Below are 461,373 nucleotides of genomic sequence, written 5' to 3'. Positions count from 1 at the left end.
ATGGTGGAGCTGCTGAAACGCAGCGCGTGGAAGGATTCGAAATATGCAGTGCCTCCCGGGGGGATGTTTCTCTGGGTACAGCTGTCTCTGGGCTTGAATGGGGATGCGCTCCTAAGAGCTGCTCTATTAAAAGGAGCCGCTTTCCTGCCAGGCTCGATGTGCTCGGCAGCTGATCATACCCGTGAGTGTATCCGGCTGAATTTTACGCACCCGGGACGGGATGAACTGCTGCTGGGCATGAATCTCATCAGCGAGGCCGTAATGGAATTTACAGCCCGGAATTAGACATGGAAGGTTTCTTTTTACGAATCGTGTATAACATAGCAAAGCTGCTGATGGAGCCTGATTTCAGGTTCGGAATAGAATCAGCAGCTTTTTTTCATGGGCGAATATGTACTTTTCGAAGATCTGCATCCAGAATTTATAATTTCAATACGGTGGCATAGTCTGCCAGGGCCTGTACGCCGGCCGGTGTCAGCACGTAGCGTCCGCGCTTCACCCGACGGAACCAGCCGTAGTAATTGCGCTGCAGAATGTCAGCCGCTGATCCAACGCCGCTTCGATCCCGTACAGCCGCGGGAGAAATACCGGGCAGCATCGCAGGGGCAGCTCCTTCTTGAAGCTCATGCCCCTCCTGTAATTCACGCGAGCTCCGCTGCTCCACTTCCGCCGCATTCATGGCAGCAGCCACGCGCAGCGTCTTCTCGCGATAAGCGGTAACCAGCTTGGCTCTCGTTACCCCACCTGTGTTGTAATCGCCGCTGCGCTCACGAAATTCATACAACAGGCGTTCCTTGCGTCTGATGGCGGTCCTTCCCGTCTGTACCGCCATCTCCGGCTCACAGAGCACCTCGATGAAGGGCGCTTTGGTTTTATAGAAGGTGACCGTAATGAGTCCCAGTCCCAATCGTCCGCAAAGCCCCGTCAGCTCTGCCCAGCGCTGATTGACCGCTCCTTTCTTCGCCCGGCTCTTCTCAACGGCTAGGTAAACGTAAGGTGTTAGCTTCAAACGCTCGATGCCCTGGAGCAGAAGGGCCAGATTGAATGTTTTTTTCAGCTCCACAATCAGCGGTTCATCGGTTCCCTCTTTCATACCGACAAGATCGCAATTGCGTACCTCGCCCTTCACTTCATATCCGTTCAATTCAAAAAAGGCCTTCAGGGGAGCGTACAGCTCGGCTTCATGCTTTATCGCCATGATGACTCTCCTTTTATTCGAAAGATGCTTTAATGTCAAGTTAATGTAATTTCAGTATAGCATGGGGACGGCTCGCGTGGCGTACCCGAGTGTAGAATGGACCGGTGGTTAGATAAAATTGCACGCGCATGACTTCGAAAATAAGGTCAACTATTCCAAGCAAGTCGCATAGGTATGTAATACACTTTTTCGAAAATGGAATGTTTTCTAATGACGCTGTGGAATGGAAGCCAATCCCCATAAACAGACTCATAGGAGGTAGCGAAATGGATATTTTCGAACGCATAGCATCATATCGGGCAGAAGGCGACCGTTTGGCGTGGAGCGGCACATTCAGGGAATACATTGAAATACTTAAGAAGGATCCCTCTCCAGCCATGACGGCACATGCCCGTGTATATGACATGATCGAATCCTACGGTTTCGAAGAGAGCGGGGGTCAGAAAAAATATAAGTTTTTTGAACAGGAAATCTTCGGTCTCGACCGAGCTGTTGAGAAACTCGTTGAGGAATATTTCCATTCCGCGGCCCGCAGACTGGATGTACGCAAACGCATACTGCTGCTTATGGGGCCGGTCAGCGGCGGGAAATCCACGCTGGTCACGCTGCTGAAGCGCGGCCTGGAGAAGCATTCCCGTACCGATCGGGGGGCCATATATGCGATATCCGGCTGCCCGATGCAGGAGGAGCCGCTGCATCTGATTCCACTGGAGCTAAGACCCGAGATCGAGAAGGAGCTTGGCGTCCGAATCGAGGGGAATTTATGCCCGGCTTGCCAGCTCCGCCTTAAAACCGAATACGGCGGAGATATCGAACAGGTTGAAGTCGAACGGGTATTAATCTCCGAAGATAATCGCGTCGGCATCGGCACATTCAGTCCGTCCGATCCCAAGTCGCAGGATATTGCCGATTTAACCGGCAGCATCGATTTCTCCACCATCACGGAATACGGCTCGGAATCGGATCCGCGTGCCTATCGCTTTGACGGTGAGTTAAACAAAGCGAACCGCGGTTTGATGGAGTTCCAGGAAATGCTGAAATGCGACGAGAAATTTCTGTGGAATTTGCTCTCCCTGACCCAGGAAGGGAACTTTAAAGCGGGCCGGTTTGCGCTAATTAGCGCCGATGAGCTGATTGTGGCCCACACCAACGAATCCGAGTATAAAGCATTTATCGCCAATAAGAAAAATGAGGCGCTGCAATCGCGGATGATTGTCATGCCGATTCCGTATAACCTGAGAGTTAGCGACGAGGAGAAGATCTACTCGAAGCTGATCGGCCAAAGCGACATGAAGCATATCCATATCGCGCCGCACGCGCTTCGTTCTGCCGCGATATTCTCCGTTTTGACGCGCCTGAAGGAAACGAAGAAGCAAGGGATGGATCTGATCAAGAAGATGCGCATGTACGACGGGGTGGAAGTCGAAGGGTATAAAGAAGCAGACCTGAAAGAGATGCAGAATGAATATCTGGAAGAAGGCATGTCCGGGATTGATCCGCGATATGTCATTAACCGGATATCCAGTGCTTTGATTAAGCAGGATCTTCAGTGCATTAACGCGCTGGATATGCTACGGGCGATCAAGGATGGGCTGGATCAGCATGCTTCGATTGCCAAAGAGGAGCGGGAGCGCTATCTGAATTTTATTGCCGCCGCACGCAAGGAGTATGATGATCTGGCGAAGAAGGAAGTCCAGAAGGCCTTTGTGTATTCCTTCGAGGAGTCTGCCAAGACGCTGTTCGAGAATTATTTGGATAACATCGAAGCATTCTGCAACTGGACGAAAATTCGCGATCCGTTAACGGATGAAGAGATGGATCCGGACGAAAGATTGATGCGTTCGATCGAGGAGCAGATCGGCGTCTCGGAAAACGCGAAGAAGGCTTTTCGGGAGGAGATCATGATTCGCATCTCGGCTTATTCCCGGAAGGGTAAAAAGTTCGAGTATCACAACCATGAGCGCCTGCGCGAGGCGATTGAGAAGAAGCTGTTCACCGACCTGAAGGATATCGTCAAGATTACAACCTCGACCAAAACGCCGGATGCCGTACAGTTGAAACGGATCAACGAGGTTAGCTCCAGACTGATCGAGGAGCATGGGTACTGCCCGGTATGTGCGAACGAGCTGCTGCGTTATGTGGGCAGTCTATTGAATCGGTAATACCGGATAGAATAATGGAATGCCATGAGAAGCCACCTAGAAGTTAGGGTGGTTTCTCATGCTTCGAAGATGAAATAGCCCGGTTAGGAGGTGCAAATATACACACAATTAGGACTTTAGCATTATGTCTAGGTGGTAAATATAGTCTATAATGGACCCTAAGTACTTGAACCAGTGATATGGATCACGTTATTTAGGAGTGGATTTTTCGAAATGATGGATGTTTCCCCAAAAAGACGCCAACAGTTGGAGTATATCGGATTGGATGAACAAGGGTTGGAACTGCTGGCTAAACATCGTGATGTGTTTGCGAGGGTGGTTGAAGAGGTCGTTAACCGGTTTTACGCGCAGATCGGGACGCAGCCGCAGCTGATGCAGATTATCGAGCGTACCTCGACCGTGGAACGGCTTAAGGAGACTCAGCGGGTATATTGGATGTCACTTGCGGCAGGGAGAGTGGATGATGCTTATATTGCCGAACGGATTAAGATTGGACAAGTTCACTCCAGAATCGGCCTGAAAACAGACTATTACCTTGGGAGTTACATGGTTTATCTGGACATCGCCACAGATTTATTGAAGCAAATCGTACCGGATCAGTGGATCCATGTGGTGCATGCGCTGAGCAAGATGTTTAATTTAGACTCCCAGCTCGTCCTGGAAGCTTACGAAATGAAAGAGAAAGAGAAAATCAGCAATTTGGTATCGGATCAACAAAGAATGTTGGAAGCGATTACAAATGCAGTCCAAGAATTGACTGCTATGATCGTCGAGCTGGATCAAAGCGCAGCGTTAATGGCAGACAATGCAATCAAAACAGCAGAGGCACAGGATAAAGCGCATACACTGACTTCCGAGCTGGGCGAAGAAATTCTGCATATTGAGCAGATGGGCAGCTTGATCAGGGAAATCTCGGATCAGAGCCACTTGCTCGGTCTGAATGCGGCGATCGAGGCTGCTCATGCCGGGGAATTAGGCAGAGGCTTCGAGGTGGTTGCCGGGGAAGTCCGAAAGCTGGCCACCAACTCCAAGAAGGCGATGGATGAGATTCAGGACAAGGTTAGCGGCATTATTCGCAAGCTGGGTCTTGTGGAGCAGGAATCAGAAAAAACGTCCATGAACGCACGAAATCAGGCGGCTAGCTCACAGGAATTGGCTGCTTTTGTGAAAATGATGGAAAAGCTGGCCGATGATTTGGAATCGCTTCAACATGAATATGATGTTCAGAAGCATGATGTCCAAGAGGGAACTGTATCCGAGAAGGTAAGCGTATAACAGGGATCCAAGAAGTGAACAGATTAAGGATATCTGTTAATAACAGCAGCACCCGCGTTGAGGAGAATTCCCTCATGTGCGGGTGCTGTTTGTTATAGGGCGCCATGTTGTCCTTCAAGCGCTGCGTAGTTAAATAAATCGCCGATGGAGCTTCTTACCGTCGTAGGAGAACAGGATCGGTTTGCCCTCGATCATGCTGTGCAGATGCACGGGTTTGCCCCAGAGCCGGTAAACATAGGGGATGGTGCGCTCCATATATTTTAGGTCAAGCTCAATGCCCTCGTACAGATGCTTGATCATCAGCTCGCCGGAGCGGAGATGATCGCCATCGGTCACTACGAGAAACGGCGAGCCACCGTTTACGCGGGAGACGACCAGCTGATCGCGGATATTTTCCCACGCCTTGTCGGTGATTTTCCATTCAGGTCCTTTTTTCTCAAAGACATACAGGTCCAGATCCTCCACCAATTTCTTTGTCAAATAATTGCGCAGGAAGGAGATATCGGAGTCGTATTCGCGGACATCAAACATCTTCTCCCGATCCCAGCGGCGTTCGATATCCTCGAAGATTTTCAGCCCAAGGTAGTAGGGATTCAGGCTGTGGCGCGACGGCTGCACAACCGAGGCGTTAAGCTTGGCGAATTCCACCGTTTCCTCGCTGGTTAGGTCCATCTCTCGCAGAATACGCTGATGCCAGTACGAAGCCCAGCCTTCATTCATGATTTTGGTTTCCATTTGCGGCCAGAAGTACAGCATCTCCTCCCGCAGCATGCTCATAATGTCCCGCTGCCAATCCTCTAGAATGTCGGAGTGCTCCTGAATGAACCACATGATGTCTTTCTCCGGCTCGGGCGGGAAGCGTTTGGGTGACGCCGGCGATTTGTCGGCTTTGTCTTCGCCATCTTCGTCCATAGCCCATAAATCGTCGTACCGGCCGGGAGGCTTCTGCCGCTTGGCTTCCTTCTTCTGCTCCTGCATCCGCCGTGCGGTGTACCGCTGCTTATCCAGTTTATCCGGCCTTATGATATGCGGATCCACATGCTCTTGTATCGCCAGCACAGCGTCAATAAACTGCTCAACCGCCTCTGTGCCATGTTCGATCTCATAACGGGAGATGCGCTCGGCAGTAGCCGACATGCTCTCGACCATATTGCGGTTGGAGACGGAGAAGCGGGCGTTGTTTTTAAAGAAGTCGCAGTGTGCAAGGACATGGGCGACAATGAGTTTATTCTGAATCAGGGAGTTGCCGTCCAGGAGAAACGCATAACACGGATTGGAGTTGATCACGAGCTCGTAGATTTTGCTAAGGCCGAAGTCGTACTGCATCTTCATTTTATTGAAGGTTTTTCCGAAGCTCCAGTGGCTGAACCGGGTAGGCATGCCGTAGGCACCGAAGGTGTATATGATGTCTGCCGGGCAGATCTCATATCGCATAGGGTAAAAATCAAGGCCAAAGCCTGTAGCGATCTCGGTAATCTCCGCAATGGAACGTTCCAGTTCCGCGATCTCGTCTTGGTGCACGAGAATCCCCCCTTCGTTATTAAAAACATGGTTCTTATCATTTATATGGAATCTTGGTGCAGATATGCGGGCTGAAGAGGGAAACCGTGAACGGATGATGGCAAACGCACAGGCTGGCCTTAGGTCAAAAAGTGCCTCATCTCGATCCCCAGTCGTAGCAATCTGCCAGACTATGTAACGATGCCCTTTAGAAAGCTTTGCGTTATAATGGGATTAATCCAGTGGTTGGCAAACTTCTCCATTTATTAACCGATGGATAATAAAATGAGGTCAGGGAGGCAAATGAATGATCGAATTTCCTAAACCCGATGTCGAGCAATTTTTTCAAACGTATGGCATTCGTACCTTTGGAATCAGCGCAGACGAGTCAAGGCTCGTGTTCAGCAGCAGCCTGAACGGAAAGTTTAATTTATGGGCCATGGAGTTAGAAGGAGGGACGTCCTATCCTTATCCGCTTACATACAATGACCAGATCGCAAGCTTTATCAAGCTGGACCCGGAAGGGCGACATATCTTAACGGCGTTTGACCGTGACGGGAATGAAAACTATCAGTTTCATGCGCTGCCCTGGAATGGTGGCGAACCCATGCCTTTGTTCGAAGGTGCGGATGCGGATGACAAACATTATTTCGTTCATCTGTCAGAGGACGGCAAGCGCTTATATTACGCCACGTCGAAAGACAATCCATCCTTCCTGAACTCGCGTGTATACCATCTGGATACCAAAGCGGATCAATTGCTGCTTGAGGGCCGGGATGCGTCAACGAATATATGTGCCGTCAGTCCCGACGAGAAAACCATCGCGTATACCCAAATGTATGCCAATACCTACTATGTCAGTTACGTGAAGCGCGAAGGCGAAGAGCCGTTGTGCTTGACGCCTTCTCCTGAACAGGTGCATATCTCAGGGGATGTGCTGTTCGCCAGCAATGACCAGGTCATTTTTGTAACGGATTACGAATCGGAATTTTCATATGTAGCCACTTATAACATTCCTCAGCAGAAGTTTGAACCGCTGTGCCGCATCGACCGGGAGAGCATCCAGCTCTTGCGCTACCATAAGGATTCACGGACTCTCTATATCGTCACGGAAAAAGGGGTGGAGGATCGACTGTATGCCTATTCGCTCGACAGCGGTGAGTTAACCTCCATTCCTCTTCCATCGGATATCGTGGAGCAGCTGAACGTGACGAAGTCCGGCAATCTGTACCTGCTGGCCCGCGGCGCCGTGAAGCCGCTTAATATTTACCGTTACGCCGGCGGTGCATGGAGCATGATCACGAAGAACGTCCTGACAGGATTAACCGACGAGAACATGGTGACACCGGAAGTTGTGACGTATCCCTCATTTGACGGAATGGAAATTGAGGCGCTCCTATTCCGCGCCAAAGACCATGTGGCGAATGGTTATACGGTATTTTGGCCGCATGGCGGCCCGCAAGCCTCGGAACGCAAGCAGTTCCGATCCATGTTCCAGTATATCCTGGCCAAAGGGTATCACATCTTCTGTCCGAACTTCCGGGGAAGCACGGGTTACGGCAGTTCCTTCGTGAAATTGGTGGAGCAGGATTGGGGCGAGGGACCGCGCAAGGACTGCTTGGCAGGCATGGATTGGCTGTTTGAGCAAGGCATCTCGAGCCGGGAGAAACTCTTCGTGATGGGCGGAAGCTACGGCGGTTATATGACTCTGCTGCTGGCAGGGCGTAATCCGGAGTACTTCAAAGCGGCCATTGATATTGTCGGGGTCAGCAACCTGTTTACCTTCTACAACTCGGTACCCGAGCACTGGAAGCCGATTATGGAACGCTGGATAGGTGATCCGGAACGGGATAAAGAACGCTTTATCAAGGATTCGCCGATTACGTACCTGGATGATATGGTGAACCCGATGCTGATCATCCAAGGGGCTAACGATCCGCGTGTCGTCAAAGAGGAGTCTGACCAAATCGTCGAAGCTTTGAGGGCGAAGGGCCGTGACGTGGAATATCTCGTGTTCGAAGACGAGGGGCATGGCATTACGAAGAAGGCCAACGAAAAAATCGCTTATGCGCGGATGGTCGAATTCCTGAAGCGCAACCAGTAAGAGTCGTATGAAAAAAGAGGCGTACCTTAGGTCCATTCGGACTCGGAGGTACGCCTTCTTTCCTTTATTTATCCATAGTCTCGCTCGGATTCCAGAGCTTGATTCCATCGTCCTCCAGGATGCCCAAGGTCACATCCGAGATGTTCGGATCGTGGGTCAGCAGGGCGTTGATTCTCGTTTTGGAATGGTCGGCCACGGCCAGGGTCATCCCTTTTTTCAGTTCAATGTAGGCCTCCACTTGTTTTTTGTTTCATTATCATAATTTACTCATATCTTCATTTCTTACCCAATACATTAAGAATATAGTGGAAAATAAAGGGATGTATGTAATAACAAAGTGTAAACTGCCTTGCAGCAGAGTGAAAAAACATAAGGAGGAAATGTTATGAAAGCGTTAACAAGTCCAGAGGCAGCGAAGGGCAAGGCGAATGAGGAATGGGGCCTGATTATATGCTCCAGATGTGATGAAATGGTGGACACGATTCCAACTGACGGAGTGAAGATCATTTATGGATTTTGCGGAAAAGGAGAATGCAAAGGCACAGACCCTCAAGATTAAACAATGATGGTAAGATGAAAAGTAAACACAAAGCATGCTTATGGGGAGGGAACTTCCTGAGGCATGCTTTTTTAGTGGATTTATAACCTTTTTTGATGGGCATTAAAAAAATGATTGATACCTATTTATGTATTTTTGGACGAAAATATGTTGCATATATATTATATATGACGTATTATATCAGCAAGTAGAGGAAATGCACGCAGGAGGGATCACTATCGAACTGACGACAAGGCAGCAGGATATCGTCGATATCGTAAAAAAACATGCACCGATTACAGGAGATCAGATTGCGGAGATGCTGAATGTCAGCCGAGCCACCCTTCGTACCGATTTATCCAAACTGGTGGTTCTGGATTATATTGATGCCAAGCCAAAGGTAGGGTACTTCCTGGGAAAGCGGGGTACGCGCGACCGGGAGGAGAAGTTTCGCCTGCTCAAAATGAAGGTTGGCGATTTGCACGGTGTTCCGGTTATTGTGCGTGAGACCACGACGATTCATGAAGCCGTTGTATCCTTGTTTCTGGAGAACGTGGGGAATCTGATCGTTACCGATGCCGACGGCCATTTGGCCGGGATTGTGTCCCGTAAGGATTTGCTTAAGGTAACGCTTGGTAACCCAACGGCATCCTCCATGCCGGTAAGCCTGATTATGACCCGCCGGGCTAACGTGACAACCGTGCAGCCGGAAGATACGGTGCTGGATGCCGCGCGAAAAATCATCAATCATCAAATCGATAGCCTGCCGGTTGTTGTCCCATCCACCACGGGGAATCCGGGGGAACACTGGAAGGTTGTGGGTCGGATTACAAAAACGAATATTATCAAAATGCTGCTCGATATGGTAGCCGAGGAATAATGGGAGGAATCGGATGAATCAGGCAATCACTCATTTCATAGCAATCTGTTCGGACTCCATTGGGGAGACGGCTGAAGCGGTTGTGCAAGCTACGTTACGCCAATTCGAGCTTCCGAATACAGAGGTTAAACGTTATATGAACGTTCGCGACGAGGATGAATTGACCGAATTGATGGAGGAGGTGGCGCGGCGCGGAGGCTTTGTGGCTTACACGCTCGTTCAGCCGGAGCTTCGCGAAGTGATGCGGGAGGAAGCCGTGCGGCTCAACATTCGTACGGTGGATATTATGGGGCCGATGATGCAGGCATTTGCCGATACGTTCAACGATTATCCCAAACGGCTCCCGGGGCTGCTGCATCGCTTGGACGACAGCTATTTCCGGAGGGTCGACGCGATGGAATTCGCTGTCCAATATGACGATGGCAAGGACGTTAGCGCCATTTTGAAGGCGGACATCATATTGCTGGGCGTATCCCGAATCTCCAAGACGCCGCTATCGATGTTCCTCGCTCATAAAGGCTACAAAACGGTCAATTTCCCGATCGTACCGGAGATGTCGCCCCCTTCTCAGCTTAGAGAAGTAACGGACGGCACGATTATCGGACTTACGATCGAACCGAAGCATCTGCTCAAAATCCGCAGCGAGCGCTTAAAGGTCATGGGATTGCCGCACCAGGTGCAGTATGCATCCCTTGAGCGGATACAAGAGGAACTGGATTATGCGTTGTCGCTGTATGCGGAGCTCGGATGTCCCGTCATTGATGTTACCGACAAGGCGATTGAGGAATCCGCGGGACTGATCATGAATGATTTGAAATAAGTTGCATCGGTAAAGAAAAAAGCTTAAAGGAGGGATTCATTCATGGAGAGTTCATTAGCATTGGAGCTTGTAAGAGTGACGGAGGAAGCGGCGCTGCAATCCGCCCGGTGGACAGGAAGAGGTGACAAGAACAGTGCTGATGAAGCCGCGACGGTTGCCATGCGCAAGCATTTTGATTCCGCAGCGATGGATGGGGTCGTTGTCATTGGAGAAGGCGAGATGGATGAAGCGCCTATGCTGTATATTGGAGAGCGCGTAGGGAACCGCAAAGGTCCGAAGATGGACGTAGCGGTGGATCCGCTCGAAGGAACGGAAACGGTGGCCAGCGGGCTGAATAACGCGTTGTCCGTGATTGCGGCAGCTCCCCGAGGCACCCTTCTGCATGCACCCGATATTTACATGCATAAGCTCGCGGTTGGACCCGAGCTTGCGGGCAAGCTGAGTTTGAATGATCCGATTGAGGTAACCCTTCGAAAAGCATCGGAGATCTTATCAAAGCCGCTGTCGGAGATGACGGTATCCATTCTCGATCGTGAGCGACACAGCGCGATGATCAAGGCTTTGAGAGAGTCCGGGGTAAGAATAAAGCTGCTAAGTCATGGGGATGTCATGGGAGCGATCGAGACCTGCACCGACAGTGAAGTCGATCTCTATGTGGGCTCCGGAGGGGCTCCGGAAGGCGTTCTCGCTGCCGCCGCTTTGAAATGCCTGGGTGGAGAAATTCAGGGACGGCTCATACCGGAGACACCGGAGGATTTTATCAGATGTCAGGACATGGGGTTGAAGCATCCCGAGCAGCTGCTGACGATGGAGGATATGGTAGGCAGCGAAGGCGTATTATTCGTGGCAACCGGCGTGACAGCTGGCGATTTCCTGCGCGGCGTGAAATATATGCCGGGTCAGCGGGCCGAAACGCATTCTGTGATGATGTACTCCGGCACGAGAACCGTCCGTTATATCCGCAGCGTTCATCATCTGTTTCAAAGCAGTGAAACCTTAGCTGCCGCTGCCTCTTCTTGATGCTTAAGCAGGGCATCCATAACATAAAGGCACTCCAAAGGTTAATCAACCTTCGGAGTGCCTTTATGCGTTGTTAACGGTTTAGCGCAGCGGATGCTTAACCGTGTCTCTTCCGTCCGAGCATCAGCCAAGCTCCGCCAAGCACAAGCAGCACGGCGATGACAGGCTGCACAACGGACAGGTAATTCAATACGGGTCCGATTGAGAATACCACGAAGAACAGCAGCGACAGTACGGTCAGAATGTTAATCGGGATGAGCAGCCATTTGTTACGCGATCCGAACCAGTAGAACTCGAACAGCCCTGCCGCAACAGCGAGGATAAAGCCGGGCCACAAGGAACCCCACGAGTCGAACAAGGAAGCGATTTGGCTGACAATACCAGCTGTGAGCAGAATGCCGCCCGGTATCAACAGCCCGATGCCCTGCCGTCCAACCAGCGAGAAGTACATCCAGTGAAAAAATAGGCCTAACGGGATCACGAACATGGTAGGCCAGAATGTGGCGAAGATGGAACCGGCGCCTACCGATCCGCCTTGGTTTAAGAGCAAGTATGCGCCGAGCAGGATGAGCAGCGGTGCCAAGATTGTACGTTTTGTCATACAAACTTCGTTCCTTTCCTTTTGTAGATTGATTAATCCAAGAATACCATGTAGTGGATGGGGATGTCCTCGGTCCCCGGGGAATGTTTCACCTAGACTTTAGTCTAGGATGGCATGTTTAGCCAATAGGCAGCCCGTTTAATAAGGGACTAAGTGTTCGGTAGACAGGCTTGAGTACAGAACAAACAGTCCTGCAGCTGAGCGTTACATAACAGGACTGTCTTTTTCAAATGAAGGATATTATGAAGGCTTCTTGGTATACATGAGTCCGACGGTTTGAGGACCGCAGTGGCTGCAAATCACACAACCCGCCGTAGAAATGCTAACCTGCCGTGCGCCTGTTTTCTCCTGCAGCTGCTTCTGCAGGAAGCGGGCTTCCTCTTCGGCCATGGTATGTACAACAACAATCAGATCATTGTCCATTTTGTCCACTTGAGCCAGCGCATTTTGGATCATCTGCTCCAGTGCCTTCTCTTTTTTGCCGCGTACCTTGTAAGCGGGGATCATGGCGCCGTCCACGACTTTGATGACCGGACGGATTTTCAGCAGGCTGCCAATGATGTTTTGCATGCCGGAACAGCGTCCGCCTTTATATAAGTAATCCAGTGTATCGACAACGAATTCGCACTCCACTTCATTTACGGTATGGCTTAAAAGTTCCACAATTTGCGGTATGGATGAACCTTCGTTGGCCGAGTGAACAGCCTTCATGATAAGGAGTCCAATGCCGGAGGAAAGATTGCGTGAATCAAACACGGTAACCCGGCCCTCGGGCAGCTCACCTGCGGCGATCAACGCATTTTGGTATGTGGAGGAAAGCTCTGATGAAATGCTAAGGAACAGGATATCCTCGCCTTGTTCAATGGAAGGCGTGAAGGCCGCAATGAAGTCGGACGGAGAAGGTGCCGCTGTTTTAGGCAGGCTGCCAATCTGATCGACTTTGGCGTATAGCTGTTCCGGCGTAATGTCGACTCCGTCGCGCAAAGATTGTTCTCCGAATACGACGTAGAGCGGAACGATACCGATATTATATTCTTCTATCCATGAAGGTGGTAAGTCGCAAGTGCTGTCAGCAAAAATTCTAATTTTACCAGACATGAACATCTCCCTTTATCAACTAATTGAATCTGTACTACTAGAATACCTTGTTTGATGGGAAAAGGGAATGCTCTTGTCGTTTTGGGGCGGGTACTATGAGCATACGCCAAAAAGGCGATGATTGTGCAACATATTCCATAAGTTTCCCGTTAATCATAATGGAGGTGGTTTTATGGCTAAGCGAAGGCATTTGAGCAAAATGATCGCATTAACGACCGCTGCAATGCTGCTGATGGCGATAACGGCATGCGGAGGTGAAGACCCAACTTCTCAGCCGCCGGCTAATCCGAATCCAATAGAGGATAATGTCAAGGAACCGGTTGAACCCGGCGAAGAGCCGAAGTACGAGATTAAGCAGGGAACTGGTACCTATGTAGGTCAAATTGATAACAATTCCGTTGAAATTGAAACAGCAGAGGGCCCCACCGCGTTCCGGCTGAGCGAAGGTATGGATCAAGTCATATCCAAACTTCAGGGAGATGAGTCTGTCTCGTATGAGTATTGGGAGCAGCCCATTGAGGGCGAAGAAGAATTGAAACAGCTGATACTCACCAAGCTGACAGTGGAAGAGGGAGGCGGGGGCACGGGTTCAGAGAACGCGCAGCTGCCTGCAACCAAAGATTTTGAACTTGAGCTGGAGGGCATGAAAGAGACCAAAACAGCTAAACTGGCCGAGGGTGACGGCTAAGCGCTGTATATATTTGATATCTTTTCCTTTGATGCAAAGACCAACAAGCTGACCATGAATGTGGACCAAGATTATTATGTCGAGATTACGAAGCTGCCTTCGGATTATAACGGGGATGAACTCAAGCTGGAAGCGGAGAAAGAGCTTGCCGTGGCAGGTAAAGTTCGGGAGGCTGGCGACAATGAGAAACATAAGGGCATGGAGGAGGCCTCCGTGTATATGATAGGCGAAGGCGAGAACCTGACCAAGATGTACATTGTGGATGAGATTGACGGACAGGGCTATATTTTCCGCGTCAATAACCCTCACCGCGAACCTTCCGAAGGATTTGCCACGCATGCTTTTACATCTTTGAGCTCGATCGTTAATCAATAATGCGCATAAAAAACAGCCTCAGCTGTTTGGCCATAAGGCTAAGCAGCGAGGCTGTTTTTTGTTATTCATATCGGATGGGAGCATCTATTGCTGCTTGGACGTCTCCAAATATTGCTTAATGAAGCGCAATGCATTTGCGTCACGTTCCGTGCCTTCACGAATGCCCGCAAACATTTCTTTCTTAAGAACAGGCAGCTTTTCGCCAAGCGGACTGCCCATAATATCCACGGCGTACACATGCTCCGAACCGTCTTCCTCATTTTTTCCCTTTACCAGCATTTCCGGCGTGAGCAGTTCCTTCAGCTCCCCTTCAACCTCCGCTTCGAGCGGGCGTACCATTCCTTGATTGCCCACCCAATCAAAGGCGGTCTGATCCATAATGTACAGGTCCGGGCGCTCGGTGGACAGTACAAGCAGTGCCTTTTGCAGCATGGCTGCATCCTGCGGATTGTTGGAATCCAGAGGCGGTACATAGTTAATGTTAACGGTTACGCGTTTCCAATCGGGGAATTGCGCCAGAATCGCGTCTTCGATCGGTTTGAGGTCTTGTCCTCCATCCTGATTCATATAAGATCCGAGGAACATGACTTCCAGATCAACCGGGGGCAGATTGGCTAACCGTTCTTTCTCGGCCTGATGGTTGAAAATGCTGATCACGATATAAATGAGTACGCCGACTAGAGCAATACCGCCGAGCACATGAAATTTATAATAACGGAAGAAATGATCGGTTTTCTCCGCTGTCCCGGCAAATCTTTTATATTTGCCGTACCGTTTCTGATTCATCTCTTCCAAAGCTTTACGGTTCTCTTCTTCAAGGATGAATTTATAGGCTTTGGTGATTTCGGCAAACTCGGCTTCGAACTCCTCCGCCCGGTCCGGCTCCCGCCTTTGATGTGAGCGGGTTTGGCGCATGAGCAGCGTATACCGGTCGTCGAGCTGTTCCTTGGTTGCATCCTCCGGTAGACCCATTCGCTCATAGGCTTCTTTCAATTGGTCCATTCATGTCACCTCTTCTATACTGTGAGAGTTTCCTATTTACCAGTATATAGTGTAGAGGCTGCAGGTTACAAACGTTTATGTGATGTTTCGACACATGCCGGCTTGATAATGGGTAAACTGTCATGAACAAGCAAGAAATGGCGAATGGAAATGATCCAATATGGTAAATGATTCTCGGATTTACTGAATGATTATGAATGTTTTTGAAAGTTTTAGATTGTTTTTTGGGATGGTTATGGTACTATATGCAATGAGGGGGGATTCATTAATGCTGACGGAAGAAAGATACCGAATCATTTTAGAGCGCTTGCAAGAACGCGGCGTCATGAAGTTGCAGGAATTGGTTGAACTCCTTGAAGCTTCGGAATCAACAGTAAGGCGTGATTTGATCGACCTTGAAGAACGTCAATTATTAAAGCGCATTCATGGCGGGGCGGCTCTGCCGAGCCCTAAGATACAGGAACCTGGAATTGAGGAAAAAACGTTCAAAAACATTCAACAAAAAAATGTCGTTGCTCGTTTAGCGGCCGCACAGGTGGAGGATGGAGAAAGCATTTACCTGGATGCGGGAACGACCACACTGGCGATGATACCGTTCATCGACGCGAAGGACGTCACGGTTGTTACGAACGGTTTATCCCATATCGAAGCGCTGGTAAGCAAACGAATCAAAAGCTATCTACTGGGCGGCATGATGAAAATTCATACTAAAGCCGTCATCGGAAGCATTGCGCTGCAAAATATGGACAACTTCCGCTTTGACCGTTGCTTTTTGGGCACGAACGGTGTGGATGTAGAGATGGGCTACACCACGCCCGATCCGGAAGAAGCCTTGATTAAGCGGCGAGCCCATCAGCTGTCCGCCTCCAGTTATGTCCTTGCGGATTCCAGCAAAATAGGTGAGGTTTCGTTCGCTAAATTGCTGGATCTGAACGAAGCGACGCTAATTACAGAGACCTTGCCGGAATCATGGAAGAAGGCTATCTCACAGAAAACCAAAATAATTGAGGGATCATGATGATATATACGGTAACACTGAATCCTTCCATCGATTATATCGTGGAAGTTGAGCATATCGAGCTTGGCGGATTGAACAGAATGACCCGGGACATGAAGTTTCCGGGCGGTAAAGGGATTAATGTATCGCGGGTGCTGAACCAGCTTGGAGCTGATAATACGGCCATCGGTTTCCTGGGCGGATTCACCGGCCGGTATATAGACGAGATGCTGGGCAAGGAAGGAATCCGCACCGATTTCGTAAATATCGCGGACGATACCCGCATCAACATCAAACTTAAGCATGGCGACGAGACCGAGATCAACGGCCTGGGTCCTATCATCCGCGAGGAGGAAACGAAAGAGCTGCTTCATAAGCTGTCACAGCTTCAAGCTGGGGATGTCGTTGTGTTGTCCGGCAGCGTTCCGCCTTCACTGGGACCTGACTTCTATGGCCGTCTTATCGAAGCGTGCCGGAAGAGCAGCGCCGAATTCGTGATGGACACCACTGGCGAGGCGCTGATGAAGGCTTTGGCCTGGAAGCCGCTCCTCGTTAAGCCGAATCATCACGAATTGGCCGAATTATTCGGCGTCGTTATTGACTCAAGCGAGAAGCTTGTGAAGTACGGCCGAAAGCTGCTCGAGGAAGGAGCGCAGCATGTCCTTATCTCCATGGCCGGCGAAGGGGCCCTGTTCATCACGACGGATCGGGTATATCATGCGAGCGTACCGTCAGGTACAGTCCGTAATTCCGTCGGGGCCGGCGATTCGATGATAGCCGGATTCGTCGGTACGCTTGCGAAGGGCGAGGGGCCAATCGAGGCATTTCGGACAGGGGTTGCCTCGGGAAGCGCGACAGCGTTCTCGGACGATTTGGCTGTGCGGAAAACGATTGATCGACTTCTTCCGCAGGTTAGGATCACGGAGTGGTAAGCTGCTTTACATCGAATCACGCGGTTATGATGCGGCTTTGGCGTGATAGTGGTCACGATGATTTCAAGGGAGTGTGAACCAGCATGAAAATTACGGATTTAATGATACAAGAAACGATGATCATGGACCTGAAGGCGGTCACGAAGGAGGCAGCCATTGATGAATTGATCGCAAGCCTGGCTGCAAGCGGACGAATCAACGATCCGGTCTTGTTCAAAGAGATGATTCTGAAGCGTGAAGCCGAATCCAGTACGGGGATCGGGGGCGGCATCGCGATGCCTCACGCAAAGACGAAAGCGGTTAATGAACCGACCGTAGTGTTTGCCAAGAGCAGTCAGGGCGTGGATTTCGAAGCGCTGGACGGAGAGGCGGCGTATGTGTTTTTTATGATCGCTGCTCCGGAAGGAGCCGGAAATACCCATCTCCGCACGCTTGCCGCGCTATCGCGGCTGCTGATTGATGCGGAATTCATCGGACAATTGATGAATACAAAGACGCCTGAGGAAGTAACAGCGTTATTCGATTCGAAACAGGCGGTAGAAGAAGCTGCCAAGGCGGAGAAGGAAGCGGCCAAGAGAAGGGAAGCGGCAAAAAAGGAATCGGAGAAGCATCAGGAATTCGATACGACTTCTGAATCTGACCCAATGAATGTTCCTGCCGGAACCTCGAATGCTTTTGTTGTTGCCGTAACGGCGTGCCCAACCGGTATTGCCCATACATTTATGGCTGAAGATGCCCTGAAGAAGAAAGCCCAGGAAATGGGCGTCGACATCCGGGTGGAGACCAATGGCTCGGAAGGTGCGCAAAACGTGTTGACGGAAGAAGAAATCCGCAGGGCTGCAGGCGTCATCATTGCGGCCGACAAAAACGTGGAAATGGCCCGCTTTAACGGAAAGCCCGTGCTCCAGCGACCTGTCAGCGACGGTATCCGCAAATCGGAGGAGCTGATTCGCAAGGCGATGAGCGGCGATGCGCCGATCTACCGGAGCGAAGGCGGCGGTGAGTCGCAGGCGAAAGAGAAGGGCAGTATTGGCACTAAAGTGTATAAGGATCTCATGAATGGTATTTCGCATATGCTGCCATTCGTCGTGGGAGGCGGTATTCTTCTGGCTATCTCCTTCCTGATCGAGCAGCTTGCAGGTGAACATCATCCCCTCTTCCAGCTGCTGCAAACGATTGGCGGGGGAGACGGCGCCTTCCACTTCCTGATTCCGGTTCTGGCGGGATTCATTGCACTGAGTATAGGTGATCGTCCCGCATTGATGCCCGGCATGGTCGGAGGCCTGATGGCCCTCAATTCCAATTCAGGATTCCTAGGCGGACTTGCGGCAGGTTTCTTGGCGGGTTATGTGGTGATCCTGCTGCGCAAAGCATTTGCTGGACTGCCAAAAGCGCTTGACGGCTTAAAGCCGATTCTGCTGTACCCGGTTGTCGGCCTCTTTGTCACCGGAACCATCATGTTCTACCTGTTTGATCCGTTCTTCAGCTGGATCAATCTCGGTCTGATTGATATTCTGAACAATCTGGGTACCGGCAACGCGGTGATTCTCGGTCTTATTCTGGGTGGAATGATGTCGATTGATATGGGCGGTCCCTTTAATAAAGCGGCTTACGCATTTGCGATCGGCGTATTTACATCCAGCGGCAACACGAACGGCGCCATGATGGCTGCGGTTATGGCTGGCGGGATGGTTCCTCCGCTCGCCATTGCGCTGGCAACGACGTTTTTCAAGCATAAGTTTACGGAGCAGGAACGAAAGTCCGGCGTGACCAACTACGTGATGGGCCTTTCCTTCATAACGGAGGGCGCAATCCCGTTTGCTGCAGCCGATCCGCTGCGCGTGCTGACCTCCTGTATCCTCGGCTCGGCGGTTGCCGGCGGGTTGACGCAGCTGTGGAGCATCAACGTCCCTGCTCCTCATGGGGGGATCTTTGTTGCCGCACTGGCCAACCATGCGCTTCTGTTTTTGCTGGCCGTTCTCATTGGCGCGGTAATATCAGGCATGCTCTTTGGACTATGGAAAAAGCCGCTTGAGCGTAATTAGATTCATACAGTGAGATGAAACGAGTTTGGGGTGGGCATTTCTGCTTACTTTGGACTCGTTTTTTTCATTGTCGGTTGGGTCAATTCACAGATGATCACATGTTATAATCTAGTCATGATAGTGAAAGGGAAGGAGAAATAATAGAGATGATGGAACAGAACGGCAAGCATCGAGGTCCCGAGCGGCTTATCGAAGAAATCAACCGAACGTCCACAGCCGAAGGGATGGCAGCGGTATGGTTTCTGGGGCAGGAGAGCGTTGTCCTTAAAGGTGGGGAGGTTGTCATTTACATCGACCCTTATATGTCAGATGATCTGGAACGCAAAGCGGGATTTAAGCGCGCATTCCCTGCACCGCTGAAGCCGGAGCATATCACGAATGCGAATATAGTACTGATCACCCATGAGCATGATGATCATATGGATCTGGGAACGATTGCGGCCATAGCCAAACAGAATCCGGAGACAGCCTTTGTTGCACCGGCTTGCTGTCATGAAGCGATGAGAGAGGCTGGCGTCGCGCCGGAGCGTTTGTTCGCGGCGGTGTGCGACCAATGGCAGCAGTTTAAGGGCTTCCGTCTGATGGCGATTCCAGCTGCCCATGAAACCTTGGATGAGCATGAACAGTTTGGACACCGATTTGTCGGATATTTGGTGGATATCCATGGCGTGTTGATCTACCATGCAGGAGATACCGTCGTTTATCCTGGTCTGGTTGAAAGGTTACAGGCGCATTCGATTGATATCGGGATGGTGCCGATCAACGGGGGAGATGCCTTCCGCCGGAAAGACGGGATCGTTGGAAATATGGGCTTCCGGGAGGCCGCAGAGCTTGCCGCAGCATCGAGATTCGATATGACCATTCCGATGCACTACGATATTTTCTCTTGGAATGGAGAGAAGCCAGGGTATTTTGTGGATTATTGTTATGAGAATTATCCATACATGAAGACCAAGGTAATGGCACGGACCGAGCGTTTGATTTATGTAAAAGATTAAAAGCGAAAGGCAGTCGAATCGAACCCGGTGGAATTTTTTTCAAATGCGGGACAGCAAGTTCGCAATTTTTCGAAATGACAAGCATATAAATAAGACATGCCCTTATAAATGGAGATGGGGAAATGGTGTCATTTCGAAAACATGTCATTATCGTGATCGGCAGTTTTCTGATCGCGATGGGGACCAATTTTTTTCTTGTCCCGCATAAAGTTTTGGACGGTGGAGTTATCGGCATTGCCCTGATTGCTAATTATGTGTTTGATCTACATATTGGATTCGTCATCATTTTATGCAGCATTCCCATGTTTATCGCAGCCTGGATATTAAATCGCGAAATCTTTTACAATAGTCTGTCAGGCATGCTGATATCTTCATTTATCATCGACTTGCTTTCACCGCTGCAACCGGTTTTTTTGCGATTTTTTGCCCCGAATGTCATCCTAAGCGCGCCCCTTGGCGGGGCTTTGATCGGAGCAGGCCTTGGATATATGCTTAGAAACAATGCAAGCACGGGCGGAACGGACCTGTTGGCACATTTCCTGGCAAAATATTTGCCGTTAAATGTAGGCGTCATTATTTTGCTGATGGATGTCGTTATCATCGGTTTCGGAGGCATCCTGCTGTCGGGAAGCACCTTCATGTATTCCGTTTTGACAATAGTAGCAGGCGGGTTTACGACGGGAATGCTCACGCAGAAGCGTTGGTTCAGAAAGAGACAGATTAAATAAACAAACAAGCCTATCAAGGCGACTCTTGATAGGCTTGTTTGTTTATGAAAATAACAATACTCGGCAAAAACCAGTACATCATTTTTTATCTTTGGGCATGAGCTTCTTTAAATGCGTTGATATAAGCGCGTGCCTTTTCTGTAATCAGATTGAAGTCTCCATTCTTCAGCGCGTCCTTGGTTAGATCCGATCCGATTCCGACCGCAAACGCGCCGGCCTTGATCCATTCATGCAGATTGTCCAAATTTACGCCCCCGGTTGGCATGATGTTGGCTTGCGGGAGCGGGCCTTTCAGGGATGGAATGACGGATGGGGAGTACAAATTCCCCGGGAAGAGTTTAACGACATCGACGCCAAGCTCAAGAGCGGCGACGATATCATGAACAGTTACGGCACCCGGCATCACCGGGATGCGATAACGATTACTGAGCAGAATGGTATCGCGGTCGAAGCCGGGTGAGACCACAAACTCGGCGCCGGCAAGTATGGTGATTCTGGCTGTTTCAGCATCCAGAACCGTGCCTGCGCCGATAATGGCATAATTATCGGCTTGCGGATCTTTGGAGGAGTACATTTTGGCCAACGTCGTAATGGCTTCGGTAGCAAACGGTACAGTCATGGTTACTTCGATAACCTTGATACCGCCTTCAATCGCACGTTTGGCAATCTCGACAACCTCTTCGGGGGAATCCCCGCGAAGGACAGCGACGACACCTGCATGATGAATTTGTTCGATTAGTCTTAATTTTTTCATGTTAACACACTCCTTCTCGTCTATGAATGGATGTTAGAAAGATGGCTCGTTGAAAGAATAGGAGTTAACGTTCGATATGAGCAGCATTCCCGCGCCGCTGCTCTACTTCTTCCCATGTCGGAAGTGCTTCCCAATCACCGGGCGCTTGGATCACCAGTGAACCGGTTAAGCCGCCCAGCGAAAGAGATTCTTCGGGTGTCCAGCCTTTGGCAATACCAGCAAGGAAACCGGCACAGAAGCCGTCGCCTGCTCCCACGGTATCCACCACTTGATCCACGTGCTCAAAGGGAAGGGAATAGGTGTGGTTCTTGTGGACAATAACATTGCTCCCATTGAAACTTTTGATAACGGACATGGCGGGGAGCTGTCGCAGACGGTCCAGGATCACCTGCTCGTCCTCTGTTTCGAACAGCAGCTTGCATTCATCATAGCCCGGAAGAAAATAATCACAGACTTCCGCAAGCTCCAGCAGTACAGGACGAGCTTCCTCGATATGCCATAGCTTGAGCCTGAGGTTAGGGTCAAAGCTGATCAGGACGTCATGCGCTTTGCATACGGAAATGATATGACGTATCGTGTCCAGGCAGCTGCTGCTTAAAGCTGCGGTGATGCCTGTAAAATGAAGGATGCGAGCATTGGCTATGTATTCGGAGTCTACATGGTCCGGTGTCATTTGGCTGGCGGCAGAACCTTTGCGGTAGTAATAGACGGAGGATTGACCGCGAACGTTCTGCCGCAGCATAAGACCGGTCGGTGCAACATCCGTTTGTCTGGCGGCGGAAGTGTCGACCCCTTCGCCTCGAAGCGTTTTCAAAATACCGGTTCCGATCGGATCGTTGCCGAGTTGACCGAACCATCCGCTGCTGCAGCCAAGCCTGGCTAATCCGATAGCGAGATTGCTTTCGGCACCACCGAAGGATTGTGCCATACTCCCTCCCTGACCTATGCCCCGTGTACCTTCCGGATATAATAATCCCATCGATTCACCGAACGTGATGACATCGATAGAACGCGTACCATTCTTCATAGAATCTACCCCTTTGTATTCAGTCTCCGTTATTAACACTTTACCCTGATGGGGAGGATAACTCAATAATAAATAACACAATATAAAGTACCTCCTATCAGGGGAAGATAGGAGGTATGCATAGGCTTACACGCGATGGAACTAACAAAAAAACAAATGGTTAGAAACCTTTATACTGAGGCTCTTCCTGTTCAAGCTGCTGAACCCGCTGGGTCACTTGGTCCACGACTTGCTGTGTTTGCGAGGCTGCAGCCGTGAACAAATCCTTGGCATTTTGATCTTGCGTGGACAGTGCAAATTGCTCAAGGCTGGCCTGAGCGCTTTTTAAGGATGAGAGACATGTTTTGACATCGGATGCTACGGTCATTGGTTTTTATCACTCCTTTCATGTGTAATAATGTACGCATTTTGCAGAAGAACATGCATGGAGCATGGTTTGGTAAATAATGGTGTGAATTCTAAAGTGATATTTGACAATAATCTATAGAGTGATTATGAAGTCAAGACATCAAATGAGGAGGATTTAGTGTGCCCCAATGGTTTGAGATTGTACTTAGAACCTTATGCGCTGTGGTTGTGTTGTTTCTGATGACAAAAGTGTTGGGAAAGCGGCAGGTTTCGCAGCTTTCTTTTTTTGAATATTTAACGGGGATTACGATCGGCAGCTTGGCCGCCTATATCTCCTTGGATCTTGAGGCGAACTGGTATTTGGGATTAATTGGGCTGGGCGTATGGGTAGGCTGTTCATTACTTATTGAATTTCTGCAAATGAAGAGCAAGAAGGCCAGGGACTTTATCGATTTTAAGGCGACCGTGCTCATTAAAGATGGCAAGATATTAGAAGATAATTTAAAGAAAGAAAGGCTGACTACCGATGAGTTAATGGAGCAGTTGCGGAAAAAAGACGTATTTCAGGTCGCTGACGTGGAATTTGCAATCATGGAGTCAAGCGGGGAGATTAATATCTTACAGACACGTGAGAATCTGCCTTTAACCCCTAAAGATCTTGGTATCCAGGTCGCGCCGGAAAAAGTCGCACAGGTTGTGGTCATGGATGGTAAAGTCATGGATGAACCGCTGCGCGTCGCAGGTTTCAATCAGGGATGGCTGGTGGAAGAACTGGACAAGCAGGGCGCCAAGATCAAGGACGTATTCCTTGCCCAGGTAGATGCTTATGGACAACTAACTATCGATTTGTATGATGATCAGATTCAGGTTCCCCAAAATGAGGAGCGGAAACTGCTCTATGCAAATTTAAAGAAATGTCAGGCGGACTTGGAGTTGTTCAGCCTCAGTACAAAGAGTAAGAAGTCAAAGAAAATGTATGAGGACTGCTCTAAAGAGATCGAGCAAATTATGGCCAAGGTAAAGCCAATCCTAAATACGTAATTCCCCACCGCCGAGTCATAATTCCGTAAAAATCAGAATAGGATACTTTTGTGTATTATAAAAGGAGCCGGTTGCCGCCGACTCCTCACACAGCAGATCATCACCTGCAAGGTGGATATTTGCTTGCAACCAGACGTAAGAAATAGATTCATCTGTACAAGGGACGGGTCTATTTCTTATTATGGAAGGCAAGGATCGAGACGACCAGAGTGGCGAACGATATCATTAAAGCCAACGCTTCATTAACGCCCATGCCTATCACCTCCTGCTGCCACCCTTGCCAGCTGGTCTACTGTACTATATAATATGCCAATTGCTTACAATAAAAGAACCTTTTTGTAGGAAGCGCTTACATAAAATGTTGATTTTTTGAAGAGATCAGAAAGTATAAAATACAGAGGCTTATCATACTTATCTTGGACCTAAACTGGGAGAGCAGCAAATGCAGCTCTCCCAGTTTATTTTTCAGTAGGATATTGATCCAGTTTAAGTTTCAAGCGGGTTTATGATTAGCTTCAGGTTTGTGTTTGCGTTTGCGGAACAGGGAGGCAATCCAATAGAAAACAGGGATGAGCTCTATAAGAATAAAGAACATCACCATCTCGAATGAATTGAAGTCCTGGAGAAAGCGGATCGGATTTAGCGAATATTGGTATGCAATCACGATAGCGGTTCCCCCAACGATGGCGATTAGTGGCCCATTCATTTGCTTCAGGTTAAACAATTTGGCAAGGCAACTTACACTTACGTGGATGAGAAACGCGCTATGGAAAAACATCGAACTGCTCCATAATCCAATGATCAGTGGATCGGCATTGCCGAGGAACCCACTAGCTGCGCGCATTAATTCAACAAGTGGATATTGCATTTCCCGCCCTAGATAAGGGCCGAAATTCAGTAGAGCAGAAGCCCATTGGAGCAATATACCTATAGTCACCAATATCCCTGCGGCAGCGAGGTTTCGAAACGATTTCCGATTAAATTGGATATAGGGAGCGAGAAAGAGGAAGATGATCCATTCGGCGAAGAATGAAAGACAGAACAGGGCGTCCTTAACTACAGACTTATAATTATGATGCTTGACCATCGCAATCATCATATCAAAATGGGCTTCCTTGAAGAAAAACATGTTCATGGAGACGATCGCAATGACAATGACGAGAAAAAGCCCGTCCGAAATATAAATCATCGTCTCCATGCCCCATCTGGTGGTAATCATAACGACCAAACCCACGATCAGGAGCACGAACCATTGAGGCGTTTCACGCATGTAATTGGTGTCGAAGAATAAAGTGAAGCTTTCGATATCCGTCCCTATGTAATTGATCGACCAGAAGAAAACCAAAGCGACGATCGGGACGTGAATCCATTTGCTGACTAGTTTACTGCCGAAATCGATCCAGGGTTTCTGAGGATCCCACAGCGCGAGCTTTACCGTAAACCACAGGAAGATTAAACTCATCAAATAGCCGCCGAGAATCGCGGCCCATCCTAAATAAGCGGAGTTCCACAATAGGGGACTGATCAGAAATCCGGTTGGTATGGCGTTAAGATAAACAAATCCGAAACGGAACAGCTGCCAGGGAGTATTGCGCATGTCGGGTTCGTACATCCTTTCCGTTATAGATTATAGTCCTCTGTGAAAGTACACCGATAGATGTTTTGTTATATGTTATTAAGCCAACCGAACAGCAGCATAATTAGTTGGTTGGGGGTCAGCCACTCGTAGTAAAACAAGGCGAATACATTCCAGACGGTAAACGCAAGGATCAGAAGGAGAACCGTCCATTTTTCACGAGGTGCTTTTGCCTTTTTCTTCGCGATATACCATTCCACCAAGGAATACACGAGGAACAGAAGAGCGAGCATGGGGGCAAACCTCCTTATTTCGGATTCATTTTGAGTATGGATCCGAAGTTTCGAATCTTGATGTCGGTAACAACCTGGATTTCAACTTCGTTTTTGTAATAATCGGGCCAGTTGGCATGAACCTTTTGCCAATGATCCGGATAGTTCCAATCCACCAGCATGCCAAGCTGCAGGATGTCTGCTCCTACTCGTTGCGAGGTATGAAGAGCCTTTGTTAACTGACCGGCGATCTGATCATTGAGCTCACGCTCGATGAGCTCTTTCACCTGAAGGGTATCAGTCGGCTTCTGCTTTTGTTTGTATATGACATCGCCTGTTCCTCTGAGCTTGACCGTGAACACCGGGTGACCGGAGACCATGCGAACGGACTTCTTGGAGCTTGATGTGATGAGAAACACGCTTGCCTTCTCACCTTTACCCCATGAAACGGTATACAGAGGGCCTTTTACCTCGTTTACTGCCCAACTGACAGCAAGTGACTCCTTCATCGGGAGCGTTGCAACCAGTTTATGGTGATGGAAAAGCGCTGTGCCTTGAATCCCTGTCCAAGGCTTCAGCTTCTCCTGATCGGCGATCGTAGGCTTCATGCCTGATGCCAAATAGGTCAAGGCATAGCCTTGGTTGGCCGATTCGGCATAAAGGTAATCCTTCAGATTCGTCGTGATCATGTTGTGTTGGTCCGCAAAACGGGTGAGCACCTCCGAGGGCATCTGCTCAAAGACCGGCGTCAGCTCCGCGACTTTTTTCGCATCACCGGGCGCAACCATTAAATAAGTGCTGAGGATGGTTGTCGGTTCTCGCTGTAACCAGTCCGTAAGCTCCTCTAATCCCGATTCCGCGTAGCTTTTGCCAACGACAACGACCTTGGAGTGACTGAAGTCCAAACGCCTGGAAAGATCGCGCTGAATCAGGTGCAAGGCATCCTGCACAGTGCTGGAGGTCTTGGTTACCATGGCATACGGGGCACCACCACCTTGCTTGCCTCCTTGGCTTCCAGATGTAAGCCGATTTGGAAGAGGGGCACTGATCGTAACTTCCACAGTATCGTCTTGCTGACCTTTATTCACATACATGGCAAATACAAAGGTTTGCTGGTTGATCTCAACCTTGGTCATCGTGAAACCGCAACCCGTCAACAGCGTCAGGGGAAGCACTATTTTGAACATGTTAAACAATTTGAGTAGAGGCATTATGGCTTTCTTCTCCTTAAATTGTTGGATGACGCATAGGTTTTAGGCCGCTTCTTCATCAGCATGGATGGTGCCCTCAGGAAGGTATCCTTCCATTCGGATATCACAAGCGGCGCAACGGGCTGCAGATAAGGCGTATTAAAAGACTTCAGGGAAGCCATGTGGCCATACACAAGGAAGGCAGCTGCAAATACGCCGATAAGACCGAGTGTCCCTCCCAGAATGAGTATGGGGAAGCGCAGCAAGCGGAACGCAAGCCCGAGCTCGAAGTGCGGAATGATATAAGAAGCGATTCCGGTTATGGACACCACGATGACCATCGGGTTGGATACAATACCGGCTGCTACTGCTGCCTGCCCAATGACGATGGCGCCGATGATGGATATGGTTTGCCCGACGGGCTTGGGGATCCGGGTTCCGGCTTCCCGCAATGCTTCGAAGGTAAGCTCCATAATCAGCGCTTCGGTTAAAGCCGTGAATGGGATGGTCTCACGTGATGCCGCAATCGTGATCAGCAGATCGGTGGGTATGATGGATGGCTGAAATGTGGTGATCGCCACATATAGCGAAGGCATCAGCAATGAAATGACGGCGAACATGAACCGGATAATACGGATCCAGCTGGAGGAGAAGAAGCTGTGATAATAATCCTCGGACGACTGCAGCAGGGAAAATAGAGTGACAGGTACAATAAGAGCCGACGGCGTTCCATCCTGCATGATGCCGACCCTGCCTTCAAGCAGAGAAGCGGCTACGGAATCCGGTCGCTCGGTATATTGAAACTGCGGAAACGGGGATTTCACGCCTTCCTTCATTTGCTCGGACAAGGTGCTGATCCCGAAGGTGCCATCAATGGATATGCTATTCAGCTGCCGGTCCACTTGAGCGACAACTTCGGGTTTGCACAAGCCGTCGACATACACCATATATACGGCGGTTTTGGAATAGTCACCAATCTGATAACGTACGGTTTTGAGATCCGTATGCTTGATCTTGTGCCGGAGCAGCGATAAATTCGTACCAATGTCTTCGATAAAAGCTTCTTGTGGCCCGTTCACCACCAGCTCATTCTGAGATTCCGAAACCGCCCGTTTCTGATACAAGGCGATGTCGAATAAATAAGCCTCTGCCAACTGCTCCACAGCCACTACCGCTGTTCCTTCGACAATCATATTGGCAATATACTCCGCAGAGGAAGAACGATGAAATGGAACTGATAGGATATCTCCACGATCCATACGGTCAATAAAGTCGTTAAAGTTATGCTGAATCAACGCGGATTGCTTAATCAGCGGTTTAACGATATGCTCGTGCAGGGTGCTGATATCCACAATGGATTCAATATAGATAACGGTGCAAGTCGATCCATGGATACGTAAGGATTGATAGATGACATCCTCGCAATTTGCTAGCCGCTCTTTAACAGGGGCAAGCAGTACGTGCTGCACCTTCGATTTCATTTTTGTTCTTCCCTCCTTTGCCGGTTCGTAGTAAAGGCTCATCCTCTTTAGAATGCCGTACTTTTAGCAACTTATACCGAATTTTCCAGAGAAACTGGCCAGGGACTGAAGAGAAGTTAAATAAGGCAGGGGCAATGTAACTTGATTCTGAATCATAAAAAAAAGCGCCTGGGAAGGAGGTTCCAGGCGCTTTTCATTATGAACTTTAATCAAGACTTCGATCTTCCTCTACGAATGAATTCTTTGATTTTTTGAAGCAAGGGTCTGCGGTAAAGGGAGAGCAAGATGCGCAGCAAAATATAGAGTATCAATGTAGACAGGATGCTGTTGATGAGGGCACCGACAAGAAAGTTGACGCCCATATCGCCTAATCTGCCAAAATGATTTGTCTCAATTCGATAATCCGTCTCAGGGACAGGTACCGAGAGAGCATCTTCGATCTCAAAGGTTCTGGGAAATGTGGTGAACAGATGCACAAATACCCCTATTCTATAGTTTAAATAGAACAGGATCGGCCACAAGACAGATCCAGTCGAAGCTGCAAGGAAGGCGGAGGGGATGTTCGCCCGAGCCATGCGAGCGAGCAGCGGAGCCAGCAGCAGATCAATGCCAAAGGTTGGATACCAGCAAGGGAAGAAACCTACGGCAAAACCGAGCGCAATTCGATGATCGCTATTTTGCATGCGGAGAGTCCGGAGAATATAGTATTTGAGTCGTCGAATGTATTTATGAAGCAAACCCGTCTCCTCCTGCACGTACTAATACATTAATGAAGCGATTCTAATTTATTATAGGAAGAACTTTCAAGAATTATATAGCAGTGCTTGTAAGCCGTCAATCGAGAAAGAAATATATGTGTGGGATATTACTTTGACACGCATAGTAATATGCGTTATATTATACTCATTCCATTCCGTTAAGGAGGTCCGGGTGTTTGATAGAATCCTTACATAACAGTGATTTGATACGTGGAAATATTGATACCTTTATTTTGCGTGTGTTATCAGACGGGGATAATTACGGCTATCAGATCATTAAAGAAATCTCGATACGAAGCGGGAATCGATTTGAACTGAAGGAGCCTACATTGTATTCCAGTCTGAGAAGATTGGAGAAGCAGGGATTGATCCGTTCCTATTGGGGAGAAGAAACCCAGGGTGGAAGGCGCAAATATTACAACCTCAGCCAGGAGGGACAGGGACGCTTGCTGCAAAATCAGGAGGAATGGAAGGCTGCGCGCGAGATTATCGATGTTCTGATCGGGAATGGAAAGGAGCTGACAGAGCAATGACCAATAGGCATGACCTGGAGATCTTTGTGGACCGTCTATTTGCGAATCAACGCAAAACCAAGGAAGTGATAGAGCTGAAGAATGAGGTTCTCAGCAATTTGGAGGCGCGTGTTACGGATTATATGGAGAACGGCATGGAATATCAATCGGCCATCAGCCTGGCTATCGATAACATCGAAGATATCGAGGCCCTTATTGACGATAATCAAAAAGTTTACAGCTATCGTTTTCGTTATGAACTTGTTCAGAGCGCGCTTATTTATTCCTTGCTGGCCTGGATCGTCACCATCCCGGCCCGATTTTTGCCAAGCGGTATAGGGGTGAACACCCTCCTGCTGTGCGTCGTTGTCTTAACCGGAGCGGTGTATCTTTCCATGTCACGGCATCTGAAACGGTATGAGAAGCAGACAAGCATAATCAACGCAGGTAAATTGGCCAAATGGAGTAAAGGGGCATGGTGGCTGTGGTCGATATTTATCGTAGTCGTATCCATGTACACCTTCGTGATTCAATACGGCAGTGATCTATGGTTTGGGCGAGTATTGCGGATCGATGGGCCCTATTCGTTCTATGAAACCGTCATGCGATATGCCATCCCGATGACGTCGGTCATCATTCCACTGCTTGTCCAAAAAGCTTGTAAACTAACCCTTCAACTTGAGGTGAATGAACCATGAGCAGAAAAAATTGGCTGATTGTTGCACTGCTGCTTATCGGCGTAGTGGGTATGGCTGCACTGGAGGGATTCATTAAGCCCAGGGCAAATGAACAGGCCATTCAATATGAAGCGGAGCAGAATGATCCGTTGACGCATGATATCCGGAATTCGTTAAGCTACGCCAGCCCGTATATGGGGAATGCCGGAAACCTGATTAATTTGAATGCTTCGCTTCCCATGCATGACATCGAACGCACATTTCAGCTCTACCCGGAGGAATTGACGGCCGAGCTCCGATTCCAGGCTAGGGCCGGCGATCTGCAAGAGGAGAAGCTGAAGCAGCTGCTGGTTTATAATTCCACTGCAAATTTTGCCATGATTGATAATTTGGAAAAACTGATCTTCGCTTTTGAAGACCAAACCTTCACCATCCGGCGGGACGAGGTGCAGTCGTGGTATGGCAATCAGGTTACTCTTGCTTCATTACGGGATGCCGGGACATGGGAGAAGGAGGTTCAATCCCGTCTTGATGATATGAAGTATGTCGGTGATTACGTACAGGAACTGGTTGAGCGTAAGTTTCTGTAGAGATGCGCTGCGCTCAAGTAGCCAAGGCGCCTGTCCACGCTGGATCTGCCGAGGGAAGGGAACAGCAGCCGGGCGATCATGATGATGGATATGGCCGCGAAATTGGGCAGAATCATTCCGGAGCTCGGCCATTACGCGGTATCCAGAATGACGATGATCGGAACCCTGCAGCAGATTGCCGATCGAATCGAGGATTGGTTTCGAAGCGGGGCTTGCGACGGATTCAACATTATGGCCCCTTTGCTTCCGGGTGGTCTCGAGCAGTTTGTGGAGCGAGTAGTGCCGCTGCTTCAGCAGCGCGGGGTGTTTCGCGAGGACGATACAGGCAGAACGTTACGGGACCATCTCGGTTTCATCCGACCGGAAACCCAACATTAAAAATAATTGACGACAAAATTAGACGATGCTATAATCCTACTTAACATATCGGAAATAATTGAATTGATGCACATTCTACCGGACAGCCGGAGATGCATCCTTGGATCAGCTTGTGGTCCGAGGTGTGTCTTCGGCTATTTTTTTAATGTGGATTTTACGAGGAGGCAGCAATCATGAAGTATAGAGCACTGGGTAGAACCGGAGTTCAAGTATCGGAGGTGAGTCTGGGGACGATGGCTTTCGGGCGCTGGATCGATGAGAGGGCTTCGGCCGCCGTATTGGATCAGGCACTGGGGTCTGGCATCAATCTCATCGATACGGCTGACGTGTACGGTACCGGTATGGATAACGGGAACGTAAACCAGCTTGGGGAATCGGAAGAAATTCTGGGCAGGCTGCTGAAGGAGCGAAGACAAGATATTCTCCTAGCTACCAAGCTGCATAACCGGATCGGTCCCGGCATTAATGACCAAGGTCAAAGCCGCTATCATATCTACCGTGCGCTGGAGAATAGCCTTGCCCGGCTCCAAACGGATTATATCGATTTGTATCAAGTGCACCGGTTTGATGAGTTTACCCCGCTGGACGAGACGCTTGAGGCGCTTACGGATCTTGTACGTCAGGGCAAAGTCCGCTATATCGGCTGCTCCAACTATGCGGCTTGGCAGTTGGCCAAAGCTCATGGCATCAGTGCGCTCCACGGTCTGCGCAGGTTCGAGAGCGTACAGCCGGAATACAGTCTCATTACAAGAGATATCGAACGTGAATTACTTCCCTTTGCCCAGTCGGAGCAGGTTGGGGTTATCGTGTACAGCCCGCTCGGCCGGGGCATATTGTCCGGGAAGTACCGGGCGAGCGAAGCTCCCCCATCGGACTCGCGCCTGGCTGCAGGCGAACAGAGATTGCAATTGCTGTTGAACCAGCGGCATGCGCTCTCTGTTGTGGAAGCGATCCGGCCGCTGGCCGAGCACCGGGGATGGACGCTTCCGCAGTTCGCCCTGAACTGGGTGCTCAGTCGCCCAGGCATCACATCCGCCATTATCGGGGCATCGAAGCCCGAGCATATCGCGGATACATTGAAGCATTCGGCTGACCGGCTGACAGAGGAAGAACTGCAGGAAATCGACCGCTTGACGGAGGAACTCCGCGGATAAAGCGGAGATAAAGCGACATATCTTATCACCATATTACAGATCAGGAAGGTGACACAACTATGAGTTCAAAACGTCGTCAATTGCATCTTGGATTGTTTTTATTCGGGACGGGCTATCATCCCGCGGGCTGGAGGCTGCCCGAAGGCAAAACGGACGGGGCTTACGATCCCCAGTTCCTGAAGGAGGTCGCCCAGAAGCTTGAGAAAGCCAAGTTTGATTTCTTCTTTCTGGGGGACCGATTGGCCACGAGCGCGGATATGCAGCATTTATTCCCTTCCCAAATGACGCGGCTGGAGCCGTTTACGATGCTGTCCTATCTGGCTGCGGCAACGGACAAAATCGGTTTGATTGGCACGGTGAACACCACCTATGCGGAGCCGTACAACATCGCACGCTTCACGGCATCCTTGGACCATCTAAGCCAAGGCCGGGCCTCATGGAATGTCGTAACAGGCTCCGATCCGCGGGCCGCGCTGAATTTCAGCCGAGAGAAGCATTGGGATAACGCCAAGCGGTACGACTATGCTGAGGAATTTATCGAGATCGTCAGCGGGCTGTGGGACACCTGGGAGGACGACTCCCTTCCGCGGGACAAGGCAAGCGGTGTGTTCGCCGACGGAAGCAAAGTACACGCTCTGGACCATGTCGGCGAGCACTTCTCCGTCGCCGGGCCGCTGAATATTCTGCGCCCGATACAGGGGCAGCTGCCGCTCATCACAGCTGGAACCTCCCTGCGCAGCCAAATGCTGGCGGCTCAATATTCCGACATGGTCTTCACGGGAACGAATGTGAAGGAAGTTGCCGTGAAATTTTACAAGGAAGTGAAAGGCCGGCTGCCGGAGTATGGACGGGAAGCTTCGGATTTGAAGGTCCTGCCCGGACTGGTTCCGATCGTGGGCCGGACGGAAGAAGAGGCGCGTGCCAAATATGCGGAACTGAATGAACTGGTTGTGACCGATTACGATCTGGGTCCGCTGTCGGATAAGATCGGGATTGATCTAAGGGGATATTCCCTGGAGGATCCGCTGCCGGATGTATCCGCTTCGGAAACGGCGTTGCACTGGGCGGACCTGGCCAGAAAGGCCAACGGACGCGAGGATATTACGATCAGGGATCTGTTCTATTTCTTCACCGTCACGGTCCGCGGGCATCTGCTTGTTGTCGGCAGCGTGACGCAAGTGGCGGATATCATCGAGGAATGGTTCCGGGATGAAGCGGCCGATGGATTCAATGTATGCCCGCCTTATATGCCGGGTGGACTGGATCTATTCCTGGAGCTGGTGGTACCCGAGCTTCAGCGTCGGGGCTTATTCCGTACCGAATATGAAGGCAGCACCTTCCGGGAGCACTTGGGACTAAGCCGCCCGGGGAACCGCTATGATCTGATTGCGAAGGGGTGAGCCTGATGGGAACGAGGAAAGCCAAGAAATTTCGCGGCATCTGGGCGGGGCAGGCGATTTTGCTGCTGATCATAATCGGAATTTGCGAGTTCCTGGTTCGCACGGAAACCGTCAGCAGCCTGTATTTGCCTGCGCCCTCCAAGGTATTCCAAGAGCTGTTCAACCTGTTCGGTGACGGGGAGATTTGGAAGCATCTGTACGTCACGCTGGCCGAATTCGTTGCGGGCTATGGCATTGCGGCACTTGGAGGCTTGGCCGTGGGCATGGCTCTGGTGCTGATCCCGTGGGCGGAGCAGTTCTTCAGGCCCTATCTTTCGGCGCTGATGGCGATTCCAAAGGTGACAATTGTACCGCTGCTTGCGCTTTGGCTGGGGATCGGAATCACGCATAAAATATCGATTGTGTTCCTATTCTGTTTCTTTACGATCACGGTCAATACGATGACCGGGATCAAGCAGACGGCGGACAACCATCTGAAGGTCGCTCAAGTATTCGAAGCTACACGGTACCAGACCATCATGAAGGTGATTTTGCCATCGGCTGCACCGACCATTTTTGCCGCTCTCCGAATTTCGGCTGCAACCGGACTGGTCGGGGCTCTGTTTGGGGAGATGCTGGCGTCGAAGGATGGTCTTGGAAATATTCTCGTGAAGGCAACATCGCTCTATAATACCGCGCAGGCATTTGCTATTGTAGCGCTGGTTACCGTCGTATCCGTACTCATCATTTCATTGATTGATTTGTTGGAACGCAATGTGTTTTTGAAATGGAAATCATCATAGACCATCGGAAAAAGCATCACTTACAGGGGAGAGATCCATATGACTAGAAGAGGAATACGTTCATACATGATTGCGTTTGCGGCGATATGGCTGATCGCCATGACGGCCGGCTGCGCAAGCGGCGCGGATAGCGGCAAAGGAGCAGCTCCGTCCACAGTGGGGGGAGAAAGTGCTGCGGGAAACAAGCTGGAGAAGATCCGATACGCGCCGCTTAGCGGTGCCAGCGGATTGGCGGTGTCCTTCGGGGCGGAGAAGGGATTCTTCGAGGAAGAAGGACTCGACGTTGAGTTTATTACCACCAAGGACCCAATCGCCGGTCTGACCAGCAAAGACATCGATGTGGTCGACGTAGCCACGACGACAGCGATTGTAGCTGCGGGCAAGGGCGCCCCCGTCAAAATTGTCTCCTCCATGTTCCGAACCAAAGGCCCGTTCTACCTGATTGCCTCACCGGAGATCAAGACGGTGGAGGACCTGAAGGGCAAGAAGGTGGGCATCGCCGTGTTTGGCAGCGGGCTGGAGGTGTATACGCAGGTCATCCTGAAGGAGCATGGATTGAAGCCGGAGGATGTGACCTTCATTGCCAACAGCACGCATCAGGCGGCATACGCGAGTCTGGAAACCGGACAGGTTGACGCCACCATCATCCATGAGCCGTTCGCTTCTCTCGCGGAGAAGCAGGGAAAAGGTAATATCATTGCTATAGGCTGGGATTACCTGCCGACCTTCCACACCGGGGTGCTGGCGGCGCGTGAGGGGATTCTGAACGAGAAGCCGGAATTGGTCGAGAAGCTGCTGCGGGCCTATTTTAAATCGCAAGAATATGCGAAGAGCCATCCGGACGAGTATAAGGCTTATTATCTGAAGAACATCGAGATCGATCCCGAGGTGCTGGATCTGGCGCTGGAGCGTGAAGAGGTCCTGTGGGAGAACAATCCGGACGTGGACATCAACGCACTGAATGACACCCAGCAGATCCAGAAGGAATTGGGCTTCCAGGATGAGATCTACAAGGTGGAGGACATTCTGGACCTACGGTTTATTCCGAAAAAATAAAGTGTGGCAGGAGGCGTTCATATGTCTGGTTTTACGGTGAAAAATGTCTCGATGGTATATGACGGTGATCTTCCTACGATCACGCTTCAACATATAAACTTGCAGGTCCGGGATGGCGAATTCCTGTGCATCCTTGGGCCGAGCGGCTGCGGGAAAAGCACGCTGCTCGAACTGCTGGCGGGGTTGCAGCTCCCGACGGAAGGCGAGATTTGGCTGGATGACGCGAAGATTAAGGGACCCACCCGGAGCTCGGGGGTTGTATTCCAGGATGCATCCCTGTATCCATGGCGCACGATCTCACAGAACGTCGGCCTTGGGCTGGAGCTTGGCGGCATGAAAAAAGCAGAGCGGCAAGCGCTCGTAGACAAATATTTAAATATGGTCGGTCTGCAGGGATTCGGTTCAAAATACCCCCATCATCTGTCGGGAGGCATGCGGCAGCGCGCCGGGATCGCAAGGGCGCTCGTGAATAGTCCCAACATCCTCCTGATGGACGAGCCTTTCGGCGCGGTGGACCATCTTACCCGGCTCCAGCTTCAGCAGGATCTGCTTCGCATATGGCAGGAGGAGAAGAAAACGGTAGTCTTTGTTACCCATGATGTATCCGAAGCTGTCTTTCTCGCAGACCGAGTCGTCCTGTTATCCCCGCGTCCTGGACGTATTCACCATATTTTCGACGTTCCCTATGAGCGTCCGCGCAAGCGGGAGGATGCCAGTCTCCTGAAGATTCAGAACGACATTTACTCCGCGATCTATGACGTGAAGACGGAAGAGGATTTGGAATTTACGATTTAAACAGATTTAAACAGGGACTAATCATGATTAGAAGGGACGTGGACCCCATAACCAATCTCGTAAGCAAGGAATGGGTACTGGAACGACTTAATTCAGACCCGCGGCAGCTTGTCATCGCGGATGTCAGATTCAGTCCAAGCGAAGCGGATTACGGCTTCAATGCTTATCAGCTAGAGCATGTGCCGGGTGCTGTTTTTATCGATTTGAAAAAAGATTTGATGGATCCGCCAAGCGAGCATGGCGGCCGGAGTCCGCTGCCGCATCCGGAGGAGCTGGCCCGGCGACTCGGCAAGCTCGGGATCGATGGAAATACGTCTGTCGTTGTCTATGATGATGATCTCCGCCCGGAAGGAGCGCGGTTATGGTGGATTTTGAAATACCTGGGCCACGGGTCGGCATATATATTGGATGGAGGATTCGCAAGCTGGAAAGCAGCCGGATATCCGCTTACTTCTGGGGAAAGCGAAGTGAAGCCGCGTTCTTTCCAGACAAATGTCCAACAGGATTGGCTGGCTGATGTGAACGAGGTGAGGGTGAAGCTTGGCGCAGCCGGCGTGACCCTGCTCGATTCAAGGGACTTGAAGCAGTTCAGGGGAGAAACCGCGCCGCTGGATCCGGTGGCCGGACATATTCCGGGAGCGGTGCATGCTTTTTGGAAGGACGGGATGAATGAAGACGGGACACTGAAGGGAGCAGAGTGGCAGCGGGAACGTTTTGCTGGAATATCTCCCGAGGATGAAGTAATCGTGTACTGCGGCTCGGGGGTGTCGGCTTGTCCGAACGTCCTGGCTTTGCAGGAAGCCGGATACCGCAAGGTGAAGCTGTACGCAGGCAGCTGGAGCGACTGGATCAGCTACAAGGACAATCCGGTAGCCACTGGGAACGAGTAAAGCGGAAGCGCCTGCGTCTGATGTGGGTTCCGGTGACAAAGCGGTATAGCGCATATATACCTTTGAACTCTCCATATCTATTCTCCTGTTTTTTCTCCACTAGCGAAACTCTATTCAGCGAAAATAAAACATCTTGTAGGAAACAGGAAAAAGGGTTATTATATTTTTATTGACTGTATGATTTATTTATAGTCAGTAAAAAGGAGAGGGATTATGCCTAAGATTGTCACCGAACATGAAAAAGATATGGTGAGAGAAGCGATGTTTACAAAAGGGATTGAACTGATTCGCAAGAAAGGCGTAAAGCGGATTACCGTGGAGGATATCACCATTGCGACCCATATCGGCAAAGGTTCCTTTTACTCGTACTACAATTCCAAAGAAGAACTTCTCTATTCGATTATCAAAAAGAGCGAGAGCAGAATGTTTGATAGAGTGGAGGCCGTATTATCCGAAAACACAAATTTGAAAGAAAGGCTTGTAAAGGCATTGAAGGAAATTTATCTGGCAGCGGACAGTATCGTGCTCTACGTTTCTCCATCGGATATAGAGCTGCTGCTTCGTAAACTTCCAGCGGAGGTGGCGGACCTTGAAGCGTCAAAATCAAACGACTATTTTAGCAGGACGCTGTCGCTTTGCGGCATTGACGAATCGAGATGCGAAATGGATGTGCTTGCCTATTTAATGAATGCGCTCCATTTTGTGGGGTCGACAGATATGTCTTTTGGTGAGCGGGGAAGAGAGAAGGCCATGGATATACTCGTCCATTCCATTGCCGATTATATGACGGGAGGAGCCGAGCAATGAGAGAGTCCCTGAAGAAATACAAACCGTTGTATGGGATTGCCCCTAATTGCTCTGCTCTGCGTAACCCAGGTCCTATCTACCGGAGGAAACGATGACTGTTATATGGATCGTATTAACCGGATTGCTTTTATTCATCATTAGCTTCGTTATGTTTGTCCAGTACAAGAAAAAGAAGACAGCGCAACAAATTCGGATGAATCCCATGAGTAATGGTATCGATTGCAGAGAATTCGTAACCATCGGCGGCATTTCGCAATATTTGCATCATCGGGGCGAGGATATGGACAATCCTGTCATGCTGTTTTTGCACGGCGGTCCAGGAGAGCCGATATTGCCGTTTGCCCAAGAGTTTCAGATCCCGTGGGAGAAGCGTGTCACGGTCGTACATTGGGATCAAAGAAACAGCGGCAAAACCTATTTTAACAATGATCCGAAACAAGTTGCCCCAACGGTTACCGTTGACCGTATCGTTCAGGATACATATGAAATTGTGAACTATTTGAAAAAGAAGTACCACAAAGAGAAGATTATCATTTTGGGGCATTCCTGGGGCTCGGTGTTAGGCAGCCTGTTCAGCAAACAATATCCGGAGCTTGTGCAGGCTTATATCGGCGTTGGGCAGGTTGTCAATATGATGGACAATGAACGCGTCGGCTATGAAAAAGTACTGGAAGCGGCGAAAATGGCCGGAAACGACAACGATTATCGGGATCTTCTTCGTTTGAAGCCTTACCCTCCGCCTGCATTCGATGACGGTATGATCAGGAACCTTATGAAGGTTCGAAAATTTCAAAGAAAATATAAGTTATCGGCTGGTCCAACAACAGAGCTTATCATCAATGCGTTAGGTTCACCATTTTATACGCTTAAGGATATGAGATATTTTTTCATCTCCGGAGCATTTGGCGAAGGACAGCGTCCTATTTGGAAATATTTATGGGAATCGTTCGATCTGTTGTCTATGGGCGCTGCATTTGAAATTCCAGTCTTTTATATCCATGGAGAGCGAGACTGGCAAACGCCCTATCCGCTGGCGGAGGAATTTTTTTCAACAATCCAAGCGCCGCTCAAACTGTTTTACTCCATTCCGGAAGCGGGCCATATTCCCATGCTGGAGCGGAAGGAGAAATTCAACGAGGCGTTATTTGATATTTTGGAGCGAGCGACTGGATAGCTGCAGGGATAAGAAGGATTCAGGGGATAGATAAATACGGAAGGTTTGTCGACCAGATCACTGGAGGCACAGCTATGGGCTGTGTCTTTTTGTTGTTTTTTTACTTGATGAAGGCAAGCGTGACAACCAGGATTCCACTGTAGCGGGAAACACTTTTTTTGTGACGGGAGGGATTTCATGTGAAGGAGATGGCCTTCGAGTATGCCGAAATGAAGTACTGCATACCCTCGGATATGGAAAGAAAGGGCGGAATCTGGATTCTCCGTACAGGCCGCAGCATGGCGAAACCCCATTATTACGTGGGCCCCAAAATATCCGAAAACTATACGCTGCATTTTGTTCTAAGCGGAAAGATCACACTGGCTTATGGGGATGAGGAGGTCACCTTGTCGGAAGGGGATGTCTTTTGCCTGTTCCCTCATACGAGGTACAGCTACTGGGAAACGAACCACCAGTCGGAGCCGACGCTGCGTACGCAGTGGGTCACACTCAACGGGGAGTTTGCCGTCAGCGCATTGAATCGGATTGGTCTGCATCCGCATAAGCCCTTTATTCGCAACGCGATGAAGGCAGAACTGCCGGGGGTGTTGAATCAAATCTACGAGTGTGTGGATGACGATACGCTTGGCAACGAGTTTGCACGACAGAAATGGTTATATCAGCTGTTTGAACTGCTGGCTGCCGCCACGGTCAGAAAAGGGAGTAAATCGAACTGGCTCGAGCAAAGCGTGTTTTATATGGATTCCCATTACATGGAGGGGATCACGGTTACGGATGTTGTCGAGTATGCCGGCGTACACCGGACGCATCTGTATTGTGAGTTTATCCGGGCGTATGGCATCAGTCCGAGTCATTATTTAATGAAGCTGCGGATGGAGCGGGCAGCGGTGCTGCTGACCGAAACCGATGTGTCCGTGACGGAGGCTGCTTTTTCGCTGGGATATTCCAACCTCCACACGTTCTCGAGAGCATTCGCGAAATATTACCACACGTCGCCTACCTCGTATCGGCAGCGGCACATGCCGGTGCCAACTTAGATAAGATTAGAGCTAAGGTGACTGCAGAAGGCTGTGACAGGGATGAAACCAGAGACCTGCTGCAGCCTTTTTTTCGCATGTCATGACGAAAATAACGTTAAATAGTGCAGTTTTATCCTTGAAATGGCTAGGATTTACTAAATATTTACATGTAGGATGGAGATGACCAACCAATAAGTTATACAAAAACAATCTTCTGACGAAAGGGGGGGCATGTTTTCTTTTAAGATTCCCGGAAGCATAGAGGCATCGTGCTTGTGTTCTATTCATTAGATTCCAAGGAAGAGGTGTTGTTCATGAACAAGCTAATGAATGTCAGAAAGAAAATGACGACCGTGCTTACGGCAGGTACTCTGTTATGCGGATTGCTGTTACCCATTCAGGTGTCGGCTGTTGACGTCGCGTTTAACGAACCATTGAATGGAACGAACCCTAACCTGTTCTATACCTCCGACGGATGGGGAAATGGCCCGGATTTCGGCGTCGGCTGGAAAGCGGCTAACCAGGAATTTTCAAATGGCATTATGGCTCTGCGACTCGACAAGGCAGGATGTCCTGCCAGCTGCTCAGGGAAAAATTATGCTTCCGCCGAGTACGCAACAAACGTCAAGTATGGCTATGGCCGGGTCGAAGCGCGGTTGAAAGCAGCCAAGGGAACGGGACTTGTCACGAGCCTCTTCACGTATTCCGGACCAGGAACCGGCACGTCCAACGACGAAATCGACATTGAAATCCTGGGGAAAGACACCACGAAGATGGAAACCAATTATTTTACGAATGGCGTAGGCCAGCATAGCACCATTATCAACCTGGGATTTGATGCCTCCCTCGATTTTCATAATTATGCGTTCGAATGGTCGCCAACGTCCATTAAGTGGTACGTAGACGGTCAATTGGTACACACGGAGAACGGCTCGCGCGGTGCGCTGCCGACAAGCCCGGGCCATATTATGGTCAACTTATGGTCAGGGGCGGGGCCAGCTGAAATATGGACGGGGACATTCAATTACCCGGGCACTCCGGTACGCGCCTACTATGATTGGATTAAATTCACCCCGGCAAACTAACGTTCCGCAGATGGGGGACTATGAACGCTAACTCGGAAGTTTTTGATGTCAATAAGCTGTTCCATGTCAGTAATGACATTCGGGACAGCTTTTTTTGTTTACAACTATGGAATGTGGATGATAGAGTCTTTGACAAACAATGTATGTGTGCAGCGCTTACATGTATAAACGATTGCGGAGGGGTTTAGGATGCCGTCTATCATGCGGGAAGAAGCGATTCCAAAAGAAAAAGTAAAATTGGCTAAGAATTATCCGATTTTTGTCGTCGATACGATTGGCGTGACGAGCCCCTACCAGAAGCTTCATTGGCATAATGTTCTGGAGATTAATTATATTAAAGCCGGCACAGGCTACTACATCATCAACGGTCAGAAGTTTGAGTTTCAGCAGGGCGACGTGCTGCTTATCAACTCCAATGACCTTCACTGCGCCTATGAGACCCAGGATCTCGTCATGACGGTCATTACGTTCGATTCAACCTGGTTTATCCATAATCTCCGGTTCGACCCGGAGCTGTTCAGTCCGTTCCGCGAGATGGGCAAGCATTACACGAATCTGATCCACCGCGACCATCCGGCCATGGACAAGCTGCGTGCACTTCTGTTTCAGCTCCAGGAGGAGCATGAGAGGGAGCGGCGTTCCTATGCTACGGTTGTTTACGCGCTTCTGCTGCAGTTTCTGGCTACCGTAAACCGGGAGTGCCGGCAGGAGGGGGACAACGGAGGCGAGCCCAGCATCAGCGAGCGCCAGCTTGAGAAGATGCGCCAGGTCATCATGGTCATGGAACAAAATTTCGCGCATCCCTGGACACTGGAGGAGCTGGCATCACTCGTCTATTTAAGCCCTTCCAGGTTCAGCGAAATATTCAAACGCGCGGTTGGCATGCCGCCGCTGCTGTACCTCATCCATATTCGGCTGGAGCAAGCCGTCATGATGCTGGAGGTAGGTCATATGAAAGTAATGGATGTCGCCCTGGAATGCGGCTTCCGCACGCTGACCAATTTTAATCGGCTGTTCAAAAAGCATATCGGCATGACGCCGAAGGCTTCACAAAAACAAAATTCCTAAAAACCAGTGATATAGTGCTGGTTTTTACTTGTTTTAGCAGAGAAATGAGCCTGGTGCAGGCGATACAATGAAGTGGCAAGCATCTCAGAGTTATGTTAATAAATCTAACGCAAAGTCAAAAAGGGGGAGATGCCAATGCCGCAAGCCGAGATCCATAGCAAGGCAGAGCCGCACAGGAAAAAGGGCCGGCTGCACCGTTTCCTGAAGCAATGGGATATTCAGCTCATGGTGCTTCCGGCTATGATGTTCATTCTTGTCTTCAGCTATATTCCGATGTATGGCGTGCTCATGGCATTCCAGGACTACAGTTTGTTCAAGGGATTTTTGAATAGTCCCTGGGTGGGCTTCAAGCATTTTGACATGTTTTTCGGAGCTCCGGAGTTTTGGACCATTATGCGGAATACCCTCGTCATTAGTGTGCTCAAGCTGTGCATCGGGTTTCCGGCGCCGATTCTGCTTGCGCTGATGCTGAACGAAGTGGGGAGACGGTCCTTCAAAAGAATCGTCCAGACCATCAGCTATCTGCCTCACTTCTTGTCGTGGGTCATCGTATCGGGCTTTGCGATTTCCATCCTGTCTACGGATAACGGCAGTCTGAACATCCTGCTGCAGAGTCTGAATCTGATCGACGACCCGATTAACTTTCTGTCGGAGCCGAAATATTTCTGGAGCATCTTGACCGTGACCAACGTGTGGAAGGAGATCGGTTTCTCATCCATCGTGTATTTAGCGGCTATCGCGGGCATCAATCCCCAACTGTATGAGGCAGCCTCGATTGACGGTGCAAGCCGATTGAAGCAGATCTTCTCCATTACGATTCCATCCATTATGCCGATCATCGTTGTATTCTCAATTCTGGCCATTGGCAATTTCCTGAATGCAGGCTTTGAGGACATCTTGCTGCTGGCGGGCAATCCGGTATTGCGGGATGTCAGCGATGTGCTGGACACGTATGTGTACCGGATTGGCATTCAGAACAGCCGTTTCTCCTACGCGACCGCGGCAGGCCTGTTCAAGGCCATCATCAGCGTAGTGTTACTGGCCGGGGCCAATTACTGGGCCCGCCGATCGGGGAACAGCCTATGGTAGGGAAGAAGGGGGAGAGATTCATATGAGGCTGTCGAACGGAGATCGGTTGTTCGTAGGCATCGTCTACGGCTCGCTGGCTTTGCTTGCATTTATTGCGCTGTATCCATTCTGGAACGCTGCTGTCATCTCGTTTAACTCGGGGACCGATACGATGCAGGGCGGCATTACATTCTGGCCGCGCGAATTCACGCTTGAGAATTATCGTGTGGTGTTTAAGGATAAGCGGCTGATTGACGGGTTCATTATCTCGGTGTTTCGCACGGTAACGGGCACCCTGCTCTCCATTGTGGCAACCGCCATATTTGCCTACGGTATTTCGAAGCGTGAATTAATGGGACGCAGCTTCTATATGGTAACGTGCATCGTGACTATGTATTTCAGCGGCGGTCTCATTCCAAACTACCTGCTCATTCGGGAGCTGGGTCTGATGAACTCGTTCTGGGTTATGGTCATACCCGGCATCATCAGCGTATGGAATATGATCATCTTCCGGACGTTCTTTAAGGGCATCCCGCCCGGACTCGAGGAGTCGGCTCATATCGACGGTTCATCGAACTGGGGGGTATTCTTCCGAATTGTGCTGCCACTCTCAGGTCCGGTCATTGCGACGCTGTCGCTGTTCACGGCCGTATACCACTGGAATGACTGGTTCGCTCCCAGCATTTATATATCCAATGCGGATCTGCTGCCGATCCAGACGAAGCTCCAGCAGATACTCAATGCCAATATCATGATGGAGCAGATGCAGAATATGGACGCTGCTGCGCAAGGCCGAATGAGTGCAATGAAGGCCGTGACCACCAAGTCGTTGTCCATGGCAACCATGATGGTGGCAACCGTTCCGATCCTGTGCGTATACCCGTTCGTTCAGAAGTATTTTGTTAAGGGTGTATTGATCGGGTCTTTGAAGGAGTAGTTCAAGTCAGGCCCGCAGGAGGGTTTAAAGCGACAGCTTTGACCATAGATGAATCGTGAAGGGAGCACTGGGAATGAAAAAAGGGGAAAAGAAGCTTCTGTCTGCCTTGTCAGTCACACTTGTCATCGTTATGGCTCTAATGGGGTGTTCGGGTTCAGGTGGCAATACCGCAAGCCCGAAGAGTGATAGTTCAAGCTCGCAAAACAATGAAACACCAGGCACGGGGGATGCCTTTGGGCTGGGGGAGAAGCCGCTAGAGTTCTCGTTCTACGGCCATTATGACTGGTATACGATGCCGGATTGGGGTGCAGATCTTGCAACGAAGTGGATCCAGGAGAATAAAAAGGTCAACGTCGTGCCTGTCAGCTCCGGCGGCGTTGCCAAGAACAAACTCAGCACCATGATTGTGTCCGGGGAATTGCCGGATGTCATCTGGATGGAACCGGGAGCGGAGGTCGAGAAGCTGCGTTCCGAGGGAATGCTGGTGTCGTTCGACGATTATTTGGATAAATACCCAAACTTAAAAAAATGGGCCGGAGAGTCCACCCTCGAATTGCTTCGTTCTCCGGACGGGAAGCTGTATCAGTTCCCGAACTGGTATACAACGCAGCCCAACGGCAACGCCGGTTATCTCGTCAATAAGAAGATTTACGAGGAGCTGGGCTCGCCAAGCCTGGAAACGCCGGATGATCTGTATGCTTATCTGAAGCAAGTAAAGGCAAAGTATCCGGATGTTGTACCGCTGGAGGTAGGCCAAGCGGCCGCGGGTGTGGACATCATGGTTTCCGCATTCGCTGAGAATCGTCCTTATACGTTCAACAGCATGATTGCCGTACCGCAAGGGGATCAACTCGTATCCTTGTTCACGGACCCGGTCTATCGGGAGCTGCTGCAGTATATGGGCCGTCTGTACCGTGAGAAGCTGGTCACTCAGGATGCCTTTACACAGAAGCTGGAGCAGGTTGAGCAGAAGATTCTGAACGGAAAAGCAGCGGTTTATGTGGCATCCAGCCCGACGGAGTTCGGCTCCAAAGGCAATAATCTGCTGAAAGCGCAGGACCCGGATGCAGGTTACATTATGGTATGGCCTGTACACAAAGCGGAACTGGATCGCAATAAAATTTACCCGGGCGATTACAAGCAGCTTGGCTGGAATGTCAGCGTAATTACGAAAGCGGCCAAAGATCCTGAGGCGATCTTCGCGTTCCTGGATTGGTTCACAGGTCCGGAAGGCCAGCGTACGATCATGTGGGGGCCTGAAGGGCTGTACTGGGATGGAACGGATGAAGAGGATATGCCGTTCTTCACCGATAAATTTACCAGCGATGCGAAAGGCCGCGATGAGCTGATGAACGCCACCGTCAACTTCCAATGGAGCGGCAACACGGTGTACGTGGACAACTCCAAGATGAAATTCGAGTCCACGCTGCCGCCGGAGAAACGGAACTTTGAGACGTATTGGCAATCCGAGATTACCTGGAAGACGCAGATGAATACAACGGAATACGTCAACCTTGATCCTGCAGGCGATTCGGAGGAAGGCATCATTGCGCAGCGTGTGTTCGAAATCTATGAGCAGGCCAGAGCAAAAGCGATTAGCTCAACCTCCTCCGACCAGGAAGTGCTCTCACTTCTGGACAAGGCAGAGGCGGATGCACAGAAGGCGGGTTACGATAAGCTGTTAAAGTACAAAACAGCGAAATGGCAAGAGAACAAAGAGAAGATGGCAGCATCGAAATAAACGTCATGGCAGGAAGCCGCCTGATTTGAAGGATCCCAGCCTTACAGCCGGGAGGTTTGGCGGGGCGGCTTCCTCAGCCTGGCAGCATAGGAGAGATCATACTTGAACTATTACTTGGGAGTCGACGGCGGAGGGAGCAAGACCCTGGCCGTTGTGGCGGACGAAACGGGACGAATTGTAGGGAGGGGCATCAGCGGCTGCGGCAATCATCAGCTTGGCGCAGCCCTCGCGGAGCGAAGTATAAGACAAGCCGTGGATGAAGCACTCGCACAGGCGGAGCTGGAAAGAGAGAGCATCGCCTGTGCCTCATTCGGGCTGGCAGGAGCCGACCGCGAGGTGGATTTCCGCACCCTGCGGCCCATGATCGGCGGCATGGGTTTCAAGAAACATCAGATCGTATGCGATACCGTCATTGCCATGAGAGCTGGCACAAGACAGACGGACGGGGTCGTTCTTATATGCGGAAGCGGGACGAACGGTTATGGTGTGAATGCGGTGGGAGAGGAGATACAGATCGGAGGATTCGGTTATGCATTCGGCGATTTCGGCGGAGGCGGTGATCTGGCCGTCGAGGTATTTCGAACGGTCGTCCGTTCATGGGAAGGCCGGGAGAAGCCGACTTTATTGACTTCGCTCACGCTGGATGAACTTAGCTTCGGAAGCGTGGAGGAGATGTTCCATCGATTTTTGGACGAGGGCAGAAGGGCGCCGCACACGCTGGCAAAGCTGTTGTTTCAAGCAGCGCCGGCAGATGAAGCCGCCAGAAAGATACTGGCGAGGCAAGGGCTGGAGCTGGGTAAGGTCGCAAGTGCAGTTATTCATAAGCTGGGTATGGGCCATGATGCCTTCGACGTTGTGCTGGCAGGCAGTGTGCTGACCCGCGGCGAAGGAGATTATGTCGTTCCGTATATCGAGGCTCAGGTGAGTGCAGCCGCACCGAAGAGCCGATTGCGCATATTGACCCTTGAGCCCGCAGCGGGTGCCGTTCTGCTCGCAATGGATGAGAACGGCGTCGTACCGGGCGCCGCCATGTATGAGCGATTGCATCACGAACTTGCAGTAAAGGGGAGGAATATGGAATGGGCACTGGATTGAAAGTGGCTGTTATTGGGGGAGGCTCGTCCTATACGCCCGAGCTGATCGAAGGTTTCATTCAGCATTACGAGTCGTTTCCGGTGACGGATATCGTGTTGGTGGATATACCGGAGGGTCATCATAAACTCGCCATTGTTGGCGGGCTGGCCCAGCGGATGGTTGAGCGAAGCGGACTGCCGATTAACGTTTCCTTAACCCTGGATCGTAAGGAAGCGCTCAAGGATGCGCATTACGTATCGACCCAGGTGCGTGTAGGGCTGCTGGAGGCCAGAGGCTGGGATGAGAAAATCCCGTTAAAATACGGAATGCTCGGGCAGGAAACAACCGGAGCCGGCGGCATGATGAAGGCTCTTCGTACAATCCCGGTGCTCCTGGATATATGCAGGGACATGGAGGTATTGTGTCCTGATGCTTGGCTGCTTAATTTCACGAATCCGGCCGGCATGGTTACGGAAGCGATCATAAAGCATTCCAGCATCCGCTCCATCGGATTATGCAATTCCCCGATCGCCGCTTACAAATGGCTGACTGGACTGTATCAGGTGCCTGCCAAACGCATCTACTGCGAGTTTGCCGGGTTAAATCATCTTCACTGGATCAGCCGGATCGAGATTGATGGAGAGTCGAAGCTGGAGGAGCTCTTGGAGGCAGGAGGAAGCTATTCAGCGAGCAATGTACCGCAGCTTGCCTGGAATGATACACTCATTCGGGCAATCGGCGCGATTCCGTCCTATTATCTGAAATATTATTATCTCCACCGTGAGATGCTCGGGGAGCAGCAGGCTGCCGCGGCCAGAGGTGAGACAAGAGCCGAGACGGTCAAGCGTCTTGAGGATGAGCTGTTCGAGATTTACAAGCGTCCGGAGCTAGCGGAGAAGCCGAAGCAGCTGGAGCAGCGCGGCGGTGCTTACTACTCTGAGGCCGCTGTCAATCTGATGAAGGCTATTCATACGGACAGCGGCGAAATTCAGACGCTGAACGTTATGAACGGCGATACGCTGGAATTTTTGCCTGCGGATGCCAACATTGAAGTAAACTGCGTTGTCACGAAGAATGGTGCGGTTCCGGTCCCGATCAAGCGAGTGCCTGATGCTGCCGTCGGCTTGATTCAAGCGGTGAAGACCTACGAAAGCCTGGCCATTGAAGCGGCGGTGACGGGAAGCAGGGAGAAGGCGCTGCTCGCGCTTAGCGCTCATCCACTCACCGATTCCGTCGGTGTCGCAGAAGCCATGCTGAATGAAATGCTGGAGCGGAACTGCAAATATTTGCCGCAATTTTTCAAGAGTTGATAAAAGTTGTAACCGGTTATGTTCTTATGTGACGTAACCTGTTACAGCTTTTTTGCATGTGAATGATTCCAATGCCATTAGACAGGCAGATTAGATAATTCGCAACAATATTGCGTTATTCATTGAGTTTAGGCCGGAATTTTCCGTATATCCTCAGCGCTGTTATTGTCGGTTTGTTTGTTCCGATTGTGTTAATGAAATCGAGGGGGGGAACAGGGTCGAGGTGTGTAGGCCATAGTGTAGGCATGTCAGGCATCATATATGTTACTATAGGATCAGGTTATTATCAGGAGGCGTTCGAGATGAAAACAACAATCGTTCACGGGCAAACTTATATGGGGATTAGCGCATAATTGCCCTTAAACTGCGTGCTTCCCCGTCTATGAAAAGGGGAACGATGATTTGAAAACATGGATATTGCGGCAGTATGATTACCACGTATGGGCAAACCGGAAGGTTTGCGAATATTTGCAGGGGCTTTCGGAAGAGGTATACCGCAAGGAGATAGTCAGTGTGTTTCCATCCATTTATGAAGCGATGGTTCATATCTATGTCATTGATTCCGGCTGGCTGTCGTTTTTTAATGCGGGCGGAGTCTCGGAGGTGTCACCTTTGTACCTGGAAAACCTCAAGGATTCGATCGATCGGCTGATTGCGGAGACGGAAGGCAAGCGAATCGAAGAACTGGGGCATCTAATGGACGATCTGACGGTGCGCTTCAGGCTGTTCATCGAAGAGCATGAGAATCTGGAAACCGCTTATCCGTCTGGAGACTTTAAAGCCAGCTGTCTGGATTATATCCAGCATATGGTCAATCACGGGTCGTACCACCGAGGGAACGTAACCGCCATGCTCCGACAAATCGGACATCCGGGTACGCCTACCGACTACGGCTATTACTTGTATACCTTAAGTCATTAAGCGTACATGTCGCATAATGGGAAAGAGCCTGGAACTTTTTGTTCCAGGCTTTCTTTATTTGTCGGCTCATCCTAGTCGGTTGTTGCGTTTCGTATAACGGACACGCTGGATTCCCTGACGATGAGCCTCGGTTCAAATTGTATGCGTTCGTATTGGCCGGACGTTTGCTCGCGAAGCCGCTTGAGCAGCAATTCCGTAGCCAGCCGGGCTACTTCATCGCCCATGATGGACACCGAGCTGATCTGAGGGGTCGTGACGGTGGTCCATACATTGTTATCGATGCCGACGACGGCCACATCATCGGGAACCCGGACCTTCAGCTCTTTAAAACGGTTGACGATGCCGATAGCAACCATATCGTTTACCGCATAGATAGCGTCCGGCATATGCTTCAGGCCATAGAAATAGTCCGCTGCACGAACTCCTGTTTCAAACGAGAAATCCTCCCCGAAATAGACAAGCGACGGATCGACTTGCGTCAGCGACTGCTCATATGCCCAATACCGCTCTTCGATTTTATCCTTGGGCGCACCGGCATAGGCGATTCGGGTCCGCCCGATTTTCAGCAGATGCTCCATAACAAGCCTGCCCTCCTGTCGTGCCAGGCCTACGATATCGGCTCTATACTCATCTCCCAGCTGTTTCCCGTAATTAATAATTGAGACGGGGAGGCTCGATTTGTTGATCAGGTCGCCCAGTGTTTTGGGATAAGCCAGCGGCATGATAATCAAGCCATCTACGTGCAGCTTCTTGATATCTCTGACGATTTCAAGCTCGTTTCGGGCATTCCCGGCTGTGTTGATCTGAACGACTCGATATCCGTGCTGCTTGGCGGTCTGTTCCACCGACCAGGCGATTTCCGGGATGATCGCATTTCGGATGTCAGGCACAGCCAAGGCGATTTGATTCGTCTGACGGACCTTCAGGCTTTGAGCTGATGTATCCGGACTAAATCCGATTTCATCGATTACCTGCAAGACCCGTGCTTTCGTTTTCGGACTGATTCCCTTGCTGTTGTTGATGGCTCGCGACACGGTTGCTATGCCAACACCCGCTTTTTTGGCGACATCTTCAATCGTCACTTTTTTGGGATTCACCATATTCAAAAGTCCTCTCTATATCGGAAACGTTTCCTGTTCTTGTTCTGATTTGAGATCTTAATGGAGCAATATCTATATTATACCATTAAGAATACCTTGAAATCATGGAACACCTCGGCAAAGAAAAGAGGGGCGGGAAGCAGTGTCATATACATTGCTGAAAATGACTGGAAAAGTGGAGGAGCTTTGATCTCGGGCTGTCCATGACTTTTCATACATTGTAGTCAATGTTGTTTGACATATTGTCGATAATGTGACATATTTGATTTCGGAAACGTTTCCTGTTTTGTTTTTATTTTTTCGAACCCATAAGGAGATGAAGACAATGCAAGCATTGCGCTGGCATGGAGTAAAGGATCTGCGTTTGGAGACCATTGCGGAGCCGCAAGCAACGAGTGGAAAAGTGAAAATCAAGGTTGAATGGTGCGGGATTTGTGGTAGTGATCTCCACGAATACGTAGCCGGACCTATATTTATACCTGAGAATACGCCTCACCCCCTTACTGGAGAACAGGCTCCGGTGGTAATGGGCCATGAATTTTCCGGCCAGGTGGTAGAGGTTGGCGAAGGCGTTACGAAATTCAAGGCTGGTGACCGCGTGGTTGTTGAGCCAGTATTTGCATGCGGAAAATGCGCAGCTTGCAGACAAGGAAAATACAATCTGTGCGACAAAATGGGCTTTCTCGGCCTTGCCGGCGGTGGCGGCGGATTCTCCGAATATGTAGCCGCGGATGAGCATATGGTTCATAAAATTCCGGACAACGTCTCCTATGAACAAGGGGCTTTGGTAGAGCCTTCGGCAGTCGCCTTGTATGCCGTACGCCAAAGCCAGCTGAAAGCTGGGGATCGGGCGGTCGTATTCGGTGCGGGGCCGATCGGTCTGCTCGTCATCGAAGCATTGAAGGCAGCAGGGGCGTCCGAGATTTACGCAGTGGAGCTGTCTGCTGAGCGTAAACAAAAGGCTGAAGAGTTGGGGGCTATCGTCATTGATCCCAAGGCTTACGATGTCGTAGAAGAACTTCATCGTCGTACCGGCACCGGGGTAGATGTAGCATTCGAAGTAACGGGTGTTCCGCCTGTACTGAATCAAGCAATCAACTCTACGAAGATCGGTGGACAGATTATGATTGTCAGCATCTTCGAAACCTCTGCTCCGATCGTGCCGAATGACATCGTGATGAAGGAGCGCAATATTACCGGAATCATCGGTTATCGCGACGTATTCCCGGCTGTCATCAGCCTGATGGAAAAAGGATTCTTCCCTGCGGATAAGCTGGTTACCCAGCGGATCAAACTGGATGAGGTTATTGACCGGGGCTTTGAGGCTTTGCTCAAAGAGAAGAACCAGGTGAAGATTCTGGTGAGGGCTCACTAAACATAGCACCGCAGTTACACAACCGTTAGCGCATGACACAAAAGAACGGCGATTTCCTCCTGTATGTACCGGGAGGCAATCGCCGTCTTTTTGTTATACTCGTTCAATTAATCCTTGATCAGCAAATATATAAAGTAGGGCGCTCCGAGACATGAAACGACTAATCCTACAGGGATCTCGGAAGGGGCCATCAGGTTCTTGCCGATCATATCAGCCACAAGCAGTACAAGAGAGCCGAGAAGTGCAGAGACAGGCAGCATTCCCTGATGACGGGGCCCCACCAGTTTTCTGGCCAGATGAGGGGCAACAAGTCCCAGGAACGCGATGCCGCCGCCAACGGCCACGCAGGCGCCTGCCAGGGCGACGGAGATGAACAGGAGCGTTCTTCGCTCGCGCTCCACCGTAACCCCAAGCCCAGCTGCCGTATGGTCTCCCAGGTTGAGCACATTCAAATTTTGCGATTTATATACCGCCCAGGGAACCAGCAGAAGGATCCACGGAAGGATCGCATAGACATACTCCCAGCTTGCTCCCCAGATGCTTCCGGACAGCCAGATGGTGGCCTGCATGAAATTGTTAGGGTCCATCATCAGCTGGAATACGATAATAAGCGCTCCGAAGGCCGCGTTGATGCCAATCCCCACAAGTACCAGCCGGATCGGTGTTACGCCTTGCTTCCAGGCTATTGAATAAATCAGAAAGGCGGCAAGAAATGCACCGACTAACGCGGCAAAAGGCATGATATAGACCGACCATATGCCGGAACTGAACGAGCTGCCTTGAAAATAAAAGATGTACAGCACGACAGCCAGTCCTGCTCCAGAATTAATGCCGAGAATGCCCGGGTCTGCCAGCGCGTTTCGCGAAACACTCTGCAGAATAGCGCCGGAGACGGCGATTCCCGCACCGATCAGGATGGCAATGACCATGCGGGGTAAACGAAAGTGCACGAGCACGGTATAGTTCTGCTCAGATCCTGTCCCGTTGAAAGCTTTTATTACCTCAGCGAGCGGGATTTTCATGGTTCCCATATTCAAGCTAACCGAGAACACGGCTGCAATAGCCAGCAATAGGATCATCGAGACGGACATGACTTTTCTTCTCGTATTCATCATTACAGCCCTCTCCCTTCGCGTCGTGCAAGGTAGAGGAAGAAGGGAACGCCGATGATCGCCGTAATGGCACCAACAGGCGTCTCAAACGGAGGGTTGATCATCCGCGCCCCTACATCGGCAAACACCAGCAAAAGTGCTCCCATGACAGCGGAGCAAGGGACGATCAGTCGATAGTCGGGACCTACGATGAAGCGAACGATATGCGGGATGACAAGCCCCACGAATCCGATCGTTCCGCCCACAGCTACCGCTGCGCCCGTGAGGAGCAGCACAACGAGCGTGCCTAGGAACTTCACGGTTCCCGTTTTTTGGCCAAGCCCGGTAGCGACCTCTTCGCCCAGGCTCATCACGGTAATGGATCTGCTGAGCGCCAGCGCGAGCAACAATCCGATAATGGCGACAGGGATGAGGAGCTGCACGTTCACCCATTGCACGCCCGACACGCCTCCGGCATACCAGAAGCTGATATCTTTGGCAACGTTAAAGCGGATGGCAATGGCTGAGGAAATCGAGCTCAGGAGCGCGGTTACGGCTGATCCGGCCAGCGCCAGCTTGACAGGCGTCAGTCCCCGCTTGGATAACGAACCGATGAGAAGCACGAGTCCGGCCCCAAGGCCTGCACCGGCAAAAGATAGCAGCATGAGCACGGTAATGGACGGCGACTCCATAAAGGCAAACCCAATCGACATCATGAAAGTGGCACCTGCGGTGACTCCCATAATGGAAGGGGAAGCGAGCGCGTTCCTTGTCATGCCCTGCATGATGGCTCCGGAAACGGCCAAGGAACCGCCGATCAGCGCAGCTGCCAAGGCCCTCGGCATGCGCAGTCTCTGGATAATCTGGTGCGAGGTGGAATGGGGATCGAAATGGACAAACGCCTCCCATATGGTGGACAATTGGATGTTCGACGCACCATAGATAATCGAGGATGCCATAGCGGCAGCGAGGAGGCTAAGCCCTAACAGAATGAAGGCCGCAGCTGTTTTGGGGCGGTAGATTGATTTTGCAGTTGTTTTGTTCATGGGCTGATTTGCTTGCATAGTCACCTAAACCTTTATGTTGATAAAAAAATTAAAATAACGTATTGTAATTGATAATGAATTTCATTATCATGGTTATTATTATAGCACTTCATCACAAGATTGCTAGTGATCTATGCAGAAAAAATATACATAAAGGGGACCTATAACAATGAGTCGGTTCAAGAAAAAAATATGGATAATCGCAGGACTATTGGCAGCTTTCACGCTGCTTGCAGCTTGTGGAAATAGCAAGGACGCAGCTGGGAACGAGCCAACGGAGGCGCAAGCACCAAGCGAGCAGAACGGCGGCAACCAAGCCAAGCCAGCTGAAGGAAGCGCAGAAGCCAAGACAGAACGGACACTGACAGACGCCATGGGCCATGAGGTGAAAATTCCGGCTGAGCCGAAACGGGTGATTGCTTCTTATTTGGAGGATAACCTGGTGGCGTTGGGCATTCCCCCGATCGCGCAGTGGTCGGTCAAAGGCGGAAACGTCCAGGATTATCTACAGGACTCATTGAAGGATGTGCCTACGATTGAGCATGATCTTCCCTTTGAAGCTGTAGCGAGCTTCCAGCCGGATCTATTGATCATGGACTCGGCTTCTATGGTAGAAGGCAACAAGTACAGCCAATACGAGAAGATTGCTCCAACCTACGTCATCGGCAATGAGGTCAATAACGATTGGCGCGAAGAGCTGAAGAAAGTGGGAGAAATCTTTGGCATGGAGGAGGAAGCGCAAGCGGCTCTCGATAAATACGAGCAGAAGGCAAAGGATGCCAAGGAGAAAATCCAGCAATCGATCGGCGGTGAATCTGCTGCAGCGATTTGGCTTGTCGGCGGTAAATTGTTCGTCGTTAGCGAGACGTTGTCCAGCGGTGCCGTCATGTACGGTGACTTGGGTCTCACAGTTCCTAATGTGGTGAAGGAAATCTCGGCATCGGCTACGGGCAACTGGTCATCCATTTCCCTGGAGAAATTGGCGGAACTCGACGCGGATCATCTGTTCTTTATTAATAGTGACGGCGAAGGGGCCGAAGTGCTTCAGGATCCGCTCTGGGCGAATATTCCGGCTGTTAAGAACGGCAACATCTATGAATATGGAAAAGATACGAGCTGGTTGTATACCGGCACGATTGCCAACAGCCAGATCATTGATAACGTGCTGAAGAGTTTGGTGAAATAAACGCTATCAGATTGAACGCGCAGCCGTCTTCCCGGTGTTGATCGGGGAGGCGGCTGTTTTGTTTGGATACTTTAACCTGCGATTTTGCGGATTTGGGATATTGCACATGAAATTTGAGCAGGAAAACATCAGCGCCCCGAGAACTAATTAGGGAGGTGGTTGACTGCTATGCCAGAATATACGCTGGATTTGCCCGGTCTGCAGACCAGGCTGCACAGATATTGCCTGCATGTGACCAGGGACCCTTGGGAAGCGGAGGATCTCTTGCAGGAAACGATGATTAAAGTGATGCGGACGATTGAAACAGAGCCGGAAAGGGCGTTATCCAATGCCTATTTATATCGCATAGCGAGTAACGCTTGGAAAGATCGAGTGAAGAGGGATAAGTCCAATCTGAATGTTTCCGAGGATGTGCTGCAGGACAAACCCGGCGAGGATGGCGGCTTATCGACCAGGGAGCTTCTGGAGACATTAGCGGATCGGTTATCCTCACGGGCGATGGTTATTTTGCTGCTGATGGACGTTTTTGATTTTACGGCCAGGGAAACGGCTGATTTTCTCTCCATGTCTGAAGGGACTGTACAGGTGTCGCTCGGACGTGCGCGGACAAGGCTGAAGAAACTGCATCAGTTACAGCACGCAGGCATTGAACCTAAGCCGCAAGAGAGAACCCGGGAGGGGACAGCCGCTGGGCTGGATATGGACGCGCTTGTGGATGCTTTCCGGAGAAGAGATCCCAAAGCGATCTGTGCTTCATACCTTCAATTGACGAAGCTGCGGTTCAGAATCAGCGAATTGAGGCGGGTTCGCGGCATCCTTGCATTTTATATGGAGGATCCGGACGGCAATGTGTGGCTGATTACAGAGTGAGGACATTTTTTCAGAGCTTTGTTTGGTTTTTGCAAGAAATATCGTTTCTTATATGTTGGAACACAACCAATCTCAATATAGGGAGGAGGATGGAGATTGACCAGACCCCCATTGTACGGCGTGGGTATTTTTGTACCAGTGAGTGATTTAAAGCGTTCAACGGCATGGTATACCGAGATGCTGGGCCTCGAAATCATTCACAAGGATGAACCCGATGCTATCGTCATGAGAATGAACGATGAGAAAGTGAGCTTTTGTCTAGTGCGGTCCTATGAGGTGAAGCAGCCGATTTTTCCTAAAAATGATTATGGTGTAGGACAGTACTTTAATATCCACACCACGGATGTTGGCGGGATGCATCGGCAGTTGAAAGCCAAGGGAGCAGATGTGGGAGATATTGAGGATTTTGATGGATTCCAAGGCTTCTCGTTGACGGACCCGGACGGCAACCGGTACGGCGTGACGGCGTAGCGAAACCAACGACAGCGGTACAGGAATAGAACAGATAAGGTGTCACTCTTAGTAAAAAGAGCAGGATATCGCAATAGCAAAAAACACCCGTCGCTAAGCAAGGAGGGTGTTTTTGCTGTTTGATTGTTTATGGAATGCGCATCGGCGATAATCCGCTATTCCTGATCCCGACAGTGCTCCTCGGCCGCCGAAGTGAACTCTTCCTCATTCTCGGAAGCAAGCTTGTCCCCGTATTGGTCCAAACGTTCAGGACTGCTGGAAGGACCGTCGTTCTTAGGTTTGCTGTTTCTGCCTGTCATGCAGTATTCCTCCTTATGTGGGGTTTTCATCGATTGCGGGCGTACGAATGATCGCAGTTCGCGAACGTTTATGTTGTTCCTGATTTGGCGCGGGATTATGCACGTAACCACAACTTCGCTCCATGACTTGTGCCTTCAGTCATGAGTTGTTGATGAAGTTATGGTGAAAGCGCCCGAAGCTGCTTGTTCGTTCCGGCCGTGACGTGATACCATAATAGAATTTAGAAGATTCATAGATTCAACACGCTAAAACGATATGGATACCACGGAGGTTGCATAAATGAAGCTAGTGTCATGGAACGTCAACGGATTGCGGGCCTGTGTAACGAAGGGCTTTATGGATTATTTTCAACAGGCGGATGCCGATATATTTTGCGTGCAGGAGACGAAGCTGCAAGCCGGGCAAATTGAGCTTGAATTGGGGCCGGAGTATCAACAATATTGGAACTATGCAGAGAAGAAGGGATATTCGGGAACGGCGGTATTTACGAGAATCGCACCACTGTCCGTACGCTATGGTCTGGAGGAGGACAGCGAGCCGGAGGGCAGAGTAATCACGCTGGAGTTTGAGGACTTCTATCTTGTGAATGTATATACGCCGAATGCGAAGCGTGACCTGAGCAGGCTGGATTACCGGCTGGAGTGGGAGGAACGGTTCCGTACTTACTTGCTTCAGCTTGACGAACACAAACCCGTGATTGTATGCGGGGACATGAATGTGGCGCATCAGGAAATCGATCTGAAAAATGCCAAGTCCAATCATGGCAATTCCGGCTTTACGCTGGAAGAGCGGGGCAAAATGACCGATCTGCTGGGAGCTGGCTTTATCGATTCCTTCCGTTATTTCTACCCGGATCGCACGGATGTATACAGCTGGTGGTCGTATATGGCCAAGGTAAGGGAGCGGAATATCGGCTGGCGCATCGACTATTTTCTGACGTCTGCCCGTTTAACCGAGAAGCTGAAGGATGCCGAGATCGACTGCCGTGTGATGGGAAGCGATCATTGCCCGGTGAGTTTGACGCTTAGCGAGTCATTACGTTAATACAGATTTTTCTGAAAAAGCCAACCGGAGAGCAGGGGACTGGATAACGGTCACGATCCTACTTGTCGGTTGGCTTTTATATTTGGGAGCGCAAAGGCTGCATTCATCCTATCTGATGCTTCAGCTTGTCCAGAAAGATCGAGGCTGGCTTTGACAGATGGTGGGTTCCGGGCTGTACCCATCCGAATGAGGAAGCAGCGTGGCCGGGGGGCATCTCCAGCTCCAACGTTACGATGTTTCCCGAAGGTATGGGAGTGAAGCTGGAGAAGGACAAGTCAACCCCCACCGTAACCGCTACATTCTCTTCGACGACCTTCTGTATGACCCTCGTCTGGTTGGTTGAGAAGAGCAAATCCATTTGCCCGTATTGCTCCTCGAATGCATCCATCAGCTTGAACAGATTGTCATCCTTGTAGAGAACCAAGGGGTATTTGCGCAGTTCTTCCGGCGTGATCGATTGCCGCATGGCGAGTGGAGATTGACGGCTGACCCCCACCACGAACTTGCTCTCCAGCAGCTTGCCGAAGTGGAGGCCGCGGTGTTGATGAATGATGGAATCATCCACAAATATCAAACCGATATCCGCATGATTTTGCTTGATATCCTCAATAATATCAAGAGTCGCTTTTTCCGTAATTTCCAGTTTGATCTGGGGAAAGTCCTTTTTGAACTGGATAATGGCATCAATGGACAGCGTTAAGGGTACCGGCACGGTAGCAATCCGCAATGATCCGCTCAGCAGGTTGGAATATCCCTCCGCCTCTGATTTCAGCTCCTGAAATTGTTCCAAAATGGCATAGGCTTTCTGGAGGATTCGCTGGCCCTCGGCTGTGGGTACGGCACCAAGCCGCGATCGGGTAAACAAGGAGAAACCGAACTCGGCTTCCAGGCTGGACACCGCTTGGCTGACAGCAGAAAGGGTAACGTTGCAATTCTGGGCTGCTTTGGTTAACGATCCTGCCTTGGCCGTCTCCACGATGTATTCCAGTTGTTCAAGATTCATATGACCTCATCCTTAATTTGAAGTTAAGTAATATTAATTAGGTTTAAATTTACTTAAATATAACCTAGCGTTACAATGAACACAAGGACATGGACACAAAATGTTCAAATAATAACGCTATTTTACCCTAGGAGGTCATTGATAATGTCAGAACAACGTGTAGCGGTAATTACTGGTGGAGCGAGCGGAATCGGTCGTCAGGTCTCCCTTAAATTTGCAAGAAAAGGCGATCGCGTCGTCGTAGCCGATTATAATGAGGCTGCCGGTCAAGAGACGGTGGACATGATCAAAAAAGAAGGCGGCGAAGCCACTTTCGTTCAAGTCGATGTTTCCAAACAAGAAAGCGTCGAGGCGCTTGTTGATAAAGCGGTTGAGTTATATGGCCGTATTGATGTCATGCACAACAATGCAGGCATTGGCGGAGCTGGACCGGTCCTTGAGCAAAATATGGATCTCTATCACCGTACCATTAACGTGAATCAACACGGGGTAGCTTACGGTATTATCGCAGCAGGCCGAAAGATGAAAGAGCTCGGCATTAAAGGCGTAATCATCAATACAGCATCTGTATTCGGATTCCTGGCTTCACCCGGAACGTTTGCTTATCACGCTACAAAAGGCGCCGTCATTATGATGAGCAAATCCGCTGCGCTTGAACTGGCACCATACGGCATTCGCGTCGTTGCCGTTGCTCCTGGAGCAGTTGATACACCGATTATCCAAGGTTATAAAGATTCTGGGATGCTGGATTCCATGAGAGCCAAAGTCATGGGCGGGGAATTGACGCAGCCTGAAGTTGTCGCGGATACTGTGTATCTCGTGTCATTGGATGAAGCTGCTGCGATTACAGGCAGCGTGGTCATGGCTGACCAAGGCTATGCTTCATTCAAATAATTTAACGGCCATATCATGGATTGCTAATTAAACGGCCATATCAGGTTGCTAATTATCGGATAAAACTCTAAAATAACCTCTCTTTTGAATCGGTGCTGGCTGCAGCTACCATGATTCGAAAAGAGAGGTTTTCTTGGTTTTCCTGTCAAAAGATTTCCTCTCTCCACAAAAAACAGTTAAAATAGAAAGGAAATTTAAAAGACCATACATATGGTGTCAGACGACGAGTACTGGAAGAGAGGTATATAAATATGATCATTAAACCTAGAACACGCGGATTTATTTGCACAACGTCCCATCCTGTTGGCTGCGAAGCCCAGGTTCAGGAGCAGATTGATTATGTGTTAAAACAGCCTGGCATCGAGGGGCCCCGCAATGTGCTGGTCATCGGCGCTTCAACAGGCTACGGCTTGTCGGCCAGAATTGCTGCCGCATTCGGCTCCCGGGCCAATACTGTAGGTGTGTATCGTCCTAGCCAGGCAACCGAGAAGCGGACCGCTTCGGCGGGCTGGTATAATTCGGTCGCTTTCGAGAAGGCAGCGGAGGCCGCAGGCTTAAAATCGTTCAGCGTGACGGGAGATGCTTTCACGCAGGAGACCAAAGCCAAGACGGTTGAGCTTATCCGCCAAGAGTTGGGCCAGGTTGATCTTGTGGTGTACAGTGTTGCCTCGGCGCGCCGTACGCTGCCTGAAACCGGCGAAACGGTCAATTCCGTATTGAAGCCGATCGGACCAGCCTATACCAACAAGACGGTAAACTTCCATACCGGTGAAGTAACGGAGGTTACGATCGAGCCCGCTACGGAAGAGGAAGTGAAGAACACCGTTGAGGTGATGGGCGGCGATGATTGGGAGCTGTGGATGAATGAGCTGGCAGAAGGCGGCGTACTGGCTGAAAAAGTCACAACGATTGCGTTCTCCTATATCGGCTCCGAGATCACCAAGGCAATTTATCGGGATGGATCCATTGGACAAGCCAAGGATCACCTGGAGGCAACCGCGTTGAAACTGAACGAGAGGCTTGCAGATGGAGGCGGACGTGCTTACGTGACAGTAAGCAAAGCGTTAGTTACCCAGTCCAGCTCGGCGATCCCGGTTGTTCCGTTGTACGTATCGGCGCTGTACAAAGTTATGAAGGAAAAAGGACTTCACGAAGGCTGTATTGAGCAGATCTACCGTCTCTTCGCGGATCGTCTCTATAACGGACAAGAAACGCCCGTGGATGAGAAGGGCCGTATCCGTATTGACGATTGGGAGCTTCGTGATGATGTGCAGTCTGAAGTTGCGGAATTGTGGAGCAAGGTTACGAGCGAGAACATCGAAGAACTGACTGACCTTGCAGGCTATCGCCGCGAGTTCTTCCAACTGTTCGGCTTTGAAACCGACGGCGTGGATTATGATGCGGATGTAAACCCTGTGGTAGACAATCCGAAAGCCATTTAATAATTAAGCCCCGGCCAACGTGAGCCGGGGCTTGTTTTTTAACTTCGGAAGGAGCTCTGACGTCCGCTTCTCCTCTGTAACGATCGGGAGTCAGCGGACCGTATAGCCGCTATTTGCGCATGAAATCGTGTTTTGGAGCAAGAAGCGGACTCAGGAGACGTTATCTGCTTCAAAACACCCGTTTTTTGCAAGGTTTCCTGTACTTAGCGTCTCCTGAGTCCGTTTACTTCCTAAATAGCCGGATATATCAAAAATAAGGCCTGTGGAGTCCGCTTCTCCACAGTAACGATCGGGAGTCAGCGGACCGTATAACCGCTATTTGCGCATGAAACCGTGTTTTGGAGCAAGAAGCGGACTCAGGAGACGTTATCTGCTTCAAAACACCCGTTTTTTGCAAGGATTCCTGTACTTAGCGTCTCCTGAGTCCGCTAACTTCCTAAATAGTCGGATGTATCAAAAATAAGGCCTGTGGAGTCCGCTGCTCGTATATACTGTCGATTAGTTCAGTTGAACGCAGTGTATGAGGGCAAGTACTGAAGTACGGATTCTGGCTGTAAGCCTATTTTATACGGTTAGAGGAACGTAAATTTGAGCCAAAGAAGCATGAACGGAGGCTCTCAGCTCCAGGCAGTAGCGTGTCGGGTTCGGCGTAAGACCGCGTTGTTTCAGCTGCTGGAGAACGTAGGCATAGGATTGATCAGTATCCTCCCTGTTGGAGTGCCCTTCATGCGTATACATTGCATACTCCTGCGTTGGCAGGGTTAGACTCACCATGCGTTCTGGCATATCACGGATCGTTGTTACCTCCATCCCGGCCACATAATGATAGATCTGCTGCCGGTTTAATACAGCGGCGACATATTGGGGTTTCGATGTTCTCCGCAAATATGGAATTTCAGCCTTACGGTGCTCAAGCTCTTGCCACAGCTTTGGTTTGAGGGCATGCGACATGTAATAAGCCGTAAAAGGGATTTTCATTTCCAGGCCAACAATCAGGGTCTGCGGCTTGATAATCCGCTGAATGGACTCCCTTGTTGGCTCCGTGCGCGCTCGCTGCTGGCGTGTGTTCAGGATTGAATAACCACCGTTCTTTCCCTCATGGGCATACAGGGGAACACCCAGATGGGACAGCTCATGAAGGTAGCGGAGCATTGTCCGATACGAAACCGAGAATTCCTCAGCTAACTCGCCCACCGTGAAGTTTTGCCGTTCATATACCCGCTGCATGACCTTAAGGATTCGTTCAGTTTTGGGCATGATTTCGCTCCTACGATTTTTTTATACTGTGACAGTTTCTGGCATAGTTCAAGTATATAATGAATTTAAAAATATGAAAAAGGAGCATATCCCCATGACGATCAATCAACGAAACGAAGCAAAAATCATGAGCAAGGATGCCTTCCAAGCAGTTGGACTGAAGTGGGAAGGCACGTTTGCCGAGGCCGGTGCCGGAGGGATACGCGCGGTGCATCGAACGCTGCAGGAGCGGCTCGCGGAGATCCCCCATGTCTTACATACCGATACGCTGTTGGGGCTGTCGTATCATGCGTTTCCTGATGGAGAAGGATTTATCCATTATGCGGTCGTGGAAGTGGAACGGGTCGACGAAGTTCCGGACGGGATGGTTACGATATCCGTCCCTGCTTTAACCTATGCCACTTGTGCTCACCGGAAAGAGCAGAGCATCGATCAATCCTATAACAACATCTATGCCTGGATCAAAGAACAAGGTTACTCGGAATATAATCCGGATCATTTAACCCACTTCGAAAAATATCCGATGAGTCAGGATCCGTATGCGGATAACCCTGAATTTATCATTATGATTCCCGTTCAAACCGACCAGGCGGGGAAATAATAAGTATTTGACAGCCGCTCCGAAAGTGAGCGGTTTTTTTCTTGGACAGATGAACTTTGTCTACTTGACTGACCGGTTGACGAAATTGAAGCTTTCTAGCTCAGATTGTGGAATGGTAGAATAGTACAGAAATGATGGATTAACGTGTCTGGGCCATGCCATCAGGTTAAGTCCTAACGTCAAATTTAAGGTGATATGGAGGTTTATGATGATAAATGGGACTGAGCTCGGTGCACAAGAGCCGCTGCTGCACTCGAAATTAACCGTTCCAAGAACGGTATCCACCTTAATTCCCCGGCCGCGTCTGAGTGAACGGCTGATGGATGCCTTGTCGGGCAATGTGACATTGATCTGCGCTCCGGCGGGATTCGGAAAAACGACGCTTGTCAGCGAGTGGCTGCTGCAGCATGGTAAACAGGCCGCCTGGGTGTCGCTGGATACCGGGGATAATCAAGGCTCCCGCTTTTGGAGGTACATATCGGCTGCGATAGCAGAAGTGCTTCCCGCTTACTGGGAAGAGGTCAAACCAGTGCTGCCGCTGCTGCATACGGAAGGGTATGAGCAGGGGCTCATCGTGTGCTTGAATATGCTTGGCAAGCTAGACGAGGAGTTGATCCTCGTGCTGGACGATTTCCATGTGATTCAGAACGAAATACTATCAGCGTCATTTTCGTATTTTGTCGACCATTTGCCAAGGGGAATCCATGTTTGCCTGATCAGTCGTACAGAACCTGGTTTCTCTGTAGCCCGTATGGAAGCAAGACAGCTCGCCAGCAGACTCCATACCGAGGACATGCGGTTTACAGAGAAGGAGGGTGCGCAGTTCTTCCAGAGCACCGAGTTATTGCTGAACGAAGAGATGTCCTCCGCACTCGTTAGAAAAACAGAGGGCTGGATTACCGGCCTCAAGCTTGCATCTATTGCCATGCGGCGGCAGGAGAATAAAGAACCGTTTATCCGTCATTTTGCAGGGGACAGCCGTGAGGTGAAGCAATATTTGTTCGAAGAGGTGTTCTCGGCTCAGAACGATCGAATGAAGCAGTTTCTGCTAACCAACTCGATCCTGAAGCGGTGGAATGTATCCCTGTGTATGGCTGTGTCCGGGTTTGAGGATAGCCGGGAGCTAATCGAATCGATAGAGCGTTCCCACCTATTCATAGTGGCACTGGATGATAAGGGAGAATGGTTCCGATTTCATCATTTGTTCTCGGAATTTTTGCAGAGGCGACTTGAACAGGAGAAACATGTTCATAAGGAATTGTTATACAAGGCAGCCGGTGATTGGTGCAGTGAACAACGCCTTGCGGAGGAAGCCGTTGAGTATTACTTGCAAGGTCAATATTATGAGCAGGCCGTATTGCTGCTGCGCGAGATGACTTCCCGCGTCGTGGATTGGGAATGGTCGAATCTGCAAAAATGGTTATCCGTGATTCCCAGCGATATTTTGCTTCAGCACCCGGTTCTCTTTTTCTCCTATGCCAACTCGCTCATTGCCGAGGAGTCGGGGGATATTACGGAGGGAGAGGAGCTGCTGCATCAAGCGGATGCCTGGTATGCCGAATCCTCTGGAACATTGAGCGAGGTGCTGCGCCATGAATATTTGGCAATGCTTCATTATGTGCGCGGAACGTTAATGGTGTTTGGGCGGAATGATCTGAAGCTCGCCAAGCAGGAATACGAGCAGGTTGTGCGATATGCCCCGAATGGGATCAAAATGTTGTTTGGTCAACCGGAGAAACCGCTGCAGCCGATCACGGTAAAAACTTATAAAATCGGCCGCGGTCATGCCTCAAAGGCCATTGCAGCACCGTACACCATGCAGATGGCAGAGGTGTACCAGGCCGTGAATCCGATTTTTCTGGGGAAATTATTCCTTAATCACGCCGAAGTGCTCTACTACTGGAATGATCTATCGGCGGCAGCCGATTATGTTTCCAAGGCGATGACGTGGATCGGACAAAATCCAAACCGGCCCGAGCATGATCTTGTGGCGAGCTGGATTCTGCAAGCGAAACTCAAGGCCGCCGAGGGTCATATGCTCGAAGCTCTGGAACTGCTTGAAGGCGGGCAGCGGCGGATGAAGTGGATGGACATCCCCCGGGGGATGGAAATTTTACACCTGGAGGGCATACGTCTCCAAGTACAATACGGCGATCCGGCGCCTGCACTGGTTTGGGGCGAACAGTGCCAATTATCGAGCCGGGACAGGGTGTCTGTCTTTGAATTATTTGATTATCAGCTGTTTGCCCGCGTTCTCGTTCTACAGGGCAGATGGGATGAAGCCGAAGAGCTGTTGGATCGGCTGCTGTACCTTGCGGAGAGTGAGATGAGACCGATCGATGCTGCTGAAATATTATGCATTACGGCCGTCATGTTACAGTCCAGGGAGGAGCAGCGCAAGGCGCTGATCCAGCTTGAAGAGGCACTGAAGGTATCGGAGGCCAATGATTTTACCCGGATCTTTCTCGATGAAGGTGCTCCGGTTTTGGAGATGCTTCACGAATTGATCCGCGCGAAGCAGCAGGGGCGATACCGGGGGAAGGATTCCGCATCTCTTTCTTTTGTTAGATCGATTCTTGCCGCAGCGGATGGAATGGCCGAATCGGTGAATTCCCCGCTGGAGGCTCTGCTCACGTCAAGGGAGATGGATGTTTTTCAGGGATTGCTGGACCATCTGAGCGGAAGGGAAATTGCGGAGAAACTGAATGTTGCCTACGAAACGGTGAAGACCCACAGGAAACGGATCTATAGCAAATTGAATGCGGCCAATCTGAGTGAGGCGATTGCGCAGGCCGAGAGGCTGAGCGATCCCAAGAGAACGAATAAACCCTGAACTAGATCCGATTCATCATTTCTCCACCTCATCTATCCCCCTTCAGGGGGATTTTTTGTGTTACGCGTTGCCTTACAATGAATTCGGAGCGCACAAATAAAAAGGCAGGTCTATTTAGTGAATGGGAGGTTAGAAGTTGAAGTCGATGTTCAGGAGAAGTTTTATGAGTATTCCAAACGGCTATAAATTCATGATGATACTGCTATGCAGTCTTTTGCTGTTGCCGCAGAGTGCCTTTGCGGCTGTACCGGACTATGAGAATAAATCCGAGATCGCCCAGCTTAGCGGTAAAGTGGTAGATTTAAAGTCGGGTGATTTCAATCATGACGGTCATTTGGATATTGCAGTGGTGACGGAGGATATGAAGGTCCATCTAGTCTATGGCCAGGGGGATGGTACATTCGGACCTCCACAAAGTCTGCAGGTTCTGGGGACACCGCATTCACTTGAGGTCGATGATTACGATCAGGACGGGAATCTTGACTTTCTGATCGGATCGCAAATGGGGACTTTTTTATGGTATGGGGAAGATGACGGCCACTTTCGTGATACGAGAATACTCTCATTGATGACTTCACAGGATATCACGGTCGTTGACGTGGATGGAAAGCCAGTCATTATGATGATTGGTTCCAATCAGATCACCAGAGTTCAGATTGCAGCAGATAGAACGTTTACCAATGTCCAAATCCCTCTCTCCCTAGTCGGGAGTAAATTGACAACCATCACGAATGAAGCCATAGGCACAGTGGATTTGGTTGTTGCGAGTCCCATGCTGGGCCTTAATCGATATAAAGGGAACGATTATACTCGGAGCGAGATCTTCCATATGGTACCAGGCAATACCGTGGATCTCATATCCAGGGATATTGATGGTGACGGACATGTCGATATTATGGCACTGAATGATATATTAGGCGTTTTCTTCTATATGAATGTTGGGGATAATACGTATAATCTTCAGCAGCAGCCTCTGGTCACGGGTCCTCAAAAAGTATATGCAGAGGATGTGAACGGGGATGGCCAATCGGAAATCATGGTTGCGACGGGAAAAGGAGTTGACTTGTATTCCAGGGAGTATGCATCAGGCCAACTGAATTTACTGTGGCAAACGGAATTGGTCGCACAGGGAAATGGAACACACCGGGCCCTTGTCGGGGATTATGCAGAGAATGGAACGCCGGACCTCATTGTATCCTCCAATCAGACCCTGTATATCTATAAGTCCATTGCCATGCAGCCAGAGCCGGGAATGCTGAGGCTGGAAGCGGCTGATTATACGGTTTCGGAAGACGGGTTCGAGGTGCAGGTGAAAGTGATACGTGAAGGAGGCAGCCATGGTGCTGCAGCTGTTACTTACCATACTGCAGACGGAAGCGCCAAGGCGGCCAAGCATTATACGGCAGCTTCGGGAACGCTCTCCTTCGCCGATGGAGAGCTTGAGAAATGGATTGAGATTGAAATTCTAAATGATCATATCCATGAAGGGGACCGTGAATTTTATTTGAATATTGCTGCAGCGCCAGGTACAGTCGTTGGCAGCCCCAACCAAGCAGTTATCACGATTACAGAGGATGACCCGCTGCCAGACACGGAAGCTCCGTTATGGCCTGCCGATGCGGAGCTGATCGCCTCTGACGTTTCGAGCGACTCCGTCAAGCTGTCCTGGCCTGAAGCCACGGACAATGACGCTGTTGACGAATATCGCATTTTTAACGGGAATGATGCTGCACCGGCAGCAACCGTAACGGCTGATACTTATTCCTATGAAATGAACGGTTTGATGGCCGATACATCGTATGCGCTTAGCGTCCGTGCCTATGATCGGGCCGGGAATACGAGTGTGCCGCTTCAGACGACGGTTCGGACGCTTCCGGATCTGGATCCAGGACCTGATCCGGATCAGGAGGCCCCGGTATGGCCAGAGCTCGGTCAACTGACCATATCTGACGTTAGCACAACCTCGATGAGATTATCCTGGCCGCAAGCGTCGGATCATGAAGAGGTTTCAGCATATCGGATATACCGCGGGGATACCGCAGATACGCCGGCAGCAACGGTAACCGGCAGCACGTATTCCTACACGGTGGACGGTTTATCCCCGAATACGTCCTATACGTTTCGGGTAAAAGCATATGACCCTGCCGGAAACGGTAGCACACCGCTCGAGGCAACAGCGAAGACACTTCAGCTCTCTACGCCTCCAGCCCCAAATCCGGGAGGTAATCCAGATCCGGGACCGGCGAACCCGATCCCGTCTACACCTACGATTCCTTCCGATAATGCCTTGCTTCATACATTCACTATTGGAGCTGGGGAAGCCGGGAATGCGTTGAAGCTGAGTCCCGACTTCTCGCCGAACGTGTTCGCGTATCGTGCCGAGACGGAGGCATCAGAGATTCAATTCGATCTCACTGCCGCCCATAACAAAGCAAGCATTACCGGACCTTGGGACAAAGACGGAAGGATCACATTAAAACCTGGGGTGAATGTCATAGAGATTAAGGTAAGCGCTGAAAGCGGCAAGGTGAATACGTATACCCTAACCATTGTCCGCAGTGTGCCAAATCCTGAGCCGCCGATTAGGCCCGAGCCACCTCAGGCTGCAGAAGTTTTTCGTGATACGGAAGGACACTGGGCGCAGGCTGCGATTGACGAAATGGCAAGCCGCAGGCTCGTCAAGGGCTACGCTAATGGCATGTTTAAACCGGATTCCTTAATTAGACGGGATGAATTCACGGTTTTGCTGGTTAGAGCGCTGGGGCTGCAAGGTGAAGGCCAATATCCATTTAAAGACGAATCCGACATCCCGGAATGGTCAAGGGAAGCGGTAGGGCTTGCAGTACAGGCAGGGATGATTCAGGGATATCAGGACGGGCGATTCCAGCCTGCAGGTGTTATCACAAGAGCGGAGTTAACTGTCATGCTGGCTAAAGCGTTAGGTTTGGAACCGCTTCAAGGTAACCCTGCCAAGTTTGCAGACTTGGCGAGTTTTCCAGCCTGGGCAAAAGGTTATATCGCCGCCGCATATGCAGAAGGTCTGGTAAGCGGTCGGAGCGGCGGGAAGTTCGAGCCGGATGCCCCGGCCACCCGGGCAGAGGCTGTGGTTATGCTGCTGCGTTTGCTGAACAAGTAACATCCACGACCTGGTCGGTTAGGGTTAAAGACATAAATTTCGATATAAAAGCCGCAAGCTTGTGATATCACAGAGCTTGCGGCTTTTATCGGCTGGATCATTATGTTGACGGAATGGCTGGAATGTCCGCTGAACCCATAGGCAGGGTATACTGCTCATTGGTTTTGCATTATGGGTCGGTAGAGGGGGGGAGCCCTGGTTAAGCCTTTCTAATGACAGGAATCCATAACTCATTCTTATTCTCATCCGGCGGAAGATAGCATTCGATAGCAGGTATCGGTGCGAGATCATAAGCATGGGATGGTATCCACTCCGTATAAAGACGCTTCCACATCTCCGCAATGCCGCTCGGATCTCCTTCCAACTCGAATACGGCCCAAGTGGCGGCAGGGAAATGTCGCTGTATCATCGGTTCTTGAGCCGTATCCTTGGATACGACGGACATGATGTAGTCAAAATGCTCATTCTTCCCGTAGTCACCGTCTGCACAAACACCCAGTATGCCCCGGATCGGGTGGTCTTGCTCACGATAGTTCCATAGCCTCTCGAAAATGCCCTTCTCCAGGGCTTCCTGCCAGAGGCGGGGAACATCTTCATAGGCCTGCTGCGTGTTTACTTGCTCCTTGAAACCGACAACGGAAAACGCCTTTATTTCTTCAATTCTGTAATTCATTTCGGCAGCCCCTCGCATTGAGAATTGAAAGGAGATGCGGGGATAGGCCTTCAGTTTGGTACCGGCTTGGCGAGCAGCCGTTGGCGTTGTGCCATGCATATTCTGGAACGCGCGTGCGAACGCCTCCGGGGAATCATAACCATATTTTAGGGCAAGGTCGATAACTTTGATTTCGCTGTTTTGCAGCTCGTAGGCGGCCAGCGTCAGCCGGCGTCTCCGAATGTATTCGGACAACGAAACATCCGTAATGAACGGAAACATGCGTTGAAAATGATACACGGAGCAGCATGCGATCTGTGCAGCTTCAGCGTAATCAATCTCCTCTGTTATGTGCGCTTCTATATAGCCTATGGCCTGATTCATCCGCTGGACCCAATCCATCCGGTCATCATCCTTTCTAAGATCAATATATAAGAAGTAGCGCCCGAAAGGCCTAGCCGTTGCTGCACGGATATCGCTAGCCCGGTTATTTTAAGTCGGATCATCGTTCCAATGCACGTACTTAGGTGAAAATACAGCTTAGCGGTTTGGCGTTTCCGGATACGAATGTCCATACTTTACGAGTACATGCCACAGCTGTTTGAGATGCTGGAAGGTTTCATCAAATGTTCCCCAATCGCTCCATTCGCTTGGATCATGGTGCAGTTGAGCAGCGGCTTTGCCTATAATGGCTGCATCCAGCATGCCCAGCGAGCCTCCAAAGCGTTGATCGATCCGTTTGGCGAGCGGCGGCATGGCGGGTCCCCGGAAATCATCCGGAACATCCTGTACAGCAAGGCGGAAGCCTGGATGCCAGGACAAAGTGAGGTTATACCGTTCGCATAATGCATGGAACAAATGCCCGATCGGGGTGTCCTTATAGGATGGATCGGCCACCAGGGCCTCCACATCGCTGGACAAGTCGATGACACCATGGATTTGCGCTTCAATATAATCATCCAAGGAACGCCCGACAGGTCGAAAGGACCCGGTATGCGATAAAGGCAGATGAAGAATCCGCTCCAGCATGGATGGAATGTCCATATCCCGGGAACCCAGGGCAGAGCCTGTAGACTCAACTTGATGCAAGAGTGCAGCGAGAATTGAATACCATTGCCGGATGGTGCCTACAAACTCAGGACCTGCATGACTGTCTCCAAATGTAAAGGTACAACGGTTTAATATGTTAGGGGATAGCACCAACAAACAGGAACCGAAGCGGGGAGACGCACCATCGGCATAATTCATGAGATTGAGAGCTCCGTATTTCGGCCGCTCGTCGTTACGCACACCGTGCTGCTGGTAGGCACCGCCAAACAGGAGCCGTTCCCATTGGTCGCGGTCACCGCCCGGGTAGGCCGTTCGGCTTCCATTCGTCACACTCGTGATGAACTGGTTATGATATATGCCTTCTGCCAAGAGGGATTCGATGACAGCTTGTCCGGTGGGCAGTATCCGATCCGGGTGGAAATTTAACGTAACACGTGCAGACTTTTCGATATGGGTTAACAGCGAGCCGATCGTTACGGAATCTTTTCCGTGTTTCCGCAAGATTCGTTCCGTCATTTCCAAAGCGACCTTTTGTTGGCCCGCCGCTGTTGATTCGACATGAAGAATGGCTTGTTGCTGTGCTTCAGATAATCGTTCGCTCATACTTGGATTTCCTCCATGCTCTCCAAACTCTCCATACTAGACAATGATCGCTATAATCCTCATCATTTCTAGCCCACGGGCAGAGATTCCTCTATTGCTGCTGCAAATTAACGTACTGTAGGCCTTAATTGGATGGATTTACTGGGGAGGGGGATCTGGAAACGATTGCCACTGACCAGCCATCATGCTTTAATGAAACTACATAGAATCTAAGGTGATGGAGGTATTACATATGCAGCCTAATTTCAGCATTCAGGATAAAATCACAATCGTGACGGGGGCCAGCAAAGGCATCGGTTATGGACTAGCCCAAGCGCTGGCAGCAGCTGGAGCCAAGGTTGCCGTCATGGCACGAAGCAAAGAATCGCTGGATCGATTGGTCGAGGAAATCTCTCAGGCAGGAGGTCAGGCCAAGGCCTATGAGCTGGACGTCCGGAATGTGGAGCAGATCCGAACCGTATTTGGTCAGGTAGCCAAGGATTTCGGCCGGCTCGATATCGTGGTCAATAATGCGGGTCTGGGAGAGGGGATGCTTGCGGAAGATATCACCGAGGATTATTGGGATGAGATGATGGACGTGAATTTGAAGGGCGTATTTTTCTGCTGTCAGGCCGCTGGCCGCATCATGCTGGAGCAGGGGTACGGAAAAATCATTAACGTCAGCTCTCAGGTGAGTGTCGTTGGGATTACCGAAGGTGCAGCTTATTGCGCCTCCAAGGGCGGCGTGAATCAGCTGACAAAGGTGCTGGCGCTGGAGTGGTCCAGTCGCGGTGTAAATATCAATGCGGTGGGCCCGACATTCATTCATACGCCGGGAACGGCCGAGCGTCTGGACTCGCCGGATTTTCGAGATGGCGTATTGGCTCGTATTCCGGCAGGAAGGATCGGTACCATTGGAGACGTGGCGGGAGCCGTCATTTATCTGGCCTCACCGGCGTCCGATCTTGTTACAGGTACTTTGCTGCTTGTGGATGGCGGCTGGACAGCACAGTAGTGCTGCATTCATTAGAAGATTCTATCGCTTATATATAGGAGGCTTTCGAAGGTCCTCTTGTAACTCCTTTAAATCTAGCAATGCATAAGAAAGATAGCATGAGACCTTTTGCTAAACTGGATTGTGATTGATGAGGTGAAGTCAATCAGGACTGCACCCTTAATGAAGGAGGAGAAAACGATGATTACGTCTGCTATTCAAGTTACTATTTTCGTGAGAGACCTTGACGAAGCCAAAGCCTACTATACGGAGAAGCTGGGGTTTCATGTTGTAGCGATACCGACCAAGATTATCAGGATTTGAAAGCAAGAGGTGTCGTATTCCATGGAGAACCGAAGCCTGTTCCAGGTGGCAGAGGCGTAGGTTTTGAGGATTTATATGGTAATCAGTTCGACTTATATCAAGTTCTCCGATAATGCTTGGGGCACCTGCCGACTCCTAAATTTGTTGGGTTAAATACTTCAGTTTATATGGAAATGGTTCGATATAAATCATATAAAGCAGGCACAAGAAAATTATATCTCAAATGTAAAATATATGATATTATTTAGAAATCGTCGTCTAAAAACGACATAAACCGAAGCGAAATGTGAAGTCAGGAAGTCGGAGGTGCCTGTTCAGGCATGTTGTTTAATTCTTATCCTTTTATTTTTGTGTTTCTGCCGATTACGGTGCTTGTTTATTTTATGTTGAACCGGCTTCGTTATGGATTGGCTGCTAAATGCTGGCTGGCATTATCCTCGCTATTCTTCTACAGCTGGTGGAATATCAGTTATTTACCTCTTCTTCTCGGCTCCATTGCCTTCAATTATGCCATGGGGCGTCTGCTCCAAGCACGTCAAGCTCATTCCCAAGATCCAACCGCTTCCCGGCGCGGTGCAAAAGGCATATTAATCGGCGGTATATCAGGCAATGTATTGCTGTTAATCTATTACAAATACGCTGATTTCTTCATCGTTAATATAGGAGCTGCAACAGGGTGGGAAGTATCTCTCCTCAATCTGGTGCTGCCGCTTGGGATCAGCTTCTTTACCTTTACCCAAATCGCATATTTGGTAGATGCTTACAAAGGGAAGGCCAGTGAGTACAATATCGTCAGCTATGTGCTGTTTGTGACCTTCTATCCGCATCTTATCGCGGGACCGATTCTGCATCATGGTGAGATGATGCCGCAGTTCGATCGGGTTCGGGGCAAGCTGTGGGATTGGGGGAACGCCGCAAACGGCATTTTTATATTCTGTGTCGGCTTGTTTAAGAAGGTGGTCATTGCCGATACGCTGGCGGTTTATGCCAATACAGGCTTTGATTCTGCTTCGAGCTTCATTGATTCCTGGGTAGCTGCGCTATCTTATACGTTCCAGCTTTATTTTGACTTCAGCGGTTATACCGACATGGCTATCGGTGCTGCGCTTCTGTTCAATATCCGGCTGCCGCAGAATTTCAACTCACCTTATAAGGCGGTGAATATTCAAGACTTCTGGCGGCGCTGGCATATGACACTGAGCCGATTTTTACGGGACTACATTTATATTCCGCTGGGAGGCAACCGCCGTGGTGAAGCGATCATGCTGCGGAATCTGGTGCTGACCTTCCTGATTGGCGGTCTGTGGCACGGTGCCGGCTGGACTTTTCTGTTCTGGGGCCTGCTGCACGGTGTGGGACAAGTCATTCACCGATTTTGGGGGAAGCTCGGCATTGCGATGCCGCGTCTTCTCGCTTGGACGATCACCTTTGTGTTCATTACGGTTACCTGGGTCTTTTTCCGAGCGGAAAGCTGGGCAGATGCCATGCGGCTGATGAAGGGAATGAGCGGTTTATCGGGTATTCATCTGAATTTGGACGCTGCCCTGTTAGAGCCGCTTGCGATCATGATCCTCATCGCCCCGATCGTGTTCTTCTGTCGGAATTCCTCGGAGCTGTCCGTGTCCTTCCGGCCGAACTTCAGACAGGCTGTAGTATGTGCGGTACTGTTTGTGATCTCTTTGATGTACATTACTCGCATTAGCGAATTTTTGTATTTTAATTTCTAGGAAGGGCGGCTAATGAACATGCCATCCACATCAACAGCCGCGAAGTCGGCACCATCCAAGAGGCAGGCTGTGGCAGGTCCCCAACCTGCCCGAGCTTCTCGGAGAGCCGGAAAAAGGATGCTGATTCAGTTTGCTCTAGTTTCCATCGCAGCTGCTCTGCTGATCAGTTGTATGACATTTGTGCTGGACCCTTTTCAGTTCTACCGCAAGGCAACCTGGTATTCTCCTGTATTCACCGGCGAGCAGCGATACCAGAACCCTGGTCTGGCCCGCAATTATCCCTATGATACGATTATTCTGGGCACATCCATGACGGAGAATTTCCTGCCGTCTGAGGTGGGAGAGGCTCTGGGAGGTCAAGCGCTCAAACTGTCCATGCGAGGATCAACAGCGGATGAGCAGTTCAAGATTGCATCGCTGGCGCTCGAGACTGGGAAGGTGAAGAGAGTCCTGTGGGGACTGGACTATTTTGCACTCAAGAATCCGGATGAGGGCACAGATGCTAATTTTCCTGATTACCTTTATGATGACATCTGGTGGAACGATTATAAGTATTGGTTCAATTACTCCGCTTATGAAAGCTTTGCAAGAGGGATTGCCAAGTCGCTCCTGGGCGGAACACCCCAAAATATCGAGTATCTGTATAACTGGAACGATGAAGCAACGTATGGAAGTGATCAGGTGATGAATGCCTACGATCGGGCAAGAAACACGGAACACTATTTTGGCGTAAATGAAGAGCCGATCGAGCAGGTTCAGCATCATTTCAATACATATGTGTTGTCGTTGGTAGAGGCATATCCCGACGTTGAATTTATTGTCTATTACCCACCATACAGCATTTTGCGGCAGAAGCTGTGGCAGGACACGAACCCGGCCCGTTACAGCAACCAGTTGGAGATGAAGACGTGGATGTTCCAGCAGCTGAACCGTTACGGCAACACGCAAGTATATGATTTTCAGGCCGAAGTGGACTGGACCTACGATTTCTCGGTATTCAAGGATCTGTCGCATCATTCACAGGACATAAACTCCCGTATAACTTGGGCAATCAGTGAAGGGGATGTCCGCTATAAGGTGACACCGGATAATGTTGAGGCATTCACGGAACGGCTATCCAAACAGGTTGATACAGTGCTGATAGTCGGGAAGGAAGCCCGCAGCGTGGAGGTACGGATTGCCGAAAACGGAGAACCCGTCCATTTTACAAGTCGGAAGATGCCGGATGAGACAGAATTGATGGTACCCGTGAAGGAAGCGGTTAAAGCGCTTGGGATATCAGCGGTTTATGATGCAGGAAAAATAACTTTATCGGATCAAGCTTCTGTCGCCGAACTGACGGTAGATTCAACGAATGCTTGGGGGTGGAGCAGCAAAGAGGATTCCAAGAAAGAAGCGGCCGCAGCCGAAATTACGCTTCAGCATGCTCCTTATATCTCGGAGGGCAGGACGATGATCCCCCTCTTGCAAACGGCCGAATTATTGGGATATCAAGTAGAGGTGAAGAAGCTGGATCACTATACGTTACAGTTTGTCCTCAAGGGTCCTGCTTCATAGAGATATTAGAGTGCATTGCGACCATTGAAACAATTTCGCTGCAATCGACGCAAAGCGCGGATCAGCCTATTATTGCGGGACAAGTCGCCAACATCGGAGCGGGTATTACGTTACATATGCAAAGCTTGGCTGCACAGCAACTGCGTAATGCCACAGAACATGTGTTAAGCCATTCAACATTCAAGAAAGACGCTGCAAACATACAGCAATCCTTTCGCATATCAAGTGGATATGTAGTAACCCCCAGATTTACAGCCGTATAGGCACGCGATCTTGGGGTTATGTCAGGAATCAAATCGTCAAATTACAAAAAACCTGTACTTTTTTATCCATGCAGATAAAAAAGTACAGGTTTTTGTATATGATCTAACCGGTCAATCGTTTTGAAAGGGATTGGCCAAACCTCCGAAAGTTTCTCATTCCAAAGCAAGCAACGACTTGTGCTAACGCATCACCATGTCGGCAATAGGGTAATCCGGCTGAACGCTTAATACTTGAATATTTCGACGCAGACGGTTATAGCGCAGCGAGCAGTAATCCAGGTAATCATCCCCCGTATAATGGCGCAGCAGGGCCCATACTGTCCATAACAAATCTTGGGCCATCATATAACATTTTACCTTCATCAGATCATCCTGCGTAAACGTATTGCCGTAATAGACTTCAAACAGTTGGTCAATCGCCTCTGCTGTCAAACGCGATTCGATGATGTACGCGGCAATATCAAAGGCCGGATCGTTCATTCCAGAATATTCCCAATCTATCAAATAGACACTGCCATTGCCATCGACGAGAAAATTCTCGGGAACCGTATCATTATGGCAAGGTACGGAAATGACATGTTTAACATTCTCATTCATAAAACGAAGCAATTGCTCTTTTAAGGAGGCGTAGTCAAAAAACAATTCTCCGTTGATCTCCGTGACAATGGCTTCATATTTGGCAAGTTCACTGAGCCAATCAAACTGGTTAGGGAAGTGTTTGGGACTGCCATGAATCTTCTTCAGTAAAGAAGAAACGGCCTTCAGGCTTTGCAAAGCCAAGGGGTCTGCCGCGGCTAGCGTTTTGCTGTCTTGAATATACTTGCTGATCTTAATGCCGCTTTCCTCATCGAAATAGATACATTCCGAATTCACGCCAAACTCCGAAGCGATGCCGTTGTTCACACGTTCTATCCTGCGGTCGATCATTTGATCCGTCAAGTTACCCGGCTTGCGAATCACATATTCCGTTCCGTGGATATTCATAATGTAGTTATAATTGGTCAACCCGCCCGCAAAACGAGATTTGTCAAAAATAATAGAATCATCTTCAAAAAATAGACGTAGTTTTTGCTGCACCAGATCTTCCATATTCATATGTTTGGATAAAAAGTCGTTTAGAGGTTTCATGATGACCTTTTCTCGGCATTTCATATGTCATGCGTTAAACATGGCACACATTCGCCGCACAGATTTTGCCACAATTATAGCAAGACAGGCGGAGAAGTTCAATGAACTGAACGAGTCTGAGGGCATTCTGGTACTTGTGATGCAAGAAAGACGTTTTTGTACCAGATTGTTGGTAAAAGGGGCATTAGAATCCTAAAATCAGCTACCGAATCTTCCATAATAACGGGGCGAACCTATGTTAACCTGCAAGTGAGAGTTAAATGTCTAAGAAATTAAGCGGATTCACTAATAAAAATTATCCTGGTGAGGTGAGGTTCGAATGGAATACCGGGGAGAAGAAGCTCTCGGTCTTGTGGAAACACTGGGCATGGTTCCTGCCATCCAAGCAGCGGACGCTATGCTGAAAGCAGCAGATGTTGTTCTGGTATCCTACGAGAATGTTGGTTCCACGCTCGTAACCATAATGGTAAAAGGTGATGTCGCGGCGGTTCGTTCGGCAGTAGAGGCTGGTGCTGAAGCGGCAGCGAAGATTGGCAAAGTCACTGCCCATCATGTGATGCCGCGTCCGCTCCGTTCTATTGCAGGAATCGTGAAAGCGCATGCTATTAACGCATAATTGCCAGGAGGGGAGAAAGGTTCATGAGCAAGCATGATGCACTGGGTTTCATTGAAACCTTTGGAATTGTATTCGTCATGGAAGCAGCCGATGCCATGTGCAAAGCAGCTGATGTAGATTTAATCGGTTACGAAAACGTGGCATCCGGTTATATATCTGTCCTTGTTCGTGGAGATGTAGGGGCTGTAAGGGCTGCAGTAGATGCTGGTGTCGCCGCTGTACAGGCGATGGGGACTGAGGTTTACTCTTCAAACGTTATTCCCAACCCACACCCAGACATTGAAAAGATCATTGCCCGCTATGCCCTTCCATCTTAGGGGCAGGTTACCGGCAGAAATTCAAGGGAGGTGCCCGTGATGAACGACATCTTTGTTATGAAATCGAAGGTATATTCAGGTGAACAGTCACTGAATAAACTGGCGGAAATTCAAGGCACGAAAGCCTGCATCGTATCTGATCCGATGATGGAGAAACTGGGATATCTGGGTCAGGTGGTTGATCTGCTGCAAAGCGGTGGAATATCCGCAACAGTGTATACCGGTGTTAAGCCCGATCCGAGCGTGAGTGTTGTAGCCGAAGCGCTTCAAGTGTATTGGGAAAGCGGCGCTGATGTGTTACTGGCGCTGGGCGGCGGCTCCGTCATTGATACAGCGAAAGGCGTTCTGTACTTCGCTCGGCAATATGCGCAGGAGAAAGACGAGCCTTTTGTCAAACCATCGTTTGTCGCCATTCCATCCACCAGCGGCACCGGATCGGAAGTGACCGACTTTTCGGTAATTACGGTGGATGGAGACAAAATGGTTATCGTGGACGATTTTATCGCACCGGACATCGCGATTCTCGATTCCACTCTTACCAAGCAATTGCCAAACAAAATCGTGGTGGACACCGGAATGGACGTTCTTACTCATGCGCTGGAGGCTTATGTCTCTACCCAAGCGACCGACTTTACCGATGCGTTAGCTGAAAAGGCCGTCCAATTGGTATTTGCTCATCTGGAAACGCTTTACCATGATCCGGCAGACGCTGAGGCGCGGGATCGGGTACAGAATGCGTCCTGTATGGCGGGAATGGCTTTTACTAACGCTGGTCTAGGTATCATTCATAGCATGTCCCACGCCTTTGGCGGAACGTTTCACATTGCTCACGGACGGGTGAATTCCCTTCTTCTTGAGGCGGTAATGGAGTATAACGCCAACCTGGGCGGAAAAGTCATAGACAGGGTATGCGAACGCTATGCTAGGCTCGCTTCGCTGCTGCACTTGCCGGCACGGACCGCCCGTGAAGGAACCGTAAGTTTGATCCAGGCAATTGGAAAGCTGAAGCGTTCCATCGGTATCGAACACGGAATTCGTGAGCTTGGTGTTGATCAGGATGCTTTTGACGAGGCGTTGGCCCGCATGGCACAGACCGCGATAGCTGACCGCTGTACGCCAACCAATCCACGTCAACCAACAGCAGAAGAGTTGGAGCGAATCTACTGTAAAAGCTTTTAAATGCAAGTTCAAAAAGGACGGTTTTCAGCACCGAGAAGGTTGGATGAAGCTAGGGACAGAGGAGCGGAGCGTACGTTTTGGGTACGTGAGCACCGGAAGGCCCGGCTGAATTCAAGATTCGATGCCGAGTCTACTTCCTGATCCACTTCGTGATCAAAAGCGGACTTTTTGAACTACCTATATGAAATCTTACTAGATTGCGAGGGAAAAATATTGGATATTCATGAGTTTTCAAGCAAATTTGCTAATGCAACGAAGGCCATGGCTCCTCAAGAACGAGAAGCCATTATGAAGCTGTTCCAGGGAATTTCAAAACAGCTTTCGGATAAGGGAGCTCAGCCGCAGGTTGAACTAAGCCTCGGCCAGCTTCATAAGGAAGAATGTGCATACCCGGAAGGAATGACCGAGCGTTTGCGAGCTTTGAAAGAACATTATTTGACTGCTACGCCAAGCATTACAACCTATCGTGCCAGAGCCTTTACTCAGGTATATAAGGAAAATCCAGGTCTGCCAGCGATTATGCTGCGTGCCAAGGCTTTCCGCAAAGCGTGTGAAGAAGCTCCGCTTCTCATTCAGGACAACGAGTTGATCGTTGGTCATCCTTGCGGCGCACCGCGCGCGGGCGCTTTCTCGCCCGACATCGCTTGGCGCTGGACCCGGGATGAGCTCGATACCATTCATAACCGTCCTCAGGATCCGTTCTACATCTCGGAGGAAGACAAGCGGATCATGCGCGAGGAGCTGTTCCCGTTCTGGGAAGGCAAATCGGTGGATGAAATATGTGAACAGCAATATCGGGATGCTGGTCTTTGGGAGTTTTCCGGCGAAGCGTTCGTCAGCGATCTTTCCTATCATCAGATCAACGGCGGCGGAGACTCCAACCCAGGCTACGATGTCATTCTAATGAAGAAAGGGATGCTGGATATCCAGCGGGAAGCCAAGGAGCATCTTGCGAAGCTGTCCATGCAAAACCCGGAAGACATCGACAAAATTTATTACTATAAATCCGTGCTGGACACGACCGAAGGCGTGATGGCGTATGCCAGACGGATGTCTGAATACGCATACCAGCTGGCTGCAAAAGAAACAAATCCGAAGCGCAAGGCGGAGCTGCAAAAAATCGGTGAGATCAACGCTCGCGTGCCGGCTCATGCGCCGACTACATTCCATGAGGCAGTGCAATCGGTCTGGACCGTAGAATCTCTGCTCGTGGTGGAAGAGAATCAGACAGGCATGTCTGTCGGCCGTGTGGATCAATATATGTATCCTTTCTATGAGGCGGACAGAAAAGCCGGCCGAATGACAGAGTTTGAAGCATTCGAGATTGCAGGCTGCTTCCTGATCAAATGCTCGGAAATGATGTGGGTTTCCAGCGCGGGCGGCTCCAAGTTCTTTGCCGGCTACCAGCCGTTCGTCAATATGTGTGTCGGCGGGCAAAAACGAGAGGGCGGCGACGCCACCAACGACTTGACTTATCTGCTCATGGATGCAGTACGTCATGTCGGCGTTTATCAGCCTTCGCTCGCTTGCCGTATCCACAATAGTTCTCCTCAGAAATACTTGAAGAAGATTGTGGATGTCGTCCGTGCGGGGTTGGGCTTCCCGGCCTGCCATTTCGACGATTCCCACATCAAGATGATGCTGATGAAGGGCTGCAGTATCGAAGATGCCCGCGATTACTGTCTGATGGGCTGTGTGGAGCCGCAAAAATCCGGACGCTTGTATCAGTGGACCTCCACCGGATACACCCAGTGGCCGATTGCCATTGAATTCGTCCTTAACCGCGGCAAAATGCTCTGGCACGGAAGCAACCCGGGATTGGACATGGGCGATTTGAGCAACTTCAAGACCTATGAAGAATTTGAAGCAGCGGTGAAGAAGCAGGTAGAATACATCACCGAGCTCTCCGCAGTGGGTACGGTAATCAGCCAGCGCGTTCACCGCGATTATGCGCCGAAACCGCTTATGTCGATCATGTATGAAGGCACGATGGAGAGTGGTCGTGACGTTTCCGCTGGTGGCGCCATGTATAACTGGGGACCTGGCTTGATCTGGTCCGGCCTGGCAACTTATGCCGATTCGATGGCTGCCATCAAGAAGCTGGTTTACGATGACAAAAAATATTCGCTCGAGCAAATCCGTGACGCGTTGCTGGCCGATTTCGATGGTTATGAGCAGATCCACAGGGATTGTCTGGACGCGCCAAAATTCGGTAACGACGACGATAATGCCGATCGCATCGCCGCCGATATCACGGGATGGACTGAGAACTATCATCGCAAATTTAAAACGCTATACTCTACCTTCAGCCATGGTACGCTTTCGATTTCGAACAATACGCCTTTCGGCGAGATGACCGGTGCTACCGCTAATGGGCGCAAAGCATGGCTGCCGCTGTCCGACGGTATCAGCCCTACCCAGGGTCATGACAAGAAGGGACCGACGGCTATCATCAAATCGATAAGCAAGATCGATGTCGAGGCCATGAATATTGGTATGGTGCATAACTTCAAGCTTTTGCGCGGTTTGCTGGAAACACCTGAAGGAGAGAACGGACTGATTAATCTGTTACGGACAGCCTCCATTCTCGGAAACGGCCAAATGCAGTTCAGTTATGTGGATAATGAAACGCTGATTAAAGCGCAGCAAAATCCTGATCAATACCGTGATTTGATTATTCGGGTCGCCGGCTACAGTGCATACTTCGTGGAATTGTGCAAAGAAGTGCAGGATGAGATCATCAGCAGAACGATGATTGAGCATTTCTAAAATAGCCCCTTGCCTCTTCTCCGGCACTGTACGCCGGGGAAGAGACATACTGGCATTTAGATACGCTTTAAGGAAGGAGCCACAGCTATGGAGTCAGGTATGCCGGAAAAGCAGGCACGTATTTTCAACATTCAAAAATATTCCATATACGACGGCCCCGGTATCCGGACGCTTGTTTTCTTCAAGGGATGCCCCCTGCGCTGTCAGTGGTGTGCGAACCCGGAGGGTCTGGAAAAGAAATATCAGGTGATGTACCAACGGGATTTGTGTAACGATTGCGGGGCATGTGTTGCGGCGTGTCCTAAGGGAATCCACCGTATGGACACTTCCGGCTCGCAGGAGCCGTCCAAGCCGCAGCATGTAGTTGACCGGAAGATCGAGTGCATGGGCTGCCGGGCATGTGAGAAGGTTTGTCCCGCGCGGGCGCTTTCTATCGTCGGGATGAATATGACGGTATCGGAAATTGTGGAAATTGTAGAGCAGGATATGCTGTTCTACACGACGTCCGGCGGCGGCGTCACCTTGGGCGGCGGCGAAGTATGCGCGCAATCCGAATTTGCGGTCCATTTGCTCAAGGAATGCAAGCGCGCCGGAATTCATACGGCCATTGAAACCTCCGGGCATACCAAACCGGAAGCGATTTTGGCCATGGCCGAATTCACCGATCTGATATTGTACGATGTGAAACACATGGATTCGGATCGCCATTATCAACTGACGGGTGTACGCAACGAGCGCATTCTCGACAATTTGCGGGAACTGATTACCCGCAAACATAACGTGATGGTGCGGATGCCGCTGATGAAGGGGCTCAATGATGATGCGGACACCATCCGCAAAACGGTGGAGTTTCTGCTTCCCTATAAGGAATACCGGAATCTTCAAGGCATCGATTTGCTCCCGTATCACAAGCTGGGCATTAACAAATACAGGCAATTGGATATGGTTTACAGCGTTGAACGCGATTTAAGTCTGAATGAAGCTGATTTGGAGCGTATTGAACGTCAAATCAGCCAATACGATTTCCCGGTTCGGGTGGTCAAACATTAAGACATGCTTTCGAACCCAGTTTTGTTCGGTAAAGCTGCCGCTTTACAAACTCGCAAAACTTTTAGGAGGAGGATGTTTATATGCAGCAGCCTGATGGGCCGGATCTTGGGCGGATTATTCAAGAGTCGGTGCCGGGCAAACAAGTGACGCTGGCCCATATCATTGCTTCACCCGTGCCTGATATGTATGCAAGACTGGGCATTGATGAAGCGGGGGCTATTGGCATATTAACACTCTCGCCCAGCGAAACCTCCATTATTGCCGCCGATATCGCCACCAAGGTGGCAGATGTGGAAATCGGCTTTCTGGATCGCTTTACGGGTTCGTTGCTTCTCACCGGAGATATAGCCAGTGTGGAAACTGCGCTGCGAGCCATCATTGAGACGTTCTGCAATCGTCTGGGTTTCGCAACGGCGGAAATTACACGGACATGAAAAAACGTATGATGCTGATCGGCCCGACAGGCTGCGGAAAAACGACGCTGGCCCATGCGCTTGACGGTACGGATCGCCCGTTGCGGCGGACGCAGGATTTGATCTACGGGCCGAAGACGATCGATACACCCGGCGCGTATGTCGAGCATACCTGGATGTACAGGCATTTGATTGCAACGGCGCAGAACGCAAGCCATATTTTGATATTGGTGGATCAGTCCCGGCATCTGGAAGTCTACCCGCCCGGCTTTGCGTCTTCTTTCACAAAGCCGGTTGTTGGGGTAATCACGAAAACCGATCTTGCGCTGGAAAATGAGAATTACGGTGTACAAGTTTTAAAACGTACCGGGATAACCGAACCCTTTTTCCGCATTAGTCTTCCCGTGGGAAGGGGAATCGGGGAATTGAAACGTTATTTGTTCTGGTAATAAGAGTGGAGTTGATACCATGAAATTTATTACCGAAATGGAATTGCGCAATGTGTACAGGATAGAACCTTTTACATCATACATGGTGGAGTATGGAAGCCGATTGACGCCGGAGGCGCGTCAGTTTTTGACGGATCGCCAGATCGCCGTCTCCTACGGTACGCAAGTGCAAAATCAGGAACAAAAGCAAGAGCCGCTCCCGAATCCGGAGCAACAGGCGGAAAATCCGGATTGGCGGCGTGGGAAGCTGCGCTGTCAAATGCAATCCGTCTCAGCCCTGTTCTTGTTAACCGGGCAGGAGCTGCTGGAGCGGGATGTGCTGCTGGCCCAGAAGGTGCTAGAGCTGTCAAGGCAGTTTTCGGCTCTCCAGAAAGGAGAAGGAGGCGGCGGATCCACAGCCGATTTATTTTTCCAGGGTTGTACCGGCATTCCTGCCGATGTTCTTTGTGAGGATGCGGGAGATTGCTTTGAGGTAACCGAGTTTCACATTCAATTGGAAAAGGGCAGAGAAATTGCTTTGCTTCACCGTCTGCGCTGCGCTTTGCGGGAGCTTGGGTTTGCCGTATTGGAAGCCGAAGATGCTAGTCCCCAAGAAAAGCCTCAGGTACCTATTATTCCTGGAATCAACTACATGATTAACGCATTGAGCTCGCTTATTTGCAGAACGACAGGAGGTAGAACATGCCAGAGACAAAACCCTTCGCATACTGCGATCAACTCGTAAAGCAATTTGAAGCGGTTATCCAGAAACCGATTCCGGGTCGGTCTTCGTTCTACTATACCGGTGTGGATCTGGGAACGGCCTGTGTGGTGCTTACGGTTTTGGATGACACCCGGAAGCCGGTGGCGGGAGCTTACCGCTACGCCGATGTGGTCCGCGACGGAATGGTGGTGGACTACTTAGGAGCGATTCAGATCGTAAGGGAGCTTAAGGCGCAGTTGGAGCAGCAATTGGGTGCAGAACTTGAATATGCGGCTTCGGCGATTCCTCCGGGAACCGATTTGCTGGATGCTGGCGCAATCAAGCATGTGATTCAGGGCGCGGGTTTTGAAGTTACGGCTTTATTGGATGAACCTACGGCGGCTAATGCCGTGCTGCAAATATCCAACGGTGCCATTGTAGATATTGGCGGCGGAACGACGGGCATTTCGATTCTGAAGGATGGCAAGGTTGTCTATGTCGCCGACGAAGCTACGGGAGGCACCCACTTTTCTTTGGTGATTGCCGGGGCTTACCAGATGAGTTTTTCTGAAGCCGATTTGTTTAAGCGCGACCCTGCTCATCACCAAGAATTGCTGCCGCTGCTCCGGCCGGTTATTGATAAGGTTGCCTCCATCGTCAACCGCCATGTTGTTGGCCATGAGGTCAAGGAATTGTACTTGGTAGGGGGCACCTGCTGCCTGTCCGGTATGGAGGCAATCATTGAGCAGAAGACCGGCATTGCTACCTATAAGCCTAGCAACCCCCTGTTTGTCACGCCGCTGGGCATTGCTCTGAATTGTACACGGGAGGCGATGTGAATGGAATTTCGGATTATCAAATCTCCTTCCAAGGGGACGCTGGACATTTTGCTTCGTCGCAGAGGAGTACCCAGTAGTCGGGAAGTTCCCCCATGCGACGCGGTCGGACTGGTGCAGGGCAGGCTGATTGATATGATATGGGCCGCTGATGTAGCTGAAAAAGTGGTGGGCGTAACCGTGGAGGATATTCGCGGCAGCTGTCCGCAGAACATGATCCTTCTCGCCATTTTTGGTGACACGGCTTCCGTGGAGGACGCCATCGCCGAGATTAAGCAGAGGAGCGGAACAGCGGGGAGGAAGGACTGCTATGATTGCCGCTGAATTGATTCACAATATCTGGTCTACCCGTAAAGCCGATTCCCTTGTGGGAATGAAACTGATGCTGGCCGAGGTGATTGGTGGAAGCGACGACGGGCGCCGCTTGATTGTAGTCGATACGATCGGCGCTGGCATAGGCGATCGAGTGATTGTTTGCACCGGCTCTTCGGCCCGCAAAATGCTGCATACAGACGATGTTCCTGTGGATGCCGTCGTCGTCGGCATCATCGACGCAGACTGCGTTTTCGAATAAATGCTCGAACAGAAATCTTATAGAGGTTGTTCAAAAAGTCCCCCTTTGATCACGAAGAAACACTGAATGCATATTCGACATCGAATCTTGAATTCAGCCGGGCCTTCCGGTGCTCACGTACCCAAAACGTACGCTCCGCTCCTCAGGCCCTAGCTTCATCCAACCTTCTCGGTGCTGAAAGTCTGACTTTTTGAACACTTACTTATAATTCGAAAGGGGGCGAGAAGTTGAAAAAACTGATATGCGCTGCGGATGTGGAAGAATGGGTGACTTCCGGACAGAAGCGGTGCTGCATTGACAATAACACGATTGTGACACCGGCGGCCCATGATAAGGCAAGGGAGCTGGGGTTGGTGTTTACCCATGAGCCATGTGAGGCCATGAGTTCCGAGGCTGTAGGCTGCGAAACTCAGGATGATCTCGACATGAATGCCATTTTTAAAATATTCAAGATGTTATCGGAAAAAGGTCTGGTTGAAAAGCTGTTGGGAACGGCTCTTGAGCCACCTTATCAGGCGGAGACGGATCCGACTGGCTTGAAACTTGTGCGGGGCCGGACGGTAAAAATGGAAGCTTACGAAACGGGGAAACCCGGTGCCAAGGTATATCGACAAGAGGTAATCGGGAAACCGGATTGTTCCATGAGTGCAGGGTTTCTGACTGTTGATCACGATAGCTTCGAGCAGGAGACGGCCCACGAAGAAACTTATATGGTGTTGGAAGGTTCGCTTGACGTCACTTTGAACGAGAGAACCTTCACCGCTCATGAGGGAGATGTACTCTACATCCCCAAAGGGGTGAAAGCGACCAAGGGATCGTCGGACTGCGCGAGGATGTTTTATATGAATTATCCGGCAGGTGGTCCTGATCGGAAGCTGCAGTAACAGGAGGTGATAGCATGCAGGCGCTTGGATTAATTGAAACGCGGGGACTTCTTCCGGCGATTGAATGTCTGGACATCATGCTCAAATCAGCTCAGGTAGAACTGATAGAAAAGTGCAATGTGGGCGGCGGGCTAGTAACGATCGCGGTAACTGGCGATGTCGGCGCTGTTCAGGCATCCGTGGAAGCAGGGGCCTCCGCGGCGCAACAATTGGGCAGTGATGTGCTCATCAGCCGGCATGTCATTCCAAGACCCCACGACGACATTCAGAGCATCATAGGCGGGCGTAATGTTTCGAACCTTGCCAAGAAGAAGGAAGAGCCGGCGCAGCCAGTACAGCATATTCAGGCGGCGGAACAGTTTCCAAAGCAGCTGCCCGAGCAAACGCCAGAGCAGACTCCGGAAACGGACGCATTGTCTGAGGTTCCAATGGACACGGCACCCGATGTTCCACTGGACGAAGCTCCTAAAGTTTCACTGGAAGCGGCGCCCGATGTCAATAACGGTGGTGAAAAAGGCTTCCCTCCACTAGCAGCCGATCCCGCTCAAGTTCTTGCGTCTGAAGAGGCCAGCCCGGAAACAGGCAATGAAGATTCGGTAGATGGAGAGCAGGCAGTGCTGGACAGTCCATTCAAACACCAGATTGACGTGCTGGTAAAGGAAGTCGGGCTTGACAAAGCAATGGAGCAACTGGAATCGATGACAGCCGTGAAGCTGCGCCGACTGGCCAGAGAGTGCGGTCCTGCGTATGGGATGAGCATGACGACCATTTCCAAGGCCAACAAGGTGAAACTGCTCAAGCGGTTCCGCCATTATTATCAACAGTAAGCTGGATTCGAGAGGGGGATGTTTCACTTGGAAAATTATGATTATGACTTGCAATCGATTCAGGAAACCCGGGAATTGGCCCGTGCAGGAAAAGCTGCCACCGATATCCTTGCAGGGTACAATGCTGAACAGATTGATAAAATTGTACAAAACATGGTGCGGACAGCGGAGCTCAACGCCGCCGAACTGGCTGCGCTGGCAGTAGAAGAAACCGGATTTGGCAAAATTGAGGATAAAATCTTCAAAAACCGTCTGGCTTCCACGGAGCTGTATGAATCCATTCGGGATACGAAAACGATTGGGGTTATCCGCGAGGATAAGACCAATCAATTAATCGAGATTGCCGAGCCTGTCGGACTGCTCATGGGTATTATTCCATCAACCAATCCGACATCCACTACGATTTTCAAATCGATCATTGCGATAAAGGCTCGTAATGGAATCATCTTTTCGCCGCATCCTTCGGCAAAGAAATCCATCATGCGGGCCGCTGAACTTATGCACGCAGCCGCTGTCGAGGCAGGCGCTCCCGAAGGAATCATCGGCTGCGTTACCAAGCCTTCGATGCCGGCGACACAGGAACTGATGAAGTGCAATGAAATTGCCATGATTATCGCCACAGGCGGCTCGGCGATGGTGAAATCCGCCTACAGTGCGGGGAAACCGGCGCTAGGGGTGGGTCCGGGTAATGTACCGGCCTATATTGAACGCACCGCTGATATTCCTAAGGCAGTAGCTAATATCATTGCCAGCAAAACCTTCGATTACGGTACAATCTGCGCATCTGAACAGGCCGTTATCGTGGAAGAATGCATCCGTCCTCAGGTGATCGCGGAGTTTGAGCGTCAAGGCGGTTACTTTATGAATCAAGAGGAAACTGCCAAAGTCGCGTCCAAGCTGTTTGTTAAAGGCCATGCCATGAATTCAAGACTGGTGGGACGTTCACCTCAGGTGATCGCAGAAGCGGCCGGTATTCAAATTCCAGCAGAGGTCAAGGTGCTGTTAGGCGAACAGCAGGGCGTGGGAGAAAAATTCCCGCTGTCCTATGAAAAGCTGACTACCGTGCTGGCGTTCTACACTGTACAGGACTGGCGTGAGGCTTGTGATCTAAGTGTTCAGCTGCTGCGTAATGGAGGAATAGGTCATAGCTTCTCCATCCATACACAGAATCACGATATGGTCATGGAATTTGCGCAAAAACCTGTATTCCGCATTTTGGTAAATACAGGCTCCACTCAGGGCGGTGTGGGCGCAAGCACCGGGCTTGCCCCGGCCTTCACTTTGGGATGTGGAACCTGGGGGGGCAGCGCCACCTCGGATAATGTGGGACCACAGCACTTGATTAATATCAAGCGTGTGGCTTATGGCATTAAGGACTGTACAGCACAAAGCCCTTATTCTGCTCCCTCTCCGCAAGAGCCGAAGCAACAGGAGGATGCAATGCTGTTGAATCTGGTCGATGAGCTGGTGTCCATTTTGCAGAAAAGCGGTGACAGCTAATGGGGAACTATGATCAAGTACTATCTTTGTTAATGGAGGTTGTTTCCGGTGCTGGAAAGGCGGAACAAGAGCCGCGCACCATCCCTTTAGGGATTTCAAACCGCCATGTGCATCTGTCCCAGGCTGATGTGGAGACGCTCTTTGGAGCCGGATATACGCTATCCAAAATGCGTGATTTGTCCCAACCCGGACAGTATGCATGTAATGAAACCGTTACGGTCTGCGGTCCTAAGGGTGCAATTGAAAAGGTACGGGTTCTCGGACCAGTACGGAAACAGACCCAGGTAGAAGTTATGCGAGGAGACTGTTTTAAGCTGGGCGTGAAAGCTCCAGTGCGCTTATCCGGGGAGCTTGAAGGTACACCGGGCGTCACATTAGTTGGTCCAAAGGGAAGCGTATATATGATCTGCGGCTTGATGGTTGCCCAGCGTCACATTCATATGACGCCTGATGATGCCCTTTTCTTTGGCGTAACCGACGGAGAAATGGTCAGTATTCAATTTGATGGTCTCCGGGGCGGAGGGTACAATCAGGTCGCAATCCGGGTTAGCCGTGACGCCGCTCTCGACTGTCATATCGACGTCGAAGAGGCTAACGCGATGGATCTGACATCAACGTCTGTTGTCAAAATCATAAAAAATCGCTAGGAGGAAATGAACATGAGATCAGAAGCTCTTGGTTTGGTTGAAACAAAAGGTTTGGTAGGTTCTATCGAAGCAGCGGACGCTATGGTTAAAGCGGCCAACGTCACCCTGATTGGCAAAGAGATGGCAGGTGGCGGCCTTGTTACCGTGATGGTACGGGGCGATGTAGGTGCTGTGAAGGCGGCAACAGATGCCGGCGCCGCGGCCGCGAAGAATGTAGGGGAACTCGTGTCGGTACATGTGATTCCTCGTCCCCACAGCGAAGTGGAGAACATCCTTCCGTTCACTAAGGCATAATTCAAATATTGATAAAATAAGCCTGCTTCCGAAAGCAAGTTTTGTTCGGTAAGCTAGCGCTTCATTCTCACAAAACTTTTAGGAGGAATGTAACATGAAATCGGAAGCATTGGGTTTAATTGAAACAAAAGGTTTGGTAGGTTCTATCGAAGCAGCGGACGCTATGGTCAAAGCAGCCAATGTCACCCTGATTGGCAAAGAGATGGTAGGCGGCGGCCTTGTTACCGTAATGGTACGAGGCGATGTAGGTGCTGTGAAAGCGGCAACGGACGCTGGTGCCGCAGCCGCACAGCGTGTAGGGGAACTGATATCCGTACATGTGATTCCTCGTCCTCACAGTGAAGTGGAGCACATCCTTCCTGCCGCTAAGCTATAATTGATTTTGATACTCTGCAAAAGGCCAAAACTCGGTAAAACGGGTTTTGGCCTTTTTATTTTTGCCTGCGAAAGCCCGCTTCTAGAAGGGGGGGACTTCTATAAATAGGGTTTAGAGGAGGAGGGATGTACTATTTCCAAACAGGCTGAAAATTGCTATAATAGAGATGTTACTTTGTGAAAAATTTATCAAGAAACATCATTTTCCCATTCATTTTTCGGTGAAAGGGTGCAACGAGATTATGCTGAAAACCGATAATCCGATCGCAACAAAGGTATACGCACGATACAGCGGCATCCTGTCTCTTTCCAAGTTCTCGCTGCTGCTGCACGATAACAATGGAGACGTGCTGCTGGAGTTCAATCCGTCCCCTGATTTCTGCAGGCATATTTGCTGGGAGAATCCTACGCGACCTTGCGCGGATTATTTGAAGCGCTTTAATTCAGGCGAGCAGGGGAGATTTGTTTGCTGTTACGGCATGGAGAATATTTTGCTGCCCATTATGGTCGACGATGAGGTTGTTGGCTTCATATCGGGGATGCAGGCGTATTCCCAGGAAAGGGAATTTCAGAAGTATCTGATTAACACGGCGGAATTAGCTGAAATGAAGGGGCTGGATTTGGAGTTTGTCGCGAAGGTGATATCGGCTTTTCCAACCATTGACAAGGATCAAGCAGATATTCACGAGCAGCTTTGCCATCATATCGCAAGGAATATTGCGCTCGATATCGCCGAAAGCGCGCAGGACAACACAGGGATTATCAATCGTCTGTCTGCGGAAAAGGAAATATTGGAGAAGAAAGTGATTGACTTAGAAGCCAAAAATATGTCGCTCGTCATCAATCCACATTTCCTGTTTAATACGTTGAATTCCATTGCCCGCATTGCCTATTTCGAACACTCCCATACGACGGAGGAATTGATCTATTGCCTGTCCGACTTGCTGCGATACAATGTGAAGCAAGATGATCAGCTTCATACCATCGCATCTGAAATCGATAACATTGAGAAGTATTTGTATATACAAAAGGCGCGTTTCAAGAACCGTCTTCAGTATGAAATCATGGTTCCTAATGAATTAAAGGCTTATCGCATTCCGAATATGGTGATTCAGCCTATTGTGGAAAATGCAGTCATTCATGGAATTACCCCTAAGCGGGATGGAGGAACCGTTCGTCTGATTGCCGAAAAGTACAAAAATGATATCACCATTTCTGTTATAGACAATGGCAACGGGTTCTCACCGGAGGTACTCAAGCTCATTCATCAGCCGGACAGCAAGATCGGCGTGGGCTTCCGGAGCACCGATAGCCGTTTGAAGCGTTATTTCGGAGAAGAGTATGGGTTATCGATCGTGAAATCCGATTACAGCGGGAGCACGATTAACATCCGCATCCCCACCCAACCCAATGCGAGGTGATAATGCCATGAGTGTAGTTATGTTTGTTGAAGATGAACCGATAGAACAGGAATTTCTTCAATCCATCGCGCAGGAAATGCTAGGTGCTGAAGATAAGCTGCTTATTTGCGATACCGGTATACAAGCGATTAAGTTCGCCAAACAATATCGGCCGGATATTATTTTTATGGATATCATGCTGCCTGAAATGGATGGAATATCCTCGTTGCAGGAAATTCGCCGCTTTCTCCCTAACGCCTGCGTAACGATTTTGTCGGCCAGCTCGGATTTCTCCTATGCACAGGCGGCAATCAGTCTGCAGGTAAACGAATATTTGCTAAAGCCGGTCAAGCCGGAAAAATTGCGGCAAATGATTCGCAAGGGGCTGGAGAAGGCTGCTCAATCAGAAGAAGATGGTGTAACCGAAACGTATCAGATAGAATCGGCTCAAGAATGTCAGCGCTTTATTCAAGAAGCCGTCGATTATATTCAGCAGAATTACAAAGATAAGCTGACCCTGCAAATGGTAGCGAGTCATGTGTACATGAATGCCCAATATTTTAGCCGCATATTCAAAAGGGAGCTCGGCGTTACTTATACGGATTATGTGAACAAGCTCAAGATTGCACATGCCTGCAAGCTGCTTGAGACTACCGGGTATCCCGCCTATCGCATCTCCACAGAATGCGGCTTTACCGATCCGTCTTATTTCAACCGGGTATTCTACAAGCAAATGAATATGACGCCGAAGGAATACAAAAAAAGCGTTCTAGCTCGAGTTTAAAAAAACACTCTATAGATAGAATTAAGGAAACTTCCCCCGACTAAGTGTTGGGTGGGAGTTTTTTTTATTTACGATGTCGTCCTAAAAGTACGAAAAGTACCAGATTGGAGAAAAAAGTGATTCCGGAAGTCCAACAAGAGGTACGGTTAGTGACAGGCGCATTGGCAGCTTTGCTATACAATGAAGATACATCTACAAAGACAAATCTACTTAACAGAGGTGTATGGACGATGAGGGAAGCAGTGGCTTCTGCCGGCATGCTGAAACAAAAGATGAATAGTCGTTTCCGAAGAAATGGAATCGCTTACGGACTGATTTCCGGGTTAACGTTCGGCCTTTACAGTACCGTTGTTGCCCTGGCCATGATGAAGGAGCCTTTTCTGGGGGTCGTAGGAGCGTTTGCGGCGCCTATCGTGGCATCGGCGATCAATGATGCTTTGGCGGCAATCTGGCTTTTGATCTGGAACTTCAAGAAAGGGATGATCAAAGAAATCGGTCGCAGTCTAGTAACAATACCGGGGTTGATGGTCGCAATTGCCGCGGTGTTTGGCGGTCCAATCGCTAACGGGGCCTATCTAGTTGGAATTGATATGGCTGGAGCGGCGGCTATTCCAATTTCGGCGCTTTGTCCGATGTTTGGTGCTATTTTCGCGCGAATGTTTCTGAAGCAGAAGATTGATAAACGGGTGGCCGTCGGCATGTTCATCTGTGTTATCGGAGCGGCGCTCATTTCTTATGTTAAGCCTGAAGGTGGAGTGGATAATTTCACACTAGGCATTATTTTTGCTCTGGTGGCCGCACTTGGCTGGGGATTGGAAGGCGTATTTGCTACTTTCGGGATGTCTATGCTTGATTCCAATATCGCCATTACCATTCGCGAGGGCGTTTCCGGACTCGTATATATTGCTGTGCTGATCCCGATCTTCAGCGCGACAGATCTCTTTACTTCCGTACTTGGCTCCGTGTCGCCTATGCTCATTATCGCGGCTGCGGCCCTGTTTACGGCAATCTCTTTCCTGACATGGTATATGGCCAATAGTATGGTTGGTGTTGCTGTCGGAATGTCGCTCAACATTACCTATGTACTGTGGGGGGTTGTCTTTGCCGCTATCTTCCTCGGCAGTTCGTTGACTCCTACTATAATTGCCGGCGCAGTTATTATTACACTTGGAGCGCTTTTAGTTTCGATGAATCCAATGGATCTGTTCAAAAAGAAGGAGGCGTAAGCAAATGCCATTGTTGCCGATTCGCTCCCGGGTGCTGCTTTTCATGTCCACTGTGCAGCAAGCAAATATTGATGATGCAATGGACGCTTTGAAAAGCGAATACGGTGGAGAACGTCAATTTACAAGAGCAAACTTTCTGGATCATATGCTGTCTTTGCAGGCAAACGGATTGATCGACGAGGTCCAATACGAGCTGGATGCTAACGGGGAATTATGTATGTACTATGCAATCAACAATGAGGGAATCCATACGATCAATAAATATTTGCCTAAAAAGTGGACGCAAAACTAAGAACAATCTCATACAACCCGGCCTAAGGCCGGGTTCAGATTGAAACGAACTCCCGTGAACTACTGTATCGCGGGAGTTATTTATATTCAGAATCAGAGTAGTATGACTGTCTCACATCGCTTGGTGTCTCGTCCAGCGGCAGTTGGACCAAGACAAAAAGGACCAGCGGTTAGCGTACTCCTCGCCGATACCGCTTTGTCGTAGCTGCTCATCGGGTTGGTGTCGTAGCAACGCCGCATGAGCGTTCATTCAATAACAAGTGCTATCTCTACCGGGTTCTTTGACGATTGTATTGGGCAAGGTTATTTTAATGGAACCTGCTTGGACAATGCTTCAAATTGCTCCAGGTGAGGAGCCACTTTAGTTTGAATGCTCTTGAAATATTGGATTGCGGCGTCATTTTGACGCTGTTCAGCTGCCGAGTTGGCAGGGAAAATCGAAGATTTTTTATTGATGGCGCCGTTTCTGTAATGAACGCTGAACATCGTTCCGGCGGCCCAGGCTTTCTTCATGTTTTGATTGAAGCCCATGATTTCGAGCGATTCCTTGCCTTTCTTGTAGGTAAAGCTGTAGTCGGGATCCGCGATGGCATGAATGACATCGTATCCACTTTGGAAGACGCCTGCCTGGAATGTCCCTTTCTGGATCTGATTCCATCGGACGGACCCGTCAGGCAATGTCACCTTATGCGTCAGGATGCCTTCGCCATCCATTTTGTCGTTGCTCCAGCGGCCGGTGTATACCACCTTATGTGCTTCACCGTCTACTTGATATTCGTTCATGTATTTACCGTTTCCGGCGCGCTTCCCGTTAATGAATTCGCCGGAATATTGTTTGCCATTTCCCCACTTGATTGTACCGCGTCCATTGGGCTGGCCGTTGGCTGCTTCACCGTAATAGGACGTCCGTTCGGAGATCTGTATCCATTCTTTGGCTGAGGCCGCATTGACGGATACCGGCAGCGAAGCTAGTGAAGAGGCCATAATCGAAGCTGAGAGTGTTAAGGTTACGGATAATGCCGTTATTTTTTTCATGAACATGTAGGCTCCTTTATTAATATGGTTCTATTATACTCTTCGCTGGTTACTTCTTCATTCCTCTATATGTCCTATATAATGAAGCGGAAGAGGATGGTGATTTGAATGATTGAGCCTTTTCGGATACGGTTTAATTTTTGAGGTAAACGATAACGGGAGGGAACAGGATTGACACATGAAGAAAACGCCGCAGGTTGGGACGCGATTGATGAGCAGCTGCTGAAGCTTTACGGGGAGCAGGAGCCGAAACATTACGGGGCTCTAATTCCTTATGCCCTTGGAGGACCCGATCCGCTGAATGGAATCAGCGCTTATACATCGAATGCCCCAAGTCCGCATTGGCATGTGGTTACTTATGGCTTTAGCGAGCTGTATGACAAGGAATCGGACAATCTGGAGGAGAGCGGTTACGGATTCGAATTGACGTTCAGGCTGGCTAAGGGGGAGGATGAGGAAGAGCCGCCGGCGTGGGCGCTAAATCTGCTTCAGAACATGGGGAGATACGTGTTTAACAGCGGGAACGTTTTTCGCTCGGGGGATTATTTGGATGCTAATGGGCCGATTTGCCTGGGAGCCGATACGAAATTGACCGCACTCGCCTTCACCCTGGATCCCGAGCTGCCGGGGATGGATACGCCGAATGGTCGGGTAGAATTCCTGCAGATGGTTGGCATCACACGTGAAGAACTCGAGGCGATGCAGACATGGAATACGCTTGGCGTATTACAAGCATGTGCAGAGTATATGCCGCAATATATAACGGATCTGGATCGGGATTCGCTCCTGAATGTATCTTCGATTTCGGAAGCCGTTGACCGAGGGACAAAACAAGAGGGCTCGAACACCGGATTTCTCTACGTGAGCCAGCTGGCTTTTGAACCGGGAAAGAAGGGCTGGTTAAGCAAAACTCCGGCTACATTACAAATAGGCGCCAAGCAGGCCGAAATTATCGGGAAGCTGCTGCAGGGCCGAATTCTGAAGGATAAGAAACTGAGCCTTGTAGGTTCGGATGTTCGGGTCGTATTTGAGCCGGGGGAAGAGAGCCGCTGGACTGCGGAGGACGGAGATGTTACCCTGGTTTTGGACGATCGGACCGCGAGTGAATTCTCAAGCCGATTGCTGCCGCAGGTCAGCACTTTCGAGCTTTCTGGTTTGAAGGGAATCCGGATTGAGGTCCTGAAGACAGAAATCAAGGATCAAGAAGGAAACGTTGTTCAAGTTATTGGATAGCACGGTGAAAAATAAGAATAACTCAGATAGAAACAATTTCCTGTCCATATAAAATAGTTTACAATTTGAGTGATGTCTATATACTTATACTTTAAAGCGGTACATAAACATCATGCTACAGGGAAATGGTTCTGACAAAGGGAGGATTACATTGAAAGCATCTATTAAAGTAGGGATCGTAGGTTATGGAAACTTGGGCAAAGGCGTACAGAAAGCCATCGGGCAAAATCCGGATCTGGAGCTAGTAGCCATCTTCACGCGCAGAGACCCGCAGCAAATGCCGGCCAATTCCGGTGCTCGTTTCGAGCATATATCAGCGGCAGAGCAGTATATCGGCAAGATTGATGTTATGATTCTGTGCGGCGGTTCGGCTACAGATTTGCCTGAGCAAACGCCACAGCTTGCCAGCATGTTCAATACGGTAGACAGCTTTGACACACACGCGAAAATCCCTGAGTTTTTCGAGGAAGTCAACAAAGCGGCGATGGGCGGAGGCCGTGTCAGCGTCATCTCGACGGGCTGGGATCCGGGCTTGTTCTCCATGAATCGTCTGCTTGCTGAAGCGATTTTGCCGGAAGGAAAAGATTATACCTTCTGGGGCAAAGGCGTGAGCCAGGGCCACTCGGATGCCATCCGTCGTGTTCCCGGGGTGAAGGCAGGCGTTCAATATACGGTTCCAGTAGAAGAGGTTATCAACCAAATCCGTGCCGGTGAAACACCGGAGCTCGCCACGCGCGAGAAGCACCGGAGAGATTGCTTCGTTGTCGCGGAAGAAGGTGCGGACCAAGAGCAGATCCGTCAAACGATTGTGTCGATGCCTAACTATTTTGCCGATTACGATACAACCGTAACTTTCATTACGCAAGAAGAGCTTGAGGCTGAGCATGCAGGCATGCCTCATGGCGGATTTGTCATTCGCAGCGGCGTAACCGGAAGCGGAAATAAACAAATTGTTGAATTTGGCCTGAAGCTCGACAGCAACCCGGAATTTACGGCCAGTGTGCTGGTATCTTATGCAAGAGCTGCCCATCGTTTGAGCAGAGAGGGACAGCAAGGCGCCAAGACGGTGTTTGATATCCCGCTGGGATACTTATCTCCAAAATCGGCCGAAGAGCTCCGCAGCGAGCTTCTATAAGCTGTAAGAAGCCCTACCGCATATGCGGTAGGGCTTCTTTTTGTTTCTTATTTATACGATACCTTGTGCGATCATGGCATCAGCCACTTTGATAAATCCTGCGATGTTGGCACCAGCCACAAGATTGCCGGCTACGCCATACTCCTCTGCAGCTTCTACGGCACTGCTGTAGATGTTTTTCATGATCTGATGCAGCTTCGCATCCACCTCTTCAAAGGTCCATGACATTCTCATGCTGTTCTGGCTCATCTCCAGCGCGGATACGGCAACCCCGCCTGCATTGGCGGCTTTAGCCGGTCCGAACAGCACGCCGTTGCTGATGAACTGCTCAATCGCTTCCAGCGTAGAAGGCATATTGGCTCCCTCACCGATGGCTTTTACACCATTCATGATGAGTGTTTTCGCTGCTTCTTCATCCAGCTCATTCTGCGTGGCGCAAGGAAGTGCGATATCGCATGGAATGGTCCAGATGCCGGTGCAGCCTTCGGTATATTCGGCATGCGGGTGAATCTTGACGTATTCACTGATCCGCAGGCGATCCCGTTCCTTCAGCAGCTTGACGGTTTCGAGGTTAATTCCGTCCGGATCATACAGGTATCCGTTGGAATCACTGCAGGCGATGACGTGTGCACCGAGCTGCTGTGCTTTTTCAATTGCGTAGATGGAGACGTTGCCCGAGCCGGACACCACGACGCGGCTGTCTTTGAAGCTAAGGTCTTGCGAGGCCAGCATCTCCTGTACGAAGTAGACGCAGCCGTAGCCGGTTGCTTCCGTACGGGCCAGGCTTCCGCCATAGATGACGCCTTTGCCTGTCAGCACGCCGGCCTCATGTCCGCCGCGGATCCGCTTGTATTGGCCGAACATATAACCGATCTCGCGAGCGCCGACACCGATATCGCCGGCAGGCACATCGGAATCAGGTCCGATATGGCGGTACAGCTCGGTCATGAAGCTCTGGGTAAAACGCATGACTTCCTGATCGGACTTGCCTTTCGGATCGAAATCCGAACCGCCCTTGCCGCCGCCGATGGGCTGGCCTGTGAGCGCATTTTTGAAGATTTGTTCAAAACCAAGGAATTTGACGATACCGGCATACACCGAAGGATGGAACCGGATGCCGCCTTTGTACGGACCCAGCGCGCTGTTAAATTGGACACGGAACCCGCGGTTTACTTGGGTTTTGCCTTGATCATCCACCCATGGGATACGGAAGGTGATCATTCGTTCAGGCTCCACGAGGCGTTCCAGAATACCGTGTTCCCGATATTTCGGATGCTGGGCTAAAACAGGGACGAGGGAATCTACAAATTCACGGACGGCTTGATGAAACTCTTGCTCATGCGGATCTCGAGCCACCACTTGGTTATAGATGGATTCCACATAGTCTTTCGCGGCAGTAAGGGGTGAAGAAACAGAAATATTCGTAGTCACTTTTGCGATGCACTCCTTCAAATCGTTAAAGTAGAATTGCGTGATAAATCGTCTGTTTTGCGGGAAAGGTAGCCTGTCTCGGACAATTTGTACTAAAACATTAAAAGTTTGCACTCAGCATTTTTAAGTTAAAAAGAATTGTATAGAATCTTGCCTCGTATTACCAATAAAATGTTTTTTGCGAACTCATTAAATATTTCTATAAAGTTGTCATTTGGTGTAAGTTAATAAGCTACAACTCCGTGTTTCATGTAGCGAAAATACAAAAAATAATCCGAATTTGTCATGGGAAAATGCAAATAAAAGGAACTTAAGCTTCAACTTTTTCGGCATGTTAAGCGTCAGAGGTTATGGAAGACTTGGAATCTTATTACAGGAGCTGAAGGCATGAAAAGGTTATCGGCAGCGATGTTTATTTTGGCAATAAGTTTGACGGCATGCGCGGATCCGGAGATGGAGCAGGTCGAAGCCCCACCCGTTTCGAACGTGAAGCCGGAGCCAGATATAAAGGATGAGCAGCCCTTGGTGGTCCATGATGTGGCTGCTTTACAGGAAGGGACCTTCGCTTTTGCCGACGAGACGGGGCATAGGCTGTTGGTAGACCCGGATGCGGCTATCCAAGATGAGCAAGCTTCGCTGATTGCCATCGGTCAGGGAGGCGTGGTGCTTCCGGTTCAATATGCCGACTTGCAGCAAGTCACGGGGAAAGATAACGGCAGGCAAACCGCACAGAATTTCAGCCATCAGGCAGGACAATTGTATGAGGTGAGCGAAGGGGCCGCAGAACCGAATGCCACCTATTTTATCATCCCAAAACGCCATCTCCCGGCAGAAGCCTTAATGACTATCCAACCGGCAAATCCGGAGGAGATCAATGGACAGGAGCTGCAGAACATCAAGGACAGCAAGGGGAGAGAAGTAGACAAGGCATGGCCGATTGTTCAACTTCCTGAAGGGGAGTCCCTCTATCTGGTGCAGTTCGTCAGACAAGGTGACGATATGCTGGCAAGCCTGGCGCTGAAACGTGACAGCGGCTGGTTATATTATGATTATCCGGCGAAGTTTGATCCGAGCTCTACATGGAGAGTGGATGATCAAGGGGAGGTGCGACCGGAGATGTTCTCTTTTCTATTTGCGGCAAAATCGGAGCTAGGCTTTGTGTTGGGCGTCCAATGGATGGGCTCGGAAGGAGAGAATGTTTCGCTTCTGTCCGTGTCGGAAGATGCCATTACGGATCTTGGGCTGACGTACGGAAGATATATGTCTCCCTAATAAGGCGAAGATAAAGCTGAGTATAATGAAAAAAGATCGAAACATGCCCAAACGGCTGTTTCGATCTTTTTTCGTATAAAGGATAAGTCCGCTCTTATTTTGAAATATCAATAAATCCTTCGCCAAACACGTCGCGTACGTCATGGATCGTGACAAAAGCGTTTTTGTCTTCGGCACGGACGATTTTTTTGAGCATGGAGACTTCCTGTTTACTGATGACGATGTAGAGCACATCTTTAGTCTGACCGGTGTAATATCCATAACCCCGGAGGACAGTCACCCCGCGGTCCATAATCTCCGTAACCCGAATCGCGATGCGGTCATGATGGGTCGAGATGATGGTAACGGCCTTTTTGGGATTCAAGCCTTCAATAATAAACTCCATCGCCTTGGTGCCGATATAGAGGATGACCACGGTGAACATCACCTTCTCGATCCCGATAACAAAGACGGACAGTCCGGCCACGATCAGGTCAAAGAACAGCAGGGCATAACTGATATTCCAATCCCAATATTTATTAGCCAGACGGGCCAATATCACCGTACCTGCCGTCGTGCCGCCCACCCGGACGATAAGTCCAATCCCGACGCCGGCAAACAGCCCGGCAAATATGGCATTGATCACCGGCTCATTCGAAGCGATGCTCCAGTTCTCCGTCAAATGAAGGAACAGAGAGTGAAAGGCAACAACGATAATGGTATAGACCGTCGTTTTTTTATCCAGAAGCTTGTAGCCGATAATCAGCAAAATCCCGTTAATCACCATGCCGACCAGCGCCGGGGACCATTTCAGCACATAAAACAGAATGATCGAGATCCCGGTAACGCCGCCTTCGCCAAAATCGTTGGGAATGACGAATAAATTGACGGCCAGCGCAAAAATAAATGCCCCGATGAGCAGCATGATCATATCAAACGCTCTTTTTTTCATACGATATACCTCCATGACTTTCAACAAGCTCACAAAAAAAGCGACTAAAGGAAAAAATCATCCTTTAATCGCTTTATGCAAACACAGGTTGCGCAGCTCTTTTGATATTCTCATTATAATAATCATTACATGGAATGTAAATGATTATTAATTCACTAAGCGTAGGAGACGACGCAAATGCCTACGTTTTAGCCCCTTTACAAGTGGGGCATTTTTTATGGGGTTTATCGAGAGGACGACGAGAATAGGAGCGCAACATTTCGAAAGGGGGCCTGTGATAAAACTAAAAGTGAAAGAAAAAGAGGAGATGATGAGAACATGAATACATTGACGGGAAAAGTTGCTTTGGTTACGGGCTCCAGCCGAGGCATTGGACGTGCCATCGCGATACGATTGGCAAAGGAAGGTGCGTTGGTAGCCGTTCACTATGGCAAGAACTATGAGGCGGCGGAAGAGGTCGTCAGCGAGATAATGCAGGCCGGAGGAGAAGCTTTCTTGGTAGGAGCGGATCTTGCCTTCTTGGATGGGATAAGTGCCCTGTACGAGACGCTGGATGAGACGTTGAAAGCACGAACCGGTAATACGCATTTCGATATCCTGGTCAACAACGCAGGGATCGGTCTTGTGGAAACCATCGAGGAGACCTCGGAGGAAAGCTTGGATGAAGTGATGCGAATGAACGTGAAGTCGCCATTCTTCATGATTCAGCAGGCTCTCCCACGCCTTCGAGACGATGGGCGCATTATCAATTTATCTTCTGCGGTCACCCGAATCTCCTTGCCCAATATTCCGGCGTATACGATGACGAAGGGGGCCATCAATGCGCTGACCCTCTCCCTGTCGAGCCAGCTGGGTTCCCGCGGGATCACGATCAATGCGATACAGCCCGGATTCGTTGCTACCGACATGAATGCCGCCATGCTTCAGGACCCAGGCTCGTTCCAATTCGGAGCCGGTTATTCGATCTTTGGAAGATGGGGAGAGCCTGGGGATATCGCAGATATTGCAGCATTTCTGGCTTCTTCGGACAGCCGTTGGATCACCGGTCAATGCATCGATGCCAGTGGAGGATCCCATCTGTAATGACTGCTTCCTCTTCCCGATATTTCCATTATAATGATTGGAGAAGATCCAAGGCAGGAAGTACCAGGATGGAGGTAGGCTAAGATGTGGAATATCGATTTTGAGCAGCAGTATGACAAACGTTCCGGCGCGACCGGTGAACAAATGGCTCGTTTTGTTAGGGAGTGGAATACGGAGCTGTCCACGCAAGAAATGGATGAAATCAAGGGAAGACAAGTGAATCCTTTTCACAAAACGTCTCCCTTTTACGATCAGTATACGCCGCTCGATCCTGCAGGCTGGAAGCTGCCCCAGAGGAATTTCCCCGCAAGCTATTTGGACTTATTGAAGTATTCCAACGGCGGGGAATTTCAACAGGGAGAACGTCTTTTCCAGTTCTTTAGCACGGATGATCTGAGGGAGATGAACCTGGCTTACGAGCTGCCGGAGTATATGCCGAATGCGGTGTCGTTTGCGATGGATGGAAGCGGAAATCATTATATGTTCGATATGAGGGAAGAGCCGGTAAACGGTGAATATCCGATTCTGTTCGCGCATTCCGGCAGCTTGGGCTATAAGGACTGCGATCGGGTTGCGGATTCTTTTCTCGCGTTATGCACGGAGACATGGGAGCTTTATTGAGCCTGACATAACATAAGAGCCCACGCGTGATGCGTGGGCTTTTGCATTTTAGCGGATGAGGAATGGCGCGTCCCATGTAAGGATGATGATTAAGCCAGAACTTCGACTGTAAAACCGCCCGGGGCCTTAATGTAAAATGTCCATCCGTGGGCTCTTTGGGGCGGCTCGACATCGAAACCATCATCCTTTAGACGCTGATAGAGTTCGTTTACCTTCGCTTCGCTTTCCTGAATAAAGCCAATATGAAACGTCTTGGGGTAGTTAACCTCGGTACCCCGCATTAAGGTCAGCACCATTCCTTGATCGTCAAACAGCGCTGCAAACGATTTACCGCGTTCGCCTCCAATTTTGAGTCCAAAATAGGTTTGCAAAAATTCCTTTGCCGCAGTTACATCAGTGACAGTGAGATTAAGATGGTTCAGTATCATATCGTGCACACTTCCTCTCTGTGGAATTAGTGGTTCTGAATTCAAGCGTAGCACATTGAAGCAAGTGGAGAGCTTATGCAGGTTTAGGGCAGGAATGGTCGGCGAAACCCGTCACAGAAGTCGAATGTTTTAAATAAGGCTTCGCCATGATTGCTAAGTATGAAATGGATTTAACGTAACAGATAGAGCAAAGCATCTGGTATAATAACATCACATTAATTGATAATGATTATCATAATCAAGGAGGGTATTCCGTGTCACTACCTATAACGACTAAACTTCCCCCTCATTTTTTTCACGTACCTACTCGTTTAATGGGATTGGATGAAGAGATTCCGAACGTCAGCGGAAATCATCAAGAGCAGAGCTATCGCATCGTGATCATCCAGGAGGGAGAGGGCCTGCTTCATGCGGATGAGCGATCCTATCCGGTTTTCAGAGGAAGCGTATTTGGTTCCGGCAGCCTAACGGAACTCAAGCTGGAATCCATAAGATTAACGCCTTTACGGGGGCTTTATATGGAATATCGATGCTTATGTATAGATAACAGCGCATCTTACGGACTTGAATGTAATGTTCCGATTCATGATATTCCGTCCGAGATTTTACGGTTGGCCGGAGAACTTGAGAGCATCTGGGGAGGTGCGGATCACGGGGAGCCTTTTCAACTGCAGCATCTGTTCATTAAACTGCTGCAAGAGATCCATGCGGAGACGATATCCAGATCTTCTTCACAGCAACGATCTTGGGTGGAACAAGCCCTGCAGTATATGGAAGAGAACTACTATAAAGATCTGACAAGAGAGCAGATGGCCGCTAGGGCGGGTGTTAGTCCGGAGCATTTCTCGCGTAAGTTTCGCAAGCATGCCGGACGTACCTTTAATGAATACTTGACCCTGTTTCGAATACGCAAAACGCAAGAACGACTGTTGACCGGATCGCAAGATTTAAATACACTGGCGCAGGAAGTAGGGTATAACGAGGGCCTGTACCTCAGCCGTAAATTCAAGGAAGCCGTAGGCATGTCTCCTACGGCTTATAAACGTAAACCGAAGCGAATCACCGCGTTGAACCTAAACCATACGGCATCCTTGTTAGCCCTTGGCGTTACACCCGAGCTGGGGGTGTATACCCCTTGGCTTCAGCAGACCCCATACAGCAATCATCTGAGTGCAGACCATCGTTTCGACCCGTATGCTCTCGCATTCGATCATTACTATGAGACGATAGCTTCATCCAATCCGGATCTGATCATCAGCTACGATTCGGCAATTGAGAACAAGGCGCTGCTCGATTTGGCGCCTGTCCTGGAGCTGCCGTTCAAGACGATGAGCTGGCGCGAGCAATTCCGCTTCATCGCTTCCGCCTTAGATAAAGATGCGGCAGCGGAGGAATGGATATCACGATACGACGAACGGGTCGATCACTCGAATGAGGTACTCAATGGAGTGCTTCGTAAGCGGGGAAGCGCCGTCGTCTGGGAATTTTGCGCGGATACAGCCTATTGCTTCAGCGGCAGTTTTGGCAGAGGGAGCCAGATTCTATACGACGATATTGGATTTCATCCGCCTGCCGGGCTGGTGGATGAAGGGCTCCATCGCCGCGGATATGTGGAAGCGGCAATCGGCAAGGTCGCTTCTTACGCGGCCGATCATATATTCATAACGTCATTACCTAACCATCCCCACGGTCTGGAGCGCGTCAAAGCATTGTTCAGATCACCGGATTGGCGGCATTTGGATGCGGTACGGCACAATCGAGTCTATGTTCTGAATCAACCGGAATTATTCTTCGGATATGATCCCATCTCCTCGCAAGCACAGCTTCGCGAATTAATGAAAGTGCTGACAGGACATCATAAATTTGCATGAGTAGACATCATTTTAAGGCATAGCCATTGGAGGGGACAGGAGGTAAAGTTTATATGAGAATGATTATCGTTATCGATATATAAGGGGGATATAAAGTGTTTTCTTTTCGTAATTTAAGCAGAAGGCGTGTAACTCTTGTTACCGCAGTGCTCTTTCTGGCATTTATGCTCAGTGCCTGTGGAGCGGGAGAGACAAGTAAGGGGAATAACACGGAGACCGTACCGACCGCAGCAAATGATTCGTCGCAAGCGCTGGATACGAATTCGGTGGTAGAATCCAAAGTGAAAACCGTTTCTACCGTCAATGGCGATATCGAAGTTCCGGTGAGTCCGAAGCGCATCGTCGCAGAAGAATATTTGGGCAGCCTGATTGCGCTTGATGTCATTCCGGTTGGAGCGCCGGGGCTAACCATCAAAAATTATTATTTTAAAGAATCCTTAAAAGGAATCGAGGATATCGGGGATTACGGAAAACCGTCGGTCGAGAAAGTCATGGCTTTAAACCCGGATCTCATCATTACCGGCAATGGGGAAACAACCTATGAGCAGCTAAGCAAAATCGCCCCCACTATCGTCATTCCATATGGAGATTTAAAGAATGCCCATGAAGAATTGACTTATTTCGGCGAGTTATTTGGTAAGGAAGAGGAAGCCAAAACCTGGCTGGAGGAGTATGATCGGCGTATTGCCGCAGCCAAAGCTAAAGTCGATGCAGCGATTCCGGCGGATGCGACCTTTAGCATTATGGAAGACGGCGAGAAGACAACCTGGGTGTACGGTGATAATTTCGGCCGTGGCGGTCAGCCTGTCTATCAGTCATTGGGAAGAAAGCCTCCGAGCGGGGTGGCTACGGAAATATTAGAGAAGCAATGGGCTGAGTTAACGGCTGAAATGATAGGAAAATACGCGGGCGATTACATTATTATGACATCCAATACGCGTACGATCGAAGATTTCCGAGCGGATCCGATTTGGGGCAGTCTCCCTGCGGTCAAGAAGGGGACATGTATGTATGGCCCGAGGAGCGTTCCTGGTATTACGATCCGCTTGCCGTTCTTGCCCAGACGGAAGAATTGACGGAATGGCTCTCCAAGAAGAATTGATACATAACGAAGGTGCTCTCCAGAGTCTTGTCATTATACAGGGCGATGGTAGGGCACCCTTTTTTGATTGTGATGCAAGTACGAGCAATCAATTCCTCCAAAAAATATAACCTCCTCATTTTTCTGTTCTTGCTGTCCTTGGCCCAAAGTATAAGGCCTCCCGTGAGAGGAGAATCAAGAGCGAATTTTGCCTGCAATTCTGCTATAATACTCGGTAGATATAACCCCCTTATTCAGAAAAAAAAGGTGACTTTTCATGCTTTCATTTACTAGACTAACGAAATGCAAACCCCCGATCCCGTAATTTCTTTGCCAGCCAACTAGAGATTTTTTGAAATGATAAGGGGGACGTTAGCTGTGCAAAGAAAAATCTCAAATCCATCCATATGGTTATTCATTATCCTTGTGGGTTTTCCGCAAATTAGTGAAACGATATATACACCTTCATTACCGGACATTGCCCATCAATTGGGTACAAGCAACAATGCAATCCAACTGACGCTCAGCATTTACTTCCTGGGTTTTGCCTTCGGAGTGTTTTGCTGGGGAAGGCTTTCGGATTCCATCGGACGTCGTCCTGCTATGCTGTGGGGCATCCTGGTTTATGGATTAGGCTGCTTGGGCTGCTATCTATCCGGTTCGGCCGAATGGTTATTGGTGAGCCGATTCATTCAAGCTTTTGGTGCCAGCACCGGCTCGGTCGTCACCCAAACCATTTTGCGTGAGAGCATTGATGGAGCCAAGCGTCATGCGGTGTTTGCCCAGATTTCGGCTGCGCTTGCGTTTACGCCCGCCATTGGACCGCTCATTGGCGGATGGGTGGATCAATCTCTTGGTTTCAGAGCGGTGTTCTTGACGCTGGTTTTGATGAGCGCTGCCATTTTGGCGTATACCTGGACTTCTCTGCCTGAAACCAGGGTAAAGGCTGTTTCGAAGATTAACATCCTCTCCGTAGCCAAGCGCCTGGTCTCCGACAGCAGAATATGGGGATTCGGTTTTCTCATTGGAGCCACCAACGGCATATTGTTCAGTTACTATGCGGAGGCCCCGTTTATTTTTATTGAATTTTTTCAGATGAGTCCCGGCGGGTTTGGTTTCTTCGGTATCTTTGTTGCGATGTCGTCCATCTTGGGTGCGATGCTGTCGAAGAAACTGCTGACCAGGCTCCAGGCTGAGCGCATTATCGTGATTGGTACGATCATTACGATGCTGGGGGCCCTTTGCCTTACCGTTCTTGCTGTTAGCGGAATTAACGCCACTATAATGGATATGGTGTTTATGGTAGCGTGTATTTTTATTCTTCTGCTCGGCATCGGAATGGCGATTCCGAACTGCCTTAGTTTGGCGCTGAACCAATATGGAGATGTGCTCGGAACGGCAGGAGCGATCTTCGGATTGGGTTACTACATTGTCGTCAGCCTGATTACCAGCGGGATGAGCCTTCTTCACAATGGCTCGTTAATCGTGATGCCCTTGTATTTTCTTGGTCTGGCCGTTGTCATGGTCTTTGTGAGCAAGAAGCTTGCAGGACAAGCGCCGAGGTAGCTGGCATCTTCATGAAGGTCATTGTAGAACCCGATGCAAGGAGTAGAAGCTGTCCCCTTCGTTATCAAACGACGGAGGGGCAGCTTCTTTTTTAGCTGGATTATTAGCGCCGCGGTAACAAATTCATGGGGAATCCCTCCCATAGGGGCGCATTTCTCCATCATTTGGTACCATTTCAGCTAGATTTAAGATATCTGGGTCGAATCGAAGGATAGCACGCGGATGCGGGACGGACTTCATGTCGATGGCTACCTGAAGAGGTCAGGACGGGTATTCCCGGGACAAGGCGACTGATTATTTTGGTGAATATCTAAGGAGTGAATAGAATGTATAGCGAGCAGGTACGGCGGGTTCGCGATAAGCTGAAACAGGCGGCTGAGGCAGCCAGTAGAAGCGGGGCCGTGGAAAAGGAGCGCGAGGTTAAGGACACCATGGTGACAGAAGGTGATAATGAGCGACAGAGCAAAGCTAGCGCTCCGCTTTTGACCCTACTGGGGTTGTGGCTGGATAATGCTTCAACAAAAGGTCAAGTGGAGCATGGTAGCACCCGGAGGGTGGATGGGCTGGTTGTGGACAGATGGGGGCTTGTTTGCAAGTTGTTGAATGGTTGTTTGCAGGTTGTTTGCAAACTAATACCATATGAAACATAGATTAAATTAAGGTTACAACTTAGGCGCTATGCCTCTTGTGTTGCAATCCACCACGTGTTTCCAGCAGGATCCTTCACTCCTGCACGTCGATCAGAATCTCCTTCTTTGCGGGTCGGTTCCAAGATTGATACACCACCTGCATGAACTGCACGCTGATAAGTTCTCATAACATCCTGTACATAAATATGTAATTGAGCAACAGTTGCGACCCAAGTATTTGTGGCATCTCCAATCATTACAACCGTATCCTCAATTTGAAGTTCGACATGCATTAAAGAACCATCTGGTCTATAAAAACGTCTTAGTTCGTTTGCATCGAAAGCTTCCTGCAAAAAATTCAATACACTCTGTGCACTTGGCACAACTAAATAAGGTGAAACACTTGAATATCCTTTTGGTTTCCAAGAGTTAGACATTTACGTGCCTCCTATTTATATAAATGTTTTTTATATCTTATTTCGCTGAAATATTCATATATCCTTTCTGAAACATTTAATTATGCTTACACTAAATAGGAGCCATTCATATGCCATTAGCAACAGTAAAACGCGAACGATTGACTTCATCCGCGATTACCTTGTCACGTTGTCACCAGTTAGAGCCGTACAACGACCGGAATAGTAGCCGACAAATTAACGGCAGATAGCCCGGAACTGGGGCAGAGGGTGACAGCGTGACAGAAGTGAATCTCAGAACCGCAGAGAAGGAGCGAGGGGAACCGCCACCACAGTGACAGAAGGTGACAGCCAAGTGACGGAACAGGGAAAGAAGAGAAAAGAGAAAGAATAATAATACACTCTTTCTTTTAAGTTTAGCTAGCGCTCCGCTTTTGACCTACCGGGGGTTATGTCTGAATAATGCTTTTGATCTTTACAACTAGCAACCAAGTGGAACGGCTGGACTGTTTGAACCCTGGCGCTCCGAACGACGCCCGCTGGCGATGCCTTGGGTTGTGGCTGGACTGCTGTTCCGCCGTGTCCACTCTCCCGAACTGCCCGTTCCCGGTGCCGATTCCGCCAAGCCGGGGGATACCAGCAATGTCAAGGAAAGCCAAGCGAATTGCTCCAAAAGGCGATCGTCCACTTGCTCAGCACGAAAGGTTGCGCCGCACCTGTTAACGGAGGGACACAAGCAAACCGACTAGCGTTCAACAACCATCTGACCCGACCGCCTCACTGTGGCTGGCTCCGTGGTTCCTGCAACTGCTTTCGTCGGGTTCTTGTTTGCAAGCTGTTGACAGAAAAGCCCAAAGAGGGCTGCAACAGGCTCTCAACCTGTCGCAGCCCTCAAACCCGCGTCCGACGTGGCCTATCGGCTCTTACTCGTCCCCAGTCGCCACCGGATTCTCCTCATAGCTGATCCAGTCGCTCCAGCTGCCTGCGTACAGCTTCACGTTGCCGTAACCGGCTTCTTCCAGGGCAAGCACGTTCGGACAAGCGGTGACACCGGAGCCGCAGTATACGATAATATCGGCATCTTGCGGGATATCGGTAAAATGCTCGCGAAGCTCGCCAGCATCCTTCCAATGTCCGGAGTCGTCCAGGACACCCTTCCAGAAGTAGTTCACCGCCCCCGGAATATGTCCGGCTTTGGCGTCCAAAGGCTCCTGGGCTCCGGCATATCTAAGTGGATCGCGTGAATCGATGAGCGTTTTGTTACCATGCTGCGAAGCCTCGCGTACCTCATCTACGAGGACCAGTTTATCGGGCTTAAGGTTGATTTCATAGGGTACCGGAATGATGATCGGTTGTTCACCCGTTACAGGAAACGAGGCATTCTTCCAAGCTGTAAAGCCTTCATCCATCACATAAGCCTGTTCATGCCCGGTGTATTTCAGCAGCCACCATAGACGGCTGGCCATGGCTCCGCCCTGGTCGTCATAGATGACGACACGGCTGCTCTCCTGGATACCGGACTGGCCGAGACGCTGTGCAAGCTGATCCAGGTCCGGAAGAGGATGGCGTCCGCCATGTTGAGTGATAGGGGAGGAGAGGTCTTTCTCCAAGTCAAGGTAAACGGCACGCGGAATATGTGATTCCTCGTAAGCGGCTCGGCCGCTTTCCGGCTTGCCGAGGGCAAAACGGCAGTCAACGATGACCAGATCCGGTTCATAGAGTCTTGCCAGCAGCCATTTCATTGTCACGATATTGTTCATATACCAGGACACCGCCTTCTATTAAGAAATAATGAGATTAAGTAACCGAATTATATCATATTGCTGCTTCCGATTACGTATATAACTAAAAAGTCGACCTGTCTCATAGAAGGATGAGATCAGGTCGACGATATGAGAATGAATGATGGCAAGAATCAGGATAAACGCTTTATTTCTTGATAGCTTGAAGCAGCATGGACGTGTAGGCCTCGGCACCTTCTGGCTCCAGATGGACGCCGTCAGATCGGAAGTATTCCGGATGATCCTTGCTGGCTGAATACCAATCCACCAGCGTAACCTTCGGGTTCTGGGCAGCCGCTTTTGCCAGCATATCGTTTACGTTCTGTTCCCAATCACGTGGAACCCGTGTATTGATAAGCAGAATTTGCTTAGCCGAATCTAGAGAACCCAGAAGAGAATCCAAATCCTTTTTCGAGAAAGCGCCGTTGGTTCCCAGCCCGATGACGATTATGCCGCCATCTATCCGATTCTGGGCTCTCATAACGGGAATCAGGTCATCGGCCTGACGCATTTGGCGGCCTATCACCGCGTCGATGTGAATGCCAGGAAGCGATTTCTCCAGATAAGGGGAGACCCCGAGCATGACCGAATCCCCAATGGCCGTGATGGCGGACTTGGATACCGGAGGATTTTGAGGCTTATTCGTTGGCTTCGTAGGATTGCTCTTTCCGCCTGTCGTTTCGCCTGCCGAGTCCTTGGCTTGAACTGGCTTATCAGCTTTATCCTCACTAGGTTTACCAGCTTTATCTTCATTCGGTTGATCCGGGATTGTTTTCCCGGAATCAGCCTTATCGGAGTTACCGTTCCCTTTGTCAGTTGGCTCTTCTTTGTTGTCAACGTCATTTTCAGCAGGATGGTCCGGTTCTTCGTTCTCGCCCTCGTCATTGCCAGACCCCGTTGCTCCATCCGGAATCGGCAGTTGATCCGCTTCTTCATCGGAGTTCGGATTCTTCAGAACACCAGGTTGCTTCACGTCGGTAGGCGGAGGGGTTACGTTCCCGTTCGTGTCTGCAGGAAGCGGCGATTGTCCTTGCGGTGGCTCGATCTCTCCGGGCTGCTCCCCTTGAGTCTGATCCGGTTCTTCCGGGGCAGGATCATCGAGGTTTAGCATGGCAGCGATATCACCTACCGTTCTCGCAGAGGATACACTGCTCATCATCCCCGAGCAAAAAACGCCGATTAGAATTAGCGAGCTTATCGACACGACCCAGCCTCTTAACGAAATCGAAGTCGAACGGCGCCGAATGGATCGGGCCTTAAACCATAATTTCTTCAGTCCGCCATGTCGTATCGGCTCTTCAACATACTTCCAGGATAGGGCGGCCAGCAGAACGCTTACCGCGATTTGCAGTGCAACCTGAGGCAAACTCAGATCGCCTGCACCGGATGCAGGTGAGGTCAGGATCATCACCGGGTAATGCCATAAGTAAATCCCATAGGATCGAACGCCGATCCATAATAGGGGTTTCCAGCTTAGCAAGCGGCTGATCGAAGCCCCTGGGTGCGCCAACACCGCAACGAGGACGGCGGCGGCTAGAGAGAAGAGGAACATGCCTCCTTGATACAGGAACGAATCGTAACGGTCCACCTGCCACATCATGGAGAGTATGATAAGCATTGCCGCGGCGCCTGTCACATTGAGTCTGCGCCGGGTAGCCCTTGAAACAGGGGTGGACAGCTTCCAGCTGGGCCATACGACAGCCAGCCCAGCTCCGATGAGCAATCCAAACGCTCGGGTATCCGTTCCATAATAGACCCGGCTAGGATCATCTCCCGGCTGATAGATCACCGCCATGGCCAAAGCCGAAATCGCGGCTCCGGCAGCAATGAAAGTGAACAGCTGTCCCCTGCGGGGGAATAGCTTGAGAACCGCTAACATGATCAAAGGCCACAGTAAGTAAAACTGCTCCTCCACAGCGAGCGACCAGAAATGCCCCAGTGGAGAAGGGGGGCCAAATGATTCGAAATACGATTGCTGCTGAAAAATAAACTGCCAGTTGCTTATGTATGTAACGGCGCCGAGCACCTCACTCCGGAGCGTAGCCAGTCGCGATCGGTCAAACAGCGTAACCCATACCACAAGGATGAACAGCATGAGCAGCATGGCCGGCAGGAGCCGCCGGAACCTTCGTATCCAGAAATCTTTCAGATCGATACGGCGCTGGTGATGCCATTGCGATGCGAGAATATCTGTAATGAGATACCCGGATAGTACGAAGAATAAACTTACTCCGAGAAAACCACCGCTTGCAAAACCAAAACTCCAGTGGTATCCCATCACGCCGATCAAGGCGAGGGCTCTAAGCCCATCGAGACCGGGCATGTAGCGTGAACGTGGCTTATCTGATGCTGGCACGGGAGATCGCTCCTTTCGAAGGATCTGCGCTTATGCCGCCCTGTAACAGCCGCTGCGATAATATGTAGGACATATTCTCAAACGTCTGGGTGCTGGATAGTGAATGTGTCATTTGGAACATGGTAAACCTTCCCTTTCCTTATATAGGAGGATATTTTAAATTAAGGAGACGCATATCGAATCCTGTAATATCCTACAACAAAATGTCATAGCTAATACTATCACTCCCGGAAAATCAGAAGGTGACAAAAAAGTGAAGCTACGGCTACATTAAGGTGTCAATAATAAAACATATTTTTTACTTGAAAGGAAAAGTCGACATCCCTTGTTATCCATGCTTCGGTAACGGCCTGTTAGCCGTATCAAAGCAGGCCATAAGAAAGAGGAGGTCCCAACCTCCTCCAATATCTGGATGATTAAAATATCCATTATTTTCTTTGGATAATATAGTATATGAATTAGATGGCGGCTCCTTGCCGTTTACGAAAAAAGGTTTTGAGTGCCTCGTAGACTTCCCCTTTGTCTTTGATGACATGGTACATGAACTGGTCCAGCTTGATATTCTTATAGGCTGACATCAGCGTGCTGCTGCGATTGTATTGATTGACCTCACCGTAACCGAACATGTTGCTTACCTTCAGCAGCTCGCCGATGAGTTTGACGCAGCGTTCATTATCGGACGTGAGATTATCTCCGTCGGAGAAGTGGAAGGGATAAATGTTATATTGGGAAGGGGGATAACGGTGATGGATAATATCAAGCGCCTTCTGATAAGCGGATGAACATATGGTTCCGCCGCTTTCACCTCGCGTGAAGAACTCTTCCTCGGTTACTTCTTTTGCTTCGGTATGGTGGGCGATAAACACGATTTCGACTTTCTCGTACTGTTTGCGGAGGAAACGGGTCATCCAGAAGAAAAAGCTGCGCGCGCAGTATTTCTCAAAGGAGCCCATGGACCCGGACGTATCCATCATGGCGATAATAACCGCATTGGACTCCGGAATGACGGTATCGTCCCAAGTCTTGTAGCGCAGATCGTCCGGACTGATGCCGTGGATGCCGGGTTTGCCGTCTCTGGCATTGCGGCGCAAATTCTCCAGGATGGTGCGCTTCTTGTCAATGTTGGACATGATGCCCTTTTTGCGGATGTCGTTGAAAACGATGGATTCTGTCTCAATCTGCTCTTTATCCTTAGGCTGCAACAGCGGGAGCTCCAGTTCCTCAAACAGCATGTTCTCCAGTTCTTCCAGGCTGACCTCGGTTTCCACGATGTCCTGCCCTGCCTGATCGCCGGCCGATTCCCCCTTACCGGGCTGGGCTGACGAAGGGTCGCGTCCAAGGACGTCCCCAACCTGACTGTCACCGTCGCCCTGACCGACATGCTTTTGCTTTTGGTAGTTATAGATGAAACGGTATTCGTCAAGGCTTCGGATCGGAACTTTAATGATCTGCTTTCCGTCGGACAGAATAATGTTTTCCTCGGTAATAAGGTCGGGCAGGTTGCGTTTGATGACTTCACGGATTTTATGCTGATGACGTACCTGATCCTGGTAGCCTTTGCGGTGCAGCGACCAGTCTTCACGGGATACGACAAACGACAGAGCGTCTTCATTTTGCATGGACAGTCACCTCCCAAGTGTAGCCTTGACTCGGTTGCCGTCTTTTCGGCTGTAGTAATTCATTATATTCGGGAGAAAGAGCGATATGTGAGTAATGAATTCGGGTTTGTCATGAAAAAGACACTTAACCTGAGGTGAATCAGGCAAGTGTCTCGAAGTGGTGCTCCTTAAGCACTTAATACGAATAGAAAAAGGGCTCCGATGGTGATAATGACTACGCCGTTCACGATGGTTGCAATGACGGCAACGACACGTTTGCGCGTCTTGGAGAAGCAGCCTACAATGCCAAGCACCAAGCCGACGATATTGATGGCCATGACGAGGATGAACACGGCCGCCAGCGTGGTCATCGCTTCCAGCGTTTCCTGAGTCGGCTCAAGAATCGGTCCATTCTCCGTCATGTAAGGCTCAATCATCGTTGTGCCGAGTGCGCCGAGTAGAATATACCCGAGCAGCGTCACGATCGACAGGATGAATGAGGCGATGCCGAATCGAGAGTTTTTTCTGTCCTCGGGTGGAATAAATGTGGTTTTAGGTCGTTTGGGTGAACCTTGGTCCTCGGATGGGGAGGAAGGTGGTTGTTGATCCATGTGTTTACTCGCTCCTAACTTAAGAATTCATTCTCTAATAGGTACATGTGGGTCTTCAATAAAAAGACATCCTTATTAATCTTTCACAAAATGGCCCTGAAATCAAGTCCAAAGCGGTTGCATGCCGGTGGAAAAGCTTCTTCGAATCCGTTAAACTTAATTTGATTACATAAGGACACGGGTGTCCACTGACAAAAGGGGTTGAAAAGGCATGAGTCGTAGATTCATTGCATGGGGTTCGATCCTGATGGCATTGTCTGTCGCTATCGGGGCATTCGGTGCCCATATGCTGAAGGATAAGATTACGCCGGACGAACTTGCCATTTATGAGACCGGAGTTCATTATCATATGATTCACGGACTTGCGGTGCTGATTACGGGGATTGTGGCGAAGGTTCTGGGCGAATCCCGGAAGCTGTTCTGGGCAGGGACTTTATTCATCGCGGGAACCGTCATATTTTCCGGAAGTCTCTACGTGTTAAGTATATCCGGCATCAAGTGGCTTGGAGCGATCACGCCGATCGGCGGTGTCTCCTTTATCGTGGGCTGGCTGATGCTGATGTCTTCGGCGCTCTCCCGAAAAAATGCTTGATGTTAAAAAAACGGCTTCACCGATCCCTTCTTATGGGGCGGCGAAGCCGTTTTTTAACATGGATTCCGTTGATGTGATACCAACTCAGCTGACGCTGAACTCGTCAATTTCATTGAGCTTGAAGGTATACACCTGTTTCTCATCGACATGATAAACGTTGACCAGGAAATTGTTCTCATCATAGTTGAGAATCCGGCAGGGCAGACTTGTCTGCTTACCGTGGCGGTTGGTTGTCAGGCGAACAAGGCGATTGTCCTTACTGTATACTTTAATCCATTCGAAAGGATCACTTCCGGTGAGTGGAGTTTGGACAGGGGGTACGCTTGCAGCGATCTTTTTTTCCGGCGAGGATGTCGCAGGTGGCACAGGTTTCTCTTTCTGAGAAGCGGCAGAAGCCATCTTCCCGGAGGCTTTGCTAATAACGGAATCTTTCTTGGCTTGAACCAAGGTGTTGATAATTTCTCCAAGTTCCATTCCGGATTTAACCCTGAAATCGACGACTTCAACCTTGTCGTTCAGCATTTCTAGCAAATATTGCAAAGCCAGTGCGTTGGAGGAACTCTTGACCAGAATATCAACGTTGAATAAAAAGCCGTTATCATCGGTGGCAGGAATTGTGTTCATAGCTTTTATCATTCACCAGCTTTCACATGTTTTCTACTGAATCAAATATACCATAATTTTCGAATATTAATAGTCCTAATGTCATATGTATTTCATCTTTATTCTATTGACTTACGAGTCATTCGCACCATATACGTAGGTTGGAATGCATAATATCAGAGACATTCGCACCATGTCGGTTCCAAAAGAATAAACATAATTCTAAGCCGACGTGAGGGGAGGTTTGTTGATATTGGTGACTTTACTGCCGATCGATATTGAAGGACATATTGTTATGGGCGTCGAGGTACAGCTTCCGAAAACAACGCTGCTGGCCGTATATACTTCCCGCGGCTATATTATGTGCGGTGCACTCGATGTGGGCCTTCTTAACGAAAAGCTTGCGGACCGGAAGATTATCGCAGGAAGAGCTGTAGGGGTTCGCACATTGGAGCAGCTGCTGGAGGCGCCGCTGGAATCGGTAACCCTGGAGGCGGAGAAATGGGGCATTCATCCTGGCTTGGCTGGCAAGGATGCGATCCTGCGCATGTTATGAGTCATATATGGCTTACGTTACAAGAGTGATTCCCGTGCGGATCGCTCTTTTTTTAGAGATAAGAAAGTATCAACTTCAACTGCACTAACATGCAAACCGCAAAAAAACGGACAATACGGCTGAAGGGCTGTTTGTCCGTTTCTTGATGCCATAAAACATTCGGATATAGCGGCTATTCGAACAGGCTTTTTAAGCTCTCATGATAAGGAGCCTGCACGACGCCTTTTTCCGTAATGATCGCGGTCACATACTCATTCGGCGTAATGTCGAAGGCAGGGTTGTACACTTTTACGCCTTGCGGCGCTGTGCGCTTGCCGAAACCTTCCGTAATCTCTTCCGCTGGCCGCTCCTCAATCGGAATATCGGCGCCTGTCTTCGTATTCAGATCAATCGTCGACAGCGGGCACGCCACGTAGAAAGGAATGCCGTGAGCTTTAGCAAGGACCGCAACTCCATACGTTCCGATCTTATTGGCGACATCGCCGTTTGCGGCAACGCGATCCGTACCCACGATAACCGCTTGTATCCACCCTTTGGACATGACCATGGCGGCCATGTTATCCGCCAGCAGTGTCACGTCTATCCCCGCCTGCTGGAGTTCAAAAGCAGTTAAACGTGCGCCTTGCAGGACAGGTCTTGTCTCATCCGCAAACACCTTGATGTTCATCCCTTGCTCATAAGCGAGATACATTGGTGCCAGTGCGGTCCCGTACTTGGCAGTCGCCAGTCCGCCCGCGTTGCAGTGGGTAAGCACGCCCATACCGTCTTTGAAGAACGGCAGCGCGTTTTCGCCGATGCGGCGGCATACATCCTCATCCTCGGCCCGAATGGCCTCGGCTTCGGCGAGCAGCGATGCATTCAGTCCGGCCGTATCCAGTTTCGATTCTGCGAGCTTCTCAGCTGCAAGCTTGACACGGTCCAGCGCCCAGAACAGATTGACGGCCGTCGGTCTGGAAGTGGCGAGATAAGCGCAAGTTTTTGCGACTTGTTGCAGCCATCCATCGCGATCATCGGCTTCAACCTGCATGCCGCCAAGAACCGCGCCGAAAGCTGCCGCGATGCCGATAGCCGGCGCGCCGCGGACTTTCATGGAGTGAATGCCTTCCCAGACTTCCTCCGGTGTGAAGAGCTGAAGATAGACAATCTCTTCCGGGAGTAATCGCTGGTCCAGTAGGACCAGATGGTCTCCTCCCCAATAAACCGAGCTCAGCGGTTCATAGGTGCTGGCATTGCCGGTAGTCATACCGCTCATATCGATACCTCATTTCCAGTAGTTGCTTGTGTGATCAAAGTTAAAATGTCCTCAAAGGACTTGATGCTGCGATGATGACGAACGAGATTTTTGCCGATGGCTAGCGCTTTGCGCTGCGCAGCTTCTCTAGCTTTATCATCGGCTATGGTGTCAATGTCCGCAACATGGGACAATCCAACGATGCGCCGGATCATTTTGCAGCCCGCGAATCCTGCGGTGTCCTTCAAAATCTGTGATACATAGTGGTCCTGATAGCCTGGTGTCCGGGACATTTCGTCCAAGAGATCATCGTTCCACAGCAGGCGGAAGTTGTTCTCGAAGTGGGTCCACACGTCGCTGGCCATCTCGAGGAGTCTGGCTTCCCGGGCAGCCATCGTATGCTGGTCCTGACTCCAGCCCGGCTGCGCCGCATAGTTGAGCAGCAGGTTGCCGATGACCGCACCGATATCGAATCCCATCGGACCGAAATAAGCGAATTCCGGGTCGATGACCTTGGTCGATTCCGGCGTGACGAAGATGCTGCCTGTATGCAGGTCCCCGTGCAGCAGAGCCTGTGCGTGAGTCAGAAACTTCTCCCGAAGCAGCGCGACTTCAAAGTGAAGCGGCAGGTCGGCGCGGAGGGCTTCCGCTTCATCGGCGATGCTCTGCGCATAATTGTTATTGGCGGATTCGCGGTATGGATCTTCGAAGATTAAATCTTCGGTGATTTTGCATAGATCCGGATTGACAAAGTTGCCGGCAAGTTCCTTCTTCTTCTGTTGGTTCATCCCCAGATCCGACGTGTAGAACAGGGTTCTGGCCATGAAGCGGCCAATATGCTCTGCGAACTTCGGATAGGCATTGCCTTCGATCAGGCCCTTGCGCATGATAGTATACTCGCTCAGGTCTTCCATTACCGTGTAGGCGAGCTCATCTGAATAACCGTATACTTGAGGCACGAGGTCGGGGCAAATGGAGTACTCGGTCTCCAGCGCCAGACGTTCAATGCGGGCCCGGTCGAGTGACAGCGGCCAGGATTCGCCTACAACTTTTGCATAAGGAACAGCTTGCTTGATAATGATACTATCAGTTGTATTTTTGGCGGTGACATGAAACACCAGATTGAGATTGCCGTCGCCGATTTCGCGGCATTCGAGCTGGGCATGGTCCGGGAACCGGCCCGGTATACTTTTAGCTAATTGTATAGCTTCTTCCGCGTTCAGCGGATGATATGCAGACATGGATGGTCACCCCCAAATATAATAGAAGAAAACAAAGCCAACTTTTTTGCTTGGTATTACCTAGTATAACGTTTTTTCGCGAATTTTGTATAATTTTTTGGCAAGACGAAAGGTTAAGCAAACCTGATTCGCATTGGAGTCCTAAGGGTAAACTATAAATAGACGCCCCAGCACAGGATGTACTCATATATTAAGGAAGGAATAGCATTAGCAGATGGTACCCGTTACAATGGGTATACTCCGCTGTGCCGAAGGTTCCTTTGACGCAGTACAGGGTGCATTTCATATAGAAAAGGAAGGGATTAACCATGGCAAAAACTACATCTGGCAAAGCTGCAGGAAAAACGAAGAACGCAAGTCTGGAGCAATTGTTGAATCAGCAGGTTGCGAACTTCAACGTGCTCTATGTCAAACTCCACAATTATCACTGGTATGTAACCGGAGAGCAGTTCTACTCCCTTCATGTTAAATTTGAAGAACTGTATGACGAAGTTACACTTAAAATGGATGAGGTTGCAGAGCGCTTGCTCTCGATTAAAGGCAAACCGGCTGCAACGATGAAAGAATATTTGGAACTTGCGACAGTCCAGGAGGCTTCGGGCAACGAGGATACCCGTGGCATGGTGCAAGCCTTGATTGAGGACTTTGCAACCGTATCCGAGGAGCTGGCGGAAGGTATCGAAATGGCTGAGGAAGCTGGAGATGCGCCAACAGCGGACATGTTCACCGGGTTTAAGGCTGATCTTGAGAAGCATATGTGGATGCTGCGTTCGTTCCTTGGATAAAGCGTGAATACAACAGAATGATGCCTATTCTCCTTGTATTTGCAAGAGTTAAGGTGCCGGTTACCGTGCCGTGTGCCTTAGCTCATGATGCTGACCTGAGCACCGTCTGTCAACGCGCGATAAACGCTGGTGCTGGATGCCGTAATGATTCTCGGGAGCATTAGCAAGGGGAACAGGGCGAACGAAACAGGCATGACCGGTCTATCGGTCATGCCTGTTTTTTTAATTGTTACGGTTATCTGAATGTTGTCTGCAAAACGCTTGTCCGGTTGAAATACGTCATATTTTATTATAAAATGGCTTGAGAATCATTGATAATCAGTTTAGAATGATTATAAATAAAGAATTATTTTTTATTTTATGAAATCAGGGCGTCCAATCCTGTTATCATATAGGACAACAATACACTACCTATTCAACGGAGGGAATCTAATATGTCAACCAAGTTTGTCATTGAAGGATTGAAAGCAACAATCGAAGGCAAGGAGATCCTTAAAGGTATCAACCTTGAGATGAAGGGCGGAGAAGTTCATGCCATCATGGGACCAAACGGTACAGGCAAAAGTACTTTGGCTTCCGCGTTGATGGGGCATCCTAAATATGAAGTTACAGAAGGTAAAGTACTCCTTAACGATGAAGACGTGCTGGAGATGGAAGTTGACGAGCGCGCCCTTGCAGGTCTGTTCCTAGCCATGCAATATCCAAGCGAAATCGCCGGCGTTACGAACTCCGATTTCCTGCGCAGTTCCATCAACGCACGCCGCGGTGAAGGCAATGAGATTTCCCTGATCAAGTTCATTCGTCAAATGGAAGGCAAAATGAAGGAGCTCGAGATGAATCCCGAGTTCGCTCACCGTTACCTGAACGAAGGCTTCTCCGGTGGTGAGAAAAAACGTAACGAAATCCTGCAAATGATGATGCTGGATCCGAAACTTGTCATTCTTGACGAAATCGACTCCGGTCTTGATATCGATGCTTTGAGAATTGTGGCGAACGGTGTAAATGCCATGAAATCCGAAGAACGCGGTTTCTTGATTATTACCCACTATCAACGTTTGCTTAACTATATCACTCCAGATTACGTTCACGTGATGATGCAAGGACGGATCGTAAAATCCGGCGGTCCTGAGCTGGCAGAACGCCTGGAGGCAGAAGGTTATGACTGGATTAAGGAAGAGCTGGGCATTACTGATGAAACTGTAGGCCAAGACGCGTAAATAGACGGGAGGAGGAAACGATATGACTACACAAACCATTCTTCCGGTCAACGCTGAGGCTCTGAAGGCATTGTCCGAAAGTAAACAGGAACCGGCCTGGCTGACAGACAGCCGTTTGGCTTCTCTGGAACTGGCTGGCCAGTTGGAACTGCCCAAGCTGGAGAAACAACGTATCGAGCGCTGGAACATCCAGAGTTATGGTGAATATAAAGAGAGCAACAAACTTGCTTCCCTTGACGAATTGCCTGAACAGGTAGCCAAACTTGTCGAAGGTTCAAGAGAAGGCGGCTTGGTTATTCAACGCAACTCGGGAACCGTGTATGTAAGTCTGGCTCCGGAACTGGCTGCCCAAGGCGTAATTTTCACCGATTTGGAAACAGCGGTTAAAGAACACGCGGATTTGGTTAAACCTTATCTGCATCAAGCGCTTAAGAATGACGAGCATTCGATGGCCGCTCTGCATGCTGCTGTATGGAATGGCGGGGTGTTCCTCTATGTTCCTAAGAATGTGGAGGTCGATGTACCTCTGCAGGCGGTGATGTTGACGGATGATGCCGAAGCAACATTTGCTCCGCATGTGCTGATCATAGCCGAAGCGAACAGTCAGATCACTTATGTAGACAACTACGTATCGGGTTCCCTGTCAGCACCGGTGACCCATAACGGAGCGGTGGAAGTATTCGTCAAAAACGGCGCTAAGGTGCGTTATGCTTCCATTCACCAATTGGCTGGGGAAGCAACCGATGTTACATTCCGTCGTGCGGTGCTGGACAATGACGCTTCGATCGAGTGGATCGTAGGTGAGATGAACAATGGCGATACAGCCAGCGATACCATGAGTATCCTGAAGGGCAACGGCTCGACATCCGATGCAAAAGTCATCGCGGTAGGTTCCGGATCCCAAAAGCTCAACTATACCACGCGAGCGAAGCATTATGGCAAGAGCTCCGAATCCCAGATGATTACCCGTGCGGTTATGCGCGAAGAGGCACAAGCCATCATCAACGGAATTACCAAGATCGAAAAGGGTGCAACGAAGGCGGACGGACAACAGACCGAGCGCGTGCTGATGCTCAGCCCGAAAGCTCGCGGCGACGCGAACCCGATTCTGTTGATTGACGAGGATGATGTAACAGCTGGACACGCAGCTTCCGTAGGCCAAGTGAATCAGGAGCAAATTTACTACCTGATGTCCCGTGGTATCTCGCGTGCTGTGGCAGAATCCTTGATTATATACGGCTTCTTGGCTCCGGTAGTCAGCGAAATTCCGTTAGAGGGACTTCGTGACCAACTGCAGAGGCTCGTTGAAAGGAAGCTGGGACAATGATCGCCTCTGTCCGTGAGCAATTTCCCATTCTTCACCAGGAGATCAACGGACATCCGCTGGTATATCTCGACAATGCCGCGACATCGCAAAAGCCGCAGGTGGTCATAGATGCTATCAAGCGGTACTACGAGTGGGAGAACTCGAATGTACACCGCGGAGTTCATACACTCGGCAGCCGTGCTACTGATGCTTATGAAGGAGCCAGGGAGAAGGTTGCCCGTTTTATTAATGCCGAGAGTTCGGAGCAAATTATTTTCACCCGCGGTACGACGACGGCCCTGAATCTGGTAGCTTCGTCTTACGCGCGCTCTGTGTGCGGTCCTGGGGATGAAATTGTCCTGACGGAAATGGAGCATCACAGTAATCTCATACCGTGGCAGCAGGCGGCTCTTGCCGTTGGCGCTACGCTGAAATATATTCCTCTGCAGCCTGACGGCACGATCCGTGTCGAAGATGTAGAGGCACTCGTTACCGAACGGACCAAGGTTGTAGCCATCGCTTACGTATCCAACGTGATGGGCGTTGTACATCCCGTGAAACAAATGGCGGAAATCGCACACCGCCACGGTGCCGTCATTGTGGTGGACGGTGCGCAAAGCACACCGCATATGAAAGTGGACGTCCAGGACCTGGATTGCGATTTCTACGCTTTGTCCGGCCATAAGATGTGTGCTCCCACAGGTATCGGCGCATTATACGGCAAGAAGGCGCTGCTGGAATCAATGGAGCCGATCGAATTCGGCGGAGAAATGATCAATGATGTTGGATTGTACGAGTCGAACTGGAAGGAGCTCCCTTGGAAGTTTGAGGGAGGGACGCCTATCATTGCAGGGGCTGTCGGTTTGGGCGCTGCCATCGATTTCCTGGAGGAAATCGGAATGGATGCCATCGAGCAGCATGAGTCGCAGCTTGCGGCCTACGCCATGAACCGCATCTCCGAGATCGAAGGCATTTCCATTTACGGTCCCCGTGAGCGTAAAGTAGGCCTCGTTACCTTTAACCTTGGCGACGTTCACCCGCATGACGTGGCAACCGTGCTGGATGCACAGGGGATAGCGATTCGTGCAGGACATCATTGCTGTCAACCGCTTATGCGTTGGTTAAAAGTATCCTCTACGGCACGCGCGAGCTTTTATCTGTATAATACAGAAGAGGACGTTGATCGATTAGTTAGCGCCTTAATCCAGACAAAGGAGTATTTTGGCGATGCAACTTGACGATTTGTACAGACGTGTCATCATGGATCATTATAAGAACCCCCGCAATCGCGGCAAGTTTGAAGACGATGCAGTAACCATCGATTTGAACAATCCGACTTGCGGAGATCGCATTTCCTTGCAGCTTAAGGTAGAGAACGGCGTAGTAGCCGATGCCAAATATACAGGGGAAGGCTGCTCCATCAGCATGTCTTCCGCTTCGATGATGACGGACGCTGTAAAAGGCAGAACGCTGGATGAAGCGATCAGTCTGGCGGATCGGTTCTCCTCCCTTATGAAAGGTGAGGCTGTAGATTTTGACGAGTACGAGGATATTGAAGCCCTATCCGGTGTTAACAAGTTTCCTGCACGCATTAAATGTGCAACACTTGCGTGGAACGCACTCCGAAAAGGAATAGACGCGAAGTAAGTGAATCAATAGATCGATAGGGAGGTAAGTTTAAATGGCTAAAAAAGCACCAGAAGTGGGAGAGTATAAATATGGTTTCCGTGACGAGCACAAATCTATTTTTCAAACCGGCAAAGGTTTGACGCGTGAAGTCGTAACGGAAATTTCCAAAATCAAGAACGAGCCGGAATGGATGCTGGAATTCCGTTTGAAATCACTGGAGCAGTTCGAGAAAATGCCAATGCCTCGCTGGGGCGGCGATCTCGACGAGCTGGATTTCAACGATATCCAGTACTACGTAAGACCTTCCGATAAGCAAGGCAAGACTTGGGAGGAAGTACCTACCGAGATCAAGGAAACCTTTGATAAATTGGGTATTCCGGAAGCAGAGCAGAAGTTCCTGGCTGGTGTATCTGCGCAGTACGAATCCGAAGTTGTTTATCATAACATGCAAAAGGATCTTGAGGATCAAGGCGTTATCTTCATGGATACCGATACGGCTCTTAGAGAGCATCCTGAGATCTTGAGAGAATACTTTGCAACAGTAGTGCCTCCAACGGATAACAAATTCGCCGCGCTGAACAGTGCCGTATGGTCTGGCGGAAGTTTCATCTATGTTCCAAAAGGCGTGAAATGTGAAATTCCGCTGCAAGCGTATTTCCGGATCAACTCCGAGAACATGGGCCAATTCGAACGTACGCTGATCATTGCGGACGAAGACAGCTTCGTGCACTACGTAGAAGGATGTACAGCTCCGATCTACAGCACGAACTCGCTTCACAGTGCGGTGGTCGAGATCATCTGTAAAAAGAATGCGCGCGTTCGTTATACAACCATTCAGAACTGGGCGCCGAACATCTACAACCTCGTAACCAAGCGTGCTGTTGCTGAAGAGAATGCAACGATGGAATGGGTGGACGGCAACATCGGTTCCAAGCTGACAATGAAGTATCCTGCCGTTATCCTGAAGGGTCGCGGTGCAAAAGGGATGGTATTGTCCATCGCTGTAGCAGGCAAAGGCCAACATCAGGATGCAGGAGCCAAAATGATTCACTTGGCACCGGACACGACTTCAACGATCGTATCCAAGTCCATTAGTAAGCATGGCGGTAAAGTAACGTACCGTGGACTGGCTTCCTTCGGTCGCAATGCAGAAGGCGCGAAAGCCAACATCCAGTGTGATACACTCATCCTCGATAATGAATCGACGTCGGATACGATTCCTTACAACGAGATCAAGAACGACAACATTACGCTGGAGCATGAAGCGACTGTATCCAAGGTGTCCGAGGAACAATTGTTCTATCTCATGAGTCGTGGCCTTAGCGAGTCTGAAGCTACGCAAATGATCGTTATGGGCTTCATCGAGCCATTCACCAAAGAACTTCCGATGGAGTATGCCGTTGAGATGAATCGACTCATCAAGTTCGAGATGGAAGGCAGTATCGGCTAAATAGTTCTTATGCACACAGGGGGCAAATCACTCGGGCACGAGTGGTTTGCTCCTTTTTTAATGCTGGGGATGCTGGGATTGTTTATATTATGTTGATTCATTGTGACATTTATAGTTGCGTGAGTATCTCGTTAGCATACGTCTTTTATTTTGCCAGAAATCAAGAGTGAGGGGATGTGAGAAATGTCACAAAAGTGCGCGAAAAAACCGCCAGCATACTAGCCTGACGGTTATATGAGTTATTCATAAGGGGCCTTAGGCGAAAATGGCGGTTACAGAAGAATCTCTTGGATCTCGGTATTATATTCCTTGGAGAGGTCGATGAATCGATCCTCAGTCTTCACGAGCGGACGGAAGTAATCCGAAGGATTGTTCATGACGATATGGCCGGATTCGCCGGTCGTCAGCAGAACCTTTTTACCGATAAAGTTTGGCAGCATCTGCTGGATGAAGGCATGCGTCGGCTTGCCGTTCAGCTTACCGAAACTAAGACGATACAGCTCCCGAAGTACGGTTAACAGCTGCTGCTTGGATTGATAGACCCGGTTCGTTGTCATCGCGCTATATACATCGGCAACAGCGCAAATATGAGAGTATGGATGAATTTGGTCTTCACGGAGCGCTCGTGGATAGCCGGAAGCGTCATCCCGTTCATGGTGCTGGAGCGCGACCATAGCGGTGACCTTATCTTCCATGGATTCGGAGATCATCTCATAACCATAGATGGTATGCAGCTTCACTTCCTCATATTCTTCAGAAGTCAGCTTCCCTGGCTTGTCCAGTGTATCCCTTGGAATCTTGCTTTTGCCGATATCATGAAGATAGCCCGCTTTGCCAATTTCATAAGCTTCCTTGTCGGAGTAACCCATCCAATCCGCGATATAGTACGATAACATTCCTACTTGAACGGAGTGCCTGTAGGTATAATCGTCTTTACCATTAAAAAGCAGAAGCAGGGAGACCACATCCGTATGCTCATTCAGAGAGCCGACTAAGGGTATGAAAACATCGTCCACAACGGACTCATTGAATTTACCGGTTTGTGACGCTTCCGTAAATAAGGTGGAGCACCCGTCAAATGCAAGACTGAAATGGGGTTTAACCTTGTTGTATGAGTCTGAAATTTCAGATGATGAATCGAGGGATACGGACAATGCGCGTGGGTTTATTTCTATGTAATCGATACCGTGCTGCAATAGCTTGGATATATCCTCTAAACGAAGGGTTGCTCCTTTTTGTAGAACATGAACGCCGTTTGTGTTGTAAGCATCATCCTGCATTTGATCACCGGGTATCAGGTCCGTGACATGTACTCTCAAATCATTGCACCTCTTGCCCTTATATAAGTAAAAAGATCAAAACTATCTTAGCAAGAAAATAATGGTTTTACAATGTGTAATCATGACTTATTGCCTAACGGTTGGGTCCCAGGGTCCGGTCTGCGGCCCTTTCCATTCCGAACCATCGTCCCAGATCTCTTTTTTCCAAATTGGAACGGATCGCTTCAATTGTTCGATGGCATAACGGCTGGCCTCATAACATGCATTCCGATGCGGGGAGGATACAGCGATAACAACACTGGTTTCTCCAATACCGACCGTACCGATACGGTGGGAAATCGCACATTGCGTACTGGGCCATTGTCGAAAAATGTCAGCACATATTTGCTGCATCTCTTTTAGCGCCATCGGGATATATGCTTCATACTCCAGCGTAACCGTTCGCATCTGGCCGGTCATCTCTCGCGTTGTACCTACAAAGGAAAGCGTTGCTCCATGATTATCATGATGAACTTTGGCAATGGTTGCTTCTACGGACAGCTGGTCGTAGGATATAGAGCACATCCCATCTGCCGAGGACCTGGATCCGGAGTCTTGCGGGGCGGTTCCGTCACCACCGGACACAGGTGGAATCAAAGCTACCTCATCACCGCTTTGAATAAGCTGGTCCGATAGCGCATACTCTTGATTGACCGCGACGAAAGCTGTGGCAACCTGGGATTGGGCATCAGGATAAGCCTCGCTAAGAAGCAGCTTCAATTCCCCAGCTGTAAGGGGAAAGCCCGGTACTTTAAATGTAAGCGAAGCTGTGCCGATTCGATCAGCTAATCCTGCAAATAATAATATAGAAATGGTTGTTGACATTCTTTATCACCTCGTAATTCTTATGGGCTACAATATACCATATTCTTCGCTAAAATGTTATGCTTGTAAGACCGGAAATTATGGAATAACGAACATGGGGAGGGGGCCGCCAGATGGGGTTAGGAAGCAACAAACAGAAGCTGACGATATTGTATACCAACGATATACACAGCCATTTTGAAATGATGAGTAATGTGGCGGCACTTATTTCCCGGGAAAAGGCGGTTGCCGGTGATAAGGCAATCGTGCTGGATATCGGTGATCATATGGACCGGGCATCGGTGGAAACCGAAGGCACAATGGGCCAAGCCAATGTGGATGTCATTAATTTGACAGGATACGACGCCATTACGATTGGTAATAACGAGGGGCTCACCATTTCGTATGATGTTCTGGAGAGTGTATACGCCGGACTGCAGTGTCCCGTTGTGTGCTGCAACATAAGGGAGACAAAGAGCGGTAATCCTCCTTCATGGATGAAGCCGCATGTGATCCTGGAACGAGAAGGCATTCGAATCGGGCTCACCGGCGCAACGGCTGCTTTTGCAGGCTTTTATCAATTGTTAGGCTGGGAAGCCGGAGATCCGGTCCAGGCTATTGCTGAGCAAGTACGAGCGCTTCAGGGCCAGTGTGATATCATGATTGTTTTATCCCATTTAGGACTAACGATTGATAAAAGATTAGCAGAAAATGTTGAGGGGATTGATGTTATTCTTGGTGGTCATACCCATCACATCCTTGAGGAGCCTCTGATGATCGGGAAGACTGCCGTGTGCGGTGCAGGCAAGTTCGGACAATACGTAGGTCGCCTCGTCATGCAGCGTGGTCATGCAGAAGATCGCTTTACCTGTATAGAGGGAAGTCTGCTGCCCGTGGATAAAAACTTGATGGAACCCATCGTAGAGCAGGCGATCATGAAACACCATGAGCTGGCAAGGGAGAAATTAACGGAGGCCGTAGCCGTTATTGACCGTAGTCTGCCCATTCACTATGAGGAGGAGTCGCCGTTTGCGAACCTGCTGGCTCAGGCAGTGATGCAGCACACGGATGCCGATTTTGCTGTCGTGAACTCGGGGCAGCTGCTCGGACCGCTCCCGGAGGGCGAGATCAGCACCGGTATGCTGCATGGCCTGTGTCCGTCCCCGATTAATCCCTGCGTCGTGAAGCTGCGCGGAGAACATATTTATCAAGCACTTGAGGAGAGCCTGCTCCAGGAGTTCAGCGGGAAGAAGATACTGGGCTTTGGCTTCCGCGGTTATATATTAGGCGGCCTGGCTGTCGATGGCTTGAAGATTCACTATGACAAGAACGGAGAGCCTTATCGAAAGATCACGCATATCTCCTTGAAGGGACAAACACTAGAGCCGCAGCGAGAATACAAGGTGGGAACACTCGACATGTTCACTTTCAAAATCGGATATGAGTCGTTGTCACTTGGTAAGGATACGGTATATATGCTGCCGGAGTTTATTAGAGACCTGCTGCGAAGTGAGCTTTCGAGGCCCGGTTCGCTTGAAGAGTCCATGATTCCACGCTGGATATCCTGACAATCCCCGACTAACTTCCTTTGGCCGAGCATACATATGAGGAGGACAAAGGTAAGGAGGGGATGGATCATGGATTTTATCACATCCATTATACTGGGGATTGTGGAAGGACTGACCGAATTCATTCCGGTGTCTTCCACAGGCCATATGATCTTGACGGCTAAGGTGCTCGGTTACGACGATCAAACTCCGATCATGAAGACGTTTGAGGTTGTCATTCAGCTCGGTGCTATTATGGCGATCGCGATCGTTTACTGGAATCGGATTTTGAACCTGCTCGGCTGGAGCCGAAGTGAACCGTTGACCAAGAAGATGCCTCGAAAACGATTGAATTTGATTCATATCTTTTTGGGGATTGCGCCGGCCCTGCTGGTTGCTTTTTTTGCGAGGGATTTCATCAAGAGCCTGTTCCATGCACAGACGGTGTTGTTTGCACTCGTTGCTGGCGGTATTTTTATGATTTTTGCAGAATGGTACAATAAACATAAAGTTCAAGTGACATCGCATGATTTGGATGACTTGACATATAAACAGGCCTTTCAGATTGGCGTCTACCAGATCATATCCGTATTATGGCCGGGTTTCTCCCGTTCGGGATCCACCATCTCTGGGGGGATGCTTAGCGGTGTGAGCTATAAGGCATCGGCCGACTTCTCGTTTATTATCGCAATTCCCATTATGTGTGCTGCATCCGGTTATGAATTACTGGATTCTTATCGATATTTTACTTTAGATACGATCGGTGTATTTCTTGCCGGATTTATCGTTTCGTTTGTTGTCGCTTATTTTGTCGTCTTGGCCTTCATGAAGCTCATACAGAAGATAAGGCTTACTCATTTTGCGATCTACCGTTTTGTTCTCGCTGCCGTTTTTTGGCTGTTTATCATGCATTAAGCAGGAGGAGACACAAGGAGGAGATCCGGCTTCTTCGTATCGTGACCCACTGAAGACTAGACGCTATATCCCACACAAGTTTGAGAATAGCAGAGGAAGTGACGGATTTTGCGTCTTATACCTATCAACGCGTTGAGGCCGGGGATGGTTCTTGGTAAAAGAATATATAATAGCGATGGTTTAATCCTGCTTGCCGAAGGCGTGGAACTGACAACAGGGCTGATCCGCCGTCTGGGCACGTTGGAACTCGGGTATGTCTATATCGAGGAACCGATGACAGAGGATATCGTGGTTCCGGAGTTGTTGACCGAGGAAACTCGGCTGCACGCGATCCAGTCAATTCGGACGAGCTTCAAGACCCTGGAGAGCCAAGCTGCTCTGAAGGGAAGCTTTCTTCATTTAGGCAAAACGTTCTCTGGAATGATGGAGTCTATTATGGATGAAATATCGGATCATGACGAGGGCATGGTGCTGCTGACCGATATGAATACGAACGATTACAACTTGTATCGTCATTCTCTTAACGTATGTCTGTATTCAACGGTTCTTGGCGTGTCTTACGGGTATAATCGGCAGGATCTGAAGGTGCTGGGCTTGGGGGCATTGCTTCACGATATCGGCAAGACGAGGATATCCCAGGTGCTGCTGAATCATCCAGGACGTCTGAGTGAAGAAGAATTTCGCGAGGTTCAGAAGCATACCGAGATCGGGTTCAAATTATTGAAAGATGAACCCAACATTCCGCTGTTATCGGCGCATTGCGCCTTGTCACATCATGAGCGCCTGGATGGCAGCGGTTATCCCAGAGCCTTGAAGGGACCTGAGATCCATGAATACGCCAAATGGATTGCGATTACGGATTCTTACGACGCGATGACAACACAGCGGGTGTACAAGCCTGCCTTATTGCCGCATCAAGCGGTAGAGGTGATGTATGCGGGCTCGGGAACACTGTATGAACAGTCATTCCTGGCTATGTTTCGGGATCGGGTTGCGATATATCCTCCGGGGATCACCGTGAAATTGCATACGGGTGAGAGTGGAGTGGTATCCAAAATTCACGCACATGTGCCTCATCGCCCCGTTGTCCGCGTATTAACGGATGCCGAAGGCACCCCGCTATCTGCACCTTACGAATTGGATTTGTCGGAAACACTGGCCATTATGATTGCTGGTATCGGACGAGCACCATAGATCAAACTTGACCTAAAGGAGGTTGACTCGTGAGACGTAACGGCCATACAACATTGCTGCATACATGGGGGCGACAGATTTACCGCTACCGTAAAGCCATTGTTGTGACCTGGCTTCTTTTGTTTTGCGGGCTGCTTCCGTTTGCGTTCAAGCTGCCGTCCATTCTGCAGCACAACGGGTTTACGCCGAAGGATAGCCCGGCCCAGATCGGGATTGAGAAGCTGGAAGAGGGATTAGGATTGTCGGCAGCCTCATTGGATATTGTCGTAGTCAGTCAGCACGATGAGAATCTGACGGCAGGCACGGCGCAGAGGCGAATATTGACGGAGCTTGCGCCATTGCGAGCTCGTCCCTATGTCAGGGATATTTATATGAATATGGCAGCTCATAGGGCAGGCCAGGATCATATCGTATCCGTAACGGTTCTGCTGGATCTGGATTCCACGGAAGCCTTGAAGCAGTTTGAAGAGATTCGAGATTCGGTTCCGGGCATCACGGGAGCGGATACTTACATAACAGGGAATACCGCCATCTTCGCCGACATGAACCAAGCCGTCAAAAGCGATATCATCCATGCCGAAATGATAGGCATTCCCGCAGCTCTGCTCATCCTGGCGGTCGTATTCGGAACATTGACTGCCGCGATCCTGCCATTGTTAGCCGGTGTTGCCAGCGTGGTGGTCACGATGGGAATCCTGTATTTCGTGGCTTTGGCCGACGGTTCGATCAGCAATTTCCTTCCGAATGTTGTAACGATGCTGGGGCTGGCCGTGGGTATCGATTATGCTTTGCTGGTCGTAAGCCGCTTCAAGGAAGAGATGCGGACACGGAACGGAGATGTGGGAACGGCCCTGGCTGTCACTTGCGCAACTGCCGGGAAAGCGGTGATGTTCTCCGGTGCGGCTGTGTTGATTGGTTTCGTGGCGATGAGTTTCATAGACCTGCCGATCTTCCGTTCCTTCAGCATAGGCGGCATTACCGTCGTGCTGTTATCGGTGCTGGCCGGTAACACGCTTCTTCCCGCATTATTGGGAATATTAGGCCCGCGTATAGAAACGTTCCCTCTATTCCCTGCCGCATACCGGACGCTTCGGGAACGGCAGACCTCCGGTATGTGGAGAAAGCTCTCCAGATTTGTCATGGCGCATCCTGTAACCATCTCTATCGCAGCGATCGGTTTACTATTGGTAGCGATTTATCCGGTGCGGCACATAAATATCGCGATCCCCGCAGCCGAAGTGCTTCCCCCTGCCTATGAATCCCGTTATGGTCACGACCTGCTCATACAGGCTTATGACGAACGTGAATTGAATTCGATCATTGTGGCGGTAGAGCTTCCGGCCACTTATGAGGACTTTCGCAGCATCGAACTAATGAAGGCATATACGGATGAAATCAGGATGATGCCGGGCGTGAAGCAGGTAGAGAGTTATCTGAGCATTGGCAGAGGATCGGTGGAAGAAGCATCGAAGTATTTGTCCCGCGAAGATATCCGCCAGCAGCTGGAGCAGCATCGTTTTGTTAAGGGGAATGTGGCAGTCGTCGCCGTGATCCCGGAATATGGGGAATCCCATGAGCTTACCATGCAGCTTGTCCGAGCGTTACGGACGATGGACACGAATGAGCTGACGACCTACGTCACCGGAAGCCCCGCGTACAAACTGGATATCATTGAGGTCATCCATCAGAATATCTCCTTCGTCCTGATCTTTGTATTTGTAGTTACCTATGTCATTCTCCTCCTGGCGTTTCGATCGGTCGTGCTCCCTTTAAAAGCAAGCATCATGAATATGCTCAGCCTCGGCGCCGGACTCGGTATCGTGGTGTGGGTATTTCAAGAGGGGATAGGCGCGCAGTGGCTGGGTGTTTCCTCTACGGGATCTATCTTTGCCCTTTTGCCGATTCTGATATTCTGCGTGGTGTTCGGCATATCGATGGACTATGAAGTCATGATGCTCTCGCGTATGATGGAGAACTATGAACGGACGGGGGACAACGAATTCAGCACAGCTGAAGGTCTGGAGAGCACGGGCGGGCTGATTACAAGCGCTGCCCTAATCCTGGCCGTCGTTGTGGGTGCATTTGTATTTACGGATAATGAAGTGATGAAAGCGATCGGTTTAGGCCTGACAGCAGCCATTCTGCTGGATGCCACCGTGATTCGTGTGCTGCTTGTGCCTGCGTTTATGAAGATTATGGGGAGAGCGAATTGGTGGAGTCCAAGATGGATGTTTCCGGCACACAAACGTACTACCAAGGAACACTCAGACAAACATGGGGAAGCCGGATGATTCCCAGCCGAATCAAGGAGAAGCCTTCTGTTGGGGTATGTTATAATCATATAATGGACATTATCAAAGCCGTAGAGTACATAAAGCGTAAAGTTGTACTGCATGAATCGGTAATTCAAAGAAATCAGGTGAGTGAACCATGAGTAATACAGCACAGCCATTTCCATCAGCCGTAAGGCCCATTTCGCCGAGTTATGATCCATGGGATCCGATAACTTCGCTGCGCGAGCATGGTCGTCATGTGCTGACCAGTGTGGAAATGACAGTGACGCATCTTTGTAATATGCGCTGTGAGCATTGCGCTGTCGGTGATATGCTTGTCATGAAGGAAGCACCGATGCTGCCACTTGATACGATGCTGAAGCGACTGGACGAGGTAGAACATCTGCAGACGATTAGTCTGACGGGTGGAGAACCGGCGTTTCTGGGCAAGACGGTGGACAACGTGATTGTTCCCTTGCTCAAGTATGCTAAGGAAAGGGGCATCCGGACCCAGATTAACTCCAATCTGACGCTCGATCTTAGTCGGTATGAGAAAATGCTGCCTTATCTGGACGTTATGCATATCTCATTCAATTATTTGAACGGAGATGACTTCTATGAGGTCGGATTTGCAAATAGCGCACGTTCTGTCTCCAAGGAGACGGCATACAAAATGTACGATACGATGCTGGTCAATTCGGAGAAGCTGAGTGCAGCGGGCATGTACATATCCGCTGAATCGATGATTAACTATCGGACGCATACGAAACTCAGCGGCATCCACAAGCTGATCAAGGATATGGGCTGCAAACGGCACGAGGTTCACCCGATGTATGCCTCAAACTTTGCTTCCGCTCTGCCCGTATTGTCCTTGAATGATACGAAAGCTGCCATCCACCATTTGCTGGATGTCCGGGATCGGGACATGTGGATGCTGTTCGGAACGCTGCCCTTCTATGCCTGCAGCTCCGATGATCATGACCAAGAGATCATTCGCCGCCTGCGGCAAGAACCGAACGTAACGGTCCGGAATGATCCGGATGGCCGTAATCGGGTGAATGTGAATTTATTCTCGGGTGACGTGTATGTAACGGATTTTGCTGATATTCCGGCTTTTGGTAATATTAAGGAACAGAAGCTTGACGATATTTTTAACGAATGGACAACAGGACACCCGTTGAACCAAACGGTTAACTGTCACTGCGATGCAGTAAGCTGCTGTGGGCCGAACCTGTTGGTGGCGGACATGTACTACCGAGGTGTGGATTTCAAGTCAAGGCAAGCAAAGACAAACTAGAACTCTAGAAAGAAGGCGTGTCATCATGGCGGAGGAATTTGAGGTCGGGAAACTGATTTTGAATTTGCTCTTGGTTTTCCTGCTCGTTTTGTTGAACGGCGTGTTTGTAGCTGCCGAATTTTCACTGGTGAAAATGCGTCAATCCCGGTTGACCCAGCTCGTTAGCGAAGGGAACCGGCTGGCTGGCATTGCCCTGAAAGTAAACCAGAAGCTTGACGCCTATTTATCCGCAACTCAGCTTGGGATCACATTAACTTCCCTGGGTCTTGGCTGGATTGGGGAGCCTGCCATTTCAGAATTGCTGGTGGCTCCCATTATGCATAGCATTGGCTTTACGGATGAGCGCTTGATTAGCACGATATCGGTTGCGGTGGGATTCTGTATTATCACCTTCCTGCATATTGTGTTAGGGGAGCTTGCACCGAAGTCTTTGGCTATTCAGCGGACGGAGGGGACGGCTCTGATTCTGTCGGCGCCGCTGCTCTGGTTTTATCGCATTTTTCTGCCGGTGATCTGGGTCCTGAATGCTTCCGCTAATCGTATTCTAAAGATGGTCGGCATCGAGCCGGCAAGTGAGGCTGAAGCAGCCCACTCCGAGGAAGAGATTCGGATTCTGATGAACGAGAGCGCAAAAAGCGGTGTCATTGACGAGAACGAGATGAAATTAATGGACAACCTGTTCGATTTTTCTGACTTGAGAGCCAGAGAAATTATGCTGCCAAGGACGGACATGGACGTTCTTTTCACCAATTATACCTTGGAAGAGAATCTTCAGATCGTCAATGAGACAAAGCATTCCCGTTACCCGGTTGCAACGGACAACAAAGACCGCATTATCGGGTTTGTCCACATTACGGATCTCTTGCTGGCGGAGCCTGATAAGCAGCGTGATTTGGCTTCCTTGATGAGACCGATTATGGACGTATCGGAATCAACGGAGATCAGCGAGGTGCTGCGGAAGATGCAGGCAAGGCATGAGCAGCTTGCGCTCGTGGTTGACGAATATGGGGGGACAGCTGGTATTCTGACAGCTGAGAAGATTCTGGAAGAGATTGTTGGGGACCTGTACGATGAATTTGAAGATGAGCGGCCTGAGATTGAAGTGTATGATGAGTACTTTTCAGTGGATGGTCGGATGCTCATTGAAGAAGTGAATGATTTGACCGGCCTGATGATTGAAGAGCATAACGTGGATTCCATCGGTGGTTGGTTGTTCAAGGAGCTTGAAGGGAACCCGGCGGTCGGAAAGAAAACCATCTTTGACGGGGTGGTCTTTGAGGTAGAGGAGTCCACACGGTTGCGTGTAACTCGCGTCATGATTCATCAGAAGCTCGAGAGCAGCTTCTCCTAGAACTAGCAAGACTCTATTTGTTAGGAAGTGGATTATGTCGATTAAGCAGCTCATATTTATCGGTCTTGGTCTCCTGTTGCTGTACGGAATGTTTACGGTTGGAGCTCCGTTCTTGTTGGCCATCGTGATTGCTATTGCTTTGGAGCCGTTAAATCGGCTCTTAATGAAAAGACTTCGGTTGAACCGCATCGCGGCCGCAACGGTGACAAGCACGATATTCCTTCTTTTGATGCTGCTGTTGGCTTATTTGATCGGTCTGCAGGTGTTTAATCAACTGGTCGAATATTGGAGCCGGGCTCCGCAATATTTTGACGGTGCTAACGAATTCCTTCAGCATACGATTATTCAAGCGCAAGACATGCTAAACGGCATTTCGCCGGGGCTTGCCGACAGCCTTACCGAATTCATGTCGAATATTTCTTCCTATGTACGGTCGCTTGTCAATTCGGTATCATCAACATTTTTGTCCTTTGCCAAAACGCTGCCGAACCTGTTCGTCACGTTCATTGTATTCTGCGTAGCGGTGTTCCTGTTCGCTTTCAGCCTCGATACGATGCGTGAGAAAGTGTTGTCGCTATTCGATGAGACATCACAGTCGCAGGTGAACGAAGTGCTGATCAGCCTGAAAAAATCAATTTTCGGCTTTTTGCGGGCACAGCTGCTTCTCAGCCTGTTTACGTACGTGATCACGCTGCTCGGCTTGCTGGTATTAGGCGTTAACTATCCGCTTGCCATCGCCCTGCTTGTCACCATTGTCGACATTCTGCCGATTCTGGGTGTAGGTTCCGTCTTGATACCATGGTCCATCTACCTGCTTGCAGTAGGCGATATTTTTACAGGAGTTGGCTTGATCTTCATGTTCATTCTGATTACGGTAATCCGCCGCGTGTTGGAACCGAAGGTCATAGGGGATGCCGTCGGAATCGGCGCATTGCCTGCCCTGGTCAGCATGTATATCGGATTTAAACTGGTGGGTGTGATCGGATTTTTTATGGGCCCTTTGGTCGTTATTATCTATTCCGCTATGCGTAAAGCCGGCTTGTTCCAAATCAAAATTAAATTTTGAGGACAACTCAACGAGAACCCTTTTCCCGGAAATATTCCAGGGGAGAGGGTTTTTTTTGTCAATTTGCAGTTCATTTTCTGGGCGGAAGACATATGTTAAATACAAAGAGCCCTTGATAACGACGGATCGTAACGATAAGGAGGAATACCCTTGAAGGAAAACCCTGAGGTGCGCGTATACCAGGTATTTCATTCGCCATTTGATCCTTGCCCGCCCAAGCCCTACAGAACGTATGTGGTGCCTGTTAACCAGTATGTCGTGTTTCAACCGCCCGGCCTGCCGCAGTTTAGCCCTGCCGAGGCATTGAGACACGGAACGTTATGGCCATCCTTGTTTAGCCCGTATACCTCGCGAAAATTTAAAGGAGAGTGATCGGCCGTGAACGAAACCAGACCCCAGGTTGGAGATCGGAAGTATTACGAAATGCTCGAGCAGCTTCAAGCATTGGATTTTGTCCTGGTGGAGCTGAACCTGTATTTGGACACCCATCCGGATGATCTCAAGAGCATCGAGCAATTCAACAGGCTGACGCAGGAAAGGACGGTGCTCGCGAAGCAATTTCAAGAGTTGTATGGGCCGCTGCAAAATTTTGGCCGTGCTTTTTCCAAATATCCGTTCGAATGGGCCCAGGGGCCTTGGCCCTGGCAGGTTTAACGGTGACGGTGTTGGCAAGCGGGCTGCTATTTTTTTCACCACCTGCATGCAGCCCTTGCGAAGAGGAAAAGCGAGAACAAGGAGGCGGACGATCCTATGTGGGTATACGAAAAAAAGCTTCAGTATCCGGTACGCGTAAGTAAATGTGATCCGAGAATGGCGAAGTTCTTGATTGAGCAGTATGGGGGTGCCGATGGGGAGCTCGCGGCAGCGCTCCGCTATTTGAATCAGCGGTATACCATTCCCGATAAGGTCATCGGATTGCTGAATGATATCGGAACAGAGGAATTCGCGCATCTTGAAATGATTGCCACTATGGTGTATAAATTGACGAAAGATGCAACGGTTTCGGAGATGGAGGCTGCCGGATTGGGTGCACATTACGCCAATCATGATCATGCGCTGTATTATGAGAATGCCGGCGGGGTCCCTTGGACAGCAACCTATATTCAAGCTAAAGGCGATCCGCTTGCGGATTTGTATGAGGACATTGCGGCAGAAGAGAAAGCGCGCGCTACATATCAATGGCTCATCGACTTAACGGATGACGTGGATTTGCAGGACAGTCTCAAATTTTTGCGGGAACGTGAAATTATCCATTCGATCCGTTTCAGGGAAGCTGTAGAGATTATCAAGGAAGATCGGGCAACGAAAAAAATATTCTAAGGGAGAGGATATCGTTTCGATAATAAAACAATGACGGGCCCAGTCGATATCTGTCCGGGCCTGTCTGTTTATGTTGGATAGGAGCATGGGGCCATTATATCCCGTACGACCGCTGATCCGAGTCATGATAGGGCAACCGGACCGTAAATGTAGCTCCTTGCCCCTGCTGGCTTTCCACCTGAATCGTGCCACCGTGAGATACGATAAATTCCTTGGCAATCGCCAGACCCAGTCCCATACCGCCTTGATGCCGTGCACGTGCTTCATCCGCGCGGTAGAAGCGGTCAAAGAGATAGGGAAGATGCTGGGCGTCAATGCCTGGGCCTGTATCCCGAATATCAATCCGTAGCATGCCGGAAGCGGGCTCCTCTTGTAACGTGATGTGGACAAGCCCGTCTTGGGGTGTATACCGAACCGCGTTGATGAATAGATTCAGAAACACCTGTGTGATGCGGCTTGGATCCACAGGAACGGAAGTGTGTTCCGTAGCGCTCGTCAAACGCAGGGTCAAATTCTTGGCATCGGCATCTGGCTCTATGCGCTCCTGAATCTGACCCAGCAGATCCAGCATGTCCGTAGGTTTCCGAACCAGCGGCAGCTGCTTCGCTTCGGCCAGGGATAGTTGGTGGAGGTCTCCTACGAGACGGGTTAAGCGAATCAACTCATCTTGGATGGGAAGCAATAGTTCCGGCTGGATCGGTTGCCTGCTCTGTTGAAGCAGATCCAGCTTGCCTCGGACAATCGTCAGCGGTGTTCGAAGCTCATGTGCGACATCAGCCACCAGATTGCGACGGACCATCTCGGACTGTTCGAGTCTGGAAGACATTCCGTTAAAAGCAACCGCGACCTTCCCGTATTCGTCTTCCGAGGTAACCGGAGCCTGGATACCGTACTCGCCTTGACCGAGGCGTTCGATGGCCGGTACGAGTTTGCGCAGCGGCGCAGTAAGCCTCCGCGATATCCAGTAGGCGGCTCCGAGGGAGAGCAGGACGAAGAGGATAGTGCCTCCTCCTAACAGAATGATGATGGATGTGGGTGTGCCAATTCGAAGCTTAGACAGGTTTGCTATATCCGTATCATAATAATACACGTCCGCAATCGGTTTGCCTTCAAGATATAACGTCCGTTTAACCCCCAAGTGTTTGATCTGTTTTTCAACCGCGTCCCCCTCATGCAAGAGAACCGTTTGTTCCCTGGATACCAGCAGGATACTTTCCTGGTGGTCGGCTACTGGTAGACTTTCGGTTAACCATTCCTGATCCTGAATGGCACGGAAGGTGTTCCCATTCTTCACATAGTAGCTGAGCAGCCTGGCCTGAAGCTGATTCAGCTCCTCTTCACGCGAGGTTTGCAGCATGACATCCATGGAGTCGCGGATCACAATGTAAGTAAGAAGGACGAAAACGGTGCTGAATCCAATAATAAACGACGACAACACGATGAATATCTTACGTCCAACACTCATGGCTGCTGTTCAAACCGGTAGCCGAAACCATACACCGTTTTTATAAAAATGGGCTCGGCAGGGTCATCTTCTACTTTTTTACGGATCCGGCTGATATGGGCGTCCGCGGTCCGTTCATCATTGTGGATATCGTCCTCCATGGCCGCTTGAAGCAGCTGCAGACGGCTGTATACCACGCCCGGTCTGGAAGCGAGGGTAAGAAGGAGCTTGAATTCAGTAGGAGTCAGCTGTATCTCCTGGCCGCGTTTCCATACCCGGCATTGGGTTTCCGAGATCGTTAATTCGCCGCGCTCAAGCAAATCCTCGGAAACCGAACCGCCTTCCATTCTGCGCAGAACAGAACGAATCCGGGCAGCCAGCTCGCGGAGTGAGAAAGGCTTGGTCATATAATCATCCGCCCCTACCTCAAGCCCGATTAGTTTATCCGTCTCCTCAATCCTTGCAGTAACCATAATGATGCCGACACGGCTTGATTTTCTGAGTTCGCGGCATACCTCAATGCCGCTTAATTCAGGCAGCATCCAATCAAGTATGACCAGGGAAGGCTTGAAATCTCTCGCTTTGGCCAAAGCCTCCGTACCTGTCGCAGCGGTAATAATCTGAAATCCTTCTTGCCGGAGGAATGACTCCATAAATTCAATGACTTTCCGTTCATCGTCTACAAGAAGCAAGGTATGAGCCATGCTGAATCCTGCCTTTCTTTTGATTCGTTAGGTTTAACCTTAAATCCCCCCCATTATATACGGTTTCCAGCCGCGAATGGAAAATTTCACGGAATCCGCAAGCCATCATCACAAGATCACAACATTCCGGTGATAGGATGGTATCCATAAAGATTATGAAACAAGAGAGGGATATCGAGATGAATCAACAAGCTTCATCCGTAAGAAAAACACCGCTCGCCGGTTGGATTTCACTAGGGCTGGCCTGGATTTTTGTTGTTTGTATTGCCATTCAGACGCTATTTGCCGGCATGGCGCTGTTTCACGATGGATCGATGTGGAGAAGCCATACTCGATTTGTTCATTTTTTTGAAATTGTGCCGCTGCTTATGCTGCTTTCGGGTTTTGCAGGCAAGCTGCCCGCCAAGTATAAATGGAGCTCGTTGGTCATGTTGTTATTGGTCCTCAGCCAGTATTTCACGGCCAATTTCCCTGGTGCGGGTGCATGGCATCCGGTCATTGCCATCGGATTGTTCTGGCTCGCGGTGGACACGGCGCGCTCCGTTCTGCCCTACTATCGACAGGGACAAAGAGGGGTAGATTGAATATGAAAGGCCTTGCGGTGTTGGTTATGGCTTAATCGGAGGTTATGCGGTATTACCCTTCAACTGCCAGCGATACCCAAACGAACAGGATATAGAACAGAATGGGAATCATCATTCCCATGGACAGCAGGAGCCATACGAGCGGCGTCCGAGCCATCTCTTTAACCACTACGATCGGGCTGCGGACATACCGTTCTTTCTTAAGGCGGCTCACCATCCGCTTGAGAATGGCAGCTTGTTCATGGGGATCATAGCGGCTCAGCTCAGCCAACAGCTCGGCTTCCAGCTGCCCAATTGGCGGTGCAGTATCAGACTTCTTTATTCCAGGCATGTAAATCCCCCTCATAGTAGTACGTGTTATATGTATAACAACTATAAAGCACTCCCGGTTACGCATATTTTATAGGCGGAAGATCAAAAGTAAATGAGGAGATGGGGTTTGCGGATGTGATATGGTTCCTATATGATGAGGAAAGATTAGACTAGAATCAGATTATATGGATTGAAGGGAAGGGAAGGACCAAATTGGAAAATACAGCAACGTTGATCAAGCCGGAAGCGATGATATTTGACATGGATGGAACGCTGTTTCAGACGGAGACCCTGCTGCTGCCCGCCTATCACAAATTGTTCGACATTTTACGTGAAGAGGGGCATTATGAAGGAGAAACGCCGGATGAGGAGCTCATGCTTGGATGTCTGGGAATGCTGCTCGAAGACATTTGGAAGATTGTCATGCCGAATGGAACGCCGGCGGCTCATCGCCGTGCAGACGAGCTGCTGCTGCAACTGGAGCTCGAAGGCTTAAACAATGAAGCAGCCGTATTGTATCCTGAAGTGAAGGAGACGCTAGAGGAGCTTCATCAACGCGGCGTCCGATTGTTTGTTGCCAGCAACGGCCTGGAGCATTACGTGAAAGGCATAGCCGAAGCGAGAGGGATCATGTCGCTCTTTGAAGACGTCTACAGTGCCGGTGAGCATAGAACGGCTTCCAAGGTGGATTTGGTAAGACTGCTGCTGGATGAACACGATATCCGGGACGCGTGGATGGTAGGGGACCGGTCATCGGATGTGGAGGCAGGCAAAGAGAACGGACAAACCGTCATTGGCTGCCACTATGCAGGCTTTGGCGGGGAGCAGGAGCTGAAGGGATCAGACGTCGTTATTCATTCTTTTTCAGACCTGCTGAAGCTTCATAATCACGCCGAGTAGATCGATAGGAGTCACAAAGGCTGTTCCCAAGGGTAGCAAGCAACCTCTTGGAAACAGCCTTTGTGCATTTCTGATTTAGCTTAAGCATTTTTTGCGGATTTCTTTTGGTTGTACACCCACAGTGCATATTCTAACGGCTTCACCATCGATTCACGGTAGGCAGCCGTATCGCCGATTTGGGAGAAGACTTCCCTTGATGGCTTCGGATTCACCTCGAGGAGAAGAACTCTTCCGGTTTTGTCCACGGCCAGATCCAGGGCAAGCTCGCACAGGCCTCCATACTGTCCGTCAAGGAATTGGGCTACATCCACGCCGAGAGAATCGGCTTCCTCCCGGATGTTGACACGCTTTACCGGGTCCGTGATCCATTTGCTTAACAATTCTTCCATCATGGTCGCGCGTCCGCCGCCATGCAGGTTGGAGGTAACGCTTTTCGGCGCTCCGACGCGCCCCACGCAACCGGTCACCTGCCATTGACCGGATCCATTTTTCTGTACGAGCATCCGGTAATCATGCACTCTTCCATCCGGAAGCTCCAGCTGTATCCCCTCTTGAACCAGATATCGATCTTTATTGCCCCAGCCCGACAGATATTGTGCCAGATGGCCTGAAGGCATTCGTTTGGGTCTGATGATGCTCCGGTTGGAATTGCGCCCCCGGATTTCATACGTTCCCGCAACACCAGGCACCTTCGTAATCCGCAAAATTCCGCGTCCTCCCGTACCGTTGATCGGTTTAAAATAGACCGTAGGATGAACATTGAGCATCCGGTGGATGTCATTTGTACTTGTTACGATTCGGGTATCCGGCAGATGGGGACGGAAGCGTTTCCTGGTGGACAATACTTGATGAATCGTCCATTTGTTGCGTAAAGGTCTGTTCAGAAACAGTAAATAGCGATAGCGGGAACGAAAACGCAGCAACTGTTGAAAGCGGGGGCTCTTTTGAATGCGGCAGCGATCAAAAATCATATTGGGGAAAGAGCGCAATTTCCGGCTCCATCTCCCGTAATCCGGATCGTATTCCATGGCGTTGATCAGGCTTTGGGCACTGTTAACGTCTGCGGGAGTGAAGACGTAAACATCAAGTCCTATCGCTTTTCCTTCCTTGATCATATGCTCGTAGATATGCCGCTCCTCCAGCGTTTTCCGTTCATCCAAGTATAACGTCATAATACCTAAGACGGGTTTTGACACAGAAGTTCACCTTCTTGAACAGAGTCATCACGAGATGCTGAAGATCTGTGGAATGGATGCAGGGGAAGGATTCCGCTCATAACGAGCGTAGGTTTGCCCGTCGGACCTTGCTCAAGCGCTATGGCCTGAAGCCCTGCATGAAAGCACATTTGCAAACTTGCGGAATGATCGGCGGCCACTTTGCATCGCAGCCGCCCGAATTTGGACAATTGTGAGCGGATCAGGGAAGAACCGATATGCCGATTGCGGTATAGAGGGTGTACAGCAATCATACAGGCACCTTCTCCATAATCCGCCGCAAAGCACATCCCCACAGGTATGCGGCCGACATCGCTTCGAACCGTAGTTGCCATGATCGAGGTGCCGGGCTGCAGCAACTCGTCATAGGATAGCGAGGCTAGACGCTGGTAACCTTCACGGGTTAGACGTTTGTTGCTGTACCGCCGGAAGAAATCGCTGCACTGTTGTCTGGCATGCGGCCATTCTTCCGGGCTTGAGAGAGTTAGACAAGAGATTTCCACATGATCCCCTCCTTTCATGGTTTCCTTAACCGTGCTCTGGATGAGGCAAGGGCTACCTTTGATTGATCAGGTATTCGGAATATTGAAAAATCCGCTCCAGTGATTTTTTCCGGATCGCGGGTTCGTCAAATTTCATGGGTCTTGAATTGGCTTCGAAGAACCAGAGGACGCCTTCGCTATCAATTCCGAGGTCCATGGACATTTCGCCATGGATTTGACCAGAGCTCTTCTCAATCTGCCGTGCCATATGCACGGCTGCTTTTTTAACTTCACTAAGGATGGCGTCGGACCGTTCCTGACCGAACACAATCGGAAGCAGCTTCTCCGGATCCTCAATTGTTCCTCCGCGAGGAACATGTGTGGTTATGCTCTTGGCGCCTGCCATTCGAGCTCCAATCCCTGTAACTGCCCAGAAACCGTGTTCGTTCTTTTGCACAAGTATACGAAGGTCAAAGGCGCGACCGTGGACCTGGGCCAGCTCGATTCCCTGCTGGATCAGGTATGAGCTTCCTTTAGTCTCTTGATAAACCCGGTTCCAAAGCCGCTCCAAGGAGGCTGCTTTGTATGTGGTGCTGTTTTTGTTGTTCTGTATCTGTATGCGGTAGGGGAGCGGTTTGTTTTTCTGATACTTTAGCCTCATGATTCCTTGCCCGGCTTTGCCGTCCTCGGGTTTAAGATACAGGTAAGGGTTCCGCTTCATCATTTCATATAAAGTGGGGTAACCTTTCAAACGCTTTGTCAAAGGAGCCCATTTTTTAGTTAACCGGGATTTGTTCAGCCAAGCAAACAGCCGCCATTTATTAAAAAAGTGTGGATTATAAATGTCGATATGGGGATGATCTTGGCATTCCTTGATTTTGCGCCGAACCCAGGGGAGAGATTCATCCTCTCGGTAGGGAATCCGGTTATATATAACCTGGGGCAGAGGGCATAGCCTCTGCTCCCAGGAATGGTCGCTGTTCAGGATGTAGCCCTTGACAGCACCCGTATCAAGCTTCAGATCACGTACAGTCACTACATAGACCAGAAAGCCCATATCTTTTCCCGTCTTGATGATTTCCTGAAAGTTTTGCCGGTTGCCCCTGAACATGGTACTCGAATCGTGCATGGTCAGGATGGCTACAACCGGTCTTCCATCACTCTCCACTCGGTTGATCACGAGTCATTCCCCCCTGTGGAAGCCGCTCAGATACATACTGTGTTCAAAAATATGCTCGACCGATGCTTTTCCTTCCCCTTTAAGGGCAGGGTGGTTGAATATCGATCGGCCCGGCTTCGAATTCGCTTCAAACATCCATATTCTCTCGTTGTCATCTATTCCGATATCGAACCCGATTTCTCCTAACAGATGCGGATGATGATTCTCGATGGCTTCCGACATCGCGATGGCAGCGTCCTTGGCACGCTCCAGCACATCTCGCGCTCTGGAGCCGAAGGCCCGGCCGAGTGCCTGCTCTGGCGTCATTAAGGAGCCTCCGTTCTTGATATGCGTCGTGACACTGCCCCGTCCGGCTTTTTTGGCACCGATACCAACCACGGCCCAGCGATTTTTGCTATTCTTATGCATGTGGAATCTGAAGTCGATAGGGCAGCTATCGATTTCAATGAGGCGGATTCCTTGCTGGATAACATAGTTCCGCAGCTTGGAGCCGTGCTTTGCCTGAAGCATGCGCATCAGACTATTAAAGTTCGGGAACTTGAGAAGGGTGTTGCCACCGTTTCCGTTATATCGCGCAAAGTATCCTTTTTTGGGAAGATAGGTCAACCGGTAAATCCCGAGGCCTAAGCTTCCGGCTGAGGGCTTATAATACACAAAGTTATGGCGTTCCATCATATCCTTAATCCGCTCTGGACTAGGGTTGTTATACGTTTCGGGTAAATATTTGCCTGCCTGCAAGTCGCCGTCGAGCTGTGAGTACACATCGGATTTATTGAAGAAGGCCCAGTTGAAAAATTTGATGCTGCGCTTCAGAAACCGATCTCTCAGTTGATTGGTAAAAGGGGAGAAGTCGGTTTTTCGGCTAGGCAGGCGATTATAGACGACATTAGGGAGCGGAACGGTTTTGCGGATAAAACCGCCGCCGGAACCGAGCATATAGGCATGAACGGTTTCACGCTGCCAGTTGATATCCCGGGGGGCAAAGGCATATACGAACATTTTTTTGTTGCCCTCGCGAAGAAGCTGTCGAATATACGAGGTTCGGGCTCCAAAAGGGCTGGATGGATTATGCGGTCCGTCGGAAAGAACCCCAACCACGGGCCCCAGCTCGATTTCCCCCTCACGGGGGGAATGGATATGGACAGGGCCCTGTCTGGGAACGTGGATACCGTTTCGGACACCGTTGCTTAAATAGATGTGTTTCCCCGATCGCTCGATCTGTTTCAGAGCAGCGGACACCGTGTTGGTACCGATGCGAAGCTTAATCGATTTCCTGCTTGTTAGCCCCAGGCTCTTTAGAAGCGAACCGGATAAAAAGACGACTTTTTCGGGCTGCTGCGAGAAATGAATATTTCCGAAATTCAAACTCATGTATTTACCCTCCTAAGTTGTCGAAGCAATAAATAACGGGCGTATTGAATCGGATGTTCGACGGACAGCCGGGCTGCGCGATCATCTCCCGTTAGTGTAAATGCGCGGCGGCCCGGTTTGGAGTTGACCTCCAGGATCCAGACCCGTCCCTTTGTATCCACGCCAAAATCGATTCCCAGCTCGCCAAGTCGGCCGAATCCTTCTTCGAGCAAAGATGGAAGCTGAGCGGACAGATCCCGGATATCCTGAATGATCTTCATGGCCTGTTCTTCTCCGAAATCGGTCGTTAGATAGGGAAGGGCAGGAAATGCTGTGCCTCCCCCATGAAGGTTCGAGGTCAGCCCTTGGTTGGCGCCTTGCCGTGCGGCAATTCCTGTGATGGACCATCTGCCGCGGACATTCTTTTGAACCAAAGAACGAATGTCAAACGGATCCCCGTTGCGGTTGCGAAGCTCCAGGTAGGGTTGAATGATAAACCGGCGCCGGCCGGTAAACCGACTCACCCATTCGTTCATCTCTTGTGCGGGAATGATCTCCTGGAACATGCGATTGTTCCGATCCCTTCCTTGCAATCTGACACGCTGTTGATCTGTCAAAGCGAGGTACAAAGTATGTCGACCCTGAGAGCCTCCGCTAGGCTTCATGAAGAGTCTGCCGCCCAAAGCCAGCAACGCCTTGCTCAGTGATTCGGCTCCCGTATAACTTAAGGTTGCCGGCAGATAAGGCCTTAAGGAGGGGGAGCGTTTTAATAATTGATGCACTTTCTGCTTGCCGGGCAGACCGCGTGCCCACAGCTTTACGCCCAGCTGCAGCATTCGGTTCAGACACACACCGGCGGCAGCCGTTTCCTCACCGTTTCGGTGCAGACATCGGTCATAGATGACGTCAGGAGGAGGAAAGGTGCTGATGGCCCAGCCATCTCCCGGATTGAATTGATATCCTTGTATCCTGTCTATGGAGCTTTCTCCAGCAGAAGCAGGAGAGGCATCCTCCGGACAAAAAACAAATACCTGCATGCCGAGTTCCTTGGCCTTCGAGCTTAGTTCACGGAGAAATTCCTTTTCGCTAAAGGGAGGGAAGCCCGGTTTGCGACATACCATGACACCCAGGGTGCCTATCTTGTTTGAGGACATAGGGTTCTCCTTTTTTTAGAAACCCGTCAAGTATTGACAGTACTGAACGAGTCGTACGGCTGACGGTCTTACTTTGGAGTCGGCATTCAGCGGTGCGTTTTCGCCTTTGGACGGCTTGGAGTTGACCTCCAGGAGCCAAATGTGTCCTGTCGTATCAATTGCCAGGTCAATGCCCAGCTCTCCGAAATGATAGGGAATGGCAGCCTCCAGACCATGAGCAATATCGAGCGCCGCTTGATTCATTCGAGCGGGGGCCGTTTGCTTGGAGTTTAACGGGATACTGCTCATGGCAAGTGCATCCTTGACGGAAGAGAGTGTACCGCCTCTGGCGAGATTAGAAACAAAGTGGTTTCCGCCGGCAATGCGGGCCACGACCGAGGTCACTGCCCATTTGCCGTTTTTGTTTTTATGAACAAGCGCGCGAAAATCAACGTTTCGCTTATTAATGCGGATTAAATCCAATCCTTGCTGAATTTGATAACGCGTTTTTTTTATTTTTCCGGATAAGCTGCTGAACAACTTTGGAAGCGAGGAGTAGGTATTCTTCTTGCTTCCTTCAAGAGAGGTGGTCATCGTTTGATAATGGCCGTTCTCTTGGCGGGATATCCGGATGATACCTTTTCCCAGACTACCCCGCACCGGTTTCAGGAAGACCGTCCGATAAGCAGCGCACATTTTTTTGAGCGTCGGATAACCGCTGAGCAAGTAGGATTCCGGCAAGTATTTCTGCAGTTTCGCATCAGGTCCGAGTGCCTCGAAGACATCGGATTTATCGAGAAATTTCTCATTAAAGATATGGGTGCCGAATTGTGATTTTACTTCTCTCATAAAATGCTGTACGCTAGGACTATTCTCCAGTTTGCGGGTAGACAGCCGATTATTAATGACGTCCGGCGCTGGAACGCTGAGCTTTTTCCATCCCTCGTCATAAGCAATGGCTTCAAGTGTTGCCGGGTTTGAACCGATCATGTCAGGTGTGAAAAAATATACATATGCGCCTTGTTTCTTGGCCGCGTTGACCATTTCCAAGCAGAAAGCTGAGATCGATCCGAAAGGTTTATCAGGTTCATCCGGTTGATAGCGGCTGACCATGATCCCGATAAGCGGACCGAGCTTCAGTGTTCTTTCCGTTGGATAATATTTGACATTCATGACGGTACGAGGGAGGAGTCCCGAATGGCTGAATACGGAAGGGCTTAGGGCCAGCGAGTTCGATTTTCCTCCTGAGGTAACGCTGACTTCCTGCTTGAAGGAGCCAAAGGCAAGCTGTACCTTTGAATCTGTCGGGATACGGAGCTGTCTTATGAGCCGGTCACCAAGCTTGATATCGTTATCCGAAAGCTGGGCTGAGCGGATTAATTGAACCGATATCTTGGATTTGGTGTTGGATTTAATCTTGGTTTTGCGCATGATGGATCTCCTTCCGACAACAACTGGATACTTAAGTGAACAGACAAAGACTTCATCTGATCATTGCATGTAATGCATCATATGAGGACATATATCCCTTGGTGATTGTACTGCTCGGGAAAAAGGAGTGCTTAAAATGCAGAACTGGCTGTTTATTTTGGTGAACGTGTGCGTTGCTGCTTTTGTTGGCGGCATAACGAACCATTTTGCGATAAAAATGCTGTTTCATCCCCGTGAAGAAAAAATCATCTTGGGCCGTCGTGTGCCCTTTACGCCAGGCCTCATCCCCAAGCGTAAAGATGAAATAGCCGAGTCGTTGGGACACGTGGTCTCGGATTACCTGGTAACAAGCGAGGGCTTGCAGGAGCTTATTCGTAAGCCGGTGTTTCGGGGTAAGATAGAGGACAGCCTCTATCGGAAGCTGGAGGAATGGAGCCAGTCGGAGCTGAGCTTCCGGGACTTGGCGCTTAAGGTATGGAGTTCCGAACAGTGGGAGCAATTGAAGGTCCGTGCTGAACAATCGGCCCGCCAGCTTGCGGCCCGGGGCGCTGCAGCAGTATGGCATGGATACGGGCTGGAGGCAAAACCGCTGAAGGAGCTTGTTCCCGGCTGGTCGGAAGAAACGATCCAGGGCTGGAGCGGGGCTGCAGCCGATATTGTGCTGAAGGAACTGAAGAACACTCTGCTGTCCGCTAAGGGGCAGCTTATGCTATCGGATGTGGCTTCTTCGCTCATCGATAAGGCAGGCGGATTTCTAGGGACCATGGCTTCGATCTTTGTGGATGAGGATAAGCTGGTCCAGAAGCTGACGCCCATGCTGATTCAGCAGCTGGAGGGAGAGAAAGTCCGCAAGACCATTACGGATATCATCTCAGGAAAGCTGTCGTATTACGGTGAGATGCCGCTCGGGAATCTCATCGAACATGCCGCGGATGAGCCGGGTCTAGCTTGGATCACCCGCACATTGGATGACACGCTTCCTTGGTCCAAGTGGATTGAGCGATTAGAGTTTCTTCGCGTAAGCGAGATCATTGGACCTCGAATGCCTGCCATCGAAGCAGCTCTTCCTGGACTGCTCGATAAGGGACTGGGCTTCCTTGAGCGAAGTATCCCGGCGGCTATGAAGGCTGTTAACTTGCCTCAGCTCGTTCAGGAGCAGGTGGAGAAGTTTCCTATTGAGCGGCTGGAAGAGATCATTCTGAGTGTGTCCGGCCGTGAATTCAGGGCCATCACCTGGCTCGGGGTTCTGCTGGGCGGGGTGATCGGATTGTTCCAATCCATGCTGATTGTGCTGTGGAGATGAGATGTTTGATGGAGTAAGGCGAAAGGCGAATTAAAAAAACGGCATTTCGGCCGAATATATTGGAGGAATTAAAAATGAACATTTATGACAAGGCACATGATTTGGCAAAAGCGATGAAGGAAAGCAAGGAGGTAGAGGAGATCACCTCTGCTATGAAACTCGTGGATGCAGATCCGGAGAGCAGACGCATGCTGGATGATTTCCGTCAGCGCCAGATGGAGCTTCAACAACGCATGATGTCCGGCGATATGCCGGCACAGGACGAAATGGAGAAGATGGAGAAGCAGTTTGAGGTGCTGAGTCTGAACCTGAACATTCGCCGTTTGTTTGACGCTGAGCGGCGTCTGAGTGTCATTATCGAAGACGTGAACAAGATTATATCGGACAGCCTGCAGCATCTGTACGGACCAGCTCAATCATAAAGCAATCTATTTGTAACCATGTTGCAGGCCGTTAATTTCGGATCGAATTCGAAACATTTTAAAAAACTTGTCTCATAAATTGCGCAAGCTCCTCATAGAGTAGAAATATAGATTTCAGAGAGTAGAGGAGCTGCGTTTACAATGAAAAAAAAGAAGAACAAGTTTAAACACACCGCTTATTTATTGGTTGCACTTGGCATGCTGATATATGCCCTTCCCAGCATTTCCTTTTCTGGCGGGTTCTCATGGGTTTCGCTGTTCGGCGCAGTCTGGGCAGGGTTTGCCCTGCTCGTGATCGGTTCGCATCTCTATTATCTTATCGGTGTAGATGAAGCGAAACAAAAAGCGCTCGATGAGATTCGTAAGGAGAAATTGCGTCAATGGGAATTGAAATGGCCTGAGGAACAGAAGAGTCAGGAAGCTAATTAAGAGTTGGATCACAGCGAGCGCTGTGATGAACAACAAAAACCTCCCTTTAAGGGATACGGTTGGATCGTCCATCCGTTATCCTTCATGGGAGGTTTTTTTGTATCTGACGGGTATGGGAGTGTCATAGGACGTGATATAATAGATACAGTATGGTACAGATAGTGTTCTGGGGGTGTAACAGTTGGACGTTCGAGATGATACGATTACTAAACATGAGCAGTTGGTTCAACATATTGAAAGTTTGAAGGTTGGAAGCAAAATATCGGTACGACGTTTAGCCAAAGAGATGGGCGTCAGTGAGGGCACCGCTTATCGGGCGGTGAAGGAAGCGGAAAGCCTGGGGATCGTGGTCACGAAGGAGCGGATCGGCACGGTTCGTGTGGAACGGAAGCCGCGGAACATATCCGAGCAGCTTATGTTTGCCGACGTCGTTGAAATCGTGGAAGGGCATGTGCTTGGCGGTGCGGAAGGGCTTAATAAAAGCCTGCATAAATACGTGATTGGCGCTATGAAGGTAGAGGCGATGATCCGATATATCGATGCCGGAAGCCTCATGATTGTCGGTAACCGTGAAGATGCCCATTTCCTGGCACTTGAGCAGGGAGCGGGCGTATTGATTACGGGCGGTTTCGGAACCAGCCGGGAAGTGAAGCAGCTGGCAGACCAGTTGCATCTGCCCATTATATCGTCCCGTCATGACACGTTTACCGTCGCTTCCATGATTAACCGCGCCATTTTTGACCGTTTAATCAAGAAGAAAATTATGCTGGTGGAGGACATCGCTCATGATAAGCCGAAAAATCACCAGTTGAAAAACTCCGTCACCGTTGAGGAATTCAAACGGATTTCACAGGCGACCGGGGAAATCCGGTATCCGGTAACGGACGAATGGAACCGGGTCATCGGCATTGTTGGTGTCCGGGATGTGGAAGGGCTCGCCGAAACCCAGCCGATCGAGAAAGCGATGACCCGTAACCCGGTGACGGCAAGCATGAAAACTTCGCTTGCATCAGCGGCGCAGATTATGATGTGGGAAGGGATCGATTTTCTGCCGATTGTGGATCGGAACCGCAAGCTGCTTGCAACGGTCACTCGTAAAGAAGTGCTAGGGGCACTGCGGGATGCTCGAAATCAGCCTCAGCTCGGCGAGACGTTTGATCAGCTGATCTGGAATGGGATTGCAGAGGATCGGGACGAGGAAGGGCGTTTGTTCTTTCACGGTTTTATCACGCCCCAAATGGCTTCAGAACTTGGAACGATTTCGCAAGGGGTGCTCACGACCGTGATGAGCCAAGCGGCGGTTAAAGCGGCCAAGGATATCAGCGGGTGGGACCATGTGCTGGACCATCTGTCAACGTATTTCATCCGGCCCGTGCAGATCGAGGATCCGATCGTCATTATGCCGAAACTGCTGGAGATCAGCCGCCGTACCTGCAAGATGGAGATTGAGATTCAGCATCAGACGAACCTGATTGCCAAAGCGGTCATGACGATGCAGGCGATCGATCACGGCTAAAGTAAACTCCGGACAAAATAAAGGGGCATCCTGCAGGTCTTAATAGACCTTCCGGGATGCCCTTGTTCCGTTAAATTTAATTTAGCTTGCCGTCCTCGAATCCTTCAGTCTGCTGTAATAGGTGCGGCTTCTTATGCCGGAAAATATATTAAATGCGCCAAGCACCAAGAATACGGCTTCTACAATGACAGCCGGCGTGGAGCCGCTGAACAGAAACATGCAGACTAGCGAAAGGGAAACCAGCATAATGCCCATATAGAGGTTCATCATGGACATATAGATTCCGCGGTCTGCGGGATCCGCTACTCGCCGTGCACGAATGCTATACAGCGCGGCAGCTACCACGGACAGAACGAGGATAATGTATAAGATATAGTGGATGACTGTGATCATGGAATGGAGGGCTCCTTTGTATTCAGTAACATGCTTACGATATAGCTAGAAATGCGTGTTCAATAAGTCAGGATGACTTACTGAACAACCTCTAAAAGCGTGTTAGATTCGATCATGATACAATACCGGTATTGTATCATGATCCCGTTGATTTTGCATCCACATGATCAACGCTAACCCAGATTTGCAGCACACCCTCCATGACCAGCATGGTCTTGATTTGGACTTTGTAATCTTTATCGCGCACGGTGTAAATTTTGTCGCTGAGGAGCGAACGGGTCAGCTTGCTGTCGGTGTCGATATCAAAGACATTCCGGCCGCGAAGGGCAGCCAGATCTTCGCCCATCAGTTTTACGAGTTCCTTGATGATCACAGGATCAAGGGGCTCCTTGGCGTCTTGTTCGCTGCGAATCTTGATTTCCTTGATGACCGTTGATTGTTTATTGTATTTTTTTAACGAATCAATATCTTTTTCATATTGTGTAATTTGTAGCTGCTGGGCTTGATTCGTTTCCCACAGTTTATTGTACGCTGCATGGTAGACCGAGTTGTAGACGATGCTGCCGACGACCATCCCCAGCACAAAGATGGAAGCGACCTGATAGAAGGGACGGAAGCGGTCGATTGGAGGCACTCGCATAGACTAGCTCCGGCTCGAGCAAACCCATTTTACGAGTTCGCTGCCCATATGGGCTCCCAGAAATGCAAAACCGAGATATAGAATTTGTTTGATGACAGGAGATAAATTCCCGTCAAGCATATTGCTCTCGATGACGCGCATCGGATCGATGGTGCCTCCGATAGCGGCAGCAAGCGCCCATATCTTGATTCGGCTTGCGACCTCCAGCATGGTATGGGTGGGGGGCTGCAGGGACAGTACAGCGCCCACGCCCCCCACCATGGCTCCCCCCAGCACGATGCCGAAGGCTATAAAAAAGTCCAGGATCGCTCTTGATAAAAAAACGCTCATCGCCTTATGTCTCCTCTCTTCTTAGGTGGATATCACGGCAGCCGCCTGTCCACATTCTCCCTAGTCTCATTCTATGGGCGGGCCTAGCATGATTATGATAAAATGGAATAAAGACTTTTAAAGATATCTTTGGATTGATTTTAAATATACATGTACCGGCGAAAGGAAGGCGTTACGATGAGCTCTTTCGTGCATTTGCACGTGCATAGTGAATACAGTTTGCTCGATGGAGCGGCACGTATCGGTGACCTGGTGCGGGAGGCGGCGGCGCTTGGAATGAAATCGCTGGCGCTGACGGATCATGGCGTGATGTATGGTGCCGTTCCGTTCTATAAAGCCTGCATGGCGCAAGGCATCAAACCGATTATCGGTTGCGAGGCCTATATCACGGCAGGCTCCCGCAAGGAGCGGGGAAGCCGCAAGGATCAGCCGATCTATCATTTGATTCTGCTTGCCAAGAATGAGACCGGCTATCGCAATTTGATGAAGCTGTGCTCGATCGGGCATCTGGAGGGGTACCATTACAGACCCCGAATCGATATGGAGGCACTCGCCGCCCATCATGAAGGCATCATATGTCTCAGTGCTTGCTTGGGCGGCGAGGTTCCCCAGCATCTGCTTCATGGACGTGAGGCGGAGGCGAAAGCGGCTGCGCTTCGTTACCAGGCGATTTTTGGAGAAGACTACTATCTGGAGCTGCAGGATCACGGAATTTCGGAGCAAAAGCGCGTGAATCCCCAGCTGATTCAGCTGAGCCGCGAGACTGGCATTCCGCTGGTCGCTACCAATGATGTGCATTATCTGGCTGAGAGCGATGCCGAAGTTCAGGACGTCCTGATCTGCATCGGCACGGGCAAAACGGTGGAAGATGAAGACAGGCTGCAAATCCAGACGAACCAGCTCTATTTGAAGAGCGGCAGCGAAATGGAGCGTCTGTACCCCCATGTGCCTGAAGCTATATTGAATACGGCTAAGATTGCGGACCAATGTAACCTGGAGCTGGAGTTCGGCAAGTCCATTTTGCCGAAATACAGCTCTCTTCCCGAAGGGAAAAATGCAGCCGAATACTTGCGGGATCTTTGCTTGAACGGGCTGCAAGAACGTTACAGAAATACGGAGCGGTGGCAGGATGAGGCGCTGCGCAGCGAGCTGGAGCAGCGTCTGAACTATGAGCTCGGCGTCATCGAGAGCATGGGCTTCAGCGATTATTTCCTGATCGTATGGGATTTTATCGCCTACGCCCACAGGCAAGGCATCGCGGTTGGACCGGGCAGGGGTTCATCGGCGGGCAGCTTGGTAGCTTACACGCTTCACATTACAAATGTGGATCCGATGAAATATAAATTGTTGTTTGAACGCTTCCTGAACCCGGAACGGATTACGATGCCGGATATTGATATCGACTTCAGTGACGAGCGCCGGGAAGAGGTCATTGATTATGTGGTGGATAAATACGGGAGGGAGCATGTCGCCCAGATCATTACGTTCGGTACGATGGCGGCAAGGGCGGCCGTCCGTGATGTCGGACGTGCGCTGAATGTGCCGTTCGGGGATGTGGATAAGGCGGCCAAGCTGATCCCTAACCATCTGGGCATCAGCATCGCAGGAGCGATGGAGCAAAGCCCGCAGCTGAAGGAGCAGTACGAGACGAAGCCGAAGGTGCGCGAACTGATCGATATGGCGATGAAGGTCGAGGGCATGCCCCGTCATGCTTCGACGCATGCTGCGGGCATTGTCATTTCCCGCGATCCGCTGACGGATGCGGTGCCGCTGCAGGAAGGCAGTGAGAAGACGGCGCTGACGCAGTATTCCATGGAGAATCTGGAGAGCGTGGGGCTGCTCAAGATGGATTTTTTGGGTCTGCGGACGTTGTCCATCATTGAGCGCACGCTGAGATGGATTCAAGAATTGACCGGCAGAACACTCGATTTCGAACAAGTGCTGGATGACGATCATCTGACGTATGAGATGCTGGGGCGCGGCGATACCACGGGCGTATTTCAGCTTGAATCTGCGGGCATCCGGCGGGTACTGAAGGATCTGAAACCTTCGGTATTTGAGGATATCGTATCCGTCAATGCCTTGTACCGCCCGGGTCCCATGGAGTTTATTCCGAAGTTCATACAAGCCAAGCACGGCCGGATCGAGCCGGAGTATCCCCATTCGGACCTGATCCCGATATTAGGCGATACGTATGGAATTATCGTCTATCAGGAGCAGATCATGCAGATCGCTTCGACGATGGCCGGTTTCTCGCTCGGGGAAGCGGATTTGCTGCGAAGAGCGGTTTCGAAGAAGAAGCGCGAAGTGCTGGACCGGGAGCGGAGCCATTTCGTTTCGGGCAGTCTCAAGCTCGGCTATAGCGAGGATGAGGCTAATCGTGTGTACGATATGATCGTCCGGTTCGCGAATTACGGATTTCCCCGTGCGCATGCTGCTGCTTATGGCGTGCTGGCCTTCCAGACGGCTTATCTTAAGGCGCACTATCCGGTTCCGTTCATGGCTTCCATGCTGACTGCGGTTATGGGCAGCCACCGGAAGGTAGCCGAATACGTGCTGGAGGCCCGGCGGCTCGACATCGAGGTAATGCCACCGGACGTCAACGAAAGCGGAACGTATTTCACGCCGGTCATGAGCGGCCCTGCTGCCGAGGGCGGCGATGATGAAACCGCTCGTCCGGGAGGAGGCGGAATCCGATTCGGGCTTGCCGCGATTAAGAATGTCGGCACGCAAGCGGTGGAGAATATCGTCGAGATCAGGCGTGAAAAGCCGTTTGAAAGCCTGCTCGATTTTTGCCGCCGGGTGGACCTCCGCGTATGCAACAAGCGCGTGATCGAGTCGCTTATTCAGGCGGGAGCTTTCGATTCCTTGCAGGGTCACCGCTCCCAACTGGTTGCTATGCTGGACGAAACGGTTGAAGCGGCCGTGAAGTGGAGAAAGGAGCGGGATGATCTCCAGATTCAGCTCTTCGACTTCGTGGAAACAACGAATTGGGACATTGAATATCCGGACATCCCGCCGTATACCGCAAGTCAGCAGCTCGAATTCGAACGTGAGCTGCTGGGCATGTATTTGTCCGGTCATCCGCTGGACGGATTCGAAGATACGCTGACGGAATCCGGAGCGGATCGGTTAATGGATCTGCATGAAGCGGAAGATGAGTCGCTGGCTACGGTTGCCGGGATGGTGGTTACACTAAAGACCATTACGACGAAACAGGGGAAGGCGATGGCCTTCATGGAGTGCGAGGATCAAATCGAGCGCTGCGAGGTTGTTCTCTTTCCCGAAGTGTGGAAGCGAAGCGCGCATCTGATTGAAAAAGGCGCACTGCTCGCGATCCGGGCAAAGGTCCAACTGCAGGACGAAGGCTTCAAGCTGCTGGCCGAAGAAATCGCTCCGCTTGAGGCGCAAACCTTGAGCCAACTGGTTCACCGGAGCAAGGTTCGGGGAACAGCAGGCGGAAGAGGAAGATCCGGCGGAGAGAATAACGGTCGGGGCGCAGTCGGCATGCCGCCGGTTTCGGCCGGTAATCCCTCGGCCGTCCCGCCTCCGGAGCCGCTTGCCGCCCGGAGTGGCGATGATTCGACCTCAATCCGAAATGAAGCATCGGGCAGCAGCTTATCGCCCGAGAAGGAATCTCGTACCGGCGTATCGAATCATAAGGCTGAGCAGCGCGTGTTTGTGAAAATAACGGCCGATGCGGAGCAATCGGAGCTGCTGGTGAAGCTGAAAGAGCTCCTGCAGCAGCATCCGGGGCATGTGCCAACGGTGCTGTTTTATGAGCGAAGCCAGAAGGTGCTTGCGCTTAGCGATGCCTATCGGATTAAGCCTTCGACAGAGCTTTTTGCCGAAATGGAGAGCATGCTGGGTAAGGACACCGTTAAAGTGAAGTGACATGAAAATTTAAGAACGTTTCCCATCCCTCCCGCATACAATTAGGACACTACAGGTAATGTTGGCCGAGTATTCGCATGAAGAAGGCTCTTCATGATAGAACCGGATTGAAAGAGCGCGGCCAAAGACGCGGGGGGGATTTGTGATGTCAATGGACTTGGCAGAAAGCATGCTCAGCCGCAGAGGAGTCAGCGTAAGCTCCATCGCGGATATTGTGTTGAAGCTGCAGCAGCGTTATCATCCGAAGTTAACCATCGAGCAGTGTGAAGAAAGCGTCCGGGCCGTTCTCGGCAAGCGCGAAGTTCAGTATACGCTGTATACGGGCATTGCGCTGGATGAGCTGGCGGAGAAGAAACTGCTGCCGGAGCCGCTGCAATCGATTATGGAGCAAGACGAACCGCTCTACGGAGTGGATGAGACCATGGCGCTTGGTGTCACGAGCATATATGGCATGATAGGACTGACCAGTTTCGGCTACCTGGATAAAGAAAAAATAGGTGTGATTGAGATATTAAATGAAAAGTCGGACGGGATACATGTGTTTCTGGATGATCTCGTTGCAGGCATCGCCGCTGCCGCTTCCTCGCGCATCGCGCATAACAATCCCGATGCGGCCCATTATACCGCAGGTTCTGACTGATTTGCGCGAGCGGTGTCGAATCGCTGCATAAGGGTAAGATTTGGCTTTCAGCCCCCCTGCTCTCTTTGTTGAGGTAAAAACTGAAGTATGTTATCATTATCCATTATATCGGCTCAGGATATGCCTGTGGGACGAGATTAGGGGGATCTGAAAGGCATGTGGACGGTAATCTATATTGCGCCAACTGCAAAGGTGGCGGAAATGATCAAGACCAGGCTAACGGAAGAAGGTTTTTTGGTTCAAAGCCGTCCTGTGAATCTTTCCAAACAGCAGTTTGAGATTTTGGTACCCTCCGGAGAGCTTGAGGAAGTACAGGAAGTGTTGAATTCGATATTGCACCCCTAGTTTCATCTGGGTTACATAGCGAAGCTTAGCGTACGGATCGGCGATGTGCTATTGCGGCGGCCATTCAAATTTACGGCTGGAGAGGTGTAGTTGTGTTTAAAGACTTGTTTCAGAAAAAAAGGAAATACGCAACGATCCCATCGGAAAGACTTGGGACAGCAGGGCAGCCTCAGGAAGGCGAACGCCCGAAACGTGAAATTCCGGAAGGTCTGATGAATAAGTGTGCTAAGTGCGGCACCATTCAATACAGCAAAGAGCTTGAGAAGAATCTGAAGGTGTGTCAGGAATGCGGACATCATATGCGCCTGAACGCGGTAGAACGGATTTCCATGACGCTGGATGAGACAGGCTTTGAAGAGTTTGACGCAGATATGATCTCAGTGGATCCGCTCAAGTTTCCGGGATATGCGGCCAAGCTGGAGCAGCAGAAGATGAAATCCGGTCTTCATGATGCGGTTATTACCGGTCAAGGCTCGATTCTCGGCCAACCTGTTGTGGTGGCTGTGATGAGTTTTGATTTCTTCACGGGAAGCATGGGCTCCGTCGTCGGGGAAAAAATCACCCGAGCGATCGAGTTTGCGACGGACAAGCGTTTACCACTCATTATTTTCTCCACTTCCGGCGGTGCCCGGATGCAGGAGAGTATTCTCAGTTTGATGCAGATGGCCAAAACAAGCGCAGCCCTGTCCAGGTTTAACGAACTCGGCGGGCTTTATATTTCAGTGATAACGGATCCGACGACCGGCGGTGTATCCGCCAGCTTTGCGACGCTTGGCGATATCAATATTGCCGAGCCGGGAGCCGTATTCGGTTTTGCGGGCCGTATCGTTATTGAACAGACCATTCGCCAGAAGCTGCCGGATGACTTCCAGACAGCGGAGTTCAACTTGGCTCATGGTCAGCTTGACATGGTTATTCATCGGAAAGATATGCGCTCCATGCTTGGTAAGCTGCTGGAGATGCATACCGTGAAAGGGGGATTCTGATGTCAGGCGAATTGCCTTTTGAAATGCCACTTGCCGAAATGCGCAAGAAGATTGATGAACTGAAACAATTCGGACAGGAAAAAGGGATCGATTTCACGGATGAAATCGCCCGCCTGGAAGAACGATATAGTCGTTTGGAGGAAGAAATTTATTCTTCGATTTCGCCTTCCCAGAAAATGCATCTGGCCCGACATCAGCAGCGACCGACTTCGCTTGATTTGATCCAGTTGATCTTTACGGATTTTATTGAGCTGCATGGAGATCGTCTCTACGGGGACGATCTTGCCATTGTCGGCGGCTTGGCCAAACTGGACGGTGTTCCCGTCACGGTGGTCGGTCAGCAGCGCGGTAAGGATACGAAGGATAATATCGCGCGTTTCTTCGGAAGTCCGCATCCGGAAGGCTTCCGTAAAGCTCTGCGACTTATGCAGCAGGCGAACAAGTTCAAGCGTCCCATTATCACATTTATTGATACAAAAGGCGCATATCCGGGTAATACAGCAGAAGAAAGAGGTCAGTCCGAGGCGATTGCCCGTAATCTACGGGAAATGTCGTCCCTTGGGGTGCCTATTGTTGTTGTGGTCATCGGCGAAGGTGGGAGCGGCGGTGCTCTTGCGATGGCTGTAGGCAATCGTGTGTTGATGCTTGAGCATGCCATTTATTCCGCCATTTCACCGAACGGCGCCGCATCCATTCTGTGGAAGGATGCATCCAAAGCGGACCAGGCTGCGGAAGCTATGAAGATCACCGCTAAGGACCTGCTTGAAATGGAAGTCATTGAGGAAATTATACCGGAGCCTAAGGGCGGTGCGCACCGCGACTATGAAGAGACGGCCGCCGCCATTCAAAGCGCACTGATCAGCCAACTGAAAGAGCTATCCGTCATGGATGCCTGCGAGCTGAAGGAAGACCGGTACCGCAAGTTCCGCAAGATTGGCGAATTCGATTTTGCGAAGGCGGAACAGGAAGACGATTCTGTGAAAATCTGATGAGTATGTGACGATATGACAAAGTTCCTATACAAATTAGACTTTTTGTAGTAGATTTAGTTGTTGGAAAAAGAGATATAGAGAACCCTTTAATAAACGGAGGAAACCCAAATGCGCAAAACAAAAATTGTATGTACCATCGGTCCTTCCAGTGAATCGTTGGAAAACACCAAGAAGCTCATTATGGCCGGCATGAACGTGGCTCGTCTGAACTTCTCTCACGGCGACTTCGAGGAGCATGGCAACCGGATCAAGAACATCCGCCAAGCTTGCGAAGAGTTGAACAAAACGGTAGCGATCCTGCTTGACACCAAAGGACCGGAAATCCGTACAGGTAAACTTGAAGTGGAACCGATTGAGCTTGTACAAGATGAATATATCACCCTTACTACCGAGGAAATCCTTGGTGATAAGAATCGTTTGTCCATTACTTATAAAGAGTTGCCGCAAGATGTTCAAGTGGGATCCACGATCTTGATCGATGACGGTTTGATCGGTCTAACCGTGGTGGAGATTCAAGGCTCCGAAATCAGATGCCGCATCGTCAATGGCGGAACCATTAAGAGCAAAAAAGGTGTTAACGTACCGGGAGTCGCGATTTCGCTCCCAGGGATTACGGAAAAAGACGCCAACGATATCGTTTTCGGGATCGAACAGGGCATCGATTTTATTGCCGCTTCCTTCGTTCGTAAAGCAAGTGACGTGCTTGAAATTCGCGAATTGCTGAAGAAGCATAATGGCGAGCACATCCAAATCATCTCCAAAATCGAGAACCAGCAGGGCGTTGACAACCTGGATGAAATCCTCGAAGTATCCGATGGCTTGATGGTAGCCCGCGGCGACCTCGGCGTTGAGATTCCGGCTGAGGAAGTTCCATTGGTGCAAAAACGCATGATCGAAAAATGTAACCTGGCTGGCAAACCGGTCATTACGGCTACGCAAATGCTGGATTCCATGCAGCGCAACCCACGTCCTACCCGTGCGGAAGCAAGTGACGTTGCTAATGCGATCTTTGACGGTACCGATGCCATCATGCTGTCCGGCGAAACGGCTGCAGGTAAATATCCTGTAGAATCCGTGCTGACCATGTCCCGTATCGCAGAGAAAGCGGAATCCGCACTGAACTATCGTGAAATGTTCTTGAAACAGCGTATTGCTCAAGATACCAGCGTTACCGAAGCAATCAGCCAATCCGTTGCGATCTCGGCACTTGACCTGAATGCCAAAGCAATCATATCGTCCACGGAATCCGGTCAAACGGCTCGTATGGTATCCAAATACCGTCCAGAGGCTCCTATCGTCGCTGTCACGACTCAAGACAGAACGATGAGACGTCTGGCACTGACTTGGGGCGTAACGCCGGTTAAAGGCGAACAGGCTTCTTCTACGGACGAGATGTTTGATTACGCGCTGCAAGGCGGCGTGAAGTCCGGACTCGTTAAAGAAGGCGATCTTGTTGTGATTACAGCAGGCGTGCCGCTGGGCCGTTCCGGTTCGACCAACCTGCTGAAAGTGGATCAAATTCCACAACAGAAGTAATACTACAGCCAAGAATCCGTTGGATTCTGAATATAGCAGCATATGAGCAATGGACGATGATTCTGTCGACCATTGCTTTTTGCATAGATAAGGGGGTGATGTTGATGCCTAAGCCATCCGTACCGACACTAAGCCGCTGGTTCTGGACGTCATTTCGGGTGCGTTATCAGGAAAGCGATCAAATGGGTGTCGTATACCATGCTAACTATTTAAACTGGTTCGAGATCGGGCGCACCCAAATGATCCGTGAAATGGGATTTACGTATCGCGGAATGGAAGAAGAAGGCGTCTTGCTCCCGGTGGTTGATCTTGATATCAAGTACCGCCAGCCTGCGCGGTATGATGATCTCGTAACGGTATTTACCAGAATGACTGCTTTCTCCCCGCTTCGAATACACTATGAATATGAGGTCCGTTTGCTGAGCGAACAGGAGCATGCAGATTTGGGGGCGATGGATTTGTCTCCCGAATCCAGGCTTCCCGGTACCTTGTTAACGGCAGGGGCGACCCGTCATGTGTGGCTTAATCGAGAGTGGAAGCCGGCCCGACTGGATAAATGCTCCCCAAAGCTGTATGATGCATTGAGGGACACCCTTTGGGGGAGGAAGGAGTAGCTTCATGTTCAAATGGTTGCTGGCAGCGATTATCTTCGTGCCTGCTATTGAAATATTCGGCTTCCAGTTTGTTGCGGATCGCGTGGGTGGCATGAATACCTTGCTATTGACACTGCTGACTTCTGCGGTTGGCGTGGCCATGATGAGGTTCGAAGGTCGCAAAGCGATGGAAGATGCCAAGCAGAGAATGAACTCAGGCATGGTTCCGGGTGCTTCCATGGCTGATGGCCTATGTATATTTGCAGGTGGAGTACTACTTATTCTGCCGGGCTTTGTAACTGACATTATCGGATTTACGCTGATATTTCCGTTGACCCGCCCGCTGTATCGGATTCTGCTGTTGAAATGGATGAAGAAAAATATGAAAAACGGCAAGATTACGATCTTTCGCAGATAAAACAAACAGGATCACCCATAAGACCGGCCCCTTCGTGGGCCGGTCTATTTACTATCTGAACCTGCCTCCGATAATATAATTCCTTAGGTCCTTGAATACATGGGCCCGGTGGAATGCATCCAGGATGACAAGCGACACAGGACCTACAATCAATCCCAGAATACCAAACAGCTTGAGCCCGACAAACATGCCCAGCAGGGCGGCGAGCGGGTCCAGTCCCACACTGCTGGCGAGCACTTTGGGCTCCATGATCTGCCTGACGATCAGGATGATGCTGTACAGGACGGTCAGTCCGATGCCGAGCGTCAGGTCGCCCGACATAAAGGCATACAGCGACCAGGGGATCAGGACGATGCCGACGCCAAGGTATGGGAGAAGATCCACCAAGCCGATCAGTAGTCCGATGGAGAAGGCGGAATCGACCCCGAGCGCATAAAGCGTGAGCATGACAATAAGGGCCGTGATGGAGATGAGGATCAATTGGGCCCTCGCGAATCCAAACAATGCTTTTTTCAGATCCGAGAAGATATAGATCATGGGTTTGCGAATGACGTCGGGCAGGATGCGGATAAGCGCGCGATTATGGCGCTCCCAGCTGTTGCTGAGAAAGAATGTTGACAGTAAAACAACAATCAGAATCGTGCCTAAGTTCGGCAAGTAATAAATAATTTGCAAAATTCCGTTAAAAATACTGGTAACTAAATCGGTCACGGCCGTGCCAATCGTTTGTGTCGTGCGGGTAATATTTTGATTGATGGTATCGTGATAATTCGGGTTGTTCTGATAAAACCGGCTAATCTCATTGATGATATTCTGGAAGCTATCATTCTGCATCCAGGCCGTCAGCCATTCCATCCAGGTATCAATATGGAGATTGAAGGACTGTGACAGAATAATCAGTTCCTTGACCAGTCTGGTAACAGCCGCAGTAAGAATCAGTAGAGCCGCTCCGAAATACAACAGCAGGGACAACGTGACGGCGAGCCACCGCGGCAGCTTCAAACTCCGCTGAAGCAGGTGGACGCAAGGATTCATGGCATAGGCGATGATCCAGGCCAGAAGGAAGGGATAAAGCAGCGGCAGTAGTACATATATTAAATAGGCAATCACGAAGATGGAAGACAGCACCCACACTCCCCGGCCAAAACGCTTGAGCATCAATCGTTCCAAACAATCACACTCCTTTGCAGCACTTCAAGGACGAGCAGAGTCGCTCATTCTCTATACCTATGCAAGGAGTTTCAATATAAGGATAAAGAGTTGGAAAACGCTTGTCTTCATGATTCGACAATGAGAATTATCACAGGTATAATGGAATTGTAAGTGATTTCAAAAAAATGTTTATGGTGTCGATAAAACAATTTGATGCGGCGAATGTCGCTGCTCATGTTCACATATCAGACAAAATCCAGTATGATATGAGAAGGTTTATGACTAGGACCATAGCAATTTTTTTCGCGTTTTCTTTTTTATCCGACTTCATGAAAATGTTTTCATGAATGTCAAAATAGTTCAGTTTATCCCGATCATAAAGGAGAGATGTTGCATGACAGCTACCAAGGGTTTGGAAGGCATTGTAGCTACCACCTCCGCGATTAGTTCGATCGTCGATGGCGTTCTGACTTATCGTGGATATGATATTGACGATCTCGCAGAACATGCAAGTTTTGAAGAGGTAGCCTATTTGCTCTGGTTCGGAAAACTTCCGAATGCCCAAGAGCTTAAGGCCCTTCAACAAGATTTGAGCGACTATGCTGCCATTCCGGATGAGCTTATCCAGCAGATCAAATTGTATCCGAAGGATACCAATACGATGGCTGCGCTTCGCTCGGCTGTATCCGCGCTTGCTCTGTATGACGCCGAAGGCGACGATATGAGCCGTGAAGCGAACGAAAAGAAAGCGGTTAAACTTCAAGCTCAGCTTCCGACGATCATCGCTGCCATCGCCCGTGTTCGTCAGGGTAAAGAGCCGGTCGCTCCGAAAGCCGGCGTCTCCATCTCGGAGAATTTCTTGTATATGCTCAGAGGCGAAGATCCTGATCAGACTTCGATCAAGGCTCTGGACCAGGCACTGGTATTGCATGCGGATCACGAGCTTAACGCATCCACGTTTGCTGCCCGTGTAACCGTAGCCACGCTGTCCGACATATATTCCGGCGTAACTTCCGCCATTGGTGCGCTGAAAGGTCCTCTGCACGGCGGTGCGAATGAAGCCGTCATGAAGATGCTGAACGAAGTCGGTTCGATTGATCGGGCTCAGGCTTACATTCAGGAGAAGCTGGACAACCGTGAAAAAATTATGGGCTTTGGACACCGCGTTTACAAAAACGGCGACCCGCGCGCGAAGCATCTGCAAAAAATGTCGCGTGAGCTTGGTGAAATGAAAGGCGACACTACGCTGTACGACATGTCGGTACTGATCGACGAAACGGTTACCAACCAAAAAGGGCTGAAGCCGAACGTTGATTTCTATTCCGCATCGGTCTATACGCAGCTCGGCATCGAGCAGGAATTGTTCACGCCGATTTTTGCCATCAGCCGTGTATCCGGATGGACTGCGCACATCCTTGAGCAGTATGAAGGCAACCGTATTATCCGCCCGCGCGCAGAGTATACAGGTATGACCGACCAAAAATATGTGCCGATAGAACTTCGCTAAGTGGCTGGCAATCATGTACAATAGGCTAGAGAACCGCTCAAACGTGAGTGAATCGCGGGTGGCGGGTTTCTCTGTGCCTATTCTGGTGGGATTTTTGGAATAGTTAGAGACAAGAACCATATTCAAAGGAGGAACTCATACTCATGAAATTGGAAAAATTCGCACTACCAACTGAAGGCGAGAAAATTACGATTGATAACGGAACTCTGCAGGTGCCTAACAACCCTGTCATTCCTTTTATTGAAGGTGACGGTACTGGCCGTGACATTTGGAAAGCTTCCAAACGCGTCCTTGATGCAGCAGTAGAAAAAGCATACAACGGTTCCAAGAAAATTGCCTGGTATGAAGTATTTGCCGGTGAGAAGGCATACAATACATACGGTGAATGGCTCCCGAACGATACGCTTGAAGCGATTCGCGAGTATATCGTTGCGATTAAAGGGCCTCTTACAACGCCTATCGGCGGCGGTATCCGTTCCCTGAACGTTGCCCTTCGTCAAGAGCTGGACCTGTACACTTGCCTGCGTCCTGTTCGTTACTTCGACGGCGTACCATCTCCGGTAAAACGCCCTGAACTGGTAGACATGGTTATTTTCCGTGAGAACACGGAAGACATCTACGCAGGTATTGAGTATAAAGAAGGCTCCGAAGAAGTGAAGAAAGTGATCAAGTTCCTTCAAGACGAGATGGGAGCCAACAAAATCCGCTTCCCGGAAACGTCCGGTATCGGCATCAAGCCTGTATCCTCCGAAGGTTCCAAGCGTCTTGTACGTGCAGCGGTTGAATATGCAATCAAGCATGGCCGCAAATCGGTGACATTGGTTCACAAAGGGAACATCATGAAATTTACAGAAGGTGCCTTCAAAAACTGGGGTTACGAAGTGGCTGAAGCTGAATTCGGCGATAAAGTGTTCACTTGGGCTCAATACGATATCATCAAGGATAAAGACGGCGTAGATGCAGCTAATGCTGCTCAAAAAGCAGCTGAAGATGCTGGCAAAATCATCGTTAAAGATGCGATTGCTGACATCGCGCTGCAGCAAGTTCTGACTCGTCCAACCGACTTTGATGTCATTGCGACATTGAACCTGAACGGTGACTACCTGTCTGACGCGCTGGCTGCACAAGTTGGCGGTATCGGTATCGCTCCAGGGGCTAACATCAACTATGTAACTGGACATGCGATTTTCGAAGCGACTCATGGTACAGCTCCGAAATATGCAGACAAAGACGTAGTAAACCCTGGTTCCGTTATCCTCTCCGGCGTAATGCTGCTTGAGCACCTCGGATGGCAGGAAGCCGCTGACCTGATCTACAAAGGGATGGAAACATCGATCAACAACAAAACTGTGACGTATGACTTTGCCCGCCTGATGGAAGGCGCTACCGAAGTGAAATGTTCCCAGTTCGCAGACGAAATCATTAAAAACCTGTAAGGAGGAGATTCATCGTGGCAATTACTCGTAAAAAGATTACGGTAGTAGGTGCTGGCTTTACAGGTGCGACTACCGCCCTGATGCTTGCTCAAAAAGAATTGGGTGACGTGGTGCTGCTGGATATCCCGCAGCTCGAGAACCCAACGAAAGGTAAAGCGCTGGATATGCTCGAAGCAAGTCCCGTTCAAGGATTTGACAGCAACATAGTTGGTACATCCAACTATGAGGATGCAGCTAATTCCGATATCGTAATCATTACAGCAGGTGTAGCCCGCAAGCCGGGCATGAGCCGCGATGACCTCGTTAATACCAATGCAGGGATCGTGAAATCCGTATGTGAGAACGTGAAGAGTCACGCACCGAACGCCACGGTGATCATCTTGAGCAACCCGGTCGATGCCATGACTTACGTGGCATATAACACGCTCGGATTTCCCAAGAACCGCGTAATCGGCCAATCTGGCGTACTGGATACGGCTCGCTATTGCACTTTCATCGCGCAAGAGCTGAACGTATCGGTTGAGGATGTCCGCGGATTCGTACTTGGCGGCCATGGTGATGACATGGTTCCGCTCGTTCGCTACTCCAGTGTTGGCGGCATTCCGATCGACACGCTGATTCCGGCTGAGCGCATTGAAGCCATTGTGCAGCGTACCCGGGTTGGCGGCGGCGAAATTGTGAACCTGCTGGGTAACGGTAGTGCATACTATGCGCCGGCTGCGTCCCTGGTACAAATGACGGAAGCGATTCTGAAGGACAAGAAACGGATCATTCCGATTATTGCTCTGCTGGAGGGCGAGTATGGCTATGACAATCTGTTCATGGGCGTACCGGCAATTCTCGGCGGAGACGGCATCGAGCGAATTTTCGAGCTTGAGCTGACGGCCGAAGAGAAAGCTGCTCTCGATAAGTCTGCGGAATCCGTACGTAATGTAACCGCGGTCGTGACCCTGTAATTGAATCAGGATTCACAAAATCGTCTAATAATGCAATCCCGTCCCGTGATTCGGGGCGGGATTGCTTTTCTTTGGAGGATCTCTCCAGTATAATAAGAGACGATGAACTTGATGTAACAAAAATCACACTAACGACTTTGGAGGAATTGTTTATGTGGAACGTAACATTTTTTCTGCATATGGTCGGTACGGCGGCGCTAGGATTTTACTTGATTCTGCCGTTTGTTGTTGGCGGTATTCAGAAGCTGTCCCTCGGCGCACAAGAAGGAGCCGTTAATACGATTCGTGTAGCGAACCGGTTTGCTCAGTACGGCTTGGTTATTCAGTTGTTGACTGGCGGATACATGATGTCCCAAGGCGAGTATTCGGTTCCTTGGATGATCATTGTAACAGTATTGCTGCTGGCGATGTTTGCTATTGGAGGTATCATGAGCAAGCCATTGAAGAATGCGCTTGCAGGAATCCGCGAGAAGCGTGAAGTGAAGGAAGAAACAAGCAAGTTGGGTACGCTTAGCGCACTCCTCTCCTTGCTGCTCCTGGTTATGATCTTCTTCATGGTATTCAACCATATCATCTAAGAACAGCTACATACGAAAGAGAAGCCGTCCGTTTATCGGGCGGCTTTTTTGGCGTCCCCCGCAAAGGATCTGAATGGACTTCGGAGCAATGCCCCACTTTGTGGGGGGAATTTATTGGGAGAGAAGGGCTTTACTTACGTTTGATCCCGTTCAATCTGGGTAAAAACAATAGCGAAGGGCTTTTTATGAGTATAAAGAGGCGTGTCGTACGCATCCTATGAGTGGTAGTTTGAGATACTGACCCGAAAGGAGAAATGTTCATATGCCACAAGATCAACAGAAACAAACCTTGCCGCCCCAGCATCAGGATCACAGACCCGGAACGGAATCGGAGATGAGTCCGAAGCCGGAGTTTGAGAGCAGTGCTTACAAAGCAGCCGGTAAGTTGAAGGGAAAGGTTGCGCTGATTACCGGAGGTGACAGCGGTATTGGCCGGGCGGTAGCGGTCCACTATGCCAAGGAAGGCGCGGACGTATCTATTGTGTACCTGAATGAGCATAAGGATGCGGAAGAGACCAAGCGTCAGGTGGAGCAGGAAGGCCGTAAATGCTTGCTGATCGCCGGTGACGTCGGCGACGATGCGTTTTGCCGCGATGCGGTTAGCGAAACCGTGGAGAAGCTCGGAAAGCTCGATATTCTCGTTAACAATGCAGCCGAACAGCATCCGCAGAAGAAGATTGAGGATATTACCAAAGAACAATTGGAGCGGACGTTCCGTACGAATATTTTCGGTATGTTCTATCTGACGCAGGCGGCAATGCCGCATCTGTCGAAAGGAAGCTCGATTATTAATACAACCTCCATCACGGCTTACCGGGGAAGTCCGCAGCTACTGGATTACGCATCAACCAAGGGGGCCATCGTTGCCTTTACGCGCTCGTTATCGATGAACGTAGTCGGGCAAGGGATCCGGGTGAACGCCGTTGCGCCGGGACCGATCTGGACGCCGCTGATTCCTTCGACGTTCCCGCCGGATCAGGTAGCCGAGTTTGGGGCGACCCAGCCGATGAAACGTCCAGGTCAACCGGAAGAGCTAGCTCCTGCCTATGTATATCTGGCCTCGACGGACTCCTCCTACGTGAGCGGTCAAGTCATTCACGTGAATGGCGGCGAAGTGATTAACGGTTAAGGTGTAAATAGAGCGGACATCCGGGGCTCCAGCCCGGATGTCCGCTATTTTATCATAGGTGAATTAGGAGAGATTACGGAGCTTACGGAGAATCAGATGGTTCTAAAACCGTTTGGAAGTGTACCGGTATTGCGGATCGCCCGGATTTGAGCCAGCGTCAAACGACGGTTGGAGCTGATAATGGATTCCGGCTCTTCGCCACGAATAATATCATCAAGATCGGCGATGTTGGTGTTGCCGCGGAATACTCTGAATCTGCCCCTGAAATTCGTTTCCGAGAACAGGACCAGAGTTGCATTGGGATTGGTGGAGAAGAATCTCAAGCTTTCAATGTCACCGAAAGTTCTCTCGAGATTGCGGATACCTACATTTCCACGTACCACAAATCGGCGTCCTCTGTAAAACTCGTTTCTAAACAGGGCAAGTCTTGGAAAGACAACTTGGGAGATTGAGGCTTTCGTCATAACTATCACCTCCTTTCCTTAACCAATATATGTGAGATTCATAGATTGGTATGGTTGATGCGACGGGGAAAATCAACACATTTTCTCTACTCTTTCATTTTTTGAAGTAAACCCTTTCATGTGCGAAATGATATGATATGATAACAATATTGGCAGTTTATAATGATTCTTTTTTACCATCATGTTTGGGTTATGAGAGAGAGGAGTTTACTAACGTTATGAAGTCATTTGAAGAGAGCATGTATCGACTGATTGTAGAAACCTCCACGAATTTGCCTGGAGATGTGCGAAGAGCAGTCAACCGTGGGCGAGCGTCTGAGGATGCCGCAACGCGAGCGGGGCTGGCACTGGCAACAATCGCTCAAAATATTGAGATGGCCGAGCAGGAAGTATCGCCGATCTGCCAGGATACCGGCATGCCAACATTCATCGTACATACACCGGTGGGTGCGAACCAAATCGAGATGAAGAAGGCGATCTACTCTGCAGTGATTCGCGCCACGAAGGATGGCAAGCTGCGTCCTAACTCGGTGGATTCGTTGACTGGCGCTAACAGCGGTGATAATCTCGGTCCTGGCACGCCTGTCATCCATTTCGAGCAATGGGAGCAGGATCAGGTGGACGTCCGTCTCATCCTGAAAGGGGGCGGCTGCGAGAACAAAAATATCCAGTACAGTCTTCCTGCAGACCTTGAAGGATTGGGGAAAGCGGGTCGTGATCTGGACGGGATCCGCAAATGCATCATGCATGCCGTGTATCAAGCACAAGGTCAGGGCTGCAGTGCTGGATTTATCGGCGTAGGCATCGGAGGCGACCGGACGATCGGTTATGAGCTTGCGAAGCATCAGCTGTTCCGTCATGTGGAAGATGTGAACCCGAATCAAGATTTGGCGAAGCTCGAAGATTACATATTGGAAAATGCAAATAAGCTGGGGATCGGGACAATGGGCTTTGGCGGAGAAGTCACGCTGCTCGGCTGCAAGATCGGTGCGATGAACCGTTTGCCGGCAAGCTTTTTTGTATCGGTTGCTTATAACTGCTGGGCATTCCGCCGTCAGGGCGTATTGATTGAGCCGGAAACCGGGGAGATCACGGACTGGCTGTATGAAGCGGGCAGCGAGGTGCAGATGAACGCAAATTCCGAAACGGCTGTGTCCCAAGCCGAAGACGCCGGTCCAAGTGATTCCAAGGGCCGCGAAGTGGTGCTGCAGACCCCGATCAGCGAGGAGCAAATTCGTTCTCTGCGCGTTGGGGACGTGGTGGTTATCCGAGGCGAGATGCATACCGGACGGGATGCGCTTCATAAATATCTGATGGATCACGATGCTCCTATCGATCTGAACGGATCCGTGATTTATCACTGCGGTCCGGTTATGATGCAGGATGAAGAGGGATGGCATGTCAAGGCTGCAGGCCCGACAACCAGCATTCGCGAGGAGCCGTACCAGGGCGATATTTTGAAAAAATTCGGCATTCGCGCGGTCATCGGAAAAGGCGGCATGGGTTCGAAGACGCTGCAAGCCCTGCAGGAGCATGGCGGCGTGTATTTGAATGCAATCGGCGGGGCCGCTCAGTATTACGCAAGATGCATCAAAAAAGTAAACGGCGTGGATTTCATGGAGTTTGGCATTCCGGAAGCGATGTGGCATTTGGAGGTTGATGGCTTTGCCGCTATCGTCACGATGGATTCACACGGAAATAGCCTGCATGCCGATGTGAGCAAGGATTCGGCAGAGAAGCTGGCCATGTTTAAAGAGCCGGTGTTCTCCTAATCCAGAGCATCTGAAGAAGCATCGATTGGCCATTGTGCCGGTCGATGTTTTTTTGTTGAGCAGGGGAGGTGGGCCCTTATTTCGAATTTTCGTTGCGGTTTTCGCACACTCCGGTTTATGATGAAAGTCAAATACGTCAATTCAGACATGGGAGGAAACAGGTGAGAAGTTTTGGACTAGCCTTTGCATCTTGGTTTGAAAAGTACACCTTTCTCTTGATTCCCGGCTCGCTGGTGCTAGGCTGGCTGCTCTCGGATGTCTTGCTGGGCTTTGTTCACTGGATTCCTTATCTATTCGGTTATATTACACTGGTTATGGCGCTTGGCTGTGGGATCCGTCATCTGCAAGGGGTTCTAAAACGCCCCTTTGCCGTTATGTTGACGCTGTTTCTTGCCCATGCGGCCGCACCGGTGCTTGCTTATGGACTGGGCTCGGCTGTGTTTGGTGCGCACTCGGATTATACGATCGGCTTGCTGCTGTTCGCGATCATTCCGCTGGGGATATCCTCGGTGATGTGGGTCGGGAGCTCCGGCGGCAGCGTTCCGTTCATCTTAGCGGTGGTCGTGCTGGATACCATACTCAGTCCACTAGTCGTACCGGCCTTGATGGATATGTTTATCGGGGATGCTTTGGTTACCTGGAATGCGTCTGAGCTGATTCTCGATTTGCTGACCATGGTGGTATTGCCCACTGTGATCGGGGTGATGCTGTATGAAGGCTCCAAAGGACGGATTAAGGACTGGTCGGCTCCCGTAGCCCAGCCGATCTCGAAGGTGTTTTTTATGCTCGTGGTTATGCTGAATGCAGCTGCCATCGCTCCCCATGCAGCAGGCATGAAGGAGGAGATGCTGGTGGTTATCCCAGTTGTTTTCACGTTGATTGTGATCTGTTATTTGCTTGGTTATTTTGGCTCGTATGCGATGCCGGGACCGACACGGGAAATGCAAATTACATTTACATACGCGTCCGGAATGCGTAATATATCACTCGGGATGGTGCTAGCTACAACGTATTTCTCACCCCAGGCTTCCATCCCGGTGGTGCTGGGCATTATGTTCCAGCAGCCGGCGGCGACCATCATTCATGCGTTATTCCACCGAAGACGCACACGGGCGGTAAGTTATCCAAAATGATCACGCGGCAGAAAGAGGAGAGACCATGAGGCAGTATCGCAATCGTTTGACTCTGATTATGCTTACTTTAATTGGGTTATCTATGCTCGCGGCAGGACTGGCTATGGTGACGGTATTCAAGCAGTCCCATGTTCAGCTGCTGGAGGACAATATGGTCCGGGAGATTCGGCTTCTGCAGACGATGATGGAGTTTCCGGATGCGGACAGCGCGGATGCTATCACGTATTATACCAACAGATCCATGCAGCTTGAGGAGCTGTCCGAGTCGAGAGTGACGTTTATATTGAAGGATGGCAAGGTCATCGGGGATTCGGAAAGTGATCCGTTAACTATGGATAACCACGCTTATCGCGAAGAGATGCTTCAGGCGGTTAAAGAAGGCCGCGGGAGTACCATTCGCCGGAGCGATACGCTTGAGCAGGACATGCTCTACGTTGCTCTTCCGGTCAAGGCCGGAGAGAATTTCGACGGATTCGTCAGATTGTCGGTTAGCCTGAAAGCAGTGGACCAGGGAGTCAGGCAAGGCTGGGCCGTCATGGGGATTGGCCTGCTGGTGCTGTTCCTGATTGCTGCCCTGGTGAGTTATCGTGTCGCTAAAGGCTTGACGTCACCGCTAGAGAAAATCACGCGCGTTGCCAGACGGATATCGAGCCTTGAATATGATGCGAGGGTGAAGATTCACCGTAAGGACGAGATCGGTCAATTGGCGCAAGCGATTAACGGAATGGCCGACAGCCTGCAGACCCAACTGCGGACGATACGGGATAATGAGGATTTGCTGCAAAGCGTTCTAAACAATATGACAGGCGGTATCGTCATGGTGAACGGAGCAGGTCAGATTATTCTTGTGAACCGGGCTGCCGAGCGAATGCTCGGCATTAATGCCGAAGTGATAACAGGCAAATCGTACCGTGAGCTCAAGCAGCATTATGAATTGACCAAACTGATGGAGCAAGGCTTGGAGAGCAAGGAAGGCTTCCATGAAGAGCGCAACATTTATTATCCGGTGGAATCGATCATCCGCCTGGATGGGGTTGCGATGATGCAGGAGGAAGAGCAGGAGTCATATAGAGGCATGCTGTTCCTCCTGCAGGATGTAAGTGATATCCGCAGACTGGAACGCATGCGGAGCGAATTTGTAGCCAACGTGTCTCACGAGCTGAAGACTCCGCTCGCTGCGGTTAAAGGGTTTGCCGAAACGCTGCTTGGTGGCGGGGTTACCGATGAGAAGACATCGCGTTCCTTCCTCCAGATTATTTATGACGAGTCCGAGCGGCTGAACCGGCTGATCGGTGACATTCTAGAGCTGTCCAAGATCGAATCCAAGCGGATTCAGATGGATTATTCGCCGATTCATCTGTCGGCGTTCTTTGATACGATATCCGAAATGATGCGCACGGTCGCAGAGAAGAAGCGGATCAGCCTGGAGCTCGACATTCCGGAAGAGCTGTTTATGGAGGGAGACGAGGACAAGCTCCGCCAGATATTTATGAATCTGCTCTCGAACGCGATTAGTTACACGCAAGAAGGCGGACGAGTAAAATTAACGGCTCTTGAAAAGCATAGTCATGGGAACGCCGAGGATATTGTGGAATTCATCGTTAAGGATTCCGGGATTGGCATTCCGAAGAAAGATCTTCCCCGTATATTTGAACGATTCTATCGGGTGGATAAAGCGCGTTCGCGCGGATCAGGCGGAACGGGGCTTGGACTATCAATCGTGAAGCATCTGGTGGATCTTCATCACGGAACCATCAAGGTGGAGAGCGAGCTCGGAATCGGCAGCTCCTTCATCATTGAGCTTCCGATATTGCAGGAAACCCAGGAGACAGGGAGTTAACACTCCGTTAACATTCTGTTGATATACTTGCATAAGCAGTCCAATTATCAAGATAAGGGCGGGGGTAACATTGACGCAACGCATGCTGGTTATCGAAGATGAGCCGACACTTTCGCGGCTGTTGTCTTACAATCTGACGCAGGAAGGTTTTCAAGTCGAGGTAGAGGAACACGGTACCGCAGGTTACGAGAAAGCGTCGCATCATGAATATGATCTGATCCTGCTGGATGTCATGCTGCCTGGCATGAACGGCTTTCAGATTTTAGAGAAGCTTCGCAGTAACGGAATTACCACGCCGATCATCATTCTGACCGCGAAGAACGCCGAGGAAGAAGTTGTTCAAGGTTTGAAGATGGGGGCGGATGACTATATTACCAAGCCATTTGGCGTATCTGAGCTGCTGGCCCGCGTATCGGCCGTTATGCGACGGGTTTCCGGTCACGCCGATGAAGTGAAGACGACAGATAATCAAGGAAATGTCATCTCACTTGGACAACTGGAAATCTATCCTGAGAAATACGAGGTTCGTCTTGGCGGCCAGAGCATTAATCTTAGGCCGAAAGAATTTGAAGTGCTGCTCTACCTGGCCAAAAAACCGGGCGTTGTGTTAACAAGGGATGATCTGATGAACGTGGTCTGGGGCTTCGATTATATCGGCGGGCAGCGAACCGTGGACGTTCATGTGAGTTCCCTGCGCAAGAAGCTTGAGCTTGATCCTGAATCTGTACACATTGACTCCATTCGCGGGGTTGGTTATAAACTTGTAGTAAATCCGAAAAAAGGCTCCCATCATTCCGTTTGAAATGATGAGGAGTCTTTTTTTTGGGTCTTTGGTCAGATCCTGACGTGTCTAATGTCTCATATCCCCGCGATTATCCTTCCGTAGTTTACGCTCCCTTAATCATTCGAGTATATTCCCATAATACTTGTTCGGTAAGATGCGTCTAAAGGACCAGATGAAGAAGGGGTGAAGGCGCATGACACTGCTTCAAACCAAACCAAATCAGACAGAGAGAATGAAGATGGAGGTAGAGCCGGAACTTGATGGACAAGTAGCTAACGAGCCTGAAGCAGGCGCATTATATCGGCAATACATAAGAAGGGTCCCTGTTATAGGAAAGACTGAATCCTGCCTTGATGTGTTGAATGTTTTTGCGAAGGACCCGCGTATTCCGTGTGTTATTTATTGCGATGAGGCAGACACACCAGCAGGACTGATCATGCGGGATGTGTTTTACCAGCGAATGATGGGCAGGTTTGCCGTTGACCTGTATTATTCCAAGCCCGCCTTCCAGTTTGCGGACCATCAACCGATGCGTGTCGATATATCCGAGAAGGTCGGAACGCTGCTGGAATTGTCCCTACAGCGCCCGGATTCAAAATTTTATGATTGTGTCCTGATCACGGATTCAAACCAACTGCAAGGTGTGCTTACCGTCCGGGATCTGATGAGTCTGTCCAGCGGGCTCCAAGCGGAGGCGGAAGAGAAGCGGGAACTGATCCTGCAGGAAAGCTACCGGCATACCCGGAACATTCAATCCTCATTAACCGACGTCCGAACGGCAGCAGCGAGAACGAACTCGGAATGTATACGGATGAGGGAGTGGTCTCAAACCGGGAAGGAGAAACTGGATCTTGTCCGAACCTCGTACCTTGGCCTTGTGGAGGATATGACGAAGCGTGAAGGCCAGGCCTCCGAGCTCGCGGCGGATGCCAGCCGCATTTTTTCCATAACCGGCATGATTACCGAGCTTGCGAACCAAAGCAGTCTGCTGGCAATGAATGCCTCGATTGAAGCCGCACATGCCGGCGAGCATGGGCGGGGATTTCAAGTGGTTGCGGCAGAGGTACAATCGCTGGCTAAACAAACACGCAAGCTCTCAGGGGATATATCGCAGCTGCTGGAGCAAATCCAGCGGCTGGCAGCAGATACAGCCAAGGGGGCCGTATCATCGCTGAAGGAAATTCAATCCTGCGAGGGGTATGTAACGGAAGGTGCCCAGATGTTTAATGAAATGGACAACGCCGTTCAAGAGGTGGAGAAATCCGGGAGCCAGGTTTATCAACTGGCCGAGGAAACCGTTAGGCGTGTGGAGCGGGTTAAGGATGAGCTTGCTGGAATGAACACCGGCGAATCTTCGATCAAGGAAGAAAGATCGAATCTGTAACTCTACTTTTATTAAAATATTTTACACTGCGTTTACATTTCTAAGAAACTGCTATTACATTCCGGGATTATTATCAATATTGTAAGCAGGAAGTAGAGACAACAACCATTTTGAAGGAGTGGATTCGTTTGTTTAGAAGAAGGGGTCGTAAACCAGCAGGTATTCTCGTATTGGTGTTAATGCTGAGCACACTTTTGGCAGCATGCGGAGGAGGAACTTCCGGCGGTGCTTCAGGAGAAAACAAAGAGAATGGTTCAGCACAGCAAACAGAGGAAAATACCTCAACAGCTTTGACAGGAACAATTGAAATTGATGGTTCAAGTACACTGCATCCATTAACCGAAGCGGTTGCTGAAGAGTTTGGTGCAGCTAACCCTGATGTCCGTATTCCAATCGGAACAGGCGGAACAGGCGCTGGCTTCAAACGTTTTAACAACAGCGAGATCGCAGTATCCAATGCTTCCCGTCCAATTAAAGACAGTGAAGCTGAGGAAGCAAATGCCAATGGCATTACCTATCATGAGGTTCTGGTAGCTTATGACGGACTGTCCGTCGTTGTTAATCCAAGCAATGAATTCGTAGATAAATTGACCGTGGATGAGCTCAAGAAAATTTACGAGCCAAACAGCACCGTAAAAACATGGGCTGACGTTCGTGAAGGATGGCCGGCAGAGGAAATCAAGATTTACTCGCCAGGTACTGACCACGGTACATTTGATTACTTCACAGAAGCAATTAACGGTGAAGCACAAGCAAGCAGAAACGATAGCCAAATTACGTTCAGTGCTGATACAAACGCAGTCGTACAAGGGGTAGCTGGTGACAAGAACTCCATCGGATACTTCGGATTCTCCTTCTATGAAGAGAACCAAGATAAGTTGAAGCTGGTTCCGATTGATAACGGTACGGCTACAGTAGCTCCAAGCATGGAAACGATCAAGGATAACAGCTACGCTCCATTGTCCCGTCCGCTGCTGCTCTATGTTAACGATAAAGAGCTTGAGCGTCCAGAAGTGAGTGCATTCATGAACTTCTACCTTGAGAATGCCGCTAGTCTTGCTGGCGAAGTCGGATTCGTACCGCTTCAAGATGATCAGTACAAAGCAGAAAAAGACAAGTTGGCAAAATAATTAAAGACTAGATGCCCGGAGGGAATCCTCCGGGTGACCCATAGAAAGGGAAGAGGAGAATGAACAAAACTTCACCCGTGGCGGTAAACACAAAAAGCATGACATTCCGTCGAAGCAAAACACGCATCTCAGACAAAATCATTCCAATCTTACTCGGCTTGTGTGCCTTGCTTTCGGTGTTTACTACCATCGGTATTGTATATACGCTTCTGCAGGAATCCGTGATCTTCTTCAAGGAAGTACCGGTATGGTCCTTTCTGACTGGAACGACATGGAGTCCGATTCTCCCTCCAAAAGAATTCGGCGTGCTGCCCCTGCTGGGCGGCACATTGCTGATTACAGGCATTGCGATTCTATTCGCAGTGCCTATCGGCTTGGCATGCGCTATTTATCTCAATGAATACGCTCCTGCCCGGGTTCGGGGGGTTGTAAAGCCAGTGCTTGAAGTATTGGCTGGTGTACCAACGATTGTTTATGGATATTTTGCACTTGAAACGGTAACGCCATTCCTTCAAAAGATTTTTCCCAACATGGGTATATTCAATGCGCTTAGCGCGGGTATCGTGGTAGGGATCATGGTCCTGCCGATGATTTCATCTTTAAGTGAAGACGCGATGCGTGCGGTACCCAAGAGTCTTCGTCACGGTGCCTACGCGCTCGGTGCTACCCGATTTGAGGTTGCACTGAAAATTGTGCTGCCTGCCGCTCTGTCGGGGGTCGTGTCATCCTTCGTATTGGCATTCTCGCGTGCGATTGGTGAGACGATGATCGTAACGGTGGCTGCTGGTGCTACGCCGCAGCTGACGCTGAATCCGCTGGAAAGCATCCAGACCATGACTTCTTATATCGTTCAGGTAAGTATGGGTGATGTTCCGCGCGGAACGATTGAATACGGCACGATTTTTGCGGTAGGTCTGACCTTGTTTGTCATCACCTTCTTGCTTAATATATTGGCGCAGTGGGTCGCTCGCCGCTTCAGGGAGGAATACTAGATGGAACAATTGAATCTGGGAGATAGCAAAGGAATCAACCGGAGACGCCGTAGTGACCAGACGCTGCACATTATATTCCTGGCTTGTACCAGTATCGGTATTCTTGCCTTGATGGCTTTGATTGTTACGATTGTGACGGATGGCATTTTCAGACTATCGCCTGATCTGTTCACCAACTATCCGTCACGTATCGCGGATAAAGCAGGACTGAAATCGCCGATTGTCGGCACGATTTACTTGCTCCTGCTCATGGCTCCGCTGTCCTTCATATTAGGCGTTGGCGCAGCGATCTTTCTTGAAGAGTATGCGGGCCGCAGCCGCTGGGTTCGGCTGATTCAGCTGAATATCAGTACGCTTGCAGGGGTTCCTTCTATTATATATGGTATCCTGGGGCTCGCTATTTTCGTACGTGGGATGAATCTGGGCCGCAGTCTGCTCTCCGGGGTATTAACGATGACGCTGCTGGTACTGCCAATTATTATCGTTGCCGCTCAGGAGGCGCTTCGCGCCGTGCCTAAGAACCGGCGCGATGCTTCTTATGCGCTGGGCGCAACAAAATGGCAAACGGTATCCAGCGCTGTACTGCCTTCAGCGATTCCAGGAATTATGACCGGGGTTATCCTGGCCTTGTCTCGTGCGATTGGCGAAACCGCACCGCTGATCATGATCGGTGCCTTAACGTACGTGGCCTTCTTGCCGGAAAATCTGCTCGATTCGTTTACTGTCATGCCGATCCAGATCTTTAACTGGATATCAAGACCAAGTGAGGCTTTCCACGAGCTGGCGGCTTCGGGTATTATTCTGTTGCTCATCATGCTGTTCATCATGAACATTATCGCCGTGTGGATCCGGAACAAGTATTCGAAGAACATCTAAGAGACCCTTAAGCAGATCTAATCGTGAAAAAGGAGACATGAATAAGATATGGAATCCATCATACAGATTAAGAAATTAAACCTTTACTATGATACGTACCATGCGCTTAAAAACGTGGATCTGGACATTCCGGAGAAAACGGTGACGGCGTTCATTGGACCGTCGGGCTGCGGTAAATCCACGCTGCTGCGTACGCTGAATCGGATGAATGATATGATTCCTTCCACCCGGATTGAAGGCAGCGTGCAAATCGGCGGGACGGAAATCTACAGCGAGGAAGTCCACGTTGAAGCCCTGCGCAAGCAGGTAGGGATGGTGTTCCAGCAGCCGAATCCGTTTCCTAAATCGATTTATGATAACATCGCCTACGGGCCGCGACTCCACGGTATCCGCAATAAAGCAGAGCTTGACCAAATTGTGGAACAGAGCTTGAAGCAGGCCGTGCTGTGGGATGAAGTCAAGGATTATCTCAAGCGGTCCGCGCTGAGCTTGTCCGGGGGCCAACAGCAGCGTCTGTGCATTGCCCGGGCACTTGCCGTACAGCCGGATATCCTGCTTATGGACGAAGCTACTTCCGCGCTGGACCCGATTTCGACCCTGAAAATCGAAGAGCTGGTACAAGAGCTGAAGAGCAAATACACCATCGTTATGGTAACGCACAATATGCATCAGGCCGCCCGCGTATCCGGGCAGACGGTATTTTTCCTGAATGGCGAAGTGGTTGAATCCGCAAGCACCGATACGCTGTTCTCGACGCCGTCGGATGCACGTACCGAGGACTACATCTCGGGCCGATTTGGTTAACCCATAATCACTAATATGATCTTTCTTAAAAGTAGATAGGAGGAGCATCACACATGATCCGGAGAATTGAGTTTGATCAGCAGCTTAATGAGCTGAAAACCTTGCTGCAGGATATGGGCAAGCATATGGAGGAGGCACTGGCGAGCAGTGTAGAGTCTCTCCAGACCTTGAATGCGGAGAAAGCGCAGGCGGTTATCAAGAACGATGTGCAGTTAAACACAATGGAAGAGCAGATCATGGAGATCGGCTCCCGCTTGATCGTAACCCAGCAGCCTGTGGCGAAGGATTTGCGCCGGATATTGGTTGCTTTCCGAATTGCCAGCGATCTGGAGCGGATGGGCGACTTGGCTCGTGATGTCGCTAAAGTCACGATCCGTCTGCAAGGCCAGAAGCTGATCAAGCCCTTAGTGGATCTTCCACGGATGTCGGATTTGGTGCGTGCGATGGTCTCGGAATCCATCGAATCCTATCTGATGGAAAACACGGATTTGGCTTATAAAATGGCCCAGGATGACGATCAGGTCGATCATTTGTACAGCGTCATTCTGCAGGATCTGTATTCGCATCTGACTTCCGATCCGGATTCGGCCAATCAAGCGATGCTGCTGATCATGGTGGGCCGTTACATTGAACGGATCGCCGACCATGCCACGAACATTGGCGAGAGCACCGTGTACCTCGTAACGGGTCACCGTCCCGACCTCAATCAATAGCATCATGACAGTCTAACGCTGGCGAAAGCTGGCGTTTTTTTCGAGAATTTAGAAAACTCCAGCGAAGCGGAAGCAATTCTTTAATCGCATTTATAAATTTGGGCCCCCCGCAAAGTATTTGGAATAAGCATCGAAGCACAGGCTCCACTTTGTGGGGTTATTTTGCGTTTCATCAAGAATTCATCGTTAATCGAACGGATTGTTCGGAATTGGCGGTAACCTATGTTATCATGTGGAAAGGAAGTAATATTGGTGCGAGGTGTTCTATGGACAAGCTGATTTTGATTGATGGAAATAATATCATTTACCGTGCATTCTTCGCGATGCCGCCGCTGACCAATGCCAGCGGTCAGCAGACGAATGCAGTTTACGGCTTTACGACCATGCTGCTTCGCTTGATTGAGGAGCATAAACCGACTCATATGATGGTGGCATTCGATGCCGGTAAGGAAACGTTCCGGCACGCGGATTATCAGGATTATAAGGGTGGCCGTCAGAAGACTCCTCCCGAGCTATCCGGACAATTCCCGCTGCTCAAAGAGCTGCTGAAGGGTCTTGGCGTCTCCCAGTTTGAAATTGGCGGTTATGAGGCCGATGACATTATCGGCACCATTACCCGTCAGGCTGACGAAGCTGGCCGCAAGGTGATGGTTGTATCCGGGGATAAGGATATGCTGCAGCTGGCTTCGGAACATACCACGATCGCGATGGTTCGCAAGGGCGTTACCGATATCGAGTATTACGGACCGGAACAGATTAAGGAGCGATATAACCTGACGCCTGATCAGATTATCGATCTTAAGGGACTGATGGGCGATGCTTCCGATAACATTCCCGGTGTTCCAGGAGTGGGTGAGAAGACGGCTCTGAAACTGCTTCATGAATTTGGATCCGTAGAGGCCGTGGTGTCACGTACAGATGAGCTGAAGGGCAAGATGAAAGAGAAAATCGAAGAGCATGCCGATTCCGCCATACTCAGCAAGAAGCTGGCCACGATCTTCCGTGAAGTTCCGCTGGAGTCGTCGCTGGATGACATGGCCTTTACAGGGCTGAATGAAGAGACGGCAGGACCTGCACTGGCGAAGCTGGAGTTTAAATCGCTGATTGAACGGTTAAACCTGAGCACAAGCGGAATGGGCGGAGATGCGGCTGAGTCGAAGCCCGAAGCGAAGATTGAAGTGACCCTTGTGGACACGAAGGAACTTGCGGAGGTTGCGGATAATCTGGCCCAGGTGACCGTGCTCCATGTTGAGACGCATGGGGAAAACCCTCATCATGCCGAGGTGATCGGGCTCGCACTCGCTACAGAGGAACGACAGTACTTCATTCCGTTTGAGGTTCTGAAATCGGAAGAGGCCGAGCCTGTCCGTACTTGGCTTGCCGATAGCGGGATCCCGAAACGCGGGTATGATCTGCACCGCATTGATCTGGCTCTCCACTGGCAGGGCATCGCTTTTGCCGGCGCAGCATTCGACGTGCATCTGGCTGCATATCTGCTGGACCCGACGGAAGCGAATCAAAGCCTTAGCGGGCTGGCTTCCAAATACGGGCTAGCGTATCTTCAAGCCGATGAGGATGTGTTCGGTAAAGGGGCCAAATACAAGGTTCCCGATGTGGAGAAGCTCAGCGAGCACATGGCCAGAAAATGCCTGGCCGTATCCGAACTGGTTCCCGTTCAGGAGAAGGAGCTGGCTGCTAATGAAATGCTGCCGCTTTTCCATGAGCTGGAGATGCCGCTGTCCCGCATTTTGGCCGATATGGAGAAACAGGGAATTGCCGTGAATGCGGAGGATTTGAAGGAGCTGGGTCGCGAGTTTGAAGGACAGATCGCGAAGCTTGTTCATGAAATTTATGAGATCGCTGGAACGGAATTTAATCTCAATTCGCCTAAACAGCTGGGCGAGATTCTGTTTGTGAAACTGGAGCTTCCGGTCATCAAGAAGACCAAAACCGGGTATTCTACCGATGCCGAGGTGCTGGAGAAGCTGGCGCCTTATCATGATATCGTCCGCCTGATCCTGAAGTATCGTACCTTGGCCAAGCTGCAATCTACTTATGTGGAAGGTCTTCTGAAGGAGATTTCGTCGCAGACTGGCAAAGTGCACACGTACTATCGTCAGACGATTGCCGCGACGGGGCGTCTAAGCAGCCAATTCCCGAATTTGCAGAACATTCCGATCCGTCTGGAGGAAGGCCGTAAGCTGCGCAAGGTCTTCGTTCCGTCCGAGCCAGGGTGGAGTATTTTGGCAGCGGATTACTCTCAGATCGAGCTGCGCGTGCTTGCGCATATCTCGGATGATGAACGGCTGAAGGAAGCTTTCGTCCACGATATGGACATCCACACCAAGACCGCGATGGACGTGTTTGGAGTCGGCGTGGATGAGGTGGACTCCAATATGCGCCGGTCCGCCAAGGCGGTTAACTTTGGCATCGTGTATGGAATCAGCGACTATGGCTTGTCCCAGAACCTGAACATTACCCGGAAGGAAGCCGCGGCATTCATTGACCAGTATTTCGAGGTGTTCCAGGGCGTGCGACGTTATATGGACGTGATCGTCAAGCAGGCGAAGCAAGATGGCTATGTGAAAACGTTGCTTGAACGCAGACGGTATCTGCCGGAGATTAACGCCAGCAACTTTAATCTGCGGTCCTTTGCGGAGCGGACGGCAATGAATACGCCGATTCAGGGAACGGCCGCCGACATTATCAAGCTGGCTATGGTCCATATGGACAAGGCATTGCATGATCGTCAATTGAAGAGCCGCATGCTGCTTCAGGTGCATGATGAATTGGTGTTTGAGGTGCCGGAGGATGAACTGGAGACCATGAAGGAATTGGTGCCGGAAGTGATGAGTCAGGCACTGAAGCTGTCGGTACCGCTGAAGTCGGAAGTCAGCTATGGCGAGAACTGGTACGAAGCGAAGTAAAGCTGCACATCGTGTCAACCGATAGAAGATCTTATATAGGGATCATGGCGTGAAGAGGGGCGCGATAAGCACCATACCTTTCCACAAAACCATGGTCCCGCTCTGTCCTAACTTCCGGTATAATGGGAAATGAGGTGAAGTCATTATGCCGGAATTGCCGGAAGTAGAAACCGTGAAACGAACACTTAACCAATTGATTAAAGGTAAGCATATAGATCATGTATCCGTGCATCTGCCGCGGATCATTCAGCGTCCTGACGATATTGAGGCATTTGCCTTTATGCTGAAGGATCATACCGTGGAAGGTGTAGAGCGCCGCGGGAAATTTTTACGGATATTGCTGGACGGGCTAGTGCTCGTCTCGCATCTTCGGATGGAAGGGCGCTACGGGGTGTACCCTGCCGAGGAGCCGGTGGAGAAGCATACCCATGTCATCTTTCATTTCTCGGATGGCACGGAGCTGCGCTATAAGGATGTACGCCAATTCGGAACGATGCATCTTTTTGCAACGGGGGAAGAGTTCCAGCATGCTCCTCTTGCCAAGCTGGGTTATGAGCCGCTGGATGAGACGTTTACGTTCGGAACATTTAAGGAAATCATCGGCAGTAAGAAAACGAAGATCAAGGCGGTGCTGCTGAATCAGGCATATGTGGTCGGCATCGGCAATATATATGTCGATGAGGCATTGTTTCGAGCCAAGATTCATCCGGAGCGCAATGCTAACAGTCTGAAGGATGCCGAGCTCAAACGATTGTATCATGCGATTGTGGATACACTAACCGAAGCCGTAGACGCGGGTGGTTCTTCCATTAAATCCTATGTCAATGGACAGGGTGAAATGGGGATGTTCCAGCACAGTCATCAGATTTACGGACGGAAGGACGAGCCGTGTAATACATGCGGAGGAATGATTCATAAAATCGTGGTTGGCGGACGGGGGACCCACTTCTGCCCGAAGTGTCAGCCGTTAAGGAAGTAATCCAATAGGCGTGCACCCATTCCTTTCCTCACACATATAATGTGGAACATATGTGGAGCACATGGAGCTGCTCTTCTTCATGAATGAGCCGCTTGATGTGGAGCTTACGAGGAGGGAAAAGGGTGCTCAGTCATATTTTCTCGTCTGTGCTGCTGGCTATGGCATTAAGCCTGGACGGATTTGGGGCGGGGGTTACATACGGTCTGCGCAAAACCAGGATACCGCTGCTATCTGTATTGATCATCTCGCTATGTTCCGGCTTGGTGCTTGGCGCCTCCATGCAGGCAGGCGCGCTGTTACAGCGGTTCTTATCCCCATCTGTGGCGTCCGTGATCGGAGCCGCCATTTTGATTTTGCTGGGCTTATGGTCTCTATACCAGCAAGTTCGCAGAAAAAACGAGTCTGATGTGCAGCCGGTTTCTAATAGGGATATTTCAAAGTCTCGTAGGGAAACGCAGGATGCTGAGCATCAAGTGAAATTACGACGTGAGGTTAACACGGCAGGTCAAGAGCATCTTCAGCGGGCGGTATTCTCTCTTGAGATTCCGAAGATCGGCGTTGTCATTCAAATTCTCCGCAGTCCCTCGAAGGCGGATCTGGACGACTCCGGCAGCATCTCTCCGTGGGAGGCGATGTGGCTCGGGATCGCGCTATCGCTCGATGCGTTCGGAGCAGGGCTTGGCGCAGCCATGCTAAGCTTCTCACCGCTAGGTACCGCAACGGTTGTTTCCTTGTTTAGCGGGATATTCCTGGTGCTGGGCATGAGGGTTGGTTTACGCTTTGCGTCCAAAGGCGGCATGCGTTTTATCTCTTATTTGCCTGCTTTTTTGTTAATCGTCATGGGTATAATGAAGCTGTTATGAGGTGAAGTCATGAATATCGGTTTAACCGGAGGAATTGCAACAGGCAAGAGCACCGTGTCCTCCATGTTGACCATGAAGGGAGCACTTCTCGTCGATGCGGATCTCATCGCCCGGGAAGTGATGCTCCCGGGTCATCCGGTGCTGGGTAAAGTGACCGAACATTTTGGACAAGCGATCCTGTTTGAGGACGGTACGTTGAATCGAAAAAAACTCGGGGAGATGATCTTCCATCATCCCGAGCAGAGAACGGTGTTGAATGAGATCACGCATCCGGCGATCCGGCAGGAAATTCGGGAACGGACGGAAGCGTATGAGCGGCAGTATCCGGACCGGCTCGTGGTAGCGGATATACCGCTGCTGCTTGAGGCTAAGGAGCATTATTCTTATCTTGACCAGATCGCTGTCGTCTATGTGCCGCGAGAGCTGCAGCTAGAGCGTCTGATGGTGCGCGATGATCTTAACAGGGAAGCGGCGGAAGCGCGTTTAAACAGCCAGATGGATATCGAGGAGAAGAAGCGTCTGGCGGATATCCTTATCGATAACAGCGGAACATTGGCCGAAACAGAGCAGCAGGTGGACAACCTGTGGAGCAGGCTGGTTCGGTTATGAGGTGGCTCCGTAAAAAAAGAGTGCTGCTTCTGCTGTTTGTCTCTTTTGTAGCGCTGCTGTTTCTGAGCTCGAACTGGATGACCTTGCTCTATCCGATTTATTATAAGGATGAAATCCGAAAGCATGCCGCTTACTATGAGGTCGATCCCTTCCTGGTGGCTTCCATCATTCGAGTGGAGACGAACTTCAAGCCAGGCAAGGAATCCAAGAAAGGCGCGCTGGGCATTATGCAGCTGATGCCGGATACGGCGAATTGGGCGATGGAAATGGCCAAGCTGCCATCGGTGAACCTGCTGAACGTGAAGAATGAAGTGGATGCGAATATCCAGCTGGGTACTTGGTATATTCAGAATCTGCACAAGGAAATGGACGGCAATCCGATTGCCGCTATCGCCGCCTATAATGCAGGCCCGGGGAACGTCAAGAATTGGATCAACAAGGGTATGTGGGATGGAACCTACGAGAATGTGAAGAGTATTCCTATCGGGGAAACCCGTCACTATGTACAGCGCGTGATTTATTATTATAATCAGTATACAGATGTGTATAAGGACGGCTTTTAACGAAAAAAGAGCGCTGGACAGGCTCTTACATCGAGCTGTCCAACACTCCTTTTTTAAGAAGAATCAATTATTGACCGGAGAATTGACCAGCCAATTGTTGCTCGGCCAGGGTTACAAGACGCTTTGTGATGTATCCCCCGATCGAACCGTTCTCGTAGGAAGTCATGTTACCTTGGTATCCGTCTTGTGGAATGGAGATACCAAGTTCTTGAGCTACCTCGTACTTCAATTGCTCAAGAGCAGCGTTTGCGCGAGGAACAACCAGGTTGTTGGAGTTGTTGTTGCTTTGTGCCATGTTAAGTTCACCTCCTTGGGTTGGTAAAAGTATTATGTCTCCGGTTTCGCATTTTCATAACATAAAAGAACAAAGTTTTGCTGGTAAATTTTTCTCTAACGCCATTCAAGGCGAAATACACTGAAACGAAGGAAGTGAAGATGACTTTATGAAGTGTCCATATTGCAGTTATGCCGGAACGAAAGTGCTGGATTCCAGGCCGGCTAACGAGAATAAATCCATCCGCCGCCGCAGGGAATGCGAGCAGTGCAGCAAGAGATTCACAACTTTTGAGATGGTGGAGGAAACGCCGCTGATCGTCGTGAAAAAGGACGGAAGCCGCGAAGAATTCAGCCGGGAGAAAGTGCTTCGCGGTTTGATCCGGGCATGCGAGAAGCGTCCGGTATCCGTGGACCAGCTGGATATGATCGTATCGGATGTAGAGAAGGCACTCCGCAATACGGCAGCAGCTGAGGTGGAGAGTCGACAGATCGGGGAGCTTCTAATGGAACGGCTGTATCCGGTCGACGAGGTAGCTTACGTCCGGTTTGCGTCCGTGTATCGCCAATTCAAGGATATCAATATGTTTATGAAGGAACTGAAAAGCCTGCTGTCCAAGGGTACAGACGGTCCGGAGCTGTAAGAGCGCCAGGGTTCTGCAGGATCCAGGTGCTCTTCTGGTGCTCTCATAGCACCCAATCTCATCATCGATAAGTGACATTATATAGAGAAGTAAAAGGGATACAGCACGTCATCAAAAAATGTGAAAAACATGTTGACATGCCTGCTGATTTTTTATATGATATAGAAGTCGCTTACGGGGCCTTAGCTCAGCTGGGAGAGCGCATCGCTGGCAGCGATGAGGTCAGGGGTTCGATCCCCCTAGGCTCCATACAAAGAAAACCCTTGGTTATCAAGGGTTTTTTGCTTTTTTTAGGAAACTAGGTTGATATCTGATCACTGATTTGGGGACGGATTGGGGACGAAATAAATTATTACTTTGCATAAGACCAGTTTATGTGCGAGTACAGTCATGCGATGTGCAACGATTGGGCGATTATACGATTACTGGGGGTAAGATTTGACTAGGTGTGAATTCAAGATAAAGAGTCTGATACGGAACGTCGGAAAAAGAAACCGTCAATTGCCCAGAAACTGGCTTATCAAACCGATACAACAAGGTAACTTAGGACTGTACCTAATGCGTTTCCGTGCCAGAAATACCACATTCGCATCTTCTTGATCCTTGCCAGTTCAATTCTAACTGAATGTTCTGTGGTGTGTAACTCAAATGCTATGATTTAGCGTTGACCAATTTTCGGTCGACAAGCACATAGACATAGAAAGCAACAAAAGTTGCGGCTTTACGTTGTTGTACATTGTACGATTATTGATCCTACGACAGGTGGAGCGACCCCTGACGGGCCTATCGTTTCAGTACGGCAGCGCATGTGCGCTGTTCAGTAGCAATCAGTAACACCGTATCGACAATAAACAGCACTTGGAATGTAACCGCAGCATTAATCATGGAGAACACCAGGGCACTCCCACAAATTCGTCAGTCTAACCGAGTCTGAAGCAAACCGGTTGGTTGCTAACCAGACTGTTAATTATTGGGTTAGGCGGATGAATAATCCAAGATGTGGATTCAGCGATGCATATGAACAGTACGCAGTTACTTATACTAATAACATGATCTGTCATGAGGAAATTGGTTATTGTTCAATACGATCATTCTTTGCGCGCGGTGTAATGATTGAAGCTGCAAGATACGCGGATCCATCGCTCAGACAACGCGCCGTTAATTATCAGGGATTTAAGGCATACCTGCTGAATGTAAAATGATTTATTAGATCACTTTGGCTTATGGAGGATATTCCCATCGGGCAACGGTCGTTTTCTGAGTGGTTGCAAAACGAAACAAATTCTTGACACCTTGTTTCAAATCTGAGATCGATTGTAGACTGGTTATATATTTTTTGATGTGAAAAGAACAAAAGTATTGTCAAAGAAGTTTCCACGTTAAGAATGGCTGACAGCTATTCAAAGTTTGTTATTGTTTAATCGTGGTTTACGGAGAGAAATACAAAACACTCTACCACACACTAATGTTTGTAATGTCAGTTACCAGTTTAATCGGCTGGCGCTTCTATTATGGAATTGGCGTTTAAGCAATTGGGATGAATAACAGACGCCTGCTTGCCGAAACAGCGCGCCAGAAACCCTGATATTAATTGTGGAGCTCTATTTGATCTGTAAGTGACAGAGGCATTTGATATTATGGAGTTAAGAGGAAGATTGAAAAACTCTATTGATATTGCAAGTGCATGTGATCGCATAAACCGAATCAGATGCTGATATTTTAAGAAAATCCTAGCGAGCGAATAAAGGCGTTAGTTTTATAATTTTATATGGGTAAGCCCCCGAGGTTCTCAGTTACTTGATTTAGAAAGTACGCTAAATCGAAGTTTGAAGATTTAGTAAACAATAAAACGCAACTAGAAACACAAACTCTACTTGTATTTCACACCCGTTTTACTGTAATCATCTAAACGTAGAGTGAAGACAAACAGAATGAAAACCAATGTCGCATGCTTAATGTGGCTGGCCAAAAAGGAGATACAGCATGAGGCAGGATGATTTGGCGATTCTGTTTCTTAGACTAACAAGATTTATTTGTGATCAGAGTTGTTTCATGGCTACTGATTAATCGCTTTTGGAGGAGGAAAATAGTTTGCCTCATCGGAGAAGAACGGAAGCAGTTGATTCTAAACTTATTGCAGTCAATCACCAAGTTATATTGAGGAAATATGGCTATTAATTAAAGAACTAATACTACTTGAGCCTGGTTATCTGAGATATGACGTCGATCAAACACATGCGAATGGTAGACTTCTTTATTCTCTTCCCAGATATAAATTATACAAATCATATTTCATTTAAAATTTGACTTGAATTAGGATATTCAAAGGAAAATCTATTGATTTACTTGATCTAAAACGGACTGTCGGTATTTATCATAGCCCTAGAAACTACTTTTGAAAAAACACGAAGACATCGGTAATTAATTTCTTTATAAAGGCAGCTGACAAGACTATTTTACTTAAACCGCAATAGTTAGTAGCGGTAGGTCATTTCCTACCGCTTCATTAATCATTAAAGCTAATTTATCTTAAGTCTCCGATATCAACCTGGAAGGTTGAGCCCTCAATGATCCTGGAAATTTGGATATCTAACTTGTTCGACCTTTTCGCATATCTTAAATAGGAAAGTTCGAACCAAGTTAACACTTATTAAGGTACGAACGATTGTTATCCATGCATAATAAATAAGGTATCAAGAAGCGGTAGTTTATTGCAAGGAATAATCATTCTCCTTGATACAATGTCGAATCGCTGGTAGATAAATAGCAATTAGGAGGAGTTCCCCCAACTACTTTTTTCGTTACACCAATGTTTCAAGTCTGTGTGGGGCATAAACCGAAACTCCTAAGACAAAGGTGTGCAAGCTAAAAGAACACGCCAGATATTATGTATGGTGTGTACCACAGGATATATTGGGATGTTTCCCCTTTACGTACAAAATATCGACATACAAGTAACGATTTAAAGGTTTCACAAGGCACATATTTTTTCTGTTTTTATTTGGTTCAATAATTTTGTTAAAAGAATTTCCTCCATTTTGGAAATTTCGTCAATTTTTTCAATGACTTTAAGAATCTCATTTTTATTATTATTTAGAAGATATTTAAGCTGCAGATTTCTGGCAATGATGCAATTATCTTTTAAATTTTGATACTCACTTATAAGTTTATCATTCGGTTCTTGTAACAAAAAACCATTCTCTATTAAAAAATTTATCCGAGCAATCATAGATTCTTTATGTTCACATAAGAAGTGTAAGGACCGAATATCAAATTCAACCTTATTTTCAATTAATAATTCAAAATAATTTTTTAACAATTCATATGTTTTTATTCCGAATACATGATCTGGGTGATACTGCCTATCATCGATTGGCTTTATACGTTCAGATGTATTTATTGAGTGCAAATAATCATTCAATAGATCGACTACAGCAGTTATCCTGAACTCAGGTTTATAATCTTGCTTTAATTTAAATGGAAGAATAAAGTTTCCACTCGTATTAAAAATAGATTCTTTAAAAGTGCTATAGTCAACATTTTGTGTTTTAAAAGTACCATGTTCATCAAAACCTATTGTGGTATATTTATTTTCATCCCGGGAATATCCATAAATTAACAAATCGTGAATGTAATTGAATTTTTGATATGACCGCCTGTTTGGTAAATGAAACTCGTCTACAATTGACATAATATAATAATCCCTGTCAATATAACTCATAATAAGTTCATCTAATTCAATATTAGATTGTTTTATTGTTTCAGTAGAAAGTTTATCGAATTCAAACCATGGATTAGAATCATACCAGATATATGGCTCATAAAATGATATTAACGGATCATTTGGATTACCATATAGTTGGATAAAATGACTATGTAACCAAGGTTGATGATTCTGGGAAATACAGATAACTGATAATTGATAAGCAAGAAATTGATATCCCCTGATTGGAGGTTGGGCTAAAGGTAACTTTTTGTTGAAAATAATAATCCCTCCCGTTTTTTTTACAAAAAGCTCCAAAATTCACTTTATTCTTTCTATTGATAAATTATTATTTATTATATTACAATTTGTTTGATTATTCATATTTTTTCCGTATTTAAATCCATAAATTTACATTGAATTTTATTGATAATATCAGTGAAGGAGTGTAGAAAGTAAAGAAAATTTTAGTGAGTTATTTCATGATTTAAAAACATCGAGACCTCTAAGAGGTTCAAAGCTTTTTATAAGAATGATCCTGGTTTACCCGTACGTAATGTTTAAGTATGATAGACATGGCAATAGATCGGAGCGGGAAAGTGGGTGACATAAGGTATTATTATAGATACACGTTTTGAAAATGCAAAAGCCATTCAGACTTCTCGAGAAAGATTACTGGGTTAAAAAATGATCCAAGTTGCTCCAAAATAAAAAAAGTTTTTAGTACCTAATTAGCTTTGAAGTGTAGTATACAACTGTGAAGCGTTTGGGCGTTCCCATATCAATGTTGCTAAGATATTCAATCGTAGAAGGAGACAAGTGCGTGTGACTGTTTGATTACGGTTGAACTAACATACACCAGCGCTGATGACAAGCCAATGGTTGCGAATCTTACAAGTTGATTTAATTACAGGCTACGATCATCCTCATATCTCATGAAAAATCAACAACCCGTGCTTTTCTTCCGAAAAACGAAGTTCTATCATTAGCGGGTAATAGATCTGAGAAGTTGGAATGAGTTAAGCGGTGAAACGGCAAGTTGTTGGTGATCCGCTAGAATGTTATATAGTATTCAAGCTTCAGTCTGTTAAACTTCGATTTCGTAATGAACATTGGCGCTTCAGAACGAGCCCCACAATTTGACCCACGCAGTTTTTTTGAATCAATATTCAGAGCATGTTTTTAAGTGTGCTACTGTGACTTTTAGCTGCGACAAGAATACCATGTTTGCCTGCAGTAACAATCACATCTTTTAATCCTAATACTAGTATAGGTATTTCCAATTCATTCAATAAATGTGTATTCACAGAATTTTCACATATTTTCCCATTACCAATTACTGATTGTGGAAGTTCCTCAGATAGTGCATCCCAGGTACCGATATCCTTCCATGGACCATTGTAGGGCAATACCTCTATATGTCTTGCTTTCTCAGTGATGCCATAATCAAAGCTAGTTGAAGGTAAGGTGTCGTATGAATACAGCAATTTATCATAAGACAATTCGACACCATTTGCTTCATAAAGGGAAGAAATCTCACCCAACCTAAAAGCAACTACTCCACAGTTCCATAATGCTTGTTCTGCAATTAGCCTTTTGGCTAGTTGTTCCCGTGGCTTCTCTACAAACTGTTCTACTGACATAGAAGCATTTAATTGAGGATTATTTTGATCACTAGTCTTTATGTAGCCATACGATTCGGCCGGATAGGAGGGCTTTACTCCAAGTAATGCAATCTGAGGCTCCTTTTCTCTTATTACATTTTGTAACCTATGAATATATTGAAAAAAATCAACCTCTACGTAACAGTCGATAGGTACGATGGCTATTATTTCGTTTGGCCCTATATTCTCAACACATTTGAGATAAGAAACAACTAACGATATAGCAGCATATGTATCTTTACAGCAGGGCTCTAATATTAATGAAACATCTTTACCCAGTTGTTTTTTTATGTATGATTCATGTTCAGCAATTGTAGAAACATAGACATGGCTAAACAAACCACATTCATTTATTTGTTCCCAAACTCGTTGAGTCATAGATATCATCGTTCCTTCGTTATTTGAGAACAAAGGAATAAACTGTTTAGGTCTATCTTCGCTTGAAAGGGGCCATAATCTTTTTCCTGCTCCACCTGAAATTAAAACAAGTCTCAAATCTCCACCACCCCAGGAATTAGTAATTTAATTAAACTGAGTGAATCCACAATTCAAAATATCGCAAAATGTGCCAGCTAAAAAAATTCTTCTCTCTAGTGAAGATGGCCTTATACATGGAAAAAATGCTTTCCATCACCTTACGAAGTTGGTAATGATAGCTTTCAATCATATACATGGTTAAAGAGCTTACGGACCACTGACGATTACTTGAAGAAGATGGAAGAGTCGTGCAAATTACTCCATCAAGAACGAATGAAAAATGAATATTTACCTCCCCGCAGGGCTGATTCTTCGTAAATTGTCCGTTTATGTAATTTGTAAAAACGTATCGAGTGGAACTGCGAATTTCAATTTGCGGGTAGTATGCTGCAATTCCTGGGAGAACTCAGAGAGAGTATTTGTATACCAAGATTCGCTGAGTTCATTCAGCGCACTGAGCCAAAAACTTGGGGACTCGTTCTCACCAACCCACATAGCGTTTAAATCAACCATCATGACCATGTACGCTACCTTGTTATCATTTTTGATATCGACATCCTATTCTTTATTGCCTCTCTGTGGTTGTTTTTCTGGCGAATAATTTCTTTTAAGCGCTTATCCTTCTCCTATACTTTCCTCTTCTATTGTTGTTAATGATCCCCTTAATTTAATCAAATTATATATATTCCTAATAGATGTAAAGTTTTCTATCAGTAAATCCTCATCCTTGAATACCACACCCAAATCCATCTCTAGTCTCACAATAAGTTGAATTGTCATAATGGAATCCAACCCTAATTCTATCAGATTGGAATCAGAATTCGGGATAGTTTTTATATTCATAATTTCACTTACAATTGATGTAATAATATCAAATTTAATATTGCTTTCCATCATATATTCCCCCTATATCGAAAAAAGTATTTACCATACCTCGTATCATAAGGTACGGTTTTAACTAAATAAAACGAATGATTTTTGTTTGTTACGGCTTAACTTTAACATTATCCTCCATTTTTATCAATTTGATATGTATTATTAGATAGGTGCATCAACGATGTCTGACTATCTAATGCCTGTTAATTCACAAATAGATTTAGGAACTTCATTTATCAGAAAGATTTGAACTGTGATGAACAATTAAAAGAAGATCTTTAGATAAGGCCTCTCCGAAATCATTCATTTTCGCTGAAAATATCTTCATCTTCAGTTAAAAGTGTAGGTCTATTTCTGTATTTCAATTTTAATACCACACTGTGGTTACGATGCAGAGAAGGCACATTTTCAAACTGGTAATAGTTTGAGAACGTGCCTTCTCTATAGCATATATATATGCAAATGGCTAATAAAATTATGATTTCGTTGCACCGAGGGTATGATAGTGATTGATTTTGCAAGCAGTTTGTTCTCTTTTATTAATCCATTCTAAAGAGGACATATGCCCCCTCGTTAGTATTTTAGAATGGGCTTCTTTCTTCAAGCGGGTTCTTGAAGTGTTTCGAGCACTTGTAAATTTAATATGGCTGCAGAACATCTTCCTCGTCTTCATACAGCCTTATTTTTCTTGGGAATAAGACTTTCTGTAATGGGGCATAGCCCCTAGTCTCCAGAAAAGAGGTGAATATTGATACCTCTTCTACTAGATCATAATTATTCAGTAACTTGCTGCATCTTCATAGGTACCTTATGCTCTTGGCTGGCGCTGATTATAAACAGCGAAAACTCGTTGTTTATAATCGTCGGCAATACGATCATCGTTCTTGGCATGCCCTGGAAGATGCTTCTATATGATTAGCTGATCCCGGAGACTGACGATATACGGTGATTTATATAACTTTATGTTCATTTTCAGTTCAATTTATTCTTGTTCGTTGTTGCTTTGTATGATGTAATTCCCTTTTTCGGTACTCCAATGGGGTAATACTAAAATGTCTTTTGAAATAATTAGTAAAATGTGAGCTGGATACGTAACTAAGCGATTGAGATATTTCACTTATACTCATATTTGTTTCTATTAGTAATTTTTTTGCTTCATCCATTCGGTATTTTTGGAGATGTTTTATTGGCGGAATCTGAAATACTTTTTTGTAAGTATTACACAAATATACTGGGTTACACTGTATAAGGTCGGCTAGCATTTGTAGAGTAAGTGGTTTTGAAAAGTGTTTTCGAAGGTATCTATGAATAAATATTAATCGAGAATCTATATATGCGACTCTTTTACTTTGCTGGTGTTTCTTATGTATATCTAGACAGTTTTCAGAAATAATTGAGTAAATTTCCGATAACTCCTTCCGAAAATTTGTATTGATATTCTTATTAGTATTCTCCTGATGACTATTTTGAATTTTACTTAAAAAAACTTGGGCAGTTCTTTCTGTCGACCCCTTTAGCATGAGAATTGGTAGTGAGATAGGTTCGGTTGTTCTTAAAGAAATACCTCGGAAGACAGCAGGCTCATCTATTGCGCCAATATAGGTAGATTCATCGCATATTATAAACTGATTTCTATTTGCCCTTACTCTTGTTCTTTCGTTTTGAAACACCAAACTAGAGAGACATTCAATAACAAGAATAGTTCTTTTATTTTCATTCGAAAAACGGAAATAATTATTTGTATCAAGCCATGTTTGAGTAAAGATAGAATTTATGAATTGAATGTATAAGTTCATAAGAATTCCTCCTAGGGGTATAGTCCCGAGTAGTGGTGAAAATTGCCAAGGTTATCTTTACAAAGTTAGCTTTGGTATAAATTTCACTTATAGTGACACGACTCTAATTTAGAGAAGGTGTATCAAACAGTTGCTTGTCACTTTATGATCCTTTTGTTTAGATTTGACATTTTTTGTGGATTTTTTAAGAAGGACTTAATAGTGTCGCTAGCTCATTCACTAATGGAGGAGTATCTTCCCAAACACAGCCAAGAGCGCATCACATAGCGAAACGTTATACCAAGATCGGGTATCGCATACCCATGCGTACACACTCGATATGATCTCCCAAAGTTGCAGAAAGGCAGCTATCTTCCATTTATTACTCCATGCACGCAGACGTGCTTGGAGTACCTTTCACATCAAGTGTACTCAGCAACGTTGCAGGAAGCAACTTAGAGTTCATGTTCAATGGCACGGTGCAATCCCTCGCATGCATATCTAATCAAAAGTAGAGCCGCCCGCACAGCTAGAGAAAAGCAAGCTTTTGAAGGAATTTTAAACCAAATGGGAGCTTCTTCATTCATTTCGAGATCAAATCTATTACCAAGTGCTCAAACTTCTCAATCATGATTTTGTCTATTATCTGGACGTTTTTCGCTAAGATTCGTCAGCAAGCAATAGGTTCGTAAGGTGGTTCAGTAGCCATGATAAATCCCAGAAAGCAAAAGACATTTTTGAACAATCAAGAGGCAGATAGTGCTGGTATACATCAATTCTCATATGAGTACAACGTCAATTTCACCTCACTAAGCATTTGCAGTAAAGAAGGGGGTCATACTAAATCAAATATATACCACCAGACAGGCCCCCTCAGAAGGTAGAGGGTTTTTATGAAAGCGCATGCATCAATAGGTATATTATACTAAATAATTTGTTACTAGCAAGAAAGAAGTGGTTCGATCATTATAACGAGAAATAAAGATGTTAATATCCAAAGTTACATATTGTGTTGAAAAATTTGGGTGGTAATGCTAATAATTAGTTGATGAAGAATCTTGGTTAAATTTGTAAATATATAGCGAAGAGAACAATCGTAGAAATGAAGTTTAGCAGACATTATTGCTCAAATCTTAACAAAATCATGGATCTTGATTCTACGATGTAGATTGTAGATGCAATCTGGTAGTTGTTTAAAAAGTATAGTTTAATTAAAATTTTTGAAGATCTAATCCTGACACCATAGAAAGGATCCTATGCCAATTTCAAAGATTTGGCCCTAATAAATAATGTGTTGATTCTTTTTTATCAGAACATAACTTGTAAAAAAATGTATATCTATTTTCAAAAGATAAGTTAACTGTATAGAATACGAGCGGTATAACAGGCTCTCCAATATTCACGAATTCCAGAATCAGTAACTTAAAGTAGTTATTGAATCCACATTTATCTCTTAATTAGAAAAGAAGTGATTTTTCAGGATTTTCAATTGCATTATTGGTAATAACTACGGTTTCCGAGAGGTATGAAATCTAAAATGTTTAACAAATCACTTATTGTATTTGCCAGGAGGAGCAGAAATACCTCAAATATTAAGAATTGAGGATGTGATTGATTAAAATGATGAGGTACATAACTTTTAATAAAAGTAACATCGATGAATATCTCGCAGACAATGTTGTAATTGTCTTCAGATTGAGGAAATCTCGGATCAAGGCAAAACAACTGGGGATTATTGAAGCTTATTTTGCTCTTTCGTCGGTGGGAGGACTTTTTATTCCCAACGGGCCGCTTGGAGACGTGAAAGGTATTTTTTCTTTTTTTGTACCTATAAAGTACCTGAATGAACTTCCATCCGTTTTATCGGGAATTGGATATTGCAACCAGTTTTATCTGCTAGATTTTCGTTGCGAAAGTTCGGAAAACAACTCAGATCTAGTTAGTATCAATGAATTAATCTGGAAACGTAAGCGTTTTTCCATCAATAATTTCTTTTTTCAAGAATTAACTTTATACGAGCAACATTCCCCAAATAATCGACAGTTTAAAATTTTAAATCATAATAATGAAGTAAAAGTAGTAAATGGGTATCGCGGTGATGGTACAGAGACCGGTCGAAGAGCATTACCAGTAGAGGATGCAAGGTGTTTGGTGAATTTAGCAGAGCCTTACACTTCTAATATATTGTTGGATCCTTTTGCTGGAGGCGGAGGGGTCGTTTTCCAGGCCAAATTTATAAAAGAATCTATGGAGGTCTATAGTGTAGACGTTGATCCTATTTTAGCCCCTGGTCTTCAGTCTTACGGCTCCAAGCATTATGTAGCAAACTCAAGTGTGATTGAATTCGAAAAGGAATTATTTGATTCGATTGTAACAGAGGTCCCTTTTTCGCCAAATGCAACGGGGGAAGTAATTAAATCGATAGGCAATTTAAGTAGTTCATTAAAAGAATGTGGGAATTTAGTTTTGATGTGCAGTGCAGAGCAATCAGAAAAGATAGAACAGTTTGTTAACGATCTAGGCTTTTATAGATACGTTTTTGAAAGGATTAATCGAAAGGGGACAGATGTTGTTATTATGGCATGGTTTAAATCGTTCGAAAGATTTAAAAACAATCAAGACTTCTTGGATGTTGTAAAAACAATATATTAGGAGGGAGTTGGAGTTACGTGAGGGTGCTGCTGTATTTATATTATCCATTCTACGATAAACACTTGGCGGGTGGAGTACAAGTCTCTGTTCGTAAACTCGTTGATAAATTATTAACCAAGTACCCCGATATTAAGCTTAGTATTGTTTGCCCCCATTCAGATTTGCATAACTTCCCCGAGAATATACCGCTTCATCCAATTCTTCACGATCTAGAACAAAACGGTCTAAATCCGATCGACTTATATAATGATTTATTAATATTAGAGCAAATGGCTGACGATTCCGATGTAATCTGGTTGGTAGATCGCAGATTCCCTGTTCGGACAGCTAAACCAAAGTTGCTCAGTATGAATACATTCTGTTACGAAAGAGAATTAAAAGCTTTTTTCGAAAGTGAATGGGACAGAGTGGTGTTTAACTCCGAGTATCTAAAAAATCAGCTCATTAATTGCACTACAAAGAGAGAGGACGCAACGGTAATTCCATACTTTGTGGATGATGATTTTCGCAAACAGGAAAAGATGAGATGTAGCAGTAGGATGAGTAGGTATTTTGAGTTTGAATTTGATAAGAAATACATCTTGTATCCACACAGACCTGAAGCAGAAAAGGGCCATTTAGAGGCAATACTTATTCTTGAAGAATTAATACGTTACGATTCGAAATATTGTCTACTGATCCCAATGCCACCTAATTCGAGAAATGCGGATGTTTTCTCGGAAAATGACTTCATTCAAGGTTTAAAGCAAATCATAGCTGTTAAAGGTCTTGAGGAAAATGTAGTTTTTCATAACTGGATCGATTATAGTGACTTGCCTTATTACTACTCAATGGGTGAGTATAGCTTATTTTTATCAAAGTTACCCGAAACTTTTGGTTTTGTACTGATAAATTCCATCTCATGCGGCACTCCTACAATCAGTTACGGCGTCGGTGCATTAACGGAAGTCGTTCCCCCGGGAAGAGGGCATCTCGTTGTTCCAGTGGGAGATTATCACTCGATTACAAAATTAATACTAGCTGGTGAGGGACAAGACGAGGTTGTTCACGATACCGACATGGTGATCGAGAAATATAGTTTAGACCGAGTTGCAACTCAATATTATCAGTTGTTTGTAGCATTAGGGAGAACTACCGTAAACCAGTTGGTGTAAATCTATTTATATTAAGATAAGGAGAAGGTAGAAGAAATGACACTTCCATCAGTATCAATAATCTCAGTGACTATTAACAGGGAATCCTTAAAAGATGCTTGCGCAAGCGTCGATCGTCAAACTTACCCGAACTGGCACCATTATGTTCTTGGGGACGGAGTTTTACCGGTGAATTTTGACTCAAAACAGAGAAGTACATTGGGTTTCTCTAAAATAATGGGTATTACGGAACCGGGAGCAAATATGCCTAATGGGACGCCGAATCCAATGCTTAGATGGGCATTAAAGAATATAGATTTGGGAGACTATGTATGCTTTTTAGACGATGACAACATTTACAAAGATAACTATCTTGAAACAATGGTTAATGCTCTAGAGGCTAACCCCGACAAAGGAATTGCCTTATGTGCCGCAGAGGATTTTCGTTATGCACAAAACATTGATGGTTATCCTTCAGTTGGACGTTGCGATAATAGCGCCTTTTTGGTTCGCAGACAAATTGCGAAAAGCATTGAATTCCCATATGCCTCTATGGAAAAGAACGTTGTACAGGATTGCGAATTCATAATGAAATGCGCAGAACATTCTGGGTGGATATGTGTGCCAGAAAAATTACTGATTTTTGGAGCGGGGCTAAACCTTCCGCCGGATCGAGGACAACAGTTCTTTCTTGAGTCGTGGAAGAAACCTCAAGAAGCGTATAAAATGGCATTTGAACATGAATATGTGGAGGCAATTCCCATATTGGAAGAAGCTGTGAAGCTAAATAAGAATGATGCATGGTCAGTGTGGAAATTAGCGGAAATTTCAATTGTAACTGGTGAGAGAGAACGAGCCGAATTTTATTTTAAACAATGGGAAGAACTCTTTATTAAATCCAAATCCGATCATTATTACGTAACATTCCTTCAAACCATTTATCTTCGTTACTTTGGAAAGAGATATAAGCAGTTACTAGAGAGTGCTGTCAATAGGTTGGGTAAAATAACTGACGATAATCCTAATGATATAGAAAATTATTTTTGTCTTGCGATATTTCATTTGTTCAACGGTAATGAACAAGAAAGTGGAAAATTTATTAGAAAAGCACTAGAAATGAACAACGATCGATCATTTTGGGCCTACAAAGAGGCTGTATGGTTGATTAGGGTTTTTTCTGAAATTTTCAAATTAAACGGCTACTGCGTCGAGGAATTAAGAGAGGAGAGAAGCTTCTAGTATGTTCGTATTTATTGGGGCACATTATGATGATGTGATTGGCTCCTGTGCGGGGAGAATTGCATTGCTTAGACGTAACGGAGAAGCAGTCAAGGCGGTAACAGTATTTGGGGGCAAATATGATAAACCATTATCTCCTTTCGCTATTGAACTCCACCAAATGTGGGGTTTAAGGAATGTTGTGGAGGAGAGAAAAATAGAAAATGCTACGGCGTGCGAAGTACTTGATGTTTTACCGGTAGATTATGATTTCCAAGAGGCGATATACAGGACAGTAGCAGGCAGGCATTTGTATCCAAACGATGGGGATATATTTACGAATATCGTAAAAGAAGATGAAGAGTTAATTGAAAGAATAGCACTTCATATCACTAATGATTATTCCCTCAACGACGAACTTTATTTTCCGATTGGTCGAGGTAATCATGTCGACCACTTAATATTAAAAAAGTGCGGGGAAGCTTTGTCATCCCGGGGATATAAGATACACTATTACGATGATTTCTACTATGAAGGTGAAGTTGAGATGGATCCAAGTTATGAAAAAGAGAAAATTTCATTTTCCCTTGAGTGTATGCAAGAAAAAGTTGAATCCTTCTCTAAATATTCATCTCAGATTCCGATGCTTTTCGGGGATTTAGAAAAGATGAGTTTATACTTTCAATCTATTAACGATTATGGGGGTTACTATGAAGTTTACTACAGGAGAAGAAAAAAGCATTAGCGTGCTGACTGTTACGAGAGGGAGGGCTCAATTGCTAGATCGGGCAATAAAATCGGTCTTATCCCAGACGTATCAGGGTCCAACTCAACATTATATTTTAATCGATGATTGTCTCGATACCCTAAGATTTCTTGAAAAAAACTATTCGGGTAACGAGAGAGTCGCCTGGAAATTTTATAGCCGATTAGAAAGCGATAAGAGCGGGCCTTCGTTGTTGGCCAGATTAAGAACAAGTGCCATACATTCCGTAACTTCGAATTGGTTTAGTTTTTTAGATGATGATAACGAGTTCTATCCTGAACATCTTGAGAAACTTTATGATTTTGCTATGGAAAACAATTGCAACGCAGTCCATTCATACCATGAAATGTTATATCGCGACGGTAGGGAGTATCTTGAACAGAGGTGCCCTTGGGCTAGGATCAATCAGAAGGAAAGATATCGTGAATTGGTTGACATGGGAGTGTTGACTCCAGGAAGTAACATTTTTAGGGACCGACTGGGTATAATTATTGATACGAACGTGTGGTTGATTAAAAGATCTATTCTTAGCTCGGTTAACATATCTGATGAGTTCAGTATTGAAGACTGGGATAATAATTTAGCGGAAGATGATAAGTTAATGTTTATGCTTCAAGACATGAACATCAAAGTTTTAACTAATGAGGCTGTAACCGTAAAGTACTATCTTGGGGGATATTCCAATGTTTTTGATGGCAGCGTTGAGGGGACTATACTATGGGAAAAAGTCTGAATACAAAGCAGAGGGTCATATTTTTATTGAAAAATGGGATAGGGTTCGGTCACTTTAGAAGAGCTCTAGTACTAGCCAGCGAGTTAGAGAAAAAGGGACTAGAGATTATTTTTCTTTCTCAGGCGAAATCGACTCGTATATTTGATGAGTATAAGTTTAAAGTCATTAACGTTCCATTACTTCACTCCCTTAAAAGTAATAACGCTGCACTTGCTTTTAATTCGGTAATCAATTTTATCATTGAGCATCTTAATCCAAGTCTTGTAATCGAGGATACATACTCCGATGACTACTATCTAAATATCCCAGCGCTAGCGACAACGCCAAGAATTCTTATATTAAGACGTGTATCTGGAGATGCCATTGAGGAGTTCTTTTATAGTGGTAAATTCGGACAATACGATATGATTTATGTAATGGAGTCTAAAGAACTTTGCATTGATAAGTTGAAAAGTCCGCTAGTCAAGTCAGTGTTGGATAATTCCGATCTGTTTGATTTTTGTGGAGATATATTCTTCCAACCTGAAGAGAGTATGAAACAACGAATGAACCATAAATATAAAGTGGATCAGTTTGATAAAACTGTAGTTGTGAATGGCGGTGCGGGTGGATGGCACCTTGGTGAGAACGTTTGCGAACTAATATTTGATAGTGTGATTGAATTCGCAAAGAACATAAAAAACTACAACCAGAAAGTGCAATTTATTATTGTCACAGGCCCCTACTCCGAACACCTCATCAGTAAGTACGATGAAGTCGAGTTAGTTAACTACCAAATAACAATGGTTGGATACGAGGGGAATTTATCAGCGCTATTAAATATAGCTGATGTGTGCGTTTTAAGGCCTGGATATAATACAACCATGGAAGCGCTTCAAGGCGAAGGTCAACTGATTCTATTACCTGGAATATCGTATATGGAAGACCAAAAGGAATGGTGCGATTATTTGCATAATGAATTCATGGTAGATTTCATTCCTATTGAAGATATTAAAAAACTTCAAAAAGTATTATTAAAGTCTTTAATTGCCCCTAAACCTAAGAGGGAAAAAGTTAGAAATAATGCATGTGAGGTAGCTGAGAAGATTATTAGGAGAATGAAACTCCGTGTAATTGGTAATAATAATTTTTTATTAGCTTTTAATTTAATTGATTATAAGGAGAAAAATTCGATAAAACAATATGTTCAGCGTTATCCCCGATTGGCTCGAGTTAGTTTTGTCCAAAAGGATCAGAGTGTTAGTGGTCTGAATCTACAGGATACAGGAGCAGAACCTGTAGTTGTAGTAAATAGTTTACAGCAATCCATTCATTCTATTACTGAATTTATGGGGAGAAAGATCATCTTTTATAATGACAGTGATCTGAGCTTTTTGAGAAAGCAACAGTACGAAGCAATATATGATCTTGAGTCATTGGGGATAATTTCCATAGAAGTTACAGAAATACCTTTCACTACGAGCGAAAGGACGCTTCATATATTGCAGAACGTAATAGCAAATCGTAGAAAATATGCACCTGATTTTGTGATTAAGATATCCCAAGATTCTGATCAAAATGAAATTTTGAAGTTTATAGACAGTATCCATCTTTTATTGGAAGAAAGCAATTTGCGGATTATGTCGATAAATGAATCTTTTAATGAAGTAAGTAATCAGGCAGTTGGTCGATATAGATGGAATTACGATGGTCTCGAGATCCGGAATCTTTCATAGTGAGGGACATAATGTGGAGAGAATTGGAAAAATATATCGAAATGTTGTATAGGATGCAAAAACCAATCAAGATTTGGTTCAGAGATGATGACTTGGGTTTTTATATACCTGAAGTAAAGAAAATGGTGAACCTTTTTGATAAGGTAGAAGTTCCAATTGTATATTCGGCTATTCCAAGTTTGTTGGTCAATGAAACGATTGATATAGTGAGGAGCAGTAAAACTGCATTTGTTGCACAGCATGGTTGGAATCATAGAAATAACTCCCTTAAAGCAGGAGTGAAAACCGAGTTCGACGATGATGCTTGCGAGTTGAGTATCATGATCAATAATATTAATCAGGGAAAAAAAAAGCTTCAAGATCTTTTCGGTCCAAAATATCTTAATGTTTTTGTTCCACCATGGCACGAGATGAGCCCGAAACTTGAGCAGGAGATATATAAATGCAGATTTCATTATATCTCTAGTTGGGGTCCGAATGGTAGGAATGACAATAACTTTTATGAAATTAATACGCAAGTTGACATCATAGATTGGAGTATTTCGGACAAATTTGCTGGAGAAAATTATGCTCTGTCACAACTTGTGTCTGAGTTGCAGGAAGGATTAACAAAAGAAAATTCTAGGCTATGTATTGGAATCCTCTCACATCACAGAACAATGGGAACGGAAGGCTTTGAATTTGTTGAGCGTTTAATAAATACTATTAAAATCTTACCTGGTGTTGAAATCATAATTCCTAAAGGAGAAGTTGATGGAAAATCAATTATATATGATAGCTAGACGGGTTCTGGGTAACAATGATAAAGAAATATATTTCCGAAGTGGAAACAAATGCTTTGTAACCGATGTAGACGGGAATGATTATATTGATTTTATATTAGCATACGGTCCCGTTATCTTAGGACACAATAACAGTGAATATTTGAATAATATGCGTGAAAAAATATCTGCTGGGTTTTGCTTTCCATCTTATTCAGTCTATCATCAAGAATATTCCGAAGATATTAACTCATTTTATAAAACTAGTAAAACCATTGGTTTTTTTTCCACTAGTTCTGAGAGCGGTCAGGCTGCATTAAGAATTTGCCGTCATATCACGGGAAAAAAGAAATTTGTCAGACTTGGATATTTAGGTTGGCATGATAACTTAATTAATGGGGGGCTTCATTGGCATGAACCACTAAACTCTGATTTACGAAAAAAAGTGTCAACAGAATTAACTTATCATAATAATGATGACTATGATGCAATTAACTGGGGAGATGGATCACTCGAAACACTCCAGTACATTATTGCGAATAATAGAGAAATTTCTTGTTTAATGTTTGATGCTTATCAGTCGATTCATTTAGGTTTCGAAAAGACAACAGCTGCGATTGATTTGTGTAGGAAAAACAATATTCTTGTTGTGATGGACGAGACTAAAACTAGTGGAAGAATCTCCCCCTACGGATATTATGAGAGAATGTTTGATTTCGACTTCACTATTCTAGGGAAAGCCATTGGTAATGGTGCCGCAACAAGTGTATTGATTGGCAAAGATACGTTCGATATCAACTATTATGATTTGAAGATTGGTGGGACTTATGCTCGTGATAATATCGGCATTATAAGTGCGCTAATTACAAAAGAAATTATGCATAAGTATGATTATTATAATTCAATTAAATCAATAGGTGTCGAAGTATCACGTGTAATCAATAAAGTGCTGGATAAATATAATATAGGACATCTTTTATGGGTTGAAGCGATGATGGAAGGAGGCATTCTTGAGTTTAGGTTCTGCGATGGAATTGCAAACCAGATTACTGCAAGAAGATATCTCGAGTTGTCTTTGTTAAATAATAATATTTTAGTGCCTTGGGGACACTGTTTTTACGTTTGTTCAGAGCATATTTCAGTTTATAAAGTTCTGGAAGAAAGGTTAGAAATGGCAATAAAAGAATGGATTCATCAGCATGAAAATCTAATAAGTAAAGCATCCCAAGAAGAAATGATATACGGAGGAAGAATGTGAATATTAAGGAGTGCTTGAGCAGATTTGTAAACAATTATTCTCATATTGAAGATAAGTATTTAGCTACAACTGGAGATCAAATAAATAGGGCCCCATATACATCCATATCGGCATTTCCGATGCAAGAATGTAAAGAAAAAGTAAGCGTAATTATTCCCACATGGAATTCGAACGATACTTTGTTGATTACATTAAGATCAATCGAAAATAGTAGTTTCAATTTAAAGTTTTATAATTGTTTAGAAGTTGTGATTATAGACGACGGTACGAAAGAAGATTTACTACCTTTATTATTGACAGCGAATCTTCAGATGAATATGCAGTATATAAAACAAGTTCATCTCGGAAGAGCGCAAGCAATCAATACAGCGGCTATGAATTGTAGTGGCGAAGTTATAATATTTTGCGATTCCGATATCATTCTATTTCCGTTTGCTTTAGAAGAATTGGTTAAACGTCAACAACTGTTTATGAATGAAGCAATTTTTTTCGGCTTTAGAGAAGATGAAGACAAGCAAAACATTGACATCGAAGACCTTTCATCTTGGATTAACAGCCGAACTCCAGCATTTTGGAAGGACAATCGGTTTACCTACGATTTCAATAAGAGTTGGGGAACAAATATGATGCTTGAAACAACTCATCTTCGAAATCGAAAGGGAGATCAAAATATTTGGGTTAGCGATGAACATACAAGTATGGATGATTGTTGGCAACTTTTTCGAATGGTTTACGGGTTTCTATTTAGTGTAAGCAAGTCTGTTTTTTTTGATGTCGGTGGATTTGACGAAGATTTTTGCGGTTGGGGATGGGAGGATAGCTATTTTACAGCGAAAGTATTGTATAAAGGTTACAGAATAATACCCTGTCCGTCTTCCCACAGTGTACATATTACTCATGTTGATCGTTCTGCATCGAAGTTGGACGAGGCAAATCGAAATTACAATGTGTTACTTTCAAAATTAAATACTACTGAAATTACTAGCTTTCTTAAAGACTCTGACATTAACAAAAGAATTATAGTTAATGAATATTTTAAATGTAAGCCAAGGGTAATTGAAAACAATTCTACTGTATATTCAGGTATACAAAGTCTTTTATCAAGCGACATCGAATTAGCCAAATATAATTATGTTTTAGGAGAATTTGAAAGAGCGGTAAGCCATTTTGAGCAAGTGATCCCTAAACTATCAATAGATGAAATTGAAATGTTTGTTGATTGTTTAATTAGAACGAATAATAAAAAGGAATATATATCCATAAGCAACTTGGAATCGTTGCAACATACATTCATGGGACATTTAGCATCGTTCTATTTCGATTTGTCATATTTAAAAATCCCGTCTTTGGACGATGTCCGGTCCAATCATTTTGTATATTGCTACTCCTTACCCCCGGAAAGCCATATTGCCAGGGGGGAACAATACTTTAAGGAGAATCAGGTCTATCTCGCTCTAAGAGATTTTTATGCCGCCTATATTCTAAATGATAATTTCGGTTTCGAAATGTCTTTGAAATGCAAGGATATTATGCAAAGCCAAAAGAAAGCCGTACAAAAGGAGAAATAATAATGGATAATATTTTTGTTAAGAGCCTTGAGCTGCATGCGTCGTACCATTGCAATTTGAAATGTCGAGGTTGTATGCATTTATCACCACTGGAAACCCCAGGATTCATTGATATTGATGAAATAATTGACACGCTAACCGAACTCAAAAAGTATCTTAGAACTGATACTATTAGAATATTGGGAGGTGAACCACTTTTAAACAAAAACATACTTGACGTTGTGTACAAAGTGAAGTCAGTAGGAATAGCAGATAAAGTCTCTCTTACTACAAATGGAACCTTGCTATCTAAAGCGGACCCGAAAATTTGGGGGTTGTTGGATGAAGTGGAAATCTCAAACTATAAATACTCCAAGGGGTTTATCGAGAAACTAATTGATGATTGCAAGAAAATCACTGCAAATAATAACATACGCATTTCGATTTACAATTTTGAATCCTTTCGAGAACCGTTTTCTGAAATCAAAAATAGCGATATACAGTTGGTAAAGGATATATATAATAACTGTTTGTTTGCGAGAGAATGGCAATGTTTTAATGTGTTCGAGGGTTATTTTTTCAAGTGTCCTCAAGCTTTTGCATTATCAAGGAAACTTTCCTGTGGCGATTACAACGCAAATGGCATTCGCATTTTGGAGAATTCTAATCTCCATGAACAGTTGGTCGAATATATTGACTCTTCAGAACCATTGCCTTCATGCCATCATTGCCTTGGATCGGTTGGGAAGCGGTTTGATATTCAACAGGTTGAAAAGCCAAAATGGATGAGCTGCCAGTCAGCAGATGTTCCCTCCCTCCTTGATTACAATTTTTTAGAAGAGTCGAGGAGCAAGGGGTTGCAGAATGTTGAAATCAACACTGTTGGTACTACAGTTATACTGCATAAGGGGGAGGAAGTCGATGTTATCTAAGTTGGAAATAGCTGTGCTACGAAATGAAATGTTCGATATTATCGCAAAAAAAAGGTTCCCGCGAGAAGCTCTGGAGAGAATTTGTATAACTGAGGAAGATAGCGTTGTCATTAACAATATAATAAACAGGACAAAGCCACATTGTATTTTGGAAGTCGGAAGCTATGTAGGTGTAAGCACCTGCTTATTGGCGATGAAAGCACCGTGGGCAAAGGTGGTAGCCATTGATCCAAATTTTTCAGTGCTTGGAGATGTAATAAAACACAATAGTGAGGTTAAAGACAACTCTAGAGATTTTTATGAGGAGTTGGTGGATTACTACCGATTGAGAGAAAGGGTGGAGAGGTACGATAATTATTTCTCATGTTTTCCTGCGGAGAGTACTTTGAACTTCCATAGTTTATATAATTCAAAAATACTTGAAGTACAAGTAATAGATGAAGAGATTCTGAAAAGCCGAGCACCATTCGACCTAATTTTTATAGATGGTGATCATAATTCAAGCAGTGTTTTCTCTGATCTTCTGAGAGCGTATAGATATATTTCGAATAATGGAGTTATTCTTTTACATGATATGGATGGAGATTGGGGGGAGAAGGTAAAGAGGGGAGTAGCTCAATTTCTTGAAGGGCATCCTGATCTAAAATTGGATATCAATGGGAATATAGGAATTATCGAAATGGAGAATGTGTATCGTGAATAACGAAAGAAAGGTAGTGTACTCTATAAATGAGTTACCGGAGGAAACAATCGACAGAATGTTGAAAGACATTAAGACGCTATTTGATGATTGTGAGATTCGGTTACTAAATTATAGAGAGATAGATGGGAATATCGTGTTAAATACGAAAAAATACGATGATTTTAGAGGAGATATATGAAAAAATTGAGAATCGGGTTATTACATCATGGAAATGAGAATGAAATATGGGGTTCGGTCATAACGACATATTATTTACAAAAAGCATTATTAAAAATGGGACACGATGTTTGGAGAATATCTGTTACACAACACAATGACTATCCATCATTATTATCTCAAAAAACAGACCTGATTATTTGTGAAGGTGTTCCAGAGTGGCAAGTGCCGAAGGGGATTTGGGATAGCACCGATAAAAAGATATTTTGGTGGTTAAGTGATTTATTTTATGATGCCGATACCTTATGTAATAGTGGTTTTAATGCTATTGCCACAAATTCAGATGATTATAAGTATTTGCAATCAAAGGGAAAATGTTCACAAAGAATTGATCTTGCTGTAGATCCAGATATCGCAAAAGAACGAAGAATTGCGGAATATAATACTGATTTTGTTTATGTCGGTAATTACCCCCACAAATCCATGAATCAAATGGACGCCCTCTTTAAACCAAGTTGCGAAATCGGTTCATTAAGCCTCTGGGGAAGCGGGTGGGATGATTCTCCATATTCTAATTATTACAAAGGAGTCTTGCCGATTGGCGATCTTGGAAAGTTATATAAGTCTGCAAAGATATCGCTATTGTTAACGGAGAAGAAGCAACAAGAGCGATTAATGTTTAATAACCGTGTTTTCGAAGTACTTGGAAGCGGTTGTCTTGCGGTTTCCGAAGTATTCCAGGGTTTGCAGAATAGCGAATTTGGTCAATACATATATTTTGTGTCGAGCAAGAGTGAGCTGCAGGAGATTTATGAAGATATGAGTAGCCGAGTAATAAGCAAACAAATCAAGGAAGCGCAGAATTTTATTTTATCAAATCATAATTATGATATAAGAGCGAATGAATTTATAAGACTATATAACACAATCTAAATCCCAATGGAGGTATGTTTGATTGAAGACTTTTCTTGTAACTGGAGGTACTGGATTTCTTGGTTCAAATTTTGTTCGAAAAATTATGAATGAAACTGACAACCATGTAATTATTCTGGATAATGATTCTACAGGGAGTTTTAAAAACATCAGTGAATTTATTAAAAGCGGTAGAATAAAACATTATGAATGCGATATCAGTTTGAAAATACCAGAGTATATCTATTCAGAAATTCATATTGACGATATATATAATTTTGCTTCCCCAGCATCCCCGGTGTATTATCTCAAGCACCCCATTCAAACAACTAAAACCAATGTTTTGGGTATTATAAATTTACTTGAGATTGCCAAAATTAAAAATGCAAGATTGTTTCAGGCATCAACCTCAGAAGTTTATGGTGATGCAATACAGAACCCGCAAAATGAATTGTATTGGGGAAATGTGAATCCAACCGGTGTAAGGGCTTGTTACGATGAAGGGAAGAGGTGTGCGGAATCTCTTATATATGATTATGTACGAGAGTATAGTTTAGATGTTCGGGTCGTTCGCATATTTAATACATATGGACCGAACATGCAAATTAACGATGGGAGAGTGGTTTCTCACTTTATAAACCAGGCACTTTTGAATAAAAACATTACAATACATGGGAATGGTCTCCAAACCCGTAGTTTGTGTTATGTTGACGATACAATATCTGGGATTATTAAACTAATGCAGCGAGAGCAACCAATTATGACGCCTGTAAACATCGGTAATCCGTCCGAAATATCCATACTAGAACTTGCGGAACGGATTATTGATATGACGCAATCCACTTCAAAAATTGTATTTACGGAACCACGTGAGGATGATCCGAAGCAAAGAAGGCCAGATATATCCTTAGCCTTAAGAGAGCTGGATTGGAGTCCGGCAATTAATCTCGAAGATGGGCTAAAGAGAACGATTGATTACTTTATGAAAGAAAATATTGAATATTCATGCTAATCCTAAAAAAAATAGACTACTTATGATTGATCTTCTAAGTAACATATAAATAAATAGAAGAGGAATGAGATAATCTGGATGGAGGAAAGTCGAAAGGAAAATATTTTTGCTGTGTTTTACAAACTGGTTTCTCGATTGCAGTACTCCAAGTTCCAACTGTTGATAATGATTTTTTTACAAGTCCTCCACACCATAAATACTATCTATTTTTCGGTACTTATTGGGGAAACCATGGAAAAAGTATCGATGGGTGCCTTTAATTTCACAGAGCTTATTCTTCCCTTCGTCATTGTAGCGTTTGTTATGTTAATCGTTGGTTTTTGTTTGGAACTCTTAAAAGGTAGATTTGGTACATTTGCTCATTACCAGATGTCTAGTATTACATTTGGAAACATACTAAAAACAGAACATTCATGGAGTCAAGACCAAAGAACCGGGGATATTATAAACAGAACAGGGGAATCTTTAAATTATTCAGTTAACTTGGTAACTAAATCGATTCCTAATTTACTATTTACATTCATATCTATTGGTTTAATGCTAGCATATCTATTAACCAACAACTGGAAACTAACGATTCTATACTTTCTCTTATATCCGCTGGTATTTTATATGCAAAATGCATTTAGCCGACCGATTAGTGATTCATTGAATAGACGATTTAAAGCGAGTGCAGAATTAAACAATGTTTCTGTTGACTCCTTAAGAAACCATAGCACGGTTAAAAGTTACGAGTTGGAAGTGACTATGTGGGAGGAATTCAAAAAAAGAGGGCGGAAATTACAAACCTATTTTAACAAGTTCACATGGACAAAAAGTATAACTTGTTTTATTGGTGAAGTTTTTGCTGTCTTACCTACTGTAGCAGTTGGGCTCGGGGCGATTTATTTATTAAGTAATGAAATGCTAGAATTTGCTTCGTTTTTATCATTCATGTTAGTTATGTTTAATCTAAACTCTCCGCTCCAAATGTTTGGAAGAAATATGGCTGAAGTACGTGGGGACGTTGCAGGAGCTAATAGGTTATTAGAGATTTGGAATGCCCCACAGGAGGACAGAACGCAACCGTATGTCCAACCTGCTGTTACTGACAAGGCTATAGTATTCGAAAATGTATCTTTCTCTTACAATCAAAAGAACTTGGTATTGGATAATATTAGCTTGCATGTACTCAAAGGTGAGCATGTTGCATTAGTTGGCGAAAGTGGTTGTGGTAAGAGCACAATTATTCGCTTATTGGCAGGCCTTTATGAAGGATATTCAGGCAATATTTACGTTTTAGGCAATTCATTGAGGTCATGGAACCCCGCTGAGATGCGCAAAAATATGTCATTCGTGTCTCAAAATAGTGATATTTTTAGTGTCTCGCTTTTTGATAATATAGCCTGGGCCGGTGAAAATGTCACAGTGGAAGAAGTAAAAAAGTCTTGTGAAGATGCCGGAATTTTAGAATTTATAACAACACTGCCTGATGGACTTGAGACTATGGCAGGGGAGGGAGGGACGCAATTATCAGGGGGGCAGAGGCAAAGGATTGCTATTGCTAGAGCACTTGTTCGTAACGCTGAAATGTTATTCCTAGATGAAGCAACCTCGGCACTAGACGCTACAACTGAAGTTGAGGTACAAGAAAAATTAGAGGCGATTATAAAAGGAAAAACTGTTGTTACTGTTGCTCATAGGTTATCCTCGATAAAAAATGCAGACAGGATATTAGTGATGGTTAAAGGGAGAATTGAAGAGGAAGGCACTCACGTAGAATTGATGGGTAAAAGAGGCGTGTATTTCGATCTTTACCAAAGTCAACTGGATGAGGTGAAGGATGAACACAGATAAAAAATTTAATATCTTAATCGATGCGATTTATATATGGAAACGCATACTTCATTTTGTGCCAAGGAATAAAGTAATATTTACACTAATTATGATAATTTACGCATCATGCGGTACTTTGCAAAGTCTGGGTACAGGTTTGTTGTTAAAATACTTGAGCATTGGTGCCATTGAAAACAGTACAAATACTATTTTAGCTGGGGTAATATACTATGTCCTTATACTGGTATCCGTATCAGCTGTAAGTTGGTTATTCTGCCACGTTTATCTATGCAGCACGAAAATGCTAGCCGAGTATAACATTGGATCTGAATTGTTTTTTCATTTGTTAAATAGACCACTTTCTAAAGAAGCAGATGACCATTCAGGAGATTCCATGTCAAGGTTGGTTAATGATGGTCAGCAGGTGGCTAATGCCTTGACATGGGATTTTTTCAGTATTATATATCCTGTTGTAAATGTTCTACTTTGTGGGGTTATTACTTTGTTCATAAGTTGGCAAATTGGCATTATTACATTGTTATTAGGTCTATTCTTCTTATACGTAACAAACAAATTTTCTTTACCATTACGAAAAAATACGGATAAGATAAAGGACTTAGAGTCAAGAACTGTACAGCTCATGATGGATGGAATTACTAACGTCCAAACAGTACGGATGATGGGGCTTGAAATTCCGTTAACCTCTAGGTTTGAAGAGACAATAGACAAGGTTAAAAATTTGACTTTAAAAAATATGGTGTTGTCTGCTTGGCACTCTTCATTTGGTAGCGCCATTGGGATTTTATCTTCCATGATAGTGATTATCCTAGGGATTTATCTTGTAAGTATAAATCAAATTAATCTTCCAAATGTATTGTTGGTTTTTCAATTTTCGACATCTGCAGTATCGAGTATCATACAATTAGGAAACTTTTTTACTCAATTCCAGAATGTTTCTTCGAGTTCGCAAAGGGTGTTTGAACTATTTGATTCAAAAGCAGAAGACAAGCGAGTTGATAAACCCAACATTGATTCTAACGATTACAACGAAGGAGTTATTTTACAACTGGATAACTTGTTCTTTTCTTATCGAGAGGATCTAAAACCTGCACTTAAACAAGTGTCATTAACTATAAAAAAAGGTGAACATATCGCATTAGTAGGTGAGAGTGGCAGTGGTAAGAGCACTCTGTTCAAGATTCTTCTGGGTCTTTATGAGGCACAGACTGGGGAAATAAGACTATATGGAAAATCATATAGAGAATGGAATGTTCAAAGTATTAGAAGACAGTTCGCCTATGTGGCTCAGGAAAGCCCATTATTTGACTGTTCAATCAGAGAAAATATATCCATGGGTAAGAGGGGTGCTACGAATGACCAAATTATAGAAGCAGCTAAACTTGCAAATGCAAATGAATTTATATCCTCACTGCCCAATGCATATAATGAGCAAGTAGGGGAATTGGGAACAAAAATTTCTGGTGGTCAACGTCAGAGGATAGCACTAGCGAGAGCGTTTATTCGAAATGCACCAATTTTATTACTTGATGAAGCGACAGCATCTCTTGATGGCCAAAATGAACAGGAAATTCAAAAAATGTTGGACGACTTTTCCGTTGGACGGACGATTATCGTATCCGCTCATAGGCTTTCGACAATAAAGAATTTTGATAGGATTGTCGTTTTCAATCAAGGGGAGATTCTTGAAATTGGAAATCACGATGAACTGTTAGCTCACAATGGCATATATGCAAAGTTATATGAAGATCAAAAAGTATTGCAAGCTGCAAATTATTAATGGTTGAGGTCCTAAAGTTGCTTGTAGCTAGTATGTTGCCCTGCATAGATTTTCTTATAACTGAATGAAATTCAAAGGAGGAAAGAATGTGGGGTTGTTAAATCACATAAAAGATAAAACGGTTACCATTGGTGTGATTGGTTTAGGTTATGTTGGTCTTCCTTTAGCTATTGAATTTTCGTCTGGTGGCTATAAGGTCCTTGGAATTGATAATAACGTTCAAAAGATTGAAATGTTGGTTCGCGGCGAAAGTAACATCGATAAGGAAACCGATCAAAAACTTAAAGAATGTTATAGTGATTTCGAATTTTGTATTACAAGTGACTTTTCCAAAATACACCAATGCAATGTGGTAATTATTTGTGTGCCAACACCTCTTAATGAAAACCATGAGCCCGACCTTTCTTATATTTTGAATGCTCTAGATAATATCGGTGCTAATTTGCTAAAAAACTCTTTAATAATTCTTGAATCAACTACTTATCCCGGAACAACTGACGAACTTCTTTACGGAAAAATTCAAGAATACGGTTTTGAAGTGGGCAAGGACGTTTTTTTATGCTACTCACCTGAACGAATAGACCCTGGAAATAAAGTTTCAAACATAAGGGATATTCCTAAAATAGTAAGCGGTGTTACTCATGAATGTCTTACGTATGGAAAAATGCTTTATAATTCTATCTTTCATACAGTATATCCCGTTTCCTCTACTAAAACGGCTGAAATGACGAAACTTCTAGAAAACACCTTTAGAAATATAAATATTGGATTTATTAATGAATTTTCCATACTGTGTGAAAAAGTTGGAGTAAATGTATGGGAAGTAATATCGGCTGCATCAACAAAGCCGTACGGATTTATGACTTTTTTTCCTGGTCCCGGAGTAGGCGGTCATTGTATTCCTCTCGATCCTATATATCTCTCATGGAAAGCTAAGCAACTAAATGCTCCTAGTAATTTTATAGAAACCTCTTATCAAATTAACAGGAATATGCCAAGTTATGTTTTAAACAAAATAGTAGTTGCTTTGAATGCTAGAAAGAAAAGTGTAAATGGTTCAAAACTTTTACTTCTAGGGATGGCTTATAAGGCCAATATTGGTGATTATCGGGAATCCCCTTCACTTGAGATCTATGGAACATTAAGAAAAATGGGAGCGAGAGTTAGTGTAAATGAACCACATTCGAATTTACTTTTTGATAACTTGGGCAATGCTATTGAAAATTTCGAGCTAAATTACAATGAGTTACATAAGTTTGACTGTGTTATTATACTGACTCCACATACAGTGTATCAACGAGAACTATTAGTTAAGAACTCTAAATTAATAGTAGATACAAGGAATTTTTTAGACGGATATGAAGATGAAAAAATATTTTTGATGGGATCTGCTAAACAAGAGATTACCACGAAAAACTTAGTCGTGAGTAGTTGAGTGTTACTCTTTGACTTTCTGAAAGGTTTTACAGCATCCATTAGAATACTTCAGTAAATTATATTAGTGATTGAGCACCATTGATAGTAGTTGCTCTTTCTAACCAGGTGGTGAATCTACTAAGTGAAAATCGCAGTTGTTGGCACCGGCTACGTAGGTCTGTCTAATGCAGTATTATTATCCCAGTATAACGAAGTCATAGCATTGGATATTATGCCAGATAAAGTACAAATGATTAACAATCGAATATCCCCAATTTTTGATAAAGAAATCGAAGAGTTTTTTGCCTTTAGGGAACTCCAATTAACAGCAACAACTGATGTTACCGAGGCATTTCAGAATGCAAGATTTGTTATTATTGCAACGCCAACTAATTATGATCCTGTACAAAATTGTTTTGATACTAGCACGGTTGAAGCAGTTATAAAGAAAGTAATTCTTCTAAATAAAGATGCGATAATCGTAATTAAATCAACAATCCCATTGGGATACACAGAAAATATTAGAAGTAAATTTTCAACGGACAACATTATCTTTTCTCCTGAATTTTTACGAGAAGGAAAAGCATTATATGATAATTTGTATCCTTCACGGATTGTTGTAGGAGAGCAATCAGAAAGGGCACAAGAGTTTGCGGATCTATTAGTGCAAGGCGCAATTAGAAAAGATATTGCAGTATTGCTTACCAATCCCACAGAAGCAGAAGCAATCAAACTGTTTGCGAATTCGTATCTCGCAATGAGAGTGGCCTTCTTTAATGAACTAGATACTTATAGTGAAATCAGTGGACTTGATAGCAAACAAATTATTGATGGTATTGGGCTAGATCCAAGAATAGGCAGCCATTATAATAATCCTTCTTTTGGATACGGTGGTTACTGCTTGCCAAAGGATACAAAACAATTATTAGCTAACTATAAAAATGTTCCTAATAATATTATGGCAGCAATTGTAGATGCGAACCGAACTAGGAAAGACCACATCACAGAAATGATTCTGGCTAAAAAACCAAAAGTTGTTGGGATTTTTCGACTAAACATGAAGCTTGATTCTGATAACTCCAGGCAATCTTCAATTCTTGGGGTAATAAAACGGATTATGACCAAAGACGTAGAATTGGTTGTTTTTGAACCGACTATACATTCTGAGCAATTTTACAATTTAAAAGTGATTTATGACATTAAAGAATTTAAAAGAATTTCGGATGTTATAGTAGCGAATAGGATGTCTAACGAGATCGAAGACGTCGCTGAAAAGGTATACACCAGGGATATCTATCGCAAAGACTAGGTTTTTTTTCAGGGGGAACTCGAAAGAATAGTATTTAATAGCTTTAACATCAAACAGAATATTTGTGTAGGTCTCTAATTGAAAGATATTCCTGATTTCTGACAATGTGCGTAAATTATATCTTGTATAATTTAAAAAACGTTCATTCAGACAAAATTTAATTTTCCATATTTTAAGATCTTAAGAAAGATAAATATTTGGTTTTTAAGTTATACTGCCTTAAGCTCAATTGCTAACTAAATTACATCTGACTCTTCAGGTGCTCTTTAAAAGATATGGAGCACCTAAAAAGTTCGGAGAACAAATCTGATCGTAATGTTTTATGTAATCAGTCGATTACTTTCCGACTCATTCTGTAGCAGCGCCAAACTTGATAGCCGATTTTGCTGTACCAATCAATTAACCAAGTCCACCCTAAGTAGCTGCTCTCCACGCCTCTACTTTTTATTACCTCAGTTGCTTTAAAAGCGAGGAATAGGCCAATCCCCTTTCCTCTCATTTCTTCTTTAACACCTAAAGCAACAAATCCTCCGACTTGTGGTGGGAGTAAGTTTTTCCACTTTAAAAATTGATTAGCATACAAATCGAATGGTCCAGTAAGTAAGACAGAACCAATTATTTCTCCGACTTTTGTTTTAGCCAGTAGGATATTATCGAAATTCTTTTGATTTGAGTAGTGGTTATAATAAATATACCAATGAGGGAAATTTTCTTGTTGGAATACCAATAATTTCTCAATATCCTGGGTATTCGCTACCTCTATAATTGTATCATGTTGTAACGGGACATGTTTAAAGGAGGGAAACATTTTTAGATCTTGAATCATATCAAAACTCTGCTCAGTGAAAATCCATCCACACTTCTCGAAAAACACAATTGCATCTGGAAGATTGGCTGGGACACCTGGCCAAAAATAAGGTCTTGCACCAGAGCCGACATGAATATCACGTACACCTTTTGAAAATAGGTATTGCTCGGCATGGGTTACCAATTGCTTGCCAATTCCTTTACCTTGATTTTGTTTCTCGACTACAACTAATAAAATTGAGCCGTGAAGGTCTGTTTGTAATCCATAACTAGTTCCTGTGGCAATAAAACCTACTACATTGCCATTTATCTCAGCAACGAAATGCGAAGTGCCACTGTCATTATCACGTATTATTTTATCAAATATAACATATTCAATAGGCCATTGTTGTCCAAGGTTCATAATCCATAATTCATAAATAGCTTTGTAATCATTATGGTTGCATGTCCTTACTATCATAAAAAACCTCCTGAAATAGTTTTTACATGATCCGTAATAAATTTTTCTAAAGAAAAATTTATACTGACTGTTCTCTAATCGCGTATTTATGATGTGAGTGTTTCGCACAATAGGAAGGAAAAAGCTGAAAGCCAGAGTGATCTTTATTTTACAACTCTTGGCTTCGGGTTCGCTGAATCACTAAACTACAAATCCGGAGATATGATGCATAGCAGGCTAGGTTAAAAGGAATTAACCTCATGCTGCTAGAGAAGAGCAAATGTGATTCACGAGTTGTTCTAATAATTGAAGCTTTTAATCAGTACTACGTGTTTAATCACTGTGTGGGGTGCACACTAGTTTGCCTAAAAAGGAACAGCAAAGTTGAATTACCACTTTCGCGAAATGGATCATTCTACAGCAATCAATGAGTTTGCAAGTCCAAAAACAAAGGGCTAAAGGTATCTGTTGCATGCTTTCATTTTAAAATAAGCAACTTAACACAGCAGTGCTCTTAAAGTACTTCAAGGTAATGTAGCAGTAGAAGAGTAGTTTTTGACGAAGCCGACTGTCATCGAAGAAGCACATTCTAGATGGATTCGATGACTGCACCGAATAACTGTCAAGCGTAATATACTGCATTTGGAGTTATTATACAAGCTTTTTGGAAAGAAATCGTTACCCAATTGCGAATCAATTACTGAGTGTGGAAACTACCTCTTGTGTCGAAAAGTTCGATCATTATATTAATAATTGTATTAGGTAATATTTATTAATATAGTGAAATTTGTAAAAATATTATCATCACTTATTGTGCTAATAATATGAGAATTAAGGTGATATACGTTGATGGAAATTCAACCATACAGAGAGCCCTCTTCCGGAACAAATTGCCTAGACGATTGCAATCCAATTACAAAGAAAACTATGTGAATATTAAAGAAAAATAAAAATGTCGAATATTACATATAAACTTGAAACAAACGTAGAATAATGTTAGAAATGGTTTATCAAATAACAATTAATCATTATTAAAATGAGGGGATTATCCATGAATACAAATATCTGCTTAGACAATATTAAATCAATTGTAACCAAGGCAATGGATCTTGGAATTTATCCAGATGCCGATACAAATCTTATTGAGTTAGGTTTAGATTCAATTCAAGTTATTCAACTTATTGTTACACTTGAGGAGGGGTTAGGTTTTAGCTTTAAAGATGAGGATTTATTGATTGATAATTTTTTGACAATACGTGGCATATATAATTTGGTACAACTAAGGTCAGCTGCTTCATAATTAATTTTGATATCTAAATGTTTAAAACACGTGATTTACCCACAAGAAGATTTCAATCCATTAGTTTAAATAAAGTATTGGCTTCGACTTCGAGTAGTTTTGGAGTGAACTCGCCAATACTTATTTAGGGAGTTTCACACTTGGATAAATTCTAACACCCACCATTATAAAACTAAGGCCCACCAGAATAATTTTTTAATAACTTCATTTCTTACTTGAATGTGTGTAATTCTATTAAGTGAAAGTGATTTATAATGCATAGAATAAACAATGGGAGTCTGTAACACTATTTTTTAGTTTGTTATCAGTGAGCAAATGAAATAGTTCATAGGATGTTATATGAGGGGGTATAAAAGTGAATAATTCAATCGATTTGCTGAAGCTATTAAAATATTCCAAAAATAATATTGAGTTTTATAAGGAGAAAATTCCCACCGAAATAGACAGAATTTCAAATAATAAAGATATAGGAATTATATTCAGGTCCTTACCCATTGTAGATAAACAGATAATCAAGGCCAATTATCTAGATTTTCTAGATGCAGAGCTAACTAAATATGACTTGAGTGATATTTTTGATACTAATAAAAATTTTAGGAAAGAATATGCCTTCGAGTTTCCTGACTATAAGATCATCGCCGAGTACACTAGTGGCACTACAGGTTCTCCGTTTATCGCTTTAAAAACACCTAAGGAAAGGTTAATTCTAGGGAGAAATCTATGGGAGTTGCGGCGCAATTTCCATTCTCTGAATTCTAGAGAGTTTTTCATGCTGATTCATACAAATGGAGAATATCCATTTCCTTTTTCCGAGGAGGAAATAGATAGTGATAAATTAACTCGAGAATTAAAGTTTCTCAGTACAAGCAGCTACACGTGGTGGCATTTGTACCCTAAGTTGCTTCAAACTTATGCAGATTATTCAACCAGACTGGGCATTGAATTTAATAATTTAAAGGTCATTGAAACAAATGGTTCGTATATTTCTGATCAAGAAAAGAAAAATTACGAGGAAATATTCGGTTGCAGGATTGCCAATAATTATGGTTGTAGAGAAATATGGGCAATAGCTTATGACTGTCCTCATGGTTACCTGCATATCAATGATAAAGCGATATTGTTTGAATTGGTTGACGAACACGGCCGCGAAATCACTAATCCTAACGAAGTAGGTTATGTTGTCTTAACTTCCTTGAAGTTAAGGAGTATGCCATTTATCCGGTATAAAATTGGTGATTTAGCTTATTATCTTAGCGGGGAATGTTCTTGCGGGAATAAAAGTAGGAGAATCTGCGTTACACCAGGAAGGCATTTAATAGCGGGGACACAAATGTACGGTAACCAATATTTTCGATCTGTTGTTGTTAATTTAATTCAATATTATGGTATCACAAAATTCAACTCCATAAGTGTAATGCAAACAGATTATCGTGTGTTTATGGTTAATATAAAAGGGAATAAGGAAGATAGGACTCTTATTGAAAAGTACTTTATAGAATCCGCTAATGATGTATTGGGGATTCCAAATTGTTCCTATATTTTTACATATGATGAAAATCTCGAATCAAAAAGTATTTTCACCCTTAAAATTCAAAAAAACACCAATTAAACCAAGTGCTGAAATGGAGGGGTGGATGCTTGAGAATAAAGTAACTATTAAACGGGGGGAAGTAATGGGAAGAAGACTTATAAAGTACCATGGTGATCATAGAAGGTGTGAAATACTAACGGATTTCATATATGAAAGATACCGGAAATTGATCAAGTAATTGTAGATGTAACTGGTGGTTAAGGTGTTCTATCGAGAAGGATTAACAAGAACTATAAATATATATCAGAAGTGAATAAAATCGAGCATGAGACAGTAACAGTTGGGCTTAAAGGTGCAGAATTGGTGACAATAAATAATATTGGGTCAGAAGAGTAATTAACAGTCAATTATCATGAATTTGACCATTACATTCTTGGTTGATATCCAATCCAAGGTACTCAAAAGCGGACCGATAATGTAAATGATGTCATTTCATTAAATTGAGTTTAACACTATGAAGTGTATATATGTGTTATCTTCTAATATTTTGACTGTTGGGAGATAATTTACTAATTGAGGTGAGTTGTATTGTTGGTTCATGAAATTTTACTAGAAACCTATCAAAAATCTCCTAACAAACTAGCATTAATAACAAGAAACAGAAAATTTACTTATGAAGATATCTATAAAAATGCTATGAAAATTTCTGAATTATTACGCAAAAGAAACATTCCAATTGGGTCCCATATTGGTCTCTATTTCAATAATACCACTGAGTTTATATTTTCATTTTTTGGTATATTGATTTCAAAAATGGTGGTTGTACCCATACCTATCTTTTCTAAACAAGTGGAAATCGAAACAATTGCAGAAAATTGTGACATTCATAGCATTATAGCTTTAGAGCCACCCAAGAGTATAAAAAGACCTGTGATCTCATGGGGTGATATTGAGTCATATGAACCTTCAGAAGTAGGATATGACCATGATACTAAATCTGATCTGGAGAATTCTCTGGCGTTATTACTAACGACTTCAGGAAGTACCTCTGCACCAAAAATTGTTATGCTTTCACACAAGAATATTATTTCTAGTGCCATTGCTCATCAGAACAGTGTAAACTTCTCACCAGCCGATGTATTTATGGTTACAATGCCAATAAATTTCATTTCGACTATAACTACTCAAATTCTTGTATGTATTCTTAGTGAAACAGCAATAGTTTTAGAACCGCTTCCTCTAATTCCCCGATCAATTTTCAACATCATAGAGCAAAACCGAATTAATTGTATTTCAATGGTTCCGACAACATTGAATTTTTTGTTGGATATATCTAGATCAAAAAAAATAGTTTTATCTAACATACATACATGTGTAGTTAGTGGGGCACCTCTCAGTAACGATTTATTTCAAGAAGCCAAAAATTTATTGCCAAACGCCGACATTCTACAAACATACGGTATGACAGAGGCTTCGCCCCGGATTTCCATAATGGACAGAGGTGATGATGAACTTTCGTGTGGTAAAGTGGTAAAAGATGTTGAAGTAGTAATTAGAGATTCAGCAAGTAACCCACTTCCAACTAATATGGTTGGGGATATCTATGTAAAAGGCCCAAATGTTATGCTCGGATATTATAAAAACCCACGATTGACTGCAACAATTATACAGAATAATTGGTTAATGACGGAGGATATAGGAAAGTTCGATATGTGGGGAAACCTTCGAATCGTTGGGAGGAAAAAAAATATTATTTTGGTGGGCGGAATGAATGTTTATCCCGAAGAAATAGAGGATATTTTAAATGGTATTATCACAGTTGATCTTGCGGTTGTAGTAGGTGTGCCTGATAAAGTTTTAGGTGAAGTTCCAGCTGCTTTAATAAAACCAAAACGAGGAATGCAATTACAAGAAAGATTTATTAGCAGTATCCTTGCAAATCATCTATCAACATACAAAATACCGCGCCAATTGTTAATGGTAAAAGATATACCTTTAACCCCAAACGGAAAGGTGGATAGAATCAAATCTAAGGACTTATTAAAATCAATTCTCAATTGCAATTAATAAACAATGAGTCTTAGATAGGCGTTGAACAAAATGTACGGTTAAAGATACGGCCTCAAACCATGAAATAAAGTGCTAATGAGATTTCTGCTTCTTACGGAGGATATGTGCCGCAACCTATCGAAATACGAGGTTTGCTCCTATCCAATATTATAGTGTTTAAACTTTCCTAAAATGTGACATGATTTAAGACTACAGTTATCAGTGAATATCCCAATCTTTCTAATGGCGATTGGCTCTTTGTGGACTAGTTTATAACGAAATTAACTGCTGGCTATAAATATGTCAGTAAAGTGGTCTGTCGAACAGAGAAATCAAAAAAGTTAGGAGATGAGCAGGACTATGAAAATCAGAAAAGCAGTAATACCGGCAGCGGGTCTAGGGACACGGTTTCTGCCTGCTACGAAAGCACAGCCAAAGGAAATGTTACCCATCGTAGATAAGCCGGCCATTCAGTATATAGTAGAGGAGGCAGTAGCGGCAGGAATCGAGAGCATCATCATCGTTACGGGGCGTAATAAAAAATCGATTGAAGACCATTTTGATCGCTCTGTTGAACTTGAGCAACAACTGGAAGTCATGAGAAAATGGAGCCTGCTAAAAGAGGTAAGCCGAATCAGTGAAATGGCGAACATCCATTACATCCGGCAAAAGGAACCCCTTGGACTTGGTCATGCCATCCTCTGTGCACAGCAGTTTATCGATAACGAGCCCTTTGCTGTGCTACTCGGGGACGACATTATGATATCTGACCCTCCCGCGCTGAAACAGATGATTCATGTATACGAAAAGTTTGAAAGGCAGATCGTTGGCGTACAGCGCGTTGCCCGCATAGACACCGGCAAGTACGGAATCATCTCTTACAAGGGTTACGAAAACGGCCTTTACGAAGTCACGGATCTAGTAGAAAAACCAGCTCCTCATGAAGCACCTACTAACGTTGCGGTCATGGGCCGCTATATCCTAAAGCCCTCCATTTTCTCGACGCTAGAGACCCTTGAGAAAGGAGCCGGTGGTGAGTATCAGTTAACGGATGCACTCCGTCAGGTCTGCGGACGTGAGGGAGTTCTTGCATTGGACTTGATAGCTCGACGCTTCGATATCGGCGACAAGCTGGGGTACGTTTATGCGATTTTAGAAATGAGTCTGCAGCACGCTGATCTTCGAGAACCGCTGATGAACTATATGTCTAATCTGATGAACAGGAAACTGGACATCAAGGAACAGCAAACCAGATAATATAAGGGCAGCTTCCTGAACGTAACGAACCTTCTTGAAGCTCCCCTTTTTTCAATTCCAAACCTGCATGTCACTAGCGATTATTCAATTCTTTTTCCGGCTAATTCTATAGTATCGAAGAAGGAAAAGCACTGAAAGAGGCTGTTACAATTTTCTAAGTGAAATTTTGATGTTGTTTCCAGACACATGGAAGGCGAACTCCTTCATTAGCTTCAGTACGACGTTGAACGGAACCGGGCAAACCGTATAATCTGGCGTTCAAACAAAATGTAAGCGAGTAGCTTGATTAACAATTCTAGTTCGTTGACCATGAAGTTGTCTGTCGCAATGCAGTCGATGGAAAAGCTGTTCTTAGTTTCCTTGATGTAATTTTCCATACAGCAGCGCTGATAGTGAACCACCATAAATCTATCGGCTCCCATCCCAGGTTGTTCACAATCGCTTCATACTGATAGTTGGTGTCGAGCATAAGCCGGCCTTTGCCCTCGTCATGCGGATGATCGCTACCCGGCTTGCGCCCATGGTAGAAGCTTGGACAAGACGATTAAGCAACAAGAAAGAGGCACCCTCTGCTGGTTTCACAGCAAGATGACGAATGTATTGCTCGAAAGAATCAATGTCCATGTTTTCACCCAACCAATAGAGCGAAGAGCCCTATTATTTGATGAAGGAAAATATCATTAAGAAAGACCAAGAAATCTGCTTCTAAAATAAAATGAATGTTAAAATGGGAATAATTAGGAAATCTTTTTTTTGCGAAGGCAGACTGGAAAAGAGCCATTATAAATTAATATTAGCTGTACTGAATTTAGTTTCCATATATTGGCATTCCCCATCACTCACCAGAAATTTATTTTCTATCTTACCGCCGACACTATTTGCAATATTAAAGAATAATAATTTACTTGTTTTGATGTATTATACTTTCTATAATTTCTTTTTCGAGTAAGAATATTTTGATTATTCTATCTCGCATTCGATTTTTTATACTTTTATCATTTGTCTTAATTCCTGAATCTACTATAAACCACTTTAGAGCTAAATTTTTCATTATTTCGGTTTCTTTAGCGAGGTTTTTAATTAAATTGTTGTTAGGATGCAGGTTATAGTACCTAATAGTAAAGACTAAAATATCAATATGATTCGCCAAAGAATAAATTGATTTTAAACGCCAATGATCAAACTTCCTTGGGAATTTATGAATTGTATCAATAAGATATTCATAGCACTCGAATCCGAACTTTACATTTGTATTTCTTTTATAATAGCTATAAATAGGGAGTTCAGGATTTTCGATTTGTTCAAGTAACATTAATATTTCTTTTTTTGATATTTGATTTGCATTCGTTTTCATAATGTTGTTGGGAGTTAACTTAATTTTCCAACAGTGTACACCTTGTAAATAATCATCTTCTTTACATTCATATTGATAATTCCAAGAGTCCTCGATTTCTTTGAAGGGAATTTTCTTTTTCGAATAATGCTTATCAAAAAAGTCATAACAAATGAACTCCTCATTGTCAAAATCGCAACCGCTTATAAATATATCGTGCATAAAATTATTTCTTCTGTTATAGGCCTTAATATACTTCGTATTAACATTCATATAAATATAATAATTAGAGTTCAATCGTTCAAATATAAAATTCTTGATTCCACCCCATTTACTTACAATTACTTCTCTATCCTGAATTCGATTTATGATATAGGGGCAGGATGTATCGAGTTCTAATTGAGTCTCAAATCCGCAAAAAGCGATTGTATCAAAACCATCATCAAAATTAAAAAGGACAAGTTGCAGGGTGTTAAAAAGAATCCAAGGAATAGTCTCATCATAATTCTGCAAAATAGAACAGAGATTAATATGTCTCGGATAGACATTACATATTGTATCTGTATAAACTGGCAATTCTATTGATTTCATATGTAACCTCTTTCAACATAATTTTATAGATTTTTTGAGTGCATCGAATATTTTGTCTATAGCTCAAAAAACGAGTACCGTAATTTGTACAGAAGCAAGACAAGTATTGATAACTTGTATATTTTCTTTATTTGAACTTGGTTTCTAGATATAACGTTCGGTGAAGTCTTCACTAGCTTCAGTAAGACCTTGTTACCATATCGAATCAGCGTTGCGGCTTAATGGAAGAACCTATCGGATGTTTGAAGCGTGCGATATGAGTGGTGAAAGATTTCTACGGTTTAGAGCAAGATTATCAAGATTAGGCAGACTCCCACAAAGCATTCTTTACTTTAGCAATAGCCAATTGTGGGTGTTCATTTTGTGACAGCGGGATAGCAATAGATAATAATTAAGCTAAGAATAACACGATAACACGTATTTCTTAGCATATGCTAGATTGAGTAAATATCTTCTAATAAATTATGCAGGATTATTTTTTCTTCTTCAATTATAGATTCTAAGAAAGAAAGTAATCTATAAACAATTTTTTTATCACGGGTTACTTGATATTTAAGATATAGATTTTTACAAATAAGAGATTTTCTTTCGACTTCATTGTAATCTTTGTAGTAGAAAGATTCTTTCTTAATATAGTTATTATCTGACAAGTATTTTATTCGAGTCAGCATACAAGCTTTATGTTCCCATAGTATATATAGAGGTCTAACATCAGAACAATCTATATTTTCCATATTATAATTTAATTTAAGATTGTCGTATATCTTCATTCCATAGTAGAAATCATTATTAGGATTATAAAAGCCTCTAAGCCGTTCACTAGTATTTTTTGAATCTAGATAGTCCTGTAGTAGCTCTTTTACTATTACTGGATCAAATGAGTATTTTTTAGAGTGATTAATTTTCATCAGATAAAAGCGATTCAAATAATTATCATCGTCCGTAACTTCAAGGGTCATATAAGCCTTTTCTATGTCCTTAAAACTAACATCAAACCTCGTAAACTTATTTCCAATGCTTTTATTTACAAATCCCCCCACATTAAAGGTTTCCTTTTTAAGATCGTATCCGAATATAAGAATAGAATGAGGAAAATAGTATTTTTGAAACGCAGTTGTATGAGGAATATAAAACTCATTAACACTAGTGTATATATAGTGATCAAGATTAATACAACTGATTAAAAAATCAATAAAATTATCCTTATGAAAAGCTAATATTGTTTTTCTTGATAGGAGTTCAGTGTATAACAAGGAGTCTGTGTACTTAGGATCTATAAAATAAAAATCTAACCAGGAGCTGTATTGGCGGTCGTTAATTGATTTGGGACATCTTAATTGTATGTAGTTACTCAATATCCAAGAAAGCGAAGAATCATGTTGACACAATACGGCCAATTGAATTGCATGCTTTGGATAACCGTTAATTGCAGGTTCAGCTATTTTTAATATTTTCTGATCGTTATTCACCTATGTCCCTCCGTTACAAGAATGTGACCAACCATTGTCATGAAAATTATGGAAACTTATTCTAACTATAACAAAGTATATTAATTATGTTCAACTAAATAATTAAGTTTTTAAGATATTAAATGAAACATAGGTTAATCGTAATATATGTGACACGTTACGATATTAAAATCCATTTACCTTCTTGGTATTAGTGGAGACTAAAAGGCGAATTGTACATCATCATCGCTTTGTTGCACTATGTGAGCAATATGCTTGATATCAGCAATTCAAAGATTTCAATTATAATAGGACAAAAAGTGAAATAGAAGCCGAACTTAACGGGGGATTCCCTTGTTTTTCAGAAATTATGGAATTATAAGTAAAGGTGAACAAAAACGGCAAACCTATGGGTAAAGTTACAACATTCCGTGAGCATAATCGTAATTCTATTATGATTGGCTCTCAAATTCCCCAAATCGTTGGAAATAAGATCAGATATTCATTGTATCAGTAATGAAGTTGCGAAGTTGACTAGGAAAGTCAAAAGGATTAAAGGATTTAGAAAAGCACGTAACTATTATTTTCATCAAGATCGATTGAATGCGCTAAAACCAGAAATGAATTAAAATATATTCGTACTGAGAACTGGAGTAAGGAAACGATTCTTCACCGTAGGAGTTTAGATAAAAAAATTCATCAGGATAGTGCATTTTGATAGGCTGCTGGAGCGCTGGTTCAGCTATTGGTGAATTGCTATGGTCCTCAGATATAAATAAAGATTTTAGAAGAACAAGACCTCATTATTGATTCTACGGGCTGTTATGAACAACAGCATTTAAACGGAGTATCAGCAGGGGTAATACCGAAACCACGAGAGGTATTTCAATGATGCTTATTCATAGATACGGTGAATTCAGCGGAGATATTTTAGCGCTAGATGGAAACAGAAGGCATTTTAGCCGATTTTATGACGTTCACATATAAGAAGGCCATTATCATGGGAAGTAGTGCTGCTCCTATTGACTCAATAATTGATGGTTGGGTGGTGGGGGCTGTTGTCTGTCTAAAGGCCAATAGGGCGGTTTTTATTTGAACAGCACACATATACAAAATCCTGATTTTGCGGTTAAACTTGAATTTTTTGAATTCAAGTTTTCACGACTACTACGTTTTTTCAAGATGTATCAACTTTAGGTGATAATAGCGCATTTAAGGTATCCGCCGCAATTTTATCAGCAGATTGCAAAGCATGACCATAGATATTCATGGTTGTTCGGATATCTGCATGCCCAAGACGACTCGCAATCGTTTTGGCATGAACTCCTTGATTAATAAGTAAAGTTGCTGATGTATGCCTCAAATCATGAAATCGTATAGGTTTCAAATGGTTTCGTTTCAGAAAGCGACGGAACCATGTACCAGGTACTGTATGATAATAGGGTTTTCCATTCCATGATGAGAAGACAAAGAAATGGTCGGGATGTCCTTCCCATTTATCTGCTAGATTTTGCTTTGAGGAAATTGTTTGTTCTTGATACTCTTTCAAGTCGCTAATTAAGGCTTCCGGTATGGAAACCTTTCGAACTGAGCTCTTAGTTTTTGGAGGTTTTATGATGTTTTCTCCATTAACGTAACTTAAAGATTGATTGACCTCAATGATTCCTTCATCAAGATTAATGTGATCCCACTCTAAAGCAAGCAGCTCTCCACGTCTTAAACCCGTTGTTAGGGCAAGAGATATCATAATTCTCCAATGCTGGGGTTCATTCTGAAGTGCTTTTAATAAATCGGAAACTTCTGCCTCAGTGTATACTTCAACCCTCGACGAAGATACTTTAGGTCTTTTAACCGAGGACACTGGATTACTCTTGATAATTTTCCACTCCACAGCCCTCTCAAAAATATCCTTCAAAATTCTATGAATAAAGCGGATAGATGTTGAGGAAAGTCCACCTGATTTGTCATCCTTACGAGAGCCATCTTGCTCTAGAGCCTTAAGAAAACTGACGATATGTAATGATTTTATTTCATCTAAACGCTTACTACTAAAAGTAGGTTCAATATGATTTTTTAGCATATACGAATAACTTTCAAGTGTTTTTGCTTCTAGATGTTTAATGGCATATTTTTGATGCCATTCATCAACAAAATTGTAGAAAGTCATTTTTTCCGGAGCGATGTACTCACCAGCTTCAACTTCCACTTGGAATTTTGCTAGTTCTTTCTCAGCTTCTCTCCTACCAGAAACTTTGATTGTTTTGGTGCGTTTTACTCTTTTACCATCAGTATTGTACCCAGCTTCGACAATTAATCGATATGAATTGCTCCATCTATACGACTTATTGACCATTCTATATACCTAAGTGGATAATATTAACATGAAAATCAATGGGGGAATATGGAATTGAAGAGAATATTGATTTTGTTCGTTTTTATCGTGGTTAGTGTACCCTTTTTAATCGATCGCCACCAGCCTACCGTCGTTAGTCCCTTGAATAAAAAAACAGCATCCTATTATTATGTTGTTAACTATCTACAATCATCACAATTGTTTACGAGTTAGGAGTCGTAGAAGATGCTGTTGTTTGATCCATTGGTAGTGCTCGTTAAGAAGCAGGTATAAACACCGGCAATAGCGAAAAAAAACATGGCAGAAACGAAATGCCAGAAATAAACTGCAAAATAGTATAGAATTAAGAGGGGAATGATTTGCATCAATATTATGCATCCTGTCTCAGATCCAATTGTCGACTGTTACCCCAATTACGGTTCTTTTCTCTCCATTCTACAAAATCATGAAGAGTCTAAACCTTGGATAATAAGCAATTTTATTCAATTAGAACTCCCCAATGACCTGGAACAATCAACCCGGATGGACTTTTATATGGGAAGTCCATATTTTATTAGCATTTGTCCGTGGATATTACTACAAAGAATTAGAAAAGATATAATTTATTTAAAATGGGCGAACGATATCTCTCAATTCGTTCGTGATGCACTTTTACAAGGCTATTATGTTAGTTTAATGGTTGATCAATTCTATATCCCTGCTTCGAGTGCATTTAATAAAAAACACCGTAATCACGAGTTGTTTATTTACGGTTTTGATGATACCACTGAAATATTTTTAATTTCAGATAACTTCCAAAATGGGAAATATACAAAGGGGAGTTGTTCTTTTACTGATTTGAACAATTCGTATATAGATTTATCTAAAACTACTGACTTGGGGCAAGAATTGGTCTATTTACTTTCATTTAATAAGTATGGAAAATTCGAAATCAATATTGAAGTACTAAAAGAGTTGTTATCAGATTACTTGTGCTCCGTTAATTCTTCACAAAAAAACAACTTATTAAACCAGCCGTTAAAAAAAGATTGGATATATGGCTTAAGATGTTATGATCATATAGTCACTTATCTAAATAATGTTAAAACAACAGAAAACTATTTAGACGTTCGCCCTTTTTATGTCCAGAAAAATCATAAATCAATGATGATCAAGCGACTGCTATATCTCTCGGAAATCGGAATATTGAATGATGATGAGAACTATATAACACAGTATATAAACATTGAGAAAATATCTGCAATTGTTGTAAACCTAACTTTAAAATATAATATTACAAAAGACAAGAATATATTGAATAGGATCGCAGAAAACCTTGGGAAAATGTCCCGCGGGGAATCAGAGATCCTGCCAAAAATATTGAAGTCACTCTAATAACAATTTTTACTTTAAACTTGCAATGTGATAAGTGCGACAGCTAATAAAAAGAAAGAGCCCATGTATGGATTCGTGTAAAATGGAGTCACCACAACACCATTTTTCAAGGAGTACCCAACATGAACTACTCTCATCTTAGCATAATCGAACGTGGACAACTAGAGGCCCTGCATCGTTTAGAGTGGACCGTGCGAAAGATCGGTCTTGAATTAAAGCGACACCCATCTACCGTCGTTAGACAGCTAAAACGGGGAAGGATAAAATGCGGCACAGACTGCTCAAGCAGCTAATCAGGAGCGAGGGACAGCCTCTGTCTCAAATCAAAGTGCAACTATACTAGGAATTGACCCAACTAATGTTGATAGTCATAGCAGTAGCATTATGGAACTTTATACTGACCGTGATTTTGTAGAAGTAACATTTGATCTATGTGTAGAGTATTGTCCCCCGATTAACTTACCAGTAAGAATGCTTGAACCACCACTTTTTAATAACAAACAAAAAGAATTGTTTCAAATTAGAATTGATTCGGCATCTTGTTTATTGATGATATGATTTCTTTTCCATAGTGCTACAAACCATTGTAGAGTATGAGAAAATGGAAACAGTTACTTACGTTAAAAAAATATTATGCCTGGGATAACTCAATTGACAACAGACCCCTCAAAAATAACTCGAGAATTGATGGGATTGACAATTGTTATATCGAAAGAGGTATAGAGCATATGTTGCTAACTGATTTTGATATTAAGGAAATGTGGGTTACATCCGTTACCCATTTTTGGTTTGGTTTTTCGGCCGTGAAGTTAAATGCAAAAACAATTACATTCTTGTCGTAGGATATTTGAGCAGAAGATTATTATTGTCAGACTTATTAGATGGATCCATCCGTGCAAAAACTTCTGTACGATACTGATATTTAGAAGCAATTGACTTAATTACAGAAAATGGTTGGAACAATTGAACTACTTTTGGGGACGATTTGGGGACGGAAATCGTCATACCACTTTATAAATCAGCCAACGTAATCGTATTTGCAATAGAGAAACTCCTTATAAAGTAGGGATTTATCACAAATCAGCATATTGTATCGCAATACGTTACTATCGCTGGCAGCGATGAGGTCAGGGGTTCGATCCCCCTAGGCTCCATAATAAGAAAACCCTTGATGGTATATCATCAAGGGTTTTTTGCTGTAGTAAAAGCCTTTTTGACCTGTCCATGCTTTGGTTACTTTGTAAACTGGGAGGCTGCCGGATACACCTTTAGCCGTACTGACGATAACTACAGAATTTTTGACTGCGATATTAAGGCGCTCAGAGAGCTGGAGGGCTGAAGACTGCTAACATAAATCTTCTAATCAGAGCTGCGATGTCCAAACAATTGCTGGGCCGTTTCGATAAACAAACGGGCTGCCGGGGAAGCTTCCATCAGGGAAGGGACGGCAATCTCGATGTTGCGATAGGCCTTCGGGTTGGTAGGGACTGCTTTTACACCGGGAGGCAGCCAGGACAAGGAGATCGCGGGTAATAAGGCTGTACCAAGTCCCTGCTCGATCATGCTGAGGCATGTGTTGACATTATGCACAACAAACCCGAATTGCAGCTCAGCTCCTGCACGTTTGAACAGATCGACAATCGGTACTTCGTACCCACCTTTGCATATGATCATCGGATGCTGGTCCAGCATCTGCACAGGCAATACCGCCTGATCGGCAAACGGTTTATCGTCACGGAACACCGCTAGCATCTCTTCGTTATACAGCGGAAGCGTCTCATAGGCTATATCTATTGGTTCTTTGTCCGTGGCAATGATGAGGGCCACATCGATGGAGCGATCCTGAAAGGGGATTTTGAACGAAAAAACGTCCAAAAACGAGTGTGGAGCGATACTAGAAGGAAATTTGTACGAAAAATCGTTCAAAAACGAGTGTGGAGTGATACCAGAAGGGGATTTTGAACGAAAAACCGTTCAAAAACGAGCGTGGAGTGATCCCAGAAGGAATTTTGAGCGAAAAATCGTTCAAAAACGAGTGTGGAGCGATACTAGAAAGAAATTTGAACGAAAAATCGTCCGAAATTCAATGTTGGTTTGTTTGGCTCATTTCCTTGCAACCTGGGAGCGATTTAGTTAAGATATACATACTTATAATCAGCGCGGCGAAGCACGCCCCGTACTTTCTTCCAGAGCGGAAGCGAAGTCGGGGCGTTTTTGTTTTGCATTAGAGAGGGGCATGGAATTGAGTTTTGAAATCGAACATGAAAAATGGATAAAGAAACATTTGTCGAACCGCCACGGGGAACGGAAAGATGCGCTGAGAAGGGGGCATGGGTACGGTAATCAGATGTTTGCAGAAAAAATATGGTGGACGTTAATGGGACATTTTACGGGTTTGCATCCAGAATATGAGGTGAAGGACTGGAGAGGACGGTCATATTTTGTGGACTTTATCTGGATCTTGGGTGGGCTCCGGTTCGTATTTGAAATCATGGATTATGGTTCGCATGGCAAAGATCGTTCGAAATATCGATTGGATTTAAATCGAGGGTTGTTTCTGCAATCGCAAGAATGTTACGTAATCTCCATTTCATTGGATGAGATGAAAGAAAATCCATCGTTCGTGCTGGCCATGGTACGGAGCATTTTAGCCCCTTATCTTGCGGCAATCCAAGACGGGAGGGGAACAGTCTATCGAAGATTCGGAAAAATCGAGCGTCAACTGATGCGTCTGGCCATTCGGCATAATCGTATCATTTGCCCTCCGCAAGCTGCAAAAGAACTGGAGATTCACAAGCAAACGGTCATCAAGTATTGCCGTAAATTGGTGGAACAAGGCAAGTTCCGCGCAATCCCGACAGGTACTGCTGGCAAGATATATCGATACGAGTACATCGGATCGATTCAAAGTCCCGATCTTTTGTGAACAACATCGGGGGGCTGTGAATCAGGTAGACGAACGCTCGATCTGTCCAAGGCCTAGTTACCACAAAATCATGATTATAACCGATGCCGACGTCGACGGTGCGCATAATCGTGTTCGGTTCTCCATTCGAGATCGACGGTGCGAATATTCGTGATCGGTTCTCCATTCGAAGGTCGACGGTGCGCATATTCGTGTTCGTTTCTCCACTCGAAGGTCGACGGTCCGCAAAATCGTGTTCGGTTCTCCACTCGAAGGTCGACGGTGCGCATAATCGTGTTCGGTTCTCCATTCGAAGGTCGATGATGCGCATATACGTGTTCGGCCCCCATTCGAAGGTCGACGTTGCGCATAATCGTGTTCGGTTCACCATTCGAAGGTCGACGTTGCGCATATTCGTGATCGGTTCTCCATTCGAAGGTCGACGGTACGCATAATCGTGTTCGGTTCTCCATTCGAAGGTCGACGTTGCGCATATTCGTGTTCGGTTCTCGATTCGAAGATCGACGTTGCGCATAATCGTGTTCGGTTCTCCATTCGAAGGTCGACGTTGCGCATAATCGTGTTCGGTTCTCCATTCGAAGGTCGACGGTGCGCATATCCGTGTTCGGCCCCCATTCGAACGTCGACACGGCCGAGCCGTGGACACGAAAAAGAGACGTCTCAGAAGCCGGGCTCCATTCGGATCAGCGCTTGGAAAACCTTTTTAGCCATAAAAATATCCCCTCCAAGTTCGCACGCTTCTCATGAGACTTTCTTCGAGTTTCTACTTTGAGGGGATAATTTCAATTGGTTAAACACTAATCAATTTTGTTGTCCCGAATTAATTGCTGCAGTTGACTGGTGTAAAAGCCAAGCTCAATCTCTGAGGATAGATCCCGCAGCAGCGCTTGGATTAGGAAGTTCCTTGGGTGTTCTTTGATGAATTCTTCCCGCAGCATTGCCGCTACCTCAGATAAATCTTTTTTTCTGGAGTTCGTAATTGACAGATCCGGGATTATGGACTCGATCATATCCATCAACGCAGTTCGTCGGATCTCTTGTGTATAAGTGAGTGCTTCTAAATTAATCAAGGAATATTCCTTCATGAGTTCATCGGTGAGCAAGGGACGGGGAGAACGTTGTGCTAGTCCCTGCACGAGATCATCCATTCGTTCAGCAATAAAAGCAGCTAACTCCTTTTGAACTAGTGGTTTGAACCCAAATAATACATGAAAGGTATACTCACGGATCAATCCATTGAATATGGCTGTGACATCCCATTTCCATTCGGATATCGCATTCCCATAATGACGGAGCAAAATATCTTGGTAATACCGAAACATATTCATTTGGAGCTGATGGATGACAGAGCCTATTTTATCACTATTCGTTGGTGGAAGCTCGTTATGATCACGCGAAATATAATAACCATGCTCGATGAAAAAATCGAACTGATAGGCGATCTCCTCAAGAAATGTTTCCCGTTTGGGCAATTCTTTTTTGCGGATTCTCTCTACAGCATCAATCATATCTTGCTGGCGTTTATGCAGAATACTGATATACAGTTCTTCTTTGGATCCATAGTATTTATAGATGGAGCCTTTTGCGATGCTGCAATCATCGGCGATATCTTGAATTGACGTAGCTTGGTATCCTTTTTCAGCAAAAAAACGAATGGCCGATTGCAATATTTTTTCCTTTAACAAGCTCATAGAGCAGCCCCCTTAACATACACATAAGCCGGATTCAAACAGAGTCAGGTCATATTTATGGATACATGGATATTATACACACCCATGCCAGAAAGCACTTACCGATTTCCTTGGCGATCATATTCTTTCGACAATATATATTGATCATATCGTTATTAGAGGAACTAATCCAGACACTTTGAACAAGTACTTAATCATGTACCAATTCAATATCAGGATATTTCTCCGCGAGTTGATCCATATCGCTATTCGGGGCACCTTTGAGATACTGATCAAAAAAAGTAACGCTTACCTCATTAATGATGCGATGAACCCATCTTGGATCTTCTCCCGGGTTAGGCAATAACGGAGAAAATAGATGGAAATCCGTATAACTCATATGGGAAGTATGCAGTATCGTCATCGTATATCCGCCTCCTTGCAGAGCATTGGTGCGCCGTCTTACTGTCTCTTCCCAAAATTCTTCGTAATCCTCTTTAGTTTTACCGCTCTGGGCTATTGCTTGATCCAGTTTATTGTCGAATACGGACTTATCGATGCTCTTTTCACCATTCATCTGTAAATATGGCTTCGTTAGTCCAGTTCCGGGGATAGGGTCTCCATATAAGGTTCCATCCATATTGATCGCAGCTTTGATCCGGGCATCCTTCATTAGCATCTGGACAGCGGTGGCTCCGCCGTAAGAATGTCCGAACATGCCGATTCGGTCTAAATCAAGACGTCCGGTAAAAAGGTTCTGTTCATCCTGTTTATTCAATTGTTCAAGTCGATCCAAAATAAAGGATACATCCTCGGTCCATAATGGCATGTGCGCGTCAAGCCCTTCAAAACCTGAAAGATTATTCATTTGTATCAAAATCTCTCGGCCGTCTGGATATACCGTTGCAGCCGCATCATAGGGATGGTCAATCCCTACGACGATATAACCATGGCTGGCCAGCTCTTCAACCTGGAAGGTATTCTGATTACGGAAACCCGTCATACCATGCGAGAAAATCAAGACGGGGTATTTCTGCTCGGCTGAAGACAGCTGGATATTGTTATAAGCATGAGTTTTCACGAGACCCAGATGGTTTAGCGTCCAAGCCGGGAATGACAAGGCATGTTCGAGACCTTGCGTAATAGCTGATACATCGCGAATGTAAGCTGCAGTTTTTTCCGTTGCTCCATGTTCGGCAGGATACCAGAGCTGTACCATCAGCTCCCGGTTGTCCGTTGGATTGGCTGAGTATTCATCAGGCCGTTCTTTGTCAATAAAGTGGTATACTGTTGTTCCTACAGAATAGGGTCCCTGGGGTTGATTGAAGCTAAACACAGGCAGTAAGACAGGGAGTGCGACCATGACTGACGTATACAGGATCAACATCGAGGTCCACAACCAAGCTGCGAAATATCTCCTGTTTCCAGGGCGTTGTTTTCTTTCGTTTTTTCTAAAAAGGATACAACAAGTAAGTATAACCGAGGCTGCATAACAAGGAATCATTTGCCAACGGCAATCTTCCAATATAATCTGTGCAAGCGTGACCGCATATAGCGCGATTAACGAGTAAATCAGCCAGCTTTTTTTCGTCTTTTGTCCCCAAATGGTGGTTAATGCTAATACGATAATGAATAGAATGATAACCATTTCTCCGAATCTCAAGAAAGTTCCCCCTATATTTAACGGCTACGATCGTTATGGTTTAATTGTTTGAAATCTGCTAGCTGCTCAAGGTAACTCTAATAAACCAAAGCGCTGTACAACATAAATAGATGCAGGCAGGCCAAAAAGTAGATCAGCCAGGCAGCCTGGTTATAAATCCTGTGGATGAAAAGCGTAATGAGCATGATTGCCGGTAAAATAAATAGTCCAATATATTTGTTCACAAACTGGTCCGCGTGTCCTCCGCTAAAATGGATCGGAATCTCTGGAGAACAATAAAAACTAACAATACATGAGGCAAGGACCGAGAGGACAGTGACTGACAGCAGCATTTTAGGATGAAGATAGAGTTTCAATTCAGTACCTCCTTTTATTGATGCATTAGTTGTTAGTTGTTTGTTTTGGTTTTCTAAGAAAAAAACTAAGAACCAGACCTATACATGCAATGCAAGCAGCCAGGAAAAAGGTGTCCGCAAAGGATGCTGCATGGGATTCCAGAGCGTTGGTTCCAACAGGGTTACTCGGCAGGTTTGATGTCATCTGAGAGGACAAGTAACCCGTAAAGCCAGCTACTGCAAATGAAGCGATTACCTGCTGTGAAGCGCTTGTGAGTGGAGTAACTCTACTTACAAGGTTCTTTGGTGTTGCATTTAATACATGCGTGTTCAAAGACATCATCGATAACCCCATACCGGAACCCATTAAAAATAACACGCCCATAATGAGTGCTAACGAAGTGTCGGTTCGAACAAAGGACATCGTAAACAAGGCTATCGTCATTAATGTCATCCCAGCCAGAAGTGGGGGACGCGCTCCAACTCTGTCAAACAACTTGCCTGCCATAGGCATAAAGATCATGGAACCGACGGCCTGAGGAAGCAGGATAAGTCCTGTCGTTAGCGGTGTAAAGTCTCTAATCTGTTGAAGAAGCAGCGGGAAGAGAAGTGCCGAGCCGTACATGGCGGTTTGCATGATCCAGGAAATGATAATACCTCGCGTAAAATCAACGGATTTGAATGCACGCAACTCAAGCAGAGGCTGTTTTTGTCTCAAGCAAGACCATATAAAAAGAACAAGCGCTATCCCACCAATGATAAGGCCGGATAAAGTCTTGGCAGAAGTCCAGTTTACCCCTCCTTCACTGACCCCAAAGGTGATCATCGCAAAGGCTAATGGTCCAAGAATCATGCCGACAATGTCCAGAGACGGAGCTTCCTTTCCTGGAAAGAGTGGCAGATGTTTTAACCCCACGAATAACCCGATTACTCCAATGGGGAGATTGATCAGAAATATCCACTGCCAGCTGACAAACTCAATCAACCATCCGGAAATGACGGGGCCAAGCGCTGGCGCGAGCAGTAAAGGAATTCCAAACATCCCTATAATAGAACCTCTTTTATCCGGAGGTGCTAGGCGATACACCATCGCCATACCAATCGGCGAGACCATCCCGCCACCTATTCCCTGAATAACCCGGAAGGTGATTAATTGCTCGGCTGTCTGGGCAAAAGCACATAACACGGATCCGATCGTAAACAATCCGATCGATATGAGAAACACCCGCTTGGGTTGGAATTTGTCGGACATCCACCCGGCGAGAGGGATAACCGCTGACAAAGCAAGCGTATAGGCGGCTATCGACCATTGAATGGTGTGTAAGGGGCTATCAAAATATTGAACTAGCGTAGGTACGGCGACATTAACGACCGTGCTGTCCAATAGAACCATGAAGGTACCGATGATGACGGCAAGTAATGGAGCAATAATGTCTTTGATCGTAAACGGTCTTTCTTCTGAGGTGTTACGGATAATAGTTGATGGATCTGACATGATGGTGAACCTACTTTCTTTAAAATTTTGCAAAAAGATTTGCGGAGCGGAATAATGCTCTTTCCCATATCGTAGATTTGCCTCGATATTCCGCCTATTAAACTTTATGGTTTTTATTAAAACCAATAAGTCATTTATAATAGTAACGATGAACGTATTTTGTGTCAAACGGGTATTCATCAAGTTTTTTATCGAGAAATATAACATTTCAGTATACTCGTCCATCTAATCTTATAGAGGGCCCTCAAAAGGAGATGAATATCGTGCGGGAATTGGAACATGAAGTCAAGGCAGCACAGCGAGGAGATCGTGAAGCGTTTATCCGGCTCTTCCGGAGGCTGGAACCCGAACTGTACGGCTTGGCGAAGTCCATTCTGAAACGCGATGAAGATTGTGCGGATGCTTTTCAGGAAACAACACTTAAAGCATATAAATCTTTATCTACATTACAAAAACCGAAGTATTTTAAAACTTGGGTGATTCGGATTCTGATCAATGAATGCAATCAACTGCTTCGGAGCAGAGAACGTACCGTTGTTATGGCTGAAGTGCCGGAGCACGCACGAGCATCCAATTATTACGAAGACAGCCACAAGCTCGATCTTCTTGAAGCGGTTGAACAATTAGATGAATCGCTTCGAATCGTCATCCATTTATTTTATTTTCAAGACTTACCTATTAAGGAAATATCACGTGTGCTGGATATTTCCGATGGAGCTGTAAGGGCACGTCTTCATAGAGCTCGGGGAATACTGTCTGAACAAGTAAAACAAAATCGGAAGGGGAAGCTGGCCTATGAATCCTATTGACTTGGATAAAGTACTTCGGGAGACCGGGAAGGAGCTGCGGCGTGAGGTTCCGGTTATCATTCGACGTCGTCAGGATGAGGTCTATGCTGCCTTGGCCGAACTTCCGATGCAGACGAGAACGAAACAGAAACACCGTTTCAAAAAAGCACGTAAATTTATGGGAGCAACAGCGGCCGCAGCAATCATCGGCGTGATGAGCAGCGCATTTGTCTCCCCGATTATGGCAGAGTCATTAAAGAATATTCCACTTGTTGGCAGCATCTTCAAGCTTGCGAGTGATCTGGGACTCCGGACAGCGGAAGAACGCGGGCTGGTTACAGAACCGAACGCCAGCGTTACCCATGAAGGGGTGACCATCCGAATACCTCAGGTTGTGTATGACGGATCCCGTTTGTCTCTGGCGGTTAAGCGGGAGGGCAGTGGGCTTATTGGTGGCATATCAGACTATGAGGTCGTACAAGAAGGCGAAAATATCAAGCAGATATATCAAAGAGGCGCCATAACGGATATTGAGATGTTTGTAGACGGAACCTCACTTTATGACTATAGCGGTGGTAAAAGACCCGGTTTGATGGGGAACCCAACCTCGGATCCTAATGCGTTCCTATACCAATTAACCGACTACTCCTATCAGGGCGAAGGGGCTCTAACCATGCCGGATCAATTTCTTTTAACAGCCAAAATCACGCTTGAAGGAATTGAAGAGCCATTTATTATCGATCTCCCTGTTCGTAAAAGTACAGACCATATCGTTGTACCGTCTGGAGAGACAAGGGAGTGGGGTGGTCTTAAATTGACTCTCGAGCAGCTTAAACTCACTCCCATAACGACGGACCTTATCGTTAATATTGAACAAAGCAGCCAATCGAAAGAAATAGACCCTCAAAATTTGTTGTACGAGGTATGGGATGATCGTGGGAGGGTGCTGGGATTGGTAGCTGGCATGGGTGTCTACAACAAGGATGGACAATATCAGATGGAAATGATGTTTGACCGATTTGAGGAAACACCGGATAACATCATACTCAAGCCGTTTCTGCCTGTATTTCAAGACCCAACGGCCAATTCTGGATTATTTGCAGTCGACAGTAATGGAGAAATTGTAAAGAAATACCTTAAGGATCTGGAGATCACCATTCCTGTAGAAAGCGCAAGCTTGGAAAAGCTGTATGACATTCACCATAACTAACCATAAAAAGAAATATCCAAGGAGAACCCTATGAAAAAAATATATAAAGTGATGTCTTCTGCGGCACTAGCAGCCATACTGCTAGGCGGTGCTGCCTGGGGTAACGCTGAAGCGGCCAACGCAAAGGAAGCGGCAAAGAACACAGCATCGAGCAGTCCCGCACAAAAAGTATTTACATCAGCCAGTGTGACCCAATCCGGCATTACGCTCGAAATATCAAAGGCAGTATATGACGGGAACTATGTCAGCATTACGCTACAACGAAGCGGAAAAGAACTTGCCGGCAGTATTACCGGCGGGAAATGGGATGAAAAGATCAAAGAGTATGTCCAGGAAAAAGGCGCCATCAATAAAATGGAGGTCTTCATCGACGGTAAATCCATTTATGAATATGGTGGTGGAGGATTGGCTAAAAGACCAAGCTTAGGCACGAAACCGGGTGCCAACGCAGATTCAGTGTCTATGATCATCTCAGATGCTTCCCAGCTTGGCGGCAACCTTGAGGCTTTCCCGGACAAGTTTAAGGTCACGGCCAAAATCAGCCTGGAAGGTGTAGAAAAGCCATATACCCTGGAGATTCCGATTCAAAAGAATGCGGTCAATCCGGTTGTCCTGAAGCCTAACTTGACCAAAAAATCAGGTAACTTGAGCATGACTCTAAACCAAGTTCATGCAACGTCTACTTCCACAAGACTTCAACTGATACTGAAAGGACAAGAAAAAAATTCAACGATCCTCCATGATTTTGTTGATGATCAAGGCAACAAGCTTGACCTGATTTCTGGAAAAGGTACCGACGAGAATAATACCAACAGCGATTATTATTACGACTTCATTCTTGATGCTCTGGATAAAGACGCGAAGTCGATTACAATCAAGTCATTCACACCAGAATTTAAAGAGCCAAATGCAACACACGGCGAATTCAAGCTAGACAGCGAAGGCGAGATCGTCAAAAATTATATTGAAGAACTGGAAATGACAGTTCCTGTAAAGTAATTCTATACTGAAACTTTATTGCCTAAAAAAGAGGGTGCCCCGCTGATATCTATGAATAGCGGGGCACCGATGGTTGCACGGCTCTGAAAGGACTCCAGCTTTCCCCAAAAGCATGCTTTTTGGGACAAAAATATCCGTGTCACAATCGGCAGGTTCTTGATTGTTATATAGGTGTAAAACAAATCACACAATATATGGAGGAACCATTATGAAAAAGGTTTACAAAGTACTCAGCACCGTAGCGCTGGCAGGAATCATGGGTGCCACTTCTATGGTATATTATCAAACACAGGCAAGTGCAGCCAGTGTCGGAACAACGGTTACTGCAACTGAAAAAGCTGCAACAACTGCACCTGCTGCGGCAGTCAAAAAAGCCGAGCAAACATTAAAGAAAATAACAGGCACTGCCTATAAACTTAACAAAGGTGAGTCCTTCGGGACGAAGGAATGGTCCTATTCCGTTAAAAATTCCCCTAATAGCCAAGTTGTATTGGATAAAAAAGGGAAGATCAGTATCGCTAGCATCAGTACTGACAATCTGACCTACCACATCAACGAGGACAAGCTCAGTCATACCTCCGAGTCAATCCAACTGGATGCGATAGACTCTTCTGTACAACAAGCTGCGGAGGCTGTTTTCGACAAGCTGGAAGGTGTGGAGCAGGGGGAGCTGGCCAATGTCTCTCTTATTAAAAAAGGGACTAAACAAGTGTATGAGTTCATGTTCGTGGACGGTGATTTCGGAACGTGGATAGGGATCGACAAAAGCACGCTTGATGTACTGAGTGTAAACGCTAGAGCCCTGGCAGATGATCTGTATGGCAAGGATCAGGATGTTATTGATAAATATGAAGAAAGCATCAAAGCGCTCACCGAAAAGCAGCTGTTGGCACATGCAACAGAGCAGGCTGAAGCTTGGCTTGGTCTTGATCTGACCGGATACAAAGCAACGAAGGATGCTTTTCCATCTGACCGCGTTGTTTTTGAGAAAAAAGGAGCCCCTACTATTATAGGTAACTTCAATTCGGACGGTATGTTCTTCTTCATCGCCGTGCAGTACCTGTAATACTGAAATCCTTCAACAATTCTCTCATGTGTGTACCATGGACCGATGATATACAGCGAATGAAATATACAACAAAAAAAGCCTGCAGGGTTCCTTGGGACTGACCCCATAAGGTGAGACAAATTAAACACCTTCAAGAGATTGCAACCATGTCATGAGATATGGAGACAACCTTGGAGGTGTTTTTGCTTTGGCAGTAAGAGTCAACAACCCGTTGAATTGAAGATGAAGCGGAAGATAGAGTTATATCAAATCATGATCACTTCTATAGGAAAATAATATAAAGTGATTTTTATTGACATAACTAAGAAAACTAAAATAACATAAGGATTATTTTCATCAAGAGGGAGGCAGCTATGAACTTTAAAGAACAGTACGAAGAAATTGCAGGTGTAGCACGGACCATATTCGATAACCCCGAACTTGGCTACAAGGAATTTAAGACCAATCAAACAGTGACCGATTTTCTGAAGAAGGTTAATCCGGATATCGAGCTGCAATCATTCAGCACAACCGGGCTTCGGACAACCCTCGGCACTGGCAAGCCGTTGAACATCGCTTTTATTGCGGAGTTGGACGCCGTATACGCTCCAACTCATTGGAGATCGGACAAGGGGACGGGAGCGGCACACAATTGCGGTCATTATACGCAGGTGGCGATCGCCCTGGCTTTATACAAACATTATTTTGAATCTAAGGCGTACGAAGCTCTAGATTATAGAATAACGTTTATTTTCATTCCTGCTGAGGAGTATTTGGATCTCGCTTATAGGGACGAGCTGCTCGCTAACGGTAAGATCTCCTATTACGGAGGGAAACCCGAAGCGATGAAACTCGGTGTGTTCGACGATATCGACATTGGGCTATGCGTACACGCCATGGGTGGAGAGTTTGCAGAGCGCACGATAGAAATCAACTGCGACCTGGCTGGATTCCTATACAAGCATTATACGTTTACCGGAAAAGCAACCCATGCGGGCTTCGATCCTTTCTCCGCCAAGAATGCTTACAGCATGTCGACCTTGTTCAATGTGGCGTTAGGGCTTAGCAGGCAGCAAATGAAGGACAGTGAGAAGGTTCGCATGAATCCGATCGTTCTGGAATCCGACATGTCGACAAACGTCATTCCGAACCGGATTACGGTGGGCAGCGATCTGCGCACCCAGTCGGTCGACTACATGAAGGAAGCGGCCTCCAAGATGGATGATGCGGCCAGAGGCAGCGCGCTGGCACTTCAAGGCGAGGTCGAGATTAAGACGCAGATGGGATATTTGCCGTTCGTTCAGGACCGGTATTTGTCCGAATTCGTGCTAGAGGCGTTCCAGGACAACGAAGAGATATCCCGTATCTGGAACAATAACGCCATCAGTGCGGCAGGAGATATTGGCGATCTGGCTTTCATGATGCCTTGCATTCAAATCGGCTACAGCGGTTTTACAGGAACGATCCACGGCGACGATTTTAAAGATATCGATCCAGAGTTTATTTATGAAGTGTTCCCAAGATTTTTAACCCAGGTGCTGGAGCGAATGAGCGGACGAATCGAACAATCGAAGCTGTACCGTCGTACATTTGCCGAATACGAGCAGCTTCTTGCATCGATAGTTAGTTCCAACTAAGAACAGAAAAGAGGACATCATGGCATGAAGTTAAAACTACAGTATCTCTATTTGCTTGCTTTCGTGCTCGTTGTAATAGCGGTAGCGGAATTTATCGGGATTCAGTCGATCCATATTGGCTCCGTAAAAATTAGCCTGCTCCCACTTGTATTCGCCATTGTGATCACGATGGTGCTCGGCTTGTCGATATTCCGGAAAGGCTTTATGAGGAAGATTTACAGCAAGGAGAATGTCGGTTTCTCCAGTAAGTATTTAATCTTTATTATGCTGCCGCTTATGGCGAGATACGGCGCCGACGTGGCACCTAGATTAGAAGAAATCTTAAAAGTAGGCTGGGTGTTCATCATTCAGGAAATCGGCAACCTGGGTACGATTTTGCTCGGACTTCCGATCGCTATTTTGCTCGGTCTGAGAAGGGAGGCCATCGGCGCTACGCTTGGTCTTGGGAGGGAAGGGGAACTCGCTTACATATCCGAGAAATATACGCTCGACTCCGACGAAGGCCGCGGGGTGCTCTCCCTCTATATTATAGGTACCCTCTTCGGTACGCTGTTCTTCAGCGTTCTTGCGCCGGTCATGGTTGCCGCTGGCTTCTCGATCGAAGCGTTGGCCATGTCCTCCGGCGTCGGCTCTGCCAGTATGATGACAGGCTCTTCTTCCGCGTTAATTGCGCATTCTCCTGAGATGACGGAGACCATTAACGGATACGCTGCTGCGAGCCAGCTGCTTACCAGCTTCCTTGGAACGTATACGATGGTATTTTTGGCGGTGCCGCTGCAGCGGTTTATGTACAAATTAATGGTCAGAGGTGAGAAGAAATGAGCACCGGTTTGAATAAATACGCAAAATACGCCCTCGTCCTGCTGCTTAGTGTCGGTCTTATTTTATTTACGGAGCAAATGAAGTTCATCAAAAGCGGCGAAGGCCACATTACGTTAGGGACGATAGCCGGCTTGGCCGTGCTGTGGCTTTTTTCCTTCATTGGCGTTCTGATCTCGATGCTCATGAAAAAGGTTCCGGTGAAATTCCTGCAGGACTTTCCGGTTCTCGGCTGGGTATCGATCGTTTCGCTTATCTGCTGCCTGATTTCGGATGTGTTCGTGGATGCCATCGCCAACGTTAACTTCTTGTCCATTACGACACCGATTTTGGCGTTTGCCGGTATTTCCGTTGCCGACAGGCTGGTTGATCTTCGCAAAACATCGTGGCGTGTCGCGATCGTTGCGGTTTTCGTGTTCACGGGAACGTACGTTGGAAGTGCACTGTTATCAGAGCTCGGCCTCTATTTATCCGGTAAGTAAATGAATGCTATTTCTTTAGAAACCCGCCTGTCCTTGTTGACTGGCGGGTTTCTATTTGTTTTTATATCATATTTATTCAATGCTGAAATGCTGCAGAACAATGGGAGATTACCCCTCTACACTTAATAGTTCTTGAAAAAACTTATAAGTCAAATTAAAATATAACTATCACATTTCAATTGAGTTTTAAATTACAAGTTTTAAGGAGAGTTAACAATGTCTGATTCTAGGGAATATAAGATGATTTTTGGCTGGGAAGATGATAATGGCCTAGGAGAAACGTTGATTCAGCAAATATTACGAGGCGAAAAAACAGCGACCTGCGCTCCAAAAGATGAATATTCTTCAGAGGAGCTAAATGAAACGTACGAATCCGTCAAGAAAACATTGACAGTCTATGATAAAGAAGGGAATGCCCGATGTAAGGTTAAGGTGATAGAAGTTTTTGAAACCACTTTTGGGAACCCGGACTTAAGACTGGTACGAGGCGAAGGTAATGGAGAGAACGTTAAGCAATTTCAGGAAAATCATAAGTCTGATTGGCACGGCATTCATGACTTGAACGACGATACGATACTTATAGTTGAATTGTTCGAGTTAGTCACTTGATTTTGAAGTAATAGAAGAAATAAACGAATAACCATTTTGAGTTAATCATATATTTTTTGGGTTTTTTATCATTTTAATGCAACTTTAACCTTGTTTAATCGTCTTATATGTATATTTAGACATAGGAGGGATACATCAATGTATATTATTCAAAAGAAAACCGCCTCTCGTCTCGTAGCAACAAGTATGGCAGTGGCTCTTCTCGCATCGCCAGTCTCTTCCATTCTGTCGGGGCCCGAGCATGTCGCTGCCGCTGCGCCTGTTGTGGGCAAGTCCACCTTGAACCTGAAACCGATTTGGACGAAGACGTTGGGAGAACCAAGTCGGCTCAACACCCAAGCAACATTAATTAAGAATAATTTATACTTTACAGTGGGTAAGAAATATGTTGCCTTTGACGCGTTGGCAGGCAAAACCCGTTGGACGTATCCCGCCGAAGCCGTCTCACAGACCGTAAAGGATGATAAGTCGGTATGGTTTACAGATGCGACAGGCCGGCTAATTAAGCTGAATGCCGCTACCGGTAAGCTGCAGTGGAAAGTTAAAACACAATCCCAGCCAGGAAAGAAAGAAAGCTACGTGAGCCTCAGCTTGCATGAAGCCGACGGGGTTATCTATGTTGGGGATGAATATGGGCTGACGGCTTACAACGCATCAAGCGGTAAGGTGAAGTGGAAATTGAAGGGCAGCAACCATGGGTACAATCTACTCCAAACGGGAAATATCCTTGTCGCATCCACCACCATCAATGGCGCTTTGACCACTAGTGGGTTACAAGGAATCGACGCCAAGACAGGCAAAGTAAAATGGAAACTGACCGATGGAGACCATCGGGACATTCTCTTCTCGAATGGCAAGTCGTTCTATACGCGTGATGTAACCGAAGGCATCGATGCCGGATATGCAGCCAATATCGATGAAATTAATCTGAACAACGGAAAAATAATGGCTACCCATTCCTACATACCCGTGGATTTCGTGGAAGCTCAGAGTGCATCCGATGTCGTTTCAGATGGAAACTACTTCTATGTGATTGAAAAGTATGATGAGAATCAAAAGAAAGCTGTTGTTTCCCGCTTTCCGATGGATAGCCGATCCAAGTCCGAGCCGGACAAAACCTACGTGTTTGAAGCGGGGGTGTCCGAATGGTCCCTCGGGGAGAATGGCATCGCCTATATAAGGCTGGAGAATGGCAATCTGTTAACACTGGATACGGACACCGGACGAACGCTGGCCTCCGTTCATTACAAAGGCGTTTCATTGCCGACCCTCATTGGCCAAGACGTGCTTGTCGTTCAGCATGGCGGACACATCAGCGGTGTGAAGAAAGCAGCTGCTTCCCGGTCACGCGAATAGGCTTCATTTCAACTAATAATATCAAGAAAGCGCCGATTCCTTCTCGATAGGTGAAGGGACCGGCGTTTAATCTTTAACGTTTAGGAACACTTTTTTAAGGAGGAACCATGTCGGAAGTAACCATCCTTATGGTGGACGATGAAATCGCGATCAATAAACTGATGGAAATCTATGTGAAAAATGAAGGCTTTACGCTTCTCTACGCTCATAGCGGCCAAGAGGCTCTAGAAATTATTAGGGTTCAAAAGGTGGATCAGATCATTTTAGATGTTCTGATGCCGCGCACTAGAGCTGATCGCCCACGTCACGGTGCATATCCGCAAGCTGCGTGAGAAGATTGAGAATGATCCCAAAACATCCGGAATATATCAGAACGGTTTGGGGTATCGGTCACAAACTCGAATAAAACAAGCCAGTATGCGATCTTATGCTGCATCCAAACGTGGTTTTTACGTGGGGATTTTCTGCAAAGGTATCTTAAATTCCAACTCCGGGATATTCTCTTTAACAAAATTCCCTTGATCATCCACTACACTGTTGCCGTTGGCATCCACTTTGTACTTCAACGTTTTTACGACCAGATACTTTGCACTCTCAGAAATCGGTCCATTCAGATAATCTTGAACTTTTTTGTAATGGTTTGGTGATGGGTTATTATCAACCCAGCCAAGGGCACTTACAAATTCCAGTTCATTCCCTTTGTCATCATAAAATTCATACTCCAATACCGGTGTATCCTGGTCGTTAAGGTAAGCATCCGGAATCGAGCCTTCATTCTGAGCAGTGATTTGAATGAGTGTAGTTGCCGGAGATACGGTAACTTTGTTAACGGTAAGTGCAAGGTGATCATGCACTTTCGTCAATCCAGGAGTGTATACGGTAGTATGGCTTGTATCTTTTTTGACAGGAACATCGATCTGGAACGGTTTATGAATCCCTGCAATTTGCATTGTCAAAGACAACATGAATTCGTTGGGCAGTGCCACGCCATGATCCACAGTATTGTTATTCGCAAATGTTAAAATCATTGAATCCTCGTCAGGACCGGTGCCCATCGTATATCCGATACTTCGTTTGAATGCATCGGGCTCACTTTCACCCGGATTCAGAGGTTTGCCGTCTACCGTAATGGTTGTTTCGTTACGTAAAAATGTTCTAGAAACAGATTCCCAACAGCATGCGCATCGCCGTAAACCTTAAGCTTAAACGATGGGCTGTGCAGCATGTTGAACTATATGACCGGTTTGAAAATGAAAGACCCAAAGTTTACATTAAGTATAAATAATAGAAGAGACATTATGAGCTTTTGGATGCAAAAAGATCAACACTAAAAGCTGTATTGAATATACGGTTCTTTACAAAACTACATAGTCATATTACACTAATAAAGTGAAGTAGATCGCTGTCAACCAAAACGTTTCATTGCAGCACGGTCTGATAATAACATCACAATAAAACGAATGCGGAAGGAAAACCAAAAACGTGGAAGTAACTAATAACATCATATCTTTCGATGCCCTAACTAATTTTCGGGACATCGGAGGGCATCAAACAATGGATGGAAAACGAATAAAAACTGGAATCCTATTTCGTTCCGATGAGTTATCACGTATGACCACACGTGATATCGAACTCGTGAATGAATTGCGTCTGAAGTTAATATGTGATTTGAGAACAGTAAGAGAACAAGAGTCTAAAAAGAGTCGAATGCTTAATCGGGGGATTGAGGTTAAATCTCTATCCATTCAGGATAAGAGCCAGGAGTTCACCCATTTTGAACTCATGAAACTTCTTGTTAGCAACTCTGAGAAGTTGAACTTTGAACAAATGATGAAAGATATGTATTATCATATGGCTTTCAGTAGCAAGGATAAAATTAAGGAGATCTTTTGCCTGCTGTCCGATGCGGGGAATGTCCCAGCCTTGATCCATTGTACTGGAGGGAAGGACCGTACAGGTTTTGTCACGGCTATAATTCAATTATTTCTGGGGGTACATTATGAGTCCGTAATGATGGATTACTTGTATTCCAACGAACGAATGGGTCCTAAAATGAAAAAAATAGAGAAATTCATTCGATTAATGAGCCTGTACAAAATTCCAACAGAACGCATTAAGCCTATGTTGGAAGTGCGCCGTGACTATTTGGAAGAAGTACTAAATGAGATTATGAAACAGTATGGTAGTATTGAACAGTATTTGTTAAAGGGATGTTGCATTCCTCAGAGCTGCCTCGAGTCCTTAAAGCAAAATCTACTCGATGGACTAGAGCATTAAATATGTAATCAGCAGCGCAATTTGGGGGCAAGATTTATTTCAAATTGGACAACAACGGCAGGATTGTCGAAATTTATACAAAATAACAGTATATACAAGTTTCTGTGGAGTAATACATGTTACCTATTGTTACCGCATGCTTTTAATCTGTTATTTCTGTAGCTGGGTTATCACTATCCCAAGGACACAACAGGCAACCTCCTAAGGTATGCCTGTTGTGTTTTTTGAATGTGTTGAGGCTTTGAATAATTTGATTGTATGCGCGGACCGGTACCATCCTTCCTAAAAATAAATTTAGCTAACTGTCCAATAAATATATTGATTAGTATCCCGGAAATAATCTCGATGACGCCAACCAAATGCATAAAATTCATGATGAGCTCCTTTTATCCGACTATACCGGAAATTGGTTATCCAAAGCCTTCTCTGTAGAGGTTGTATTGACTGATGATTGTCCGAACAAATTACCCAAGATAAAAATTAAGGCCATCGGAAGTAATATGAGCTTGAAATAGAAAACTTTTGATCTGGACAAAAGCTTGGTATCCAGCATCATGAATCGAAACCATTGGTGCACAGAAATTCCTCCTCTAATCTCTTAAAGATTTGCCTGTCAAATGTAAAAATACATGCTCCAGGTTTACTTCCTCATATTGAAAGGAGGAGAGGTGTATACCAAGATTTCGAAGGCTGTCTAAAATGTGGATAGCGTTTCCTTCATTGGGATCGATCCATAAGGTCAATTCTTTGTTTTGTACCGCGATTTTTTTGACTCCAGCAAAACGACTTACCTTATCCCACTCATCATTTTTTGTAGGTTGATAAACAATTTTAAGCGTATCCAAAGCTCCTGAATTTTGCTTAAGGTCTTTCAGAGTGCTGTAGGTAATGAGTTCGCCATAATCTATAATGGCTACCCGGTCGCATAGAAATTCAACTTCTTCCATGTAATGGCTGGTATAAATTACAGTTTTCCCTTGATATCTGCTCAAGTTTTTGACGGTCTCTAGAATGTGATTTCTTGACTGGGGATCAATCCCTACAGTTGGTTCATCCAAAACTAGCAATTTTGGGTTGTGCATCAAGGCAATGCCAATGTTGATCCTTCTCTTCATTCCTCCAGAGAATCGTGATTTTACCATCCAGCGTGTGGTTGAAATGATAAAAGGATCTAAAGTTTCGAAAAAGAATCCCCTTGAAGTAGCGCACTAACGCTGCTTTAAGGGGATTCTTTTTATCCATCCTCAATCGATCGATGATCATGCTCATGTCTAATGACATAAAAGCACCTCATTTTGACGGAATTACTCAACAGGTCGAAATTACCATCTATAACTTGAATCGACTGTGCAGATAACTAAACTTGGGGAAAACAAAAAGGAGGGATTTTACATGAAAAAAGCAGCGATTTTTGCCTTGTCAACTTGTTTGTTCCTTTCAGCTTCGGCAATGACTGCATCTGCAGCACCAGTGGAAAGTCATCAGCACAAAGTGCATGTTAAAGAACACGAAGCTAAAGAACACAAACTGCATGCGAAAGAACACAAAACGAAAGCGAAAGAACACAAAATGCGAGCTAAAAGCAAAGCACATAAAGTGCACACCAAGAGCATTAGACCAAAAGCACTACCGAAAACAGGTTATGGCGGCGTGAGCGAATAAGATCAAGATCGAAAAGAGGAAAATTAGGTTTTCCTCTTTTCTTTTAACGAAGGATGATACTAATGAATGATAAACGCAAATTAACACTCATAGTATTTATGACTCTTCCTGTTTTGTTATTCTCAGGTTGTCAAGATCATGCGTCGAAGTCTTCTGAAATGAAGAATACAGCACAGCCCCCCTTGCGTCAAACCGAGTCGCCTTATTCCAGGGAAATTTCCGAGGGGAAAGCAGAACCAAGTGTCCCCGTGAAAAATTCAAAGCAGCAAGACGAAGAGAACATAATAAATGAAGATGAAGAATCTGTATTTATAAAACCAAACCAAGTGTGGGTTCCATCGGTTGGTATAAAGGCCCCTGTTCAACCCGTAGGACTGTTAGAAAACGGGCAGATGGAAGCTCCCGTATCAAGCAAGGTTGCTGGCGTGTTTGTAGATGGCATTTTGCCTGGACAAAAGGGAAATGCTATTTTGGCAGGGCATGTTGACAATTACACGGGTCCCGCTGTTTTTTACCCACTTAAAAAGATAAAACCTGGGGAACCTGTGGTGTTATCAGACAATGAAGGAAATTACCTCGTCTTCAAGGTCGTGGCCGTAGAATCTTACCCTACAGCTGAGGCACCTATCGAAAAAATATTCGGCGATACTGATATGGAGCAGTTAAATTTAATTACTTGTACAGGAAAGTACAACCGAGTAAAGGGCGAGCATGAGAAGAGGCTAGTCGTTTATACGCGGTTGTTAAAATAATAATACTACGAAGGGAAATCGGGAGAGAAAATGACAAAAACTGTTTATTTCAGTATATACACAGCAATAGTATTGCTCTTCGGAAGTTCACACATCACCAACACTAATCATTCAGAAGATGAGATAAAAAGGTATTTACATGAGTTATTTGCTGTTCGTTCAAATTTTTTAGTGAATAAAAAGGCGAATATGATGAGTTACTATGATCAAGCTTATAGTTCAAGCCGTAATGCATATCGAGTAGAAGAAAAAAGAAAGACCTATCTAAATACATGGGGAGTTTATAGAGGAATTCATTTTACAGATTCTCAAAGTGATATTCGTGTTACCCGAATTCAAATGGAAGGGGATACAGCGAAAGTGTCATTAGCTCATTCCCAAAAATTAAGCTACATATATGTAGATAAAATCTTGCCTACCCAATCTTTTGGTATTGGTACTTGGCATGCTATTACTTTGAAAAAAAAGAATGGAAATTGGATTGTGTTTAAAGAGTGGTATCTTGATCCTCTAGAAGAAAACCCCAAATTAATTGGAGGGACTTCAGGAGGCACTGTGAATTTTCCTCTTCACAATGAAATTATAAAGGATGGAAAAAAATACAAAAGAAAGAAAGCCGTTGAATATGCTAATAAATATGCAGGTACTGCTTGGGGGGCAGGCAATAATGGGCGGTACAATCCAAAATATTTGAATTATAACGTTAAAGGTGGAGACTGCACGAATTTTGCCTCTCAGGTGGTTGGTGATCAGGAGGAGGGTGGAGGTCTCAAGATGATGGGACCTTGGCGTTATCGCTATGCTGGAGGCGGGAGCCGAACTTGGGTTCAGACGGATGCCTTTAAGAACTTTATTTTGCACTCCGGTTATGGAAAAGTCATTGCAACCGGATATTTCTCTGAACTTATAAAACCAACAAGCAAACATCCGGATACCGCTTTTGCAAAACTGTTACCGGGTGATTTAATTGCTCATGTTGTAGACAATGACGTAGACCATTTTTCAGTAGTAACCGGATTTGACGCCAACGGCTATCCTCTGGTTAATTCGCATACTGCGGATCGTTATCGAGCGCCTTTTGATTTGGGCTGGGATAAACATACCAAATATATTTTAATTCACATCAACGATTAGTACATGTACTGGCATTCTAGATAAAAATTTTGCACCATTCATATCGCATTCTCCATGGTCATAGGATGATACGGACAAGTCTTATGCAGTGGAGGAAAATGATGAGCTCTTCTTTCATCAAACAAACGGTATTCCGAATATGTGCAATTTTGATGGTAAAAGCAATCGGCTTAATCGGCAGAGTCTCACTAACAAGACTTATTGGTGCGGAGGGGATTGGGCTTTTTCAGATTGCTTACTCTTATTTTGGATTAGGATTAATGCTGCTAACCGGCGGATTACCAACTGCATTAGCCTTGTATACTGCGAAGCATCCCTCACAAGGCTGGATATGGTTCAAGATTTTTTCTATTTATTTAATCATTATAGGGGGATGCGCAGCTACTCTTACTTTTTATTATTCAGCTACGGTAGCAAGGTTTCTTGGCAACGAGCAGCTTCATTATTTCATTCACTTTCTGGCCCCGGCCTTTTTTACAGTTCCCTTATTAAGTCTACTTCGTGGTTATTTACAAGGCATCGAATTATACAATGTAATTGCTGTCTCCGAAATCATTGAACAAGCAGTTCGAGTGTTGTTCATGCTAGCTATCGTTTTTCTTTTCCTCCCTCAAGGTCCTGCATTTGCAACCGGTAACAGCATGTTGAGTACATCACTTGGTGCGATTTCTGCCTTTTTAGTATTAATTTCATATTACCTATATGTGAATCGACAAGGTAATCAAGCACCAATCCGTTATTCAGATATTAAATTCCAAAAGAGATTAAAATGGTTTATACACAGTTCTTTCATTATATCCATTACCCGATTGCTAATTCCGCTTTCTGATGTTTTGGACGCTATTATAATCCCTAACAGACTTCAAGTTGCGGGTTATTCATCTGCAGAAGCAACAGCAATGTTTGGAGTTCTTACAGGTATGGCTGCACTTGTAGCCTATATGCCCACCCTGGTCACTGCCGCGCTTTCACATACATTAACCATGAGAATGGTAGCAGATTGGCAGGCAAGAAACTATGAACGCTTTCATCTTCGTACTAGATTAGCACTGAAGGTATCCTGGATATGGGGCTGGATATCGAGTCTGTTTCTTTATGTCTATAATAAGGAAATTTCACTTGTTTTATTTGGCACAATTGAGGCGGCAGGACCCATTCAATTTTTATTTATCGTTCCATTGCTTGTGGGTTTACGTGAAGTAAGCACAAGCATACTTTGGGTCCAAGAGTATAAAAAAGTACCGTTAATTGGTCTAATTAGTGGAATAAGTATTTCATTAATCGTTCATTACTTTCTTGTTGCAAAACCCGGGCTAAATTACATCGGGGCAGCAGTGGGTATCCTCACTTTGGAGTTCATTGCAGTATGCTGTAATTTACTTGCTATGATCCCTATGATGAAGAGGATAAAATGTCGCCGATTGATAATCGATGCGCTAGTCCTAATATTCATAATGTTTTTTGTTAATCATTATACTCATCATGCAGAATCTGAAATAATACAGACCGTTATCGGAATGATCATTTATATCGGCTGCAGTTTAATTTATGCTGTCATTCGTTTTAGGTCTGATACCTAACTGGATTTGCATGATTTTGAAGTTGAAATAGTCCAGTTTGTCCCACAAGGGAGTAGTATTAGTTCTAAAACATAGGTAAGACATATACACTGAAAGTGAAGAATGTAAACCTTCCAACATAGTGGCACATTCTTCACTTTCACATGGTTCTGATTGGGTATGTGCAAAGAACCCCTGCAGTATTATTCTGCAGGGTTCTTTGTATTGTGTTACCAACACCTTGTTTCCGGCGTGTCTAAATAACAATTCGCCGTGTCAACTTTATAAAATTTTGAATAATTTGAATCATAACGTTGAAAAGGAGAGGCACTCATGGGTGAAGTTGGTTGCGAAAGAGCTTGCTTTTATTCATCCTCCACTTCCTTATAAGCACGTTGTTTTTTTTTGCGTTTACCTAATTGCTTCGCTATGGTATAGCCGATAAGATATGCAGCAGAAGAGGTGTTTCCATCGACTGTAAATGGAACTATGGACGCATCTGCAACGACCAAATCTTGAACCCCATGCACATTTCCTCTACGGTCAACGACTCCTCCTTTCGATAAAGGAGCCATACGCAGAAAGCCTTGCTGATGGTGATTATGATCGAAATTTTCCTTAATAAATTCTTCAAGCCTGTCATCATCATCAATCACATCGAATGTTGGGGATAGTAGCTGATACGAAGAATCAATCTTTTCCAACTCTAGGGCAATGTCTCTGATATACGTTCGATAAATTCTTTTTACAGCCTCCATGTCGTCTGGATTGGAGAGAAATCCTTCGTCTGCCAATACGATATTTAGCGGATCTTTGCTCTGTAAGCGGATCGTCCCTTTGCTCTTTGGTTGCAAGTACAAAATCGCTATTGTCAATTCTTCTTCGGATCCGATACCAACGAGTTGAACCGCCCGTTCATCCGGGTTGATACCAGATGGATCTGGCAAGAAGGCTCCTCCCGTATAAAGTGCATTTGGATCTAGGGAAGGGAGAGGGCGATCTTCTGAATTGGTAGCAAATACAGCGGAATTTAGCGTATGGTTTTTTAACCTTTGCCCTACGTTTGGGTTATCGAAGATGACAGGGATTCCAGCCTTTTTCAATATTTTAGCGGATCCAATTCCAGACAACATTAACAACTGAGGGCTATTTATCCCTGCAGATATAATAACTTTTTTACGGGAATACGCACGGATGCATTTGCCATCCTTCAAATACTCAACGCCAACGGCACGTTTACCGGAGAAGAGAATACGGAGAGCCGTTGTCCGAAACCTTACAGTTAATTTTCGGTTATTAACACCACGACCTGCTGGCGTCATAATATCCGGTGACAGGAAGGCAGTGGAAGAGCTCTCCCTACGACCATCAGGTTGTTGATATAATTGCCAACGGGTGAACGGTCCCAGAGGAGTATCCGGATCATTATAGTCAAGAATGATGGGAAAACCCGATGCTCGCTCGATCGCAGATGTCAGCTTGTTTGCCATCGGTGTTGGAGTTTCAGGAGCTTGCCTAATGTTGATTCTTCCTCGATACCCCCGAGCTTCGAAATTTGTAGTATCACCGTTATAATTTTCCAAAGCTTTGAATCGTCGGGTGGCTTTATCAGGTGACCATAGAGGTCCGAGCAGTCGTTCCCACTTTTGGAGCACGGCAGCTGTCGGTCGTACATATTGCTCTCCGTTTATTGAAGAGCCACCGCCCGAGAGCCGCCCCGTCGTCCATTCGAATGCGCGTCCATCAAGTCCTTCTTGGGGGCTGCCTTCTCCCTGCCAAAAGTAATTTGGAAAGAAACTTTCTTCAAGCTCAAGCGCAAAGGTCGAATCCTTGATCGGTTTGTCTTTGTCATGATTTCCACCGGATTCTAATACAAGCACGGAAGTTCGCATGTCATCAGTGAGTGACTTTGCGATAACGGCTCCTGCCGGGCCTGTGCCTACCACAATGTAATCATAGGTTAATTTTTTCTCCATTTACGCACTCCTTCTGGAAATGAACTAATTCAGAATATTAATTTGCTCTGACAAATGTGACTAATGCTGTTATCGGTCCATAGTGAAGGGATAATAGTTAATGAAATGGAGATCCAGCGTATAAAATTCCTTTTCGGAGTTTGTAACTGGGAGTGAACTTTTGGAAAATTCCGAGGAAATGGCTTATAAATTAAGCAAGGAAATGAAGAAAAACATTGAGAAGCTCATCCATAAATTTCAGCATCACCAAATTGACCCGGTAGGATTCGGTCTGTATGCAAGAGCATATCACTATCCTTTATACAAGGCGGCTCAGGATAACTGGGGCGAAGAACTCTCCCGAGCTCATTTTCAAGTAGAGGTCAACCTTCGGATCGGCGCGACTGGAGCAGTGGAATAAACTCACTCCAAAGAATCTTGATAGCCCGGCTAAAGGTCATTATTTCTCAGGGGGGATCTCTGGCGTATAACCAGAAAATCTCGTGGGTCCATTGGTTATAACGATGTTCTGATCGATCGAATCATCTTTCGTCTCGATTTTATCATCGGTCAGATCTGACCTCTGTCCCGATATAAGATTTGAGGCTTTCTTTCAGCGTTGTTACCGGACGGCCCAATAAATTTTCCAGGTCGCCAGAAGTTGAAGCCGTATCGATTTTTCTTAAAAAGCTAAATATCCAATGTTGCACCTCGTAGGTGGGACATAGGGATATCGGTTTGCCCGTTAGCTCTGAAAGAGTGGAGACCAAATCGTTGAAACTCCAAGCGGCTGGCGCAACAAGCTCATAAGTCTTATTCCAATGGTCCTCACCGGATATTACTCCCGCTATGGCGGCCGCCAGATCGTAGCGCGTAACAGCGTTGAATTTCCACGACCCTGGAGGGATGCAAAGATTCTCTGTTGACATGACTGTATTCAAATCCAGCGCTTCAATAAAGTCCATGTACAAACCACTGCGAAGAAAAGTATAAGGAATTCCGGTTGTGCGAATGGCATGCTCGGTAGCCAAATGCAAATGGGTCATTGAAATGTCGCTATGTTCAGGAAAGGCGAAACCGGTGTATAAAAAATGGCCAACGTTCGCTTTTTTTGCAGCTTCAACCACATGGGCATGCTGCCGCAAACGAAGGGTATCATCGGGATGGGGGCTAGAAATGAACAACAGCCGTGAGGCGCCGGCGAATGCCTCCTTCAAGGAGGCAGGTTCGTCGTAGTCGCAGAAACGGACCGCAATTCCCTGCTCCTCCAATGATGTTGCAGACTCCATATGGCGAACGCAAGCAATGATTTGATCAGGCTGAACATGGTGAAGAAGCTCTTTGATAATGAAACGGCCGAGCCGACCATTGGCTCCTGTAATTACGATAGACATCGAATGTCATCCTTTCCGTATTTGGTTAAGTCCTTAACTAAATGGGCGTAAAACACCGTTTATGCTTCTTTTAATTTTTGGAGAAGGCACAGAAGCTGCTTTAATTCAGGTTCAGTCAGCACGTTCATTTTGTCGGAAATCCGCTGCCTGTTCGCGGGCAGGTTGTGGATCAATAGACGCTGACCTTCGCTTGTAATGGTGATGACCGACTTTCGACCATCCCGGGGATGGGGTTCCCGGCGAATCAAGCCTTCATGTTCCAAGGGGGTAAGCAGAAGACTGATATTGGGTTTGGTTACACCGATTTTTTGTGCCAGCTTGGAAGGAAGCATGGTCCCTCCCTCTTTCATAAGCTCAACTAAAATTCGTATTCTGGCTCCGTTCAGCCCTTGCGCTTTCCAGTAGCTTTCGGATACGTCGACCAGTTTTGCCGTTGTTTCCACCAGTGTGAAGAAAGCCAGGGTAGGCAGCGGCAAATCGAGCACGTATTGTTGCAGGTCATTCAAAGTGATCACGCCTTTCATATAGTTAAGTGCTTAACTATATTTAATGTAATTCTAACTGGGGCGATTGTCAATCGACGAAATTCCCTAATCCGTCCGTTCCAGCTCTTCGAAATCCTTATTTAAGGGTTTCTGCGTTTTTTTGATTTCTCCACTTCATTTGTATTTTCCACCGCTCTGAATCCTCCATGCTGGAGGGATGTTTATGGATTCCACAAGTCTAACCCGGAAGAAAATCAAATTCACTGAAAATGAGACATTTACGGAACCCTTGCGTATTTTTACAATGATCAGCAAGTACGAACATAGGTCCATACTCGTTTCGTCCTGTAAGTTCATTGAGAGGAGGGGCGATCGTTTTTACCAAACGCATAGGTTAAACCATATTCGAAAGGGGAAGTTTGATGAAATTACGTATCGCGCCTTTCAAAACCCAGTTGATCATACTTACGATAACGCTATTAGGTTTGTCCTCGCTGCAACCGGCGCCTGTGGAAGCTCAATCGTCAATGAACAAACAATTCGGAAATCCTGTTTCCGTGGGGGCGCCAATTCAGCAGGTTGCCATTTTTGAAAGCGCTTATGGTCAAGAGGATGGTCGTGACGTCATGTATACCACGGTGAACGGAAAGCCGGCCATGTTAAACGTCATTGACCTCGTGGACAATAAACTGCTCCGGACGATCCCTCTTCCAGACGCAGACAGCTCATGGGCTAAAACCATTGCTCCAGATGGAACGCTATATATAGCAGGTCAATCCAAGGTGTACCGATATTCGCCCCAGACCAAAGAGCTTGATGATTTGGGGCCCGCGATTCCTGGCGAGACCTCCATTTGGGGACTGATCACGGATGAGCAAGGCAATGTATACGGTGGAACCTATCCAAACGCCAAAGTGTTTAAATTCGATTCTAAGTCGAACTTGTTCACGGATTACGGAACCATGGTAGAAGGGCAAGGGTATGTTCGTTCCATTGCATATGCGGATGGTATTGTGTATGCAGGTATCGGAACGATAGGCCATATCGTCAAGCTCGATCCGGTTACCGGGGATAAGGCGGAGCTGCCGATTCGGGACGTACCGGGCGTAAGCAGTCTCCCGTTTGTGTATGGCCTGGATGCCAGGGGGAATTACCTCTTCACTTACTTAAACGGCAATGGAACAACCGCATTGATTATATACGATATGGCGAGGGGCGTCTGGCTGGATGAGGTATACAGCGGATACGGCGGCCTGGATGTGTCGCCCGAACGCGAAGGAAAGGTGTATTTCGTCCAAAATCGGAAAGTTCAAGCCTTTGACATGACGACGCAGCAGGTCACGGATACGGGTATTGCCTATGGAACTGGTTTCCGCTCTGCCGGCTGGGTTCGTTTTCCGGATGATCCGGAGCTTCCCGGCGAGACCTTAGTGACGATCCAATTCGGAGGGAAGGCGGCACTGTTCAACTTCGAGTCCGGCATTCATAAGACCCTGCCTGCGGTTGCCGAAGGACAACCTACGCTTATACAGGCTTTGGAGAAGGGACCGGACGGCAAAATCTATACAAGCGGCATGACCTCCGCATTGGGAGGAGTCTTCGACCCCGTTACGCGTATTCATTCGACGTATCCGATGGGCCAAGCTGAAAGCATCGGCTCGCTCGGGAATGACGTATACTTTGGCATTTATCCCAAAGCGGAGATTCGCAAACTGGATACGACGCTTCCCGTTCAAACGGATCCGAACAAACCGAACCTCAATCCGGAATCCTTATTCTACATGGAGGAAGACCAGGATCGTCCTTATGTTCAGACTACCGGCGGAGGCAAAATCTACTTCGGGACTATCCCGTATTACGGAGAATTGGGCGGAGCGCTCGTTGCGTACGACCCGGCCTCGAATACGTTTGATGTTCATCGCCATGTTGTGCGGAACCAGAGCATTGTGGGCTTGGTTTATCGGGACGGCAAGATTTACGGCTCGACCAGCATCAAAGGTGGCCTCGGAATCGATCCAACCGAGTCGGAAGCGAAAATGTTTGTGTGGGATGCCGTTAGTGGAGAAAAGCTTAGCGAATTCACGCCTGATATTCCGGGCGCCATGAAATCCCCGATCATGATTAGCGGGCTGACCTTCGATAAAGACGGACTCCTCTGGGCAGCAGCAGACGGCATTCTGTTTGCGGTGGACCCTGGGACGCAGGAGGTCGTTAAAAGCAAGGTCATTTATCCAGGTGTCACCGACTATGGGATATGGAGGCCGATCCACCTCAGATGGGGGAACGATGGCCTGCTCTATACCGACCTCTACGGTCAATTGACAATATTGAATCCCGATACGATGGAGCATAAAGAACTGGGAATCCAATCTGCACTCTTTACCTTGGGGGATGACGAAAACATCTATTATGCGCAAGAAACCCGAATGTACATGATTCCCGTCTCCAATGTCGGAGAAGAAGATGCCGAGCCGCCAGTGACGGATATCGCAGTCACGCCAGATCAACCGGACGGAAAAAACGGTTGGTACGTGAACCCGTTGGAAGTTGCATTATCGGCCCGCGATGAAGGATCCGGCCTTGAATCCACGCAATATTCCTGGGATGAAAGTGTAAGCTGGATCAACTACGATGGTTCGCCATTGCAAGTGCTTGATAACGGTCGTCACGTGTTTACTTATCGATCCGTCGACAAAGCCGGCAATGAAGAACTCCCGCGAACGATCCAGTTGCATGTGGATCAAGAGGGACCCGTAATCCATTGGAAATCGGATATTCCCGAAGAAATCAGCAGTGCGCATGATTTGGAGCTAGCCTTTGAAGTTCAGGACGAATGGTCAGGCACAGATTCCGATCGTATTGCGGTAACTCTGGACGGTGAGCAAGTAAATCATAATTCCGCTCTTCTATTATTCGGTCTACCTCTTGGCGAGCATACGCTGACAATACGGGCAGCCGACTTGGCTGGTAACGAATCCGTTCAAGAGGTGAATTTCAAAATCGTCACTAGTTTCAACAGTCTGGAAGAGCTTGTATATCGATTTGCTGAACAGGGATGGATTGACAACCATGGTATTGCGAACAGCCTTGCTACGAAGGCCGCAAAAGGGAATATCACAGCCTTTATAAATCAAGTCCGCGCCCAAACGGGGAAGCATATTTCAACGGAAGCAGCAGCCTATTTGATTCGGGATGCATCGGCACTCCAGTAACATTACGGTGTTTAAACTTAAAGCAACCGCTCCTGACAAAAGGGGTGGTTGCTTTAGTTCATTTAAAGCGATCAAATCCGGTAAGCGAGCGTTGACAACAATAACTGCCCAGATGGATGAATTGACACAAGAAAGAACAGTGTATATATTATATATATACACTATGCACTTAATTAACAGCAGTGAGGTGAACGGCATAAAAATCATATTATCCAACGCATCGAGCGATCCGATTTACATACAGATTATGAGCCAGATTAGACAGAGTATCTTGAGCGGAGAATTGCGCGCAGGCGACAGTCTCCCTTCTATAAGGCAGCTTGCTAAGGATTTGCAGGTTAGTGTTATTACGACTAAGCGTGCCTATGAAGAATTGGAGAACGAAAAACTAATCGATTCGGTCGTAGGCAAGGGGTGTTTCGTATCAGGGGCAAATAAAGATTTCATCAGGGAGCAGCGCATGAAGCGATTAGAAGAGAAAATGATGAATATCATTCGAGAAAGCAAGGAATTAAACATGAGCCAACAAGATGTAATCGATCATCTGATTTTACTGTTCGAGGAGGAACAAACGCCATGAATGCAATCGAATTACGAAATTTAACAAAAACATACCCTCTTTTCAAAGTCGATCATGTATCTCTGGATGTGAAACAAGGCTACATTACTGGACTCATTGGTCCGAATGGTGTTGGTAAAAGCACCTTAATCAAGATGATGCTCGGCATGATTCGTCCCGATTCCGGCAGTGTAAAAATACTCGGCCTGGATATGCCTAAACATGAAGTCGACATTAAACAGCGCATCGGCATCGTCTCAGATGATTGCTTCTATTATGAGCATCTTACGATTCGTGATACGAAGAGAATGATTGCACCTTTTTACAGCGATTGGAATGAAAAGAAATTTAACCGCTACCTCGAACAATTCGAATTGTCTCCTAAGAAGAAGGTTGAAGATTTATCTAAGGGAATGAAGATCAAACTCTCCCTTGCCATTGCCTTATCCCATGAGGCTGAACTCCTGGTCATGGATGAGCCGACTTCTGGACTCGATCCTGTGTTCAGAAGGGAAATGCTCGATCTGCTTGCGGATATGATGCAGGACGAAAAAAACACGATTATTTTCTCGACACATATTACGACGGATTTGGACCGCATTGCTGACTATATTACTTTCGTCAATGGCGGAAAACTCGTATTCAATGAAGCGAAAGATGATGTGCTTGAGAGATACGCGATCGTGAAGGGCGACTTACAACTGATTGATTCGGATATTCGAAAGGAATTTATCGGGATTCGTGAGACGGCGCTTGGTTTTGAGGGCTTAGTAGATAATAGACGCAAGGCCGCGCAGCTGTTTGGCAATAATGCTATTTTAGAAAAACCATCCTTAGAAGACATCATGTATTTCACTGCCAAGGGAGGACGAGTTCATGCTTAATTTGCTTCGTAAAGACTTCATCGCTTTAAAAAGCTCGCTGTGGACGATTCTTCTTTATCTCGCTGTATTCAGTTTCGCTTTTATCCCCAAAAGTGAAATGTCTATTTATTTTGTAGGAATCTATACGGCATTCGGCTCCATTATTCTAGCTACGATGATCGATATCAAAAACAATAACCATAAATTTCTGGTCACGCTGCCGATTAGTCGCAAACATATTGTGCAAGCCAAATACATAACAGCCATCATCTATACATTGTTTGGAGTCATTGCTTCTTACGGGATTCACTGGCTCATTAAGCTTTCATTCCCACAGCTTGAAAAGCCAGACTATACGGTATTGTCCATATTGGTTTCAGTAGGAATGCTGCTTGTTCTAATTTCTATCTATATGCCTCTTTTTTACGCACTTAGTAAAAAAGGAGCCGGAATTATCAATGCAGTGTTCATGGTCTCCTTAATTATTCTGGCACAACCTGCAGCGGTGCTAATGAATATGGTGAGCGAGAAAGGTCTCATTACCGATCAAACATTGCTTCTTATTCTAATGGGTATCGTAGTTGTATTCATCGCTTCCTATTTCTTAACGATAAGCCTGTTTACTAGAAAAGACTTGTAAGAGTCCCCGCGGGATGCATGATGAAAGTGTGAATACAAAGAAGGAATAGCCTTTCTTTTGCCGAAAGAATGACTACGAGTTTCATATGAGTTGTAAAAATGGAGGTGACTGAATGGATTTGAACGATGACCCAAAAGAATCAGCTCTTGCTCCCGAAGAAGATCAAAGTGAAGAAAAGGAACGACGCACCATGTCGACCAGCAGCGGGCTTCTGGAATCGGCCATCGACAAATTTGCCAGAGAAGGCGGCTTTGACGACTCACCATTAAAGGGAAAGCCGATTAAGATCGAAGACGGGGATGTTCTAACCGGGATCATGAAGAACGCGAATTATCAGCCGGCATGGGTGGAGCTGAGAAAAGAAATCGCCGCCGACATCAAGCGGCTCTTGGAGCGCCCGGAGTCGAATGCGATTCCGGAGACAGAGTTCGAGGCCATCAATCAAAAGATTATAAAATACAATCGAATGGTTCCGAATCCACAGCTGCAAAAAGGACTCCTGTCCGAAGTCAATTTGCATGCAGCCTACGATAAATGGGAGTAGCTAATTACCTCAAATGTGCTTCTTCCCAGTTACCATTCAGGGGACCAAGATAACAAACGGCGAAAAAGACCTTGAAGTTATCCGCTTCAGGGTCTCTTTTGAATAGGGTCCATACTCACTTCATTTCACCCCGCCAAGCATCCAGCTGCTTCTGCACTTCCTGTCGTACGTCATCCAAGCCGGCTTGCTTCAGCTCCTCGTTAAACTTGGGGAGGATCGTATCCACATCGACGGAGCCTGTCATGAGGCTAGGATAATATTTATGCCAGACCATCTCGATGTTATCGGTTTGGACGGTCAGCTTGGATAGATCAGGTGTAAAGCCGAGTACATTGGACTTGACGACGCCAGCGTTATACTTGCGAAATTGATCCCATTTGTCGAGGGGATCCGGGTTTTCGCCGCCCATGGTTTTCAGGATAAACCAATTCCCCTGCGTGTACTGTACTCCTGAATAGCGGCTTGCAGGCGCATCCGGAATCGGGTCGCCATTGCTGTCCTTGCCTGTATTTAGAACGACTTGCCCTTGTTCATCCAGTGTGTAGTGCACGCCTTCAATCCCATAGTTAAATAAGTTTCGGATTTCCGGGTCCGTATTGAGCAAATTCAGAAATTGAATGCATTCTACCGGATGCTTGGTATTGGCATTCACGGTCATGATGCCGCCGCGGACGGATTCCGTTGTGACGGTGCTTGGGGTTACAGGATTCGCTACAATCTTGTAGCCGCGATCCTTACTCCAAGTTGTCTCCGAGAGCGGACCGCCGCCTGAGGACTTCCAGAACACTTTGGCCCCTCGTTTAAGTCCTCCCGGCTCTCGCAGGGCCGCATCCTCATTAATGAAACCCTCCTTGTAATAACGCCTTAACGTATCCAGTACCTGCCGCGCTTCCGTGGTTTCGAAGATATTCACCACCTGAGCACTAGGGTCCAATGATTTGATCATTAAGGGCAATTTATGGTTCATAATATATTCGTATCCATGGAGAGCGAAGAAATTGTGGGAATCCCGATCCAGCTCCATGGGGATGTAGGCCGGCTCTTCCCGATGAATCATCCGAAGCAGCGGTTCAAGCGATTCCAGTGTATTGTACTTGGTAATATCGATATTGTACTTACTCACGATGGAAGCGGGATACATCCACTGATCAAGCACGGCTAACTCTTTATTGGTCGGCACACCGTAAATGCTGCCATCGTTCATACGTACCCCTTGCCAAAAGGTAGGGTCAATCGCGTCGTACATTTCCTTGCCCAGGCCGGCAAGGTAGTCATCCAGCTTCAGCCAGGCGCCGCGCATCGCGGTGGTTGCATAATTGGGTGCAAACGCAATGTCAAATGGACTTCCGGCGGATATCAGCGTGTTCAGCCGATCCTCATACTCCTGCCAGCTCACCTTGACATAGGTGATCGTTACACCGATTTTACGAGCCATGATTTCATTGATTTTATCATTGACGAGCTGCAGATCCTTGTCAGGCTCTCCGATGGTATAATAGATCAGGTTTACCGTGTCCCCATCATATGTTTCGTTGTTGTATCCAGGCTGCCGGAAGCAGCCGGTTGTATAGGATGTGAGCATCAATATGAGACTGATGATCATGAAGATGCGTTTGGGCCTTCTTGGGTGCTTAAACATCATCGGTATCCCCCTTTTTCTCCGCGTTCGCTGTTACCCTTTTCCCCGCAGTTCAGAAGGAGATTTTCGGAAAAAGCTGTGAAAGTGCGTATAGAAGTAGTTGAGATTGTTGTAGCCGACGGAAAATGCGATGTAGGAAATCTTCTCATCTGTCGATTGAATTCGCTCTTGTGCAAGGAGCATTCGGTAAGCCATAAGGTATTCGGAAAACTTCATGGCGGTTTCTTTAAGAAACAATTGACCAAGGTAGGTGCTGTTCATCTGAAAACGCTCCGCTACGGATTTCAAGGTGATATTCTGAGCATACTCTGTCCTGATCATCAGCAGAATACGGTTGACCAGCTTGGATAAGCTGTCATAGCTTACACCTAATACCGGGTCCGTGTTCAGGCTTTCGCTATTCCTGTTGCCTATCGAACCGCCCAGATCTTCGACGATGATCTTCTCAATCACTTGCTGCAGCTTGGTGCGTTCTATGGGCTTGAGCAGATAATCTTTGACGCCACAGCGAATGGCTTCCTGAGCATAGGTAAATTCACTATAGCCGCTCATGATGATATATTTCGTAGGGATTTGAAAATCGTTCAGCCTGCGGATCGCTTCATATCCAAGCTCCTTGCCAATGCAAACATCGAATATGGCGACATCCGGCAGCAGGTCAACCACTTTGGACATGGCCTCCTCCGTGGATTCACAGGTTTCGATCCGGCCAAATCCGTATTGCTTCCAATCCAGGATTCGCTTCATTCCCTCCAAAATCTGAGGTTCGTCATCCACAATCATCAGTTTATACATGTTCAATCACCTCTTTAGAAATCCGCACGGAAATGTTGACTCCAGCTTCCTCATTATTCGCAATCTCGATCGAAAAGCCGCTCCCGTAGAAAAAGTGAAGGCGCGTATATACGTTGCGCAGTCCGATACTATTGGAAGAAGGTTCATCATGATTAGACAGTGTGCTTTGAACGGTCCGTAAATGCTCCGGAGGAATCCCGCGTCCGTTGTCCACGAATTCCAGTACATAGCAGTCTTCGGCTTCAAAGCCATTAACGACATACAAATTAAACTCATGATTTGCGTTAAAGCCATGGATGAAAAAGTTCTCAGCCAAAGGCTGCATCCAGAATTTTACGGTAGGGATGAGGAGCAGCGCCGGCTCTACATTGACTTGATAATAAAAGCGCTCGGGGTACTTAAACTCCATAATCTCCAAGTACTTCTGCAGCAATTCCAGCTCGCTGGCAATCGAAATGATATTTTCTTTTTTGACGATTTCACGATAGAGTGTCCCCAGCGTTGCAATGGCGTCAGCGGTGTCCCGGTCCTGATTAACAAGAGCCGTGGAGCGGATAACCTCTAACGTATTGTATAAAAAATGCGGGTTAATTTGATGTTGAAGCGCTTTCATTTCAGTTTCCTGCTGTTTGATCTTTAACAGATATTCATTACGGATATGCTTATCCAGCTGCTGAATCATATCGTCCAATTCCCGGGCGATCATGCCGTATTCATTCCGACGGTAGCGGGCAGGGCGGTTCGGTGTAAAATTGGCCATCTTCACGCGTCCAATCGATTGAATGATGCGGCGCAGGAAGAGGGCATCATCCCGCATATTGTAGGCAATGAGCAGAAGCACACTAATCATGGCCGTCAATACGATCAGAAAGATGGTGATCAGCATCCCGGCATGCTGACGGATGAGCATGGATAAATCGATGATGCTGACGAATTTGAAATTAAACTTGGTGGATGGAAAGGAGACAAAAAAGATATGCTTCAAAATACCTTTAGAAATAATGCCGTGACCGCGTCCATTCGACGCTGCTAGTCGGGATAGTTCTTCCAGGTCCTGGTCCTGTCCGTTACCGATCAGATATATTTCACCGGAAGGACTAACTGCAGCCGCATTACCCAATCGGAAGTTTTGAACGGATTTAAAGATTTGCTCACTGCTGACCAGGAAGCGCAGCTCACCGAATTCCTGGGGACCTGACGTGGGATCCGACAGTTTCTTGCGATATACGAATCCCTTCATCAGGGTGTCGCGAAAAGTTTCATCCGTATTCGGAAGCCCGAAGGTAAAACTTTCAATTCCGTTATCATTAAAACGGACGACATTGCCATACTTGTCGGTATGCGTGCTTATCTGCGTGATTTCACCCTGCGCCCAGCTGTACAGATAAGTCTTAACATCCTCCGGAAAAGAAACCAGCGGCTGTGAGAATTGGCTGTTCTGCAGCCTGCGGGTTAAGTATCCCTCAGCACTGCTGCTTAAAAAGCTGCGCGCATCATCCATCAGACCTGTATTGGAGTAAATACGCTGCATGTAAGCCTCAATGCGGTCAGCATCATACTGCAGCTCATTCTCTATACGCGAGAAGGCATTAGCCGCCTCGATCCGGGAGTTACCAACCCATTGATTCAGCAGCAGGGCACAGGTCAGCGTACCAAGCGTGATCCCAATGGCCACGACGAAGATGACATAGGCAATAAACTTGTGACGATAAATTTTGATTTGCAAAAAAGAGCCCATATGACACCTCGATTGCAGCAGGTCGTTGAAACAAGTTGCTATATCTCAATTTAACACGATTAACGCCTAGCTTCATAGATCGTAAGGAAAAAGCACCCCTTAAGAGAGCCTCATTAAGGGATGCGTTGAATGTAAAACTTACTTGAAGTAATTGTTGATTTGCTCTTGGGCAGCTTGCATAATCGTGTCCATGCCGGCTGATTTTAATTCAGCCGTAATCTTCGGCACCATTTTCTCCGGATCGGATGCGCCCGTGATCAGCTCATATTTGTATTTATCCCATACCGCTTGGCAATTCGCTACTTCGGTCTGAAGCTCGGTGATGTCCAGCGCAAAGCCTAGGATCGTAGAGGAGGTCGCTGCATCGTTCAGCTTTTTAACCTGTTCCCATTGATCTTCAGGAGCGCCTTTGGTCACCGCCAAATTAAAGAATGTGCCTTGTGTGTAAGCAGCCAGCGGCCAAGTATCGGATGTGCGCTCAATCACCTTTTCGCCATCGACATTGTTGTAGTCTACGCCTATCTCGCCGAATGCCAGCATATTGCGAAGTTTAGGATCCGTGTTCACTAATTCAAGATATTTCAAGGCTTCCTTCTGATATTTCGAATTTGCCGAAATCGCATTGAGCGAGCCTTGGATCGTACTGGTGGTATAGATAGGACCATAATGCTGAACCATATTATACTTTTCAACGGCGTCATTGATTTGCCAGCTGACCTCGGCTCCCGGGAATGCCTGGGCTGCAAAGAACGGTCTGCCTTTATCGTTCTCCGTTTTCGTCGGAGCATCCGGGTTGATGATGCCATCTAGATACCACTGGTGCAGGAGCTTCAGATTGGCCATGACATCCGGCTGCTCGAGAACAGAGACCACCGTGCGTGCTGCATCGTCCGCTTTTACGCCGATAGGAGGGAAGCCTAGCGTTAAATCGTCATATTCGTTAAAGAAACCGTTCAAGCCTTCGCCTTGCGTCATTGGCAGCGGATAGAAGCTTTTGCCTTCGCCAGCCTTCATGTCATGGAGAGGTTTATCCAGATCCTGCAGCGTTTTGATATTATTCATGTCGATGCCGTACTTTTGCACATACTTATCATCGAATACCCAGTACTGCGTTAGCGCTGAATCCTTGTACGTCGGAACGGAATAATACTTGCCGCCGATTTTTGTGCCTTCCCATACCTTCTCGGGAATCAGTTTGTACAAGTCGGGCGTTTCGCTCTGAACCAGATCCGTAATATCGGCAAATGCGCCCATAGCTACTTGCTTGCTGTATTTACCGCTGTTCGTGAACATGATGTCGAAGGGCTCGCCGGTATTCACGATGGTGTTCATTTTGGTATCCCATTCTCCCCAGCTGGCTACCTTGATGTCAACCTTCACGCCAATCTTATCGGCCGTGTAGGCATTCATGGCATCAACCGCTTTGCTGAAATTGTTCGGCACTTGGCCCCCGATGGTCCACCAGGTCAACGTCGGAATATCCTTGCTTGTTTCGGTGTTCTCCTTCGGTGTGTCTGTTGCCGCCTTGGATCCATCCGTCGCAGCTGGAGATTTCGAGCCGCCGCAGGCTGCTAAAGCGGTTAACATGAGTGCCAGTACGCACAGTGTAGAGATGAACTTAAATGCTCTCTTCATTCCAAATTCCCCCTTATTGAAGTTAAATCGCTTAAGAGTTGTACAGTGTGATCTATCATAAACCAAGTTTTTTCTTGGCTTATTTCGTCATTAGCCTTTCACGGCGCCGACCGTCAATCCGGAAATAAAATACTTCTGGAAGAAAGGGTAGGCAAATGCTACGGGCAGCACGATGAGAATGGCGACAGCCATACGGGCTGATTCCTTCGGCATCGTGGCAACGAGCATGGCGTAGCTGACGCCCATACTTGCTGCATTCTTCGCGAGTGCGTCTACATTACTCATTAAGCTGTTGAGCAGTGCTTGCAGGGAATACAGGTTCTGGTTGTCGATATACAGCATGGATTGGAACCAGTCATTCCAGTAAGCAAAGCAGAGAAACAGTCCGATGGTTGCGATGACCGGCAGCGAGATCGGCAGGATGATAGAGAAGAAGATTCGCAGCTGGCTTGCGCCATCGATTTCAGCAGATTCGATTAGCCCATCGGGAATCGTGCTCTTGAAGAAGGTTTTACATATAATCACGTTGAACGATGAAACAGCCAGCGGTAGAATAAGTGCCCAGATGCTATCTTTAAGTCCTAATAAATTGGTATTAATGAAGTAGCTGGACACCAAGCCGCCATTGAACACCATGGGGATGAATACCACCCAGGTCAGAAAGCCCCTCAGCTTGTAGTTTGGGCGAGAGAGCACATAACCCATGGAGGCGGTAAGCAATACGCCGAGCACGGTACCGACCACGGTAACGAGGGCGGATACCCCGAGCGCTCGCAGAATCATCGTTCCCTGCTTAACGATATAGACGTATGCCTCAGCCGACAGAGCAACCGGGAGCAGGTGATATCCGGTCTCACGGATGGACTCCTCACTGGAGAAGGAAATGGACAGAACAACAACTACGGGTATGACGCAGAGCAGGGCCAAGATGATAAATATCAAGTTGAAGAACAGGTTGACGGCTTTGTTTGTACGGTTAAACTTCTCAAGGCCTGTCTCGTAAGTAGTTTTCGGTGTCATCGTCTTGCCTCCTTACATCATCGCGCTGTCCGGATCGATTCTGCGAACAATCCAGTTAGCAATTAGAATCGTTGCGCATCCCAGAACAGACTGTACGAATGCGGCTGCGGATGCCATCCCTACGGTGGCGGTTTTCAGCTGTTTATACACCATGACATCGATGGTGGTTGCCACGTTGAACAGCGAATTGGAATCTCGCGTGACCTGATAGAACAAGCCGAAATCAGTGTAAAATATCCGCCCGACGGCCAGGATGAACATCATGACGATCACCAGCTTGAGCATGGGCAGTGTAATAAATCTCGTCTGCTGCCAAATCGAAGCGCCATCAATAACAGCTGCTTCATAATAGGTGCTGTCAATGCTCGTGATGGTTGCTAAATAAATGACCATGCCATAGCCCAGGCCCTTCCAGACATTCAAGAGAATCAAGAACAATGGCCAATATTTCGGCTCCATATACCAGTTAATCGGATCGCTGCCCATATTGACGAGCATTTGATTGACAATCCCTTTATCGAAGCTTAAGAATGCCCAGCCTACCGCAGATACGACTACCCAGGATAGGAAATAGGGGAGGAACATCATCGTCTGATAGACCTTGCTCGCTTTGCGGCTGTGGAGGAGTCCGATCATAATCGCGAATAGAACGGGCAGAACGATTCCTAGCACGATAAACACAATGTTGTAGCCAATGGTATTTCGAATAATGATCCAAGCGTCATTTGATTTGAACAAAAATTCGAAGTTTTTGAGGCCGACCCATGGACTGTTAAACACATTGCTCAAGAAGCCGCCACTAATCTTAAAATTTTTGAAGGCGATAATGATCCCGAACATCGGTAAGAAACTAAACAGGATGTACCAAATCGTGGTCGGCAGCGCCAAGAGGGTTAGTTCCGTATCCTGCTTGTGCCAGCGTATTCGTAAGCGCTTTCGTTTTCTGGGTTCGGCTTTCGAGCTCATGTTTGTCACTCCTTACGGTGTAATCTCGCTTGTCGGTGCACTTGTTAGTTTTATTGTATAAGAGGAGGATTCGATGCTTCCAGATAACAAACTTGATACTATAGTCAACAAACGTTAGATTCGGAGGATTCGATTGACAGAGGATTGACAGAGGATTGACAGAACATGGTTACGAATTCCATTGATTCCAGGTTGGTGATCAAACTGGATTCAGAACGAAAAAACCTCTGAGCCGATAATCAGGAGGTTTTTCCTTGGTTTCAATTCCATTCAGTTAGACCTTCTATAAGGCTTAAAACCCTGTTTCTAAAATCGTCTCCGTTTGATTCAAATTGGTTAACGCTACACTAGCCTCCCATAACTGTTTCCTATTTTCATTGTTATAAGAAAGCTCGGAGGATTTTATTTGTTTCGTACCTTCAAAATATTTCCCTGTCGTTTGGTTAAACTTGCTATCGGTTACTAGAGCAGCCAAAGCTTTCCCGGACTGACGCACCGTATTCACGTTAGGGTAAAATAGCGTTAAAACAGGCATTAGATAGTTCCAAACAAATCTCATAACCGGCGTATAGCTTTGAGCAAGGCCCGTGCCTGGCATCATTCCCGGATCGAAAGCATTTACGGTAATATTCTTTTGGGTTTGCTGCTTTATTCGATTGGCCAACTCGTAGGCGAAATATAAATTACATAACTTTGAAGTCGTGTAGCGCCGTCTGCCAATGAGAGATATAGCTTCGCTCGAGCTCGCCTGGTCAGGATAGGCTAATATTTGGGGATCTACAAAATCAGGTGCAGGCATTCCTGTCTTTTTCAATGGATCATGGGTTCCGCTGCTGACTAACACGATTCTGCCGGACTGCGTTATTTGTCCAAGCAGCATATTAGCCAGGAGAAAATGTCCAAGATGATTTACGCCAAAGGTAGCTTCAAACCCATCTTTCGTATAATGCGTTTTATCGATAAACTGTACGCCTGCATTGCATACAAGTGCATATAAAGGCGGGTAATCCATTTGTGCAAACTTGCTTATAAAACCTCTTATGGATGCCAAAGATGAAAGATCGAGCTCCAAGAAGGATATGTTTTTATTATTGCTTTCTTGAATTAACGCATCTACTGCTTGATTGGCTTTAGCAGCATCGCGGCAGGCAATCACCACATGATAACTTTTGTCATGCCTAGCTATTATCTTAGCGCATTCATATCCTAAACCAGAGTTCCCGCCTGTTATGATCACCGTTTGTTTCTGTGGACTCATTCCCAACCACGCTCCTATTTTGGTATTTCATACGTTGACAGTGTCAACATACGGTGATTATATACCTGTAAAGTTGACACTGTCAACAGCATTGGTGTAAAATTTAGGACATGAAATTACAATCCATATCTTAAGAGGATACTATGAACGATACCAAACGAAAGCTGATTCATATCACCAGACAAATGATTGATCAACAAGGCATTGATGCTGTCAGCATGCGCGAGCTTGGTAAAGAAATGAACTTGTCCCGCAGTGCCATGTACAGACATTTCAAAAGTAAGGAAGACTTGCTGGCGGCTGTTGCGGTTGAAAATTTTGATATGCTGACCAGCACTATTCGAAAAACAATGGAAAGCATAAACGATTCGCGAAAACTTATATATGCTATTTTGTGTACGTATTTTGAATTTGGCATCAACAATCAGGAGCATTACCGCTTGATGTTCCGAAAGCAATGGGATAAGGAGTTATACCCTGATCTTTATCATTCTGCTTTTGAGATATTTAAGCTTGTAGAAAAGTGTTTAGAAGAGGCAGAAAATCTTCGGAAATCCCCAACCGAATCAACCGCCATCATGTATGCGTTCATTCATGGCTTGGTTGAATTGAATTCAGCCCAGCATACGGAATCTGAAAAGGGACTGGATCATCCAACCCATCTTGTCGATTCTTTTCTCGATTTGATTTTTATTTAGGAGAGCAAGCATCGAGTTTAAACCCATTTGCAGTAACATAAATACCTCTGATCGAGATCAGAGGTATTTAATGTGTGTTCATCTCACACTGGGTTTAGTTTTATAAATCATGATCCTGCCGAAAGGATCTCATCAATTTTAATCCAACGCGATTCCTCTTCGGCCATGGACAGTTTGATCTCCCGTCTAAACGTGTGGATCAGCACGACAATTCCTGTCAATTCCGTGTCCTCATATTCATCGAACAGCCTCACGGTAATCATGCGGTGTTCATGAAATGACTCGGCGAGCGCACTCTCGATTAAATCCATTTCTTGTGGATCCAGCGTTGGTCGGTCTTTCCTGCCCTCTTCCAGTTGCCTGCGAATGATGGTTTCTTTGTGTTCCGGCAGCATCATCCGACTGGATTCCCACAGCCCGTTACCCTCAAGCTTTTTTCGTGTTGTCATTTATAGTGTCCTCCTATCTTGGCTGATCGATCCAGCGCTTGGCCTGCGTCTGTTTTGGATACGGCTCGGATCACAACCGAATTCCCGTATTTACTTTTTAGGGCATCGGTCACCCGTTCAAGTGCCATCGACCGCTCCCGTCCTGTATCAAACAATGACAATTGGTATTCCGTATCCGGAGAAAACTGTGACAAGCTAATACCGACCCGCCGAATCGGCAGGCCGTCCCAATACGTTTCAAGCAGTCGGCATGCCCAGCGGTAAACCTGATTCGTAATATTCGATGGATCCTCCATCTTCATCTGTCGGCTAAATCCCGTAGGGCGGTCAAAGTCTGCCCCCATACAACCGACCGACACAACATGCCCCATAAAACCAAGGCCACGGCATCGCTGGCAAACCAACTCGGTCAGCTCAAGCAGCACAACCTTGATTTCTTCCAGCTTGGTATAATCCCGAGGGAGGGTCATCATGTGTCCAACCGATTTAGGGTCAACCTGGTGAGTGCCTGGCCTTACCGGGCTATCATCGATTCCGTTGGCAATTCGCCAGTACATCTCGGCTGAGATATCGGAATTTTTACCGAATTTACGGCGCATCATCTGCTTCAATTTGGCAAGAGGCGTCTGAGCCACGCTGCCGATTGTGGGCAGGCCCATAACGTTAAAGTGGCGGGTCATCTTGCTGCCGGCCATAAACATACAGCTAACGGGCAGTTTCCAAAGGGTATCCGCAAGCGAGTCCTTCGACAACGTGTAGATGCCGGACGGATTTTTCTTGGCGTAGTTATCACAGGCGGTTTTAGCAAGGATTTTGGTTTCACCGATGCCGAAACGAGCGTTAACACCCGTAGCATCCAGGACATGACGCTGAATGGTTGTGGCTAACTCATCGGGTGTGCCGAACAGGTGCAGTGAACCGGTAACGTCTAAAAATTGCTCATCGATGCTATAAGGCTCAACTAAATCGGTATAGCTCTTATATATCTCCGTGATTTGCATCGAAACGTCAATATACTTCTGCATCCTGGGTTTAATGACGACAAGATCCGGACACTTTGACAGTGCTTCCCCTAATCTCTCGGCCGTCGTTATTCCTTTTTCTTTAGCACGCGGACAAGCAGCCAACACGATGCCTGAACGTCTTTCCGGATCCCCGGCAACAACCAAAGGGCGATCTTTATACTCCGGGTGGTCTGCTTTCTCAACAGATGCATAAAAGGACTGGCAATCCCCTAACATGATGACTCGGTTAGATGATTTCACAACGAACTCCCCTTATCTGCAATTTGTAGCCCCAGGTAGGTGTACGATCTCTGCTCGATCTCTGCCTCAATCAGCCCCCACAATATAGACAGCTTGTGATGATACCCTCTGCAGATGAATTCAACCTCAATGCCAAGCTTTGTTTTTCGATCCTCGTAAACCTTAATGGCGTATTCACGCATTTTTCTCCGAGCCTGAGCTAAATCGGACAATGCGGCTGCCTGCAAATGGTCGATGATTGCATTCGTTAGCTCCAAGGTCTTTAAATCCGCTCTACATAGGATCGAACGGTCATGCTCTAACACATCAAGTAAAAGGGGCAATAAAATATAATCCTTCACCAGTTGGGTTTCATCTGGTTTCAACCCAATACTCAACATCATTAACCACCTCATTGACGGGAACGTTTGTTTGTATTATATGCGAACATTCGTTCTTTTATCAATGTAAATTATACCCTTATGATGATGGTCACAAGCGGTACCCATCATGATGAGGGATTAAAGACCCCACCTGGAACCTTTCAATCAACGGATTGTTTTTATTAAGATTTACTTTCATTACAAAATCGGATGGGAGCTCTTGAATGCAAAACGAAATATCCTCCTGTAAAAATTCCGGTTTTTCATTATCGTAAAATTTCTCGGCCGCCTCTGACTTTCGAATCCGTTCAATGGTTTCCTCGGCAGATATACGGTTAGTGTCTTGGAGAATCTCCGATATATATTGTGCGCAGGCCAGATCATCATCCCCTGACGGATGCGAAGCAATTAAATTAATCATCATGTTGTCTTCTTTTAATAAACTTCTCTTTATAAACTCTGCTGTTGTTCTTGCATTGGTGAATCCGGTAACGAATAGGTGCTCGGTACTCAATGCGTTTAGGGTTGCTGTAACCCCGTTGGTTGTCTTCTGGATTAGAAATTTCTCCCGAAGATCCAAGTTGTGTAAACGTACAGGCGAATTGTCCAGTTCAAACCCCGGAATCGGCAGACCCTGTATCTCTCCCGCCAATAAAAAGTCAGGATAGATTTTCTTTAGACGCAAGGCGTCGTCTAGAGTTCCTGCCAGAATGATACCCTGAACCCCATTGATAAAGGCATAGTGCGCTACGGTAAAAGCCCTTATAACATCAATTACGACATTGATGTGTGATGCTTCCAATGTAGGATGATGTCCTTGGATAATCTGTATCGGCATGCAGCAAACCCCTTTCACCCGGCATACTTGGGCTATTTTAGTAACAGTATATTTGCCCAAATCCAAGGAGTGCTCAAATCCTCCAAGGATTCGGCAGCAATGAAGGAATATTAAATTCGGATGTGGTGATAATTAGGAAGCATGTACTAATAAAGAAAAGGGCCAATTATAAACGAACTTCAAGTCCGAGGAGTGATACCATGGAGAAGACCAAGAAGCGAAAACTGAACATCAGCTTTACTAGCGATATCGACCCGCAGACCGACTCCGCGGAGACAAAAGACAGCGAATCTTCCGAAAAATCAAAATCTTCTAACAGCTCCAAGGGTCAAGTGTGGGAATTTATCGCACTGGCGACAATCCCGATCGTGCTCGTTTTCGGCAATTCCATGCTAGTCCCAGGGCTTCCTCAGATGCAAAGGGAACTGGGTATCAGTAAATTCCAAAGCAGCTTGATCATCACAATTTTCTCCTTGGCAGCAGGCTTGTTTATTCCGATTATTGGTTATTTGTCAGATCGATATGGACGCAAAATTATTATTATACCCGCCTTGATCATATATGGAGCCGCCGGTATTTTGGCAGGATTCGGAGCCATTTGGAACTCATTTGCGGTGATTATCTCTGCGAGGGCGATTCAGGGGCTTGCAGCCGCCGGAACAGCACCAATTGCCATGGCGCTTGTCGGCGATTTATACGACGGCGGGACCGAAAGCAAGGCACTAGGCCTAATCGAAGCCTCCAATGGCGCAGGGAAGGTACTCAGTCCGATCATCGGCTCTCTGCTTATGCTGATCGTGTGGTATGCTTCCTTCTTCGCGTTTCCCGTGTTCTGCGCGTTATCGTTGTTGGCCGTCATTTTTATGATCAAAGAATCGAAACAGCATTCAAGGCAAGAACTAGGGAAATACCTTGGAAAAATCAAAGATATCTTCAAAGAAAAAGGCCGCTGGCTTATCACTTCTTTTTTTGCCGGTTCGCTAGGGCTATTCATTTTGTTTGGCGTACTATTTTATTTATCCAACATTCTTGAAGAAAAGCCTTACCACATTGACGGGGTCAAGAAGGGCTTGATATTGGCCATTCCATTACTCGGGATGGTGATCACTTCCTATACGACTGGAAGCTTGATCAAGAAAAATGGTGTGCTGATTCGTTGGCTGATGAATATCGGGCTGATTGTCATGACCCTTTCTCTGGCGGCTACACTTTTCTTTCTTAACAACATTTACGTGTTTATCGGCTTGCTGACAGTCAGCTGCATCGGAACCGGAATGCTTCTTCCTTGCTTAAATACAATGATCACCGGCGCTGTTGAGAAAAGTGAGCGAGGAATGATTACGTCCCTTTATAATAGCTTGCGATTTTTGGGGGTTGCAGCAGGTCCCCCTTTATTCGGGTGGATGATGGATAAATCGAATCATGTTGTTTTTATAACCGTGTCTTCACTATCTTTGGTTGCTTTAGGTTTGGTGTTCTTTTTGATTAAGCCGCCTCGGCAGATCGGATGACGGACAAATCGCTTATTGCAAAAAGATGGGCACCTGTCAATGGGCATGAGCATATTATGCCAATGTCATTGGATTAAACGACTACATCAAAAAGAATTGAGGAGATCCTAAAATGAACAGTTCCCTGCGAACAGTTTGGCCCATGGAGATATGTGATCCGAGCGGGCTGCGCGAAAATCCCGAACACGGCAAAAAAGACCACGACACCTACGGGGTCATGGAACGCGGGATGACGATGGTTATTGATAAAGGCCTGGGTAGAAACATGTTTACAGATGTGATCGAGACAGCTTCGGATTACATCGATTGCGTCAAATTCGGTTTTGGGACGGCTCCGCTTTATAAAATGGAAATGCTGCTATATAAGATCAATCTAGCCAAACAACATGGAATCACGGTCATGCCCGGAGGGACCTTGCTTGAGACAGCCGTGCAGCAAGATGCCGTCCCCGCATTTTTTAATACCGTATGCCGTCTTGGATTTAACGCTATAGAAGTATCTGACGGCACGATTGAGATGTCGCGAAAAAAACGAACGGAGCTCATCCGGGAAGGTAAACAACGCGGACTTCGGGTGTTTACGGAATATGGTAAAAAGCAATCCGGTTCCCGCATCGAAGCCGAAATGCTCGCGTATACGATGGAAGCGGATTTGGACGTAGGCGCCGAATTTATCATCGTTGAAGCGCGCGAGTCAGGACTAGGTGTAGGTATTTTCGATAAGCAAGGCGAGTGCCAGGAAGAAATGATAAATACTATCATCGACTACGTATCGGATGCAAGAAAGCTGATTTGGGAGGCACCTCTGAAGCAGCAGCAAGCGATGCTTCTCCGCTAATTTGGATCTAATGTGCATTTGGGGAATATCCAACCCACCGAAGTGCTTTCCCTTGAAACGATGCGCCGGGGACTTCGTCAAGATACGTTTGAACTCGGGGTGAGAGAGAAACATACGGATGGATTTTGTTACGTGATTTAAACATAGACCAAACCACAAAAGAACGATAAATACTAGAAGGCTGCCTATGGATATCTCCAGAGTCAGCCTATACATAATTTCGTGAATGAGATTTATCCCGGTATCCCCTTCAGGGAACAAGCATACACTAAACAAGCAGGACTGGCTTGTTACTCTAATCTATGAAGGATGATTCCGTGTGAACTTACAGATCATACTTGGGCGAAAGCCTCCTTTTTTCTTTCGTCTTATTTCTAAAAAACTCTTCTTCATTACCGCAGGCTCCATCATTCAAGGTTTTGCCATGGCAATGTTCTTGTTTCCTCACGCCATTCCTTCGGGGGGAGGTGCTGGGATCGCGGTGCTTCTGAACCATGTGTTCGAGATCCCAATGAGTCTTGGACTGTGGTTAGCCAATTTTATATTCCTCGCCTTTACAGTTCCTTATCTTGACGGTGTCAGTGCCTTCGGGACCATATTTGTTATAACAGTAACTTCCGTTTCCGTTAATTTCTTTGAGGTTTACTTAGAACCCCCGTTCGGCAACGTATGGATTGATCTGCTATTCGGCTCGGTTATTCTCGGAACAGGTGTCGCCATCCTCATAAGGCAGAGGGTATCGAATGGGGGAATCGGGTATGTTGCCTTGGCCATTTACAAATATAAAAGAATCAACCCCGGTACTTCCTTGTTCTGGATGAATGGAATCATATTCGCTTTCACGGCCTATGTGATCGATTGGAAAATTATTATCCTTGCGGTTGTATGCCAGTGGGTGTCAACCCGGATCATTAACTGGATTCACCAGTTTCCTCCCCCGAAGTCAGTCTATCAACCCGCTTGGCGCAAAAAGTGATTCTACCGCAACCTCAAATTTTGGTCAATGACCATAGAAGGTATCTACTTGGGCGGTGAAACAAAAGATTTATTAAGGCAAGAAGTAAAAAGATGACCTCCGAGATCTCGGAGGTCATCTTCTGCTCGTGGACTGTTCTCATGAATCCATTACCAACACCCGAAGGGAGGTGCGGCGGAGGATTCGTGAAGCCAGCCAGCAGCCGCTGACGGCAATAGCAAGCGCGGTCAGAGCCAGCCCAATGGCCAGCGGCCATTCCATGATGAGTGGCAGCTTGACAATACCGTAGGTAGAGAGCAGACCGCGCAGCACGGCTGGCAATGCGTAGACACCGCAAGCGATGCCAACAAGTGCACCAAGCGCGGCCAGTCCGGCGATGCCACTTGTCAAGGCACGACGGATATCGGTTGCTGTCAGGCCGAGCGAGGCATAGATGCCATATGTTTTCGTTTCCTTACGAATATGCAGACGGCAAGTCGTATAAACAATAAGACAAGTGACAGCCATGAACAGGAGGGCCAGCATGCTCATCGGAATGAGCAAAACCGCCGCAGCTTCTTTGAATACGGAATCGAGCAGCACTTCCTGCTTCAGCGCTTGGATGGAAGGGCCGTAACGTTCGTTCAACTGCTGCACAAGCGCATCGCTGTCCGTATTGTCCTTTAGTTGAATAAACCCGGCGTCCGGATTCAACTGCTCGACAAGATCCGATGTGACCCTAGCGACGTTCGACATATTGGAAACGGACTGAAAGGTGCCGGTGATCAGCAATTGATGCGGTTTTCCTTCAATATAGATCGTGAGTATGTCGCCGATATCCTTTTGCAATTTACGGGCAATATTGATTCCAATAGAGATTTCATTTGGTAGTGCAGGATTACGGCCTGCAATCGAAGCAAATCCCATCTCGTCCATGCTGCCTTCCACGACCGTCAAAGGGAGGCTGAATGTCTGTTGAGGATTGCCGTCCCCTTCGGCCATGGCAATGACCCCGGTGGCTGCCCCGGACCAGTTCAGACTGAGAACCCGAGGGTCGCTTTGGACATAAGATTGCATTTCCGCCCGATCCATACCTTCCGCATGGATAACCATAATGGCGATATCCGCATCGTCATAGCCCCACTGGGCCGACGTTTCACTAATGCGATAGATACTGGTTACCAGCACGGCGCCAAAGACGAGCACAGCCACCGTGATGCTCATTAGCAGAAAGATCAGCGCTGCGCTTTTTTTGTTGCCGCTCACATGCTTCCAGCCGATGACCGTGGGTACGGACCATCGATCCAGTAGTCTTATGCGGGCACCATGCCGATGGGTACGACTATGCGAAGACTCCGACATGCCGTAACGGATCGCTTGAATTGGCTTGATATGGCGTGTCTTGGCCGCATACAGAAGAACGCATAAAAGGATGATGAGCAGCAGGCCGCAGCCAGTCCAGATCGCAACGTCTGCGGCTTGAACGGGAACAGGTGCTGTATCGGATTTGAGAAAAGACAGGGAATTCTGGATGATGACATCTGAGAGGAGGCGACTTGCAATCAGTGCTGGGACCAAGGCGACAATCGCCATTAAACCGTATTGCAGCAAGTAGGTGGCGATGATGCGTTCGGAAGTCATGCCGATCGATTTGAGAATGCCGATGGTGCGGTAATTGGCAAGGATCGTGTCCGTGATCGTAAATCCGATCGTAAGCAAGGCGACGAGGATCATGACCAGCCCGAGGAAACTCATCACAAAGCCAATAATTTTATTCATGATAAAGTAAAAGGCCGACAGTTCGGCAAACGAAACGCGTTCCTCCAAAAACGGCGATCCGAGCGCCTGCTCAAAGCGCTGCCAGTATTCCTCGCTCTGTTCCGGATGTGCATAGCGAAGCGACAACATGTACTGCTCCGGCGTGTCCAAGCGCCCCATGGTAGACCGATAGTCGGCTTCGTTCATCCAGATGCGGGCGGTGGTCGAGAAAGGACCACCGTGGGATATGTCGATGACAATGGCGCCGATCGTGAATTGTACAGGTTCAGTCCCTGAGGTGAACATCAGCTTATCGCCGATGTTCATGTTGTATTTGTAGGCGAGCGAGGTGGGTATCCAGATCTCGCCGGCTTCCGGCACCGTCAGATGCTCCGGTCCCGCACCGGGGAGAGGATTGTTGACCCCATGCGGCATCGGTGGCGTATTGAGCATATACAGATAAAGATTGGGTAAATCTTCTCCGTTATAGACCAGTCCCGCCCATGGCTTATAAGGGACTAAGATGGAGGCGGTTACTCCGTCTTGGCTTGACCACCAATCGGCTACCATTTGTTTGTCATGCAGCCCGCGGGTCATATTGATGACTTCATGGGCACCCTGAGCAGCCGTATGGCGATCGTTGAATACATTTTCCGTATTCATCAAGACCGTGAATGCGGTGCTGACTAGTAGAGCAGATAGGGCAATAAGCAATGCGATCAGCGTGTTTTGCATTTTTCTTTTGCGCAGGTTGCCCCAGCAGAGTGTTAATATGGCTCGCATCCCAGACTACCTCCTCCCGGTGACATAAGCAAAGATCATCGCTTCCCGCTCGGAGGCTTGCTCTGGACTGTAGGGCCCCATATCCAGCGTGCCACCGATCTTGCCATCTCGAATATAGATGAGGCGATTGCCGCGGCAGGCTGCCTTCATGTCGTGGGTGACCATGACAATCGATTGACCTTCCGCATGCATCCGACTCAATATATCAAGCACCGTAACGCCTTGCTCGTAGTTCAGGCTGCCGGTGGGCTCATCGGCGAAGATGATGTCCGGGTTATTGATGAGTGCCCTGGCAATTGCCGCCCGCTGCTGCTGTCCTCCGGATACTTGGGAAGGCAGCCGGTTGCTCTGGTTATCGAGGGACAGATTAACCATCAAGTCATGTGCCCGTTGTCGTACTTGCTCCTTGTCCTGATTAGCGATATATCCAGGGAGGGCAATGTTATCAAATAGCGACAGATCCGGTACAAGGTTGCTGTTTTGATAGATAAAGCCGATCCGATTCGCCCGAAAGCGTGCAAGCTCCTTGGCTGAAAATTGATCAAGACGCTGTCCCTGCAGACAGACTTCTCCGGCTGTCACTTCATCAAGTCCGCTGAGCAAGTACAGCAAGGTGGACTTACCCGACCCCGAATCGCCCATGACGACGGTAAAGTCTCCTTCATAAATGGACAGATCGACATTGCGGATGGCATGGTATTGCTCCTTGCCGGTGGTGTATGTTTTGCATAAATGACTAGCTTGCAGCATGACGGTGTTGCTTGAAGGCATATTGTGATCTCCTCTCTTTATCTCCCACTGCCACCAAAGTATAGAGGACGAATCTTGCACATTTGTTATCAAATTATAAATAAAGTATGACAGGAGTCAGCTAAAGGGGCAGAGTTAAGCAGAAGGTTGTTCCCTGCTGCTGTTGACTGTGAAAAGAGATCGTACCGCCATGCGCTTCCATAATATATTTACAAATCGACAAACCCAGTCCGACCCCGTGCCGCTCGGCGAGTTGGCCGGCAGTTCGTTGTAAAACGTTACCCTGGTAGTACCGTTCAAAAATAAAAGGCATATCACGCGGGGAAATCCCGCTGCCTGTATCGGAGACGATGATCTGCAGGCAGGATGTTTCCGAATGTTCTTCAACAGCGAGGCGAATCGAATCCCCGGGTTCAGTATGCTTCAGTGCGTTTGTGACGAGATTGGCAATGACTTGCTCGATCCGTACAGCATCGATGCGGACAAGCACGTTAGGAATCACAGCAGGCACTTTGCAGCGTACGCCCATTGTTCGGATATAATGGCCCATCGCGTTGAAGATAGGCTCCAGCGTTGGAGCGCTGTACTGTTCAATCGGATGTACGGCAATCTGTTCCAGATCACGCAGTGCGTGCAGCAGCAAATCGTCTACGAGCACGGCCATCTTACTCGTATTTGCGTGCACGACTTCAAGATAAGTCATCGCACTTGGCAGATCAGGGCAAATCCCTTCGCGAATGGCTTCAATATACGCTTTGATTGTCGCCAGCGGAGTTTTCAAGTCATGAGACAGATTGGATATGAGTTCTTTATGCGACTGGCTGTGCGCAGCTTGCTGGATATGTAAATTACGAATCTCTCCACGCATGAGATCAAATACGGCATAGAGCTCCCCGACCTCGTTATCGCTTGTCCATTCGGGACGCTGCTCATAGTCACCTCTCAATATAGCTTCCGCATAAGGCTTGAGTCCGGCAACTGGCTGCACCAGGTTATGCTGCACCCCGCGTCCGATGGAGAAGAATACATAAAGCAGCGTTAAAAGTGCCAGAGAAAGCATGATCCATGGCACATAAATAAAGGAGTTAGAGGAGGGCATTACTGCGGCCAAGGCAGTATCCGGGACCGCAAATTGAGCGTAACCTACAAAGGCTTTGGTGTCGGCATCCCGCAGCGGAAAAGCGAGATGATAGTGGGGTGGTTCGCTGTTAGAGATGCGCAGTGTATAGTCTAGTTCAAAGTGCGGATTGATTGGGCGCTTCGATGAATTTTCGCTATCATAGATCAACGTTCCATCAGGAAGCACAACCTTGAGGCCGCCCTGCGTCTCCTGACTCCAGTCGGTTAATTGCCGCTGGATCGGAGCGTCGGTGAGCAGTAATTCCGCATGCTCATTTTCCAAGGCATGGACGATCGGATTCGTCAGTACGCGAATTTCCTTCACAATAGTGGACGGAGTCAGCTGGTTTGAAGGTCCAATAAGAGTAAGCCAAACGACAGATAGTATCACTGTAAGGATGGATAGACCAGCTGCCCAGAGTCGTCTAGCATACCAAGTTTTCCAGTACATAAAGGCTACTCCGTTTCATCGGGGTTGAATTTATATCCGACGCCCCACACGGTTTTAATATAGGAGGACCTGATTTCGGTTCGTTCCAATTTCTCACGGAGCCGCCGAATGTAGACCGTGATCGTATTATCCTCGACATAAGCAGAATACCCCCACACATGATCCAGCAGCTGCGATTTGGTAAACACTTGATTAGGGTTGGAGGCCAAAAAGTATAGCAAATCAAATTCTTTGGCGGATAAAGAAATTTCCAGCTGTCCGACCATGACCCTGCGGGCGTTCTTATCAATCGACAGGGCGCCGAATTGCAAGCGCTGCGGGGATACCGGGAGTTTCGGGTCCGCCATTCTGCGCAAATGTGCCTGAACGCGAGCGACCAGTTCACTGAGCGAGAAGGGCTTGGTCATGTAATCATCGGCGCCAAAACCCAGGGCAAGCACTTTGTCCGTGTCGCTGCTGCGGGCGCTTAAAATTAGAATGGGCGCAGCCGTCAATGTACGGAGCTTGCGGCACACTTCAATCCCGTCAGCATCAGGCAAGGTCAGATCGAGAATGATAAAATCCGGCTGCCGGTGGCGGACCGCCTGCAACCCGTCGCCGGCATTTTCCGTGATGAACGTGCTGAATCCCTGAACACGCAAATAGTCATTCACAATGCGCGAGATATCCTGTTCATCTTCAATGATCAGTACTGTTTTAGGAGAATTCATTAAAAAGTCGCCCCTGTTCCGTATGCTTTAAATGGTGAGTCCATTATAGCATGGGCCGGAATGAACAACAGCTATCGGGATATTCCCGATAGCTGTTGTTCATAGTGTTCGGATCAGCCTGCGGCTTTTATTATTTAGTCCATATACCGATCTTATAAGCTCCGTCCGAAAGGCGCTCCGTATTAGCAAAATCAACCCCGGGTTGGTTCGTGGACGGATTAAGAATAGCTATGGTCAGCTCATAGGTACCGTTTGGCAGCGTGTTTGTGGAGATAGAGCCTGAGACTGTATGCAAACCAGTCCTCCAGGTTCTTAAGTCCGCGGATGTGGATTGACGTGCCACGACATGGCCTCCGCTGCGCAGCTGCACTTCAACAGGCCAGTTGAACGGGAAGTGTTGAACCCCCTTATTTTCCACAGTGACGGATACATTTAACGCACTTCCGCTATTTTCTTGCGGATATGCAACTTTCTTCAATACAAAGTGATAGCCCATTCGTTTCTTCAGTGTATTCATATTGCCCTGCAACGGATTGCCCAGTGCCAAGGAAGCTGGAGCATTCGGTCCAAGCCAGCTCGGTTTGCTAAGCTCGGTTTGCCGCAGCGTCTCATTAAAGCCGCTGCCTGTCGTGAGCGCAGCATTCATACCATAGGCACCCCCATAAAATTCGCCGCCAGAGACGCGAGTGTCCCAGAAGTTGGCATGGTTTGGCTGTTTCTGGCCGATATCATCCCAATAACCGTTCTGTGTGCCGGTATACCATCCCCATTCGGAATCGAAGCTCGGCTGATCTCCGAATACATCATTATACATTCCCAGAATCAGGCCCTTGTTATTATTCTTGGCCAATTCCACGCTCCGTCTGATCAATAGCTGCGTATGATCCTCCTGATCGGCGAAAGCATCAATATAGTGCTGAATGTACTGGTTGGATATTTGGTTCGGAGGAAACGCGCCTGTATAGTTGCTTTCCCCGTTCGGTCCGATGTAAGGCCAGGTGTGGAATTCCGCCCAATGGCCCAGCGAACCGATTTGCACAAAAGCGATCGGGCTGTCAGCCGTGTTGTAATGCTCGGCAATCGCCTCAATGGCAAGCTTGTGTCTGGCGATCAAATACTCGGAACTGTAATTCGGGGAGAAGCCCGTGTTGTTGCCGGCTCCCATGCCACCGGTTTCATCTTGGTAGGCCTTGCCTGGAGATTGTCCCAAACTGGCTATGTCGTTGTACAGCCAGTCAGGAATATCCCGGTGAGGCACACCCGAAGGACTGTCCAGAATGAAACGCAGCACCACCTTGACTCCGCGGCTCTTCCAATAGTCGAGATGATTGGACGCTTCAAACGCACTGAAATCATAGTTGCCTTTGGTTGGCTCTAACTCCTTCCAGGTAACACCGGCATATACGAGACGGTGGTCCTGCGGGTAATTGGTCGATTTCGCTGAAGGAGCCCAACCCTTAAACGGGTTATTGAGCGGATTATCCAGCTCGCTTGGGTAAAATTCGATCATTTCTTTTCCGGGATTCCCTTCATTAAGTGTATAAACGGGAAGCGGCTGGTTCTGCGCTGGCAGGCGATGGATGTCCGAATTGTTGTCCAGATAACCAATGCTCACGCTGCTGCCTGCAGCAAGTCCAAGTGTAGCGAGAGGGAGTGCAACTTCAATAGTAGATGAGGTACGCACGTATTGAGAAGAAGGAAGGGCGGAAGACCAATCCCAATTCCAGCTGCTGCCATTTCCTGCGTACCGGTATAACGATTGATTCTCGAGGAGCCATTCAATTCCGGACGCCCCCCATCCGAAAGCTTGATATCCGGTCGCAGCATTCTTGTCCGTATTCAGCCAGAAGCTTCCCATGGTAGTGCTAAGGCCTGAGCCTTCCACAAGCAGATAAAGATTCCTGTCGTCGTGGGAAGCCTTTAAGATGCTAGCGGTTCCCGAATTCTTGGAAAGAGCCGGAAGCCCTTCCCATTCACTCGGATCACCATCCACAACGATAGAAGCCGCTTCTGCAGCCGAAATAAAGGGGGGATAAGGGAACAAGGTAAGAAGAAGAATGGCCGTCATCGTAAAAATAGCGAACCTCATTTTCAATTGAATACCCCATGCTTTCATGTCAAACCTCCTCACAGAATGATTGGTGTCATAGAGCTGCAAGTCCAAACGTCTTTTTAACAATGGATTCACTCTACCGAATCTGAAGCTCTCACCTCCTTTCCCATGTAACTTCCTAACTTCCCACATCCACCATGAAAAAAAGAGCACCGTGTCAGGTGCCTTCATGTGTAAATGCGTTGATGAATATATTCATTTCAACGTTCTTGTCCCTCTTAAGTGGAACTGCGTACGACCAAACGAGTAGGCAAAATCACCTTTTTGGGCAGTAGTTGATTTCCGTTCATTCTGTCAATCAGGTTGTCGACGGCAACCATGCCGATTTCTTTTGTCGGTACATCGATCGTTGATAGAGGTGGATTGGAATACTTGGACACCTCGATATTGGATAGACCCATGACAGCCACTTCAGCAGGAACGGAAATGCCGTTGTTATACAAGCCGTTGAGGGCAGCCATGGCCATTAGATCGCTGCCTGCAAAGAAGGCGGTCGGGCAATTTTTGGTTTTACATAAATGATTTATTTGTTCAATGCAGACCGCTTCATCCCACATGCAATCAATAACCCAATCGGGATTCACCGACATTCCGGCAGCATGCATGGTGGCATAGTAGCCTCGGTAACGGCGGCTGTCTTTCAGGTTATTCGTTAATCCGCTTCCCCCGATGTAACCAATCTGGGTGTGGCCTTTTTCAATGAGATGGTTGACGGCCATCGAAGCCACATTGTAATGATCATAGCCCACATTATCGATATCCCCACGCTCGGTATCAATCCCCACGATATAAGGGACCTGCTTGCGTATATACTCATAGGTTTCACTGTTCAACGATTCCATAAGAATCAGACCCGTAATCGGTTCGCTGAATGTATTGAATAAGATCTTGCTATCATTCAGCTCGATTCCAGTCCGGATAAAGGAAATGTTATATCCCGCACTCAGCAGTCGCTCTTCCACACCGGATAAGATCGACATGAAATAAGGATCGTTGTATTTATCTTTTGTTACGCTTAGTACACAACCGATCTTGATATGCGACTTGCTATCGGAATGATCCTTGGTTGAAACTTTTCGCTTGGGACTTGAAGTGATTTTATAGTTCAGCTGCGTAACCGCCTGCCAAACTCGTTCCCGGGTTTCGTCCGTAATTTTATATTTCGTATCATTGTTTAACACTCTGGATACGGTGGCAGTAGATACATTTGCTAATTTAGCAACATCCCGAATGGTACTCATAAATAAACACATTCTCCTTTTTAGTTACGAATAGTCACCATTTAGAGTTTATAGGAATGTTATATGGTAAACAATGATGGACCTGTTTGTTGTTTTGTTGCGTTACTTTGTTGCGTGATTCCGTTACGTTTTTAGTTTACAAGCATTCATGATTAAAATCAATCATAACATGTTTCTATCGTGCTATGTTACTAGAATTTTTTTAAAAATTTAAAATTATTATTGCAAGGATATGCATGGATGATATAACATGAAGTCACGAAATGTTACAAGGTTTTACGTTGTTTTGTTACGTAACATTAACGTAACGAAACAGCGACGTTTGAGCAGGCGGCGGGGGGCTGATTAGAACATGAACAAAGCAGTAACGGTTTACCCCATGATTTTAGAAGATATCCTAAACAACCCGGGCATTGGTTTTATAGCAGCACCGGGGTTAATGGGGGAGCCGGATCGGATCTGCGACAACCGAGGGGAAGCGCACAAGAAATATAAGTTCACGGAAGACAGCAGAACGTACAATCATCCCGACAGTAAAGTGTATTTCTGCAGCGCGCGCTGGCGGGACTTGGAAGTTACCCAGGGGGAGTACAGGTGGGAAGTTCTTGAGGAAAAGCTGGACTACGCCAAATCGCTAGGCTGTACGGCCGTGGTTCGCTGTTCCCCATACGCGTTAAGCGAAGAAGATGATATACCCGCTTGGTATCGTGCGGAACATCCGGAGGAACCCGACTTTCCGTTCTGGAGAGTAGACCCTGAGACCACACCCTATGTGTTGTATTGGTCTGACTTTATCAAGGCGTTTGCCGCACGGTTTGACGGACACCCGGTCATAAGCTCGGTTGATTTGACGATTGTAGGGGCCTGGGGAGAAGGCGGCGGAACGGAGTTTTTAAAGCCGGAGACCATCAAGCGCATTACAGATGCTTACCTGGATGGGTTTAAAATAACCCCTCTCCAAGCTCTGCTGCATGATCCCCTGTCGATCAGCATCATGAAGGAGCGCAAAGCCAAAGTGGGCTTTCGCGTCGATTGCTTGGGTGATATGGGCGGCTTTCATGGAAAACAGTGGTCTCATATGACGGATTTCTATCCCCAGAATATTCAGAATTTCAACATGGGCGATGCTTGGGAGAAGGCTCCGATTCTATTTGAAGCATGCTGGCACATGAATGATTGGTATCTTCAGGGCTGGGATATCGATTATATCATTCAAGAAACGCTGAAGTGGCATATTTCTTCCTTTAACAACAAAGGAACGGTAGTCCCTGAACCGTGGAAAGAGAAGATTAAGGCTTGGCTGAACAAGATGGGATACCGTTTTGAATTGAGGAAATTCACGTACGATTCGATGGTAAATGCGGGTGGTCAGCTAACAATCAATGCGTTGTGGGCTAATGTAGGAGTGGCCCCGATCTATAATCACTATCCGCTGGTCGTGAGGCTTACCGGCCATGATCAAACCTATACGCTGCGGAGCAAGGAGGATATTAGGGAGTGGCTGCCGGACGAAGATATGATTTGGGAAGAAAGTTTCGGTTTACCCGGTAATATGTCCGAAGGTGAATATCGCTTGGAGATTGGCATCGAAACCGGGGTTAAGGAAATCGGGAATATCCAGCTGGCGATCGAAGGGAACAAGGACGGCTATTACCCGATGGGCAAGCTAATCGTTGAACGGGGGAGAAAAGGAAATGGAGAGTCTGTTGAATTTTAAAGAGTGTATCGCAATCTGCAACTTTGATTACCTGCCAGAAGGATTGGAAGCTAAATATAATCGCCATAAACCGGACAGTAAGCCCCATCTTATCCCGCGGGAGTTCTTATCTGGAATCTTTGAGCAGTATCAAATTCCTGAACCTACCCGCCAATGGCTGGTTCATGGGGTTGAGGCGATAGAAAAGGACGCCGTATTATTTCACTTTACCCAATTTTTAGTGCAGGATATGTGCACTTTGCGCAATCGCTGTGATGAGACTCATTATACGAATATGACACCGGGATGCATGGAGCAATACGGAGAATTATACTCCTTTCTTTTGCTGCTGGCCTGCGTTGTTCCTTCCATGAACATGCTGGAGGCGCGTTCTGTACCTAAAGCCTACTACGAGCAGATCCCTCAACAGCCCCTGAAGCTTCAATTGGAAAAATTGGTACAGAGCGGCGATGCCAAGGTACATGATTTTCCATGGGTGATGAATTTTTATACCTGCTCCATCTTTCTGTTAGACCGGTTTTATTTTATACCCTATCGATTTGAGGATCCTTTCACCATGTTCCGTCACGTGAACACGCAGGAGGTGATTGCCCTTCGGCACGCAGGCGAAGAATTTCGCGGTGATGGGCAACGGAACGGCATCAATGATGTGTATGATCTTCAAGGAAACTTCACCTCAGAATGGCACGAGAATGCCGAGTTTGTCATCGCTAATCGGATAAATCCCATGGGATTCGTTGAAAGAGAAACGACGCCCATCCTTAAGAAGGAATGGGAACCGGTACTTCAAAAAGGGGATACGCTGTTAGCCCTTCACATTCCATCCGGCCCCGGGTACACACCGGACAGGTTGAAGAGTTCCATGGAGATGGCTGCTGCATTCTATGACCGATATTTTCCTGAGCTATCCATCAAAGGCTTTTGGAGCTCAAGCTGGCTGTATGATACAAGGCTGTCGCTTATCCTGGACGCTGAAAAAAGCAATATCGTCCTCGTTCAACGACAATTCTATAATTATCCGACCATGGAAGGGGACGGCATGCTGCGTTTTGAAGCCTTTGGGGACTGGAAGGCAGATCCGGTCCGAAGCCCGGGCGAATATACAACCTCACTGCAAAAAGCAGCAGCGGCGTATATGAAAACGGGAGCCCGCTTTAACACATTAAGCATGATTGTATTGAGGGAAGATATCGATAAGATTGGCAGCCGGCCGTATATAACCGATGCAGATATCGAGCAATTCCATAAAACCGTTGACAGCCATTTGCAAAGGAGAGAAGAGGATGGGGAAATACTCGCTCGAAAACTACGAGAAGTATAAAACCGTAAAAATCCGACCGCAACCCTTAGCGAATAGCGAGCATGATGCAAGCCAGGGACCATTCGAATACGTCTCCTTTTCCTGGAGAGCGCTTGAGCCGCATCGAGGAGAATACAGGCTTGAAGCGATCCATGAAGCACTGCGTACGGCTCAAAACCCCATTCTTGTCCTGATACCGGAATTGCCGATCTGGGTTCAGGATTACGCACCTGATTGTTTTGCCGCTTTGATCCGAAAAGTCGGGAGCTATATCGACTCTGCCAGGCGCTTAACAGCCGTTTTGATATCAACCTTAGCTGATAGTAAGGAAGAATGGAACGCTTATATAGAATCGTTTGAGACGCAGACGCTGCTAGCTGATCTACAGAATGATAGATTGATTCAACATTTAAGAGAACACAGTCGTGGATTTGGCCTGCTGGTGAAGTGCAGTGAGGCGAATTGGATCGAATGCTGTGAGGCTTTTGCCAAACACAAGCTGCAGAACGTTTGGAAGCGCTACCAGGTGGTCCTTCATGTGACCGATGACGTTTGCGGTCCTCATACCAGACGCGAGGCATATCGCTGGCACGCCGGCCTCTCCAATCTGAATATAGGGCTTGGATATCATCTAACTTTACGCGGACTGACTTATCCGGAAACGGTATATAGCCGTGGGAGCTTACCGCTGCGATTCTGGTTTGTCAACGCGGGCAGTTCAAGAATTTATCGGGAATTTCAGTTACGGGTGCAGTTAAATCAGGCGGAGGTTTCCTATGAATATCCCCTGCACGCCGCCACGCATTCCTGGTTAACCGGGGATCTTGTCCATAACGAGATGATCCCCTTGAAGGATATGTTACCGGGAACATATACGCTGAGTATAGCACTCTATTTCGAAGACCGGTCGTATATTCCCCTACATATACAGAATCCGCAACAGGATGGGTATTATGAGGCAGGCACAATACAAGTCGAAATATCCGATGAGGACCCGCTGAAGGATATTTGGGACACTTATTATCCGGAAGGATATTATCCCTTGGAAGATCCTGTGGTTCCAGAACAGGAGTAGATCGTTTAGGACAAATACGAGTTTGCTGGAGGTTATGGATTTGAAGTTAGCATTAATCGGCGCAGGACAAAGAGGCATGATCTACGCAAGGCATGCATACCAAAGCGAGGAAATTGTTGCGGTCGTTGAACCGAATGACAGCAGAAGAAAGGCGGCAGCGGATGAGTTTCAGATTCCTCTGGAGAAACAATTTAAATCCGTAGATGAATTTTATCGACTCGGTAAAATTTGCGATGCCGTCATTGTTTCTTCAATGGACCGGGACCATTATAACCAAACCATGGAGGCACTTGATCTGGGCTATGATATTTTGTTGGAAAAGCCCATTTCGCCAAGTCCTGAAGAAAGTTTGAGAATACAACGAAAAGCCAATGAAACAGGCCGGAAAGTGATTGTGTGTCATGTGCTCCGCTACACCCATTTTTTTGCAGAGATTAAGAAAATTATTGATAGTCATGAGCTCGGTAAAGTGATCACCATTCAGCATAACGAGAATGTCGGCAATTTCCATATGGCACACTCCTTTGTAAGAGGCAATTGGAGAAGAAGCGACTTGGCCAGTCCGATCATCATGCAGAAGTCCTGCCATGACATGGATATTCTAGCCTGGCTGGTGGACAGTCAAGCGAAGCGGATCTCTTCCTATGGCAACCTGACTTATTTTAAAGAGGAGAATGCACCGGCTGGAAGCGCTGAACGATGCTTGGACTGCAAGGCAGCTGAGGATTGCCGATTCGATGCAAGAAAGGCCTATATGCCCGTTAGAGGACAATGGCCGGCTACAGCCATTTCGGTGGATCAATCCGAAGCGGGACTTATGAAGGCATTGGAAACAAGTCCTTATGGACGCTGCGTTTATCGGATGGACAATGATGTGTGTGATCATCAGGTGACCATTATCGAGTTTAAGAACGGGGTTACGGCAACGTTTAACTTGAGCGGATTTACAAATAAAATGTACCGCACGCTCAAAATCATGTGCGAGCATGGGGAAATCCGCGGGGATGACAGCTTGAATGTCATTGAAGTCACAAGGTTTAACTCCAATATGGCTGAAGCCAGTCAGCAAACGGTCATTCGGCCGGCAGCCATGAGCGGCGGACATAATGGCGGCGACACAGGTCTTATGATCGACTTCTTGGATAATGTGGAGAACGCTGACTTCAGCAGCAGATCCTCCATCGACATGTCCGTCGAAAGTCATATTATGGCGTATGCAGCAGAAGAGGCCAGAATGACCGGAACCGTGATTGATCTGGATCAACTTAAGGAGAGGCTGCAGCAGAGCATGTTAGTTTAATCGTTTAATCACAATGCAAAGGTCGTGATGGAATGGGTTCAGTGGTTAAGGGGTTTCTAGAGGAAATAAAGAAAAACAGAATACTGTATCTGATGTGCGTGCCTGCTCTGATTGTGCTGATGATGTTCTCCTACATCCCTTTTGCAGGAATATGGATGGCCTTTACCGATTTTAATGTGGTTGATGGTATCTTCGGCAGTAAATTTGTGGGTTTGGACAATTTCAAATACTTTTTCTCGGAAAACAGCATGGGATGGAAGGTTACCTATAACACGCTGTACATCAACTTTTTTGGTCTCATCTTAGGCATTATCATTCCTGTCAGCATTGCCATTCTGATCAACGAAATCCGGCATAAAACCTACAAAAAAGTCGCTCAGAGCATGATGTTTTTTCCCTATTTCATCTCGTGGGTCGTCGTGGGGGCGATTCTGTATGGGATCTTCTCTACAGATGTTGGGGTTGCCAATCATATTCTGGAGTTCTTCGGAGCAGAGCCGATAAGGTGGTACTCGGAGCCGAAGTATTGGAAATGGATTATCATTCTGTCAAGCGTCTGGAAATGGAGCGGGTACAGTTCCATTATCTATATGGCGGCGATGTCCAATTTTGATGGAAGTTTATACGAAGCGGCTAAGGTGGATGGCGCCAACAAATTGCAGCGGATTTTTTACTTGACCGTGCCCATGCTGAAACCAACAATCATTGTCTTGAGCTTGCTGAGCGTCGGCAGGATCTTCTACGGGGACTTTGGCATGATTTACGGTATTGTGGGCAACAACCCGGTCTTGGCTGAAGAGGTAACGGTCATCGATACTTATGTTTATCAGTCGATGCGTACGCTGGGCTTTTCCTACTCTACGGCAATTGGGTTATTTCAGTCCTTGATGGGGTTGATCCTGATTACGGCTGCAAACCAATCGGCTAAGAAAATAAATGACGGAGAGGGTCTATTTTGATGAGACAAAAGAATAGATTGCTTGGCGATCAATTGGTGATAGCCTGTGCCTATGGATTCATTGGCTTATTTGCACTCGTGTGTCTGTATCCCCTTGTTCTAACCTTAAGTGTATCCTTTTCTTCGGAACAGGCGGTTGCGAGAAACGGCTATTCGATCTTTCCCTTGAGCCCAAGCCTGGATACCTATAAATATATCTTTGTTAATAGTGGGATGAAAATACTGAAATCCTACGGTGTGACCCTGTTTGTAACCACCGTGGGGACGATAGGGGCCCTGCTGATTACCAGCATGATTGCATTCTCCCTATCCATCAAAAAGCTGAAATACCGCAACGTACTCGCCTTTATCAGCAATTTTACGATTATCTTCTCGGCCGGTCTGATTCCGTGGTATATGGTCAGCGTCAACTTTTATGGACTGAAGAACAGCATTCTGGCCCTGATCCTGCCTTCTATATTCAGCGTATGGAATATGTTTCTGATGCGCACGTATTTTGCAAGCATCGCTCCATCTTTATATGAAGCCGCCGAGATGGACGGCGCCAATTATTTTACGATCTATGTGAAAATAGCCCTTCCGTTAAGCAAGACTGCGCTGTTGACGGTTGGTTTAATGTATGCGCTTCAATATTGGAATGATTGGTGGCATGCTCTGATTTTTATTAATGATCGCGATTTATTTCCGCTCCAATATTTCCTCTACAACATCCTGTCAAACGTCAACGCGATAAGCTCCGGACGAATTCCATCAGGGGCATCAGGTAACATCACACTGCCTGCGGAGACCGTGAAGATGGCCATTACGGTCATTACGATTGGCCCGATCATTTTCCTCTACCCTTACATACAAAAATACTTCGTGCACGGGATTATGGCTGGTGCCGTCAAAGAATAGACACCTGCGTGGTTACTGGCCGATACCGGCTTTTAACATAGATTAACCATTTTATTAGGGAGGGTCTTTCATGAAAGCAAGGACAATGCTGATCTTGTTGGTCTTATTGATGGCGTCCGTTTCGGTTATGGCAGGATGCAGCGACAAAAAAGAGGGGGCAGCCAAGCTCGAAACCGTCACGATTTTGTATCCGGGAGAGCGAAGCGATCGCATGAGCGAATTTCTGAACAATGAGTTTGCCGAGAAAATGGCCGCCGATCTGGGTTTGAAGGTCGAAGTTGTGTTTGTGCCATGGGCGCAGTACTGGGAACAAAAAGATATTATGCTGGCCGCCAACGAACCGATCGATTTATATTGGGACGGTCTCCCGGATCTTTCTACCATCGTCAACAAGAAACAAGCCATGGTATTGGATGATTTAATCGAGAAATATGGTCAGGATATGTTAAAAGTCCTGCCGATGGAACAGCTTCAGGGTGCAACGATCGATGGGAAGATTCATGGCATTCCATCCGCATATGCACCGTCCTCCGCCATGTACCAGCTGGTGGCCGTTCGCCAGGATATCCTCGAAGCGGTGGGGATGACGGACTTGAAGACAGCTGACGATTTAAAGGAATTCGCAACCAGGGCGAAAGAGAAATTCCCTGAAATGAAGGGGCCCGCCGATATTGTCTTTAAACCGTTGACCCGATATTTTAGCGATGAACAATATAACTGGATCGCCGTAGAGGATTTGGTCGTATTCGGGGAAGACAGCAAAAAAGCATACAGCTACTATGAAACGGAAGCGTTCCAGAAAGTAGCGAAGTTTAACCGCAGCATGTATGATGCCGGGTTATATACTGAGGATTTGACCATTAAATACAACGAGAGAGACTCCCGTATGCAGACAGGCTTATATTTATGGGTTGAAGGATCTTTAGGCAAGGAAATGGAAATTGCCGATACCATCAAAGCCAATGCACCGGATGCCGAGGTTAAAACGTACCTGTTAGCCGAGGATAAACCGCGTTATGTGACTGCCGCAGGCGGAGAGGTGCTGGGTATACCTGTGAATGCTCCTAATCCAGAAGGAGCCATGAAATTCGTGAACTGGATTTATAAATCCCAGGAAAATTATCTGTTTGCTCTCTATGGCGTCGAAGGCAAGGATTACGAGATCGTGGATGGAAGAATCAATAAGCTCACCGCTAGCGAATTCTTCTATGAGTGGATGTTTAGAAACCAAAATTATCAATTGTTCGGGCCGAATGTGGCCCAAGAGTCCATCGATAAGTATAAGAGCTGGGATGAACAGGCTATACGATCCGACTCGTTGGGCTTCCGATTTAACAATGAGAAGGTCAAGTTAATCGAGACGGCTCTGAAAGAAATTGCGGGCAAGGATTTAGCCGCTATACGTTCCGGTTTCATCGATTTTGAGACAGAGTATCCCAAAGCCATCGAGAAGCTGAAGGCCGCGGGCATTGATGACTATGTCGCTGAGATCCAGCGTCAGTTGGATGAGTTTCTGGCGGGGAAATAAATGCGTATCTAAATAAGGATGGAAACAAACTGAGGATCGACATACAGTCCGTGAAAGAAGAACGTCTGAAAGGGATTATGACACTTTGAAAAGAAGCAACCCCCCAGTCTTGGACAAGACCGGGGGGTTTTGGCATTGGATGCCATCTCGATCAATAAACCTTCATTGACAATAAGTTCCATTCTTGTGTACACTCTTTTTATTCCGACTGTTCAGTATAAATAAAAATAAAAGATACAGGTGAAGAAATCATGCCCAAATTAGGAATGGAACAAAAACGCAGGGCAGACGTCATTAATGCTACGTTAACCTGCATCAGCATGTATGGGATTGACGGCATGACCCTGGATAAGGTGGCTGATCATGCGAACTGCTCGAAGGGAGTTGTCACTTATTATTTTAAGAATAAGGATCAATTGACGATCGAAGCTTTCAAGTCGTTCTTGGCGTACTATGGACTGAAGATCGAATCAGGCATTGAACATACCATGACATCGGGGGAAATGATGGATCTTGCCCTGAAGTTTATGCTTCCCCCGCTCACCGATGACAAGGATCAAACGATTAATGTGTCGCAGCTGGATGGGGTCGAGAAGATGTATATCCCGCATGCAGATCAAGGCAAGCTCTTTGTGCAGTTTTTCTCAAAAGCCATGCTGGATCGCAATCTGCAGGAAGTGGTATCGAAGAGTTACGAGGCTGATCTCCAAGGCATCACCAAGATCATGGATTACGGTAATCGGACGGGACAGATGTCCGTTGAGGATTCTCACAGCGCTGCCTATGGGCTGATGGCGATGGTTATAGGTCTGAGTTTTTTTCGAGTTGCTAACGTTCCGCCGGCCAACGGCGGCGACAACCGGTACATATGTGAGGATTATGTAAGAAGACTTACCAAAACAGGAGGGAACTATGAATATCGAGAAGGTTGAAACAGATGGAGGAACGATAGCGGTTGTAAGCAGCAATGAAATATTAATAGAGGATGTTCAGTCCGCATTGGATCTTATGGCAACCGTGCAATATGAAACGGGCAGCCATCGTATCGTAATGAATCAGTCGGTATTCAGTGAAGCCTTCTTCGATTTGAAGACGCGCCTTGCAGGCGAAATTCTTCAGAAATATATCAATTATCACGTAAAGGTTGCGATTATCGGAAATTTTTCTGTGTATCCAAGCCAAAGCCTGCAAGATTTCATATATGAATGCAATAAGGGGAACGACTTCTTTTTCTTGCCGAGTGAACAACAAGGAATTGAACGTTTAAGCAGGTTGAACTAAGAGACGAAAGCGGGAGGAAGATGGTAGTCAGTGCCTGGGTTTAATCCAAAAGAATATCCGATGGTAGCCATTCCAGCAGGCGAAATTCAATTAAGGGACGACCGTATCAAATCTTCGTGGGCGGTTGAAGTGAATGCTTTTCAGCTTGCACCGATTCCTGTTACGAAGGCGTTATATTTCTCACTTATGTCACAGTCGGCAGGATTCACTGACGTCATGCAAGCCCCGGTCGTCGATGTATCATGGAATGATGCGATTCACTTCTGTAATATGCTATCTCGGCACTCAGGTCTCGACGAGTGTTATTCTGCCACGGAAGATGGTGAGCGAGTGGTGTGCAACTGGGAGGCGGATGGCTACCGCCTGCCGACGGAAGCGGAATGGCAATACGCGTGTAGGGCCGGGAGTGATGGCTATCGTTACGGCGAGCTTGATGACATCGCTTGGTATGAAGGGAATTCCGGCGGCGCCCTGCATGAGGTAGGCAAAAAGCGGCCGAATGCCTGGGGGCTTTACGATATGCTCGGAAATGTGTGGGAATGGTGCTGGGATATATACGATCCGGACGTATACGGCTCATACAGAGTATTCCGCGGCGGAAGCTGGGCAGAAGAGGCTAGGGGGTGCGGGGCGACATGCCGCCGCCGAAGTCACCCGACGTTTCGGATTGAGGATCTCGGGTTTCGTCTGGCCAGATCCATTTTACGATAATGCTGATCCTTCGGGATCAGCTTTTTTTTGATCGTGCAGCACCTAACGAATTTCCAATAAACGCATCGAAACGCCGTCAATTTTCTTCAGAAGGTAATAGATGCTAGGCCATCAATACTTCACTTTATAACTAGATATGTCACATAAACTAACGCGGTAAATATATCTAAATTGCGTATAGACAAGGCTGGAAGACATCAGTAAGATTGGGTTTAACTTTTCGGGGGAGGTGTGGGGAGCTAAAGGGAGTCAAGGTTTGGATTGCCGTAATGTTGATCAAAAACCAGGAAATTCAAGGGATGAGGGGGATAAGAAAAATGCCACATGGACCAACATTCAATAATCCGATTGTGGAGCAAGCAGCCGATCCTTGGGTATGGAAGCATACGGACGGCTATTACTATTTTATGTCGACGAGACGTGGATATCTGGAGCTGACCCAATCCGCGACCTTGACAGGCCTTGCGGAGGGCCGGAAGAAAACGATCTGGACTCCGGAAGCCGGCGGACGCTATAGTTATAACCTGTGGGCGCCGGAAATTCATCACCTGGACAACAAATGGTACATTTATTTCACGGCAAATGATGGGGGAGGCGATGAGACGCGCCAAATATGCGTGCTGGAGAACGGGGAGCTTGATCCGATGGAAGGCGAGTGGACATGGAAGGGCGCGCTGCCGACTCCTGTCCCCGGCTTGGATGGCACGGTCATGACCTTAGGGAATCAACATTATTTCCTGTATGCCGGATATGGTCATTTCCCGGATTATGGGTCCGCTCTATACATCATGCGCATGACAAACCCTTGGACATTGACGGGAGATCATGTATTACTTACCGCCCCGACTCTGTCCTGGGAAAAACAAGGCGGAATGGCCATTAACGAAGGTCCCGTTGTCCTTCAGCGAAACGGCCGCATCTTCCTGGTGTACTCGGCTAGCACCACCTGGTCTGAGGATTATGCGCTGGGAATGCTCACGATGGATGAAACCGCAGATCCGATGGACCCGCTTTCCTGGACTAAATCCATGGAGCCTGTATTTTGCAAAAGCGTGGAAAACGGGGTGTACGCCACCGGCCATAACAGTTTCACGCAATCACCGGATGGCAAGGAGGACTGGATCGTCTATCATGCGCTTCCAGCGCCTGGAGCAGATACGGCCTTGCGATCGACCCGCATCCAGAAGTTCGACTGGAAGCCGGATGGAACCCCGGACTTCGGTGTCCCTGCCAGTGATTCGCAGGCCATACCGATACCGTCCGGAGAATAATGTATGCGGATTCATAACACATCATCAAGTAGGTATTCCGAGAGGAAGGATGATGACGGCAAAGGAGTGGCAAATGCCGCACTGATGAAGTGAACATTTATAGGATTTTATATAAACCCCCATTCATTACAGATTTTCTGTAATGAATGGGGGTTTATTACGAATGAGGGTGAAACGTGAAGGAACCGTAAATCCATAGCGGAAATCGTGTTTTTAAACGCGTATTCCTTTTGTCGTAAGGGCTATGAGTTTTATTGAGTGTTTCCGATATCCTAAATCATAAGCACGGATTTTCAAAAACAACTCATTTTAGTTACAAAATTCGTGTATGAAAGCGTTGACAGAATAAATGTATATGCTTATACTTCGGTTAAAGATACAGGATAATTGTATTAAATGATGTGTAGGGGTTGGAAATGCCGTCAATTATCATGTGAAAGGGGATCCATTGGAATGGCCAAGAGAAAGAGCAGTATTTCAGACAGGGGGTGCTTAGACACCACGAAGATTACAGAAGGATAGATAGCAAGCCTTAAACTGGCGTCCCAGAAAAAAACTACGGAATATAGATCCTCTGGGGCGCTAATGCTGGGGCTGTCCGCAATTATTCATATCATGGGAGGTTAAGCATGAACAGAACGATGAAGCGTTTTTTCACTCTGTTATTCATATCCATATTGATCATATCGACGGTAACCGCTTGCAGCGGTAAAGCAAAGAATGAGCCCGATAGCACCGTAACCCAGGAGGAGGGCGTCTCCAAAGAGAAGAATGAGGTGACCTTTGAAGATATTAGCGGGGACATACGCGGCAACAAAGCACCAACGCAGGAACAAATCGACGAGGTCAACGGCACGCTGAATGATACATACCTTGGAGACGTTTTCGAAGAAGTCATTCCTAGCGATTATTCTGCTTATCCCGTCAAAGGCGATGTGGTGCTGGATGTATGGATGCCTGCCAACTCCAACATCCCGGATATGAATAATCACTTGGTTCAGAAACAGGTGGAGAAGCTCACCGGCATCAAAGTGAACTTCATTACGCCGCCGGTCGGGCAGGAAGCGGATGCTTTCACCCTGATGATCTCTTCCGGTGAGCTGCCGGACATCATTATTGACCCGGGCCGTTATCCGGGAGGCTTCGAAGCAGGGGTCAACGATGGCGCTTACCTCGATCTGACCGACCTGATGGAAAAGCACGCTCCGAATTATTCGGCATGGCGCAACTCGGACGAAATGAAAAGAAAAACGACCGTGACCGACGATGGCAGGCTGCTGGGCTTCTACGGCATCGCCCCGTATTCCGAATGGACCTGGTTCGGCACCCTGATCAAGCAGGAAGCGCTGGATAAGACGGGACTTCCAGTCCCGACGACGATAGACGAATGGTACGAATTCTTGAAAAAAAGCAAGGAAGTCGGATATAAAGCGCCGCTGAATTACGGCTCGACATACGGTCAAATTTTTACCGGCATTATTAATGGTGCATATGGCGTCTGGGACTGGACCTTCCTGGATGAGAACGGCAAGGTCGCATGGGGTCCTGCGCAGCCGAAAGCCAAGGAATATCTGGCGACCATGCAGCAGTGGAACAAGGAAGGCCTGCTGAATCGAGACTGGGCTACCGCCGATTTCAATCAACGGATGGCCAGCGCGATTTCCGAAGATACGGCCGTGATGATGGACTCCCCGGATACGATGTGGAGCTATTGGAAAGTGCAGAACGACATTGATTTCGTCGGAGCACTGAATCCTGTACTCAATAAAGGGGACAAATCCGCGACCACCTATAAAAACTTCAAAAGATCGGGTACCAGTGCAGCCATCACTACCCAGAGCAAAAATGTGGAAGCCGCAATGGCGTGGCTGGATTTCAACTATTCCAAAAAAGGCTGGGAGATCATCAACTTCGGGGAGTACGGCACCGTGCACTTGGTGGATGAGCAAGGAATGCCTTATTATCCTGAAAACAGTTATATGTACAATGATCCGGACGGTCAGCCTGTAGACGTCACGCTTTGGAAATATCGCTGGCATAGCTGGCCGAATATCCGCGACGAGCACCATGCCAACCCGTTGATCTCGGCGAAAGGAAGCTATTCCGGAGATATCCGCAAGTACTGGACGGAAAACATGGATACCAGCATGGCGATGCCGCCGATCACGTTTACGAAAGAAGAAGCCTCGCGCGAAGCCGAGCTTGGAAACCAGTTGTCCACGCTGCGCGGAGAATATTTTGCGAAGATCATCATGGGCGAATTGCCGGTCGATGCTTACGATAAATTTTTGAAGGAAGCGCAAAGCATGGGGCTGGACGAATTCTTGAGTCTCCATCAGGCAGCCTTGGATCGGTATAACCAACGATAGTTTTCATAATAAGAACAGGTGGTTGATTCATGGAGATATTACGGAAAAACAGGGAAATAGACCATGTTCGGACGCCCTCGGAGCCCAAGAATACCAAGCGGTTGATTCAAAAGGATCTGAAAAAGAATTGGTTCGTCTATCTGATGGCCCTTCCCGTCGTGGCGTGGTTCATTATCTTCTGCTACGGTCCGATGTGGGGCGTCATGATCGCATTCAAGGATTTCAAGCCTTTGCTGGGCTTCGCGGATAGCGATTGGGTGGGTTTCAAGCATTTTATCGATTTTTTCTCCGGACCCTATTTTTGGAGAGTGGTCAAGAATACGCTCCTGCTGAATGTGTGGGGCATCGTGTTTGGATTTACGGCACCGATCATCTTGGCATTGCTGCTGAACGAAGTTCGCTCTTCCAAGTTTAAGCGGACCGTTCAAACCATTACGTATATGCCGCATTTTATATCACTGGTGGTTGTGTGCGGGATCATTCACATCTTCACGGCCAATGAGGGGGTCGTTACACAGCTGCTTTCGTTCATAACGGGAAAAGATTACTCATCCCTTCTCGGTTATTCCAATTTGTTTCGACCGATTTATACCTTTTCCGGAATCTGGCAGAGCATCGGATGGGACAGCATCATTTACCTGGCTGCGATGAGCTCCATCGATCCTTCCTTATATGAAGCGGCCGATATCGACGGGGTCGGCAGGGTGAAAAAAATGTGGTACATTACGCTGCCTCAGATCAGTCCGGTCATCATCATCCTGTTTATCTTTGCGATCGGCGGATTGATGGCTTCCGGCTACGAAAAAATTATCCTGCTCTATAATCCTTTGATCTACGATACGGCTGATGTGATCGCTTCCTATGTTTACCGCAGGGGCTTGAGGGAAGCGAGCCTGAGTTATTCCACAGCCGTCGGATTAATAAGCTCCATCGTGAACTTCGGGCTGTTATGGATGACAAATACCATCGTGAAGCGCAGATCTGAATCCAGCTTATGGTAAGAGAGAGGGAAGGCTATGGAGGATATCAAGCAACTCAAAGTGAAACGAAGAAGGAAGCATAAAAGCATAGGAGACCGCGTTTTCGACTTTACCAACTACACGCTTTTGACGGCATTGACCTTGGTTTGTTTTTATCCCATCTTGCATATCTTCTTTGCTTCCGTCAGCGATCCCAGCGCCTTGATGGCTCATAAAGGGGTATTGTTAAAGCCGCTGGGATTCACGCTCGACGGTTACAAGCTGGTGTTTAAAGACAACAGCCTGCTGAAGGGGTACATGAATACGATCATTTATGTGGGACTGGGTACCTTGGTCAATATGGTCATGACGATATTGGGTGCATACGTATTGTCCAGACGGGATTTATATTTTAAAAATTTCATCATGATTCTGATTACAATCACGATGTTCTTTGGCGGAGGGTTGATTCCCTGGTTCCTGTTAATGAAGGACATCGGCTTGTACAACAATCTGTGGGCGATGATTCTGCCGACCGCTTTAAGCACATGGAACATTATCATATTAAGAACCGGATTCCAATCGATTCCGAGAGAGCTGGAAGAAGCGGCATTGATTGACGGAGCAAGCCAGGCCAATATTCTGATCACGGTGATCCTGCCGCTGTCGAAAGCCACGCTGGCCGTTATTTTCCTGTACTATCTGGTAGGCAATTGGAACTCCTGGTTTAACGCGATGGTCCTGCTGAAGGATAGGGAATTGTTCCCGTTACAGCTGTTAATGAAGGAAATCCTGGTCGCCAATGATTCGACAGCCACCACGATCGGCAGCGCGGGCGGGGTTGTCATCAACAGCGCCCAGAGCTCGACCGCGTTCCGGGAGCTGGTTAAATATTGTGCAATCGTGGTTTCGACCGTGCCTATATTGCTGGTGTATCCTTTCCTGCAAAAGTATTTCGTGAAAGGTGTTTATGTGGGTTCGATCAAAGGCTAGACGTTCAAACGAGCAGATAGAGAGATTGAATAATTAGGAGTGAGTTGAATCATGTTGACAGAAGTAAGCAAGACACAAACGGTTCGGGGCGAATATCCGAGACCCCAGTTTCAGCGCAAAGAGTGGTTAACCCTCAATGGCGAATGGGATTTCAGTTTTGATGATGAAACCATCGGCGAGGATGAAGGGTGGTATCGGGCGGAAGCGACGGCTTCCTTTACACGGAAGATCAACGTTCCCTTTACGTTCCAAAGCAAGCTGAGCGGCATTGAAGATCCTTCTTTTCATGATGTGATTTGGTATCGCAGAACGTTTGAAATCCCGCAGAACTGGAACGGGAAACGGATCGTGCTTCATTTCGGTGCCGTGGATTATATGGCCAAAGTGTGGGTGAACGGGCACTTGGTGGTCATGCATGAAGGAGGGCATACGCCGTTTCAAGCGGACATTACGGCCGTGCTCACGGAAGGAAGCAACACGGTTGTGCTGCGGGCGGAGGATTTCAGCCGCGACGTCACCTTGCCGCGGGGCAAGCAGTACTGGCTTGAGCATTCGGCAAGCATTTTCTATACTCGTACGACCGGCATCTGGCAGAGTGTGTGGATAGAGCCGGTGTCCCCGGTACATCTGAGCAAAACGATGATGACGCCCGACATTGACCGCAACGAAATTCGTATCCGGACATTCCTTGACGGCTATAAATCTACAGAGGATCTTAAGCTGCAGATCACCATAGTGTATAAGGGGGAATTGGTTGCCGAGGATCAATATACGATCCGAAATGCGGAGCAGCAGCGGACCATCGGTCTGAGCGATTTTACGGATCATGGTCTTGGCCGGCTGTGGAGTCCCGAGTTCCCGAACTTGTATACCATCGAGTTCCGTCTCATTCAGGGCGAGGAGATTGTCGATCAAGTATCCAGCTATTTCGGGATGCGGAAGGTATCGGTCGAGAACGGCAAGCTGTGCCTGAATAACCGCCCGTATTTCCAAAGGCTGGTGCTGGATCAGGGGTATTTCCCTGAGGGCATTCTGACGGCTCCGTCAGACGAGGCTTTGAAGCGCGATGTGGAGCTGGCGAAGGAAATGGGATTCAATGGCGTGAGAAAGCATCAGAAGACGGAGGACCCAAGGTTCCTGTACTGGTGCGACCAGCTCGGCTTGCTGTTATGGAGCGAGGCGGCCAACGCCTATGAATATTCCGAGTCGTATGTTCGCCGCTTCACGGCGGAATGGCAGGAGATCATCGAGCGGGACTATAACCATCCCTGCATAATCACCTGGGTTCCGCTTAATGAGAGCTGGGGCGTTCCCAATGTCCAGATGGATAAGCGTCAGCAGCAGCATGGGCTTGCGATGTATCATTTAACGAAGTCTTTGGACGATAGCCGACCGGTTGTTTATAACGATGGTTGGGAGCATATGACCACGGACCTGGTTACTATTCATGACTACGAGAGCCGCCAGGAAGTGCTGGAGGAGCGTTATGCGACAGCCGCGTCCGCCGTGGAGGCCATGCCGGCGAACCGGAGAATATTCGTCGGCGGTGCTTCCTATGAAGGCCAACCCCTTCTGGTATCGGAGTTTGGCGGGATTGCCTTTAAGCAGAGCGATTGGGAAGGCTGGGGGTATTCCGGCGCCGAGAACGAGGAGGATTTTCTGATCCGGCTCAAGGCCGTAGTGGACCCGATGTTTTCATCCCCGGTGATCCAGGGATATTGCTATACGCAGCTGACGGATGTTGAGCAGGAAATCAATGGTTTGCTGACGTATGACCGTAAGCCGAAGGCGCCGCTTGAAACCATTCGCAACATCATGATGGGTAAATAGGAGGTGGAGATATGAAAGGGACGAATGCCTACGAAGGTGTATACCATAACGAGCGAGCAGTTTATCTGAGAGCCGGGGGTTATGAGGCCATCATGCTTCCGGATATCGGTGGGAATTTGATATCGTTCCGGGACCTTGATAAGGGCTACCGGTTTCTGCATGAGCCGACGCCGGAAGAAATGCCGGGATTCAAAGCAAGGCCGATGATTCACGGCATTCCGGTGTTGTTTCCACCTAACCGGTATAAGGACGGTAACTTCCGGTGGAATGGCAAAATCCATCATCTGCCGGTCAATGAAGAGGCAACCGGTCATCATCTGCATGGATTTCTGTACAACATTCCATGGGAGATTGATGATTACGGGCATTCTGGTCAGGAAGCTTATGTGACCGTGTCTGTCCGTGTGGATGAACAGCATCCGGTATTCCAAAGCTTCCCGTTCCGGTTCCATATTCAGCTTCGGTATGGTTTAAGCCAGCAGGGGTTATCCCAGCGGGTAACGATCACTAATACAGGCCAAGAAGTCATGCCGTGTTTGCTGGCGTTCCATACATCTGTTAACGCGCCATTTACCGAGGGAGGCGATGCCCGGGATTACCGTGTAAAGCTGACCTTCGGGAAGCGATGGGAGCTGGATGGGCGAATGCTGCCCACCGGATCCTATCAGGAGCTGTCCGCTAACGAGCAGGCCATGCAAGGAGCAGGCGTTTATCCCTTCTTCGAAAGTATGGACAATCATTACACCGCCGCAGCCCAAAACGGAAGAAACCGGATGGAGCTTACCGATGGGGCGCAGAAGCTGACGCTGGTTTATGACGTAGGCACCTCTTACAAGCAATGGATGATCTGGAACAACGAAGCGACCGAGGGTTTCTTTTGCCCTGAACCGCAGATCAATCTGGTCAATGCGCCCAATATGGACATGGATGCCGAAGAAATCGGGTGTTTCAGTCTTGAGCCAAGTGAAATCTGGGAAGAGACGAGCAGACTGTACGTGAAGGAAAGCCGAGGCTAAAGCCACAGGTGACAGCCGGGTAAAAGATAAATACAGACAATGAATCATAAAAAAGGAGTTAAACATGACAGAATTAACACTGCCGCGTCCGGAGTACCCCCGCCCACAATGGGTAAGACCCGAATGGATTAATCTGAACGGTTCCTGGCAATTCGAAATCGATCATGGGAAAAGCGGGAAGGAGCGCGGATTCTATGAGCCGGGACATGATCTGTCCGGAACGATTACCGTTCCTTTCTGCCCCGAAAGCAAGCTGTCCGGCGTTGTATATAAGGATTTCATGGCAGCCGTATGGTATAAAAGGGAGTTTACCGTGCCCGAAGAATGGAAAGGCAGCATCCTGCTTCACTTCGGGGCTGTGGATTACGAGACGGAAGTATGGGTAAACGGTGTATCCGTAGGATCGCATCGCGGGGGATATACGCCTTTTAGCTTTGATATTACGTCGCATGTGATACCAGGCGACAACGTGATTACCGTCTGTGCGGAGGATGACGTTCGTTCCGGACGCCAGCCGCGCGGGAAACAAAGCGGCCGCTTCCACTCGCATGGCTGCGATTACACACGTACGACGGGGATTTGGCAGACGGTATGGCTGGAGCGAGTGCCGGAGGCCTATTTATCCGACATGAAAATAGTGGGTGATCCCGATAATGCCTGCGCGCACCTGGAAGTAAAGATCAGCGGAAATGCTGCGGGACATCAACTGAGCGCCTCCGCTCTGTATGAGGGAAAACCTGTAGGGAACGCCAGTGCCGTCGTATCCGGGCCGTCCGTCAAACTTACCATTCCATTATCTGAGGTTCACTTGTGGGAGGTGGGTCAGGCCAGGCTGTACGATCTGGAATTAACCCTGCAAGGACGGGATCAGGTGAGCGACATCGTCCAATCCTATTTCGGGCTCAGAACCGTCATGCTGGACGGAATGGCCTTCCGCATCAACGGCAAATCCGTGTTTCAGCGCCTTGTGCTGGATCAAGGTTTCTATCCGGATGGGGTCTACACCGCGCCAAGCGATGAGGATCTTCGCAAAGACATCGAAATTTCGATGGGACTCGGCTTTAACGGCGCAAGGCTTCACGAGAAGATGTTTGAACCGCGCTTTCTGTATTGGGCGGATCGGTTAGGGTATCTGGTGTGGGGAGAGCATGCGAATTGGGGATTGGACATTACCACGGCGGAGGGGCTGTCACATTTTCTGCCGGAATGGCTCGAAGGCATGGAACGCGATTTCAATCATCCTGCCCTCATCGGCTGGTGTCCTTTCAACGAGACATGGGACCGCGACGGCACCAAGCAAAATAACGAAGTGCTGCGCATTGTGTACGAGGTATCGAAAAAGATGGACCCGACGCGTCCCGTGATTGATACGAGCGGTAACTTCCATGTCGTGACGGATATTTTCGATATCCATGATTATGACCAGAACCCGGAGACGTTCAAGGAACGATATGAGCCGATGAAGAACGGTGGAGAGGTGTACAATAGCTTCCCGGATCGGCAGCAGTATGAAGGCCAGCCTTATTTCATCAGCGAATATGGCGGCATTTGGTGGAATCCGGACCAGAAAGACGAGAAGTCTTGGGGTTACGGCGACAGGCCGACGTCCGAAGAAGCGTTTCTTGAGCGTTATGCGGACTTAACGAACGTGCTGCTGGATCATCCCATGATGTTCGGGTTCTGTTATACCCAGCTGTACGATGTGGAACAGGAAGTGAACGGCCTGTACACCTATGACAGACGTTCGAAATTCGATCCCGAAGCGATTCGCCGCATTAACGCCCGTAAAGCCGCGATCGAGGATTAAGTGCCCGCTAAGACCGGTGTCTTGAAGTAGGCTTGTTACATGTTTGGTGTATGAATGCATATTATCCGAAAGGAACGTGACGAAAGGATGAAGGTGAACTACCGGAACAAATTATTGCTCACGATATGCGCATTTCTTATTCTTCCTATGGGCCAGGCGACACATGCGGCTACGCTTCAAAACAACTTCTACAACGTGGTCATGCAGGAGGGAGCGGATCCATGGGTGTATAAACACACCGACGGCTTTTACTACTTCACGAAAACGACCGGCGGAAACGTGACGATATGGAAGTCCGCACAGCTTACCACGATCGATGCAGCTCCGACGACGGTCGTGGAAACGGGCTGCTGCGGGATCTGGGCTCCCGAATTGCATTATATCAACGGGGCTTGGTATATCTACTACGCCAAGGACGATGGAGATAACGTCAATCACCGCATGTATGTCATGGAGAACACATCGGCGGATCCGATGCAGGGAACCTGGCAGTATAGGGGACAGATTACGGACCCCACCAACAAATGGGCGATTGACGGCACGGTGCTGCAAACGGGCGGTCAGCTGTATTTTATCTGGTCCGGCTGGGAAGGGAACACCAATGTGCGGCAGAATCTGTACATCGCCCGCATGAGCAATCCTTGGACGATCGATTCGAACCGCGTCGAAATCGCTAGGCCTACGTATAGTTGGGAAACGAATCATTCCCCGCATGTAAACGAAGGTCCCCAGGTGATTGTGCGAAACGGCGTCATCAGCCTGGTGTACTCGGCAAGCGGAAGCTGGACCAATGACTATTGCCTGGGTCTCATAACAGCCAGCACAACCAGCGATCTGCTGAATCCGGCATCATGGAGCAAACGCAGCCAGCCTATATTCAAGTCCGGTAACGGTCTGTACGGACCGGGTCATCATTCGTTTACCAAGTCACCCGACGGTACGGAGGACTGGATGCTTTATCATGTCGCCAAATACAATAATGCCGGATGGAACCGCGAGGTTCGAATGCAGAAATTCACGTGGCATGCCGACAACACGCCCAATCTCGGCGTCCCGGTGAAACCGAATGTTCCGATAACCTTGCCTTCCGGGGAAGCGGCACACATCCGTTACGAAGGTGAGGAAGGAACATTCGGCGGTATCGCCTATGCATCTCAAAGCCCTAACGGCTCGGGTGGCATGAAGGCCGGGCATATCGATACGCCGGAGAGCTATGTGGAATTCAAGGTACATGCCGCGTCCGCAGGCGAATACATTCTGCTCGCCCGCACGGCGAACGGAACAGCCGGGGGGAATTGGTCCCATCTCATGCTCAGCGTAAATGCCGGTACGGCAAACAAGTTTCACATCACGAATAAAGGATGGGAGAACTGGGGGCTGTCCACGGCGAGGGTTCAGTTGAAGGCCGGTGTGAATACGATACGTTTTTCAAAAGGCGAGGGGTACGGAGAAATCGACTTTTTCGACATGAAGCCGGCGAATTAGGACACAGCGGATGGCATAGCGGGCCGATAAATAAAGAGTTGTTAGCTTGATCATGGATGGCTTCCGGTTCTCCCGGAGGCCATTTCTGGCTATGAAAGTCATGGTTTTCTACGTCCGGCTATACGATGCCCTATGGCAAGAGGCAGGAAAATGGCTGGATGTAAGCCTTTCCAGTGTGATTGTTTTTCATTTCATTAAGAAGTAAAATTATTGTAATGAATATGTTTAAAGGAGAGCGAATTTGTGCTGGAACTTGGTTTTAACGACCCGGAAAGACTGGTCACTGTAGCTCATGCCTTGTCAACGCGCTCTAGGGTGGATATTCTGAGGCTCTTGAACTCCAAGAACTTGAATGTCATTGAAATCGCCGAGAAACTCAAACTTCCTGTTTCGACGGTTGCGAGCAATATCAAAGTGTTGGAAGCGGCCGAGTTAATTAATACGGAATTGCTTCCGGCTTCGCGAGGAGCAATGAAGGTGTGCAGCCGTAATTATGATGATGTTCATTTTGCATTGAATTTGAAAAATTCAGTACCTAAGGGAATTACGCATGTCTATGAAGTCGATATGCCCATCGGCCATTACAGCGATTGCGAAGTATCGCCCACATGCGGAATGGCAAATGCGGACGGATACATCATTAAGGAAGACGAGCCGGCCAGCTTTTACCATCCCAAGCATGTCAATGCTCAGATCATCTGGCTGCGCAAAGGATATTTGGAATATTTAATGCCGATGGATATTCCGGCCGGAGCTCGCATCGAATCGCTCGAACTGTCCATGGAGATGTGTTCGGAGGCCCCGAATTATGACCAAAACTGGCCTTCGAACATTTCCGTGTGGGTCAATGGCGTGGAGATCGGCATGTGGACAAGCCCCGGCGATTTCGGGGATCGGCGCGGCAAGCTGAACCCGAATTGGTGGTACGATTGGGCCACGCAGTACGGGTTTCTCAAGACTTGGCGGGTCGATCATGAGAAGACGACGCTGGATATGGAGAAAGTATCGGGCGTTACATTGGCTGAGCTGAATCTTTCCGAGAGTCCCAAATTGCGGTTGCGTATCGGCATCAAGCCCGATGCCGTCAATCAAGGAGGGCTGAATCTGTTCGGCCGCCAGTTTGGAGATCACGAACAGAATATCATCATGCAGGTAAAATATACGATGGATCAGGATGGGGAAGACCTTTAATCATGCTTTGTATAAGTGGCCGAAGGCTTAGCTGCTGCCGAAGAATAGGCAAGTCCAGCGGCAGCTTGTTGGCGGAGAGGTTTCCCGTTTTTTTATAAAGGAAAAAGTGGCAGTGCAGAAGGTTTTTCTGTGCTGTCACTTTTTTTGTTTACCGTCAGAAGTAGTCGGAGTAAATCGCGACTCCTTATCGATTGAGGATCATTTCCATAAGAAGAGCCCATTCTTTTCCCGGTTTACATTCCGTTTAAATAGGGGTGCTACGATTCAAGCATCATCCATTAGCAAAGAGGAGGAAATCATAATGGAGCATGTATACAGAAAGAAAATAGAGCCTAACCCTGGCGACTTGGCCGTTGAGGCTTACGGGTTGGTCAAAACATTCGGCGATAACCGTGCCGTGGATGGCGTGGATCTGAATGTGCGTACCGGAACGATCTATGGTGTGCTTGGTCCGAATGGGGCAGGCAAGACGACCACCATCCGGATGCTGGCGACCTTGCTAAGGCCGGATGCCGGTACGGCCCGAATCTTCGGACACGACGTGCAGACGGAATCGCAGGTCGTCCGTCAGTTGATCGGGGTAACCGGTCAATATGCGTCGGTGGACGAATCGCTCAGCGCTACGGAGAATCTGATTATCTTCTCCCGTTTGCTAGGTCTGGGGCGTACGGAGGCACGGCGCAAGGCGGGTGAGCTGCTTGAGGAATTCGGTTTGTCGGAAGCCGCGAAGCGGCCGCTAAAAAATTTCTCCGGCGGGATGCGGAGAAGACTGGATCTGGCGGCAAGCCTGATCGCCCAGCCGCCGCTCATCTTCCTGGATGAACCGACGACGGGGCTTGACCCGCGTACGCGTTCCCAGATGTGGGATACGATCCGCCGATTGGTGAATACCGGTTCAACGGTATTGCTGACCACGCAGTATCTGGAAGAGGCGGACCAACTGGCTGACCGGATCGCCGTTATCGATTACGGCCGGGTTGTGGCCGAGGGGACGGCCGATGAACTGAAGATGTCGGTAGGCACTTCCTCGCTGCATTTGACCGTCCAGAATTTACAGGACATGGATCGCGCCCGCCATACCGTGGAACAAGTGCTCAAAGTCCATGCTAATGTATCGCCGGAAGCCGGAAAGATAACGGCGCCGATGGCTAATGCGGGTCTTGTTACAGATCTGTTGATCGAGCTGCGCGCGGCAGGAATCGGCTTGTCCGAGATGAGCGTGCAGAAGCCGACTCTGGATGAGGTGTTCCTGACGATCACCGGTCACGGCGTGAAGGAAGACGCTGCCCAAGGGTCTTATGAATCCACTGAGAGAGAGGTGACACGGGTATGAGCAGCACTATGATTAAGCCTGGTACGGAACGTCAGCTTAAGAACCGCACGAGTTTCGGTCAGACGATCCGGAACTCGTTGACGATGGCCTACCGCGGGCTGCTGAAGCTCCGGCGCACGCCCGAGCAGTTGTTTGACGTCACGTTTCAGCCCATTATTTTTACGCTGATGTTCACCTATATTTTTGGGGGCGCCATCTCCGGCGACGTGGCGAGTTATTTGCCCGTTATCATTCCCGGCATCCTCGTCCAGACCGTGATTACGACCTCCGTCGTCACAGGCGTTCAGCTGCGCGAGGATATGGATAAAGGCGTATTCGACCGATTCAAATCGCTGCCAATTGCGCGCATCGCACCGCTGGCGGGTGCCCTGCTGGCAGATACGATTCGTTATACGATTGCAACCGTGCTTACCTTTACGATGGGATATATTATGGGATATCGGCCCGAGGGCGGCTTGGGTTACGTTGCTCTTGCCGGATTGGTCGTCATTTTGTGCTCATGGGCCATCAGCTGGATCTTTGCTTTCTGCGGCGTGATTGCAAGATCCGCCTCCGGCGTGCAGGGGATTTCGATGATCGTGCTGTTTCCGCTTACGTTTCTATCCAACGCGTTTGTGCCGGTGGATACGATGCCGGGCTGGCTGCAGTGGTTCGTTAATATGAATCCGATCTCGCATCTTGTGACAGCCGTTCGGGATCTCACCAACTCTGGCACCGTGGGCTGGGATCTCACGATATCCTTGGTCGGCGCCGCGGTCATCGTGGCGATCTTTGCTCCCATTACGGTTCGTGCGTACATGCGCCGCACCTGATACCTAGAAGGTACGGCCAACATGTCCACTTATGTCCGGGCGAAGTTGGTCATCCATCCGAAACGCAGTTGACATCGAATTGCTAATTCACTATACTGTCTGTAATCTTATAAGCGACATACGTTGAAAGAGCCCAGTAGCAGCTTGGTCCCTGTTCTAGAAAGCCGGGGGATGATGGAACCCGGTACACACCAAGGCGGCGAATTACACTCTGGAGTATCTCGGGTAATGCCGAGCGGAAGCGGCGAACGATATCTCGTCTAATGAGCGGCATGAATGACGCGCGGCAAGCGCGCAGAGCATTCGTGCAATCTGGGTGGTAACACGGTTAATAATCGTCCCTATGTCTATAACAGACAAGGGGCGATTTTTTGTTTTTCAACGAGTGGGACGTTTCGTTATAAGGACATTATTGAATTGAAGGAGTGTTAACACTGTGAATATTATCGACGAACTGGAATGGCGCGATGCGATCAACCAACAGACGGATGCCGAAGGCCTTCGGGAGCTTACGAATGAAAAATCCATCTCGCTGTACTGCGGCGTGGATCCAACGGGCGACAGCATGCATATCGGTCACCTGATTCCCTTCATCATGCTCAAACGCTTTCAGCTTGCCGGCCATCGTCCGGTCATTCTGATCGGGGGCGCGACCGGCACCATCGGCGATCCAAGCGGACGCCAAACCGAGCGCTCGCTGCAGACGCTGGAGCAGGTTCAGGCTAACGTTGACGCGTTGACCGGACAAATGAAAAAGCTCTTCGTGACGGAGGGCGACAATCAGATCCGCATGGTTAACAACTACGACTGGACGCATAAGATCAACATTATCGAATTCTTGCGCGATTACGGGAAAAACTTCAGCATTAACTCGATGCTGGCGAAGGACGTGGTTGCGAGCCGGCTTGACAGCGGGATTTCGTTCACGGAATTCTCTTACCAAATCCTGCAGTCGGTTGACTACTTGCACCTGTACCAGCATGAGGACGTGCAGCTGCAAATCGGTGGATCGGACCAATGGGGCAACATTACCAGCGGCCTGGATCTGATCCGGAAGAAGGAAGGACCCGAGGCAAAAGCATTCGGCTTGACTATTCCGCTCATGCTGAAGGCCGACGGCACGAAATTCGGCAAAACGGCCGGCGGTGCGATCTGGCTCGACCCGAACAAAACAACGCCATTCGAGTTCTACCAGTTCTGGGCGAACACCGACGACCGCGACGTTGTGAAATACTTGAAGTACTTCACGTTCTTGACCAAAGAGCAAATTGACGAGTTGGCCGAAAAGGTGCAGAGCGAGCCGCATAAACGCGAAGCGCAAAAAATGCTGGCTGAGGAAATGACGAGATTCGTGCACGGCGAAGAGATGCTGGAGCAGGCCAAGCGCATTACGGCCGCTCTGTTCAGCGGCGATATTAAATCCCTCACGGCCGATGAGATCGAGCAGGGCTTCAAGGAGATGCCGACATTCGAAGCAACGCCGGAAACGAAGAATATCGTGGACTGGCTTGTGGATCTGGGCATCGAGCCTTCCAAGCGGCAAGCTCGTGAGGATATTACCAAAGGCGCCATCTCGATGAACGGCGAGCGTATCAGCGACGTCGGTCACGAAGTGACAGCCGATCAAGCGATTGGCGGCCGGTTCATCATCATCCGCAAAGGCAAGAAAAACTACAGCTTGGTGAAAATGTCCTAGAAGACGGTGTAACCATCAGGGAGAAGGGTCTCCCGGGACAGACCACCTGATAAAAGCCGCTAAACACGTTTCATGTGCTTAGCGGCTTTCACATTATGAGGGTAGCCAGATTCTTCTGGTTGGCCTTTTTACTATAGATGAGAAAGAATAATTTCGGAGGCTTACCCTCCTGATCTCGCTAGAAAACATTTGCTATATGCGGTCTGTCTTCAGAGAAAACACGTCGATTAGCGTTTTTTTATTTGGAAGTTTCTCTCTTTTAATAGGATAATATCTGTAGTGTTAAAGGAGGTAGATGATACCATGAACATTCAACTGAAGACCGAGCTATGCGAGCGATTCCAAATCCGCTATCCGCTCTTTCTGGCAGGAATGGCCGGGGGACCGACGACAGTTGAGCTGGTCGCCGCCGTATCCAACGCAGGCGGACTCGGCACGCTGGGTGCGGCTTATATGGAGCCGGCTGCCATTCGTCACAGCATTCAGGAGATCCGCAAGCGGACGGATCAGCCTTTTGCCGTCAACCTGTTTGCGCCCAGTGCCCCGGATCGCCAAGAGCGAATCGGAGAAGTTCAACAGCAATTAAATCGGATGCGGGATGACCTTGGCATCCCCCATGCGGGCAAAGATCACGTAACAACCCCGGATTGGTTCGAGCAGCAATTCGCGGTTCTGATCGAAGAGAAGGTGCCCCTGATCAGTACGGCATTCGGGATTCTGGATGAGCCTCATATGCAGCAAGCGAAAGCGGCTAAACTTCTGGTTGTTGCGATGGCAACCACAGTCCGCGAAGCCATGCTGGCTGAGCAGGCAGGGTGTGATGCCGTCGTTGCTCAAGGCAGCGAAGCGGGCGGACACCGAGGAACGTTTGATATTTCGGAGCACCCGATGGGTGCCCAAATCGGAACGTTTGCTTTGGTACCGCAAATCGTGGATCGCGTCAAGATCCCCGTGATTGCCGCCGGCGGCGTGATGGATGGACGCGGCCTCGCCGCTTCGCTTGTTCTTGGAGCCCAAGGCGTTCAGATGGGGACGCGATTTCTGACGGCGGTTGAATCGGGTGCGCATGAGGTTTACAAGCAAGCGCTGCTTCGGAGTACGGAAGAGAGCACGGTGATCACCAAAGCGTTCTCGGGACGGCCTGCAAGGGGAATCCGCAATACATTCATCAGGCAATGGGACGAGAGCGGCATAGAGCCGCTGCCTTTTCCTACGCAGAATACGGTAACTCGTGACATACGAAACGCCGCCAATCTCCAAAACAATCCGGAGTATATGTCAATGTGGGCGGGTCAAGGCACAAGAGGGCTGACTTCGGGCCAAACGGCAGCGGATATTGTTGCCGAGACGATCCGGGAAGCGCTGTTGATCTGCCCATTTCTTCGTGAATCCGATCATTAGAGATGTGAGCGGATTACGCAATGCGCTTAGGAAAACATGAAGCAGCAGGCTGCCTAAGGAAAAACCTTGAGGTGGCCTGCAATTATTTTGCTAGAAGCCGTACGTATCTCCGCCTTCGCCGCTCCACGTCATCTCCACAAAGGAGGACGGATTGGAAGAAGTCGCTGTTTTGGAGCCGGAAGCGTATAGTCCTCCTGCAACGCCGGTCATTGTGTAGTCGGTATATAATTTGTTCGACGTATAGTTCGTGTAAATCATCGCTCCCGAAATATTGGATGCGGTTACGTTCTTAAGCTCCAGATTGCTTCCGTAGGACACCCCGTCCGAGGCCGTGGTTTTGCTTGTTCTGAACGCCTGGCCCGTGGCCGCATTGTTTTTGACCGTGGTGTTGATGATCTGTACGTCATTGGCCCGCATGAATATTCCGTTGTTGCCTACGGTCGATTCCGGTACCGTATTTTGAAAATCAACCGTGCTGCCGATCACTTTGACATGATGCGTGCCCTCTTTAAAATCAAAGCCGTCGTTTTTGGTCTGTATGGCGCTGCAATTCAGGAACGTAATATAACCGCTTCGATCCGGACTCGGCAGTGTGGTCCAGTTCTGATCGGCATCTCCTACATAGAAACCCTCGCCGAATTTCCCGCCTTGCCCCGCGCTTTGTGCGGTACTGTTCGAGACAAGCCAGTACTGGCTGTTTTTGCGAATCTTGAACGCTTCTGCCGTCGTATTTTTAACCGTTACGTTGGTAACGTAGCCGTGAGAGGCCTCAATCAGCAGGCCTTTGTTTGATTTGGAATTGGAGTTAATCGTCACATTCTCCAGCTTATAATAGCTGTTCTTGATATGAAAAGCCGTATTGCCTGCCGATGCGGTGAAATGGAATGTGGCTCCGCTGCCCGTGCCGCGAATTGTGATGTAATTGCCTGACGATCCGTCCCTGGAGGTTGCAATGGTTCCATCCGACACCGAGTAGGTTCCGGATACTTCGATAATGTCACCGGGATTCGCGCTGGCTAAGTAGCTCCGCAGCGTCGCGACGTCACCGGCCGGGACCGTTTTGGTTGCCGCCTTTACAATATGGCCAGGGTAGAATGCAAATACAAGCATGAAGCAAAATAAGAATACCATGCCAAACTTGAATGATGGCTTGATCATCAGGAAACCTCCTCGCTATTTTGGACACTATTCATCGTGTAGTCGCATTTGTTGCCTTATGTTCTTTCTGTACGAAACACATCACCTCACTTAACAGGGATCAGAATCATTGTTTAAGCGCTCTAATTATAATCCAATCCGAAAACCACATTGCTGATTGAAAATATCATAATTTCGTCTGCATTCGATACTGATGAGGCGTCAAGCCGTACTTTTTTTTGAACATGGTGATAAAATACGAGGGGTAGTTGAATCCGGTCTGTTTACTGACCTCTTCTATTGTCAGAGAAGGCAGGCCAAGAAGCGTTCTGGCTTCATCCAAACGCTTGTTGTTCGTATATTCGATGATGGTCATGCCCATCTGCTCTTTGAACAGCTTGGACAAATAACTGGGGGAGAAATGAAGGTCCGCAGCCATTTCGTTAATCGTGAAGGATAGATAATAGTGCTTGCCAATCCATTCTACCATGGAGCCGACAGGCCCGATCGAATCAGCGGCTGTATGATACTTGAAGCCCCCGTTACGATCCGGAGGATAAATATGGCTATTGAAGTAGGTAAAGAAATGAAATAAAAACAAGGCAACAACTTCCTTCTGAACCTTTCGCGGAACGCTGGCCAGCATCTCATGCAATTGCAGAAATTGATTTTCCAAATATAAAGCATCCTTGGACGCCAGATGAAATGCCTGATTGGACCACGGATGCTCCAACAATTGTGAAACAGCGGTTGTCAGCTGCGGGAGTGCGGTGAGGAAACGCTCGATGACGGAAGCTTTGATTTTCAGCAGGCTGCGAATGTAATTCGGCGGTACGATGACTTGAATTTGGTGAATTTGAAAAGGCTTAATCAACACCAAGGTGCCGGGCTTCAGCGTGTACGTTTGATTATTGACGATATATCTTCCGGCACCTTCATGAATGTACAGGATCTCCAACCCTTCATGATAATGAAAATATTCCACCGGCTCAGTATGTACGCTTCGATAGTTGAACAGATACAGATTGTCACGCCAGGGAATCGAATGGTGAATTTTCATCTGAAACCTCCTTTTGCATGAATGATAGGGATGGTAGGATCAATTACAGGGCCTCAAGCATTTCGGATACATCGTATGCCTAACCCTTCAAATCATGCTTTCTTGATATTCAACCCTAAGCGAATGGATTTAACGTACAAGAGGGAATTCCGGGAAGCCGTCGAACACTTTATCATAATATATATGTTGAAAAATGCTGCAATGACGGCATAACGGGGGTTATGATGACCACGCCTATTTTGTCTACAAAACTGTATATACCTTCTCCCCGATCAAAGGCTGTTCTTCGTCCCCGCTTGATCGAGCGTTTAAACGAGGGGCTGCAGCTGCATCGTAAGCTGACTATGATTTCCGCCTCTGCAGGCTGCGGTAAAACCACGCTGCTCAGCCAATGGATCGAAGGCTCCCCGCTGCCCGCCGCCTGGTTGTCATTGGAGGAGGGAGACCGTGAGCCGGCAAGATTCCTGGCTTATCTTGCGGCTGCCCTGCAAACCATCGGGGTTGATATCGGAGAGGGCGTCATGAGCAAACTTCAAACTCCGTCCCCTCTCCCTCTGCCGGTCGAAGCTATCGTCACGGCCATCCTTAATCACATTGCGGTCCTACCGGACCGTTTCATTCTGGTTCTTGATGATTACCATGTGATGGATTCCAAACCGATCGACAGCACTCTGGGCTTTCTCATTGAGCGGATGCCGCCGCAGATGCATATGGTTATCGCCAGCCGCCAGGATCCCGATCTGCCCTTGGCCCGGATGCGTGCCCGGGACCAGTTAACGGAAGTGCGGACATCGGACTTGCGCTTCACATTCACTGAAACCGCTGAGTTCATGCGCCACGTCATGGGACTGGATTTGTCAGCGGAGGATGCAGCGCTCCTCGAATCCCGTACGGAGGGCTGGATTGCCGGCCTGCAGTTAGCGGCGCTGTCCTTGCAGGGCCATCAAGACGCGGCCACCTTCATCCGATCCTTCGGCGGCAAGCACCGTGATGTACTGGACTATCTGGTTGAAGAAGTGCTGCAGCAGCAGCCTGATGGCATTCAGGATTTTTTGCTGTACACCTCCATTCTTGACCGGCTGTGCGGTTCATTGTGCGAATACGTTCTTCGGAGCGAAGGGCGTGATTCTCCGTTGAACGCCATCTCCGGGCAAGAGACCCTGGAGTACCTGGAGCGCGTTAACCTGTTCATTGTTCCACTCGACAAGGAGAGGCGCTGGTACCGATATCACCACCTGTTCACGGATGCGCTGCGGCAGCGTCTATCTCGAAAGGGCACTTCTGCGGTTGGAGGAGAGAGGGATGTATCCGAATTGCATCGTCGTGCAAGTGAATGGCATGAACGTCATGAACTTCTACTGGAAGCTTTTCACCATGCGATTGCCGCGAAGGATGTGGATCGGGCCGCACGTCTGATTGAAGGGGAGGGGATGCCCCTGGTTTTCCGTGGAGCGATAAGCCCTGTGCTCCATTGGCTGGATTCCTTGCCTAAAGAGGAATTGGATGCAAGGCCCGCATTAAACGTCATGCATGCTTCTGCGATGTTAATGGTTGGCCAAATGACCGGTATCGAACCTAAACTTCAAGCCGCCGAGACCCACCTGCATGCTGCGGAGGACGATTATACCCGGGATCTTATAGGGCATATCGCCTCTATACGTGCCACCCTTGCTGTTAGCAAACATCAGCCTGAAACCATCATGGCCCAATCGCGCCAGGCTTTGGAATTCTTGAATCCGCATAATCTGCCTGTCCGCACTGCCACGATATGGACGCTGGGATACGCCTACCAGCTGCAGGGAGATCGGGCCGCGGCTGGCAAGGCGTATCAGGACGCCGTAACCGTCAGTCAGAAGATTGGGCACATCATGATCAACATGATGGCGACGCTCGGACTCGGAATCATTCAGGAAGCGGAGAATCAGTTATATGTTGCGGCCGAGACGTATCGGCGCGTTCTGGATTTGGCAGGTGATCCTCCACTGCCGGCAGCATGCGAAGCGCATCTGGGCCTGGCCCGAATATGCCGTGAGTGGAATGACCTGAATGGTGCTGAACAGCATGGGCAGCAGGCCCTCTACTTAGCCGGGCAGTTCGAGCATACAGACAGGGTCGTGGCCTGCGAGGTGTTTCTCGCGAGGCTGAAGCTTTCACGGGGAGCAGTGACCGAAGCGGTTGCTATGTTAACCAAGGCGGATCACTTCGCCCGTCAGCATCATTTCGCGAATCAGCTGCCCCATATTGCCGAGGGACAGGTGCTTGCCATGCTGCAGCAAGGAAATGTCCGTTCAGCGTCACAGCTTGCGCAGAAGTTTGACCTCAAGCTCAGCCAAGCCAGAGTGCTGCTCGCACAGGGGGATACGGCATCAGCATTGGTAATACTTGAACATTTACGAGCAGATATGGAAGTTAAGGGATGGGCGGACGAACAGCTCAAAGTGAAGGTGCTGCAGGCTTTGTCCCTTCAAGCCCAAGATGAGAAGCTGAAAGCCGCACAGATTATTGTGGATGTGCTGGGGATGAGCGAGCCGGGCGGTTTCATCCGGTTGTTTATCGATGAAGGGCAGCCGATGCGGGAGCTGATCCACGCAGCAGCTTTGAACAAACGTAGGCAGAATATAGACAAACCGAAGCAGAGGTTCTTTAGAGGAGCGACAGACAAACCGAAGCAGGAGCTGGTAAGGGAAGATGTAAACAAACCGAAGCCGGTGATAATTGGAGAAGCTGTAGACAATCCCATGCACGACTATCTGGAGCGATTGCTGGATGCGTTTGAAGCTGAAGGGCTGGAACGTGGAGTCCCATCAGTAATCGTTCCGGGAGTTGTTCAGCCCGCGGATTCTCTGGTTGAGCCGCTAAGCCGGCGGGAATTGGAGGTTCTGCGTCTTATTGCCGATGGACTATCGAATCGTCAGATTAGCGAGCGGCTTTTTGTTGCGCTCAGCACTGTGAAAGGGCATAACCGGACGATTTTCGATAAACTTCAGGCCACGCGCCGTACCGAAGCTGTAGCGCGCGCACGAGAGTTGGGTATATTGTAGGCGACGTTCGCAGAATAGAGATTGCATCCATAACTGTAATCCTTCAAATATGTCTGATCATGAGAAAACCATACTGCTGTTCATGAGAAAACCATACTTAAGTATCTATGTTCCGGTACCCGACGGCAGATATACTGATTGCAAATGCAGGTTTGGAGGAAGCCCATGAAAGCAATGGTATGCACCGCTTATGGATCACCGGATGTGTTAAAGCTGCGAGAGGTAGAGAAGCCTATCCCAAGGGAGCGCGAAATTCGGATCAAAATTTACGCCACCACCGTCAATTCGGGGGATTGCCGAGTACGGGGATTTCGCAGTCCTCTTTTGTATAAGATTCCCATGCGATTGGTGCTGGGTCTGAGAAAGCCAAGACGACCGATACTCGGGGTGGAGCTGGCGGGGGAAGTAGAAGCGATAGGCAAGGATGTTACGCGATTCAAGGTAGGCGATCAGGTCTTAGCATTCAGGGGAATGCGATTCGGCACGTATGCCCAGTATATCTGCATGCGCGAAGACGCGTTCTTGCTGCTGAAGCCCGATCATGTGACTTATGACGATGCCGCCGCCGTATCTTTTGGAGGAACAACGGCCCTGCATTTTCTTAGAAAAGGGAGCATCCGGCAGGGGCACAAGGTTCTGATTTATGGAGCGTCCGGTGCGGTGGGGACGTTAGCCGTACAGCTTGCTAAGCAGCACTATGGAGCAGTTGTTACCGGCGTTTGCAGTACCGTGAATGTGGGGCTGGTGAGGTCGCTCGGAGCCGATCAGGTCATTGATTATACAAGAGAGGATTTTACCACATGCGGAGTGCGATACGACATCATCCTGGATGCGGTCGGTAAACTGCCGAAATCCAGATGCAAGCATTTGCTCACCCCGGGCGGGAGCTATGTAACCGTTGAAGGGCAAGGGGTAGCCAAGGTGCTGATGGAGGATCTGAGATTGCTTGCGGAGCTGCTGGGAAAAGGGAAGATCAAGCCGGTCATCGACAGAAGGTATGCATTGGAGCAAATGGCTGAGGCGCACCGGTACGTGGATGAAGGACGCAAGAGGGGCAGCGTTGTCATCACGGTGGGGCATGATCATTGAGGAAAAGTCATCATTCACGGCGGGGCATGATTATGACAGCAGATGAAGCAAGGCATCATTTAAGGATCTAGACAGCCATCCACGGATATAGACAGACATTCAAGCATGCCCCTGACCACTCACCGTGCGGACACAAGTAGCAGTGCCACACGAGGTACTCATTTACTAGCCGATCCTGCAGAGGATCGGCTTTTCTCATCGGAATGAGGGGAATCGGTGATTATCATCGGAATTAGAGCAGGAAGAAATCTCTGAGCCTTCTATTAGGAAGTGATATATAATGTGATCACATGAATGAAATGAATTCCAAGGGAAGGGCTGCTGCACACGATGTCTAAAGCCGATAATATGCTGGCGATGCTATGGCTGCTGAAATCGCGAAGAAGAATGACCGCTAAACAACTGTCGGAGGAGCTGGGCGTACATATCCGGACGGTTTACCGGTGCATTGACGCGCTTTGCATTTCCGGCGTGCCTGTCGTATCCGAGATTGGGCGCGATGGAGGCTACTCCATCCCGGAGCATATCAAGCTGGAGCCGCTGTTTTTTGAGGCCGATGAGCAAAAGGCGCTTCTTCATGCAGCCGCATTCGCACGGGAAGCGGGTTATCCGTCCGAAGAGCCGCTCAATCGAGCCGTTTCCAAAATCAAACGATATACGAATCCGGAGCAGCTGGAGCGTTTGGAGCGTCACGAAAACAGTATTGAGGCCATCCATCCCCCTACAGCTTCTTCGCTTACCAGGATGCTGCATGAGATCGAGGCGGGGGTCGACCGGCAATCCAGTCTTGAGATGAGCTACACTACAGGCTATGACGGTATGAAACAAACACGTATCCTGGATCCCTACGGACTCGTCCATTGGAAAAGCAAATGGTATGCGGTGGGTTATTGCCATCTGCGCGGCGAAATTCGCTGCTTCCGTGTCGACCGTATGAGCGATATCCGGCATACCGACAACACGTTTGATCGTCCGGCGTCGTTTTCCCCGCGGGAGTATGTATTGGAGAGCTTACTGTCGGGGCAAGGTACCGAATCCAATCCTCATTTGGTTTCCGTGCATATCCAGGGAATCCCTCAAGCTTTGGATGATTTATGTTCGCATTGGCTGCTTAGTCAAGCCCTCGTCGAACGTACGGCGGAGGATGCGGTGTTCAGGCTGGATGAGCATACGTTATACACGCAAGTTGCCTACTACCTTTTGTCGTTTGGCGGGAAGATTCGAATCATCGGGCCCGAGGAACTGAAATCAGGCATGATCGACATTGCAGAGTCCCTACTTAAATATTATCAATCGTGAATACAAACACTGACCTTCTTTGTCAGTGTTTGCATTATATAATGAACTTCATCAGATAGCGTCAGGGAGGAGAGGGCATGATGGCAGGCTCTATTTTTAAACAAGAAGTGATGAAGGTAACGGGACGTTCTTGGGAAGAATGGATCGTGGTCCTTGGGCAGGAAGTGGGCCCGCTCTGGTCCCATGAGCAGATCCGAAACCATATCGTTGAGGAGTATCGGGTATCCGAGGAATGGGGCGAATGGATCGCCGTCATGTATGAGCAGATCATGGGGCGGGTGCCGGTTGGCGTATCCAAAGATGCCGGGGTACAGATCGGGGTCAGGAAGACGATGGCCGTGGCAAAAGAGAGAGTTTGGGATTTCCTCATGTCTTCTGAGGGACTGTCGTTATGGATCGGAGATGTCCCATCCCTGGAGCTTCGGGTTGGGCATGAATATGAGTCAAAGGAAGGCGTGTCTGGCAAAATTACGGTGGTCGTACCTTACCATAAACTGCGCCTGACTTGGAAACGCAAGGAGTGGGACAACCCATCCCGGCTGCAAATCTATGTGTTGTCCACGAATACGGGAAAAACAACTATCGCGATTCACCAGGAGATGCTGGATGACGTTTATATGAGAGAGGTCATGAGGCGTTATTGGGATGAGATGCTGACAGCGCTTCAAAATCAGGCGGAGGTGGCAAGATGAACAGATTCAGTCATATGCATCCGAGGGTGAATCGGATCTAAAGGTGAATCAACGGATTGAATTTGATGGATGGATTGTATCTATGATGTTTGTATCGATCACCGGATTAATTGATAGGCAGATTGTATCCGCAGGGGTAGATATGTTGCCCGAGGAATACCAGGCCGCAGCATGACCGTATTGATTGTCGCGACGTTATGAGGACCGAGGTTCCGCTATTACATCTCGGTTGGTGGGTTTTGGTCAATATGAGGACACCCGATCCGCTATTACATAGAGAATGGCGATAATTCGAGGTATTTAAAGTAAATAGCGGATTCTGAGTCCGGAAGTACGGGTAAAGTGGCTGTTTTTTTCGAAATAACGGATCTAGTGTCCATTAGTTTGTTTAGTCGTCTCTCGGATATCTGTAAGAACTGCAAGAACTGCAAGAACTGCAAGAACTGCAAGAACTGCAAGAACTGATGCATACTCCCGTTAGTTCTGCCGTTACAAGCTGAGTACGGGCTTGCAGTTCATTACAAGCTGCTGAGTTCATAGGTACGGGCTCGTTGTTATTGTCGCACGTTAAGAGGACCGAGGTTCCGCTATTACATCTCGATTGGTGGGTTTTGGGCAATATGAGGACACCCGATCCGCTATTACATAGAGAATGGCGATAATTCGAGGTATTTAAAGTAAATAGCGGATTCTGAGTCCGGAAGTACGGGTAAAGTGGCTGTTTTATTCGAAATAACGGATCTAGTGTCCATTAGTTTGTTTAGTCGTCTCTTGCTTACCTGCAATACCTGCAATACCTGCAATACCTGAAAGAACTGTTGCATGCTCCCGTCAGTACTGCCATCACAAGCGAAGTTTATAGGTACGGGCTCGTTGTTCACCGCTTGCTATGTCCAGTATCTGGAGCTCGACCAGTTTATGCAATAAGCGTCGGGTATGCCGGTCACTCACCCTAAGATGATTCGCGAGTTCTATGGGGGTTATCGGGCGCAGCAATCGCCGCGCAAATCGGACAGCTTCTGCCTCCAGCCAACTTAAGGACGCAGGCACATCTGACGCCACAAATCTCCCGACGAAGGATAAGATGAGTTGCTGGCACAGTTTTGGCTCTTCGACTATGGAGGGGTAGGCAATGGGGAGGAATGTCCAACCATCCAGTGCCAGTAAACAGTGACGGCGGCATAAATCCTTAAACCTCCTTACGTCCAGATCGCGGGCATGCGGGCCGTATCCTTGGATTTCGATGCCACCCCTTGCGTCACTGGGCATATAGGCAAGGTCCAAGTAACGATAACCATTACTGAAATCGCGTACTTCCCATTCCGGATGCAAGTCATTAAAATTACCGATCGCCGGAAACCACACCGAGCGAAGAAACTCGACAGTGCCGTGGCCTAACCCTTTATGAAGGATTTCGAGCCTGCGGGGATTCCTTTCATTCAAGATATTCGTGTGCATCCAGAGCTCATATTGTTGATCAAACCGTGACATGGTCAATTTTCCTCCTCAGTATTTAGATGGAATGCAATTTTGCTAGAAGATAAAAAAAGCCGCCCCATACAATGCAACCCCAATCTTTTATTGGGGCACTTTGTATAGAAGCGGCGTGTTCTTCACGTCCTTATGATGGCTAGTATAACTCGGGTTTTGCGGATTTAGCAATAGGTATTGCTTACACTTTATGCTTGACAGCGAATTAGTTCCTCCGGTTGGTTTAAAAAGCATATGATCATGTGATCTTCACAAATTTAGGCCAGTTGCACAGCCGCATGCATGTATCAGCAAGTGAAGTAATAGACGAAGAGTAATGATAGGAGAAGGTTGTTCCCACAAAACGTACCACTTAATGTGGTGCGTTTTTGTGTTGAACAAATCATGCGATTGCTGTGTACTCTGACGTGCTTGTCAAACTATGTGTTCTATGCACTTGTCTAATTACAATGGTTTGTTCACGTACAGCGAGTGCTTATCACGCTTGTTGAACTGCGAGTACTTGTATGCTCTATCGCGCTTGTCAAACTGCGAGTGCCCTGTACTCTTTCCATTTGTCGAGCATAACCTCTTAATCGGATGAAATGGCATGGTGTACTTGATGAAAAGTGGTACTTATAGCTGGTCTATTCATCATGCTAAGATGAAACTGCTTATATCCCATTTTTGATGGGGAGATGGGAATACCAATCCTCTTCATATGTTGCAGACTGGAGGTTATCATTTATGAAAATATTCGTAGCGGGCTCCAGCGGAGTCATCGGCCAGCGGTTGCTTCCCAAGCTGGTGCAAGCTGGTCATGAGGTTACAGGCATGACCCACAATCCTCAGCGGAAAGGGTTGATCGAATCATGGGGAGCAAGGGGGATCATAGCAGATGCCTTTGATCGGGAAGGGATGATAGCCGCGATCGGGGAAGTACGGCCGGATGTCGTTATCCATCAGCTCACTTCGTTAAGCCAATGGAATCTGGAGGATAATGCGAGGATTCGAATGGAGGGTACCCGACATCTGGTAGAAGCCGCGCAGATTCATGGCGCAAAACGAATAATTGCCCAGAGCATTGCCTGGGCTTATGAGCCTGGGGATCATCCCGCCACCGAAGACGCCCCTTTGGATGTCCAGGCGCCTGCGCCGCGCAAGTCCACGATAGATGGGATCGTCTCGCTGGAACAGGCCGTTGCACAAATGCCGAATCACGTCATTTTAAGATACGGTATGTTCTATGGCCCTGGTACGTGGTACGACGCCAACGGGGTGATGGCGGAAAAGGTACGAACTCGAGCTCTGCCGGCAACGGATGGCATTATGTCGTTTCTCCATATCGAGGATGCGGCGAATGCCGCTCTGCAGGCATTGGACTGGCCGACGGGTCCGGTCAATATCGTAGATGACGAGCCTGCTGCGGGTACGGTGTGGCTGCCGCTGTATGCCGAGGCGCTGAACGCGCCTGTACCAGTATATCAAGCGGGGAGCAAGCGCGGCGAACGCGGCGCTTCGAACGCCAAAGCCCGGCAGGAGTACGGCTGGCAACCGCAACATCCCACGTGGCGAACAGGGTTTGCGCAATCGCTGAGGTGAGAGCGCTTAGCGATGCGCCAACCGGCTCCGCCGTTAAGAGTATACAAGGAGTATGCTATTCACAATGCTCACCGTAAATGAAGGGATAACATGATGAACATGTCCCAGTCCACGCACCGTGCATACAAGAAGCAGTGCGCACGACTCCATGGAGACGCTATAGGGCTCCCAATCATCATGCTCCCTAATATGCTGAAATCCAAATACCTGCCGATCCAGTGGTATGATTCGATAGCCCCTGTTGATATGGGAATGAAAAGAAAGCTATAGTTAATAGAGTAGATTCATGGCCATGAGGATGAATAGGAGCCAGGATCAAGCTGAGTGGATTTACCATACAATAAGAGCGAGGGTCAAGCTACTTATCCATACAATAGGAGCCAGGATCCAGCTGAACCGAGTTGACTAACCATAGAATAAGGAGGAGGCTATCATGACAGAACGGCTGCCATGTCGAAGCGAAGGTTGTTCCGCAACGATATTGCCGGCAACCGCTGCTAAGACCGGCGGTTATTGCATGCCGTGCAAGCAGGAAATGGAGCGTAAGGAACGGCAACGTTACATAGAACAAAATCGGAGAGACATCGACTTATACGAAGGGATTACAGATACCGTAGAGGTTCTTAAGCTCATGCATGCCCCGCTGAGGCGGGATCCATTGATTCGATATATACCCTATCCTCTGAAAAGAGAAGAGGTATATTCGGCGTTATCTCCAGGCGAGGCAGAGCGCATGCTGACTATTGCCCTTGATCTGCTGGAAGCGGGCGATGAGGACACCTGCCAGGAAATTCTTGTGTCCCTGGTCTGCTATCAGAACAAGTCGCTTGAATCCTGTATTCCGACATTGATGGAGCATGGTATCTATTACCCCGGTATTCTGTTTAAAGATGCATCTGCCCGTAGCCGCGACGAGCTGCTACAACAAGTGGAACAGGACAGGGATAACCGCAACCATCTGCTGCTTGCCCTGGCCTGGATCGGAGATGATCCGGTTGTGCGCCAATTTCAAGAATGGCGGGCCGTGCCCCCATCTTGGGCAGAGGAACTATACGTTCCGCCTGAAGCTTATGCGCATGAGGGGGGATGGGAGCTTACGGAGAAAGAGAGCAAGCGCCTATTATTCTACCATGACAGCTATGCTATAGAAAAAATAGTGCTGTCAGAAAGCACATGTGTAGCAGAACCGGAACCCGCAGAATTTTTGAAAGAGAATTCCGCTCTCTGTCCATGGTGCGGCATCAGCCTGACCACCTTGGCGGATCTGGACATCAGCCATCCGAAGCTTCAATTCTTGGGGTTGTCCGGAGAGAGGCTGCGGGTGAGCACCTGCGTGAATTGCAGCTGTTACGATACGATCTATATGGATGTGGATTTCCACGGAAAATCCGAATGGAGCCAAGCCAATTGTAGACAGGGTTATGTACCGGAGCCTGATACCGGGGAGAATGATAGAAGCTATTTGGCGGTGGGGCAGTCCTTGCGACTTGCGGACCATCCTCGCAACAGCTATTATGCAGCCTGTTGGACGCTTGGTCCGGCGGTTTCGCAAATCGGCGGCTACCCGGCATGGATTCAGGACGCCGCATACCCTTCCTGCTCCTGCTGTTCCAAAAGCATGACATTCATCGGGCAGCTGGATTGGGAACAGATCGAGGAGTATGGAGAAGGCATTTATTATATGTTCCTGTGCGCGGACTGCCAGGTGACTGCAACCTTGTTCCAGCAGACGTAGCCTGACTTAAGCAATGATTTGAGTAACTGATTGCAGCGATCAGAACGGGGAGTATACTATTTTTTCCATATCATTTTTTTGATGTGGTATTATATACCATTATAAGGATTGAGAATGGAGGTCTCATACGTGAAGGTATTGAAACGTAGAGTAGCTTATATGTTAGTGACGATACTGCTGGCAGTCAATTGTACCGCGATGGGCGCTGCGGAAGCTGCCGAAGTTGTGCATGGAGATTCACCACATACACCGATAAGCGTGGCTGGCGGCAGCGGGCACGGCGTTGCGGCATGGGGCGACGGTTCCGTGACCGCCTGGGGTTATAACAAGTCAGGTCAAGTAGGTGACGGGACAAGCATGCATCAATTGGTACCAAAGCAAGTCGCGGGTCTAACTGATATTGTCCAGGTGGCGGCAGGCGACAATTCTTCATTTGCTTTGGACAAGAATGGAGACGTATGGGCTTGGGGCGAGCATTACTCTCCTTATATTAACGGAGATCCTGCGTTGCCTCACCAAAAGCGGGGAGGCCCCATAAAGCTGGAAGGACTTAAGGATGTAGTGAGTCTGGCATTTGTGAGGTATAGCGGTGTTGCCTTGCACAAGGATGGGACCGCAACGATATGGCATCCTGCTTCTAATCCGGATGATCCCTTGAAGAGGTCTGTGAAGTATTTTCCTGTTAAAGGGGTCAAGAATGCAAAATCGATGATCATTGCCGGACATGAGGCATTGATTCTCAATGATAACGGCAGCGTCGGTATGTTAACGGTTTATAACAGTTTCTATGATCGGTACCGGCTGGAACGAGAGTTTCGCGAGGTTAAGCCGCTTGTCACTTCCTCCATTGCCGGAATCGCTGCCAACTGGTATGACGTGTTCCTGCTCCATGAGAACGGGACGGTGCTGAGATGGAATGTAAATACGAAGCAGCAAGCCCCGGTTGCGGTGAAGGGATTAAATGATATCAAGGAGATAAGAACAGGGTCCAACCGTTTATATATGCTTAAAAATGACGGCACGGTCTGGCAGTGGAATTATAACGACACGGCGGCGAAGCCTTTTCAAGTGAAAGGTTTAACTGGTATAAAGGCAATCTGGGGAAGTAATGGATATACAGGTTATGCAACCAATAAGGACGGTAAGTTGCTGGCTTGGGGAGAAGAGAAATATCAGGGCAGCGGCTCGCCTAACGAGAACGATGGAAACCCAGTCTTCGTACAGACTCCTCTGTCCTGGTCGGTAAACGGACAAAAGGTTAGCTTCTATGGATCATCCGCCATTCTGGAAGGCAAGCTGTACGTGCCCTATACCAGTGTTTTTGAAGCCCTGGGGGTCAAAGTGAAGCACGGACAATCCACTCCAGACCCGAAACACGAAAACCATCGTTTTCCGGTGTGGTCTTTCTCTTATGGCGAGAATACCGTATCCATTAAGGCCAGCAATCCCGCGGTTGTACTGGTGAACGGGAAGGTGACGCGGGAAGACGTGAGCGTTCCAATCCTGGCCAATACGAGCATGTTCCCATTGGAGTTGATCACTGCGAAGCTTGGAATTCCGCTGTACTGGAATAAAGCGACAGGCGAAGTGATCCTGGGAACAACACCATAAGGAAAGGTTGATGAAGGCACGCCCATGCGGCGTGTCTTTTGTTATTCTGAGGAAAAGCATCCATAACTATAAATAGAGAGTTTTCAATTTTCATTGACGTATGGGCTGGAAGGCCCTGTTCAAGGATATTAGAGAAGACCGCTCCCCCTTTTCCGAGGGAAGCGATCTTTTGAAGTTTGAATTTATTGTCATAAGGCGCCTTTAGTACCTTTGGTCATAACCCAGAATATAAGAGCAACAGCGCTGACTGAGGCCCCAAGCACGCAAACTCCATGCCAGCCATACTGTGCATAAATATGGGTCGAAGCAATGGAACCGGCAGCACTTCCGATGGAATAAAAAATCATATACCCGGCAACCATGCGACTGCGCGCTTGTGGGCGCAATACAAATATCATACTTTGATTCGTGACATGCACCGCCTGTACCGCCAAGTCAAGCAGAATAATACCAATGACTAAGGCAAACAGGGACTGTTCCGTGTAGCTGATCGGCAGCCATGACAGCAATAGCAGGGACAATGCAATTCCCGTCGTTCTTTGGCCGTAACCTCGATCGGCTAGCTTACCGGCCTTTGCTGCAGCCAATGCACCCACGACACCCACTAGACCAAACGCCCCGATGGCAGAGTGCGAAAGGGATAGTGGCGGCGAGCTAAGAGGCAGCACTAATGGCGTCCACAAAATGCTGAAAGCGGTAAAAATCAGCATAGCCAAAACAGCGCGGATACGTAATAGCCGTTCTTGCAGGAACAGCATCAGCACCGACTTAAGCAGTTGAGAATAGGGAAGAGACTTTACCTTACGCTCAACATTGGGCAGCACCTTATATAATGCGTAAACCATGAGCAGCATCAACGCAGCAGAAACCAAATAAACCGACCGCCATCCTGCAAGATCCTTCAAAACACCTGAAATGGTTCGCGCTAGAAGGATCCCAATCACAATTCCGCTGGTTACCATACCTACGGCACGCCCTCGTTCAGCAGGAGCAGCTATGGTCGCCGCGAACGCCACAATCGTCTGCGTTACTACGGCAAGCAATCCAACCAAAGCCAAGCCTGCAAAGAGCATCGTGCCGGACGAAGCAGTTCCAACGATAACGAGAGCCGCCATGGAGATCGCCATTTGACCGATAATTAATCGACGCTGGTTCAGTAAATCCCCCAGAGGCACCAGCAGCAGCAGCCCCAATGCATAAAAGATCTGTGTGACGGTAATCAGAATTCCAATGATGGAATAGTCCATGTTGAACTCGTTCGACAGTTCATCGAGCAGCGGCTGAGCGAAGTAGATATTGGCAACAGACATACCGCTAGCAATGGCAAACAATAACGTCACGTAACGAGTTAGATGCATACGATTACCGGGTTCGGCCGTGGTCACCGTCCCCTGTGACGCATTCGCCGTTGTTTCGTCATGGGCCGCTTTTTTTGCTATCAGCTTTTCCATTTTTGTGCATCCAATCCTTTCGAGGATTTTATGTACCGATCGGTATGTTAAATTGCTCGATAAATATATCCCATAATAACAATTCATGTCAACATGTATATTTTGAATGATGGATACACTGAATGAATTGATCTCTACCCGCAATATACAAGAAAACCGGTATTTGACAATCAAAGCCGTACATCATAAAATTAATCATACTGATTGGTAATTAAAAACCTGTTTGCTTCCCAGTTCGATCATAAAATTCCTTTCAAATCAAACGTAACGAGAGGTGAACCACTATGGGACGAGTCCGCGAATTTGATGAGGAGAAAGTATTAGATGCCGCGATGCAGTTATTTTGGGAGAAGGGATATGAGGCTACCTCATTAAGCGATTTGACTTCCAGAATGGGCATTCAGCGGCCCAGTATATACTCAGCCTTTGGAGACAAGAAAGAACTATTCGAAACCGCTCTGCGCAAATACACGATGTCGCATGCTTCCGAGGCTCGAACCAGGCTTCAAAACCAGCCATCGGTCAGGGAGGCGTTTCGGGCTTTTTTTGAGAATTTGGTTGATGAGGAATATTCCGTAAGCCGCAGCCGCGGATGCTTTTGCATCAATACGATGGTCGAGCTTGCGCCACATGATGAGAAATTTGAAATTCTGACAAGGGAACATCAGATGTACCTGGCGGTCATATTTCAAGAAACCATTGAACGAGGCATCCAATCAGGCGAGCTTGCGAGTGGCACAGACGCGAAAGCTTTATCACAAGCGCTAATCGTATCGTTAATTGGGCTGACCGTCATGTTGAAATCCCGTCCGGAGCGCTCATTCGTAAAAAATACGATAGAGGTGACTCTTACATTGCTTAAATAAGTGGGTTACTCTGTGATGGATCGTTTAAAGGTTCTATCTCCACCAAAGTGAATTTATTTCTTAGGATGCTTTTGGTTTCATGTTTAGTTGTTGTTACAGTTGTCCCATCATAGTAAACTGTTCTAAAAAACAATAGTAGGTGCATCGATGAATATGAACATACGGACAGGACGAATAGAGGACCTTCAAGAAATCATGGATTTGATAGCCCGCTGTGTTACGGTTATGCAGGCTGGAGGCAGCGATCAATGGGATGAACAGTATCCAAACCGAGAGGTGATCGGTGAGGATTTGCAGCGAGGAACATTGTTTGCAGCTGAGCGCGAAGGCCGGATCTTGGGGATCGTTGTCCTCGATGAAACGCAGGATGAACAGTACGAGACCATTAATTGGAAGCAGGTAGAGGGCCCCCATCTCATGATGCATCGGCTTGCCGTCGATCCGGAAGCACACGGACAGGGCATTGCGCGAAAATTGGTAGCCTTCTCCGAAGAATATGCCGGGCGAGAGGGTTACACGAGTCTTCGGTTGGACACCTATGCCAAGAATACCGCTGCACTCAAGCTGTATCAAGGATTAGGTTATGACCTGCGGGGAGAAGTCAACTTCCCGGGCAGAACAGCAAGCTTTCCGGTATTTGAAAAGGTGCTTGGATAAACAGACCTTAAAAGTAAGTCTGCTGCGGATCAGCGCGTGTGCTGGTCCGCAGCGGACTTTTGTTGTTTTAAGATAGGTAACGATTTCTTGGTTATGGCGATGGGGTCTGTCGGGATGCCCATTTTATGTTCTATTTAGATTTTTTTCAAAATAGGTATTGTAATTCAGTGCAGGGATGAGAGATAATGTATTTAGATGAAATTCTAAATAGAAATATGGGTGATGCACATTGGGGTTTCCGGAAACATTCAAGGCGTTATCTGATCCGGTGAGACGGGACATCCTCGTTATGCTCAAGCGCGGTAAAATGTCAGCCGGAGAGATCGGCCAGCATTTCGATATGACCGGGGCAACTATTTCGTATCATCTATCGCAGCTGAAGAAGGCCGGGCTGATATTTGAAACGAAATATAAAAATTATATTTACTATGAGATCAACGTGTCCGTTTTCGAAGAAATTATGTTGTGGTTTTCACAATTTAACGGGGGGAAACAAGATGGGGAAAAAGAATAGTTCGATGCTGGTTATAACAACGCTGATCTGTTTGTTGCCGATTATTTTATCAATGACGCTGTATAGCCAATTGCCTGAGCAGGTGGCTGTTCACTGGGACGCGGCGGGCAATCCGGATAATTATGTGTCGAAGGCGATTGCGGCGTTTGTGCTTCCGTTGTTTACAGCAGTTATTAACGTCATTATGCATGTAGCGCTTAACAACGATCCTAAGAAAATGAATGCTGCCCCGGTTTTAAGAACGATGGGTCTATGGCTCATCCCCGCGCTGTCTCTCATTCTCATGCCGATCACGCTGTTCAAGGCCATGGGGGCCGAGCTGCCGATCCAGACGATTGCACCGGCTCTTGTGGGCATGCTTCTCGTGGTCACCGGCAATTATTTGCCGAAGAGCAAACAGAATTATACGGTGGGCATCAAGCTGCCTTGGACGCTGAACAGCCAGGATAATTGGAATAAAACGCATCGTTTTGCAGGGTATCTATGGATGGCAGGCGGAGCTTTCATGATCCTGATGGCGTTTCTGAAGGTGAACCTTGCCGTCGCAGTTGTCCCTGTCATTATACTGATTGCTACGGCTCCAGCGATATACTCATTCTCTTTGTATAAAAAGGGTGTGTAATAACGGGCGGGTTCTCAACACATAAACTACACGAACTGCCAACAAGCTGACTCCAGAATCGAATGGGTCAGCTTGTTTATTTTACGGCAAAGCGCGAGTCTATCCGTTCGGGAGACCTCCCCCATAGCAGCTATAGGCACTGCGCCGCATAGGGATGGAGCTCATACTTCACGACATGTTTGCCCTGGGACCCGGTTACCGGAATTAGCAGCCCCTTATCGCAAAGAGAATGAAGGAAGCGAAGGGCGGTCCGATGATTCAGACGCAGATGTGTCTTCACATCGATCGGGCGGAGGGGCCGTGCAAGTATGCATGCAAATCGGATGATTTCACGTTCTGTTACCGTGGATACACTTGTTGAATGCGGTTCTGCCAGATACCGGTTTATGACCATCCGCAGAAGCGTCATGCACAGCTCCGGGCGGTGAGCCACATCATCGCAAGCAAATGAAATCACCTGATAACCCATGGCGGATAAAAAAGTTTCCCGATTCAGCTCGTTGCAATATTTCTGCCGGTCCATCTTGGTTGTATGTGTGCTAAATGGTTTAACCTCGATGATCAGCCTCAGATGCGGAGTGATGAGGGCGAAGCTGCAATAATAGGATCGTCCGCGCCAATCCAGCACCTCGAATTGTGGATGTAAATCGCGAAAATGACCACGCAGCGGCCACCAGACATTTTGGCAAAACAAGGTTTCGGCCTCACCATGCCCTCGTTCCAGACGACCTCTTCTTTCTCCGGTTCTGTTCCTTAGATGATAATGCATAAATGTCCCATGAGCCTTCTCAAAATCCATCTTACGGTATACCTCCCCATATAAATAAAAAAAGAACGCCCCGGCCTCACTCCAAATAAGGAATGCGCTGGGACGTTCTTCGTCTCTTGCCACTTATTATAATCAAAATGTGACCGTTTAACCACAGGATTGTCATGAAAATTACGAGCTCTGCTCGAGCACTGCTTCCCGGGCTCTTTTGCTGCGCAAACGAAACATGATCCGGCGCAGCGCCTTGATGAAATAACCGACCAGAAAAGCCGAAATGACCGTGCCCTCGCGTACGCCTTCAATCGAACCGAAAGCAAACAGCGAGATGACGATGCCGATGGATACCAGGGTCCAGTCGAACATGATCTTAATGTTCCCGAATTCGGCACCGAGCTTTTCAGAGATGACTTTCACGATGCCTTCACCCGGGTTCAGGATCGTATTCGCGATGATTTGAAGATAGATGCCGATCGCCAGAATCATGCAGCCCGTCAGTAACGCCAAAATTTTCATGAAATACACTGTAAAGTTGAGCGAACTTACGATATACGCCCCCATATCCAGAAACAGGCCAAACAGAACACCGACAAACACTTGCAGATATTGCATCTTGGGAAACTGCTTACCAAGCATGAGGACCTGGATCACCACAAACAGCAGGCATAACAGGATGGTCATCAGTCCCATGGAGAGGGGGAATTTTAGACTCAGCACATACGGTACGCTGGCAATCGGGGAGGTTCCGATATTGGCTTTGGTCACGAGAGCCGTGCCAAGTCCCATTAAGAATAGACCTACAATGAGGATGATATATCGTTTCATAAGCTGTCTTGTCATGGTTGCATTCCTTCTTCGTTATGATATAGATGGATCCGCCGCTACTAACTTCAAAAAATGATAGCAACTTTCATTATATCACTAAACAACGACAGCGAGGCAGCTGTAAAAAAATGAATGAAAAAAGCTGAACTCCATAATCGTGGAATTCAGCTTGGCATGTCTTATTTGCCGTACGGATCAATCGTCTGAATGGTGCCGTCCTCACGGTAGGTCAGTTCGGTGAATTTGACGCTGCGTTTGTTGTCCGCTCCTCCGGAGAGGGAGCTATCATGATAGAAGAGGTACCACTTATCCTGGAACTGAACGATGGAGTGATGGGTCGTCCAGCCGATAACGGGGGTTAGAATCGTGCCTTTGAACTCGAAAGGCCCCGTCGGAGTTTGGCTCGTGCCGTAGACGATTTTGTGTGTGGAACCGGTAGAATAAGAAAGATAGTAGGTTCCGTTGTATTTATGGACCCAAGGTCCTTCAAAATATCGTCGCTCTTCATCCCCTGCAACAATCGGGTTTCCCTTGTCATCGACAATAGATATTTCTTGGGGCGCCTCCTTGAAAGTAAGCATGTCGTCGCTCAGCTCAGCGACCCGCGGTCCGATGGCAGGTGCATCTGCGGCAGGTCCTTCCGCATCCGGTGTATGCGATCCCGTCTGCCATTGTTCCAGCTGCCCGCCCCAGAGGCCGCCGAAGTAAATATAGGCACGGTTGTCGTCGTCCACGAATACGGCAGGGTCGATGCTGTAGCTGCCCGGGATGTAATGAGGCTCCGGCTTAAAGGGGCCGGAAGGGGACGAACTTGTCGCTACGCCAAGACGGAAAATATCGTCATGATCCCTGGCAGGGAAGTATAAATAGTAAGTGTCGTTCTTGAAGGCAGCATCGGGTGCCCACATTTGCTTCTTCGCCCATGGAACATCCTTCACATGAAGGGCTTCGCCATGGTCTACGCATGGAGCATTCACATCATCCATCGATAGAATATGGTAGTCTTCCATGTCATACTGGTCGCCGTTATCATTGGACGTGTTCTCGTGATCCAGGTCATGGGATGGATAAATATAAATTTTACCCTCGAATACGTGGGCGGAAGGGTCTGCAGTATAGATATGGGTGACGATCGGTTCGTTAGGCTGTACGGGCTTGGTCATCACGTTTCCTCCTTGAATCATTCCATTGTAAGCGCTTGTATTTATTTTATCAGACGCTATCCTCCCAAAAAACCTAATAAAATTAGGTTTTTCACCTAAAAATATTAGATCTTTTTAGATGGAGGCTCGGTCGGATATAATCAAGCATAGAAATGACAGGAGGTGTATGATGAGAAAATACTTGTCCATCCTCTCGGATATGGAATCCAAAATCTCGGAAGGACAATACCGTCCCGGGCAGAAGCTGCCTTCCGTACGGCGTGCGGCGCTCACGTACGGATGCAGTGTCAGCACCGTGCTGCGAGCCTACGCCGAGCTTGAGAAACGTCATGCGATCTATTCCGTATCCCAGAGCGGATATTACGTGGTCGACCGTCCGAAAGAGGAAGAAGACGCGAGTGTAAGCACCACGATCGATTTCTCTTCGGCCTCTCCGGATGTGAATGTATTCCCGTATCTGGATTTTCAGCATTGCCTGAACAAGGCGATTGATACCTATAAATATGAACTGTTTACCTATGGCGATCCGCAAGGGATGGAGAAACTGCGCCATACCCTGGTCTCCCATTTGGCAGGAGCTCAAGTGTTCACTACCGCGGAGAGGATCGTGATTACGGCGGGCGCCCAGCAGGCACTTGAGATTTTGACAAAAATGCCGTTTCCCGGCGGGAATTCCGCCATTCTGGTCGAACAGCCAAGCTACAATAACTATTTGCAGTTGTTGGAGAGTGCAGGAGTACCCGTTATCGGAATGACCCGCACGGCAGCGGGGATCGACCTGCAGGCTCTGGAGGAGTATTTCCGATCCGGACATATTAAATTTTTCTATACGATGTCAAGATATCATAATCCGCTGGGCACCTCCTACAGCGCCGAGCAGAGGAAGGCCATTGCTAACCTGGCGGCGAAATATAATGTCTACATTGTGGAAGACGATTATATGGCCGATCTAGGCGAGGAGCGGGGGTACGATCCCATCTATGCCTACAACCGAACTTCGCATGTCGTGTATTTGAAGAGCTTCTCGAAGATTATTTTCCCCGGATTGCGCCTGGGAGCCGTCGTTCTGCCGGAACGGTTGCTCGAAACGTTTCATGCCTACAGTAGTTATGGGGATACGTCGCTGCTGTCCCAAGCGGCACTCGAAATTTATATCAGCAATGGGATGTACGAGCGGCACAAACAGAAGATTTACAGCCAGTATGAAGTCCGAATGCAAGCCCTGAATGCTGCTGTGCAGCGATTCGAGGGAACCGGATTGATTGAAGCCGTACCTAGCGACGGCGGAATATATAAGCTGTTTAAGCTGCCGCAGACCGTTAACCTGGAGCGATTGATCAGGCGGCTGCAAGAACGGAACATTCATGTGGTATCGGGCAAGCTGTTTTATCTGTCCGACTATAGGATGCGCGAGAAGTTTATCCGTATCAGCATTTCCAGAGCACGGTTGAATCAGATCGAGGAAGGGGTTCGTGCGATAGTGGAAGAAGTAAAGCGGGAGGTCGGGAATCTGTGGTAATGCCATATCGTGGAACGAAGGAGCGAGGCTTGCATGGGGCATAAAGACAAAGTGTATAACACGGCGGTCGAAGCTACGCTGGAGGTCATTGGCGGGAAGTGGAAACCGGTCATTCTCTTTCATCTTACCTTCGGTAAAAGACGCAATAGTGAATTTTTAAGCCTGATTCCCAAGATCACGCAAAAAATGCTGACACAGCATCTGCGGGAACTGGAAGAGGAGGGCGTTATAGTACGCAAAACGTATAATCAGGTTCCGCCCAAGGTGGAGTATGAATTGACCGAGTATGGCTGGAGCTTAAAGGAAATTCTTCATCTGATGTGCAGATGGGGAGATACGCATATCGAACGGAAGTATGGCGAATCCGCCATGGTGCTGGAGAAGCCGGAATTAGAGGATCCGCATTAAAAGGCATGATAAATGAAAGAGCCGACTTTGAATCCATAAAGTCGGCTATTTTTTTATGCTTATGGAATGACTTTACGCCGCCGGAGCTCGTCAAAGATGTTCACGAACATGGCCTCTGTATCGACATACTCATGAAATCCGAAGCGGCGGGCCTTCGAACCGTCTGCAAAGAAATCATAATCCCAGGAGAACACAAAATCGCCGAACTTCCAGGAAGAAACCTCTTGATACGTGTGCTCCTCAAGTCCATGCTGCTCAACCATGCGATTCCAGACCGGCTCTTTATCCGCCATGACCGTATCGAGATTCATCTGCAGGGGAGGGGCGGTTTCCATGTCAAAGTATTTCGCAATCTTCGGCCATAACTCGTTCCAACGGAACAGGTCCCCATTCGTGATGTTAAATGCTTGATTGGCGCATCGTTCATCGGTTGCGGCCCATACTGTAGCCTTCGCGAGCAGATCGGCATCGGTCATCTCCAGCAGACTGTGATAGGCCCCCGGCTTACCTGGAAAACGCAGCGGGATGCCAAGCTCTTTTGAAATCGAGGCATAGACGGCAATGACCATCGCCAGATTCATCGGGTTTCCAAGGGCGAAGCCGCTGACAACGGATGGACGCAGGGCTGACCAGGTCCAAGCTTTGCCTTGCTGCCGTTCCTCGAGGAAGTTCTGCTGATCGATATTGAACTCCGGCGGCATATGGTTCGCATCCGTCTCTCGTGCCGGCGTCTTGAATGGACCGAGATGAGCGCCGTATACCTTGTAGCCCTGCATCAGGCTGACATGCTGCAGGTTGGCGGCAATCGGCTCGATAGCTTCCACTACATGGACGAGCATCGCCAGATTCGGTGCAACGAGCTCGGCCCACGTTGGCCGGTCTTGGTATGCCGCATAGAAGATGTGCGTCACTTCCGTTAAGTGACTTAATTTGGCGAGCGTATCCTCGCGATCAAGCAAATCGGCCGATAGATAGCTTACACGTTTTGTTGATTCGCCGCCCCGACGCGATACTCCAATAATATCCCAATCGGGAAGCGTCGCAAGGTATTCGATGAGGTTGCGGCCGATCACTCCATTGGCTCCAACAACCAAGGCCACCTTTTTCAAGTGATGTGAACGTTGATCTGTATTCATAGGTTCATCTCCTAACGTCATGTTCTTGATTAATGTCATTTTGCACGTTAGGGTTCGGCTTGTGAAGTACGCACTTTGAAGTGACCTAGTAACTTTTTGGTAATGTTTAAGCCATGCCAAGAGTATGACCAAAGAATTTTGAATGATAAACAAAATTTTCAGGATTGGATTCAGAAAAACAGTCCCTTCTTGAATTCCTAGAAGGGACTGTTACTTTTTAAACTTATTAGTTTTTTCTATGAGAAGATCTAAAATGAAACGTATGGTTTTATTTCTTTTTGATAAAAGTCATATAATTGATTAACGGAAGAACTGGACAAGATATGACTGACCCGTTCAATTTTCTCGCGTTCCCAATCAAACCATCGCATTTCCTTTAACTTTTCAATTTCTTCTTCCGTAAAGCGTTTCTTTATCTCTTTAGCAGGATTACCGCCTACGATAGTATAGGGTGGGACATCTTTCACAACTACCGAACCAGCCGCTACAATGGCACCTTCACCTATTGTCACACCTGGCATAATCATGGCATTCATTCCAATCCAGGCATCACTTTCGATGATTGTATCGCCTTTTGGTAGGTAAGAAGTTTCAATCTGCTCCACAAACGGATATACGGTTATCCATTCAGGATGATGATTGTGATTTCCACCCATTAAAATAACTACACCACTTGCAATGCATACGTAGTTTCCAATAATCAATTGATCTATATGCCAACCATGGTCTTCGATGGGGTTAAACAATCTTCTGGATTTTTCATCCCCCCATAGGTATCTAACACATCCATCTTCAAAATCATGATGATCGTAATAACCAGAATAGTAAGAGTATTCTCCTACTTTAATCATGGGGTTGGTGACAATATCCTTTAAATACTTAATTTCGGACCAGTGCTCAAACGGATGTTCTTTCAATTCTTTTCCCTCGCTTCTAAGTAGAATACATCATTTTTTACTTAGAAGCTTAATGCAGTAGCTACATTCTTAAACCTTATCAAACGACGAACCATCGTCCTCATCCTTTTCCTGTTTGTTGGTGAGATTGTAACAAACGGATTGTCTTTTCGTCAAACACGCAGTTCGAATGTACAGTGAATGTTGTCCCATTCATTACGCCTGAACATTTTCTTGCCTCTGCTGGCAACTTGCCAGCGAGGCTTTTTTATATAAATTTAATTGATCTTGATATTTTGTTTTTCGAAAGCATATTGAAACATGCCTTCACCATATATTGACATGAGGGTAGGCGAGGAATAAATCATGCATCAATATAAAGGAGGTGTGTTTGATGGAAATACCAATAACCGGTTTTATTGTTCATTCCAATGACTCCGATTCGGAACACTCGCATCAACTCTTTCTTACATCTTGGGATGGAAGACCTGTTAACGTTCATGTTCATCCCTTCGAAGGAGACACATCGTTTGATGTTGGACATTTCCACCATTACGTGGGTGTAACTGAACCAGCTCCAAGTGGCGTTCCACACGTCCATAATTATCATGCCCAAACATCATTTAATGACCAACACAAGCACAAGATTAGAGGAACAACTGGCCCCGCCATTCCCTTGGCAGGCGGCGGGCACTATCATTATTTTGAAGGCTATACCACAGTAGATGGCAGGATTCCACATGCTCATCGATATAGTGGAAACACGGGTAATGAACAAGCAGGTTCTTGAGCCAATCGAGATCCTTGCTCTGGCAAAGCCCCAAAAAGACTTCCGGTTAGTAAGCCGGAAGTCTTTTTAACGTAAAGGAATATATTTCGTGAATAGCTGCTAAATGTAAGAAAGAAACAGCGTAGCGATACCAAAGTAGATGACAAGCGACAGGATATCGTTAATGGTTGTAATTAACGGTCCCGAGGCTACTGCCGGATCAATTTTGAATTTGAATAGAATGAGCGGAATGATTGTACCTGCCATGGTTCCTACGATGAGTGTTGCAATCAACGAGCTTCCGACCACAAACCCCAGATAGAGATTGCCCTGCCAGAAGTATGCGATCAAGGATATCAGGATGCCGCATGTCACCCCGATCATCAATCCGACCTTCAGCTCTCTTGCTAACAGCCGGTACACCAGTGACTTGGTCATTTCTTTCGTGGTCAAGCCTCGCACAATAACAGCAAGCGACTGCGTGCCGGTATTGCCGGTCATTCCGGCAATCATGGGCATGAAGAAGGCTAGCGCCACAACCTGTGCCAGCGTCTCTTCAAACCTGGAAATGATCGTTCCCGAGATCAGGCCGATGAATAAGAGCAAGATTAGCCACGGCAATCTTCGAAAGGCGGCAACGGTTGCTTTGGTGTTGAAGTCGATGGATTTGCCCCCAGTGGCATTCATTTTCCGAATGTCCTCATCGGCTTCCTTGATGACGACGTCGAGAATATCGTCAACCGTAATGATGCCTACAAGCCTGTTATCCTGTTCAACAACGGGAATGGCGACGAGATCGTATTTTTGGATAATCTGCGCGACTTCCTCCTGATCGGCATCCACAGGTACGGACAAAACTCGGCTGTGCATGATATCTACCATATATTCGTCCGGCTCGGCCAAAATGAGTCCGCGGTAGGACACTACGCCCATCAGCTTTTTGTCTTGGTCAATGACGTACAGATAGTTGATCGTTTCCGAAATGGAGACGTAGGTTTTCAGCTTCTGGACTACCTCCGATACGGTGTAATGCTGGGGAATCCACACATAACGGTTAGTCATGATTCGGCCCGCAGTTTCCGGCGGGTATTTCATCAGGTTCTGGACAAATTGGGATTCCTCGTCCCGCATTCCTTTGAGGAATTCGTCTTTCTGCTCGGGCGACAGCTCGTCAAGCAGAATGGCGAGGTCGTCGTTATCCATCAAGTCCAGGATGATGGCTGTTTTTTCTTTGCCCAGCTTGCCCAAAACTTCGATTTGCTGGTCGTGCTCCATTTCCTGGATCATATCGGCCAGCTGTTCCTCGTTCAGAAACTGCAGAAAGCGGGTTTGGTCCGTATCGCTGAGATGGCTATGTATTCTGGCCAGGTCATAAGGCAGAAATTCATCGATCATTCGCTGAAAGTCATTTGGTGTTTTTGCTTTCAGACTCTCTATAATGTCCGGCATCCATTGCTCCAGTGTCCGAGTATTCACGCCGACAATCCTCCTTTCTGATTCCGTTCTATTATAGCAAAATGTTTACGTATTATAGGGTTCACCATAACGACTTGTTATTAAACAGTCAGGATACGCAAGTGAATAAAAATAGGGTCTATGGACGAAAAAAAGAGTCTGCAGCAAGAGTTGCAAACGGTTGCAAATTCAAATAAGATATAGGCGCACAAATCTACGAGTAGGGGTGAGTATATGAAATACAGGCGTCTCGGGAAAACGGATCTGAAAGTATCGGTAGTCGGTGTGGGAACCTGGCAGTTTGGCGGTGATTGGGGGAAGGATTTCAATCAAAAGGAAGTCGATGCCATCTTAACGCATGCGAAGGAACTCGGCATTAATCTGCTCGATACAGCCGAATGTTATGGGCCTCATCATATGTCCGAGAATTTCATCGGCGATTTCCTGTCGCGCGACCGCCGCGAGGATTGGGTCATTGCGTCGAAGTTTGGTCATCGGTGGCATGAGCAATGGGAGAATGCTTGGGATGCGAAGCAGATCCGAATTCAGCTGGAGGAATCACTTAAAGCGCTTCGTACCGATTACATCGACCTGTATCAATTCCATTCCGGCTCGGATGAAGTGTTCAACAATGACGATATGTGGACGATGCTGGATAAGCAGGTTCAGGCGGGAACCATCCGCAATCTGGGCATTTCCATTGGTAGCAACAAAAATATCTATCAAACCGACAAGGCTGCGGAGGTTAATGCTACAGCCATTCAGGTTGTGTATAACCGTCTGGAACAAGCACCGGAGGAAGAGGTTCTTCCTTCATGCATGAAGCAGGATCTTGGCGTATTGGCCCGAGTTCCGCTTGCGAGCGGGTACTTAAGCGGAAAGTATAAGCCAGGGACGGTTTTCAGCGATAAGGTGCGCAAGAACCGTGATCAGGACGTGATTAATGCCAAGCTGAAGCTTGTGGAAGAGATTAAGCAGAACGAAGTGCCGGAGGGCGTGAATATGGCCGAGTGGGCGCTGGCCTGGTGTTTGAAGCATCCTGCTGTCAGCTGTGTTATTCCAGGCTGCAAGAGCGTGGAGCAGGTGGAGATGAACGCAAGAGCCGTGGAGCTGGATTTGGTCCAGGACGACCATCCGGGTGCATGGAGGGAATAACCATCAAATGAAGAAATGGCGGTGCAAGGATAACATCCTAAGCACCGCCATTTCTTTCTTTTCTGTCCGCTGCCGACTGTTTTAGCATAGAGTCTTCCTTATGATACTTGACTAAAACTGTTATGAACGAATTGTGAATCGTATTTAGTAATAGGTTATAAATATGATAGAGTAGTTTTATGGAATGAAGTTCGTGGGAGGAACCAGATGAAACCGATTAATAAACTTAGTGTTCAAGATGATTTTGTTGGATTTTACTTGCTGAAAGAATTAAATATGAGACAGACCAACGGCACGCCGCCGAAAGATTATTTCGATATTATTCTCTCGGATGCGAGCGGCCAGATTTCGGCCAAGTACTGGGATGTGACCATTCAGGATAAAGAAACGTTCCTGCCGATGCAATTAGTCAAAATCCAGGGAACCGTGCTGAGCTACCGGGATCAGCTTCAAGTTAAAATCAGCCGAATTCGTAAAGCAACGGATGAGGATGGCGTTTCCTTGACCGATTTTGTGAGGGCTGCGCCAATCCGTCCCGTGGATCTGTTACATACGATCAAACTTACGATGAATGAGATTACGGAGCCGCAGGTACGAAGCATCGTGCAGTATTGTGTATCGAAGGTGGAAGAGAAGCTGATGCATTATCCGGCTGCCAAAACTTATCATCATGCGTATTTTGCCGGACTTGCCTATCATATTGTCCGCATGCTGGAGATTGGCGATTTCATCTGCAAGCAGCGGCCGTTTCTGAATCCGGACTTGATCAAGGCTGGCATTATCCTTCATGATATCGCAAAGCCGGAAGAGATGATCGCCCAGATGGGCATCGTTACGGACTACAGCAACCAGGGAAAACTGATCGGACATATCGCCCTTGCATCCAACTGGATCGTGGAAGCGGCCATTCAGAACGACATCGCGCTAGAATCCGAAGTGGTACTTGGATTGCAGCATCTCGTACTTTCCCACCATAACCTGGGAGAGTGGGGGAGCCCGGTTCAGCCGCAAACGGCTGAAGCCGTTGCGCTGCACCATATCGACCTGCTGGATGCCAAGCTGCAGATGGTAGAGGATGCCCTGGATACAACGCTTGAAACGGAGTCATGGACACCGATGATCCGCGGGCTCGATAATAAGGCGATTTATCGGTTGAAGGTATAACGATCGAGGCATCCCCCGATCCATTGGATCGTGAAGGATGCCTCTTTATGATGCTTGGGGAAGCTTATGATTCTTGGATCGGTATGGTAAAGCGCACCGTCGCCCCGCGAGGTGGAGTGTTCTCGGCAGAAATATGCCCTCCATGATGCTGAATGAGAAGTTTAGCGATATACAGCCCCAGACCGGAATGCCCTTTTTGTCTGGAGGCATGATGATCCCCTTGATAAAACTGCTTAAATACCTGCTGCAGATCTTGCTGCTGCCCAAAGCCTGCTCCATTATCCGTCACAGCCATCATCACCTGCTGCTCGGTGATTTCGATCCGCCATAGAATTTGTCCGGCTTCAGGGGTATATCGAATGCTGTTCGAAACGAGATTATCCAGAACCTGCATGATGCGATAGGGATCCAGGATGACGGGCTTCTTGTTCATTCGTTTATCATGGATCTCTGTATGGAACGTTATGTTCTTATTGCTGCATAAAGCGGCATATTCCATGGTTTTATCATACGCGAAATCTTCAACATCCACGGGAAGCGGCTGGAGCCGAAAAGATACCTTCTCAATTTCTGCGATGGTGTTCATATCCTGAAGGAGTTTCGAAGCACGTGTCGTGTTGCGTTTGATGACTTGCAGATATTGCGTTCGTTTAGCTTCATAAGACTCCCCGTTCATCTGCTCCAAGCCCTCAACATGTCCTTGAATAATCGTAAGCGGTGTCCGAAGGTCGTGAGCGAGAGCCGCAAACATGGTGCTTCTATCCTGCTCCAATTTCCATTCACGCTCGATGGATTGCTCCAGCTCCTGACGCATGTCCTCAAAAGCATTCGTAAGCTGATTAACTTCCGTTATGGACGATGTCCCTGTCATGGAAAAGTGTAAATTTCGCTCTTTAATCTGCTCGGCTCCTTGCAGAAGCTGCTGCAGCGGAGTGCTGATCTTGCGGCTGAATCGCCTTCCGAATATCAGAGTGAACAAGATGATATACAGAAAAGGTGTCAGAATAAAGGCCAGGGACCCAAAGGTTATCAAGGGATTCAGCGCCGGATTGGCTGCCGTCACCTTCAGTTTATATCCAAGCAGAAGAGCCCCTGCAAGATCTCCGTCACTAGAGACAACCGGAATATATTTAACGACTTGATTCATGCTGCTGCGCGTCTGGTTCAAACGTGCTAGTATCTTTTGCCGGTTAAGCGATTCTTTTAGAGTAAGATCACCATATAAGGGTTCGCCGGTAAGGGACACAACCAGGTAGGTCATGCCCTGCGAGGGGATCACCTTTTCCAGTTCGGCTTGTCCCTGCGTGCTCATGACAGAATCACCCCGGTCTTCCGCGTACTCCGAAATAACAGGAATCTGAGCTTCATAATGATTTGCCGGGAGCGCGATGTCATGGTTGAACAAGTACCCAAGCAGCATGACGAGCAGTCCCCAGGTTACAAGCGTAGCCAGCAAGCTGCAGGCCAGAATGGAGACGAAATGGCGGGCGAATGTGTTTTTGATGGAACACTGTTTCATCATTTGGGATCCCACTTGTAGCCGATGCCCCATACGGTTTGAATATAGCTGCGGTCCTGCGCGTGGGCAGCCAGCTTGGCCCGGATTTTCTTGATATGCTCGGTAATGGTAGCGTCGTCCCCCTCAGCGTCAAACCCCCATAACTTCTCATAAATCTGTTCTCTGGAAAAGACCTGCCCCTGATGCATCGCCAGCAGTTCTACGATCTGATACTCCTTATTCGTAAGAGCGATGTTGTGCCCGTTGCAGCTAACAGCATGTCCCTTGCAATCGATCATCAGGGATTGGAATCGCAGGATGCCTTGTTCTTTTTGCGCGTGGATTCTCTGTTCTCGCCGCAGGTGGGCATGGATTCTGGCTTTCAATTCGGCGAGACTAAAGGGTTTGAGCAGATAATCGTCTCCGCCAGCAGCCAGCCCTCGAATCCGGTCCACTTCACTTTGGCAAGCACTCAAGAACACAATGGGACACTGCGTCCTTTCCCTAAGCTGCTGGCAGACCTCAATGCCGTTCATCTCGGGCATCATCACATCGAGGATGATCAGGGACGGCTGCTGCTCGCTCTGGATCAACGCCTCCTGTCCACTTCCAGCAGTTAGTACGTGATAGCCTTCCAGTTCCAATGAATCTTGTATAAAAGCAAGGATTTCCTCCTCATCATCCACCAATAGGATCGTTTCATTTGCCATATCTATTACATCCTCCGAAAAATAGCTATTAATAAGGGGTTTATCTGGTTAGAGTACACGTCATTTCTAAAGAATGAATAAAGAAATGAATCTTTAAAATTCAGTAGCTTAAGCATCACTGCGCATGCGGATCATTCTTCCGATCGCTGTTGCCCCCAGATTTCTATCTAACAATGAAGAATTGTTGAAATCAAGGGTCAAAGGCGACCGCTATCGCTTCTCCAGAACGATTCCGCCTGCTCCGTTGAAGTAATGCACATCAAAAGATCAACTGACTGAGCGTTTCTTTATCCTTTCTTTATGATTGTACCTTAACCTGAAGGCACAATGATAAGGAGGTACGATGATGGCAACGAATCCACAGCCAAGAATAAGGCTCATCGATAGCTTGAGGGGATTTGCATTATTAGGCATCTTTTTGGTTAACATTACGTTTTTTACAACATCGCTACAAACGATTTCGTTCGGGGTCGAATTATGGTCAGGCTGGTACAATGAAGTCCTGATGCTGCTGCGCGGAATTGTAATTGACGGCAAATTTATTCTGATTTTCTCTTTCCTGTTTGGTTTTGGCATGGTGTTGTTACAGGAGAGCAGTCAGGCCAAAGGCCGAAGCTTTAACCGTATCTATGCTCGCAGGTTGACGGCTTTGCTTCTGATCGGTCTGATCCATGGCATCCTGATTTGGTACGGAGACGTTCTGACCCACTATGCACTCATGGGTTTTCTGATGATGCTGTTTCAGCGCTGCAAGCCAAGAACGCTGCTGATCTGGTCACTGTCCCTGCTGCTGCTCGTTCCCGTCCTGCTGACTGGGGCAAGTCTGCTGAGCTCCTCGGCCGGACAGGTCTTTGAGCCGTTGAGCCAGGCGGATGCGCATCAGATGGGGATCTATTTCCAGGAGCGGGATGCAGCCATATACGGAGAGGGGACGATGACCCAGATCATCGCTCAGCGGCTGAATGATTACATCGGCTCCATTTTGAATATGGTGGTCTTCTACCCGCAAGTATTAGGGATGTTCCTGATGGGTGCCTACTTCTGCAAGCGCCGTATTTTGCATGAGGTCCAGAAGCACCGGAAGGGGATCATCCAATTGGTCGTCATTGGCGGAAGTTTGGGTCTTGTTCTTCAACTCGTGATGTCGCTAGCGGATGGACTTCCATCCTGGGGCGAGGCGGTAGCCTTATTCGTTGGGGCACCACTCTTGACCTTGGGCTATATCGGCGTGTTTGCACTTTTATACCAGAATACATCGTGGCAGAAGGTACTGAATATATTTTCTTATCCCGGAAAAATGGCCTTCACCAACTATTTGCTTCAATCGATCCTTTGCGGATTGATCTTTTACAGCTACGGATTGGGGTGGTACGGAACGATCGAACCGATCTGGCAGATGGTGATGGTTGTCGTCATTTTTGCTCTGCAAGCGATCTTCAGCAGAGTCTGGTTAAAGCGGGTTCCGATAGGACCATTCGAATACATCTGGCGCCTGTTTACGTATTGGGGAAATCCGGTGAAACAGGGGCAGAAGGTGAATGTTCGTCTCTGACATGAAGCCCGCTTTTATCAAACTTCACTGCATCGAAGCACCCAAGCTTTAAATAAAACTCTTGCAATTTCAATCCGGGATGTATTACAATGCTTCTTAAATTAACAAACACGATATGTTAAAACAAGCGATGATGGAAAGAGTAAGCGAAAGAACGTTCCTGACAGGAAAGGGCTGCCACCGACTGAGAGCGCCCGGGCGAAGGTTCTCCGCTGAAGTTCATTCCGGAGCTGGTATGCTGATAATCTGCATGTTCTGTGCGGATGGTAGGTTTACCCGTAACCCTTGCGTTAAGAGGTTCAAGTGAGATGTGTTTGCTTTTTTCGGCATATCTAATAAGGGTGGTACCACGACTCCTCGTCCCTTTCCGGGCGGGGGGTCTTTTTGTTTTTATAAACTAGAAAAATAGGTGAGGGAGAGATTTCAGATGAGTCAAGGACGTTTGGAACAATTAAGATCGGAGCTTGATGCTGTTAATCTTCAGCTGCTGGAGCTGTTGTCGGAGCGGGCACGAATCGCTCAGGAGATCGGTCAGGAGAAGCAAAAGCAGGGAGTGCCTGATTTTGATCCGGTACGTGAGAAAAAAATGTTGGACACTCTGGTGGAACATAACCAAGGTCCTTTCGATAATGAAACGGTTCGTCATTTATTTAAACAGATTTTCCAGGCATCCTTGAAGCTGCAGCAAGTCGATCACAAGAAGCATTTGCTGGTGAGCCGTAAGAAGAAACAGGAGGATACACTGATTCAACTGGGCAGCACCATCATTGGTGGCGGCACGCCGGTCATGATCGCAGGACCATGCTCGGTTGAGAGTTATGAGCAAGTACGCCAGGTTGCGGCTGCCCTTAAGGAAGCCGGCATAACTGTCATGCGCGGCGGGGCGTTCAAACCGAGAACATCGCCTTACGATTTTCAAGGCTTGGGCATTGAAGGCCTGAAAATTCTGAAGGAAGTGGCGACCGAGTTCGGGCTGAAGACGATCAGCGAAATCGTGGATCCTGCGCATATCGAGCTTGCTTGCGAATATATTGACGTCATTCAGATCGGCGCGCGGAACATGCAGAACTTTGAGCTGTTAAAAGCGGCGGGGGATGTTCAGACGCCGGTGCTGTTGAAACGCGGTCTTGCAGCTACGATCGATGAGTTCGTGCACGCTGCGGAATACATCGTGTCCCGCGGCAATACGCAGGTGATGCTGATTGAACGCGGCATTCGGACGTACGAGAAGGCAACGAGAAACACCTTGGACATCTCGGCGGTGCCGATTCTGAAACAGGAAACACATCTTCCGGTACTGGTAGACGTTACTCATTCCACAGGCCGTAAGGATATCCTGGCCCCTTGTGCCAGAGCGGCTCTCGCTGCAGGAGCAGACGGTGTGATGGTAGAGGTGCATCCTGATCCGGCTACGGCGTTGTCCGATGCGGCGCAGCAGCTGAATATTCCGGAATTCCATGATTTCCTGGCGAATGTGAAGAAGTCCGGATTGCTGTAAAAAATGTATTCTTTTGCTTTTGGAAGATAAAGGGTTGACAAAACGCTTCTCTTTCCTTAAGATAGTTATCAAAATTCATATCGAAATGTTTTGATTAGAAATAGTAAAAGCGTAATGACTTTTCAGAGAGCCGTTGGCAGGTGTGAAACGGTAATGTCGTTCCCTTTGAACTCGTCTATGAACAGCTGCCTGATCATGTAGGGTTAGCCGGAGTTCCACCGTTATAGGGATAGATGGTGATAGCCATCGAAGAAGATCATTTTGCATAAAAATGAATTAGAGTGGTACCGCGGGTTCAACCCCGCCTCTATACGTAGAGGCGGGGTTTTTTGTTGGTTAAATTCCGGGTTTAACCAACCCCGCTTGATATAAATGAACGAAAATGAATGATCGATGATCGAGGAGGAATATCAATGGAACGTAACATTATCGTATTGGACACAACCTTGCGTGACGGAGAGCAGGTTCCGGGCGCCAAACTGAACGTACAGCAAAAGATCGAGTTTGCGCAGCAGCTGAAGCGGCTGAACGTCGATATTATCGAGGCGGGTTTTCCCGCGTCTTCGGCAGGGGATTTTCAAGCGGTCCAGGAAATCGCCCGAACCGTAGGCGATAGCGTCTCCATTACCGCACTTGCACGTGCGGTGAAGGGCGATATCGACGCCGTATATGAAAGCATTAAGCTTGCGCAAAATCCGCTGATCCATATCGTGCTTGGCACCTCGAACATTCATGTGGAGAAGAAATTCAACCGCTCCAAGGATGCGGTGCTCCAGATGGGCGTTGATGCAGTGAAGTACGCCAAAACGCTGCTGCCTCATGTACAGTATTCGACGGAGGATGCATCCAGGTCCGATTTTGAATATCTGTGGACAACGATCGAAGCTGTTGTGAAAGCCGGAGCAACGATGATTAACGTGCCGGATACGGTCGGTTATGCCGTTCCGGATGAATTCGGCGAATTGATCCGCAAAATCAACGAGCGCCTGAAGAATCTAAACGATCAGGTTATTCTAAGCGTTCACTGTCATAACGATCTCGGGCTTGCTACGGCGAATACACTCAGCGCAGTGAGAAACGGTGCCCAAAAAGTAGAATGCACGATCAATGGTTTAGGGGAGCGCGCAGGCAATACGTCGCTTGAAGAAGTGGTCATGGGACTCAAAGTCCGAGAGAATCACTTTAAGGCTTCCACCCATATCCGGCTGAAGGAGCTGATTAGAACCTCCAGGCTGCTGACCCATTTGACGGGCCTGGATGTGCAGGTGAATAAGGCGATTACGGGTGAGAATGCCTTCGCGCACTCTTCCGGCATCCATCAGGATGGATTGCTTAAGGATAAACAGGTTTACGAAATTATGTCGCCGGAGGAAGTTGGCGCTGACAGCATGGAGCTGATCCTGACAGCGCGGTCCGGAAGACATGCGTTCAAGAATGCGGTGGAGAAGCTGGGCTTCGAGACAGGCGAGGGCGAAGATTTTGAAGCGCTGTTTGAGAAATTCCTGCAGCTTGCCGATGCTAAGAAGGAAGTATATGATCATGACGTTTTCTATCTGGTGACCCAGCATCGTACCCATGAAGAAGTCAGCAGTCATCTGTATGAGCTGGATTCGTTCCAGGTTGTGACCAATGATCTGTATCCGACGGCAACCGTGAAGCTGAAAAAAGGCAGCGAGACGTTCAGGGACAGCATGGTGGGGGATGGCCCAATTGATGCGCTGTACAGCGCCATGAAAGCGTTGGTCGGTTTGGACGTACAGTTAAAGGATTACAAAATCAACAGTCTGTCCAGAGGAAAAGAAGCCATCGGCCGGGTAAACATTCGAATCGAATATCAGGGCAAAATCTATTCCGGGCGCGCGATGGATACGGATATCATCAAGGCAAGCGCGTTGGCTTTTCTTAACGGAATTAATGCGGTATTGCTTGATACCAGTCAGGATGTGCAGGTGCAAGCGCCGGTGGATGCACGATAGTTTATGCCGTCTTAAGGATCTAGATGGTTGATTACGATAGGGGGCTGCCGGATATGGAAGCTTTAAAAGAAAGCGCCCAGCGGGTCCAGAATATGCTGGCCGATATGGGTTTCAACAATCAAGTCGTGGAACTGCCGGATAGCACGCGAACCGCTCAGGAGGCGGCCGAAGCCATTGGCTGCGAAGTGGCGCAAATCGCGAAATCGATCATATTTCGCCTGGCCGAATCGAACAGGGCGCTGCTTGTTGTTGCCAGCGGGGTGAACCGGGTGAATGAACGACATGTCTCGGCATGGGTTGGCGAAAAGCTGAAGAAAGCCGACGCGGATTTCGTGCGGGAACAAACGGGATTTGTCATTGGAGGGGTAGCTCCTGTTGGTCATTTGCAGGAAATTACGACCTTTGTGGACAAAGATCTTTTTCAATACGAGACGGTTTGGGCAGCGGCAGGACATCCGAAAGCCGTTTTTGCCTGTACTCCCCATGAGCTGGTTGCGTTCACCAAAGGCCAAGTAATAACAGTAACGTAATGCTGGTGCGGAAGGTGGATACCTCACGTCTACGTTTAACGTAGAGGTGGGGTATCCGGCCGCCCGTATCGGCTGGGTTATAGAAACACACTTATTGACCGATCGTTACAAAATATATATAATGAGCTGGAAACTATAGGAGAGGAGCCGATCATGATGCGAAGATGATGGAGGGATACGCCCTTGCAGCGAAATGGCATGTTCATTCCTGCTGAAAATTAGAGTGGGCGAGGTGTTTTATTTTTTTTGCATAGTTCTGTACTAATCGGTAAAATAGTTGGCTGTACGCGAAGTCAGCGTCTTATTCGAGCGCTTGCGGAACTTATTGATCCTATTTTTGTACCGATAATTACAGAAATTTGGAATAATTAGGATAGGAGTTGTTCCCATTGCCACTTTCCATTTATGTATTAGGCCTAATGATCTTCTCGATGACAACCTCCGAGTTTATGGTAGCAGGCATTATGCCTTCGCTTTCAGCAGAGTTCGGCGTTTCGGTTGCAGCCATCGGTTATCTTATTACTGCTTATGCAGTCGGGATGATCGTTGGCGGACCGTTGTTGACGATAGGGCTGTTGAAGGTGCGACCCAAGCAGGCTTTTATGATCTTGGCTGTCGTCTTCCTTGTCGGTCAGACGCTGGGCGCTGCAGCGTCCACATATGAAGTGATGATGGCTGCCAGAGTGATTACGGGTATCTCCTCTGCAGCGGCGTTTGGCGTCTCGCTTGCGATTTGCTTTTCCCTCGTCGGTCCGGAATCGCGTGGAAGGGCGGCGTCGATTGTCCTTGGCGGTTTAATGGTTGCAACGGCGATCGGACTTCCGCTGGCGATGTGGATCGAGCAGCTGCTGGGCTGGCGTGCCAGCTTCTGGGCTGTTGTGGTCCTCGTATTGGCATCGGCTTTGGTGGGGCAGTTTACGATCCCATCCTTGCCCAGACCTGAACCGGCCGGCATTCGAGGAGAGTTTGTTGCCTTCAAGAATCGCCGTCTATGGGCTGCATATGCCACAAGCATGCTGATTATCGGAGCTACCTTTGCCGCATTCAGTTATTTCTCGCCGATCTTAACCGATCTTGCCAGCTTTGGCGCTCAGGCGGTTCCGATCCTGCTTGGCGTTTACGGCGTGGCGACGGTGCTTGGCAACATGGTCACCGGCAGGCTGGCGGATCATTATATGATGCAGATCCTCACCATTGGGTTGGTCGCTCTAGCCGCTGCTTTAGTGGTGTTCGGACTATTTGTGCACAGTCAGGTGATCGCTATGATTGCGGTTGTGATCGTAGGTTTGGCGGGTGTGCCTATGAACCCGGCCATGGCGACCCGGGTCACCCGGGTTGCCGATACGGGATCGCTTGTTACGACGGTGCATGGGTCCGTTATCAGCCTTGGCGTTGTCGTTGGTTCCTCCTTCGGAGGGATGGCGATGGATGCGGGATTTGGCTTGGCATCGCCTCTATGGGTTGGTGCGTTGTTGGCTGTAGCGGGCTTGCTAACCTTGCTGCCTGGCATAAGAGGCGAGGAGAATAAAACAGCGCTTGCCGAATCTTCATGAAGGGAAGAACCGACTCGCATTTTAGACGAGTCGGTTCTTTTTTGGCTTAACATTCAAGCACTATCTCCTTTATCCTTGATAGTACATTAGGAAATAAGATCTCGGCATCCGGGAATGAATGTTAATATAAAGAAATCGAAATGTAAGAACAACCGTGGACTTTTCGATTGATATTTGACAGGAGGTGCTTCATGGATGGTCGATTTTGAGTGGTACAGAAGTTTTTGCACGATTTATAAGCATAATTCCGTTTCCGAAGCGGCGAAGACCCGGATCATGACCCAGCCGGCTATGAGTCAGCATCTTGCTGCCCTCGAAGCCGAGGTGGGAGAAGCGCTATTTATTCGCACGACCCGAAAAATGGTGCCCACCGAACGAGGCAAGGAACTGTACTCGCAATTGGCTCCACTGATCGAGTCACTTGAAGAAACGACGATGCAATTTAAATCGGCTTCGCTCCCCTCGCTAACCGTCATTAAGATCGGAGCGGCGCATGAATTTTTCAGTGAGAAAATCCTGCCGCAGCTTGGGACGTTCAGCACATGCACGCTCACTCATTTTGGGACCGCAGATGAGCTGCTGGAGCTGTTGAAGGAGGACAGGCTCGATATTGTCGTTACGTCCAAGAAGTATCAAACACCGGGAATCGAATACGTGAAGTTTATGGAAGAAGAGTTTGTTATCGTTGCGCCGGGGGGTTACGACGTACCTGAGTTTACGGGGGTTCAGCAGAAGGAGCGGTGGCTATCCTCCCAAAGCTGGATCAGCTATGGATTGGAATTGCCCATCATACGAAGAATTTGGCGAGAGCACTTTAAGAAGAGGCCTTTAATAAGACCGACGCATATCATTCCGAATTTACATATGATTTTGAGGGCTGTTGAGCAAGGCATTGGGTTAAGCGTTGTGGCAACCTATCTGTTAGGTAATTCGGTAGCCAAGGGCAAATCGCAAATCATATGCGAAGAATGCAAAGTGACCAATGAGTTGTTTTTTGCCTATCAAGCCAAACATAAGCATCTGCCTCAAATTCAAAAAGCCATTTCCACAATTCGAGGCAATATATAATAATATTTATTAATCCATCATCATTTCATGATTTGTTTTATAGATTGGGCTGCCGTTAGAATGAGAGGGCAACCTAAAGTCTGAATACAGGAGGAATTCACGACATGAAAGTCTTTGTTACAGGGGCTACCGGTTATATAGGAGGCTCCGTTGCGAAAGTTCTGCTTGATGCAGGCCATACGGTGTACGGCTTGGTACGCAACCAAGATAAAATAAACGCTCTTCAGGAGCTGGGCATTACGCCCGTGCTCGGGGCATTAGAAGATACGGAGAAGCTAACCCGATACGCACAAATGAGCGATGCGGTTATTCACACGGCCGATTCGGATCATCGTCTCGCGGTGGAAACATTCATTGAAGCTTTGCGCGGTAGCGGAAAACCATTCCTGCATACGTCCGGTTCCAGCGTCGTCGGCGATGATGCCAGGGGGGATTCCGTCAGTGAACGGATCTACGATGAAGAGACGCCTTTCACGCCGATGGATATCCGGGAAGAACGCGTTGCTATTAATAATCGTGTGCGCAGAGCCGGGATCGATGATGGGGTTCGAAGCGTTGTGATTGTACCTTCCATGATATATGGGGATTCGCTTGGGTTGCCAACAGACAGCGATCAATTGCCGCAGATTATCCGGAAGTCCACGTGAGATGGGTGCAGGTGTTCATGTGGGCAAGGGGGTCAACCGCTGGTCCAACGTCCATATCAAGGATTTGGCACAGCTGTACCTGCTGGCTCTTACGAAGGCGCCGTCCGCTTCCTATTTCTTTGCGGAGAACGGCGAGGAATCCTACGGGGATATTGCCATATCCGTCAGCAAGGCTCTTGGTTTCGGCGGAAAAACGATGTCATGGCTGGCTGAGGTTGCGATGGCTGAGCTTGGAGACTGGGCGAGGTTCGCGATTGCCTCGAACAGCCGCGTGCGTGCCGTTCACGCACGGACTTTACTGGGTTGGGAGCCCGCGGAAGAACCACTGCTGGACTGGATTCATGATCATGTAAAATAAGCTCGAAAATCAAAACGGCAGAAATGCCGTTTTTTTGTGCACTTGAACCCGTTGGGGCAGTAAAAGGGACATGAACCAGCTATATGCACGATGATCTCTTTGAAAGGCCAGCATAGGAAAACACATGCGATCAGAAGAAAGTACATGTTAATGCGAGTGAGTTGAATGTTATGATGAAAGCGCTTTAGATTATGAGGTGACACGCTCTCAAGGAGAAAGGGATATCCGGTTTCATAAGGAGACGGGCAGCTCGAGATCCGAGTCGTCGTGCAGCAGCGACAAAGGTAAATAATCTGTAAGAAATATGGAAGGAAGCGATATGGATGAGAAGAAAATGGAGTTTGGTTTTGATGAGCGCGCTAATCGCCTTAACAGCGGTCGGCTGTAATGGTGCCAAGGAAGCGGATGGAGGAACCTCCGGTTCATCAAGCGCTGCCGCTGATGGCAAGCTGTCCTTCACGATGTCCATGGCAACCAGCGGAAATAAACATGTCGAGCGTTCGAAGGATGTAAATGAAGAGAGATGGGTGAAGGAGCTTGAGAAGCTGACCAATACGGATATTGAACTGACGATGCTTCCACTGAAGGACTTCGATAGCAAAATGACTTTAATGTTTGCCTCTAATGATATTCCTGATGTCGTTCAGAACGTGGGAGGGGCTACAAGCAAGGGAATGTCCGGTTCCGTAGAAGCAGGTGTCTTTATGCCGCTTGACGACTTGCTGAAGGAGCATGCTCCGAATTTGATGAAGAGCGTGCCGAAAGAAGCCTGGCAGGAGACAAGCTATGACGGCAAGATTTACGGAATACCGGCATGGCTGTCCAACCCGTCCCGGAGAGGGCTGTATATCCGGACGGATCTGTTGGAAAAGACAGGGCTCCCTGCTCCAAAGACGGTGGATGAATTTCTGGACGTAATGCGTGCGATGAAAAAGGAAGGCGTCGAGTTCCCGTATCAAATGCGGGAGAACTTTAAATATGCCGACACGATTCTGGGAGCGTTCGATGTGCTGCCATCCCAGTATGAACTGCAGAACGGGGAGGTTGTTCCCAAATTCTTTGACGTGGAAAATATGACGAAGGCACTGGAGGCTTATAAGACCATGTACGATGAAGGTCTGATTCCCAAAGATTTTGCGACCCTGACCTCCAGTGACTATGGCAAAAACATTGAAAGCGGTAAATCCGGCATGTGGTCCGCCAACGCCCAGCTTCTGGCAGGTTTCCGCGGCAAGCTGAAAAATGCCGTACCAGACGCCAAGGTCGATATCATTGCATCGCCACGCGGTCCGGAGAACACCGGAGGCCATCTCCTGTATTCAAGCATTAATACGTCTTACTATATTAACAGCAAGGTTTCAGAGGAGAAGGCCATCGGCATTATCAAGTTTTTTGACTGGATGCTGACGCCGGAGGCGGAGACATATTTCTCGTTCGGCATTGAAGGTGAAACTTACACCCGGGAAAACGGCGCAATCAAGTTCACGCCTCCATCTACACCTGAAGCCATGGATGAAGACGGTTTCCGCAGCATGTTCTGGTTCGTTCACGATATGGTGTACAACAAGGCAAAGGAAGAGCTGACCGAGGATGGGCAGGACATGATCAAGTTCATGGATGCGGTGGTCTTCAAGGAAGGGCTGGGGTCGATCCGCTTCTCCCCGGCATTGGACGCGTATTCCAAATATCCGGATACCTCGCCGCAAGGCGATGACGTGGGGCCGAAGCTGGTTCTCGATCATATGATCAAGATGATTTATGGCAGAGAGCCGATCTCGGATTGGCCGAAAGTGATTGAGGAATATAAGAAGAAGGGTGGCCTTGAGATCATTAAGGAAGCCACAAACCGCTACAACGAAGGGAAGGGCGTTGTCGTCTCGGAAAACCGGAAATAACCGATCATGAAAAGAAGGAGATGTTCACATGAGCTTGCATGATATGAGCGGCAAACAAGCTGTATTCTTCGAGCAAATCATGGGGCTGCCGGTCTTCGATACCCATACCCATCTTATCGGTGACCGGCTTGGCGCAAGGGACTTTTGGGAGATCGCCCATTACTTCTGGTTCTACCGAGAGCTGCAAGCCGGGGGCTACCCGGATGAAGCGGATAAATTGCCGGAGGAGGAGCGGATTGCTGCTTTTCTAAAAGCCTATCGATCAACGAGAAGCACGCTGATGAACTGGGTATTCACCTCCATTATGCGTGAATTATACGGAGTCGTCATCAAGGATGAACATTCGGTGCGGGAAGCTATGGCTCGCGTACGGCAAGCGTCCGCCGAAGAGGGCTGGGCACAGCAAACGGCAGACCGGATGAATATCCGCCGGTTTGTCGTGAACCATCCCGAACATGCAGCGTTTCAAGGCATGCGGGATGATGCCGTATTGATCCCCCGGATTGACGGCGTGCTGGGTCCATGGGTTGACCGCATCGTGCAGTCTAATGATCCGGCCAGGACTTTTCTGAATGTGGGAGGCGAGATTGACCTGCTGTTCGGCGGATTTCGCGAAGCTGGCCTCCCGGGTATCATGACAACGCTGCCGCGGTATGAATCGAGTTCGCACATCCGTAAGGAGATTGGGCCGGCAAGCGGGCGTGATGACATTCTGATGGAGCTGCTGCACGTCATATGTGGTGCTGCGGAGCGGAATGGCCTGCTGGTACAGCTGTTTCTGGGAGTAGAGAGGTCGTGGTGCGGTACGGCGTTCCCGGCCAACGATACAGAGCGGATTCTAAAGCTGACTGCTTTGTTTGAGTTGTATCGTTGTGAATTTGAGCTTGTGCTTGCATCGGAGCTGAGCAATCTGGATGCGGTACAGGCAGCCTGGAATTTCCCGAACGTTCATGTCGGCGGCATGTGGTGGTTCAACTTCCGGGCGAGCACCTACCGGGACAGCATGCAGTACCGTCTGGAGGCACTCCCAGCAAGCAAGAGTTCGATTGTCGTCTCCGATGCCCGCTGCATGGAATGGAGTTATGGCAAGATTTTGCTTGTGAAGAAGCTGGCTGCCGAGTTTCTGTGGGAGCGGGTCCTATCTGGCTGGATCGACGAAGAGATAGCGCTGCACACGGCACATGAATGGTTCTACGCGAGTGCTATGAGACGCTACAGCATCCGTTCGGAGGATTAGTTGGATTAGTTTGAGGGAAAAGGTTGACATATCGATAATTCCCGATATAATGATACGTATGAAACCAATCGAAGTTTTTAAAGCATTGTCCAATGAATCGAGGCTTGAAATATTGCAGTGGCTCAAGGAACCGGAACAACATTTTACACCCCATGAAGGGATTGATATGAGGAAAGTCGGGGTATGCGTAAGCCAGGTGACCGAGAAACTGAATATGACGCAGTCCACCGCATCGCAATATTTATCGATTCTGCATCGGGCAGGTTTGATCAAGACGGAGCGGATTGGGAAATTCACGTATTATACGCGGGATGAAGAGGTTATCCGGGAAATCGGAGAGTATTTGAAGCAGGAGATATAGCGCAGGTACTGAATGATTCCTTAAGAAATAGGGAATATTCAGTCTTGCTCCGCGTTATACATCTATATATTACGATATGTCTTTTTATCGGTTTAACATATCGACAATTCGTGATATATAAATATTAAAAAAGGAAGTGGAATTAGAATCATGACGGGTGCTTGGAAGATTTATTTTTTGGCTATCGTTAGTTTTTTAGTAGGAACGTCGGAGTATATTATATCGGGAGTTTTGGATAAAATTGCCGATTCGTTAGGAATTACAATAACCGCTGCTGGTCAGCTAATCACGATTTTCTCTTTGGTATATGCGATCTTGACCCCCATTCTTATGGCGCTGACCGCTAGAGTGGAGAGACGGAAGCTGTTGGTTTATTCATTGGGTATTTTTGTGATCGCGAATCTATTGTCATTTGCCCTTCCGGGATATATTCCGTTTGTGATTGCGCGCGTTATTATGGCGATGGGCGCTGGCATGGTGGTTGTAACCGCACTCGGGATTGCCGCCAAAATCGCGCCGTCGGGTAAACAGGCGAGTTCAATCGCTACGGTTGTCATGGGCTTCACGGCTTCCCTGATCATTGGCGTCCCCCTCGGTCGTGTCGTAGCTGCTGTTTTTGGATGGAAATCCGTATTTGGGTTCATTGCCATTCTAGGGGTTATTTCCATGATTGTGCTCCATAAGGCGATTCCAAAAACAAAAGGAGATGCTCCCGTGCCGCTGCTCCAGCAATTTGCGCTGCTCAAAAAGACTAAAGTCGCACTCGGTTTGGCGATCACGTTCTTCTGGCTGGGCGGGTACTCCATTGCCTATACGTACCTGTCTCCTTACCTTCTTCAAGTCAGCGGCCTGAACGAAGGTCTGATTAGTGCAGCACTGTTTGCCTTCGGCATTGCCAGTCTCATTGGCTCCAAGTTCGGTGGATTCAGTACGGATCGATGGGGAGTACCGCTCACATTAACCGGTGGCATGTTTCTGCATATTCTTGCGTTAATCGTTCTGAATTTTACCCATGCATCCGTATCTGTCATCCTCGTGTTTGCGATTCTTGTTATCTGGTCGTTATCCGCCTGGTCTTCGGGTCCGACGCAGCAGTATAACCTCGTCCAGCTGGAGCCGAATTCATCCGGGGTTATGCTAGGCTTGAACCAGTCCGTGATGCAGCTCGCCATGGCTGCTGGCGCAGGCATCGGAGGAGTTGCCGTGGAGCAATGGTCCTTATCGTCCATCACCTGGATCGGTGCCGGGGGCGTTGCTATAGCCGTGGGAGTGTCGTTTGTACTTTTCCGATTAGGAAAGCGGGAGAGCACCGAGCGCGTGCCATTGGAAGCTTAATGTGAGTAACCGCTGGTGACGGCTATGCTGTAACGGCGCCTGATATGCAGCATCTTCAAACAAGGTCGGAAAACCAAAGAATCTGTAAGACATCACCCTTCTCCAGAGATGAAAGGGACATCAATTTGACGCCCCAAATGAGAAAGTTTATGCTATGATCAATGGATGGCGGAAAATTTGGTTCCAAATTTTGCGAAGGAGGAGATGCGATTGGCTAAGCTTAAAGATATCGCCGAACGAGTCGGGGTATCCATATCTACGGTTTCGCGGGCCATCAGCAATGATGCAAGCCGTCCGGTCAGCGAGGATACCAAGCAGAAAATCAGGCAAGCGGCGCTTGATCTTGGATATAAACTGCCTGAGCCATCCAAAAGCGTACATGATAACGGCATGGCCGATAAGCGGGTTGTCTGTGTCGTGCCCCAAAACCTGATGGACGACCACCCGTATTTCTCAACGGTTCTTGCCGGTTTCCATAAAAAAATGGAGGAACTCGGACAGCCCCCGGCGATCGTTCGTACGTGCGAGGAAATCGGCGATGCGGACAAAATAAGCCTCATGCTTAGGGAGACAGGAGCCCAGGGGATTGTAGCCGTCAGCTGGTACGACAAGGAGCTGTTTGAACTGATACAGCAGGCCGGGGTTGCCATCATGGGCGTGAGTTTGAATGACGAGCGGCTGACCGTGCCCGTTGTAGACTGTGACCGGATTTTATCAGCAAGGGCAGCCGTACGCCACCTGATTGACCAGGGGCACACGCGAATCGCTTATATCGGGGGGCCAGCGTATTCCAAGCAGATGGAGAGCGAAGAACGGTATGTCGGATATAAATTCGCTATGCTGGAAGCCAACCTGGAATTGCGCGAGGAGTGGCTGATGAATACCGGATGGAATGTGGATCGGAGCTTCAGCAAGATGTCCGAGCTATTGGGAGGGCTTCCCAAAGAGCAATGGCCAACGGCTGTTTTTTTGCGGATTTTACCTAAAGGTTGAGGTTGTTGCGCCAAAAAAATCCAAAAAAGTGTTTGACAATGCCATATTGCTATATTATTATGAGTGAAAATCAACGATGTGTTTGGAATGGTTTTTCCGATTTTGGAATTCGAAATGAATGATACTTCGCATATTTCTATCCCATTTTGTTTGCGCTTTCATTACCTTGATATAAAGAGATTATGAAAATAAAACAATTCCTCTTATTTATGAATCAGGCCTTTCGCATGGTTAGCGTTATGCCTTTCATATACCAATATCTATCCAAATAAAATCCGGAATTAACCAAATAAACATCCAAAATGAATCCAAGAAATGAAATAACACCTGACTTGTTCGGGTTTTATTTATAAAATAAAATTGCGTTACTATATCTAACATATAGTGCGCTCCAAAAACCATATTGGCTAACGGATAGCTTGAGGTGGTGGTAGCTTAGTCATATGACGGATCGCAGAGAAAAGGAGGGAAATCATACACGAGTACTTTTCACACTCAATTCATGGGAAGGAACGAATCCCCTGAATGAGTGGATACCCCATGTTTAATTGGCATGTCAAGATCGCTTTGCTAGTGAAACGAGGTTAACCCAATCCTATACATACGAGGTGATGCTCATTGGCTAATACGACCCTGCAGCCCGCAGCAAACGCGGTACCCGAAGCAAAACGTAAGCGCTTACTGTGGAATCGTATCTTACGCAATTGGCAGCTTTATGCTCTGATTTCACCGGTCATCGCCTATTACATTCTGTTCCAGTATGTTCCGATGTACGGCATCCAGATCGCCTTTAAGGACTTTATAGCAACGAAAGGGATATGGGGCAGTCCGTGGGTCGGAATGGAGCACTTCGATCGATTTTTTAACAGTTATTATTTCTGGCGCCTGATCAAGAATACGCTGGGCATCGGTTTATACAGCCTTGCGGTCGGTTTTCCGATCCCGATTATTCTGGCTTTGCTCATGAACGAGGTTCGGGCTGAACGTTTCAAGAAATTCGTGCAGACCATCACGTATGCTCCTCACTTTCTGTCCACCGTGGTCGTTGTCGGGATGATGATGATTTTCCTGTCGCCCCGTTACGGCATCATCAATCATTTTATTGAAATGTTCGGCGGTCAGCCGATCAATTTCATGACGGAGCCCTCCTGGTTCAAATCCCTGTACGTGCTGTCGGATGTATGGCAGACCATGGGCTGGAGCTCCATTATCTATTTGGCTGCCCTTGCCGGCATTGACAACCAGTTGCACGAAGCTGCGCGTGTCGATGGTGCGACCAGGCTCCAGCGCATATGGCATATTAACATCCCAGGCATTATGCCAACGATCATCATCCTCTTGATCCTGAACATGGGCAGCATTATGGGCATCGGATTCGAGAAGGTGCTCCTGATGCAAAACAACCTGAACATGGAGAGCTCCGACATTATTGCCACCTATGTCTACCGAATGGGCATTCAGAATGCCGAGTACAGTTTCTCAGCAGCCATTGGATTGTTTAATTCCGTCATCAATTTTATCCTGCTGGTTGTGGTGAACTTTATTTCGAAGCGTGTGAGCGAAACAAGTCTTTGGTAAAGAGGGGAGCTTAGTGAACCATGCAAATTGAATCCAGAGGGGACCGTATTTTCAATATCATCAACTATACGGTTCTGATCTTGGTCACCATCATTGTCATGTACCCGCTAGTCTTTGTACTCAGCGCATCGTTTAGCGACCCACAGGCGGTTCTACGGGGCGAGATGCTGCTGTGGCCCAAGGGAGTCAACCTGAATTCCTATGTGAAAATCTTTCAGAACAAGGATATCATCAGCGGCTTTACCAACACACTGGTGTATACGTCGCTTGGCACATTCATTAATCTCACGATGACTATCCTTGCGGCTTATCCGCTGTCCCGGAAGGATTTTGTCGGGCGAAATGCGATCATGGCGCTGCTGGTCTTCACGATGTTTTTCAGCGGGGGACTCATTCCGACGTATTTGCTGATCAAGAACCTCGGCATGCTGAATACGCTCTGGGTCATGATTATCCCGAATGCTGTATCCATCTGGAACATCATCATTATGCGCACCTTCTTTCAGTAGTCCATACCCGGTGAGCTGCAGGAGGCAGCGACGATCGATGGCTGCTCGAACATTAAAATTTTGACCCGGATTATACTTCCGCTGTCCATGCCGATTATCGCGGTGACCATTTTGTTCTATGCGGTCGGTCATTGGAATGCGTTCTTCAATGCACTTCTGTATTTATCGGATAAAGATAAATTTCCGCTGCAGCTCATCCTGCGCGAAATTCTGATTCAGGGGCAAACGAACGACATGGTCAAAATGTCGACCGAATCGGCGATTAAGCAGCAAAGAGAAGTTGAAGGAATTAAGTACGCGGTGCTGGTCGTAGCTAATCTTCCGGTGCTGGCGCTCTATCCGTTCCTGCAGCGGTATTTTGTCAAAGGCGTTATGATTGGGGCCATCAAAGGATAATTCCTTGCATGGATATATGGATGGAACATGAAAAGGGGAGGATTACGGATGAAGCTGAAGCAATGGGGAAGTCTTCTGTTGACCTGCATGTTGTCGGTATCGCTGGCGGTGGGCTGCAGTTCGAAAGGTTCGGGAGGAGCGGCTGAATCGGACTCCGCGGGTGAAGAGAAATCAGCGATTAATGAGACCGGGTTTCCGATTGTCAGTGACAAGATGACGGTGACCGGTTTTGCCGGAAAGTTCTTTGCCAACGCCGACTGGAACAACATCAAGCTATGGCAGGAATATGAGAAAATGACCAATATTGAGGTGCAGTGGGACACGGTGCACAAAGACAACTTGGCGGAAAAACGGAATCTGCTGCTCGCCGGCGGCGATTATCCGGAAATGTTCTATGCTTCCGCATTCCCGAGGCCAGATCTGCTGAAATACGGCAAGCAGGGCGTCTTTATCCCGCTGAATGACCTGATTGATCAATATGCGCCGAATTTCAAGGCATTGATGGAGAAATATCCGGTCATCGAGAAAGGGATTACGATGCCGGACGGCAACATTTACGGGCTGCCGACGCTGTACGATCCGGAATTCCGCTCCGTGCTGTACGGAACGCCGTGGGTGAAGTCGGAGTGGCTGACCAAGCTGGGTCTTCAAGAGCCGCAGACGCTGGATGAATTCTACGATATGTTGAAGGCGTTCAAAGAGAAGGATCCGAACGGCAACGGCCAGAAGGATGAATATGCCTGGGGTGGAGTCAAGACCGCCGGTATCGTGAACTATTTGCGCGGGTCGTTCGGTCTCAATTATAACGGAACCTCCAATATTAACGTGGATACCGATCCGGAGAGCGGAAAGGTTCGGTTCATCCCGTCTGATCCGCGTTACAAAGAACTGCTTCAGTATGTGAACAAGCTGTATAAGGATGGCCTGCTGGAGCAGGATATCATGTCCGTTCAAAGCACGGAGGTGGATGCAAAGGGAATGGAGGGGCTACTGGGCGTAGTCGATAACGTGGACCCGGTTGCCATCTACAACCAGGAGGGTTATGTGGGGCTTCCGGTATTGAAGGGGCCGCACGGCGATCAGATGTTCAGCGCTACGGGCTCTCCGCTGGGGAACATCGGGATGTTTGTTCTGACCGATAAAGCGAAGAATCCGGCTGCGCTAATTCGCTGGATGGATTACTTCTACAGCGACGAAGGTATCCGCATGTTCTTCATGGGCTGGGAAGACGAAACGTATAAGGAAGATGCAGAAGGCAATGTAGATTACGTGGACGAGATCAAGAACAATCCGGACGGTCTCAATCTGGACCAGGCGGTAGGGCAGTATCTGATATGGCCTGGCGGATATTATCCGGGCTTCGTGAAGCAGCAGTATTTCAAGGGAGCAGAAGGCCTGCCGACGTCGGTAGAGAACGCAAAAAAAGCCGAGCCGTACGTCATACCTCAAGACAAGGTCTGGCCGCCGTTTAACTTTACGGCCGATGAGCAGTCCGAGCTTACCAGTATCCAGACCGACATTAACACGTATGTGGATGAGATGCGGGATAAATTCATAGCTGGCAACGAGTCCTTTGATAACTGGGACCAGTATGTAGCTAACCTGCAAAAGATGGGGTCGGAGCGCTATCTGGCCATTTACCAGTCCGCGGCTGATCGATATACCAAATAAAAGCGCGAGTACCAGAACCTAAAAGGAGCGACATGATATGACACAATTGAAAGCCATATTGATCGGGGCAGGCGCGCGCGGCGCCGGGGGCTATGCCCCCTATGCCCTGGATTATCCGCATGAGTTGACCTTCGTGGCCGTGGCCGAGGCCGATCCGGCGCGGCGAATCCGTTTTGCCGAGAAGTTTGGAATTCCGCCGGAACGGTGTTATGAATCCTGGGAGCCGCTGCTGGCGGAGCCCCGGCTTGCCGATATCGCCGTTATTTGTACGCAGGATCGCATGCACTATGGCCCAACCATGCAAGCTTTGGAGAAACAGTATCATGTGCTTCTGGAGAAGCCGATGTCTCCGGAACCGAAGGAATGTCTGGAGATGGAGCAGGCTGCCATACGTAACAACAGGCTATTGACCATATGCCATGTGCTGAGATATACCCCTTTTTGGAGTACCATCAAACGCGTGCTTCAGGAAGGGACCATCGGCGAGGTGGCTTCGATCCAGCTGAACGAGAATGTGGGATACTGGCATATCGCGCACAGCTTTGTGCGGGGGAATTGGAATAACTCCGACAAGGCCAGCCCGATGATACTGGCCAAATCCTGTCATGACATGGATGTGCTGTCGTGGCTGATGGACCGGCCGTGTACGCAGGTTACTTCGTTTGGCTCCCTGATGCATTTCCGGGAGGAGCAGGCCCCCGAAGGTTCGGCCGACCGCTGCCTTGATTGCCAGGTGGAACCAACCTGTCCGTATTCAGCACCCCGGTTTTACTTGAGCGATCAGTACAAGGGATGGGCGGGGCATTTCACCCAGGAGCTGACCAAGACGAACATTATCCAAGGGCTTCGCAATACGGACTATGGCCGCTGCGTATATCGGAGCGACAACAATGTAGTCGATCATCAGGTCGTCAACATGGAGTTTGAGGGCGGCGCCACCGCGATGTTCAGCATGTCCGGATTTACGTATGAGCAGGAGCGTAGGATTCAGATCATGGGCACCCGCGGCGAGCTTCGTGGTGAGGAAGGCAAGATTACGGTTTACGATTTCCTAACCGGACAGAAAACGGAGATTACGATTCCTTCGCAGTCCAGCGGACATGGCGGGGGCGACAGCGGAATCGTGGCCAGCTTCCTGAAGGAGGTTCGGAGCTATAACGGGCAGGAGAGCCTGACGTCGGCAAGTGCCTCCGTGCGAAGCCACCTTATTGCATTCGCGGCGGAGAAATCGAGGCTAAATCACGGCCAATCCATCAATTTGAACGAATATGCGCGGGAATTGATGGCGGAAGAAAACACAGTGAAATAAATGAAATCATATTAAAAAACCATCATATGAAAAATTCATAATAGATACCGAAAAGAAACCGCCGATCTCGTGGATCCGCGGCTTCTTTTTATTTCACCTGATCAATGGATAGGCTGACTTTATAATTGCCGTATTTCAGAAGCTCTTCCAGAAAGTCATTCAATTCTTTGGGTGAGCTGGCTCGTACTCTTAACCAATAACAGCCTTCACCACTGACGCGGTGGGTTTCGGCGACCATGTCATGTGACTGAACAAAGGATACAAAGGCGGAATGAGCCGTGTTTAACACCATGAACATGGTAATAAACGCATGGACCGTCAGACCGATTTTGTCCGGATTCCAGCGCAGCGTAAAGCCTTCAATGACACCTAGATCCTGCAGCTTCCGAACACGGGCCCCGACGGCTTGACCTGTCAAATGTACCTGCTGTCCGATGGCTTTGTGAGACAGACTTGCATCCTCCAGCAGGTGATGTAATATGCGAAGATCGACTTCGTCGAGTTCATGAGCGCTTGGCATGGTCATTTCCTTTCACGATGAAAGTGAGTTCCCCTAATTCCTTTCACGAAGCTGTAGGCGGGAATATTAGCATTATCTATAATAGGTTCAGAACCATATTAAATGAAACAAAGGGGAAATGAAAGTGAAACTTCAGCTTATACGTAATGCTACGTTAAGAATACAGTATGCCAATCTTGAACTGCTGGTCGATCCGATGTTTAGCGATGCCAAGGCGAACCCGCCGGTCATCAACTCCGCGAATGATAGACGGAATCCGCTTGTACCGCTCCCGTTCTCCATGGCTGACAAGCTTCATCCGGACGTGGTGCTGGTTACGCATCTGCACCTGGATCACTGGGATCAAGCTGCTATGGATGCACTGCCAAAGACGACACCGATCCTGTGTCAACCAGGGGATGAGGATACCTTGGGATCGCAAGGCTTTGCGTCCGTAACGGCAGTTCAGGAAACCCTGGAATATGAAGGGGTTACGATAATCCGAACCGGCGGTCATCATGGCACGGGTGAGATCGGTCAGATGATGGGGCAGGTATCCGGTTTTATTTTGAAAGCAGAAGGACAGCCGACCCTGTATATCGCAGGCGATACCATCTGGTGTGATGAAGTGAAAGAAGTTTTGGATGCCCACAAGCCTGATATGACGGTGGTCAACGCCGGCGGTGCCCGGTTTCTCACAGGAGATCCGATCATCATGGATGAGGACGATGTGATCGAACTGCTGCGTCATGCTCCCTATACGAAGGCGGTTGCGGTCCATATGGAAGCCATCAACCACTGTCTTGTGACAAGAGAGGAGTTATCTGGTCGTCTGGCAGCGGAAGGTCTGCGCGCACAAATTGAAATTCCGCAGGATGGCGAATGGGTCGAATGGAAAGCGTAATACGCAACAGCTCGGCATGGCAGAGGGAAAAGCTAGCTGTCGGCCGATGGTTTCAGAAGTTTCGAGGCAGTCCGAACATGATATAATCTCTATGCAGGGGGGCTGTCCCAAAAGATCTTAGATCTTGCGGGAGGCCCCCTTCTTGCTGTTAGAAGACCGAATCTTTGCGAGTGCCTATCCCGGCGGAGGCCGGAGACGGTATCGGGGTCCAGCATGATCGCGATATACCCGCTGCTGTTTGCGAGCAACATTCTGGTAGATTCGTCGACGATGCCGAAATGGACGGGCATGCTCATCGATCTGAACCCGATCAGCATGGCGGCAACCACGGTCAGAGGACTGATGAACGGCACGGCAACCATGCCTGTGATTTTGATCGGAATCGGGGTCTGTGTGGTGATTATCGCTATTTTCGCCCCACTTACGCTGTATCTGTATCAGACAAAAAACGAGCGGTAAGAGGCACAAAAAAAAACAGGTTTGCATGAGCATGCAGCCTGGTTTTTCATCTATGTATCGTCGTTATGGTTGATGTGAATCGTATAGGTATTTTTGGACCCACGATAAATACACAATACTACAACGGAAAGTATAAGTCTATATTTTTTTCGGGAAACCCCTATACTTAAAGCTATTCTTTAGCAAAGAGGGGGAATTTCCGAATGCTGAATCCAAGCGAAAGCGAAGAGCGGGAATATCTAGCGTTTGTATTAAAGGAGCTTCATCGAGCATCGGAGGAATTAGAGGGGAAGGTGTCTGATTCGTACAAGGATATCATTGAAGCGAAGAAATATCTGTGGGTGAACATGGCCCAATTGGATGCGGCAGAACGGGCGGCCAACCGGGTTGATATCTCCTTGTCGATTGATACGGGAGAGAAGACGGTGGCCAGGCTGCAAAAGATTCGGAAACTGCTCGCCTCGCCGTATTTTGGCAGGGTCGATTTCCGAACGAATGAACGAATGGAAGAAGGTGCCTATTATATTGGCATCCATTCCTTCACGAACTCGGAGAGTCAGGAGCATCTGATTTATGATTGGCGCTCGCCGGTGGCAAGCTTGTTTTATGATTACCATGTCGGTCCTGCGTCGTATGAAGCGCCCATGGGCAGGATACAAGGCGAAATTACCGTCAAAAGGCAGTACAAAATCAAAGACGGTCATATGGAATATATGATTGAGAGCTCCATGAACATCAATGACGACGTTCTGCAGAAGGAGCTCAGCAGCACGTCGGACGAGAAGATGAAAAATATTGTGGCTACCATCCAGCAGGAGCAAAATGCCATCATACGAAACGAAACCGCGAATGAGCTGATCATACAGGGGGCGGCAGGCTCAGGCAAAACCTCAGTGGCTCTGCACAGGGTAGCTTTTCTGTTGTACCGCCATAAGGAGACCTTGACTTCCAGCAACGTGCTCATTATATCCCCCCATAAAGTGTTCTCCGATTATATATCCAACGTTCTGCCAGAGCTTGGCGAAGAGAAAATCATGGAGGTTACGATGGAGGAGCTTGCTGCCAAAGAGCTGGGAGGATTATGTCAGTTTCAGACCTTCTCCGAACAGGTGGACGAAATCGTGAGCGCCCATGACGAGCAGGTCATTGAACGGATCCGGTATAAGGCCGGCATGCACTTTGTGCACGAGCTGGAGGCTTATATGAAATATGCCGATGAGCAGTTCTTCCTGCCTGCGGATATTCAGCTGAAGGGCGTATGTATTGTGGCTTCGGAGATCAGGGACATTTACCTTGGCATCATGACCATGCCGCTCAGGCAGCGCTTGGAGAAGACGACCTCCATCCTGTCAGGCCGGGCTCGTACGGAGGATGGAGAGAGGCTGACAGCCGCAGAAGCCAAAAAAGTCAAAACCGCGATCAAGAAAATGTTCAAATTTCAAAATGCCCTCAGCATGTACAAGGAATTCTTCTCGCATAGGAACAAACCGGATATGTTCATCATGAACGGAAGGAACACGATCGAGTATGCGGACGTTTTTCCGCTGCTGTATCTCAAAATGTATTTGGAGGGAAGCACGTCATACGATATGGTGAAGCATCTGCTGGTCGATGAAATGCAGGATTATACACCGATTCAGTATGCCGTACTCTCCAGATGGTTTTCGTGCAAAAAAACGATTCTTGGGGACAGCAATCAGTCGGTCAACGTATATACGTCCACTTCACTGCATGATATCAAGGGTGTGTTTCCACATGCCGATACGATTGAGTTGTTAAAAAGCTATCGCTCCACGCTGGAGATCATGGGACTTGCGAAGCGGATCCATCCGGGCAGCACCATGATTCCCGTGGAGCGGCATGGAGAAGAACCGCAGGTGATCCGGTGTCATGACGCCCGGCAGGAACTGGAGTTCATACAAGATCTTAGCCGCCGCTTTTTAGATTCCGGAATGCAGACGATGGGGATCCTATGCAAAACGTCTTTGCAGGCCCGGCAGGTGTATGAGTCCATCAGGGGGCTTCAGGGCAGCGTGAATCTGCTCGATTTTAGCAGCGACCGCTTTCAGGATGGGATAACGATCACCTTCGCCCATATGGCCAAGGGCCTGGAATTCGATCAGGTTATCGTTCCTTTTGCGGACGCCGAAAACTATCGCTCCGAGATGGATCGAAGCTTACTCTACATTGCTTGTACCCGGGCCATGCATAAGCTATCGCTGACCTATTCGGGCGAGCCGGCACCTTGGTTGGCCGTGTGAGCGGGAGCCGAAAATCAGGATAGCGTCATCCATAGGAACACTTTTTGAAAAAGTCGCGACCGATGTTTGCGGCTTTTTTTCTTTAGATGATTGGAGTGAAATTACATTTCAACCATTTTTAATGGATTGATAAAAATCTGGGGGCAACAGCGATCGGAAGAATAATCCGTATAGTAGTGATGCTCGGGCTGAGAATCTTTAGTTCAACTTATATAGTATGTCTAAATTTGATGCCGGTTAGGAAGGAGGACTGATTTATTTCTAGAAGCTATTAATATGGGAGTATCACAGCAAACGTATGGAAGGAGGAACGTAACGGGCGAATCAATCCAATAACGGGACAGGAAGTGATATGGGATATTGGACTCTCATCGAATACTCGGAGATTTTTTCAGGAAGACGTGGCCGTTTTATGTATTGTCGATTTGCTGCCATTTGGTAGCCAACATCATTCAGGTGAATTTCCCAAGGGTGCTGGGCCATTTTACGGATGAACTGAAGGATGGTTTATTGTCTGTCGATGGCATCGTACGCTACAGTTGGACGCTGCTGGGAATCGGCGTCGGCTTTGCCGTCATCGGCGGCATCGGCCAGTTTCTGGTGATGTACACGGGACGGTATTTCGAATTTATGAACCGGCGCCGATTGTTTGTCCACTTTACGGGGCTCAGTGAGCGATTTTATTCCAAGAATGGTGTTGGCAAGCTGCTAAGTTATTTCATGAATGATGTGACGACAGTAAGGGAAGCGATCTCGATGGGGATCAATCAGACGGCAAACTCCTCCATCCTGCTGGTCTCCACGATCGTCATGCTGCTGATAACGAACGTACCGCTGTATCTGGTGGCTGCGAGCATTGCTCCCTTGCTGCTGATTCCGGTAATTGTCGTTTGGCTCGGGCCGATTATCAGGAGAAGATCGCTGCAGGTACAGGAAGCGCTGGGTTTGATGACAGAATCCGCAGAGGAGCAGTTTGGCGGGATCCGTGTCACCAAGAAGTTCGCGGTGGAAGACACGATGAAGCGGCGCTTTGGGACGACGGTGGACCGCATCCGGGACAAGCAGCTGCGGCTGGTTCGCGTGTCATCGCTCTTTCAATCGATCATTCCGTTTCTGGGTGCCACCTCACTCATTATCGCCCTCTTATTCGGAGGTTATCTGACGATTCTGGGACGCATTACGGTCGGAAACTTTGTCGCATTGACGCTTTACATTCGCATGCTGATGAATCCGCTGCAGCAGATCGGCAATGTCATTAATGTCGTTCAGCGCGCGAGAGCTTCGCTTGACCGATTGAACGGCCTGCTTGGCAAGCAGGCCGACATTAAGGAACTGCCTGGCGCCATGGAGCTGAATCAGGTGATTCCAGGCATCGAAGTGCGTGATTTATCCTTTTCCTACGATGATGTGAATGGTCAAGAGGAGGGGGCAAGACAGGTTCTGCGCGGCATTCAATTGAATGTTCCGCCTGGATCGACGCTGGGCATCATTGGCCGAACGGGAAGCGGCAAGACTACGCTGATGAAGCTGCTGCTGCGTACCTATGACCCGCCTCCGGGGAAAGTGCTGATCGGGGGTATGGATATTCGGAAGCTTACATTAAAAAGCCTTCGCGAAGGGATCGCCTATGTTCCCCAGGATGGCTTCCTGTTCAGTTCGACCATCCGCGAGAATATTGCCTTCTTTAAACGGGACACGGAGTCGGCTGTCGTTGAGGAAGCAGCGCGAAAAGCACGGGTGTATGACAACATCGCGGAGTTTCCGGATAAGTTCGAAACCCGCCTAGGGGAGCGCGGCATTACGCTTTCCGGAGGTCAGCGGCAGCGGACAAGCCTTGCACGGGGAATGATCAAGGATGCACCTATCCTCATTCTGGATGATAGCGTAAGCGCTGTCGACGCGGTGACGGAGACCGAAATCATGGAGACGATCCGGGATATCCGCGCTGGGAAGACCACGATCATTATTGCCCACCGGATCAGTGCATTGAAACATGCCGATGAGATCATCGTCCTCGATCAGGGAGAGATTGTTCAGCGGGGTACGCATGAAGAACTGCTGTCGAAGGACGGACTGTACCGGACGCTGCATGACATTCAGGAAGAGGGGATGAGGCATCATGGCACAGGCCATTAACAATTGGCAGCTGGACCAGAAGGCGGATCTGAATGCTCCTCAGTCCAAGCCCAAGTATATATCCACATTCCGTGCTTTATCGGGTTATATGAAGGAATATCGGCTGATCTTTGCCGGGTTTATCGGCTGCACCTTGATTGCCATATCGGCAGAGCTGCTGCAGCCGTACCTGATGAAAATCGCAATCGATGATAATCTGATGGTCGGCAAGAACGATTTTCGAAGCCTGATGGTCATATGCGGTATTTATTTTTTGTTATCGCTGCTCAGTATGGTGTTCACCTATTTGCAAAATAATTTGCTGCAAAAGGCGGGGCAGAGCATTGTAGCGAGCATTCGCAAACGGCTGTTTGCCCATATCTCCAAGCTGTCGATGTCTTATTTCGATAAAGTGCCGAGCGGCAGCTTGATTACGCATGTGTCCAGTGATACCGAAGCGATTAATCAGTTTTTTAACCAGGTGCTGCTCAGCCTGTTCCGCGACGGCTTCACCTTGATCTTCATTCTGGTCTTGATGTTTCAGCTGGATGTCACGCTGACCTTATACTGCTTGATCCTGCTGCCGATCATTGCGGGGATCGCCATTGCGTTTCGGCGTTATATGCGCCACACCTATCAGATGGCCAGAACCCGGTTATCCCGGCTGGTGGCCTTTGTAGCCGAGAATCTATCGGGGATGAATCTGATTCAAGTGTTCCATCAGCAGAAGGAGCAGGAGAAGCAGTTCGAGGAACGGAACGGCTCTTATTTCAAGGCCAACATTCGGGAGATCCGGACGAATGTGCTGTTTAACCGCTCCTACGAAATATTGAACAACTTGGCGATTGCGTTCGTGACGTGGCTCGGCGGACAAGCCGTCCTGGGGACGACGCTGGAGTTCGGCGTGCTGTATGCCTTTATAACGTATATCCGTTTATTCTTCCAGCCGATCAACACGATCACCCAGCAGTGGAATACGCTGCAATCGGCGACGGTGGCGATTAATCGGATATGGGGTCTCCTGGCGATTCAGCCAGAGGTTACCGACCAACGCAAGCCGGTGACCATTGAGAAAGCAAAAGTTGAGGGACGCGTTGACTTTGACCGGATCACGTTCGGTTACGAAGGCGGGGCGCCGGTCATTCAGGACCTGGATCTCCATATCAACCCCGGAGAGATGATCGGGATCGTCGGAACCACCGGAGCGGGAAAAAGCTCGCTCATCAGTCTCCTGTGCCGGTTCTATGATGTGAACGAAGGAAGCATTCGGATTGATGGAATAGACATTAGGGAGCTGGCACAGCCCGATCTGCACCGGCTGGTAGGCCTTGTTCAGCAGGAGCCGTATCTATACTCCGGCACGGTGCTGGACAATGTACGGTTGTTCGATGAGACCATCTCGAGGGAACGGGTGATCGAGGCTTGCCGATTTATCGGTGCGGATTCGATCATCATGAGGATGAAGGAAGGCTATGATACCCGGTTGTCGGAGCGGGGCAGCGGCTTGTCCGCCGGTGAGCGGCAGCTGATCTCCTTCGCCCGGATTATCGTGTTCCAGCCCAAGATTCTCATTCTTGACGAAGCGACGGCCAATCTGGACTCGCACACGGAGCAACTGATCCAAAACGCCCTTCAACTCGTGGCGGAGGGGCGAACGACCCTTGTCATTGCCCATCGCCTATCTACCATCATGGGGGCGGACCGGATTTTGGTCATGAGCAGAGGGCGGATTGTGGAGCAAGGCACGCATCAGGAACTGCTGGACTCCCATGGGTATTATGAGGAGCTGTATCTTCACTCCCAAGGACAGAAGCAGGAGCATGAGGCTGCCGATTCATTGTATCGTACAAGATAACGGCGTCAGATTCTTTGCCAGAGGGCGGGGCTTACATTAGCTCTGTCCTCTTTTTTATGGAGCGGCTGATTATGGTAGCCGTATTTATAAGGCGCATGTCAACAAGTCAATGAAGTTCAGAGCCGTTCTGGAGACGTGATGATCCCTCAACCAGATCAAGGCTGTGGAAGCCGCAGCCGGGGTGTCCTTGATTTTGAAGGCATGAACCGATGCTGGCAAATGCTGCTTGACCAGCGTTTCGGGAACAATCGCCACGCCAAAACCCGAAGCGACCAAACGCAGCAACAGCGAAATGTCGGAGCATTCGGCTGCGATGTTCGGTTGGAGTTTCTGTTCCGAGAATGCCATCTGGATCGTATAATACACGCCCAATCCTTCCGTGCTTGGCAGAATGAGCGGATACTGCGCAATATGAGGGAGGGTTATTTCTTGTTCGATGGATGGCTCAGAGGTGAGCATATAAAAAGGCTCCGTCTGCAGATGAAGGATCGAGAAATCATCCAATTCGAGCGGCAGGCGGACGATCGCTAATTCGAGCGACCGGTTTCTCACGAGCTCACAGAGCTGATACGACTCGTTCTGCTGAATTTTATATGAAACTTGGGGATATCTTGCTTTGAACTCCTGCAGCCATGACGGTAGTTCTACCGAAGATAATGTATTGATGCCAAGACTCAGTGTTCCCTTATCACCGTTCCCGACCTCTTTAACCTCGGCTTTGGCTTCTTCCATGAGCTGGGTCATCTGGAGCGCATATTTATACAGTGTTTTACCTGATTCGGTGATTTCGAGCCGCTTGCCTCTACGATATACCAAGACGGACCCGAGCTCTTCCTCCATCGCTTTCAGCTGCTGACTGAGAGGCGGCTGGGATATATGAAGCCGGTTGGCGGCAAGCGAGATCGTACCTTCCTCGACGATGGCAATAAAATACCGGAGCTGTCTGATGTCCATAGGTTGAAACAACCCTCCTCTTGTATATGAAAAACCTTAGTAAATTCAATTTTTTAAGTATTTTTCATATGGTTCTGTCTCATGTTAGCATACCAATATACACGATAGAAAGAGGAGGGAGCATTGAGTGCTGCGTTTATCAGCGATTCTATTGATCCTTTTCCTGTCGTCCTGTCAACCTAATCCGGAGAAAGAAGAGGTGCAGAATATGGATCGTGAACTCATTGAATATGCCGAGCAAGGCAATACGGAGCAAGTACGCCAGCTTCTTCAAGCCGGCGCAAACATCAATGCGACGGATGAGCAGGGAAGAACAGCGGTAATGGCTGCAACCTACCGCAATCATGTCGGAACGGTAGAGGCTTTGATCCAGGCTGGCGCTGATATCAATATTCGAGATCAGCAACTGAATAATGTATTTTTGTATGCCGGTGCAGAAGGAATGATGGACATTTTACGGTTGGCGATCGAAGCCGATGCGGATGTGACATTGACCAACCGTTATGGCGGGACGGCTCTCATACCGGCCTCCGACCGCGGACATGTGGAGATTGTTCAAGAGCTGCTGACCCGGACCGACATCGATGTGAACCATATGAATAACTTGAACTGGACCGCGCTGCTGGAGGCTGTCATTCTCGGTGACGGCAGTGAGAATTATCAGCGCATCGTGAAGCTGTTGCTGGAGCATGGGGCGGACGCTGGGCTTCTCGACGGGAATGGCGTAACTCCCCTGCAGCATGCCAGGGAGCGGGGATACCAAGAGATCGAGCGCATCTTACTGGACGCCATAAACGAAGAGCAAGGCAAATAAGGCAGGTATAAGCGAGAAAGGGATGAACGCTATGAATGAACAGAGCACTGCATATTGGCTGCTGCATGTCCGTCTGGAGACGGGTTACCGCTACGAGGATGACGTCGTGATCGGAACCGAAACGGGGCTTTTTCATGTGAAAATAGAGAATGGAGCTTTCTCCGAGATCCGCCCTGCGGATGCTTTGCCTGATACATTATTGCCGACACGGGACATGAACGGGGATCTGATGCTCCCATCATTTAGGGATATGCATATCCACCTGGACAAAACCTATTATGGAGGCCCATGGAAGGCACCGAGCCGTCCGGCTCACGGGATCTTCAGCCGAATCGAGGAGGAAGAGAGGCTGCTTCCGGAGCTTCTTCCCACCGCCAAGGAAAGAGCGGAGGGACTGCTTGATCTGCTGCTGCGCTACGGATCTACCCATATTCGCTCCCATTGCAATGTGGATCCTGTTGTCGGCTTGAGAAATTTGGAGGCCACCTTACAGGCGGTTGAAGGGTACAAGGAGAAAGCTTTTGTTGAGATTGTAGCATTTCCTCAGCACGGCTTGCTTCGCAGCCAGTCCGTATCCCTGGTCAGGGATGCGCTCCGGAACGGAGCAGCGCTTGTTGGTGGTCTGGATCCCACAACGGTGGATGAGAATATGGAAAAATCACTGAACACCGTGATGGAGCTGGCTGTTGAAGCCAACGCCGGCATTGACCTGCACCTGCATGAGTCGTCGCATGTCGGGCTGAATACCTTTAAGCGCGTGGCTGATCTTACAGAAGAAGCGGGTTGGAACGGGAGAGTCACGCTTAGCCATGCGCTAGCTTTCGCGGACGTCTCACCAAGCGAAGTGGATGAAGTGGCGATACGGTTGGCGGATCTGGGTATTTCGGTCACCTCTTCCGTACCGCTTGGCCGAACCATTCCGATCCCGCAGCTGCACCGCCGCGGCGTAGATATCTCGCTTGGGCAAGACAGCATAATGGACCATTGGTCCCCGTTCGGCAAAGGGGATAACCTGGACAAAGCGGGCACGCTGGCCGAACGCTTCCATATGTCCGATGAGCGTTCGCTCGGACAGGCTCTCGGGTTTATTACGGGAGGCGTGACGCCGTTAGACCAGAACGGTCGCTATGCTTGGCCTAACGTTGGGGATGCGGCGGATGCGGTGATTGTAGAAGCCAGCTGCTCCGCAGAAGCCGTTGCCAGACGGTCACGCCGCCGGGCCGTGCTGTTCAAAGGAAAGCCAGTTTACGAATCATGTTAAAGAAACAGCCGCTGCCTGCCGGACTTTTCCGGTGTGCAGCGGCTGTTGTTGGTTATGGGGTTTACAGCTGCTCCGTATCATCATGAGGATCATCCTTTACGCTGCCTGAAGGTCAAGACTCTATTGAGGAACACTTTTGACAACGAACCGGTCTCCTGCCCTGTTCGGATTGGAAGGTATGGAAGTAACGCTTAAATTTTGAAGCATAATGCCACCGTCATCGGCTGTGAGTTTTGGACTTTTCCCATTGACACGACAACGGGAGAAGACGACAGGAGATAACCGTGCCATTGTGGCAAGTGCGCCATTGATTTGTGGTGCTTCAACGATCCACTCCGCAGAAGTCTGCGGACCGTTGTAGCGTTGTAATGTTCGAAAGGTCCAGTTCCGGGATATGTTTCGAAGGCAGATTAACCAGTTAGAACCGCTGCGCTTGGTGATGCTGGCATGCATGCGGTCACCCGGCTGAATCGGCAGTGGAATGATCGTAACCGAGGCGGGGAGAATCTCCCACCATGCATAATAGTAAGCCTTGCCGTCTATGAATTCATGACCCGTTCCGGTCTGTATCAGATTGCTGTTGCGGAACCCGTCGATTCCGATCCATGCAGAGGAATAGGTCGCTGAACGGCTTGGACGAACAAACGGCACATTCCATTTGGCGGATATCCGTTTGAAGGCCCCTTTTTTTCCTGTGACGCTGTATCCGCTCCAATTGCTTGAAATCCATCCGATGTTACGACGCGGCTTGGCTGAAGTGTCAAGTTGGCATGCGTGATTCCACTTATCTATCGTGAGAATCCCCATATCTTCACCGCCTTTACTAGATTGATAGTATATCTAATGAAGAATCGGTAGATTTGGTATGGGTTTTCTGTTAGAAAGTTTGTTTAGATCTTGGTGTACCCATGAAGAGAGCTAGAGGAGTCCGGCAATTTCATGGGGCTCGAAATCGTATTTGCTGCCGCAAATATGGCAGACAAGTTCAATCGGTTCTGCTTTCATAACAGCGTACTTCAAATCTTTCTTTTCTAGTGAATGAAGTATGGGGTATAACCCTTCTTTTGAACAGCCACAGAAATGTTGAATCGGGATGCTCCCGACAATCTCTATGTCTTTGAAAATCTTGCCGGGTATCTGCATGAGACCGTTGGATTTATCCGCCAAAATGTACTGATGCATTCTGAGCTCCTTTTTTATCTGCTGAATCCGATGCGAGGGGCAGCCGGGAAGAAGTTGAACCATGATGCCTCTACTTAAAACAATTTTATCGTTCTCATTAAATTGGATATAACTGTAGAACTCGGTGGATGTTTGTTCGCTTTGTTGATAGTAATGTGACAAGTCATCTATGATGTTACGATAAGGCATATCCGTAATTCCGGTGAACAAGCTGTTCATGCCTAAATCCTTCGTTATATGAATGCTGCCCTTATCACCGACTATTTGTTTAAGATGTATATGATTCAGCTGATCCGGGGTTATGTGTACCAGTTCATCACTGAGGTATCCCCGTACATTCCCCATGCTGTCTACATCAGCAAAAATTTTATGACGCGCATTACTAAACTTGATTTTTAAGCTTAATCTTTGGTTGTCTTTTAGTGTTCCTATAATCAGACAAGCGGAGGTTATGGTTTGTCCCCATGCTGTTTTGAGCAGTTTGTGCATCGACGGGGGATGGCACATATCGTTAAGAAGTTCAGTATTCTCTACAAACAAAATGCGCACTTGATGATTGTAGGCTAAAGTTTGTAGTACGAAGTTTCCATTCTGCATTGAATCCTACAGTCCTTTCTGATGGTATTTACTGTTGAAAAGTAGTTGGATCGTATTATTTGCAGTATAATTCCTGACGTAGCGTCAGGTGCAAGAGGGAACAAAGCTTCTTACATTATGATTGAGTCGAATCGTTCAACTATTCTTGGGAGGGGATCGTATCCGTAAGCGAAATTGGAAAGTCGGTGAACTTGCGAAGCGCACAGGGATAACCGTTCGAACGCTGCACCATTATGATCAAATCGGGCTATTTTCCCCCTCGGAAAATACGGAAGCGGGTCACCGTCTCTATACCGAAGACGACGTAGCTAAACTGCATCAAATCATGACCTTGAAGCAGTTAGGATTCTCATTGGAGGATATCAAATTAACCATGAATGAATCGGGACATTCTCTTAGAGATATGATGGATATTCAGCTCGCTCAATTGAACGATCAAATCGAATTTTTGACGGAGCTGCGTAGTCGAATCGAGGGAATCGATAAGTTGTTCCTATCAGGAGAACACGTGTCTAGTGAGCGTTTATTGATGGCGATTCTGTTGATGAGGATGACGGAGAGTCGGCATTTTAAAGCACCGCAATCCGAAGAGATGAAGAAATGGTTCAGCCTGGTGAAAGAAAACGAACTGGAGGAATTGCAGGCTGAAGGGGCTCGGCTTCTTTCCGAATTTCGAAGGTTATATGAGAAGGGCATGGCACCACATGAGGACGAGGTGAGGATATTGGCGAAGATTTGGAGTGAAAAGATGTCGTCATGGGTTCATATAAATGAAGAGTTTATTCATTCAGCAGAGCAGTACTATGCGGAGTATCCGGATGATGCATTATCCTATGGGATGGACGGAGAATTGTACAATTTTATCAAACAAGCGGTGGACGTTAAGGGAGATGCCGTAAGGCAAAAACAAACAGGATCATCGCTCCTAAAGAAGTGATGGTTCGTACATGATTCCATGGCACCCAGCGTCTCAGGTAGTTAATCCATACCTCGTCTCCGGCACCGCTACCTGGGTCAACCGCGGCCAGTGCGTCGTTTAGCGGGACGTTGAACGCCATCGTTACGATGAATCCCGCTAAATAAAGCAGGCTGGCGGCAAGCAAGTACAACGAGCCGGGTTCCCCCCAGCGCATGATGGATAAGACCGCAAGCACGATACTGGTTAATGCAGTACCTGTAAACAATGTGCCGAACAAAGGATTGAGAATGGTGGCATTGATGGACTGCATGGCATGAATCCCCTGTTCATTGGGAATCCGGGCTAGCGCTGTCATTATAAAAGACGAGAAAGCGAAAAACAGCCCGGCTATGAGTCCCGATCCTGTTACCGAGAATAAAGCCAACAAAAAAATCAAGCGGTCACTCATGGATGGATACCTCCAATGTCATAGGTTATTACTGATATAGTTCCAGTATATTCATTTAATTGTTTGTACATACAAATATAATTGGATTTCCATCAAAAGTAAAGACCTAAACATGCAGGAAATTATAATCAATCAATAGACTCGAAACTTTATATTAATATTTTCTATTTCTGGTAATTAGTTCATTGTTCCACCCGTTATGAAAATAAAGAATACGATGAGAAAATGCAGAAGGAATGGCTGTTGCAGGTCGTTTTCAAATGGAGTGGCCTATTTGTCACGAAAAAAAGTTCAGAATATCCCCACTATTTTCAAAATAGAGTTATATATACGCTCTCGTAAGCGTATACAAAATTTGGATAATATATCAAATTGCTGCAGCCAAAAGGAGGGATTCGTATGAAGTCAGGCAAGAGGGGTTTTTGGCTAGTAACGACGGCTTTATTAAGCGTTTCTTTGTTATTCGGTTGTACCGGGGGTAAGGGAACCCCAGCCGATACCGGCGAGCCGGAGCCGGGAAAGGATGGAGAGACAGCCAAGAAAATCATTACCGTGACGTTTCGGGATGACGGAATCGGCGAGAACGGAGCGTTCTATAAATGGCTCAAGGAAGTATCGGCTAGCTACCCCGACAAAAGCGTAGAGATTAAGCCGACACCGATTCAGGCATCGGAAGGCGATTATTTTGCCAAGGTGGCCTTGGCGCTCAAGTCCAAAGATACGGCGCCGGATATCGTGACAGAGGACACCTTTATCCTGAACTCTGATGCAAGCGCAGGTTATCTGGAACCGCTTGACGATAAATTGGCAGCATGGGAAGACTGGGGCAACGGTTCCTTCATTGAAGCGATGAAGAAGGGGGTCACCGCCAGCGATGGCAAGGTGTATGGCGTACCGTACAATACGGATTCCAGGGGCCTCTGGTACAATAAGGACATTTTTAAACAAGCGGGTCTTCCAGAGGATTGGCAGCCTAAGAATTGGGAGGAGGTCTTAAGCACTGCGCGAACGATCAAGGAGAAGGCACCTGACGTTGTGCCGATCTGGATGAACATGGGTAAGGCTACAGGCGAAGCAACCTCCATGCAAACCTATGAAATGCTGCTCTACGGAACGGGCGAAAGGCTGTATGACGATGCCAGCGGCAAATGGATTACGAAAAGCCAGGGTATTCTCGATGCGCTGACCTTTGTGGAGACGGTCAATAAAGAGAAGCTCGGACCGCCGCTCTCCAAAGTATTGAACGGTCAGGCAGGCAACACGGCTTCCCGCGAATACCTGCCGCAGGGCAAGCTGGCGATTTCGCTGGATGGATCCTGGATCACGGGCAACTATATGGAATCAGGCGCGGCGCCATGGCCTGAATACAAAGATGTGCTCGGCTTCGCGCCGATGCCGACCAGCCAAGGGCAGGACCCTGGGTCGATTACGCTAGCCGGAGGGTGGGCGCTGTCGATTCCAAGCAACTCCAAGAACAAAGACGAGGCTTGGGAATTTATCAAGTATGCGTTAAACAAGGAAAATACGCAGAAGCTTGTCATGTCCTCGGGGAATATCACGGTACGTGCTGATGTTGCCAAGGATCCGGAATATACGAAAATGCCGTTCAATGAAATCGCGACCGAATACCTGCAGAATGCAGAATTCAGACCGGCGCAGGAGAAGTATCCGGAAGTGTCGACACAGATCCAGACGATGGTGGAGTCCGTGGCAACGGGAACATCGCCTGCAGATGCCATGAATAAATATGCGCAGGACGTCACCCGCATTGTCGGAGTGGATCATATCTTAGAGAAATAATCGGCTATACGCACAGAACCGGCTTGCTCAAGCGCTCCATTCATTGCGGAGGCTTGGGCAAGCGGTTTTTCAGATCATTGCATGGAAGGAGAAAACACATGAGCAGTCTGTCCGTGGACGTTTACCCGAAACGAAGAAAAACGTATACCTGGCTCTTTTTTTTGCTTCCTTCAATCGCGATTATGCTCGTGTTTTTTATATATCCGATTCTGTTAACATTCTTCTATTCCTTCACCAATCTGGCGTTAACCGGCGAAGCGGCGAGGGAGCTTAAGTTTATAGGTCTTGACAACTATGCCCGGATGTTCCAGGACCCTACGGTTCGAATCAGTATATGGAACACGTTGGTTTTCCTCATCGGCTCGGCGGTGATCGGGCAGCAGGTGCTGGGATTTCTGATCGCGCTGCTGATGAAGCAGAGGAACAAGACGTTTCGGCGGGTGATTGGAACAATTGTGCTTGCGGGCTGGGTGACGCCCGAGATTGTGTGCGCCCTTTGCTTGTACAGCTTCTTCGGGGATGAAGGCACGCTGAATGCGATTATCACTTTTTTTGGATTTTCGGAAGTGACCTGGCTGTTTACCGTCCCGATGCTGACGATCATTCTTGCGAACATTTGGCACGGCACGGCCTTCTCGATGCTGGTATTTCAAGCTGCGCTGGATGATGTGCCTAACGAAATCGAAGAAGCGGCGGTGGTGGATGGGGCCTCCAAGTGGAAAATCTTCACGCGCATCATCCTCCCTTACATCAAAAGCACCATTACAACGAACATGATGCTGGTTACGCTGCAGACGCTCGGGGTGTTCGGGCTCATCTATGCGATGACCGGAGGCGGTCCGGGCAACTCCACGACAACCCTGCCGATTTTTATGTACAATCAGGCGTTTGTAAACTATCAATTAGGCTATGGAACCGCCATTTCGCTGCTGCTGCTGTTGATCGGGATTGTGTTAAGCCTGTTGTATATCAGGTCGATGAAAGAGTAACCAGAGGTGAGATCATATGAATGCCAAACAACGTAAATTAACCTATCGAATTCTGCCGTACGCGATCCTTACGGGGATCGGCATTTGCTTTGTGCTACCGCTGCTCTGGGTGCTTGTGGCTTCCGTCGATCCGAATGCGATGCAATCGCTGAAGATGCCCAGCAAGGTTACCGGCGCAAACTATGTAGAGGTGATTACCAGCAGCGAGAACCAGCGCGCTTATCTGATTGGTCTGGTGATGTCGCTTGGCCAAGCCGTATTGGTTGTCCTTCTGGCGCTGCTTGCGGCTTACCCGCTATCCCGTTATCAGATGAAATATAAGAAGCCCTTTATGCTGACCATTTTGTTTATGACATCGCTCCCGATTACGGCTGTTATGGTGCCTGTGTACCAGCTGTTCCTGGGGCTGAAGCTGTATGACAATATTTTGGGCGTCATCTTGTTCTATGTCGCGTCATCCATGCCATACGGGATCTGGATGATGAAGAATTTCATGGATTCCGTGCCGAGCGATCTGGAGGAAGCCGCCTGGGTGGACGGCGCATCGGTGTTTACGGGAATGCGCAAGGTGGTGGCACCGCTGATGGTTCCGGGTATTTGTACGGTGGCGATATTTACCTTCTCGGGCAGCTGGGGCAATTTCTTCGTTCCGTATATCCTGCTGCAATCGCCTGAGAAGTTCCCGGCTTCCCTGAAGCTCTATCAGTTCTTCGGGCAGTATGGCATGGTCGATTACGGCAGCCTGGCCGCCTTTTCGGTGCTGTACGCCATCCCGGCAATCATCATGTACATTCTCTCCCAGCAGTTCATGTCCAAGGGCTTCGGACTGCAGGGCGGAACGAAGGGATAGGGGCTAGCGATTAAGCTGTTGAGTGAAACCTCAACAGCTTTTTTTGTTGGAAGGATTTGTTATACTTTAGTCGTGTAGTTATATGATGGCGCGTACAGCATATATGCAATGATATCCTTAGCATGTTGAATGGAGGAGAACAAGTTGGGAGTTAAACGAATTGTTGCAAATGTCGCAACGAAGGATGTCGCCGCAGCCAAGACGTTCTATCAAGATGTGCTGGGTCTGGATATATTAATGGATCATGGGTGGATTGCCACTTATGGCTCGCAGGAGAGGATGAGCATACAGATCAGCTTTGCTTCCGAGGGAGGTGGCGGCACGCCCGTCCCGGATCTGTCGATCGAAGTGGATGATTTAGAGGCTGTGCTGGATGCGATGAGGCGGGCAGACTTTTCCATTGAATATGGACCCGTTGATGAGCCTTGGGGAGTAAGACGCTTTTTTGTCCGCGATCCGTTCGGGAAGCTGGTCAACATTTTGATGCATCTGTCACATGATTGAGTATATGTGGGTCAAGCTGGTATCCTCCCATGCATGCTCATATTCTACCCTGTACATAAGGATGAACACATATGATATACTGTTTATAATATAAACAATTATCAAATGACATCAGAAGCTAGGATGCAGAAAGGATACACTGTTTATGTCAAACGATGAGAATATGGATCCGGATATTGGATCCAAGCTGCCCGGAGGGGCGGCTCTGAGCTGGGGATTGGTAAAGCCGCCGCAGCGGGGACCGAAACGGGAGATGAGCCTGCCGCAGATTGTGCAGACGGCCATCGACATTGCTGATAAGGAAGGGCTGCCGGCGGTCTCCATGAATCGGATCGCATCCATTTTGGGTTTTACTGCCATGTCCCTGTACCGGTATATTTCCAGCAAGGATGACCTGTTGCTCCTGATGCAGGATGCCGTGTGCGATATTCCGATTCCGCCGGAAGATTCTGCAGACTGGCGCGAGAATATGCGAGTCTACGTCAAATCGACGATGCAGGTATTCCGGGATCACCCTTGGTTTGGAGACATTCCGATTACGGGTATTCCCATTACGCCGAACAATCTGCGATTTATCGATTGGGGTCTGCGGTTCATGAGGGATCTCCCGCTGAATGATTATGAGCGGATGTCATTGATTCTCTTGTTAAGCAATTATGCTAGATCAAGCGGCATGATGCAGCGGGATATGGACCGCGCCATACAGGCAGGCTCCACCCCGGAACAGTTCAGCGGAATCGATTATACGGCAGCGCTGAAACAGCTTGTGAAGCCGGAGCGGTTTCCGTTCCTGCATCCGGTTGTGATGTCGGGGGTCTATACGGAAGAGAATCAGGAAGAGAACCCTATCGGCAGCGACATTGATTTCGGGTTAGAACGCATTTTGGACGGCATTGATCATTATCTCCAGGCAAAGACACAGCCTGGAAAGTCGGACAAGTAATTTTATCGGTCAAAGTTACACGCCGTGGTCGATAAGAGAGTGCCGCAGCTGAGTAAAAAACCGATCCTCGCATGAGGATCGGTTTTTTGCTGGTTGATTAGGCCCAAAGCGGGCTTTTATCTAGCGTATGCATATTTAGCGTCGGCCGGCTTTTCTCTTAAACGTCCACATGCTCCATACTATGGACCCGACAAGGATGAACAGACACCATCCAATTGCCCAGCCGATATGACCCTGGATGGAACCTCCCGTCAGCAACCCACGAATGGACTCGATCACCGGCGTGATCGGTTGATTGCTTGCGACCCCTTGCAGCCATGTCGGCATCGTCTCGGTAGGAACGAAGGCGCTGGAGAGGTAGGGGAGGAAGAGCAGGGCAAATCCATAGCTGCTGGCTGCTGCCGGACTGCCTGCAACGAGGCCGATGGCGGCATAAAGCCAGGTGAAAGCAAAGATAAAGAGCGCGATCAAGCCGATGGCGAGAATCCAATCCAGAAGTCCGGCTGAAGGCCTGAATCCAACGAGCAGAGCCACAGAGATAACGACGCCAGTCGCCAGCATGTTTCGGGCAAGGCTGGCTACCACATGTCCTGTAATGACACTCATGCTTTGAATGGGCATGGTCCGGAAGCGGTCAATGATGCCATTGGTCATATCTTGGGAGACATCGACGGCCGTACTGGACGATCCGAAACCTGCGCATAGCAGAATGATTCCCGGCACCACGTAGTCTACATACTGTCCGCTGGGATCAATGGCGCCGCCAAATACATAGGTGAACAGCAGCATCAACATGATCGGCAGCATCATTGCCGTAATCATCGCCTCTGCGTTCCGGATGCTGTGACGTAAGCTGCGACCGATAAAGACGGTCTGGGTGACCGCAAAGGACGTTGTTTTTGTATTCGAAGCGGTTGCTCTCATTATATGATTTCCTCCAATTTCTTGTCGGTTAGCGACAGGAATACATCATCCATATTCGGTCTATGAAGACTTACGCGCGTCTCATTCGGTATCAGGCGAGTGAACTCTTGAAGCGTCTGCGCGACGTCCCCGATGCTGCCGCTTGTCGGAATCCTGTGAATCACCTCGTCGTGTTCGTTACGGAGCTCCAGCACTTCTCCTCCGACCCGGGTCTTCAGCTCGGCCGGACTTCCCTCAGCAACGACTCGCCCGCCATCCAGGACCGCGATCCGATCCGCGAGCTGATCCGCTTCCTCCAAATACTGCGTGGTCAGCAGTATGGTGATGCCCTGGCTCTTCAATTGTAGAATGATATCCCACAGGGTACGGCGACTGCGTGTATCCAGTCCCGTGGTCGGTTCATCCAGGAACAGCACGGGCCGTGACACGACAAGGCTGATCGCAAGATCAAGCCGTCTCTTCATCCCGCCCGAATACGTCTTCACGCGCTTGGCGGCAGCAGCAGCGAGATCGAATTGTTCGAGCAGTTCGGCGGTTCGCAGGCGCGCTTCCACTGCGGATAGACCGGATAGCCTGCATATCATCCGCAGGTTCTCTTCCGCGGTCAATACTTCGTCGACCGCAGCGAATTGGCCGGTCAGACTGATGGACTGCTGCACATCCTGCTTGTGATGGCGGAGATCATATCCGTTAATCCTCACGCTGCCGGCATCGGGCGTCACCAATGTGGACAGGATGTTGATCAGGGTTGTTTTGCCGGCCCCATTAGGACCAAGAAGAGCAAATACGTTTCCTTGCGGCACGCTCAGGTCGATCCCGTCCAGCACGGTTTGGTGCCCAAAGCTTTTGCGAAGTTGCCGAATCTCAACAGCATAGTTATTCATTGTCAGCACATCTCCCTTAATTTATTGTATATATAGTAAACAGTTTAATTGATAATTAGTATATTTCATAAACAGTTATTGTGCAATACGATTTTTTTGCGTTTGGAATTGCATGATGATAACAGGAGGATAGGGTGTCGGGGCATAAAAAAGAGCCTGACGCGATGTAACAAAACATCAAGTCAGGCTCTTATAGGGATTAGTTCATGGTAATATGCGATCTTAATCGTTAGGAACGATCGGATTCGTCATGAAGCTCCAGTTCAATGACGGTATTGCGTTTGTCGGGGAGCGGATAGGTGAAGTGTTCAGGCCGCGCGAAATTCACAAATGCGTCCTCGATGAATTCCGCTGCGCTCCATGGGCGGCTGAGGAACAATTCGTATCCGTCCGCGAGCAGACGGGCCTTCTTCACCTTGTCGGCCATGCCGATGAGATTGATCGGTCCGATGGACTCCTCAAAGACGTGGGCATACAGCTTATTGCCTTTTTGGGTGTACCGACCCCAATCCGGCTTCGGATAATCAGCGGCTGCGCAGCCATAGATGCTGTCTCCGTTCTTGCTCATCCAGTCACCGATTTCCTCCAGCACGTCGAGGCTCTCCCTCGGGATGACGCCTCTAGCGTCTGGTCCAACATTCAGCAGCATGTTGCCGTTCTTGCTGACGCATTCCACCAGCTTGCGGATGATCGTCGTTGCCGATTTGTAATTGCGGTCTGCGGCTGCATAACCCCAGTTGTTATTCAGCGTGATGCAGGCTTCCCATGGGATCGGGGCACCCGTCTGATCCACGACACCGTGCGGCGGAATGATCTGTTCAGGCGAAGCGAAATCCCCGCTGTAAACGGAAGGATCGGTAGTATAGATGCTGCCCCCGCTCTCGCCGCTTCCCTCCAGCCGGTTATCGATAAGAATATGAGGCTGAAGCTCGCGGATCATCTTCATCAACTCGGTGGCACGCCACACCTCGCCGCGCATCTTATCATAGGAAAAATCAAACCACATGATATCGAGCTTGCCGTAGCCTGTAAGCAGCTCCCGAACCTGGCCGTGCATGTAATCCAGGTATCGGTCGAAGTTTTTCGGATCGCGCTTGAAGGCTTCGTTCGCGCGCATGGGGTGAATGCGGTCTCCATAGGCCGGATAGTCCTCATGGTACCAGTCGATCAGCGAGAAGTAGAGCCCGACTTTAAGGCCTTCTTCACGGAAAGCTTCCAGAAACTCCTGCACGAGGTCCCGGCCGGCTTTGGTATTCGTTGATTTATATTCGGTCAGCTTGCTGTCGAACAAACAGAATCCGTCATGATGCTTGGCCGTCAGCACCGCATATTTCATGCCTGCTTTCTTGGCCGCTTTGGCCCACTCCCGAGGATTGTAGTCAACGGGATCAAATTCATCGAAATAGGTCTGATAGTCTTCGATGCTCATCTGTTCCGTGCTTCGAAGCCATTCGCCTCTGGCGGGAATGGAGTAGAGCCCCCAGTGGATGAACATGCCGAAACGGTCGTTCTGGAACCATTGCACGCGTTGGTTTCGATCGTGGATGACTTGATTGGTTGGAGTGGTAGTCGTTGTCATGGATTCAAACCTCCGATTCTTGGAATTGTCGAGTTTGATTTTAACAAGAATGTGTTAGTATGAATAGATAATTACTTAACTCTGACGGGTATTATAATAACTTTAGAGGATAATCGAAGATGAAGAATGAACGAAATGAACATGAAGCCATTCAGCAGATGCTCCTGAACATGCAGGTTCAGATCTGGGAGGCCGAAAGAACGCAGTGCTGGCCGGAGTGGAAGGAATTCGACTACACAGTGTCTTACAACAAGCTCTATTTTATCCTGGATGGGGAAGGATGGGTGAAGATCGGCGATGAAGAGCTGTATCCCGTTCCGGGTCAATTGGTTCTGATGCCGGCACGGACCAGGCAATCCTACTCCGTCATCAGCGGACGTCCCTATCTTAAATACTGGTCGCACTTCTCGGCGACCGTAGGCGATTCCGATGTGTTTTCCTGGCTGAACGTTCCTTATTGCTATGATTTGTCGGGCAACGCGGAGATGCCGTCATTATTCCAGCAGCTGGTGGATGCGCATCGTACCGATACCATCGCCGCGAGGTTAAAGGAAAAGTCGGTGATGCTGGACATCCTGTCCCGCGTGTTCGAGCACCAGCACCCGCAGATTCATACGGACAAAATGGAAGATATGGGCAGGCTCCACAAAGTGCAGCAGTACATTAAGAATCACCTGCATGAGGAGATTACGCTGGAGCAGATGGCGGGGACGCTGCATTTGCATCCGAATTATTTTATTAAGTACTTCAAACGGCATTTTGGGATCACGCCGCAGAAATATTTAAGCCTCAAGCGGATGGAGCAGGCCAAACTCATGCTGAGAACGACCCCTCTTAGCATCAAAGAAATTGCGGACGCAACCGGCTTTGAATCGGCAAATTATTTCTCGAAGACGTTTCGTAAAGAGGTTGGTTACAGCCCCTCAGAATACCGGAACAATATATAGCAAAAAAGAGGCCGTCCCTGAATTACCATCAGGGGAAAGCCTCTTTTCTTCTTATCAGGTTTACCTATAAACCTTTACCTCCAAGCGGTTTAAGCCTAAGCGGCTCCGCACCGGCAATCAGCTGCCGTCCGCGCTGCAGCAGCTCGGACGTATCGGCTCCTTGCAATGAAGCGGCATGCGCGTCTTGGCTGCTCCACAACTCCGTGACCCATACGGCATTCGGATCGCTGTCCGAAACGTTGACGATATAGAGTTCACAGTCTTTGTTAGCGCTAAGCATCGCTGCTGCTTCGAGCAGGATCTCCGCAAGTTCATCCCGTTTACCGGGATGGGCAATCAGCTTTCCGTACATCGCGAATTTCTCCATCGGGTTCACCCTTCCTTTTTGGTCATGCCGCTTAACATGCGTTCATAATGGAGCGCCATGCTTGTTGTAATCTCGGACAGTTTCAGTACGAGAGAAGCAGGCTCCAGAATGGTTAAAGATTTGCCGTAAGGGAGAAGAAAATAGGGGACATAGGACGTCAGCGAAGACGTATCCAGTCGGAAATGAGCTTCTCCATCACTGCGCTTCACAAGAGTATGTCCAAATAACCAATGCTGACTTAATTCATTCAGAACATGCTCATGGCCTTGGATGACGACCTGGATCAGTGGTTCATGGCTGCCTTGATCGGGCAGCAGACTGCCAAGCAGTACATCCTTGGCCGAAAAATCAGCGGGCCGTTCAAATCCATGCTCTGTCAGCTCCAGCTCAATCATCCGATCCACGCGAAAATTACGAATCTCTTGACGCAGATGGCAGAAGCCCGCAGCATACCATTGACCCTTCCAGTGGATGATGCCGTAGGGATCGAAGTTTCGGGTAACGCTGGCGCCTTCCCTGCCCTTCGAATACGTCATCTTCAGGGTTTGTCCTTGGGCTGCGGCACTTTCAAGCGTCTGAAGCAACGGCCGCAGTCCCTTATGGGCAGGAGGTTGCAAAACCGAGATGCCGCTGCTGTGCCGTTCGATCTGATGAAGCTGCTCCTCGTTCGTATAAAGCTTCAGCTTGTCGATCGCCCGCTGCAGTGCGTCCGTGAACGGATAGCCGCTTTCTTTGGCAAAGATCGAGGCATGCACCAATGCCTTCTGCTCTTCTGCATCAAACATCAGCGGGGATTCTGCAAACTGTCCGAGGATCCGAAAGCCGCCGTTCGGCCCGGAATCGGCGATGATGGGCGCGCCGCTGGCGCATAACGAATCGATGCAGCGGTACACCGTTCGAACATGGATTTCCAGCTCATCGGCGATTTGCTGCGCGGTCATCTTCTTGCCCGAGCGGAGCATCCACAGGATCGACAGCATATTATCTGCTTTGGACATCTAGATGCGCTCCTTCCAGATGGGATGATCCCGAATGTTTGCTTTTAAGTAGATTGTATCTTTTCTACACGAGCGGGTCCATTCCCTTGTCGATCCAGGAATCGTAAGTCGGACCGTAGAGCTCGGGAATCCGCAGGCCGGCTTGTCTCATTAGCACTGTCATCTGTCCGCGGTGATGGGCTTGATGAACCAGGGTAAAATGCAGGAATGCCGCATTTGCCCAAGGCTCTCCGTCGAAATCACGGGTAGAGCGAAGATCCTCTTCGCTCCACTGCGACTGCACCGCATCCAGAAAGGCATGCCGGATCCGGCGGTAACTGTCCTGAATCTCGGCGGCGGAACCCGGGATTTCCTGCTCGCGAGACGGAGCCTCAAATTGCAAACCGAGCATGGTCATGTACTGAATCGACATCACCAAATGCCAAGCCAGCTGACCGAGCGTGCGATGCTGTTCCGTTATGGCGGTTTTAAGCGAATCGTCGGTTAATGCGTCCATGACTTGTTCCGTAATACGTGCCTCTTTTAACCATTCTGTCGTAAAATCCTCTAAGCTCATGTTCATGTGTAACCCTCGCTTTGGTTTAGGATGTGTGCTGCAAAACGAGTATATAACAGCATTCCTGACAGTTACGGTCAGTGATTATGGGCGCAACGAATTTATTTATTCCGGTGTTTAGCTGGAGATTGATCTGCATGGTCTAATGAACCCTCTTCATTTATAATGTATGAGATTTAAAGATCGTGCAGGTTATCGAATATAGGGGGTGTACAGCATGCAGGACGCGATTCGCGAAATCCCGGGGGCTCATAAGTGGATTACCGTTCAAGCGGTTGACAAGGGCTGGTCGGCAGATCGTAAATTTTATGTACAGGATACGGAAGGCCGGGAGTGGCTTCTCCGATTATCCGATATCTCTCAATATGAGCGAAAGCGGTGGGAGTTTGAAGCGGTAAAAAAGCTTGATCCTATCGAAATGCGTACGTCTCGCCCGATTGATTTTGGCGTATGCCATGACGGCAGGCAAGTATTTTCCCTGTTTACATGGGTTCCGGGAGAAGATGCAAGGGATGCGATTCCATTGCTGGACTCTGAGGAGCAGTACCGGCTTGGCGTTCAGGCAGGCCAATATTTGAGCGAAATGCATCGCATTCCGGCTGAAAGCGGCTTGGACACATGGGCGGATTATTATAATTCCAAAATGGATAGGTACATCAAAAATTATAAGAACTGTGGCATCCAGGTCGCAGGTGCTGAGAACATCATTCGTTTTATGGAGGAGCATCGATATTTGCTTGATGAGCGGCCCCGTGCTTTTCAGCATGGGGATTATCATGTCGGCAATATGGTGGTTACTCCTGAAGGTGAGCTGGGCATCATCGATTTCAACCGGGCGGACTATGGTGACCCTTGGGAGGAGTTTAACCGGATTACGTGGGATGCCGCGGTTAGTCCGTGGTTCGCTTCCGGTCGTATTCACGGATATTTTCAAGGACGCGAGGTACCGGATTCATTTTTCAGATTAATGGCACTTTATATCGCGAGCAATCAGATTTCCTCGATTCATTGGGCGATTCCATTCGGAGAGCAGGAAGTGGAGGTTATGCTGAATCAAGCTCAAGAGGTTCTGAACTGGTATGAGGGGTTCCAGACGCATATGCCAAACTGGTATAAAGCGATGCCGAAGTCGTCCTAAACTATCGTCGATAGGATAGCAATCCAGAAGAATTTTTCGAAGCGGCTGCATGATACAATGACACCAAATCCCGAATGGAGGTTTGTACCTATGTCATCAGCGGATATTCAGTTTGTTGGCGGAAACAATATTGCGCTCAAAATTCCGAAGTACAAGTACGAGGAGACCGTACATTTTTACAAAGAGGTTTTGCAGCTGCCTTATTTGGGCTTTAAGGATGGTTCACACCTCTTTCAACACGGCCCGAACAATTTATGGCTGGATTGCATGACCCACTATGCTCAGCAGGATGTCTGGTTAGAGGTCACTACGGATCATCCCGAGGCGGCCGCTTCCTATTTGAGAGAGCACCAGGTGGATCGTAGGGATGAGGTGGAGGTTTACGAGAACTCGCGGGGCTACTGGATATCGGATCCGTGCGGGACGATCATCCGGGTGAATCCCGGAAAGGCAACTGAATAGGCGTCCGACCCGGTGTATGTGTTTCGTCTACTACGACACGTATCCTCAAGATGTGAGGTCATGTCGAAACGTCCAACACGCATCCAGCAAAATTTTATACTCACTCCCTAAATTCCATGAACCGGGACACAAAAAACCAAGCATCTCCTATCCAACAAAAGTTGCGACAGGGAATGTTTGGTTTATTCTTTTCGCTGTGAATGTACGCTACTACGGCTTCAGGACCACTTTGGTGCAGTTTTCTTCATGATCGCTAAATATCCGATAGGCATCGTGTGCTTGTTCCAATGGAAGCCGGTGAGATACAATCTCGGTTGGATCGAATTTCCCGGCGGTGATCTTCCTGAACAGCTCCGGCATATAATGGATGACCGGGGCTTGTCCCATGGTAAGGGTAATGTTTCGTTCAAAAATATGGCCCAGCGGGAACATGTTGTACAATGAACCGTACACGCCGGTCAGCTGAACGGTGCCGAATTTGCGAACGGCATCGAAGGCGATATCCATTGCGCTTAACGTTCCGCCCTGGAGCTTCAGCTTTTGACCGATGGCTTCCATGGTTGACTTCTTCCCGTCCATGCCAACGCAGTCGATCACAATATCCGTGCCGCCTTTTGTGATCTCACGGATGTACGCGCCCATATCATCATAGTCTTCAAAATTGTAGATCTCAACGTTGTTCATCTGTTTTGCTTTTTGCAGCCGGTAGGGAAGGCGGTCCACGGCGATTACCCGTTTAGCCCCCTTTATCCAGGCGAATTTTTGGGTCATCAGACCGACCGGTCCACAGCCGAGCACCGTGACGGTATCGCCCGGCTTCACGCCGGCATTCTCCACGCTCCAAAAGGCAGTAGGCAAAACATCGGACAAGAAGAGAAGCGCCTCATCCTCCAGCTCGCACGACTCCGGTATGACAAACGGCATAAAGTTCCCATACGGTACGCGAAGATATTCAGCCTGCCCGCCAGGATAGTTACCATAGCGTTCGGTAAAACCCAGGAACCCTCCGGTATGGACATCCGGGTTGCCATTGGAATGGTCGCATTGACTCTCCATATCATGATTGCAATAGTAGCAGTGGCCGCAAGAAACATTGAACGGAAGAACGACGCGGTCGCCTTTTTTTACACGGGTTACGTTAGCTCCGACCTCTTCTACGATCCCCATGGGCTCATGGCCGATCACGTAATCTTTAGCCGCAGGCAGAGCCCCTAGATATATATGAAGATCGGAACCGCAAATGGCAGTGGAGGTGATGCGGACGATAATATCATCCTGGGTCTGAATGGATGGATCCTGCACATGTTTGACCTGAATGTCTTTTGCACCTTGAAATGTGACTGCTCTCATACGTTCCCTCCTCATGTCATGTACATATGTTCTCTTTTTAATACCCGATATGCACTTTTATTAACATCCCCATCGCTATTTATGCATATGCGCTGCTACGCGCAAAAACATAGTTTGTTTGAAGAACGGCCAATGCTAAACGTAGTAAAATCACGGTGATATGATAACTGCTGATTCCATAAATGGAGGGGCTTAGAGTAATGACGAATGGCTAATCGTTATTTGGAGGCAAGATCGCGGTATACAAAACGAAGTAAATAATGAGCTGCTGACATTAACGAACGAGAAGGTTGGAGTGGACAGCGTGTCAAATGTAATTTCGGATTCTCCGGACACAGCGGACGTTATTTGATCCGATAAGAGCTAAACTTTGATTCTAGCGGACATGAGGTTCGTTATTTACTTAAAAAGCCCGTTTTTCCGCAGCGAAAAGTTAAATAGCGGACTTGGTGTCCGCTACCATATGAGAATGGCCTGAATCATGGCAAATAACGGATCTGAGGTCCGTTCGTAGCTGTTTGATTGGGGATGTAACCGTATGTTTGGGATGGCAGGCGTTTGTTTGGGGATCAAGTTTGGGGCCCGCATAGGGCCCCCCCTGGGAAGGACCCGCGACCCAAAAAACCGCGATATTTACAGCAGATGTTTGTTGTGAGGGCACGCCCATGGCTGATTTATTCGATTAATCGAAGCCGCAGGCCAACATGGCCAATTTCTTCGCTCATCAAGCCGCCCCAGGGATAAGCTTATGAATGGCGTAATAAGGGGTTTTTCATACAAACAAAAGAACGCGTATTGGCAGGGATTCGGTTATCCCGCCATACGCGTTCTTTTTTAGGATCTTTGCGATTACTCTTTGGGTTGTTGACGTCTACTTTTAGGGTGTTGACGTCTACTCTTTGGCCGTTGGCGTCAAAAGATTACACGAGCTTCAAATATTCAACGATCGTCAGCAAGCCTTTATCGAAATTCTCCAAATTCAAATGCTCGTTCGGAGCATGCAGATTCTCGTCCGGCAAGCCAAAGCCCATCATGACGGCAGGAGCGTCGAGCGTGCTGGACAGCTTCTCCACGATCGGGATGGAACCGCCATCCTTCGTAAAGAGGGCACGCGTTACGTAGACATGCTCGAAGGCGTCCGCGGCTTTTTGCAGCATGGGATGGGACGGATCGATGTTGAAGGCGAATGCCTTTTCCTTCGGTTTAAACGTAATCTTCGAACCGACTGGAGTGTGGGCATGCAAGTGTGCTTCAATTGCGTCAAGAACCGCTTGCGGATCCTGGTCCGCCACCAAGCGGCACGTAATTTTGGCATGGGCTTCCTTCGGAATGACCGTCTTGCTGCCTTCACCCTGGAATCCGCCGTATACGCCGTTCAGCTCAAGGGTCGGACGCGCTCCCACGCGTTCAACGAAGGAGAACCCTTCCTCACCGTACAGGGAATCGAGGCCAAGATCCTGCTTCAGCTTATCCTCGTCAAATTCCTGCTTGGCAAATTCCTCGCGCATTTCAGGCGACAGCTCGAGTACGCCGTCATAGAAGCCTTTTACGGCGACACGGCCTTGCTCGTCATGAAGCGAAGAGAGCAGGGAGACGAGGGCATGCAAGGCGTTAGGTACGCCGCCGCCATATGTACCGGAATGAAGATCGGTATTGGCTGTTTCCAGAGACAACTCCAGGGAGCACAATCCGCGAAGGCCTGTGGAAATGGCCGGTTTTCCAGGTGCGAGCAAGGACGTGTCCGAGATCACGATGGCGTCTGCGGCCAGCTTGTCCTTGTTGTTGTCAAGATAGAGCGGGAGGTTCGGGCTGGACACCTCTTCTTCGCCTTCAATGCAGAATTTGATGTTAACCGGAAGCTCTTTCTCTTGCTTCAAAATGGCTTCAACGGCTTTGACATGCAGGAAAAGCTGGCCTTTATCGTCCGTTGCTCCGCGTGCATACAATTTGCCGTTACGGATAGCCGGTTCAAAGGGCGGCGTTTCCCACAGATGAAGCGGGTCTACAGGCTGTACGTCATAGTGACCGTAGACGAGCACGGTCGGTTTGCCTTCGGCATGCAAATAGTCTGCTGTAATAATAGGGTGTCCTGCCGTTTGATGAACTTCCACATGTTCAAGGCCTGCTTCAGTCAGCTTGCCTGCGAGCCACTCGGCAGCCTTTGCCACATCGCCTTTGTGCTCGGACAGGGCCGAAATGCTCGGAATGGATAACCATTCCTTCAACTCATTTAGATGGGTTTCGCGGTGTTCAGCGAAATATGCATTATAATCAACGCTCATGATATAGGGATCCTCCTTCAATATACATTGGCATTCGATGGATGCCGTACCTTACTATTCTAACCGTTTTTCGAAGAATACGAAATATAGCGGGATTAATCTTGAAACTTGCCATGATTCAAATCCGGCTGTTGAAGTGCAAAATTGTCCAAAAGGTTTCTCCAGAACATCCGCAGTGCCGGACTGATCAGTTTATTGCGGTGCCGAACGGCATAAATCTGACGCTCGGGCAGCCAGGCCGGAATAGGTCGTGATTGGAGTTTCCCCTCTGCCAGGTCTTCTTGTATGGCAGCTTCTGCGATCATGCCATACCCCAGACGGTGCCGAACGGCTGCTTTAAGTGCTTCGGTCCCCGAGATTTCCAACGATATTTGAAGGTGGATTCGATGTTTATCTGCCCAGCGGTCAATAAGCTGTCTGCTGATGGAGCCGAGTTCATGTGAAACGAAGGGATGCTCGACCAGGTCGCCCGGCATTAAATCTCTTATGCTTGCAAAGGGATGATCCGGGGCGAATATAAGCACCAGATCATCATGGATCAGCGGCTGTACGATGAATTCCGGCTCATCCACTTGCGTGTTCGAGATGATGCCGACATCGAGCTCGTATTTTTTGATTTTTTCGAGAATATAGGCTGCCGGACGGACATCCAGCATGATGGACAGTCCTGGATAATTGAGCTTCAGCTGCTGCAAGAGCGGCGGCAACAGATAGGTGGCTGGCGTATGGGTGCTGCCAATGGCGAGAACCCCAGCGGCCGTACCACGGTATACGTCCATCGTCGATTCAGCCTGCTCGGACAGGGAATGGATCTGTGATGCGTAATGATAGAAGGCGTGGCCGGCTTCCGTAAGCTTGATGACATGATAGGACTTGGTATGAAACAGAGCGATGCCCAGCTCTTCCTGCAGCTTGTTCAGATGGAAGGTAACGGTTGGCTGGGTGATGCCAAGCCCTTGAGCTACAAGGTACAGCTTCTTCAGCTCCACAGTGAGTACAAACACTTTTAATTGCTGTAAGTTCATGTTGCTTTCCTCTCTTTCCATTTCATCATTGATAATCTTAATCTTATCTATCATTTGATAGATATTATTTAACTCTTTGTTAACGCAGCGATAATTTTTAATTGAATTTGGCGCGTTATGCTGAAATGGAACCAAGAAGGAAATCAGAAACAGGAGGGTGACATGAACAAAAAAAGAGGCTTTAAACATGGGATATTCATTGCATTAACTGCGCTGATGTTGTTGTTGTCGGCTTGCGCGCAATCGGATGGACAGCAAACGGTTCGATCTAAGGAAACGACCGGACCCATTACCAGCGGAAGCGGAAGTACCGCCGGACAGTCGGACGTATCCTTGACCAGCGACGACGCAGAGGATACCGGGGAAACAATCTACTTATACGGAAATGATTTTGTGGATTTCATTGCTCCGAAGTTTATGGAAGAGACAGGCTTCAAGATCGAAGCCGTGCATTATGGCGGGGGAGAAGCATTGGCCAAAATAGAGGCCGAGCAGGGGAACCCGCAGTGGGACGTGCTGATGATGGACGGTCACGGATCGGTGCGAAATTTAGCTGACCGCGATTTTCTGATGACAGGCTGGCAGCCTGAAAATCTGAGGAATCTGTCCGAGAACGGGAAGGCTTATGTGCCGGAGGATTTCACCTATTTCCCGGTCGGCATTCATGCAGCTGGCGTCATTGCTTATAACACGGATCGGGTATCCCCAGAGAAGGCTCCGACCACATGGGAACAATTTTTTGACTATGACGGTCCAGTTGGTCATGCAGATCCTGCTGTAGCAGCGCCTGCTTATCCGCTAGTATCTGCGTTTTTTGAACAGTGGGGCGTAGCGGAGGCGGAGCAGAAATATGCGCAGCGTTTTGAGAAGGGGCTTCATGTCTATCCCAAGAACGGCCCAGTAGGCAAAGCCTTGTTAAGCGGAGAGATCGAGGTTGCAGCACTTCAGGAGCACAATGCTTATGAACTGAAACTTGCAGGTGAGCCCATTGATGTGATTTGGCCGGAGGAGGGAGCGCCCGGGAGCCTTCGAGTGGTAGCGATCAGCAAACAGGCCAAGAATCCGGCTGCGGCCAAGGCGTTTGTTGAATATATGCTGAAACCCGAGACACAGCAGATGTTAACGGCGCTGGATTCAACGGACAGCTTCTTCACGCCGCTGGTTGAAGGTGTGCCGGCACGAAGTGAACGTGAACCAAACGGTGCCTTTATGCTGCCTTCTGCAAAGTGGGCCTCCGAGCATGAAGTTGAGATCAAAACCTGGTTTGCGGATCAAAACGTAAGGTAGGCAGATTACATGAATACTTCGGAAGCTCGCTATGGAGGCGGGGTAACCCTCCTCCTGTTTGTTTTTATTTTTTTGCCGCTGCTCGCCGTTCTGATCAACGTGATATTCCCCGGACTCTTTTTCGGGCAGATTCAATCCAGCAGCCTGGGTTTGATCGGAGAAATATTTTATCGACCGCTGTGGAAACAATCCCTTCTGAATTCAGTCACATTAGCGCTGGGAACGGCCACGTTCGGTACGATCATTGGAGGCGTACTGGCTACCATACGGGCAAGATGGAATTTTGCCGCAGCGAGATTGCTGGATATGACGGCTTGGGTGCTGCTGATCGCTCCCTCCTTCATGATTGCACAGGGTTGGGTATTGTTTGCCAGTGCGGATGGACTGGTTCATCAGTGGCTGGGTCTGACGTGGGTTACCTCGTTCATTTTTCAACCGGCCGGACTTGTGTTTGTCATGTCGCTTAGTAAATTTCCGCTGGCTTATCTGGCTATTATGGCCGCATCGGAATGGAACATCCGGCAGTTCGGTCACGCGGCCAGACTGAACGGCGCCAAGCCGTTCACCGTGTGGAGAACCGTTGAGCTGCCATTGGCGCTGCCTTCATATGCAGCGGGCTGGACCTTGGTTTTTATGGATTCAATCGGCGATTTCGGGCTGCCTGCCGCATTGGCAACGGTGTATAAATTTCCCACGCTGACCTACTCCATTTACTCGGCTATTTACCAGTCGCCTGTACGTTTTGATATGGCGGGGGTGCTGGCCTTTTACCTGGTCTTGATCCTGGCACTGGCGATGACCCTGCTTATGGTGACCCTTCGCAAATCCAGATTTGACTTTCTGAATGCAAGAGCCGTCAAGCTGGAGAAGGTGAAGCCGCGTTTTGCGTGGATCTACAATCTGTTGATTACGGTTTTTCTTGTTGTGAGCCTCGGGATTCCGATTGGGACGAGTGCTGCGGTATCTCTGCTGAAACAGGCAGGCGGCGGCCTGAATGCGGGCAATTTTACGCTCGATCATTATCGTGAATTATTTGCAGGGCAGGCTGGGGATCACCGGCTGCTGGGTTATCTGGAAGGAATGTATCATTCACTTGCCATTGCAGCCGCGGCCGCATTGTTTAGCATGCTGATCGGGTTTGTTGTTGCCTATATGCTGACCTTCACGGAGTCGAGGCTAAAACCGCTGCTTCAGCTGTTCTCTATCGTTTCATTGGCAGTGCCCGGCGTTGTTCTGGGAATTGGCTATATCTTTATATGGAATCAAAAATGGCTGGAACCGCTCGGTTTGCACTTGTACGGAAAGCCTTCGCTGCTCGTGATTGCGGGCATAGCCGGTGCCATCCCCTACGCGGTCAGGGTTCAGCTTGGAGCGTTCGGCAATTTGTCAGGCACGATGCTGAAGGCAGCCGCTATCCAAGGGGCAAGTGTATTCGAACGGATGCGGGATATCGTACTGCCCATGGTGCGTCAGTCTTTGCTTATTGCAATCCTGGCTTCGTTTGGAACCAGCGTGTTTGATTTGGCCCTCGCCTCGATGCTGAAACCGGCTAATTATTCGTTGATGCCGCTGGTTATCGACAGAGCTTTTGAATTCTCGCGCTATGGCTATGCTACGGCTGCTACCGTTGTAAGCTGCGGTACCGTGGTGCTGATTATCGTACTGCTTCAAGCAGCGGGGCGTCTTGTATTTCGATGGCTGGATGGCAAGAAATTGCGGTAGATGGAATTCGTTGTTGATAGAGTGTGATCAGACTTGGAAGGGATGGAGAGCGGAATGATCTTAAGGGTAAAGGGCGTATCGAAATCATTCGGCTCGCAGCAAGTATTGGAGCCGATCACGTTTGAAGTGGGGGAAGGAGAACGCATCTGCATTCTCGGTCCATCGGGCTGCGGGAAATCGACGCTGCTGCAGATGGTTGCCGGACTTCAGCGCATAGATTCAGGCGAGGTGGAGATGGCTGGTGTCACCGTGGAACGGGGAAAGCACTATGTTCCCCCGGAGAACCGGCCCATCAATATGGTGTTTCAAGATTATGCCCTATGGCCGCATATGACGGTGAAACAGAATATGGAGTATGGGATGAAGCGCCGGAAGCTGGACACTAAAGACAGGGCGGATAAATTGGATCGACTCCAGTCGCTTCTGAAGCTGGAGGGCTTATTGGACCGCCTTCCCGCCCAGCTGTCGGGCGGGCAGCAGCAACGCGTCGGCATCGCAAGGGCCCTGGCAACAGAGCCTAAGCTGCTGTTGATGGACGAACCGTTGTCTAATCTGGACGTTAAGCTTAGAACGGACATGCGGGGTGAACTGGCTAGACTGCTGGGGGAGTTATCCATCGCTTCCTTGTATGTGACGCATGATCGTATGGAGGCATTTACGGTGGCGGATCGGATTCTGATTTTGCGGGATGGACGAATTGATCAATTCGGGGAGCCGAGGGTGTTGTTTGAGAGGCCGGCAAGCCCTTGGGTTGCGCAGCTCATGGGATATCACAACCGGCTAGAAGCCGAGCTGGCCCGGAATGGGCAGCCTGAAGCCATACTTGCCGGGCATCCCATTGTTGGACTTCGCTTAGGCGGAGATAAGGGAGACGGCAGGGCTGTGATAATGATCCATCCCGAATCCATCCGGATATGCAGCGAAGAAACTTCGGCAGCAGGAAGCCTGCTGAAGGTGACGGTGGTACAGACGGTGTACGAAGGGACAAGATGGAGAGTCATTGTGGAAACGTCAGATCGGCAGCCCATTCATTTATTCCATGATTGCACGGTGGATGCCGGAAGCGAATTGTGGATACGACTGTCTCCGGATCAAACCATGATATATGCAGACAGCAGCATGCTAGCCCCATGAGCCAGGTGTACGCAGTTTCGGATGTTCATGGTTACGGTCATCTGCTGCAAGCTCTTCTGCTGCATGTGCATTATGATCCGAAGGTGGACCGCTTGTTCCTGCTTGGGGATTATGTAAACAAGGGACCCGATTCAGCCGGGACTCTGGACTATGTGAAGGAGCTGTGTGATTCCGGTGCCGTTGCGCTTCAGGGAAATAATGAGCGCAAATGGTTGCATCAATTGCCGACACATGCAGGTTTCGCAGCTTCCCAATGGTTACAATATCAACCATTCATAGCAGCCATGCCGTTATGGACCGAGTATAAACAATATTTGTTTGTGCATGCGGGCATTCGGCCCGATATTCCGCTTCACGCCCAGAGCCCGGAAGAATTGACGGAGATCCGTGAACCGTTTCATCAATCGCCGCGTTATATGGATAAAACGATTGTATTCGGGCATACGTCTACATTTCGTCTGGGTGTACCGCCAGAGGAGCTCTGGTATGGCGATGGCAAGCTGGGGATCGATACAGGCGCAGGACACGGATATTATTTAAGCCTGGTGAATTTGACATCGGGCATTCAGTGGTCCATTTCGGTTACACGGTCTGAGAATATTACGTGCCGGAAGCTGAAAATAACGGGAGCATCCGGTCTTCCTAAATAATATAATTCCATATAAAAAAGAAACACGCAGCATCACTGACGAATGGTGATGCTGCGTATTTCGCTCGAGGGCCTATAATCACCAAAGGGTTGAATCAGAATTGGTCCCAGCCATTTCCAATCAGCTGGCGCTGCAAGAATGGCAGCTGCCGTTGCTGTTGGATGAATTGCTGACGCTGTTGTTCTTGTAACTGCTGTTGTGAACGGAATTGCTCTTGTGATGGAGTTGGTGTTTGCTGCGGTTCAGCAGCATATGCTCCATGCTGAGGTTGATCCTGAGCTTGAAATTGCTGCTGGAACATCGGTTGCTGTTGCTGCTGAAATTGCAGCTGCTGTTGTTGGTATTGCTGTTGCTGCTGCTGCTGAAGAAGCTCATAGTCTCGATTACCAGATGTTTCTTGATGATAATAGTGCTGATTATAATGTGACGAATGCTGAGGATGTTTCATCTGCCCTTGCCCTTGCATTTGCTCTTGCTGCGAGCAGTTGTTGGGCGGGCCGATGATAACCGTATCGGTAATCGGAGCCAGGGTATCCTTGACTTTGGCTTCATCCAGGCAGTAGGTGTGAGCGAACACGCTGGCCGGCGTCAATCTCAAAAGATCCGAGCCTCCAATAAACTCCGGCACCGGTGCGTCAAAGATCGCGATCAGGTGGGTATTGTCAACTGTCGCCATTTCATAATGCCACCAGCCTTGGGGCACGAGTACAACCTGACCGGGCGTTAGCGTGAAGTTTAGAAGCTCCTTCGTAAATGGATTGACGATAGAGACGATAACTGCACCGGAAACGACATACACCAATTCGGATGCATTTTGATGGATATGCGGTTCTATCACGTTTCCGGTGCTGAGATATATATCCAGCAGGGAAGCGTTGCCGAGCGTGTTTAATTCTTTTATGGAGAGAGAATTTATATAATTTCGGCTATCTTTTTTGAAAAACGGGTTATTGCTCATATCATAAGTATACCGAACGGACGGTGAGGTGAAATCCATATAAGAGACGGCCACTTTTGATTCCTGCCCTTCATATTGTAATAGGCGTTGACCCATAAAATACGTTATTCCCATGGGCAATCATGCGTGAGCCCATTTTCGGTACCAGCAGCATGCAAGCCACCCGTTGGCAGGATGGCTTGGGCATATTTCAAGGGAGGGAGCGGGTGAGGTCAAGTCGATTTTGGAACCCATGTCTTACGACCGGCCGAGAAGCTGACCAGTCCGGCAGCCAGTCCAAGCGCGAGCACGAATCCGCCGAGCCATGGATGATATTGAAGCGTGGATGTTGTATTGACCATGAAGCCTCCAGCACCCGCGCCTGCAGCTAACCCGAGGTGCACAATGGAGGTGTTTAAGCTGAGAATCAGATTGGAGGAGCCTGGTGCCTTCTGTATAAAATAACTCTGAACGGCAGGACCCGCCGCAAACATGGACAGCACCATGATTCCCATCAGCCCGAGTCCTATAAACGATTGGCCTGCGAGCAGCGGAAGAAGTGCGAAAACCGCGATATGAATGAGTGTGCTGAGAGTAATCACTTTCGCTGGCCCAAATCGGTCGACCCAATATCCGCCGAGCCTGGAGCCGATCGCTCCAAAAAGTCCAAAGCCGAGCATAATGATACTGATGCCTGATGGCACGATATGGAATATATCGTGAATAAACGCCGTTACATACGTAAATAGTACCGAGTTGCCGGATTCCCGGAAGAACGTAAGCAGCAGCGCGCTCACGATTACGAGACTCCCCAGCACTTTGAATTGCTGGTGAAAGGGAACGGGTGCGTCCCCTTCAACATCCGGCAGGAGTCTGATCAGGACAAAGGCGACCGGTAGACTGAGCAGAGCCAGCAGCAGAAAGATGGATTGCCAGTTCAGCAGATTCGTGATCCATATTCCGATCGGTACGCCCAGCACCATGGCGCTGCTGAAACCTAGCACGATGGTGCCGATGGCACGGCCTAACGTATCCGGTGATACCAGCTTGGCTGCTGTCCCCATTGCGGCAACGAGATAGACGCCTGAGCTTACCCCCAGAATGACGCGGGCACCCATGAGCATCCATACTTCGGTGCTGAAATAGGATACGAGACTGCCGGCAATGAACAGCAGCAGCGAGCCAAGTAGCACTTTTTTACGGTTGTACCGAGCGGTGAGCGAGACCAGAAACGGTGTCCCGATCGCAAAAGCAAGCGAATAAGCGGTAATCAGCTGGCCGGCAAAGGCCAAGGAAATATGAAGATCGTCTGCGATTGCATACAGAATACCCGAAACGACCAGTTCCGAGGTGGCAGTAAGAAAAACCCCAAGCGCCAATAAATATATCGTAAATCGATTCATATCCATTCATCCCTTCGTTAGCAAATCAAGTACCCTCTGCGATCATGGCTAGCACATGCCGCAAACGGGGTGGTATAACGTGAAATCTCTTTGTGTTTGTATTATAAGTAGCGCGCATATATGATGTAAGAAGGCAAAGTATTTGGATATTATCCAAACATTTTGACCAACTTACGATTAGTTAGTGATGAGGTGAGGCTGTGGAACCGGTTAGAGAGGACTTTCAGGAAAAGCCAGCGTTCAATCATATCTGCTCGGTGCTGCAAATACTTGGAGCCAAATGGGCGTTTCTCGTCATCGCGCAATTAGCCCGAGGGCCGAAAAGGTTTAATCAGCTTCATCGGGATGCAGCCATCATCAAGACGCAATCCTTAACGGATGTGCTGCGGCATTTGGAAGGCAGCGGGATCGTAAGACGCGAGGTATTCCCTACCGTTCCGGTATCCGTGGAGTATTCATTGACCGAGAAGGGGCTGGACTTTCTGGATTCTTTGAAAGAGATGGAGAAGTGGGCCGAAAAATGGGGAGTAGAGCAATCCTCTTGACTAGTCACAAAAAATAGTTCATAAATCAAAAAAACTCATTTCCAAAGGTTTAACACAGGAAATGAGTTTTCTTTTTTTTGAAAATTACGTATTCTTATAGATAACATTTTCAGATTGGGTATGAAGGATAGGGAGGTGGTTGCCGCTTGCGAATCCATAAGGTTAACCTGCTGACAAAATTGCTGATTTCCTATTTGCTTGTGCTGATGTTTCCCGTGATCGTTATCCTGTGCTATTACTATCCCTATTCGGCGGAAGTGGTGAAAGAGAAGGAAATGGACTGGAATGCGCATATTACGGAGCAGTTCATGACATCGATGGATACGTTTACAAGGTATGTGTACAATCTGCCGTTTGAGCTGATACAGAACCGGGAATTTAAGATGTATAAGGCGGAGGAAAGTGACTACCAGCGGGTGCTTATTGCCAATGAGATGAAAAAATACAATGCAACCGATGCTTTTATTTACAACACCTTGCTGTATGTGAAGAACATCGGTTATTTGTTTTCTAAAACTGGAAGCGCATACAGTCTGGGCGATCTTTCCATTCCGGGCGTCGGTTACTATTATGAAAACTGGGCGTACGAAGATATGATCCAGACCCTGAATGAACTACATTCTCCTATCGTCAGGCCTGTGGAGAACGTGATTGTACCCGGTAATAACCGGGTTCGAATGCTGACCTTCGTGCAGCCGCTGCCGGTAGGCGGCACGAATTCCCCCGGAGCCGTCATGATCATGGTAAGGGAAGATACGATCGTTCGGATGATGAAGTCCGTTTCGGAAACCTATAGCGGCGATTTTTTTGTGTTAGACGGCCAGGGAAGGCGATTGGTATCCTCCAATGATACGTCATACCAATCCTCCGATGATTTCAGGAAGCTTGTGCACGGCATAGGGGAGGAGTCAGCTTCTTCTTCGGGCATTTACCAAATCAGCGGAACGGACTATCTGGTGTCGTTCTCCGTTTCGGATAAGAATGGCTGGAAATACGTGAGTTTGCTGCCGGTATCAAAGTCCTTGCAGGGCATTCGGACGATTCAGTTGAATACAGCCATCCTTGTCGGGCTGATTCTGCTGCTTGAAGTGTTCATCATCTACGTATCCATCCGGAAGAACTACCAGCCGATTCGCCGTCTGGTTGATCTTGCCGTACATGTGTTTGAACCGCAGGAGCGAAAACCGATGAATGAGATTGACACGATCAAGTATACGTTGGAGGAGCTTTCGCAGGCTAACAGCAAGCTGGACGAGCATGTGAGGGGATCTTTGCCGATTATGCGGGATAACCTGCTGTTTGAGCTGGTGAGTGGGCATATTCCAGATTGGGAGAACTTTGAACAAGAAGCCCGGAGGGTTGGCATCCGGTTTCATCATGATAACTTCACGGTTGCCGTATTATGCTGCGAAGCGGATGGAGCAGGGCTGGACAAGATATTGGCTTGCTGCCGGGATTATGAGGGACTGCTGCCCGATAATGCCCAAGGCTGCTTCTTCAAGAGCATCTATCAGCAGGAATTGATTCTGGTGTGCTCCCATACATATGATTTTCCAATCAAATCCTGGCTGGAGCAGCTGCAGGAAGAAATCTTGGAGCGTACGGGCCAACAGACAGAGATTGGCATCGGCAAGCCTGGCGCTGCCCAATCGCCTCTGGACCTCCATCTCTCCTACCTGCAGGCGCTCCGCACAGCGGAGTTTCTGCGTATCCGGAAGACCGGGACCGTGCTGATCTTTGACAATCTCGAGATCCCCCAAACCGGAGCTGTATCCTACTTTGCCGAAATTCTGCAATCTCTCGAGCTGGCGATCCTCAAGAACGATGCGGCCATGCTGGCCTCTTTGGCGGAGCGGATGATCGGTTACTTAAGCAATGACAGCCTGCCGCCGCATAGGATCCGGAGCCTGTACCTCAACACGGTTACCGTCATCTTCAACGGCCTCCAGCGGTTCCGTCATGATGACCAGAGCCTGCTTCGGCTAACCGAGGCGGCATTTAACCACCGTTATACGCTGGAGCAGATGATCGGAATTATCAGGGAGAGTTATGCCAAGCTGTGCGATATGATCAGCGAAACGCTCCCCGTGTCCCGTACGGCAACGCAGGAAGAGATTCTGTCCCTCATTGCGGAGAAAGGAATGGATCCAAACTGCTCGCTGCAGATGATGGCCGATTATTTTGATATGTCGGTTTCCAACTTCAGCCATCACTTCAAGAAAACGATGGGGCAAAATTTCAAAGAGTATATCGATCAGCTTCGCATCCAGAAATCCATTCAGCTTCTGCGGGACAGCGAGGAGACCCTCGAAGCCATTTCCCAACAGGTCGGGTACACCAACACCTCGAGTTTTATCCGTTCCTTCAAAAAGATGGTGGGTACGACGCCCGGACAATATCGAAATACGTATAAAGCATAAAACAAAGACCGCTGATGCCGGATAAGGCAGCTTACAGCGGTCTTTTATCAACCTTTTTCGTTAAAAGCTTCTTGTGCCGGCGCTTTTTTAAAGCTGAGCAGCTTCAATTTTTGAACATATACAATTTTTGAATTCCCTATGGCTGCCTGAAATGGATGCATTTTCACCCTTTAATTATAAGCGCTTTCAAAAAATGAGGATGCTTAAAAACTGTTCGTTTACGAGGCTCTTCCCCTCCGTATAGAGTGAAATATGTCCCAGGCAAGTCCAAGACATGACCGCATTTCCATGGACCAGACCAACAAACTAAACCAGGAGGTAATGGAATGAAGAAAAGGGTAAACGTTTTCATCTCGCTTATCGTCATCACTGCATTGTTGTTAGCAGGATGCAGCGGGGCCGGAGGTGACGCTAACGAATCGGCCGAAACACCCGGAGATCAAACAGGCAAGAAAGTAAAGCTCACCGCCATCATTACCAAGCACCCGCTTACGAAGCCGCTGGCCGAAATGGAATGGCTGCAAAAGGTTGAGGAGACGGCGGGCGTAGACATCGAATGGCAGGAGATTACCGCCGATTGGGGACAGAAGAAAGGGACGATGCTGGCCAGCGGTGATATTCCCGATCTGTTTATCGGACCGAACGTCATTACGGATGCCGACTTCGCGCAGTTTCAGGGGCTCTTCCAGGATCTGTCCGGCATGCTCGATCAGGCACCCAACGTACAGAACATGTTTAATGAAAAACCGGATACAAAAGTGATTGCAACGCAGTCGGACGGGAAAATATACGGTCTCCCGAAATATCAGCGGTTCTGGCCGGCATCCGCCAGCAGGCAATTCATTAACCAGCAGTGGCTCGATCACCTCGGGCTGAGCATGCCGACGACATGGGATGAGCTGTATGAAGTGCTCGTCGCCTTCAAAGAGAAGGATGCCAACGGCAACGGCGATCCCCATGACGAGATTCCGATGGATTGGCCGGGAGGCATCGGCGGATATTTTAACCCTGCGGTACTCTTGGGCAGCATGGGCATTACGCTGACAGACGGCAGCGGGCAGGGCTATTTTGTGGAGGACGGACAGGTGAAGAACTTCCTCACCGATGACCGGTACAAAACGATGGTGGTATTCCTGAACAAGCTGTACAAGGCGGGGCTGATTAACCCGGAAGTGTTCACCCATGATTATACGAAATATCAATCCATTGCACGCGGCGAAGGGGACACGGCCAAGGTCGGCTTCACCTGGGGATGGGTGGCTTCCGACCGTTTCGGCGAGCAGCTGGCTCCGCAGTATGCTTCCATGCCGCCGATGAAGGTGTCGGCAGATTATGCGGGGAAGCTGTCCTGGAGCTATGATCATTACTCCCTGAACTATGGACCTAACCATATCGTGATGTCTGCCAAGACCAAGAACAAGGAAGCGGCCATGAAATTCATCAACGAGCTCTATGCGCCCGAGGTGGGCATGCAGGTGCTGTTCGGATCCCTCGGACCGAATATTAAAGATAACGGAGACGGTACATATGCCGTTCTGCCTCCGGCCGATGCCAAGATGGATCCGGGCACATGGAAATGGACCTCGACGATGGCGGACAACGGCGCTTTTTATATCCCCGATTCCTTGAAGCTAACGCTCGGCACCGATATGCAGGAGGTGCTGGGACAATCGGAGCCTCTAGAGGCCGCTTTAGAAGTGGATCCCGACAAGGACGTGTTTCCCGGTATGTTTATTAAATATTCCACCCTGGACAATAACGCTATGAGCCTGAACAACACCAACGTGATGAATCTGGCGGAATCCAGCTTTGCCAAGTGGGTGACCAAGGGCGGCGTGGAAGCCGAGTGGGACGCGTACATCAAGGAAAGCGAGAAAGCAGGCCTGAAGCAGAATTTGGAGATTATGCAAAAATATTATGACGACTACATGAATCAAAACTAGGAGGGAGGATATGGAATCCCGTAAAAGACAGAACACCTTCAGACGAGATTATCAGCTGTGGATTATGATTTTTCCGGCTATTATCGTCATCCTGTTGTTTAACTATATCCCGATGTACGGCATCCAGCTTGCTTTTCGGGATTACGATTTCAGCAAAGGCTTGACTGGTGGCGAGTGGCGAGGGTTCGCCTACTTTCAGCAATTCATCGACAGTTACCTGTTCACGGATTTGATGCGAAACACGTTTCTGATCAGTTTGGCCACGATCGTGCTCGGCTTTCCGGCTCCGATTATATTGGCTCTCGTTCTTAACCAAATCCGCAGAAAAAGAATGAAGCAGCTGATGCAGACTACCGTATACCTGCCCCATTTCATATCCATCATCGTGCTAGTCGGCATGCTGAATGTGCTGCTATCCTCTGAAAGCGGAGTTGTCGGTCACTTCATGAAGGCGGTGGGTCTGGGGCATATCAATCTGTTAGCCTCCACCTCGACCTTTATTCCGGTGTATGTGCTTTCCGACATATGGCAGCACTGCGGCTGGAACAGCATTATCTATCTTGCAGCCTTGTCCACCGTGGACCCCCAGCTGTATGATGCCGCCAAAATCGATGGGGCCAGCCGGTGGCAGACGATCCGGTATGTCGACATTCCCGCCCTCATTCCAACCATCATCATCCTGTTTATTCTCAGCATGGGGAATATCCTTGGGACCGGCTTCGAGAAGATATTCCTGATGCAGAATTCGCTGAACCTTCCCGTCTCGGAGGTGATTGCCACCTACGTCTATAAAATCGGGATTATCTCCAATCAATTCAGCTTGGCATCGGCCATCGGTTTGTTTAACACGCTCATCAATTTCGTATTCTTGTATGCGATGAACACGATATCGAAGAGAATGTCGGAAACGAGCTTATTCTAATGATCGGGGAAGGAGAAACGGTTGTGGAACATGAAACTGCCAGAATGCGCGTCAACGGCAAGGAATTGATGTTCAGAATAACATTGGCATTTCTGTGTGCTTTTATTTTTCTTCTGGTTGCGTACCCGCTATATTTTATTGTGATTGCTTCCTTCAGCGACTCCACGCTGGTGTCTACGGGGAAAGTCATGTTTATCCCCAAAAACATAAGCTTTTTCGGTTATCAGGAAATCTTCAAGGATATGCGGATCTGGACTGGTTATCGAAATACGTTGTTTTACACGGTGTTCGGCACCCTGGTTAATATGCTGTTCACGCTTCCGGCAGCGTATGTGCTGTCCAGAAAGGAATTTCGCGCCAGACGGATCATCATGTTTATTTTCGTGATCACGATGTTTTTCAACGGCGGGCTGATCCCCACCTATTTATTGATGAAGGGGCTTGGCCTGACCAACACGATCTGGGTGTTTATACTTCCTTTCTCCGTGAATGTGTTCTATTTGATCATTGCCCGGACGTTTTTTGAAAACTCGCTGCCGCCGGAGCTGCATGAGGCGGCCGTCATGGACGGCTGCTCCCACTTCACCTTTTTCTTCAAGGTGGCTCTGCCGCTGTCCAAAGCGCTGATTTCCGTAATCGGGCTCTATTATTTGGTGGGACACTGGAATGATTTCTTCACCGCGCTGATCTATATCCGGGACACGAAACTCCAGCCGCTGCAAATCGTTCTGCGGGATATTCTGCTGTCGAACCAGGTGTTCTCAAGCGGTGCGGGAACAGGCGGGGATGCAGGGGGATATGCCCAGCGGTATGCCGATCAGATCAAGTACGGCGTTATTATCGTATCGACGCTTCCGATTCTGCTCATTTATCCGTTCATGCAAAAATATTTCGAGAAAGGCGTCATGATTGGCTCCATTAAAGGTTAACGCGTTCGGCGAATGTACGAATTAAGTCTCAGGAGATGTAAATAAAAAAACGGGCTGTTCCAATAGATCCTGGATCTGGAGGGACAGCCCCTGTTCTGTTCTGCTTCATTTGTCGGTTCGATTGTTAATCTCGTGAATGGAATGTTTTGATTCTCCTTCACATTAATATGGTAATGATGCATATCATGATCAATTTGAAGGAGGATGGCATGTTGGATGAGAAATGCGGGAATGAACCGCGGCTTAATCAAGCCGATATTAGTCATTTTGACGCTGCTGTTATTGACGTCGACATGGGTTAAATCGGAGTACGCTAATGCCGAGCCGCCAGTGGTACCCGGTGTAAAGGATACATTAAGCAGAAAGGGTACGGCTCTTGCCGAATGCACGACTATGCCATGGAATATTAGCAGCGCTTACAAGAGCGGAGCTGAAGTATCGCATCTCGGGAACCTGTGGAAGGCGAAATGGTGGACGACTGGCGAGGAGCCGGGAACCACTGGCCCTTGGGGCGTGTGGCAGGATAAAGGGCCATGCGGTTCCGGAAACGGTGGCGGGGCCACACCGAATCCTGATCCGTTGGATCCTCTAATCACTTGTTCCACAACATCATGCTTGCAGAGCGCCTTGAAGAATGTCGTTCCCGGGAAGCGGATTGTCCTGGCACCCGGGACATACACGGGAAGTTTCTCCACGGATGTCGAGGGAACTGCCTTGCAGCCTATCGTCATCGAGAGTCAGAACCCGGCTGAACCAGCCATTATTTCCGGGTATTCCGCAGGTTCTGGTTACAGTTTACGCGTTCGGGGCGACTACTGGATCATACGCAATCTAAAGTTTACCAATGCGCAAAAGGGAATCATCCTGGACAATTCCAACTTTACCCTCATCACCGATGTGGAGGTTTACCATATCGGTTACGAAGCCGTGCATTTCCGTGACGGCACTTCCTACAGCTCCATTGAGAACTCCCGTATTCATAATACCGGCAAGACGGGAGCAGGCTTTGGGGAAGGGGTCTATGTAGGCTCTGCAGAGGGAGCGGGCTACAATCAGAACACCCACAACAATACGATTCGGAATGTTGTTTTTGGCCCGAATATAACGGCAGAGCACATCGATATCAAGGAACGGTCGACGGGAACGCTCGTTGAGAACTGCATCTTTTATGGCGAAGGAATTAGCGGTGCGAATTATGCCGACAGCTTTATCGATGGGAAAGGCAATGGGGCTGTCATACGAAATAATACGGCTTATCAGAACGGAAACAGCATCATCGTGGATGCGTTTCAGCTCCACGAGATCGTGCCGGGGTGGGGGATTGATAACGAGTTCTCCAACAATACGCTTTACCTGACAGATCCTTCCGTGTATGTAATCGGGGCTTATAACAATACATCGGCAACGGCACATCAGAATACGAGAAGCCCGGCAGGCAATATGTATAGAGGAAATGTAACGGTAACTTACTGATTCCGGATCATATCCACGAAGTTCATGGCGGCAGCGGATAACGGTTCATACTTGCGGGTGCAGACCGCAATGATATTTTGCAGCTCGATTCCATCTACATAGACCCGGCTCAGCTCGCCGCGCTCCACATACTCCCGCACGACGAGAGAGGACACAAAGTTTGCGCCGTATCCGGCAATGACGGCCGTGATCGCTTCGTGCAGTCCATTGAATTGCAGCGTGATCCGCGGGGAAGGCGCGCTATGGGTACGACATAAGGCAAATAACCGTTCCCGCGTTGAACTGCCTTCCTCCCGCATAACAAAAGGCTCTCTCATCATCTCTTCCAGGGTGATACGCTGATCGGCATAGCGGTGATCGGGGGATACGACAAACCATAACTCATCCCGGAACAGCTCCTCGGTCTGTATCGTATTCGGAGATTCCTCTGGCAGGCCGCCGTATATCGCAAGGTCGACGTCCATATTTAACAGCTGCTTAAGCGCATCGCTTGAATTCGTGGTGGTTATGCTCATTTCTACCTCTTCGTACCGCTGCTTGTATTTCGCAAGCCAGGCCGGCAGGAGAAAATGGGAAGGAAGATAGGTTGCCGCCATCTTGATCTGTCCCCTCGAACCGCTGCGGTAATCCAGACAGAATTGTTCAATCTGCTGCTCGACAGAGAAGAGTCTTTTGGCTAGCGGGACGAGCTCGGCTCCGGCCTCCGTCAATCCGATGCCCCTTCCCTGCGGTTTGAATAGCGTAAGGGAGAGTTCCTTCTCGAATTTTTTAACTTGGGCTGTTATGGCGGGTTGGCTTATATTTAACAATTCAGCAGCTCGGGTAACACTGCCCGTTGTGGCGATGACATGAAAGAGACGTAATGCGTGTAAATTCATGAGAGTCGTACTCCTATCCATTCATATATTAAAGTTATATAAGTTCTTCAAATATATATTATATCTATAACAATAAATCACATACAATGATTTTGTAAGATCCAGATGGAGAATAAGGGAGGAAACGGACATGAAAAAGAAGGATGCTGCAGCTGCAACTTGGGAAAAGGTGGATGATTACATCACCGGACATTTGATTCCTTATGATGAGGTGCTGGAGAAGGTGTTAGCTGCAAACCGCGATGCCGGATTGCCGGAAATTGATGTATCCAAGGCTCAAGGTAAGCTGCTGAACGTCATCGTTCAGATCAAGGGCGCGAAACGAATTTTGGAGATCGGCACGCTGGGAGGGTACAGTACGATCTGGATGGCTAGGGCGATTGGGGCTGAGGGGCAGCTAATTTCACTAGAGCTCGATCCGCATCATGCGGAGGTTGCCAAATCCAACGTGGCATTGGCCGGACTGGAGGATAGGGTGGAAATCCGGGTAGGGGATGCTGTGATGCAACTGGAGCAGCTGGCCAAGGAGAAGGTGGAGCCGTTCGATCTGATCTTCATTGATGCCGATAAACCTAACAATCCGAATTATTTGAAGTGGGCGTTACAGTTCTCACGGCCGGGCACTGTCATTATTAGCGATAATGTGATCCGGGATGGAGAAGTTATCGATCATCACAGCACAGACCCTCGGGTGCACGGTATCCGTAAATTCATGGATATGCTGTCCGCCCACCCCGCCATCTCCGGCACAGCTATTCAAACGGTGGGAAGTAAGGGGTATGACGGGTTTTATATCGGAGTTGTATCGTGAGCTGCTAGACTGGAGCCTCTTTCCGTTGGCGGCAATCCTGATCAAGTTAATGGCAGAAGGAACATGAACCCGCAGCAATCGGATTTGTCTGTATTTGAAAAAAAGGAGGGTGTCCCAAAGATCTTAGATCGATCGTAGATCTGGCGGGATCCTCTCCTTTTTCTGTTAAGAGATGCTATTCCTCCGGATCAGGGATGACAAAAGATACGCTTGTCCCCTCACGGACCTCGCTTTGAATGGAAAGACCGCTCCCATACGTCTGAATCAACCTGCGATTTGTGTTATACAGACCGATCCCTCTTTTGTCTTTGCGCGGAGCATCCAGCAACTCCTGTACTTTTTCTCTATTCATTCCCATGCCGTTATCCTTGACCTGAATTAGCGTGGACTGCTCCTGACGGATTATATGGATTTCGACGGTGCCGCCTTTAGCTATTGGGATAATACCGTGCTGTACCGCATTCTCGACCAGAGGCTGAATCGTTAAGGGAGGAAGCAGGAGGTTCAAGTCCTGATCCACGTTCCATTTGACATGAAGCCGGTTGCCATGTCGCTCCTTCTCAACATACAAGTAAGCGCGTACGAGTTCGAGTTCTTCCGATAGTGAGACAAATTTGCCGGAGTTTTGATATTGAAAACTGATTTGCAGGTATGAACTGAAAGCCTCATTAAGTTTTCGCATTCTTTCCACATCAATTTCACTTAAAGCGTGGATGGAATTCAAGGTGTTGAACAAAAAATGCGGATGGATTTGCGCTTGCAGATATGCGGCCTCCATACGAAGACGCTCGTCTATGGATTGCTTTAACGTAATTAATGACTGGATACGGTATTTAAGCTCCATTGGATCCACCGGTTTCGTGACATAATCGTTGGCGCCTGCCCGAAATCCCGCATACATGTCGGAGGGCTCGCTGCGCGCCGTCAGCAAAAGCACAGGGAGCTCGGAAGGGGAATAACGCTCCCTTATCATCCGTGTTAGCTCGTAGCCTGAAATCTGCGGCATCATCACGTCTGCGATAACCAAATCCCATGGTTTCGTCCCGAGCAATTCCAGCGCTTCCCCGGCCGAAGTTGCTAATTGCAGGTGGTAAGGTTCAGTCATCAGTATGCTTGCAAGCACTTTTAAATTTACAAGGTTGTCGTCAACGGCCAGGATATTCATCTGATCTTCCATGGACGGCACTTCTACGGTGAGGAGCGGCTGGCCGTTGAGGTCGTTCCGGCTTGCTGCCATTTCTTCATAAGCTCCGAGCCGCTCGGCCAATATGCTCGGGGAAATCTCTACATCCGTCGAATCAGCCAAAGGAAGCGTGAAGGTAAACGTTGAACCCTTTCCGACTTCGGAGTGAACCGTCATGCTGCCGCCATGAAGCTCTACCAGCTCTCTGCTGATGCTAAGGCCCAAACCGATGCCGTTGGTGTCGCCGTATCCGGGATCGCCTTGTTCGTATGGTAGAAATACGCGCTGCTGTGTTTCGTTATCCATTCCTGTTCCCGTATCCGTTACTTCGATGATCATTTGCCCGTTCCTGGCATTGGCCGTTACGGCAATGATTCCTTGCTCGGTATGTTTGATGGCATTATGCAGTACATTCATGAGGATTTGCACAAGCCTTTTTTCATCGGCCATAACGAGAGGGAGGGCTGCGGATGTGTCTATATTCATGTTCAACTCTACGGCTTTTCCTTCAACCAAATACTTCAAGATATCGATAACGCCATTTACGACAGAGGGAAGTGACAGCGGCTCGGCATGCAGTACGATTCGCTTTTCCCTCAGCCTTACTGCGTCCAGGAGATCATTCAGCAAATGCGACATCTGACGTCCAACCTTAATAAGGAGATTCATATCCTCTGCACTTCGGCTGTCCATATGACGATGCTCCCTGTCCGTCACACTCTGGGCGATATTCATGATCCCGTGCAGCGGCGTTCGCAGTTCATGTGACGTTTGAGCTAGAAACCGGTCTTTCATTTTGTCCGCCTTCTGCAATTGGCGGTTGAGCTTGCTGATTTTATCGGCATTGCGAAAATAACGCTTAAACCAATAGGCCGAGAAACCGATGATGGCCGCGATGACATCAACGGGGTAGTATACGGTTGGAAGCTCCTGATATTTGTTGAGCGCCCCCCAGATCACGCTGGAGAAAATGCCGCTGGCTGCCAGGAGCAGAAAGATCGCGTCATCCTGGCTTGCAGCCACCATTCTCCCGAATATATAGATAGAGATGATGATCGGCAACATATAAAAAATGCTAAAAACTTTATATTCCACCGTCCAGAAAACAAGCGAAGCAGGCGCGATGGCAATGAATCCGGAATATAGAAGCAGGGAAATGCCATAACCGGTAAACCACCGATTGCGGGTCTTTAAGGTGAAACTTCGGGTCATTTTCAATATGAAAAAAGACAGCCAAGAATAAGACAAAATGGAGATTTTAAGATCCCAAGTGTAATTGATAGGCAGCCATTTCAGCAGCAAATCATCATCAGAAACTACAATCGTCAAGGATGCGGCGAGAAGCAGCAGAAAAAAATCAAGAAGCGTCCATTCCCGTGGATTAAATAAATACAGGATGCAGGAATACAGACCGTGAAGGATGAGCACGACGAATGTAATGAGCTGAAGATCGATGGAAAGTCCGCGTTCATCGTGGATGGCTTCGCTGGATCCCAGCTTAATGGAATTTACAATTCCGCCTTTGAGCGGATGCTCAAAGTTGGCCACGCGTACAATCAAATCGATTTCTTGCGTATGTTCAGCGGGAGTGTAATCGACAACGAAGGGACTTCGGGCCGGTGAATAGGTGTTATTGCCATCTTCTCCGGTCTTGCCCATTTCCCCTACTTTAATCCCGTTTATCTCCACGCTGGCCGAAGCCTGAATCTGCCGGATCCAGAACGATAGGGGAGCGGTTAAGGGTTGATCGACCAGAATACGAAGTCGATAGGTTCCAGTACCATAGGCGGATTCGGATTCTCCCCGCCAATCTCCTGGAACCGGCACATAGCGATGCTGCGGATTGGTTTGCTCCAGTTCTTGTTTTGTGGCGAGTTTGTTAGGATAGAACGCCCATTCCCCGTCCAATGTTATGGATTTGGAATGAATGAGGTCCCAACTGCGTAAGTCGAGCACCCCTTGGGAGGCTTTCGGGTGGTGGGGAGGAACGAAGGCCTCGATCCAATACCAGCGAATGCTGAGAAGCACGGACAGAAAAACAGTGATTGCCAATATATACTGAACAATCTTTTTACTTCCAATGTGATATGTATTTTTTGCAGATCGAGTCGGCACGGCTCACGTTCCTTCTAGGTTTTGTATGGTTTGTTGTGAAATTCGAGATTCTTCTTCTTAATATACGAGAAAATGTGACGATCGTATAGTTATTACTCTGCAAAAAGCATTCAGTTCTTTGGTAGCAGTCCCAAGTACTTACGGACAGGAGAGCCGTTCATTTTTAATGAAATGGCGTATAAAAAACCGCCTTCTACCTGTCATCAATCAGGAAAAAGGCGGCTATTGTGAATATTGTTAGGATGGGGTCATCTTTATAATGGTTACATTCCTACGTCATGTCCGGATGGGCTGCTCTTTGTGTCCTGCTCCTTGGGGGTGAACGGCCACCAGTTAGCCCGGCCAAAGATACGGACCATCACGGGTACGAAGAATGGCAGGAACAGGAGTGCATAGAGCACAAGTCCAACCAGGACAACCGTTGCGATCTGCATCATGGACAGTACGCCGGATGGATACATCGCCGCAAAGGTACCGCCAAGAATGACCACCGCGGACAGGATCACGGTACCCATGTTGCGCATGGCATGCAGAATGGCATCCTGAACATTCCAGGACTTATTCTCGTTGAAGCGCGCCATTAGGAAGATGCTGTAATCCACCCCAAGCGCGATCAGCATGACAAAGCTGAAGAACGGCGTGGCCCAGGTGATGCCGGAATACCCGAAGCCGTGAACGAAGATCATCTCCGTAACACCGACAGCCGTAAAGTACGTGATGACCAGAGAGACAATCAGATAGATCGGCATCACGATGGAGCGCAGCAGCACGACCAGGATAATGAAGATTCCGCTCAGCATGAGAATCACGGTTCGCGAGTAGTCTTCGTTGGATATGTTCTGCAAATCGTTATTCGTGCTGGTAATGCCGCTGATGGCAGCTTCGGCGTTCTCCAATTTCGTGTCCTTTACTGCGCGGTCTACCGCAGCTTGAATCTGTTCAACGCTGCCGAGCGCCTCTTCGCTGTACGGATTGGTTGTCAGAACCACATCCAGCGTCATCACTTTGCGGTCCTTGCTGAGATAGGTATCGAATACCGTCTGGAATTCTTTATTCTCAAGGGCTTCCTGCGGAATGAGGAACCCACTGAGCTCTTCATCCTGAACGTCCTGAATCTGCTGCAGGTAATCCTGAGCGGAATGCAGTCCGTCCGAAATTTGCTTCAATCCGTCCGCACTGGAGTTCAGTCCTTCCGTCAGCTCTCCGATCTGGCCGGTAAGATCGCCAAAGCCGTCGGCAAGCTGCTTCTGCCCGCCCTGCAGCTGGTCCAGACCGCCTGTAATGGAAGGAATTTGGCTCACGATCTGTCCTTGCCCGTTAGCTGCCTGCGAAAGACCGGATTGAAGCTCGGCGATACCGGTCACGAGCTGCTGAAGACCGTCGGCAAGCGCCGTTTGCCCGGCGGCTGCCTTAGCGTAACCGGCGTTTGCTTCCGATAAGCCGGCAGAGGCACCTTTAAGCTGCTCGGAGATCTGTCCTAACCCTGCTGCCAGCTCGGCTGTGCCTGCAGCTGTTTGCGTAACGGTACCTTTAATCGTTTGATAGTCGGTATCTTGAATGAGTTCCGGGTGGTTGCTCTCCAGTCCCGTGAAGGAGCCTTCAAGTCCACTCAGTGCGGCCGCAACGCCGCCCAGCTGCTCTTTAAGTCCGGCAACGCCGCCGTCAAGAGCTGCTAATCCGGTATCAAGCTGTTTATAACCTTGGAGAAGCTGGGCATGGGCTGCAGCTAACTCTTTCGCGCTTTTCGCAGCTTGCGCAAGTCCGGTTTTGAGTTCGCCTGCGCCTGCGCTTCCGCTCTGGATTCCTTTTTGAATGGCGCTGAGGCCTTGGCCAAGCTCCGTAATGCCGTCCTTGAGGTCGGCGGTTCCCTTGGTCAGCTCTTTGGCTCCCGCTGCGGCTTCATTCAGCTTCGGCGTATTCTCGCTGAGCTGCTTGCCTGCTTCGGATAGTCCATTCTGAATCTGGGTCAGTCCGTCTTTGGACTCTCCCAATCCTTCATTTAACGTTTTCACTTGAGTTGGAATGAGGAAATCGTTGATTTGCTCGCCGGTTGGACGGGAGAGCCCGCGTACACTGGATACGCCATCAACCTTTTCCACTTCCCGGCTGATTTTTTCCGCCAGTCCCATGTATTCCGCCGTATCCATCCGGTCATCGTTCTTGATCACGATAGTGGATGGCAGCGATTGTCCGGGACCGAAGCTGTCCGAAATAATGTTAAAGCCCTTGACTGAAGCGTAACTTGGCCCGATTTCCTCCAGGCTGTTAAACGACAGTTTACCGCTGTACGTAGCCAGGAAAGGGGCCACAATCACAGCTACGACAAGCAATGCCGCCCAAGGGCGCTTAAGAGAGAAGGAACCTGCCGCTCCCCAAAGCTTATTTTCGCTATGCTCCAGCTTGCCGCGTGACGGCCAGAAGAGCATCTTGCCCAGGACTGCCATGAAGAATGGAACGACTGTAACCAATGCTAGAAGCATAACGGCGATGCCAATTGCAACCGCAACCGCGGATTTGTACAGAATGAATTTGGATAACCCGATGGCTGCAAAGCCGACAAATACGGCAAGCCCCGAATAAAGCACGGTGCCGCCAGCTTTTCGGTAGGTTTCAATGATGGCCGATTTGGTATCCTCGGACGTGGTGAGCTCTTCCTTAAACCGGCTGATCAGCAGGATGCAGTAGTCGGTTCCGATCCCGAACATGACGGCTACCATAAAGATTTGCGTGAAGGTCGATATCGGAAAATTGAACTGGTCCACGAGAAAAGAAACGACGGACTGTGACACGATATAACTGAGACCTACGGTCAACAGCGGTACGAACGGTGCGACGAAGGAACGGAATACAACGAATAGAATGAGGAGAATAAAGACAACCGTAATATATTCCGTTTTCTTCAGGCCTTCCTCCGAGCTGACGATGGTGTCTTCATTGATGAGGCCTTCGCTTGTCAGGTAATGATCGGCTTGAACGCCTTCCAGCACCTGATCAACCTTCTGAGGCAGAGCTTTCACGGCTTCCTGGCCACCGCTGACCTGAAGCGCGACCATGATGGTCTTGCCGTCTTTGGCAATCAGCGTGTCTTCCAGCTCCGTTTGCGTGAACGGTTCATTGATGGAATCGATATGGAGGCTTTCTTTATTGTCGTTTAAAGCTTGAACGCCTTCCCGGATACTCTCCTTATCCGATGCGCTTAACCCATCGGGTTTATTGAAGACGAGCGCAACCTGGTGCAGGGTTTCCCCGCCCTCGCCACCGGAGGCTTCCTTCAGAATTTCAGCGGCGCGCGAAGAGGTGTAACCGTCCGGTACGGATAATTGCCCCTTCTCCCGCACCAGGTCCGACATGGATGGCGCGAACAAAAACAGCACAACTGCGGCAGCCAGCCACAGCACGATAATGGCCCATCTTGCTTTCAGTATGGCTTTCAATTCTTTCTCCCCCCTGATTCAAACATCAATTGCCCCAGTTTCTCGAACATCGAGATAAACATTTCGATATCTTTTTCTTCAAAATGCTCCAGGTAAGGGGAAACGATTTCCCTCATCTGTTCCTGGGCAGATTCAAAAATCGTATGTCCGTATTCCGTTAAAGTCAGATAAACCAGCCTGCGATCTGCTTTATCCCGGGTTCTGTCAATAATGCCGGCATCCACGAGGCGATTGACGATAGCGGTAATCGAGCTCTTGCCAACGGCAAGCGTTTCCGCCAGATGGGATGAAGTACAGTGATCCATGCTGTTGATGATGCGCACAACCTGAAACTGGTCATTGGTCAGATCTTCACCGAGATGTTCCCGAATCTGGGCGTTAATCCGCCGGGTGACCAGCAGGTAGACATCCACATATCGGTCGATCCACTGCTTTGCCTTGTCGTTCAATGATAGTTCTCCTCTCAAACAGTTCACGTATGAAATAGTTTCATTAATGAACTATATGGCAGGAGGAAAGAAAAGTCAAATGTCCGCATCACGGCAAAGGCAGATGAACTTGGAATAAAATCCTCATTGCCTGTCTGCATGACGTTTATTAGAACAGGCAATGTCTTCGATCAAGCCGGGAGGCTGGAACATTACCTCGGGTAATACGAATACCCCGGATATTTCACGACAGGCCACTTTTCTTTGCGCAAAGCATCGGTGACTTCGTTTCCGACTCTCAGGTTATCCTGGACCAGGTCCCGAGGGGTCAAGGCCATCCATTGATTCAAGGATATATCCTCGAACCGGTCGCTTCTGAATATCTCCAGAAACCACAAGGTTTCCGTGCCCGTGTTCTGTATGTAGTGGCCGAAGGCAAAGGGGACATAGCCCACATCACCGGCTCTGTAATCAAAGGTCCGCGCCGCTCCATTGCCGGAAAACACGGTCATTCGTCCTTGTCCGGCCAGGTAATACTGCCATTCATCTTGATTCGGATGCCAATGGAGCTCCCTCATGGCGCCCGGTTTGATCTCGACGAGCGCGGCTGCAACGGTTTTGGAGATAGGAAAATGGCTGGAATCCACGATTCTTACGCTTCCGCCGGGGGTTATGATCGGTTCTTGCGCCAACAGCCGGTGCTTGAAACTCAGCGGCACTGTTCCGTAAGGTGATTGGACCTGCTGGCTTTCGAGCGAACCTGGCACCTGATCCTGAAAAATATAAACCTGTTCCTTCGGGATATGGTCAAAAGCGTTCTCCGGAACGCCGAAGTTGGCGGACAGCACATCCTTTGGCGTATGGGCAAACCAGTCGGAGATCGATAAGGTGTTCAGGTCCGAGAAGTGGCCGTTGTCAAAAACCAGCAGGAATTCACAGCCTTCCTCGAGTCCCTGGATCGAGTGGGGGAGACCGGCAGGAAAATACCACAGATCGCCGGGCCCCACATCGGCGATGAAATTTCTACCGCTTGCATCCATGGCCGTAATTCTTGCGCTGCCCCAGATCATATAGGCCCACTCGGCCTGCTGATGCCAATGCAGCTCCCGAACGCCGCCTGGCGTGAGGCTCATATTGACGCCCGCCAGCGTGGTGGCAATCGGCAGGTCCCGTACGGTAATCTCCCGCGACCAGCCGCCATGATTCAGCTGCATATGCGTGTCGGAGAACGACATTTTCAGATTGGGCATCAAGCCCGCATCCGTGGCCGGTGGCACAAGCATGTCGGGATTCTCGATATCCCTCATCACATCCCGCGGGCCAAAGTCCGGCCCGCCTGTTCCGTCGCTGCGTATCGGCTGTGGTATGCGGTCATGATTTTCTCTGTTCCGGCTCTGATCCTCCATCAATCTGTATCTCCCTCCATATAGTTTTTACGTAGCGTATCCCGTTAAACTGCTATCCATTAAGTTTATGAGCCAGCGCTTGGCTAATATGTTGAGGAATGCGAGGCCATTCCATGGTGGGTTTCGCAATGACATTTCACACTTCAAAACGAAAAGATGGAAGGAAGGCTCTATATGTCGTGGCGGAAGGGGGCAATCCGTTTTCCTAGCGACAGACCTGTCCATACCAGCAGCAGAGTGGTCGGCAGGGCAATGATGGTTCCGAGGGCAAGTGAAGCCATATCGATGATGTCTGCATAAAAGAGGCGATAGAGCGCATAAATCCCGTAAGGAATTTCAAGGATGGCGGCTGTAATGACACCCGGGGTGTATGCCCACAGGGCGATCGAAGCACCCACATGTTTCACGCCATCCAGCAGGAACACCGTGACAAAGCCCGCGAACAGCGCGTTGAATGGGCTGCCGATCTCGAAGTTAAGAGCTGTAAGGGCTGTTACGCTGGTGAGAATGAAGCCGATCAGCAGGACGGCAAATGTAAATTGCAGGGTGATATTCTTATCCCACGGAGTGGAGACAGGCGAGATTTTGGATAGCATAGGGTTATTCTTGTTCTTCCTGAGCCACCATTCCATCGTAGCAATCTCTTCTCCATCGTGAATGAAAAATACAACCGGCAGCAGCCACAACATCATGACGAAATTCCAATCTGACATGAATGACAGCATGATTCTCATGTCTCCCTTCAATATGCTATATTTAGAGACATTCCAAAACTGAGTAAGCACTCAAATTTAGCGGATAAAAGAAGCTGATGCAGTGTAGGGTGCTTCTGTTCTGCTATCAGCTTTTCTATTCTATCCATACTGGGATGGACATCGGCGACTTAGGATTCTTCATTAAAACCACGCATCAGCAGCCGGACGAGCTCGCGAATATAGGATTCATCCCCGAGGGGGAGGGCTTCCTGTTTGAAGCGTGAATTGAGCATGCAATAGACCAGAATGGAGGAGGTCATCATCATCATCGCAACCTGAACCGTGTGTTCTGATGGATGCTTCGGTCCCGCTGCCTGTTTGAGTATGCTGCTGCCTGCTGTCCCAAAACCTCCGATCAGCCGTGACACCTCATTCGATACCTCGGCATCCCTTATGAGTTCTGGTGACCAAATGAGCATTAGATAATCCATGTTTGTCCTGAGGAACCCGAGGTATGCCAAGCCGTATTGAAACAGGGCCTCCTCCGCAGGCAGCTTCCACAATTCACCTGCGTCCTTTTGAAGCTGCGTAACAAAGGAAAAATTGTTCACAAGGTAGAGCAGCAGCTTCCGCTTATCTCCGAAGTGGTAGAAGATCAGCCCTTCGGCAACGCCGCTTTCGGCGGCAATCTCTTTGGTTGTCGTCGCATGAAATCCCTGCTGCGAGAACAGTTTCAGAGCGGCGTTCAATATCCGTTCCTTTTTGGCATTTCGATTGTTTTTTGTAGGCATAGGCAGATGGCTTCCTTTTTTGATTAAATGACGAATCCAACAAACTGAGTGTTTACTCAAGAATATAGTCGTTTCCAGGTATTGTCAATCCTCGAAATATCAAGGCATGGAATGTTCTAAATTTTCAATGTTATTGATAATAATGAAGGGAGGATTGTTTAGAGCATGCTGCATATGTGATGGAGAAGAGGAGAATCACATCAATTGCTTGTCTGTTTTTCGGCATGCAGTTTATGTGTTTTTTTGTTCTCTTTTTTTGCGAATCCTTGCGTCTTTTCGAATGGCAGAGAGAAATTTTCGAAGAAAGGGGAATGTCGGTTGTCTAGAAATGAAAGCGTTTTACAAAGAAAGAAACCTAAAAGTGCAGCGATAAGAAAAAGGCTCTGGGGTGAGCATGCTTTAGCCTATGGATTTTTGGCACCCTCCATCATCTTGTTTATTATGTTCTTGTTCTACCCGATGCTGAAATCGGTCTATCTCAGCATGACGATAACGGATCCCCGAGGGCAGGTTGTCGAATTTGTATGGCTGGAGAACTTTATCCGACTTTTGTCAACAGGACAATTTTATAAAAATCTGGGCGTAACCTTGATGTTTATTCTGTTTACGGTTCCTACCTCCTTAATCTGGTCGCTATTCCTGGCCGCTATTACCCACAACAAGCTGCGCGGGATGAAGGTATTTCAGTTTGTTTTCTCGCTGCCCATCGTTATTTCGGTCGGTACAGGGTCTATCATCTGGTTTCTGTTGTTTCATCCCACGGCGGGGATGCTCAATTATTTTCTAAGTCTGGTTCATGTCGGTCCGATTCCATGGTTAACCGATCCTTCCTGGGCACTGATCTCCATCTCTATCATGACGATCTGGATGAATATGGGGTTCCTTTTTATCGTGCTGTCGAGTGGTTTACAAGGGGTGCCGGAGGAAATATATGAGAGCGCCAAAATGGACGGCTCCGGGCCGATCCGGACCTTTATCCAAATCGTACTACCGCTGCTGTCACCCACGATTTTCTTTGCCTTGATTGTATCGGTTATCGGTGCATTTCAAGCATTCGGGCAAATTCACATTCTGACCAAGGGAGGCCCGATCAACTCCACCAATGTCATGGTTTACTCCATTTATCAGGATGCCTTCGTCAATTTCCGGTTTGGCATCGGCAGCGCACAGGCTCTGATCCTGTTTGTGATTATTCTTCTCCTTACGCTGCTGCAGTTTAAAGTTCTGGAAAAGAAGGTGCATTATCAATGACCCTGCGCGGAATTACGTCCCTGTTTACCTATCTGCTGCTCATCCTCCTGTCTTTGATTGTGTTATATCCGCTCATCTTTACGGTGTTCTCAGCCTTTATGACCGAGAAGGAGGTAGCTAATTTCCCACCACCGCTGTTCCCGTCGAGCTTCTATCTGGGCAATTTTACGGAGGCCATCTCCGGCTTCCCGATTATTCGCTTTATTCTGAACAGCTTCATTGTCTCGTCGGCCATCATGATTAGTCAGGTCATTACATCAAGTCTCGCCGCATACGCGTTTGCATTTCTGAATTTTAAGGGCAAGGCTCTGCTGTTCGGACTCTTCTTGTCAACGATGATGATTCCTTGGGAAGTCACGATTATTCCGAATTATCTAACGATTAAGGATTGGGGCTGGATGGACAGCTACCAGGGATTGATCGTACCGTTTATGGCAGGGGCCTTTGGCGTCTTTCTGCTGCGCCAGTTTTTTCTGCAGCTCCCGCGTGAGCTGTTTGATGCGGCCAAAATCGACGGGTGCGGTCATATCCGCAGTTTTCTGTCCATGGTGCTGCCGTTGTCGCGGTCTTCCATTGCTACCTTGGCGGTGTATACCTTCCTCACGCACTGGAATCACTTCTTGTGGCCGCTATTGATCACGAACAAGGCCTCAATGCGAACCGTACAAATCGGGGTGGCTATGCTGCAGCATGCTGAGGTGATGTCATGGAATCTGATTCTGGCTGGCGTGACCATCGTGCTGATCCCTTCCTTTGTACTGCTGGCTTTTGGCGTCAAACAATTGGTGCGCGGAATTACCGCTGGTGCGTTGAAAGGTTAGTGCGGTGGTTGGCCTGTCATATGCAGGTTTATCATAGGATGCAGTTTACGAACGAAAGGGGAGGGAATCGCGGATGAAAAGAAGATCGAGGTGGGTAAGTATCGTGTTAGCTGCGATCATGCTGCTGCTTAGCGCGTGTAACATTAACATGGGTGAGGAGCCTGATAAGGGGACGGATTCCGTACCAAAGACCGATGTGGGTGTTCAAAAAGTGGTGTTCTGGCATGCGATGGGAGGAGCTAATACCAAGGTGGTTGATCAATTAGTCGCCAACTTTAACGCTTCACAGGACAAGGTGCAGGTAGAGGCGGTGTATCAGGGAACCTATGATGACCTGTTAAGTAAACTGAAGGCGTCGATGGGTACAAACGAGGGGCCATCCGTGGTCCAGATGTATGAGATCGGCAGCCGGTTTATGATCGATTCCAAACTAATTACACCCATGCAGGAGTTCATTGATGCGGATCAGTGGGATGTGTCGCAGCTAGAGCCTAACATCAGCGGGTATTATACATTTGAGGATAGGCTGTATTCCATGCCTTTCAACTCCTCTAATCCGATACTGTATTACAATAAAGACCTGTTCAAGGATGCAGGGCTCGATCCGGAAAGTCCGCCCAAGACGTTTGAAGAACTGACAATCGCGGCAGACACGATATCGAAAAAAGGGAAGGCGGTGGGAGCGAATTTTGCTATATACGGCTGGTTTATGGAGCAGTTGTTTGCCAATCAGGGTGCGGAGTATGTGAACAACGGCAACGGCCGGGACGATCTGGCGACCGAGTCACTGGTCAATACCGAGCCTGGCGTCAAGGTGCTGACTTGGTGGAAGGATCTGATCGACTCCAAGGCAGCCAATAACCTGGGACGTAAAACCGATGATTCCAAGAAGGCATTCTCGGCCGGTCAGGTCGCCATGATTCTGGACTCAACCGCAGCTTTGAAGGGACTTGTGGATAGCTCAGAAGGCAAGTTTGAAGTAGGCACAGGCTTCCTTCCGAAGCCGGAAGGAGCGGGAGAAGGCGGCGTTATCGTGGGCGGAGCAAGCCTGTGGATGATGAACAGTCGTCCTGAAGCAGAGCAAAAAGCCGCATGGGAGTTCATTAAATTCCTGACCTCTCCATCGGAGCAGGCATACTGGCATATCAATACCGGGTACTTCCCGATTACCACGAAGGCGTATGAGGAAGAAAGCGTGAAGGAGAATCTGAAGAAATTCCCGCAATTCCAGACAGCCATTGATCAGCTGCACCAGACGAAGCTGGTTAAAGCGACCCAGGGTGCCGTGATGGGCGTATTCCCCGAGGCAAGACAGATTGTGGAAGGGGCGATTGAAGAGGTGCTGAACAATAAAAAGTCACCGCAGCAGGCACTGGACGACGCAGCGAAAGAAATTACGACCAAGATTCAGGATTATAACCGTACCGTGAAGTAGCATAGAGGGGATCCTCAAACTCAGGAGAGACAGGGAGCAACAAGCCGATCCATCAGGATCGGCTTGTTGGTTCGTGGCATGAATGCTCAGCCAATAGACGATTCACCGGGAAGTTTCGCTTAAGCGATACATTCTTAGAAAGAAATCCATCTCAACCGCAAGCGGCGGAACCATGATTGCCTGCGTTCTCTTGAGGCAATACTGGTGGTGTTTGAGTTTACAAAAGAAACGCGAAAGCGTATACTCAGACAAAATAACCGTTAAGTATAGTCCCTCACCGAATAACAGCCACTTCGTGAGGAAATTTCCTTCCTCGTGTTAACACTCACATTGAGGGCGTATATAACGTTATTCGAAGCTGAATGCCCCTATCCCGGCAAGAATGCGATTCATCGCGCTTATCGGATGGAGGGCGTTTTTTCATATCGTGATGGACATAGACAGGGGATAGACAAGATGAGCAGATTGACGAAGGAATTGGCGCAAGAAATTGTAACGCGGACGATGCAAGTGATTCATTATAATGTGAACGTCATGGATGAACGGGGGCGGATTATCGGTTCTGGTGACCGCTCGCGCTTATATCAGAAGCACGAAGGGGCGCTCATTGCGATTGAGAGGAAGGGTCGCTTCGAGATTGACGAGGAAAGCGCGCGCAAGCTGCAAGGGGTGCTGCCCGGAACGAATCTGGCCATTCACTTCCAGGGCGAAGTTGTTGGGGTCATCGGTATTACCGGCGATCCGAACGAGGTGACCAAGTACGGCGAGCTGGTGAAAATGACGGCGGAAATGTACTTGGAGCAAGCAGATCTGCTGGAAAAAGCCCAATGGGATAAGCGGATGAAGGAGGATTTCCTTCAGTCCATCATTCATGCGGACGGCAAGGATAACGCCATGCTGCGCCTCCAGGCGGAACGGATTGGCTTCCATCCGGATAAAGCGCGGGTTGCATGCATTATGGAGCTGATCGGTGCGCAGGACGCGAATTCATTGTCTACGCTCAAGCAGGTGGTTGAAATATTGGAGGGTCGGCCCGCCATCGACCTGATCGCCATTCACAATACGCGCCAAATCGTGTTGTATAAACCCCATCTCCACCCGCGGGAGCCGAACGCCGATATATGCGAAGGCATCCGTCACATTCGCAGGCTGCTGGAGGAGAAGCGGATTGCGCCGCTCCGCATTGCGGTTGGCAAGGCGTATTCCGGCATCGACGGCTTAATCGCGTCTTACCGTTCCGCGCAAGATACGATGCGGGCGGGCCAGGCGATATTCCCGGAGCAGACGGTATACTACGGCGAAGATATGCCGAATGAGACCGTGGCAGGGAACGTTACGCCCTCGTGGGTGGCGGAAGAGCTGCAGCGGCTATGGCGGCGGTTCGCGCAGGAGGATAAGAGCGGGGAACTGCAGCAGACGCTGAAGGCCTATTATGATGAGAACGGCGAGCAGCAGCGCATCGCCGAGCGGCTGTCGATTCACCGGAATACGCTTCGCTACCGGCTGCAGCGCATTCACGAGGCGACCGGCAAAGACCCGAAGCATTTTCGCGATTTATATACGCTGATGACGGCCCACTGGCTAAGCGCGCTGGAAGAGAGAAAGCCGGAGAGTGACGGCGTCTGAAAGGAACGGGTATAATTTGTGCATTTGAACAAAAAACATGCTCTATAAAGCGCTTTATTTCATTTTTATGCATGATGAAGCGCTTTCACGTTACAGGTACAGTAATAGTATAACGAATGGAGACAACACATTGGGGGGTCTTGACTATGGACGTATCTGTAACTGTACTTGGTGCTTTGACGGCATTGGTTGTGGCGATTGTGCTTATATTGCGTAAAGTCCCTCCGGCCTATGGCATGATGATTGGGGCACTTGCCGGGGGAATCGTCGGCGGAATCGGGATGGTTGATTCGGTGAACTTGATGATGGATGGCGCGAAGGGCATGATTCCGGCCGTGCTGCGCATCCTGGCAGCTGGCGTGCTTGCCGGCGTCCTGATTGAATCGGGCGGCGCGAAGACAATTGCCGAAACGTTGGTCCGCAAGGTCGGCGAGACGCGTGCGCTGTTTGCGCTGGCGTTCGCGACGATGGTACTGACGGCGGTCGGCGTATTTATCGACGTCGCGGTCATTACGGTGGCGCCGATTGCGATCGCGATTGCGCAGCGCGCCGACTTGTCCCGCATGGCGATATTGCTTGCCATGATCGGCGGCGGGAAGGCCGGCAACATTATGTCGCCGAATCCGAACGCCATCTCGGCGGCAGAGGCATTCAATATTCCACTGACATCGATGATGCTAGCAGGAATCATACCGGCTGTCCTTGGGCTTTTTGCCACTTATCTGATCGCGAAGCGCCTGTCCAAAAAAGGAACGAAAATTACGGGCCAGGAAAGCGTAGACGACGGCAATCAGCAGCTTCCGAGCTTCCTGGCGGCGATGATGGCTCCGATCACGGCGATTGTGCTGTTGGCGCTGCGCCCGCTGGCCGGCATCGTCATCGATCCGGTTATCGCGCTGCCGGTCGGCGGCCTCGTTGGCGCATTGTGCATGGGCCGCATCAAGCAGATCAATCAATTTGCGGTATCGGGCTTGGGCAAAATGTCGGGCGTGGCTGTCATGCTGCTCGGCACGGGGACGTTGGCAGGCATTATATCGAATTCGCAATTGAAGGATGTCATCATCGACAGTCTGGCCTCCTCCGGCTTGCCGGCTTACTTGCTTGCGCCGATAAGCGGCGCGTTCATGTCCTTGGCCACCGCTTCGACAACAGCAGGTACCGCGGTCGCCAGCTCGGTGTTCGGTTCGACGATTATGGGGCTTGGCGTTGCTTCCCTGGGCGCTGCGGCGATGATTCACGCCGGGGCGACCGTCTTCGACCATATGCCGCATGGCAGCTTCTTCCACGCAACGGGCGGAAGCGTCAATATGGCGATGAAGGAGCGGCTGCGTCTTATTCCGTATGAGACCGCAATCGGTCTCGTCCTGGCCGTCGTATCGACATTGGTGTTCGGCGTGTTCGGCTGGTTCTTGTAATCTGCGGCAAAATGATTGTTCAGGCAGTTGGTTAAGACTGATGGAGAGGGAGTGGAGAGAATGAAGGTTGTAATTGCTCCAGACTCATTTAAAGAGAGTTTATCCGCATTAGAGGCATGTCATGCCATAGAGAAGGGAATGCGGGCCGTGTATCCCGAAGCGGATATCGTCAATGTGCCGATGGCTGACGGCGGGGAGGGCACGGTGCAGTCTTTGGTGGATGCGACAGGTGGACGATTGGTCCACCGCGAAGTGACGGGACCGCTTGGCACCCCCGTGACCGCGTTCTACGGCATACTGGGTGACGGGAAGACCGCGATTATCGAAATGGCGGCCGCCTCGGGACTAGCGCTTGTGCCGCCGGAGCAGCGCAATCCGCTTGCGACGACGACGCGCGGCACCGGCGAGCTTATTATGTCGGCGCTGAACGAAGGCGTCAGCACGATTATTCTCGGCTTGGGCGGCAGCGCCACGAACGACGGCGGCGCGGGCATGGCGCAGGCGATCGGGGTGCGGCTGCTTGACGCCGATGGCTCGGAAATTGGCCATGGCGGCGGAGAGTTGCATCGCATTGCCAGCATCGATACGGGCGGAGCCGATCCGCGGCTGAAGCAGGTTGCCTTCGTGGCCGCGTGCGATGTGGACAACCCGCTGACCGGAGAGCGCGGCGCCTCGGCCGTATTTGGCCCCCAAAAAGGCGCCGATCCGGCCATGGTACAGCAGCTTGACGGCAATCTCGCCCATTATGCGGCGATGATTAAGTCATGCTTGGGCCGCGACGTGGCCCGGATTCCCGGCGCTGGCGCAGCCGGGGGGCTTGGCGCCGGTATGCTCGCTTTTTTGGCCGCTGAGTTGAAGCGGGGCGTGGATATCGTTATCGAAGCGACGGGGCTGGCTTCGCAAGTGAAGGATGCGGATCTCGTCATTACGGGAGAAGGCCGCATCGACGGCCAGACGATTTACGGCAAAACGCCGATGGGCGTGGCCAAGACGGCCAAGCGGTACGGAGTGCCGGTCATCGGCATCGCGGGTTCGCTTGCGGACGGGCATGAAGCGGTGCTTGAGCATGGCATCGATATCGTGTTCACGATCGTGCCCGGCGTCTGCAGCCTGGACGATGCGATAAGAGAAGCCGCCGTCAATATGGAGCGTACAGCGCGCAATATGGCGATGACGTTAAAATGCGGTAGCAAGTTGGCTTGAATAAGATGACGATTAGAGGTGGGCATGACGGAATTCGAGTATAGGATTTGATTGGCAATCCTGTTGCTTTGGCACTAGGGCATAACGTAAACATCTAAGAGTTGGTGCAGAAATCCGGGCACTCACAAAGATTCGCTCGTCTGGCAGAAGAGTTGGCCCATGGTATATTGAATGTACACAAGAAACCGTTCCTTTCATAAATGGTTTGGGTAGCACCTCCATTTTACCGAAGAACGGTTTCTTTGCGTCTAAAAAAGTAAGCAATCTGCACGGAGCGTCTTTTACGCAAGAAGGGAGCCTCCCGCAAGATCTAAAACCTTTTGGGACAGCCCCTTGTGGTCGTCTTACCGTGATTCCGCGTAATACTCCACGAGGAAATCGCGGAAAGAGATCGCGGCCTTGGACAAGTACCTGGATTCCAGCCAGGCCATTTGGAATATGCGGCGAGCCTGAGGCTCTCGAATGCTTAGCTTCGTCAGCTTTAATTCCTCGCTGCTTCTGCATTCACCGATTAAAGCTATGCCAAATCCGGAACGGACCAGATCGGCTATGGTCCCGGGGTCCTCCACCTCGCAGACGACCTTCGGCTGAAAACCGGCTTGTTTGCAAAACTCATTATTCATCCTCTGATAGGGATGGCCTTCTTTATAACCGACAAACGATTCTCCTGCAGCCTCGCTTAAGTGAATTTGATTTTTTTCGGCTAAGCGATGGGTGGGGGGAACGGCCAAGAACACTTCTTCTACGAGCAAAGGCAAGCTGCGTATATCCGGGTGCCGGATAGGCATGGAAGTGAGAAAGAAATCAACCTCATTATGTTCAATGGTCTGAACCATATCCTCCATCGAAGACTGAATGATATGAAAGTTAACTTTCGGATGTTGGCTTAGAAACAATCTTAAAGGCTCGCGGAGCTGCTCCATGTTGGATAAGGCAAGATGAATACGTCCATGCTCCAGTCCCGCCAAATCCTCGACTTCCCGCCGTCCCTCTTCCAGCAGCTGCAGGGCTGCTTTGGCTTTTGCCAAAAATGCTTTGCCATACGGATTGAGACGGATCTGCCGGCCTTGGCGTTCAAACAACGGAGCGCCGAGATCCTCCTCGAGTCTGGAAATGGTCTTGCTGAGCGCCGGCTGAGCAATATGAAGTTCCTCTGCGGCTTTGGTCATATGTTCAAGTCTTGCTACGGTTACAAAATACTTCAGCTGTAACATTTCCATAACGGTTCATCCCCCTTGCTTATATACTCCAGTATATATAAACATAGACATTTTTGTATTTTTTATTATTTATCGATGATTATAGAATGATCTCAGAAACAAGATCAAGGAATTCATGAAAGGATGATCGAGATGAAAGCAGCCGCGTTTCGGACGATTGGACCGCCGGATGTCCTGCGTGTCTTGGAATTTGAAGATCCTCAGGCCGGTAGCGGTCAGGTTAGAGTTAAAGTGAAGGCAGCTGGCGTACAGCCAGCCGACTGCGGGATAAGGGGAAGCGGCTGGGCACCGCCTAATGTGACATTGCGGATGCCGCAAATTCTAGGCAATGAGTTCGCCGGAACGATAGATCAGGTAGGTGAAGGGGTCACCAACTTGGAGGTTGGAGAGAACGTCATTGGCTGGTCTTTACTCGCCTGCTACGCGGAGTATGTGGTGGTCAGCACAGATCAAGTTGTACGCAAGCCGGATTCCATGCCTTGGGAAGAAGCCGGTGTCTTAACCGCATCTGGGCAAACGGCTCATACTGCCCTTCAGGCGTTAGAAATAGGCGAAGGCGATACCGTTCTGATTCATGCGGCAGCAGGCGGCGTTGGTTCTTACGCCGTCCAAATCGCTCGTGTCTGGGGAGCCCGGGTCATCGGAACGGCAAGCGAGCGAAATCATGATTATCTTCGTTCACTGGGTGCTGTTCCTGTTGTATATGGCCCAGGTCTTGTAGATCGGGTCAAGGCTGCCGCACCCGAGGGGGTGAGCGCCGCGCTGGATGCCGCTGGCGAAGAAGCGCTGCGCGCCTCGGTGGAACTTGTCGGCGACCGCAGCCGCATCGGGACGATTGTAGCCTTCGATCGGGTAGAAGAGCTGGGGGTTCGAGCGATCCGAAGTCAGCGATCCAAGGATCGATTGGCCGAACTGGTTCAATTATATGAACAAGGGAAACTGAAGATCCATGTGTCCCGGACGTTTTCGTTGAGCGAAGCGGCAGAAGCGCATCGCACCGTGGAGTCCGGCCATGTTCGGGGGAAGGTCGTGCTGCGGATAGCGATGGAGGAATGATTCGTACGCGCAGCGTCATACAAAAGACGGAGGGGGCGTCCCAGACTAAGGTCCAGGAAGAAACTGGTCCGTGGCAGCGTGTTAACTTTTTCCTTCACGATATAATGGACATATACATAAAGAGGAATGGACGTGGAGGATTTTATGAGAAAACAGAGTATGATGGCAGTGAAAATCTCATCGCTATTGATATTTGCTATCCTGGTAGGATGCGATGCCGCTAATAATGCGGAGGAAGCAGTAAAGCGGGAGCTTGATCAATTGGCACAAGTCGGCAATATGGCCGGCGATTCAGCGCTAGCTATCAGCGATCAAGTAAAGCGGGAAGGGAAAGAGTTCGAGTTGACGACGGCTCAGGAAGTCGGCACAGCCGAGGGACTGGCCATCGACCATGCCGTAGGCAATGTTGAGCTCATCGCTGTACCCGGTGATGAGATCAAAGTGAAAACAACCGTGTGGTTTAACGAAGGCTTCTTCAAAAATGACAACATTCGTACCCAGGTTACGGAGCAGGCCGCTACTTCCTTTACGCTCAAGGACGACATCCTGGAATTAAGGACGCACCCTATGGAGGACTCCAGCAAGAGTTTATGGGATTGGTCGCAGAAGCAATTTGGCGACTCCGGATTCATGATAGATTATGTGATCGAAGTACCGGAAGACCTCCAGCATATCCGCATCAAGAATGATGTTGGAAAGATTCGGGTGAACGAATTGAAGGGGGATTTTGAACTTCAGTTGGGAGCCGGGGAAATTCAGCTCGCCAAAACGGAAATCACGGGCAATTCCAAGATCGTGTCCGAAGCGGGCAGCGTGAAGCTGGAACTTGAGCAGATCGATAAGGACAGCACGCTGACGGCCAACACATCGGCAGGCAGTATCACGGCCATGTTTGCGCCGTCCATGAAATACACGCTGGATACCGAAACCGAGCTTGGACAGATTACTGGAGCAAGCCGGGGTCAGAGTGACATAAACGGCGGCGGAGCGAAAATATCCCTGACGACCGCCCTTGGCTCCATCAAAGTTAATCCACAAGCGGCACATGATAGCTAAGAGCACATGCCAAATTCCATAACGAGATAACCTCTTGGATAATCGGTGAAACTCTTTGAGTCTCCCTATTATATGGTGATCAAGGATCAAAAAAAACAATCACGGATGTAGATCATCCGCGATTGTTTTTTTGTATGTTAAACCAGAGTGTGGATGGGAATGGGCCTTACATTAATTTCAGCACTTGGCACAGCTGATATAGATAATGCACGCCGCGTATTTGGTTATGGTTGCGGTAGTTGAGGTATACAAGCGTGTCCTTGAGCACCCGTCTGGCGTTATCGACTTGATGATGCTCGAGTTCATGCAGTACATCCTTGATGACCTCTAGCGGGTAATTTGCTGAGCGGAGAATCCGAATGATCATGATCTGCCGGATTTGGGCGCCATCGAACTTCCGATAGCCGTTTTCCCGATCCCGAGGCAGATTCAGTACGCCTTCCTTCTCCCAGTGGCGGATGGCCGAGGTGGGAACGCCGGTCTCGGCGGCGACCTCCCCGATGGTCAGCTCTCTTTTTCGGCCACGGGTATCGACAACGTCAAGCTGCTCGGTTTCCAGAATGCGGATGGTCCGCTCCGTGAGGATTTTATCCTGCTGGAGATTGGCTTGGACCTCATTCACGATCCAGAGCGCTTCATCCAGTTCCTTCTCCTGCAGCTTGACCATCACTTGCTTCGTAACGTCTACGCCGAAACCGGGAAACATGGCTCGGATGCATTCAAAGTAAGCGGCATGCTCCTCGGTATATATCCGGTATCCGTTCGGAGCACGCTTCGCGGGAGGAACAATCCCCCATTGCTCATAGTGCTTGAGCGCACTTGTGGTAATCCCCAGTTTCTTGGCGATATCAATCGGTCTGATACTCATGGCGGTCCCCCTTACCTCATGCGGATCTGCCTGCATCCTTTTTCCTGGGGGATTGTATCATGTAGAACGGTCAATGAAAAGCCTGCTGGGAAAATAACGAAACGATCGTCTGGATCCGTATCATGATGATTGACGTTCCAAAAATGCGCGGATGTATCCGATGATTTCCGGTCCATGTGATTCCAACGCAAAATGCCCGGCATCCTTCAGGAGGTGAAGCTCGGCATCGGGCAGATCAGCAGATACGGATGGGCCCCGTTCTCAGGGAAGATGTGGTCGCCTTGCCCCCACACGATAAGGGTCGGTGGCTGCACATCGCGGAAATATTGCTGCCAAGCCGGATATAAGGGAGGATTTGATCCGTAATCCAGGAACAAATCCAGCTGAATTTCCTGGTTACCGGGGCGATCAAGCAGCGCTTGATCCAGCGTGTAGGTGTCCGGGCTAATGAGGGAGGTATCATGGACGCCATGCGTATATTGCCACTTCGTTGCCTCGATGCTGGTTAACCAGCGCAGAGACTCGCGTTTATCCGAATTCGCGGGGTCTTCCCAGTACGCTTTAATGGGATTCCAGAATTCTTCGAGCCCTTCCTCGTAGGCATTTCCATTCTGGATGATCAGCCCCCGAACCTGCTCGGGATGGCGTGCTGCAATCCGGAAACCAACGGGTGCACCGTAATCCATAAGGTAGACGTAGAACCTCTGGATATTTAATTGGGCGAGCAATTCCTCAATGAGCTGACTGAAATGGTCAAAACTATACTGGAATTGATCATGGTTAGGTGCGCTGCTGTACCCAAATCCGGGATAATCAGGTGCAATCACATGATACTGATCGGCAAGTGCCGGGATCAGTTGACGATACATTTGACTGGAAGTCGGGAAACCATGCAGCAGTAATACAACAGGCGAGCCGGGGGTCCCTGCTTCACGGTAAAAAATGTCCAAGCCTTCGATTTGAGCCGTGTGATACTGGATTTTATAATTCATCTGATAAATACCTCCTTGAATTACCTGCGAATTTTTATGATGCGATTGTTATGTAGATCCTTTTGTCTGGTCGTCATGATAAGAATAAAACACCACCTTTTTTTATTTTATTAACCATCATAAATGATTTAAGGGTATTATATAATTCGTTTTTTAATCTGTAAAGTACAAATTTGGGTATTAAAAAAGGAATCTTAGATGGTTTATCTAAGATTCCTTGATTTGCTGCTGTTTCTGACGCTCCAGATAAGCAGCGACCTTCATGCGGTTTCCGCATGTTTTGGGGCTGCACCAGCGCCTTGTGCCATTTTTGCTATTGTCGTAAAAGCGAAGCACGCACGCCGGGTTTTCGCATTTTTTCACCAATTTCAGGTCATAGGTAGTTAAAAAATCGACGGCAGATGATGCAACCGGGGTCAACAGATCCAGTGGCTTGCGAAACAGCATCCGGCTTTTGCGACTGTACGCGCGGTCTTTTGCTATAAGCGTTGTACGAAAGATTTGCTCCTTCAGCAGTCCATTGACATACTGCAGGCTTGCCTGCGTTAAGGTTTCGTTCACGCTGCCCGGCTGAATCAGATGAAAGAGGTGGTCGCGGAGCAATCTGGCAGCCTCCACGATTCCGGCTTCCTCCTCGGCGCCGCTCCAAGCCGCCCGGTATAAGTTTCGTTCTACCTCGGTCAGCAGGTTAGACTTAACCATCCAATCCAATAAAGAGTCGAATGTATCAAGCAAATCCAGCGGCTCACCGTTGACAGCGATCTTGGTATTGACGAAATCCAGTACAGGATGGTTGCCAATAAAATAAAATTCGGGTGCGATTTTTTTCGGCATAGGGACCGCTCTCCTCGGAACATACGATAAGTACTTATTTGTAGCCCATTATATAGTCAATGCAGTGTTTACACAAATGAAACGGCGTCAAACGTTATACATAAACCTTAAAGCTCCGTGACGGCTTTTGATCTTGAAAACGGCGATAGATTAACCTTTTTTGGTCTGGGATTTTGTACTTGCATCAATGTTGTAAGATGGGTTTGTAAAATGAACTATGGGAGCTAGCTTCCAAAATGAAAGCGTATGTTTTCGAAGCGAGTTTGATTGCGAAGCTTCTCTTGGAAGCTAAGCCAGACAAAAAGAAGAGTATGCTTTTGAGGCAAGTTTTATTGCAAAGTGAGCCAATGAAGTTATGCTCCATGAAACTTTTAGGAGGTTCGAAAATGGAAGGAACGATTAAAATTCGCGGTGCCCGGGAGAACAACCTGAAGAATGTTTCGCTTGAAATCCCGAAGTACAAATTGGTTGTTATGACAGGGCCGTCCGGCTCGGGCAAGTCCACGCTTGCGATGGATACGCTGCAGCGGGAGTGCCAGCGGCAGTACATGGAATCCATGGGCATGGTGTCGGACTCGGTCAGCAAGCCGAAGGTGGATTCGATTGAAGGACTATCCCCATCGATAAGCGTGGGACAGCACATTACGAACCGAAACCCAAGATCCACCATCGGAACGGTGACGGATATCTACACGCTGCTTCGAATTCTGTTTGCCAAGCTTGGTGAGCGTACTTGTCCATCCTGTGGCGATACGGTGATACCTCATGTGGACGGAGAAGCCTATCACGGGCTAGCGGATGAGGAAGAGATCAGCGATTCTCATGAGACGGTTCATTGTAGGCGATGCGGCCATGGTCTCGAAAAATTGACGATGTCGCATTTTTCCTTTAACAAGCCGGAAGGCGCATGCGAAACGTGCAGCGGACTCGGTCAAACGGTGAGTCTGAACATGGATGCCGTGTTCCGTCCGGAATTAAGCTTAAGAGACGGCGGGGTGGCAACGTGGTACAGCGCTCTTACCGATTATAACACCAGCATTCTGAAAGCGGCAGCCAAGTATTATGAGTTCGCATTCGATGAGTTCTTGCCGCTTCGGGACTATGACGAGGTTCAGCGTGATCTCCTGTATTACGGCGTAGAGAGCGAGCAGTTCAGCCGGCATTTTCCTGAGATAAAGCCGCCGAAGTCCGTAGGACAAGGCAAGTATGAGGGCGTCGTCACCGGAATATGGAGAAGGTACCGGGAGAAGGGAAGCGAGTCCGGTGAAGCATCCCTGTTTCATGAGCATGTCTGTCCGGATTGTCACGGAACAAAGCTGAAGGAAGACAGCCGCCGCGTCCGGGTAGATGGAGTCTCCATTAACGAAGTCAACGCCTGGTCGATCGGGGAGGCCTTGAATTGGATGGAGACGCTGCTGAAGAAGCTGACGGAGGATCAATTAACGATTGTGGAACCGCTCATTCATGATTCCGTCGTGAGACTAAAGCGCATTATGGATGTCGGGCTGGGTTACATGTCCATGGAGAGGCAGGTCGTGACGATGTCAGGCGGAGAAGCCCAGAGGCTTCGACTCGCATCGATTCTGGGGTCAGGCCTGACGGGGGTGCTGTACATTTTGGACGAACCGACAACGGGATTGCATCCCAAAGATACCAGGGGACTCATTCAGGTTCTGAAACAATTGAGGGATCTGGGCAACACGGTGCTTGTCATCGAACATGACGAAGAAGTGATGCGGGCCGCTGACCATATCATTGATATCGGACCAGGTGCAGGAACGATGGGCGGCACGGTCGTCGGTCAAGGAACGCTGGAGGAATTGATCCGAAATCCCACGTCCGTGACCGGATCCTACTTCAGGGAGAACACGATGCTTAACGCACCGAGTCAGCGCAGGGCTGGAAATGGAAGCCTGCTGACGATCGAGGATGCCCATTTAAGAAATCTGAAACATATCACGACCTCTTTCCCGCTCGGCTGTCTCATATCGGTGACAGGTGTATCGGGATCTGGTAAATCCACGCTTTTGTTTGATCTTCTGGCGGAATCCGGAAGCGATCAATTAACTCCAATCGGCTGCAAGGCCATCACGGGTTGGGAATCGGTAGGGCAGCTGATTACGGTTGACCAATCGCCGGTATCCCGAATGCAGCGCTCCAACATTGCTACGTATACCGATGTTTACACCCATATCAGAAACTGGTACGCCAGCTTGCCGGAAGCCAAGGAGAGTCAATTGACGGCCAAGCACTTTTCCTTTAACACGCAAGGCGGGCGATGCGAGACATGTCAAGGCCTTGGCGTCGTGTCCGTGCATATGCACTTCCTTCCGGAGCTGGAAGTACGTTGCCCGGATTGCAAGGGCAAGCGGTTTAAGGATGAGGTTCTGCGCGTGACCTATAACGGCTACACCATCTCCGACATTTTGGATATGACGATTGAGGAAAGTCTGTCGATTCTGGAGGTTCGACCGAAAATAATGGAATTGACCCAGCTGCTCTGCGATGTCGGACTTGGATATTTGAAGTGGGGGCAATCGGTGAGCACCTTATCCGGCGGTGAAGGGCAGCGGATTAAATTGGCCAAGGAACTGAGCAAAAAGACCAAAAACCACACGCTGTATTTGCTGGATGAACCTTCAACCGGGCTTCACCCTGGAGATGTCCGGCAGCTCCTCGTTCTGTTGAACCGCTTGGTGGACGCGGGGAACACTGTGATTTTGGTTGAGCACAATTTGGACCTGATCTGGCATTCGGATTGGATCATCGATATCGGGCCTGGCGGAGGAGCAGCCGGCGGATCCCTGGTGGCGACAGGAACGCCCGAAGAAGTGGCAGCGGTGGAAGCCTCGTTTACCGGCCGCTTTATCCAAGAAATATATATGTGACGGGTTGAACTCGAAGGGAGGGAATCTAGAATGGAGCAAACCGTAGATGAGAAGGGCAAGGTTACGAAAACCACGATTCGATATTTTATCAAGCTGCTGCGTTCTTCGGGTATCCCGAAGCTGGTGCTCTTTCTGGCCATCGTGCTCAGTTTGGTTGGTGCGGTGACGGGACTGGTAGTCCCGCTCATCACCGGCCAGCTCATCGATAATTTTGCCGCAGATTCGTTTAATATTCGCATGGTCGGTTTTCTGGCCGTCCTGTTCCTGCTGGAAGCCGTGGCCAGCGGACTTTCGTATTATATGCTTGCCTATGTCGGGAACCAGACGGTGAACAAAATTCGTAAACGGCTTTGGACCAAGGTGCTGGCCTTGCCGGTTCCGTTCTTTGACAAGCATCGCTCGGCAGAGACGATGAGCCGGGTGACCAACGATACGAACGAAGTGAAGACGCTGATCACGGATCATCTGATTGCTTTTTGCTCGAATCTGTTGACCGTTTTGGGGGCCGTTGCCATATTGTTTTACCTGGATTGGCGGATGACCCTCATTATCCTGATTGCCGTTCCTGTAGGGTTCGGCATATTAATGCCCATTGGCGGAAAGATGTACAAAATCTCCATCAGTATGTATGGACAACTGGCACAGCTGTCCGCCATGCTGACCCAGGTGATCGGCGAGATCCGCCTGGTGAAAGCCTCCAATGCAGAACGGAGGGAGGAGAACAGCGGGTACGAGGATATGGACAGCCTGTACCGTTTTGGCATGAAGGAAGCCAAGATCAACTCGGTCCTGATTCCGTTGATGTCGATGGTCATGGTCGTGCTGCTGGTGGTCATCATCGGATACGGCGGCGTTCGCGTCTCTTCAGGGGCACTCAGCGCAGGCGAACTGGTCTCATTTATTCTGCTGCTGTTCCAGATCATGTTTCCTTTCAGCCAGTTTGCCACTTTCTATTCCCAACTCCAGAAGGTGATGGCGGCAACCGAGAGATTGCGACTTATCCTCGAATATGAGCCGGAGAGCGACGATCGTGCGGTGCGCATGGCACCGGAAGGGCATCGGGACGTTGAATTTAAAGAGGTGACGTTTGCTTATCATGAAGGCGAGACCATTCTGTCCGAGGTATCTTTTTCGATTCCTGCCAAGAAGGTCACCGCTCTGGTAGGGCCAAGCGGCAGCGGCAAAACCACGGTGTTCTCCTTGATTGAGCGCTTCTACGCGCCATCCGGCGGGGAAATCTACTTTGGCTCGGAAGCGATCCGCGATTATACTTTGGAGTCCTGGCGGCGGAAGCTCGGGTATGTGTCCCAGGACAGCCCGCTGATGACCGGAACGATTCGGGATAATATCGTCTATGGACGGGAGGAGCCGGTCTCCGACGAGGAAATTGCTGAAGCGGCGAGACTGGCCTATGCAGAGGGATTTATCGAGGCACTGCCGAGAGGATATGACACGGAGGTTGGGGAGCGAGGTATCCAGTTATCCGGAGGTCAGCGTCAACGCGTGGCGATTGCAAGGGCGCTGCTGCGGAAGCCGGATATCCTGCTTCTGGATGAAGCGACGGCCAGTCTAGACAGCGACTCCGAGCATGAAGTGCAGAAGGCGCTGAACAATCTGATGGTCGAGCGTACGACCGTGGTCATTGCCCATCGTTTATCGACTGTCGTCGAGGCGGACCAGATTATTGTTCTGGAGAAGGGTCATATTACGGGAAGCGGGACGCATGAGGAATTGATCCAGAGCCATCCATCCTATGTGGAGTGGGCCAAGAAACAGTTCCAGACCGGGGACTAGAGATAGTAATAGAAATCGGGGAACAACCGGATTGGGGAGAATGATCCGTATACCTTATCCAACAAATTCACCGATATAAGAAGGTTTTGGGACTGCTCGAACGAATAGAAATATGAGGTAGCATAGCTTGAGTTTAGATGAGAATAGAGGAGATGAGCAGAGCGTGGCACAGATCAAGATTTATGGCGTCAGGGAGCGCCTGAACCCCGTGAAGGAACCATTATCGGAAGTGATCCATTCGTGCGTGGTTGAAGCGTTTGAACTTCCGGCGGATAAGAAATTCCATCGATTTTTTCCCATGAACAGGGAGGATTTCCGCTTCCCTGACGGGAGAACGGATCGCTACACCGTGATCGAGATCAGCGTATTTGAAGGTCGTACTGTGGAGGCCAAGAAACATCTGATTCGATTGTTATTCGAACGGATTCAGCATACGCTGCATATCGCACCACAGGATGTGGAGATTACGATATTTGAGACACCGCAGCATAACTGGGGAATCCGGGGTTTTCCGGGGGATGAATTGGCACTGGGTTATAAGGTGGATATTTGACCGCCTGCGCCGGCAATCATTGAAACGCTTCCAAGCGTAAGGATGAGCGTATGTAAGTATGGAATGATCGGATGATCCGAGCGCCTTGCATAGATGGCAAAGGTTACTGCCAGTAGAACAACAGGAAGAGCGAGCAGCATCTACAATGTGGGGCCGTACTGACTTTCCATCTCGGAAGATGTGAGCATGCCATGTGCATGCATGGTATGATCAAACACATGAAATTTCCGGGCGAGCAGATGCACGATGCCGGCAATTACGATGACGGCCAGTGAGACTGAATTCATAAGCTTGTTCTTTTGTTTCAGCATAGAAAGTTCATCGGGCTCCTTATCTTTCGACATAATGACATGAAAACCTTGATATATCCTACCGTATTTGACAGGAGCTGGTGTTTTCCTTCAAATAGAGATATATAATTTTTAAATATGGAAGATGATTCTATACGAGTTATTTATCGGTATCTCAATTCAAAATTTAAGAGGGGGACATTCCTTGACCTTACAGCAGCTGAAATACGCCATTGAGGTAGCCAATCGTGGCTCGATGAATGAGGCGGCCAAACGTTTGTTCATTTCCCAGCCCAGTCTGTCCAACGCAATTAAGGATTTGGAAGAAGAGCTTCGCATTACGATATTCGAGCGGACCAACAAAGGCATATCCTTGTCCAAAGAGGGCGCGGAGTTTCTAGGATATGCACGACAGGTGGTCGAGCAGGCCGAGCTACTGGAGGGGCGTTATCTGAATGCGAAGCCTTCTCCGCAGCATTTTTCGGTATCCACGCAGCACTATGCTTTTGCGGTCAATGCCTTCGTGAATCTGGTTCAGGAATACGGACAGGATGAATATGAGTTGGCACTGCGGGAGACGAAGACTTATGAAATTATTCAGGATGTTAAAACCCTGCGCAGCGAAATCGGCATTCTGTACCTCAATGAATTCAATGCCAAGGTGATCAACAAGCTGTTGAAGGATGCAGGACTGCAGTTTACCAGCTTGTTCACGGCGAGGCCGCATATTTTTATCAGCATCAAAAATCCGCTGGCGAAGCAGTCCATCGTGACCATCGACGAGCTTCAGAATTATCCGTATTTATCCTTCGAGCAAGGGGAATACAATTCGTTCCACTTCTCGGAGGAAATTCTCAGCACGTTGTCTCACAAAAAAAGCATCCGGGTCAATGACCGCGCGACCCTGTTCAATCTGCTGATTGGTCTGAATGGTTATACCATTTCGACCGGAGTGCTGAGCGCTGACCTGAATGGGAACGAGATTATCCCGGTTCCGCTCGCCTGCGATGAGACGATCAACGTCGGATGGATCAGCCATAAGAATGCGACCCTGTCCAAGCTTGGGGCAGCTTATGTCGAGGCGCTGCATGAAGCGATTGCGACTTAGGAGAGAAACCATAATGAGCAGAATAGCAGTGGGAGAAGCTGAAATTCATTAAAGAGATCGCGGACGAAATTTGGAACTCGTAAGCATTCATTCACCCTTTAGTGTTCATCAGGCTGGCAGGTAGCCTACCTATGAATGCTGAGGGGATTTTTTTGTTAGAAAATCTAATATAGCATATTTATGTACAGGATATTGCATGCGTGTGATTTTTTGCATACAATGGAATGGTAAATGATATGTACGTTAAGATACTTCGGATCCACGGGAGGAATTTATATGTCCAGTCAATCGTTAAGCGCTTTCTTACAGGATAATCTAATGGAACTCAAGGAGCAAGGACTCTATAATACGATCCAGCCTCTTGAAAGTCCGAATGGTCCGCTCATTACCATTCAGGGTCGTGAATTCGTGAATTTATCTTCCAACAACTATCTCGGACTGGCGAATGATGAGCGATTGAAAGAAGCGGCAATCCGGGCTACGACCGATTTTGGAACCGGAAGCGGCGCTGTTCGCTCCATTAACGGAACGCTTGCACTTCATGTAGAGCTTGAGGAGAAGCTGGCCCAGTTCAAGGGAACCGAAGCGGTGCTGACGTATCAGTCCGGTTTCAATTGCAATATGGCGGCAATCTCGGCGGTGATGGGTGCCGGGGATGCCATTTTGTCGGATGAGCTCAACCATGCATCCATTATTGACGGCTGCCGATTGACCAAGGCAAAGGTTATTCGTTTTAATCATTCGGACATGGACGATTTGCGTTCGAAAGCTCAAGAAGCGAGAGAATCCGGATTATATAACAAAATTATGGTCATTACCGATGGCGTGTTCTCGATGGACGGCGATATTGCGAAGCTCCCTGAAATTGTGGAAATCGCTGAAACCTATGATCTGATCACATATGTGGATGACGCTCATGGATCTGGTGTACTTGGGGGCGGTGCAGGTACGGTGAAGCATTTCGGGTTGTCGGAGCGGGTAGATATTCAGATCGGCACGCTGTCCAAGGCGGTTGGCGTTGTCGGCGGGTATGTTGCTGGATCACGGGATCTGGTGGATTGGCTCAAGGTCCGCAGCCGGCCGTTCCTGTTCTCCACGGCGCTGCCTCCAGGCACCGTTGCCGCTTGTATAACCGCCATTGATATTCTGCAGAACAGCAAAGACCTGCAAATGAAGCTGTGGGAGAACACCCGTTATCTGCAGGAAGGACTTAAGCAGCTTGGCTATTCTGTCGGTCGTACCGAAACTCCGATTACCCCGTGCATTATTGGAGATGAAGCAACCACCCAGAAATTCAGCTCCAGATTGTACGAAGAAGGCGTGTATGTCAAATCGATCGTGTTCCCGACGGTGCCAAAAGGCACGGGAAGAGTTCGGAATATGCCAACCGCCATTCATACCAAGGAGATGCTGGATCGCGCACTTTCCGCATATGAAACCATCGGACGCGAGCTGGGTCTGATCTAATAAGGGGGCACAAATGATGAAACGAATTATGGTAACCGGTGCGCTCGGTCAGATTGGCTCAGACCTGGTGGCGAAATTACGGCAAGTTTACGGCGAAGAGGCTGTTCTCGCAACGGACATTCGCCAAATCCATCATGAAACGGTCCAATCAGGACCATTCAGAATACTGGATGTAACCGACCACCACGCATTCCACGAGGCGGCTAAAGAACACCGGGCAGATGCGATTATCCACCTTGCAGCCCTGTTGTCCGCCAAGGCAGAATCCAATCCGGCACTTGCGTGGAACCTGAACATGGGCGGTTTGTTAAGTGCCCTTGAGACGGCACGGGCATTATCCTGCCAGTTCTTTACACCGAGCTCCATCGCGGCATTCGGTGCGGATACCCCGAAAAGGGCAACGCCGCAAGACACGGTGCAGCGCCCGTTAACGATGTATGGAGTCAGCAAGGTCTCGGGCGAGCTGTTGTGTGACTACTATTACCATAAATTCGGAGTAGATACCCGCGGATTGCGCTTTCCAGGGCTGATCTCCCACTCCGCGCCTCCGGGCGGGGGAACGACGGATTATGCGGTTGAGATGTATGTAGAGGCCATCCGCAATGGAAGCTACACTTCCTATATTGATAAAGGCACTTATCTTGACATGATGTACATGCCGGATGCGATTTCCGCCATCATTACATTGATGGAAGCTGATCCGGCCAAGCTGAAGCATCGTAATGCCTTTAATGTCACGGCGATGAGCGTCGATCCTGAGGGGATCGCGGCTAGCATCCGCCTGCATATACCGGAATTCAGCCTCGACTATGATGTGGATCCTGTCCGTCAGGCGATTGCGAACGAATGGCCGGATTCCATCGATGCAACTGCAGCACGCGAAGAATGGGGATTTGATGTACAATATGATTTGAACCATATGACTAATGATATGGTGTCAAAGCTTATGGAGAAGCCGCAAGCGGATCAGAGCAAGATCAGTTAACGGCTTCAGTTTCAGAAGGAGGATATGGTTACACTTGGAACCCATTCATAAAAAAGTAGGGAGAAATCTGCAAGCCATCCGCAAATCACGAGGCCTCAGCCTCGATAACGTAGCCGAGTTGACCGGTGTAAGCAAAGCCATGCTGGGACAGATCGAGCGGGGGGATTCCAATCCGACGATCTCCGTATTGTGGCGCATCGTTAGCGGCCTCGGCATTTCATTCACCACGCTCATCGAAGAGGCGGAAACCGATGTAACCGTGGTATCCCCGGAGGACGTGGAGCCTTTTCACGAGGCAGAAGGCGCGTACCGGGTATACCCTTTGTTCTCCTACAACCTGCGCACCAAATTTGAGTCCTACATGGTTATGATGGATCCGGGCTGCGATCACGGATCTGAAGCTCATAATGATGGCGTGGAGGAGTATATTTTTGTGCACCAGGGGGAGCTGGAGCTCTGGCGCGAAGACGAAAGCTACACCGTACCTGCCGGAAGCTCCGTGCATTTCTCGGCTAACCGGCCGCATCGATACGTGAACCCTGGCAACGAGACAACGAAATTTTACACGATTATCTTTTATGCAGATGCCGCAGCCAGGGGCTGAGTACCTTTGTATTGGCGGGCCAGTGATAGTGGTACCTTAGCGACAGATTATGAGTCAAACGTGCCGTTGGAGTTGAGTTGGGTGGCGGTGGGACGGGGCTTGGTATGCGAGTGTCCAGCAGTGTGACGGAGCTCTTGGTATGCGAGTGTCCGGCAGCGTGACGGAGCGATACCTTCAGCGTGCTTGGCCGTGTGGCTCGGCCAAAGTCCGGTAATGCCGCTTGGCAGAGTTGCGGAATAATAGCGGTAAATGTGCGTTCCGGGTACGTTGGAGCAGCGATCCAGCGAGTGGATGCCTGGCATTCCGGGTGTAGCGATGATCGTGGTGCCACACTTGGCGGTATGACGGGGCGAAAGTCCGGCAACGCCGCTTGGCAGAGTTGCGGAATAGCGGTATTTGGATTCTGGGTACGTTGGAGCAGCGATCCAGCGAATGGATGCCTAGCATTGCGGTGTAGCGATGATCGTGGTGCCACACTTGGCGGTATGACGGGGCGAAAGTCCGGCAATGCCGCTTGACAGAGTTGCGGAATAGCGGTAAATGTGCATCCTGCCATGCTAGGCGAAGCTGACCAGCGTACGCTCGGGATTTAGCGGACACAGGAGACCTTATTTCGCAGAAAATAGAGGTTTGAGCGAAACGAACGGACAAGAGATCCGTTATTCTCTGAAAAAGGTGGTATTTTGGTCGCTTGCGGAGTAATTAACGGATGTGGTGTCCGTTAGCACGATAAATGGACTTCTTATTGGGGAAATAACGTATCTGATGTCCGTTGGCTTCGGTGTTGAGCGTTCGGCGGATGTTCTTGCCCGCCGCCGTCGCAGCTTCGATGCGGCGGCAGAGTCACCGTGGCCGAGTCTGGATCAACAAAGGCGAGTTGATCAGCCGCCTATGCTCTTTTAGGTAGTTGGTAATCGACTTGTCTGATCCTGGATCACCGTTTTCTGTATAACTATCATGAATAGAGGCGAGGTCAGGTATGTAACCTGAGCTTGCCTTTTTGTAGTACCCACCCAAGAAGCGAATTACCCATAGCATTGTCTCCTTGGTAGAATGGGAGCAGATTCGAAAACAAAGCGGCTTGCATCTGGATCTGGAGATTCGCCAGCTGCAACCAGCACATCAGAATCGAGCGTGCCTTAAGGGAATTACACGAAGGAGCATTTGTCATCCGGGTGTATATTCGCATGCGAAACTCAAATGTACATTCCCCGACACAATCTCAATCAACCGTACATTCTCGATGTATATTCCCACACTATCCCAATCTACCATACAAATCTCATAATGTAGTTACCTCGAACCCATCGTTTACCTCGTCTCCATCTAGCTGAAGAGGACGCTCCTGCACTCTCTCGCGAATCTCGAAGTACATCCCCTGTACCATCTCATCTACCATACCATCGCCTTAATGTAGTTACATCACCATCTCATCTGCCATACCATCGCCCTAATGAAGTTACATCACCATCTCATCTACCATACCATCGCCCTAATGAAGTTACATCACCACCTCATCTACCATACCATCGCCCTAATGAAGTTACATCACCATCTCATCTACCGTACCACCGCCCTAATGCAGTTAACGTCAATCTCAGTGCACTATACATTTCTCACCTGAAATCGCTCATTTACGGATGTCTTCGTTTGGATCATATCGGCATTATATAATGACGCCTACACATACACACCTCAAATACACACCTCAAATACACACCTCAAATACACACCTCACATACACACCATTCCAATCCATTCAAACACTTTACTTTGACAAAATAAATTAACTCGTGTTAATTTATTTACACGAGTTAATTTTAAAGGGGCTGTCACAATGGATCCGGATATCCCACTCAGGGAATTAAAAAAAGCCAAAAACAAAATCGCGCTGTATGAAGCGGCATTATCGTTGATGAGCGATCGGATGTTTAGCCAGGTTATGGTGGAGGACATCTGCAGGCAAGCCGAAATCTCAAAGGTCACTTTTTTTAAGTTCTATCAACGCAAAGAAGATCTGTTGATTTATTTTATGCGGGTATGGCTGACCGAGCGGGTTATCGAGATCGATATGGAAGGGAAAAAAGGGTTTCAGGCGTTCCGGCATCTGTTGTCCCAAGTGGCTAAAGAGCATCAAGTGAGACCGGGCATGATGCCGAGCTTGATCTCCTTTCTCGCGGAGCAGAACATGCAGCCCTGCATGCCGGAGCTTAGCCCTGCGGAAGTATCGCTGCTCTTTCCCGGTCACGAGGAAGCGGGAAGTAAGTCGCCCAACATGTACGATTTGTTCCAGCAGTTCATGAAGGAAGAAGATCACGCCGGAAGGCTGAACAAAGCTTTTGCCTTGGAGCAAGCTGTGCAGATTTGTTTCACCATTTTTTATGGCGCGTTTCTGACGGCGCAATTGTATCATTCAACCGAAATCGGTCGCTTTTACGAAACGCATCTTGGTCTGTTGGAAATTAAGGAAGAGGAGTGAGCAAGTATGGTCAAAGTCATTCCAGGTCGATATACCGCACACATGGAAGGATCCTTTGTTGTATTCGTGATCGGGTTTCGGATTAACAAATGGTGGGCGGTGCATAAGTGGCTGCCTGTCATGAACGCCATGACCCCGATGCTTCAGGAGCTGTACCGGAACAAGGAGGAGCTCGGCTTCATGGACGGTACCTATCATTTTTCCGGCCGGGGACTTACCCTCATTCAATACTGGAGGAGCTTTGAACACCTGGAGCATTATGCCCGTCACGGAGCCAATCACTTGAAGGCATGGCGGGATTTCAACCGCAAGATTGGAACGGGAGGGGACGTAGGGATATTCCACGAAACCTATCTGGTTCCGGAAGGACAGTATGAATGTCTGTATAACAATATGCCGAAGCTCGGTTTGGCCAAAGCGGGAGCTCATGTCCCCGCGACGGGACGCAGGGAAACAGCAAGCCGGAGGCTTGGCCGCGAGGGAGAGCCGGCTGTACCCACTCCTCCAAATCCGTAGTTCCGGCTTATCGGCGGCTGATCTCCCTCCAGTTGCTGCAACTTAAGGTGAAGGATAATTACCATAGGTTAAGGGCCGTGTAAATACTATGGAAGTCGTGATGCTTTAGACTTGTTTT

The 461,373-nt window shown here is 48.1% G+C and carries 410 protein-coding genes, 1 tRNA gene, 7 pseudogenes and 2 other annotated features (1 of these 420 running past the window's edge); of the genes and pseudogenes, 287 read left to right on the top strand and 131 right to left on the bottom strand.

The window, feature by feature from the left end; genetic code table 11:
• Positions 1–285: the end of a PLP-dependent aminotransferase family protein gene (locus tag ABEW73_RS04350; protein ID WP_430161827.1), read on the top strand. It extends 930 nt beyond the left edge of the window; only the last 285 of its 1,215 coding nucleotides appear in the window; its start codon lies off the left edge, out of view; its stop codon occupies positions 283–285.
• Between the two features lie 136 nt (positions 286–421).
• Here ABEW73_RS04350 and ABEW73_RS04345 read toward each other — a convergent pair whose 3' ends face one another.
• Positions 422–1,198 (bottom strand): DUF2161 family putative PD-(D/E)XK-type phosphodiesterase, encoded by a 777-nt coding sequence (locus ABEW73_RS04345; RefSeq protein ID WP_430161829.1) that lies wholly within the window; start codon positions 1,196–1,198, stop codon positions 422–424.
• Positions 1,199–1,464: 266 nt separating this feature from the next.
• Here ABEW73_RS04345 and ABEW73_RS04340 point away from each other — a divergent pair, with 266 nt between their 5' ends.
• Positions 1,465–3,360, top strand: a complete 1,896-nt coding sequence (locus tag ABEW73_RS04340; protein WP_098748528.1) for a PrkA family serine protein kinase — start codon at positions 1,465–1,467, stop codon at positions 3,358–3,360.
• A gap of 213 nt (positions 3,361–3,573) precedes the next feature.
• Positions 3,574–4,635: a protoglobin domain-containing protein gene (locus ABEW73_RS04335; protein ID WP_430161831.1), complete on the top strand. Its 1,062-nt coding sequence runs from the start codon at positions 3,574–3,576 to the stop codon at positions 4,633–4,635.
• A 129-nt stretch (positions 4,636–4,764) separates the two neighbouring features.
• Here ABEW73_RS04335 and ABEW73_RS04330 read toward each other — a convergent pair whose 3' ends face one another.
• Entirely contained in the window at positions 4,765–6,156 is a 1,392-nt protein-coding gene (locus ABEW73_RS04330; RefSeq protein ID WP_430161833.1) for a SpoVR family protein, read from the bottom strand.
• 286 nt (positions 6,157–6,442) lie between these two features.
• On the opposite strand from ABEW73_RS04330, the gene ABEW73_RS04325 reads away from it, so the two are divergent.
• A complete protein-coding gene (locus tag ABEW73_RS04325) occupies positions 6,443–8,239 on the top strand; it encodes a S9 family peptidase (protein ID WP_430161835.1) in 1,797 nt (598 codons plus the stop codon).
• A gap of 64 nt (positions 8,240–8,303) precedes the next feature.
• Here the strand turns inward: ABEW73_RS04325 and ABEW73_RS04320 are convergent, their stop codons facing one another.
• Positions 8,304–8,477 carry a hypothetical protein gene (locus tag ABEW73_RS04320; protein ID WP_430161837.1) on the bottom strand — a complete coding sequence of 58 codons (174 nt, stop codon included), beginning with the start codon at positions 8,475–8,477 and terminating at the stop codon, positions 8,304–8,306.
• Between the two features lie 147 nt (positions 8,478–8,624).
• Here ABEW73_RS04320 and ABEW73_RS04315 point away from each other — a divergent pair, with 147 nt between their 5' ends.
• From ABEW73_RS04315 to glpX, 4 genes are all read left to right on the top strand, one after another.
• Positions 8,625–8,798 carry a GapA-binding peptide SR1P gene (locus ABEW73_RS04315; protein WP_076324443.1) on the top strand — a complete coding sequence of 58 codons (174 nt, stop codon included), beginning with the start codon at positions 8,625–8,627 and terminating at the stop codon, positions 8,796–8,798.
• A 196-nt stretch (positions 8,799–8,994) separates the two neighbouring features.
• Positions 8,995–9,657, top strand: a complete 663-nt coding sequence (locus tag ABEW73_RS04310; RefSeq protein WP_009595798.1) for a helix-turn-helix transcriptional regulator — start codon at positions 8,995–8,997, stop codon at positions 9,655–9,657.
• Positions 9,658–9,670: 13 nt separating this feature from the next.
• Positions 9,671–10,477: a pyruvate, water dikinase regulatory protein gene (locus ABEW73_RS04305; RefSeq protein WP_430161839.1), complete on the top strand. Its 807-nt coding sequence runs from the start codon at positions 9,671–9,673 to the stop codon at positions 10,475–10,477.
• 42 nt (positions 10,478–10,519) lie between these two features.
• Complete coding sequence (gene glpX, locus ABEW73_RS04300; RefSeq protein ID WP_430161841.1) at positions 10,520–11,497, top strand: class II fructose-bisphosphatase; 978 nt, start codon at positions 10,520–10,522, stop codon at positions 11,495–11,497.
• Positions 11,498–11,594: 97 nt separating this feature from the next.
• Here glpX and ABEW73_RS04295 read toward each other — a convergent pair whose 3' ends face one another.
• Positions 11,595–12,098, bottom strand: a complete 504-nt coding sequence (locus tag ABEW73_RS04295; protein WP_430161843.1) for a hypothetical protein — start codon at positions 12,096–12,098, stop codon at positions 11,595–11,597.
• A 240-nt stretch (positions 12,099–12,338) separates the two neighbouring features.
• Positions 12,339–13,196, bottom strand: coding sequence for a DegV family protein (locus ABEW73_RS04290; RefSeq protein WP_430161845.1), 858 nt, complete (start codon positions 13,194–13,196; stop codon positions 12,339–12,341).
• Between the two features lie 172 nt (positions 13,197–13,368).
• On the opposite strand from ABEW73_RS04290, the gene ABEW73_RS04285 reads away from it, so the two are divergent.
• Both ABEW73_RS04285 and ABEW73_RS04280 read left to right on the top strand, forming a co-directional pair.
• Positions 13,369–13,884 carry a hypothetical protein gene (locus tag ABEW73_RS04285; RefSeq protein WP_430161847.1) on the top strand — a complete coding sequence of 172 codons (516 nt, stop codon included), beginning with the start codon at positions 13,369–13,371 and terminating at the stop codon, positions 13,882–13,884.
• 54 nt (positions 13,885–13,938) lie between these two features.
• Positions 13,939–14,259 (top strand): hypothetical protein, encoded by a 321-nt coding sequence (locus ABEW73_RS04280; protein WP_430161849.1) that lies wholly within the window; start codon positions 13,939–13,941, stop codon positions 14,257–14,259.
• A gap of 84 nt (positions 14,260–14,343) precedes the next feature.
• Here the strand turns inward: ABEW73_RS04280 and ABEW73_RS04275 are convergent, their stop codons facing one another.
• Complete coding sequence (locus tag ABEW73_RS04275) at positions 14,344–15,261, bottom strand: J domain-containing protein (RefSeq protein ID WP_430161851.1); 918 nt, start codon at positions 15,259–15,261, stop codon at positions 14,344–14,346.
• Between the two features lie 268 nt (positions 15,262–15,529).
• Between ABEW73_RS04275 and ABEW73_RS04270 the strand changes: the two genes are divergently transcribed.
• The 5 genes from ABEW73_RS04270 (at position 15,530) to ABEW73_RS04250 (ending at position 20,961) form a co-directional block, all read left to right on the top strand.
• Entirely contained in the window at positions 15,530–16,279 is a 750-nt protein-coding gene (locus ABEW73_RS04270) for a DeoR/GlpR family DNA-binding transcription regulator (RefSeq protein WP_430161853.1), read from the top strand.
• Positions 16,279–17,190, top strand: a complete 912-nt coding sequence (gene pfkB, locus ABEW73_RS04265; protein WP_430161855.1) for a 1-phosphofructokinase — start codon at positions 16,279–16,281, stop codon at positions 17,188–17,190. Before ABEW73_RS04270 ends, pfkB begins: the two co-directional genes overlap by 1 nt.
• An 83-nt stretch (positions 17,191–17,273) precedes the next feature.
• Positions 17,274–19,235 carry a PTS fructose transporter subunit IIABC gene (locus ABEW73_RS04260; RefSeq protein WP_430161857.1) on the top strand — a complete coding sequence of 654 codons (1,962 nt, stop codon included), beginning with the start codon at positions 17,274–17,276 and terminating at the stop codon, positions 19,233–19,235.
• Between the two features lie 146 nt (positions 19,236–19,381).
• Complete coding sequence (locus ABEW73_RS04255; RefSeq protein ID WP_430161859.1) at positions 19,382–20,233, top strand: MBL fold metallo-hydrolase; 852 nt, start codon at positions 19,382–19,384, stop codon at positions 20,231–20,233.
• A gap of 122 nt (positions 20,234–20,355) precedes the next feature.
• Positions 20,356–20,961 (top strand): YitT family protein, encoded by a 606-nt coding sequence (locus ABEW73_RS04250; RefSeq protein WP_430161861.1) that lies wholly within the window; start codon positions 20,356–20,358, stop codon positions 20,959–20,961.
• A gap of 85 nt (positions 20,962–21,046) precedes the next feature.
• Here ABEW73_RS04250 and ABEW73_RS04245 read toward each other — a convergent pair whose 3' ends face one another.
• The 3 genes from ABEW73_RS04245 to ABEW73_RS04235 all read right to left on the bottom strand — a co-directional run bounded on the left by ABEW73_RS04245 (position 21,047) and on the right by ABEW73_RS04235 (position 23,109).
• The gene (locus ABEW73_RS04245) at positions 21,047–21,715 is read right to left on the bottom strand and encodes a bifunctional 2-keto-4-hydroxyglutarate aldolase/2-keto-3-deoxy-6-phosphogluconate aldolase (RefSeq protein ID WP_430161863.1); all 669 of its coding nucleotides are present in this window, start codon (positions 21,713–21,715) and stop codon (positions 21,047–21,049) included.
• A gap of 64 nt (positions 21,716–21,779) precedes the next feature.
• Complete coding sequence (locus ABEW73_RS04240) at positions 21,780–22,742, bottom strand: sugar kinase (RefSeq protein ID WP_430161865.1); 963 nt, start codon at positions 22,740–22,742, stop codon at positions 21,780–21,782.
• A gap of 160 nt (positions 22,743–22,902) precedes the next feature.
• Positions 22,903–23,109: a DUF1657 domain-containing protein gene (locus tag ABEW73_RS04235; protein ID WP_430161867.1), complete on the bottom strand. Its 207-nt coding sequence runs from the start codon at positions 23,107–23,109 to the stop codon at positions 22,903–22,905.
• A 161-nt stretch (positions 23,110–23,270) separates the two neighbouring features.
• Here ABEW73_RS04235 and ABEW73_RS04230 point away from each other — a divergent pair, with 161 nt between their 5' ends.
• On the top strand, positions 23,271–24,131 hold the full coding sequence (locus ABEW73_RS04230) for a DUF421 domain-containing protein (RefSeq protein WP_430161869.1): 861 nt from the start codon (positions 23,271–23,273) through the stop codon (positions 24,129–24,131).
• Positions 24,132–24,300: 169 nt separating this feature from the next.
• Here ABEW73_RS04230 and ABEW73_RS04225 read toward each other — a convergent pair whose 3' ends face one another.
• The 6 genes from ABEW73_RS04225 to ABEW73_RS04200 form a co-directional block, all read right to left on the bottom strand.
• Positions 24,301–24,384, bottom strand: a complete 84-nt coding sequence (locus tag ABEW73_RS04225) for a putative holin-like toxin (RefSeq protein ID WP_223260591.1) — start codon at positions 24,382–24,384, stop codon at positions 24,301–24,303.
• Positions 24,385–24,624: 240 nt separating this feature from the next.
• The gene (locus ABEW73_RS04220) at positions 24,625–25,728 is read right to left on the bottom strand and encodes a GerAB/ArcD/ProY family transporter (RefSeq protein WP_430161871.1); all 1,104 of its coding nucleotides are present in this window, start codon (positions 25,726–25,728) and stop codon (positions 24,625–24,627) included.
• A 68-nt stretch (positions 25,729–25,796) separates the two neighbouring features.
• Entirely contained in the window at positions 25,797–26,000 is a 204-nt protein-coding gene (locus ABEW73_RS04215; RefSeq protein ID WP_430161873.1) for a hypothetical protein, read from the bottom strand.
• A 14-nt stretch (positions 26,001–26,014) separates the two neighbouring features.
• Positions 26,015–27,190, bottom strand: a complete 1,176-nt coding sequence (locus ABEW73_RS04210; RefSeq protein ID WP_430161875.1) for a Ger(x)C family spore germination protein — start codon at positions 27,188–27,190, stop codon at positions 26,015–26,017.
• Positions 27,190–28,650, bottom strand: coding sequence for a spore germination protein (locus tag ABEW73_RS04205; protein WP_430161877.1), 1,461 nt, complete (start codon positions 28,648–28,650; stop codon positions 27,190–27,192). The genes ABEW73_RS04210 and ABEW73_RS04205 overlap by 1 nt, the downstream gene beginning before the upstream one ends.
• 209 nt (positions 28,651–28,859) lie before the next feature.
• Positions 28,860–29,387, bottom strand: a complete 528-nt coding sequence (locus ABEW73_RS04200; protein ID WP_430161879.1) for a DUF2062 domain-containing protein — start codon at positions 29,385–29,387, stop codon at positions 28,860–28,862.
• 197 nt (positions 29,388–29,584) lie between these two features.
• Between ABEW73_RS04200 and ABEW73_RS04195 the strand changes: the two genes are divergently transcribed.
• From ABEW73_RS04195 to ABEW73_RS04095, 21 genes are all read left to right on the top strand, one after another.
• Positions 29,585–29,941 (top strand): PadR family transcriptional regulator, encoded by a 357-nt coding sequence (locus tag ABEW73_RS04195; RefSeq protein WP_430161881.1) that lies wholly within the window; start codon positions 29,585–29,587, stop codon positions 29,939–29,941.
• Positions 29,938–30,618: a permease prefix domain 1-containing protein gene (locus tag ABEW73_RS04190; RefSeq protein WP_430161883.1), complete on the top strand. Its 681-nt coding sequence runs from the start codon at positions 29,938–29,940 to the stop codon at positions 30,616–30,618. Before ABEW73_RS04195 ends, ABEW73_RS04190 begins: the two co-directional genes overlap by 4 nt.
• A complete protein-coding gene (locus tag ABEW73_RS04185) occupies positions 30,615–31,187 on the top strand; it encodes a DUF4825 domain-containing protein (protein WP_430161885.1) in 573 nt (190 codons plus the stop codon). The genes ABEW73_RS04190 and ABEW73_RS04185 overlap by 4 nt, the downstream gene beginning before the upstream one ends.
• Before the next feature lie 78 nt (positions 31,188–31,265).
• Entirely contained in the window at positions 31,266–31,565 is a 300-nt protein-coding gene (locus ABEW73_RS04180; protein ID WP_430161887.1) for a hypothetical protein, read from the top strand.
• A gap of 173 nt (positions 31,566–31,738) precedes the next feature.
• Complete coding sequence (locus tag ABEW73_RS04175) at positions 31,739–32,719, top strand: aldo/keto reductase (RefSeq protein ID WP_430161889.1); 981 nt, start codon at positions 31,739–31,741, stop codon at positions 32,717–32,719.
• A 59-nt stretch (positions 32,720–32,778) separates the two neighbouring features.
• Positions 32,779–34,119 carry an LLM class flavin-dependent oxidoreductase gene (locus ABEW73_RS04170; protein ID WP_430161891.1) on the top strand — a complete coding sequence of 447 codons (1,341 nt, stop codon included), beginning with the start codon at positions 32,779–32,781 and terminating at the stop codon, positions 34,117–34,119.
• 5 nt (positions 34,120–34,124) lie between these two features.
• The gene (locus ABEW73_RS04165) at positions 34,125–34,901 is read left to right on the top strand and encodes an ABC transporter permease (RefSeq protein ID WP_430161893.1); all 777 of its coding nucleotides are present in this window, start codon (positions 34,125–34,127) and stop codon (positions 34,899–34,901) included.
• Positions 34,902–34,940: 39 nt separating this feature from the next.
• On the top strand, positions 34,941–35,957 hold the full coding sequence (locus tag ABEW73_RS04160; protein ID WP_430161895.1) for an ABC transporter substrate-binding protein: 1,017 nt from the start codon (positions 34,941–34,943) through the stop codon (positions 35,955–35,957).
• 21 nt (positions 35,958–35,978) lie between these two features.
• Positions 35,979–36,752 carry an ABC transporter ATP-binding protein gene (locus tag ABEW73_RS04155; RefSeq protein WP_430161897.1) on the top strand — a complete coding sequence of 258 codons (774 nt, stop codon included), beginning with the start codon at positions 35,979–35,981 and terminating at the stop codon, positions 36,750–36,752.
• 47 nt (positions 36,753–36,799) lie between these two features.
• Positions 36,800–37,642: a sulfurtransferase gene (locus tag ABEW73_RS04150; protein WP_430162190.1), complete on the top strand. Its 843-nt coding sequence runs from the start codon at positions 36,800–36,802 to the stop codon at positions 37,640–37,642.
• A 213-nt stretch (positions 37,643–37,855) separates the two neighbouring features.
• Complete coding sequence (locus ABEW73_RS04145; protein WP_430161899.1) at positions 37,856–38,449, top strand: TetR/AcrR family transcriptional regulator; 594 nt, start codon at positions 37,856–37,858, stop codon at positions 38,447–38,449.
• Positions 38,450–38,540: 91 nt separating this feature from the next.
• Positions 38,541–39,623, top strand: a complete 1,083-nt coding sequence (locus ABEW73_RS04140) for an alpha/beta fold hydrolase (protein WP_430161901.1) — start codon at positions 38,541–38,543, stop codon at positions 39,621–39,623.
• Between the two features lie 188 nt (positions 39,624–39,811).
• A complete protein-coding gene (locus ABEW73_RS04135; RefSeq protein WP_430162192.1) occupies positions 39,812–40,660 on the top strand; it encodes an AraC family transcriptional regulator in 849 nt (282 codons plus the stop codon).
• 296 nt (positions 40,661–40,956) lie between these two features.
• Positions 40,957–41,727 carry a beta-glucanase gene (gene bglS / locus ABEW73_RS04130; protein WP_430161903.1) on the top strand — a complete coding sequence of 257 codons (771 nt, stop codon included), beginning with the start codon at positions 40,957–40,959 and terminating at the stop codon, positions 41,725–41,727.
• A gap of 189 nt (positions 41,728–41,916) precedes the next feature.
• Positions 41,917–42,795: a helix-turn-helix domain-containing protein gene (locus ABEW73_RS04125; RefSeq protein ID WP_430161905.1), complete on the top strand. Its 879-nt coding sequence runs from the start codon at positions 41,917–41,919 to the stop codon at positions 42,793–42,795.
• A 135-nt stretch (positions 42,796–42,930) separates the two neighbouring features.
• Positions 42,931–43,884, top strand: coding sequence for an ABC transporter permease (locus ABEW73_RS04120; RefSeq protein ID WP_430161907.1), 954 nt, complete (start codon positions 42,931–42,933; stop codon positions 43,882–43,884).
• Positions 43,885–43,906: 22 nt separating this feature from the next.
• Positions 43,907–44,800: a carbohydrate ABC transporter permease gene (locus ABEW73_RS04115; protein ID WP_430161909.1), complete on the top strand. Its 894-nt coding sequence runs from the start codon at positions 43,907–43,909 to the stop codon at positions 44,798–44,800.
• Between the two features lie 73 nt (positions 44,801–44,873).
• Positions 44,874–46,541, top strand: coding sequence for an extracellular solute-binding protein (locus ABEW73_RS04110; protein ID WP_430161911.1), 1,668 nt, complete (start codon positions 44,874–44,876; stop codon positions 46,539–46,541).
• Between the two features lie 102 nt (positions 46,542–46,643).
• Entirely contained in the window at positions 46,644–47,636 is a 993-nt protein-coding gene (locus ABEW73_RS04105; protein WP_430161913.1) for an N-acetylglucosamine kinase, read from the top strand.
• Positions 47,621–48,925 carry a 6-phospho-beta-glucosidase gene (locus ABEW73_RS04100; protein ID WP_430161915.1) on the top strand — a complete coding sequence of 435 codons (1,305 nt, stop codon included), beginning with the start codon at positions 47,621–47,623 and terminating at the stop codon, positions 48,923–48,925. The genes ABEW73_RS04105 and ABEW73_RS04100 overlap by 16 nt, the downstream gene beginning before the upstream one ends.
• Positions 48,926–49,327: 402 nt before the next feature.
• Positions 49,328–49,846, top strand: a complete 519-nt coding sequence (locus ABEW73_RS04095) for a DinB family protein (protein ID WP_430161917.1) — start codon at positions 49,328–49,330, stop codon at positions 49,844–49,846.
• A 71-nt stretch (positions 49,847–49,917) separates the two neighbouring features.
• Here ABEW73_RS04095 and ABEW73_RS04090 read toward each other — a convergent pair whose 3' ends face one another.
• Positions 49,918–50,946, bottom strand: coding sequence for a LacI family DNA-binding transcriptional regulator (locus tag ABEW73_RS04090; RefSeq protein ID WP_430161919.1), 1,029 nt, complete (start codon positions 50,944–50,946; stop codon positions 49,918–49,920).
• A gap of 325 nt (positions 50,947–51,271) precedes the next feature.
• Here ABEW73_RS04090 and ABEW73_RS04085 point away from each other — a divergent pair, with 325 nt between their 5' ends.
• Complete coding sequence (locus ABEW73_RS04085; RefSeq protein WP_430161921.1) at positions 51,272–52,321, top strand: 2,3-butanediol dehydrogenase; 1,050 nt, start codon at positions 51,272–51,274, stop codon at positions 52,319–52,321.
• Between the two features lie 107 nt (positions 52,322–52,428).
• On the opposite strand, the gene ABEW73_RS04080 is transcribed toward ABEW73_RS04085, so the two are convergent.
• Both ABEW73_RS04080 and ABEW73_RS04075 read right to left on the bottom strand, forming a co-directional pair.
• Positions 52,429–53,433 carry a FecCD family ABC transporter permease gene (locus tag ABEW73_RS04080; protein ID WP_430162194.1) on the bottom strand — a complete coding sequence of 335 codons (1,005 nt, stop codon included), beginning with the start codon at positions 53,431–53,433 and terminating at the stop codon, positions 52,429–52,431.
• Between the two features lie 2 nt (positions 53,434–53,435).
• Positions 53,436–54,476 carry a FecCD family ABC transporter permease gene (locus ABEW73_RS04075; RefSeq protein WP_430161923.1) on the bottom strand — a complete coding sequence of 347 codons (1,041 nt, stop codon included), beginning with the start codon at positions 54,474–54,476 and terminating at the stop codon, positions 53,436–53,438.
• Positions 54,477–54,627: 151 nt separating this feature from the next.
• Here ABEW73_RS04075 and ABEW73_RS04070 point away from each other — a divergent pair, with 151 nt between their 5' ends.
• The 3 genes from ABEW73_RS04070 (at position 54,628) to ABEW73_RS04060 (ending at position 56,985) form a co-directional block, all read left to right on the top strand.
• On the top strand, positions 54,628–55,644 hold the full coding sequence (locus tag ABEW73_RS04070) for an iron-hydroxamate ABC transporter substrate-binding protein (protein WP_430161925.1): 1,017 nt from the start codon (positions 54,628–54,630) through the stop codon (positions 55,642–55,644).
• 168 nt (positions 55,645–55,812) lie between these two features.
• Entirely contained in the window at positions 55,813–56,514 is a 702-nt protein-coding gene (locus ABEW73_RS04065; protein ID WP_430161927.1) for an RNA polymerase sigma factor, read from the top strand.
• Between the two features lie 96 nt (positions 56,515–56,610).
• A complete protein-coding gene (locus ABEW73_RS04060) occupies positions 56,611–56,985 on the top strand; it encodes a VOC family protein (RefSeq protein ID WP_430161929.1) in 375 nt (124 codons plus the stop codon).
• 155 nt (positions 56,986–57,140) lie between these two features.
• Here ABEW73_RS04060 and ABEW73_RS04055 read toward each other — a convergent pair whose 3' ends face one another.
• On the bottom strand, positions 57,141–57,284 hold the full coding sequence (locus tag ABEW73_RS04055; RefSeq protein ID WP_009595787.1) for a hypothetical protein: 144 nt from the start codon (positions 57,282–57,284) through the stop codon (positions 57,141–57,143).
• Between the two features lie 280 nt (positions 57,285–57,564).
• Here ABEW73_RS04055 and ABEW73_RS04050 point away from each other — a divergent pair, with 280 nt between their 5' ends.
• Positions 57,565–58,329 carry an exodeoxyribonuclease III gene (locus ABEW73_RS04050; RefSeq protein ID WP_430161931.1) on the top strand — a complete coding sequence of 255 codons (765 nt, stop codon included), beginning with the start codon at positions 57,565–57,567 and terminating at the stop codon, positions 58,327–58,329.
• A 103-nt stretch (positions 58,330–58,432) separates the two neighbouring features.
• Here the strand turns inward: ABEW73_RS04050 and ABEW73_RS04045 are convergent, their stop codons facing one another.
• Complete coding sequence (locus tag ABEW73_RS04045) at positions 58,433–59,332, bottom strand: LysR family transcriptional regulator (RefSeq protein ID WP_430161933.1); 900 nt, start codon at positions 59,330–59,332, stop codon at positions 58,433–58,435.
• 144 nt (positions 59,333–59,476) lie between these two features.
• Here ABEW73_RS04045 and ABEW73_RS04040 point away from each other — a divergent pair, with 144 nt between their 5' ends.
• Both ABEW73_RS04040 and fabV read left to right on the top strand, forming a co-directional pair.
• Entirely contained in the window at positions 59,477–60,226 is a 750-nt protein-coding gene (locus ABEW73_RS04040; protein WP_076324406.1) for an SDR family NAD(P)-dependent oxidoreductase, read from the top strand.
• Between the two features lie 251 nt (positions 60,227–60,477).
• Positions 60,478–61,668, top strand: coding sequence for an enoyl-ACP reductase FabV (gene fabV / locus ABEW73_RS04035; RefSeq protein ID WP_430161935.1), 1,191 nt, complete (start codon positions 60,478–60,480; stop codon positions 61,666–61,668).
• A 564-nt stretch (positions 61,669–62,232) separates the two neighbouring features.
• Here the strand turns inward: fabV and ABEW73_RS04030 are convergent.
• On the bottom strand, positions 62,233–62,925 hold the full coding sequence (locus tag ABEW73_RS04030) for a GyrI-like domain-containing protein (protein WP_430161937.1): 693 nt from the start codon (positions 62,923–62,925) through the stop codon (positions 62,233–62,235).
• Positions 62,926–63,019: 94 nt separating this feature from the next.
• Between ABEW73_RS04030 and ABEW73_RS04025 the strand changes: the two genes are divergently transcribed.
• From ABEW73_RS04025 to ABEW73_RS04015, 3 genes are all read left to right on the top strand, one after another.
• Positions 63,020–63,526 carry a GyrI-like domain-containing protein gene (locus ABEW73_RS04025; RefSeq protein WP_430161939.1) on the top strand — a complete coding sequence of 169 codons (507 nt, stop codon included), beginning with the start codon at positions 63,020–63,022 and terminating at the stop codon, positions 63,524–63,526.
• Between the two features lie 208 nt (positions 63,527–63,734).
• Positions 63,735–66,359 carry a LuxR C-terminal-related transcriptional regulator gene (locus ABEW73_RS04020; protein WP_430161941.1) on the top strand — a complete coding sequence of 875 codons (2,625 nt, stop codon included), beginning with the start codon at positions 63,735–63,737 and terminating at the stop codon, positions 66,357–66,359.
• A 163-nt stretch (positions 66,360–66,522) separates the two neighbouring features.
• Positions 66,523–69,495 (top strand): S-layer homology domain-containing protein, encoded by a 2,973-nt coding sequence (locus ABEW73_RS04015; RefSeq protein ID WP_430161943.1) that lies wholly within the window; start codon positions 66,523–66,525, stop codon positions 69,493–69,495.
• 199 nt (positions 69,496–69,694) lie between these two features.
• Here ABEW73_RS04015 and ABEW73_RS04010 read toward each other — a convergent pair whose 3' ends face one another.
• Positions 69,695–70,549 (bottom strand): AraC family transcriptional regulator, encoded by an 855-nt coding sequence (locus tag ABEW73_RS04010; protein ID WP_430161945.1) that lies wholly within the window; start codon positions 70,547–70,549, stop codon positions 69,695–69,697.
• Between the two features lie 138 nt (positions 70,550–70,687).
• Complete coding sequence (locus tag ABEW73_RS04005) at positions 70,688–71,800, bottom strand: DUF3626 domain-containing protein (protein ID WP_430161947.1); 1,113 nt, start codon at positions 71,798–71,800, stop codon at positions 70,688–70,690.
• A 232-nt stretch (positions 71,801–72,032) separates the two neighbouring features.
• Here ABEW73_RS04005 and ABEW73_RS04000 point away from each other — a divergent pair, with 232 nt between their 5' ends.
• From ABEW73_RS04000 to ABEW73_RS03980, 5 genes and pseudogenes are all read left to right on the top strand, one after another.
• Positions 72,033–72,794 carry an SDR family NAD(P)-dependent oxidoreductase gene (locus ABEW73_RS04000; protein WP_430161949.1) on the top strand — a complete coding sequence of 254 codons (762 nt, stop codon included), beginning with the start codon at positions 72,033–72,035 and terminating at the stop codon, positions 72,792–72,794.
• 162 nt (positions 72,795–72,956) lie between these two features.
• A pseudogene (locus ABEW73_RS03995) lies at positions 72,957–73,210 on the top strand (VOC family protein).
• A 207-nt stretch (positions 73,211–73,417) separates the two neighbouring features.
• Positions 73,418–74,824, top strand: a complete 1,407-nt coding sequence (locus ABEW73_RS03990; protein ID WP_430161951.1) for an MBOAT family O-acyltransferase — start codon at positions 73,418–73,420, stop codon at positions 74,822–74,824.
• A gap of 12 nt (positions 74,825–74,836) precedes the next feature.
• Positions 74,837–76,381 (top strand): stalk domain-containing protein, encoded by a 1,545-nt coding sequence (locus ABEW73_RS03985; protein ID WP_430161953.1) that lies wholly within the window; start codon positions 74,837–74,839, stop codon positions 76,379–76,381.
• Between the two features lie 50 nt (positions 76,382–76,431).
• A pseudogene (locus ABEW73_RS03980) lies at positions 76,432–76,644 on the top strand (hypothetical protein); the annotation flags it as partial.
• 180 nt (positions 76,645–76,824) lie between these two features.
• Here ABEW73_RS03980 and ABEW73_RS03975 read toward each other — a convergent pair.
• Positions 76,825–77,772 (bottom strand): phosphotransferase, encoded by a 948-nt coding sequence (locus ABEW73_RS03975; RefSeq protein ID WP_430161955.1) that lies wholly within the window; start codon positions 77,770–77,772, stop codon positions 76,825–76,827.
• A 319-nt stretch (positions 77,773–78,091) separates the two neighbouring features.
• Here ABEW73_RS03975 and ABEW73_RS03970 point away from each other — a divergent pair, with 319 nt between their 5' ends.
• The 21 genes from ABEW73_RS03970 (at position 78,092) to ABEW73_RS03870 (ending at position 94,886) form a co-directional block, all read left to right on the top strand.
• On the top strand, positions 78,092–78,388 hold the full coding sequence (locus tag ABEW73_RS03970; protein ID WP_272044134.1) for a BMC domain-containing protein: 297 nt from the start codon (positions 78,092–78,094) through the stop codon (positions 78,386–78,388).
• Between the two features lie 23 nt (positions 78,389–78,411).
• Entirely contained in the window at positions 78,412–78,705 is a 294-nt protein-coding gene (locus tag ABEW73_RS03965; RefSeq protein ID WP_006677931.1) for a BMC domain-containing protein, read from the top strand.
• Positions 78,706–78,744: 39 nt separating this feature from the next.
• Complete coding sequence (locus tag ABEW73_RS03960) at positions 78,745–79,884, top strand: 1-propanol dehydrogenase PduQ (RefSeq protein WP_430161957.1); 1,140 nt, start codon at positions 78,745–78,747, stop codon at positions 79,882–79,884.
• Positions 79,885–80,097: 213 nt separating this feature from the next.
• A complete protein-coding gene (cutC, locus tag ABEW73_RS03955; RefSeq protein ID WP_430161959.1) occupies positions 80,098–82,653 on the top strand; it encodes a choline trimethylamine-lyase in 2,556 nt (851 codons plus the stop codon).
• An 87-nt stretch (positions 82,654–82,740) separates the two neighbouring features.
• Positions 82,741–83,703, top strand: a complete 963-nt coding sequence (gene cutD / locus ABEW73_RS03950; RefSeq protein ID WP_430161961.1) for a choline TMA-lyase-activating enzyme — start codon at positions 82,741–82,743, stop codon at positions 83,701–83,703.
• A gap of 80 nt (positions 83,704–83,783) precedes the next feature.
• Positions 83,784–84,137, top strand: a complete 354-nt coding sequence (locus ABEW73_RS03945) for a BMC domain-containing protein (RefSeq protein ID WP_430161963.1) — start codon at positions 83,784–83,786, stop codon at positions 84,135–84,137.
• Positions 84,134–84,565 (top strand): EutP/PduV family microcompartment system protein, encoded by a 432-nt coding sequence (locus tag ABEW73_RS03940; protein WP_430161965.1) that lies wholly within the window; start codon positions 84,134–84,136, stop codon positions 84,563–84,565. Before ABEW73_RS03945 ends, ABEW73_RS03940 begins: the two co-directional genes overlap by 4 nt.
• Before the next feature lie 19 nt (positions 84,566–84,584).
• Complete coding sequence (locus ABEW73_RS03935; protein ID WP_430161967.1) at positions 84,585–85,289, top strand: cobalamin adenosyltransferase; 705 nt, start codon at positions 84,585–84,587, stop codon at positions 85,287–85,289.
• The gene (gene eutJ, locus ABEW73_RS03930; protein ID WP_430161969.1) at positions 85,247–86,086 is read left to right on the top strand and encodes an ethanolamine utilization protein EutJ; all 840 of its coding nucleotides are present in this window, start codon (positions 85,247–85,249) and stop codon (positions 86,084–86,086) included. The genes ABEW73_RS03935 and eutJ overlap by 43 nt, the downstream gene beginning before the upstream one ends.
• A complete protein-coding gene (locus tag ABEW73_RS03925) occupies positions 86,087–86,407 on the top strand; it encodes a BMC domain protein (protein ID WP_430161971.1) in 321 nt (106 codons plus the stop codon).
• Positions 86,394–86,657: a EutN/CcmL family microcompartment protein gene (locus ABEW73_RS03920; RefSeq protein ID WP_021259266.1), complete on the top strand. Its 264-nt coding sequence runs from the start codon at positions 86,394–86,396 to the stop codon at positions 86,655–86,657. The genes ABEW73_RS03925 and ABEW73_RS03920 overlap by 14 nt, the downstream gene beginning before the upstream one ends.
• Positions 86,658–86,884: 227 nt before the next feature.
• A complete protein-coding gene (locus ABEW73_RS03915) occupies positions 86,885–87,541 on the top strand; it encodes a cupin domain-containing protein (protein ID WP_430161973.1) in 657 nt (218 codons plus the stop codon).
• Positions 87,542–87,555: 14 nt separating this feature from the next.
• Complete coding sequence (locus tag ABEW73_RS03910; RefSeq protein ID WP_430161975.1) at positions 87,556–88,368, top strand: BMC domain-containing protein; 813 nt, start codon at positions 87,556–87,558, stop codon at positions 88,366–88,368.
• 27 nt (positions 88,369–88,395) lie between these two features.
• Positions 88,396–89,868, top strand: a complete 1,473-nt coding sequence (locus ABEW73_RS03905) for an acetaldehyde dehydrogenase (acetylating) (protein WP_430161977.1) — start codon at positions 88,396–88,398, stop codon at positions 89,866–89,868.
• Complete coding sequence (locus ABEW73_RS03900) at positions 89,868–90,515, top strand: phosphate propanoyltransferase (RefSeq protein ID WP_430161979.1); 648 nt, start codon at positions 89,868–89,870, stop codon at positions 90,513–90,515. The genes ABEW73_RS03905 and ABEW73_RS03900 overlap by 1 nt, the downstream gene beginning before the upstream one ends.
• A gap of 12 nt (positions 90,516–90,527) precedes the next feature.
• Positions 90,528–90,809, top strand: coding sequence for a BMC domain-containing protein (locus ABEW73_RS03895; protein WP_430161981.1), 282 nt, complete (start codon positions 90,528–90,530; stop codon positions 90,807–90,809).
• A gap of 94 nt (positions 90,810–90,903) precedes the next feature.
• Positions 90,904–91,185, top strand: coding sequence for an ethanolamine utilization microcompartment protein EutM (gene eutM, locus ABEW73_RS03890; protein ID WP_138186176.1), 282 nt, complete (start codon positions 90,904–90,906; stop codon positions 91,183–91,185).
• A 241-nt stretch (positions 91,186–91,426) separates the two neighbouring features.
• Positions 91,427–92,605, top strand: a complete 1,179-nt coding sequence (locus ABEW73_RS03885) for a sensor histidine kinase (RefSeq protein ID WP_430161984.1) — start codon at positions 91,427–91,429, stop codon at positions 92,603–92,605.
• 7 nt (positions 92,606–92,612) lie between these two features.
• Positions 92,613–93,368: a response regulator transcription factor gene (locus tag ABEW73_RS03880; protein ID WP_430161986.1), complete on the top strand. Its 756-nt coding sequence runs from the start codon at positions 92,613–92,615 to the stop codon at positions 93,366–93,368.
• Positions 93,369–93,598: 230 nt separating this feature from the next.
• Positions 93,599–94,594, top strand: coding sequence for a DMT family transporter (locus ABEW73_RS03875; protein ID WP_430161988.1), 996 nt, complete (start codon positions 93,599–93,601; stop codon positions 94,592–94,594).
• A gap of 4 nt (positions 94,595–94,598) precedes the next feature.
• Positions 94,599–94,886: a hypothetical protein gene (locus ABEW73_RS03870; RefSeq protein ID WP_430161990.1), complete on the top strand. Its 288-nt coding sequence runs from the start codon at positions 94,599–94,601 to the stop codon at positions 94,884–94,886.
• Positions 94,887–95,188: 302 nt separating this feature from the next.
• On the opposite strand, the gene ABEW73_RS03865 is transcribed toward ABEW73_RS03870, so the two are convergent.
• The gene (locus ABEW73_RS03865; protein ID WP_430161992.1) at positions 95,189–95,920 is read right to left on the bottom strand and encodes a hypothetical protein; all 732 of its coding nucleotides are present in this window, start codon (positions 95,918–95,920) and stop codon (positions 95,189–95,191) included.
• Positions 95,921–96,091: 171 nt separating this feature from the next.
• Here ABEW73_RS03865 and ABEW73_RS03860 point away from each other — a divergent pair, with 171 nt between their 5' ends.
• Positions 96,092–97,153, top strand: coding sequence for a suppressor of fused domain protein (locus tag ABEW73_RS03860; protein ID WP_430161994.1), 1,062 nt, complete (start codon positions 96,092–96,094; stop codon positions 97,151–97,153).
• A 151-nt stretch (positions 97,154–97,304) separates the two neighbouring features.
• Positions 97,305–98,288 (top strand): diaminopimelate dehydrogenase, encoded by a 984-nt coding sequence (locus ABEW73_RS03855; RefSeq protein WP_430161996.1) that lies wholly within the window; start codon positions 97,305–97,307, stop codon positions 98,286–98,288.
• A 51-nt stretch (positions 98,289–98,339) separates the two neighbouring features.
• On the opposite strand, the gene gdhA is transcribed toward ABEW73_RS03855, so the two are convergent.
• The gene (gdhA, locus tag ABEW73_RS03850) at positions 98,340–99,719 is read right to left on the bottom strand and encodes an NADP-specific glutamate dehydrogenase (protein ID WP_430161998.1); all 1,380 of its coding nucleotides are present in this window, start codon (positions 99,717–99,719) and stop codon (positions 98,340–98,342) included.
• A gap of 387 nt (positions 99,720–100,106) precedes the next feature.
• On the opposite strand from gdhA, the gene ABEW73_RS03845 reads away from it, so the two are divergent.
• A complete protein-coding gene (locus tag ABEW73_RS03845; protein WP_430162000.1) occupies positions 100,107–100,991 on the top strand; it encodes a hypothetical protein in 885 nt (294 codons plus the stop codon).
• 94 nt (positions 100,992–101,085) lie between these two features.
• On the opposite strand, the gene ABEW73_RS03840 is transcribed toward ABEW73_RS03845, so the two are convergent.
• Positions 101,086–101,922 carry a YitT family protein gene (locus tag ABEW73_RS03840; RefSeq protein WP_430162002.1) on the bottom strand — a complete coding sequence of 279 codons (837 nt, stop codon included), beginning with the start codon at positions 101,920–101,922 and terminating at the stop codon, positions 101,086–101,088.
• A gap of 318 nt (positions 101,923–102,240) precedes the next feature.
• On the opposite strand from ABEW73_RS03840, the gene ABEW73_RS03835 reads away from it, so the two are divergent.
• Both ABEW73_RS03835 and ABEW73_RS03830 read left to right on the top strand, forming a co-directional pair.
• Complete coding sequence (locus ABEW73_RS03835) at positions 102,241–103,005, top strand: SDR family oxidoreductase (protein WP_430162004.1); 765 nt, start codon at positions 102,241–102,243, stop codon at positions 103,003–103,005.
• A gap of 84 nt (positions 103,006–103,089) precedes the next feature.
• Entirely contained in the window at positions 103,090–103,626 is a 537-nt protein-coding gene (locus ABEW73_RS03830; RefSeq protein WP_430162006.1) for an SMI1/KNR4 family protein, read from the top strand.
• Positions 103,627–103,715: 89 nt separating this feature from the next.
• Here the strand turns inward: ABEW73_RS03830 and ABEW73_RS03825 are convergent, their stop codons facing one another.
• Complete coding sequence (locus tag ABEW73_RS03825) at positions 103,716–104,054, bottom strand: VOC family protein (RefSeq protein WP_430162008.1); 339 nt, start codon at positions 104,052–104,054, stop codon at positions 103,716–103,718.
• Positions 104,055–104,308: 254 nt separating this feature from the next.
• Between ABEW73_RS03825 and ABEW73_RS03820 the strand changes: the two genes are divergently transcribed.
• The 4 genes from ABEW73_RS03820 to ABEW73_RS03805 all read left to right on the top strand — a co-directional run bounded on the left by ABEW73_RS03820 (position 104,309) and on the right by ABEW73_RS03805 (position 109,222).
• Positions 104,309–105,925 carry a helix-turn-helix domain-containing protein gene (locus ABEW73_RS03820; RefSeq protein ID WP_430162010.1) on the top strand — a complete coding sequence of 539 codons (1,617 nt, stop codon included), beginning with the start codon at positions 104,309–104,311 and terminating at the stop codon, positions 105,923–105,925.
• 95 nt (positions 105,926–106,020) lie between these two features.
• On the top strand, positions 106,021–107,001 hold the full coding sequence (locus ABEW73_RS03815) for an ABC transporter substrate-binding protein (RefSeq protein WP_430162012.1): 981 nt from the start codon (positions 106,021–106,023) through the stop codon (positions 106,999–107,001).
• Between the two features lie 383 nt (positions 107,002–107,384).
• Positions 107,385–108,572 (top strand): multidrug effflux MFS transporter, encoded by a 1,188-nt coding sequence (locus tag ABEW73_RS03810; RefSeq protein ID WP_430162015.1) that lies wholly within the window; start codon positions 107,385–107,387, stop codon positions 108,570–108,572.
• Positions 108,573–108,898: 326 nt separating this feature from the next.
• Positions 108,899–109,222: a hypothetical protein gene (locus ABEW73_RS03805; protein ID WP_430162017.1), complete on the top strand. Its 324-nt coding sequence runs from the start codon at positions 108,899–108,901 to the stop codon at positions 109,220–109,222.
• A gap of 26 nt (positions 109,223–109,248) precedes the next feature.
• Here the strand turns inward: ABEW73_RS03805 and ABEW73_RS03800 are convergent, their stop codons facing one another.
• The 6 genes from ABEW73_RS03800 to ABEW73_RS03775 form a co-directional block, all read right to left on the bottom strand.
• On the bottom strand, positions 109,249–109,638 hold the full coding sequence (locus ABEW73_RS03800) for a VOC family protein (RefSeq protein ID WP_430162018.1): 390 nt from the start codon (positions 109,636–109,638) through the stop codon (positions 109,249–109,251).
• Between the two features lie 428 nt (positions 109,639–110,066).
• A complete protein-coding gene (locus tag ABEW73_RS03795) occupies positions 110,067–110,276 on the bottom strand; it encodes a hypothetical protein (protein ID WP_430162020.1) in 210 nt (69 codons plus the stop codon).
• 264 nt (positions 110,277–110,540) lie between these two features.
• Positions 110,541–111,377, bottom strand: coding sequence for a sulfurtransferase (locus ABEW73_RS03790; protein ID WP_430162022.1), 837 nt, complete (start codon positions 111,375–111,377; stop codon positions 110,541–110,543).
• Between the two features lie 169 nt (positions 111,378–111,546).
• Positions 111,547–113,754, bottom strand: a complete 2,208-nt coding sequence (locus tag ABEW73_RS03785; RefSeq protein WP_430162024.1) for an acyltransferase family protein — start codon at positions 113,752–113,754, stop codon at positions 111,547–111,549.
• Positions 113,755–114,212: 458 nt separating this feature from the next.
• A complete protein-coding gene (yhbH, locus tag ABEW73_RS03780) occupies positions 114,213–115,373 on the bottom strand; it encodes a sporulation protein YhbH (protein WP_076324379.1) in 1,161 nt (386 codons plus the stop codon).
• Positions 115,374–115,540: 167 nt separating this feature from the next.
• Positions 115,541–115,963: a hypothetical protein gene (locus ABEW73_RS03775; protein ID WP_430162025.1), complete on the bottom strand. Its 423-nt coding sequence runs from the start codon at positions 115,961–115,963 to the stop codon at positions 115,541–115,543.
• 211 nt (positions 115,964–116,174) lie between these two features.
• On the opposite strand from ABEW73_RS03775, the gene ABEW73_RS03770 reads away from it, so the two are divergent.
• A complete protein-coding gene (locus ABEW73_RS03770; RefSeq protein WP_430162027.1) occupies positions 116,175–116,555 on the top strand; it encodes a DUF423 domain-containing protein in 381 nt (126 codons plus the stop codon).
• Positions 116,556–116,639: 84 nt separating this feature from the next.
• Here the strand turns inward: ABEW73_RS03770 and ABEW73_RS03765 are convergent, their stop codons facing one another.
• A complete protein-coding gene (locus ABEW73_RS03765) occupies positions 116,640–117,191 on the bottom strand; it encodes a hypothetical protein (protein WP_430162029.1) in 552 nt (183 codons plus the stop codon).
• A 220-nt stretch (positions 117,192–117,411) separates the two neighbouring features.
• On the opposite strand from ABEW73_RS03765, the gene ABEW73_RS03760 reads away from it, so the two are divergent.
• Positions 117,412–117,714: a YunC family protein gene (locus ABEW73_RS03760; protein ID WP_076324375.1), complete on the top strand. Its 303-nt coding sequence runs from the start codon at positions 117,412–117,414 to the stop codon at positions 117,712–117,714.
• 172 nt (positions 117,715–117,886) lie between these two features.
• On the opposite strand, the gene mtnA is transcribed toward ABEW73_RS03760, so the two are convergent.
• Both mtnA and mtnK read right to left on the bottom strand, forming a co-directional pair.
• Complete coding sequence (mtnA, locus tag ABEW73_RS03755) at positions 117,887–118,966, bottom strand: S-methyl-5-thioribose-1-phosphate isomerase (protein ID WP_430162031.1); 1,080 nt, start codon at positions 118,964–118,966, stop codon at positions 117,887–117,889.
• Positions 118,963–120,186: an S-methyl-5-thioribose kinase gene (gene mtnK, locus ABEW73_RS03750; protein ID WP_430162033.1), complete on the bottom strand. Its 1,224-nt coding sequence runs from the start codon at positions 120,184–120,186 to the stop codon at positions 118,963–118,965. The genes mtnA and mtnK overlap by 4 nt, the downstream gene beginning before the upstream one ends.
• Before the next feature lie 308 nt (positions 120,187–120,494).
• On the opposite strand from mtnK, the gene ABEW73_RS03745 reads away from it, so the two are divergent.
• The 6 genes from ABEW73_RS03745 (at position 120,495) to sufB (ending at position 126,573) form a co-directional block, all read left to right on the top strand.
• Positions 120,495–120,971 (top strand): Dps family protein, encoded by a 477-nt coding sequence (locus tag ABEW73_RS03745; RefSeq protein WP_076324372.1) that lies wholly within the window; start codon positions 120,495–120,497, stop codon positions 120,969–120,971.
• A gap of 434 nt (positions 120,972–121,405) precedes the next feature.
• Positions 121,406–122,188 carry a Fe-S cluster assembly ATPase SufC gene (gene sufC, locus ABEW73_RS03740; RefSeq protein ID WP_430162035.1) on the top strand — a complete coding sequence of 261 codons (783 nt, stop codon included), beginning with the start codon at positions 121,406–121,408 and terminating at the stop codon, positions 122,186–122,188.
• A 22-nt stretch (positions 122,189–122,210) separates the two neighbouring features.
• Positions 122,211–123,515, top strand: coding sequence for a Fe-S cluster assembly protein SufD (gene sufD / locus ABEW73_RS03735; protein WP_430162036.1), 1,305 nt, complete (start codon positions 122,211–122,213; stop codon positions 123,513–123,515).
• Positions 123,512–124,732 (top strand): cysteine desulfurase, encoded by a 1,221-nt coding sequence (locus ABEW73_RS03730; protein WP_430162038.1) that lies wholly within the window; start codon positions 123,512–123,514, stop codon positions 124,730–124,732. The genes sufD and ABEW73_RS03730 overlap by 4 nt, the downstream gene beginning before the upstream one ends.
• Positions 124,722–125,141 carry a Fe-S cluster assembly sulfur transfer protein SufU gene (sufU, locus tag ABEW73_RS03725; RefSeq protein WP_098748444.1) on the top strand — a complete coding sequence of 140 codons (420 nt, stop codon included), beginning with the start codon at positions 124,722–124,724 and terminating at the stop codon, positions 125,139–125,141. The genes ABEW73_RS03730 and sufU overlap by 11 nt, the downstream gene beginning before the upstream one ends.
• A 34-nt stretch (positions 125,142–125,175) precedes the next feature.
• Entirely contained in the window at positions 125,176–126,573 is a 1,398-nt protein-coding gene (sufB, locus tag ABEW73_RS03720) for a Fe-S cluster assembly protein SufB (protein ID WP_430162040.1), read from the top strand.
• A gap of 272 nt (positions 126,574–126,845) precedes the next feature.
• Here sufB and ABEW73_RS03715 read toward each other — a convergent pair whose 3' ends face one another.
• Both ABEW73_RS03715 and moaD read right to left on the bottom strand, forming a co-directional pair.
• The gene (locus tag ABEW73_RS03715; RefSeq protein ID WP_430162041.1) at positions 126,846–127,892 is read right to left on the bottom strand and encodes an HD-GYP domain-containing protein; all 1,047 of its coding nucleotides are present in this window, start codon (positions 127,890–127,892) and stop codon (positions 126,846–126,848) included.
• 87 nt (positions 127,893–127,979) lie between these two features.
• Positions 127,980–128,717: a molybdopterin converting factor subunit 1 gene (gene moaD / locus ABEW73_RS03710; RefSeq protein ID WP_430162043.1), complete on the bottom strand. Its 738-nt coding sequence runs from the start codon at positions 128,715–128,717 to the stop codon at positions 127,980–127,982.
• A gap of 113 nt (positions 128,718–128,830) precedes the next feature.
• Here moaD and ABEW73_RS03705 point away from each other — a divergent pair, with 113 nt between their 5' ends.
• From ABEW73_RS03705 to ABEW73_RS03660, 10 genes are all read left to right on the top strand, one after another.
• Entirely contained in the window at positions 128,831–130,264 is a 1,434-nt protein-coding gene (locus ABEW73_RS03705; protein WP_430162045.1) for a bifunctional metallophosphatase/5'-nucleotidase, read from the top strand.
• 69 nt (positions 130,265–130,333) lie between these two features.
• Positions 130,334–131,158: an undecaprenyl-diphosphate phosphatase gene (locus tag ABEW73_RS03700; protein ID WP_430162047.1), complete on the top strand. Its 825-nt coding sequence runs from the start codon at positions 130,334–130,336 to the stop codon at positions 131,156–131,158.
• 108 nt (positions 131,159–131,266) lie between these two features.
• A complete protein-coding gene (locus ABEW73_RS03695; protein WP_430162049.1) occupies positions 131,267–132,352 on the top strand; it encodes an HD-GYP domain-containing protein in 1,086 nt (361 codons plus the stop codon).
• 29 nt (positions 132,353–132,381) lie between these two features.
• Positions 132,382–134,643, top strand: coding sequence for an MMPL family transporter (locus ABEW73_RS03690; protein ID WP_430162051.1), 2,262 nt, complete (start codon positions 132,382–132,384; stop codon positions 134,641–134,643).
• Positions 134,644–134,782: 139 nt separating this feature from the next.
• A complete protein-coding gene (gene yfkAB / locus ABEW73_RS03685; protein WP_098748434.1) occupies positions 134,783–135,922 on the top strand; it encodes a radical SAM/CxCxxxxC motif protein YfkAB in 1,140 nt (379 codons plus the stop codon).
• Between the two features lie 25 nt (positions 135,923–135,947).
• Positions 135,948–137,273 (top strand): hemolysin family protein, encoded by a 1,326-nt coding sequence (locus ABEW73_RS03680; protein ID WP_430162053.1) that lies wholly within the window; start codon positions 135,948–135,950, stop codon positions 137,271–137,273.
• 34 nt (positions 137,274–137,307) lie between these two features.
• Positions 137,308–138,339 (top strand): sporulation integral membrane protein YtvI, encoded by a 1,032-nt coding sequence (gene ytvI, locus ABEW73_RS03675; RefSeq protein WP_430162055.1) that lies wholly within the window; start codon positions 137,308–137,310, stop codon positions 138,337–138,339.
• Positions 138,340–138,489: 150 nt separating this feature from the next.
• Positions 138,490–138,711: a spore coat associated protein CotJA gene (locus tag ABEW73_RS03670; protein ID WP_430162057.1), complete on the top strand. Its 222-nt coding sequence runs from the start codon at positions 138,490–138,492 to the stop codon at positions 138,709–138,711.
• A gap of 6 nt (positions 138,712–138,717) precedes the next feature.
• Positions 138,718–138,993, top strand: a complete 276-nt coding sequence (locus tag ABEW73_RS03665; protein ID WP_379406175.1) for a spore coat protein CotJB — start codon at positions 138,718–138,720, stop codon at positions 138,991–138,993.
• Positions 138,994–139,089: 96 nt separating this feature from the next.
• Positions 139,090–139,659, top strand: a complete 570-nt coding sequence (locus ABEW73_RS03660; protein ID WP_430162059.1) for a manganese catalase family protein — start codon at positions 139,090–139,092, stop codon at positions 139,657–139,659.
• Positions 139,660–139,753: 94 nt separating this feature from the next.
• Here the strand turns inward: ABEW73_RS03660 and ABEW73_RS03655 are convergent, their stop codons facing one another.
• Both ABEW73_RS03655 and ABEW73_RS03650 read right to left on the bottom strand, forming a co-directional pair.
• Positions 139,754–141,124 carry a sensor histidine kinase gene (locus tag ABEW73_RS03655; protein ID WP_430162061.1) on the bottom strand — a complete coding sequence of 457 codons (1,371 nt, stop codon included), beginning with the start codon at positions 141,122–141,124 and terminating at the stop codon, positions 139,754–139,756.
• Complete coding sequence (locus tag ABEW73_RS03650) at positions 141,121–141,807, bottom strand: response regulator (protein WP_076324354.1); 687 nt, start codon at positions 141,805–141,807, stop codon at positions 141,121–141,123. The genes ABEW73_RS03655 and ABEW73_RS03650 overlap by 4 nt, the downstream gene beginning before the upstream one ends.
• A 179-nt stretch (positions 141,808–141,986) precedes the next feature.
• On the opposite strand from ABEW73_RS03650, the gene ABEW73_RS03645 reads away from it, so the two are divergent.
• A complete protein-coding gene (locus ABEW73_RS03645; protein WP_430162063.1) occupies positions 141,987–142,391 on the top strand; it encodes a DUF6220 domain-containing protein in 405 nt (134 codons plus the stop codon).
• Positions 142,392–142,443: 52 nt separating this feature from the next.
• On the opposite strand, the gene ABEW73_RS03640 is transcribed toward ABEW73_RS03645, so the two are convergent.
• Positions 142,444–142,722 carry a hypothetical protein gene (locus tag ABEW73_RS03640; RefSeq protein ID WP_430162065.1) on the bottom strand — a complete coding sequence of 93 codons (279 nt, stop codon included), beginning with the start codon at positions 142,720–142,722 and terminating at the stop codon, positions 142,444–142,446.
• A 194-nt stretch (positions 142,723–142,916) separates the two neighbouring features.
• Here ABEW73_RS03640 and ABEW73_RS03635 point away from each other — a divergent pair, with 194 nt between their 5' ends.
• Positions 142,917–143,603, top strand: coding sequence for an HAD family hydrolase (locus ABEW73_RS03635; protein ID WP_430162067.1), 687 nt, complete (start codon positions 142,917–142,919; stop codon positions 143,601–143,603).
• 80 nt (positions 143,604–143,683) lie between these two features.
• Here the strand turns inward: ABEW73_RS03635 and ABEW73_RS03630 are convergent, their stop codons facing one another.
• From ABEW73_RS03630 to ABEW73_RS03605, 6 genes are read right to left on the bottom strand one after another with little or no spacing between them, the layout of a single operon-like run.
• Positions 143,684–144,799 carry a YheC/YheD family protein gene (locus ABEW73_RS03630; RefSeq protein WP_430162069.1) on the bottom strand — a complete coding sequence of 372 codons (1,116 nt, stop codon included), beginning with the start codon at positions 144,797–144,799 and terminating at the stop codon, positions 143,684–143,686.
• Positions 144,781–145,320, bottom strand: coding sequence for a GNAT family N-acetyltransferase (locus ABEW73_RS03625; RefSeq protein WP_430162070.1), 540 nt, complete (start codon positions 145,318–145,320; stop codon positions 144,781–144,783). The genes ABEW73_RS03630 and ABEW73_RS03625 overlap by 19 nt, the downstream gene beginning before the upstream one ends.
• Positions 145,321–145,372: 52 nt before the next feature.
• Positions 145,373–146,479, bottom strand: a complete 1,107-nt coding sequence (locus ABEW73_RS03620; RefSeq protein WP_430162072.1) for a YheC/YheD family protein — start codon at positions 146,477–146,479, stop codon at positions 145,373–145,375.
• Positions 146,480–146,482: 3 nt separating this feature from the next.
• Positions 146,483–147,850 carry a YheC/YheD family protein gene (locus ABEW73_RS03615; RefSeq protein ID WP_430162074.1) on the bottom strand — a complete coding sequence of 456 codons (1,368 nt, stop codon included), beginning with the start codon at positions 147,848–147,850 and terminating at the stop codon, positions 146,483–146,485.
• Complete coding sequence (locus tag ABEW73_RS03610) at positions 147,847–148,983, bottom strand: YheC/YheD family protein (RefSeq protein WP_430162076.1); 1,137 nt, start codon at positions 148,981–148,983, stop codon at positions 147,847–147,849. Before ABEW73_RS03610 ends, ABEW73_RS03615 begins: the two co-directional genes overlap by 4 nt.
• A gap of 15 nt (positions 148,984–148,998) precedes the next feature.
• Positions 148,999–150,393 (bottom strand): YheC/YheD family protein, encoded by a 1,395-nt coding sequence (locus ABEW73_RS03605; protein WP_430162078.1) that lies wholly within the window; start codon positions 150,391–150,393, stop codon positions 148,999–149,001.
• A gap of 136 nt (positions 150,394–150,529) precedes the next feature.
• On the opposite strand from ABEW73_RS03605, the gene ABEW73_RS03600 reads away from it, so the two are divergent.
• From ABEW73_RS03600 to ABEW73_RS03585, 4 genes are all read left to right on the top strand, one after another.
• Positions 150,530–151,696: a DUF445 domain-containing protein gene (locus ABEW73_RS03600; protein ID WP_430162079.1), complete on the top strand. Its 1,167-nt coding sequence runs from the start codon at positions 150,530–150,532 to the stop codon at positions 151,694–151,696.
• Between the two features lie 74 nt (positions 151,697–151,770).
• Positions 151,771–152,118, top strand: a complete 348-nt coding sequence (locus ABEW73_RS03595; protein ID WP_430162081.1) for a YlbF family regulator — start codon at positions 151,771–151,773, stop codon at positions 152,116–152,118.
• Positions 152,119–152,259: 141 nt separating this feature from the next.
• Entirely contained in the window at positions 152,260–152,547 is a 288-nt protein-coding gene (locus ABEW73_RS03590; protein WP_076324342.1) for a hypothetical protein, read from the top strand.
• A gap of 181 nt (positions 152,548–152,728) precedes the next feature.
• The gene (locus ABEW73_RS03585) at positions 152,729–154,063 is read left to right on the top strand and encodes a DRTGG domain-containing protein (protein ID WP_430162083.1); all 1,335 of its coding nucleotides are present in this window, start codon (positions 152,729–152,731) and stop codon (positions 154,061–154,063) included.
• A gap of 81 nt (positions 154,064–154,144) precedes the next feature.
• Here ABEW73_RS03585 and ABEW73_RS03580 read toward each other — a convergent pair whose 3' ends face one another.
• From ABEW73_RS03580 to ABEW73_RS03570, 3 genes are all read right to left on the bottom strand, one after another.
• Complete coding sequence (locus ABEW73_RS03580; RefSeq protein ID WP_430162084.1) at positions 154,145–154,456, bottom strand: YtpI family protein; 312 nt, start codon at positions 154,454–154,456, stop codon at positions 154,145–154,147.
• A 136-nt stretch (positions 154,457–154,592) separates the two neighbouring features.
• Entirely contained in the window at positions 154,593–155,096 is a 504-nt protein-coding gene (locus ABEW73_RS03575; protein ID WP_430162086.1) for a hypothetical protein, read from the bottom strand.
• Positions 155,097–155,099: 3 nt separating this feature from the next.
• Positions 155,100–155,426, bottom strand: coding sequence for a YtrH family sporulation protein (locus ABEW73_RS03570; protein WP_430162088.1), 327 nt, complete (start codon positions 155,424–155,426; stop codon positions 155,100–155,102).
• A 177-nt stretch (positions 155,427–155,603) separates the two neighbouring features.
• Here ABEW73_RS03570 and ABEW73_RS03565 point away from each other — a divergent pair, with 177 nt between their 5' ends.
• The 8 genes from ABEW73_RS03565 to ABEW73_RS03530 all read left to right on the top strand — a co-directional run bounded on the left by ABEW73_RS03565 (position 155,604) and on the right by ABEW73_RS03530 (position 164,830).
• A complete protein-coding gene (locus tag ABEW73_RS03565; protein ID WP_430162089.1) occupies positions 155,604–159,320 on the top strand; it encodes a DNA polymerase III subunit alpha in 3,717 nt (1,238 codons plus the stop codon).
• A gap of 145 nt (positions 159,321–159,465) precedes the next feature.
• Positions 159,466–159,960, top strand: a complete 495-nt coding sequence (locus tag ABEW73_RS03560) for a phosphatidylglycerophosphatase A family protein (RefSeq protein ID WP_076324336.1) — start codon at positions 159,466–159,468, stop codon at positions 159,958–159,960.
• Between the two features lie 156 nt (positions 159,961–160,116).
• Positions 160,117–160,305, top strand: coding sequence for a hypothetical protein (locus ABEW73_RS03555; RefSeq protein WP_006212044.1), 189 nt, complete (start codon positions 160,117–160,119; stop codon positions 160,303–160,305).
• Positions 160,306–160,397: 92 nt separating this feature from the next.
• Positions 160,398–161,291, top strand: coding sequence for an acetyl-CoA carboxylase, carboxyltransferase subunit beta (gene accD / locus ABEW73_RS03550; RefSeq protein WP_430162091.1), 894 nt, complete (start codon positions 160,398–160,400; stop codon positions 161,289–161,291).
• Positions 161,291–162,280: an acetyl-CoA carboxylase carboxyltransferase subunit alpha gene (locus ABEW73_RS03545; RefSeq protein ID WP_076324335.1), complete on the top strand. Its 990-nt coding sequence runs from the start codon at positions 161,291–161,293 to the stop codon at positions 162,278–162,280. Before accD ends, ABEW73_RS03545 begins: the two co-directional genes overlap by 1 nt.
• A 111-nt stretch (positions 162,281–162,391) precedes the next feature.
• A complete protein-coding gene (pyk, locus tag ABEW73_RS03540; RefSeq protein ID WP_430162093.1) occupies positions 162,392–163,819 on the top strand; it encodes a pyruvate kinase in 1,428 nt (475 codons plus the stop codon).
• 104 nt (positions 163,820–163,923) lie between these two features.
• Positions 163,924–164,433, top strand: a complete 510-nt coding sequence (locus ABEW73_RS03535) for an acyl-CoA thioesterase (RefSeq protein ID WP_430162095.1) — start codon at positions 163,924–163,926, stop codon at positions 164,431–164,433.
• Positions 164,434–164,437: 4 nt separating this feature from the next.
• Entirely contained in the window at positions 164,438–164,830 is a 393-nt protein-coding gene (locus ABEW73_RS03530; RefSeq protein WP_098748409.1) for an FxsA family protein, read from the top strand.
• 51 nt (positions 164,831–164,881) lie between these two features.
• On the opposite strand, the gene ytvI (ABEW73_RS03525) is transcribed toward ABEW73_RS03530, so the two are convergent.
• Positions 164,882–166,000, bottom strand: a complete 1,119-nt coding sequence (gene ytvI / locus ABEW73_RS03525) for a sporulation integral membrane protein YtvI (RefSeq protein ID WP_430162097.1) — start codon at positions 165,998–166,000, stop codon at positions 164,882–164,884.
• 376 nt (positions 166,001–166,376) lie between these two features.
• Between ytvI (ABEW73_RS03525) and citZ the strand changes: the two genes are divergently transcribed.
• The 5 genes from citZ to ABEW73_RS03500 all read left to right on the top strand — a co-directional run bounded on the left by citZ (position 166,377) and on the right by ABEW73_RS03500 (position 171,588).
• Entirely contained in the window at positions 166,377–167,489 is a 1,113-nt protein-coding gene (gene citZ, locus ABEW73_RS03520; protein WP_430162099.1) for a citrate synthase, read from the top strand.
• Positions 167,490–167,632: 143 nt separating this feature from the next.
• Positions 167,633–168,925, top strand: a complete 1,293-nt coding sequence (gene icd / locus ABEW73_RS03515) for an NADP-dependent isocitrate dehydrogenase (protein ID WP_339267254.1) — start codon at positions 167,633–167,635, stop codon at positions 168,923–168,925.
• A gap of 14 nt (positions 168,926–168,939) precedes the next feature.
• Positions 168,940–169,881, top strand: a complete 942-nt coding sequence (gene mdh / locus ABEW73_RS03510) for a malate dehydrogenase (RefSeq protein ID WP_076324328.1) — start codon at positions 168,940–168,942, stop codon at positions 169,879–169,881.
• Between the two features lie 152 nt (positions 169,882–170,033).
• Positions 170,034–170,459, top strand: a complete 426-nt coding sequence (locus ABEW73_RS03505; protein WP_076324327.1) for a hypothetical protein — start codon at positions 170,034–170,036, stop codon at positions 170,457–170,459.
• 262 nt (positions 170,460–170,721) lie between these two features.
• Positions 170,722–171,588, top strand: coding sequence for an SDR family oxidoreductase (locus tag ABEW73_RS03500; RefSeq protein ID WP_430162101.1), 867 nt, complete (start codon positions 170,722–170,724; stop codon positions 171,586–171,588).
• A 92-nt stretch (positions 171,589–171,680) separates the two neighbouring features.
• Here the strand turns inward: ABEW73_RS03500 and ABEW73_RS03495 are convergent, their stop codons facing one another.
• Entirely contained in the window at positions 171,681–172,052 is a 372-nt protein-coding gene (locus tag ABEW73_RS03495) for a hypothetical protein (protein ID WP_430162102.1), read from the bottom strand.
• A gap of 218 nt (positions 172,053–172,270) precedes the next feature.
• Between ABEW73_RS03495 and ABEW73_RS03490 the strand changes: the two genes are divergently transcribed.
• The 15 genes from ABEW73_RS03490 (at position 172,271) to ABEW73_RS03420 (ending at position 189,421) form a co-directional block, all read left to right on the top strand.
• Positions 172,271–173,824 (top strand): fumarate hydratase, encoded by a 1,554-nt coding sequence (locus tag ABEW73_RS03490; protein ID WP_430162104.1) that lies wholly within the window; start codon positions 172,271–172,273, stop codon positions 173,822–173,824.
• Positions 173,825–173,985: 161 nt separating this feature from the next.
• Positions 173,986–174,957 (top strand): bile acid:sodium symporter family protein, encoded by a 972-nt coding sequence (locus ABEW73_RS03485; protein ID WP_430162105.1) that lies wholly within the window; start codon positions 173,986–173,988, stop codon positions 174,955–174,957.
• Positions 174,958–174,982: 25 nt separating this feature from the next.
• The gene (pnpS, locus tag ABEW73_RS03480) at positions 174,983–176,797 is read left to right on the top strand and encodes a two-component system histidine kinase PnpS (protein ID WP_076324322.1); all 1,815 of its coding nucleotides are present in this window, start codon (positions 174,983–174,985) and stop codon (positions 176,795–176,797) included.
• A gap of 70 nt (positions 176,798–176,867) precedes the next feature.
• A complete protein-coding gene (locus ABEW73_RS03475; RefSeq protein ID WP_076324321.1) occupies positions 176,868–177,599 on the top strand; it encodes a response regulator transcription factor in 732 nt (243 codons plus the stop codon).
• Positions 177,600–177,774: 175 nt separating this feature from the next.
• Complete coding sequence (locus ABEW73_RS03470; protein ID WP_430162107.1) at positions 177,775–178,965, top strand: methyl-accepting chemotaxis protein; 1,191 nt, start codon at positions 177,775–177,777, stop codon at positions 178,963–178,965.
• A 128-nt stretch (positions 178,966–179,093) separates the two neighbouring features.
• A complete protein-coding gene (locus ABEW73_RS03465) occupies positions 179,094–180,095 on the top strand; it encodes a PstS family phosphate ABC transporter substrate-binding protein (RefSeq protein ID WP_430162109.1) in 1,002 nt (333 codons plus the stop codon).
• Between the two features lie 98 nt (positions 180,096–180,193).
• Positions 180,194–181,087, top strand: a complete 894-nt coding sequence (gene pstC / locus ABEW73_RS03460) for a phosphate ABC transporter permease subunit PstC (protein ID WP_372238813.1) — start codon at positions 180,194–180,196, stop codon at positions 181,085–181,087.
• Positions 181,088–181,963, top strand: coding sequence for a phosphate ABC transporter permease PstA (gene pstA, locus ABEW73_RS03455; protein ID WP_076324317.1), 876 nt, complete (start codon positions 181,088–181,090; stop codon positions 181,961–181,963).
• A 48-nt stretch (positions 181,964–182,011) separates the two neighbouring features.
• A complete protein-coding gene (gene pstB / locus ABEW73_RS03450) occupies positions 182,012–182,767 on the top strand; it encodes a phosphate ABC transporter ATP-binding protein PstB (RefSeq protein ID WP_213643632.1) in 756 nt (251 codons plus the stop codon).
• A gap of 53 nt (positions 182,768–182,820) precedes the next feature.
• Positions 182,821–183,480 carry a phosphate signaling complex protein PhoU gene (gene phoU, locus ABEW73_RS03445; RefSeq protein WP_430162112.1) on the top strand — a complete coding sequence of 220 codons (660 nt, stop codon included), beginning with the start codon at positions 182,821–182,823 and terminating at the stop codon, positions 183,478–183,480.
• A 266-nt stretch (positions 183,481–183,746) separates the two neighbouring features.
• The gene (gene polA, locus ABEW73_RS03440; RefSeq protein ID WP_430162113.1) at positions 183,747–186,407 is read left to right on the top strand and encodes a DNA polymerase I; all 2,661 of its coding nucleotides are present in this window, start codon (positions 183,747–183,749) and stop codon (positions 186,405–186,407) included.
• A gap of 145 nt (positions 186,408–186,552) precedes the next feature.
• Complete coding sequence (mutM, locus tag ABEW73_RS03435) at positions 186,553–187,386, top strand: DNA-formamidopyrimidine glycosylase (RefSeq protein WP_430162115.1); 834 nt, start codon at positions 186,553–186,555, stop codon at positions 187,384–187,386.
• A gap of 122 nt (positions 187,387–187,508) precedes the next feature.
• A complete protein-coding gene (locus ABEW73_RS03430) occupies positions 187,509–188,249 on the top strand; it encodes an MntP/YtaF family protein (protein WP_430162116.1) in 741 nt (246 codons plus the stop codon).
• A 9-nt stretch (positions 188,250–188,258) separates the two neighbouring features.
• Positions 188,259–188,858 (top strand): dephospho-CoA kinase, encoded by a 600-nt coding sequence (gene coaE, locus ABEW73_RS03425; protein WP_430162118.1) that lies wholly within the window; start codon positions 188,259–188,261, stop codon positions 188,856–188,858.
• Positions 188,855–189,421 (top strand): lytic transglycosylase domain-containing protein, encoded by a 567-nt coding sequence (locus tag ABEW73_RS03420; protein ID WP_098748394.1) that lies wholly within the window; start codon positions 188,855–188,857, stop codon positions 189,419–189,421. Before coaE ends, ABEW73_RS03420 begins: the two co-directional genes overlap by 4 nt.
• A 67-nt stretch (positions 189,422–189,488) precedes the next feature.
• Here the strand turns inward: ABEW73_RS03420 and ABEW73_RS03415 are convergent, their stop codons facing one another.
• Positions 189,489–189,716, bottom strand: a complete 228-nt coding sequence (locus ABEW73_RS03415; protein ID WP_053492022.1) for an alpha/beta-type small acid-soluble spore protein — start codon at positions 189,714–189,716, stop codon at positions 189,489–189,491.
• 148 nt (positions 189,717–189,864) lie between these two features.
• Here ABEW73_RS03415 and nrdR point away from each other — a divergent pair, with 148 nt between their 5' ends.
• Together nrdR and ABEW73_RS03405 are read left to right on the top strand one after the other, a co-directional pair.
• Entirely contained in the window at positions 189,865–190,338 is a 474-nt protein-coding gene (gene nrdR / locus ABEW73_RS03410; RefSeq protein ID WP_430162120.1) for a transcriptional regulator NrdR, read from the top strand.
• Positions 190,339–190,514: 176 nt separating this feature from the next.
• Positions 190,515–190,587, top strand: a tRNA-Ala gene (locus tag ABEW73_RS03405).
• A gap of 2,722 nt (positions 190,588–193,309) precedes the next feature.
• Here ABEW73_RS03405 and ABEW73_RS03400 read toward each other — a convergent pair.
• From ABEW73_RS03400 to ABEW73_RS03385, 4 genes are all read right to left on the bottom strand, one after another.
• Positions 193,310–194,359, bottom strand: coding sequence for a hypothetical protein (locus ABEW73_RS03400; protein ID WP_430162122.1), 1,050 nt, complete (start codon positions 194,357–194,359; stop codon positions 193,310–193,312).
• A gap of 851 nt (positions 194,360–195,210) precedes the next feature.
• Complete coding sequence (locus ABEW73_RS03395) at positions 195,211–196,200, bottom strand: sugar phosphate nucleotidyltransferase (RefSeq protein ID WP_430162124.1); 990 nt, start codon at positions 196,198–196,200, stop codon at positions 195,211–195,213.
• Positions 196,201–196,797: 597 nt separating this feature from the next.
• Positions 196,798–197,076, bottom strand: coding sequence for an acyl carrier protein (locus ABEW73_RS03390; protein ID WP_430162126.1), 279 nt, complete (start codon positions 197,074–197,076; stop codon positions 196,798–196,800).
• A gap of 959 nt (positions 197,077–198,035) precedes the next feature.
• Positions 198,036–198,854 carry a helix-turn-helix transcriptional regulator gene (locus ABEW73_RS03385; protein WP_430162128.1) on the bottom strand — a complete coding sequence of 273 codons (819 nt, stop codon included), beginning with the start codon at positions 198,852–198,854 and terminating at the stop codon, positions 198,036–198,038.
• Between the two features lie 1,590 nt (positions 198,855–200,444).
• On the opposite strand from ABEW73_RS03385, the gene ABEW73_RS03380 reads away from it, so the two are divergent.
• From ABEW73_RS03380 to ABEW73_RS03300, 17 genes are all read left to right on the top strand, one after another.
• Positions 200,445–201,485, top strand: coding sequence for a TRM11 family SAM-dependent methyltransferase (locus tag ABEW73_RS03380; RefSeq protein ID WP_430162130.1), 1,041 nt, complete (start codon positions 200,445–200,447; stop codon positions 201,483–201,485).
• Positions 201,486–201,502: 17 nt separating this feature from the next.
• A complete protein-coding gene (locus ABEW73_RS03375) occupies positions 201,503–202,639 on the top strand; it encodes a glycosyltransferase family 4 protein (protein ID WP_430162131.1) in 1,137 nt (378 codons plus the stop codon).
• Positions 202,640–202,675: 36 nt separating this feature from the next.
• The gene (locus ABEW73_RS03370) at positions 202,676–203,857 is read left to right on the top strand and encodes a glycosyltransferase (protein ID WP_430162133.1); all 1,182 of its coding nucleotides are present in this window, start codon (positions 202,676–202,678) and stop codon (positions 203,855–203,857) included.
• Position 203,858: 1 nt separating this feature from the next.
• Positions 203,859–204,581, top strand: coding sequence for a PIG-L deacetylase family protein (locus ABEW73_RS03365; protein ID WP_430162135.1), 723 nt, complete (start codon positions 203,859–203,861; stop codon positions 204,579–204,581).
• The gene (locus ABEW73_RS03360) at positions 204,547–205,335 is read left to right on the top strand and encodes a glycosyltransferase family A protein (protein WP_430162137.1); all 789 of its coding nucleotides are present in this window, start codon (positions 204,547–204,549) and stop codon (positions 205,333–205,335) included. The genes ABEW73_RS03365 and ABEW73_RS03360 overlap by 35 nt, the downstream gene beginning before the upstream one ends.
• Positions 205,320–207,050 carry a glycosyltransferase gene (locus ABEW73_RS03355; protein ID WP_430162139.1) on the top strand — a complete coding sequence of 577 codons (1,731 nt, stop codon included), beginning with the start codon at positions 205,320–205,322 and terminating at the stop codon, positions 207,048–207,050. Before ABEW73_RS03360 ends, ABEW73_RS03355 begins: the two co-directional genes overlap by 16 nt.
• Positions 207,051–207,061: 11 nt before the next feature.
• On the top strand, positions 207,062–207,832 hold the full coding sequence (locus ABEW73_RS03350; RefSeq protein ID WP_430162141.1) for a DUF2334 domain-containing protein: 771 nt from the start codon (positions 207,062–207,064) through the stop codon (positions 207,830–207,832).
• Positions 207,804–209,069 (top strand): aminotransferase class III-fold pyridoxal phosphate-dependent enzyme, encoded by a 1,266-nt coding sequence (locus ABEW73_RS03345; protein ID WP_430162143.1) that lies wholly within the window; start codon positions 207,804–207,806, stop codon positions 209,067–209,069. The genes ABEW73_RS03350 and ABEW73_RS03345 overlap by 29 nt, the downstream gene beginning before the upstream one ends.
• Complete coding sequence (locus ABEW73_RS03340; RefSeq protein ID WP_430162144.1) at positions 209,066–210,637, top strand: glycosyltransferase family 2 protein; 1,572 nt, start codon at positions 209,066–209,068, stop codon at positions 210,635–210,637. Before ABEW73_RS03345 ends, ABEW73_RS03340 begins: the two co-directional genes overlap by 4 nt.
• A gap of 2 nt (positions 210,638–210,639) precedes the next feature.
• Positions 210,640–211,548, top strand: coding sequence for a radical SAM protein (locus ABEW73_RS03335; protein WP_430162146.1), 909 nt, complete (start codon positions 210,640–210,642; stop codon positions 211,546–211,548).
• Entirely contained in the window at positions 211,538–212,251 is a 714-nt protein-coding gene (locus ABEW73_RS03330; RefSeq protein WP_430162148.1) for a class I SAM-dependent methyltransferase, read from the top strand. The genes ABEW73_RS03335 and ABEW73_RS03330 overlap by 11 nt, the downstream gene beginning before the upstream one ends.
• Positions 212,252–212,425: 174 nt before the next feature.
• Positions 212,426–213,340: a glycosyltransferase family protein gene (locus tag ABEW73_RS03325; RefSeq protein WP_430162150.1), complete on the top strand. Its 915-nt coding sequence runs from the start codon at positions 212,426–212,428 to the stop codon at positions 213,338–213,340.
• A gap of 22 nt (positions 213,341–213,362) precedes the next feature.
• Positions 213,363–214,331 (top strand): GDP-mannose 4,6-dehydratase, encoded by a 969-nt coding sequence (locus ABEW73_RS03320; RefSeq protein ID WP_430162151.1) that lies wholly within the window; start codon positions 213,363–213,365, stop codon positions 214,329–214,331.
• Between the two features lie 78 nt (positions 214,332–214,409).
• Complete coding sequence (locus ABEW73_RS03315; protein WP_430162153.1) at positions 214,410–216,167, top strand: ABC transporter ATP-binding protein; 1,758 nt, start codon at positions 214,410–214,412, stop codon at positions 216,165–216,167.
• Positions 216,154–217,944, top strand: coding sequence for an ABC transporter ATP-binding protein (locus ABEW73_RS03310; protein WP_430162155.1), 1,791 nt, complete (start codon positions 216,154–216,156; stop codon positions 217,942–217,944). Before ABEW73_RS03315 ends, ABEW73_RS03310 begins: the two co-directional genes overlap by 14 nt.
• Before the next feature lie 88 nt (positions 217,945–218,032).
• Positions 218,033–219,379, top strand: coding sequence for a nucleotide sugar dehydrogenase (locus ABEW73_RS03305; RefSeq protein ID WP_430162157.1), 1,347 nt, complete (start codon positions 218,033–218,035; stop codon positions 219,377–219,379).
• Positions 219,380–219,502: 123 nt separating this feature from the next.
• Positions 219,503–220,669 (top strand): nucleotide sugar dehydrogenase, encoded by a 1,167-nt coding sequence (locus ABEW73_RS03300; protein ID WP_430162159.1) that lies wholly within the window; start codon positions 219,503–219,505, stop codon positions 220,667–220,669.
• A 328-nt stretch (positions 220,670–220,997) separates the two neighbouring features.
• Here the strand turns inward: ABEW73_RS03300 and ABEW73_RS03295 are convergent, their stop codons facing one another.
• The gene (locus tag ABEW73_RS03295) at positions 220,998–221,936 is read right to left on the bottom strand and encodes a GNAT family N-acetyltransferase (RefSeq protein ID WP_430162161.1); all 939 of its coding nucleotides are present in this window, start codon (positions 221,934–221,936) and stop codon (positions 220,998–221,000) included.
• A gap of 1,030 nt (positions 221,937–222,966) precedes the next feature.
• Between ABEW73_RS03295 and ABEW73_RS03290 the strand changes: the two genes are divergently transcribed.
• The 4 genes from ABEW73_RS03290 to galU all read left to right on the top strand — a co-directional run bounded on the left by ABEW73_RS03290 (position 222,967) and on the right by galU (position 228,052).
• Complete coding sequence (locus ABEW73_RS03290) at positions 222,967–223,215, top strand: phosphopantetheine-binding protein (protein WP_430162163.1); 249 nt, start codon at positions 222,967–222,969, stop codon at positions 223,213–223,215.
• A gap of 355 nt (positions 223,216–223,570) precedes the next feature.
• Positions 223,571–224,824 (top strand): hypothetical protein, encoded by a 1,254-nt coding sequence (locus ABEW73_RS03285; protein WP_430162165.1) that lies wholly within the window; start codon positions 223,571–223,573, stop codon positions 224,822–224,824.
• Positions 224,825–225,337: 513 nt separating this feature from the next.
• Entirely contained in the window at positions 225,338–226,813 is a 1,476-nt protein-coding gene (locus ABEW73_RS03280; RefSeq protein WP_430162167.1) for a class I adenylate-forming enzyme family protein, read from the top strand.
• 342 nt (positions 226,814–227,155) lie between these two features.
• A complete protein-coding gene (galU, locus tag ABEW73_RS03275; RefSeq protein WP_430162169.1) occupies positions 227,156–228,052 on the top strand; it encodes a UTP--glucose-1-phosphate uridylyltransferase GalU in 897 nt (298 codons plus the stop codon).
• A 257-nt stretch (positions 228,053–228,309) separates the two neighbouring features.
• Here galU and ABEW73_RS03270 read toward each other — a convergent pair.
• The 4 genes and pseudogenes from ABEW73_RS03270 to ABEW73_RS03255 form a co-directional block, all read right to left on the bottom strand.
• Positions 228,310–228,506 (bottom strand): annotated as a pseudogene (locus tag ABEW73_RS03270) (transposase); the annotation flags it as partial.
• Positions 228,507–228,953: 447 nt separating this feature from the next.
• On the bottom strand, positions 228,954–229,976 hold the full coding sequence (locus ABEW73_RS03265) for a hypothetical protein (RefSeq protein ID WP_430162171.1): 1,023 nt from the start codon (positions 229,974–229,976) through the stop codon (positions 228,954–228,956).
• A gap of 434 nt (positions 229,977–230,410) precedes the next feature.
• Positions 230,411–231,445, bottom strand: coding sequence for a hypothetical protein (locus ABEW73_RS03260; protein WP_430162173.1), 1,035 nt, complete (start codon positions 231,443–231,445; stop codon positions 230,411–230,413).
• Between the two features lie 1,156 nt (positions 231,446–232,601).
• On the bottom strand, positions 232,602–233,777 hold the full coding sequence (locus tag ABEW73_RS03255) for a site-specific integrase (RefSeq protein WP_430162174.1): 1,176 nt from the start codon (positions 233,775–233,777) through the stop codon (positions 232,602–232,604).
• A 534-nt stretch (positions 233,778–234,311) separates the two neighbouring features.
• On the opposite strand from ABEW73_RS03255, the gene ABEW73_RS03250 reads away from it, so the two are divergent.
• Positions 234,312–235,151, top strand: a complete 840-nt coding sequence (locus ABEW73_RS03250; RefSeq protein WP_430162176.1) for a hypothetical protein — start codon at positions 234,312–234,314, stop codon at positions 235,149–235,151.
• A gap of 122 nt (positions 235,152–235,273) precedes the next feature.
• A pseudogene (locus tag ABEW73_RS03245) lies at positions 235,274–235,411 on the top strand (helix-turn-helix domain-containing protein); the annotation flags it as partial.
• 1,099 nt (positions 235,412–236,510) lie between these two features.
• Here ABEW73_RS03245 and ABEW73_RS03240 read toward each other — a convergent pair.
• Complete coding sequence (locus ABEW73_RS03240; RefSeq protein WP_430206375.1) at positions 236,511–237,026, bottom strand: LysR family transcriptional regulator substrate-binding protein; 516 nt, start codon at positions 237,024–237,026, stop codon at positions 236,511–236,513.
• Positions 237,027–237,393: 367 nt separating this feature from the next.
• Between ABEW73_RS03240 and ABEW73_RS03235 the strand changes: the two genes are divergently transcribed.
• Positions 237,394–238,077, top strand: coding sequence for a hypothetical protein (locus tag ABEW73_RS03235; protein ID WP_430206374.1), 684 nt, complete (start codon positions 237,394–237,396; stop codon positions 238,075–238,077).
• 74 nt (positions 238,078–238,151) lie between these two features.
• Here the strand turns inward: ABEW73_RS03235 and ABEW73_RS03230 are convergent, their stop codons facing one another.
• The 5 genes from ABEW73_RS03230 to ABEW73_RS03210 form a co-directional block, all read right to left on the bottom strand.
• Entirely contained in the window at positions 238,152–238,673 is a 522-nt protein-coding gene (locus ABEW73_RS03230; RefSeq protein ID WP_430206373.1) for a hypothetical protein, read from the bottom strand.
• A gap of 201 nt (positions 238,674–238,874) precedes the next feature.
• The gene (locus tag ABEW73_RS03225) at positions 238,875–239,768 is read right to left on the bottom strand and encodes a TetR/AcrR family transcriptional regulator (RefSeq protein ID WP_430172233.1); all 894 of its coding nucleotides are present in this window, start codon (positions 239,766–239,768) and stop codon (positions 238,875–238,877) included.
• A gap of 190 nt (positions 239,769–239,958) precedes the next feature.
• The gene (locus ABEW73_RS03220) at positions 239,959–241,410 is read right to left on the bottom strand and encodes an alpha/beta hydrolase family protein (RefSeq protein ID WP_430172231.1); all 1,452 of its coding nucleotides are present in this window, start codon (positions 241,408–241,410) and stop codon (positions 239,959–239,961) included.
• 77 nt (positions 241,411–241,487) lie between these two features.
• On the bottom strand, positions 241,488–241,766 hold the full coding sequence (locus ABEW73_RS03215; protein ID WP_430172229.1) for a DUF1648 domain-containing protein: 279 nt from the start codon (positions 241,764–241,766) through the stop codon (positions 241,488–241,490).
• Positions 241,767–241,791: 25 nt separating this feature from the next.
• Positions 241,792–243,240, bottom strand: a complete 1,449-nt coding sequence (locus tag ABEW73_RS03210; RefSeq protein WP_430172226.1) for an MDR family MFS transporter — start codon at positions 243,238–243,240, stop codon at positions 241,792–241,794.
• Positions 243,241–243,503: 263 nt separating this feature from the next.
• Between ABEW73_RS03210 and ABEW73_RS03205 the strand changes: the two genes are divergently transcribed.
• From ABEW73_RS03205 to ABEW73_RS03155, 11 genes and pseudogenes are all read left to right on the top strand, one after another.
• Complete coding sequence (locus ABEW73_RS03205; RefSeq protein ID WP_430172224.1) at positions 243,504–244,049, top strand: sigma-70 family RNA polymerase sigma factor; 546 nt, start codon at positions 243,504–243,506, stop codon at positions 244,047–244,049.
• Entirely contained in the window at positions 244,036–245,238 is a 1,203-nt protein-coding gene (locus ABEW73_RS03200; RefSeq protein ID WP_430172223.1) for a DUF4179 domain-containing protein, read from the top strand. The genes ABEW73_RS03205 and ABEW73_RS03200 overlap by 14 nt, the downstream gene beginning before the upstream one ends.
• Positions 245,239–245,268: 30 nt before the next feature.
• Entirely contained in the window at positions 245,269–246,237 is a 969-nt protein-coding gene (locus ABEW73_RS03195; protein WP_430172221.1) for a DUF5643 domain-containing protein, read from the top strand.
• A 208-nt stretch (positions 246,238–246,445) separates the two neighbouring features.
• Positions 246,446–247,303 carry a hypothetical protein gene (locus ABEW73_RS03190; RefSeq protein WP_430172219.1) on the top strand — a complete coding sequence of 286 codons (858 nt, stop codon included), beginning with the start codon at positions 246,446–246,448 and terminating at the stop codon, positions 247,301–247,303.
• Between the two features lie 356 nt (positions 247,304–247,659).
• Positions 247,660–248,922, top strand: coding sequence for a M20/M25/M40 family metallo-hydrolase (locus tag ABEW73_RS03185; RefSeq protein WP_430172217.1), 1,263 nt, complete (start codon positions 247,660–247,662; stop codon positions 248,920–248,922).
• 24 nt (positions 248,923–248,946) lie between these two features.
• Positions 248,947–249,744 (top strand): DUF3100 domain-containing protein, encoded by a 798-nt coding sequence (locus ABEW73_RS03180; RefSeq protein ID WP_430172216.1) that lies wholly within the window; start codon positions 248,947–248,949, stop codon positions 249,742–249,744.
• Positions 249,741–250,223, top strand: a complete 483-nt coding sequence (locus tag ABEW73_RS03175; RefSeq protein ID WP_430172215.1) for a hypothetical protein — start codon at positions 249,741–249,743, stop codon at positions 250,221–250,223. Before ABEW73_RS03180 ends, ABEW73_RS03175 begins: the two co-directional genes overlap by 4 nt.
• 216 nt (positions 250,224–250,439) lie before the next feature.
• Positions 250,440–250,832: an ASCH domain-containing protein gene (locus tag ABEW73_RS03170; protein WP_430172213.1), complete on the top strand. Its 393-nt coding sequence runs from the start codon at positions 250,440–250,442 to the stop codon at positions 250,830–250,832.
• A gap of 138 nt (positions 250,833–250,970) precedes the next feature.
• Complete coding sequence (locus ABEW73_RS03165; protein WP_430172211.1) at positions 250,971–252,188, top strand: PQQ-binding-like beta-propeller repeat protein; 1,218 nt, start codon at positions 250,971–250,973, stop codon at positions 252,186–252,188.
• A 107-nt stretch (positions 252,189–252,295) separates the two neighbouring features.
• Positions 252,296–252,520, top strand: a complete 225-nt coding sequence (locus ABEW73_RS03160) for a response regulator (RefSeq protein WP_430172209.1) — start codon at positions 252,296–252,298, stop codon at positions 252,518–252,520.
• Positions 252,492–252,594, top strand: a pseudogene (locus ABEW73_RS03155) (winged helix-turn-helix domain-containing protein); the annotation flags it as partial. The gene ABEW73_RS03160 and the pseudogene ABEW73_RS03155, both read left to right, overlap by 29 nt.
• A gap of 43 nt (positions 252,595–252,637) precedes the next feature.
• On the opposite strand, the gene ABEW73_RS03150 reads toward ABEW73_RS03155, so the two are convergent.
• Entirely contained in the window at positions 252,638–253,216 is a 579-nt protein-coding gene (locus ABEW73_RS03150) for a DUF5643 domain-containing protein (protein ID WP_430172207.1), read from the bottom strand.
• Positions 253,217–253,670: 454 nt separating this feature from the next.
• Here ABEW73_RS03150 and ABEW73_RS03145 point away from each other — a divergent pair, with 454 nt between their 5' ends.
• Complete coding sequence (locus ABEW73_RS03145) at positions 253,671–254,465, top strand: tyrosine-protein phosphatase (RefSeq protein ID WP_430172205.1); 795 nt, start codon at positions 253,671–253,673, stop codon at positions 254,463–254,465.
• Positions 254,466–255,055: 590 nt separating this feature from the next.
• On the opposite strand, the gene ABEW73_RS03140 is transcribed toward ABEW73_RS03145, so the two are convergent.
• Positions 255,056–255,580 (bottom strand): AAA family ATPase, encoded by a 525-nt coding sequence (locus tag ABEW73_RS03140; RefSeq protein ID WP_430206372.1) that lies wholly within the window; start codon positions 255,578–255,580, stop codon positions 255,056–255,058.
• 277 nt (positions 255,581–255,857) lie between these two features.
• On the opposite strand from ABEW73_RS03140, the gene ABEW73_RS03135 reads away from it, so the two are divergent.
• The 4 genes from ABEW73_RS03135 (at position 255,858) to ABEW73_RS03120 (ending at position 259,593) form a co-directional block, all read left to right on the top strand.
• Positions 255,858–256,127: a hypothetical protein gene (locus ABEW73_RS03135; protein ID WP_430172203.1), complete on the top strand. Its 270-nt coding sequence runs from the start codon at positions 255,858–255,860 to the stop codon at positions 256,125–256,127.
• 62 nt (positions 256,128–256,189) lie between these two features.
• Positions 256,190–256,879, top strand: coding sequence for a class F sortase (locus tag ABEW73_RS03130; protein ID WP_430172201.1), 690 nt, complete (start codon positions 256,190–256,192; stop codon positions 256,877–256,879).
• A gap of 30 nt (positions 256,880–256,909) precedes the next feature.
• The gene (locus ABEW73_RS03125) at positions 256,910–258,013 is read left to right on the top strand and encodes an amidase domain-containing protein (protein WP_430172199.1); all 1,104 of its coding nucleotides are present in this window, start codon (positions 256,910–256,912) and stop codon (positions 258,011–258,013) included.
• Positions 258,014–258,114: 101 nt separating this feature from the next.
• On the top strand, positions 258,115–259,593 hold the full coding sequence (locus ABEW73_RS03120; RefSeq protein WP_430172197.1) for an oligosaccharide flippase family protein: 1,479 nt from the start codon (positions 258,115–258,117) through the stop codon (positions 259,591–259,593).
• A 344-nt stretch (positions 259,594–259,937) separates the two neighbouring features.
• Here ABEW73_RS03120 and ABEW73_RS03115 read toward each other — a convergent pair whose 3' ends face one another.
• The gene (locus ABEW73_RS03115; RefSeq protein WP_430172195.1) at positions 259,938–261,548 is read right to left on the bottom strand and encodes a GMC family oxidoreductase; all 1,611 of its coding nucleotides are present in this window, start codon (positions 261,546–261,548) and stop codon (positions 259,938–259,940) included.
• A 160-nt stretch (positions 261,549–261,708) separates the two neighbouring features.
• On the opposite strand from ABEW73_RS03115, the gene ABEW73_RS03110 reads away from it, so the two are divergent.
• Entirely contained in the window at positions 261,709–261,948 is a 240-nt protein-coding gene (locus ABEW73_RS03110; RefSeq protein ID WP_430172193.1) for a Ger(x)C family spore germination C-terminal domain-containing protein, read from the top strand.
• Between the two features lie 142 nt (positions 261,949–262,090).
• Here the strand turns inward: ABEW73_RS03110 and ABEW73_RS03105 are convergent, their stop codons facing one another.
• Both ABEW73_RS03105 and ABEW73_RS03100 read right to left on the bottom strand, forming a co-directional pair.
• On the bottom strand, positions 262,091–262,921 hold the full coding sequence (locus ABEW73_RS03105; protein WP_430172191.1) for an NmrA family NAD(P)-binding protein: 831 nt from the start codon (positions 262,919–262,921) through the stop codon (positions 262,091–262,093).
• A 59-nt stretch (positions 262,922–262,980) separates the two neighbouring features.
• Complete coding sequence (locus ABEW73_RS03100; protein ID WP_430172189.1) at positions 262,981–263,445, bottom strand: MarR family winged helix-turn-helix transcriptional regulator; 465 nt, start codon at positions 263,443–263,445, stop codon at positions 262,981–262,983.
• A gap of 383 nt (positions 263,446–263,828) precedes the next feature.
• Between ABEW73_RS03100 and ABEW73_RS03095 the strand changes: the two genes are divergently transcribed.
• The 5 genes from ABEW73_RS03095 (at position 263,829) to ABEW73_RS03075 (ending at position 269,224) form a co-directional block, all read left to right on the top strand.
• Positions 263,829–266,618, top strand: coding sequence for an OmpL47-type beta-barrel domain-containing protein (locus ABEW73_RS03095; protein WP_430172187.1), 2,790 nt, complete (start codon positions 263,829–263,831; stop codon positions 266,616–266,618).
• 196 nt (positions 266,619–266,814) lie between these two features.
• Positions 266,815–267,198, top strand: a complete 384-nt coding sequence (locus ABEW73_RS03090) for a GntR family transcriptional regulator (protein WP_430172252.1) — start codon at positions 266,815–266,817, stop codon at positions 267,196–267,198.
• Complete coding sequence (locus ABEW73_RS03085) at positions 267,195–268,061, top strand: ABC transporter ATP-binding protein (RefSeq protein WP_430172185.1); 867 nt, start codon at positions 267,195–267,197, stop codon at positions 268,059–268,061. The genes ABEW73_RS03090 and ABEW73_RS03085 overlap by 4 nt, the downstream gene beginning before the upstream one ends.
• Entirely contained in the window at positions 268,054–268,680 is a 627-nt protein-coding gene (locus ABEW73_RS03080; RefSeq protein ID WP_430172183.1) for an ABC-2 transporter permease, read from the top strand. The genes ABEW73_RS03085 and ABEW73_RS03080 overlap by 8 nt, the downstream gene beginning before the upstream one ends.
• A gap of 112 nt (positions 268,681–268,792) precedes the next feature.
• Positions 268,793–269,224, top strand: a complete 432-nt coding sequence (locus ABEW73_RS03075; RefSeq protein ID WP_430172181.1) for a DnaJ family domain-containing protein — start codon at positions 268,793–268,795, stop codon at positions 269,222–269,224.
• A gap of 115 nt (positions 269,225–269,339) precedes the next feature.
• Here the strand turns inward: ABEW73_RS03075 and ABEW73_RS03070 are convergent, their stop codons facing one another.
• The 7 genes from ABEW73_RS03070 to ABEW73_RS03040 all read right to left on the bottom strand — a co-directional run bounded on the left by ABEW73_RS03070 (position 269,340) and on the right by ABEW73_RS03040 (position 278,275).
• A complete protein-coding gene (locus ABEW73_RS03070; RefSeq protein ID WP_430172179.1) occupies positions 269,340–270,866 on the bottom strand; it encodes an ABC transporter substrate-binding protein in 1,527 nt (508 codons plus the stop codon).
• Positions 270,867–270,896: 30 nt separating this feature from the next.
• Positions 270,897–271,658: a response regulator transcription factor gene (locus ABEW73_RS03065; RefSeq protein ID WP_430172177.1), complete on the bottom strand. Its 762-nt coding sequence runs from the start codon at positions 271,656–271,658 to the stop codon at positions 270,897–270,899.
• Positions 271,651–273,396, bottom strand: a complete 1,746-nt coding sequence (locus tag ABEW73_RS03060) for a sensor histidine kinase (RefSeq protein ID WP_430172175.1) — start codon at positions 273,394–273,396, stop codon at positions 271,651–271,653. The genes ABEW73_RS03065 and ABEW73_RS03060 overlap by 8 nt, the downstream gene beginning before the upstream one ends.
• 138 nt (positions 273,397–273,534) lie before the next feature.
• Positions 273,535–275,031 carry an ABC transporter substrate-binding protein gene (locus tag ABEW73_RS03055; protein ID WP_430172173.1) on the bottom strand — a complete coding sequence of 499 codons (1,497 nt, stop codon included), beginning with the start codon at positions 275,029–275,031 and terminating at the stop codon, positions 273,535–273,537.
• Positions 275,032–275,121: 90 nt separating this feature from the next.
• Positions 275,122–276,051, bottom strand: a complete 930-nt coding sequence (locus ABEW73_RS03050) for a carbohydrate ABC transporter permease (protein WP_098748361.1) — start codon at positions 276,049–276,051, stop codon at positions 275,122–275,124.
• A gap of 12 nt (positions 276,052–276,063) precedes the next feature.
• The gene (locus ABEW73_RS03045; protein WP_430172171.1) at positions 276,064–277,017 is read right to left on the bottom strand and encodes an ABC transporter permease; all 954 of its coding nucleotides are present in this window, start codon (positions 277,015–277,017) and stop codon (positions 276,064–276,066) included.
• Positions 277,018–277,309: 292 nt separating this feature from the next.
• Entirely contained in the window at positions 277,310–278,275 is a 966-nt protein-coding gene (locus ABEW73_RS03040; protein WP_430172169.1) for an SDR family NAD(P)-dependent oxidoreductase, read from the bottom strand.
• Between the two features lie 143 nt (positions 278,276–278,418).
• On the opposite strand from ABEW73_RS03040, the gene ABEW73_RS03035 reads away from it, so the two are divergent.
• Entirely contained in the window at positions 278,419–278,973 is a 555-nt protein-coding gene (locus tag ABEW73_RS03035; RefSeq protein ID WP_430172167.1) for a TetR/AcrR family transcriptional regulator, read from the top strand.
• 107 nt (positions 278,974–279,080) lie between these two features.
• Here the strand turns inward: ABEW73_RS03035 and ABEW73_RS03030 are convergent, their stop codons facing one another.
• The 4 genes from ABEW73_RS03030 to ABEW73_RS03015 all read right to left on the bottom strand — a co-directional run bounded on the left by ABEW73_RS03030 (position 279,081) and on the right by ABEW73_RS03015 (position 281,887).
• The gene (locus ABEW73_RS03030; protein ID WP_430172165.1) at positions 279,081–279,422 is read right to left on the bottom strand and encodes a YolD-like family protein; all 342 of its coding nucleotides are present in this window, start codon (positions 279,420–279,422) and stop codon (positions 279,081–279,083) included.
• Complete coding sequence (locus ABEW73_RS03025; protein WP_430172162.1) at positions 279,419–280,687, bottom strand: DNA polymerase IV; 1,269 nt, start codon at positions 280,685–280,687, stop codon at positions 279,419–279,421. The genes ABEW73_RS03030 and ABEW73_RS03025 overlap by 4 nt, the downstream gene beginning before the upstream one ends.
• A complete protein-coding gene (locus tag ABEW73_RS03020) occupies positions 280,684–281,067 on the bottom strand; it encodes a hypothetical protein (protein ID WP_430172160.1) in 384 nt (127 codons plus the stop codon). Before ABEW73_RS03020 ends, ABEW73_RS03025 begins: the two co-directional genes overlap by 4 nt.
• 91 nt (positions 281,068–281,158) lie before the next feature.
• Positions 281,159–281,887 (bottom strand): 2-phosphosulfolactate phosphatase, encoded by a 729-nt coding sequence (locus ABEW73_RS03015; RefSeq protein ID WP_430172158.1) that lies wholly within the window; start codon positions 281,885–281,887, stop codon positions 281,159–281,161.
• Between the two features lie 200 nt (positions 281,888–282,087).
• On the opposite strand from ABEW73_RS03015, the gene ABEW73_RS03010 reads away from it, so the two are divergent.
• The 3 genes and pseudogenes from ABEW73_RS03010 to ABEW73_RS03000 all read left to right on the top strand — a co-directional run bounded on the left by ABEW73_RS03010 (position 282,088) and on the right by ABEW73_RS03000 (position 285,212).
• A complete protein-coding gene (locus tag ABEW73_RS03010; RefSeq protein WP_430172156.1) occupies positions 282,088–283,398 on the top strand; it encodes an MFS transporter in 1,311 nt (436 codons plus the stop codon).
• Positions 283,399–283,510: 112 nt separating this feature from the next.
• Positions 283,511–284,377 (top strand): annotated as a pseudogene (locus ABEW73_RS03005) (phosphosulfolactate synthase).
• Between the two features lie 229 nt (positions 284,378–284,606).
• Positions 284,607–285,212, top strand: a complete 606-nt coding sequence (locus ABEW73_RS03000) for a YitT family protein (protein WP_430172249.1) — start codon at positions 284,607–284,609, stop codon at positions 285,210–285,212.
• 138 nt (positions 285,213–285,350) lie between these two features.
• Here ABEW73_RS03000 and ABEW73_RS02995 read toward each other — a convergent pair whose 3' ends face one another.
• The 6 genes from ABEW73_RS02995 to ABEW73_RS02970 all read right to left on the bottom strand — a co-directional run bounded on the left by ABEW73_RS02995 (position 285,351) and on the right by ABEW73_RS02970 (position 294,116).
• Complete coding sequence (locus ABEW73_RS02995) at positions 285,351–287,732, bottom strand: ABC transporter permease (RefSeq protein ID WP_430172152.1); 2,382 nt, start codon at positions 287,730–287,732, stop codon at positions 285,351–285,353.
• Between the two features lie 6 nt (positions 287,733–287,738).
• A complete protein-coding gene (locus ABEW73_RS02990; RefSeq protein ID WP_430172150.1) occupies positions 287,739–288,503 on the bottom strand; it encodes an ABC transporter ATP-binding protein in 765 nt (254 codons plus the stop codon).
• 100 nt (positions 288,504–288,603) lie between these two features.
• Positions 288,604–290,052: a HAMP domain-containing sensor histidine kinase gene (locus tag ABEW73_RS02985; protein ID WP_430172148.1), complete on the bottom strand. Its 1,449-nt coding sequence runs from the start codon at positions 290,050–290,052 to the stop codon at positions 288,604–288,606.
• 5 nt (positions 290,053–290,057) lie between these two features.
• Positions 290,058–290,762: a response regulator transcription factor gene (locus tag ABEW73_RS02980; RefSeq protein ID WP_430172146.1), complete on the bottom strand. Its 705-nt coding sequence runs from the start codon at positions 290,760–290,762 to the stop codon at positions 290,058–290,060.
• Between the two features lie 130 nt (positions 290,763–290,892).
• Positions 290,893–292,878: a DUF4832 domain-containing protein gene (locus ABEW73_RS02975; RefSeq protein ID WP_430172144.1), complete on the bottom strand. Its 1,986-nt coding sequence runs from the start codon at positions 292,876–292,878 to the stop codon at positions 290,893–290,895.
• Positions 292,879–293,093: 215 nt separating this feature from the next.
• The gene (locus ABEW73_RS02970; RefSeq protein ID WP_430172142.1) at positions 293,094–294,116 is read right to left on the bottom strand and encodes a LacI family DNA-binding transcriptional regulator; all 1,023 of its coding nucleotides are present in this window, start codon (positions 294,114–294,116) and stop codon (positions 293,094–293,096) included.
• Positions 294,117–294,468: 352 nt separating this feature from the next.
• Here ABEW73_RS02970 and ABEW73_RS02965 point away from each other — a divergent pair, with 352 nt between their 5' ends.
• The 23 genes from ABEW73_RS02965 (at position 294,469) to ABEW73_RS02855 (ending at position 323,046) form a co-directional block, all read left to right on the top strand.
• Positions 294,469–295,833 carry a DUF4832 domain-containing protein gene (locus ABEW73_RS02965; protein ID WP_430172140.1) on the top strand — a complete coding sequence of 455 codons (1,365 nt, stop codon included), beginning with the start codon at positions 294,469–294,471 and terminating at the stop codon, positions 295,831–295,833.
• A complete protein-coding gene (locus tag ABEW73_RS02960) occupies positions 295,811–297,154 on the top strand; it encodes an acyltransferase domain-containing protein (protein ID WP_430172138.1) in 1,344 nt (447 codons plus the stop codon). The genes ABEW73_RS02965 and ABEW73_RS02960 overlap by 23 nt, the downstream gene beginning before the upstream one ends.
• Positions 297,117–298,208 (top strand): DUF4832 domain-containing protein, encoded by a 1,092-nt coding sequence (locus tag ABEW73_RS02955; RefSeq protein WP_430172136.1) that lies wholly within the window; start codon positions 297,117–297,119, stop codon positions 298,206–298,208. Before ABEW73_RS02960 ends, ABEW73_RS02955 begins: the two co-directional genes overlap by 38 nt.
• A 40-nt stretch (positions 298,209–298,248) precedes the next feature.
• On the top strand, positions 298,249–299,508 hold the full coding sequence (locus ABEW73_RS02950) for a Gfo/Idh/MocA family protein (RefSeq protein ID WP_430172134.1): 1,260 nt from the start codon (positions 298,249–298,251) through the stop codon (positions 299,506–299,508).
• A gap of 32 nt (positions 299,509–299,540) precedes the next feature.
• Positions 299,541–300,467 carry an ABC transporter permease gene (locus tag ABEW73_RS02945; protein ID WP_430172132.1) on the top strand — a complete coding sequence of 309 codons (927 nt, stop codon included), beginning with the start codon at positions 299,541–299,543 and terminating at the stop codon, positions 300,465–300,467.
• Positions 300,467–301,363, top strand: a complete 897-nt coding sequence (locus ABEW73_RS02940; protein ID WP_430172130.1) for a carbohydrate ABC transporter permease — start codon at positions 300,467–300,469, stop codon at positions 301,361–301,363. The genes ABEW73_RS02945 and ABEW73_RS02940 overlap by 1 nt, the downstream gene beginning before the upstream one ends.
• Before the next feature lie 70 nt (positions 301,364–301,433).
• Positions 301,434–302,891 carry an ABC transporter substrate-binding protein gene (locus ABEW73_RS02935; RefSeq protein ID WP_430172128.1) on the top strand — a complete coding sequence of 486 codons (1,458 nt, stop codon included), beginning with the start codon at positions 301,434–301,436 and terminating at the stop codon, positions 302,889–302,891.
• Positions 302,892–303,142: 251 nt separating this feature from the next.
• Positions 303,143–303,823: a TetR/AcrR family transcriptional regulator gene (locus tag ABEW73_RS02930; RefSeq protein ID WP_430172126.1), complete on the top strand. Its 681-nt coding sequence runs from the start codon at positions 303,143–303,145 to the stop codon at positions 303,821–303,823.
• On the top strand, positions 303,804–304,172 hold the full coding sequence (locus ABEW73_RS02925) for a DUF4180 domain-containing protein (RefSeq protein WP_430172123.1): 369 nt from the start codon (positions 303,804–303,806) through the stop codon (positions 304,170–304,172). Before ABEW73_RS02930 ends, ABEW73_RS02925 begins: the two co-directional genes overlap by 20 nt.
• Before the next feature lie 60 nt (positions 304,173–304,232).
• Complete coding sequence (locus ABEW73_RS02920) at positions 304,233–304,883, top strand: formylglycine-generating enzyme family protein (RefSeq protein ID WP_430172246.1); 651 nt, start codon at positions 304,233–304,235, stop codon at positions 304,881–304,883.
• A gap of 317 nt (positions 304,884–305,200) precedes the next feature.
• Positions 305,201–306,154, top strand: a complete 954-nt coding sequence (locus tag ABEW73_RS02915) for a glycoside hydrolase family 43 protein (RefSeq protein WP_430172121.1) — start codon at positions 305,201–305,203, stop codon at positions 306,152–306,154.
• Between the two features lie 629 nt (positions 306,155–306,783).
• Complete coding sequence (locus ABEW73_RS02910) at positions 306,784–308,523, top strand: extracellular solute-binding protein (protein ID WP_430172119.1); 1,740 nt, start codon at positions 306,784–306,786, stop codon at positions 308,521–308,523.
• A gap of 29 nt (positions 308,524–308,552) precedes the next feature.
• Complete coding sequence (locus ABEW73_RS02905; protein WP_430172117.1) at positions 308,553–309,524, top strand: ABC transporter permease; 972 nt, start codon at positions 308,553–308,555, stop codon at positions 309,522–309,524.
• 15 nt (positions 309,525–309,539) lie between these two features.
• Entirely contained in the window at positions 309,540–310,475 is a 936-nt protein-coding gene (locus ABEW73_RS02900) for a carbohydrate ABC transporter permease (protein ID WP_076324223.1), read from the top strand.
• Positions 310,476–310,526: 51 nt separating this feature from the next.
• The gene (locus tag ABEW73_RS02895) at positions 310,527–312,305 is read left to right on the top strand and encodes a glycoside hydrolase family 2 protein (RefSeq protein ID WP_430172115.1); all 1,779 of its coding nucleotides are present in this window, start codon (positions 310,527–310,529) and stop codon (positions 312,303–312,305) included.
• A gap of 11 nt (positions 312,306–312,316) precedes the next feature.
• Positions 312,317–313,321: an aldose 1-epimerase gene (locus tag ABEW73_RS02890; protein WP_430172113.1), complete on the top strand. Its 1,005-nt coding sequence runs from the start codon at positions 312,317–312,319 to the stop codon at positions 313,319–313,321.
• Positions 313,322–313,385: 64 nt separating this feature from the next.
• Positions 313,386–315,128, top strand: a complete 1,743-nt coding sequence (locus ABEW73_RS02885; protein WP_430172111.1) for a glycoside hydrolase family 2 protein — start codon at positions 313,386–313,388, stop codon at positions 315,126–315,128.
• Positions 315,129–315,215: 87 nt separating this feature from the next.
• Positions 315,216–316,613, top strand: a complete 1,398-nt coding sequence (locus tag ABEW73_RS02880; RefSeq protein WP_430172243.1) for a family 43 glycosylhydrolase — start codon at positions 315,216–315,218, stop codon at positions 316,611–316,613.
• A gap of 243 nt (positions 316,614–316,856) precedes the next feature.
• Entirely contained in the window at positions 316,857–317,804 is a 948-nt protein-coding gene (locus tag ABEW73_RS02875; protein ID WP_430172109.1) for an ArsR/SmtB family transcription factor, read from the top strand.
• 301 nt (positions 317,805–318,105) lie between these two features.
• Positions 318,106–319,137, top strand: coding sequence for a tetracycline efflux ABC transporter Tet(58) subunit A (tetA(58), locus tag ABEW73_RS02870; RefSeq protein WP_430172107.1), 1,032 nt, complete (start codon positions 318,106–318,108; stop codon positions 319,135–319,137).
• Positions 319,134–319,949, top strand: a complete 816-nt coding sequence (gene tetB(58) / locus ABEW73_RS02865; RefSeq protein ID WP_430172105.1) for a tetracycline efflux ABC transporter Tet(58) subunit B — start codon at positions 319,134–319,136, stop codon at positions 319,947–319,949. Before tetA(58) ends, tetB(58) begins: the two co-directional genes overlap by 4 nt.
• Positions 319,950–320,063: 114 nt before the next feature.
• Positions 320,064–320,295 (top strand) — a binding site (T-box leader).
• Positions 320,296–320,385: 90 nt separating this feature from the next.
• Positions 320,386–321,645 carry a tyrosine--tRNA ligase gene (gene tyrS / locus ABEW73_RS02860; RefSeq protein WP_100538678.1) on the top strand — a complete coding sequence of 420 codons (1,260 nt, stop codon included), beginning with the start codon at positions 320,386–320,388 and terminating at the stop codon, positions 321,643–321,645.
• 303 nt (positions 321,646–321,948) lie between these two features.
• The gene (locus ABEW73_RS02855; RefSeq protein ID WP_430172103.1) at positions 321,949–323,046 is read left to right on the top strand and encodes an NAD(P)H-dependent flavin oxidoreductase; all 1,098 of its coding nucleotides are present in this window, start codon (positions 321,949–321,951) and stop codon (positions 323,044–323,046) included.
• A gap of 90 nt (positions 323,047–323,136) precedes the next feature.
• Here the strand turns inward: ABEW73_RS02855 and ABEW73_RS02850 are convergent, their stop codons facing one another.
• Both ABEW73_RS02850 and ABEW73_RS02845 read right to left on the bottom strand, forming a co-directional pair.
• Complete coding sequence (locus ABEW73_RS02850; protein ID WP_430172101.1) at positions 323,137–324,204, bottom strand: hypothetical protein; 1,068 nt, start codon at positions 324,202–324,204, stop codon at positions 323,137–323,139.
• Positions 324,205–324,370: 166 nt separating this feature from the next.
• Complete coding sequence (locus ABEW73_RS02845; protein WP_430172099.1) at positions 324,371–325,243, bottom strand: AraC family transcriptional regulator; 873 nt, start codon at positions 325,241–325,243, stop codon at positions 324,371–324,373.
• A gap of 224 nt (positions 325,244–325,467) precedes the next feature.
• On the opposite strand from ABEW73_RS02845, the gene ABEW73_RS02840 reads away from it, so the two are divergent.
• From ABEW73_RS02840 to ABEW73_RS02825, 4 genes are all read left to right on the top strand, one after another.
• Positions 325,468–328,284: a LuxR C-terminal-related transcriptional regulator gene (locus ABEW73_RS02840; protein ID WP_430172096.1), complete on the top strand. Its 2,817-nt coding sequence runs from the start codon at positions 325,468–325,470 to the stop codon at positions 328,282–328,284.
• A gap of 165 nt (positions 328,285–328,449) precedes the next feature.
• Positions 328,450–329,373: an NAD(P)-dependent alcohol dehydrogenase gene (locus ABEW73_RS02835; protein WP_430172094.1), complete on the top strand. Its 924-nt coding sequence runs from the start codon at positions 328,450–328,452 to the stop codon at positions 329,371–329,373.
• A gap of 330 nt (positions 329,374–329,703) precedes the next feature.
• Positions 329,704–330,672 carry a helix-turn-helix transcriptional regulator gene (locus tag ABEW73_RS02830; protein WP_430172092.1) on the top strand — a complete coding sequence of 323 codons (969 nt, stop codon included), beginning with the start codon at positions 329,704–329,706 and terminating at the stop codon, positions 330,670–330,672.
• An 80-nt stretch (positions 330,673–330,752) separates the two neighbouring features.
• A complete protein-coding gene (locus tag ABEW73_RS02825) occupies positions 330,753–331,364 on the top strand; it encodes an SRPBCC family protein (protein WP_430172090.1) in 612 nt (203 codons plus the stop codon).
• 843 nt (positions 331,365–332,207) lie between these two features.
• On the opposite strand, the gene ABEW73_RS02820 is transcribed toward ABEW73_RS02825, so the two are convergent.
• On the bottom strand, positions 332,208–332,855 hold the full coding sequence (locus ABEW73_RS02820; protein ID WP_430172088.1) for a transcriptional regulator: 648 nt from the start codon (positions 332,853–332,855) through the stop codon (positions 332,208–332,210).
• A 726-nt stretch (positions 332,856–333,581) separates the two neighbouring features.
• On the opposite strand from ABEW73_RS02820, the gene ABEW73_RS02815 reads away from it, so the two are divergent.
• From ABEW73_RS02815 to ABEW73_RS02805, 3 genes are all read left to right on the top strand, one after another.
• Positions 333,582–334,436 carry an NAD-dependent epimerase/dehydratase family protein gene (locus ABEW73_RS02815; RefSeq protein WP_430172086.1) on the top strand — a complete coding sequence of 285 codons (855 nt, stop codon included), beginning with the start codon at positions 333,582–333,584 and terminating at the stop codon, positions 334,434–334,436.
• A gap of 433 nt (positions 334,437–334,869) precedes the next feature.
• Positions 334,870–336,171, top strand: a complete 1,302-nt coding sequence (locus tag ABEW73_RS02810; protein ID WP_430172085.1) for a DUF1963 domain-containing protein — start codon at positions 334,870–334,872, stop codon at positions 336,169–336,171.
• Between the two features lie 129 nt (positions 336,172–336,300).
• Positions 336,301–337,782 (top strand): stalk domain-containing protein, encoded by a 1,482-nt coding sequence (locus ABEW73_RS02805; RefSeq protein WP_430172083.1) that lies wholly within the window; start codon positions 336,301–336,303, stop codon positions 337,780–337,782.
• A gap of 188 nt (positions 337,783–337,970) precedes the next feature.
• Here ABEW73_RS02805 and ABEW73_RS02800 read toward each other — a convergent pair whose 3' ends face one another.
• Positions 337,971–339,140, bottom strand: coding sequence for an MFS transporter (locus tag ABEW73_RS02800; protein WP_430172081.1), 1,170 nt, complete (start codon positions 339,138–339,140; stop codon positions 337,971–337,973).
• 377 nt (positions 339,141–339,517) lie between these two features.
• Here ABEW73_RS02800 and ABEW73_RS02795 point away from each other — a divergent pair, with 377 nt between their 5' ends.
• From ABEW73_RS02795 to ABEW73_RS02780, 4 genes are all read left to right on the top strand, one after another.
• Positions 339,518–340,099, top strand: coding sequence for a TetR/AcrR family transcriptional regulator (locus ABEW73_RS02795; protein ID WP_430172079.1), 582 nt, complete (start codon positions 339,518–339,520; stop codon positions 340,097–340,099).
• Positions 340,100–340,252: 153 nt separating this feature from the next.
• Positions 340,253–340,756, top strand: coding sequence for a GNAT family N-acetyltransferase (locus ABEW73_RS02790; protein ID WP_430172077.1), 504 nt, complete (start codon positions 340,253–340,255; stop codon positions 340,754–340,756).
• Positions 340,757–340,985: 229 nt separating this feature from the next.
• Positions 340,986–341,270, top strand: coding sequence for an autorepressor SdpR family transcription factor (locus ABEW73_RS02785; protein ID WP_076324201.1), 285 nt, complete (start codon positions 340,986–340,988; stop codon positions 341,268–341,270).
• The gene (locus ABEW73_RS02780; RefSeq protein WP_430172075.1) at positions 341,254–341,892 is read left to right on the top strand and encodes an SdpI family protein; all 639 of its coding nucleotides are present in this window, start codon (positions 341,254–341,256) and stop codon (positions 341,890–341,892) included. The genes ABEW73_RS02785 and ABEW73_RS02780 overlap by 17 nt, the downstream gene beginning before the upstream one ends.
• A 130-nt stretch (positions 341,893–342,022) precedes the next feature.
• Here ABEW73_RS02780 and ABEW73_RS02775 read toward each other — a convergent pair whose 3' ends face one another.
• The 3 genes from ABEW73_RS02775 to ABEW73_RS02765 form a co-directional block, all read right to left on the bottom strand.
• A complete protein-coding gene (locus ABEW73_RS02775; protein WP_430172073.1) occupies positions 342,023–342,691 on the bottom strand; it encodes a hypothetical protein in 669 nt (222 codons plus the stop codon).
• A gap of 141 nt (positions 342,692–342,832) precedes the next feature.
• Positions 342,833–343,498: a YczE/YyaS/YitT family protein gene (locus ABEW73_RS02770; protein WP_430172071.1), complete on the bottom strand. Its 666-nt coding sequence runs from the start codon at positions 343,496–343,498 to the stop codon at positions 342,833–342,835.
• A 164-nt stretch (positions 343,499–343,662) separates the two neighbouring features.
• Positions 343,663–344,646: a glycoside hydrolase family 43 protein gene (locus tag ABEW73_RS02765; protein WP_430172069.1), complete on the bottom strand. Its 984-nt coding sequence runs from the start codon at positions 344,644–344,646 to the stop codon at positions 343,663–343,665.
• Positions 344,647–344,815: 169 nt separating this feature from the next.
• Here ABEW73_RS02765 and ABEW73_RS02760 point away from each other — a divergent pair, with 169 nt between their 5' ends.
• Both ABEW73_RS02760 and ABEW73_RS02755 read left to right on the top strand, forming a co-directional pair.
• The gene (locus ABEW73_RS02760; RefSeq protein WP_430172067.1) at positions 344,816–346,165 is read left to right on the top strand and encodes a PLP-dependent aminotransferase family protein; all 1,350 of its coding nucleotides are present in this window, start codon (positions 344,816–344,818) and stop codon (positions 346,163–346,165) included.
• A 33-nt stretch (positions 346,166–346,198) separates the two neighbouring features.
• A complete protein-coding gene (locus ABEW73_RS02755) occupies positions 346,199–346,573 on the top strand; it encodes a winged helix-turn-helix transcriptional regulator (RefSeq protein WP_430172065.1) in 375 nt (124 codons plus the stop codon).
• Positions 346,574–346,632: 59 nt separating this feature from the next.
• Here ABEW73_RS02755 and ABEW73_RS02750 read toward each other — a convergent pair whose 3' ends face one another.
• Together ABEW73_RS02750 and ABEW73_RS02745 are read right to left on the bottom strand one after the other, a co-directional pair.
• Positions 346,633–347,709, bottom strand: coding sequence for an SDR family oxidoreductase (locus tag ABEW73_RS02750; RefSeq protein ID WP_430172063.1), 1,077 nt, complete (start codon positions 347,707–347,709; stop codon positions 346,633–346,635).
• 248 nt (positions 347,710–347,957) lie between these two features.
• Positions 347,958–348,626: a CatB-related O-acetyltransferase gene (locus ABEW73_RS02745; RefSeq protein WP_430172061.1), complete on the bottom strand. Its 669-nt coding sequence runs from the start codon at positions 348,624–348,626 to the stop codon at positions 347,958–347,960.
• 373 nt (positions 348,627–348,999) lie between these two features.
• On the opposite strand from ABEW73_RS02745, the gene ABEW73_RS02740 reads away from it, so the two are divergent.
• Entirely contained in the window at positions 349,000–349,395 is a 396-nt protein-coding gene (locus ABEW73_RS02740) for a YmaF family protein (protein ID WP_430172058.1), read from the top strand.
• A gap of 99 nt (positions 349,396–349,494) precedes the next feature.
• Here ABEW73_RS02740 and mgtE read toward each other — a convergent pair whose 3' ends face one another.
• A complete protein-coding gene (gene mgtE, locus ABEW73_RS02735) occupies positions 349,495–350,850 on the bottom strand; it encodes a magnesium transporter (RefSeq protein ID WP_430172056.1) in 1,356 nt (451 codons plus the stop codon).
• A 213-nt stretch (positions 350,851–351,063) separates the two neighbouring features.
• On the opposite strand from mgtE, the gene ABEW73_RS02730 reads away from it, so the two are divergent.
• Together ABEW73_RS02730 and ABEW73_RS02725 are read left to right on the top strand one after the other, a co-directional pair.
• Complete coding sequence (locus ABEW73_RS02730; protein ID WP_430172054.1) at positions 351,064–351,984, top strand: aldo/keto reductase; 921 nt, start codon at positions 351,064–351,066, stop codon at positions 351,982–351,984.
• A gap of 207 nt (positions 351,985–352,191) precedes the next feature.
• Entirely contained in the window at positions 352,192–353,148 is a 957-nt protein-coding gene (locus tag ABEW73_RS02725; protein WP_430172052.1) for a 3'-5' exoribonuclease YhaM family protein, read from the top strand.
• A 64-nt stretch (positions 353,149–353,212) separates the two neighbouring features.
• Here the strand turns inward: ABEW73_RS02725 and ABEW73_RS02720 are convergent, their stop codons facing one another.
• Positions 353,213–354,670, bottom strand: a complete 1,458-nt coding sequence (locus ABEW73_RS02720; protein WP_430172050.1) for a sensor histidine kinase — start codon at positions 354,668–354,670, stop codon at positions 353,213–353,215.
• A complete protein-coding gene (locus ABEW73_RS02715; protein WP_430172048.1) occupies positions 354,667–355,356 on the bottom strand; it encodes a response regulator transcription factor in 690 nt (229 codons plus the stop codon). The genes ABEW73_RS02720 and ABEW73_RS02715 overlap by 4 nt, the downstream gene beginning before the upstream one ends.
• A 346-nt stretch (positions 355,357–355,702) precedes the next feature.
• Here ABEW73_RS02715 and ABEW73_RS02710 point away from each other — a divergent pair, with 346 nt between their 5' ends.
• From ABEW73_RS02710 to ABEW73_RS02630, 17 genes and pseudogenes are all read left to right on the top strand, one after another.
• Entirely contained in the window at positions 355,703–356,908 is a 1,206-nt protein-coding gene (locus ABEW73_RS02710; protein WP_430172046.1) for a DUF418 domain-containing protein, read from the top strand.
• A gap of 427 nt (positions 356,909–357,335) precedes the next feature.
• Positions 357,336–358,406, top strand: coding sequence for a bifunctional 3-deoxy-7-phosphoheptulonate synthase/chorismate mutase (locus ABEW73_RS02705; RefSeq protein ID WP_430172044.1), 1,071 nt, complete (start codon positions 357,336–357,338; stop codon positions 358,404–358,406).
• Between the two features lie 81 nt (positions 358,407–358,487).
• Positions 358,488–358,718, top strand: a binding site (T-box leader).
• A gap of 101 nt (positions 358,719–358,819) precedes the next feature.
• Positions 358,820–360,382, top strand: a complete 1,563-nt coding sequence (locus ABEW73_RS02700; protein ID WP_430172042.1) for a 2-isopropylmalate synthase — start codon at positions 358,820–358,822, stop codon at positions 360,380–360,382.
• Positions 360,383–360,435: 53 nt separating this feature from the next.
• The gene (locus ABEW73_RS02695) at positions 360,436–360,912 is read left to right on the top strand and encodes a YbaK/EbsC family protein (RefSeq protein WP_430172041.1); all 477 of its coding nucleotides are present in this window, start codon (positions 360,436–360,438) and stop codon (positions 360,910–360,912) included.
• 389 nt (positions 360,913–361,301) lie between these two features.
• Entirely contained in the window at positions 361,302–362,465 is a 1,164-nt protein-coding gene (locus tag ABEW73_RS02690; RefSeq protein ID WP_430172039.1) for an MFS transporter, read from the top strand.
• A gap of 195 nt (positions 362,466–362,660) precedes the next feature.
• Entirely contained in the window at positions 362,661–363,533 is an 873-nt protein-coding gene (locus ABEW73_RS02685; protein WP_430172038.1) for a LysR family transcriptional regulator, read from the top strand.
• Between the two features lie 104 nt (positions 363,534–363,637).
• Positions 363,638–364,180, top strand: coding sequence for an NAD-dependent epimerase/dehydratase family protein (locus ABEW73_RS02680; RefSeq protein WP_430172036.1), 543 nt, complete (start codon positions 363,638–363,640; stop codon positions 364,178–364,180).
• A 1-nt stretch (position 364,181) separates the two neighbouring features.
• On the top strand, positions 364,182–364,538 hold the full coding sequence (locus tag ABEW73_RS02675) for a hypothetical protein (protein ID WP_430172035.1): 357 nt from the start codon (positions 364,182–364,184) through the stop codon (positions 364,536–364,538).
• A 323-nt stretch (positions 364,539–364,861) separates the two neighbouring features.
• Positions 364,862–366,433, top strand: coding sequence for an extracellular solute-binding protein (locus ABEW73_RS02670; RefSeq protein WP_430172033.1), 1,572 nt, complete (start codon positions 364,862–364,864; stop codon positions 366,431–366,433).
• 28 nt (positions 366,434–366,461) lie between these two features.
• On the top strand, positions 366,462–367,670 hold the full coding sequence (locus tag ABEW73_RS02665; RefSeq protein WP_430172031.1) for a glucuronate isomerase: 1,209 nt from the start codon (positions 366,462–366,464) through the stop codon (positions 367,668–367,670).
• Between the two features lie 58 nt (positions 367,671–367,728).
• Positions 367,729–368,031 (top strand): ArsR/SmtB family transcription factor, encoded by a 303-nt coding sequence (locus ABEW73_RS02660; protein ID WP_430172029.1) that lies wholly within the window; start codon positions 367,729–367,731, stop codon positions 368,029–368,031.
• A 150-nt stretch (positions 368,032–368,181) separates the two neighbouring features.
• A complete protein-coding gene (locus ABEW73_RS02655; RefSeq protein ID WP_430172028.1) occupies positions 368,182–369,366 on the top strand; it encodes an MFS transporter in 1,185 nt (394 codons plus the stop codon).
• A gap of 210 nt (positions 369,367–369,576) precedes the next feature.
• Entirely contained in the window at positions 369,577–370,359 is a 783-nt protein-coding gene (locus ABEW73_RS02650; protein ID WP_430172026.1) for a LacI family DNA-binding transcriptional regulator, read from the top strand.
• A 618-nt stretch (positions 370,360–370,977) separates the two neighbouring features.
• Entirely contained in the window at positions 370,978–371,937 is a 960-nt protein-coding gene (locus ABEW73_RS02645; RefSeq protein WP_430172024.1) for an ABC transporter permease, read from the top strand.
• Between the two features lie 20 nt (positions 371,938–371,957).
• Positions 371,958–372,842 (top strand): annotated as a pseudogene (locus tag ABEW73_RS02640) (carbohydrate ABC transporter permease).
• A gap of 48 nt (positions 372,843–372,890) precedes the next feature.
• Positions 372,891–374,513 (top strand): extracellular solute-binding protein, encoded by a 1,623-nt coding sequence (locus ABEW73_RS02635; protein ID WP_430172021.1) that lies wholly within the window; start codon positions 372,891–372,893, stop codon positions 374,511–374,513.
• A 37-nt stretch (positions 374,514–374,550) separates the two neighbouring features.
• Positions 374,551–375,822: a Gfo/Idh/MocA family protein gene (locus tag ABEW73_RS02630; RefSeq protein WP_430172019.1), complete on the top strand. Its 1,272-nt coding sequence runs from the start codon at positions 374,551–374,553 to the stop codon at positions 375,820–375,822.
• Between the two features lie 88 nt (positions 375,823–375,910).
• Here the strand turns inward: ABEW73_RS02630 and ABEW73_RS02625 are convergent, their stop codons facing one another.
• Entirely contained in the window at positions 375,911–376,342 is a 432-nt protein-coding gene (locus tag ABEW73_RS02625; protein ID WP_098748274.1) for an Lrp/AsnC family transcriptional regulator, read from the bottom strand.
• 124 nt (positions 376,343–376,466) lie between these two features.
• On the opposite strand from ABEW73_RS02625, the gene ABEW73_RS02620 reads away from it, so the two are divergent.
• The 5 genes from ABEW73_RS02620 to ABEW73_RS02600 all read left to right on the top strand — a co-directional run bounded on the left by ABEW73_RS02620 (position 376,467) and on the right by ABEW73_RS02600 (position 383,915).
• Positions 376,467–377,225 carry an MBL fold metallo-hydrolase gene (locus ABEW73_RS02620; protein ID WP_430172017.1) on the top strand — a complete coding sequence of 253 codons (759 nt, stop codon included), beginning with the start codon at positions 376,467–376,469 and terminating at the stop codon, positions 377,223–377,225.
• A gap of 213 nt (positions 377,226–377,438) precedes the next feature.
• The gene (locus ABEW73_RS02615) at positions 377,439–377,684 is read left to right on the top strand and encodes a hypothetical protein (RefSeq protein ID WP_430172015.1); all 246 of its coding nucleotides are present in this window, start codon (positions 377,439–377,441) and stop codon (positions 377,682–377,684) included.
• A gap of 203 nt (positions 377,685–377,887) precedes the next feature.
• Positions 377,888–379,945: a HelD family protein gene (locus ABEW73_RS02610; RefSeq protein ID WP_430172013.1), complete on the top strand. Its 2,058-nt coding sequence runs from the start codon at positions 377,888–377,890 to the stop codon at positions 379,943–379,945.
• A 360-nt stretch (positions 379,946–380,305) separates the two neighbouring features.
• The gene (locus tag ABEW73_RS02605) at positions 380,306–382,081 is read left to right on the top strand and encodes an ABC transporter ATP-binding protein (protein ID WP_430172012.1); all 1,776 of its coding nucleotides are present in this window, start codon (positions 380,306–380,308) and stop codon (positions 382,079–382,081) included.
• Positions 382,065–383,915: an ABC transporter ATP-binding protein gene (locus ABEW73_RS02600; RefSeq protein WP_430172010.1), complete on the top strand. Its 1,851-nt coding sequence runs from the start codon at positions 382,065–382,067 to the stop codon at positions 383,913–383,915. The genes ABEW73_RS02605 and ABEW73_RS02600 overlap by 17 nt, the downstream gene beginning before the upstream one ends.
• Positions 383,916–383,999: 84 nt before the next feature.
• Here the strand turns inward: ABEW73_RS02600 and ABEW73_RS02595 are convergent, their stop codons facing one another.
• Entirely contained in the window at positions 384,000–384,869 is an 870-nt protein-coding gene (locus tag ABEW73_RS02595) for a LysR family transcriptional regulator (RefSeq protein ID WP_430172008.1), read from the bottom strand.
• Between the two features lie 127 nt (positions 384,870–384,996).
• On the opposite strand from ABEW73_RS02595, the gene ABEW73_RS02590 reads away from it, so the two are divergent.
• On the top strand, positions 384,997–385,683 hold the full coding sequence (locus ABEW73_RS02590) for an ankyrin repeat domain-containing protein (protein WP_430172006.1): 687 nt from the start codon (positions 384,997–384,999) through the stop codon (positions 385,681–385,683).
• 31 nt (positions 385,684–385,714) lie between these two features.
• Positions 385,715–386,944 carry an amidohydrolase gene (locus ABEW73_RS02585; RefSeq protein ID WP_430172004.1) on the top strand — a complete coding sequence of 410 codons (1,230 nt, stop codon included), beginning with the start codon at positions 385,715–385,717 and terminating at the stop codon, positions 386,942–386,944.
• Between the two features lie 120 nt (positions 386,945–387,064).
• On the opposite strand, the gene ABEW73_RS02580 is transcribed toward ABEW73_RS02585, so the two are convergent.
• Together ABEW73_RS02580 and ABEW73_RS02575 are read right to left on the bottom strand one after the other, a co-directional pair.
• Positions 387,065–387,751 (bottom strand): G1 family glutamic endopeptidase, encoded by a 687-nt coding sequence (locus tag ABEW73_RS02580; protein ID WP_430172002.1) that lies wholly within the window; start codon positions 387,749–387,751, stop codon positions 387,065–387,067.
• A gap of 111 nt (positions 387,752–387,862) precedes the next feature.
• Positions 387,863–388,723: an Hsp33 family molecular chaperone HslO gene (locus ABEW73_RS02575; protein ID WP_430172000.1), complete on the bottom strand. Its 861-nt coding sequence runs from the start codon at positions 388,721–388,723 to the stop codon at positions 387,863–387,865.
• 121 nt (positions 388,724–388,844) lie between these two features.
• Between ABEW73_RS02575 and ABEW73_RS02570 the strand changes: the two genes are divergently transcribed.
• Entirely contained in the window at positions 388,845–389,660 is an 816-nt protein-coding gene (locus ABEW73_RS02570; RefSeq protein ID WP_430171998.1) for a MerR family transcriptional regulator, read from the top strand.
• On the opposite strand, the gene ABEW73_RS02565 is transcribed toward ABEW73_RS02570, so the two are convergent.
• Positions 389,605–390,090, bottom strand: a complete 486-nt coding sequence (locus tag ABEW73_RS02565; protein ID WP_430171996.1) for a DUF1772 domain-containing protein — start codon at positions 390,088–390,090, stop codon at positions 389,605–389,607. The genes ABEW73_RS02570 and ABEW73_RS02565 overlap by 56 nt on opposite strands.
• Before the next feature lie 399 nt (positions 390,091–390,489).
• Here ABEW73_RS02565 and ABEW73_RS02560 point away from each other — a divergent pair, with 399 nt between their 5' ends.
• From ABEW73_RS02560 to ABEW73_RS02540, 5 genes are all read left to right on the top strand, one after another.
• Entirely contained in the window at positions 390,490–391,890 is a 1,401-nt protein-coding gene (locus ABEW73_RS02560) for an ABC transporter substrate-binding protein (protein WP_430171993.1), read from the top strand.
• 98 nt (positions 391,891–391,988) lie between these two features.
• Positions 391,989–392,879 (top strand): carbohydrate ABC transporter permease, encoded by an 891-nt coding sequence (locus ABEW73_RS02555; RefSeq protein ID WP_430171991.1) that lies wholly within the window; start codon positions 391,989–391,991, stop codon positions 392,877–392,879.
• A gap of 16 nt (positions 392,880–392,895) precedes the next feature.
• On the top strand, positions 392,896–393,729 hold the full coding sequence (locus ABEW73_RS02550) for a carbohydrate ABC transporter permease (RefSeq protein ID WP_430171989.1): 834 nt from the start codon (positions 392,896–392,898) through the stop codon (positions 393,727–393,729).
• Between the two features lie 144 nt (positions 393,730–393,873).
• A complete protein-coding gene (locus ABEW73_RS02545; RefSeq protein WP_430171987.1) occupies positions 393,874–394,233 on the top strand; it encodes a VOC family protein in 360 nt (119 codons plus the stop codon).
• A gap of 145 nt (positions 394,234–394,378) precedes the next feature.
• Complete coding sequence (locus ABEW73_RS02540; RefSeq protein ID WP_430171985.1) at positions 394,379–395,176, top strand: TetR/AcrR family transcriptional regulator; 798 nt, start codon at positions 394,379–394,381, stop codon at positions 395,174–395,176.
• A gap of 135 nt (positions 395,177–395,311) precedes the next feature.
• On the opposite strand, the gene ABEW73_RS02535 is transcribed toward ABEW73_RS02540, so the two are convergent.
• The 3 genes from ABEW73_RS02535 to ABEW73_RS02525 form a co-directional block, all read right to left on the bottom strand.
• Positions 395,312–396,100: an ABC transporter permease gene (locus ABEW73_RS02535; RefSeq protein WP_430171983.1), complete on the bottom strand. Its 789-nt coding sequence runs from the start codon at positions 396,098–396,100 to the stop codon at positions 395,312–395,314.
• Positions 396,100–396,984: an ATP-binding cassette domain-containing protein gene (locus ABEW73_RS02530; protein WP_430171981.1), complete on the bottom strand. Its 885-nt coding sequence runs from the start codon at positions 396,982–396,984 to the stop codon at positions 396,100–396,102. The genes ABEW73_RS02535 and ABEW73_RS02530 overlap by 1 nt, the downstream gene beginning before the upstream one ends.
• 229 nt (positions 396,985–397,213) lie before the next feature.
• Complete coding sequence (locus tag ABEW73_RS02525) at positions 397,214–398,563, bottom strand: alpha-L-fucosidase (protein ID WP_430171979.1); 1,350 nt, start codon at positions 398,561–398,563, stop codon at positions 397,214–397,216.
• A 119-nt stretch (positions 398,564–398,682) separates the two neighbouring features.
• Between ABEW73_RS02525 and ABEW73_RS02520 the strand changes: the two genes are divergently transcribed.
• Positions 398,683–399,510 carry an AraC family transcriptional regulator gene (locus ABEW73_RS02520; protein WP_430171977.1) on the top strand — a complete coding sequence of 276 codons (828 nt, stop codon included), beginning with the start codon at positions 398,683–398,685 and terminating at the stop codon, positions 399,508–399,510.
• 64 nt (positions 399,511–399,574) lie between these two features.
• Here the strand turns inward: ABEW73_RS02520 and ABEW73_RS02515 are convergent, their stop codons facing one another.
• From ABEW73_RS02515 to ABEW73_RS02505, 3 genes are all read right to left on the bottom strand, one after another.
• Positions 399,575–399,877 (bottom strand): putative quinol monooxygenase, encoded by a 303-nt coding sequence (locus tag ABEW73_RS02515; protein WP_430171975.1) that lies wholly within the window; start codon positions 399,875–399,877, stop codon positions 399,575–399,577.
• A gap of 5 nt (positions 399,878–399,882) precedes the next feature.
• The gene (locus ABEW73_RS02510) at positions 399,883–400,875 is read right to left on the bottom strand and encodes a helix-turn-helix transcriptional regulator (protein ID WP_430171973.1); all 993 of its coding nucleotides are present in this window, start codon (positions 400,873–400,875) and stop codon (positions 399,883–399,885) included.
• A 64-nt stretch (positions 400,876–400,939) separates the two neighbouring features.
• Positions 400,940–401,437, bottom strand: coding sequence for a DinB family protein (locus tag ABEW73_RS02505; RefSeq protein WP_430171971.1), 498 nt, complete (start codon positions 401,435–401,437; stop codon positions 400,940–400,942).
• A 211-nt stretch (positions 401,438–401,648) separates the two neighbouring features.
• On the opposite strand from ABEW73_RS02505, the gene ABEW73_RS02500 reads away from it, so the two are divergent.
• Together ABEW73_RS02500 and ABEW73_RS02495 are read left to right on the top strand one after the other, a co-directional pair.
• The gene (locus ABEW73_RS02500; RefSeq protein WP_430171969.1) at positions 401,649–402,569 is read left to right on the top strand and encodes an aminoglycoside phosphotransferase family protein; all 921 of its coding nucleotides are present in this window, start codon (positions 401,649–401,651) and stop codon (positions 402,567–402,569) included.
• Between the two features lie 90 nt (positions 402,570–402,659).
• On the top strand, positions 402,660–403,031 hold the full coding sequence (locus ABEW73_RS02495; protein WP_430171967.1) for a hypothetical protein: 372 nt from the start codon (positions 402,660–402,662) through the stop codon (positions 403,029–403,031).
• Positions 403,032–403,241: 210 nt separating this feature from the next.
• On the opposite strand, the gene ABEW73_RS02490 is transcribed toward ABEW73_RS02495, so the two are convergent.
• The 3 genes from ABEW73_RS02490 to ABEW73_RS02480 form a co-directional block, all read right to left on the bottom strand.
• Positions 403,242–404,381: a zinc-dependent alcohol dehydrogenase gene (locus tag ABEW73_RS02490; RefSeq protein WP_430171965.1), complete on the bottom strand. Its 1,140-nt coding sequence runs from the start codon at positions 404,379–404,381 to the stop codon at positions 403,242–403,244.
• A gap of 920 nt (positions 404,382–405,301) precedes the next feature.
• On the bottom strand, positions 405,302–406,663 hold the full coding sequence (locus tag ABEW73_RS02485) for a dipeptidase (protein ID WP_430171963.1): 1,362 nt from the start codon (positions 406,661–406,663) through the stop codon (positions 405,302–405,304).
• Between the two features lie 95 nt (positions 406,664–406,758).
• Entirely contained in the window at positions 406,759–407,688 is a 930-nt protein-coding gene (locus ABEW73_RS02480; RefSeq protein ID WP_430171961.1) for a LysR substrate-binding domain-containing protein, read from the bottom strand.
• A gap of 162 nt (positions 407,689–407,850) precedes the next feature.
• On the opposite strand from ABEW73_RS02480, the gene ABEW73_RS02475 reads away from it, so the two are divergent.
• From ABEW73_RS02475 to ABEW73_RS02460, 4 genes are read left to right on the top strand one after another with little or no spacing between them, the layout of a single operon-like run.
• Positions 407,851–408,975, top strand: a complete 1,125-nt coding sequence (locus ABEW73_RS02475; protein WP_430171959.1) for an extracellular solute-binding protein — start codon at positions 407,851–407,853, stop codon at positions 408,973–408,975.
• 9 nt (positions 408,976–408,984) lie between these two features.
• Positions 408,985–410,697, top strand: a complete 1,713-nt coding sequence (locus ABEW73_RS02470) for an ABC transporter permease (protein WP_430171957.1) — start codon at positions 408,985–408,987, stop codon at positions 410,695–410,697.
• Between the two features lie 54 nt (positions 410,698–410,751).
• Positions 410,752–411,831, top strand: coding sequence for an ABC transporter ATP-binding protein (locus ABEW73_RS02465; protein WP_430171956.1), 1,080 nt, complete (start codon positions 410,752–410,754; stop codon positions 411,829–411,831).
• On the top strand, positions 411,828–412,481 hold the full coding sequence (locus ABEW73_RS02460) for a metallophosphoesterase (RefSeq protein ID WP_430171954.1): 654 nt from the start codon (positions 411,828–411,830) through the stop codon (positions 412,479–412,481). Before ABEW73_RS02465 ends, ABEW73_RS02460 begins: the two co-directional genes overlap by 4 nt.
• Before the next feature lie 94 nt (positions 412,482–412,575).
• Here ABEW73_RS02460 and ABEW73_RS02455 read toward each other — a convergent pair whose 3' ends face one another.
• Both ABEW73_RS02455 and ABEW73_RS02450 read right to left on the bottom strand, forming a co-directional pair.
• Positions 412,576–413,439, bottom strand: a complete 864-nt coding sequence (locus tag ABEW73_RS02455; RefSeq protein WP_430171953.1) for a cupin domain-containing protein — start codon at positions 413,437–413,439, stop codon at positions 412,576–412,578.
• A 212-nt stretch (positions 413,440–413,651) separates the two neighbouring features.
• The gene (locus tag ABEW73_RS02450) at positions 413,652–414,821 is read right to left on the bottom strand and encodes an MFS transporter (RefSeq protein ID WP_430171951.1); all 1,170 of its coding nucleotides are present in this window, start codon (positions 414,819–414,821) and stop codon (positions 413,652–413,654) included.
• Between the two features lie 200 nt (positions 414,822–415,021).
• On the opposite strand from ABEW73_RS02450, the gene ABEW73_RS02445 reads away from it, so the two are divergent.
• The 6 genes from ABEW73_RS02445 to ABEW73_RS02420 all read left to right on the top strand — a co-directional run bounded on the left by ABEW73_RS02445 (position 415,022) and on the right by ABEW73_RS02420 (position 423,053).
• The gene (locus ABEW73_RS02445) at positions 415,022–415,366 is read left to right on the top strand and encodes a winged helix-turn-helix transcriptional regulator (RefSeq protein ID WP_430171950.1); all 345 of its coding nucleotides are present in this window, start codon (positions 415,022–415,024) and stop codon (positions 415,364–415,366) included.
• A 146-nt stretch (positions 415,367–415,512) separates the two neighbouring features.
• A complete protein-coding gene (locus ABEW73_RS02440) occupies positions 415,513–417,786 on the top strand; it encodes a helix-turn-helix domain-containing protein (RefSeq protein ID WP_430171948.1) in 2,274 nt (757 codons plus the stop codon).
• Positions 417,787–418,112: 326 nt separating this feature from the next.
• Positions 418,113–419,729: an ABC transporter substrate-binding protein gene (locus ABEW73_RS02435; RefSeq protein WP_430171946.1), complete on the top strand. Its 1,617-nt coding sequence runs from the start codon at positions 418,113–418,115 to the stop codon at positions 419,727–419,729.
• A 10-nt stretch (positions 419,730–419,739) separates the two neighbouring features.
• Complete coding sequence (locus tag ABEW73_RS02430; RefSeq protein WP_430171945.1) at positions 419,740–420,651, top strand: ABC transporter permease; 912 nt, start codon at positions 419,740–419,742, stop codon at positions 420,649–420,651.
• Positions 420,651–421,580, top strand: coding sequence for a carbohydrate ABC transporter permease (locus tag ABEW73_RS02425; RefSeq protein ID WP_430171943.1), 930 nt, complete (start codon positions 420,651–420,653; stop codon positions 421,578–421,580). Before ABEW73_RS02430 ends, ABEW73_RS02425 begins: the two co-directional genes overlap by 1 nt.
• Before the next feature lie 216 nt (positions 421,581–421,796).
• The gene (locus ABEW73_RS02420) at positions 421,797–423,053 is read left to right on the top strand and encodes a right-handed parallel beta-helix repeat-containing protein (RefSeq protein WP_430171940.1); all 1,257 of its coding nucleotides are present in this window, start codon (positions 421,797–421,799) and stop codon (positions 423,051–423,053) included.
• Here the strand turns inward: ABEW73_RS02420 and ABEW73_RS02415 are convergent.
• Complete coding sequence (locus ABEW73_RS02415; RefSeq protein WP_430171938.1) at positions 423,047–423,931, bottom strand: LysR substrate-binding domain-containing protein; 885 nt, start codon at positions 423,929–423,931, stop codon at positions 423,047–423,049. The genes ABEW73_RS02420 and ABEW73_RS02415 overlap by 7 nt on opposite strands.
• Before the next feature lie 130 nt (positions 423,932–424,061).
• Here ABEW73_RS02415 and ABEW73_RS02410 point away from each other — a divergent pair, with 130 nt between their 5' ends.
• Entirely contained in the window at positions 424,062–424,742 is a 681-nt protein-coding gene (locus ABEW73_RS02410) for an O-methyltransferase (protein WP_430171936.1), read from the top strand.
• Positions 424,743–424,917: 175 nt separating this feature from the next.
• On the opposite strand, the gene ABEW73_RS02405 is transcribed toward ABEW73_RS02410, so the two are convergent.
• From ABEW73_RS02405 to ABEW73_RS02380, 6 genes are all read right to left on the bottom strand, one after another.
• Complete coding sequence (locus ABEW73_RS02405; RefSeq protein WP_430171934.1) at positions 424,918–428,040, bottom strand: ATP-binding response regulator; 3,123 nt, start codon at positions 428,038–428,040, stop codon at positions 424,918–424,920.
• 263 nt (positions 428,041–428,303) lie between these two features.
• Positions 428,304–431,474 (bottom strand): MMPL family transporter, encoded by a 3,171-nt coding sequence (locus tag ABEW73_RS02400; protein WP_430171932.1) that lies wholly within the window; start codon positions 431,472–431,474, stop codon positions 428,304–428,306.
• Positions 431,471–431,923, bottom strand: a complete 453-nt coding sequence (locus ABEW73_RS02395; RefSeq protein ID WP_430171930.1) for a MarR family winged helix-turn-helix transcriptional regulator — start codon at positions 431,921–431,923, stop codon at positions 431,471–431,473. Before ABEW73_RS02395 ends, ABEW73_RS02400 begins: the two co-directional genes overlap by 4 nt.
• Before the next feature lie 191 nt (positions 431,924–432,114).
• Positions 432,115–433,308, bottom strand: coding sequence for an oxalate decarboxylase family bicupin (locus ABEW73_RS02390; protein WP_430171928.1), 1,194 nt, complete (start codon positions 433,306–433,308; stop codon positions 432,115–432,117).
• A gap of 170 nt (positions 433,309–433,478) precedes the next feature.
• On the bottom strand, positions 433,479–434,033 hold the full coding sequence (locus ABEW73_RS02385) for an HXXEE domain-containing protein (RefSeq protein WP_430171926.1): 555 nt from the start codon (positions 434,031–434,033) through the stop codon (positions 433,479–433,481).
• 158 nt (positions 434,034–434,191) lie between these two features.
• Entirely contained in the window at positions 434,192–434,794 is a 603-nt protein-coding gene (locus ABEW73_RS02380; RefSeq protein ID WP_430171924.1) for a TetR/AcrR family transcriptional regulator, read from the bottom strand.
• Between the two features lie 318 nt (positions 434,795–435,112).
• Between ABEW73_RS02380 and ABEW73_RS02375 the strand changes: the two genes are divergently transcribed.
• The 6 genes from ABEW73_RS02375 (at position 435,113) to ABEW73_RS02350 (ending at position 442,545) form a co-directional block, all read left to right on the top strand.
• Positions 435,113–436,045 (top strand): carbohydrate ABC transporter permease, encoded by a 933-nt coding sequence (locus tag ABEW73_RS02375; RefSeq protein ID WP_430171922.1) that lies wholly within the window; start codon positions 435,113–435,115, stop codon positions 436,043–436,045.
• Complete coding sequence (locus tag ABEW73_RS02370; RefSeq protein WP_430171920.1) at positions 436,042–436,866, top strand: carbohydrate ABC transporter permease; 825 nt, start codon at positions 436,042–436,044, stop codon at positions 436,864–436,866. Before ABEW73_RS02375 ends, ABEW73_RS02370 begins: the two co-directional genes overlap by 4 nt.
• Before the next feature lie 73 nt (positions 436,867–436,939).
• Positions 436,940–438,301, top strand: coding sequence for an ABC transporter substrate-binding protein (locus tag ABEW73_RS02365; protein ID WP_430171918.1), 1,362 nt, complete (start codon positions 436,940–436,942; stop codon positions 438,299–438,301).
• 456 nt (positions 438,302–438,757) lie between these two features.
• Entirely contained in the window at positions 438,758–439,927 is a 1,170-nt protein-coding gene (locus ABEW73_RS02360; RefSeq protein WP_430171915.1) for a sugar diacid recognition domain-containing protein, read from the top strand.
• 146 nt (positions 439,928–440,073) lie between these two features.
• A complete protein-coding gene (locus tag ABEW73_RS02355) occupies positions 440,074–441,342 on the top strand; it encodes a GntP family permease (protein ID WP_430171913.1) in 1,269 nt (422 codons plus the stop codon).
• A 60-nt stretch (positions 441,343–441,402) separates the two neighbouring features.
• Positions 441,403–442,545, top strand: a complete 1,143-nt coding sequence (locus ABEW73_RS02350) for a glycerate kinase (protein WP_430172241.1) — start codon at positions 441,403–441,405, stop codon at positions 442,543–442,545.
• A gap of 344 nt (positions 442,546–442,889) precedes the next feature.
• On the opposite strand, the gene ABEW73_RS02345 is transcribed toward ABEW73_RS02350, so the two are convergent.
• Positions 442,890–443,765: a LysR family transcriptional regulator gene (locus ABEW73_RS02345; RefSeq protein WP_430171911.1), complete on the bottom strand. Its 876-nt coding sequence runs from the start codon at positions 443,763–443,765 to the stop codon at positions 442,890–442,892.
• 132 nt (positions 443,766–443,897) lie between these two features.
• On the opposite strand from ABEW73_RS02345, the gene ABEW73_RS02340 reads away from it, so the two are divergent.
• Positions 443,898–444,821: an NADP-dependent oxidoreductase gene (locus ABEW73_RS02340; protein WP_430172239.1), complete on the top strand. Its 924-nt coding sequence runs from the start codon at positions 443,898–443,900 to the stop codon at positions 444,819–444,821.
• Positions 444,822–444,965: 144 nt separating this feature from the next.
• A complete protein-coding gene (locus ABEW73_RS02335) occupies positions 444,966–445,877 on the top strand; it encodes a DUF4097 family beta strand repeat-containing protein (protein WP_430171909.1) in 912 nt (303 codons plus the stop codon).
• Between the two features lie 166 nt (positions 445,878–446,043).
• On the opposite strand, the gene ABEW73_RS02330 is transcribed toward ABEW73_RS02335, so the two are convergent.
• The 3 genes from ABEW73_RS02330 to ABEW73_RS02320 all read right to left on the bottom strand — a co-directional run bounded on the left by ABEW73_RS02330 (position 446,044) and on the right by ABEW73_RS02320 (position 448,571).
• Positions 446,044–446,745 (bottom strand): MerR family transcriptional regulator, encoded by a 702-nt coding sequence (locus ABEW73_RS02330; RefSeq protein WP_430171906.1) that lies wholly within the window; start codon positions 446,743–446,745, stop codon positions 446,044–446,046.
• Positions 446,746–446,951: 206 nt separating this feature from the next.
• A complete protein-coding gene (locus tag ABEW73_RS02325; protein ID WP_430171904.1) occupies positions 446,952–447,737 on the bottom strand; it encodes an alpha/beta fold hydrolase in 786 nt (261 codons plus the stop codon).
• A 207-nt stretch (positions 447,738–447,944) separates the two neighbouring features.
• Positions 447,945–448,571: a CGNR zinc finger domain-containing protein gene (locus ABEW73_RS02320; protein WP_430171902.1), complete on the bottom strand. Its 627-nt coding sequence runs from the start codon at positions 448,569–448,571 to the stop codon at positions 447,945–447,947.
• Between the two features lie 386 nt (positions 448,572–448,957).
• Here ABEW73_RS02320 and uvrA point away from each other — a divergent pair, with 386 nt between their 5' ends.
• From uvrA to ABEW73_RS02305, 3 genes are all read left to right on the top strand, one after another.
• A complete protein-coding gene (gene uvrA, locus ABEW73_RS02315; RefSeq protein ID WP_430171900.1) occupies positions 448,958–451,459 on the top strand; it encodes an excinuclease ABC subunit UvrA in 2,502 nt (833 codons plus the stop codon).
• 30 nt (positions 451,460–451,489) lie between these two features.
• Positions 451,490–453,253 (top strand): ABC transporter ATP-binding protein, encoded by a 1,764-nt coding sequence (locus ABEW73_RS02310; protein WP_430171898.1) that lies wholly within the window; start codon positions 451,490–451,492, stop codon positions 453,251–453,253.
• A gap of 163 nt (positions 453,254–453,416) precedes the next feature.
• Positions 453,417–453,806, top strand: coding sequence for a tautomerase family protein (locus tag ABEW73_RS02305; protein ID WP_430172237.1), 390 nt, complete (start codon positions 453,417–453,419; stop codon positions 453,804–453,806).
• Positions 453,807–453,946: 140 nt separating this feature from the next.
• Here ABEW73_RS02305 and ABEW73_RS02300 read toward each other — a convergent pair whose 3' ends face one another.
• Entirely contained in the window at positions 453,947–454,117 is a 171-nt protein-coding gene (locus tag ABEW73_RS02300) for a hypothetical protein (RefSeq protein WP_430171896.1), read from the bottom strand.
• 184 nt (positions 454,118–454,301) lie between these two features.
• Between ABEW73_RS02300 and ABEW73_RS02295 the strand changes: the two genes are divergently transcribed.
• The 7 genes from ABEW73_RS02295 to ABEW73_RS02265 all read left to right on the top strand — a co-directional run bounded on the left by ABEW73_RS02295 (position 454,302) and on the right by ABEW73_RS02265 (position 461,255).
• Positions 454,302–455,204, top strand: a complete 903-nt coding sequence (locus ABEW73_RS02295; RefSeq protein WP_430171894.1) for a LysR family transcriptional regulator — start codon at positions 454,302–454,304, stop codon at positions 455,202–455,204.
• Positions 455,205–455,480: 276 nt separating this feature from the next.
• Positions 455,481–456,671 carry a glycine C-acetyltransferase gene (locus tag ABEW73_RS02290; RefSeq protein WP_430171892.1) on the top strand — a complete coding sequence of 397 codons (1,191 nt, stop codon included), beginning with the start codon at positions 455,481–455,483 and terminating at the stop codon, positions 456,669–456,671.
• 16 nt (positions 456,672–456,687) lie between these two features.
• Positions 456,688–457,656: an NAD-dependent epimerase/dehydratase family protein gene (locus ABEW73_RS02285; protein WP_430171889.1), complete on the top strand. Its 969-nt coding sequence runs from the start codon at positions 456,688–456,690 to the stop codon at positions 457,654–457,656.
• Positions 457,657–457,690: 34 nt separating this feature from the next.
• A complete protein-coding gene (locus ABEW73_RS02280; protein ID WP_430171886.1) occupies positions 457,691–458,260 on the top strand; it encodes a helix-turn-helix domain-containing protein in 570 nt (189 codons plus the stop codon).
• Between the two features lie 711 nt (positions 458,261–458,971).
• Positions 458,972–459,163 carry a hypothetical protein gene (locus ABEW73_RS02275; protein WP_430171884.1) on the top strand — a complete coding sequence of 64 codons (192 nt, stop codon included), beginning with the start codon at positions 458,972–458,974 and terminating at the stop codon, positions 459,161–459,163.
• Positions 459,164–460,097: 934 nt separating this feature from the next.
• Positions 460,098–460,739: a TetR/AcrR family transcriptional regulator gene (locus tag ABEW73_RS02270; RefSeq protein WP_430171882.1), complete on the top strand. Its 642-nt coding sequence runs from the start codon at positions 460,098–460,100 to the stop codon at positions 460,737–460,739.
• A gap of 6 nt (positions 460,740–460,745) precedes the next feature.
• Positions 460,746–461,255: a DUF4188 domain-containing protein gene (locus tag ABEW73_RS02265; protein ID WP_430171880.1), complete on the top strand. Its 510-nt coding sequence runs from the start codon at positions 460,746–460,748 to the stop codon at positions 461,253–461,255.
• The last annotated feature ends 118 nt before the right edge of the window (positions 461,256–461,373 follow it).

It is taken from the genome of Paenibacillus lautus (assembly GCF_050482385.1).
Lineage (GTDB): Bacteria > Bacillota > Bacilli > Paenibacillales > Paenibacillaceae > Paenibacillus_AQ > Paenibacillus_AQ lautus_B.
This window is presented reverse-complemented; position numbering and strand designations above follow the sequence as displayed.

Bases quoted from the DNA above. Each gene is read 5' to 3' on its own strand.
- ABEW73_RS04345 (WP_430161829.1), bottom strand. From the start codon at position 1,198: ATGGCGATAAAGCATGAAGCCGAGCTGTACGCTCCCCTGAAGGCCTTT.
- ABEW73_RS04340 (WP_098748528.1), top strand. From the start codon at position 1,465: ATGGATATTTTCGAACGCATAGCATCATATCGGGCAGAAGGCGACCGT.
- ABEW73_RS04335 (WP_430161831.1), top strand. From the start codon at position 3,574: ATGATGGATGTTTCCCCAAAAAGACGCCAACAGTTGGAGTATATCGGA.
- ABEW73_RS04325 (WP_430161835.1), top strand. From the start codon at position 6,443: ATGATCGAATTTCCTAAACCCGATGTCGAGCAATTTTTTCAAACGTAT.
- ABEW73_RS04315 (WP_076324443.1), top strand. From the start codon at position 8,625: ATGAAAGCGTTAACAAGTCCAGAGGCAGCGAAGGGCAAGGCGAATGAG.
- ABEW73_RS04310 (WP_009595798.1), top strand. From the start codon at position 8,995: ATGCACGCAGGAGGGATCACTATCGAACTGACGACAAGGCAGCAGGAT.
- ABEW73_RS04305 (WP_430161839.1), top strand. From the start codon at position 9,671: ATGAATCAGGCAATCACTCATTTCATAGCAATCTGTTCGGACTCCATT.
- glpX (WP_430161841.1), top strand. From the start codon at position 10,520: ATGGAGAGTTCATTAGCATTGGAGCTTGTAAGAGTGACGGAGGAAGCG.
- ABEW73_RS04295 (WP_430161843.1), bottom strand. From the start codon at position 12,098: ATGACAAAACGTACAATCTTGGCACCGCTGCTCATCCTGCTCGGCGCA.
- ABEW73_RS04290 (WP_430161845.1), bottom strand. From the start codon at position 13,196: ATGTCTGGTAAAATTAGAATTTTTGCTGACAGCACTTGCGACTTACCA.
- ABEW73_RS04285 (WP_430161847.1), top strand. From the start codon at position 13,369: ATGGCTAAGCGAAGGCATTTGAGCAAAATGATCGCATTAACGACCGCT.
- ABEW73_RS04280 (WP_430161849.1), top strand. From the start codon at position 13,939: ATGAATGTGGACCAAGATTATTATGTCGAGATTACGAAGCTGCCTTCG.
- ABEW73_RS04275 (WP_430161851.1), bottom strand. From the start codon at position 15,261: ATGGACCAATTGAAAGAAGCCTATGAGCGAATGGGTCTACCGGAGGAT.
- ABEW73_RS04270 (WP_430161853.1), top strand. From the start codon at position 15,530: ATGCTGACGGAAGAAAGATACCGAATCATTTTAGAGCGCTTGCAAGAA.
- pfkB (WP_430161855.1), top strand. From the start codon at position 16,279: ATGATATATACGGTAACACTGAATCCTTCCATCGATTATATCGTGGAA.
- ABEW73_RS04260 (WP_430161857.1), top strand. From the start codon at position 17,274: ATGAAAATTACGGATTTAATGATACAAGAAACGATGATCATGGACCTG.
- ABEW73_RS04255 (WP_430161859.1), top strand. From the start codon at position 19,382: ATGATGGAACAGAACGGCAAGCATCGAGGTCCCGAGCGGCTTATCGAA.
- ABEW73_RS04250 (WP_430161861.1), top strand. From the start codon at position 20,356: ATGGTGTCATTTCGAAAACATGTCATTATCGTGATCGGCAGTTTTCTG.
- ABEW73_RS04245 (WP_430161863.1), bottom strand. From the start codon at position 21,715: ATGAAAAAATTAAGACTAATCGAACAAATTCATCATGCAGGTGTCGTC.
- ABEW73_RS04240 (WP_430161865.1), bottom strand. From the start codon at position 22,742: ATGAAGAATGGTACGCGTTCTATCGATGTCATCACGTTCGGTGAATCG.
- ABEW73_RS04235 (WP_430161867.1), bottom strand. From the start codon at position 23,109: ATGACCGTAGCATCCGATGTCAAAACATGTCTCTCATCCTTAAAAAGC.
- ABEW73_RS04225 (WP_223260591.1), bottom strand. From the start codon at position 24,384: ATGGGCGTTAATGAAGCGTTGGCTTTAATGATATCGTTCGCCACTCTG.
- ABEW73_RS04220 (WP_430161871.1), bottom strand. From the start codon at position 25,728: ATGCGCAATACTCCCTGGCAGCTGTTCCGTTTCGGATTTGTTTATCTT.
- ABEW73_RS04215 (WP_430161873.1), bottom strand. From the start codon at position 26,000: ATGCTCGCTCTTCTGTTCCTCGTGTATTCCTTGGTGGAATGGTATATC.
- ABEW73_RS04210 (WP_430161875.1), bottom strand. From the start codon at position 27,190: ATGCCTCTACTCAAATTGTTTAACATGTTCAAAATAGTGCTTCCCCTG.
- ABEW73_RS04205 (WP_430161877.1), bottom strand. From the start codon at position 28,650: ATGAAATCGAAGGTGCAGCACGTACTGCTTGCCCCTGTTAAAGAGCGG.
- ABEW73_RS04190 (WP_430161883.1), top strand. From the start codon at position 29,938: ATGACCAATAGGCATGACCTGGAGATCTTTGTGGACCGTCTATTTGCG.
- ABEW73_RS04185 (WP_430161885.1), top strand. From the start codon at position 30,615: ATGAGCAGAAAAAATTGGCTGATTGTTGCACTGCTGCTTATCGGCGTA.
- ABEW73_RS04180 (WP_430161887.1), top strand. From the start codon at position 31,266: ATGATGATGGATATGGCCGCGAAATTGGGCAGAATCATTCCGGAGCTC.
- ABEW73_RS04175 (WP_430161889.1), top strand. From the start codon at position 31,739: ATGAAGTATAGAGCACTGGGTAGAACCGGAGTTCAAGTATCGGAGGTG.
- ABEW73_RS04170 (WP_430161891.1), top strand. From the start codon at position 32,779: ATGAGTTCAAAACGTCGTCAATTGCATCTTGGATTGTTTTTATTCGGG.
- ABEW73_RS04165 (WP_430161893.1), top strand. From the start codon at position 34,125: ATGGGAACGAGGAAAGCCAAGAAATTTCGCGGCATCTGGGCGGGGCAG.
- ABEW73_RS04160 (WP_430161895.1), top strand. From the start codon at position 34,941: ATGACTAGAAGAGGAATACGTTCATACATGATTGCGTTTGCGGCGATA.
- ABEW73_RS04155 (WP_430161897.1), top strand. From the start codon at position 35,979: ATGTCTGGTTTTACGGTGAAAAATGTCTCGATGGTATATGACGGTGAT.
- ABEW73_RS04145 (WP_430161899.1), top strand. From the start codon at position 37,856: ATGCCTAAGATTGTCACCGAACATGAAAAAGATATGGTGAGAGAAGCG.
- ABEW73_RS04140 (WP_430161901.1), top strand. From the start codon at position 38,541: ATGACTGTTATATGGATCGTATTAACCGGATTGCTTTTATTCATCATT.
- ABEW73_RS04135 (WP_430162192.1), top strand. From the start codon at position 39,812: ATGGCCTTCGAGTATGCCGAAATGAAGTACTGCATACCCTCGGATATG.
- bglS (WP_430161903.1), top strand. From the start codon at position 40,957: ATGAACAAGCTAATGAATGTCAGAAAGAAAATGACGACCGTGCTTACG.
- ABEW73_RS04125 (WP_430161905.1), top strand. From the start codon at position 41,917: ATGCCGTCTATCATGCGGGAAGAAGCGATTCCAAAAGAAAAAGTAAAA.
- ABEW73_RS04120 (WP_430161907.1), top strand. From the start codon at position 42,931: ATGCCGCAAGCCGAGATCCATAGCAAGGCAGAGCCGCACAGGAAAAAG.
- ABEW73_RS04115 (WP_430161909.1), top strand. From the start codon at position 43,907: ATGAGGCTGTCGAACGGAGATCGGTTGTTCGTAGGCATCGTCTACGGC.
- ABEW73_RS04110 (WP_430161911.1), top strand. From the start codon at position 44,874: ATGAAAAAAGGGGAAAAGAAGCTTCTGTCTGCCTTGTCAGTCACACTT.
- ABEW73_RS04100 (WP_430161915.1), top strand. From the start codon at position 47,621: ATGGGCACTGGATTGAAAGTGGCTGTTATTGGGGGAGGCTCGTCCTAT.
- ABEW73_RS04090 (WP_430161919.1), bottom strand. From the start codon at position 50,946: ATGGTGAATCCCAAAAAAGTGACGATTGAAGATGTCGCCAAAAAAGCG.
- ABEW73_RS04085 (WP_430161921.1), top strand. From the start codon at position 51,272: ATGCAAGCATTGCGCTGGCATGGAGTAAAGGATCTGCGTTTGGAGACC.
- ABEW73_RS04080 (WP_430162194.1), bottom strand. From the start codon at position 53,433: ATGAATACGAGAAGAAAAGTCATGTCCGTCTCGATGATCCTATTGCTG.
- ABEW73_RS04075 (WP_430161923.1), bottom strand. From the start codon at position 54,476: ATGCAAGCAAATCAGCCCATGAACAAAACAACTGCAAAATCAATCTAC.
- ABEW73_RS04070 (WP_430161925.1), top strand. From the start codon at position 54,628: ATGAGTCGGTTCAAGAAAAAAATATGGATAATCGCAGGACTATTGGCA.
- ABEW73_RS04065 (WP_430161927.1), top strand. From the start codon at position 55,813: ATGCCAGAATATACGCTGGATTTGCCCGGTCTGCAGACCAGGCTGCAC.
- ABEW73_RS04055 (WP_009595787.1), bottom strand. From the start codon at position 57,284: ATGACAGGCAGAAACAGCAAACCTAAGAACGACGGTCCTTCCAGCAGT.
- ABEW73_RS04050 (WP_430161931.1), top strand. From the start codon at position 57,565: ATGAAGCTAGTGTCATGGAACGTCAACGGATTGCGGGCCTGTGTAACG.
- ABEW73_RS04045 (WP_430161933.1), bottom strand. From the start codon at position 59,332: ATGAATCTTGAACAACTGGAATACATCGTGGAGACGGCCAAGGCAGGA.
- ABEW73_RS04040 (WP_076324406.1), top strand. From the start codon at position 59,477: ATGTCAGAACAACGTGTAGCGGTAATTACTGGTGGAGCGAGCGGAATC.
- fabV (WP_430161935.1), top strand. From the start codon at position 60,478: ATGATCATTAAACCTAGAACACGCGGATTTATTTGCACAACGTCCCAT.
- ABEW73_RS04030 (WP_430161937.1), bottom strand. From the start codon at position 62,925: ATGCCCAAAACTGAACGAATCCTTAAGGTCATGCAGCGGGTATATGAA.
- ABEW73_RS04025 (WP_430161939.1), top strand. From the start codon at position 63,020: ATGACGATCAATCAACGAAACGAAGCAAAAATCATGAGCAAGGATGCC.
- ABEW73_RS04020 (WP_430161941.1), top strand. From the start codon at position 63,735: ATGATAAATGGGACTGAGCTCGGTGCACAAGAGCCGCTGCTGCACTCG.
- ABEW73_RS04015 (WP_430161943.1), top strand. From the start codon at position 66,523: ATGAGTATTCCAAACGGCTATAAATTCATGATGATACTGCTATGCAGT.
- ABEW73_RS04010 (WP_430161945.1), bottom strand. From the start codon at position 70,549: ATGGATTGGGTCCAGCGGATGAATCAGGCCATAGGCTATATAGAAGCG.
- ABEW73_RS04005 (WP_430161947.1), bottom strand. From the start codon at position 71,800: ATGAGCGAACGATTATCTGAAGCACAGCAACAAGCCATTCTTCATGTC.
- ABEW73_RS04000 (WP_430161949.1), top strand. From the start codon at position 72,033: ATGCAGCCTAATTTCAGCATTCAGGATAAAATCACAATCGTGACGGGG.
- ABEW73_RS03990 (WP_430161951.1), top strand. From the start codon at position 73,418: ATGTTGTTTAATTCTTATCCTTTTATTTTTGTGTTTCTGCCGATTACG.
- ABEW73_RS03985 (WP_430161953.1), top strand. From the start codon at position 74,837: ATGAACATGCCATCCACATCAACAGCCGCGAAGTCGGCACCATCCAAG.
- ABEW73_RS03975 (WP_430161955.1), bottom strand. From the start codon at position 77,772: ATGAAACCTCTAAACGACTTTTTATCCAAACATATGAATATGGAAGAT.
- ABEW73_RS03970 (WP_272044134.1), top strand. From the start codon at position 78,092: ATGGAATACCGGGGAGAAGAAGCTCTCGGTCTTGTGGAAACACTGGGC.
- ABEW73_RS03965 (WP_006677931.1), top strand. From the start codon at position 78,412: ATGAGCAAGCATGATGCACTGGGTTTCATTGAAACCTTTGGAATTGTA.
- ABEW73_RS03960 (WP_430161957.1), top strand. From the start codon at position 78,745: ATGAACGACATCTTTGTTATGAAATCGAAGGTATATTCAGGTGAACAG.
- cutD (WP_430161961.1), top strand. From the start codon at position 82,741: ATGGAGTCAGGTATGCCGGAAAAGCAGGCACGTATTTTCAACATTCAA.
- ABEW73_RS03945 (WP_430161963.1), top strand. From the start codon at position 83,784: ATGCAGCAGCCTGATGGGCCGGATCTTGGGCGGATTATTCAAGAGTCG.
- ABEW73_RS03940 (WP_430161965.1), top strand. From the start codon at position 84,134: ATGAAAAAACGTATGATGCTGATCGGCCCGACAGGCTGCGGAAAAACG.
- ABEW73_RS03935 (WP_430161967.1), top strand. From the start codon at position 84,585: ATGAAATTTATTACCGAAATGGAATTGCGCAATGTGTACAGGATAGAA.
- eutJ (WP_430161969.1), top strand. From the start codon at position 85,247: ATGCCAGAGACAAAACCCTTCGCATACTGCGATCAACTCGTAAAGCAA.
- ABEW73_RS03925 (WP_430161971.1), top strand. From the start codon at position 86,087: ATGGAATTTCGGATTATCAAATCTCCTTCCAAGGGGACGCTGGACATT.
- ABEW73_RS03920 (WP_021259266.1), top strand. From the start codon at position 86,394: ATGATTGCCGCTGAATTGATTCACAATATCTGGTCTACCCGTAAAGCC.
- ABEW73_RS03910 (WP_430161975.1), top strand. From the start codon at position 87,556: ATGCAGGCGCTTGGATTAATTGAAACGCGGGGACTTCTTCCGGCGATT.
- ABEW73_RS03900 (WP_430161979.1), top strand. From the start codon at position 89,868: ATGGGGAACTATGATCAAGTACTATCTTTGTTAATGGAGGTTGTTTCC.
- ABEW73_RS03895 (WP_430161981.1), top strand. From the start codon at position 90,528: ATGAGATCAGAAGCTCTTGGTTTGGTTGAAACAAAAGGTTTGGTAGGT.
- eutM (WP_138186176.1), top strand. From the start codon at position 90,904: ATGAAATCGGAAGCATTGGGTTTAATTGAAACAAAAGGTTTGGTAGGT.
- ABEW73_RS03885 (WP_430161984.1), top strand. From the start codon at position 91,427: ATGCTGAAAACCGATAATCCGATCGCAACAAAGGTATACGCACGATAC.
- ABEW73_RS03880 (WP_430161986.1), top strand. From the start codon at position 92,613: ATGAGTGTAGTTATGTTTGTTGAAGATGAACCGATAGAACAGGAATTT.
- ABEW73_RS03875 (WP_430161988.1), top strand. From the start codon at position 93,599: ATGAGGGAAGCAGTGGCTTCTGCCGGCATGCTGAAACAAAAGATGAAT.
- ABEW73_RS03870 (WP_430161990.1), top strand. From the start codon at position 94,599: ATGCCATTGTTGCCGATTCGCTCCCGGGTGCTGCTTTTCATGTCCACT.
- ABEW73_RS03865 (WP_430161992.1), bottom strand. From the start codon at position 95,920: ATGAAAAAAATAACGGCATTATCCGTAACCTTAACACTCTCAGCTTCG.
- ABEW73_RS03845 (WP_430162000.1), top strand. From the start codon at position 100,107: ATGAAAAGGTTATCGGCAGCGATGTTTATTTTGGCAATAAGTTTGACG.
- ABEW73_RS03840 (WP_430162002.1), bottom strand. From the start codon at position 101,922: ATGAAAAAAAGAGCGTTTGATATGATCATGCTGCTCATCGGGGCATTT.
- ABEW73_RS03835 (WP_430162004.1), top strand. From the start codon at position 102,241: ATGAATACATTGACGGGAAAAGTTGCTTTGGTTACGGGCTCCAGCCGA.
- ABEW73_RS03830 (WP_430162006.1), top strand. From the start codon at position 103,090: ATGTGGAATATCGATTTTGAGCAGCAGTATGACAAACGTTCCGGCGCG.
- ABEW73_RS03825 (WP_430162008.1), bottom strand. From the start codon at position 104,054: ATGATACTGAACCATCTTAATCTCACTGTCACTGATGTAACTGCGGCA.
- ABEW73_RS03805 (WP_430162017.1), top strand. From the start codon at position 108,899: ATGTATAGCGAGCAGGTACGGCGGGTTCGCGATAAGCTGAAACAGGCG.
- ABEW73_RS03800 (WP_430162018.1), bottom strand. From the start codon at position 109,638: ATGTCTAACTCTTGGAAACCAAAAGGATATTCAAGTGTTTCACCTTAT.
- ABEW73_RS03790 (WP_430162022.1), bottom strand. From the start codon at position 111,377: ATGAACAATATCGTGACAATGAAATGGCTGCTGGCAAGACTCTATGAA.
- yhbH (WP_076324379.1), bottom strand. From the start codon at position 115,373: ATGCAAAATGAAGACGCTCTGTCGTTTGTCGTATCCCGTGAAGACTGG.
- ABEW73_RS03775 (WP_430162025.1), bottom strand. From the start codon at position 115,963: ATGGATCAACAACCACCTTCCTCCCCATCCGAGGACCAAGGTTCACCC.
- ABEW73_RS03770 (WP_430162027.1), top strand. From the start codon at position 116,175: ATGAGTCGTAGATTCATTGCATGGGGTTCGATCCTGATGGCATTGTCT.
- ABEW73_RS03765 (WP_430162029.1), bottom strand. From the start codon at position 117,191: ATGATAAAAGCTATGAACACAATTCCTGCCACCGATGATAACGGCTTT.
- mtnA (WP_430162031.1), bottom strand. From the start codon at position 118,966: ATGAGCGGTATGACTACCGGCAATGCCAGCACCTATGAACCGCTGAGC.
- mtnK (WP_430162033.1), bottom strand. From the start codon at position 120,186: ATGTCTGCATATCATCCGCTGAACGCGGAAGAAGCTATACAATTAGCT.
- ABEW73_RS03745 (WP_076324372.1), top strand. From the start codon at position 120,495: ATGGCAAAAACTACATCTGGCAAAGCTGCAGGAAAAACGAAGAACGCA.
- sufC (WP_430162035.1), top strand. From the start codon at position 121,406: ATGTCAACCAAGTTTGTCATTGAAGGATTGAAAGCAACAATCGAAGGC.
- sufD (WP_430162036.1), top strand. From the start codon at position 122,211: ATGACTACACAAACCATTCTTCCGGTCAACGCTGAGGCTCTGAAGGCA.
- ABEW73_RS03730 (WP_430162038.1), top strand. From the start codon at position 123,512: ATGATCGCCTCTGTCCGTGAGCAATTTCCCATTCTTCACCAGGAGATC.
- sufU (WP_098748444.1), top strand. From the start codon at position 124,722: ATGCAACTTGACGATTTGTACAGACGTGTCATCATGGATCATTATAAG.
- sufB (WP_430162040.1), top strand. From the start codon at position 125,176: ATGGCTAAAAAAGCACCAGAAGTGGGAGAGTATAAATATGGTTTCCGT.
- moaD (WP_430162043.1), bottom strand. From the start codon at position 128,717: ATGTCAACAACCATTTCTATATTATTATTTGCAGGATTAGCTGATCGA.
- ABEW73_RS03705 (WP_430162045.1), top strand. From the start codon at position 128,831: ATGGGGTTAGGAAGCAACAAACAGAAGCTGACGATATTGTATACCAAC.
- ABEW73_RS03700 (WP_430162047.1), top strand. From the start codon at position 130,334: ATGGATTTTATCACATCCATTATACTGGGGATTGTGGAAGGACTGACC.
- yfkAB (WP_098748434.1), top strand. From the start codon at position 134,783: ATGAGTAATACAGCACAGCCATTTCCATCAGCCGTAAGGCCCATTTCG.
- ABEW73_RS03680 (WP_430162053.1), top strand. From the start codon at position 135,948: ATGGCGGAGGAATTTGAGGTCGGGAAACTGATTTTGAATTTGCTCTTG.
- ytvI (WP_430162055.1), top strand. From the start codon at position 137,308: ATGTCGATTAAGCAGCTCATATTTATCGGTCTTGGTCTCCTGTTGCTG.
- ABEW73_RS03660 (WP_430162059.1), top strand. From the start codon at position 139,090: ATGTGGGTATACGAAAAAAAGCTTCAGTATCCGGTACGCGTAAGTAAA.
- ABEW73_RS03655 (WP_430162061.1), bottom strand. From the start codon at position 141,124: ATGAGTGTTGGACGTAAGATATTCATCGTGTTGTCGTCGTTTATTATT.
- ABEW73_RS03650 (WP_076324354.1), bottom strand. From the start codon at position 141,807: ATGGCTCATACCTTGCTTCTTGTAGACGATGAACGGAAAGTCATTGAA.
- ABEW73_RS03645 (WP_430162063.1), top strand. From the start codon at position 141,987: ATGAATCAACAAGCTTCATCCGTAAGAAAAACACCGCTCGCCGGTTGG.
- ABEW73_RS03640 (WP_430162065.1), bottom strand. From the start codon at position 142,722: ATGCCTGGAATAAAGAAGTCTGATACTGCACCGCCAATTGGGCAGCTG.
- ABEW73_RS03615 (WP_430162074.1), bottom strand. From the start codon at position 147,850: ATGAGTTTGAATTTCGGAAATATTCATTTCTCGCAGCAGCCCGAAAAA.
- ABEW73_RS03610 (WP_430162076.1), bottom strand. From the start codon at position 148,983: ATGTCCTCAAACAAGATAGGCACCCTGGGTGTCATGGTATGTCGCAAA.
- ABEW73_RS03605 (WP_430162078.1), bottom strand. From the start codon at position 150,393: ATGCGCAAAACCAAGATTAAATCCAACACCAAATCCAAGATATCGGTT.
- ABEW73_RS03600 (WP_430162079.1), top strand. From the start codon at position 150,530: ATGCAGAACTGGCTGTTTATTTTGGTGAACGTGTGCGTTGCTGCTTTT.
- ABEW73_RS03595 (WP_430162081.1), top strand. From the start codon at position 151,771: ATGAACATTTATGACAAGGCACATGATTTGGCAAAAGCGATGAAGGAA.
- ABEW73_RS03590 (WP_076324342.1), top strand. From the start codon at position 152,260: ATGAAAAAAAAGAAGAACAAGTTTAAACACACCGCTTATTTATTGGTT.
- ABEW73_RS03580 (WP_430162084.1), bottom strand. From the start codon at position 154,456: ATGATCACAGTCATCCACTATATCTTATACATTATCCTCGTTCTGTCC.
- ABEW73_RS03575 (WP_430162086.1), bottom strand. From the start codon at position 155,096: ATGCGAGTGCCTCCAATCGACCGCTTCCGTCCCTTCTATCAGGTCGCT.
- ABEW73_RS03570 (WP_430162088.1), bottom strand. From the start codon at position 155,426: ATGAGCGTTTTTTTATCAAGAGCGATCCTGGACTTTTTTATAGCCTTC.
- ABEW73_RS03565 (WP_430162089.1), top strand. From the start codon at position 155,604: ATGAGCTCTTTCGTGCATTTGCACGTGCATAGTGAATACAGTTTGCTC.
- ABEW73_RS03560 (WP_076324336.1), top strand. From the start codon at position 159,466: ATGTCAATGGACTTGGCAGAAAGCATGCTCAGCCGCAGAGGAGTCAGC.
- ABEW73_RS03555 (WP_006212044.1), top strand. From the start codon at position 160,117: ATGTGGACGGTAATCTATATTGCGCCAACTGCAAAGGTGGCGGAAATG.
- ABEW73_RS03545 (WP_076324335.1), top strand. From the start codon at position 161,291: ATGTCAGGCGAATTGCCTTTTGAAATGCCACTTGCCGAAATGCGCAAG.
- pyk (WP_430162093.1), top strand. From the start codon at position 162,392: ATGCGCAAAACAAAAATTGTATGTACCATCGGTCCTTCCAGTGAATCG.
- ABEW73_RS03535 (WP_430162095.1), top strand. From the start codon at position 163,924: ATGCCTAAGCCATCCGTACCGACACTAAGCCGCTGGTTCTGGACGTCA.
- ABEW73_RS03530 (WP_098748409.1), top strand. From the start codon at position 164,438: ATGTTCAAATGGTTGCTGGCAGCGATTATCTTCGTGCCTGCTATTGAA.
- citZ (WP_430162099.1), top strand. From the start codon at position 166,377: ATGACAGCTACCAAGGGTTTGGAAGGCATTGTAGCTACCACCTCCGCG.
- icd (WP_339267254.1), top strand. From the start codon at position 167,633: ATGAAATTGGAAAAATTCGCACTACCAACTGAAGGCGAGAAAATTACG.
- ABEW73_RS03505 (WP_076324327.1), top strand. From the start codon at position 170,034: ATGTGGAACGTAACATTTTTTCTGCATATGGTCGGTACGGCGGCGCTA.
- ABEW73_RS03500 (WP_430162101.1), top strand. From the start codon at position 170,722: ATGCCACAAGATCAACAGAAACAAACCTTGCCGCCCCAGCATCAGGAT.
- ABEW73_RS03495 (WP_430162102.1), bottom strand. From the start codon at position 172,052: ATGACGAAAGCCTCAATCTCCCAAGTTGTCTTTCCAAGACTTGCCCTG.
- ABEW73_RS03490 (WP_430162104.1), top strand. From the start codon at position 172,271: ATGAAGTCATTTGAAGAGAGCATGTATCGACTGATTGTAGAAACCTCC.
- pnpS (WP_076324322.1), top strand. From the start codon at position 174,983: ATGAGGCAGTATCGCAATCGTTTGACTCTGATTATGCTTACTTTAATT.
- ABEW73_RS03470 (WP_430162107.1), top strand. From the start codon at position 177,775: ATGACACTGCTTCAAACCAAACCAAATCAGACAGAGAGAATGAAGATG.
- pstC (WP_372238813.1), top strand. From the start codon at position 180,194: ATGACATTCCGTCGAAGCAAAACACGCATCTCAGACAAAATCATTCCA.
- pstA (WP_076324317.1), top strand. From the start codon at position 181,088: ATGGAACAATTGAATCTGGGAGATAGCAAAGGAATCAACCGGAGACGC.
- pstB (WP_213643632.1), top strand. From the start codon at position 182,012: ATGGAATCCATCATACAGATTAAGAAATTAAACCTTTACTATGATACG.
- phoU (WP_430162112.1), top strand. From the start codon at position 182,821: ATGATCCGGAGAATTGAGTTTGATCAGCAGCTTAATGAGCTGAAAACC.
- polA (WP_430162113.1), top strand. From the start codon at position 183,747: ATGGACAAGCTGATTTTGATTGATGGAAATAATATCATTTACCGTGCA.
- mutM (WP_430162115.1), top strand. From the start codon at position 186,553: ATGCCGGAATTGCCGGAAGTAGAAACCGTGAAACGAACACTTAACCAA.
- coaE (WP_430162118.1), top strand. From the start codon at position 188,259: ATGAATATCGGTTTAACCGGAGGAATTGCAACAGGCAAGAGCACCGTG.
- ABEW73_RS03420 (WP_098748394.1), top strand. From the start codon at position 188,855: ATGAGGTGGCTCCGTAAAAAAAGAGTGCTGCTTCTGCTGTTTGTCTCT.
- ABEW73_RS03415 (WP_053492022.1), bottom strand. From the start codon at position 189,716: ATGGCACAAAGCAACAACAACTCCAACAACCTGGTTGTTCCTCGCGCA.
- nrdR (WP_430162120.1), top strand. From the start codon at position 189,865: ATGAAGTGTCCATATTGCAGTTATGCCGGAACGAAAGTGCTGGATTCC.
- ABEW73_RS03390 (WP_430162126.1), bottom strand. From the start codon at position 197,076: ATGGAAAGCAATATTAAATTTGATATTATTACATCAATTGTAAGTGAA.
- ABEW73_RS03385 (WP_430162128.1), bottom strand. From the start codon at position 198,854: ATGAACTTATACATTCAATTCATAAATTCTATCTTTACTCAAACATGG.
- ABEW73_RS03370 (WP_430162133.1), top strand. From the start codon at position 202,676: ATGACACTTCCATCAGTATCAATAATCTCAGTGACTATTAACAGGGAA.
- ABEW73_RS03365 (WP_430162135.1), top strand. From the start codon at position 203,859: ATGTTCGTATTTATTGGGGCACATTATGATGATGTGATTGGCTCCTGT.
- ABEW73_RS03360 (WP_430162137.1), top strand. From the start codon at position 204,547: ATGAAGTTTACTACAGGAGAAGAAAAAAGCATTAGCGTGCTGACTGTT.
- ABEW73_RS03355 (WP_430162139.1), top strand. From the start codon at position 205,320: ATGGGAAAAAGTCTGAATACAAAGCAGAGGGTCATATTTTTATTGAAA.
- ABEW73_RS03350 (WP_430162141.1), top strand. From the start codon at position 207,062: ATGTGGAGAGAATTGGAAAAATATATCGAAATGTTGTATAGGATGCAA.
- ABEW73_RS03345 (WP_430162143.1), top strand. From the start codon at position 207,804: ATGGAAAATCAATTATATATGATAGCTAGACGGGTTCTGGGTAACAAT.
- ABEW73_RS03335 (WP_430162146.1), top strand. From the start codon at position 210,640: ATGGATAATATTTTTGTTAAGAGCCTTGAGCTGCATGCGTCGTACCAT.
- ABEW73_RS03330 (WP_430162148.1), top strand. From the start codon at position 211,538: ATGTTATCTAAGTTGGAAATAGCTGTGCTACGAAATGAAATGTTCGAT.
- ABEW73_RS03325 (WP_430162150.1), top strand. From the start codon at position 212,426: ATGAAAAAATTGAGAATCGGGTTATTACATCATGGAAATGAGAATGAA.
- ABEW73_RS03315 (WP_430162153.1), top strand. From the start codon at position 214,410: ATGGAGGAAAGTCGAAAGGAAAATATTTTTGCTGTGTTTTACAAACTG.
- ABEW73_RS03310 (WP_430162155.1), top strand. From the start codon at position 216,154: ATGAACACAGATAAAAAATTTAATATCTTAATCGATGCGATTTATATA.
- ABEW73_RS03295 (WP_430162161.1), bottom strand. From the start codon at position 221,936: ATGATAGTAAGGACATGCAACCATAATGATTACAAAGCTATTTATGAA.
- ABEW73_RS03290 (WP_430162163.1), top strand. From the start codon at position 222,967: ATGAATACAAATATCTGCTTAGACAATATTAAATCAATTGTAACCAAG.
- galU (WP_430162169.1), top strand. From the start codon at position 227,156: ATGAAAATCAGAAAAGCAGTAATACCGGCAGCGGGTCTAGGGACACGG.
- ABEW73_RS03265 (WP_430162171.1), bottom strand. From the start codon at position 229,976: ATGAAATCAATAGAATTGCCAGTTTATACAGATACAATATGTAATGTC.
- ABEW73_RS03255 (WP_430162174.1), bottom strand. From the start codon at position 233,777: ATGGTCAATAAGTCGTATAGATGGAGCAATTCATATCGATTAATTGTC.
- ABEW73_RS03250 (WP_430162176.1), top strand. From the start codon at position 234,312: ATGGGAAGTCCATATTTTATTAGCATTTGTCCGTGGATATTACTACAA.
- ABEW73_RS03230 (WP_430206373.1), bottom strand. From the start codon at position 238,673: ATGCGCACCGTCGACCTTCGAATGGAGAACCGAACACGATTATGCGCA.
- ABEW73_RS03225 (WP_430172233.1), bottom strand. From the start codon at position 239,768: ATGAGCTTGTTAAAGGAAAAAATATTGCAATCGGCCATTCGTTTTTTT.
- ABEW73_RS03210 (WP_430172226.1), bottom strand. From the start codon at position 243,240: ATGTCAGATCCATCAACTATTATCCGTAACACCTCAGAAGAAAGACCG.
- ABEW73_RS03200 (WP_430172223.1), top strand. From the start codon at position 244,036: ATGAATCCTATTGACTTGGATAAAGTACTTCGGGAGACCGGGAAGGAG.
- ABEW73_RS03195 (WP_430172221.1), top strand. From the start codon at position 245,269: ATGAAAAAAATATATAAAGTGATGTCTTCTGCGGCACTAGCAGCCATA.
- ABEW73_RS03190 (WP_430172219.1), top strand. From the start codon at position 246,446: ATGAAAAAGGTTTACAAAGTACTCAGCACCGTAGCGCTGGCAGGAATC.
- ABEW73_RS03185 (WP_430172217.1), top strand. From the start codon at position 247,660: ATGAACTTTAAAGAACAGTACGAAGAAATTGCAGGTGTAGCACGGACC.
- ABEW73_RS03180 (WP_430172216.1), top strand. From the start codon at position 248,947: ATGAAGTTAAAACTACAGTATCTCTATTTGCTTGCTTTCGTGCTCGTT.
- ABEW73_RS03175 (WP_430172215.1), top strand. From the start codon at position 249,741: ATGAGCACCGGTTTGAATAAATACGCAAAATACGCCCTCGTCCTGCTG.
- ABEW73_RS03170 (WP_430172213.1), top strand. From the start codon at position 250,440: ATGTCTGATTCTAGGGAATATAAGATGATTTTTGGCTGGGAAGATGAT.
- ABEW73_RS03165 (WP_430172211.1), top strand. From the start codon at position 250,971: ATGTATATTATTCAAAAGAAAACCGCCTCTCGTCTCGTAGCAACAAGT.
- ABEW73_RS03160 (WP_430172209.1), top strand. From the start codon at position 252,296: ATGTCGGAAGTAACCATCCTTATGGTGGACGATGAAATCGCGATCAAT.
- ABEW73_RS03150 (WP_430172207.1), bottom strand. From the start codon at position 253,216: ATGATTTTAACATTTGCGAATAACAATACTGTGGATCATGGCGTGGCA.
- ABEW73_RS03140 (WP_430206372.1), bottom strand. From the start codon at position 255,580: ATGAAGAGAAGGATCAACATTGGCATTGCCTTGATGCACAACCCAAAA.
- ABEW73_RS03135 (WP_430172203.1), top strand. From the start codon at position 255,858: ATGAAAAAAGCAGCGATTTTTGCCTTGTCAACTTGTTTGTTCCTTTCA.
- ABEW73_RS03130 (WP_430172201.1), top strand. From the start codon at position 256,190: ATGAATGATAAACGCAAATTAACACTCATAGTATTTATGACTCTTCCT.
- ABEW73_RS03125 (WP_430172199.1), top strand. From the start codon at position 256,910: ATGACAAAAACTGTTTATTTCAGTATATACACAGCAATAGTATTGCTC.
- ABEW73_RS03120 (WP_430172197.1), top strand. From the start codon at position 258,115: ATGAGCTCTTCTTTCATCAAACAAACGGTATTCCGAATATGTGCAATT.
- ABEW73_RS03115 (WP_430172195.1), bottom strand. From the start codon at position 261,548: ATGGAGAAAAAATTAACCTATGATTACATTGTGGTAGGCACAGGCCCG.
- ABEW73_RS03105 (WP_430172191.1), bottom strand. From the start codon at position 262,921: ATGTCTATCGTAATTACAGGAGCCAATGGTCGGCTCGGCCGTTTCATT.
- ABEW73_RS03100 (WP_430172189.1), bottom strand. From the start codon at position 263,445: ATGAAAGGCGTGATCACTTTGAATGACCTGCAACAATACGTGCTCGAT.
- ABEW73_RS03095 (WP_430172187.1), top strand. From the start codon at position 263,829: ATGAAATTACGTATCGCGCCTTTCAAAACCCAGTTGATCATACTTACG.
- ABEW73_RS03085 (WP_430172185.1), top strand. From the start codon at position 267,195: ATGAATGCAATCGAATTACGAAATTTAACAAAAACATACCCTCTTTTC.
- ABEW73_RS03080 (WP_430172183.1), top strand. From the start codon at position 268,054: ATGCTTAATTTGCTTCGTAAAGACTTCATCGCTTTAAAAAGCTCGCTG.
- ABEW73_RS03075 (WP_430172181.1), top strand. From the start codon at position 268,793: ATGGATTTGAACGATGACCCAAAAGAATCAGCTCTTGCTCCCGAAGAA.
- ABEW73_RS03070 (WP_430172179.1), bottom strand. From the start codon at position 270,866: ATGATGTTTAAGCACCCAAGAAGGCCCAAACGCATCTTCATGATCATC.
- ABEW73_RS03065 (WP_430172177.1), bottom strand. From the start codon at position 271,658: ATGTATAAACTGATGATTGTGGATGACGAACCTCAGATTTTGGAGGGA.
- ABEW73_RS03060 (WP_430172175.1), bottom strand. From the start codon at position 273,396: ATGGGCTCTTTTTTGCAAATCAAAATTTATCGTCACAAGTTTATTGCC.
- ABEW73_RS03055 (WP_430172173.1), bottom strand. From the start codon at position 275,031: ATGAAGAGAGCATTTAAGTTCATCTCTACACTGTGCGTACTGGCACTC.
- ABEW73_RS03050 (WP_098748361.1), bottom strand. From the start codon at position 276,051: ATGACACCGAAAACTACTTACGAGACAGGCCTTGAGAAGTTTAACCGT.
- ABEW73_RS03045 (WP_430172171.1), bottom strand. From the start codon at position 277,017: ATGAGCTCGAAAGCCGAACCCAGAAAACGAAAGCGCTTACGAATACGC.
- ABEW73_RS03040 (WP_430172169.1), bottom strand. From the start codon at position 278,275: ATGAGTCCACAGAAACAAACGGTGATCATAACAGGCGGGAACTCTGGT.
- ABEW73_RS03035 (WP_430172167.1), top strand. From the start codon at position 278,419: ATGAACGATACCAAACGAAAGCTGATTCATATCACCAGACAAATGATT.
- ABEW73_RS03030 (WP_430172165.1), bottom strand. From the start codon at position 279,422: ATGACAACACGAAAAAAGCTTGAGGGTAACGGGCTGTGGGAATCCAGT.
- ABEW73_RS03020 (WP_430172160.1), bottom strand. From the start codon at position 281,067: ATGTTGAGTATTGGGTTGAAACCAGATGAAACCCAACTGGTGAAGGAT.
- ABEW73_RS03015 (WP_430172158.1), bottom strand. From the start codon at position 281,887: ATGCCGATACAGATTATCCAAGGACATCATCCTACATTGGAAGCATCA.
- ABEW73_RS03010 (WP_430172156.1), top strand. From the start codon at position 282,088: ATGGAGAAGACCAAGAAGCGAAAACTGAACATCAGCTTTACTAGCGAT.
- ABEW73_RS02995 (WP_430172152.1), bottom strand. From the start codon at position 287,732: ATGCGAGCCATATTAACACTCTGCTGGGGCAACCTGCGCAAAAGAAAA.
- ABEW73_RS02990 (WP_430172150.1), bottom strand. From the start codon at position 288,503: ATGCCTTCAAGCAACACCGTCATGCTGCAAGCTAGTCATTTATGCAAA.
- ABEW73_RS02985 (WP_430172148.1), bottom strand. From the start codon at position 290,052: ATGTACTGGAAAACTTGGTATGCTAGACGACTCTGGGCAGCTGGTCTA.
- ABEW73_RS02980 (WP_430172146.1), bottom strand. From the start codon at position 290,762: ATGAATTCTCCTAAAACAGTACTGATCATTGAAGATGAACAGGATATC.
- ABEW73_RS02975 (WP_430172144.1), bottom strand. From the start codon at position 292,878: ATGAAAGCATGGGGTATTCAATTGAAAATGAGGTTCGCTATTTTTACG.
- ABEW73_RS02970 (WP_430172142.1), bottom strand. From the start codon at position 294,116: ATGAGTACCATTCGGGATGTTGCTAAATTAGCAAATGTATCTACTGCC.
- ABEW73_RS02965 (WP_430172140.1), top strand. From the start codon at position 294,469: ATGAACAAAGCAGTAACGGTTTACCCCATGATTTTAGAAGATATCCTA.
- ABEW73_RS02960 (WP_430172138.1), top strand. From the start codon at position 295,811: ATGGAGAGTCTGTTGAATTTTAAAGAGTGTATCGCAATCTGCAACTTT.
- ABEW73_RS02955 (WP_430172136.1), top strand. From the start codon at position 297,117: ATGGGGAAATACTCGCTCGAAAACTACGAGAAGTATAAAACCGTAAAA.
- ABEW73_RS02945 (WP_430172132.1), top strand. From the start codon at position 299,541: ATGGGTTCAGTGGTTAAGGGGTTTCTAGAGGAAATAAAGAAAAACAGA.
- ABEW73_RS02940 (WP_430172130.1), top strand. From the start codon at position 300,467: ATGAGACAAAAGAATAGATTGCTTGGCGATCAATTGGTGATAGCCTGT.
- ABEW73_RS02935 (WP_430172128.1), top strand. From the start codon at position 301,434: ATGAAAGCAAGGACAATGCTGATCTTGTTGGTCTTATTGATGGCGTCC.
- ABEW73_RS02930 (WP_430172126.1), top strand. From the start codon at position 303,143: ATGCCCAAATTAGGAATGGAACAAAAACGCAGGGCAGACGTCATTAAT.
- ABEW73_RS02925 (WP_430172123.1), top strand. From the start codon at position 303,804: ATGAATATCGAGAAGGTTGAAACAGATGGAGGAACGATAGCGGTTGTA.
- ABEW73_RS02920 (WP_430172246.1), top strand. From the start codon at position 304,233: ATGGTAGCCATTCCAGCAGGCGAAATTCAATTAAGGGACGACCGTATC.
- ABEW73_RS02915 (WP_430172121.1), top strand. From the start codon at position 305,201: ATGCCACATGGACCAACATTCAATAATCCGATTGTGGAGCAAGCAGCC.
- ABEW73_RS02910 (WP_430172119.1), top strand. From the start codon at position 306,784: ATGAACAGAACGATGAAGCGTTTTTTCACTCTGTTATTCATATCCATA.
- ABEW73_RS02905 (WP_430172117.1), top strand. From the start codon at position 308,553: ATGGAGATATTACGGAAAAACAGGGAAATAGACCATGTTCGGACGCCC.
- ABEW73_RS02900 (WP_076324223.1), top strand. From the start codon at position 309,540: ATGGAGGATATCAAGCAACTCAAAGTGAAACGAAGAAGGAAGCATAAA.
- ABEW73_RS02895 (WP_430172115.1), top strand. From the start codon at position 310,527: ATGTTGACAGAAGTAAGCAAGACACAAACGGTTCGGGGCGAATATCCG.
- ABEW73_RS02890 (WP_430172113.1), top strand. From the start codon at position 312,317: ATGAAAGGGACGAATGCCTACGAAGGTGTATACCATAACGAGCGAGCA.
- ABEW73_RS02885 (WP_430172111.1), top strand. From the start codon at position 313,386: ATGACAGAATTAACACTGCCGCGTCCGGAGTACCCCCGCCCACAATGG.
- ABEW73_RS02880 (WP_430172243.1), top strand. From the start codon at position 315,216: ATGAAGGTGAACTACCGGAACAAATTATTGCTCACGATATGCGCATTT.
- ABEW73_RS02855 (WP_430172103.1), top strand. From the start codon at position 321,949: ATGAACATTCAACTGAAGACCGAGCTATGCGAGCGATTCCAAATCCGC.
- ABEW73_RS02850 (WP_430172101.1), bottom strand. From the start codon at position 324,204: ATGATCAAGCCATCATTCAAGTTTGGCATGGTATTCTTATTTTGCTTC.
- ABEW73_RS02845 (WP_430172099.1), bottom strand. From the start codon at position 325,243: ATGAAAATTCACCATTCGATTCCCTGGCGTGACAATCTGTATCTGTTC.
- ABEW73_RS02840 (WP_430172096.1), top strand. From the start codon at position 325,468: ATGACCACGCCTATTTTGTCTACAAAACTGTATATACCTTCTCCCCGA.
- ABEW73_RS02835 (WP_430172094.1), top strand. From the start codon at position 328,450: ATGAAAGCAATGGTATGCACCGCTTATGGATCACCGGATGTGTTAAAG.
- ABEW73_RS02830 (WP_430172092.1), top strand. From the start codon at position 329,704: ATGTCTAAAGCCGATAATATGCTGGCGATGCTATGGCTGCTGAAATCG.
- ABEW73_RS02825 (WP_430172090.1), top strand. From the start codon at position 330,753: ATGGCAGGCTCTATTTTTAAACAAGAAGTGATGAAGGTAACGGGACGT.
- ABEW73_RS02820 (WP_430172088.1), bottom strand. From the start codon at position 332,855: ATGTCACGGTTTGATCAACAATATGAGCTCTGGATGCACACGAATATC.
- ABEW73_RS02815 (WP_430172086.1), top strand. From the start codon at position 333,582: ATGAAAATATTCGTAGCGGGCTCCAGCGGAGTCATCGGCCAGCGGTTG.
- ABEW73_RS02810 (WP_430172085.1), top strand. From the start codon at position 334,870: ATGACAGAACGGCTGCCATGTCGAAGCGAAGGTTGTTCCGCAACGATA.
- ABEW73_RS02800 (WP_430172081.1), bottom strand. From the start codon at position 339,140: ATGCATCTAACTCGTTACGTGACGTTATTGTTTGCCATTGCTAGCGGT.
- ABEW73_RS02795 (WP_430172079.1), top strand. From the start codon at position 339,518: ATGGGACGAGTCCGCGAATTTGATGAGGAGAAAGTATTAGATGCCGCG.
- ABEW73_RS02790 (WP_430172077.1), top strand. From the start codon at position 340,253: ATGAACATACGGACAGGACGAATAGAGGACCTTCAAGAAATCATGGAT.
- ABEW73_RS02780 (WP_430172075.1), top strand. From the start codon at position 341,254: ATGGGGAAAAAGAATAGTTCGATGCTGGTTATAACAACGCTGATCTGT.
- ABEW73_RS02775 (WP_430172073.1), bottom strand. From the start codon at position 342,691: ATGGATTTTGAGAAGGCTCATGGGACATTTATGCATTATCATCTAAGG.
- ABEW73_RS02770 (WP_430172071.1), bottom strand. From the start codon at position 343,498: ATGACAAGACAGCTTATGAAACGATATATCATCCTCATTGTAGGTCTA.
- ABEW73_RS02765 (WP_430172069.1), bottom strand. From the start codon at position 344,646: ATGACCAAGCCCGTACAGCCTAACGAACCGATCGTCACCCATATCTAT.
- ABEW73_RS02760 (WP_430172067.1), top strand. From the start codon at position 344,816: ATGAGAAAATACTTGTCCATCCTCTCGGATATGGAATCCAAAATCTCG.
- ABEW73_RS02755 (WP_430172065.1), top strand. From the start codon at position 346,199: ATGGGGCATAAAGACAAAGTGTATAACACGGCGGTCGAAGCTACGCTG.
- ABEW73_RS02750 (WP_430172063.1), bottom strand. From the start codon at position 347,709: ATGAATACAGATCAACGTTCACATCACTTGAAAAAGGTGGCCTTGGTT.
- ABEW73_RS02740 (WP_430172058.1), top strand. From the start codon at position 349,000: ATGGAAATACCAATAACCGGTTTTATTGTTCATTCCAATGACTCCGAT.
- ABEW73_RS02730 (WP_430172054.1), top strand. From the start codon at position 351,064: ATGAAATACAGGCGTCTCGGGAAAACGGATCTGAAAGTATCGGTAGTC.
- ABEW73_RS02725 (WP_430172052.1), top strand. From the start codon at position 352,192: ATGAAACCGATTAATAAACTTAGTGTTCAAGATGATTTTGTTGGATTT.
- ABEW73_RS02720 (WP_430172050.1), bottom strand. From the start codon at position 354,670: ATGATGAAACAGTGTTCCATCAAAAACACATTCGCCCGCCATTTCGTC.
- ABEW73_RS02715 (WP_430172048.1), bottom strand. From the start codon at position 355,356: ATGGCAAATGAAACGATCCTATTGGTGGATGATGAGGAGGAAATCCTT.
- ABEW73_RS02710 (WP_430172046.1), top strand. From the start codon at position 355,703: ATGGCAACGAATCCACAGCCAAGAATAAGGCTCATCGATAGCTTGAGG.
- ABEW73_RS02705 (WP_430172044.1), top strand. From the start codon at position 357,336: ATGAGTCAAGGACGTTTGGAACAATTAAGATCGGAGCTTGATGCTGTT.
- ABEW73_RS02700 (WP_430172042.1), top strand. From the start codon at position 358,820: ATGGAACGTAACATTATCGTATTGGACACAACCTTGCGTGACGGAGAG.
- ABEW73_RS02695 (WP_430172041.1), top strand. From the start codon at position 360,436: ATGGAAGCTTTAAAAGAAAGCGCCCAGCGGGTCCAGAATATGCTGGCC.
- ABEW73_RS02685 (WP_430172038.1), top strand. From the start codon at position 362,661: ATGGTCGATTTTGAGTGGTACAGAAGTTTTTGCACGATTTATAAGCAT.
- ABEW73_RS02680 (WP_430172036.1), top strand. From the start codon at position 363,638: ATGAAAGTCTTTGTTACAGGGGCTACCGGTTATATAGGAGGCTCCGTT.
- ABEW73_RS02675 (WP_430172035.1), top strand. From the start codon at position 364,182: ATGGGTGCAGGTGTTCATGTGGGCAAGGGGGTCAACCGCTGGTCCAAC.
- ABEW73_RS02670 (WP_430172033.1), top strand. From the start codon at position 364,862: ATGAGAAGAAAATGGAGTTTGGTTTTGATGAGCGCGCTAATCGCCTTA.
- ABEW73_RS02665 (WP_430172031.1), top strand. From the start codon at position 366,462: ATGAGCTTGCATGATATGAGCGGCAAACAAGCTGTATTCTTCGAGCAA.
- ABEW73_RS02660 (WP_430172029.1), top strand. From the start codon at position 367,729: ATGAAACCAATCGAAGTTTTTAAAGCATTGTCCAATGAATCGAGGCTT.
- ABEW73_RS02655 (WP_430172028.1), top strand. From the start codon at position 368,182: ATGACGGGTGCTTGGAAGATTTATTTTTTGGCTATCGTTAGTTTTTTA.
- ABEW73_RS02635 (WP_430172021.1), top strand. From the start codon at position 372,891: ATGAAGCTGAAGCAATGGGGAAGTCTTCTGTTGACCTGCATGTTGTCG.
- ABEW73_RS02630 (WP_430172019.1), top strand. From the start codon at position 374,551: ATGACACAATTGAAAGCCATATTGATCGGGGCAGGCGCGCGCGGCGCC.
- ABEW73_RS02625 (WP_098748274.1), bottom strand. From the start codon at position 376,342: ATGCCAAGCGCTCATGAACTCGACGAAGTCGATCTTCGCATATTACAT.
- ABEW73_RS02615 (WP_430172015.1), top strand. From the start codon at position 377,439: ATGATCGCGATATACCCGCTGCTGTTTGCGAGCAACATTCTGGTAGAT.
- ABEW73_RS02610 (WP_430172013.1), top strand. From the start codon at position 377,888: ATGCTGAATCCAAGCGAAAGCGAAGAGCGGGAATATCTAGCGTTTGTA.
- ABEW73_RS02600 (WP_430172010.1), top strand. From the start codon at position 382,065: ATGGCACAGGCCATTAACAATTGGCAGCTGGACCAGAAGGCGGATCTG.
- ABEW73_RS02595 (WP_430172008.1), bottom strand. From the start codon at position 384,869: ATGGACATCAGACAGCTCCGGTATTTTATTGCCATCGTCGAGGAAGGT.
- ABEW73_RS02585 (WP_430172004.1), top strand. From the start codon at position 385,715: ATGAATGAACAGAGCACTGCATATTGGCTGCTGCATGTCCGTCTGGAG.
- ABEW73_RS02580 (WP_430172002.1), bottom strand. From the start codon at position 387,751: ATGGGGATTCTCACGATAGATAAGTGGAATCACGCATGCCAACTTGAC.
- ABEW73_RS02575 (WP_430172000.1), bottom strand. From the start codon at position 388,723: ATGCAGAATGGAAACTTCGTACTACAAACTTTAGCCTACAATCATCAA.
- ABEW73_RS02565 (WP_430171996.1), bottom strand. From the start codon at position 390,090: ATGAGTGACCGCTTGATTTTTTTGTTGGCTTTATTCTCGGTAACAGGA.
- ABEW73_RS02560 (WP_430171993.1), top strand. From the start codon at position 390,490: ATGAAGTCAGGCAAGAGGGGTTTTTGGCTAGTAACGACGGCTTTATTA.
- ABEW73_RS02555 (WP_430171991.1), top strand. From the start codon at position 391,989: ATGAGCAGTCTGTCCGTGGACGTTTACCCGAAACGAAGAAAAACGTAT.
- ABEW73_RS02550 (WP_430171989.1), top strand. From the start codon at position 392,896: ATGAATGCCAAACAACGTAAATTAACCTATCGAATTCTGCCGTACGCG.
- ABEW73_RS02540 (WP_430171985.1), top strand. From the start codon at position 394,379: ATGTCAAACGATGAGAATATGGATCCGGATATTGGATCCAAGCTGCCC.
- ABEW73_RS02535 (WP_430171983.1), bottom strand. From the start codon at position 396,100: ATGAGAGCAACCGCTTCGAATACAAAAACAACGTCCTTTGCGGTCACC.
- ABEW73_RS02530 (WP_430171981.1), bottom strand. From the start codon at position 396,984: ATGAATAACTATGCTGTTGAGATTCGGCAACTTCGCAAAAGCTTTGGG.
- ABEW73_RS02525 (WP_430171979.1), bottom strand. From the start codon at position 398,563: ATGACAACGACTACCACTCCAACCAATCAAGTCATCCACGATCGAAAC.
- ABEW73_RS02520 (WP_430171977.1), top strand. From the start codon at position 398,683: ATGAAGAATGAACGAAATGAACATGAAGCCATTCAGCAGATGCTCCTG.
- ABEW73_RS02515 (WP_430171975.1), bottom strand. From the start codon at position 399,877: ATGGAGAAATTCGCGATGTACGGAAAGCTGATTGCCCATCCCGGTAAA.
- ABEW73_RS02510 (WP_430171973.1), bottom strand. From the start codon at position 400,875: ATGTCCAAAGCAGATAATATGCTGTCGATCCTGTGGATGCTCCGCTCG.
- ABEW73_RS02505 (WP_430171971.1), bottom strand. From the start codon at position 401,437: ATGAACATGAGCTTAGAGGATTTTACGACAGAATGGTTAAAAGAGGCA.
- ABEW73_RS02500 (WP_430171969.1), top strand. From the start codon at position 401,649: ATGCAGGACGCGATTCGCGAAATCCCGGGGGCTCATAAGTGGATTACC.
- ABEW73_RS02495 (WP_430171967.1), top strand. From the start codon at position 402,660: ATGTCATCAGCGGATATTCAGTTTGTTGGCGGAAACAATATTGCGCTC.
- ABEW73_RS02490 (WP_430171965.1), bottom strand. From the start codon at position 404,381: ATGAGAGCAGTCACATTTCAAGGTGCAAAAGACATTCAGGTCAAACAT.
- ABEW73_RS02485 (WP_430171963.1), bottom strand. From the start codon at position 406,663: ATGAGCGTTGATTATAATGCATATTTCGCTGAACACCGCGAAACCCAT.
- ABEW73_RS02480 (WP_430171961.1), bottom strand. From the start codon at position 407,688: ATGAACTTACAGCAATTAAAAGTGTTTGTACTCACTGTGGAGCTGAAG.
- ABEW73_RS02475 (WP_430171959.1), top strand. From the start codon at position 407,851: ATGAACAAAAAAAGAGGCTTTAAACATGGGATATTCATTGCATTAACT.
- ABEW73_RS02470 (WP_430171957.1), top strand. From the start codon at position 408,985: ATGAATACTTCGGAAGCTCGCTATGGAGGCGGGGTAACCCTCCTCCTG.
- ABEW73_RS02465 (WP_430171956.1), top strand. From the start codon at position 410,752: ATGATCTTAAGGGTAAAGGGCGTATCGAAATCATTCGGCTCGCAGCAA.
- ABEW73_RS02460 (WP_430171954.1), top strand. From the start codon at position 411,828: ATGAGCCAGGTGTACGCAGTTTCGGATGTTCATGGTTACGGTCATCTG.
- ABEW73_RS02455 (WP_430171953.1), bottom strand. From the start codon at position 413,439: ATGAGCAATAACCCGTTTTTCAAAAAAGATAGCCGAAATTATATAAAT.
- ABEW73_RS02450 (WP_430171951.1), bottom strand. From the start codon at position 414,821: ATGAATCGATTTACGATATATTTATTGGCGCTTGGGGTTTTTCTTACT.
- ABEW73_RS02435 (WP_430171946.1), top strand. From the start codon at position 418,113: ATGAAGAAAAGGGTAAACGTTTTCATCTCGCTTATCGTCATCACTGCA.
- ABEW73_RS02430 (WP_430171945.1), top strand. From the start codon at position 419,740: ATGGAATCCCGTAAAAGACAGAACACCTTCAGACGAGATTATCAGCTG.
- ABEW73_RS02425 (WP_430171943.1), top strand. From the start codon at position 420,651: ATGATCGGGGAAGGAGAAACGGTTGTGGAACATGAAACTGCCAGAATG.
- ABEW73_RS02420 (WP_430171940.1), top strand. From the start codon at position 421,797: ATGAGAAATGCGGGAATGAACCGCGGCTTAATCAAGCCGATATTAGTC.
- ABEW73_RS02415 (WP_430171938.1), bottom strand. From the start codon at position 423,931: ATGAATTTACACGCATTACGTCTCTTTCATGTCATCGCCACAACGGGC.
- ABEW73_RS02410 (WP_430171936.1), top strand. From the start codon at position 424,062: ATGAAAAAGAAGGATGCTGCAGCTGCAACTTGGGAAAAGGTGGATGAT.
- ABEW73_RS02390 (WP_430171928.1), bottom strand. From the start codon at position 433,308: ATGGAGGATCAGAGCCGGAACAGAGAAAATCATGACCGCATACCACAG.
- ABEW73_RS02385 (WP_430171926.1), bottom strand. From the start codon at position 434,033: ATGCTGTCATTCATGTCAGATTGGAATTTCGTCATGATGTTGTGGCTG.
- ABEW73_RS02380 (WP_430171924.1), bottom strand. From the start codon at position 434,794: ATGCCTACAAAAAACAATCGAAATGCCAAAAAGGAACGGATATTGAAC.
- ABEW73_RS02370 (WP_430171920.1), top strand. From the start codon at position 436,042: ATGACCCTGCGCGGAATTACGTCCCTGTTTACCTATCTGCTGCTCATC.
- ABEW73_RS02365 (WP_430171918.1), top strand. From the start codon at position 436,940: ATGAAAAGAAGATCGAGGTGGGTAAGTATCGTGTTAGCTGCGATCATG.
- ABEW73_RS02360 (WP_430171915.1), top strand. From the start codon at position 438,758: ATGAGCAGATTGACGAAGGAATTGGCGCAAGAAATTGTAACGCGGACG.
- ABEW73_RS02355 (WP_430171913.1), top strand. From the start codon at position 440,074: ATGGACGTATCTGTAACTGTACTTGGTGCTTTGACGGCATTGGTTGTG.
- ABEW73_RS02350 (WP_430172241.1), top strand. From the start codon at position 441,403: ATGAAGGTTGTAATTGCTCCAGACTCATTTAAAGAGAGTTTATCCGCA.
- ABEW73_RS02345 (WP_430171911.1), bottom strand. From the start codon at position 443,765: ATGGAAATGTTACAGCTGAAGTATTTTGTAACCGTAGCAAGACTTGAA.
- ABEW73_RS02340 (WP_430172239.1), top strand. From the start codon at position 443,898: ATGAAAGCAGCCGCGTTTCGGACGATTGGACCGCCGGATGTCCTGCGT.
- ABEW73_RS02335 (WP_430171909.1), top strand. From the start codon at position 444,966: ATGAGAAAACAGAGTATGATGGCAGTGAAAATCTCATCGCTATTGATA.
- ABEW73_RS02330 (WP_430171906.1), bottom strand. From the start codon at position 446,745: ATGAGTATCAGACCGATTGATATCGCCAAGAAACTGGGGATTACCACA.
- ABEW73_RS02325 (WP_430171904.1), bottom strand. From the start codon at position 447,737: ATGAATTATAAAATCCAGTATCACACGGCTCAAATCGAAGGCTTGGAC.
- ABEW73_RS02320 (WP_430171902.1), bottom strand. From the start codon at position 448,571: ATGCCGAAAAAAATCGCACCCGAATTTTATTTTATTGGCAACCATCCT.
- uvrA (WP_430171900.1), top strand. From the start codon at position 448,958: ATGGAAGGAACGATTAAAATTCGCGGTGCCCGGGAGAACAACCTGAAG.
- ABEW73_RS02310 (WP_430171898.1), top strand. From the start codon at position 451,490: ATGGAGCAAACCGTAGATGAGAAGGGCAAGGTTACGAAAACCACGATT.
- ABEW73_RS02300 (WP_430171896.1), bottom strand. From the start codon at position 454,117: ATGCTGAAACAAAAGAACAAGCTTATGAATTCAGTCTCACTGGCCGTC.
- ABEW73_RS02290 (WP_430171892.1), top strand. From the start codon at position 455,481: ATGTCCAGTCAATCGTTAAGCGCTTTCTTACAGGATAATCTAATGGAA.
- ABEW73_RS02285 (WP_430171889.1), top strand. From the start codon at position 456,688: ATGAAACGAATTATGGTAACCGGTGCGCTCGGTCAGATTGGCTCAGAC.
- ABEW73_RS02270 (WP_430171882.1), top strand. From the start codon at position 460,098: ATGGATCCGGATATCCCACTCAGGGAATTAAAAAAAGCCAAAAACAAA.
- ABEW73_RS02265 (WP_430171880.1), top strand. From the start codon at position 460,746: ATGGTCAAAGTCATTCCAGGTCGATATACCGCACACATGGAAGGATCC.